We start from the raw sequence: 461373 nt of genomic DNA, 5'->3' as shown, positions 1-461373 counted from the left end.
ATCAGGAACAGATTGAATCCAAGCTCCGCAGTGATCTGCCAGAAGTGGAATGTGCAATGGTTCCCGCAGAGAGTACATTACCTGTGATGCTTCTTAATGTCGATCCTGCGAGAGATGAATGGATGCTTGAACGGATCAGACAGCTGGCTAGTGAAAATGCATCGGCGCAAGGCAACCCTGGATGGGTGCTTAGTGACAGCTTTACTTCATTTGAACAGATGGGTACCGTTTACCGTGAACGCCTGATCAAGTTGATGGAATATCGCTTCTATTATAAGGATCGACCCATCCTGGTGTATGGTGAACTGCCTCCAATGCATCCCGCAGGTTACCAGTTTAATGTGAATATGTTTTTGCAGCATGTGAAGCGTAACCGGGTCGAAGCGGCAAGGGAGTATTTACAGGATCATGCGAAAACACTTGGACGGGATTATATTGCCGATGTGTTTGAGATCAAATCATTTCTCGGTAACTTGATCTTCAACGTGACCATTGCCCTCGCGGATATGGATGTCCAGTCTGCCGGGCTGGAAGAGAGCAAATATACGTATTTTAAAAATGTGGACGGGGCTTCGAGTCTGGACGAAGTCATGACTGTGCTTGACCAATTCATGACGGAAGTTCAGGAGTGCACCGCTGGTGCAGGTGGAAAACGAAGTGATCCCAATATGAAGATGCTGCTGGATTACATGCATGAGCACTTTGATCAGCCGCTCGGGCTTGCTGAAGTAGCCAAGCACTTTCATTTTAATCCATCGTATTTATCCAGTTATTTCTCATCTCATAAAAAAGAAGGATTTAATGAATACTTGAATAAAATTCGTATAGAAAAAGCCGAGGAATTGCTCCGATCCGATGATGTAACGATCTCTGAGATTAGCAATATGGTAGGCTATTCCGATCATAGTTACTTTTGCAAAGTATTCAAAAAATTCACCGGATTATCACCAAGCCGATACCGGCGCAAATTCTGGGCATAAAGTCAGAAGGATAAAATCATGAAGAAATGGATGAATAGATTATCTCGTCTCGGATTGTTTCCCAAGTTGTTTCTGGTTATGGTCATCAGTATTGTCCTCGTTTCTGTACTCATCTTATGGACGACCATTCACATGTCAACCAATCTGTTTACTGAGACGTTCAGTATCACAAACTCCAAGGTGCTTAATCAGATCAAAACAAATTTTGAATCCTTTAATGAGGCCATTGCTGCCGTATCGAATAATGTGACGCAGAGTGGATCGATCCGAGGATTCCTGTCCGAAGGAGATGCCGATTCCCTCACAATGGCCAAATCCTTCTATAATATGAGGGAAACGATGGATCGAATTCAATCCATCACAGAATCCTACGAAGTCGGGATAACAATTATCGGGATTAATGGACGGAGCTATTCCACGAATCGTGCTCACCTTCAGTTGTCCGTGGAAGAATTGAAGCAGGAGCCAATTACGATGGAAGCAGCTGAGACGCCGAGTCGTCTTATCTTTGATGATTACCAAAACGATGCAACGATCGGAAGTCAGCAGATGATCTCTGCCACGAAAGCATTGACGGATCGGGCCCGCAGCCGAATGTATGGTACGCTCTATGTCACCATGAGAGAGGAGGCGTTCCGGCAGTTCTATGCCAGCTTTACAAGTCGAGGCAATGACGTGGTCATTATGAACGAAAAAGGTGAGATTGTATCTTCGAATCGTGAAGACTGGATCGGGACAACTCAGCTGGATTTGCTGTCATATGCCCGAGAAATGAACAAAACGTCTCCGAGAAGTATCAATGCTCGTGTGATGGATCAAGATAGCGTCGTTTTATCCGAGTATTTACCATTCTATCGGTTTTATATTGTCAATGTCGTGGATAAGGATCTGGCGATGGGTCAACTCATCGACATGAAGACGGTTGCTCTGATCTGTGCAGCTATCGTTGTAGGGGCTCTTATTCTGGTATTTCTCATCACCAGCCAGATTACCAAGTCCCTGCGCAGACTGGTGAAGCAGATGTCCAATATTACGAAAAGTGATCTGGACAACTATATTCCGGTGAGCGGAAGCTACGAGAGCAGGCAGCTTGGTAATGCTTACAATTACATGCTTGATGAACTGCATGATTATGTGGATCAGTTAGTACAGACACAGCATGAACAACGTAACGCAGAGCTTGCGGCATTACAGAGTCAGATTAATCCTCACTTCTTGTACAATACACTTGCTTCTGTCAAAGTTCTGGTGCAACAAGGCAACAAAGACAGAGCAGCGGAGACCATTAATGCACTGATCGGATTGTTACAGAATACAATTAGTGACGTGAGTCAGACTGTTACAGTTGAACAAGAAGTCGAAAATTTGAAAAATTATGTCTTCATTAATCACGTCAGATATGGTGGCCGGATTAAAGCAGCTTTTTACGTCGCTCCGGATTGTACACACTATCATGTACCCAAACTGATGATCCAGCCGTTTATCGAGAATGCATTTTTCCATGGATTCATCAAGAAAGAAACGGGAACGATTCATGTCATGGTTTCCAGAGCGGGAGAATCACTCATCTGTGAGATTATGGACAATGGGGATGGAATTGAAGGGCTTGTCAGGGGAGAAACGTTGCCCAATCCAAAGAACAATCGTCAACTATTCAGCGGTATCGGTATTCGCAATGTACATGACCGTATTGAGTTATTATATGGTTCACCCTATGGTGTCACCATTATGAGTAACGTTGGGGAAGGGACAAGAGTCACCGTTACCTTGCCTTTAATCACGAGTTGAATGGTAGCCTATTTCAATTGAATACATCTCCAATTGAGATCCCTCGTTTCTGTGTATCTACAGAGACGGGGGATTTCATGTTCAGAGGTGAAGTGAGAATACATATTTGTACTATTTCAAGATCAAGAAATTACAAAATCAAAAGAAATTACAAAAAAACAAATTTAATGCAAACGTTTTCTGTAAAGGTTTTCATTGTGGCAATAAGATGACAAATCCGCACAAAATTATTACTAACGAATGGAGATATGGGAATGATAAGATGAATACATCGAAAGCAACCGCTTTCAGAAAACGCAAACAAATTACACACAAAGAGGTTGAAGGGGAGTTGAATGTTTTGAAAAAAATGTGGGTATTGATGCTTGTTACAGTACTGCTGTTGTCCGCATGTTCATCCGGTGGCGGAGGTAATTCCGCTAGTGGTGGTGACGAAAAAACAAACGAAATTACGGTCTGGGCTTGGGACAAAGCTTTTAACGTAGCTGCAATGGAAACAGCAAAAGAAGCATATCAAAAAGCAAATCCTGATGTGAAAATTAACATCATTGAGTACGCTCAGGCTGATATCATTCAGAAACTGAACACAGGTCTTAACTCCGGAACTGCCAGCGGTCTTCCAAACGTAGTTCTGATTGAAGACTATCGCTCACAAAGCTTCCTGAATGCATATCCTGATGCGTTCAAAGATCTGTCTTCCAGCATCACGGCTTCCGATTTTGCAGATTACAAACTCGGACCAACAGCGTTTGATGGCAAACAATACGGAGTACCATTTGACTCCGGCGTTGCTGGCTTGTACTACAGAACAGACCTGCTGGAGCAAGCTGGCTACAAAGCAGCTGACCTGCAAGACATCACTTGGGATGATTACATCCAAATTGGTAAAGACGTAAAAGCTAAAACAGGTAAAGAGCTTCTTTCTCTTGACCCGAATGACCTTGGTTTGATTCGTATGATGATCCAAACTGCAGGTAAATGGTATTCCACAGAAGATGGTAAAACACCTGACATTGCTACTAACGCTGCACTGAAAGAAGCTTTCATCACCTACAAAGCGATGATGGATGCCAACATTGTTAAATTGCACTCTGACTGGAGTCAATTCGTTGCCAACGCCAATAACGGTAGCGTAGCAACAATTCCTACAGGTAACTGGTTCTCACCATCTGTACGTCAAGAAGCCTCCCAATCCGGGAAATGGGCTGTAGCTCCAATGCCAAAAATGGCTGGTCAACCAAACTCTGTTCACGCATCCAACTTGGGTGGTAGCTCTTGGTATGTGATGAACAACGTTCCTGGTGCAGATCAAGCTGCTGATTTCGTAGCAAAAACATTTGGTTCCGACAAACAATTGTATCAAGATCTGTTGAACAACATCGGTGCAATCGGTACGTACAAACCGGCAGTTGATGGTGATGCTTATGCCAAAGAAGACGAGTTCTTCGGCGGACAAAAAATCTTCGCAGACTTCGCGAAATGGACTGAACAAATTCCAAGCGTAAACTATGGTATCAACACATATGCCATCGAAGATATTCTGGTTGTAGAGATGCAAGCATTCCTGAACGGTAAAGCTATTGATGACGTTCTGGCTGATGCACAAAAACAAGCTGAAGCACAAACAAACTAAGATACCCAAGGTAACTTATAGAACCCCAGGAAACATCGGAGCCGTCTCCCTTGTCCGGCGCAAGTCGAACGGATATGGCGAGAGGCTCTGTGGGTTCTACCCATGTTCCATGGACAGAGAGGAGCCATACTGTGAAAGCCATGAATACAGGAGACAGTCTCCAAAAGAAAAATAATTTGACTGGATGGGCTTTTGTTTTGCTGGCTGTTGTCGGGATTGTTTCTTTTTACTTCTACCCGATGATCCAAGCGCTGCTCTTATCGTTCAAGTCTGGTGTAGGAGCCAATCTTGAATATACGGGCATTGATAACTACAAAAGATTGTTAGGTGACACAACGTTCCGCACAGCATTATCGAATACGTTCATCTACCTGATTATCCAAGTGCCTGTAATGATTATTCTCGGTTTGTTTATTTCCGTATTGTTGAATGACAGTACACTGCGCTTCCGGAGTTTCTTCCGTACAGCGATTTTCCTGCCTTGTGTAACCTCATTGGTAGCTTACTCTGTTGTATTCAAATATTTGTTCGCACCGGATGGAATGGTCAATCAATTCTTGATGGGCCTGCACATTATTGGCGATCCTATTCAATGGATTACAGACCCGTTCTGGGCTAAAATTACGATCATAATCGCCGTTACTTGGCGTTGGACCGGATATAATATGATTTTCTATCTGTCATCGCTGCAAAACATCGATCAATCGATCTATGAAGCTGCAAGAATTGACGGAGCGAATGCCTTCACCCAATTTTTCAAAATCACAGTGCCTTTGCTCAAACCGATTATCCTCTTCACGTCCATCACATCAACGATTGGTACATTGCAAATCTTCGATGAGATCATGAACATTACCAAAGGTGGTCCGGGTAACGCGACCATGTCGATTTCACAATACATCTACAACCTTTCGTTCAAATATTCACCGGACTTCGGTTATGCAGCAACCGTTTCGTATTCCATCGTAATTCTGATTATTGTATTGTCCATCATCCAGTTTAAAGTGGCAGGTGATAATAAAAATGGCTAAAGCTAAAGCAAAACGGATTTTCACATATGTGTTCCTATCCATCGTCGCCTTTGTATCCATTTTCCCTTTCTTCTGGATGCTGGTCAGTTCAACAAATGCATCAGTCGATGTAACTAAGGGTAGACTGCTACCCGGTTCAGCTTTCATTGAAAACTTCAACAAACTGATTGATTCAACGAATCTGGTGCAGGCTCTCGGCAACTCAGCGATTATCTCGGTTGTCTCCACTGTTCTGGCGCTGTTTATTGGTTCCTTGGCAGGTTATGGCTTCGAGGTATACCGCACGAAGTCCCGTGATATCGTGTTTAATATCTTGTTGTTATCCATGATGATCCCGTTTGGAGCGATCATGGTACCGTTGTATCGCATGTTCGCAACGATCTCGGGGATTACGCCGGTTATCGGAATTAACACGATGGCAGCGGTTATCCTGCCTACCATTGCAACAGCGTTCCTGATCTTCTTCTTCCGTCAGAACACCAAAATGTTCCCGAAAGACTTGCTGGAAGCTGGACGTATTGATGGTTTGAGCGAACTCGGGATCTTCCTGAAGATCTACATGCCAACAATGAAAACAACATATGCAGCGGCAGCAATCATTACATTCATGAGTAGCTGGAACAACTATCTGTGGCCACTCATTGTATTGCAAACACCTGACCAACAAACGATTCCACTGTTGATCTCAAATCTGGGTGCTGGTTATTCTCCGGATTATGGAGTGATCATGACAGCAATCGTTATTGCAACACTGCCTACAGCAATCGTATTCTTCATCATGCAGAAACATTTTGTTGCAGGTATGGTAGGTTCCGTGAAGTAATGAAAATAGCATATCCGTGCAAAAATGACGGGTGCAGGAAAGAAGAGAGGACGCCAGTTATGGCGTACCTCTGTCTTTTTTGTTTATGTAAAGCAAAAAGGAAATTCAGATGAAACCTTGAATAAGTCAAACTATAACGTTTTAAAAGGGAGAGAGAGCCGATGAAAGCAACAAAGGCAGATATCAACTGGTTGGGGGACGTAAGTGTATTTGAGGTGAACCGTCTTCCTGCCTATTCCGATCACCGCTATTACCACACAATGGATGAGGCTATTGGTTCCGGCGCGATGTCCATGCGTTATGATCTCAATGGTACGTGGAAATTCAACTATGCAATTCGTCCAGACAGTCGTTCTGAGTTTTTCTATACATCCGATTTTTCCAGTGAAGGCTGGGATGATATTGAAGTTCCGGGGCATATCCAGCTACAAGGATACGGACAGATTCAATATGTAAATACACAATATCCTTGGGATGGCTTGAACGACATTCGTCCGCCGGCATTGCCGCAGGATAAAAACCCTGTTGGAAGTTACATTCGCACATTCCACCTGCCGACAGGTTGGGAGTCGAATCCGGTATATATTTCTTTCCAAGGTGTAGAGTCTGCATTCTATGTATGGCTTAACGGACAATTTGTAGGATACGGGGAAGACAGCTTCACGCCATCTGACTTTGACCTGACGCCATTCCTTCAGGATGGAGAGAACAAGCTGGCTGTTGAAGTGTATCAACGCAGCACAGGCAGCTGGCTGGAAGATCAGGATTTCTGGCGTTTCTCCGGTATTTTCAGAGATGTGTATCTGTATACGGTCCCTGCTGCACACGTACGTGATGTTCATGTCCGCACAGATCTGGACAAGTCCTATACCAACGGTACATTGCAACTAGATTTGAAACTGGAAGGAAATGCGGTTGCTGGAGCACGTGTAGAGGCTGAGCTTCGTGATCGTGAAGGCAATACCGTGAAAACGTTCGAATCCAAGGTTAACGATGGACAAGTAAGTCTTCGTGAAGATATCGGTACAGTGAATCTGTGGAGCGCAGAGATCCCATACTTGTACCGTCTCTATATTCGCGTATATGATGCTGCGGGTACACTGGTTGAGGTAGTTCCTCAAGCCGTAGGTTTCCGTACATTTGAAATGATTGATAAAGTGATGCACATCAACGGTAAACGTATCGTATTCAAAGGTGTGAATCGCCATGAGTTCAACCCGCGTCGTGGACGTGCGGTTACGAAGGAAGATATGCTGTGGGATGTCCGTACCATCAAACAAAATAATATGAATGCCGTACGTACGTCACACTATCCAAACCAAAGTCTTTGGTATGAGTTGTGTGATGAATACGGACTGTATGTTATTGACGAGATGAACCTGGAGACACACGGATCTTGGCAGAAGCTTGGCGCCGTTGAGCCTTCTTGGGTTATTCCAGGGGACAAACCGGAATGGCATGATATCGTTATGGACCGCGCTGTATCTATGGTGGAGCGTGACAAAAACCATCCGTCCATTCTGATCTGGTCTTGTGGTAATGAATCACACGGTGGTGAAGTCATCTACAAAGTATCCCAATACTTCAAATCAGCTGATCCAACACGTCTGGTACATTATGAAGGTGTATTCCATGATCGTCGTTTTGATGAGACAAGTGATATGGAGACCCGCATGTATGCCAAACCGGCTGACATTGAAGAATTCCTGAATGCAAACCCGACCAAACCTTATATTAGCTGTGAGTACATGCACGCCATGGGTAACTCTATTGGTGGGATGCACAAATATACGGAGTTGGAAGACAAATACCCGATGTATCAAGGTGGATTCATCTGGGATTACATCGACCAATCCATTTATAAGAAAGATCGTTACGGCAAAGAATTCCTCGCTTATGGCGGAGATTTTGGTGATCGTCCATCAGACTATTCGTTCTGTGGAAACGGTATCGTTCATGCTGATCGTAAAGTAACTGCGAAAATGCAGGAGGTTAAATTCCTGTACCAGAACATCAAGCTGTTCCCGGATCGTGAAGGCGTCAAAATCGTGAACGGTAATCTGTTTGCAGATACATCTGCGCTGGAACTGGTTTACAGCCTGGATCGTGAGGGACATGAAGTGCTGCGTGGAACATTGGAAGTTAACGTGGATGCGCTAAGTGAGAAGGTAGTGAAACTTCCGTTGAATGCAGAAGCTCTGGCTGGCGGCGAGTATGCTGTGAACACTGCACTTGTGTTAAAAAAAGCTACACTGTGGGCTGACAAAGGCGAAGAAGTGGCATTTGGACAGTTTATTTTCACACAAGATCAGGTGAATGATGCAGTTGAAGTCGACTTGAATCTTGTAAGTGATGTACAAGTTATCGAAGGTGACGTTAACATCGGTGTTCGTGCTGGCAAGACACATGCGCTGTTCTCCAAACAGTTTGGGACACTGGTTTCCTTGAAATTGTCTGGTCGTGAGACGATTGCTGTTCCACCTGCACCGCTCTTCTGGCGTGCAACAACGGACAATGACAAAGGTATGGCGATGGGCTTCGAACTTGGTGCCTGGTATGCAGCAAGTCTGATGCCACGTTGTGTAGAGTGGAAAGCAGAACAGAAACCGGATCAATACCGGATCGAGTTCACGTACAAGCTCAACATTTCGGAGGATGTACAAGTGAAAGTGGTATATACCGTTCATGCAGACGGAAGCGTACGTGTGCATAATACGTACAAAGGTGCAGCCGGATTGCCAAACCTGCCAATTCATGCATTGTCCTTCAGAACATCACCTGACTTCGAAAACGTGGAATGGCTCGCGATGGGACCAGAAGAAAACTATGCAGACCGCGCATTTGGGGCACGTCTGGGCATCCATGGCAGCAAGGTAGCTGATACCATGGCTCCATATCTGGTACCACAGGAATCGGGCAACCGTACGGGCGTACGATGGGCCAAATTGACAGACAACGCGGGACATGGCTTCAAAATTGAAGCATCAGGAACCCCAGTCGAGCTGAATGTATCACCATATACGGCATTTGAGCTGGAAAACGCACAACATGCGTACGAATTGCCTCCAGTGCACTATACGGTCGTTACTGTAGCGGGTAAACAAATGGGTGTTGGCGGTGATGACAGCTGGGGTGCTCCGGTTCATCCGGAATACCTGATCCCTTCGGACGGCGAACTGACATTCGAATTTGTCATTCGTGCACTGTAAGTAAAAGGATCGTACGGAATAAAGAATGTATCTTATAAAGAACAGAGGTCTTCGCTCATCGGAGGCCTCTGTTTTGTTGTGTCAACGAACAACTTGAGTGCATTGTATGAAACCGTTCTCTCTCCAACCTCGTAATGTACGAGACAGGAAACATAAGAGGGGGGTTCAAGATGAGTAAAAAAGCAAAGACAGGTATATGGGTGACGGTGTTGGTCTTCTTGGGTATCATTGTTGGATGTTTCATATGGTATTTCAATACGGCTTCAGGTGAACGTGCACTCAAAACGATGAGATCCAATAACTCGGGTGGCCTGGAGAGGGTTGTTAAAGTGTACAGCAGTAATGGTGAATTGATTCAGACCTATGATGGCAAAATTGACGTTGAAGATACGGAATACGGCAATAAAGTATTATTCGATCTCAATGGAAAACGTGTCGTGATCTATAATGCAACGATTGTTGTTGAAGAGAAATAAGGCAAAATTAAGGAAATGATATAAGGGTCGGGTGAGATTTTTATGTTGGATATGTACCTCATAATCACTGTTGCCATCTTGGGAATGATCCTGTTCTACAGCTTGATCGCTTATTTCTTGATTCGTTTCATTTCGAGAAAAGCATTCAAGCTGACGTTAACCAAATATGAAATGATGGAGATTATAACCTGGCTCGCCGTGCTGTTTATTACCTTCATGATGATTAAGAATGGTTCAATAAATCTTCTCTTGCCGATTGTTGTACTTATCATTCCATTAATTAATTTGCGACTTTCCAATCGGAAACATCGAGAGATGAATAGTCAGGAGTAAAGTAGGAGACAACAAAAAGAAGCCCTCTTTCGAGAGCTTCTTTTTCATGGGAGAGGAGAAACCGGACGAAGAGCTTATGGGGAAACGTAAGTCTTCTCCGCGGTTGTCTACGACACTTGTGATGTCGATAATTATAGAATCGCCCGATGGTTTCCTTTTTATACATATGCGTCAACAATTCGTCAACAATTTTCCAAGGGAAATGAAGACCGCACATTTTTCAAACTGAACCCTAGTGTGGTACGATAGCTGTATCAATAAACTTACATAGAGAAAAGGTGACTCGTCAAGTGAGAGTGGTATCTGGGAGTGCAAAAGGCAGGCCGCTGAAGGCTGTTCCTGGCACGGGTACGCGGCCGACCACCGACAAGGTGAAGGAAGCGTTATTTAGCATGGTTGGTCCTTATTTTGAGGGCGGCACAGCATTGGATCTGTTTGCAGGCAGTGGAGGTCTCGGTATTGAGGCGCTGAGCCGCGGCATGGACAAGGCTGTTTTTGTTGATTTGGAATCGAAAAGTATTGAAGTTATCCGCATGAATCTGAAGGCAACCAAGCTGGAAGATCAGGCGGCCGTATACCGCAATGATGCAGGTCGGGCATTGAAGGCACTCGCCAAACGAGGCACAACGTTTGATCTGGTGTTTCTTGACCCGCCATATCGTATGAAGAACGGGCACGAGTTGATGCTGACCATGCACGAACTGGAACTTTTGGAACCCGAAGCAACCATCGTGCTTGAATATGAATCCAAACATGATTACCCTGAGCAATTCGGCCCGTTTGAACAAACGCGCAAGGCTTTGTATGGGGAGACGGCAGTATCCATCTATTATTATTCGCCTGAGGCAGTTGAAGATGGAGAATCCACTACACCGGAAGAGGAGGCTCCTCATGACTGAAATGATACATCGACAGGAACGGATCGCCGTATATCCTGGTAGTTTTGATCCCGTAACGATGGGGCATCTGGATATTATCGCCAGAGCGTCGAAGCAATTTGATCGCGTCATTGTGGCTGTGTTGAACAATATGAGCAAAAATCCGCTGTTTACAGTGGAGGAACGCAAGGAATTGATTACGGAAGTAACCCGCCATCTACCCAATGTGGAGGTGGACAGTTTCCGCGATCTGACAGCCAATTACGTCCGGCAAAAGGAAGCTCAGGTCATCGTTCGTGGTATACGCTCGGTAACTGATTTTGAATACGAGTTGCAATTGGCATCGACCAACAGCAAGTTGAATCCGGATGCGGAAACCATATTTATGATGACAAATCCCAAGTATTCCTATTTAAGTTCCAGTATCGTCAAAGAAATCGCTCATTATCATGGAGATGTTACAGATCTTGTATCACCTGAGGTGGAAGCTGCGCTTCGTCAGAAAATCAGCGAGAAAAACGGCGGTTAAACCAGAAGGTTAGACCCGATAGACTAACCATGACTGCAAGAAGTAACGCAAGACCCATGCATGCAGCAGGGAAGACGCTCCAAATGGTGTTGATCGTGTATGTGTTACCTGGACTATGTATGAGTAGCCAACCGAATGGTGTTGAGAGGTCTTGCTCTGTATTCGTCTGTAATGTGGTCCAGACTTCTGTGCTATAACGGCTGAACGGCATCCATAGGAACAGACTGATGAAAAAGGCGATTAATCCATGAGTCAGGCGAACTCCAGCAAAGTACAACATCGTCGATTTGCTGCTTGGACCCGTTGTTTTCAGGACAGCAGAGACTTGCAGATGGGAGCATAAACCACCCCATCCCAGAACGGCTGCAAGTAGAGACATGAGCAGCGCGGGTGTAAGTGAAGTCTGGCTCAAATGATACGTGCCCAGATGAAGCTCGAAGAAGGCTGGCCACAGCGCAGCAGAGGACCCGGGAGTCAGATAAAGGGAGACCAACCGGATAAATACGGCAAAACCGATCATGTATCCTCCTGTCATCATTAAGGTCTGCACAGCTTGGGATACGGTGTCACCGAGCAGTTTGCCAAATCCTCTTCCATCACGACTATGGGCTTCTCTGGCCGCAATCATCATATCGGACCATATACTGCGTCGTTTGAACGTTGCGTGGTGGTGTGCAGATGAGCGACCTGTGGAACTTGCAGGACTTGCAGGCTGAGAAGCAAGAGAGCTGTTATCTGCTTGCACGGCTGTCGAGCCAACCCTGTATTTCGGGTTACCCGGTAAGGGCAGGAGACGTGTGGCAAGAATGGCAGCAATCCAGCCGCTGATCCAGTGGACCACGAGTAGAAAATATCCGGCCGCTGGCTGGTGGAGAAAAGCAGCACCAACGACCAGTATGATCATCATTGGATTGGCGAAATGAGATGTTGCCGCAAGGACAACCGCCTGCTTGGCGGTAATTTGTCTATCCTGAAATAAACGGGATACCGCATCTGCTCCTGCGGGGAATCCGCCGCACATGCCAACGGCAATTGCCAGACCTGCGTTGCCTGGAAGTCTGAACCATCGTTGCATCAAGGGTCCAAGAAAGACGCCAATCGCGTGGGTGAAGCCAAACGCAGTGAGCATTTGGGATAACATGAGGAACGGGAGCATGGCAGGGAAGATGATTTTCCACCATATATCCAGACCTTGAATAGAGGCATCAAACGCTTCTTTGGGGGAAGCAACTACCGCAATGACCAACATTAAAGCGCCGGTACTTAGGATTATCGTTCGTAACGGGCCAGAATCTCTAACCTCGCTCTGTAATGTCATCGTTTCACCTCATATCAGATAACGCCGATACGGCATCTGAATCGTTATGGACGGCCGAATGACGCCCGAAGGGCGGTTCGGCCTTGACCGGACAGGCTATTGTATACAGCGGCCTATCCGGCCTGTACCATTGTATGCACAAGGACCAGAGTGTTAGACTTGGAAATAAACTAATAATTATGATGAGCTGAGTATCTGCATTACAAAGAGCGTGAAACCTGACCAGAGAAGAGAGTATTCAAAAGGTGGTATTGCAATCACTGATTAATGTGGAATTTGGGTTCAGCTTGTATAAAGATACAAAGAACGGAGGCTCATGCGATGAATCGGATTCGGAAATCTGGGGGATTCAGAGCTTCGATCTTTGTGATCGTGGTGGCTCTGGTCGTCTATGTTGCTGTGTACATGCCAACGCCGTATATCATATATATGCCTGGCAGTGCGGATGAAGTTAAACCAATGGTAACCGTTAAAAACGGAGACCAGGAAGAACGCGGTGTATTTATGATGACGACTGTGTCGGCAACGTATGCCAATGTGTTTTTGCTAGGAACCTCTCTGTTCAATAAAAATGCTCAAGTGGATAAAAAGGAAGACCGACTGCGCGGCAAAAGCGAAGCAGAATACTCTGCCGAACAGGTGTGGTTCATGAGTGATTCACAATCCTCCGCAATGGAGGCTGCATATGAGCAGGCTGGTGTGGCTTACTCTATTGTACCTGAACATATCTTTGTATTTGGGCTGTCCCAAGATCCGAAACCGGAAGGGGATATTGCTCCGGGAGATATCATTCTGGGAGTGAACGGAACGGCTACGCCGGATAATACGGTGCTTTCTGCCCAGTTAAAAGATAAAAAGGTCGGAGATATGGTCGAAATGCAACTGGAACGTGGTGGAGAGACCATTAGCCGCGACGTGAAACTGATTCAGGTAAAAGACAATAAAACAGGTGAAACCCGCACGGGACTCGGAGTAATGATCGGTGCAGTTCAGAAGGTGAAAGCTGAAGATCCAAACAAACAGATATCCTTTACAGATACTCAGGTTGGTGGTCCGTCTGCGGGCTTGATGTTTACGTTGGAGATCTATAACCAGTTAACGCCTGGAGATCTGACCAAGGGGCATCGAATTGCGGGTACAGGCACCATTACCAAGGACGGTGTGGTGGGTGCCATTGGTGGTGTTGTGCATAAGATTGTAGCCGCAGATCGGAAAGAAGCGGAGATCTTCTTTGTGCCGAAGGAGAACTATAAGGAAGCAGCAGCCAAGGCTGAACAGATCGGCACCAAAATGAAACTTGTGCCTGTGAGCACGGTGAATGATGCGCTGGATTATTTGAAAACCTTGTCCGTGAAATCATAGGATTATGATTGGGCGGGAATAGATCGAGCCAACGTTGAACCGGATGGATAAGTACGGATGATGGATGATCTCGGAATGAATGGATTGCAGCGAATGAAGTGTGATCAAGAGAAATGAGCATATTAGCAGATTCAAAGGGGGTAAGTGATCCAAGAGAATCAAGATAAATAAGGGAAGTTAATGAGAGAATCCCCTTGTTGCGATTTGCCTGAGCGGCGCGCAGCAAGGGGATTTTTTTACTTGTATAGTTGAGTGTCGAATAGTGGATATCCGTGATCTTTTTGATGATGGAATAAAAAAAGCTCCATAGAGATGAAGTCTTATGGTCAAAAGCAGATTACAGTCTCACAGGCGACTCATAGTAGTCACTGAACATCTTGCGTGTATCCCTATGCTCGCAAGCGAGTCCATACGCAACCTGAGCTTGGATATCCAGTTCCAGCTGATTGTGTGTGAACGTCGACGGTTTCAGCACAACAGGCAGTGAGGCGGTTTTCTTCATTTGTTTAAGCAGTCTCTGCCCTTGAGCATTAAATCCGAGGACTCGGAGATATCCGGGTCCGGCAGCTAATTGCTCTGGTGAACACTCGGCTTTGGTGTGATTCAGGAGCAGGTGGGCGAGCATACGCTGGAGTTTGGTGCGTGTATATCGTTTGGTCTTCAATGCATTCAGGAGTGCTTCGACTGAAGGCTCTGGGAGCTGAGCGAGTGTACGGCTCAGCCGGTGTTCCAGGCCTTCCGTGACTTCGGCGATGCGTTCCAGCTCGGAGGCACGGCGGGTAGCCGCAAGGTGCAACAGCGGCTGTGCAAAGCGCTCCCAGTGTATGGGAGCGCGCCCCCCTTGCCATTCGCGATGCAGAATGGCAAGGGTTGCCGCCGGCACGTATGGCGCGGCGGCGTTGGGTCCGTCCGCCATCAGCAGGCGGCGGACGGCTGTTGCACTGGCGATCGCCCCCGGCCCGGGCGTCGCCTCATGATACGCGGCACCGGTACGCGCCGCCGTAAAGGGCTGGATCGCGCTGCCAAGTCTTTGCAGCGCGATCAGGTAGTGCAGCCCAAGCGAATTGTTGGGCTGCTCCAGCAGTGCGGCGGCGTCGTGAGCATCGACGCCGCCGGGCGCCAGCGCTGCCGCTGCGCCTGCGTACGCGGCGGGGTAGCTGGCGCCTTCCCGCAGGCGGCGCGCGATGTCCTCGCGCATCCCTGCGGGCTCCACAGACAGCACGCGCGCAATGCGCTGCAGGCTGTCCAGGTCGCCGGACTCGCTGCCAAAGCAGAGCGAGTCCACAACGCCAGTGCGGTGCAGCAGTGATACCGCACCGAAGGCAAACCACTCTGCCGGTTGGACCGCGTACGCAACCGGCAGTTCAAGCACGAGATCGGCGCCTGCGTGCAGCGCCATCTCGGTGCGCGCCCTTTTACCCACGATGGCGGGTTCGCCACGCTGGAGAAAAGGGCCGCTCATGACCGCAACAACGGCGTCTGCGCCGCTTAGCCGCCGAGCTTCCTGCAAATGATAAACATGCCCATTGTGCAGGGGGTTATATTCAACAATGACGCCTACGGCTTTCATGATTAGACGTACTCCTTTCGATTGGATAACCGAGTATGTATAACATCCATTCCATCATAGGGGATGTCATGTATTAGATCAAATCATGCACCAATTTAGACAAGAAAAAGGCACAATTCCAACATCAGCAGATGTCAGACTGTGCCTGCAAATCTATTGTATATTACACATTTTCGATAATCGGAGAACGACCTCTTCAACTTAATAAATCAGCACGCTTAGACACTTTCCGGCGCGGGAGATAAACTTGCTTTGGGCCCAAAAAATTCATAATGAATGTTGTCCGCTGCAACACCAAGCGCCTGAAGCTCCGTATACACTTCCCGCATGAACGAAACCGGTCCACACAGATAATAAGTGGAATCCAGTTCATCGATCACTTGACGAAGCCAGACCGCATCCATATAACCTTCCTTATGAAAATACTCATTTTCACGATCAGAATCCTCAGGTTGTGTATAACAATAATAAGCTTGAACGCCCTGATTACGTTTGGCCAGACTGTCCACATAATCACGGAACGCGTGCGAGTGACCATTCGGACTTGCATGCAAAAATGTAATTGCACGGTCTTGTTTTAATTGAACCAGCGTATTTAACATGCTGATCATTGGCGTTAAGCCAACACCGCCACTTAGCAGGACAACAGGGCGTTTATCCTCTGCATTCAGCGTGAAGTCACCGGCAGGAGCGGATAGTTCCACTTGACTGCCTTCTTCAATGTGATCGTGGAGATACGTGGATATAACTCCGTCAGGGCGCTCTAATGCACCTCGCTCACGCTTAACGGAAATGCGATAGTAGGGTTTACCCGGGGTATCTGAAAGGCTATACTGACGAATCTGGGTAAATGACTGTGCCTCCGGTTTGATTTTGATACTGATGTATTGTCCCGGTTCATAACTGGCAATGGGCTGACCATCGTCTGGAACGAGGTAAAAGGACGTGATGACTTCACTTTCCTGCACTTTCTTGGCAACCTTGAAGGTACGAAATCCTTCCCAGCCACCCGTCTGGTTTTCCGCTTCTGTATACATGTCCTGTTCGATCCCGATAAAGGCGTCTGCAATGACATTGTAGGCTTCGCCCCACGCCGTGATGATCTCATCGGTAGCCGCGTCTCCAAGCACATCTTTGATGGCTTGCAGCAGATAGGTGCCGACAATCGCATATTGTTCGGGAACGATACCCAGGCTGCGATGTTTATGTGCAACTTGCCGGACGGCAGGCAGGATGGAGGACAGATTATCGATATGCAGGGCAGCGGTGTATACCATATTGGCGAGAGCGGCTTGCTGTCGTCCCTGTTTCTGATTTGCATGATTGAAAATATTCAGTAGTTCCGGATGAGCTGTGAACATCGTTTCATAGAAATGGCGTGTGATCGCTTCGCCGTGGACTTCAAGTACAGGTACGGTAGATTTAATGACGGTAATCGTGTGCTCACTTAACATACATATTCCCTCCCGATAATACTTAATTGAAGTTAATGAAATCATTGAATAATAAATCGGTCATGGAGCTGATTGTGCCTCGGTTTATAGCAAGTATAGATAGGGGGCCAGAGGGTCTGTGTGATATAGATCACACTAAACGTTAACGAAATGTGACCGGTGTTTGCAAGGAACTGCAACAAAATGAGAACTTGTAGTTTATCTGGAAGTGAGTCTATAATAGATTAGATGGAGTGAACGGTTCTGGGCCATTGATTTTTAAAACAGGGTGTAAAGTTAAAAGTGTTGACAAACGTCTTGGAAAATCGGTATAATGATTTTTGTTTGTTAAGTCAATTTCATAATACTTTTAACGATGATGCGTCAGAATACATACAGTCAGGATATATTGCTTTACAAAAGCAGGCTTGATCTGTATAACTGTCGTAATGCGTTGGACATGGATTTATGAAATTGGTTTCGTTTGGAGTGATGTAAAATGTTAATGCCATTTCGCAAAGTGGCTACCAGTGATGGTCCTCTTAAGTTTAACGAACAGTGGGATATCAAGGAACTGGTTTCTAACCGACAAGATATCACAGCCGTTACCCCCCTGACTGCGGACTTATCTGCAGAATTCAGAGAAGGTGACGTTGTGGATGTTCATGGCAAGCTGACCGTAGGAGTGGACATGTTGTGCTCCCGTTGTCTTAAGCCAATCAATGAACATTTTCATATTGATTTTCATGAGCAATTCAAGCAGGGAAAACAGCCAGAGGAATTACACGAAGACGACGAGACGCTCTATGTGGATGGAGATAGCGTTGATCTGAAAGGTTATGCCGAGGAAGCTTTTCTGCTGGATCTTCCGTTTATACCGCTATGTAGCGATACATGCAAAGGGTTATGCCCCAAGTGTGGCCATGAGCTGAACGAAGGTGACTGCGGTTGTGATAACCAGGTTATCGATCCGCGGCTTGCAGGGCTCAAGGATTTTTTTAAATGAGCATGATTGAAAATCGAACATTGTAAGACTACCTGCAAAGGTTGATTTTGATAAGGAGGTGGGAATAATGGCAGTACCTCAACGGAGAACGTCCAAGACGCGTCGCGACAAACGTCGCACTCACTTTAAATTGGCTGTACCGGGCATGGTGAAATGTGAACAATGTGGCGAACTTAAACTTAGTCACCACGTGTGCAAAGTGTGCGGAACGTACAAAGCAAGAGAGATCATCTCTCAATAATAGTTGGACATTAAGTAGCACTTCATTTCGATGAGGTGCTACTTTTTTTGATTAGAGAGTGTAGGCAGAGTGAGCTGACTAGCTTGAGATCCTTGCTCCACAAGGGTGAATTGTTTTTGTTAGGCCAGTCTTTCTTTTTGACACGGGATGAGATATACTATAGTTTAGTACCAGGTTCTAAGATTTGACGTTACATATAGATGAACCATAATCCGTTTGAGAACGACCCTGGTGACCAGGGATGCAACTATAGAAGCAACACGAAAGAAGGGTTGAACTGGCCGGATGGGACGGTTCCGTAAACGATACAGCGGGGGGTGTCAGGCATCGAACGTGTACCGAAGAGACAGAGGCAACAGCAGTTAACCAAAATGATAGAAGAGAACCCGTTTGTGACGGATCAGGAACTTACACGCCAATTGAAGGTGAGTATTCAGACGATTCGTCTTGACAGGCTGGAACTTGGAATACCCGAACTTCGGGAGCGGATGAAACTGATGGCAGAGCTCTCGTATGATCAGGTACGCTCGTTGCCCTTGCATGAGATTATCGGTGATATTGTGGATCTACAACTGGACAAGAGTGGGATTTCCCTGTTTGAGATTAAGGAAGAACACGTATTTTCCAGAACAGGCATTGCACGTGGACACTATGTCTTTGCACAGGCCAACTCCTTGGCTGTAGCGATCATTAATGACGAGATCGCGTTGACTGCATCAGCAGACATCCGTTTTGTCCGTTCGGTTCATTTGGGAGAGAAATGTATTGCAAAGGCTTATGTGAGATCGATTCCGGGACAAAAGGGCAAAGCCAAAGTGGAAGTATTCACTTATGTAGGTGAAGAAATGGTGTTTCAAGGCAACTTTGTAATCTACCATTCAGGTGGAGAAGACAGCGGAGAAGGAGGTCATTTGGAATGAAAATCGTCATTGATGCCATGGGAGGCGACAATGCACCTGCATCAACGGTAGAAGGTGCGGTTGCCGCAGCCACGGAATGGGCGGATATACAGATCGTCCTGATCGGCGATGAAGCCAAGCTGGAACCTCTTTTGAGTCAGTCAGGTGTGAGACCTGCCAATCTTACGGTCCGGCATGCTTCCGAAGTTATTGGTTCGGATGATGAACCGGTACGAGCAGTTCGTCGCAAGAAGGATGCCTCTATGGTGGTCGCAGGCCGCATGCTGAAAGAGGGCGAAGCGGACGCGATGATCTCGGCGGGTAATACTGGAGCATTGATGACAGCGGGTTTGCTTGTTGTAGGTCGCATGGAAGGCATTGAACGTCCGGCGCTTGCGCCTATGATTCCAACGATTGATGATGTGGGTGTGCTTGCGCTGGATCTCGGAGCGAATATGGATGCCAAACCGGAGCACCTTGCACAATATGGTCTGATGGGCAGTTTGTATAGGCAAAAAGTACAGGGTATAGAGTCCCCACGAGTGGGCTTGCTCAATGTAGGAACAGAGCCAGGCAAGGGAAATGAGTTAACCAAACATGCATATCCTTTACTGGAACAACTCCCAATTCGGTTTGTCGGTAATGTCGAGGCACGTGATGTGCTGACTGGTGCTTGTGATGTGCTTGTATGTGACGGTTTTGCAGGAAACATACTGCTGAAATCGTTGGAAGGCACAGCAGGTGCCATTTTCGCCTTGCTTAAGGAACAATTCTCATCGTCGCTAAAAAGTAAACTGGCAGCGGCTATACTGATGCCTGAGCTGCGTGGGTTGAAACGGAAGCTGGATTATACGGAGCATGGCGGAGCGCCGCTCCTCGGTTTGAGCAGACTGGTTGTGAAAAGTCATGGATCTGCTGATGGCAATGCCATCAAAAATGCTGTGCGCCAAGCTCGGATTGCAGTTCAGAATCAGCTGGTAGAGAGCATATCTAAGGAAATTAGCGGGAAGTGAGTGACGACATGAATAATTTGCGCCCAGTAGGGATTATTGGTACAGGGAAATATGTGCCTGAGAAAATTTTGACAAATAGTGACCTGGAGAAAATGGTCGATACGAATGACGAATGGATTGTCAGTCGTACAGGAATCAAAGAGCGTCACATTGCTGCACCCGATCAGGCAACTTCTGATCTGGCATACGAAGCGGCAATTAAAGCCCTTGAGTCTGCGGGCATGACAGGCAGTGATCTCGATCTGATTATTGTTGCAACCATTACTCCGGATTCTTCGTTCCCATCAACATCCTGCATCCTGCAGGATAAACTGGGTGCAAAAGGTGCGGCGGCATTTGATTTGTCGGCTGCTTGTTCCGGATTTGTATACGGTTTGGCAAGTGCTACGAGCTTCATCCAAAGCGGCATGTACAACAATGCACTTGTTATTGGTGCGGACTGCTTGTCTCGCATTACGGATTATACAGACCGTAACACATGTGTCCTCTTTGGTGATGGAGCAGGCGCGGTAGTCGTTGGTGAAGTTCCGGAAGGTCGTGGCTTCAAAGCATTCGATCTCGGTGCCGAAGGTTCTGGCGGTAGTCTTCTCCAGATGGAAGGCGGCGGTTCCCGTCTGCCTGCTTCCGCAGAGACCGTTGAAAATAAAAAGCATTACATCAACATGAACGGTCGTGAAGTGTTCAAGTTTGCGGTACGTGTTATGGGGACGGCTACCATTGAGGTATTACGCAAGGCTGGTATGGAGCGTACAGATGTGGATCTGTTTGTTCCTCACCAAGCGAATATTCGGATTATCCAATCTGCGATGCAACGACTTGAACTTCCTGAAGAAAAGGTTGTAGTCAACGTGGATAAGTATGCAAACACATCGGCTGCTTCCATTCCGCTTGCTCTGGTAGAAGCTGCGGAGGAAGGTCGCATGAAAGCCGGAGATACCGTTCTGATGGTTGGATTCGGCGGCGGTCTGACATGGGGTGCATCGGTACTCGTTTGGTAAAATAGACATCTGGGAGATGAATGAGATGGGTAAAATAGCATTTGTATTTCCCGGACAGGGATCACAGGCTGTAGGCATGGCCAAGGACGCGTATGAGTCCGTGCCTGCGGCAACCGAGATTTTTCGCACAGCAGATGAAACATTGGGTTTCTCGCTGAGCAACCTTGTATTTGAAGGACCAGAGACCGAGTTGAAACAGACATCAAATACACAACCGGCTCTGTTGACAGCAAGTATTGCCTTGCTTGAAGCTTTCAAAGAAAAAGGAATTCAGCCTGACTATACGGCTGGACACAGTCTGGGAGAATACAGTGCACTGGTGGCAGCGGGCGTTCTTTCCTTTGCTGACGCAGTGAGCACTGTGCGGGCACGTGGTCAGTATATGGAACAGGCAGTACCGGGTGGACAAGGAGCGATGGCTGCTGTGCTCGGTGCGGATCGGGAAGCGCTGGGGGTGCTTTGCCGTGACGTATCTGAAAGTGGTCATGCGGTTGAACTTGCCAACATTAATTGTCCGGGACAAATCGTCATCTCTGGTGTGAAAGAAGGCGTAGCTGCTGTCGCAGAACGAGTGAAAGAAGCGGGCGGCAAACGCGCCATTCTACTTGAAGTAAGTGGTCCGTTCCATTCTTCATTGATGAAGGGTGCAGCTGAGAAGCTGGAAGAGAAACTGAAAACCGTTACGTTCTCACCGGCAGCGGTTCCTGTAGTCGCTAATGTGACTGCAAGACCTGCAGAGGATGGACGGGTTCGGGATTTGTTGACAGCTCAGGTCTATTCTCCTGTATTATGGGAAGACAGTGTGACATGGCTTATTGAGCAAGGCGTGGATACGTTCATCGAGATTGGATCTGGCAGTGTATTGACCGGTTTGATTAAAAAAACAGATAAAACCGTAAAACTGTACAATGTGAACAGTCTTGAAACGCTCGAAGCAACGGCAAGTGAATTAGTAGGAGTTATATGAGTTAAACTAAGCTTTTTACACGAGAACGGAGAGGACAGAAAAAAACTGAAGAAGCGGAGCGTTCGCCTAAAAGCTTTCTGAAAGAAAGCTTTTAGGCGAACGCTATCACCGGATTTTCCCTGTAGAAAAGGGAATTAAAAAATCTTGGGGATAACAGTGATCGGAAGTTTATTCTGTCATCGGAGTGGCAAGTGTAAACATTCTTTGGTTGAACTGATATAGATTTGGGGAAAGGAGGAATGATTATGTCTAAACCATTAGAAGGTAAAAATGCACTCGTTACCGGGGCATCCCGGGGCATTGGGCGCAGTATTGCACTGGCACTTGCAGAAGCTGGAGCGAACGTAGCCGTGAATTATGCGGGTAGCCAAGCGGCAGCTGAGGAAGTGGCGGAAGCGATTCGTGCCAAAGGCGTCAAGGCGATTATACTTCAAGCCAATGTTGGCCTGATGGATGAAGCTGAGCAAATGGTCAAAGCTACACTGGAAGCATGGGGCAACGTTGATATTCTGGTGAACAATGCCGGTATTACCCGTGATAATCTGATCATGCGTATGAAAGAGGAAGAATTCGATCAGGTTATTGAAACCAATCTCAAAGGTGTGTTTAACTGCCTTAAGGCGGTTACACGTCCAATGATGAAACAACGGTCGGGAAGAATTATCAATATCTCCTCGGTTGTAGGTGTGCTCGGTAATGCTGGACAAGCGAACTATGTTGCTGCCAAAGCAGGAGTTATTGGTTTAACAAAGGCATCTGCTCGTGAACTGGCTTCTCGTGGAATCACAGTTAACTGTGTTGCACCAGGTTTCATTGAGACAGATATGACAAAAGAGTTGTCCCAGGAGCTGGTGGACGGTATGCTAAGTGGTATTCCGTTGTCCCGTTTGGGTCAGCCGGATGAAATCGCCGGTGTAGTCACTTTCCTGGCTTCGCAGGCTTCATCTTATATGACAGGGCAGACGCTGCATGTCGATGGTGGCATGTACATGTAATTCTTCCCGGACTTGAACAATAGTCGGGGAACAGGCGCTGGACGATCCAAAATGCCGGAAAAAGGTCGGGTTCCCCGGCCGGGAGCCGCATATGTCTTCTATGGCATTTTGCCTGCGATTCTCGTATAATACCAAAGAAGGAGGTGAACCGGATGTCCGATGTATTGGAGCGTGTAAAACGCATCGTCGTCGACCGCTTGGGCGCAGACGAAGCTGAAGTTACACTTGAAGCATCTTTCAAAGAAGATTTGGGTGCTGATTCTTTGGATGTAGTGGAATTGGTCATGGAATTGGAAGATGAATTTGATTTGGAAATCTCTGATGAAGATGCAGAAAAAATCACGACCGTAGGTGAAGTTGTAAACTACATACAATCTCATACCTAAAGTCATTTTTAGTCCCGCACATGTTCTCGAACAGGCGGGACTTCTCATCATTCATTGGTTTTTCTCATTCCGCAAGCAGCTATACTCAAGCAGGCCTATCTTGGTTGAGTTGATGTCTGTTTGCGGATATTCCCACAAAATACTTGCGTAATGCAGTCGATATAGAGGTGACTCGGTTTGAAACAAAGAGTAGTAATTACCGGAATGGGCGTAATGACATCGCTCGGAAAAGATTTGGAAACGTTCTGGGGCAGTTTAATGGCAGGAAAGTCCGGAATCTCTCAGATTGAGGCGTTTGATGTTAGTGAATACACGACACAGATTGCAGCCGAGATCAAGGATTTCAACCCGGAAGAATATATGGATCGCAAGGATGCTCGTAAAATGGACCGTTTTGTACAGTTCGCTGTGTCAGCCGGCTTCAAAGCCGTTGAAGACAGTGGTCTGAAAATTAACGAGAATATTGATGCAGAACGTTTCGGTGTATCCATCGGATCAGGTATTGGTGGATTGGGTACGTGGGAGGACCAACATAATGCATTGTTGCAAAAAGGTCCAAAACGGGTAAGCCCATTCTTTATTCCCATGATGATCTCCAACATGGCTTCAGGCCAAATGTCCATTTCTCTTGGCGCCAAAGGTCCTAACATTAACGTTGTTACCGCTTGTGCTACAGGTACACACTCCATCGGAGATTCCTTCAAGCTGATTGCCAATGGTGATGCAGATGCCATGATCTGTGGTGGTGCGGAAGCAACAATCAGACCAACGGGTCTTGCAGGGTTTTGTGCTATGCGCGCAATGTCTACACGTAATGATGATCCTGCGAAGTCAAGCCGTCCTTTTGATACAGAACGTGATGGTTTTGTTATGGGCGAAGGCGCTGGCGTTCTGATTCTGGAATCCCTGGAGCATGCTCAAAAACGTGGTGCACGCATTTATGGTGAAGTGATCGGTTATGGTCTGACAGGTGATGCACATCACATGACAGAACCAGACCCGGACGGAGCAGCACGTTGCATGAAGATGGCACTTCGTAATGCGGGTATTGAGCCTGAAGAAGTGGATTACATTAATGCACACGGAACTTCGACGCCCGTAGGCGACAGATCCGAAACACTTGCGATCAAAAAGGCGTTTGGTGATCATGCGTACAAGCTCGCGGTGAGTTCCACTAAATCCATGACGGGCCATATGCTTGGCGCTGCTGGTGGTGTAGAAGCGGTTATCTGCGGATTGTCACTGACACATCAGACACTGGCACCAACGATCAACCTGGAAAATCAAGACCCGGAATGTGATCTGGATTATGTACCAAATGTTCCACGTCAAACCAAAGTTAATATTGCCATGTCCAATTCATTTGGATTCGGCGGTCACAATGCCACCATTATTCTCAAAAAATTTGAAGCATAAGGGGCTAGTTCGTTTGAGTGAAGATCTGAAGCAGTTACAACACAAACTTCAAATCAAATTTGACAACAGGCAGCTTTTAAAACAAGCGTTTACCCATGCTTCTTATGTAAACGAACACCGGTTCAGTCAGCATCAGGACAACGAGCGTCTGGAGTTTCTGGGCGATGCCGTGCTGGAACTGACTGTATCGGAATACTTGTATCAATTGTATCCTAACCGTCCGGAAGGTGAACTAACTAAGCTGCGGGCATCCATTGTCTGTGAGCCTTCCCTCGTCAAATTTGCTGAAGCGTTGGGTTTTGGACAGTATGTACTTCTTGGTAAAGGTGAGGAACTAACTGGAGGACGGACACGACCGGCTCTGCTGGCAGATGTGTTTGAATCTTTCATTGGTGCATTGTATCTGGATCAGGGGCTTGCGCCTGTCCGGACATTTCTCGACCAGCATGTCTTCCCGTTGATCGTTTTGGGCAGCAAGTTGCAAATGAGTGATTATAAAACGGAACTGCAGGAACTTACTCAGCATCACAATATGGGAGCTTTGGAATACCGTATCGTTGAGGAACGGGGACCTGCCCATGAACGTGAGTTTGTCTCAGAGGTCCATATGGGTCAAGAACGGCTTGGCAGAGGTACAGGTCGTTCCAAAAAGGAAGCGGAGCAACAGGCTGCATCTGCAGCACTTGATCGACTGAAGCTTCCTGAAGCCTAAGCTTAACCGATAGCGCATAGACAAACGAAGAGCAAAGAGCAGCCCGCGGGTCCGCCCCGGCGGAAGTAATCGGCCGGACTGCTTTTTGCTCTTTTTTTTGTAAAGAGGTTCAGGGGGAGTCAGCCTGATCGTTAACTAAATAAGTTGAATCTTATTTTAGTTCAATTTATTTAGGCGCTGGAATGTAATACTTGAAATATGCAAGAGGAGGTGACGAGAAACCCTATGTTTTTAAAACGGATTGAATTGGGTGGATTCAAGTCATTCGCCGACAAAACGGAGATGGAGTTCGTTCGTGGCATTACGGCTGTTGTAGGTCCGAACGGAAGTGGAAAGAGTAATATATCGGACGGAATTCGCTGGGTTCTGGGGGAACAAAGTGCCAAGTCGCTGCGTGGTGGCAAGATGGAAGATATCATCTTTGCAGGCAGTGACGCACGGAAGGCCGTTAATTTCGGTGAGGTGTCGTTGACGCTCGATAACGAGGATCACGCACTTGCACTGGATTTTGGTGAAGTAACGGTGACTCGTCGTGTACATCGCAGCGGGGATAGTGAATATTTTATTAACAAGCAATCTTGTCGTTTGAAGGATATCACGGAGTTGTTTATGGATACCGGCATCGGTAAGGAAGCCTACTCGATTATTGGACAGGGGCGAATCGAAGAGATTCTGAGTACCCGTTCAGAGGATCGCAGAGGCATCTTTGAAGAAGCTTCAGGTATCGTTAAATATAAATCCCGCAAGCGGGATGCGACGCGCAAACTGGATGAGACAGAGCAGAATTTGCTGCGTATTCATGATCTGGTGACCGAACTGGAAGATCAGATTGGACCCCTAAAGGAACAATCGGAGAAAGCGATCCATTATAAGGAACTTCGTTCTCAGCTCAAATCACAGGAAATTTCCATGTATGTGTACCAGATCGAACAGATTCATGCCTCTTGGAGTAAGGCCAACGAAAGGTTGCAATCGCTAAAACAGGAAGAGGTTGGGCTGGCGGCGATTGTCTCTACGCATGATGCCAAGCTGGAAAATGATCGGAATGCGCTGCGTATCCTGGAGACCGAGACAGAGCAACTTCAATCCGCCTTATTACAATTCAGTGAAGCGACGGAGAAAAGTGAAGGGCTTGGAGAACTGCTCAAGGAGCGCTCGCACCATCTGCAAACGAATCAGGAGCAGCTCAAAGTAACGCTTGCTGCCAGTGAAGAGAGACATCGCGAACGGGAAACCGAGCTGCTTGCTCTGCGTGAGAAGTTTGGCAAGCTTGAGCATGAACTGAGTGAAGTTAGGAATCAGTTGTCCCAGGAAGAAGCCAAACTCATTGGTGTCACAGGTGGCATTAGTCAACAGCAAGAGGAAAGCCTCAAAGGAAACTTGCTGGAACTGATGAATCAGATGGCTCAGACACGCAATGAAATTCGTTATGTGGATCAGCAGAAGGAAACGCTGGAGCGCAGAATGAATCGCGCGGCTGAGGAATCCGGCAAATGGGAAGATCAAAAAGAGACACTGGAAAGTCGCAAGGCGGACATTGAGAAAAAGGTTGTTCGTTTGGGCAAAGAAATCAGTGATCTGCGTGGTGGTTACATTACGGAAAGTGAACGACTTCAGTCGCTGCAGAAGCTGCTCGAAGAAAGTCGGGGCACGGTTCGTAAATGGGAACAGAAGCGTGAAGCTCAGGTCTCCCGCCGCGATACGATGAAAGAGATGCAGGATGATTTTGACGGATTCATGCTGGGTGTCAAGGAGGTCCTCAAGGCTTCACGTAAAGGTACGCTGAGCGGTGTTCATGGAGCTGTGGCTGAACTCGTTAAAGTTCCCGAGAAGATCGAACTTGCAGTAGAGACAGCGATGGGAGCATCCTTGCAGCATGTGGTCATGGAAAATGAATCGGTTTCAAGACAGGCAATCGCTTTCCTGAAGCAGCGCCAGTTGGGGCGTGCAACGTTCCTGCCTCTGGATGTCATTCGTCCTCGTGCCATTGGAGCAGCTGAACGTTCCATGATCGAAGGTATGGAGGGTTTTGTGGGGATCGGTGCTGATCTCGTACAATTCGAACCCAAGTACGCTTCAATCATTGGCAGCTTGCTCGGTAATGTTATTATTGCCGAAACGCTGGAGGTTGCCAATAAAATTGCGGCTCGCTGTCAGTACCGTTTCCGTGTTGTAACACTCGAAGGTGATGTGGTTAATGCGGGTGGTTCCATGACAGGTGGTAGCCAGCACAAGAAAAATGTGAGTCTGCTCAGCCGAAAACGGCAACTGGACCAGCTCGACCAGGATATTTTGGATACCGAAAATCAGATCGTGAAACTGCATCGCAGTGTGGATGATGTAAAAGTTCAACTGGAGCAGTGTCAGGACAAACTGGATGAGCTTCGTCAGTCCGGTGACGATACCCGAAATGCAGAACAGCAGGCTTCGATGGAAATGAAGCAGCTAGAGCATGAGCTTCGCCATGTGCTTGAACAGGTTGCCGTTGCCGGGCAGGAGAAGAGCGGCTTTACCGAAGAGATCAAAGAGCTGGATACGGCTCGCATCGTCGCTGTGAAGAAGCTGGAGCAGCTTGAAGAGGAAGAAAAAGCGACTCATCGTGCCATTCATGCAGCTGAGTTTGCTCGTAAAGCGAATGAATCCGCGAAGGAAGAATTGCAGAGCCAACTCACCGAATTGAAAGTGCGCGAAGGCAAGCTTGATCAGGAGCGATTCTCCAATGGAGAACAATTGCGACGTCTGGAGCGGGAAGTGGAGTCGCTGGTGAAAGATCTTCGTCAGAATCGCACGTTGCTGGCTTCGATGGAAGCAGATCTCAAGAAAACACAGACCGAGAGTGTCAAGCAGATTGAAGATCTGAACCAGTACAAGCTGAAAAAAGCGGAAGCTTCCCAGGAGCTGGACTTCAAACGTGCTGCCCGAAGTGAGTTGTCGAAAAAGCTTGAGCTTGCCGAGAACGAAACGAAGGAACAGCGCACGCAGTTAAAAGCTGTGGAAGAGCAGATGCGACAGACGGAAATTTCGGTGAACCGGCTGGATGTTGAGCTGGAAAATATACTGCGGAAACTGACGGATGAATACGAACTGGGCTATGAACTGGCCAAAGAGCGTTATCCTGTGCCGGAAGATGTGGAGCATACACAGGCAGAGGTACAAAAGCTAAAGCGCAGTATATCGGCCCTGGGTGATGTTAACCTGGGAGCGATTGAGGAATTCCAGCGGGTCAATGAGCGATACGAGTTCCTGAGTGAACAGAAGAATGACCTGGTGGAAGCCAAAACAACGTTGTATCAGGTTATTCGGGAAATGGAAGACGAGATGGCGAAGCGATTCAAGATCACGTTTGATGCCATCCGCCGTGAGTTCGGTACCGTGTTTACCAAGCTGTTTGGCGGGGGACGTGCTGACCTTGTTCTCATGGACCCGGAGCGCTTGCTTGAAACGGGAATAGATATTGTAGCTCAGCCACCAGGCAAGAAACTGCAGAACCTGCAACTGTTATCCGGTGGTGAGCGGGCTTTGACGGCGATGGCTTTGTTATTTGCCATTCTGCATGTCAAACCTGTACCATTCTGCGTGCTGGATGAAGTAGAGGCAGCGCTGGACGAAGCTAACGTGGTACGTTTTGCCCAGTACCTGCGTGAATTCTCCGAACAGACACAGTTCATCGTTGTTACCCATCGTAAAGGTACGATGGAAGAGGCTGATGTACTGTACGGTGTTACGATGGAAGAGGGCGGAGTATCCAAGCTCGTATCGGTTAAACTGGAAGATGAGGAAGCAGTAATTGCCTGATCTGATCCAAACTTGCGAGACAAATGAACTCATTGTAATCATTGAAAATCATTCAGATTGAGGATTTCTGCAAATACGCTTAGATTATGTACACGATGGAGGGGCTTTATGAGTTTTTTTAAAAAGCTGAGAGACAGCATTGCAAGCAAAACGGAGTCGGTTACCAAACAGTTCAAGGATGGATTGGAAAAGACACGTAAAGGGTTAGTGGAAAAAGTGTCGGATCTCGTAATCCGCCGCAAAAAAATCGATGAAGAGTTCTATGAAGAACTGGAAGAGATTTTGATCGGAGCAGACGTTGGCGTGAATACGGTCATGAATCTGATCGAAGACCTGCGCGTTGAGGTGAAAAAACGCAAAATTGAGGACGCGGCTGAGCTGCAGCCTGTATTGTCCGAGAAACTGACGGATCTTCTTCGCGGTGAACAGAACAATGAATTGAAAATGAATCCGGATGGCATTACCGTTATTTTGTTCGTTGGTGTTAACGGTGTTGGTAAAACAACAACGATTGGCAAGCTGGCGCATCGCTTTAAACAGCAAGGTAAAAAAGTCATTATGGCAGCCGGAGATACGTTCCGTGCCGGAGCCATCGAACAACTGGAAGTATGGGGTCAACGTGCTGGTGTCGACGTGATCAAGCAGCAATCCGGTTCTGATCCAGCAGCCGTTATGTATGATGCGGTGCAGGCAGCGAAGCAACGTGGCGCGGATGTTCTGCTCTGTGATACAGCAGGTCGTCTGCAAAATAAATCTAACCTGATGGACGAGCTTAACAAGATCTACCGTGTCATTCAGCGTGAGATTCCGGAAGCTCCACATGAAGTACTGATGGTACTGGATGCAACAACAGGTCAAAATGCTTTAAATCAGGCTAAACTTTTTGGTGAGAAAAGCGGCGTAACTGGCCTTGTGCTGACAAAACTGGATGGAACAGCCAAAGGGGGGATCGTTGTTGCGATCCGTCAGGAGCTGGATTTGCCAGTGAAACTCGTGGGACTAGGTGAGAAAATTGATGATCTGCAGCCGTTTGATTCGGAGCAATTTGTGCATGCTTTGTTCGCCGGATTGATCCAGGAACAGCCAGCTGAAAGTGTCGAAGAAGAGGAAGCTAATTCCTAGAACCCATTATTAATTAGGATAAATGAATAGCGTTAAGCGTAATTGCCAGTGATAGACGTGATAAGTGTCACGTGTAATGTCACTGGCAATACGTGTATAATGGGAATAAAGCAGGCAATGCTAAAGAGTTAGAAAGGACGGTTGAAAATGGCCAATACTCATACCTATTCTCGCCGTGAAGAAGTCGCCAATGCGGTGACACATGGAATCGGTGCTGTACTCAGTGTAGCTGCACTGGTGATATTGATTGTATTTTCAAGTATGAAAGGCACAGCTTGGCATGTGGTCAGTTTCACGATCTACGGTATCACCATGCTGCTGCTCTATACGAGCTCTACACTTGTGCATGCATGGAAAGATGGAAAAGTGAAAGATTTATTTGAGATTTTCGACCATTCTTCCATTTATTTGTTTATTGCGGGATCGTACACTCCGCTTTTGTTTATTGCTGTTCGCGGTACACTTGGATGGACCCTGTTCGGTATAATCTGGGGAATCGCATTATTCGGCGTGATCTTTAAGGCGTTTTTCACGAAAAAATTTCTATTCATGTCCACGATTTTCTATATTGCGATGGGCTGGCTCATCGTTATTGCCTGGCAACCGCTTATGGCTGCCATTCCTACAGGCGGAATCGTGCTGCTGGTTGCTGGAGGACTGATGTATACCCTGGGTACGCTTTTTTATATGTGGCGTGGATTTCCTTACCACCATGCGATTTGGCATCTCTTTGTGCTAGCAGGCAGTATTCTTCATTTCTTTATGGTACTGCTGTACCTGACTCCACTTCGCTAGAACACCATAAACGAATGCATCTCCGCGGACTGAGACGCATTCGTTTTTCTTCTACATAGAGGTGGATCGTAGAGGTAGAGAGAGGATTTGCTTGTTGTGAAAACGCCATAAATCACCCGTTAAGCATCGAAATAACATATGATCAGAGCTGTTTTTATTGTGACAAGTATTTTTGCTTGACAACCTGATTTGTTTTAGGTATTATTAGGAACGTTGCAAGAGTGTAAAGTGTTTTTCCTTGACGAAGGGAGTGCCCCGATGTGAGTCAAGAAAATCGGCTTGAGAAGACAAACCGGATTAACTTGCTGTTTGCTTTTTATGAATTGTTACTTACCGAGAAACAGCAGACTTTTCTAAAGTATTACTTTCATGACGATTTTTCACTTGGTGAAATTGCAGCCGAGTTTGAGATCAGCCGCCAGGCGGTATACGAGCATATCAAGCGTGCCGAACAAGTGCTTGAAAATTACGAAAGCAAGCTGGGCTTGCTGGAAAAGCATGAACGGCGTAATCGCAATCTTGAAGATTTGCAAAATGCATTGGAACGCGCAGGCGTCTCCATTGATAACAACAAACAAATACACGATATTGTTGCTCAGCTCAGCGAATGAAAAGATCATAACGGCTGGGCGGAACGTATCGGTCCTAAAAACAGTAATAAAGCTTGAGGAGGTGGGATCATGGCATTTGAAGGATTAACGACCCGATTACAGAATGTGTTCAGCAAGCTGCGCGGCAAAGGCAAGGTGTCTGATGAAGATGTAGCCGAGGCTATGCGCGAGGTACGTCTGGCATTGCTCGAAGCGGATGTAAACTTCAAAGTGGTCAAGGAATTCATCGCCAAGGTGAAAGAGAAGGCTGTTGGCAAAGAAGTGATGGAGAGCTTCACGCCAGGAATGGTCATCATCGACATCGTTAACAAGGAACTGACGGATTTGATGGGTGGAAGCCAGGCGAAACTGGCTAAAGCAAACAAACCGCCTACGGTGCTGATGATGGTTGGTTTGCAGGGTGCTGGTAAAACAACCACATCAGGTAAACTGGCTAAAATGCTGCAAAAGCAAAACAGCAGACCATTGCTTGTTGCAGGCGATATTTATCGTCCGGCAGCGATCAAACAGTTGCAAGTACTTGGTGAGCAGATCAAAGCGCCGGTATTCACACTGGGAGATCAGACAAGCCCTGTTGAGATCGCACGTCAAGGTCTTCAACATGCCAAAGATAACGGTAATGACTATGTTATTATCGATACAGCTGGACGTCTGCATGTTGATGAAGAGCTGATGGAAGAACTTCGCCAGATTCACAGCGTAGTGAATCCGGATGAAGTACTGCTTGTCGTAGACAGCATGACAGGTCAGGATGCGGTTAACGTAGCAGAACACTTTAACCAGCAGCTTAATCTGACCGGGGTTGTCTTGACGAAGCTGGATGGCGATACTCGTGGTGGTGCTGCACTTTCTGTCAAAGCAGTTACGGGGTGCCCAATCAAGTTTGCTTCCCTTGGAGAGAAACTTGACGCTTTGGAGCCGTTCCACCCGGAACGTATGGCTTCACGGATCCTCGGTATGGGTGATATGTTATCTCTGATTGAGAAAGCACAATTAAACATTGATACCGATAAAGCCAAGGAAATGGAACGGAAGATGCGTAATGCAGAATTCACGTTTGAAGATTTCCTGGAGCAGATGGATCAGGTGAAAAAGCTGGGACCAATCGATCAGATCATGGATATGATTCCCGGCATGGGCAAGATGAAACAAGCCAAGGATCTGAAGGTTGATGATAAACAGATGGGCCGGATCGAAGCGATCGTTTACTCAATGACGACCGAAGAGAAACGCAACCCGGATATGATCAACCATAGCCGCCGGAAGCGTATTGCTACCGGAAGCGGAACATCTCTGGCTGAAGTAAATCGTCTGATCAAGCAATTTGATGAGATGCGCCGCATGATGAAACAGTTCTCGGATATGATGGGACCTAAAGGCGGCAAAAATAAAGCGATGAAGCAGCTTAAAGGTATGGGAAAAGGAATGAAGTTTCCTTTCCGTTGATTTAAGCGAAGCTGGATCATATACAGATTTCATTGAAGGAGGTGAATTTTCAAATGGCAGTTCGTATTCGTCTGAAACGTATGGGTGCTCACAAAGCCCCTTTCTATCGCATCGTGGTATCGGATTCTCGTTCCCCACGTGACGGTCGTTTTATCGAGGAGATTGGTTACTACAACCCGGTTGAACAACCGGCTGTTGTTAAGATCGATGAAGATAAAGCACTGGCTTGGCTTCAAAACGGTGCACAAGCATCTGACACTGTCCGCAACTTGCTTAGCAAAGCGGGCGTGATGAAGAAGTTCCACGAGTCTAAATTATCTAAATAAAGTGCTGATTCGGAGGGTCATCTATGGAAGAATTAGTAAGCATAATTGCTAAGGCTTTAGTCGATCATCCGGAAGATGTGACGGTTCGGACGGTTGAGAAAGACCGGCTTGTCGTTTATGAGTTAACCGTTCATCCTGACGATGTCGGGAAGGTAATTGGTAAACAGGGACGAATCGCGAAATCACTTCGTACGGTCGTCACATCAGCAGCAGTTAAGATGGATAAACGGGTTACCGTTGATATCATATCTTAAAGATATACGAAAGGGGGTTAGGATGCATGTCCTAGCCCCTTTTCGTGCATGCTGAACTTAATAGGTTGGATTAGATATTGAATTAAAATATTTTTGGGTATGAGTAACTTCGGAGCAGTGCAGGGACGGAATCGATTCTGGAGAAGCGTTAGCGTTCGCCTTTATCACCTCATGTTCACCTTTTAAATTAAGTTTGAAAAATGAGGGGTAACAGCGATCGAAAGAACGAACTGTCGCCGGAACGACCGTACGAGAGTCGAAGTAGCTGTTTAGTTTGATTTAATTTCGTAGGAGGAATTATGGCAGAGTTTATGAATGTAGGTAAAATCGTTAATACGCATGGAATTCGCGGTGAGGTGAGAATCATGCCTTTAACTGATTTCCCGGAAGTGCGTTTCGCGAAAAATGCAGAGTTGTTTTTCTTTACACCAGATAATCATCCAGTCATGGTTAACGTGGAATCTGCACGTTTGCATAAAAATATGTATATTCTTCGTCTGAAAGAGTACGGCAATATTAATGAAGTAGAAAAGTTTAAAGGCGGCATGGCCAAAGTGTTAAAAGAGAACCTGGCTGAGCTGGAGGAAGGTGAATACTACTTCCATCAAATCGTTGGGTGTTCGGTCATAACCGAAGAGGGTGAAACGCTTGGAACCATCTCTGAAATTTTGACTCCGGGCGCCAATGATGTGTGGGTTGTTAAAACGCCAGCAGGCAAAGAAGTACTGATTCCCGTTATTGATGATGTAGTGCTTGATGTGGACATCGAACAGAAGCAAGTGAAGATTCACCTGATGGAAGGGCTGCTGTAACATGAAAGTGGATGTGTTAACGCTATTCCCGGAGATGTTTGACGGTGTGTTCGGAGCAAGCATTCTGGGTAAAGCCCAAACGAAGGGTCTGGTATCCCTCGGCGCAACCAACTTCCGTAATTATGCGACGAATAAACATAATACGGTCGATGATGCTCCATACGGCGGAGGCGGAGGCATGGTGCTAAAACCTGATCCGATCTTTGCTGCTGTAGAAGATGTTCTGGAGCAACGCGGAGAAGCTGCGGCAACCATGAAAGCTCCACGTATCATCCTAATGTGTCCGCAAGGTGAGACATTTACACAGAAAAAGGCAGAAGAACTTGTACAGGAAGATCATCTGATTTTTATATGTGGACATTATGAAGGTTACGATGAGCGAATTCGCGAATTTCTCGTGACGGATGAACTATCCATTGGTGATTACGTACTCACTGGTGGGGAGTTGCCTGCTATGGTTGCGATTGACAGTATCGTACGACTAATTCCCGGTGTGCTTGGCAATGAGACAAGTGCAGTGACGGATTCATTCAGCACGGGACTTCTGGAGTACCCGCACTACACACGTCCACCCGAGTTTAGGGGCATGAAGGTACCAGATATGTTGCTGTCAGGACATCATCTGAACATTGAGGCGTGGCGCAGAGAGCAGTCGTTGCTTCGTACGTTAGATCGTAGACCGGAGATGTTGGAAACGGCGGATTTGACGGACAAAGAGCGAATTTGGTTAAAAAATGTACGTTCAAATCGTAAAAATAGTACAGAGTAAGTATATGTATCGTTGAACACGTAAATATATCTTTTTAGAGCGTTCGAAGAAGCCAGCCTTGATACCAAAGGTTGGCTTTTCTTATTGTGTTTTGTAAAGAAAGCTGGATATTCATCGGGTTATTCTATAAAAGGTATATTTTAAAACTTAGTTTCCCTAAATGAAACTAAAGAAAACGGGGTGGTGTATGGTTCGAGTGTGGCAGACACCAAGTGTATTGGCGTACAAAAAGATTTTATTCCCGCCACAAAAGCTCATCCGGCATTTCATGTACAACATTTGGATCAGTTGCGTGATCATCTCATCCATAACCAAATTCATATTGTAGATGACGAAGCAAGAGCAGATGAAGGTGTAAGACGTTTCTATATAAATGATCCTTTTGGCAATCGTCTTGAGTTTTTAGAGTGGGTTTGATGAGGAGGAGGTTATGGAAGCATCAACTATATAAAACCGCCAGAATAGATATTAGCCAAGCCGGAGACAAGGTGGACTAGATTATATTTTGGCCCGCAGATCTGGTCCAGACCGGACAGGAACAGATCATCATCTATGACGCAGAGGGAGCAGTGATTTATTCCAGCTCTCCGATGACATTATCATGGGTAGATGCAAAAAGAGCCAAGCCACAGCTCAAAAGGCTGTATAGCTCGACTCTGTATCCGGGCGGTGAAGTTCAATTCTAGGTTTCATTGGTCGTCATTCTCCGATGCAGGTAGTCCGTTACGCGGACTGGATTCGGGCTGAAGCAAGGACGCCAGGTCAGTACCTGTCGTGACTGTCAAGCGAGGCAGCTTCATGGGATCATCTCCTGGATGCACAAATCCGGACTTTACGGTAAAAGCCATGCGATACCCATGTTGCTGTAACTTGTAAATCATCTGTGTGCTGGTATAACCAAAAGGATAGGCCAGATAAGGGGTATCTACCCCAGTTTCCTTCATTTGTTGGATATCATCATCCAGAAGACTGGTGTCCAGACCGACAGGCACACTGTTACCACAGCGCGTAAATCCCTTGTGATGCAGGTTATAGGTATGGCTGTTAAATTCAAATACGTCAGTTGCACCCTGCATCTCTGACTTGGAGATGAAACTGTTAATGGCGGGGTCAAATTCCGAAGGTTGATCTTGAATTTTACTGCCTATGACAAATAGCGAGGCATGAAAGTTATATCTTTGAAGCACGGGATAAGCTAATGTATAATTGTTCTGATATCCGTCATCAAAGGTAATTACAATGGACTTCTGTGGTAGGGAGATCTTCCCGTTAACGTATTGTTCCAGTTGGTCCAATGTAACTGTAATGTAGCCTTCATCATGCAGGTATTTCATATTTTGCTCGAAATCCTCCAGATTAATGATGGATTTGTTACCTGTCTCCTGATTGTTCAGCTTGGGCTTTATGTAATGATACATTAGCACAGGAACTTCTGTAGCTGTACCTTGTTCAATCCTGAAGGTAGAACGATCCACCGCAGATTGGTTAGAGAAGTCAGTGTGTGACAGCTCGAATGCTTTGCGTTTGACGATGTCCCAGGATGTGCAGGCTTTGTGTGACAGTGCATTCGTTGGATGAGTTACGGCATATGCATATAGTGTAATGGAGCATGTGAGCATGACAAGTAAGACAAGTGTGATCTTTTTCCAATATTTCATAAGTCTTGGGTTTCTCCTTTTAAAGTGGTCAATAAGTTATATCATAGACGATATTTCTGCACTGGAAGTTACAGTATTTTTTCCTGTATCAGGTTGACTTGCAGATGAGAGCGTTGATTCATGGTCCATATGAGAGAATGTAATTTAGAATGAAGTCAGCATGAGATGGATAAGTTATCAGCGTTGCTGATTGATCAATAGGCATTTTGTTTAATTTCTCTTGTGTTTTGATGTGCTGCGTGATACAATAATTCTGTTATGTGGAATACGGCGGTCCTCTATGGATAATGAAGGAGACAAGGTGATCTCTGGAAGAAGTATGAACGCCTGTACGGAAGGAGGGAGTCATAGATGAATATCGTTCAAGCGATTACACAAGAACAACTTCGTAAGGATATTCCGAGTTTTCGTCCTGGTGACACTTTGAAAGTGCACGTTAAGGTAATCGAGGGAACTCGTGAGCGTATCCAATTGTTCGAAGGTGTTGTGATTAAACGCCGTGGTGGTGGAATCAGTGAGACTTTTACAGTTCGTAAAATTTCTTACGGTGTAGGTGTGGAAAGAGCTTTCCCGCTTCATTCCCCAAAAATCGATAGAATCGAAGTGGCTCGCCGTGGTAAAGTGCGTCGTGCGAAGCTTTATTATCTTCGTGAACTACGCGGTAAAGCAGCGAGAATTAAAGAAATTCGTTAATATAACGGATACCGGGAAGGGCTTGGAGACAAGCCCTTTTCGTTTTTGTCCGGGAAAAGTTGAACCGGAGGTACACTTCCGAGTAAAATGGTATGGCAACACATGCGGTGAATAGTCCGGGAGGCTTGTAAAATCAGTTATTGAAGTGCGTGTTCAAAAGACCGGTTTTAGTACCGACTTTTTGAACAACCTCTTGAAGGCATTTGAATTGTGGATTAAATGTACTGTAATGCTTGGTGTAAGATTACATAACTGATGTGAATGTTCTGTATCCATCCATTGAGTTATTGGAACGATACAGAATGTTGGATGTGTGTACTGCTATAAACATGTACTGTGAAGAGAGGAAGATCTTGAATGGAACAAGAAGTTCAACATGACCGGGGCAATCCTACCGAAGAGAAAAACAGTCGATCCAAAAAAGCCAAAAATGAAATTGTTGAATGGCTTAAAGCCATTGTTATCGCATTAGTTCTCGTCATTCTGATTCGGTGGTTGCTCTTCAAACCGTTTGTTGTGGACGGTCCGTCCATGCAGCCGAACTTTGAAACGGGTGAACGTGTGATCGTCAACGAGATCTTATATGATATCAGAGAACCAAAGCGCGGTGAAGTTATCGTCTTCCACGTACCATCCGAAGGTCGAGATTTCATTAAACGTGTTATTGCTGTAGAAGGTGATACAGTTGAGGTTCAGGACGATACCGTGATGGTTAATGGTAAGAAGGTTGATGAAACGTATATTCAAGGAGCCATTGATGCAGCTGAAGCCAATGGTGGAACCTATAACGTGAAGGATTTCCCGAATGAGCAGTTCCCTGATGGCAAAGTGCCTGCAGGTCATGTGTTTGTCATGGGAGACAACCGTCCAAATAGTACAGACAGCCGTATGATCGGTTATGTTTCGTTAAAAGATATTATTGGTCGTGCAGATGTGATTTTCTGGCCGATCGGTGAGATCAAGTGGATTAACCACTGAAATTGAAGTAAATAATGAGGTGAAGACAAGGTGACGATACAATGGTTTCCAGGTCATATGACTCGAGCCAGACGCCAGATTCAGGATAAGTTAAAGCTCATCGACGTGGTCATCGAACTATTGGATGCCCGTCTGCCTGTCTCCAGCCGTAATCCGATGATTGACGAAATATTGCTGGATAAACCCCGGATGATTTTGTTGAACAAATCGGATTTGGCAGATGCTAAAGTGACGCAAGAATGGATTGAATATTTCAAAAAAGAAGGAATTACCGCTTTTCCTGTAGATGCTTCGACGGGAACCAATGTTAAAGATATTCCCGTGCAGGCCAAGCTTCTTCTTAAAGAAAAAATTGACCGTCAAATTGCTAAAGGGATTAATCCTCGTGCGGTTCGCGGGTTGATCGTAGGGATTCCCAATGTAGGTAAATCCACGCTGATTAACCGACTGGCTGGACGGAGTATTGCGTTAACAGGAGATCGTCCTGGTGTGACGAAGGGGCAACAGTGGATCAAGGTAGGCAAAGAAATGGAGTTATTGGATACTCCGGGTATTCTTTGGCCCAAGTTCGAAGATCAAAATGTAGGTTACCGTCTTGCTGTAACTGGTGCGATCAAAGAGGAAATTCTGAATGCAGAGGATATCGCCTTTTTTGGAATCAGTTACCTGATGCGTTATTACTGGGACGCTTTGGAAGAGAGATACGGACTTCAGGAGTTCTCCAGGGATGCAGATGATTCAGACAGTGTTATTGCGATTATGGAACAAGTCGGACGTATCCGTGGATGTGTTGTAAGCGGTGGACGCATTGATCTGGAAAAGGCATCACGAGCATTTCTGCGTGAACTGCGAGCGGGTAAAATGGGACGTTTTTCTATGGAAGCTCCCTATTAAAAAAATGGACTCTACACGATGAAGATCATTATCTTTATCTGTTCATTTCATATATACAAGTGCCGAAAGAAGCGGCCGTTACCGGATTACCGGGAGCGGTCGTTTTTTGTGTATACAAACGCGGAAGTAAAGCTGGAACATACGTTGAAAACGATAAAATGGAAGAGGATTGAAGAACAGTACGCTTTATGGAATTGGCTGGCCTATATATCAGGTGGGTCAGAATCGTGCTATGATGAATGGTGGTGCAAATTAGAATACATGAGGTCTGATATATTCAATTTAAACCATCAAATACCGATAAATGAAGACAGCACTATATTTATTTTGTAAATCTCAAAGAAAAGTTTTGCTGAGAGAGACAGGTTGTACAGAACAAAAGACAGAGGATCTACGTCTATATTATAAAAAGTTGTAAGTGATACGCATGCTGAAAAAGCGTGGGTAGAGGAGATGAGTGTTATGGTTGAAAATAATGAAGAGATCGGGTTGAATCTACTGGATACCCCGATTGGACCAAAGAAGAAAAAAGAAGCCAGTGAACCTCGAGATCTGTTGCTCTACGAGCGGGAGTATTGGGACAGTGGATTTGAACGTATTGCTGGTATTGATGAGGTAGGACGGGGATGTTTGTTTGGGGACGTTGTCGCAGCAGCGGTTATTTTACCGAAGGATCTCATCTTGGAAGGTGTGAATGACTCCAAGAAATTAACGGAGAAAAAACGTGATGCATTATATGATGTCATTATGGAAAAAGCGCTGGCGGTAGGTATCGGGTACGCGGATGCAGAGACAATTGATCGGCTTAACATCAAGCAGGCTGCGAGACTCGCGATGAAACGAGCTGTTGAAGCATTGGGAGAAACTCCTGATTATATGCTGGTGGATGCCGAGAAGGTGGATGTGAATGTACCTCAACTGTCCATTATTAAAGGTGACGCTAATAGTCAATCAATCGCAGCGGCATCTATTATTGCCAAGGTAACGCGAGATCGGCTGTGTAAGGAAGAATGGGATACGTTATATCCGGAATATGGTCTGTCGATACATAAAGGATATGCAACAAAAGTTCATCGGGAGCAGATTATGGCGTTGGGGGCAACCCCGATGCATCGGCGCAGTTTTCTGGGCAATCTGCTTGGAGAGCAGCAATCGTTGTTTTAACACAGGTTTGAAGGAAGGAGGGGGAGAGAATTGAATATCGGTTCCATGATTAAGGGATTATTGGGAGATAGTAAGCCAGGAAATGCCAAGCCGCTTGAATTAAAGGAAGGTCAGGTGGTTCGTGGCTCTGTGGTAAGTGTATCCGATGATGGAGGGGATGCGGTTCTACAGATTCAAGGTGTCCAGGTGCGCGCCAAGTTGGAAACTCCACTCCGTCCAGGTGAGACCACTTTGCTTCAAGTGCAGCCTCCAGGTGAGAATGGCATAACGGTCATGAAGCCAATGTCGAGTACACTTGCTGAGCTGCCACAAGCTTCCTTGAACAACCTGCTTCAGGATGTAGGACTGCCGGATACAAAAGGGAACCGGGAACTGTTACTTGCCATGCAGCGTAGCGGTTTGCCGCTGACGAAGGATAATGTGGCTATGGTTCAAAATATGATGACAGCCAAACCCGCACAGGTGCCAGTAGAAGAGTGGGTGCAGGCGACGGGAATTGCTTTTCAGCGTGGTCTTCCGGTTACGGCGGAAACAGTAAAAGGATTACACCAGACGGTGTTTGGCCCCCCTCTGCACCAGTTGTTAAGCGGGTTGGCTGATCAGTTGGAAACGATGCTTACTCAAACAACAGGTAAATCGGTATTGCCTGGAGAACAATCTGCTACGTTGAAACCAGGAGTCATGGCTGGTGCACCTGTAGTACCGAATGCATCACAGACGGACGAAGGATTGGCTGCATCAGGCAATGGTCGTCAGGTGACTGGAACCGGAACACCTGCTTTGTCGACACAACAAGGACAAGCGGCATTGGCAGGATCTATATCCATGACGGATGGCGGAGCAGAGGATGCAGGTACTGTGGTGAAAGGAAACGTGCAGACTGGTGGAGGCGCAGGAAATGCTGAAACCGTGACGAAGGCAGTTGCCAGTAACGTTGAAACGGCTGGCAAAGGAGGTGCGGGTATTCCGTCTGGAACCGGAATACCTGGAGAGAGCCCGCGCGGGGCTGACGCGGGCCAAGCTGGGAGCCGCCCGGGTGCACCAGGGGCGGCAGCAGAATCTGTGGCTGGCCGTGTAACTGCAGGCCAGCCTGAAGCAGGCGCGGCCGGGCGGACTGACGGCCGCGCTGAAACGCCTGCTGCTGCGGGGACTCCGTCCGCAGCAGGCCAGGCGGCGCCAGCAGCGCCTACGGCAGCGCAGCTGGCGCCCAAGCTGCTGGCGCTGCTGGACGCCCTGCGCAGCGCGTCCACAGCCGCACCGGCACAGCCTGGTGCGGCTGTACAGGCCGCCCCTGCATCGCAGGGCGGCCAGACGGCTGCGGCTGCCGGAGGCGTGCCGCAGCCGTTGCCAGCCGGCGCTGATGCGCCGCCGGCTGGCGGTAGTGCCGCAGCACCTGCGGGAGCTGCGGCAGTGCCCGCGCCTGTCACCCACGAGGGGGACCCGTGGGTGGGGCGCGTGTTGAAGCTGCTCGGTGCGGAGCACGAGCAGCAGGCCGTTCACGGCGCGGCTGTGCAGCCGCGCGTGGGAGATGCGGCGAGTCCGGCGAATGCGGACACGCTAAAGGGCTTGCTGCTGCAGCTTGCGAGCAGCGAAGGTGCACCGGCGGCACTCAAGGATGCCGCAGGACAAGCCGTGCAATATCTGACAGGTCAGCAGTTATTGTTAACGACAGATCGCAGTGCTACATTTGCACAGATGCACTGGTTTATTCCAATCACTGGACCGGACGGGGAAGAAACGGCGTCTGTTCAGATTCAGTCACGTCGTGGACCACGTGGAGAGCTGGATGCGTCCAATTGCCGTCTGTGGTTTGATCTCGACATGAAAAGTCTGGGACCTACGCTGGTTGATGTCCATGTGGTTAACAACATTGTCAGTCTGCGAGTCTTGAATGATCGCGAAGGGATGGGGTCGCTTTTGGAAAGTGGCCGAGAGGTCATCCATCAGGCTTTGGACAAGCTGGGATATCAATTGCTCACCTTCAAGGCGGAGCCGTGGCCAGTGGGCCAGGAACCGGGCGCGGAACGCAAAATGTCAGCCTCGGACTATAGTCCTGAACGATACAAAGGGGTGGACTTGAAGGTATGAAGTACGAGTCGTCACAACCCGATCTGCTCTCCAAAAAGGCGGTTGCCCTAAAATATGTCCCTGGAGAAAGCGAAGCACCCGTTGTTGTAGCCAAAGGCCGCGGCAAAGTGGCAGAAGCCATTCTGGATAAAGCCAAGGAAAACGGAGTGGCTGTTCAGGAGGATGCAGCTCTTGTGGAAGTACTCTCCAAGTTGGATCTGGATGAACAGATTCCGGCAGAACTGTATCAACTGGTAGCAGAGGTTCTATCGTATGTCTACCGTGCAGATCAACTGGCTTCGGGACGTGGGGAAGATGAGTCATGGTAGAACGTAGATCGGGCCAGGAATCTGAAATGAAGCTTACACGACAGCAGAAAGGTCGATTAGGTGAAGAGGCTGCCTGTCGTTGGCTGCGAGAGAATGATTATCGGATCATTAGACAGAACTGGCGTTGCCGCAGCGGTGAGATTGACATCATTGCTTCCTGCGACGGGCTGATTGTCTTCGTAGAAGTGAGAAGCAGAAGTGGAGCTGCTCAGTACGGTACACCTCAGGAATCGGTCGATATGCGTAAAATGCAGCAGGTACGTTCAACCGCATCCGTGTATTTGCAAATGACGGGGGAGACGGATCTTCAGATCCGTTTTGATGTAATCGCCGTGATGCTTAATCAGACAGGTGATGTTGTCTCAGTGAATCACATTGTTAATGCTTTTTAAGGTTTGCACTAAAAGTTATTGCTCTAATAAAAGTTACGAAATATATCCTTTTCGGATTCTTGATATATTCCATTGAGCTTTTCTCCAAGCTCAAGCACAAGTTTAATTAGGTCTTATCATAGCCCCCTTTTTTTGTTTTGTAAGCAGTCAATATCTAAAGCCACAGTTCCTATCTATACAGGAAATGTGGCTTTTTTTGATTTAACTAAAGAAATCATCAAAATAAGGAAAGAGCGACATAATAAAATCGTTTTATTTCAGGGATTTATAGATACATATTGTATCATCGGCAATATAGAACGTTAAAAATTAAAAAGAGATTAGTGGGATGTATAGAAAAGCATCAAATGGATGATTCGATTAAGTACACTGATTAAATTTTCATTTTGTTTGAAATCAGTTGGTATCAGCAATTCCCCTGTCTTTGAATCTTCTGAACAGAAGAGTGTATAATCAAGAATGTAATCTTATCGTTGTGTCTTTTGATTTATTACCAACACGTTGTACTAGGCCGCGAATCACTGTTTGCGGTTGCAAATATTATTTATAAACAGGAGGTACGGTCGATGAGTAAAGCTACGAAAACAACAAATGAAGTCAGAAATGCGATTCAAAACCGTCGTACGGTGAAAAAATTTAAAAAAGAAGCTGTTCCTACACAGCAGATTATAGAATTGCTGGACACCGCAGTCTGGGCTCCTAACCATAAACTGCGTGAACCGTGGAGATTTTTGTTGTTTACCGGAAATGGACGTAAGAAATTGGCTGAGGCTATTGACGCAGAAATGGGAGAAGACAATAAATTCTCAGCCAATATTATGCAAGTTCCATCCGTTATGCTTGTCGTGCTGGAAGAAGATCCAAGACAGAATATCTGGGACGAAGACTTCGCTGCGGTCAGTGCATTGGTTCAGAACTTTATGCTTGCAGCCTGGAGTGAAGACATTGGAACGTTCTGGGTGACGAAGCCATTCTTGTATGCTCCCAAATTCCGCAAACCGCTTGGAATAGAGGCAGGAGAGAAGATTGTAGGCATGATTTATATGGGATACCCTGATGTTATTCCTTCTGCCAAAGAACGCACACCAGCTAAGGACAAACTCACTCTTTTCGAATAATAAATTATTGTAAACCTTAGCTATATACGATCCCCTTATGTTTCAGGGAAATCTACGTACAAGTACCTTTCTTCACAGAAGATAAGGGCTTGTACGTTTTTTTTGTCATGTTGGTGTATCCGCATTGTAGAATCTGCATAAGAAATCCTTCTCGATCTTCCTCTGCTGTCTACAGTTCATATCCATTTCACTGCCTTTGGGTAAATCGGCCTGTTCTTTCCTCCACACGCTTCTCAAAATAAATTAAGATCCAATTGACGATACTGGATGGCTTCAGCCACATGAGCTGTCACAATTTCACCTTCATGGTCCAGATCGGCAATGGTCTGTGCCATTTTGATTATCCGATCATGTGCACGCATGCTCAGGTTTAACGTTTGCAGAGTTTGCTCTAACAGTTGCTCTGCCTCTTGGGGGAGATGGATCGTTCGTCGCAAAAGCGTGCCCGAAAGCTGGCTATTCCAACGGACTGAACTTTGGGCATAACGTGCAGCCTGAATTTGATGAGCGTGGATCACTTTTGCCTGCATTTCTTCAGAGGAAGGGGAAGCAGCAGACTTGCGCCACTCGCCTGGTGGAGGAACCTCAACCTGAAGATCAATGCGGTCCAGCAGTGGTCCTGAAATTTTGGCTCGGTACGCGGCAACACGGGCGGGACTACATATGCAGCGTTGCTCCTCCGAATGAGCGGACAAATAACCGCATGGACAGGGATTCATGGAACATGCAAGCATGAACTGGGCCGGAAAGGTGAATGCAGCTCGTGCCCGACTAATTGTCACTGTGCGATCCTCTAACGGCTGCCTTAATACCTCCAGCACTTGGCGCTGGAATTCAGGTAATTCATCCAGAAACAATATGCCACGGTGGGCAAGGCTCACTTCACCCGGTTTCGGGATACCACCGCCTCCAATCAGACCAGAGGTGGATATCGTGTGGTGAGGGGAGCGAAAGGGTCTGTCTGCAATCAGGCCTTGAGGCGCTTCTTTCAATTTGCCTGCGGCACTTAATACTTTGGTGACTTCCAACGCTTCATCTTCTGACAAAGGAGGAAGGATGGAAGGCAGACGTTTGATTAACATCGTTTTGCCCGTGCCTGGTGGCCCAACGAGCAATATATTATGCATGCCGGCTGCAGCAATCATAAGCGCGCGTTTTACATGGTGCTGCCCGAGAACATCGCTATAGTCATCTGCAAATAATGGTGTTTGTCTCGGCTTGCTATCCGCCATCTTATGAGTTTTATCTGTTATAGGAGCAGCGAGGTGAGCATAATTTTTCAACATAACCGGCCCTGCATTGACTGTATTTTTTGGTATTCCAACTGAACTCGCAGATTGATCTGAATTTTGAGGCGCGATATCCTGTAAATGACGAATGCCAAACACCTGGATACCTCGAATCAGTGACGCTTCCTCTACGTTATCCAAAGGCAGGAGCACGGAAGTAAAACCTTGTCGTTTGGCCAGATCCACCATGGATAAAATGCCGGGCACGGGCCTGATCGAACCATCCAACGCCAGTTCGCCAATCACTAATGTCCGTTCCTGGGAAGGTAGTACAAGCTGGCCGCTTGTCATAAGTAAACCAATAGCAATGGCTAGATCAAAGGAAGATCCTTCTTTACGTAGATCAGCGGGGGCCAGATTGATTGTGATCCGCTGTAACGGATACTGATATCCGCAGTTTTTGATCGCTGCACGAACACGTTCAACGGCCTCACGAATGGCTGAATCCGGTAAACCGATGATGGATGTCTGTGGCAAACCATTGGATAAATCGGTTTCCACCTCGATCAGAACGCCATCAATTCCGTACAAACACGCACTGTGTAATTTTCCGTACATAACAAAGAAACACCTCACTCGATTCTTGACTCCGCATAATACGGGCCAGTCTACGAATTAAGGTGCTTCCTCAGCTTCTATTAAGCATTTTATATAAAAGGAATCATGGAGTCAACCTGTCAATATCATTGCTGTAGTCATCATTCCTGATCCCTGAATTTTAGTTCTGAGTTCTGGAAGGAAATCATTAAATAGCTTTGGCGAAAATGGTTCGTAACTTTCATTATGATTATCATAATTTGGCCCGAGAAAACGCGAATTTATTTCATGGATCTTATGTATTATTTTTATTGAATTATGAGATGTACTTGCTGGCCATCTATTTGCATTTATATTTTACAAAATATAATTTAACATAATTAAATTGAATGGTAAAATCATTTGTGCTCAATTATTCTGTTTTTTTTCTAATTTGTGATAAGATAGATTTATAGTTCCTTTTTATAAGGAATAGAATGCACAATAGGCAGGTGAGAAAGACATATGCAGACTGACAGTTTGAAGCTGGATAACCAATTATGCTTTGCCATATATGCTTGTTCACGTGAGATTACGAAGATGTACCAGCCCTATCTGGAGGTGCTCGGCGTAACGTATTCACAATATTTAGTTCTGATGGTGTTGTGGGAACGTGAAGAATGCACGGTTAAGGAGATCGGGGAGGCACTCTATCTCGATTCGGGAACGTTGACACCACTTCTCAAACGTTTGCAGTCAGCAGGACTTATTAATCGCGAACGCTCGGCTCAGGATGAACGAAAAGTATTAATTACATTAACCGACTCCGGCCGTGAGCTGCGAAACAAGGCGTTGTCCATACCTGAATCCATTCAGGGAGATGCGTGTTTGAACAGTACAGAGTTTGAAGCATTGCTGGGTCAGTTCAAAGGGTTGCTGGAGAAAGTTCACGAAACCAACACTAATGCAGCCAAAAAATAAAATGCAGTTTAATATCAAGGAAACCTTAGCTTTTAGCCGAGGTTTTTTCCATATATACCCAAGTATTCACGATATGGGATCATACTCATATCAAAATACTGTCTATTAACCATTAATTTTTTAAGGAAAGCGTTTTAAAAACGTGTTACAATGAATTGGGTTTAAGTGAAAATAGTCAACATTTGTCTTTTGTTAGTCTACCAACCCGCCTTGTTGCAGTCATGTTGATAGGAGGATTCGAGAATGAATATCCATGAATATCAAGGAAAAGAAGTACTGAAACAGTATGGAGTTACCGTTCCAAACGGAAAGGTTGCTTATACAGTCGATGAAGCGGTTGCGGCCGCAGAGGCACTGGGCAGTCCGGTGACTGTAGTTAAAGCACAAATTCACGCAGGTGGCCGGGGTAAAGCCGGTGGCGTAAAAGTGGCGAAGAGTACGGATGAAGTTCGTGCCTATGCTGCCGAAATTCTGGGCAAAGTATTGGTAACACACCAGACTGGACCAGAAGGCAAAGAAGTGAAACGTCTTCTGATTGAAGAAGGATGCGATATCCGCAAAGAGTATTATGTGGGTGTTGTTGTGGACCGTGCCACGGGCCGTGTAGTTATGATGGCTTCCGAAGAAGGCGGTACTGAGATTGAAGAAGTAGCTGAAGCTACACCTGAGAAAATTTTCAAAGAAATCATTGACCCTGCTATTGGGTTGCAAGTGTTCCAGGCCCGTAAACTGGCTTACAGCATTCAGATTCCGAATGAACTGGTGAACAAAGCCGTTAAGTTCATGCTCGCGCTGTACACTGCATTTGTCGAAAAAGATTGCTCTATTGCCGAGATCAATCCTCTCGTTGTTACCGGAGATGGAAACGTTATCGCGTTAGATGCGAAATTGAACTTTGACTCCAACGCCCTGTTCCGTCACAAAGACATTTTGGAACTGCGTGACCTGGATGAAGAGGATGAAAAAGAAATCGAAGCTTCCAAATACGACCTCAGCTACATAGCACTTGATGGCAACATCGGCTGTATGGTCAATGGTGCGGGACTTGCGATGGCAACGATGGACATTATCAAATACTACGGTGGAGACCCCGCCAACTTCCTTGACGTTGGGGGCGGTGCGACAACGGAGAAGGTGACTGAAGCTTTTAAGATCATCTTGTCTGATGCCAAAGTAGCTGGGATCTTTGTTAACATTTTCGGTGGCATCATGCGCTGTGATGTTATCGCCAATGGTGTTGTTGAAGCCGCGAAGCAGCTTGGCCTGACCAAACCGCTGGTTGTTCGTCTTGAAGGAACTAACGTGGAGCTTGGCAAACGTATTCTGGGTGAATCTGGCCTGAATATCGTTCCTGCTGATTCCATGGCCGATGGTGCACAGAAAATTGTTGCCCTCGTAAAATAAGTTCATTCCTTAGTACCGGAGCTGTCCGGGAATTGAAAAATAACCGTAAGGATGTGAAGCAACGTGAGTATTTTGATCGATAAAAATACAAAAGTCATTACGCAAGGCATTACGGGTTCAACGGGAATGTTCCACACGAAGGGCGCTTTGGACTACGGAACCCAGATGGTAGGTGGAGTTACACCGGGTAAAGGCGGAACTAATGTGGATATCACGTTGGAAGACGGAACAGTAGCTAGTCTGCCGGTGTTTAACACTGTGCAGGAAGCGAAGGAAGCTACAGGCGCAACAGCGAGCGTCATTTACGTTCCTCCTGCATTTGCAGCAGATTCCATTATGGAAGCTGTTGATGCTGAGCTGGACCTCGTCATCTGTATTACAGAAGGTATTCCGGTTCTTGACATGATCAAGGTTGACCGCTTCATGGAAGGTAAAGATACTGTCCTGATCGGACCAAACTGTCCAGGTGTCATTACACCAGGAGAATGTAAAATCGGTATCATGCCTGGTTATATCCATATGGCAGGGCACGTAGGCGTTGTTTCCCGTAGTGGAACACTTACCTATGAAGCCGTTCATCAACTGACGACACGTGGCATTGGACAATCTTCTGCTGTAGGAATCGGGGGAGACCCTGTAAAAGGCTCCGAGTTCATTGATATCCTGAAGCGGTTCAATGAAGATCCACAGACTCATGCGGTCATTATGATTGGTGAGATTGGTGGTACAGCTGAAGAGGATGCTGCAGATTGGGTACGTGAAAACATGACCAAACCGGTTGTTGGCTTTATCGGTGGCGTAACAGCGCCTCCTGGCAAACGGATGGGCCATGCTGGCGCTATTATCTCTGGCGGTAAAGGTACAGCAAAAGAGAAGATTGCGAAGCTGGAATCATGTGGAATCAAAGTAGCACCAACTCCTGCTGAGATGGGTTCGACTTTGGTGAGTGTACTTGAGGAACGCGGTATTTTGAATTTGTGCACGACACATTAATTCTTTTTCGTTATAATAGAAGAAACGGCTCGGAAATGATCTATTTCTGGTAGACCGACTATTATGGTTACGGAAAAGGTAAGCAACCTTTTGTCCTTGAACAGGGCGAAGGGTTGCTTTTTTGCGTTTTTTTACGGGGAAAAAGGGGGAGAAGTTACTTCTTATCTACGTAAACGCTTGCATTCCGTGACCACATAACACACAATATGAGGGAAGATTCTCTTCCCGCTCTGGGAGGTTTATGGTATGGAAGAACGATGGATCTTGTTTGGGTTGCATGAGATAGAAGGTATCGGCAAGAAAACAATTTCGAAACTAGTTCAGGGACAACATCAATTGTCCGATCTTTTGAATTATGAGGAAGGTGACTGGACTGCGGCAGGCTTGCGCAAAGATCAGGCTGCCCGTTTGGCTAGTCAATTTAACCATAACTGGATTGAGTGTAAAAGAGAACACGTTTACAATCAGGGGATAGAGGTTATTACTTATCTGGATCAGAATTATCCCATTTTAATGAAGGAAACCGTTCAGCCTCCCTGGGTAATGTATGCTCGAGGGGATGTTAGTTTGCTACACAACTCGTCTATTGCCATGGTGGGAACTCGTATGCCGACCATGTATGGGCGCAAAGTTGGAGAAAAGCTGGCAGAGCAATTATGCAATGCAGGACTGACGATTGTAAGTGGGCTTGCCCGCGGTATCGATAGCGTATGTCATGAGGCAGTACTACGTGCTAAAGGAAAAACGATTGCTGTATTCGGAACAGGGATTGATAATATATACCCACCCGAAAATACAAGCCTCGCCGAGCGAATCGCGGAGACGGGTCTGCTTTTGTCGGAATATCCACCAGGTACTAGAGCGCGCCAGGGATTGTTTCCGGAACGGAATCGAATCATTGCTGGTTTAACGCAGGGAACATTGGTCGTTGAGGCTGACATTCGCAGTGGTTCACTCATTACAGCAGATGCTGCGCTTGAAGCAGGCAGGGATGTATTTGCAGTTCCCGGTCCAATAACATCGCCGAAGAGTCGGGGGGCACACAACCTTATCCGTCAAGGTGCCAAATTGGTCACTTGTGCAGCAGATGTATTGGAAGAGTATCGATTGGGCTTGCCAAATGCAGAACAACTTCCTTACAATAGAGGACGTTCGACCGAAACAACCGAGCCTTCCGGGCGAGGCATATTCGCTGAGGTTAAGCTCTCTCCAGATGAACAGCGCGTGATTTATCTGTTGGAACAGGGAGAACAATCATTGGATCAACTGGTTGAGCTGCTTGGTTGGGATTTTGGACATTTGCATTCAGTTCTGTTATCTTTAATCATAAAAAAGCAGATTAGCCAATTACCAGGCACTAAATACGCGAGGGTATGACGAAGCTACAACCTGCGCAGTGCGTGGAAATATATAATTAGCAGAAGTTATTAACTATGCTAAGCTTAGAGAAACAGTTTTATGACAGTTTCATGACTGAGAGGAGGATGAACCTATGGCGGATGCACTCGTAATCGTGGAGTCGCCCTCAAAGGCGAAGACGATAGGCAAATATTTAGGCAGCAAGTTCATCGTAAAAGCTTCGATGGGGCATGTTCGCGATTTGCCAAAGAGTCAGATCGGCGTTGAGGTGGAGAATAATTTTAATCCGAAATATATTACGATCCGCGGCAAAGGTTCAATTTTGAAAGAACTGAAGGATGCACGGAAGAAAGTGAAAAAAGTGTATCTCGCAGCTGACCCGGATCGCGAAGGTGAGGCTATCGCATGGCATTTGGCCCATGCCCTTGAACTGGACGATACGGCAGATTGCCGGGTTGTATTTAATGAAATTACAAAACAGGCGGTCAAAGATGCGTTCAAAACGCCGCGGAAAATCAATATGGATTTGGTTAACGCGCAGCAGGCAAGACGTATTCTGGATCGGCTTGTTGGATATAAAATTAGTCCGTTATTATGGAAGAAAGTGAAAAAAGGTTTGTCTGCAGGCCGGGTTCAGTCCGTGGCTGTTAAAATCATTTTAGATCGTGAAAATGAAATTGATGATTTTGAGCCGGAAGAATACTGGAGCATTACCGCCAAACTGACAGCAGACGGCAATCCGTTTGAAGCCAAGTTTCATAAACTGAACGGGGCCAAAACAGAGCTGGGCAGTGAAGCGGAAGTGCAAGCGATCCTGAAACAGATCGAAGGTGCAGACTTTACGATCAAGGAAGTTAAAGAGAAAGAACGGAGCCGTAACCCTTCCGCCCCGTTTACGACGAGTTCTTTGCAACAGGAAGCGGCGCGTAAATTGAATTTTAGAGCTTCCAAGACGATGTCGGTCGCCCAACAACTATATGAAGGTGTAGACCTTGGAAAAGAAGGTACAGTAGGTCTCATCACGTATATGCGTACGGACTCCACACGAATTGCGGCATCTGCACAAGAAGAAGCCAAAGAATATATCGTTGGGAAGTATGGGGAACCATTTGCACCTGAGACTCCACGAAACTATTCTAAAAAAGCAGCTAATGCTCAGGAAGCGCATGAAGCGATTCGTCCAACTTCAATTCTGCGTGATCCTGACTCAATCAAGTCGTTTATGAGTCGCGATCAGTTCCGGTTGTATAAATTGGTATGGGAACGTTTTGTAGCGAGCCAGATGTCTTCCGCTATTCTGGATACACTCTCTGTAGATATTGCTGCTGGGGATACGATTTTTCGTGCAGCTGGATCGAAGGTACGGTTCCAAGGTTTCATGAAGGTATATGTTGAAGGAAACGACGATGGTACAACCGATGAAGATCGTCTGCTGCCTCCGCTGAAAAGTGGAGATGTGCTTGAGAAGCAGGAGATTGAGCCAAAACAGCATTTTACACAACCGCCACCCCGATATACGGAGGCAAGGTTGGTTAAAACGCTTGAGGAATTGGGTATAGGGCGTCCGAGTACTTATGCGCCAACACTGGAGACCATTCAGAAGCGCGGATATGTTGCCATAGAGGAAAAGAAATTCATGCCAACCGAGCTTGGTGAACTGGTCATCGAACAGATGGAAGAGTTTTTCCCGGAAATCCTGAATGTAGAGTTTACCGCAAACATGGAAGGTGATCTTGACCATGTGGAGGAAGGTTCGGAGGATTGGGTCAAAGTACTCTCGGAATTCTATGAATCTTTTGAGAAACGCCTTGAGTTTGCGGAAGAAGAAATGAAAGAAATCGAGATTGAAGACGAAGTATCGGATGAGATCTGTGAGAAGTGCGGCAAACCGCTGGTTTATAAACTCGGACGTTTTGGCAAGTTTCTTGCGTGCTCTGGCTTCCCTGATTGCCGGAATACCAAACCGATTATCAAGGATATCGGCGTGACTTGTCCGAAGTGTAAGGAAGGTCATGTTGTTGAGCGTCGTAGCAAAAAAGGACGTATTTTCTACGGTTGTGACAAATATCCTGAATGTGATTTTGTCTCATGGGACAGACCTTCAGCCAAACCATGTCCAAGTTGCGGATCGCTAATGATTGAAAAGCGGAACAAAAAGGGAGCACGATTGCAGTGTACTTCATGTGATCATCAGGAGCCGGTGGATGAACCAGATGACGAATCAGCGGATTAGTATATATGCGATTCAATTTTAGTGAATCATGAAATTGTTTTTTGGAGGTAAATGATTTTGACGAATGAACAACAAGTAACCGTTATTGGTGCCGGGCTGGCAGGAACAGAAGCGGCCTGGCAGATTGCAAGTCGCGGCGTACGCGTAAAATTATACGAGATGAGACCTGTTGTGAAAACGCCAGCTCATCATACAGATAAATTTGCAGAACTGGTATGTAGCAACTCGCTGCGTGCGAATGGATTGACTAATGCAGTGGGTGTGTTAAAAGAAGAAATGAGAATGCTCAATTCTCTCGTATTGTCAGCAGCAGACAAACATGCAGTTCCCGCAGGTGGGGCACTTGCTGTGGACCGGGATGGATTTTCAGGTGAGATTACATCCACGTTGCACCAGCATCCGCTCATCGAAGTGGTGAATGAGGAACTAACTTCTCTACCGGAAGATGGCATCGTTGTTGTTGCAACGGGGCCGCTGACTTCACCTGCATTGTCTGAGCAAATCAAGGCACTAATGGGGGAAGAGTATTTCTACTTCTATGATGCAGCTGCACCGATCATTGAAAAAGATTCAATTGATATGAATAAAGTGTATCTGGCTTCCCGTTATGATAAGGGTGAAGCTGCATATCTGAACTGTCCGATGACAGAAAAAGAGTTTGATGTCTTCTATGAAGCTCTCATTACTGCTGAAGTCGCTCAACTGAAAGAGTTTGAGAAAGAAATCTACTTTGAAGGCTGTATGCCAATTGAAGTGATGATGAAACGCGGAAAACAGACGGCTCTGTTTGGTCCAATGAAACCGGTAGGTCTGGTTAACCCTCATACAGGAGAGTTGCCACATGCGGTTGTTCAGCTTAGACAGGACAATGCAGCTGGAACCCTGTATAACTTGGTGGGCTTCCAGACGCATCTGAAATGGGGAGAACAGAAACGTGTCTTTTCCCTTATTCCTGGACTTGAAAATGCAGAGTTCGTTCGTTATGGCGTAATGCACCGTAATACATTTATTAACTCTCCTAAACTTCTTCTTCCGACGTATCAGTTTAAAGAGCGTCCTAACCTGTTCTTTGCAGGTCAGATGACGGGTGTAGAAGGATATGTGGAATCTGCTGCATCAGGGCTTATTGCCGGCATGAACGCAGCCAAAGCAGCACTTGGGCAGGAACTGGTGGTATTGCCGGTAGAAACAACACTTGGCAGTATGGCTCAGTATATTACAACGGCTGACTTCAAGCACTTCCAACCAATGAACGCAAACTTTGGTTTGTTGCCGAAGCTTGAAACGAAGATCCGTAACAAAAAGGAAAAAAATGAAGCTCTTGCACAGCGTGCACTGGATGGTATCACCAGTTTTGCTGCGGCAGAAGGTCTAACTGTTCCGGAACGCGTATAAATTATTCGTGGGAGGAGGCTGATTCATGGATATGTCATTTCATGCTACAACGATCTGTGCTGTTCGTCATAATGGGAAGGCTGCAATCGCAGGAGATGGTCAGGTGACCATGGGCCAAAGTGTTGTGATGAAGAATACAGCCAAGAAGGTAAGACGTTTGTACCGCGGGCAGGTTGTTGCTGGCTTTGCTGGTTCTGTGGCGGATGCGATCACCCTGTTTGAGAAATTCGAAGGTAAGCTGGAGGAGCACCATGGTAACTTGCAGCGTGCTGCTGTAGAGCTTGCCAAGGATTGGCGTCAGGATCGGATCTTGCGTAAGCTTGAGGCACTGTTGATTGTGATGGACAAATCAGGTATGCTGCTCATTTCAGGCGGCGGGGAGATTATCGAACCGGATGATGACGTTATTGCTATCGGATCAGGTGGAAACTTTGCCTTGTCTGCTGCGCGCGCGTTGAAACGTCATGCAGTAAACCTGGAAGCGAAAGATATTGCGCGTGAATCACTTCAGATTGCCTCGGAGCTATGTGTATATACCAATAATAATATTATTGTAGAAGAGTTATAAGCCAAAGAAATCTCCCGTAGTGGAGCATGATTCTGTAATCTGCTCCAGGACGTCTAGGGGATTCTTTGTCCTTGTTAGGTAAAATAAATTCAACATACTGGTAGGAGGGAAGCAATATGAATACTCAAGCGTTAACACCGAGACAGATTGTTGCAGAGCTTGACAAGTATATTGTAGGTCAAAAGAAAGCCAAAAAATCGGTAGCCGTAGCCCTTCGTAATCGTTATCGGCGTAGCCTTTTGCCTGAGCACACTCAGGACGACATTGTGCCTAAAAATATCTTGATGATTGGACCTACCGGTGTGGGTAAAACGGAAATCGCCCGTCGCCTCGCTAAACTGGTAGGTGCGCCATTTGTGAAAGTGGAAGCTACCAAGTTCACTGAAGTAGGTTACGTTGGCCGTGACGTTGAATCGATGGTGCGTGATCTGATTGAGACATCACTGCGGATGGTGAAGCTGGAGCGGACTGAAAAAGTGAAGGACAAAGCTGAAGAAGCGGCCAATGAGCGAATTGTACATATTTTGGCTCCTTCACAGTCCAAGTCCAAGAATCAGCGTAATCCCTTTGAGATGATCTTTGGTAATAATGGTAACAACGTTCAGGAACAGGAAGAGCAAGAACCCGATACAGGGGTTGCGGAGCGTCGGCGCAAGATCAAGTTTGATCTGTTATCTGGCAAGTTGGAGGATGACATCATTGAAATTGATGTCGAAGACACTGCACCAAACATGATGGACATGTTTGCTGGTCAAGGTAATGATCAGATGGGCATGAACATGCAGGAGATGTTTGGTAGCTTGTTGCCTCGTCGTACGAAAAAACGTAAACTCGCTATTAAAGAAGCGCGTAAAGTGTTGATCCAGGAAGAAGCAGGGAAATTGATCGACATGGATGATGTTACCCAGGAGTCCATTCGCCGGGCGGAGCAGACAGGAATCATATTCATTGATGAAATCGACAAGGTTGCCAGTCAAGGACGTGGTAGTGGACCCGATGTATCCCGGGAGGGGGTTCAACGTGACATTCTGCCTATTGTGGAAGGTTCTACGGTGATGACGAAATATGGCCCTGTCAAAACGGATTATATTCTGTTTATGGCCGCTGGCGCATTCCACGTCGCTAAACCCTCTGATCTGATTCCCGAGCTTCAGGGACGCTTCCCAATTCGTGTGGAACTAAGCAGTCTAACACTGGAGGAGTTTGTATCCATTCTGACTGAACCTCAAAATGCACTGACCAAGCAGTATGTTGATCTGCTGCGCACAGAGAATATTGAGATTGAGTTCTCGGATGAGGCCATTCGCGAGATTGCCAAATTGGCTGAATCCGTCAATCAAAATACAGAAAATATAGGTGCACGTCGATTGCATACGATTCTTGAAAAGCTTTTGGAGGATTTATCCTTTGAGGCACCGGAGCTTACACTGGAACGTATGGTGATCACTCCAGAGTATGTCCGGGAGAAATTAAATGATATTGCGCTTGATCGTGATTTGAGTCAGTATATCCTGTAACATGCGGATAGCAATGGAATTGTTAAAATGATGTTATAAATGAACGGTATGACGAGAGTAGAGAACATTTGTGTGATCGACAAAGGGAAGCAATCCTTTAGCGAATCACAAAGGCCCTCTTACTTGACGCATATCGTTTATTTTTGTTTCTAACTAAAGGATTTCGATGTTACAACCGATAAAAGATGTGGGGTTGTTATACGGATCGACAAAACCTAGGACTTGTGCCGCATGTATACGGAGTTAAAACCTATCGAGTGGTATTTATTCCTCGTTTCCATACCCAATGATTTCCATTAAAAGGATTTTCATTATTCCAAGTCTGGTCATCGGTTTAGTCAATAGATTGGTAAATGTTGCGCAAATGCGCAAAATGATGAATTGTAGAAAAGTGTGAAGCCACTAATTTTTTTCTTAAAATTAAAATATTTAGACTCCACTTAATTGTTAAGAAAGTGTTGTGTAGGAAAGGGGAGTTTTCTTCATTCTTGAAAGATAACTTGTCAATTGATTAATATACAGCTTTGTATGTATACCTATCATATTGTCTATAAACCCTTAGTATAACGGCAAAAAATTCTAACATTATTAACGATGAAATATTCGCAAATATACATAATTACGGGCGTTATAAGCTCATGTGGAGACTCAAAAAATTTTTTTTATTTTAAGAATGTTTAAGAACAATAAGGGATAGTATTAACATACTTTTGTTTTGGGCCCGAACATTTACGAAAAAATTCATAATTTGCAGAAAATACACAAAAAGCCCTGTCTTTCAGAAAAGATAGGGCTTTTTTCTTATTGTAATAAATCCCAAACTCGAAGAAACTTATATTATACGACAACATCAGAGTTAATTCTACTTAAGTCCTAGAAAACCGTGTAAAGACGAATGTTTTTGTCGAAAAAACATAAGAATTTTCAAGGAAAAAGATTCAATCTTTTTCCATAACTTCTAAAGAGAGGAGGGGGATTGTGAATCTTTTAAACGATATCAGCTTTAAAAGATTGCAAGGTGCACTCGATGCGTCCAATATCAGACAACGAACGATTGCTGACAACATTGCGAATGCCGATACCCCGTATTTCAAGCGCTCGGACGTTTCTTTTGAAGAAATGTTGCAAGGGCAAATGAATGGAGATATGCCTATTCTTAAAGGTGAAGTAACTGATGCAAGGCATTTTGTCATAGGTCCTTCCTCTTCCGTACCAACGCCAGTAGTTAATATGGACGAGTCAACGTCCATGAATAACAACCAGAATAATGTCGATATCGACAGAGAAATGAGTCTTCTGGCTGAGAATCAGTTGCGTTATAACGCTTATATTCAGCAAGTGAACGAACAAATTAAAATCATGCGTGTTGGCGTGGAAGGGAGATAACCTTAATTGAACATTAGTAATAGTTTTAACATTAGTAGCTCAGCTCTGACAGCCCAACGGTTGCGGATGGACGTTATATCTTCCAACATTGCCAACGCAGAGACGACGCGCGCGAGCGTGTCCAATGGTGAAGCGGTCCCTTACAAACGTAAAATGGTTGTGCTTGAGCCAAATAAAACGTCATTTGGTACGATGCTGCAAAATCAGATGAGAGGTAGCGGTTCAGGAGATGGCGTGAGAGTATCGGAGATTCGCGAGGATCAGTCACCTTTGAAGCCTGTGTATGACCCTTCTCATCCGGATGCCAACGCAGAAGGATATGTATTTATGCCTAACGTGGATATTGCGAAAGAAATGGTCGACATGATCTCTGCTTCGCGTTCCTATGAAGCAAACGTAACAGCACTGAATTCAACCAAAGCGATGATCTCCAAAGCTTTGGAGATTGGAAGATAAACCGCTTTGAAATGAAAATAAGAAAATACAAACCAGGGATGAAGGGGAGGGACATTAATGATTCAGAACAACATGTTTAGCACACAGGGGATACAACCGCTACAGATGAAGAGTGCAACCGAAAGTAAGCCTTCTACACCAGCCGAAACCATTCAGAGCTTCGGTACATACTTACAGAATGCATTAGGGTCCGTTGCAGCACAGGAGGCTCAATCGCATGAAATGTCGAATCAATTTTTGGTCGGCAAAGCGAATGTGGATCAGGTGATGATTGCTTCAGAACAGGCCTTGTTAAGCCTACAACTCACAACTCAAGTCCGAAACAAAGTAGTCGAAGCATACCAGGAAGTTATGCGAACCCAGTTATAAAATAACCTACTTGCGCTTCGATAATAGCGCTGATCATTACAACAAAGCAGCTGCGATGCTGCTCTTGATCGTCAACCTATGAACGGCTAGGGTTGAGTAAGGACAGACTAAGCAAAGTTTCGGATGGGGTGACAGAGTGAATGAGAGAATCGCCCAGTACAGGGATAAGGCATCCCAGTATTGGAATAGTTTTAGCAAAAAGCAAAAAGTATTATTTATATCCACCTTCCTGTTCCTGATTTTGGCTGCAGTTGTACTCACGATGCAATTGTCCAAGACGGAATATGAAGTTGCTTTTACAGATTTGAATGCAAGTGATTCAGCGGGCGTTATCAGTTATCTCGATTCATCTAGCATTCCATACAAATTAAGTTCAGATGGCAAGACCATATCCGTACCGAGTACAAGTGTTGCAATTGCAAAGGTGAATGTTGGATCTCAAGGGATTATTCAGAATGGTTCATTAGGGTATAAGTCATTCGAGGAGTCATCATCCCCCATCGGGATGACGGATAAAGAGTTTGATGTAAAGTACAACAACGCTATAAACGGAGAAGTTGAACAGTTACTTCAGCGGATGCAAGGGATACAGGATGCTAAAGTACTCGTTAATATGCCGAAAGATAACATCTTTGCTGGTTTAGAAGAACAAGATAAAGCATCAGCATCGGTAGCTCTCCAATTCAAACCGGGTTATCACCCAAATCAGGCAGCGGTAGATGGCTACTTTAACTTGGTTAAGACTGCAATTCCTAATCTGCCTGTTGAGAACATCACAATTACGAACACAGATGAAGCAGAATTGATTCCAACTGCCCGAGGTGGCAGTGGCGGGTTGTCTTCCGAAGTTCAAGAGAACATGGCACTACAGAAAAAGTTTGAAAACGATGTCCGCAATAACGTAAAGCAATTCCTTTCCCAGATTGTAGGCGAAGACAAAGTTAATGTTTTGGTAGCCTCCAAGCTTAATTTTGACAAAGAAACACGTAAGGAAAATCTGGTCACACCCGTTGATGTAGATAATATGAAAGGCATCGAGATCAGTGTGCAAGAGATTCAAAAGAGCTACACTGGCGCAGGCAACCCAACAGGCGGTGTTGCAGGTACAGGCCAAGAGGAAATTCCAGGTTATCCAGCAACAGATGCAGCAGGGAATTCAACCTCGGAAGAATCATCAAGCACTATAAACTACGATGTTAATCGAATCGCCAAGGATATCATTTCCAGTCCGTATACTGTAAAAGACTTAACTATTAACGTTGCAGTTGAACCACCGAATGGAGAAACAGAATTGCAAGGGCCGGTTCAAGACGCGATTGAGAACATTTTGGTTAACATTGTTCGAGCTTCACTGGCAGACTCAGGCACTGTAATAAGTGACGCTGATCTGACAAAGAAAGTTTCAGTCATGTCACAGGGATTCCAGACTGCCTCTGCAGACAATACAGGTTTCCAGCTCTCCTCAACAATGATGTGGGGTGGAGGCGCACTCATAGCGGCATTGATCGCAGCGGTAGTTATTTTGTTAGTACGCCGTCGCCGCAAACAAAACGAAGTCGAAGAAGAAGAGATTCCTCTTCCAATAGCAACAGAGTTCCCGTCCATTACGCTGGACAGTGTAACGAACGAAAGTCAGGTGCGCAAACAATTGGAGAGTTTGGCCAAGAAAAAGCCAGACGAATTCGTCAATCTGCTGCGTACATGGCTGGCTGACGAATAGAGGTGAACGTATTGGCGAAGGCAAGCAGTCAAGGTTTGACTGGCAGACAAAAAGCAGCAATTTTGTTGATTACATTAGGTCCGGAAGTATCAGCTCAGATCTTCAAACATCTGCGTGATGAGGAGATTGAGCAACTTACGTTGGAGATTGCCAACGTTCGCAAGGTTGATTCTTCCGAAAAGGACATGATCATGGCTGAGTTTCACCAGATCTGTCTGGCGCAGGAATATATCTCTCAGGGCGGGATCAATTATGCGAGAGAAATCCTGGAGAAAGCACTGGGTTCTTCAAAAGCACTTGAAGTCATTAACCGTTTGACAGCTACGCTGCAAGTCAGACCGTTTGATTTTGCACGCAAAGCGGATCCAAATCAAATCTTGAACTTTATTCAGAATGAAAGTCCGCAAACGATCGCGCTGGTTCTGTCTTATCTTCAGTTCGAACAAGCTGCGGCGATTCTGTCATCCTTGCCCCAAGAGAAGCAGGCAGATGTTGCTCGCCGGGTGGCAGTTATGGATAGTACTTCGCCAGAAGTTATCTCTCAAGTGGAGCGGGTTCTGGAACAGAAGTTATCTTCTACCGTAACGCAGGATTACACCAATGCAGGTGGTATCGAATCGATCGTTCAGATTCTGAACGGAGTCGATCGTGGTACAGAGCGTACCATTTTGGACTCACTTGAAATTCAGGATCCGGAGCTTGCAGAGGAAATCAAAAAACGCATGTTTGTATTCGAAGATATCGTCAATGTGGATGATCGTTCGATCCAGCGTATTATCCGGGATATCGACAACGCAGATCTGCAACTTGCACTCAAGGTGGCAAGCGAAGAGGTTCGGGATGCTGTGTTCCGGAACATGTCGAAGCGGATGTCCGAAACATTCAAAGAAGAGATGGAGTTCATGGGACCCGTGCGATTGCGTGATGTTGAGGAAGCTCAGACACGCATTGTAGGAACGATACGCAGATTGGAAGAAGCCGGTGAGATCATTATCGCACGCGGTGGAGGAGATGATATCATTGTCTAATTTGATTAAATCTTTCCAGTATGTACCCGTTGATGACCGCAAAAAACTTGAAAATCATCATCATTATGGTGGTGCTGAGGAGTCTGAAACGGAATTATACGGTGATAGTGCTGAAGGTTCTGAAGCAGAGACACTTCAAGCACGCGTGGACGAAGAAACACAACGTCTTACCGCAGAAATGCTGGAAGATGCCAAGGAGTTTGCAGAAAAGCAAGTACGTGAAGCTTCAGAAGAGGCAGAGCGCATGCTTCAAGAGGCCCGTGAACAGATCGACAGCTGGTGGCAGGAACAACGACAACAGGATGAACATCTGACCGAAGCGCTTCGTTCACAAGGTTTCCAACAGGGTTTTGAAGAAGGCAAAGTACAAGCTGAACTGGATCTCCAGGTGCAGATCGAAAAGATGATGATTGAAGCCCAGGAAGTGCTCAAGGAAGCTTATGTAGCTAAAGATCAGATCATTCAGGAAGCCGAACCGTTCCTTGTGGATCTCGCTTGCGGGATCGCTGAGAAAGTCATTGATAAACAACTTACCATTGAACCCGATCATACATTGGAACTGATTCGTCAGAGTTTGTCACGTAAACGGGAGCAGGGTTTGATCACGCTCTGTGTGGCTCCTGATCAGTTTACATTTGTACAGGCAGCTCGTGAAGAATTGTCTCTGTCCATTGATTCTCAGGCAGAACTGCAGATTTTGCCTGATTCAACAGTCAAAGATAAGGGATGTGTTATTCGTTCTTCGTTCGGAAGTGTAGATGCGAGAATTGATACACAGCTTGCTGAAATAAAAAAAGAACTGGTCCGCATAGCACTTGAGGATGAGGAGCGAAAAAATCAACATGAAGGTTCTTAGTTCACAGCGATATATGGAACATTTGCGCCAATTCGATCCTGTTCGTATTAACGGCAAAGTTACTCAGGTCATTGGTCTTATGGTGGAGTCAGAAGGGCCAGATGCAAGTATCGGTGACGTATGTTATATCTATCCTGGTAAATCGGCCAAGCCTCTTCAAGCCGAAGTTGTTGGGTTTCGAGATAACAAAGTGTTGCTTATGCCACTGGGTGAACTTCAATCCATCGGTCCTGGTTGCGATGTAGTAGGTACGGGTAAACCACTCGGCGTTCAGGTAGGTTCCGAATTGCTCGGTAAAGTATTGGACGGACTTGGACAACCGCTGGACGGTTCTCTCCTTCCATCAAGAATGCCAATGTACTCTACCTCCAATACTCCGGTCAATCCAATGGATCGTCCACGTGTACTTGAAACGATGGGTGTTGGTGTAAGAGCTATCGATGGATTGCTGACCGTAGGTAAGGGACAGCGTGTAGGTATTTTTGCCGGTTCTGGTGTTGGTAAGAGTACATTGATGGGCATGATTGCTCGTAATACAGCAGCAGATGTTAATGTCATCGCGCTTGTGGGTGAGCGTGGACGTGAGGTGCGCGACTTTATTGAACGGGATCTGGGTCCGGAAGGGCTGGAACGCTCCGTAGTCATTGTTGCAACTTCAGATCAGCCTGCCCTGATTCGGATTAAGGGAGCGGTTATTGCGACCACTATTGCAGAGTATTTCCGAGATCGTGGAATGAACGTGATGCTCATGATGGATTCGGTAACTAGATATGCGATGGCACAAAGGGAAGTTGGTCTGGCTGTAGGTGAACCTCCGGCAATGAGAGGATATACGCCATCGGTATTTGCGAGTTTGCCCAAACTGCTTGAACGGGCGGGTACAGGACCTACCGGTTCGATTACAGCCTTTTACACCGTTCTGGTCGATGGGGATGACATGAATGAACCAATCGCGGATGCGGTAAGGGGTATTCTGGATGGACACATTGTGTTAAATCGATCCATTGCAAATAAAGGTCATTTTCCAGCGATTGATGTGTTAGCCAGCATAAGCCGTGTTATGAAGGATATTGCTCCGGAAGAGCAGTTGGAAGCCGTTAATAATATGAAACGTTTGATGGCTGTGTACAAAGAATCGGAAGATTTGATCAATATTGGGGCTTACCAGCGGGGATCGAATGCAGCCATAGATGAATCGATAGACCAGATTGATAGTATATGGAACTTTACCAAGCAGAAAGTCGACGAGAAAGTCACTTTAAGTGAAGTACAGGAACGTTTGATTCTTGAATTTGCAAGGAGATGAATGGGTAAACGATGAAATTTCGATATCATTTCCAGAAGGTTGTTGACCTGAAAAGTAATGAAAAAACACAGGCAGAGTGGATGTTATCTACAGCGATCGGTAAACTTCAGACGGAGGAAGAACATCTGATACAACTTCTTAATGATAAAAGTAATCTGATCGGCATTATCCAATCTGCTACGGAGAATACAGCGTCTGTAAACAGTCTGCAGGAGATGCAGCGTTATGTACATCACCTTGACGAGTGCATTTCACGCAAAAACAGTGATGTTAAACATGCTCAGGTCAATGTGCAGCAGAATCAGACGTTTCTTAATGGTAAGCTGATTGACGAAAAAGTATGGCTTGGAGCGAGAGACAAGGCCAAAATCAAATTTCAGCAGGAGATGCTCCTCCGGGAACAGAACGATCTGGACGAGATGGCTACTGTACGCTTCGCTGCCAAAGCCGGACGCGCGAATTGATTGAGCCGGACGCGAAGTTGTCTCGTGAAGGAGGAATGAACGATGGCTGTTAAAGATGATAGCGACATGGAAAAAGAGTCGGGAGGCGGTTGGGAAAAGTTTCTCATGATTTCAATTCCGATTGTATTCACCGTAGTATTGCTAGGTGTATTACTTACGCTATTTAATGTAGATATTCGTAATAATTTGTTTGAATTCGCCAACAAGATACCGGTAGTTAAGGAATGGGTACCTGATCCTGTACTGGATCCGGAGAAGGAGAAGCTGGATAAGAGTGAGCAGCAGGTTGAAAGTGCTGAAGCCACGATCGAAAAGCTTAAATCCCAAGTAACTGCCAAAGAAACAGAGCTGAAGGCGGCACAGGAAGCGACAACAACCGAAGCAAAGAAGGCCACGGACCTTCAGAAGAAGTTGGATGATGCGGAAAAAGCGGCTGAAACGGCTACGGCAGCAACGCCGGAAACGGAATCTGATTATCAAAAGCAAATCAAAGATTTGGCTAAAATGTATGCTGACATGAGCCCGAGCAAAGCTGCACCGATTTTGCAAAATATGACGAACGAGGAAATGGTATTGTTGTTGAATGCCATGCAGTCATCTGCTCGGACCAAGGTGCTTGAAAAGATGGACCCGAAAACAGCAGCCGATGTCACCATGATGATGAAGGATGCTAAACCGTCCGGGGATCTGGCACTGGATGCGCTGCAATCCAGATTGAAGAAAGAAACCGCGGCAACATCAACTGCAACAACAACCACGAGCAAAAACCTGGATAAAAACCAGCTTAGCCAAACGTTTGCTTCGATGGATGCTTCAAGTGGAGCCAAGCTTTTATTGGAAACATACAAGTTAAGTCCGGACAAAACATTGACCATCCTGAATTCAGTGGATGATGCAACACGCTCTCAATTGCTTGAGAACATGTCTTCAGAGGACTCGGTTCAAACTGCAAAAATTTTGAACAGATTAATGGGTAACAAGTAGAGCTGATTACACTGTATAACCGAGAGGAGGTGAAAATAAATGTCGATTGTATATCAAATGGCATCCACAGCATCTGCAAAAGCAACAGGAACAGGTCAGACAACCGGAGCACAATCGAAAGGTTCAGTTACAGGTGCTAGCGGTGAATTTCTCCAAACTCTTGCACAATCGTTATCTGGAGGAAACACAGAAGGTGATAGTTCAAGCGCTACTGGAAGTTTAACTGCCAATCCGTTGGTGTTTTCCTTTGCTACAAGTGACGAAGAAGAAGGAGAAGCGGCATCAATCACGGATATACTGAATTCGTTGTTCACGGACTTGGATGCGCTTGACGAAGCTTTGGAAAATGACCCGGCTCTACTTGCAGGTTTGCAAACTCTGATTCAACAGATGTATACACAATTAAGTAATCCTTCAGGTACCAATGCAGAAGGTTCCGACGAGTCTTCGAGCGGAGCGGAAAGCGTAAAAACAGTACCCGCAATTGAACTGTCGCAGCATCCGGCAGCAGTACGTTTTGTTCTGCAAGATATGCTTACACAATTAGTAGCTGGAATGAATGATCCTGAGAGTAACGTTGCGAAGAACGCTCCTGAATTCAAACATTTGTTACAATCTCTGCAGAGTCAGCTTCAAGAGGCTGGAGTGGATACCGCTAGTAACAAAGGATGGACTGAACTGAAATCCATACTGGATACATTGACTGCAGTTAAGGATCAGACTGTACAAGTCGCTCCAAGTACTTCGCTTCAAACATCCAAACAGGATTCTGTCGTACCACAAGTTCTTGTTGCAGCAGTGGCGAATTCTGGAACCCAGGTGAAAGCTGAGGCTGAGACCACATCTGCTTCAAATGCAGGTGGAGAAGTGGAACATTCAACCATCATTACTGCAGGAGAGCTGTCTTTGCGTTCATCAGGTACAACAGCAGGAAAACCGGCTGAACCTGTAATACAAACATCACAGTTTGCCAAGGAAATGACACAGTTTGTGGTTAACAAGCTGGATATTGTCCAGCAAAAAGGGTTTTCCGAGGCGACCATCTCACTTCGGCCTGAGCATCTAGGTAAATTGGATGTTCAAATTACCTTGCAGAACGGGCAGTTGGTTGCACGGTTTATGACTGAGCATACGATGGCTAAAGACATGCTTGAACAACAAATGACACAGCTACGTTCTTCACTTCAAGCCCAGGGAATTCAAGTGGAACGACTTGAGGTTACACAGAACAGTTCAATCGGATCACAGATGTATCAGGACGGAGGTCGTCAGCCGGGAAGTAACTCTCAGCAACAACGCCGTTCGCGTGAGCGTGAGGAACAATCGGAAGATGCTATAGCTACAGCAGGGATTCAAGACGAATTGCGTAACTGGCGTAGCGAGCAAGTCGAAGGAAACGAATTACAGAGAGATACGTTTAGTGCTAAGGCTTAAACAGAAATGAGGTGAGCAAATGGCTAATGAAATTGTTTCAATGAATAATACCTGGCCGAACTATTCGGCAGCTAATAAAGCAACCACAAGTGCTGCAACAAAAGAATTGGGTAAAGATCAGTTTCTAAAAATCCTGATTACCCAGCTGCAAAATCAAGACCCGATGCAGCCGATGGAGGATAAGGAATTTATCGCTCAAATGGCACAGTTCAGCTCAGTGGAACAACTGGTCAATATTTCTACGCAGCTTAAAACATTGAACCAGTCCCTTGGTGCTGTATCCGGTATGATTGGCATGGAGGTAAGTTGGCTTTCTTCTAATAAAGATGATAGCGGAACTCTTCGTCAGGGTATTGTAGATTCCATCATTGTAAGAGATAGCGTTCAATACGCAAAAGTGGGCAACGACGAGATTAAGCTGGATGAGATCATTCAGGTGAATTATCCAAAACAGGCAGAAGAGAGTCAAACTCCGGTACAGAACGTTCAGGATGTAACCCCTGAAACAAACGAGAGCCAGGAAGTTGAATCATCCGCTGAAACGGGTGATACGGAAGATAGCGGGAAAACGATATGAGTGATCGCATAACGGTTGGACAATTATACGCAGGCCCGATTACACCGAATATGCTTCAAAGACCCAAAACGGGAGAAGCTTCGGCTATACCTGAAAAACCTTTTGCAAAGGTGCTGGAAGATAATCTTCTGAAATTGAGCAATCATGCTGCCAAACGATTGGAACAGCGTGGTATTGAACTCAAGAGCGAGCAAATGGAACAGATTGGTTCTGCTTTGGACAAAGCTGCTGCCAAAGGAGCCAAAGAGTCATTGATTTTAATGCAGGATATGGCTTTTATCGTCAATGTCAAAAATCGTACTGTGGTTACAGCTATGGATAGTGAAAGCATGAAGGATAATGTGTTCACTCAGATTGATAGTGCTGTAATCATTTCTTGACCGGCTGGCCCTTCTCGGGAGCCGGAATGCCGCTGACCGACTGATGCGGTAACCAAATGAAGACTGGGAGGATTTTTAAAAATGTTGAAATCAATGTACTCAGGCGTTTCCGGGATGCGGGGTTTTCAAACCAAACTCGATGTAATTGGTAACAATATTGCGAACGTAAACACGGTTGGCTTTAAAGGCAGTCGGGTTATGTTCAAAGATATTATGAGCCAAACTACGGCAGGGGTAACTGCCCCAACTGATACTCCATCTGGTGGTGTGAATGCAAAGCAAATCGGTTTGGGTGTATCTGTGGGATCTATAGATACATTGCATCTTGCAGGAAGTCCTATGACAACAAACAATCCAACGGACTTGCGTATTAATGGTGACGGGTTCTTCTTAGTTTCCATGGGGGACGATCAGGAAGTTCCATTTTTGACTCGCGCCGGGGACTTTCATGTAGATGCAGCTCGTAATCTGGTTACATCTGATGGACTCTTCGTATTAGACAGTGAAGGGGAAGCAATCACAATTGGTGATGATGTTGTTTCATTTACAATCGGACAGAACGGTATGATTAACCAAACCATGGCTGATGGAACAATCGAAGGCGAAACTCAAATCGGGATAGGGAAGGTAGTTAACCCTGAAGGATTGGAAAAAATCGGGGGTAACCTATACCGGATGACAGCTAACGCTAATCCTGACGGTACTCTTGATCCTTTAACAGCAAACAGTGCTGAGGACGGAACAGGAGCGATCATTGCTGGACAGCTCGAAATGTCTAATGTGGATCTGACCGGTGAATTTACAGAGATGATCGTAGCTCAGCGTGGATTCCAGGCAAACTCCCGGATCATTACAACGTCGGATGAAATACTTCAGGAAGTTGTTAACCTGAAACGTTAATAGCTGATTAAAGAGTTTTTAAAACGTGGGGGAGCTTGCTCCTCCCACTCTGATTAAGGGGGCTTAGCATGATTTCGGTTACGCGGTTAAATGGTTCTCCCATGTGGTTAAATGCGCTGATGGTTGAAATTGTGGAAGAAACGCCGGATACGTATATTACTCTGGTAACTGGAAAGAGACTGATTGTGCTTGAAAAAGCCGATGACGTTATTTCCAAGATTAAAGATTACAACCGTGAAATCGGGGTTCAGGCAGCCACTATTAAAGTGCAGCAAACGGAGGAATCCTGATGAAAAAAATGATGCCCTGGCTTGCAACAATGTTGCTGGCAATAACACTCATTGTGGTGGTTGTGTTTGTATTTATGCAAGGACAGAACGGGAATAAGGACGACACACATACGGCGGCAGCTGCTGAAGAAAAAAAAATGACTGCGGATGAAATTGTAGAGGTATCGTCAGAGCTTGCACAGATTAAAACGAATCTGGCCGATCCGGATCGTATTATTATGGTTAGTTTTTCTTTCAGGTTATCTGACAAAACAGCCAAAGAAGATTTTGAAAAAATTAAAAGCATTACGGTGAAGCCTATTATTATTCAGGCACTCGCAGACACCAAGGCTGAGGAACTGAGTTCGGCCAAAGGTATGAAACAATTCAATGAGAAACTGACAGGTCTAATTAATGAGGCATTGCCTGAGCCGAAATTGAAAAGCACTAGTTTTTCAGACATTGTTATAGCACCAATGTAATGAACAGAACACGCTGTAGACCTGTAAGGGGGTGAGAACATGGTGGATGTATTATCACAAAATGAGATTGACGCCCTATTAGCAGCCCTTTCTTCTGGTGAAATGGACGCAGAAGAATTGAAGAAGGAAGAAACTCAGAAGAAAATCAGATCGTACGATTTTAAACGGGCAGTGCGTTTTTCCAAAGACCATATCAGAAGCTTGACTCGTATTCATGAAAACTTTGCACGCTTTCTCACCACTTATTTTTCAGCCCAACTGCGGACGTTCGTTCAAATCAATGTCGTTCAGGTCGAACAGTTGCCTTATGATGAGTTTATCCGTTCTATTCCTAAGATGACGATATTGAACATTTTTGAAGCGGAGCCACTACAGGGACGAATGGTGATGGAAGTCCATCCCAACGTGGGATATGCGATGTTGGATCGCCTGCTTGGTGGAACCGGAATTGCTCCGACCAAGATTGTATCCATGACGGAGATTGAGACGACCATCATGGAGCGGATATTCAGCCGTGCGTTTGAAAGTTTGCAGGAAGCATGGAAGACAGTATTGGATATTTCCCCAAGGATGGAAGCACTGGAGACGAATCCGCAATTTATGCAGATTGTATCTCCTAATGAGACCATTGCTCTGATCTCGCTCAGTACCAAAATCGGTGACACGACAGGCATGATCAATCTATGTATACCACATGTCGTTCTTGAACCTATTATGTCCCGGTTGTCAACTCATCAGTGGTTTGTTTCGGAGAAAAAAACGAGAGCTCCGGAGGAGTATGATGCTCTAAAAGAGCGTGTGAACCAAGCCAAGTTACCAATCGTTGCGGAATTGGGAGAATCGAGAATTTCAATTGCAGAATTTTTGGGTCTTTCTGTTGGTGATGTCATCACCTTAAACAAACCAGTTGATGAGGGACTTTCCATTAAAGTGGGTGACAGACTGAAGTATAGAGGCAGTCCGGGAACAATCAAGGACCGTGTGGCTGTGCAAATAGACGAGATTGTCACCGAAGGAGTTGAAGAATTTGACGAGTAAGGATTATTTATCCCAGGAAGAAATCGATGCTTTGCTCAGGCAATCAGAATCGATAAACAGCTCGGAACCCGCTGAAAAGACGGTTGATGATTTTTTGACTGAGATGGAACAGGACGCCTTGGGGGAGATTGGTAACATTACATTTGGTAGCGCGGCAACGGCTTTGTCCACGCTATTGGGCCTAAAAGTAGATATTACAACACCTAAGGTTTCCATCATTAGTCGAATACAATTTGAAGAAGCTTTTCCCAAGCCACATGTTGCGGTTCATGTGAATTACGTGGATGGATTCGAAGGCATTAACTCACTTGTTATCAAGAAGAGAGATGCTCAAGTCATCGCTGATTTGATGCTGGGTGGCGAAGGGAATCCGGTCGATGAAGAACTGAATGAAATCCATATTAGTGCGGTACAGGAAGCGATGAACCAGATGATGGGTTCCTCTGCAACCTCAATGTCCACGATTTTTAATCGTTTTGTGAATATTTCCCCTCCGGGAATCGATATTCTCAATCTGGAGAGTGGAGAGGGTGTAAGTAATCTTCCAGCAGATGAGACCCTCATCCAAGTTTCATTTCGTTTGTTAATCGGGGATCTGATTGATTCCAATCTGATGCAGTTGCTTCCAGTGCATTTTGCCAAAAATATGGTAGATATGCTGATTGGAGGCGCTCAGGAGTCAACTGCCAGCGCACCAGTGGCATCAACACTTGAACCTGCGCCAGTAGCTGTACCAGCAACGCCACCACCAGTTGCGGAGCAGCCGCCCATTCAACACCAGCAGCCCCCACAGGCTCCTCAGCAGCCTGTTCAGGACTATAACGGATATGGACAAGCTCCAATGGGTATGCCGCAAGGAATGCCGCCACAGCAGCCGTATGGCGTGCCACCGCAGCAACCTTATGGTGCACCTCAACATTACGGTGGAATGCCAAATAGGAATGTTAACGTACAACCAGTTCAATTCGCCAATTTGCAAAATGGGGCGTATGGCCAGGTAGACGAAAACAATTTGAATTTATTGATGGACATTCCCCTTAAAGTCACCGTAGAATTAGGAAGGACCCAGAAGCAAATTAAAGATATTTTGGAACTGTCACAGGGTTCGATTGTCGAACTGGATAAGTTAGCCGGGGAACCTGTCGATATTTTGGTGAATAACAAACTGATCGCCAAGGGAGAAGTTGTCGTTATTGACGAAAACTTTGGTGTTCGTGTTATAGATATCGTAAGCCAATGGGACCGAATTCAGAAATTACAATAAGCACAATTTAGGGAGGACTTGAATCAAGATGGCAAACCGAATTTTAGTCGTAGACGACGCTGCATTTATGAGAATGATGATCCGGGACATTTTGTCCAAAAATGGATATGAGGTTGTTGGTGAGGCACAGGATGGCTCACAAGCAATTGAGAAATTTAAAGAGCTTCGTCCAGATCTGATCACAATGGATATTACGATGCCTGAGATGGATGGCATTGCAGCTTTGAAAGAAATTAAGAAGATTGATGCTAACGCTAAAGTAATTATGTGCTCCGCGATGGGTCAACAAGCGATGGTAATCGACGCTATTCAAGCAGGTGCTAAAGACTTTATTGTTAAACCTTTCCAATCTGATCGGGTTATCGAAGCGATTAGCAAGACACTGGGCGTTTAAGAGACATGATGATGGCTCAGGGTGATTTTCCAGAAGCAGCTGGCGCGGGAGCCAATTATTATTTACAGCTTGTATGGGTGATTGTTGTCCTGGCCGTCATCCTGGTCCTTATTGTTTATCTGATCCGGTTCTTAAACAAACGGAATCAGCAAATGTTCCGGCACGGCACAATTCGTACCCTTGGCGGGGTCGGATTGGGACAAAACAAGTCCTTGCAAATTATAGAAATTGGTGGGAATGTATATCTGCTTGGCGTAGGTGAAGACATCCAGTTGATAGATAAGGTTTCGGATCTGGAAGAGGCGAAAAGAATCATTGCTTCCTTCGAACGAGATGCTGCTGCACAACAAGGGAATCTGTCACCTCTCATTGCCAAGCTCACAAAACGTTTCCGTAGAGAAGAACCGCCACGGGAAATGGAACTAGAGGACACAACTTCTTTTCACGAAATGTTTGAATCCAAACTTCGGCAGATGCCTAACCGTAAAGAGAAGATGGAAGAGCTCCTGGATAAAGACAATACTACAGATCGGTCGAGGGATTCATGAAGAAAAAGATTTGGTTAGCGTGTTGTTTATTAGGACTTATCAGTCTGGCATCTGTAACGGTTGCCTTTGCCGAACCCATTCCGAATATTGATATTCAGATTGGAAACGGTGATGGAGGAACACCAAGCACGAGTTCACTGTCCATCATTCTGTTAATTACGGTGCTTAGTATTGCTCCAGCAATGCTTGTACTGATGACCAGTTTTACTCGGATTGTGATTGTGCTCGGTTTTATACGTACATCTTTGGGTACACAACAAATGCCACCCAATCAGGTGCTGGTCGGTTTGGCGCTATTTCTGACACTTTTCATTATGTCGCCGACGTTGTCTTCCATAAATCAGGTAGCGCTTCAGCCCTATCTCCAGGGAGAGCTTACGCAAACCGAGGCACTTGAAAAAGCAGCGGATCCCATGAAGAAATTTATGTTTAGTCACACTAGAGAAAAAGATCTTCTGCTGTTTATGAAGTACAATCAGACTGAACAACCAAAGACCTATCAGGATATCCCAATTACTGTTATGGTGCCGGCATATGTAATCAGTGAGTTGAAGACAGCTTTCCAGATGGGGTTTATGATTTTTATTCCGTTTCTGGTTATAGACATTGTTGTCGCGAGTACACTCATGGCAATGGGGATGATGATGCTTCCACCGGTCATGATCTCATTACCTTTCAAAATACTGCTCTTTGTCCTTGTGGACGGGTGGTATCTGGTTGTCAAGTCACTGTTACTGAGTTTTAACACTTGATCCGGAAAGTTAAAGGAGGACGGTCATGACTTCGGAATTTATTATCGGTCTGGCCGGGAAAGCGGTATACACGTCATTGCTGGCCAGTGCACCCATGCTTATACTAGCTCTGGTTGTAGGACTTGCAATCAGTATTTTTCAAGCGACAACTCAAATTCAGGAACAAACATTAGCTTTTGTGCCGAAGATTGTTGCCGTACTTCTGGCAGTACTTTTGTTTGGACCTTGGATCTTAAATATCTTGGTCGATTTTACGTTTAACATTCTCGATAATCTATACAGATACATAGGGTAGGCTTTAGCAAATGGAGACATTGTTGCAAAGTTTCCCTGTCGCTCTGCTTATGTTTTGTCGAATCACATCATTTTTTGTAACTGCGCCAGTTTTTTCGGCTCGAAATGTGCCAACTTCAGTTAAAATTGGTATCTCTGCATTTGTCACATTGTCTGTCTATTTGATTTACGGAATAGACCAGACCGTACCCACCGATCTGAGCTATGTTTTATTGATCATCAGAGAGATTCTAATTGGCCTGCTTTTAGGTTTTGTGGCTTATCTGTTGATGACGGCTGTTCAGACTGCGGGGACCTTTATCGATCTACAGATCGGTTTTGGTATGGCCAATGTATATGATCCAATGACAGGTGCTTCAGCGCCACTTACGGGAAACTTGAAGTACGCATTTGCTATGCTTCTGTTTCTGACGATGAATGGACACCATTATTTGCTGGATGCGATAGTTTACAGTTACCGGTGGGTGCCATTATCAAATGTGTTTTTCCTACGGTTGGCAGATGGAAGTATTGCTGAATTTTTGATTCAGACCTTAGGTCAATCATTTATGCTGGCTTTTCAGATGTCGGCTCCGATTGTAGTTGCGTTGTTTTTGACGGATGTTGGATTGGGTTTTTTGGCCAAAACTGCTCCTCAATTTAATGTATTTGCAGTTGGGTTGCCGCTTAAGTTACTCGTTGGTCTTGCTATTTTGCTTTTGCTGGTTCCCAGTTTCTCCTTTGTATTTAGTCAATTGTTCGAAGCAATATTCAGATCGATGGAAAAATTGCTTGGAACCATTGGACAAAGGCCCGGCTGAGTGAAACGGAGGAAAAGACACGGATGAAACTTCAACTCGACCTCCAGTTGTTTTCAGGGGAGAAGACGGAGAAAGCTACCCCGAAAAAGAGACAGGATACACGAAAAAAAGGACAGGTTGTAAAAAGCGCTGAACTATCTGGCGCATCCATTCTTCTGTTCGCGTTTTTGATCATGATGGTATTCAGCAATTTCTATAAAGAACGTATAGTTCGTCTGTTTACAGATATCTTCATCAATCGATTGAGTATGGAAATCACCGGAGAGAATGTAATGGCGCTTATGATGCGCTATGGCATTGAAGTTTTGTTATTGATCGCTCCCGTTTTGCTGGGTGCGTTACTGGTTGCTTTGATCGTTAACTACATGCAAGTTGGTTTTCTTCTTGTAGGAGAAGGTTTAAAGCCAAAGCTTGAGAAACTGGACCCCATTAAAGGTTTCAAAAATATATTCTCTCTCCGCTCATTAGTGGAATTTGCTAAGTCCATTTTGAAAATGTCGATTATCGGTTATCTCGTTTACAGCACAATTAAGGGCTACCAGTCAGATATTGCTTCACTTTCTCATTTTTCATTGGATGCTATTTTACATTTCGCAGCGTCGATCACTTTAAGTCTTGGAATCAAGATTGCAGTGGCATTAATGATACTTGCAATATTTGATTATATGTATCAGAAGTATGATCATGAGAAGAAGATCCGTATGTCCAAGCAAGACATTAAGGATGAGTACAAAAAAATGGAGGGTGACCCGCTGATCAAAGGTAAAATCCGGGAACGCCAGCGTCGTATGGCTATGCAGCGTATGATGCAGGAAGTGCCGAATGCGGATGTAATCATTACGAACCCAACTCACTTTGCGGTTGCATTAAAGTATGAAGGTTCCGAGATGGAGGCACCACAGATTATTGCCAAAGGTCAGGATTATGTCGCCTTGCGTATTAAGGAAATTGCAAAAGAAAACGGTGTTATTACGATGGAAAACAAGCCGCTGGCACGGGCATTGTTCCAGAGAGCCGAGATTGGTGACGCCATACCGGCCGATTTGTTTCAAGCTGTAGCTGAAGTGCTGGCTTATGTATATAAACTAAAGGGCAGAACGAAATAAAAGGGGATCGGAGGCCGTACATTCATTGAAAATTAAAGATATATCTGTCCTTGCGGGTATCATTGGTATTGTGTTAATGATGATTCTCCCGATCCCGCCCTGGCTGTTGGACTTGTTACTCGTCGTCAATATTACTATTGCACTGATGATACTCCTTGTCGCTATGAACAGCAAAGAAGCGTTGCAGTTTTCCATTTTTCCAGCTTTGCTGTTGATCACTACACTATTCCGACTAGCACTGAACATTTCGACAACCAAGCTAATCCTTGGTGATGGGGATGCCGGAGCCGTAGTTGCTACCTTTGGTAGCTGGATTGCTGGAGGGCAAATTGCCATTGGATTTATCGTGTTTTTGATCCTCGTTGTCGTTCAGTTTATCGTTATTACAAAGGGGTCTGAGCGTGTAGCTGAAGTTGCTGCCCGATTCACCCTCGATGCGATGCCTGGTAAACAAATGAGTATCGATGCGGATCTGAATGCGGGTCTGATCAACGAGCAACAAGCTCGTGAGCGTCGTTCCAAAATTGAACGTGAAGCGGATTTCTATGGAGCGATGGATGGGGCAAGTAAATTCGTAAAAGGTGACGCAATTGCAAGTATTATTATCCTCCTGATCAATCTCATTGGTGGATTTATTATCGGTATGACTGTGCATGGGATGGCTTTCGCAGAAGCAATGTCAACGTACTCTGTATTGACTATCGGAGATGGATTGGTAAGCCAAATCCCTGCTCTGCTTATTTCCACAGCAGCAGGACTTATCGTCACCAGAGCGTCATCAGAAGGGAACTTGGCAGATGATATTACGGGGCAACTGTTTACATATCCAATACTCATTTATATCGTAGCTTTCGTTATTGCCATGCTCGGTTTCTTCACACCAATTCATGTTATTACTACGCTTCCATTGGCAGGTGTGTTGGCATATTCCGCGTGGCGTATGCAGAATAATCTGAATTTGAAACAAGTAGCGGAAGAACAGTTGGAAGAAGAACAGCAGATTGAAGAGGTTAGAAGTCCTGAAAGTGTAATTAATCTGCTTCAGGTGGACCCTATTGAGTTTGAATTTGGTTATGGTTTAATCCCGCTTGCTGATAATCAACAGGGTGGGGACTTATTGGATCGGATCATTATGATTCGGAGGCAGTGTGCTCTTGAACTGGGCTTGGTCGTTCCGGTCATACGGATTCGAGATAATATCCAGCTCAGACCCAATGAGTATGTTATCAAAATCAAGGGTAATGTGGTAGGAGGAGGAGAACTGTTGTTGAATCATTACCTTGCCATGAGTCCTGGTTATGATGAGGAGTCTGTGACAGGTATTGAAACGACGGAGCCTGCTTTTGGACTTCCAGCACTATGGATTGATGAAGTAACCAAAGACAGAGCGGAACTTGCGGGATATACGGTCGTAGACCCGCCTTCCGTTGTGGCTACACATCTGACGGAACTGATTAAGAAACATGCGCATGAGTTACTTGGAAGACAAGAGACAAAAGCACTTGTGGATAATCTCAGAGAGAACTATTCTGCTCTTGTGGATGAACTGATCCCTTCTCTACTTTCCATTGGTGATGTACAGAAAGTGCTTGCCAAGTTATTGCGTGAGAAAATATCTATTCGGGATATGGTGACCATCTTCGAGACTCTGGCTGACTATGGTACGTATACGAAGGATCCTGATGTGCTGACTGAATACGTCAGACAATCCCTCTCACGTCAGATTACTCAGCAGTTTTCACAGAAAGGTGAGACACTTCGAGTGATCACGGTTGGACCTGGTCTTGAGAAGAAAATTGCTGAAAGTGTGCAACAATCGGATCAAGGCAGTTATCTTGCGCTAGACCCTGTATCTACACAAAGTGTATATCAGAAGCTCAGTGAACAAGTGAACCGTTTGATTCAATCAGGTCAACAACCTGTTGTATTAACTTCTCCAACCATTCGGATGTATCTGCGTCAGGTTATTGAACGTACAATGCAGGACATTCCAGTGCTTTCCTACAGCGAGTTGGAGCCGAATGTTGAAATTCAAAGTATCGGGGTGGTGAACTTATGAGAGTAAAACAATACGTTGTTGAGACCATGCCCGAAGCTATGCTTCAAATTCGCAAAGACCTGGGAAGTGATGCCGTTATTCTGTCCACCAAAGAGATTAAGGTGGGCGGTGTGATGGGAATGTTTCGCAAAAAACGGATCGAAGTTGTAGCTGCAGTGGATAAGGAAGAAAACAAGCAAACAACAAAGCCAGTACAAAATCAATTCACACCTGTACCTCGTGCATTAGTACCTGAGACTTATCGGCAAACAGCTCGTTCGTTTGTTGCGGCTTCTGATGAGTCGGCGACAACGAATACAGCTGATCAAAGTGTACAGGACCAATCTGTTGCTGCCCCGTCTGTGTTTGAATCGCGTAATATCGGTTCAGACATAGACAGCGGCTCAGGTTCTTCGAGCACGGATCATAAACCGCGACCGCAAGGGGCGGATTTTTCGGGTTCAACAACTGGTTCGAAGCCAACAGGTTCAGAGCTGCAGCAGGATAAGTTGATGACTGAATTGCAGGATCTAAAACAGATGGTGACCAGGCTTTCAAAGCAAGGTACTTCTGCGGACCCTGTGCCAGAGGAACTTCATATGATCCGAGAACGTTTGACAGAACAAGAAGTTTGGCCTGAAGTATGGGAATCCTGGTTTGATTCGATTCAAGTAAAATGGTCTGAGGATGGATTGAAAGAACAGGATGTAGAGCAAGTAGTGAAGCTTGAGGTCATGCACTTTTTGGAGCAACGTATTGAAGAAGGCATTCTTCCTACCACGCGAATCGTCTATGTAGCTGGACCAACAGGTGTAGGGAAAACTACGACAATTGCAAAATTGGCTGCTGAACAAATGTTTAAAAAACAGCGTAAAGTTGGATTCATTACATCAGACACGTATCGGATCTCGGCGGTAGAACAGCTTAGAACATATGCATCTATACTGAATGTTCCACTTGAGGTGGTACAATCACCCGGTGATACACAACGTGCCATTTCTCGATTAGAGAATTGTGACTTGATCTTTATGGATACAGCGGGTAGAAACTACAGAAATGAGTTACTTGTTTCGGAACTGCAAAGTTTGCTTGCTCCTGTAGAGAATAGCGAAACCTTTCTGGTCATGAGTATGACTTCCAAAAGTGCTGATATGGTTCAGATCACGGAACATTTCAGTAAATATGGTCTGGATAAGGTGATTTTCACCAAAATGGATGAGACTGGGAGCTGCGGCCCGCTATTTAACTTGTTACACCGCTTTCCACTCAAGCTCGCATATGTGGCAAATGGACAAAATGTTCCGGACGATTTGTTGAAGCCGGATGCAGATTCGTTGTCTAAACAGTTGCTGGGAGAATGGTCACAATGAAGGATCAGGCAGCTGCACTTCGAAGTATGGTCTCCGCGCCATTGGAATTGGAAGGCATTGAGCGAGATATTCGATCCTCGAAAATCATTACTGTGGCCAGTGGTAAGGGAGGTGTTGGTAAATCCAATTTTACACTGAACTTTGCCTTGGCATTGCAGGCTTTGGGGCAAAAGGTACTTGTGTTTGATGCCGATATTGGAATGGCTAATATTGATGTTCTTATGGGTACGTCTTCTTCCTATAATCTTTACCACCTGTTGTACCGACAAAAATCCATAAGGGAGATCATACAACTGGGTGCCAGTGGTTTGCCTTACATCGCTGGAGGATCGGGCATGAAAGAGTTGTTCTCATTGTCTGATCGTGATCTGGAGTTCTTCGCCAGTCAAGTCGAGGATATTGCCCAGGAAATGGATTATGTCATCTTTGACACTGGGGCAGGACTCTCCAGAGAGAATATGAAGTTCATCGGTGCTGCTGATGAATGCCTGATTATAACGACACCTGAACCGACTTCAATAACCGATGCTTATGCTTTAGTCAAAGTTATGCACGGCCAGGAAAATGCTACGCCCTTTCGGATGATCGTTAACCGGGTGGAAGACGAACGAGAAGCGGAACGGGTGGCAGATAAAATAGCTGGAGTGGCGAGGCGGTTTTTGCAGACGGATATTCCGCTGCTTGGGTATATTTCAGAAGACGCCCAGGTAGTCAAGGCGGTTAAAAGGCAAATGCCCTATAGTCTGGCTTATCCCAATGCCAAAGCCTCTAGAGATATAGAGAAACTTGCTCTTCGTTATCTGGCTGTACCTGCAACTCCGGGATCCGGAACCTTGACAGGAATCAGGGGATTTATGAATAAGTGGCTTAAACGGACAACATGATTTCTGAATAAAGGAAACAGGGGTGACACAACATGGCGGCGTATCAAGTATTGGTTGTCGATGATTCCGCTTTTATGCGTAAGATTGTTACGGATTTGATCCAAGCGGATCCGGAATTCAAGGTTACGGCAACGGCATCAAACGGTAGAGAAGCGATTCAAAAATCACTAGAATTGAAACCCGATATTATTACAATGGACGTTGAGATGCCCGAAATGAATGGGTTGGATGCATTAAAATCAATTATGAAGGAATCCTTCGTACCCGTGATTATGCTCTCTGGTATCAATGAACAAGGCATGAAAGAAACCATTATGGCGCTTGAAGCCGGGGCATTTGACTTCATTCGCAAACCATCTATTTCACATGACCAGGATATTGCTCAAGTCGGTAAAGCCTTGGTTGAGTGCATGCGTGCTGCGATGAATGAGATCAAAAGAAAAGCTGATCGCGAGTTATCCATGAAAAATAGAGACATGTTGCGAGGAGCAGTTGCTCCCCCAACTCAGCCAGTGCAGAAAGAAATGCCGGCCAGGGATCGAGCGGAGCCTGTGAAAAAAACGATCGAACCTGTCCAGACGAATCAACGCTCTCTTCGAGAGCGGACTGAAGCCTTTCAGGCCAAATCAAAGAAACCAATTGAACCATTGTCACCTTCAAAACCAGGTCGCGTAGAGAATAAACCGGAGCCTTTGCCAAAGGCTGAGCGTAATTCGGGGACGAAGGCAGAAAAAGCAGTGAGGTCAGCTAATCCAGTACAGACTCCAAAGGAAGTTCGACTACCTAATGCAGCTAGAGTGGCGGCTGATCAAATAGCGGCAACCTCTGCCTCTGCAAAAGCCAAGGATGTAATCAAACCTAATCCTGTCCCCAAAGGTGGAGGGGGGCTGGAAGGGCCATTCAACAAACTTGTGGCAATAGGTTGTTCTACGGGTGGACCGAGGGCTCTCAAGACATTGCTCGAGCAGTTGCCTGCTGATTTGCCTGCACCGGTCATTATTGTGCAGCATATGCCGCCCAATTTCACACGTTCTCTGGCTCAACGATTGAATACATTCAGTCCACTGCATGTGGTTGAAGCTGAAGAGGGCATGGTTCTGAAAAAAGGAACCGCCTATATAGCGCCCGGCGGATTCCATGTGAAAGTTAACAAAACAGCAGACGGGAAGTTTATCGTGAAGCTGACTGAAGATCAACCAGTGAATGGACATAGACCTTCAGTGGATACGATGTTTGAGTCACTTCTGCCGTTTACATCTTTACAAAGGCATCTTGTTTTGCTGACGGGAATGGGAAGTGATGGAGCACGTATGATGAAGAGATTATACGAAGCTGGAGTTACATCAACCTTTGCCGAGAATGAAGAAACATGTGTTGTATATGGTATGCCGCGTTCTGCTGTAGAGCTGCAATGCGTTCGTCATCTTCTGCCATTGCAGGAGATTGCGTCTAAACTTGTTCAAGCAGTGAAATAACGGAGTGTAACTCACGGAGGAGGTGCCTCACAATGGACATGAACCAATATTTATCCATGTTTATTGATGAGTCTAATGATCATCTGCAATCGCTTAACGAAAACATGCTTCAACTTGAAGGCAATCCGGAAGACCTGGGCATAGTTCAGGTTATATTCCGCTCCGCTCATACCTTGAAGGGTATGGCAGCAACTATGGGCTTTGAAGATTTGGCATCACTGACACATAAAATGGAAAATGTGTTGGATCTGGTTCGTAATGAGAAGTTGAAAATGCAGGACTTCATTTTTGATACCATGTTCAAGAGTCTGGACGCTTTGGAAACCATGGTTCAGGATATTACCGAAGGTGGACAAGGTAAAGCAGATGTGTCGTCAATCGTAGCTTCACTTCAAGCCATTGAAAATGGTGAAATGACAAACGGAAATGGACCTGCTACAGAAACAAACAAGCCGGCTAACGCTTCAATCTCTTCGGCTGTGGAGCTGGATGAATACCAATATTCAGTGCTGGATCAGTCGATCGCCGAAGGTCATCGTGTGTTCTACGTGGATGTGCTTGTTAGCGAGCATAGCCAGTTAAAAGGTGTACGGGCTTATATGGTCTTTGATATGCTGGAACGTTCAGGTGAAGTCGTTAAGGCTTACCCATCCGTTCAGGATATTGAGCAGGAGAAGTTTGAGCGCAGTTTCTCGTTGTATTACATAACAACTAAAGAGGCGCACGAACTGGAAGAAGGCATCATGAGTATCTCTGAAATTGAAAGTGCGAAGCTCATTCAACTGGATCAGGAGACTCTTCAGCAGATGGCCAATCAGGTAGCAGCTACAGTTGAAGCACCACCTGCACCAACAGCTGTAGCTGAGGTTGCTTCGCCGGATAAGAATTCTGTACCCAAAGAAGAAGCCACAACGGCACCAGCTAAAACAGCTGCACCGAAGCAAGCTGCTGCACCTTCGCGTACCATTCGTGTGGATATTGAACGTCTCGACGTATTGATGAACCTGTTCAGTGAATTATTGATCGACCGTTCACGTCTGGAGCAACTGGCCACTGAGACAGGCAACAATGATTTATCCGATACAGTAGCTCATCTAAGTCGAGTTAGCACAGATCTGCAAAATATTGTACTGAAATTGCGTATGGTTCCGGTAGATACCGTATTTAATCGATTCCCGCGCATGATCCGTGATCTGGCTAAGACACTTGATAAAAAAATCGATCTGGTGATTACAGGTGCTGAGACGGAACTGGATCGTACGGTAATTGATGAGATTGGTGATCCGCTTGTGCATTTACTGCGTAACGCGGTTGACCATGGTGTGGAATCCATTACAGAGCGTGTAGCTGCAGGTAAACCAGAGATGGGTATAGTAAACCTTCGTGCCTTCCACAGTGGAAATCACGTATTTATCGAGATTGAAGATGATGGTAAAGGTATCTACCGCGACAAGCTTTTGAAAACCGCGATCAAACGTGGTGTTGTAACCGAAGAACAAGGTGCCAAGATGAGTGACGATGAAGTGAATCAACTGTTGTTCGCACCTGGTTTTAGTACTGCTGATATTATCTCGGATATCTCTGGCCGGGGCGTTGGCTTGGATGTAGTAAAATCGAAGATCACTTCGCTTGGCGGTAATGTAACGATTCATTCAACTCCAGGCAAAGGCACAAACTTCTCTGTTCAGCTTCCGTTGACTCTATCCATTATTGCTGCAATGCTTGTACGACTTGGTTCAGAGAAATATGCTGTTCCGTTATCTTCCATTGTAGAGACGGCCATTGTACAACGTGAGCAAGTTCGTAATATTCACGGCAATAAAATGATCACGTTCCGTGAGTCACTGATTCCTTACTTGTCCTTAAGCGAAGTTTTCTCCGTACCGGATTTCAATGACGCTGAGGAGCAGGAAACAGAAATTGTCGTGATTCGCAAAGGCGACCGTCTTGCAGCCGTAGCTGTTGAAGAATTTATTGGACAAAGTGAGATTGTTCTCAAATCAATGGGAACCTATCTTCCTGCTATTGAAGGAATCTCTGGAGCAACCATTCTCGGAGATGGACAAGTAGCCCTGATTCTTGATCCTAATGCATTTATTAAATAAGCATAGAGCAAAGTCTTACATTTAATAGGGAGGTTTTTTACATGGAAGAAGAGTTGAAAGTCATCGTCTTTAAATTGGGTTCCGAAGAGTATGGTATTGAGGTAGACAAGGTTCAGACGATTGAGCGCATGATGCCAATTACCCGTGTTCCCAAGACACTTTCCTTTGTAAAAGGAGTTATTAATCTACGCGGTGTTGTAATTCCAGTCATTGATCTGCGCGGTCGTTTCTCCCTTCCGGAAACGGAATACACGGATCAGACTCGTATTGTTATCGTAGGTGTAGACGACATGCAAGTTGGCTTTATTGTAGATTCTGCTAATGATGTTATTGACATCAAGAGCAGTGCGATCGATAGCCCGCCAGAAGTGGTTGGCGGCGTCAAAGCGAGATACCTGCGAGGTGTTGCTAAATTGGAGGATTCACGCTTGTTGATTATGCTCAACCTAAACGAAGTATTAAATAAAAGCGAGATTGTACAGCTGGAAAGTGTTGAGGGCTAGTACCGTGGAGATGTTCAACCGATTTGAGGTATTCCAGATGGATGTGCTCAAAGAGGTCGGTAACATTGGAGCAGGCAACGCCGCAACGGCGTTGTCTCAACTCCTCAACAGACCGATTGACATGGGTGTACCTACAGTACAAATGCTCCCTTTTGAAGAAGTTGCCGAAAAAGTGGGCGGAGATGAACGCATCGTGGTTACCGTGTTTCTTCGTGTAGAAGGCGAAGCACCGGGAAATCTTTTCTTTATGATGACACCAGAGGCTGCTAAAATGTTGTTGAATAGACTTGCCGGGTTTGAACTGAAAGAAGGACTCGCTTTTACAGATATGGAACAATCAGCGCTTTCCGAGATTGGAAATATTTTGGCTGGATCCTACCTTTCTTCTTTGGCAGATTTCACGAAGTTGTCTATGTATCCAACTGTTCCTGGACTTGCCATCGACATGGCGGGTGCCATTCTAAGTTATGGCTTGCTGCAATTTGGCGAGATGGGTGACGCTGCATTGTTGATTGACACATCTTTCTTTGAAGGTGAAGATCAAGTTGAGGGTCAGTTTTTCCTCATTCCGGATCCACCATCCTTTGCAAAGATATTTGAATCGCTAGGGGTGCCACTGAGCCATGATTGAGGACAAAAGCGTCGTTAAAGTCGGTATGGCGGATTTAAACATCGCTCATCTTCCTGGTGTAATCCGTACGACTGGCTTGGGTTCGTGTGTGGGATTAACAATGTATGACCCACATTTGAAGCTGGCTGGAATGGCGCATGTCATGCTTCCTACTTCAGAGATCGCCCGTGAAGGGAAACTGAACACTGCGAAATATGCGGATACGGCGTTGCCTGAGCTTTTGGAAAAGATGATAAAACTAGGCGCTTCTCACTCACGTATTGTGTCTAAAATGGCCGGAGGCTCTCAGATGTTTGCCTTTGCTGGCGCTGGAGATACCATGCGCATTGGACCACGAAATGCAGATTCTTGTCGAGAGTGGCTTCAAAAACTCAACATCCCTCTTCTAGCAGAAGATACGGGTGGGAATTATGGACGAACGATTGAGATGGATTGTGAAACTGGGCTTTTGACTATTCGAAGTGTCCAAATGGGTGTAAAGGAACTATAAGACTATGATAGGAAACTACCGCATTAATCTTGGAGCAGGCATCGTTGGGTTTATTCTTACTTTTTTTGTAGCATACAGCAGCAATGTGCTAATGACCAGTTTAATTCGCGGATTGATCGGATTCGTAGCCTGGTTTGTCCTAGCCTATGGTTTACGCTGGGGATTGGGATTGCTGCTGAACCCTCAGATCGAGGGAAGTGGGTATGGTTATGATTCACCAAGTGCTCAAGATCAAAGAGGTTCACAGGTGGACATTAAAATCGAAGACGATGGACAAGAGCTGAATGATTTGCTCAAGAGTGGACAGAACGCTTCATCTGGGGACGATCTTCCGCCATCTGAGACGAAAGCTCCAACGGGATTCGCCCCTTTGGATCCGCCTAAACTTGTCCGGACCAAGGATCCGGAGGAATTGGCGCAGGCCGTTCGTCACCTGACAGACAAATAAGGAGGGTGAAAGCAATTGAACGAGCGTAAAGCTTCACATTTGAACCATTCTGATCTGTGGGAAAAGTGGAAAGAACATGGAGATCTTGAAGCCAAGAAAACGTTGATTGAAAAGTATCTTCACATTGTAAATTATGTATCCGGTCGACTGGCTGTTGGCTTGCCCAAAAATGTTCCCAAGGATGACTTGGAGAGTAATGGCGTTATGGGGTTAATTGATGCATTGGAGAAGTTCGACTATGAACGTGGTCTGCAATTTGAAACTTATGCATCATGGAGGGTCCGCGGAGCCATTCTTGACGGTCTGCGTCAAGGTGATTGGGTTCCGCGTTCTGTGCGGGAGAAGGCCAAGCGAATCGAAGACGCCTACCAACAGCTGGAACAAAGTTATCTCAGGTCTGTTAGTGATGAGGAAATGAGCGAGTATCTGGACGTGTCCACTAAAGATTTTCAACATATGCTTCAGGAAGTGGCAGTCATGTCACTTTGCTCGCTGGAGGACCCCATTCGTGAAGAAGAGTCTGAGACTCGTCTGTCTTTGATGGTGGATGAGAAAGCCAAAAATCCAGATTATAAAGTGAATGAGTTTTATTTGAAGGAAGCCTTGGTGCAAGGGCTTGACAAGTTGACGGTAAAAGAGAGAACGGTTGTTTCACTCTTGTATTACGAAGATCTTTCTCTTAGTGAAATTGCTGAGGTTATGTCTCTTTCTCCGTCTCGTATATCCCAGTTACATTCCAAGGCAATATTGCGATTACGCGGCACGTTGGACAAACAGAAAGATTTGTTGATGCGTAAAGATTAATAGAGAGAAGTAATATCATTGGAGTTTGGGGAGTGGAAAGTCTAAAAGGGGGAAGAATTGCAGTGACACAGCGGACTGCTTTGGAACAATGTTTAAACATTGTTTTATCGGACGACAAATGCACAGCCTACCTTGAATTTTCCAAAGAGGAAGAAGGCTTTGCCTGCACGATCGATGAACTTGAACAATTTGTGGCGAACAAGGGCATCAAACAAGGTGTATCGCGAGAGGCATTATTACTTTTTGTGAGCAACCCTGAAACCTATTTAAAAGATAAATACAAGATTGCAGAAGGTGTGGCTCCCATTCAAGGAACAGATGGCTTCATCAAGGTTCTGGTTGGAATGGACGATACGAATGAACGACGACCACTGGAATCAGAAGATGGAACTGTCGATTACAAAGAAGTGACCCGGTTAAACAATGTCCGTAGTGGTCAGATCATTGCACAGCGGATTGCTCCTTGCGAGGGCATACCGGGCAGGGCAGTAACGGGTGAAGAAATTCCTTATCGTCCGGGAAAAGAAGCTCGGTTTAAAGTTGGGAAAAACGTTGTGATTAACCCGGATGGTTCTGCGATGTATGCTGCACTGGATGGGCTGGTTACCAAAACGGACGGTAACAAACTGAATGTGTTTCCGGTTTATGAAGTCAATGGTGACGTTGACTACAATAAAGGAAATATCGACTTTGTAGGCACAGTTGTCATACGAGGCAATGTACTTACCGGATTTAAAGTAAAAGCAGCAGGTGACATTCGTGTCGTCGGAGGTGTCGAAGGAGCTGAACTGGAAGCAGGCGGCTCAATCGAAATTACCGGTGGTATTATTGGTTATAACAAAGGACTGGTACAAGCAGGCCATAATGTTAAATGTACTTTCATTCAAGAAGGCAACGTGGATGCCGGTGAAGATGTTCTGGTTTCCCAAAGTATTATGCATTCCAATATTCGTGCTGGCCACGGTGTCATCTGTGCGGGCACCAAGGGTCTTATCGTTGGTGGCTCAATCCAGGCTGGTCAGAACGTCTCAGCGCGTGTTGTGGGCAACAGCATGTCCACGGTCACTTCCATTGAAGTTGGTGTGCTGCCAAAGCTGCGTAACGAACTCAATGATTTGCGCAAGGAAGTCAGAGAGCAGATGGATTCCTTGGATAAAACGAAGAAAGCTTTGACATTGCTGGATCAATTAGCTGCCGTTGGACAACTAACTCCAGATAAGATGTCGATGCGAATCAAGCTGAGTACTACGCAGAAATCTGCTCTTCGTATAAGTGAAGAAACGAAAATGCGTATCTTTGAAATTGAAAAGGCACTTGAAGATACAAGTAAGGCTCGTGTTGATATTCTGAAGATAATTTATGGAGGCTCTAAAATAGTTATCGGCAGATACACGAAATTTATTAAAGATCCAGTGAGTCGAATTTCATTTTATTATCACGATGGTGATATTACGATGGTTCCATACGTTTAAGTACAGCATTCAGGCACATGAAGAAATCCATTCGAAACCGTGAGGTGAGCGTATGAGTTTCAAAGCAGTGGAGTTGCAGATTGCGGTACCACGAACAAGTGAAGCGGGACGTTATCAAAGTGAAGCCCAGCAGCGACCGATTACAGATCAGAATCTTTTGGCAGAGCAAACATCGAAAGAAGCAAATGAAGCAAGGCAACGAAGTGAAGCAATGGACGAAACTTCACAGACTTCGGTGCGTGATGGTCATACCCATGATGGGAATCAGCAGAATGGTTCCGATGGACAGGAGAATGCTCAGGCTCAAGAAACTGTCAAACCTGCAGAGCACCCGTACAAAGGAAAACACATAGATCTGTCTTTATAATAGATGGTTGTTATGGATAGGCAGTCTTGCGCACCGATGGTTGAATCAGAAGGAGAGAACCCAAATTGTCACCATGGATCATTATTGTCATATTAGGGGCCTGCGCCATCGCCTACGCTTATATTATGCCTCGTAAAAACAAGGCGCAGGAGCCCGGGCATCAACTGGTGCAGGAGATGGAATCTACGCTTGAACACTACATGACCGAGATCGAAAATGATAATGATGCACTTATTCAACGTGTGGCTGAAATGAAGGGAGAAGCGACAGCAGCCGATCAACGTATGCAATTGCAACTTCAGGAATTACAGCAGCGGTTGGATCAGCTGGAACAGAGCAAAAAGAACGAACCTGTCGCATCACCCGTTCCACACTCAGGTAATATACCCGGACAAGCTTCCGAAGGTCTGCAAGCACAAGCGCTCGTGAAAAGTGTACAAGTAGAGGCGGCCCAGCAGGCGTTAAAAGCAGACCTACAGACCAGTAAAGTCGAAACTTTGCCTGGGCGTGAATCGATTAAAGATCGATATGCAGAACTCTTTAATCTACATGCTGAGGGCAAGTCGGTGGATGCCATATCCAAGAAGACAGGCATTCAGCGTGGTGAGGTACAGTTAATACTGCAACTGGCAGAACGGGAGGAAAGCTAAGTCATGGACAAGCGATCCTTATGGATTGGTTTGGGGAGCGGCATGATTATTGGTGCGGTTTTGCTTCAACTGGCTACAGTTGGACAAAATGCATTGTCGGATAGTAACCTGGACCCCGAGCAGACCGCCAATATGACCAAAGAACAGCTTGAAACAGCCGCAAAAAGCCTGGATATGAAGGTGGTCGGTTCTGAAGAGGAACTATACACAGAAGCAGAGTGGGTGGCAAAGAAAAAGCAGGAGAGCAGTGAGTTGCAGGGAAATACAGCAGCACCGCCTGAGGCAGTAACCTCTACGGAGACACCTGAAGAGCCTGAGAACCCACAAGAGCCCGCTGCAAATGTAGTTGAAGAGCAGAAAGAGATAACTGAGCCGAAGACAACAGAACCTGTAGCGCCGAGCAATCCGAAAGGCGCAACAGTATCATTCAAAGTACGTTCAGGAAATAGTCTGGCGATCGTTGCAGCAAACCTAAAAACCGCGGGAATTGTAGATGATGCTCAAGCATTCATAAAGGCTGGCAAGGCTGAGAGAATCAATACCAAAATCCAAGTGGGTACCTATGCGCTTGAAAAAGGCGAAAGTTTCAAATCCATTATCGCAAAAATTACGAAAGAACCGTCAAACTGAGCATGCTCGGACAGGACGGTTTTTGCGTATTAAACGGTGCATTTTCAAAGCTTGATAATAATTAGCGCCTGAGTTACATATCAAGTTTAAAATGATTCGAAGCTAGCAAAAAACGAAAAGTAGATTTTAGCTTCAAAGACTGTTGCATCGGGCAGTCAATTATGCTATATTAGATAACGGTGTTAAAACACACGCATGTGCTAATTTTGTTGAGGGTGCTTTCCTTATGGAGAGTCTTGGCGAAAAATGATGCCGGCGGAGGACACAATAAAAACCATATTAGGAGGTGTGTGAAGATGGCAGTAATCTCCATGAAGCAGCTTCTCGAAGCTGGGGTACACTTCGGTCACCAGACTCGTCGTTGGAACCCAAAAATGGATCGTTATATCTTCACTGAAAGAAACGGAATTTACATCATCGATTTGCAAAAAACGGTGAAAAAAGTCGAAGAGGCTTACAATTTCGTTAAAGGAATCGCAGGAGAGAATGGTAAAATTCTTTTCGTGGGCACCAAGAAACAAGCTCAAGATTCTGTTAAAGAAGAAGCTGAACGTGCTGGTCAATTCTACATTAACCAACGCTGGCTCGGCGGTACCCTGACTAACTTCCAAACGATTCAAAAACGTATTGATCGTTTGAAACAGTTGGAAGCTTGGGAAGAAGACGGTACATTCGCTGTATTGCCTAAAAAAGAAGTAATCTTGCTTCGCAAAGAAAAAGATCGTCTGGAGAAATTCTTGGGCGGTATTAAAAATATGAAAGGCCTGCCAAGCGCCCTGTTCATCATCGATCCACGCAAAGAGCGTATCGCTGTTGCGGAAGCTCGCAAATTGGGTATCCCAATTGTTGGTATCGTTGATACTAACTGCGATCCGGATGAGATCGATTATGTTATCCCGGGTAATGACGACGCGATCCGCGCTGTTAAATTGCTGACAGGTAAAATGGCTGATGCTGTAATCGAAGCTAACCAAGGCGAAGAAACTTCCGCTTAATAGATTCGAACATATGTTATAAACTAAATGAAAAGGGTGGTTGGCAGGTGGATAACCTCTCACTGCCCTTTTTTTAGAGTGTACGTACAATACTTAATGTTGGAGGGAATTTATAATGGCAGTTAATGCGAGTGCAGTAAAAGAACTTCGCGAAAGAACGGGCGCTGGTATGCTCGATTGCAAAAAAGCACTGGAAGAAGCAAACGGTGATGTAACAAAAGCAGCTGAATTGTTGCGTGAGAAAGGTCTCTCTGCAGCAGCAAGCAAAGCAGGCCGTGCAGCAACTGAAGGTGTTGTTGAATCTTACATCCACGCTGGTGGACGTATTGGTGTCTTGGTTGAAGTTAACTGTGAAACAGACTTCGTTGGTAAAACGGATCAATTTAAGGATTTCGTTAAAGATGTAGCTATGCAAATCGCTGCAGCTAATCCTAAATTCGTTACACGCGAAGAAGTTCCTGCAGATGAGCTGGAAAAAGAAAAAGAAATCCTGAAAGCTCAAGCTCTTAACGAAGGCAAACCAGAGAAAATCATTGAAAAAATGGTTGAAGGCCGTATCGGTAAATACTACGAAGAGTACTGCCTGATGGAACAAACTTTCGTTAAAGATCCAGACAAAACGATCTCCCAATTGCTGAACGAAAAAATCAGCCAAATTGGTGAAAACATCTCCATCCGTCGTTTCGTTCGTTACGAACTGGGTGAAGGTCTTGAGAAAAAAGTAGACAACTTCGTAGAAGAAGTAATGTCCCAAGTTAACAAATAAGACGGTTTCTATAAACTCGCGAGCAGGATTGATTTTCGAAGATATAAGAATGATGAAACTTCGAAGCGTAAACTCCCTTATATCTCAGGAAAACAGTGCCTTGCCGGTTAACGTTTTTCCTAAAAGAGCGGAACACAACTGTGTTCCTTTCTTTTTAAGCAGGAGGCCATGCGCGAGAAGTTTTGTTGGTTGAACACCAAGCGTGTTCGATTCAAAGTGGAGGGTGAATAATTGGAACAGCCAGTATTTAAACGTGTTGTCTTAAAGGTCAGCGGAGAGTCTCTTTCCGGTCAAAACGGCTACGGTATTGATGCAGATACGATCTCGTCGATTGCCCAACAGGTAAAAGAGGTTGTTGCACTTGGTGTACAGGTTGCTATTGTATGTGGCGGCGGAAACATCTGGCGTGGAATTGCCGGTAGCGAAAAGGGCATCGATCGTGCAACTGCTGATTATATGGGTATGCTGGCGACGGTAATGAACTCGCTGGCACTGCAGGATGCTTTGGAACAGATTGAAGTACCTACGCGTGTACAGACATCTATTGCAATGCAACAAATCGCAGAGCCTTATATTCGTCGTAGAGCTATTCGCCATCTGGAGAAGGGCCGGGTCGTTATTTTTGCAGCAGGTACAGGTAACCCGTTCTTTTCCACGGATACAACAGCAGCACTGCGCGCAGCGGAGATTGAAGCAGAAGTTATCTTGATGGCCAAAAATAAAGTTGATGGTGTATACTCAGCAGATCCGTTTAAGGACAGTACAGCTGTGAAATTTGATCAGTTGACTTACATGGATATTCTTAACAAAGACCTTGGTGTAATGGATTCAACGGCATCCTCGCTTTGTAAGGACAACAACATCCCGTTGATCGTATTTGCCATTACGGAACAAGGTAACATCAAACGTGTTGTTCTGGGTGAACGTATCGGAACTATCGTTAAAGGGAGTGTAGATTAATGCCACAAGCGGTTAAACAACATGCCGAAGAGCGTATGGAAAAAGCAATTCAAGCATTGCGTCGTGACCTGGCTACTTTGCGTGCAGGCCGTGCAACTCCAGCTCTTCTGGACCGAATTCAGGTAGAGTATTATGGAGCAATGACGCCATTGAATCAACTCGCTAATGTCAGTACTCCGGATTCCCGTACACTGATGATACAGCCTTGGGACAAATCTTCTATGGGTGACATCGAGCGTGCCATCATGAAATCGGATCTGGGTCTTACTCCAGCCAATGATGGTAGCATGATCCGTTTGTCTATTCCGGCATTGACGGAAGAACGTAGAGCGGAACTTGTTAAGCTGACGAAGAAGTTCGGTGAAGAAGGTAAAGTAGCGATTCGTAACATTCGCCGTGATGCGAATGATGACATCAAGAAAATGGAGAAGTCAGATATTTCCGAGGATGAGTCCCGGAGACATCAGGACGATATCCAAAAATCGACTGACAAGTTTATTGCTGAAGTCGATAAGGTACTCGCTGCCAAAGAAAAAGAAATTATGGAAGTGTAAGACAAGCGCAGCCCCTCCAATACGGTGGGGTTTTGTCTCTTTTTCCAAGCTTCAGATAAAGAAACTTCAGGGATTTTGGAGGAACAGGAATGATCAAACGGGTTCGGTCGTGGTGGAATGGGGCTGACAAGCAGGAAACGCTGACTATATCCGAGGACAATATCCCGCAGCACGTCGCCATCATCATGGACGGCAATGGACGATGGGCCAAACGTTTGGGACTCCCGCGTATAGCCGGGCACCAAAATGGTATGAAGGCGGTCAAACGTGCGACCATCGCGGCGGATGAACTGGGCATCAAATATCTGACGATGTACGCTTTTTCGACAGAAAACTGGACGCGTCCAAAAGAAGAAGTGGATTTTCTGATGCGACTTCCGCAAGAATTTCTAGCCATAGAGCTGGATGAACTTATAGAAAAAAATGTGCGCATTCGCATGATGGGTCAAGAGGAACATTTACCTTCTCATACCATTAATGCCTTGCGGGAAGCCATTCGTCTTACGGAGCATAATACTGGTCTCGTTTTGAACTTTGCAATGAACTATGGAAGTCGTCGTGAAATGACGGACTGTGTTAAACAGATCGCTCTGCAGGTGAAATCGGGGGAACTATCGGCAGAGGACATAACACCTGAACTCATTGATAGACATATGCTGACGGTTGACATGCCCGATCCGGATCTGCTAATCCGGACGAGTGGAGAGTTGAGATTAAGCAACTTTATGCTTTGGCAGCTTGCATATAGTGAATTATGGTTTACGGATATATACTGGCCCGAATTTGGCAAAAAGCATTTGCTTGAAGCAGTAGCCGAATATCAGCGCAGAACAAGGCGTTACGGCGGTTTGAAATAGATGGAGGATGAATCCGTTGAAACAGCGATTAACGACAGGAATCATAGCAGGTGTGTTGTTTTTAGGTTTTTGCATGCTGGGCGGACCCTGGTACCATGGTTTGGTATTGCTTATGGCTCTCATCGGTTATTATGAATTTGTTAAAATGACCGGGGTGATGCCTTTTTCAGGTGTGGCCCTGATTGGATATGCTGGTGTTTTTGCCATTGTGTTTCCGTGGGAAATGCTTTGGGAGGCAAGACCGCTATCTTTATTTCAGGTCATCTGGACAGTAATGCTTGTACTGATGACAGCTTCGGTTGTCACCAAAAATAAGGTTCCCGTGAATACAGTGGCCATGCTTTTCCTCGGCGTGTTGTATATAGGGATCGGTTTCTATTACATTGCAGAATCCAGACATCTGCATCATGGGTTGTTCTGGACGTTCCTGTTGCTGGGCTCCATATGGGCCAGTGATGCAGGAGCTTATTTTGTAGGGAAACTAATTGGTAAAAACAAACTGTGGCCTTCTATCAGTCCAAATAAAACTGTGGAGGGTGCACTGGGTGGCATCGTAATTGCAATTGTTATTTCAGTTATTTTTGCATTAGTATCAGATGGTTTGCTTTCCTGGCAGAGAGCGATTGTGATCGGAATTGCCTGTGCAGTTGTAGGTCAGATGGGTGACTTGATCCAGTCTGCATACAAACGTGTATATAATATCAAGGATTCAGGCAGTCTTCTCCCAGGGCATGGAGGCATTCTTGATCGGTGCGACAGCTGGATTGTTGTTTTTCCATTCGTACATATACTAATGCTACTGCCCTACTAAAGAAGAACATGAGACTGAGATAACAGCATTGTTCGCCGTAGGCATTGGATAATTAAAGATGAGGTGCAGCATGAAAAAAATTGCGATTCTCGGGTCAACCGGCTCCATTGGAACCCAGACACTGGATGTAGTTGACATGCATCCAGAACTCTTTCAAGTGGAGGGACTGGCTGCCGGAGTCAATACAGACCTGCTGATCGAACAAACCAAACGTTACCGGCCGAAGAAGGTATCGGTGGGTTCCAAAGAACTGGCGGAGAAGATAGCTCCACATTTGCCAGCAGGAACGCAACTATTTTATGGCAACGAAGGACTCGTAGAAGTTGCGGCAGGAACCGATGCGCATACGGTTGTTACAGCGGTGGTGGGCAGTGTTGGATTGGAGTCAACGCTTGCTGCCATAGATGCAGGCAAACAGATCGGACTCGCCAATAAGGAGACATTGGTTACAGCGGGGCATATCGTTACGACAAGAGCGGCTGCCAAAGGAGTCTCTTTACTGCCCGTTGATAGTGAGCACTCTGCCATATTCCAATGTTTAAATGGTGAAAACAGAGAACGCCTGACAGGCATCACGCTCACCGCTTCAGGTGGATCATTCCGTGATCTTACCCGTGAACAGTTGAAGAACGTGACTATAGAGGATGCGCTTAAACATCCGAATTGGTCAATGGGCTCCAAAATCACGATAGACTCGGCAACGATGGTTAACAAGGGTCTTGAGGTCATTGAAGCACATTGGTTATTTGGTCTTCGATATGATCAGATTAATGTATTGCTCCACCCAGAGAGTGTTATTCATTCCTATGTGGAATTTGATGACACCAGCATCATCGCTCAACTGGGGAATCCGGATATGCGAGTTCCCATTCAATATGCATTGACTTACCCTGACCGCTTGCCATCACCAGCACAGCGTCTGTCTCTTGCTCAAGCGGGGAAATTACATTTCCGTGAGATGGATATGGAACGGTTCCCGTGTTTAAGAATGGCGTATGAGTGTGGTAAAATGGGAGGAACCGCAACAACGGCGTTTAATGCAGCCAACGAGGTTGCTGTAGCTCGTTTCTTGCGTAAAGAGATTTCATTCCTTAAAATAGAAGATATTATTGCTTCTGTGCTGGAAGCACACCACAATGTGGACGAGCCTGATCTGCAGGAGATCGCGCGTTGTGATCAGGAGAGCCGTAAGCTTGCGTCCGGTCTGTAATCTCTTTTTTCATAACAAATTGGAAGAAGTGATTCTCTTGTGCGGCATCAGAGAATAATGATAATCTAGAGGGACAGACTGCGGTATGTGCCGTGAAGGAGGATGGATAGGGATTGGAAACCATACAAGTGGTATTTCTAACGGTGCTCATGTTCTTTGTCATCGTGACGGTTCATGAATGGGGGCATTATTATTTTGCCAAACGCGCCGGTATTCTTGTACGGGAATTTGCGATCGGTTTTGGTCCCAAATTGTTCTCATATAAAAGAAACGAGACCCAGTTTACATTGCGTTTGTTGCCTTTTGGTGGATATGCACGGATGGCAGGGGAAGATCCGGAACTGGTAGAGATCCAGGAAGGACAGACCATTGCGGTAAGATCAGCGGATGACCAGGTGAAGATGATTTATCTGGACCAGCTGGATAACCGTAAAAATGTAATACGTGGTGAAGTCATCTCCATTGATATGGAGAATGCCCTGAAACTGCAACTGGACGTAGATGGTGAAATTCAGGAGTATCGTATACATCCCCAAGCGATGTTGGTAAGTCGTGGTAAACAAACGCAGATTGCACCGAAAGATCGTCAATTCGGCAGCAAAACCGTTGGACAGCGTGCATTGGCTATTTTTGCGGGACCTCTGATGAACTTTATCTTGGCCTTTGTGCTGTTTGCAGTATATGCGCAGATGGCAGGAGTTCCAGTGGAGAATCCCAAAAATCTACAAATTGGTGAAGTGCTTGAAGGTGGGGCAGCCGATCAGGCGAACCTGCAAAAGGGCGATATTATCGAGACGATCAATGGTACTGTTATTGGTACAGATTCACAAAAAATGGTGTCGATGATTGCCGATTCCAAAGACAAGCCAATGGAATGGACGCTGCGCCGGGGTTCGGATACGTTTAATATAACGATTACTCCACGTGCTGTAGAAGGACAAGAGGGCGGTAAAGTGGGAATCGTACCTACGTTACCAACTCGATCTGTTGGGTTTGTAGAGACGTTTAAAGTCTCAGGCGTGGCCATGGTTGATACAACCAAAGTAATATTTGAAGGTTTTAAACATCTGATCAATCAATTCAACATGGATGATATTGGTGGTCCAGTTCGTACATTTGAAGTGACAGGGCAAATTGCTAAACAAGGGATTGAGCAGTTAACGAGATGGGCAGCGATTTTGAGTTTGTATCTTGGGATTTTCAACCTGCTTCCCATACCTGCACTGGACGGCAGCCGTCTCGTATTTTTGGGAATTGAAGCGCTGCGCGGCAGACCTGTTGATCCCAATCGCGAAGGCATGGTGCATTTCATTGGATTTGCGATGTTGTTTGTGTTGATGCTGGCAGTAACTTACAATGATATATTACGTTTAATTAACGGATAATTACGGTTGGACTACGCTCTGGACATTCAGAGATAGTCGTTATGGGAGGACGCTGGAGTCTTATGTCAAAGGAAAATGATAAACAGTTCGTGACTGAAATCACACCACAGGGTGAGGATTTCTCACGCTGGTACATTGATGTTATCAAAAAAGCTGATCTCATGGACTATGCACCCGTACGCGGTTGTATTGTGTTCAAACCAGACGGATTTGAAATCTGGGAACATATTAAGGATGAGTTGGATCGTCGTTTCCGGGAAACGGGTCATCGCAATGCGTATTTCCCGATGTTCATTCCTGAGAGCTTCTTTCAAAAGGAAAAAGAGCACGTGGAAGGTTTTAACCCTGAATTACCATGGGTTACGGAAGCTGGCGGAGAGAAGCTTGAAGAACGTCTGGCAATCCGTCCTACATCCGAAACGATTATTGGTCATATGTATTCCAAGTGGATTCAGTCTTATCGGGATCTTCCGGTACTGATCAACCAGTGGGCTAACGTAGTTCGTTGGGAAAAAAGAACGTTGCCGTTCCTTCGCACAAGTGAGTTTCTGTGGCAGGAAGGTCATACTGCGCATGAGACCGAAGAAGAAGCACGTGAAGAAACGATGAAAATGCTTGAGATTTACCGTGAAGTGGTTGAGGAATACTTGGCTATTCCTGTAATTGTGGGTCAGAAAACCAAATCTGAGAAGTTTGCGGGTGCGGTGGATACGTACTCGATCGAAGCCATGATGAAGGATGGACGTGCTGTACAAGCAGGTACATCTCATTACATGGGGACGAACTTTGCAAAAGCATTTGAAATCCAGTATCTTAGCCGGAACAATGTGCTCGAGCTGGCTTACACTACTTCATGGGGAGTAAGCACACGTTTGATCGGTGCATTAATTATGGTTCACGGAGATGACCGTGGTCTCGTACTTCCTCCTAAAGTCGCACCAACACAAGTGGTCATGATTCCAATTGGACCTCCGAAAACGCGTGATGCTGTGGTTGGGCGTGCAGATGAGTTGTTCACTGAGTTGAAAAAAGCTGGAGTCCGTGTGAAAATGGATGATCGCAGCGATGTTCGCCCAGGTTGGAAATTCAATGAATACGAGATGCGTGGTGTTCCGATTCGTCTGGAGATTGGTCCACGTGATATGGAAAATGGCGTTTGTGTACTCGTATCACGCATCACAGGTGAGAAGAAAGTGGTAGAACAAACAAACCTGGTAGAAGAGATCCAGGCTATGCTGACACAGATCCAGGTAGATATGTTAGAACGTGCTCGCACATTTATGTCGGATAACTTCTACTCCGTGGATACACTCGATGAGATGAAAGAACTGATGGAAAATAAACGCGGGTTTACACTGGCTGGATGGTGCGGTTCAGAAGCTTGCGAAGATAAAGTAAGAGAAGTTACAGGTGCAACAAGCCGGAACATTCCGTTCCAGCCTGCGGAAGAAAAGCATACGTGCCTGGCTTGTGGTGAACAGGCAGAACACACGGTTGTGTTTGCAAGAGCGTATTAAGTCGAAATAACCTGACTATATACATTGAACTAAACATGTAAATATCTTTTTGTTCAATGTATATAATGGCACGTACGGACTGTAAGAGTAATGAATGGAGAGCTTCTGTCGGATAAAATGAGTCGGTGCGAGTTCGGATCGGTGACATTTTTGAATGCAGGGGCTTTTCATGCTTTAAGGGGGTACAAGGAGGAACACGATGAGCGGATTCGAGGAGAAGAGAAAACGGTTTGAGTTGTTGATGAAACAGGCAGAGCTTCCGGCTGGTCTGTTAGAGCCCTATTTTTTGGATGGATGGATTGAACAAGTAGAGACCAATCGAAGTAATCGGGAATGGAATATTCTGATTGCAAAGGATACGTTGGTACCCGCTCCAATCTATCGCACATTTTGCCTGCATATTCAAGAGAAGATGAATCATATCGCCAAAATTTCATTTGGCTTCAAATACACGGACCAGGTACAAAATGGTGATATCGTCAGTGAATATTGGAATCTGTTTCTGGAGTGGGTTACCCGTGAGATTCCATCTGTGAATGGTTGGATGAACCGGACAACCTTTGAGTGTGAAGAGGATCTCCTACAACTGACAATGAGTGATGCAACGTCGATGGAATTGGCTCGTAAGAAACAGATTGATCAGGCTATTACAAAATTCTATGAAAAATACTTTCATCTACCTCTTCGCATCAAGATGCAAGTGGGTGAAGTGGGAAGTAATAAAGAGGCCATGGAACAGTTCCAGGCCCAAAAACGTGTAGAAGAACTTGAGGTCATCGAGAAAATGATGAGTGAAGTGGACACAGAAATCCCGGTGGATGAGGAGCAGGGTGATCTGCGTTTGCAAATGGGTTATGACATCAAGGAACCTGCAGTACCCATGCAGGAAATCCAGGATGAAGAGAAAAAGGTCACACTTCAAGGTTCGGTGTTTGGACTGGATCGTAAAGAACTGCGAAACGGAAATACGTTGTTTACCTTCTACCTGACCGACTTCACGGACTCCATGCAAATGAAGATGTTTGCCAAAACCAAAGAGGACGTTAAAATCCTCAGTTTGCTGGCGAACGGTAAATGGGTAAAAGTGCGTGGTCGTGTAGAGTATGACCGGTTTATGCAGATTCCTGAACTCGCCATGATTCCTTCGGATTTGATTGAAGTTAAAGCACCGCCGTCTCGTAAAGATAATGCACCAGAGAAACGGGTGGAGTTCCATTTGCACTCTACGATGAGTACCATGGATGCTGTAACTTCAATCGACAAATACGTGAAAATGGCAGCTGAGTGGGGACATAAGGCGATTGCTGTCAGTGATCATGGTGGGGTGCAGGTATATCCCGAGGCTTCCAAGGCTGCTAAGAAAAACGGGATTAAAATGATCTACGGCCTTGAGGCCAATGTTGTGAATGACTCTGTTGCCGTTGTAATGGCTCCTCAGCCATTGGATCTCCAAACAGCAACATACATCGTATTTGATATCGAGACCACAGGTCTGTCGGTAACGCAGAACAAAATCATTGAGATTGCTGCCGTGAAGATGCAGGATGGTAAAGAAATCGACCGGTTTGCAACGTTTGTGAATCCGCATGAACGCATTCCCTACAACATTCAGCAATTGACCAATATTAATGATGAAATGGTAAAAGATGCACCTGAGCTTGAGCCTGTTATCCGTGATTTTGTACAGTTTGCGGGAGATGGTGTACTTGTTGCCCATAATGCACGTTTTGATATGGGCTTTATCCAGGCTTCCTTGAAGCAAATTGGATTGCCAGAGCTTCCTAACCCGGTCCTTGACACATTGGAACTGGCGAGATTGTTATTTCCAAAAAATAAGAACCACCGTCTGAATACGATGGCGGATAAATATAAGGTTGGACTCGAAAGCCATCACCGTGCCATTGATGATACGGTTGCACTCGCGGGTATCCTGATCGGATTATTAAATGATGCTGCCCAGATGAAAGGTTTGACAAGGCTTGATCGCTTGAATGATTATGTAGGTGTCGACTTGTCGAATACAAGACCTTTCCATTGTGGAATCTATGCACTGAATGATGTTGGTAAGAAAAATTTATATAAGCTGGTATCTCTCTCTCATACGGAACATTTTAAGCGGGTACCGTGCATTCCCAAATCAAAACTGATTAATTTGCGTGAAGGCCTTGTAGTTATATCGGGCTGTGAAAAAGGTGAGTTTTTCGAAGCGGTGCTTAACAAATCGCTCGAAGAAGCGGAAGAGATCGCTGAATTCTATGACATTCTGGAGATCCAACCACTTACCATGTATATGCATTTGGTGGATAAAGGGTTGGTGGCTACACCCGAAGAAATCAAAACAGCGATCCGTAAAGTCATCGATATAGGTGCAAAACTTAATAAACCGGTCATAGCCACAGGTAACGTGCACTATTTGGAACCGCGTGACAAGTTATATCGGGATATCACCATTCACGGAATTACAGGATTTAGTCCACTGAAAGATCAGCGTAAACCGGATGCACATTTTAGAACGACAGAGGAAATGCTGGAAGAGTTCCAGTTCCTGGGTCAGGACAAAGCATACGAGGTCGTTGTTACAAATACGGTAGAGTTGTCTGACCGATTTGAGGAAATTAAGTTATTCCCGGACAAACTGTTTACTCCGATTCTGGAAGGGGCAGACGAAGAAATCCGTAATACCTGTTATAACACTGCCAAGTCCATCTACGGCGAGGAATTACCGGAAGTAATCGTGGCACGACTAGAGAAAGAACTCATTCCAATTATTAAATACGGGTTTTCTGCCAACTATCTGATCTCGGAACGCTTGGTTAAAAAATCGAATCAGGATGGTTACCTTGTAGGTTCGCGGGGATCGGTTGGCTCCTCTGTTGTTGCTACATTCTTGGGTATATCCGAGGTTAATCCACTACCTGCTCATTATATTTGTGTGAATTCAGAATGCAAACACAGCGAGTGGTTCCTGGACGGCAGTGTTCGAAGTGGATTTGACCTTCCAGAGAAAGAGTGTCCGGATTGTGGTGGCACACTTAAAGGAGAAGGCCAAGATATTCCGTTTGAGACCTTCCTTGGATTTAAAGGAGATAAAGTTCCCGATATTGACTTGAACTTCTCTGGTGATTATCAGCCTCATGCTCATAACTATACGAAAGTACTATTTAGTGAGAAGAGTGTTTTCCGTGCGGGGACCATTGGTACGGTGGCTGAGAAAACAGCATTTGGTTTTGCCAAGAAGTATGAGGAAGAACATCACAAGAAATGGCGCGGAGCTGAATTGAATCGTTTGGCCTCTGGCTGTACTGGGGTGAAACGGAGTACTGGACAGCATCCCGGCGGTATTGTCGTGGTACCTGATTATATCGAGGTAGAAGACGTTACACCTGTGCAGTTTCCGGCTGACGACGTTAATGCGGAGTGGAAAACGACACACTTTGATTATCATGCTTTTGAAGAAAACTTGCTGAAACTTGATATTCTGGGGCACGATGATCCCACTATGATGCGGATGTTACAGGATTTGACAGGTGTCGATCCAACGACCATTCCGATGAATGATCCCAAAGTCATGAGCATGTTTAACTCAACTGAAGCTCTGGGTGTTACACCTGAACAGATTAGGTCGCCGGTCGCGACGTTTGGTGTGCCGGAGATGGGAACGAAGTTTGTACGTCAGATGCTTGTTGAATCCCAGCCGACATCTTTTGCCGATTTACTGCAGATTTCCGGATTGTCCCATGGTACAGGGGTATGGCTTGGAAACGCTCAGGATCTGATTAAGAACGGAACGTGTAACATTAAGACGGTAATCGGTTGTCGGGATGATATCATGTTATTCCTGATTTATAAAACGGGAATGGACGCAAGTCTGGCATTTAAGATTACCGAGAGTGTTCGTAAGGGACGAGGTCTGCCACAGGAATGGATTGACGAGATGAAGAATTGTAAAGTGCCTCAATGGTACATTGATTCGTGTCTCAAAATCCAGTACATGTTCCCGAAGGCTCACGCGGCTGCTTATGTTATTTCGGCAGTACGTACGGCGTTCTTCAAGCTATATCATCCGATTGAATATTACGCAACTTACTTTACCGTGCGGGCGGATGAGATTGATATCGAACTGATGTGTCAGGGATATGACGCGATCTATCGCAAAATTACGGAAATTGAGCAATTAGGTTTCCAGGCACCTCCGAAAGAGAAAAACATGTTACCTGTCCTGGAAATGGGTCTGGAAATGGCAGCACGCGGATTCTCGCTGAAATCCATTGACTTATACCGTTCGGAAGCGACAAAGTTCATCGTTGACGGAAAATCACTAATCCCTCCATTTTCGGCGTTGGCAGGAATCGGGGATAATGCTGCTCGCAATATTGCGGCAGCAAGAGATCATGGTGAGTTTCTATCGGTTGAGGACTTCCAGCAGAAGTCGAAAGCAAGTAAGACCATTGTTGAACTCTTGTCCAATATGGGATGTTTCCGTGGCTTGCCAGAGAGCAATCAGCTTTCCCTTTTCTAGGATTGAATTTGGATTTAACCATAGCGATTGTTGCGGGAACGTAATTTTTCCTTCATTAGTAAGTAAACTGCCTGAACCATCGCTTACTTGTCACTATTACCAGACTATGTTATAATTTTTGAAGTGAACGAGATAGTACGAATTTCTAAAGAGTGGGGAAACCCACTCTTTAGTCTTTGGTATACAAGAATCTTGGGTATTGAATAATCTGCCAGTGCTTTTTTGCTGGTGTAACCTAAGTTGGAGGTTATTGGTTTTGAGCACAACGAACATTAAATCTACCGTGGAAGAAATGATCCAACCCTACTTGAACGAACAAGGCTTCGAGCTGGTTGACATCGAATACGTCAAAGAAGGCAGCAACTGGTTTTTACGGGTGTATGTCGACAAAGAGGGTGGCATCGACATCGACGATTGCGTCTTGATCAGCGAAAAGCTGAGCGCCAAGCTGGATGAGAACGATCCGATTCCAACCATCTATTTCCTTGAAGTGTCTTCTCCCGGTGCGGAGCGTCCACTGAAAAAAACTGAGGACGTTACTAAAGCTGTAGGCAAAAATGTTTTTGTTACAACCTACGAGCCGGTGAACGGATTGAAGGAATTTGAAGGCAAGCTGCTTTCCTTTGATGACGGGGAACTTGTGATCGAAGCAGGCAAAAAACAGCATGCCATTTCTTATGATCAGGTTGCCAGTGCGCGCCTAGCTATTTTGTTTTAAGTGCCTTGTTCACTTTATTAATGAAAAAGACACATCTCACGATAACGGCAAGGTGCTCATGAGTTCAGAGCCTTTCGCCGTTTTGCGTATGAGATGCCATGTTTGAAAGGGGGATCAACATTCATGAGTATGGATTTTATTGAAGCAATGAATGAATTGGAACGGGAAAAAGGGATCAGCAAGGATGTGCTGTTTGAAGCGATCGAGGCTGCACTAATTTCCAGCTACAAGCGGAATTTCAACACGGCCCAGAATGTGCGTGTTGACATGAACCGTAATACTGGAGTTATTCGGGTGTATGCCCGTAAATTGATCGTGGAAGAAGTCCTGGATTCACGTACCGAAATTTCATTGCCTGCTGCACGAGAAATCAACCCACACTTCCAGCTGGAAGATATTGCGGAGATTGAAGTTACGCCGCGTGATTTCGGACGTATCGCCGCACAAACTGCCAAACAGGTAGTGACCCAGCGGATTCGTGAAGCCGAACGCGGCCTGATCTACAACGCTTTCGTAGATAAGGAAGAAGATATCGTTACGGGAGTGGTGCAGCGTCAGGATTTGCGCAATATCTACATCGATCTGGGCAAAATCGAAGCGGCTTTACCGCTGACCGAATTGATGCCGAACGAGAAGTTTGTTCATGGTGACCGTATTAAGGCGTATATCACCAAGGTCGAGAATACGACGAAAGGGCCGCAAATCATTTTGTCCCGTACCCATCCGGGCCTCTTGAAACGTCTCTTTGAACTGGAAGTGCCTGAGATCTTTGACGGTGTAGTTGAAATTCGCTCCGTCGCTCGCGAAGCAGGGTTCCGCTCCAAGATTGCCGTTCATTCCCGCAACGAGGAAGTTGATCCAGTTGGATCTTGTGTAGGTCCTAAGGGAATACGCGTGCAGACCATTGTGGGTGAGCTGCGCGGTGAAAAAATCGACATCGTTCGTTTCTCCGATCAGGTAGACGAATATGTTGCTAATGCACTGAGTCCTTCCAAAGTATTGGAAGTTCAAGTATTTGAGGAAGAAAAGATGGCTCGGGTTATCGTTCCGGACTATCAACTGTCGCTCGCAATTGGTATCAAAGGCCAAAATGCCAGATTGGCAGCCAAATTAACCGGCTGGAAAATCGACATTAAGAGCGAGAGCCAGGCGGAACAGGAATTCGGCAGAGAAAAAGATTCTTCTTCTGAAATGCATCAGGATTCCGTCTCCGTCGACTAAAGTAAAGTACGGGGGGCGCTGACGTATGAAACCAAAAAAAGTGCCGCTGCGCAAATGTGTGGCATGCCAAGAAATGATGCCCAAAAAGCAGCTGATTCGCATTGTAAAAACACCAGAGGATGAAGTGCTGATCGATTTGACTGGCAAAAAATCCGGACGTGGTGCCTATTTATGCGGCAAAGAGTCTTGTTTTAAGCTCGCACTCAAAAACCGGGCTTTGGATCGGGCGTTAAAAGGCAAAGTCTCACCTGAAATTTACGAGCAATTAGCAGCTGACTTTATCGCGGTTGAGGATGAATTCAAAGCAGCACAGGAGCGTGAACATGACTAATATTAAAACGCTGTCTTATCTGGGACTCTCTATGCGTGCAGGTAAACTTGTAACAGGTGAAGAAATTGTACTTAAAGCGATCCGTTCTTCCGAAGCTAAAATGGTTATTGTTGCGGGTGACGCCTCAGCCAATACACAAAAGAAATTTCGCGATAAATGCGGAACTTATAAGGTTCCTCTGTTGATCGGATTTGACCGGGATAGTCTGGGTTCAAGTATCGGTAAAGACACGCGTGTTGTTCTTGCAGTAACGGATCGAGGGTTTGCAAAAATGATCTCCAAGCAAGTCGGTATAATGTCGGAGGTGGAGTATATTGAGTAAACAGGAAAACAAGGATAAATTGCGAGTTTATGAATATGCGAAGTCCCTTAATATGAGTAGTAAAGAAATTATAACCATTCTTAAAAAGCTGGAAATTCCCGTAAACAATCATATGAGTGTCATGGAGAATGGTTCAGTCGGTAAGGTGGAACAATTTTTTAAAGATATTAAATCCACTGCTGCTTCGAAACAAGGCAACGATGCAAAACCAGTTGCTACTTCGGCAGTGCGCAGTGACAAACCAGTGGACAGCAACAAGCCGGCCGGCGGAGTGAACACGCCGAAGAGCAGTAACCCATCCGGTAGTCCCGTACAAACAAAAATACAACAGGAAAAGCAGGTAGGTATGAACAATAGACCAAATTCCAACAATAACAATGGCACCCAAAGACCCAGCGGCCAAGACAGCCGCAACAGAACAAACTCTTCCCAAGGCTCAAGCCAAGGAGGACAATCAACTAACCGTCCAAGACCGGCTCAAGGAGGACAAAGCAGTACTGCATCCCGTCCGCAAGGATCGGGTCAACGTCCGAATAACAGCGGTGGAGGTCAAGTAAGAACTTCAGGACCTAACAGCGGTGGTAATACAGGTACTGCTGGCAACCGTAGCGGTGGCCAAGGTCAGAGCCAAGGACAAGGCCAACGTAGAAGCGGACCAGGTGGTACTACTGGCAGCAACAACAATAGTGGTAACCGTTCGAACAGCGGTGGCGGTGGACGTCGTTATGATGACAATCGTGGCGGTAACTTCCGTGGTAACCGTGGTGGCAAGAACAACCGCAACAGAAATCAACAACAGTACCAACAACGTGAGAAAATTGATAACACACCTAAGAAAATCATCGTTCGTGGTGATATGACTGTAGGTGAAACAGCGAAGTTGCTCCATAAGGATGCTTCCGAAGTTATCAAAAAGCTCATCGCTATGGGCGTTATGGCAACAATCAATCAAGAGCTTGATATCGAAACGATCCTTCTGCTTTCAGGTGAATTCGGTGTTGAGGTTGAAGTGAAGATTGTGCTTGAAGATGACCGTTTCGAAACACTGGAAGAGAATGATGATGCTGCTGACTTGCAGGATCGTCCACCAGTAGTTACGATCATGGGTCACGTTGACCATGGTAAAACAACTTTGCTGGATGCCATTCGTTCCACGAATGTATCCGGCGGCGAAGCAGGCGGAATCACACAACATATCGGTGCATACCAAGTTGAAATCAACAGCAAAAAGATCACGTTCCTGGATACTCCGGGTCACGAAGCGTTTACAGCGATGCGTGCACGTGGTGCACAGGTTACCGATATGACGATTATTGTTGTAGCAGCAGATGATGGTGTTATGCCACAAACAATTGAGGCGATTAACCATGCTAAAGCAGCTGGGCTTCCAATTATCGTTGCTGTCAATAAAATCGACAAACCGGGTGCTGATCCGGATAAAGTAAAACAAGAATTGACTAACTATGAACTCGTTCCGGAAGAGTGGGGCGGAGATACCATCTTTGTTAACGTGTCAGCGAAACAAAGAATGGGTCTGGAAGGTCTGCTTGAAATGATTCTGCTCGTTGCAGAAGTGAACGAATACAAAGCGAACCCGGACAAACGTGCCCGTGGTACAGTAATTGAAGCCGAGCTGGATAAAGGACGTGGCCCAGTTGCCCGTATCCTCGTACAGCACGGTACATTGAAAGTCGGCGATGCTTTCGTAGCAGGTAACTGCTTCGGTCGTGTCCGTGCGATGGTCAATGACAAAGGTCGTCGTCTGAAAGAGGCTGGACCTTCAACACCTGTAGAAATCACAGGTTTAACTGAAGTTCCAGGTGCGGGAGATCCATTCATGGTGTTTGAAGATGAGCGCAAAGCGCGTTCCATCGCTGACAAACGTGCGATTACGCAACGTGAATCCGATCTGGGTACACATACTCGCGTAACGTTGGATGATCTGTTCCAGCACATCAAAGATGGCGAGATCAAAGATCTGAACGTAATCATCAAAGGTGACGTACAAGGTTCGGTTGAAGCATTGAAAGGTTCCCTTGCGAAGATCGAAGTTGAAGGTGTACGCGTGAAAATCATTCATAGCGGCGCTGGTGCAATCACTGAGTCCGACATCATTCTGGCTGCGGCATCCAATGCTATCGTGATTGGTTTCAACGTTCGTCCTGATAATCAGGGGAAATTGACTGCAGATCAAGAGCAAGTAGACATTCGTCTGCATCGCGTAATCTACAGTGTTATTGAAGAAATTGAACAAGCAATGAAAGGTATGCTTGATCCGATCTACAAAGAAAAAGTTATCGGTCATGCTGAAGTTCGGAGCACGTTCTCCATCAGTAAAGTGGGCACCATCGCTGGTTGTATGGTTACCTCGGGTAAAATTACGCGTTCTGCGGAAGCACGCCTGATTCGTGATGGCATCGTCCTTTACGAAGGCAAGCTGGATTCCCTGAAACGTTTCAAAGATGATGCCAAAGAAGTAGCCCAAGGCTACGAGTGCGGTATCACACTGGATAAATACAATGATCTCAAAGAAGGCGACGTTATCGAAGCCTTCATTATGGAGACAGTACAACGATAAGCAAGGAAGCATGAGGTGAACAACAATGGCTAAGATTCGTACAGGTAGAGTGGGCGAGCAGATCAAGAAAGAAATCAGTCTGCTCATCCAGTCTGAACTGAAAGATCCACGTATCGGCTTTATTACGGTAACGGGAGTCGAAGTGACAGGAGACTTGTCGCAAGCCAAAGTTTATCTGAGTGTCTTCGGTGAACAGGAACAAAAAGATAACACGCTCAAAGCTCTGGCAAAAGCAAATGGATTTTTGCGTTCCGAGCTGGGCAAACGTATCCGGTTCCGGCATGTTCCCGAGTTGATATTCAAGATTGACGAATCCATCGCTTATGGCAGCCGAATTGAGAAGCTGCTTGGCGATATTGGTTCCGACAAGAACGAATCCCAGTAACAGAATAGAGGAGACGGCAATGCACACTTATGAACAGGCGCTCCAGGCCGGAAAGCAATTTCTGCTGGAGCATGATGATTACCTGGTCGTGTCGCATGTACAGCCGGACGGTGACGCAGTCAGCTCGACGGTAACGGTGGGCTGGCTGCTGTCATGTCTGGGCAAGACATTCACGATGATTAATGAAGGTGAAATCCCCGCGCGCATGCAATTTTTGTGGGAAGCAGGCAACATTGTGAACATGACCGAACAACCACCGCAGCGAAAATATAAAGCTGTTATCTGTGTGGATTGTGCAGACTTTGCCAGAGTGGGTCTGACACGTCAATATTTCGAAGACGATGCTGTTATTTTGAATATTGATCATCACCCTACAAATGACGGTTATGGTACAGTCAACATCATTAAGGCAGATGCTGCTGCAACGGCTGAAATTTTGTTCGATTTTCTTAACCTGTTCCAAGTAACATGGGATAAAGATGTTGCGACGGCAGTTTATACAGGATTGCTTACCGATACAGGTGGCTTCCGCTATGCCAATACCAGCCCAAATGTAATGACAACGGCCTCCAGACTGCTTGAACATGGCGTGGATGGACCCTATCTCGCCCAGACCTTGTTGGAGCAGGTGACTCTTCCACAAGTTCGGATTTTGAATCAGGCACTATCAAGCCTGCAGATGACAGATGATGGAAAGATAGCCTGGGTTGTTATTACACCAGATGATATGGTCGCTTGCGGAGCAGCTAATGAAGATCTTGAAGGGGTAGTGAACTATCCGCGCAACATTCAGGGCGTGGAAGTTGGTATCTTTTTCAAAGTCATCAACGAGAATGCAGTCAAGGTTTCTTTGCGTTCAGCTGGCAAAGTTGATGTTGCTGCACTAGCACAGACCTTTGGCGGAGGCGGGCATGTGCTCGCAGCCGGATGTCGTCTGGAAGGCAGACTTGATGATATTGTCGCAAAAGTACTGAAGCAGGTGAATTCACAATGGTAAAGCCATTTGAAGGTGTACTTCCGGTATATAAACCGGCGGGATTTACTTCTCATGATGTTGTAGCCAAAATGCGTCGCATTCTGAAAATGAAGCGCATTGGGCATACGGGCACACTTGACCCACAAGTTACAGGCGTTCTGCCGCTCTGTCTTGGACGGGCGACACGTGTGGTGGAGTACATGCAGGAGCTTCCGAAGGAATATCTGGCTACGCTCAGATTGGGACTGTCTACTGACACAGAGGATATGACAGGGGAAGTCATTGAGCGGGCTGAAACGACTGTGGAAGTAACACAGGAACAGGTTCAACAGGTGCTTGAGCAGTTTCTGGGCACGATCTCTCAGGTACCACCCATGTATTCTGCGGTAAAGGTAGACGGCAAACGTCTTTATGAACTTGCTCGTGAAGGAAAGACGGTAGAGCGTAAGAGCCGTGAGGTCACAATCTATGAGCTCGAACTTACAGGGATTGAGATTCAGGGTGAGACCACAGATATATCCTTTCGGGCCTTATGTTCAAAAGGTACCTATATTCGGACATTGTGTGTAGACATTGGCCGGCAACTCGGATATCCATCGACCATGGTTCAACTGGAGCGTACGATATCGGCAGGTATCTCTGCAGATCGTTGTCTTCGTATTGAAGAAGTGGAACAACTTATGGCTGACGGGACTTTGGCGGAGGCGTTGATTCCTGTTGACGAGGCTATTGCTTCAATTCCGGCCCACAAGGTTGGAGAAGAACAGGCCAAAGGAGCACTTCAAGGTCAGAAACTGTCTGCACGTCTTCTGGAACCGCCTGTAGAGCAACCTGGTTTATTGCGGTTGTATGCTCAGGATGGTACGTTTCTGGGGATATTTGAACGGGATGAACTAAAATCAACGGTGAGGGCAGTTAAAGTCTTTTTGCCGGAATAAAGAGGTTTCGAGCTTGGAGTTATGGTGATGCTCAAGTTTGGCCTATCTAGTGAAATGCAGGTGAATGATTGTGAAAACCGTAATGCTAACCTATCCGCAGACGTTACATTCGACTGAACTGAGCACATTGCCCCAAGTGCTTGCGATTGGTCAATTCGACGGACTGCATCTCGGACATGCAAGTGTCATTTTATCAGCTGTCCGCATTGCGCGGGAAACGGGCATGCAGGCAGCGGTCATGACCTTTCATCCACATCCGAAGGAAGTTATGCGCAAAGGGGATTACGAGGGTTATTTAACTCCCTTGAGAGATAAAGAAGACATCTTGGCAGGAATGGGCGTTGATGTGCTCTATGTGGTGGAGTTCAATGAAGATTTCTCACGGCTGACGCCACAACAATTCGTACACGACTTGTTGATTCCTCTTCAGACACGAACAGCGGTGGTGGGTTTTGACTTCCGTTTTGGTCACAAGGGTGCAGGGGATGAACAACTTCTTCGTACTTTGGGAGAAGGAGAGATGATGGTGGAAACCGTTCCTCCTTTCTTGCTAAATGGTGAAAAAGTGAGTAGTTCTCTCATTCGTGGTCTGTTGAAGCGTGGGGAGATGGATGAGGCCAGTCAGTGGCTTGGCCGACCTTACAGCATTAGAGGAACCGTCATTCACGGGGAGAAGCGTGGACGAACGATTGGATTTCCTACAGCCAACCTTGAACTCACGGATCATTACGTTACCCCGTCGAAGGGTGTTTACGCTGTTCGTGTGCAGTATGGCGAACAGGAACTGCGTGGCGTAATGAATCTCGGTGTGAAACCTACGTTTCACGAAAGCGGGATGAAACCTACGTTTGAAGTACACCTGCTTGATTTTGATGGACATTTGTATGACCAGGAACTAAAGGTTGAGCTCGTTCATTATATTCGTGCAGAACGAAAGTTTGACTCCATTGATGCATTGATTAGCAAGATTTATGAAGATGCATTAACTGCCGGCCGCCTGTTATCTTAAAGCCTCAGGATTAAATGCATGTTTACATTTACTTTAACTAGGCAATTATGATATACTGTACTACGTTGTCGATTGAGACAACATTAACCTTGGCTTGGTTGCTTGCTCTCACCGGCGGTGACGAGGCTAATGGCGATTATATTGAAGGAGGTGAACAGGATGGCATTGACTCAAGAACGTAAACAACAACTGATCGACGAGCACAAAACTCACGAGTCCGATACAGGATCTCCAGAGGTGCAAGTTGCTATCCTTACGGCAAACATCACAAGTTTGACAGACCACTTGCGTACGCATAAGAAAGACCACCACTCACGTCGTGGACTTTTGAAAATGGTAGGTCAACGTCGTAAGCTTTTGGCTTACGTGAAAAACAAAGATGTTAAACGTTACAGCGCACTGATCGAAAAACTCGGATTGCGTCGTTAATTATCGTACATGTTTTCAAAATCAACCTGGCTGTTATCCGTCATTCTTTTGTCTAAAAGGACAAGCGGAACTTACAGCCGGGTTGTTTTGTAGATGAACATGTTGCCATATATTTGTAGATGGGCTCCGTGAGGAGCTTTTGTTGTGCAGATTAGCATGTTGCAAGATCTTACATAGCTAATGAATGCAGGACAAGCAGGAAATACTGTGAATATGCAGAATCCATTGAGTTAGGACGAATAAAAGGAGGAATTTCATGGAACAGCGTGTTGAAATGCAGCTTGGTGGAAGAAAGCTTACGCTTGAAACCGGGCGTTTGGCCAAGCAGGCTAATGCTGCCGTTAAGGTAACGTACGGGGATACCGTGGTATTGTGTACCGTGACAGCATCAAGTGAGCCGAAAGATCTGGACTTTTTCCCACTAACGGTGAACTATGAAGAAAGATTGTACGCCGTAGGTAAAATCCCGGGTGGATTTATTAAACGTGAAGGCAGACCAAGTGAGAAAGCGATTCTTTCGAGCCGTCTGACGGACCGTCCAATTCGTCCATTGTTCCCGGAAGGCTTCCGGAATGATGTACAAGTTCTGAACATCGTTATGAGTGTGGATCAAGACTGTGAACCGCAAATCGCTGCAATGATTGGTACATCGGCAGCATTGAGCATTTCGGATGTTCCGTTCAGCGGACCGATTGGTGGCGTGAAAGTTGGACGTATTGATGGCGAGTTCATCATTAACCCAACGATTGCACAGCTCGAAGTCAGTGATATTGAACTGGTCGTTGCAGGAACCAAAAATGCCATCATGATGGTTGAGGCCGAAGCAAACGAAGTGCCGGAAGAAGTGATGCTCGAAGCAATCATGTTTGGACATGATGAGATCCAAAATATTATTGCTGTAATCGAACAACTTGTGCAAGTTGCTGGAAAAGAAAAAATGGCTGTTAAGTTACGTACCGTTAATGCTGAAGTCAACAGCAGTGTGCGTGATTTCGCAAGTGCTCGTCTGGTCGAAGCGGTTAAAATCGCCGAGAAGCATGCTCGTCAAGATGCAATCGATCTAGTGAATGACGAAACCGTTGCTCACTTTGAAGAGAAATATATTGAAAGTCCTGAATTGCTCAAAGACGTGAAGGAAGTTCTGCACGATATCGTCAAAGAAGAAGTGCGCCGTCTGATCACGCATGATAAAGTTCGTCCGGATGGACGTGGACTTGCTGAAATTCGCCCAATTGAATGTGATACATCTCTGCTGCCACGTGCACATGGTACAGGACTGTTTACACGTGGTCAAACGCAAGCACTTAGCGTTTGTACACTTGGTGCACTGGGTGATGTTCAGATTTTGGACGGAATCAGCCTTGAAGAAACGAAACGATTCATGCATCACTATAACTTCCCACCATTCAGCGTAGGTGAAGCTCGTCCATTGCGTGCTCCAGGCCGTCGTGAAATCGGACATGGTGCACTGGGTGAGCGTGCGCTTTCCAAAGTGATCCCTTCCGAAACAGACTTCCCATACACGATTCGTCTGGTATCTGAAGTTCTGGAATCCAACGGCTCATCATCTCAGGCAAGTATCTGCGCAAGCACTTTGGCTATGATGGATGCAGGTGTTCCAATTAAAGCTCCGGTTGCGGGCGTGGCAATGGGTCTGATCAAAGATGGCGATCATGTTTCCATTCTGAGTGATATTCAAGGTATGGAGGATCACCTGGGTGACATGGACTTCAAAGTAGCCGGAACACCAGAAGGTGTAACCGCGATTCAAATGGACATCAAAATTGCTGGCATTAATCGTCAAATTTTGTCTGATGCATTGAATCAAGCCAAAGAAGGTCGTATGCACATTTTGGGTAAAATGAACGAAATTTTGAAAACTCCACGTGAGCAGTTATCACAATATGCACCTAAAATCACAACGATGTATATCAATCCGGACAAAATCCGTGATGTGATCGGTGCAGGTGGTAAAATTATCAATAAAATCATCGAAGAAACCGGTGTTAAAATTGATATTGAACAGGATGGACGTGTCTTTATCGCTTCTTCCAACCAGGAGATGAATGATAAAGCCAAAGCGATCATTGAAGGTATTGTGCGCGAAGTATTGGTCGGCGAGATTTATGTCGGCAAAGTAAAACGCGTAGAGAAATTCGGTGCATTCGTTGAAGTACTTCCGAACAAAGAAGGTCTGGTACACATCTCGCAACTGTCAACTGAACGTGTTGCCAAAGTGGAAGATGTTGTAGCCATCGGTGATTCCATTACGGTGAAAGTAACGGAAATTGACCCACAAGGTCGAATCAACTTGTCCCGTAAAGCGGTTTTGACTGCTGAAGCTCCGGCTCAATCCTAGGATACCGAAGCGACAGGTTACAAATGGATAGATTGAATGAAGAGACAGAATGTGAATTTCTGGCTCTTTTTTTAACGTTTAAATACGTAAAGCAAGGATGAAACCATGGCTTAGCATTCATATTTTTGCCCTTGTCCTCATATGATGGGGACAAAGACGGCGGGAGGATGGAGCTGTGGGAAACCAATCCAAAAAGCTGGCGGCTGTTCTGGCGGGTGTGACTGCGGTCATATTGATCGGACAAGTTGGCAGTGTACGTACATACATTACGGAGATCCGTGATGGGCCAGGTACGCAAAATGCTTTTGACATGTTTAAGGAGGCAACTGGAGAAGATGCGCTGTTGTCAGCGATTCGGGATAAAGCGGCTGAAACGAAAATTGCTCCAGTGAATGCCAGAGTGGATCGGGTATGGAAAGCGATTCCTGGTTATAATGGCATGGAGATTGATGTGGAAGCGACATACCGGAAGGCGCTGAGTGGAACGTTGAATACCAAAATAGCGTATGTCTATCGTCAGATTGAGCCGGAAATCCAGCTTAAAGATTTGGGTGCACATCCGATCTATCGGGGGAATGCAAACAAACCGATGGTTTCTTTTATGATTAATGTGGCCTGGGGGAACGAATACATTAAACCGATGCTGGATACGCTCGATGCCGAGAAAGTGAAGGCTACTTTTTTTCTGGATGGAAGTTGGTTAAGCAAAAATGTTGAACTGGCCAAAGAAATTCAAAAGCGTGGGCATGAGATGTCCAATCATGCATATTCTCACCCTAATATGAGTCGATTGAGCGCAGAACGGGCCCGGCTAGAAATTAGCAAAACCCAGGATCTGCTCCATAAAACACTGGGCGTAGAGAATCGCTGGTTTGCTCCGCCTTCCGGTGACTATAATCAGAAGACCGTTGACATTGCTTCATCCATGGGATTGCAAACCGTGTTATGGACAGTAGATACTGTGGATTGGCGTAAGCCAAGCCCGGATGCCGTTGTTGCCAAAATTGCTAAAAACACCGAGGCTGGAACGTTAATTCTAATGCACCCTACAGCTGCTTCTTCGGGAGCTTTAAAGGGCATGATTCAATCCATACGGGCGAAAGGTCTGGTGCTCGGAACAGTAAGTGAGACACTGTCTTCTGAACGTGTAAATACCTCTGCGGTTGAGTGAACGTTGTTTTTTTGTTAATATCAAAAAGTTGGAACCAAATGTCGATTTCAATTTCAAGGTTGAGATCAAGGCAATTATAGAGATGTAGGAGGGCCAACCATGAAAAAAATTCAGCTGGGCAATGGCCTCAGAGTTGTCATGGAACAGATACCGACCTGCCGTTCTGTGTCTTTCGGAATATGGGTCAAGACAGGTTCGCGCAATGAGCAACCTACAAGTAACGGAGTATCACATTTTATTGAACACATGTTATTCAAGGGAACAGATCGTTATGATGCCAAGGCGATTGCGGAGCAGTTCGATGCGATTGGTGGTAATGTGAATGCGTTCACCTCCAAAGAATACACATGTTATTATGCTAAAGTGTTGGATGAACATTTGCCGATTGCGGTTGATGTGTTGTCTGATATGTTTTTCCGTTCCAAGATGGATGATGGTGAATTGATCAAGGAGAAAAACGTTATTCTGGAAGAAATCTCGATGTATGAAGATACACCTGATGATATGGTTCATGATCTGATGGCCTTGGCCGCATATGGTGAGCATCCGCTCGCATACCCTATTCTGGGTACGGAAGAACGTCTCAAAGCGATGGATTCCAGCCATCTGCGTGCATATATGAAGGAGCACTATACGATTGAGAACACGGTTATTAGTATCGCAGGTAATATTGATGACAGTGTAATTGATCTGATGGAGAAGCATTTTGGTGCTTTTGATGTAAATGGAGTAACGGAAGCAGTCACGATGCCAGCCTTCCAGAGCGGACAGCTCTTTCACAAAAAGAAAACGGAACAAAATCATATCTGTATCTCGTTCCCGGGCTGTAAAATCGGAGATCCGCTGCAATTCGCTATGGTTGTTCTGAATAACGCTATTGGTGGAGGCATGAGCTCCAGACTGTTCCAGGAAATTCGTGAGAAACGGGGTCTTGCGTACTCCGTTTATTCCTATCATAGCTCTCATGCGGACAGCGGACTGTTCACGATATACGCGGGTACAGCACCCAAACAGACCAAAGAAGTGCTCGATCTGACCAAAGAGGTACTGCGCGACCTGGCTGTAAACGGCTTGTCCGAAGATGAACTTCGTAAAGGAAAAGAACAGCTGAAAGGCAGCTTGATTCTGAGCTTGGAAAGCACAGGCAGTCGCATGAATCGTCTGGGTAAAAACGAGCTCATGCTGGGCAGACACCATACGCTGGATGAGATGATCATCAAAATTGAGCAAGTTACCATGGACGATATTAACGCGGTACTTGATTTGATGTTTGCTGAACCTTTTGCACTTGCTATGGTTGGCGCTTCAGATAAGACGATCGCTGGATTGAGAAGGGATGATTTTGTTGCATTACGTTCAAATACAGAAACTGCCGGGCAATGAAGATATTAAACTGCCTCAAAAAATGTCGGAGCTGGCATCCGGCTTTGATGTAGTAGCTGCACTTCAGGAAGATGTTGTATTGCAGCCGGGTCAGCGTACGCTGATTCCAACCGGACTTGCGATGGCAATGCCCGCTGGATTGGAAGCACAGATCCGTCCTCGGAGCGGACTTGCTTTCAAACATGGAATTACCTGCCTCAACACACCGGGTACCATTGATGCGGACTATCGCGGAGAAGTTAAAGTGTTGTTGATTAATCTGGGTCAGGAACCGTTCACGATTGTACGGGGAGAGCGCATCGCACAGATCGTCTTCCAGACCGTGCCAGCGGTTGAATTGACGGAAGTGAATGAACTTTCGGAAACGGTACGTGGCGAAGGTGGATTCGGTCATACCGGGAAATAATTATCGTAAATATACCCATTCTTTAGAGTCGTCCCTGACAGGGGCGGCTCTTTTTTACATTTGAGATACGGACAGTGGAATGCAATTATTGTTTTCACCCCCCTGTGGGCCCCTGCATACGATAAGGCATACATGTGGTGAAAGGAGTGACGTCCCGATGCTGACCGGAGTCCGGATTGTAGTCCTGGGCGGAGATGCGCGGCAGCTTGAAGTCATTCAAAAGTGCGCTGAGCTGGATGCAACGGTAAGTGTGGTGGGTTTCGATAAAATAGAGCGTTCCATTCCAGGGATTGAGCATCAGGAACTGGAGGATGAAGTGTTTGCTTCCGCAGATGTACTGGTACTGCCTGTCGTCGGTTGCGATGACCAGGGAAAAGTAAGTACTTCATTCAGTGATACACCGATTGATTTGAAAAAGGAACATATTGCAGCATTACCGGAGCATTGTATTGTGTTCACAGGTATGGCAAAGCCGTTCCTGCGCGAGCTTTGTCTTGAAAATGGGCTGCGACTTGTTGAAGTACTTGATCGTGATGATATTGCACTTTACAACTCTATTCCAACAGCTGAGGGAGCCATCGCCATAGCTATTCGGGAGACGGACTTCACAATCCATGGTTCGGAATGCATTGTGCTTGGCATTGGTCGAACAGGATTCACAATGGCCAAAACACTGCAGGGACTTGGAGCAAATGTACGGGTGGGAATCAGGCGGGAAGAGGATGCTGCCCGCGCTACAATAATGGGCTGGAAGCCTTTCATGACAACGGATTTGGCTGCTCAAACCGGGGAAGTTGACTTGCTTTTTAATACGATACCGACTATGATAATCACAGCACAAATCCTGTCCAGAATGCCGCAAAAGGCTGTCATTATCGACCTCGCATCCGCTCCTGGCGGCTGTGATTTCAGGTATGCTGACAAACGCGGTATCAAAGCGCTACTTGCGCCTGGCCTCCCCGGCATTGTTGCTCCCAAAACGGCTGGCGGCATTATTGCCGACGCGTTGATCCGTTTGCTTTTGGAAGAACAGAACGCACGGGAGGTTAAATCATGAACTGGCAGGGAAAAACGGTAGGTTATGCAATTACGGGTTCTCATTGTACGTTTGAAGAGGTTATGCCGGTAATTAGCCGCTTCGTGGCTGAAGGTGCGAACGTTATTCCGATTATTTCGAATTCGGTTCTGACGACGGATACACGCTTCGGTACGGCGCAAAATTGGCAAAAACAGTTGAAAGATATAACAGGTAATGATATCATTTCTACAATTGTTGAAGCGGAGCCATTAGGGCCTTCCAAGCTGCTTGATGTGCTGGTTATTGCTCCATGCACAGGGAATACAACAAGCAAGCTGGCTAATGCGATGACCGACAGTCCAGTGCTAATGGCAGCCAAAGCGCAGATGCGCAATCAGCGTCCGCTTGTGCTCGCAATTTCCACGAATGACGGTCTGGGCTTGAATGCTGCGAATATCGCCAAATTGCTCGTGGCCAAATACTTGTATTTTGTGCCATTTGGGCAGGACGATCCAGTGAAAAAACCAAACTCGTTAGTCGCCAAAATGGAATTGATTCCAGAGGCTTGCTGGAGTGCTCTTGAGGGCAAACAGTTGCAGCCGATGATTGTGGAGCGTTCTTCACAGGCTTGATGGAACAATGATTCGGTGACAACGTTTATGCGCTTGGAGAAATGAATAAGGGTTCAAGAGACAAAGAAAATCATGGGGGACGATAGCTGGATTGAACAGCTACTATGTCCACGTTCCTGTCTATAAGGCATTCCTGCTTGCGAGCAGTACAGGTTAAGCAAGCGGGAGAGGTCTAATGTGAATGTATGCATCATGACCTCGATAACAACCGTAACCTTTGATTTGCGATTGTCCCAGACAATTACAAAAAAATAAGGAGCGCATGGAATGCCGTATAAAATGCTGAAATTATCGCATCAGAACGCTCCCTAGAGTGATCCATTTGTTGATTTGACCCGTGTCCAGTCTTCTTGCGTACACAAATGGAGGAATAAAGATGCGTATCATGGTACAGAAATTCGGAGGCACGTCTCTCTCCACTGTTCAGGCGAGAGAGCATGTGCTCCGTCATGTTAAACGTGAACTTGAAGCAGGAATGAGTCTGGTCATCGTTGTGTCTGCGATGGGGCGCCGCGGCGAGCCATATGCGACTGATACGTTGCTCGACTGGGCTGCACAGAACGGAAACGCACTATCCGCACGCGAAAAGGATTTACTGCTGTGCTGTGGTGAAATTATATCTGCGACAACTCTGAGCAGTTTACTCGAACATGAAGGCATTCCAACTACAGTGCTGACCGGTGCACAAGCAGGTTTTGTGACGGACGACAATTTCGGGAATGCCCGGATATTGGATGTCCGTCCTGTTCGTGTGTTGGAGCAGCTTCAACTCGGCCATGTCGTTATTGTAACCGGATTCCAGGGGCAGACAGAGAACGGAGACTTCACGACACTGGGTCGTGGGGGGAGCGATACGTCAGCCACAGCTCTTGGTGCAGCATTACGCGCTGAAATGGTGGATATCTACACGGATGTCAACGGTATACTAACCGCTGATCCACGCATTGTGGAAGATGCACGTCCACTGACGGTGGTCAGTTATGCAGAGATCTGTAATATGGCACACCATGGGGCCAAGGTAATTCACCCCCGTGCGGTCGAGATTGCCATGCAATCACAGATTCCAGTGCGGGTAAGATCCACTTTTGCAGACACGGAAGGAACACTGGTTACGCATCCCGAAGGATTCCAGGATGTGCAGACAGGCATTGTTGACCGTTATGTAACAGGCATCGCCTACGTGAGCAATGTAACGCAAATTACGGTGGATGTATCTGGTGGTGCGGATCGATTACAACTGAAAGTATTCAAAACCATGGCTGAGAATTCAATCAGCGTTGATTTTATTAATGTTACCCCCTCGGGAGTTGTCTATACGGTTTTTGACAGTGATTCCGAGAAAGCCATACATGTATTGCAGGAGATCGGCCTCAAACCACAAAGCCTGTCTGGTTGTGCCAAGGTTTCCGTCATTGGCGGAGGCATTAATGGTGTACCTGGAATTATGGCACGAATCGTCGAGTCTTTGACACTGGCTGACATTCAGATCCTGCAATCGGCAGATTCGAACACAACGATCTGGGTACTCGTAAAAAAAGAAGATATGGTTCAGGCCTTGAGGGCACTTCACGCCTCATTCGAACTTCATTTGTAAGGAAGTGAAGTTAGAGGAACCAAACCTGTTTTGAAGGAGGAATCGAGTTGGACTTTGGAAGATTGATTACAGCAATGGTCACTCCGTTCAATGAACAGGGAGAGATTCATTGGGAGGAAACGGCACGTCTGATCGACTATCTGATTGTAGATCAGAAGTCGGAGACGCTTGTGGTTTCTGGAACAACAGGGGAGTCTCCAACACTTAGTGATACTGAGAAAGTTCAATTATTCGAATTTGCAGTGAAACATGCGGCCGGACGGTGCAAAATTATAGCCGGAACGGGAAGCAACAATACGGCGCATTCCATCCATTTGACACAGGAAGCTGAACGTGCCGGAGTGGATGGCATATTACTGGTTGTTCCTTATTACAATAAACCGAGTCAAGAAGGGTTGTTCAGACATTTTGAAGCGATTGCGGGCTCGACCAAGCTGCCGATCATGCTCTACAACGTGCCTAGTCGTACAGTAACCAGCCTATCAGTGGCAACAACGCTTCGTCTCGCGCTGATTCCTAACATCGTGGCAACCAAGGAATGTGCGTCCATGGAGCAGGTTACGCTGATTGCTGCAAGTGCTCCGGAGCACTTTAGAGTTTATTCCGGTGATGATGCTTCTGGCTTGCCAGCGATTGCTGTTGGTGCTCATGGGATCGTCAGTGTAGCCAGTCATGTCGTAGGATCAGAGATGAAGAAAATGATTGATGCCTTCTATGGCGGAGCACCTCTTCAAGCTGCTCAGATTCATCAGCAGCTGTTCCCGGTGTTTAAAGGTATGTTTGAGTGTCCGCAGCCTTTACCGAACCCGGTAGCGGTGAAATATGCGCTGACACTGCGTGGACTGAACGTTGGTTCCGTTCGCTTGCCCCTTATACCACCAACGGAAGAAGAGCAGGTTTACATCAAAGGTCTGCTTCATTTGTAAGGTAGCTGATTGGAGATAAGGACTATTTTATTAATTATGAGAACATCCATTAGATCAGCAAAAAAACCGCTCCTCGTACCAGAGGATGCGGTTCTTTTTTTGACGGGAATTGTGCGGTTTCTTTTTCATTCCTGAAGGGAAACCTACAGGTTAACGAGAGAGTGACTTGTTTTTTTGGTTTTTAATCATGTATAATGATGTCAAGTGACTGGGTGCGGTATTTTTTTGAAATTGAAAGCGACATCGTTTCGTGGTGTAGCTTTGCGGTGAAAAAGGAAGGAACGGCTAAGAAGGGCATTTCAGATCCAACTTGTTGGGAAAGGGAATAACTTCGAAGAACTTCTTCCAAATATCGTGAATAAAGGTATTCTTATGCATTCATACCGATGAGTGGGTATGTAATGTAAGGACTGCTTTTCTTAACTTAACTTACAATAAATAATAAGGTACGACGTCCAACTACCATAGGAGGTTTAGATTCATTTGTCTAAGAAAAATAACAACGATAAACTGATGATTTTTGCTTTGGGCGGCGTCGGCGAGATTGGTAAAAATATGTACGTCATCCAATACGCCAACGACATTGTAGTCGTAGACTCTGGCCTTAAATTCCCGGAAGAAGATATGCTTGGTATTGATATTGTCATCCCTGACATTTCATACCTGACTGAGAACCGTGACAAGGTAAGAGGAATTATTCTGACTCACGGACATGAGGATCACATTGGTGGTCTGCCATATGTGCTCAAACATCTGAATGTCCCTGTATACGGAACAAGACTCACGCTGGGACTTGTAGAAAACAAGTTGAAAGAAGCCAACTTGCTGGGTGAAACGAAACGGATCCTGATTGATGCTGATTCCGAAATTCAACTTGGTTCTGTACTGAAAGCATCGTTTTTCGCTACTAACCATAGTATTCCGGATTCCGTTGGTGTATGTGTCGAAACACCGGAAGGTGCGGTTGTTCATACAGGCGACTTCAAATTTGATCACACGCCAGTCAATGGACAATATGCAGATCTTCAGCGCATGGCACAGATCGGAAGTAATGGCGTACTTGCGCTTTTGTCCGACAGTACAAACGCTGAAAAACCTGGCTTTACACCATCAGAGAAAAATGTGGGTATCGTTCTGGAAGATATTTTCCGCAAAGCAAGCCAGCGCGTTGTTGTAGCGACGTTTGCTTCCAACGTGCACCGCATTCAACAGGTCATTAACGCAGCTGATGTGACTGGACGTAAAGTTGCAGTTATCGGGCGCAGCATGGTGAATGTGGTTGGAATTGCTTCGGAACTGGGTTATCTTGAAATCCCGGATGGCATGATCATTGAACCGGAAGAAGTAGGCAAGATGGCTGCTGATCGTGTCGTGATTCTTTGCACAGGAAGTCAAGGTGAGCCGATGTCAGCATTGACACGTATGGCTCGTTCCACACACCGTAAAGTGGACATCCTGCCAGGCGACACTGTAATTATCGCAGCAACACCTGTACCAGGTAATGAAAAGTATGTTGGACGTACAATTGATGAGTTGTTCCGCTTGGGTGCCAATGTGCACTACAGCGGTGCTAACAGTGGCGTTCACGTATCTGGTCACGGTAGCCAGGAAGAGCTCAAACTGATGCTCAACCTGATGAAACCGAAATTTTTCATGCCGATTCACGGCGAATACCGTATGCAGCGCCGCCACGCGGTTCTTGCTGAATCTGTAGGGGTAGAACCTGAGAACATTTTCGTCACAGATATCGGTGAAGTGATTGAAATTCAAGGTGGAGCAGCACGTAGAGCAGGTAAAGTTACTGCAGGTAATGTGTTGATCGACGGCTTGGGTGTAGGCGATGTGGGTAACATTGTACTTCGTGACCGCAAATTGTTGTCACAAGATGGTATCCTTGTTGTTGTGGTAACACTGAGCAAACAGGATGGAAAAATTGTTTCCGGTCCTGACATCATCTCTCGCGGTTTTGTGTATGTACGTGAATCGGAAGGACTACTGGATGAGGCCAACCGGATCGTTAGCAGCACATTACAGAAGTTGATGAGTGAGAACGTTAACGAGTGGGCTTCACTCAAAACGAATGTTAAAGATGCACTGGGACGCTTCCTGTATGAGCAAACTCGTCGTAGACCGATGATTTTGCCAATCATTATGGAAGTTTAAAATAGGCTAAAACAAAAACATATATTCAGGCACACAGTCGCCCCTTCTCTACGAGTAATATTGGACGGTTCCTCGTAGAGAAGGGGCTTTTTTTGCGTTTTCAGGAAGATCTGCAATAGGATCAATATGTGAAGCAATTTGATGTAGCGGGTATAAGGCGGTTGGAAAAATCCCCATACTAAGGAAATACATTAAATGTTTCTGGAGAAGGGGATTATTGAAATGAATGAACGTATGAATGGCAAGCAGGCGTCAAGATCCAATCAACCGGAAGTTGAAGCACCGGAGATTCCAATTCAGGAGGACAAGGCCATCTCTCCCGTGACAGAGACTATTCAGCAATTTGGGCAAACACAGTCGCCGGCAGGTGAATCGAATATTTTCTGTATGACCATTATTGGACAGGTCGAAGGGCATTTGATTTTGCCACCACAAAATAAAACAACAAAGTATGAGCATATCATTCCACAGCTGGTGGCTGCGGAACAGAATCAGCGTATTGAAGGTATTTTGATCATTTTGAACACGGTGGGTGGAGATGTAGAGGCGGGTCTGGCCATTGCAGAGATGATTGCTTCTCTGAGCAAACCTACGGTTACTGTGGTCATTGGAGGCGGACATAGCATTGGAGTACCGATTGCTGTAGCTTCAACATATTCCCTGATTGCCGGAAGTGCAACGATGACGATCCATCCGATTCGGATGAACGGCCTTGTCATTGGTGTACCTCAAACGTTTGAGTATATGGAGAAAATGCAGGAAAGGGTTGTTCGATTTGTGACTTCGCATTCGAATATCTCTGAAGAGATGTTCAAAGAACTGATGTTTAAGACCGGTGAGTTAAATCGGGATATTGGTACAGCTGTAGGAAGCGCAGATGCAGTGAAATATGGATTGATGGATGCAGTAGGCGGTATTGGACAAGCCATAGCCCATTTAAATCAGCTTATAGGAGACAAGAGACAGACTCTGCAAGCGGGAGGTTATACCCAATGACGTTATATACGGTGATGCCCCCGGAACAACTCTGGTCTGGAATGTGGAAAGAGGGCGAAGATATAAAGGAGATCAAGATGAATGGTTTATTAATGCAGGTAAGACCTGTTAATGACAATGAAGCCGTTATTGTCCGTTTGCTGGATTGTCCACTTGAAGCCTATCTCAATCCTGCTAATATGCCCGGTTCGACCGTTCCGCTTTCGGGTAACTTGGGATCAGCATAACGTGACGAATTCAGACAAATTGAGCAGAAAAAGAACATATGTACGGATTATATTTGTATGGTATAATATTCTTCTGGGGGTGACATGATTTTGGCCAGAAGAAAAAAGAGGAAAAAAAAGGGCGCTGGTTTTAGCGGCGTTTTAAAATATGAAATTTACGGGATTGTGCTTATTACCCTTGCTGTCATAGCATTATCGGGTGAAGCCACCGTTGGACGTTCGCTTTCCAAGATGTTCGGACTGATGCTTGGTAAGTTTTATTTTGCGATTCCACTTGTTGGTATTTATTATGGTCTCATGGTGATGATTCACCGGAAATGGCCGAGTGGCTGGACCACACGCAAAACAGGACTGGTTTTGCTGGTTTTTGCCTTAACCCTGATGAGTACCGTCTCTGCAATGCACCAGAAGCTCATTCCGGTTGGTGCGCTTGAGCCTGGTGCTGTGATCACACAGGTACATAATGATATGCAAACCGAGTTGCTAACCCCTGCTGCGCCAGGTGAGAGGGACTCCATGCTTAACAAGGATATCAGCGGTGGTTATCTCGGAGCTGGGCAATTTGCTCTTTTCCTGTGGCTGTTCGGCAGCCTTGGGGCGAGACTTATCATGATTGTCATGTTTGTGATCAGTTTTATGCTGATTACAAGTCTATCTTATGTGGATTTGATTCGAATATTCCGAACCAAGATTTGGGATGCCGGGAGTTCGATGTACAAGAAGCTGGAGTCGAGACCCTCTTCACGTTCTGCTTCAGCATCTGATGGAAGGAAGAAAGGTAACGCTCGTAAAGTGGTACCTGTTCCTGTTGAAGATGACGAAGACGAGTATGAGGATGAATTAGAGGAACAGCATCTACCAAAACGAAAATCGCCCATATTCTTCCAACTTTTTGGAAAATGGGGAGCTAAACGGGAACATGCGACATCAGGACGTGAAATGGATGAGGTCGATTCGGCAGAAACAGAACAGATTGTATACCGCGCGGAACAAGATCACAATCTAGAGGCGTGGCATGATGCAACCGAAGACGTAGCGAACAAATCAGCTTCATCACGTGTTCCTGTTCAGGCTAAACCTAACTCAGCACCGATCATTCGAGACTTTTTCGAGCACGTCAGAGCAGAAGAGGCAGGCATTGAAGATGATCTGGACGATGCTTATCCTTTCCCGGATGATCTGGCCGATCCAAACGTAGTACAACAGGGCGAGCATGCCATTAAAATAACGGATGAACTGGTAGAGACAGAGTGGACTGCATCCGATGCGAGTGCGAACGGGATGAATGCTGTGGATGGGATTCAGAGTGGAGAAGAAGTACCTCATGATGCAATGCAGGGAACAGATACTCCAACCCCTGAAGGGCAGGACACACAACCTGTGAAACCACCACAGCCACCTCCTAAGCCGTACAAGCTGCCGTCATTCCGTCTCCTTGCCAAGCCAAACAATGGGGGCAAGGCGGGTGACCAGAAGGATTATATGCAGACAGCACGCAAGCTGGAAGCTACACTGGAGAGTTTCGGTGTTCGCGCCAAAGTACTTGAAGTGGTTCGGGGGCCTGCTGTTACAAGGTATGAAATTCAACCTGATATTGGTGTTAAGGTCAGCAGGATTGTCAGCCTAACTGATGATATCGCGTTGGCTCTGGCGGCAAAGGATATTCGGATGGAAGCACCGATTCCCGGAAAGTCTGCGATTGGTATCGAAGTACCTAATGGTGAGGTATCGGTTGTAACGATGCGTGAGGTAATGGAGACGGCAACGTTCCAGGATGCAGAATCCAAAGTGACCATTGCATTTGGTCGAGATATCTCGGGACAGACGATTATTGGTAACTTGGCTCGTATGCCCCATTTGCTGGTCGCGGGTGCTACAGGTTCCGGTAAGTCGGTGTGTATTAACGGTATTATTACCAGCATATTGTACAAAGCAAAGCCGGATGAAGTGAAGTTCCTGATGGTCGATCCCAAGATGGTTGAGTTGAACGTATATAACGGAATTCCACATCTTATGGCGCCAGTAGTAACTGATCCTAAACGAGCGTCACTTGCTCTCAAAAAGATTGTGGTCGAGATGGAAAAACGATATGAACTGTTTTCCAAATCAGGGACGCGTAACGTCGAGGGCTACAATAATCTGATGAAAGATAATCCTGCGGCTGTTCTGCCTTATATCGTTGTCATTGTGGATGAGCTTGCAGATCTGATGATGGTTGCAGCCGGAGATGTGGAGGATGCCATTGCACGACTTGCTCAGATGGCTCGTGCAGCCGGAATCCATCTGATTATTGCCACACAACGTCCTTCTGTTGACGTTATTACCGGGGTAATCAAGGCTAACATTCCATCGCGGATTGCCTTCGGCGTATCCTCTCAAGTCGATTCCCGAACGATTCTGGATATGGGTGGGGCTGAGAAGCTGTTGGGTCGTGGAGATATGTTGTTCATGCCGATGGGCGCATCAAAACCGGTTCGAGTACAAGGTGCATTTATGAGCGATGAAGAAGTCGAGAATATTGTAAACTACGTACGTGGTCAAGGTGAAGCGCAGTATGATGAATCCATTGTACCTGAAGTGGATGATTCCATTCAGGCTGCCGATGAAGTACAGGATGAGTTATATGAGCAAGCTGTACAGATTATATTGGAGGCAAAACAAGCTTCAGTCTCCCTGTTGCAACGTCGTATGCGGGTTGGTTACACACGTGCAGCGCGTTTAATTGACTCCATGGAAGCCCGGGGTGTAATCGGTCCTTACGAGGGCAGCAAACCAAGGGAAGTACTGGTTTCACTTGAACAGTATCAGCAGAATAAAATAAGCTCGTAGTGTAACATGTAACATGGTTACAACGAATCGTTCAAGCCCTCAACCATATTGGTTGAGGGCTTATTGCTTGCTCAGCAGACTGAGTTTTGCCATCTGCTCCAAAGATCGGATGATTTGGTGCATAGGAAACAAGCAGGCTTGTCATAATAACATTAGCGATTCTGTTAATCCCACAAGAGAAAGGTAGAGCACAGTTGATGCGAAAAATGAACCTATGGCTTTTCACTGCTATTTTGCTGATATCCGCATTGGGAATTCGTTATTTGCTTCCTGGGAATACAGCAACTGAAAGTTCAGCCGAGCGTACCCCGCAGGTGGAAGAAAAGGCCTTGCCTACGTTTAGCAGCAATACAGTGAAATATGGAAGTTACGGTCAGGATGTATATGAGCTTCAGGGGCGTCTGAAGTACCTGGGATTTTACAAAGGTAAAATCGACAGTAATTTTGGCAGCAGCACGCTGAAATCCGTCAAATGGTTTCAATCCGAGTTTGGCATGAAGGCAGATGGTGTGGTTGGTGCCAAAACCAAGTTAAAGCTGTATAATGCCTCAACCAAATGGTCGCCAACAGAACCACCATTACACAAGGGTTCCGCAGGTAAGGGTGGGGGCAGCAACAACTCAGCAGACAAAAAGCAAGACAACATGGGATCTGCCAATGCACTCGGTCTCTCAGAGAATGAACTCAAGATTATGGCTAACGCTGTGTATGGCGAGGCCCGGGGGGAACCGTTCGAAGGCCAAGTTGCAGTAGCAGCGGTCATTCTGAATCGGGTTAGAGCACCAAGTTTCCCGAATACCCCTTCCGGCGTAATTTTCCAGCCGCGTGCATTTACTGCTGTTGCCGATGGTCAGATCTATCTGGAACCGAATGAACAGGCCAAAAAGGCAGTGGAACAGGCATTGAATGGTTGGGATCCATCCGGTGGATGCCTCTATTATTTTAATCCGAGGACAGCAACATCCAAATGGATCTGGACCCGCCCACAAGTGAAAACAATCGGACAGCATATCTTTTGTATGTGATGATGTTGGAAGCAACCAGAAGGCGTGACTTCGGTTGCTTCTTGCCTTTTGAATGGGTTAAAATGGTTGTTACGTTTAAGCTTCAATATTGCACGATAAATGACGCCGTAAAGGGGTTTTGACATTTGAATACATCAGGATTCGAACGAGGCAATAAGAGAAAGTTTCGTATACATGTGCTTCCGACTAAACGTTTTAAAACGTTTGCAATATCGCTATATGCAGGAGTTCCCTTACGGGAAGATACAGTAACCAAAGTAGCGTTGACACCTTTTGTTCTGCGACGGGGTACGGAGTCCTATCCGGAAACAACGCAATTTCGTGAGCAACTGGAGCATCTGTATGGAGCAGGTTTTGGTTTTGACGTTTATAAACGCGGGGATTACCAGATTGTACAGTTCCGAATGGATACCATTAATGATTCCTTTGTTGGAGGGGATGAACAGCTACTGGATCGTTCATTTGCCTTCCTGGGAGAGGTTCTTACACGACCTGCACAGGAGAATGGACATTTCAGGACGTCTTATGTACAAGCAGAGCGAGAGACTGTTCGTAAAAAGCTGGAGTCCATCGTGAACGATAAAATGCGCTATGCCGCTGAACGCAGTATCGAGGAAATGTGCAAGAATGAGCCGTACCGTCTTCACCCACTGGGTGAGCGAAAGGATCTGCCCGGAATTGAGCCTGACACACTGACTGCGTCTTATCAGGAGTGGCTGCAACAGGCGAGTATGGATCTGTACGTGGTAGGGGATACGACACTGGAGGAGGTGGAGAACCTTGTTCAGCGTCATTTCAATGTAGATCGAACGTCCTCCTCCGATTACCAGACACAGGCAGCGGTTCGAGGAGATAAGGAAGTAGAGACCGTTGTTGAGCGACTGAATGTGAGTCAGGGAAAACTCAATATGGGACTCCGCACATCTATCACTTATGGAGATCCTCAGTATGCCGCAGCACTAATGTACAACGGGATTCTCGGTGGTTATCCTCATTCCAAACTGTTTGTAAATGTTCGTGAAAAAGAAAGTCTGGCGTATTACGCGTCTTCGCGATATGACGGACATAAGGGCATTGCAACGATTCAATCCGGGATTGAAATCCCTAATTATGAGAAGGCTGTCACGATCATCAAACAGCAGCTGGAAGAAATGAAAAGCGGCACAATCAGTGATCTGGAAATGTCCCAGACCAAAGCAATGATCCGTAACCTGCTTAAGGAAATGCAGGATTCTGCTTTTGAGATGATCGCTTATGACTTCAATCGACAGTTGTCTGGCAAAGAAAGAACGGCTGAGGAACTGTTGGCTCAGGTAGAACATATTAGCAAGGAAGATGTGCGTGAGGCGGCAGAACAATTCCGTCTGGATACGATTTATTTCTTGCGGGACGAGAGGGAGGAATAATCGGTGGAGAGCATTCGGTATGAGCATTTGCAGGAGACACTATATTACGAAGTAATGGATAACGGACTGCATGTCTATATTTTGCCTAAACCGGGATTCCAGAAAACGTATGCTACGTTTGCAACCAAATATGGATCGGTGGATAATCATTTTCAGGTTGAAGGGCAGGAAGAAGTGAAGGTCCCGGATGGGATTGCTCATTTCTTGGAGCATAAAATGTTTGAAGAACCAACGGGCGATATTTTTGCCACGTTTGCATCTCATGGTGCTTCAGCTAACGCGTTTACGAGCTTTGATCAGACGGTGTATTTGTTTTCAGCGACCGAACATGTGAATGAAAATATACAAACATTAGTCGACTTTGTGCAAAATCCTTACTTCACGGATCAAAACGTGGAAAAGGAAAAAGGCATTATCGGACAGGAAATTGACATGTATGCTGATAATCCGGATTGGCGTGTTTATTTTGGATTGATCGAAGCCATGTATCAGAAACATCCGGTGCATATCGATATTGCAGGAACGGTGGGATCCATCCGTACGATTACCAAAGAGATGTTATATGAGTGTTATAACACCTTCTATCACCCGAGTAATATGCTCTTGTTTGTGGTGGGTGGTGTAGATCCACAGGAAGTCATTGATATGGTTCGATCAAACCAGGAGCAGAAGGATTATAAGCCACAGGGGAGTATTCAACGTTTCTTCGAACCGGAGCCTGAGCAGGTAGGCGAAGCCAGAAGGGAAGCGAAACTGGCTGTTTCATTACCCAAATGTCTGTTTGGATTCAAGGAGACGGACGTTGGACTTACTGGAGAACAGTTGTTACGGCGAGATATGATAACGAAGCTGATGATGGATCTTTTGTTTGGCTCAAGCACACGATTATTTCAGAAGCTCTACGATGAAGATCTGATCTCGGACAGCTTTGGACATGAGTATAACAGTTCGCCGCAATATGCGTTTTCAGCCATTGGTGGTGATACAAAAGACCCGGATCAACTGCTCGCGCGTATACGTGAAGAAGTGGATGCCATTGTAGAAAAGGGGTTCGAATCCACGGATTTTGAACGTGCAAGGAAAAAGAAAATAGGGGGATATTTGCGTATGCTCAATTCTCCGGAGAACATTGCGCATGAATTCACACGTCAGCAATTCAGTGGCGGTGATTTTTTCAATATGCTTCCGCTCTATGAATCGATTACACTGGAAGATGTTAATCTCAGACTGAAAGAGCATATTCGCTGGGATCAACTGGCTGTATCGCTAGTCGTGAGTCCTTGATATGGAGAGGGGAACAGGACAATTGAAGGCAATCGGGGAAATGACTGTACTCGTAACTGGCGCAAGCGGTGGCATCGGAGCGGCTATCGCAGAACGCTTCGCCAGAGTGGGAATGAATGTTGTTATACACTATATGAAATCGCATGAAGCAGCGAATGAAGCTGCCAGACGGTGCATGGAACAGGGCAGTGGAAAAATCATGACCGTGTCTGCGGATCTTCGCAGCCGGGAACAGATTGAGCGCATGCGTGAGAAGCTCGAGTCACATAATCTCATGCCAGATATTCTTGTGAACAATGCAGGAATCTCGCACTATGGGATGTTGTCTGATGTTACAGAGGAGATCTGGGATGAAGTGATGGCGATTAATCTCAAAGGCACGTTTATGTGTACACAGGAAATGATGCCTCACATGATCTCCCAAAGGTATGGCCGAATCATTAATGTATCGTCGATCTGGGGACTGTCTGGTGCTTCTTGTGAGGTGCTGTATTCTACAACCAAGGGTGGGGTGAATGCATTCACCAAAGCGCTTGCGAAAGAACTCGCACCTTCCGGAGTAACCGTAAATGCCGTTGCTCCTGGCGCCGTTCAGACATCCATGCTGAACCATCTGGATCAGAGTGAACTGAAGATGCTGGAAGAGGAAATTCCGGCAGGAAGACTTGCTCAACCTGATGAAATTTCATCACTGGTTTATTTTCTGGCCCTCCCTGAATCGGGGTATATCAATGGGCAGATCATCAGTCCAAATGGCGGTTGGTTAACGTAAAAAGCAAAGAAACTTTACTGGCTGTGAACGAAACAGGTGAAGGTTGCTGAGAAGCGACCGTCTTCCGGATTGTTTTTCAAAATGCTCGTATATAAAATGTCTCGAAAGCACATATTACAACTGTTGATTTTAAATCTCATGCGTCATCTAAGGAGGATTTATCATGTCAACAGAAAAAACAGTGCTCTCCAGTTTTGACACATGGAAGAAGTTCCTGGGTGACCGCGTACTGCAAGCAGAGAAGATGGGAATGAGTGAAGAAACCATCAACAAACTTGCGTATGAAATCGGCGACTTCCTTGATGAAAAAGTCGATCCGGCGAACCATTCCAACCGGGCATTGAAAGAGTTATGGGATGTCGGCGATGCAGATGAGCGTCGTACGATTGCGTGCCTGATGGTCAAATTGGCCAAACAAAACGCATAAGATTACAGATGAAGAGCTCCCGCAAGGGGGCTTTTCTCTAATGATTACAAACGGATTACAGAGCTGTTCTTGTAATTCATTTTCATTTTATATATCATTAACGTGACCCATTTTTAGAAGATGTCTCAGATTGTTGTCCAGTGGACACGTTCTGTTGCTGTCGAATAATGGGGAATAATGCATTACGGGGTGTTGAAATGGAATCTAAACAATGGTACATGGAATATAAAATACATAAGAACAGACCCGGTTTGTTAGGCGATATTGCCTCTATGCTGGGGATGCTTGAAGTGAATATATTGACCATTAACGGTGTTGAAGGCAAAACTCGAGGCATGCTGCTTGAATCGGATGATGATGAAAAAATCCGTTTGCTTGGTGAAATGCTTGGCAAAGTAAACAGCATCACCGTATCGGCTTTGCGGCAACCTAAATTGGTGGATATTTTGGCCGTACGTCATGGCAGATACATTGACCGTGACTCGGATGATCGCAAGACATTTCGTTTCACACGAGATGAACTTGGGTTACTTGTGGACTTTTTGGGTGAAGTATTTAAGAGGGAAGGCAATCAGGTCATCGGTTTGCGCGGAATGCCTCGTGTTGGCAAAACGGAGTCCATTATTGCGGGCAGCGTATGTGCAATGAAGCGATGGACGTTTGTTTCCTCTACACTTCTTCGTCAGACGATAAGGAGTCAAATGTCCGAAGACGAATTGAACCCGAACAATGTCTTCATCATTGACGGAATTGTAAGTACGATTCGTTCCAGTGAGCGGCATTACAACCTGTTGCAGGATATTATGTCCATGCCTAGTACCAAAGTTATTGAACATCCGGATATTTTTGTACAGGAATCCGAATATGATTTTAATGATTTTGATATTATTATTGAATTGCGTAACATTCCGAATGAAGAGATTATTTATGATACGTTTACGGCTAGCTACACCGACGAATTGTAAGGAACCGTACGGAATCATGGAATAGATTAGCAACAACTCAAGAGATAAACATAAGGAGGAGATGGCATGTCTGAACTGGGTCAGCAGTTAAGGGAGGCCCGGCTGCAAAAAGGGATGAGTCTTGACGATGTACAGGAAATGACAAAAATTCGCAAGAGGTATCTGGAGGCCATAGAAGCAGGAGACTATAAAGTGCTGCCGGGTAGCTTCTATGTGCGTGCTTTCATCAAAACCTATGCGGAGACCGTGGGACTGAACCCTGATGAGCTGCTGGAGGGACACAAAAAAGACGTACCCGAAGAAGAGACGGAAGCAACGATGGAACCGGTTATTCAGAAGCGTTCCAGCCGTCCGGTTGAGCGTAGTAATCGGTGGATGTCTGTCGCGCTGATGTGGACATTCCCTGTTTTGATCGTAGTACTGTTGTATGTATACGTGGTGTATAACAATGGTGATGAATCAGATAATCCGGGTCTTGATCAGGTCAAAATTACAGACAGTCAACAACAGCCTGAGGACAAACCGGATCCACCTGCCGACAACGGACAGGCATCTAATCCGCCTGCGACAGATTCAGGTACTGACGGTACTGGTGAGGGCGACGCTGGTGGTAACGGTGGCGGTACAGACACGGAAGGACAGACGGATGAAACTGAGAAAGAACCAACTGACAATTCACCGTCTAATGTTAGTGTTGCAGAAGACGGGAAATCAGGAAATATTACGAACTTTAAAGTTAACGGTAGTGCAGGGCAACCTGTAACGGTTACAATCAAAGCAACAGGTCATAGCTGGCTGGAAGTGTACAAAGGCGAAAACTCCAGTGGAGAGAAGTTGGAGTATGGCAACACAGCCGAAGGTGACAGCTATACCTTTGAGCTTGATAGTGCAGGCATGTATATTAAGTCTGGTTACGCTGCAGCGACCACGATTGAGGTTGGCGGGCAAGTTGTAACGGATGGCAAGGCGACCAATCGGATCCGTTTGAAACTTGGTGAAGACACTACTTCTTCCACAGGTGTTGAAAATGGATCAACGGACGGTACAGGAGGTACCACTGGTAGCGAATAACCGGGTCAACTGCAGGAGACAATAATCGTGTCTTAACTTGCAGTTAACTTTTGGTGAAGTGAGGTGGATGGCTGTGACAGTCAGCTGGATCGTAACAGGTTTAGGGATCATTGTCAGCCTCCTGGGTTATTACCTGACTCCAAGTGCTTGGGGTTACGGAATATTGGGTTTTGGACTTGCACATGTACTTTTGGGTGTGCTCGATATGTTCAGACAGCCCAACCGCAGCCGTTATTAGGTTGGAAGCTGGACCAGCAAGCATTTTTGGCAGCCACTTCAAGTGGAAGCCAAAAATGCTTTTTTCTTTCTACAAAATGGTTTGAAATTAGACTTTTGCTTAAGGTATCCTCTATAATGTTACAGTACATACGATTAACTGAAAGGGTGACTGGTTTGAGTTCAGAAAATTCATTTGATATCGTGTCCAAAATGGACTTGCAAGAACTGACAAATGCCGTTACACAAACCGAGAAGGAAATTGGCACTCGTTATGACTTCAAGGGCAGCAAGAGCAGCTTGAAACTGGATAAGGATGCGTTAACGATCGTATCTGATGATGAGACCAAACTCAAGGCCGTCATTGACGTGCTGCAATCCAAAATGGCGAAGCGTGGTCTACCATTGAAAAACATTGATTACGCAAAGGTAGAGCCAGCGTCTTCTGGTACAGTCCGCCAGCGTTTGAACTTTAAACAGGGGATTGATCAGGACATCGCCAAGAAAATCAATATCCTGATTCGGGATTCCAAGATGAAGGTGAAGAGTCAGATTCAGGGAGACCAACTTCGGGTAACTGGTAAGAGTAAAAATGATTTGCAAGCTGTCATGCAGCTGCTAAATGGTGCGAACCTACCTCTGGATTTGCAATATACAAATTTCAAGTAATATGGCCTTTTTGTAGCAAGAGTGTTTTTTGACACGGTATTGGGCGTATATTATACTAAGTGTGCATTGCTGGCAGTCATGCATCAAGTCCAGTCCTCATCGTTTGCTGACTTTGTGAAAAGCAGTACATCTTCTGGAAGTCACCGGAACGTTTAAAGCGGTTTTGCTTTTGGGCGGTTGACTTTATTTTTTGCGTTTCTACATAGTGGGACCATGTTAATATGGATTGACATTGAAACTGTACATTTCATGTTCCGGATGATGATAACGGGATTATGATGATTGTTTGGAGTAATGGAGGATATGAGGGAGGGCGTCTTGTGAATTTACCCAACCGGATTACGCTTGCACGAATTTGCTTAATCCCTTTTTTGATGGTGTTCCTGCTCGTGGATTTTCCATTTTATCCAGAGCCGTTGCAGCTTGGAAGCTTTTCGCTTCCGTATAATCAACTGATTGCTGCTGTTATTTTTATCATCGCCGCAAGCACAGATGGAATTGACGGATACCTTGCGCGGAAAAATAACATGGTTACCAATCTGGGAAAACTGCTCGATCCACTCGCAGACAAGCTGCTGGTTACTGCAGTTTTGATCTCGCTTGTGGAGATGGGCAAGCTGGATTCCTGGATTGCAGTTGTTATTATTAGTCGTGAATTTGCAGTCACCGGCTTGCGTCAAATTGCATTGCTGGATGGTTCGGTTGTTGCCGCCAGTGCTTGGGGCAAGCTGAAGACTGTAGTGCAGATTGTGGCGATTGTGCTGTTGCTGTTGAACAATTTCCCTTTTTCATACACGGGTATTCACGTCGATATTATCGCAGTATGGGCAGCAGCGCTTATTACCATCTGGTCGGGTATCGATTACTTTATCAAAAACAAAAATTTGCTTCATTTCACAAAAGCATAATGGTTTGTTCTTAAATGGGTAATCATGAAGGAAGCATTGGGTCAGGGGCAATAGGAAATTATCCTATTGCCCTTTGATCACTCACCACGTGTACAGGAGGATGCTCAATGAAGGCAGAAATCATTGCAGTTGGCACAGAGCTACTGCTTGGACAAATCGTCAATACCAATGCCAGATACCTATCCCGTGAATTGGCTGCGATGGGGATCGATGTATATTTCCAAACGGTGGTTGGGGACAACCTTAACCGGCTTAGTGAAGCTATTCGCATTGCGCAGGGCCGTGCAGACGTTATTTTATTTTCCGGTGGCATCGGACCTACTCAAGATGATCTGACCAAGGATGCGCTGGCAGCTGTTCTTAACCGAAAACTGCATACAGATCGAATGGCTATGGACAAAATTGAGAGCTTTTTCAGAGATCGTAATGTGGACATGACAGAGAATAACCGACGTCAGGCGATCGTTATTGATGGTGGCACACCTCTGGCCAATGAAACGGGCCTTGCGGCAGGAAATGCGATTTCTGACAATGACAAATATTATGTTGTGATGCCTGGACCACCTAAAGAGCTGATTCCAATGTTTGAACAGGAAGTCAAGCCTTGGCTGTTCCAGCATGTACTTACGGAAGAAATGCCGATCTATTCCCGAATGCTCAAATTCGCAGGTATTGGTGAATCTGCTCTGGAAGATCGACTATTGGATCTGATTGACGCGCAGACAGACCCTACGATTGCTCCTTACGCGAGCGAAGGCGAAGTTACGGTACGTGTCTCCACGAAGGCTGCGAGTGAGGGAGAGGCGAAGCTGAAGCTGGATACGATGGAGGTCCAGATTCGGGAGCGTTTGACAGAACATCTCTACGCGAACGAGGATGTGCCTATAGAGTACACGATTGTAACCATGATGTCTGACATGGGGCTGACGCTCAGCGCTGCTGAGAGCTGTACAGGAGGGCTTGTCATGCAAAGTCTGACCTCTGTACCCGGAAGTGCGTCAATGCTCAAAGGTGGAATTGTTTGTTACTCCAATGAAATTAAAGAAAAGCTGCTGAATGTGCCTCATGATTATCTGGAAGGTGAAGATGCACCTGGGGCGGTAAGTCCTGAGGTTGCAAAAGTGCTTGCTGAACAGATCCGCATGATTGGCGATGCTGATTTTGGCCTGGCTGTTACCGGTGTAGCTGGACCGGGATATTCGGAACGTAAACCACCCGGACTTGTCTTCATCGCTCTTGCTGAACGTGGAAAAGAGACGGAAATTCATGAGCTGCGTATTAATGGTAATCGCGAGACGGTTCGCATTCGTTCAGCCAAAGCGATTCTCTATCGCTTATGGCAAAAACTTGTGGCGATGGATTGATTAGTTAATCGCTTCGATTGCATTTACAGTTCCAAGCAAGTATAATTAAGGAAGACGGAAGAACCGTAGAATTAGGCTTTACAGCCTTGTTTACGGTTCTTTTTTCTGTTTAATGGAAAGTTTCTCTGAGGAAGAGGCGCCTCGGCCTTCACAAAAAAAACGAATGTATGTTCGAAAAAAAGCTTGGCAAACGTGTTAAAACAAGGTATCATTATCTTATAAACAGTAAAGGGTGTGAGCTTATTGTCAGACCGTCGTGCCGCGCTTGATATGGCGCTCCGTCAAATAGAGAAGCAATTTGGTAAAGGATCCATCATGAAACTGGGTGAGTCCACTCATATGAATGTGGAAATTATTCCCAGTGGTTCCTTGGCTTTGGATATTGCATTAGGAACAGGCGGCTTGCCTAAAGGCCGTATTGTTGAAATATATGGACCCGAATCCTCTGGTAAAACAACCGTAGCATTGCATGCGATCGCTGAAGTACAAAGAGCGGGTGGACAAGCTGCATTTATCGATGCCGAGCATGCTCTTGACCCACAATACGCAAGCAAACTTGGTGTTAATATTGATGAATTGCTTCTGTCTCAGCCAGATACGGGTGAGCAAGGGCTGGAAATTGCAGAAGCTCTTGTACGTAGTGGTGCAGTAGATATCGTCGTTATTGACTCTGTAGCCGCATTGGTTCCAAAAGCAGAGATTGAAGGCGAAATGGGTGATTCACACGTTGGTTTGCAAGCGCGTTTGATGTCTCAGGCGCTGCGTAAACTGTCTGGTGCAATCAGCAAATCCAAAACAATCGCAATCTTCATTAACCAGCTTCGTGAGAAAGTCGGCGTTATGTTTGGTAACCCGGAAACAACACCTGGTGGTCGTGCTCTGAAGTTTTATTCCACAGTACGTCTGGATGTGCGTCGTATTGAGAGTATCAAATCAGGCAATGACATGATTGGTAACCGTACTCGTATTAAAGTTGTGAAAAACAAAGTTGCACCTCCGTTTAAACAAGCGGAAGTGGATATCATGTATGGCGAGGGTATTTCGAGAGAAGGCAGTATCATTGACATTGGTACAGAGCTGGACATCGTTAATAAAAGTGGTGCATGGTACTCCTACGAAGGCGAGCGTTTAGGACAAGGTCGTGAGAACGCAAAGCAGTTCATGAAAGAGCATAAAGATATTGCTGATATCATTGAACAAAAAATTCGTGTAGCCAGTAACTTGGTTACTGCAGTTCCTGCGCCAACGAGTGAAGAGCAACAAAAAGAAGCAGCAGAAGAACAAGAATTGTTTGAAATCAACGAGTAATCTCTCAAAACCTCCCTTGTCGGGAGGACCCTGAGGGTCCCCACTGGACTCCGTAAACTTATCTGATTGAGCTTGAATCAATCTGGATAATGGATTGTAGTGGGAGTACTCGTGCTGTCTAACAGCCCCTGTCCCAATGGACAGGGGCTGTTAGCACGCTAACTGTGGAGTGAAGGCCGGGAACTCAGCCCGGCCTTTTGTATTAGCGTTCTCTGTCTTATGTGAAGATGTGCTTGGCGTAGTCAGAATGAAAATGTTATGAAAGGGGAGAGACCTGAATGGATCAACATGACGAAGATTTATCTGAAGAAGCAGAACAGGATGGCCTATCCCAATTTCCGGACAACGAAGAACTTATTATTACACGTGTAGAACGAACGAAGAGCAGGCAAGCTCGTTATCGAATCACTTTTGGTATCCACTCCATTACGGTTCTTGAAGATGTGATGATTAAATACAGGATGACTCAAGGCAATGCGTTTATGAAGAAGGATCTGGAAGAAATCATTGTAGCTGACGAGCGACAGCGGACGTATGCACAGTCTCTGCGCTTTTTGGAGCATAAGCCACGTACACGCCATGAATTAAGTCAGAAACTTCGTCAAAAAGAGTTTACTGCACCATTAATTGAAGAGACGCTGGATCGACTTGAGCAGGAGAAGCTGGTGGATGACGATCTGTTTGCGAAGGAATGGACAAGGCAGCGTATGGAGGGCAAGCGGAAGGGAAAACTGTGGATAAGGCAAGAGCTGCGTCAAAAGGGCATTGCCAATGACCTCATTATTGAGGCACTTGAAGGTATCAGTACAGATGCGGAATTTGAGACTGCTCTGAGCGCCGGACGCAAAAAATGGAACCAGGTCAAAGGGGACGTCAAAGAGAAGAAACATAAAACGCTTCCCTTTCTGATGAGACGTGGTTTTTCAATGGATATGGTGCGCCGGGTCGTGAATTGTTTAATTGAAGAAGATGAGGCTGGGGACCCTGAAGATGACGAGGCGTTGTTATGGGATTAGCAGACTGGAGTCTCTATACTGCATTCTCTTGACAATTTCTTTCGTCAAATACTAAAATGGACATGAGTCTGTAAGAAATGGACAACTCTTTTTCCTTCCAAAAAAGCGGTTTCGGTTTCTTAAGATTTATACCATTCTTAATTATGGGTTCGCTGGAAACAGTGGATAGTACGTGGAAACATGTACATGTGAAATGAAAATCGGCGGGGGATCGCCGTGAGTATTCGTTATTCCCGAACATATGTAAGGTTTTGAAAACTGCAAATTGACCCAGGGAATGCCTTGGAGGAACCAACGAGGAGGTGAACAGTATGGATAATCCTGCAATCATGATCGTTCTCGTTGTGGCCGCGCTATTCATTGGGTTCGGAGTAGGATATTTTATTCGCAAATCTCTTGCAGAGGCTAAAATCTCCAGTGCGGAACAAGCTGCCGTACAAATCGTGGAGAACGCGAAAAAAGAGGCAGAGGCACTGAAGAAAGAAACGGTACTGGAAGCGAAGGATGAAATTCATCGCATTCGTGCCGAAGCTGAAAAAGACACTCGTGAACGTCGGAACGAAATTCAACGACAAGAAAGACGATTGTTGCAAAAAGAAGAGTCGCTGGATAAAAAATTGGAATCACTCGAACGTAAAGAAGAGCAAGTGGCTAACAAAGAGAAACGAATTGATGAAACACAGCAGCAGATCGAAATGATCTACAAAAACCAGGTGACAGAGTTGGAACGTATATCCAACCTCACCATGGAAGACGCACGCAGTATCATACTGTCCAACGTAGAACAGGAAGTTCGTCATGAGACGGCTCAAATGATCAAGGACATTGAACAACAAGCGAAGGAAGAAGCGGACAAAAAGTCCCGCGAGATTATTACACTCGCCATCCAACGTTGTGCGGCTGACCACGTAGCGGAAACAACGGTATCTGTTGTTACCCTGCCAAATGAAGAAATGAAAGGCCGGATTATCGGTCGTGAAGGACGTAACATCCGTGCGCTTGAAACCCTTACAGGGATTGACCTCATTATCGATGATACGCCAGAAGCTGTTATTCTGTCGGGCTTTGACCCGATTCGCCGTGAAATCGCCCGTACTGCCCTGGAGAAACTGGTGGCTGATGGACGTATTCACCCGGCACGGATTGAAGAGATGGTTGAGAAATCCCGCAAAGAAGTGGATGAGCGCATCCGTGAATACGGTGAGCAAGCTACCTTTGAAGTGGGCGTGCATGGTCTGCATCCGGATCTGATCAAAATTTTGGGCCGGTTGAAGTTCCGTACAAGTTACGGTCAGAACGTCTTGAAACATTCCATGGAAGTCGCTTATCTCGCTGGACTGATGGCTGGCGAACTCGGAGAAGACGTAACTCTGGCAAGACGTGCAGGTCTATTGCATGACATCGGTAAAGCGCTGGATCACGAAGTGGAAGGATCACACGTCGAAATTGGCGTGGAACTGGCGAAGAAATACAAAGAACATCCGGTTGTAATCAACAGTATCGCGTCCCATCACGGAGATTGCGAAGCGACTTCGGTCATTGCCATGTTGGTTGGCGCAGCAGATGCGCTCTCCGCAGCAAGACCAGGCGCACGCCGCGAAACGCTGGAAACGTATATCAAACGACTGGAGAAGCTGGAAGAAATCTCAGAATCCTTCGAAGGTGTCGAGAAATCGTACGCCATTCAGGCCGGACGCGAAGTTCGCGTTATGGTACAGCCTGAGAAGATCGATGATGCTGAAGCCTTCCGCTTAGCCCGTGACATCACGAAGATGATTGAGAATGAACTCGACTATCCGGGTCACATCAAAGTCACCGTCATCCGGGAAACCCGTGCGGTTGAATACGCAAAATAGAGCATTACGGAAAAGTGGCCGCAGTAGTGGGCCACTTTTCCTGTTGATAGCCTGTTATAAGGTTATTTAGTCAAACTACACAGCATGAAGCATGAGATAGAGTCCTGCAAAGGTTCAACATTTGAAATAAGAGGACTTTGCAGGAATTGAGGAGGCAGTAATCAATGAAAGTTTTGTTTATTGGGGACATTGTAGGCAACGTGGGACGTAAGGCATTAAAGGAAAATCTACCGTTCCTGAAATCGAAGTATAAGCCACATGTGGTGATTGTGAATGGTGAAAATGCGGCAGCAGGTCGCGGCATTACCGGTGCAATCGCAAATGAGTTTTTCAACTGGGGTGTACATGGCATTACACTTGGTAATCATACTTGGGACAATAAGGATATTTTTGATTTTATAGATGATGAGCCCCGCATGATTCGACCAGCTAACTTTCCACCAGGCACACCAGGACGAGGATATACGGTTGTCAAAGGCGAAGGGAAAGAGCTGGCGATTGTCAATCTGCAAGGAAGAACGTTCCTGCCTGCCCTGGATTGTCCATTCCGTGTAGCTGATGAGATTGTAGATGAGCTGCGCCAAAACCATAAATGTATTTTGGTCGATATGCATGCTGAAGCGACGTCAGAAAAGATTGCCATGGGATGGCATCTGGATGGACGTGCGTCTCTCGTTGTAGGTACACATACGCATGTACAGAGTAATGATGATCGGATTTTGCCTGGAGGAACAGCTTACTTGACGGATGCAGGCATGGTAGGGCCTCGTGACGGCATATTGGGCATGGAGCGTGAGGCCGTGCTGCGTAAGTTCTACACCCAGCTACCTGTACGTTTTGTTGTGGATGATGGCAAATGGCACTTCCATGGTGTTTTTGTTGAAATTGATGAAGCCACAGGTGCGGCAACACGCATCGAAAAAATTCGTCTGATGGAGGACGAGTGGCGCATGGAATAGGGGTATTGTCCCATTTTGCAGGGAAACCCGTCTAAAAAGAAGGAATTTTTTTGCCTCCCGCGAATAACATCTAGTAAGTGGAAACAAACTTTCAACATTCCCAGGGAGGTACTTACCATGGATGTATTAAAAGTTTCAGCAAAGTCCAATCCTAATTCTGTAGCCGGCGCTCTTGCAGGGGTTCTTCGTGAACGTGGAAATGCTGAACTGCAGGCAATTGGAGCGGGAGCACTGAACCAAGCCATTAAAGCGGTAGCGATAGCCCGGGGATTTGTAGCACCAAGCGGAGTTGACCTGATTTGTATTCCAGCTTTTACAGACATTGTGATCGACGGCGAGGACCGAACGGCCATTAAGCTGATTGTGGAGCCCAGATAATACATGCAGTATGCATTGAACCTGTTTACGATGTAGACAGGTTTTTTTGCGTTTTTTTTGCAATAACATATTGAGGAGGGTTTAAGATGTCCATGTCTGATTGGCGTGTGGCTGATTTTCACTGTGATGCACTGAGCAAAATTTTGATGCAGCCTGCGCTTTCATTCCAAGATGCTCCACAACTGGATGTGAACTTGCAACGTTTGAAAGAGGGGAATGTAGGGTTGCAGGCGTTCGCCATCTATTTACCCGAAGTGCTGGGCAGAGGCAAGTTTGAACATGTGATGGGGCAGTTGGAGATTTATCGTAGACGTGTAGAGAGAAGTCAGGAGCGGCCTGGCGGCACACAGACGTTGTTATGGCGTGAACAGGTGGCTCAGGTGGGGCAAACAGAGGGGCCGTGGGGATTAATCACACTAGAGAGTGTGGATGGCCTGGAGGGCAACCTGTTCTATCTGGAGTTATGTTATCAGATGGGCGTTCGAATCATTGGACTAACGTGGAATTATGCCAATTGGGCGGCTGACGGAGTAATGGAGAAGCGTGGAGCAGGTCTGACCGAGAAGGGGAAGGAACTGGTGCGCCAGTGTAATGAAATCGGAATGCTGCTGGATGTGTCACATCTGACGGAGAAAGGGTTCTGGGAACTGACTGACTTGAGCAAGCGTCCTTTTATCGCCTCCCACTCCAACAGCTATAGCGTATGTCCCCATGTGCGTAATCTGAAAGATGATCAGATTCAGGCCATCATTGCCCGGCAAGGGCGGATTGGACTGACGTTTGTACCCTGGTTTGTAAAGCAGGAGGGTGAGGTACGCATAGAAGACCTGCTGCCTCATATCGAGCAGATCTGTTCTTTGGGCGGGCAACATCACCTGATGATGGGGTCTGATTTTGATGGAATTCCGACGTATATTCAAGGACTCGAACATGCCGGACACTATCCAAGACTGATGGAAATCTTACTCAAACATTATGATGAACATATGGTTCGTGGCTGGTTGTGGGGGAATGCAATGAGTTATCTGGGGGAACACTTGCCAGAGAGCAATCCGAAGGTAAAGGGGCGTCCATGAAATAGTGAACTGGTGTGTGCGTTGTATGGGTTGAATTGAAACTAGTTTTCCAAAATAAAGGAGAGGAATGATGGCGAAATAAGTGTATTTCATGAATTTTCACCAGTTCGTTTTCATTTCACTCCAAAAAGGGGTATAATACCATTGGATTGTTAAGAGCCTGAGTACAGGCCATAGATAAACAAGGAGTGAAATTTACAATGAGTAAAACAGTACCTGTGGGCGTATCTGCCCGTCACATTCATGTATCTCAAGAGCACGTTGAAATTTTGTTTGGCAAAGGTTATGAACTGACTGAATTTAAACCTCTGTCCCAGCCTGGCCAATACGCTGCTAACGAAACTGTAGCGGTAATTGGTTCGAAAGGACAGTTTGATAAAGTGCGTATCCTTGGACCTGTTCGCCCTGAAACGCAACTGGAAATCTCCATGACAGATTCATTTGCGATTGGTGTTAAAGCACCTGTACGTGAATCTGGAAGTATTGAAGGTACACCAGGAATCACAATTAAAGGCCCTGCTGGCGAAGTAACGATTGATAAAGGTGTTATCGTTGCTGCTCGTCACATTCACTTCCATACTTCTGATGCTGCTAAATGGGGTATCGAGGACAAACAAATGTTGAAAGTTCGCCTTGGCGGGGATCGCGGTCTTATACTGGAAAATGTACTGGCTCGTGTATCCGATTCTTTTGCACTGGACATGCATATTGATACAGATGAAGCTAACGCTGCTGGCGCTCGTAATGGCGACACTGCTGAAATCATCGATTAATACCATGTAATAGCTTCAGCCGTCAATTAGGGCGGTCTGAATAATATATAAACCTGAGCACAGTCAACAGGGCCGGTTAATTCCAGTCCTTGATGGCAAGGCTCAGGTTTTTGTATTTTCTGAGTGTTCTTCTGCGCATGGCATGTTTCGGATTAGACGAAGGGACATACGGTTTGGATGTGGAACTACAGCCCAATTCATGCTATAATTTGCTGTAATGCTCTTTTAATGTTCCAAGCAAGAAATTCATGTGGAACAGGGATGAATGAACGATTTTTTATTAATAGAGGCTGTAAGGAGTGACCGAAGGAAATGGCTAAAGACTCAAAAAAGGATTACTCCCAATATTTTGATTTCTCCGATGCCAAAGTAATTTCGCAAGATGAATTCAGCAAAAAGATAAGAATCCGGGGCCGGGAGATTAACATCAAATCGGAACCCAATCATCGTCAGGAGAAACAGCGGGGTAAGGAAAACGTCCAGGTGCTTTACGAAAATGCCGTTCCCGATGAACTGAAAAACATAGGGAAAGGCAAACACTATATTGTATATACGTATGGATGTCAGATGAACGAGCATGACTCGGAGACCATCAAAGGATTGCTTGAGTCTATGGGTTATCAGGCCACAGAGGATCGCAAAGAGGCTGATATTATTCTGCTCAATACGTGTGCCATACGGGAAAATGCGGAAGATAAAGTATTTGGTGAGCTTGGTCACCTCAAAACGCTAAAACTCGAACGTCCGGGATTGTTACTTGGCGTATGCGGTTGTATGTCCCAAGAAGAAGGCGTCGTCAACCGAATTATGCAGAAGCATGGCTTTGTGGATATGATCTTTGGTACACATAATGTGCATCGACTGCCACATCTAATCCAGGAAGCGCTGTTCAGCAAAGAAATGGTTGTTGAGGTGTGGTCCAAGGAAGGCGACATTATTGAGAACCTGCCGAAGAAACGTGAGGGTATGCGCGGCTGGGTGAACATTATGTATGGCTGTGACAAGTTCTGTACATATTGCATCGTTCCGTTCACGCGGGGCAAAGAACGCAGCCGTCGTCCGGAAGATGTCATTGCCGAAGTACGTGATTTGGCACGACAAGGCTTTAAGGAGATCACGCTGCTTGGTCAAAATGTGAATGCGTACGGCAAGGATTTCACCGACCTGAACTACAGCTTTGGTGACCTGATGGATGCCATTCGCCAAATTGATATTCCGCGAGTACGGTTTACAACCAGTCACCCACGTGACTTCGATGACCACTTGATTGAAGTGCTTGCCAAGGGCGGAAACCTGGTGGAGCACATTCATCTTCCGGTGCAATCTGGCAGTTCAGAAGTACTGAAGCGTATGAGCCGCAAGTATAGCCGGGAACACTATCTGAAGCTGGCTGACAAAATTAAAAAGGCCATCCCGGGTGTTGTGTTGACAACGGATATTATTGTTGGTTTTCCGGGGGAAACGGAAGAACAGTTTGAAGATACACTTTCCCTTGTCCGTGAAGTAGGGTATGATTTTGCCTATACCTTTATCTATTCCCCACGTGAAGGTACACCGGCTGCGGTGATGGAAGACAACGTACCGATGGAAGTGAAGAAGGAACGTTTGAAGCGCTTGAACGAAACAATCAACGAATACAGCCACCGAAGCAATGAAGAGCAACGCGGCAAAATCGTTGAAGTGCTCGTTGAAGGCGAGAGCAAGCGGAATTCCGAAGTTCTGGCAGGACGTACGCGCAGCAACAAGCTGGTGCATTTTGAAGGACCCAAAGAATTGATCGGTACTTTCGTACAAGTGGAAATCACCGATCCGATGACTTTTTATATCCGGGGCAACCTGCTCTCCGAGCCGGTAGCTGCCAATCAGTAATAGTAATACACACACCAATAAGATGAGTATTTTTTGCAATTAGCGGGTTACGGCCAAGCGTAGCGAAGGTGACGGAATCGATTCTGCAGAAGCGAAGCGTTCGCCTTTGTCTCCGAATTTTAAACCTTTGAAAAATATAATCAAGAAAATTCGGAGACAACAGCGATCAAAAGAACGATCCGACACCGTAGCGGTCACTGAGCAGTCTACTGAGCTTAATGCAACGTCGAGTATTCATCTTATATCATCTCATAGAATGGAGCGATTTCAGTGGCGCAGGAAGAAGTGCAGTACAACCATTACGGAATGCCTACCTACGATACGCGCAATCTGGTCATACGCGACGACATTATGGGAAAAGCCAAAGAATTGGCTGATATGCTCGGAACGAGTGAGGAAGTTAGACAGTTTCAACAGGCTGAAACCAAAATTCGGGATCATGAGCGCATCCAGCAGTTGATTGCAATGATCAAGAAGAAACAAAAAGAGATTGTTGCTTTTGAAAGCTTCAAAAATGTGGAGATGGTCAGCAAAATTGAACAGGAAATTGACGATCTGCAAAGCGAACTGGACAGTATTCCATTGGTTACGGAATTCCAGCAGAGCCAGAGCGACATCAACTACTTGCTTCAACTAGTGATCTCCGTAATCCGGGATACGGTTTCTGAAAAAGTAAACGTGGAGGCTGGAACAGATTCACCTCCGACCAGTTGCGGTTAAATGACGGGAGGGTGCGGACGCTGTCCGCGCCTTTTTTGATGATTGTAGAATTTTTAAATTTTCAGCGGAGCTGAATAATTCGATAATCGCAAGAAAAGCAACCGCTAAACCACGAATGTGGCATCAGCGATAAGACTTCGATCAGAAGCTTTTCTTACATTGCATAACTGTTAACGTGGAGTGGCTATCGCCAAGTACTCGGAATATAATTCCAAGCAAAGCTCCACGCTGTGGGGTTATTTTGTGTGGCGCAGCTGATTTTTAATGATAAAGGCACATGACATCAAGAGAGATTGATACGTACAGTGAATAAAGGAGAAATGAATAATGAGTATTTTGGACAAAATGGTGGAAGACGGAGACGGACGATTCTGGGGATTTCTCGGATGTCGTTATATTAAAGGAGACGGCAAAGAAGTACAGATCGCGCTGACAGCAGGCGAACAGCATACGAACTCCATGGGGATTATTCATGGGGGCGTATTAACTTCACTGATGGATCAAGCGATGGGTATGGTTTCAACAGCAGCAATGGAAGTGGACGGCTGTGTGACAACGAATCTGAACGTGCATTTTCTTGCACCGATGAAACAAGGGGAGTTAATGGTGAGAGCTACGGTACTGCATCAAGCAGGACGCAGTGTTACGACTCAATCGGAGGTTCGTGATGCATCAGGCACGTTGGGATGTATGGCAACGGCGACATTCCGCATAGCACGCCCGAGAACGTAACGCACGAATCCTGCGGTTGACAAAATATATTATTATGTCATAATGAAATTATCAAAATGAAAATAGTCGGTGGTGCCCATGAGCGAAAACTACGAACACTTCAATGCAGAGAGTGAAGAACAAGCAGCACGTGCTTATAGTTCCAAAAAGTATCGTACCCCCGATGGTGTTCCTGCGGATATCGTTATGTTCACCCTAACCAAACGGGAGCGCAAGACGGTGACGAAGACGCTCCCCATTCGGGAACTGAAAGTGATGCTGATCAAGCGCAAAGGCTGGCCTTTTGCAGGCAGATGGGCATTACCCGGTGGATTTTGTCAGGAGAATGAATCCATCTACGGTGCAGCAAAGCGTGAACTGATGGAAGAGACAGGAGTAGATGGTGGACATCTGGAGTACTTGAATGTATACAGTCAGCCGGGTCGTGACCCGAGGGGCTGGATTATCTCTCACGCATTTTTTGCACTTGTAGAAGAATGGATGCTGGATCAACGCCAAGCAGCAGATGATGCTGAGGATGTTGGATTGTTCACCATTCAGGAGGCGCTGCAAGAACTGGAACTTGCCTTTGATCACAGAACAATCATCGAAGATGCTTATCGACGTATTCAACAGCAGATGTTGGAAACGACGATTGCTCGTCAGTTCCTGCCACGTGATTTTACATTAAGTGAATTATATCAGGTTATTCAAAGTGTTGTACCGGATTTTGAAGAACCAAACTTCATTCGCAAGATTACGTCTACCCGCAGTCGTAAAGGCATTGTGGAAGAAGTACGGGATGAAGAGGGGAACCTGGTGAGTTCCAACCAGTACTCGCAACGTCCAGCGCAGCTATATCGTTTTACAGAACTCGTACCACGCCTTTCTATCTATACGTAATAAGGTGTAGATGTGTCAATTGGATTAAATCAGGATCAACCATTTCTGGGCTAAGGGAGTGTTGACGATGAAAGCACTGATTGTCATTGATTTTACGAAAGATTTTGTGACAGGTTCTTTGCCTGTAGGTCAGCCAGCAGTAGAGATCGAAGAGACGATTGCAGCTGTAACCGAGGCCTATTGTAAGAACAAACATGAGGTAATCATGGCTGTGGATCTACACGAAGAGAATGATCCGTATCACCCGGAGACTGTACTTTTCCCACCTCATAACATCAGAAATTCGGAGGGAAGACAGTTATATGGTCGTCTTGCCCAAGTGATGGAAGAACGGAAAAACGATATTCGTTGGATGGATAAGACGAGATACAGCGCATTCTGTGGAACAGATCTGGAACTCAGACTGCGTGCACGTGGTATTACAGATATTGCACTCGTAGGGGTATGTACGGATATTTGCATATTGCATACTGCAGTGGACGCTTACAATAAGGGTTTTCATATTACGGTATATGAAGATGCCGTTGCCAGCTTCAATCCGGCAGGGCATGAGTGGGCACTTGGACATTTTCGTTCCAGCCTTGGTGCTTCGGTGGTTAAGGCGAGCGAAACAGTCTTGGCTTAATTTTCTCCATAGTCATGTTTGGTTGACCTCATGTTAGGAACCGGATGAATGTGGTGAATGGTGTATAGAGTTTTAGGGGAGACTTGTTTGTTTAATACAGATGAACAGAATCATGAAGAATAAGTCTCCATATGTTAACCCGTGTCCTCAGATGAAATATGGGGGCACGAGCGGAAGTCAGAGAGGATGAGACAAATGCAGACAACTAGCCTGGCTTTACATACGGATAAATATCAGATCAATATGATGTACGCCCATTGGGTGAATGGTACTCACAAGCGGAAGGCGGTATTTGAAGCCTATTTCCGTAAGCTTCCTTTTGGTAACGGTTATGCGGTATTTGCCGGATTGGAACGGATTGTGAACTATATCAGCGAACTTCATTTTACGATGGACGACATCAAATTTTTATCCAAACAAGAGGAAAATTACGATCCGGTCTTTCTGGAAGAGTTGCTCCAGTTTTCATTTCAGGGGACGATTCATTCCATGAAGGAGGGTGCAATTGTTTTCCCTGACGAACCGCTCATTCGGGTAGAAGGCTCCATTATGGAGACACAATTGGTGGAGACGGCGATACTTAACTTCATGAATTATCAGACGTTAATTGCAACCAAGGCTTCGCGGATCAAACAGGTAGCACAACAGGATACGTTGCTCGAATTCGGTACACGGCGTGCACAGGAAGCCGATGCCGCCATTTGGGGCGCACGTGCTTCGTATGTAGCAGGCTTCCATGCAACGTCCAACATGTTGGCCGGAGAGCGCTTCGGAATCCCAACAGCAGGTACGCATGCACATTCATGGGTGCAGAGCTTTATGACAGAGCAGGAGGCGTTTGACGTCTATGCCAAAGTGCTGCCGGATCATGTGACCCTGTTGGTGGATACCTTTGATACCTTGAAAAGTGGTGTGCCACATGCGATCAACACAGCCAAGAAGCTGGAGAGCCAGGGCAAAAAGATGAATGCGATTCGTCTGGACAGTGGTGACCTTGCATACTTGTCCATTCAGGCACGTCAGATGCTGGATGAGGCTGGGCTGGATTATGTGAAAATTGTAGCATCCAATGATTTGGATGAAAATACGATTTTCAACCTGAAGGCTCAAGGAGCACGGATAGATACATGGGGGGTTGGTACACAGTTGATTACGGCTTCTGACCAGCCATCTTTGGGTGGAGTGTACAAATTGGTGGAGCGTGAAGTGGACGGTGCCATGCTGCCTACGATCAAAATATCTGCCAATCCTGAAAAGGTGTCCACTCCAGGTAAAAAGGAAGTGTTCCGGATCATTGATCCGAAACATGGCAAAGCGATTGCAGATTATATCTGCTATCCAGATGAAGAGCAGCCGCTACAGGGCGGACCGCTCAAGCTGTTCAACCCGCTACACCCTTATCTGAAAAAGACCGTTACCCGCTACGAAGCGGTCAATATGCTGGAGCCGATCTTTGTCAACGGACACAAAGTGTATGACCTGCCTAATTTGGATGAGATTCGGGCGTATCATCGGGAGCAGATGGACCTCTTCTGGCCTGAATACCAACGTAAACTTAACCCGGAGATCTACCGTGTGAATATCAGCCCAGCGGTTTGGAATATGAAGCAGAAGCTCATTATGGAACATGTGAAATCCACAGAGGGATGATCTACACATAAGAATTACAGAGAGGCATAACCAGTGAGGAATACTGGCTTATGCCTTTTTTTTGATATGATCCCGATGAGATGGACCAGTGATGTAAGAAATCTCATGGACAGACTTCCAAGGTAACAGGCTATACTGGAAATAGTCATGCACAATTCAAGAGGTTGTAGGGGAAAAGCAGTAATTATTTCTCGGGAAAGCGCAGGAGCCGCCAAATTATGCAACTATTGATTCAATCCCACAGCTGTAGGGGATGAAAGTAAGAGGAGGTGCAGACATGAGATGGATATTAGGGCTGCTCTGGATCACTTTTATTGCCTATACCTTGTTGTTGGCACCGGGGCAGTCACCTGGAAGTGATCCAATATTCAAAGAACTGATCACAATGCAAAGCAAAGAGCCTTGGTTACTTACTGTGTTTTCGTGGTTAGGTATTTTCCCGGCAGTGTATGCCTGTATGCTGTTAAGAACATCTGTGAAAGAACGAGGTGGCCGAGTACCGGTTTGGCCTTTTGTCATACTTTCTTTTGGACTGGGTGCTTTTGCCCTGCTTCCCTATTATGCATGGTCATCATCCGCAAATAGAGCTTCGGGTTACGCAAGCTTGCATTTTGGTCGTCAGCGTGAGGCGGGTATTGGACGGGTAGCAGCCCACAAGTTGACGCATGTAGTCCTTCTGCTGTTGACGCTGGGGACGGCATTTTATGCCGTGATGCAAGGTCATCCGGATGTATATATGGAAGCATTCAAGCAATCTGCCTTTGTACATATCATGACGATTGATTTTGTACTACTGACCTTACTTTCGATGCTTGGGATATACAGGGATACTGAAGTAAGTCGACGTTCACCAGCTTGGGCAGCGGCGGGGATCATCCCTATTGTGGGTCCACTAATCTATCTGTTAACGCTCAGAAGAGACAGAGCTTGATCATCAACATCTGAAGAATCCAAAGGTAAAAGGGAGCCGTTAAGCCTGAATGCGAACATTTCATGTGCTTAATGAAAAAATATATAAAATCCAAAGAAGGAGTGGCTATCGATGAAAAACCCTTTTAACGCATATGTTGTCCGTAAAGAAGAACAGAGCGGTGTGAGAGCTGCTATAGAGCAACTGAAGAAGGAAGATCTGCCAAATGGAGATGTAACGGTGCAGGTGCAGTATTCCAGTGTCAACTATAAAGACGGACTAGCGACTCTTGAAAAGGGTGGTGTCGTTCGTGAATACCCGATGGTGCCGGGAATTGATCTGGCCGGAACGGTTGAGGAGTCGATAAGTGGACGTTTTGCACCAGGAGATCGGGTGATCAGTACAGGATTTGAACCTGGGGTATCCCATTACGGAGGGTACAGCGAGTATGCGCGTCTACGCAGTGAATGGCTGGTACCTCTGCCACCAGGTCTCAGTGAGAAAGAAGCCATGGCAATTGGAACGGCAGGATTTACGGCTGCACTTTCGGTAGATGCGCTGTTACAGGCTGGAGTGACACCGGAGATGGGCAAGGTTCTGGTTACGGGTGCAACGGGTGGTGTTGGCAGTATGGCAGTTGCCATTCTGGCGAAACTTGGTTTTGAAGTAACAGCCAGCACAGGCAAGAAGGAGCAGGAGGAGCCATTGCTCCGAAACTTGGGAGCTTCAGAGGTTATCACTCGTGAAGAAGCAGATGCTCCAGCTAAAGGAGCCATGGGCAAACAGCTCTGGGCGGGAGTTGTTGATCCGACAGGAGGTCCAGCACTCGCGGAGCGATTGAAACAAGTTCAATACGGAGGTGCGGTAGCGGTATCCGGGTTAACTGGAGGCACAGCTTTTGAATCCACGGTACTTCCGTTTATTTTGCGTGGCATCCAGCTTATTGGTATAGACTCTGTATATTGTCCAATGGAACGTCGGGAACGATTGTGGAAACTGCTCGGCGGAGAATGGAAACCGGAGCGTGCGCTGGAACTGGGAATCCGGGAAATTTCGCTAGACCAGTTGCCTCATACGCTGGAGACGATACTCCAAGGTGGTGCAGTAGGTCGGACGGTAGTCAATATAATATCAGATCTGCCATCCGCATAAGATTCTAAGCCCTTAGACATGCTAATTCTACCTGATTGAGTCACAGTACATGTGGCTGGAAAGGAAGGATTGGCATGTGGTTTCGTAGAAAAGGCCAAAGTCTGGTTGGAAGAACAATCAAGTCGGTACTTGTAAGTGGCGTGTTGATCGCGAGTATCTGGGCCCTGGTGGCTTGTTCGGCATCATCCATTGAGCAGGAGCGGAAGGTCTACACCCGCGAAGCGACAGATGAAGGAAATGTGCGGGCACAGAGTCAAGGACACGGATTAAACGGTGAATTGGTGAGTGAGATCAGCAAGAGTTTTGAAGCAAAAGGCATTCAGCTGATGAATAATATGTCTGCCGATGACGGTCATGGTGGGATCTCTTATATGTACTTGTTGAATGGAAGTGGCAGACACATCGTGAAAGTTCATATTTTCAGTGATGCGGCAACCCGTGCTGCCAGCATGAAACAAATGTATAGTGAGAATAGCGACGAGGCTGTCTTGGAGAATGCGCTTGGCCGGACAACGATTCGCAGCAAAGGATACGTCTCACTTGTTTATACAGCTTCCGGTGGGGAAAAGGACAAGTATGAACAGGATGTTATGCAGGTGTTCCAACAAGTATTGGGGCAATTAAGGTAGGAGCAGAGGGGAGCGCTGAACCTTGCAATTCGTATCGTACAGCTGAAAATAAACCCGAAAAACCCGTCTGATTCTTCAGACGGGTTTATATATTTCACGCATGACATGCCGCAGTTCAGGCAAAATGAGTTTTTCCATGGCCAATTGGACAGCTCCTTTGGAGCCTGGCATGGAGAATATGGCTGTGCGTCCAATCGTTCCAGCGACGGCTCTGCTCAGGATGGCAGCGGAACCGATATCTTCGGTGTAACTGAGAAAACGGAAGATCTCACCAAAGCCCGGAAGTTCTTTGTCGAGCAGTGAAGATACCGCTTCGTAAGTTGTATCTCGGGGTGCAATCCCTGTTCCGCCGCTAAGCAGCACGGCTTCAATATCATCACGAACGGCTGCATCTTGCAGGATGCTTCGAATGTTCTCCGTTTCATCTGGTGTGATGATGTATTCAACAATCTGATAACCCGATTCACTGAGAAGCTGGTGCATGAGCTGGCCACTGGTATCGGTGTCTTTGGTGCGTGTGTCCGACACGGTAACAATCATGCACGATACCGTAGTTGGAGCTTCCTGGCGATGTTGCTCCACTGAATTAGTCATGAAACTTCCTCCTTCAATCAACATGTCCTCATAGCATAGACCATCCGTTAGAATCAGGCAATGTACTGGGGAAGAGTTGAACGTTATTGCACAACGAATGCGGGATGGTGTACACTCGCTAGATATAGATAGATCAGGTTACAAGAAGGACAATCAGAGAGGTGTAAACGTATGAATGAAACGATTTTAAAAGAACAATCCATACCTGTATATATACTGTCAGGTTTTTTGGGGAGTGGTAAAACAACACTGCTTGTTCAGTTGATTGAACATTGGCAACAGCAGGGTTTGCGTCCCGCAGTGGTCATGAATGAGTTAGGCGAAGTCAATCTGGATGGTCAGATTGTGGATTCCACCGTTCCGATGACAGAGATGTTAGGTGGATGCATCTGTTGTACCGTACGTGGTGACTTGGGATTGCAACTTGCTGATCTTGTTCAAGAGGAATCACCGGATGTTATCATCATTGAAGCCACCGGTGCCGCGAACCCAATGGAGATTTTGGATGCGGTCACAGAGACTTCACTCTACATGCGACTGGAGTTGAAAAGCCTCATTACCGTTGTGGATGCAGCGCATCTATCTGGTCTGTATCAGGAGCAGAAGGGACAGACGTTCAAACTGATGCAGGAGCAGATTCGTTGTGCGTCTGTGCTTCTCTTAAACAAAACGGATCGGGTGAGTGCACAGGAACTGCAAGATCTGGAGCAGCTTTTGGCAAAATGGAATGGCTTCGCACCTGTAATCCCTACGGTCAAATGTGAGGTGGAGATGGATCTGTTGCTTCGCAGCGGGGCAGACGTGCACGTGCGTGATTCAGCTTCTGAAGCAAGTAAGCCCGCTCACCAAGAGCATCATGTGCATACGGAAGCTTGTGGTACACATGGCTGCAATCATGGACATGAGCATCACACGATCCAAGGCGATGCTACGAATACTGACGCATCCCATAGCCATGAACAGGATCACGGGCATGAGCATTCCACTCCTCATGCATCACATGAACATGTCATGGTGTATACGCATTATTTCAGTCATCCGGTGAACAGCGAAGCATTTGAACAATTTGTATCTGCTTTGCCACGAGACGTGTATCGAGCAAAAGGCATTTTATCGTTTAGTGACACGGCGAGCCGTTTCTGGTTCCAGTATGCTTACCGTGAATCGGATTATATGAAGATCACACCTCAAGGAGATGTCCCTAATGTTGCTGTGTTTATAGGTGAACATTTTGACCAAACTGTCATTCGTGACCAATTACTGGAATTGGAAGCGATAAAGTAGGTTAGATGATTCAATATTCCTCCGAACTGGGTATTAAGAAGCATAGCAAACTTTGCCTGGGAGGTAACTTTAAATGACACAACAACAAGTTCAACAATGTATCGATGCTTGCCTGGAATGCATGAATGCTTGCAACGTATGTTACATATCGAGTCTGAAAGAATATGATCTGGCGATGCTGCGTGATTGCATACGTTTGAATCGGGAATGTGCGGAGATCTGCAGTTTTGCCGCACAAGCGATGACACGTGGAAGTGATTTCGTTGCCGAAATATGCGAATTATGTGTGAAAGCTTGTGAAGCTTGCGCCGCAGAGTGTGGCAAACACCACCACGATCACTGCCAAGCATGTGCAGAGGCTTGCCGCAGATGTGCAGAAGCTTGCCGGTTGATGGCAGCAGTGGCGTAAATATTATTTCACTGGAATATATAATTAAAATTGATAATGACCGTTGTCCCCTAAGGGAAGGCAGTGAACACAGGCATCTGAGACGATGTGCCTAAGTGTTGCCTTTCAGTAGGGGATTTTTAATGCAGGTTGCCAATTCTGATCATGGTATGTATAATGATGGCAATGAATTGAAACGAAGAATATCAATGATCGGGAGAGTAGCCAGATCCATACATGACAGCGAGCCGGGAGAGGTGAAAGCCGGTATGACATGACCTGAGTGAACCGCACCCGTGAGATGGTTATCCGAAAAGATGTACGTATCCCGATTGGGGATAGGCCATATCTGTCTGAGGGTAATTCGGCTTGCGACCGTTATACGCATCGAGCGGAACAGGTTCTACTGGTATGCATGTTGATGCATATTAGGAGTAGCTGTTCACCTAGAGTGGTACCGCGGGAACTGTTAAGTCAGCTCTCGTCTCTTATTTAGAGACGAGAGCTTTTTTGTGTTTATTTTCAGCCAATAATGAATGGATAAGGAGTGTTTGACATGTTGATGAAGCAGGCTGCGGCCGATATTGCCCCTTTAACGGGATTGAATGAACAAGAGGTTCTGAGATTACTGGAAGTCCCACCACAGGCAGAGATGGGTGATGCAGCATTCCCTTGTTTTGCATTGGCGAAATCATTGAAAAAAGCACCGGCAGTCATTGCGATCGAGCTCGCATCGGGATTGCAGGCATCTGGAATTGAAGCGACTCCCGTCGGGCCGTATGTAAATATCCACTTCAATCGGGAGAAGCTCGCGCCGAATCTGCTGAAAGAACTGGGGAATGCCGGATTTGGTAAGCTTCAGCTTGGTCAAGGTTCGCGTGTTGTGATTGATATGTCTTCACCTAACATCGCAAAACCCTTCGGAATCGGACATTTGCGTTCTACTGTAATCGGTGCAGCACTGTATCGGTTGTATAACGAAGCGGGTTATACCTCTGTAAGTGTGAATCACCTGGGAGACTGGGGAACCCAGTTTGGCAAGCAGATTGCAGCCTACAAACGGTGGGGCAATGATGAAGCGTTGGAGGCTGACCCGATCCGTACTTCTCTGGAGCTGTATGTGCGCTTCCACGATGAGGCGGAGAACGATCCTTCTCTGGAGATGGAGGCACGGGAGTGGTTCCGCAAGCTGGAGCAAGGGGATGATGAAGCACAGCGGTTATGGGCGTTCTTTGTGGAAGTGAGCATGAAGGAATTCAACCGGATGTATGAACGTCTGAATGTACAGTTCGACCATACGCTGGGAGAGAGCTTTTACAATGACAAGATGGGCGCAGTGGTTGAAGAACTGAAGACAAAAGGTTTACTTGAAGAGAGTGACGGAGCACTCGTGGTACGTCTGGAGGACGAGAACATGCCCCCGTGCCTGATTATCAAAAAAGATGGGACAACCATCTATCCTACTCGGGATTTGGCTACGGCGGTGTATCGTCATGAGGTGATGAAGGCAGATCGGTTGTTATACGTGGTCGGAGGCGAGCAGAAGTTACATTTCCGTCAGGTATTTGCGGTCTTATCCCGGATGGGGCATGAATGGTCTGCGAAGTGTGAACATATCCCGTTTGGCTTAATGCGTTTTGAGGGACGGAAAATGTCTACACGCCGCGGTAAAGTCGTCTTCTTGCAGGAAGTGTTGGATGAGGCAGTCGCTCGTGCTTTGCAGACTATTCAGGAGAAAAACCCGAATCTGGAGAACCCTCAGAAGGTGGCTGAGGCTGTTGGTGTAGGTGCCATTGTCTTCGGTGATCTGCGCAATAATCGGTTAAACGATGTGGACTTCTCCCTGGAAGATGCCGTGAGTTTTGAAGGGGAGACCGGACCTTATGTGCAATACACCCATGCCCGGATTCAAAGTGTGCTTGCCAAGGCAGAAGAGGCGATCCGTGTGGAAAATGACAACCATCTGACTAACTCCAGCCTTACGGATGGTGATAATGAAACAGTGACCACTTCATCCAGTATCGGAGATACCGCTTGGGCGTTGCTGAAACTGCTAGGTGAATATCCCGAGTATCTGGAAAAAGCAATTCATCGGAATGAGCCTTCGGTCATTGCCAAATATACAATAGATGTCGCACAAGCGTTCAACCGCTTCTATCACGCCGAACGGATTGTGGATGCGCCATCTGATGTAAGGTCCTTCCGGGTAGACTTGGCCAAACGGACTGCCGAACGCCTCGCGTACAGTTTACATTTGCTAGGTGTGCAAGCTCCAGAGCGGATGTGATCCCAGGTGATAAGGAGTATACGTGGACTTTTCAAAAAAGCCGATCAAGATGTACCAGACTCATCAGGTCGAGGTATGTTGCTTCAACAAGTGAGCAAGCGATTAGGCAGTACTCAGGTGCTGAATCAAATTAATCTGGAAGTGAAACAGGGCGAATGTGCTGTGCTTGTTGGCAGAAACGGATCCGGCAAAAGCACGTTGCTACGTATGTTGGCAGGTATTTTGTTACCCGATACAGGATCGATCCAGCGCACAATGAAGGGTTCTGATGGGTATGCAGTAGATGGCCTGCCACGTTTACCCTTTACCTCTGGAGAGTACTTGTGGGACATGGGACGGATTCGGGGCATCCGCCCCGAAATACTGCGTGAGCGGATTAGAGAACTTAGTGAACTTTTATATCTGGATACCGCGATCGATCAGAAGTTACCCTTATTATCCAAGGGCACATTGCAAAAAGTAAATTTGATTCAGGCCCTGTTACCTGGACCGGGTGGTCTTTTGTTGCTGGATGAACCGTTGTCTGGCTTGGATATTCCAGCTCAAGAGGCCATTGTATCCTTATTGGGACAATGGAAGGATGAAGGGACATCCATCGTTACAGCTTGTCATGAACCGTTGCTTATTGAACGTTTGGCAGACCAGGTGATTGTGTTAAAGAAAGGCCGCGTGCTCCGCTACTGGAGTCGTGAGGATATACTACAAATTGGCGAACCCGTTGTATGTATTCAAAGTCTGGCGGAAGCTGGGGAGGATCTTGCTAACGATCCATCCATTGTACAACAACCGGGAGTACTGTCTTTAGTTCGTAATACGAGCTCGGGGAACTCAAAATCTTGGTTATGGGATTGGAAAGTAGTTCAACAATTAACAGATGATGTCCTTAGAATGATTCTGGCATCAGGCGGTTCAGTTGTGTCTGTACAACAGGAGGAAAGTCAATTACATATGGAAAGTTTGCTGGAAGGACAACATCCAGCTGTACATACGAGTCATGGAGATGTCACAGGAACTGTGGACTTAAGGTTTCCCATGGATGATGCGGGGGGAGAAGCCCAATGATCTATCTGACCGGATATTTGTTAAGGCACCACATTCGCTCACAGAAATATTTTGCACCGGTTATCTTTTATATTATCTCCATGCTGCTGATCTATTCGTACAAACCCAACCCTATTGCGGACAGTTACAGTGTCACGGCTATGCTGTTATTTCTGGCGGCTGCTTGGCTCGGAGTCATGGTGATGAATACCGAACCTGCGAGGCAGCATCAATTACTCGTCCTTCATGCAGGAAGCAGGCGTAAGGTTGTAACAAGTCAATTCATCTGTGCCTCGATCATGCAATTTATGCTCACCGCAATCACTGTGCTGTATCCCGTGTTCGCGGGAATGTTCGATAGACAGCCCACAGGTGAGGAGTGGATGATGACCTGGTTAGGACATCTGGGGTTATCACTGCTGGGATTGGGCATCAGTGTATTTTTTCAAAAATCGTACATTCCCTTGCTTAGTCGAAGTATGCCTGCTCTCATTATTGTATTATTACTTTCGTTTATCCAAGGTTCCTTAAGTGAACGTTCGCCAGAATCGTTAGAATGGCTTGGCCGCATTCTTCCGCCAGCCTTTTATCTGGTTCGTGAGATGATGTTATTTGATGAATCAAAGATGGACTCTTTTGTTTCGGTTACGCTATGGACTGTGTTCTATGCATCGGTATTACTATTCATCCATGTGTGGCTGTCCGGAAGAAGAGATCTGCGGAGTTAGAAGACGCGCTTCCCGATAACTTGAATGTTGCTCTTGGTTTGGTTAGGATAGAGGGACATGGAATGGTTAACATTGTACGGTTGAAGGGGGGCGCTCGCATATGCAAAATACAGACATCCAGAATGGTGACATGCTGGACAGCGAACACTCCAGGGAATTGTTTGCCTATTACGGATTGGCAGTGTACTACGGGCAGGCGCTTGAACAGCAGCTGGTCAATCTGATTTTATTAATGAAATTGTCTCAGGGTAAGGCTGTGTCTGATGAGGATTTGGAAGAACTGTACGATCGAAAAATGAGCAGTTCACTAGGGCAGCTCATTCACGAAGTGCGCCATCATTTTACATTCTCCGAGGAAGAGACTCTTCAATTGAATGAATTGTGGCAGCAACGTAATCGTATCGTACATCATTATTTCAAGGAACGAATTCACGAGACATTCAGTCCGGAAGGACGATCACGCATGATTAAGGAGTTGGAGGATTTCAAAGACCGTGCACAGGAGTTGGAGATCCGTCTTCAGCAATATACGGGTGCCTGGATTGCAGAGCTTGGTCTGGATGCCGAATCCGCAGCAGCTCTGCAAACGCTGGAGCGTATGCATACCGAGAGTATGCAAGCAAGGGCTTTGGAAGAGGATGAATGACAAGCAAACGGATAACGAAACGCTGGATATTAATGACGGCTCTGGCTGTAGTATTAGTTGGAATCCTGTGGACTGTAGTTACGGCAGTACGTATATCAGCCTATACGGATGAGGATTCATCCAGAATATCAGACGCAGCAATCATTCTGGGTGCAGCCGTGGCGGGGGATAACCCTTCACCTGTATTTCGTGAACGTATTGAACACGGGATTGAATTATACCGTCAGGGTACCGTTCGTAATCTGCTTTTCACAGGTGGATCAAGTGATGAAGGAGAACATACGGAAGCTGAAGTGGGTCAGAAGTATGCCATCGCACATGGAGTAGATCCTGCGGACATTCGCATAGAGACCAAATCCAGAATTACCGAGGAGAATCTGGTCAATTCTATTCCGATTGGTGAACAGGCCGGTTATCAAACCTATACGATTGTGAGTGATCCTTTACATATGAAACGGGCCATGAAGCTGGCTGCTGGACTGGGTATGGATGCCGTACCATCTCCGACACGAACAACGGCGTATCGAACCTGGCGCAGCAAGTTTCCTTTTCTCGCAAGAGAGACCGTGATGTATATGGGATATACGATCAAAGGATGGATAGACAATCCGCAGCAGCCATGAGGTTGACGCGGATTTTTTTTGTCTTGGCGAAATAAACATTATCGGAATATGGCTCCAGATGAAAATAAAAAAACGATCTAACACCGCAAACCCTGAGGTAGCTGTGTAGATCGTTTTTTGTGTTGCCGTCGAGTACATCATTTTTGATTGGTTACTTAAAGAACTTTCTGTTTTACTCTGTTATGCATTGCCTCCGGCAAAGGAGGTGGAGGTTGGAACGGAATTACCTGACGGATTCTCGAGAGTTGCGACCGCTGGTGCTTGCGCACCTTGCTGAAGCTGATACATCTTATAATAGCGGCCTTTAAGCTCGATCAGTTCATCATGTGCACCCTGCTCAACGATACGCCCGCGATGCAGAACCAGAATCTGATCTGCCGAACGAATAGTGGACAGACGGTGAGCAATGATGAAGGTGGTACGTCCTTTTTTGAGGACCTCGAGTGCGTTCTGAATCAAAGCTTCTGTTTCCGTATCGATATTGGCTGTAGCTTCATCCAAAATGAGGATGGCCGGATCAAACGCCAGCGCACGAGCGAAGGAGATCAACTGACGCTGTCCAGCAGACAATGTGCTTCCTTTTTCGATGACGGGTTCGTCAAAGCCTTGAGGCAAATGAGCCAGTATACGTTCAGCACCTACATCACGCAGCGCCTGTTCAATTCGTTCACGGGAGATCTTCTCATCACCAAGACTGACGTTGGAAGCAATGGTGCCTGTGAACAGATACGGGTCCTGCAATACAATTCCCATATGCTCGCGAATCCACTGTTTAGGCAGATCCTTGACGTTCTGACCGTCAATCGTGATCTTGCCTTTTTGCGGATCATAGAACCGGAACAGCAGGTTGATGATTGAGCTTTTACCCGAACCGGTATGACCGACCAGAGCGACTGTCTGACCTTGGGATGCTTTAAATGAGATATTGTTGAGCACATAATCCTTTTTATAAGCAAAGGATACATCGTCGAAGACAACATTCCCCTTGTATCTTGGCATGGAGCCATCGGTTACGGCTTCTCCCTTCTCATCCATCAGCTCAAAGACGCGACCAGCGGATACGAGGGAGGAGTCCAGGTTGGCGAGCTGATTCACCATGCCGGTAATCGGCTGGAACAAGCGGCCCAGGACATCGACGAAGGCATACAGAACACCCAGGGAGATAATACTTGTGCCATCCAACACGCTGGAACCGAAGTACCATAGGACAACCGCAAAGGCGATATTCCGTAATACGTTAACCAGGTTGTGTGAGGTGAAGGCATTCAGGTTGAGCATTTTGTTCTGGTGTTTCATATAGTCATCATTCAGATCTTCGAATTCCTGCTTGGTTTGTTTCTGATGGCGGAATACGCGGATAATGGACATCCCCTGAATGGACTCGTTAATGATTGCATTGATCTCACTCAGTCGGGATCGAATGATCGTATTGTAGCGAGTGGCGAATTTGCGATAGAGCACAATCCACGCAATGAGCATCGGCACCACGAATAATGAGATCAGACCAAGGCGAACATCAAGCAGGAAGAGTGCGATATACACACCTGTAATCGTGATGATTCCTGAGAAAAAGTTCGAAAGAACAGCAACGAACAGATCCTTGACGGCTTCTGTATCGTTTGTGACCCGAGATACAACTTTACCTGCGGGCAGATTATCAAAAAAGTGCACCGGCAGTCGCTGAATATGGGCATACACATCGTTACGCAGTCTTTGAATGACTTTGTTGGCCGAGGACTGCAGCCAGAATGTTTTACCAAACTCCATAATGACCGAGATCACGAGAAAGATCATGTAATACACAATCAATTGATAGATGCTGGGCATCTCCGGTTTGTAAAATGCAAACAGTTCACCAGCGGACAGGGGGGTTGCCGTATATTGGCCTGTTACCTCACCTGCGCGTGTAACCGTGAGGGTTCCATCCGTATATGTGCGGTCCCCGTCAGGTGCATTGACCGGTTCGTTTACAAAATAAAAACTTCTGCCGGCTTGTAATACCCGCACTTCGGAACCTTTGTTTTCATCCGGTTCGAACAAGCCTTCGCGTTTGTAATTTTTACCGTTGTAGACTGCGGCTTCATCTGAAGCTGTCGTCTCATAGAAAGGCTGCTCAATCGCGAGCAAGTGATTGTCGATCATGGATTTGGCGATGAAAGGACCGGCAAGCTCGGCCGCAACACCAATAGTAAGCATAATTAATGCAGCTATAAATGTTCCTTTGGCTTTCAAGGCGTAATCAAGCAGCCTTTTGCCTGTATTAGACTTCAATGAATTGACCTCCTACGTGGACAGATTGGACTCGACCTGTTGCCGTTCATACTGTTCACGGTACCAGCCGTTCATGGCTAACAGTTCCTGGTGAGTGCCTTCTTCCGTAATTTTCCCGTGCTCCAGTACGATGATTCGGTCAGCATGTTCAATAGCAGACAGGCGATGCGTCGAGATCAGCGTGGTTTTGCCCGAGCGTTTGTTGCGTATATTTTCAATAATTTTGGCTTCAGTACGTGCATCGACAGCAGATAAGGCATCATCAAGGATCAGAATATCAGGATTAGCAATAAAGGCACGCGCCAGCGATACACGCTGTTTCTGTCCACCGGACAGAGAGATTCCTTTTTCACCAACGAGTGTATCCAGTCCATCGGATAAGGTTCCCAGATCCCCGTCAAAAGCGGCGGTACGAATGGCTTCCATGATGACTTCATCACTGGCCCCAGGTTTACCAAATTGAATGTTCTGACGAACTGATTTGGAGAACAGAACTTGTTCCTGTGGTACGTACCCAATCCAGCTATGCAAGTCATCTTTGGCGATATTCTGAATCGGATGACCCGAGATGCTTAAGGTGCCCGAACCAGCAGGGTATTCATGAAGCAGTTGTTTGAGCAAAGTAGACTTACCGCTACCCGTACGACCCACAACACCCAATGTTTGACCCCGTCGCAGCGAAAAGCTGATATGACTGAGATTGTCAACAGTGGAGCTGGGATAACGGAATGTAACATCCTGCATCGCAATTTCTTCCGGATTCGTAACGTGAGCAGGTTGCTCCACATCTTGTACGGCAGGCTCTACCGATAAAGTCTCGTTGACCCGATCAAGTGAAGCACTACCGCGCTGCATCAGGTTAATTAATTCGCCGATGGCAAACATGGGCCAGATCATCATCCCCAGGTACATGTTAAACGATACGAGATCCCCCAGGGTAATTTCATTATGAAATACAAGATATATGCCGTAGGCAAGTGCAATCACATAACTGAGTCCAACAAAGAGGCGGATGGTGGGTTCGAACAGGGCATCCATTCTGGCAACGGCCAGGTTTTTGCGATACACATCTTCGGTCACATCGGCGAATCGTTTCTCGTCCAGACGTTCCTGCACATAGGCACGCACGACGCGAATACCGGCGATGGATTCCAGCACCTGGTCATTCATATCTCCGAATGCATCCTGTGCCAGGGTGTAACGTTGATGTACAGCTTTACCGTAGATCATCATGGCAATGGCGATAAAAGGTAATGGCAGGATTGCCGCCAGAGTCAGTTTCCAACTAACCAGGAAGCCCATGGCGAACAATACGGTGGCCAGAAAGGCTGTAGAGTCTGTTAAGGTCAGCATGCCGAAGCCTGCTGTAGTGGCAATGGAACGAAGATCATTGGTAGCCCGAGCCATCAGATCTCCTGTTCTGTTTTTCTCAAAAAAGGGAGGAGTCATCCGTAACAAGTGGTCCATAAAGCGTGAACGAAGCAGCCGTTCCACCAGATTGGCACCACCAAACAGTTTGTGCATCCAAACGTATGTAACCAGATAGATCACGATGACCGTTCCCAGAATAAGCAAAATATAACGGGTAAGTGAGGTGCCGGTAATGGAACCGCGCACAATCTCGTCGATGGCATTGCCAAGAAGACGGGGAGGCAGCAGCTCGGCAATGCCCACCAAAATAAGCAAGATGACACCTGTTAGGTATCGTTTGCGTTCCAGCCGGAAGAACCAGGCCAGGTTTTTAAGTACAGAGAACAAGTGTTATCCCTTCCTTTCGATGTCCGAGAAATGCAGATTCCGTTCATGTATGCCGAAATGTACCCACAAAAAAAGACATACCGCACGCAGGCGGTATGTCTTCATATAATCATACGGCAGCATGGCTCCGAGAACAGAGCCGTCACCATATATAAGTTCGATTGTGAGTAAACATCACAGAGGTTCTATTGAAAGAACGCCTTGTCATGCCGACTTATGAACGGAATAATGATTTCGGGTGTGCTCCGGTATTCAATTGTGTGCTGAATTGACCAATCATATGTTTGTTAAACACCGTAATCACCCTTTCTTTTTTTGGAAATAAAACCAATGTAGACCTCGTATGTTTGCATCTTAACACCGGCTTTTGCAATCTGTCAAACATTTTTCATGACTTAATTTGTCTTCATGTGGTGACTCGGGTTTGTATTCAAGTCCCTGTCGAGATATGATGGAACATATATATACAGAAGGAGCTGACACCAAATGAGTACCATACATGTATCCGATCAAGCTGCTCGCTGGTACAAGAAAGAACTGAATTTGAACGAGGGAGACAGCATTCGATTTTTTGCCCGTTATAGCTCTGGCGGAGGTCTTCACCCTGGATTTTCGCTAGGTATTGCTGTGGAGAAACCAAGACATCCTGCGGATCAAACCGAAGTGTCGGGGATTCAATTTTTTATGGAAGATCACGATTATTGGTATCTGAAAGGGCACCAACTGCATGTGGATATCGTTGATGAAGGTCAGGATATCGAATACCGTTATACCGAAGTATAATCTTTGAAGTATTCTGTTAAGCAATAGATGGATCACAGGTCGCCACTGGCTTCCGAGTAGGAGGAGGGGATAAGCAGTGAATCTGCCACCACGAGATTTGGCCCAGTATATCGCAAAACGCTCTCATATTGTTGTGAAAGCAGCGGTACGGACTGAGAACGAACAAGGTGAATTACTCCTGATTCAGCATGCGGGGCACGGTCATTGGCGGTTGCCAGCAGGTGAGATGCGCCCGGGTGAGGCCATTGAAGATGCTGCACATCGGGAGTTATGGGAAGAGACTGGTTGGACTGCTGATACCATGACACTGGAAGGTCTGTATTCGGGGCCTGATCTTCGGTATTTGCATTCAAGCGGAGATGAAGAGTATTATGTCATTGCCCTGTTCCGGACAGTGATCATTCAGGATGACCTTGTGGAGTCGCGTGTAAATAGTGATGCGGGTCTGAAGTTTTTTGCACTGGAGTCGTTACCACCTCTGAATGAGATTAGCCGAATCCTGTTAGCGCGGGATATGGCAGAATAAAATAAGTGTTGACGCAAAAAATGACCTTGGCATCCACGGTAAAGTGGGTGACAAGGTCATTTTTTTTGAATATCCGATTCACGTGCTCGGAGCATGAATTACACCTGATCCAGTGGTTCATCATCCATCGCAAAATCAAAATCATCAATATCAAATACCTGTACAGGTGATTCTGACTCAATGATGCGTGCGATCAGTTCAACCTGATCGGTGAGAATCGGGATACTCAGGCGCTGAGATGTCAGCAGCAGTTCTGTCTCAATGGGATCGAAATACTCCCCGTACTGTGCCGTATCTATTGCATTGATAATGGCAATGGATACTTGGTCACCAAATAAAATAGAGGGGCTTTTGGCCCATGGAACAAGTAACGCACGCTCTATTTTTTTCTTATTCAGAGGTTGCTCGAAATAAGAAATCATTTCATTGATTTTGGATTTCACATGCTGATCATCTGCCGGGTTATCCATCATGGGATCAGGACTGGTCTGGAATTCATATAGCTCAAGGATGGTGGTATAAGGAACAATATATTCAACAGGCGCGGGCGGCGCTAGCAATTGACCGTAAATGGCCACCATCACGGCTTCTGTAATAAACTGACGTGACATGGTTCCTGAATCCTCCTGCGCCATTAAAATAGTTGCAAAGTGAATCGCTCGTGTACATGATTTGCATGAATAGAAGTATATCACACAACAGTGGGAAATACAGCCAATCTGCATAGCATGTCAGGTCACGACCTTCACAACTTGAATCAGGATTTGCCCAGTAGCAATGATAAAATTCCTGCCGCAATCAATGGCCCGACAGGTACACCCTTGAACAAGGCAACGCCAAGTACCGTTCCGATTAACAGCCCTGCAACGACAGTTGGCTGTGTACCCATCAGCGTAGCGCCACGTCCTCCGAGATATGCCACCAGTAATCCTACGCCAATGGCGAGCAGTGATTTCCAGTGCAGGAAAGACTCGCCGATCGTCTGCAGACTCATCTTGCCACTGGCAAGAGGTGCCATCACACCAATGGTCAGAATGATAATGCCCAGTGTAAGTCCGTATTTTTCAAGCCATGGAAATGCCTGATTCAGGTTCAGGACTCGTAGCAATAACAGAAATACCATCGCTACGGTCACAGGTGTGTTGCTGCTGATAATCCCAAGAGCCGCAAATACGAGCAACAGCAGGGAAGTCATATCCATTGTTTTCATTTCCCTTCAGTCTGTCCACGTTGTTTGCTAACGATATGTTCCGCAATGTACCGTCCATGCCAGCGACCGGATTCAATAAAGACTTCATTGGCATTACGACCCGAAGCGATGACTCCACCCACATATACACCAGGTACGCTGCTTTCCATCGTTTGTGCGTCATATAGAGGTTTATCCATATCATCAGACATTTCCACACCTACCGAAGTAAGTAGTTGACGATCCGGACGAAAACCGGTCATGGCCAGAACAAAGTCATTATCCAGTTCACGAGTGGAACCATCCGTGTGTATGAGACGAATCGAATCATCCAGTATTTCATTCACGCGTGATTCCAGGTGCAGTGTAATACGGCCTTTTGCCACCATGCTCTCGAATAGCGGACGTACCCATGGTTTAATATGCTGGGAAAGACCACTGCCGCGATAAACCATATCAATATGCGCTCCGACCCGAACCAGTTCCATGGCCGCGTCAACGGCTGAGTTGCTTCCGCCAATAATGGCGACACGTGTACGGGTATAAGGGTGGGCTTCCCGGAAATAGTGGGTTACTTTATCTTTATCTTCTCCAGGGATGCCCAGATAGTTAGGATGGTCAAAATAACCGGTAGCTACAACTACATTGCGTCCAACATGTACGATGGCCTCCCCGCGGCGATTGAGCGTATGTACCTCAAACATGCCATCATCCTTGCGTTTAATTTCACGGGCTTCCTCATAGTTATGAACACGCAGACCAAAATGTTCGGCTACCCTGCGATAATAGGCAAGTGCTTCATAACGAAACGGTTTATCATTAGGTGTGCTGAACGGAACGTTTCCGATCTCAAGCAGCGGGGCTGTGCTGAAAAACTGCATATGGGTTGGATACAGATAAATAGATTGAACGATATTGTATTTCTCAACGATCACAGCGGACAGTCCCAGCCGCTCACATTCAATGGCAGCAGACAGACCGCATGGGCCTCCGCCGATAATAATGACATCTTCCATGTTCTTAATCCTCCTTATTTCAAGCAATATAATCCTACCGTAAATAACGAGCCAATGCCAGTTCAAGCGTGAGTATAAATTAGACAAGCTTACTTGAATCCAAAGGAGTTGACGTGGAGAGGAGAAAAGACTAATATCAAATTAGATATCTATCTAAATGAAAGCGAGATGAACGATGATGCAGCTGGAGAAAATTGTGGCTTATCATAAAGCGTTGGCTGACCCGACCCGGCTTCGCATGCTGCTGTTGCTGGCACAGGGTGAACTGCACGGACAGGCACTTGCCGAGCGGCTGAATCTGTCACAGCCAACCGTGACACATCATGCATCCAAGCTGAGAGAGGCAGCGCTGATCAAGGAACGACGGGAGAAAAATACAGTGTATTTCACACTTAATCCTTCGTTTATCCGCGAGAATGCACAGGCTTCGGTTGATTTTATCTTCAAGCGAGAGGAGGTTGCGGATATGAGTGATGTGAATGAAACGTTGAAAGCGTCGGTCATGAGAAATTTTTTCTCCAAAGATGGGCGACTGCGTCAGATTCCGGCTCAATACAAGAAAAAACTGATTGTACTTGGTCATCTGGTCGAGCAGCTTGAATTTGGTCGGAAGTATACGGAGAAAGAAATCAATACATTTATAAAGCAATACCATGAAGACTTTGCAACGATTCGGCGAGAATTTATCATGCATCAGTTCATGTATCGGGAAGAGGAGATCTATGAATTGAATCCGAAGGAAATGTGGACACGCTGGGATCAGGTCAAATAGAACAGACAAGTGAAAATAATTCGGGCTTGACAACTGCAAAGCGCAGTGTGTAACATAATGGATAATTCTACAAGGGAGGCGATTGTTTATGACAAACTTAAATGCAGTATACGTTAATTTGAATATGAACAGCGTCTCCGGAACGGATCAAAGCATGTAATTTTGCGTTAGCTGGATAGCAGTATCCATTGAAACGTGAAGTATCGCATGCTCAGATGAAGCCACGGGTGACGCACCCGTGGCTTTTTTGTTTGCCGATAAAAGGGTGTTCCTGAATAGTTTATATCGGATGGTTAAGTATTCTATCCGGTAGATCTACGAGAAGGGATAATCTTTGATTCGGCTAACTTCTTATTGCCGCGGGTGTATTTCTACTCGTGGTTTTTTGTATTGATCTGAACCGGAGATAATTGTTCACTCGGCTTGAACGAAGTAAACAAAATTTATCTTGGGAGGAATTTTTATTTTAGATAACCACATTGAGAAGTACGGCTGGTCTGCAAAGTGGCAGGAACTGTGGCAAGAGACAGGGATGGAAGAGCAGGAGAAAAAGCCAGCCAGAATTATCGCAGACCATGGACATTTGCAACGTCTGATTACAGAAGAGGGCGAATGCTGGGGAAGAGTTTCGGGCCGAATGCGTCATGATAGTCTGGAGACCAGCTTGGTACCAGCGGTTGGAGATTGGGTAGCGATTACAGGTCAGGCAGGTGAAGAAGCCATTATTCACAATCTCGTGCCACGTCGGAGCAGAGTATCGAGACAGGCGGCAGGTCCAGTGACCAAGGAACAATTAATCGCCGCAAACGTAGATACACTGTTAATCGTGGCTGCACTTAATCATGATTTCAACCTTAGACGACTTGAAAGATACGTGATGATGGCCTGGAATGGTGGCGTAAGGCCAGTCATTGTCTTGAGCAAAAGTGATCTGTGCAACAATGTTGAAGAACAGATCCGAAGTGTAGAAGGAATCGCTCCAGGTGTCGAAGTGCTTGCGATATCTGCAGTGGAGGGTCAAGGGAAATCCTTACTGGAACGATATTTGCAGCCGGGATTGACCGTTGCGCTCACGGGATCTTCTGGCAGTGGCAAGTCTACGCTGGTGAACTGGATGATGGGTGAGGATGTGCAGCTTACACAATCCGTCCGCGAGGGAGACAGTCGTGGGAGACATACGACAACACACCGGGAGATGTTTGTACTTCCACAGGGAGCCGTATTGATCGATACTCCAGGAATGCGCGAGCTTAACCTCTGGGATGAGGGCAATGATGGGCTGTCGCATGCGTTTGGAGAAATTGAAGAACTTGCCGCCATGTGCAGATTTCTGGATTGCAGCCATACACGTGAAGCTGGATGTGCAGTGAAAGAGGCCATACAGGATGGTTCATTGGATGAAAAAAGAATGAATAATTATCTGAAAATGCAGAAGGAATTGCAATATCAGCAACGTAAGGAAGAAGTGGCATCCAGAAGGCGTACCGCCTCCAGCAAACCGGTCAATAGTCGCAAACCCAAGCACTCCCGCAGTGTGAAAGAGTGGGAGGAAGCCTGAAATCAGGCGGGCATCATCCGGTATCTTGCATAAGATAGGTCAGGAGGGATGTCATTATGCCAGATTACAGGATTATTGTAGATCTGTCTGACCACATGTTATATCTTCTGGATGGCAATCAGGTGATTAAGGGTTATCCCGTAGCCACCGGCAAGATGCTCACGCAGACTCCAAGCGGAGAGTTCACTATTATTAACAAACAATCGAATCCAGGTGGGCCATTTGGCGTGTTCTGGATGGGACTGTCTGCTCCCCATTATGGGATACACGGAACCAATGAGCCTTGGTCTATTGGCAAATCCGTCTCCCATGGTTGTATACGCATGTACAACTCGGATGTACTGGATCTGTCTTCAAAGGTATCTGTAGGCACGAGAGTGACGATCCGGCCGTAGGGCCGGATTTTACTTTATAAGAGGTAGTTCATAATGGATGAATTTGGAATTATAGAAAGAAGAACATATAATATGGTAAAGCTATGGCAGTTACGAGAGAAAGTGAGTGATAGCTATGCTGATCAGGCCGGCGCGTGAAGGGGATGCGAAAGGGATAGCCCATGTACATACGGAGAGTTGGAAAACAACGTATCGGGGAATTGTGCCTGACGATTTTTTGGATCATTTGACTATAGAATCAAGATTGTCCCAGTGGGAGAAGACCATTCGTTCTGGCGAAAAGGATCAGATCCTGGTGGTAGCTGAACAGGATCATGGGAACATTGTCGGATTTGCTTGTGGGGGTAAGGAGCGTGAAGGCGAATTATCTTATGATGGAGAGTTGTACGCTATTTATTTGCTGAAGGAAGTGCAACAAACGGGGATAGGTCAGCAACTGGCAACACATGTGGTTCATCATCTCCAAACCCACAATATGAAACGTTTGATCATATGGGCTTTGGAGCGTAATTCAGCATGCCGCTTCTATGAAAAGATGGGAGGCACTCCAGTTCAGACACAGTCCATCCGTATTGGTGGTCAAGATCTGATCGAAGTTGGCTACGGATGGGAAGACTTGAGCCTCTTTGGAGGCAAGAGCCTGCCCGACTGATGAAAGACGTGCAGATGACGATAGAATACTGTGGGTTGTATTGTTTTCTTAAGCCCCTTGCAAAGAGAACCGTGTGGTTCGAGAACCGAAGGGAGTGATTGGGGTTATTGGGCCATGGAACTTCCCTTTGCATCTATGCCTTCGATCTGTAGCTCCAGCAATTGCTCTTGGTAATGGTGTGGTGATTAAACCAGCATCGGACACTCCGATTACGGCAGGCTGGCTCATTGCCGATTTGTTTGAACAGGCTGGTCTGCCTGAGGGCGTGCTGAATGTCGTTGCTGGAAGTGGCAGCGAGATCGGGGATTACTTTGTCGCTCATCCGGTTCCCAAAGTGATTTCATTTACGGGTTCCACAGAAGTTGGACAGGGGATCGGTAAACTGGCGGGTGAACATTTAAAAGAAACGGCACTGGAACTAGGCGGCAACAACGCGATGGTTGTGCTGGAAGATGCTGACACTGAACGTGCTGCTGATGCGGCGGTCTTTGGCAAGTTTCCGCATCAGGGTCAGATCTGCATGGCTCTGAATCGTTTCATAGTGCATGCCGATATTTACGACCAATTCGTCGAATCATTTGTTGCCAAAACGAAGAATGTCCAGGCAGGTGATCCGGCGGATGCCAAAACACTCGTGGGTCCTCTCATTCGGGAAAAAGAGGTAGAACGATTGTTGGAGCTTGTGCACAAAACCAAGGCCGAAGGGGCACGGTTATTGCTCGGGGGGACCAGTAAAGGCAGTGTGCTGTCTCCTACTGTACTTGCCGATGTTAAACCTGAACAGGATATCGTACAGCAGGAATTGTTTGGCCCAGTGGCAGTGATCATGAAGGCTCATGATGAGCAGGAAGCTGTACGTTTGGCAAATGATACGCCTTATGGACTTAGTGGTTCCGTATTTACCAAAGATCTGAATCGAGGATATCAGGTTGCCCAGCGCATTGAATCTGGTATGGTGCATGTGAATGATCAGTCTGTGAACGATGAAGCACATGTGATGTTTGGCGGTGAAAAAGCTTCAGGGATTGGACGTTTCGGTGGGGTTTGGGCCATTGAGAAGTTTACACGTACTCGTTGGATCAGCATTCAGCATCAATATCGGGAATATCCGGGAGTGAACCAAGTCGAAAAAGGGTGAACTAGCAGGTTCATTTTATAAATGATTAGAATGGTTACAAAAAGATCGACAAATCATGCGAAAGTCCATCTCCAGCTTGGTGGGACGGGCTTTTTGCACAATTGTACACCTCAGCAAAATACGGCTTAATATAAGTGTGGAAAAGCTGTTTGGGGCTGACGCTATCTGGTTATTTATGGATACACGGGAGAATCGATCCGTAAATCCAACGGCAAAGGGGCTTTAAATTCATGTCCATTGACCGCTTTATTCTGAGGAAACTGAATACCTGTCAGGAAGAACATACACGTGCCAATTTGGTTCGGCTGTTTGTCATTCGTATTCGTAAAGCCGAGATTGCGGAAGAACATGATGCCGCCTATGTCCTGAGCAAACTGCATTGAGTGATGGCTGATAACAATTGCGATCCGCTGTTAACGTGTATACAACTCAAAAAAGGAAGCTTGTCTTTAGCGACAGCTTCCTTTTTCATGTCTTGTAATGAATGTGTCTTGGGTAACTCCTTTTAGTATAAGGATAAAGCAAGGGAGTCGTTTTCACTTCGACTGTGGAGAATGGCTTCTCCATTGACAATCTCAATACTAATCAAAGAATGCAGACATTTTTGAATGGCGCGTTTACCGTTGCTAATTTTATGCTCTAGAGCACTGCTAAGCAATCTTAATGTCTTCTGCATAGGTTGTTTGTTTTCTTGATTAAAATATACAGGGATTGATTTGTTTTGAAAGGTTATTAGGGTTCTCACTTGAAATCACCTCACGGTTGTTATTTCATACAGGTAATATTAAATTCCAATGCTTAAAATTACCTTAAAATCAGCTTATGAAAACATAAAGGTGGGTAATGTTTGAAAAGTGTTCACAATTCAATTGTGAGCGAAGGAATAAAAGTCCTGAAAAACGAAACTTAATTACCATTTAAATGGAACAAAAAACAAAAGGTTTCGTAACCTCGCAATATTTAATTGTAGAACTGCCACGAAAGTTCTGAGTCGAATGTACGATATTTTAATATTTACGTGGGTCATATGTAACAAAATTACAGGTGGTACATTGCAAACAAGGTGTTTATGTAAGAAAATAAGGTTGATATACCGATTCATTCTCTTTTTTTTGATTTAATCTGACATTAGGACAATTTACATATGAGACCATGGGAGGGATTCGGATGATTCTAACCGTGTATTCCGGTCGCGAAGAAGGCGAATGGTTCGACATCGAGGTTCCGGACGAATGTACGATTGAACATTTGAAGACATTACTCGGCGTTCGCATTTTTGGACAGGCACCGGGAGACGGTATTCAGTACATCCTTGAAGCCAAGTTTCCGGAAGGTCTGTGGTTCTCTCCGCAGAACGCACAGCAGTTAATGGAAACAGGGCTGCGACAAGGCAGTTGCGTACGTGTCCAGCGGGCTTTTTCAACGACTTCGGAAGAAGCGCCTGTATATGGAAGACGTTCATTGTTTCAACAGGACAGCAACGAATAAGGCTTTTGAACGTATACATTCATTATTGAACGAACTAAGGAGGTCTTCTCTTCGTGAATGTGTTATATCAGCGTTCTCCAAGAATGACACCGGTTCTCAAGGAAGAGAGACTCGAAATACTCAGGCCTCCAACAGAACCGAGTAAACCCACGTTTTCCATGATATCCATTATTGTGCCGATCATGATGACCATGGTCAGCATTGGTTTCTATGTATATATCAATATGACCGGCAAAATGAACAACAGCAATTATATGATGTTTCAGATGATGACGGTCATGATGATGCTTACTTCTTACACCATTCCATTCTTCGTGTATCTGAGCAACAAGAAATCATATCGCAAAAAATTGGAAGAACGTAAAACCATGTATCTTGCCCAACTGGACAAACATCGGGAAGAACTGAAAGAAGCTCAGGCGGAGCAAGTGAAGAGCCTGTATGAAATCCATGGTGATCCGGGTGTATGCCTTCAAGTGGTGAAGAACCGGAACAGTTCCTTGTGGGAGCGTTCACCAGAGGATGATGATTTCCTTCAGGTACGCATTGGTACGGGAGAGATTCCATTCCGCATCAAACTTCAGGTTCCGCGGATTGATGGTTACGAGAAGGATGAGCTGATTGAAGCGGCCCATGAACTTGCGGCTGAATTCCAGACGGTACCGGATGCTTCCATTACATTGCCCTTGTTCCAATCAAAGGTTATGGGACTTGTCGGTGATCGGGAGGAAGTGCTTGCTTCCCTGCGAGTCATCATCTCACAACTGACGGTACGCCATTCCCCGGATGAACTGAAGCTTGCTGCTTTCTATGAAGAAAAGGACAGTAAGGAATGGGACTGGCTTCGCTGGATGCCCCATATCTGGGATGAAGACCAAGGACAACGCTATATGGCCGACAGGCACAGCGGTGCGCATCAATTGGCGGACAGCTTGTTTTCCGTGTTGAACCGGCGTCGTAACAATAAGGAAGACCGCTACAAGAAAAGTGTACAAACGCCATGTTACGTTGTGATTCTCTCCGATACGCAATTGATTGAAGAAGAACCGTTACTTCCACTGCTGCTGGAGTCGGCTCATGACATTGATGTATGCACCATCATACTGGCTAATCGCAAGGAGTCTCTACCGATGCATTGTCAGTTGATTATGGATGCCTCCAAAGGAAAAGGGGTGTATATCAAAAAAACGGAAGATGCGGATGTTATTCAACAAACGTACAAGCCTGATGTGATCTCGAAGGAGATGGCAGAGGCGCTTTCCCGTTATATGTCACCGATCCGGTTAAAGCGGTCATCTGCTTCGGATATCCCGCAAGTGCTTCCGTTATTCGATATGCTGAGCACGTCACGCGTGGAAGATCTGGATGTGGTGTCCAGGTGGGGACAGACGAGATATCCTGATACACTGCCCGTGCCAATGGGTGTACGAGCTGGTGGCAAAAAAATAGCGATAAACCTGCATGACAAAATTGAACGTCAGGGTCATGGTCCCCATGGTCTGATTGCAGGTACAACCGGTTCAGGTAAAAGTGAAGTTATCCAGTCCATCGTAGCTTCACTCGCTGCTGAATTCCATCCCCATGATTTGGCCTTCATGCTGATTGACTATAAAGGTGGCGGGATGTCCAATACATTTGTTGATCTGCCTCATGTGGTGGGTACGATCACCAATCTGGATGGGAATCTGATCGAGCGGGCGAATATCTCACTTCGTGCCGAACTGGTCAGAAGGCAAAAAATATTAAATGATGCGGGAAACCTCCAGCATATTGATGAATATTACAAGATTCTGCGTTCCAGACATGAACAGCCACTGCCACATCTGGTTATTATCATTGACGAGTTTGCTCAATTGAAGCGGGACCAGCCGGAGTTCATGGATGAATTGATCAGTATCGCAGCCATTGGCCGGACACTTGGAGTTCATCTAATTCTGGCAACCCAAAAGCCAGCCGGTGTTGTGGACGATAAAATATGGAGTAATTCCCGTTTTCGGATCTGCCTTCGCGTACAGAGTGAGGGAGATAGCAGGGACATGATCAAGATTCCAAATGCTGCCTGGATTACGAAGCCTGGTCGCGGATATTTCCAGGTTGGTAGTGATGAAGTGTTTGAAGAAATGCAATTCGCCTGGAGTGGTGCACCTTATAACCAGCAGGAGGATTCAACGACGGTATTGCCTGTTATGGAAGTGCGCCTGAACGGTAAGCGGGAGCCTCTGTTAACCGGAGAGCGCAGAGCCGTTCTCAAAGGTGAAGATGTTCCAAAACAGCTTCAGGTATTTATTGATTATGTTGCGCAGTCTGCAGCGGATGCAGGTATCCGTCGTTTGCCAGGACCATGGTTGCCACCTTTACCAGAGACACTGGAATGGGAAGGTCTTCAGAAATGGCAGGAAGAAGAGAATCGGGATCTGTTGCTTGATGGAGGGGCGAGTGGTCTGAAACCATTGGTTGGTTTGCTGGATGATCTTCCTAATCAGCGCCAACAACCGCTCGCATTGCCTGTGGATCAGGGTCATCTGGTCGTTTACGGCATGCCAGGACTAGGCAAAACAACATTTGTTCAGACCTTGCTTATGTCTCTGGCCCGTTCCCATAGAACTGAGCCTTGGCATGGTTACATTATCGACATGGGCCGCATGATGAAGGACTTTGCAGCACTACCTCAGATCGGTGGCGTGATGATGGCTGAAGAGGAAGACCGGATCAAGCGGTTATTCCGCTATATTCTCAAGCTGTCAGCACAACGCAAAGATATCATCTCGGAGGCGGGTGTTAAAACGATTTCGGCTTACCGCCGGACAGCTCACGCGGCTGTCCCGCAGGTTGTGGTGGTTATTGACGGGTATCTTTCATTCCGCAATGCCTATCCGGAAGAAAATGAGCTTCTGGAGACGATCCTGCGTGAAGGTGGAAGTCTGGGTATCACTTTTGTGCTTACTGCGAATCGGGTAACAGATGTATTTGAAAAATTCAGAAGTAATATTCCCAATGCGGTTTCATTTGAGTTATCCGATCCAAGTGATTATTATTATGCCGTGGGAAGACCTTCCAAGGCGCCAAGCCAACTTCCGCCAGGAAGAGGTCTGGTCAAAGGGCAAGTGCCTCCGTTAATGTTCCAGGCGGCATTACCTTCTTCAGGGGCAGATGAGGGCAAGCGTTCATCGGCACTGCGCCGTACGATTGCTGAGATTCGCCAAGGCTGGACAGGGGAAGAAGCGCCGCAGATTGCTCCGCTTCCGGAAGAAATCAAACTGAAGGATCTGCTCATTCGGACAGGATCATATGGTCAGGCTTGGGATACATCGTCTGTAACTGTCCCTGTGGGACTGCTTACGGATGATCTGGAACCCTTCCAGCTTAATCTGCGTGAAGGTCCGCATTTCATGGTGACGAGTCCGATGGAGGGCGGCAAAACGACATTTTTATTGACATGGATGTTATCACTGGCTTATCATGCTTCTCCGGAAGATGTACAGATATATACAGTAGATATGCGTTATGGTGCAGGTGGGCTGGGGGAAATCAGCAGTTTGCCTCATGTCCGTGGACATGTATCTCGAGAAGAACAGCTTGCACCTGTCATTCAACAGTTGTACGATGAAGTTCTGAAAAGAGGCGAGATTTCCGGTGGACCGGAACTTGTACTCGTTATCGATGATGCGGACACCTTGTCCAAGCAGCTAAACGATTTTAATGTAAAAGATCAATTGGGAGCGATTGTTCGTCAAGGAAGGGATCGTGGTGTACACGTGATTCTATCCGGGGTTCCGGCAGACTTCCCGACCTTTGGTTCTGACTGGGTAACGGATGTGAAGGCTTCCCAGAGCGGAATGCTATTCGGGACTTTAGACCCTAACGATCTCTCGTTCTTCCGTATACCTTATTCGGAATCCGGAGGTAGTTCAGGTGGGCTGAAGGTACTGCCTCCGGGTCAAGGTTATTATGTAAAACGTAAATATTCCAGGGTTAAAGGTGCAGTTCCATGTGATGATAGCTGGAAAATGACCGATTGGATTTCTGAAATTCGTGACCGATGGCATGTTGTAGTTTGAGGGGAGGTGGCTCATAATGTTGACGGTTCATGATTCTAAGCAAAAGGTAGTCACGTTGCAAACAAAGGAACTTTTTTTCCTGGCCGGCATTCTCGGTTCAGACCGACTGCTTGGTGTGGAAGATCCGTTTCGCGGCTATATGGCGGAGGATATCGCGATGGAGTGGGAGCGTGTCAAAACCTCCCTGCTTGACAAAGGATATCTGATTCAGGATCAAGATACCGATGAGCTGATCATGACACCGACCGTTTTCTCCAGGGTAGCCATTGCCGGATTGTCCGACAGAGCTTGTTGGATTCGCTACACGATCAACGGCAAGTCGTATGAGAGTTATATCCATTGCACGGATGAGCGGGTCGTTGAAGTTTCCCGTGTTGACGACGTACCGGACTCGTTCCGGCTCAGCGATCTGGGAAGTGTTCGTGAAGCCATTGATGTTCTGATAGAGCGGATGAAATGGAGCGGCCATTCTCCTGTGGAGAAACCGGCCTTAATGTGCTCCAAGAAAAAATTTTATGATGTCATGAATGAGCTCGAAAACAGCGGGGTACAGACCGTAGCAGAGGAACTTGAACAGGAGACAAGTGATCCTGAGGGCTCACTTGCACTGGCGCGCTGTCTGGTGGGTAAGGAGTCAGACGGGGAGCTTAGGTTGCTTGTATGGAATGAAGACGGGTGGAAGTCGCAGTCGGCAGCATTTGCTGCAAGTGCGGTATCCAACTGGTTGTTCCGGATGAGCACTGCGGCTTCAGATGATTGGCTTGTTGCAGCACTAACGACTAGAGAACAGTTTCACGAGATGCTGCTGGACTGGCTTAAACAGCCTGCAGGGGAAGAGGAAAGGTGATGGTAAATGCGCATTCGTGTGGAACCGGATGTGCTTCGGGCACTGAGCAAGCAGATTCAGTATGCAGCGGAGCAAATACAGCAAAAGATGACAGTGTTGGATCAGGCGATTCATTCGCTGGAGTGGGAGGTTGAATCCCGCGCAGCGGTGATGAATGAATGGAATCACAGTAAACGACTGGGCGAGGATGCGCTTCGTCGATTAATGGACTTAAGCGTACAGTTGGGACGCAAAGCGTTGTTATTCCAGCAGGCAGACATGGAGTATCGTTCCGTGCTGAGTCATGTGAACACAGCCTATGGTAATGCGGTCAATATGCTGAATGTTCTTCAGAATAATCGTACAGGAGAAATCATGCCTGCACATTCTGCAACTGTAGCTGTAGTATCCGATCCCCTTTCCGCAATGGCGGCCGTATATCGTGTAAAGGATGCCGCTCCGCCTGATGGCTCGCCGGCTACACTGGTGCAGGCCATGCAGCCTGAGCCTGTAGCATGGAGATTCACAGATCCTTCCTTTCGGGGAAGAAGAGGGACCGAGCCTGTGGTTTCCTGAACAGGGTGAATAAAAGTAACAGCAGAAAGTGAATATTTTTTTGTAAATAGGCTGTTAGGAGAAGTTTCAAGTGCTGAAAATGGGGTAAATAGGATTAGGTCCTTCGGCTTTTGTCCGATCGAACCTGGTATAGTACAATTTGAACAAGTCAAAATTTAATTGCACAAACCAAGGAGGAATTTACAAATGGCAGGACGTATTTTAGTTACCCCGGAGCAGCTTGATCAGGTTTCTAACCAATTCAAACAAAGCGGTGAGCAAAGTCAGCAAATCGTATCTACATTGACTCAATCCATCACAAGCATGGAAGGACAATGGGAAGGTATGACAAAACAACGCTTCTTCCAGGAGTTCCAAGAAGCTAGCAAACAAATGCAATCATTCGTTCAAACGCTGAACAGCATCAGCACTGAACTTACAGCTATTGCTAACAAATTCCGTACAGCTGACCAAGCTCGTTAATCTGCTTTACATAAATCAGGCGGATGTGAAGTCTGAATTCGTCCTGAATCAGGTGGATAGCAAGCTGAAGATGTACAACTACAGCAAAAACCGGGCGTTGTCACAACACCCGGTTTTTGCTGCAACTATGACACTAGGACAGAGAGAGGGATAAGCATGTCTTTTCAACCAAATCCCGGGGATGAAGTGGTGATTAACGACATTGCCTATACGATTGGGCAACATCCGGCTGCGCCGGGTCTGGCTTATGCCCAAGCCGGAAGGCAGGGGATTGTTTATCAGTTGATACCCCGCAATGGTTCCATTCATGGGGCCAAAGCACTAAAAGTATTTTTTCCTAAATTCCGTATTCCGGCTATGGTATATCAGTCTGAGCATATGGAGTCTTATAGTGAACTGCCAGGTTTGCAGGTATGCAAGCGTGATGTGCTCACTCCGGAAAGAAACGGAGCGCTCATTGGAAAACATCCCGATCTGTTATATGCGGTGTTGATGCCATGGGTGCAAGGTCAGACCTGGTTCGATGTGATCAGTGATCAGAGACAGTTGACGGCTGAGGAGAGCCTGAAGCTGGCCAGAGCGCTTGCAGGAACGGGTTCGGCTATGGAACAACGTGGACTGGCTCATTGCGATATGTCCGCTCCCAATGTAATGATTCCGTTTTTTTCCGAAGTGGAGAACCTGGGGAAGACGTCTGCGGTAGAACTTGTGGATGTCGAGCAGATGTACGGTTCCAAGATGGATCGTCCGGATGCCCTGCTTGCCGGGTCACCCGGTTATGCAGCCCATCGAACAGTGCACAGCGGTTTGTGGAGTTCATATGCTGACCGATTTGCCGGAGCTGTTATCATTGCTGAAATGTTAAGCTGGTCGGACCCTGTGATTGTAGAGAAGGCGTGGGGCGAAAGTTATTTTGACCAGCATGAAATGCAAACGGTGAGTGAACGTTATTATGCGATGCGGGAGTCCCTTGAGAAGCGTTGGGGTTCCAAACTGTCCGATCTGTTCATTCGAGCTTGGGAAAGTCACGATCTGAGCAGTTGTCCGACGTTTGGTGAGTGGTATGTTGCATTGGCTGCGGTAGACGTGGATCAGGCCAATGCGGCGGCTGTTGCGACATCGGAAGAAGAAGCTGCCAATCCGTCCGAAGCTGATGTGAATCTGAAAAAGAGTTCAGAACGAGTAAGTGAACCGGTGAATACGCAAGACGGGAACCGTCCCCAAACGCCGCACTCTCCCGATCAGGAAGCGGTTGTGAACCGTCTGTTCCTGCAAGCAAGAGCCCTGGAGGATGAAGATAAACCGGCTGCAGCACTGGAAGTGTACCGTTCGCTTTATCATTTCATTCCTCATAACAGCGCGATGCAGATGGAAGTGGAGGCTGCAATAAAGGAACTGGATGCAAAGCTTAATCCAAAAGAAGACACAGACAAGCCTGTACCTGTGCCATTCTACAGATCCAAAAAGTTCATGATTTCCTCCGCTGTGCTTATTGTATTGCTGGCAGGTGGTGTGCCAACGGTCAAGATACTCGCCGATCAGGCAGAGGTGAAGCAGAAAGAACAGCAGGAAGCCACACGACTGGCAGGTATCAAAGCTGCGGAAGAGGCTGAAGCAGCAAAGGCAGCTGCGCTCAAAAAGCAGGAAGAACAAGAGAAGCAAAAGGCCGCAGAGGCTGCAAAACTGGATGCAGAGGACAAGAAAAAGCTCGCTGAAGCCAAGCAGAAGGAAGCGGAAGCGAAGAAAAAAGAAGAAGAACGTAAGGCATTACAGGCCAAGTACGACAAACAGGCGAAATATGAGGCCTATCTGGTGAAGCAGGAACAGCAGAAAAAAGAAGCTGCCAAGAGAGCGCAGCAGGAGAAATACGATAAACAGGCAAAATATGAAGCTTATCTGGTCTGGAAAAAAGAGAATGATGCCAAGCTTGCAAGACAGGAAGCGGAGCGTAAAGCGGCAGCTGAGGTTAAACGTCAACAGGAGATTGCTCAGAAAGCCGCTCTGAAGAAAAAACGTGCCCAGAATGTGGTCACGCTGATTGCTCATTACAATAAAACGTATAACGCACAAAAAGGCAGAAAAATTGAAAATGCGGAATCGTATGCCCGTGATTTCAAAAATCTATACAATACCGATGCTGCTTATTTCAAAGGGGTCGGCAAAGTGGCCGCTCGAATGAGTGCCATTAACAAATTCCTGAGCAATAATAGCTACACGTTGCCTAACTTATAGTACATGTTCAAAAAGGACGGTTTTCAGTACCGAGAAGATGGGATGAAGCTAGAAATGGAGTAGCGGAGCGTAGGGAGAACTACGTGAGCAACGGACATTTCGGCTGAATTTCATATTCGATGCTGATGATGCCTACAGGCATCCATCGTAATCAAAAGCGGACTTTTTGAACAACTTCTTATAAATTAATGTGAATGATGGAGGTGACTCACCCTAGATGAACTACACGATTCAAGCATCACAGCGTACACCTGCACTTATTATATATTTAATTGATATTAGCGCCTCCATGAACATGGTTCTGGAAAATCGTCGACGGATTGACGTCGTTTATGATGCCTTATCTCTCGCGATCCGCCAAATGGTATTTCGGTCTACAAAGGGTAATCGTCTGACACCCCGTTATCGCATAGCCATATTGGCATACAGCGATGATGTATATGACTTGTTGAACGGAATCAAAGGGATTGACGAGATCGCTGCAGTTGGTTCGTTGCCTGACCTGACTCCGAGACGGTTTTCAGATTCTGCGAAGGCTTTCCTGCAGGCGGAAAAGATTCTACAGGCGGAAATTCCGAATATGCAGGACTGTCCTGCGCCACTTGTATGCCATATGACCGATGGGGTAGCCACAGGTGAAGATCCCGAGCCTATTGCCAAGAGAATCATGGGTATGAGTGTACCTGACGGCAATGTACTGGTGGAGAATATTTTTATATCGGATCATCTGCTGGAAGGGCCAATTGCTGAACCTAGAAGATGGAAGGGCATCTCTTCGGAAACAAATCTACAGGATGAGCATGGAGAGAAGCTGCGGAATATGTCATCCGTTCTGCCCGAAAGTTATCGGGAAATGCTTGTTGAAGCTGATTATTTGCTTGCACCCGGAGCACTCATGATGCTGCCAGGTACATGTGCAGAATTGGTATCAATCGGGTTCCAGATGTCCGCTGCTACACCTGTGAGATAGGAGGGGAATCATGAGAGCGATGCGTTTGGCAACAGTGTCTGCTGGAGATAAGGGGGGCCATGCCGAGCAGCGGCATGGCAACTTTCGCTATGTGAGTGTACAGACCGGGGAACAGCCGCTAACTCGCTATCAGGGCACATTCAAGTGCAGATATGGCTATGGTAGAGCGGCTGAGACGGTACATCAGGGAGATACCGGACAGGACTTTGCTGCGGTACGTATGAAAGGGAATATCTGCAATTTTGTTTTGTGTGATGGGGTAGGCATGAGTTACCTGGGCGATTTTGCAGCACGTTTTCTGGGGAATGCTTTGCTGGATTGGCTGGAAACGGCGCAATACCCGACAGAAGATGGTGTTGAGCGTCTTCTTCATGATCTGACCCTTCCTGCATCTAGGCAACTGGAGAAATTACAGCCACTGGAAAGTTCTCCTCTGTTGCTGCGTGAAGTGTTGATGGAAAAGCGAAGTCGGGGCAGTCAGGCCATGTATGTCTGTGGGCGGATCGAGCTCACGGGAGGTGGCCGCAAAAGTCGGGTGTGGCTTGCATGGCAAGGAGATTCCCGTATTCGCCTGTGGCGTAATGGCCAGGAACAGTCTGAATTATTTCAGACTCACTGCAAGACAAATGAGCGTTGGTCTACACTTGAAGGACCTGTTGGTGGTAAACCGCACATCTATGAGACAAAAGGTTCAGCAGGTGATTCGCTGCGGCTCCAGTTATATACGGATGGACTGAACGACCTGGATGCCATTCAAGCCTATGTCCCGGATGAACACATTCAGGTACTGCTGGATGCTACACATACCGGAGGTCTTGAAGATGATGCCGCTTTCATTGAGCTGGAATGGTGAGTGCCAGTTATAAAGTTGTGGACCGATCCTGATGTTGCTGTGACATTGCTGTAGATCAACGGTGAAAAAACTTGTTGGTGTTGATTTAAAAGACACTCTTTTTGGGTAATCTTGTGAAGAATTGACTTTGAGCTTGAACGTACATTCTTACATAATTGCTAAAATGAAGGAGTGGAATGGATAATGACACAACATAACGGCAAGTCACGGTTCCAAGGTAAGGTTGCGATTATTACCGGAGCAGGCTCCGGAATTGGGAAGGCCACTGCGGTCAAGCTGGCTAAAGAGGGTGCACATGTTGCGTTGTTTGATCTGGTCAATGATCGGATCTCGGAAACGGAAGCAGAGATTAATGCGCTGCACCCCGGTGCGGCAAGAGCATTTGATGTAGACATTTCCGACCCGGCACGTGTGGAAAAGGCTGTACTGGAAACCGTTGAGTTATTCGGCGGTTTGGATATTGTTTTTGCCAATGCGGGCATTAACGGTGTATCGGCACCCATTGAGGAAATTCAGGTTGAAGATTGGCAGCAGATTATTACAACCAACCTGAATGGTACATTTTTCACGATTAAATATGCATTGCCTCACGTGAAAAAACGGGGTGGCGGCAGTATCATCATCACGAGTTCAATCAATGGCAATCAACGCTTCTCAAGCTTTGGCATGTCGGCGTACAGCACGTCCAAGGCAGGACAGGTTGCTTTTGCCAAGATGGCTGCACTTGAGCTGGCGAAGTTCAAGATACGTGTGAACGTGATCTGCCCAGGAGCGATTGCGACAAATATCGATCAAAGTACGGTCAAAACGGATGATCTGCAACAGATCATTATTCCGATGGAGTTCCCGGAAGGACAGCAGCCGCTTGCGGACGGGCCGGGTCAGCCGGAACATGTTGCGGATCTGGTGAGCTTCCTCGCATCGTCCGAATCCAGACATATTACTGGAGCAGAGATCGTCATTGATGGAGCCGAATCATTGCTCAGCTAAGTGAGCATTCTGGATAAATTTCATTTTTACTAAGGCGTGTCTTAGGGTGTGTCTGCGATAGTCGTTCCTCTGGAACGGCTTTTTTTGTTATAATGCTAACATTCGAATAGAGATACTGAAGAGCAGTAGGGTACATTCATTAGGAGCGATCATATGCATATAGAGTTACCGATACAAGAGATTATTCCTGAGTTAAGGCAGTTATTTCGGGATCGAGATACAGGTGTGTTAATTGCAGAGCCAGGGGCGGGTAAAACAACTGTTGTACCTCTGGCTTTGTTGGAGGAGCCGTGGGTTGCGGGACGGAAAATCATAATGCTGGAACCCCGAAGGCTGGCTGCGCGTTCGGCTGCATCGAGACTGGCGGCTACGCTAGGGGAAAAAGCGGGTCAGACCGTAGGATATCGTGTACGCATGGATACCCGGGTGAGTCAGGGGACACGCATTGAAGTTGTGACGGAAGGCGTATTGACCCGGATGTTGCAGCAGGACCAGGGTCTTGAAGACACGGCGATGATTATATTCGATGAATTCCATGAGCGTCACCTACATGGGGACTTGGGCTTGGCTCTTGCATTGGAATCCCGAGCGATGTTACGTCCAGATCTGAAACTGTTGGTCATGTCGGCGACCCTTGATCCTGTTTCCGTCTGTGCATTGCTTGGTGAAGGTACAAAATCAATTCATTGTCCGGGACGCACTTTTCCGGTGGAAACACGATATGTGCCAAGACCGGCAGCTATGCAGTTGGAACAATTCACGGCTCAGACGGTGACCAAGGCATTAGCCGAACAGGAGGGGGACGTGCTTGTTTTTCTTCCTGGTGCAAGAGAGATACACCGTACAGAGCGGGAGTTATCGAATGGTTCTCTTCCTGCACATGTGAAAGTTCATTCCCTGTATGGCAGTATGCCGGTGGAACAACAGGATGAGGCCATACGCCCGGCGGCCGAGGGCACGCGCAAGGTGGTGCTCTCAACCTCCATTGCGGAATCCAGCCTCACACTAGCTGGAGTTAAGATTGTGGTAGACGCAGGGCTGAGTCGTGCATCGGCATTCTCGCCACGTACGGGCATGAGTCGGCTTGTCACCCTGCCGGTGTCCAAGGCGTCAGCCGATCAACGGCGGGGTCGTGCAGGGCGAATTGCCCCGGGGGTGTGTTACCGGCTATGGAGCGAAGAGGTTCACGGGGGACTGCCTGAGGCAGCTCGCCCGGAGATCACATCCGCGGATCTTGCGCCGCTGGCGCTGGAGCTTGCCGTCTGGGGTGTCCAGTCCCCAGCAGAGCTGCAATGGCTGGACACCCCGCCTGACGCCGCCTACGGCCAGGCACAGGCGCTGCTGCGCCAGCTGGGCGGCCTGGACGACGCAGGCCGCATCACGCCCTTCGGGCGGCGGATGAACACGCTTGGTGTTCATCCGCGACTGGCCAGCATGTTGCTCCGCGCGGCGGAGCTTGGGCTGGCCAGCTACGCCAGCATGCTGGCGGCACTGCTGCAGGAGCCTGCCGGCCTCCGCAGCAGTGGCAGTGCAGGCGCGGGCACGGACCTCCGCCCGCGCGTAGAGGCGCTGCTGACCGCGGACAGCAGCGGCATGCCGCAAGCGGCAGCGGCTGTCGCAGACGGCGCGGCCGTGCGGCGCATGCTCCAGGAGAGCCGCCAGCTGCGCTCGGCGCTCGGCCCGGCGGCCGATCCGGTAAGGCCGGATGAGGACAGCTGCGGATTGCTGCTGTCCTTCGCCTATCCGGACCGGATCGGGCAGCGCCGGGAGGACGGCCGCTACCTGCTGAGCAGCGGCCGCGGCGTACGGCTCGCAGCGACAGAATCGCTGAGCCGTTCAGCATATCTGGTCGCAGCCGAGGCAGACGACCAGGGCGCAGATGCTCGCATCCTGCTGGCTGCGCCGTTGCAGGAGCAGACATTGTTGCAGGCAGGTCAGCACTTGCTGCACAATGAAGTGCAAGTCGCCTGGGATTCCAATACCCGCAGCGTGCGGGCACATAAGAGACTTCGGATCGGAGCCCTTGTGATTAAAGAGAGCAGTATTGCACAGCCACCTGAAGATCAGGTGCTGGAAGCACTGTTAACCGGAATACGAATGGAAGGGCTGGATTGTCTGCCTTGGACAAAAACGTCCAAACAACTTGCGGACAGGCTGCGATTCCTGCATCTCCATCTGCCTGAGTGGCCTGACCTGATCGAAGATGATCTGACCGAAGAGTTGGCAGAACATCTTACCCCTTATCTGACAGGCATGCGATCGGCAGCCGACCTCAAGAGATTGTCGATGCAGGATGTATTACTGGGTGGATTAAGCTGGACGCAACGACAACAACTGGACGATGAAGCGCCGACGCATATACAGGTGCCCAGTGGCTCGCGTATTCCCGTGGACTACAGTCGTCCGGAGGACCCGGCGCTGGCGGTAAGATTACAGGAGATGTTTGGACAACAGGAGACACCGCGTATAGCGGGTGGGCGAGTTCCGTTGACCATCCACTTGTTATCGCCGGCTCAGCGACCTGTACAGGTCACACGAGACTTGGCGAATTTCTGGAGAGAGACGTACTTTGACGTCAAAAAAGATCTGAAAGGTCGTTATCCGAAGCACTACTGGCCGGATAATCCACTTGAAGCGGTCGCCACCCATCGGGCCAAACCACGGGGGAAATAGATGAATTATTTCGTTTTTTCAGAAATCAATGACACATGTCTGGAGCAGAACGTGAAGCGGGAGCGCTAACGAACTTGTGACGTCTTATTCAGCGATTTGAAGCGCCCACAGTAATCTAGGGAATCTGAAACACGCTATATTTGAATAACCAGCCATTTACAAGGGGTTTGTCAGGTGATTTTGGTAAATAACGTGTCTCATGTTCCTTACAAAATATAAAGAGGGCCTGAAGGCTAAATAAGACGTCCTCGGTTCCTTAGAAAATCGTCTGGGACAATCCACCAGGATCAGCCAGCCTAAACTTCAAGATGTTTTGGACGCCCACGTCCTTCAACGTAGAGCATGCCTGACAACGTATGACGTGCCTAAGTTTGAACACACACCCTAATGAGGCATGTAAAGGAATGAACCTCAGCAATTTTTTACTATCAACATATAGTATATTGACTTGCAAACGTTTAAAAGAAACTTAGGCGGGTAATAACATAGCGAACCACTCAATAATATGAGGAGGGATTCACTATGCAGAAGAAAATCGTAGGTGTGTTTAATACAGAACGTGAAGCATCGCAGGCTATCGAGGGTCTGAAAGCACAAGGATTCACTTCAGACGAAATCTCCGTTGTTACACAGGATCGGGATGAACTGAAGGCAATTCGGGAAGAGACAGGTACCAAAGCCCCTGAAGGCGTGGCTGCGGGTGCAGCAACAGGTGGTGTCCTTGGTGGCGTAGCCGGTCTGCTCGCAGGTATCGGTGCACTAGCCATACCCGGCATAGGACCGATTCTGGCCGCAGGCCCTATTGCAGCAGCATTTACCGGTGCAGCCGTGGGTGCAGGAGCTGGCGGATTGGTGGGTGGACTTGTGGGTCTTGGTATTCCGGAAGAGGAAGCTAAACAGTATGAGGAGTATGTACAGAATGGTAAAATCCTGCTGCTCGTAGATTCTACGGATCGGGACTCCGATGTGTATGATGTGTTCAGTGGCAACAGCCAGCTTAACCGAGACAGAGCCGAAGCAGCTCATCGCGGAGATGTGCCTGCCGAACGTCCGGATCTGGATATGGAAGAACGCAGATTGGAAGCTCAAAACAAGGCAGCGCGATTCGGTAACAATACATTCCTGTAATCTTGCCGCGAATTTAATCGATATCAAATAAAACCCAATGACTTATTATATGCAAAATGGAATGACATATATGATCCACCAGATGGTCATTAGCCGGTTTCCTTAAGGGAAGCCGGCTTTTGTCCCTGTGTTACATGTCTGCATCAATAATGGCGAATGGTGTTTTTACCCAGTCAGGCAGGGAATAACAATACATATAACAGTATAGCCAAAGCGAGTCCAATCACCAGTAGCATCATGGTAAGAAACCGGATTAATCCGGTCGATGCCTGAAATGTTTGCTCATTGATTTGTGTACGCTTCCGATGATAGGCTGCTGCCGAATACACAATGATGGATATGCCGCCAATCAGAGATGTGATACCGGTAATAATCGCCGCAATATGTGCAAGCCGATCATACGCCGACGAATTGAAACCAAATCCGGCAGCAAGAAAGCCGATGCCCGCCATGGCAATACCGGTGCGTACCCAGGCCAGAAAAGTTCGCTCGTTAGCCAGATGTTGTTGGACATATTTGGAATCGGTTGTGGTTACGTCTTTGTCTGTTCTAGAAATGTGAATCAACCCCGTTCATTAAATATACGGCTTCATTGTACTTTGTTTTTATCGTAAAACCAAGAAAGGACGGCTGAATGTATGCCTCGCAAAGAACGAATTACAGAAATAGAGAGCTTAAGGGGAATTGCCTTTGGAGCGGTGGTTCTCCAGCATTCCATCGCACATTACTCTCTTGTCCCGGAAACGAGACTGGAGGATGGCGTGTTGCTGGCCATACTGCTGATGCTCTCCAAATTTGCCGTTCCTTTATTCATATTCATAACAGGTATGGTGCTGTTTTATAACACGGGAGACAAGCTGCATTACGGCAAGTTTATGAGAAAAAGAGTAACCGACGTCATCGTGCCTTATCTGATCTGGTCACTCATTTATTTTACCCTTGCACCGCGGGGCTGGACCGGATTCGGATGGAATGACATCCCTGATCTAGGCCTGAAGTTGATTACTGGCAAAACGACTTCACACTTTTGGTACATCATTATGTTGATCCAGTTTTATCTGTTATTTCCGCTCTTCTTGCGTGCCATTCGTTATGTATATAACCGATATGAGGCCAAGGGGCGTATGATCGCATTATTGATTTCTGGCGTGGTGTATCTGGTGCTTGCAGATCAATTAGGAAACATCTCCAAATTCATGGAATGGCTGAATATCCCGGTTCTGACAGATGCTTTTACAACGTATGCGGACCGCAATTTCCTCTATTTTTTTATTTATTTTGTGCTAGGTGCAGCCGCGGGGTTATCCGTCCAGCATTGGAACGAATGGATTCACCGGTTACGCTGGGTATACTGGACGGTGTTTATTGTTCTGGGTCTTCGGTTTACATATTTATTAATGCTGGAGTTTCAGAAGCCGGAGGGAATCCAAATTACATTCTACACGGTCAGCCTGATCCGCCCTGATATGGCACTCTTTCTGATTGCTTCGATCATGGTCATGTACCAGCTGGTTGGCAAACTCCATAACCTCAGGGTTACACGATTGCTGGGATGGATTGGTGGTGTATCGTATGGCGGTTATCTGATGCATATGTTGATGCTGCGGTATAGCTACATTCCGGATGAGTTGTTTTACGTTGCTATGGGCTGGAACCCTGTCGTCCGAATGATCATCACCTGGTTGCTCGCTCTTACATTATCCTGTGTGCTGACTTGGCTCATCTCTCGCGTAAGCTGGGGGAAATGGATTGTAGGAGCCGTGCCAAAATCTGTCCATACCAAATGAATCCATCAATATATGAAAAATTCAGAACAGAATCACAACTGTACAGGATTGTACAGGGTCAATGTCGGTATAGGAATTCAGGATTCAGTAATACAGGCTACACAGGATTCAGGAGTAAAGATGTAACAACTTTTGCACAGCCGTATTAATAAAATTTGATTGTACGAATCACTGAGCCCTGAAATAAGCAAACTTTTTAAAAAAAAACATTAAAATTTCATTACATGAAAAATTCACAACAGAAAACCGTTTTCCGTGCTTCCTTAGGCTAACCCATATTCATACGATTTCTTGCTCGCCCTCTTATAAGATAGATAAAAGGGAGGCAAAGCGGAGAAAGATGGCAGAACACGAACATAAGTTTTATAATACTAGATATATAGGTTCTGACAGGAGGGGAATGAACGTGGCTTTTATGATTGCACAGCGGGCATTTATCAAGCTCTATCTGATTACGATGGTTGAACAGCACAGGGGGTACGGTTACGAGATGCTGGAGGCGATGAAGCAGGAATTCAAAGACTACGGTTATGTACCACCTCAGAGCGAGGTATATCGGGCATTACATGAATTGGTACAGCAGGGTGTATTTTATCGCACGAAGAAGCTGAAGGGTAACGATCCAAAGGTCGATTTTCAGGAAATCGTTTTATATCATTTCGCGGATGATGGTGCGGAAAAAGCTGAGTTATACAAGAAACAGGTCAAAACGGATCTGGATCGTTGTCTCGGCATGTTACACAAGGCAGAAGAGGACAATTACGGTACGAAAGGAAGATGAGCATGAACAGACAGTTACAGTGGGGTGTACTCGGTACGTCAACCATTGCCAAAAATGCAGTCATTCCGGCGATCCAGCAGTCCGAACGTGGTGAGGTGCTGGCGATAGCCAGCCGCAGCAAAGAAAAGGCCGAAACCCTTGCTGAAGAACTCGGCATTGCCAGATCGTATGGCAGTTATGAAGAGCTCATCGCTGATCCGGACATTGAAGCCGTCTATATTCCTTTGCCTAACCATATGCACAAAGAATGGACCATCAAAGCTGCCCAGGCTGGCAAACACGTGTTGTGTGAGAAACCGGCTGCCCTGAATGCAGATGAAACGGCAGAAATGATCGGGGTATGTCATCAACATGGTGTTCTTTTTGCAGAAGCGATTATGTATCGATATCATCCCAAGCACAGACGTGTGCAAGAGATTATAGCTAGTGGAGAGATTGGCATTGTCAGAGCCATCCATGGTAACTTTACCTGTAATACCGCTGATGACAAGGAAAATGTAAGGTTCAAAAGAGAGATGGGCGGCGGATCATTATTCGATCTTGGCGTGTATCCGATCTCGGCTGCCCGGATGTATCTGGGACAGGAACCCGAAGCGGTGACAGTACACGCTCTATTCTCCGACGAGCATGATGGCGTCGATATGATGGCATCGGGACTGGTAGAATTTCCGAATTCGGTAGCTTTAACGTTTGACTGTGGCATGTGGGCTTCAGGGCGAGCGGAGATGGAGATTCTCGGGACGGAAGGGCGGATTGAACTGCCAAAAGTGTTTGGCTGGGAGAACAGTGATATTCCACCTCAGATTATTGTGCACACCGATTCGGTCAGCCGTGAGGAGCGTGTATCGGTATCGAATTCATATGTGCTTCAGGTGGAGACATTTGCAACGGCTGTGCTTGATGGAGCAGCCCTGCCTTTCAGTCCGGAAAATACCATCCAAAACATGCGCGTGATTGATGCGTGCCTCGAATCGGCTCGAACGCGTCAACGTGTGCAACTGATTGATTAGATTAAGTCAAGTCAGTTTACACATACTAGTAAATGCAGACTCCATCTTCAGGGATGAGAGTCTTTTTTTTCTGTCTTAAAATGTTACAATTATAATATTTTACAATTTAAACGTCTGAATTTGATATTTCTACCAAAATGATGTGATATAAATAGTCATGAGATGACTTGTTTACTATAATCTAGCAGAACGCACAACTAGAAAGTTACAGCTTGCAAGATGCATATCGTGACAACGTTCATCTACTTTGAAGGATCGGGAGGCCGAATTGATGAAAAAGTTGATATCCACCGCATTACTGGCATTATTGTTAACGTTTGTTTTCCTCACAGGTTCACAGTTCACTCCAGTCGGACAGCAGAAGGCATCTGCTGCAACATGTACCATCATCAATACGTTTACGGGTGTAGCTAACTATTTAAGTGCAAACGGAACGTTGCCATGTAACTTTATTACCAAATCACAGGCAACAGGACTCGGCTGGGTAGCGTCAAAAGGAAACTTGGCTGTAGTGGCTCCTGGGAAAAGCATCGGTGGAGACGTATTTGGCAATCGGGAGGGGCTTCTGCCTTCAGCGAGTGGACGTACATGGCGCGAAGCAGATATTAACTATACATCCGGCTTCCGTAATTCGGATCGGATTGTGTACTCCAATGATGGACTCATCTACAAAACGACAGATCACTATGCATCATTTACACGTTTGAAATAGAGGAAGGAGCAGCCATGAACACCGTGATTCTGGATGGAGAAGACTTTGATAGTAGCGCTGAACTTCATCAGCAATTAAAGGATAAGCTGAAGCTGCCGGCTTTTTATGGCGGTAATCTCGACGCTCTGTGGGATTGCTTGACGGGTACGATTGAACTTCCACTAGAGCTAAGATGGACCAACTACCGGATCAGCGAAGAACGACTGGGGAATGAAGCAGGCCGGGTACGCGATTTGATGTTGGAGGTACAGGCTGAACAGTCTGGATTTCTATTGCGTGTTGAGAAGTAGGCAGCAAATAAAGGCAGTTTAAATATAATTAGTCCAACTCAACAGACCACATGTGGTCTGTTTTTTTGTGTGTTATAGGGGTGTGTTCAAAATTCCGCTGTTGATTACGAGTCTGAAAGCAGAGCGAGATTTTACTTTGCTTACTTGTCGTTAAAATTATTTTCACGAAGCTATTGATTTCTGCAAAACTTACGTTAAAATAAAATTAACATGAAAAATATTTTAACGTCAGGGAGTGGAAAGTCATGAACGATAACACAGCAGTTGGCAAGCAAGGTATGGGTGAGTTAATACGAATCAGACCGTACATGCAATTTATGCTTAGTAAAGTTGTATCGAGATTTGGTGATTCGATTGATTCGATTGCGTACAGTTGGATGGTGTACATTCTAACCGGTTCGAAAGTGCTGATGGGTACGTTGCTGGCGGTGAATTTTTTGCCCAATATCCTTCTGGGTCTGTTCGCCGGGGCTTTGGTTGATCGCATGTCTCCCAAAAAAGTGATTGTGATTACGAATACCGGTCGCGGGTTGTTTGTGGGTATTACAGCTCTGCTGTTTGGATTGGGCCAACTTGAAGTCTGGCATCTGTTTGTCATCACAATTCTGAATTCTTTGCTGGAATGCTTCACTGTTCCTGCCGAAGTGTCCAGTGTCCCCCGATTGCTTCCCCCATCGATGCTGCTTTCGGGTAATGCCATGTCCTCTTCCGCAACCAGAGTGGCCGAACTCGCAGGACTTGCAGTGGCGGGTGCCCTTATTGCTACAGTAGGCATTGCCTGGACGATCCTGATTGATGCGGGGTTGTTTGCGCTAAGTGCTTTAATGATGAGCCGAGTGGGCTATCCTGAAACCTTAACATCTGATAACAATGAATATAAAACATCAACTGAAATGAATTCACACTCATCCGAAAAAAGTAGTATATTCTCCGAAATGGCGGAAGCTTTTCATTTTCTCCGTAAACATGCCTTATTGTTAATTGTCTCGATCCTGTTTGCCTTCGTTAATTTCTGCCTGATGCCGTTTAATGTTCTTCGTACACCCTATGTGATCGAAACGCTGCATGCTGGCGCTTGGGGATTAAGTCTGCTCAGTGGGCTGATGGTAGGAGGCATGTTGCTCAGTGGTGTGTGGTTGACGCAAAGGGGAGCACATTATCGTAAAAGTGTGCTGGTCATCAGCGGTATTGTCATGTTGGGTCTCAGTTATGCGATGACGGCATTACCCGCTTACATGACTTCCTTCCAACTGCCGGTTGCAGCGACCTTTTGTCTACTGATGGGTATGGGAATTCCGCTGGCTACAACACCGCTGGCCACCTATCTTATGGAAGTTACCCCTGCGGAGATGCTGGGCAGAGTGTATGCCCTTCAGACTATGCTTGTCTTGAGTGTTGCACCCCTTGGGAGCCTGGCTTCGGGAGCACTGGCAGATTGGCTGACCATGCCTGTTCTGTTTATCGTTTTTGGTATTATGCTTGCCATGTCAGCAGGTATGCTGTTATTTAGCAAAAGTTTTCGAAGTGCTCTGTGAAGATATTCAGAAGTAATCATTAGCCAATTTTCTGTATTAAGTTATTTCCGGCTCTTTTTGACCGAAGTCCTGACGCAGCGGTATAATAGAGACATCGATGGACAACAAGGTACCCCGGAAATGAGGATACAGGAATGCAGCACAAGGTTCTTTCAACAATTGAAGAAATTAAAATCTACTCCGATCCGTATCGGATACAGATTATAAATATGTTTAAAAAGCAGGGCAGACCATCCACGGTCAAAGAGATCGCCGACCAGATGGGTGAGGTGCCAGCCAAAGTTCACTATCATGTAAAAAAGCTGGAGAAAATTGGTCTGCTGACGATCGTTTCCACGCGTGAGATTAATGGCATTATCGCAAAATACTACGAACCATTTACCGGAGAAATCCATCTCCGTCACGAAGATGAAGACAAGGAAAACTCTCCATTGAAACAGGTGTTTCGGTCCGAGACGCTCAAATTATTAAATGAGATGTTCGAACAAAGTCGTCAGCGATTCATGCATCAGGCGGAAAATGAAGATCGGATGTTTCTCTCGGACATCACGCTGTATGCAACCCGTGAGGAAGTAGAGCAGTTGTATAAAAACATCATTAAACTCTGCGAACCCTATACAACGAAAGAGGATAAACAAGGGGAACATGAGGTCTTTCAGTTATTCTCTGCCCTCTCCAAACCTTTAGTAAAAATACCTGCTTCTAAGACTAATGCAAAAGAGAAAAAGAAAGCTACGTCAGATAAGGGCAAATCAACTCCGAAAACGTCTCGATCTGTGTCGAAGCGGCAGGAATCTGCATCATCTGGTAGTGAATCGAAAGAATAAACGGATGGAATCCATGGGTTCAGCATTATCGCTGGAAGCAAGTAACGGCAAACGTGAGAGACTGCTTAGGAGAAAACTAGAAAAAGCCGCCTAATGGCGGCTTTTTAATGCGTGATAAGGAAGGCTAATGGTGGAGCAGCCTATGGAATCAATCAATTTTGATGCCTACCGTTTCAGTTCATAACGAAGTTACATGTTCTCATCATAGCCCTTCACATCACGTTTGGCTGCGGTTGCGGGGGAATTAGATGTGCCATATTCTTCGACCGCTTCCCAGGCATCTGCGTTGTCGAACTTGCCGGCCCGCTGCTGTCTTCCTTCTCCAGCACCACTCGGAGGCATAGTCATTACTTCTTCTTCAACGGGCCGATCGTTGCTGATCTCCCGATTAGGCGTGTCGTCAATACAGTAAGCGGTATAAGGGATAGTCTCAAGTCGTTCGAAGGGAATATCTTCTCCGCACCTTACACAGGTTCCATATGTACCTTGCTCCATACGTTCCAATGCGTCGTTCACTTGGTTGAATTCGTCTGTTAATGTATCGTCGATCGCCAGATCACGGCTGCGTTCAAATGTTTCCGTATCGGCATCTGCCGGATGATTATCATAGGAGGACAGCTCACCGGTTGAATCTTTCAGCGACTGGGCCGGAGCACCGTCTTCCATGCTGGATTCAAAATGACGCTGCAAGTTTTCACGTTGCTCCAAAAGGGCGTTTTTCAGTATTTGATGTTGATTTTTAGTTAATGTACTCATAAGGACATGCTCCTTTCCCGTTGTGGGGTGTAGTGTGTCTTTACCCGAATTGGATGAAAAGCAATCATTTTCGTGAGGAATAGGGCTGTATCGTTTTATATCTGACGGATTATGTGTTATAAAAAATAGAGAGAGAAAATGCCGTATGTTCTTCACAGGAAATGGAACCACGGCTTGGCCTATAATGGAGGTTGTCAATATGGATGAACATATGAAACGAAGATTGGATAAACAGAGACAATTGTTCAAACAATTGGGAGTGCAGCTAGATGCGTTATCGATTCATGAAAAACAATTTAATTATAAACTTCGTGGTTATGATCCGGATGAGGTAGATGCTTATCTTGACCTGGTCATCAAAGATTACGAACGTTTCTATGCCAATATTGCAGATCTGATGGACAAATGGCAAGAACAGCAGTTAACGATCCGCGATCTCAAGGCGTCCGCGAAACCGGTGGAAGATCCGACCAAGATTGATCGCAAACAGCTGGATGATATTGTGAAACAACTGGAGTACAGTGTGCGGCAGCTCAAGATCAGAGCACGTCCCGAAAAGGATCTGTTCTCTGAATAAGGTCAGCATGTTCTGGATTATATTAAATAAAGGTGGTTAATCATGAGTACTCATTTTTCGGTCAGTGTGCATTGTTTGTTGTTATTGTCACTCAGCGCGCCTGAACGAATCACGTCTGCACATATTGCAGGTAGCGTGAATACCAACCCTGTCGTCGTCAGACGTATTCTGGGCGGGCTGAAAAAGGCAGGATTGGTGAACTCCTCTCCTGGAACAAGAGGCTTCTACTTAGCGAAGCCATCAAGTGAAATCACATTAGCCATGATCTATCAGGCTGCCAAGAATGAAGGTCCATTGTTCCCGATTCACGGCAATTGTAACCCGGATTGTGAAGTGGGCTTGCATATAGACAGCTTGCTGACCAATCTGTATCAGGTTGCCGAGGCGAAGGTGGAGCAGTTCTTTGCATCCATTACACTCGAAGATATGGAACGATCCTGTACTCAGATGCAAGCTGTTCCATCACAGACAGAGTAGATTGCAATAAGGACTTAAGTACAAGTTCAAAAAGGGCGGTTTTCAGTACCGAGAAGATGGGATGAAGCTAGAAATGGAGTAGCGGAGCGTAGGAAACTACGTGAGCAACTACAATGTTTCCTAAGGAAACAACCTTCGTAAGCATATGCTTATTTCGGCTGAATTCCATATTCGATGCTACGATGCCATTAGGCATCATTCGTAATCAAAAGCGGACTTTTTGAACAACCTCTTGAGGAAAGGTGGGTTGTGATATGAAAAAAATTATAGTCATTTCCGATACGCATTGTTCACGTAAATCACAGAAGTTACCTGCCAGGCTCGTTGATGTACTTGCGAGTGCCGATCTGATTCTTCATGCTGGTGACTGGTCGGATTGGAGTGTATACCCAATGCTTAGCGAGTATGCACCAGTTGAAGGTGTAGCTGGTAATACGGACCCGTCCGAAATTGCTGAAAAACTGGGATATTCCCGTATTGTTGAAGTGGAAGGACTTCGTCTGGGTCTTGTGCACGGGCATCTGGGATCAAAGGGTACGGAGCAGAATGCAATTCATACCTTTGCAGGCCAGCATGTGGATGCTGTGATCTACGGACACTCACACATCCCGGTGATGCATACCGTCGATAACACACTGGTATTTAATCCGGGGTCGCCTACGGATCGGCGTTTTCAGAAGCAATACTCATTTGGCATCATGACAATAGATCAGGGGAAAATACAGGCTGAACACGTGTTTTTTGATCGGGAATAGAGAGATATGATTTCATCCTATATATAAAATTATTGTACAAGGCATCTTTGAGCAGAATTCAAATCTGTTCCAGGGATGTCTTTTTGATATGCGATCACATGATTCTCTTGGGAAGTTATCTCTGAATGGGGAATGTGCTCTGTTCGTTATCTGTCATTCATCTGTTGGCGTTTTCCCCTATGGTGACGTTCAGTGGAGTGATACAATGCCTTTACGACATATAATGAATACGTTTACATAAGGAGATGGAGCATGATGAAACTGTCTGTATTCACGGTGGCTACCCCTGATCTGAATGCAGAAGAATTGGCATCGGCTGCGGCTGCAGCGGGGATTGATGGAATTGAGTGGAGATTCCGTGGAATTCCTGAAGAGGCAATGTCCGAAGAGCCCTCTTACTGGAGAAATAATCGATGCTCTGTAGATCCGAGCCGCTGGCAGGAACAGGTTCCTGTTTTTCGTGAAGCGGCGGTAGGGCAAGGCAGGAAATCCATTGCACTTGTACCATATCTGAACTGTGGAGATCTTTCTGCCACCGAACAGGCGTTTCAGGCTGCGGCTGGTTTAGGAGCATCTATGATGCGTGTGGGTGTCCCTGGATATGATCGCAAGACCCGTTATCCTGAGTTGTATCGTAAAGCCGTTGATTACCTGAGTGAAGTACAAGATCTGGCCAAACAGTACAACATCAAGGCGATTGTAGAGACGCATCATCAGACGATAGCACCTACGGCATCGCTGGCCTATCGGCTTGTGCAATCGCTCGACCCGCAGCATGTGGGTGTGTTGTACGATCCAGGCAATATGGTACATGAAGGATATGAGAATCATCGGATGGGACTTGAGTTGCTGGGGCCTTACCTGGCTCATGTACATGTAAAAAATGCCGGGTGGTTTGAACCAGAAGGGAAAGATTCGCAAAAGGCTAATGTGACTGAGAAGAGCAGCGGAGTGGCTCTGAATACAGCCTGGAAATGTCACTGGACGCCGCTGACTGAAGGCATGGTCGATTGGGTACAGATGGTGCGGGATCTTCGTGCCGTCGGGTATGACGGATATTACGGAATAGAAGACTTTAGTGGTGCCTTGGAATCCAAGGCAATGTTACAGCATTTTGCAGACGTATTCGCCGAAATTGAGCGTCGTGTGGACGAGGAGGAGCAGTCATGAGTATTGTACGCGTAGCGGTTATTGGTATAGGCAACATGGGAGCAGCACATGCCAGAACGTTGGTGGCTGGAGAAGTACCCGGTGCAGAGCTGGTCGCCGTATGTGATGTTAGAAGAGAGATGGAGAGCTGGGTATCCAGTCACCTTCCGGCAACGGTCACCTATTGGCAGGATGCAGAGCAGATGATGGCTTCGGGTACGATTGATGCAGTCATTATTGCAACGCCGCATTATGATCATCCGGAACAGGCCATTCAGGCTTTCCAGCATGGCTTGCATGTCATGATCGAGAAGCCGGCCGGTGTGTATACGAAACAGGTACGCAAGATGAATGAAGCGGCCGCAGCCAGCGGTAAAGTCTTTTCCATGATGTACAACCAGCGGACCAACCCACTCTACATTAAGCTGAGAGACTTAATCGCTTCGGGAGAACTAGGAGAGGTACGGCGCACCAACTGGATTATTACGAACTGGTATCGGTCCCAGAGTTACTATGATTCCGGCGGCTGGCGGGCAACCTGGGCAGGTGAAGGCGGCGGTGTGCTGATTAACCAAGACCCGCACCAACTGGATCTGTGGCAGTGGACCATCGGCATGATGCCGGTGCGAATGCGTGCTTTCTGTTCGTTTGGCAAGTATCGGAACATTGAAGTGGAAGATGATGTAACAGCTTATGTGGAGTATGAAAATGGAGCAACAGGTGTCTTCGTAACGACTACTGGCGAAGCACCGGGTACCAATCGATTCGAGGTCAACGGAGACCGGGGTAAAATCGTGATCGAAGATGGAAAACTTACGTTCTGGCGACTTCGGGAATCTGAGCCTGAATTCAATCAGCGGTTTACCGGAGGTTTTGGACAGCCAGAATGCTGGAAGTGTGAGGTTCCGATTACAGGTGTGGAAACGGGTCACCCGGGTCTGATTCGTAACTGGGTTGATGCGATTCGTACAGGCGCACCCCTCATTGCTCCCGGTGAAGATGGTATACACGGATTAACATTGTCGAATGCGATGTTGCTGTCTACCTGGACGGATAACTGGGTGAATCTGCCGATCGATGAGGATCTGTTCTATGAGCATCTGCAGGAACGCATTGCTGGATCAACGACTAAGAAAGACAAAGCAATAAGCGGCAGTCAACCTGCTGATTTGAGTCAAACGTTTAAATGAAGACGATTTGTTATATAAGACGAGTTCATAGTAATCAACATTTTATAATAAGGATGGGATAACATGGCTAAAGACGGGATGTTCTATGCACCAAAAAGTGTTACAAAAGAGGTCGTATGTGGTCCGGGTGAGTTCACCATTGCTGCTGTTGCGCTGGACCATGGACACATCTACGGCATGGTTGGGGCATTGTTGGAGGCTGGAGCTACTCTCAAGTGGGTGTATGATCCGGACCCGGCGAAGGTAGAGGCATTTCGGAAGCAGTTCCCACAGGCTCAAGTCGCTGGCTCTGAAGCAGAGGTGCTTGCAGATGATGAGGTGTTATTGGTGGCAAGTGCAGCGATCACTTCAGATCGTGCGCCGCTTGGTATGAGAGTGCTGGCCGCAGGCAAGGATTATTTTACAGACAAAGCCCCGTTTACCACGCTGGAGCAATTAAAGCTTGCACGAGAAGAAGTGAAGCGAACAGGCAAAAAGTACATGGTGTATTATAGTGAGCGACTGCATGTAGAAAGTGCGATCTACGCAGGGCAGCTCATTGAACAAGGGGCAATCGGCAAAGTAGTGCAAGTTATGGGTACAGGCCCGCATCGCCTGAATGCTGGAGGAAGACCCGACTGGTTCTTCAAACATGAGCAGTATGGCGGCATTCTCTGCGATATCGGGAGTCACCAGATCGAACAATTTCTGACGTTTGCCTCATGTACGGACGCTGAGGTAGGGTTCAGTCGTGTGCATAACTTCAATCACCCACAGTTCCCGGAACTGGAAGACTTCGGCGAAGCTTCTCTGATTGGTGATAACGGAGCTTCCGGTTACTTCCGAGTGGACTGGTTCACACCGGATGGCCTGGGCACATGGGGCGATGGGCGTACAGTTATTCTGGGAACGGACGGTTATATCGAGCTGCGGAAGTATATCGATGTAGCGAGAGAACCGGAAGGAGATCAGGTCTATCTGGTCAATCATGAAGGGGAGTACCGCTACAATGTAAAAGGCAAGGTCGGTTACCCGTTCTTCGGCCAACTCATTCGCGATTGCCTGGACCGCACCGAGACAGCCATGACACAGGAGCATGCCTTCAAAGCGGCAGAACTCTGTCTGATTGCACAGCATAAAGCGATGAGCGAGCGCGTGGTGTGGAGTAGTGGAGCGAAGTAAATGTTTTGTGTGAAGGAGCGCAAAGGGAGAAACGTTTGATCACTGAAGGTTATCGGCAATTCTTCTTTTGTTGAGTGAAGAAAAGAGCAGCCCAAATGTTAAACTGGATCCAAAAGGTTAGTCTTTTCTAACAAATGGAGCAGTTCGCACTGGGGCTGCTTTTTTATGTATGTTCGTGACTTCGCAGATGGATTAATTTGGGTTATATTATATGTAGTTCGGATATTGCTTGAAAAGAGAGGTGTTTACGAAGTTCGTATATATGATGTTATACGCAACCCCTTAAGAAATGTTAAACCATACAACCAATTAATAATAAATCATAAATATAAGTGAAAGAATACATTTACAACGTAGCAGTTGAAAACCAGGATGAACGGAATATTAGAAGGTGTACCATATAACAATAAATTTCCACATCGTTAGCTATGCTCCTTGGTCATCAAGAGGAATACCAGAGAAGCGGATTCATAATAAAGTGCAAACTAAAGAATATTTCTATTATGCGAAAGAGAGGATCAAATGAATTATCATTTTGGTTTTTCATGGAAGGGTCTGATAATCTTTTTATTGCCAATGATACCAAATATATTTTATTTTCTTAATCCTGCGTCAGATATATCAGGAAACAATGCAAATAGCCATTTGATTTTAGATGTTTTGGAGCACGGAAGTCAGGCGATATTTTTCTTTCTTCTGATATTTGTTGTAAGAAAACAAGCATCTGAAATGCGATGTCCGTATATAATTGGTATGGCAATAATGTTGATTTTTTATTATGGGCTATGGATATTGTATTTTACAGGCAACACAAACTCGGTTATTTTTTTGGGGATGGCCGTTCTCCCGGTTGTATATTTTATATTAGCTGAGATTTGGCTTCAAAATTATCTGGCTATTATACCAACAGTACTTTTTGGTATTGTGCATGTCATTAATACATATTTGTCTATTGCGAATTAAAGGGAGGACAACAATCCTCTTAAATTTTGATTGTGCGTTCAGCATGTATTCTATATTAAGGATTAAGTCTCGAATGGTGAGGTCAGAAGTAAGCCATAGCTTAAGGCAGGGGTGTCCAACGTGAGCAGGAATCTGAATGAAGCCAGCCATCGGCAAATCTCCGGTCCGAGGAACACTAGCCTCTTATAAGGCTAGCGTTCATTGGATGAAGTTACTACACAAACCAAGGTTGATACTGCTGAAGGCGTACGAGAGTAAATGAGGGGATCTTTCCTATGCGGAAACGGATTTGATAGGAGCAAAAGATAGAACCAAAAGATAAAACACGTAAAGACATATTAAATACATAAAACACACAAGACATATAAGGGTGTGGAATCGAAGAAGAAGGGGCAGCGTATAACATTGCATTATTGCTTCGTCGCTGACGCTCCTCGGTCTTCAAGAGGGATTTCGGAGACGTGGAATCAGGCGACACATCCTACCGGCTAAGTGGCAAAGCCACCCGGACCTCCGGTCCTTAAGCCGTTTGGACGTCAGAAATGCGCAACGTTATCCGCAATCCCCTAAAGCCAAAACCGAAGAAACTGAAGAACAAGTATAAAGAAGAAAGATAATAAAACTTAATTGAAGGTGATAATTATGAAAGAATGGGACTACAGTAAGCCTTGGTTCCATGGCTCGCCAATGCTCTTAAATGAACTACTAGTCGGAAGCACAATAACTCAGGATCGAGAGTTAGCAAGAATCTTTTCACACAAACCATCTATTGTTGCTTTTGATGAAAATGGCACAAGAATTCATAATGGTAAGTTATGTGGATACATTTACATAATTGACGAGGAAATTACAAGTGAGGATGTATACCCACATCCAGCAACTACAATGAATCCTGGTGAAGAATGGCTCATCAAAAGAGGATTAAAAGTACGAAAGATAGATGAAACAAAAACAAGAGCGGAAGAACAACTTACAGAGGAAGAGGAGTTAGAATTATTGGAAAAGCTAAAAAACATATAGCGAATAGTTTGTTCGTAGAAGAGGGTGCTGTGTATAACATCATATTCACGCATCTTTCCATCCGGCTCTCGGTCCGGCAGGGGCATTTCGGGGAAGTGGGGGACAGCCGGAAAACCCTGCACTAGCTAAGGCCCTCTGACCCGGGGCGTTTGCCCCTTAAGCCAGTGAGAGTTCGTGAATACAGAAGCGTTATGCAAACTTAACAAAGAACTATTAAAAACAGTATTCTATCATGGGAGTGAAATCTTTGATTGAAAACAATATCCAAATTCGAAGAGCAGAAGCAAAAGATGCAAAATATCTCGCTAAACTTAATGTTGAATTTAACGGAGTGGGAATTTCTGAAGAAGAAATTATTGCAAGCCTATCTGATTCAAATGAGATTGTTGTAATAGCCTTAAACAATGATCTACCAATTGGATTCGCATGTGCTCAGTATTTTAAATCAATCTGTTATTCAGAACCGTATGCAGAAGTAACCGAATTGTATATTATGGGTGACGCTAGAAGGAAGGGAATTGCTACAAAGGTATTAGACTTTGTTGAGAAAGAACTTATATTAAAAGGAGTTAGTTCGGTGAAAGTGCTGACAGGGAAAAAGAATGAAACAGCGATAAAAACATATGAAAAATCAAATTATATAAAGAAAGAAGAGCTAATACTACAAAAAAAAATATAAATCAAATAGAACATTAAAGATGTATAGAACTTAAAGGTTATATAGAATGCGAAAGTAAGTCAAAGGTCATTAACATCGGATAACATAATATTCAAGTACGGCTCCTTCGGAGCCTGGGTCTGCGGGAAGGAATTCAGAGAGGCAATCCTGCAGACGTCCCCGTTGGGGGTTCATGAATATAGGAACGTTAGGTGAAATCCTGCGGAACATATAGATTGAGGAGAATTACAAGATGGAAAGAACAAATGTAAAAGTCGAATTTAGCATATTTGGAGATTAATTTGACCCAATATTATTACAAACACATTATTAATTGCTCTTAAAAGAGCATGGTTTAAAGGCGATCCTATACGAAGAGACCTACTTCATAAGGAAACGTGTTGGGAAATAGCCACAGACTATGAAGAATCTTTTGATATCAAAGATCAAATCGATAAGGTTAAAGCTTTGATTCAGGATCAAAAAGATCAAGTCTGCCTGGGGCTTTCAAAATATTTGGTGTAAACACCTATGAGCTTTTCAATCAAGATTGTTAATCCCGTTTCTTCTTTCACTTCACGAATAGCTGTTTCTTCAGCAGATTAGCCTAATTCCATAGTTCCTCTTGGTTTCAGGACTCAAAGAGTAGAAGTATTTAGATAGAAATAGAATAAAGTCTTAGGGGTGAAGACAGATTTGAAGACGACTGATCCATCACATAACATAATATTCACGCTACGGGCGTCAGCCCTTGGCCCGGCATCCGCCGTACACTCGATATGTGTCGAGTCGTGAATACAGGAACGTAAGGTGAAATTCAGCAGAATGCTAAAAACTTTATCAAATCGAAGGAATAGATAACAACACCTGAATGGAAATAAAAGTGATATTGATCAGTTAAGGAGATCGTTTGGTTGGTTCCATATCTAGTTCCCAAATGCCCAAATTTTTCTTCAAAGCAAGTGTTCGTTTGAGGCCGACCCATTCCTCCAGGTTACATTGTAACAATCAGAAATGGCCTCATTAAGGCACTGAAGCGAAAGGAATAGATATAAATATGAACAATTCCGTCCTGAAACTTCGAAAGAATTTTATGTTGATAATAGTGCTTATAGATATAATTTGGTTATTTTCATCTGTCATCAATTTTGATATTACTATATTCAAAAAAAGTAACTTTGTAATTCCTATCGTGCTACACATCATTTTATTTTTTTGGTTAGGCTATAGAAGTAAAGGAAGAAAGCTAATTCTGATTGTTATTTTGATTATTTTTTCTTCTCTTCTTTTGATTAAGCATTTATTTGCTCCAGTATTTGATCCATACAGCTACGAACATCTGCATATTCCTGGCCCTGGACATTATAGTGAAGTTATAGTTGAACATCGAGCTAATCTGCTGGATCAAGGCATTACACAGTATCGTGTCTACCAAACGAAGTTTTGGGGTTTATTCTTAACTGAGTTAACGACTAAGGAAGTTGTGATAGAAGAACCACATGACTTATATCTTTCCCAAGAAGATATTTTTGATTACTCTGCTCCAAAATGGACGAGAGGGACAGTTAGCTTTGATACCTACAAAGGAAAGCTTACTCTCAAGCTCAAATGACTGAACATAAAACACGAAATATTTATGAATTGGATTTACTTCAAGAAGGTGCTATGGAAAAGCATTAGGATAGGGACATAAGGATGATTTTACATGAGAACTCAAAGAAGTGCCCGACATCACCTACTATAATATTCATGCTGCGGACATTCGTCCTTTGTCCAGCATTTGCCGGACACTCAACATACGCCGAGTCCTGAATACAGGGACGTTAGCAGAAACTAAGGGATTCCTTAATTAAATTATAAAGATTAGATAAACTATTATTTAAGGATGGGGATTTCAATGAGTAGCTTGTTATTAACCTCTTGTGGTTTTTATACTGATGATATTAAAAATCAATTTCTGGATTTTATTTATGGATATATTTCCCAATTAAAAGTCTCAATTATTACAACAGCATTCCCTAGAAAAGAAACTAATAGATATGCACAAAGAGCAATGCAAGAGTTTAAGGACATGGGATTTCAGCATATCAATTTTGTAGATATTGAATTTGATGACCCGCAAATTCTCTTACATAGAGATGTTATATATATTAATGGTGGAAATCCATTTACACTATTGTATTACGCTAAGAAAAGTGGTGCTGATGAAATTATCAGAACACTGTCCGCACAGAATGTAATTATAGTTGGAGTAAGTGCAGGAACGTTATTACTGGGGCCGAATATTAACATCGTCGATTTCTTTACTCCACAGATGAACACAATGAATTTAACGGATTTTAAGGCATTAGGTGTAACCGACAAGCTTATTTTTCCTCACTATGATCGAGAGGACATATTTAAAGATCGTACTAATAGAACAATTGAAGAGAGAATAGTAGAATTTGAATGCAATGAGAAATGTAAGGTGACAAGGCTTAAAGATGAAGAATATATCTCAATCTTAATGAACCAAGCACATTGAAAGTCGTAAATTCATTGAAAGTAGCTCGAAGAAGCCCCTGAAATCTTGCCAGTACCGTATTCACGCTGAGAGGCTACGCCCCTTGGTCTGTCAGTGGGGGATTGAGGAAGTGGTATCCAGCAGACAACTCCTGTGAGGATAAGTCTTCGACCCAGTCGCTCCTGTAAGTCTCTCGGGTTCGTGAATACAACAACGGTATATAAAATAACGAAGAAGTTTATATTGGGAGTTGATTCATTGAAGTATTCAACTGTAGTTCTTGACTTGGACGGAACATTATTAAATTCAAAAAAAGAAGTATCTAAAAGAAACGTAGATGCGGTCTTATCTTGTTATCAGAAAGAAATATTTGCAACAGCTCGACCGCCCAGAGCGGTTAATTGGTTGCTTCCACAAGGATTAGTAGATATCGGGGCTTTTGTATATTACAACGGAGCTCAAGTGATATGTAAGGAAACCAAGATAGAAATTAATGAATCAATCCCTGCTAATGTAACTACAGAAATTCTTGATTACTGTTTGAAGTGTGACCCTCAAATTGAGCTGACTATGGAAGTGAAGGATGAGTGGTTTAGTTTAAGAGAGCTTGATTATATTAGCTCAATGAACACACAATCAAACCCCATAGTAAAACCTTTAAAACAATTAAAGCAATATGATGCTACGAAGATACTTCTGACTGGCAATAATCACAATTCTGGATTGTTTGAAAAATTCCAGGGTAGAGTGAATATATACTAATTACGGATAATAATAAATTAGTACAAATCATGCCTCTTCTGGCATCTAAGGAAATGGCAGTTACTAAACTCTGTGAATTATATAATGTAGAATTGGATTCAGTCATTGTGTTTGGTGACGATCATAATGATGTAGGCCTCTTTAAGATGGCGGGATATTCTATTGCTATGGGAAATGCGATTAGGGAATTGAAGGAAATCGCTGATGAAATAACCGTTAATAATGATGAAAACGGTGTTGCTGTAAGTCTAGAAAGATTTTGTGGGTAACTCAAGGTTACTTTATCTAACAGTACATTTATACACCGTCGCACTTGCTCCTCGGTCGCCAAGAAGGATATCTGAGAAGTTGATTAAGGCGACACATTCAATCAGCTAAGTCTACTGACCCGTTCCCTACGGTAAGCTGCTTGAAAGTCAGGAATACAAAAACGTTAGCCGAAAGAAGTTCTTATTGTAGGAGGAGTCTATATGATATTAGAAAAAGTTATAAATAGAATTGCAATACAAAGTGAATATAAGGATTTGGTTGATAAGTATATAGATCATATACTTAACGAATTTAAAGGTAAGATTCATAGCATTTATATGTGTGGCTCGATTCCAAAAGGAACAGCTCAACCTTTTAAGTCAGATGCAGACTATACTATTGTATGTGTAAATCCCGAAGATATTGATTACGAAAGATTGTCAATGATTAAAGACAGGCTTTTGGAAGAATATCCATTCGTCACTAAGATGGATACGATCATTTGTTCGATTGATGATGTATTAAGTAGACCGAATGATTGGGGGTTTTGGATTAAGATCATTTGTGTTTGCATACATGGGGAGGACATTGGTGAAAAAGTACCCCCGATCATAATTTCTCCAGAATTCATTTTAGACTTAAATACAGATACTAAGGAGGAAGTAGATCGTGTACATCGTTCACTTTCTAATGTCAGTGATCACGCAATGAAAACTAGATATATTAAAGGTTACTCTAAGAGATTAATTCGTGCATTATACTCTTTGGTTTTAGAAGATACAGGGGTATGGGAAGATGAAATTATTAAGATGAAGAATGCCATATTAAACTATTGTGAGATTGACTCCGCTTTAGTTGAGTATCTGTATGCTTGTTACTTGGATAGCGATGTATCTGCTGAAGAGTTTCTGGAAATTGCAGATGAAGTATATCACTATTTTGAGAACGCCTTAAAAATAATGGCTGCTTCAAGAACTTCCTCTGGCTAACAACATTTTGACGATATTGGTCACTCTGAGAGGCGATTTCGTCGTATAACATAATATTCAAGCAGCGGCTCCTGACGGAGCCATGGTCTGCTAGACGTATTTTATGGAAACGCTTCATCGACCCCATTCAACTAATGTTGAACGTATGAATATAGAAACGTTAGGCGAAATAATTGCTAGTGGGAAGGAGATTTAAATGCATATTAGAGGAATAATTCTTGAAGGATACTCAAATGCCGGGAAGACTTCAGTATTAAAAGCAATTAAACGTTATCAATCACAAGAAGAATCCTCAGAACGGAGCGTAGTTATTCTTGGAGAACATTATTCTCAAATTTTGAATAATAAACATGGAGAATATGTAAGTCTAACCCGAGAAGGACACATTGAGTTACTTAAAGAGCGGGTTGAAATGCTAAAGAAACTTAACGAATGGGCAATTCAACTTGGTCCTGCATCTAGAGGATCTAGGGGACTATTTTATGTTCTGGAAAGGTTTCATTTAAATCATAGAGCTGCATTTGTAGATTCGGATTTGGATGAGATAAATAAAATAGAAGAACAGCTTGAGTCTTTAAACGCCAGGTGTATTTTGCTTACAATCTCGCCCGAAGTTGTAGAAGAAAGAATTAAAAGTAGACAACCCGAAGAATGGATCTTTAAAACAGAAGAAGAAGTAAGATCGTCGGTAAGTGAATTATTAAAAATCCAAAATGTATTAAGACATCAAGCCCAAATCTCAAGAGTGCCAACAATCGAAATCAATACAGACGGTAGGATTGGGATGAGTATGTAAAGGTAATTATGGAGGGCAACGACATCGCCTAACCGAATGTTTAAGCATCGTCGCTAGTGCTCCGCACAAAACGTAAAACTAAACCAGAAGGAGTGATCATTTGATTATTATGATTAATGGGTCATTTGGATCGGGCAAGACCTCGACTTCTCAAAAGCTGCAGCCTCTAATACCTAACAGTATGATTTATGATCCTGAAGAAGTTGGATATATGTTGAGAAAAATCTTAACAGAAGAGATCTACTTTGAAGAGGAACGAACGGATGATTTTCAGGATATAGCACTATGGCGAATACTTGTAGTACAGACAGCTCAAGAATTAATGAATAGGTATAAGAAACATCTTATTGTTCCAATGACCATTTATAAATCCGAAAATTTCAATTACATATTAAATGGATTTAGAAGTATCGATCGAGATACTTTTCATTTTTGCCTCTTAGCATCTGAAGAGACGATCAAAAAACGAATTGAAAAACGTGGAGACAAATTTGATTTTTGGTATCAGGAGCAAACAAACGCGGCTCTAATTGCATTTAAAAATACTGATTTTCAAGAACATATTGACACAGATAATAAAGAAACAGAAGAAGTTATAAGCATAATTTTAAGAAAGATTTCAAAAATCAATTGTAAGCAATTCAACGAAATGACTGAATCTACATAAAAACATGTTCATTCACCGGGCTACCCTCGTTCCAGCAGAGTTATGTGTGAATTCAAAGAGGAAAATCAAAATCAATAAGGGGTGTATTATGGATCGTAAGATTATTCAAACCGCAAAAGAGATTGCAATAACAATTATTCGCGAAGCAGGTCGAATCTGTAAGGAGAAGTTTGATAACTTTGTGGAACTGAGACCTAAAGATGAATTTGGGGATATGGTTACTGAAGTTGATCATATCTGTGAAGAAATCATTATCAAACAAATACAGAACGTATTTCCAAATCATCAGATACACAGTGAAGAGGCAGGGCTTATCGGAACTGAGCACGATTGGTTATGGTTAATTGATCCTTTAGATGGAACTAATAATTTTGCAATTGGTTTACCTGTTTTTTCGATATCAATTACTTTAATGTACAAAAGAGAGCCTGTTCTTGGAGTGGTCTATGAACCTCTAACAGAACGTTTATTTGTATCTGTGATTGGTGAAGGGACAAGCTGCAATAATCGACAAATACAAATGAAGAGTAACCCGAATATTTTCAAAGGAAATATAGGTTGGATTCAAGGTCACAGAGTACAAAACGACCCACAAGCAGTAAAACTAAGACAATACATTGATATTAGATTTAAACGAATGTTAAGATTATGGGCTCCAACGCTTCAATGGTGTATGTTGGCCAAAGGAGATATTGATGGAATTGTTCTGTACAATTCTGAAGGTGATGACTTGTATTCAGGTATCTTAATGGTTAAGGAAGCAGGGGGGCTTATTATAGATTTTGAAGGAAATAATTTTAATGGAATGAAAGAAGAACCTTATTTAATCGCATGTCACCCAGACCACAAAGAAGAACTATTGCAAATTGTTAGAAAAGGATTGAGTTAACACCGAGAAGCAATTGGCATGGAAGAGAATTAAGCAGACATATTCTTACGGACTAACCCCATTGGTCGCTTAAGTTGGTGGGAGGTTGTGGATACAGGAACGTTAGCTGAAGAGCTCAAATTATATTTATGTGGGCTAATTGCATAAAATCTGGGAGGACATATTAATGATTAGAACAGTTTCACTTTGTGTTATCCGAAGAGGGGAAGAACTACTGTTAGAAGAGTTTTTTGATGAGGATGTAGGCATAACTTATTATCGACCTATAGGGGGAACCGTTGAATATGGAGAAAGTAGCAAAATCACCGTAATTCGTGAAGTAAAGAAGAAATTGATGCAGATATTTCAGAACCTATCTTGACTAGTGTAATTGAGAATATATTCAACTACCAGGATCAAATTGGACACGAAATTGATTTTATTTATGAGGCTGAACTTATGAATAGATCACTTTACGATTTGAAAGAAATAGAAGGAATAGAAGGAAGTAAACCCTATAAAGCAGAATGGAAACCACTTAATTATTTTAAGGGGAATTTGACAGTAAAACTGGTACCAGATGGGTTACTAGAGTTGCTTCAAGACGGAACAGATGGAAGATATATTAAACGTTTAAGTAAACGATAGCTTGAGGGGATTTGAAGAGAAGGGGGGCGTATAACAACGTATTCACTCTGCGTGCTAACACCTTATGTCCGGCCGAAGTTATGAGCAGGGAAGTGAACAGCCGGACAACCCTGCGAGCCTAAGTCTGGACCTGTTCCCTTCGGTAACTTAAGGCTCTCGGGTTCGTAAATACAGGAATGTTATTGGAGATATTCGTGAATACTTTATTTTTTGGGGGCATCTCAAGGATGAGTAAAAAAACAATAATTATTGAAGATTACAACAATGAATGGCCTGAAATGTTTTCTGATCTGAAATCCATCATAGAACAAAGACTCGGGGATCTAGTACTTAGAATTGAGCACGTTGGTAGTACCGCAGTACCTGGACTAGCGGCAAAACCTATTTTAGATATTGATGTAGTAATTGATTCTATGGATTTGTTTCCAGATGTAATTCAAGGATTAGAAAGTTTAGGTTACGATCATGAAGGGAATTTGGGTGTTGAGAACAGAGAAGCTTTTGCAAGGAAAGATGCAAATGTTCCCTATAGTATAGTGGAAATACAGAAACCTGAACATCATCTGTATGTTTGTAATAAAGAGAGCAAAGAGTTATTAAGACATATATCCTTCAGAGATGAATTAATTAGCAATCCCGAATTTGTAGTCGAATATGGCAATCTAAAGAAAGAACTTGCTATTAAATATGGAGAAAATCGTCAGTCTTATACGGATGGGAAGACCGAATTTGTAAATAAAGTACTTAATGAATATGGAAAGAACTTGTAGGTTGCTCAATGGGATTAAAACATCCGATAGCAAATTATTCACGCTGCGGGGCTAACGCCCCTTGGTCTGCCAGAGATATTTCGAGGAAGTTGTATCAGACAGACAACTCCTACGAGGCTAAGTTTTCAACCCATCGCTGGTGCTCTTTAAGCTCTCGGGTTTGTGAATACAACAACGTTATCGGAAATCTTACAAAGGATATGAAAACGTGAATACTAAAGATTTTAGAAAGCTAATTAGGGTGTATTTTGCTCCAAAACTACATGAGGTTGGGTTTATGGGAACCGATCATCATTTTGTTAAGACAACTGATAATCACTTTATTTACACTCTGGTGATTCAGGCAGATCAATCCGGTGGATCTTGTGTTATGGAGATGGGGGTGCATCTAAATTTTCTTCCTAATTCTATTGGTGAATTTAAGTCTTCAAATGAAATCACGACCTATGATTGTGAATTCAGAAAACGTCTTAATAAAAAAGCAAATTGGCTGAAGAGATTTTTTACTGAGGAGCGTGAAAGATGGTTTCAATACGGAGAAACAGAGGATGATGCAATAGTTACTATAAATGAAATGAAAAAGTTATTTTTGGATCAAGGAATGAGTTATTTTTCTCAATTTAATGATCCTAGTATGATTACATCAATTTCGTTAGCTGAGATAATAGCTGGATCTAAGAAAATTGAAGATTTTGGAGCTCCACTTGATTTAAGGCTGGTTTTGTTAATTGCACGAACGCATAAATTTCTAGGTAATGATAGGGACGCGAAAGATTATGTTCAATGGGGATTAAATAATATTGGGGAAGCAAAAGGACTCATTAAGGACTTTGAGGCCATAGGTCTAGGGAGTTTCTAACATCATATCCGTGCTTCGGCGCCTAAAGGCTCCACGGTCCGCGAGAAGCAATCGGCAGGGGAGAGAATTAGCGGACACATCCGTAAGACTAACCGCATCGCGGCCGCTCCAATTGGTCGCTTAAGTCGGTGGGAGGGTCATGGATACAACAACGTTATGCCCCATTATCGGTAAATATCAAAGATAATATTTAAGGAGATAATTTATGAAAGGTAAGATACTCTTCTTATTATTTATTACGATAGTGTTTTCATCTTGCCAAAATAGTAGTCAATTGACTACCTTGAACAGCGAAACTAAAACAAAAGAAATAATTGAAGGTCGATCAGATCCTTATAACAATGAAGTGTCATCCATGAGTATTGGGAACTATGATTTGACTGGAGATTTTTATGATGAAATGCTTCGAAATCCTATAGATCATGATTATGAAGTGGAATTTGATGAGGCTCAAAATTCAAAAGAGATTATTACAACAATGGGATGGGGGGCGTTGGAAAGCAAATATACAGAGATTTGGGATAAAGAGTTGATTCAAATATATAAAAAACTTCTTTCTAAGTTGGATAGAGAACCAAGAGAAGCACTAATCGAATCGCAGAAAGAATGGTTACAGTATCACTTAAAGGAAACAAAATTTGTAGAGAAGACATTTGTTAATAATGGTTACCTTGGAACACAAGGATCGGTAAGCCTAGGCATGGTTATACGGGAGAGAATTAGGGAAAGAACAATGCAATTATTTGAATATAGATATTTGCTAGATGGTGAAGTTGAGTTTTTATACCAAAGTAAAAAATAGAGTTGGAATCTGGATCAAAGGTTTTTAGGTGATGCTTCGAAGCAGTAATAGCACATAACAATGCATTCAAGTTGCAGGGATACCACGCCTTGGTTGTAAGATGTATAACCATGGAAGAACACACAAAGATTTGTATGGCACGGGCAGCATCATATTGCTCAAATTAAATCTTGTATAACATCGCAGAGGTGGTAGGTCTTATACATCTCAAGTGTGGAGGTAACATATGGGGCATGGAAGGATTCTAGGCATAGCATATAATGTAATTCCAGTGAAAGATTTAGAAGTGTCAGCCGCCTGGTTTGTAAAACATTTTGGATTTAACATTCGCCACCAACGCGAAGGATATTTGAGTTTATTTCGGGGTGATCGCCCAATTTTGGACTTGATCCAAAGCGACAATGAAACACGAGCGACATTTGAAGTTCATCAGAAAAAGAGATGGGTCATTACATTTTTCACTGATGATATTGCTTCTTTACATGACTACTTAACATCAGAGAATGTGAAAGTAGGGGCTGTTAGTGATGAGGGACAGTATGGGAAGTTTTTTGTGTTAGAAGATCTGGACGGTAACTTATTTGATGTGTGGGAACACCATGATTGTGAATTGAATTTTTAATGAGGAGCCTTGGTCTGCTGCTATCACTTACCTAGGATCTGTATGTAAACGAATTCAGAACTAGATTAGGGGGATACAAATGTTGATTAAAGACGAAAAAGTATACCCTGACTGTTCAGTTGAAATAAGAACTGTAGACGTTGGCGGTTTAACAAAACCACAGCTTATTCAGAAACTGGACCAACACTCTATCTCATTGAATAAATATGGAGAACAGTTGTTATATGATGATAGATTTATAGTTTCCAGTACAAAGCAAAGCTTGCAAACGGTTGAGTTGACCGTCAGACAACTTGGATTTTCGAATGGTGCTACGACTTTTCAGCTCTTTCGAAGAGCAAATGATCTTGGGTTGGAATGTTGTCCGGTTGAGTTAGGTCCTTATCTAAGAATGCAATATTTGGAGCAGCCTGAGATATGTTCTACCAATATTTCAGAGGGTAACAAAGCTCCGTCCGGCTCCATTACCATAGCATCTGAAGCCCTTACGGAGGATAATGAATTTCCAAAAGGTTTTTATCTCAGACGAATAAACTACAAGTTATGGCTACGTGGATATCTTGCCGACCATTTGCATGTTTGGAGTCCTCATGATCGCTTTATCTTTTGCAGGGCTCAGCTTCTATTGTATGAGGATCAGGAAGATGTTTTGAAAGGAAAGGAGTGAAGATCAATGGATATCAAAAACAAAAGCGGAGATGTGCTTGGAAAAATTCAAATTGAATCCTTACGCAAAGATAGTGCGATTGACCGGATCGTCATTGACTTAAAGCCTGGTGAGGGGAAGGCGATTTATACCGCAGATGCTACAGAGAACCAATTCACGCAACAGACCAATTATGCAGCCATTCCATGGGAAGACGGGTTCGAACAATTGCAGAAACTTTATTCTCCATGGCAGCCGAAATTTCCGATTGATTCTGATATAGATGCCATTCATGTATTTTATGGATTTGATAATTTAACTCCGCAAGAAATCGATGAAATGATTGAAGAAAGTAACAGGTCAGGCAGAAATGTAGTGATACGAGACTTGAAGCCCAATAAGAAGGTTGTGGGCATCAGCATCACGTATAAAGAATACGGTGGTTATAAACTTAATATTTTCGGGACAACAAAGAGCCGAATCACATTGCCTGATCATGGTGGTACTAAAGTTAAACAAGGAGTCATTCGTGGCGTCCAAGCATTTTATATTTTCGATAACGAAACTTCCCAATTGATATGGATCGAAGAGGATGTGCATGGGAAGGCACTTCAATACGAGATCATTGGCAGAAATATGTCAGAAGATCTTGTGATGGAGATTACGAATTCAATGAACGGATAAATTTTATATTATTTTGAGTGAGGTGCAACGATGAGTTACAAAGCTATTCTCATAGACCAATTAAACGCCTGTTATCATGACAAGAGCTGGTTTATGCCGCTTCATGATATTTTGACAGACCTCAATGCGGCGGAAGCCGCTTATGTAAAGAATGAGGGGGAGCATTCCATTTGGGCGATCGTCAATCATCTTATTTTCTGGAATGAGAAGTGGCTTGAGAGATATGTTGCCGAACAGGTCGACGGGCAGCATCCAGTGAATAATGAGGATACATTTGACATAGATCCGTCTAACTTGAATGATGTGGAATGGGGCAAGACTTTACATAGACTGAAAACCGTCTTTGGTGATTGGAACAGGGCACTTGAGGATAGCGAAGAACATAAATTGACCCGTGAAATCCCTTCCTATTTCAACGCGCCATGGTGGGGAGTTGTATCAAATCTATGTATTCATAATGCCTATCATATTGGCCAGATCATGCTGCTCAAAAAATCAATGAAACACACCTAGTACACGCTGTATTACATTATAAAATTTTACTTAAGCAAAGGAAGATGACTATCATGGAAAAAGGCAAAATTATATTTTTGAACGGTGTAACCAGCTCTGGTAAAACGTCAATTGTAGAGGCGATGCAATCATACGATGATCCGTTTTTCTATGTTGTGGCTAATGATTTATTTGAAAATACGATCGGTGATAAACATCTTCAGACGGATTACTGGAAGTATCTGAGTGAAGCGATTGTAATGATGTATCATACGGCAAAAGTATTTTCAGACCATGGCAAGCATGTTCTGATCGATGGCATACTTGTGGAAAGACCAGAGCTCGCGCCGCATTATGAACAAGTCAAACAGATTTTTGAAGGGTATCCACTGGATATCGTTGAACTGCACTGTCCTCTCGATATCTGTCGTCAGCGTAACATTGAGCGTGGTGATCGCAGAGAAGAGCAATCGGATGAGCAGCATCAAATTATGGCCAAACACATCAACTATAGCTATTCGATTGATACAAGTATGAACACACCCGAAGAATGTGCAGAGAAGATTATTGCAGCACTGTTCAAGAACCATCATGAACCATCATGAACCATTAAAAAATATGTGAAGATGATATTACAAGCTGGACATTCATGAGCATGGTGTTCCAGCTTCGTGGCTATCTGAGAGAACAATAGACCAGTGAATCATCTCAAAAAGAAAGAAGGGGGGAAATGTAATCATGACCAAAGAAATTGAACATTTGCTTCAAACTTTTGAAGAATGGGCGTTGTTTGTCAAAACGATGAATCATCTTGAAGAGAAGACCTGGAATTCCAGCATGGAAGAAGGGAAATGGACGATAAAATCCCTCGTCAGCCATGTGATGTTATGGGACCGATATTTTTACAAGGAAGTGATTGAGAAGATTGCTCTGAAGCAGCCAGTTACGTTGAAACATATAAATTTTGAAGAGTTTAATCGCAAAGCTATTGAGTACGTGAACCGAATCGTACCCGGGAGTTACGGGTTTACTTCCGCTGGCGGATATCCGAACTGGCAGAACCAGAAGTTACATCTAACAGAGGTTGAAGAACTGTCGCTGAATTGGAGACTTGATCGCCAAACGATGAATGGAACCTGTGAAATAAAAGGAAAGTCCTTCACTGTATCTCTCTCGCCGTTTATGGGTGTAGTGGGCATGCCGCCAGAGTCAGGTGGAATTCATACGACTTGGCCGCCTCGCTATTGTGGAGGAAACATCGACTGCAAGGAACTGGTGCAGGGAAGTAAATTATATTTACCTATCCCCGTAGACGGAGGTTATCTCGCGATTGGTGATGGCCATGCACGGCAGGGAGACGGTGAAGTCAGCTGTCAGGCCATTGAATGTCCGATGAAAGTGGTGGATGTCACGCTTAGTGTGATTGATGATATGATTTTGACCAATCCTCATGCACATACGCCATCCGGTTGGATTACCTTCGGTTTTCATGAAGATCTGAATGAGGCTACGGTTCAAGCATTAGACGGAATGCTTAATCTGATGGGTGAGTTGTACGGACTAGATCGAGTGGAAGCGATTGCACTTGGAAGCGCGGTAATCGACCTGCGTATCACCCAAATTGTGAATGGGGTGAAGGGTGTACATGCTGTCCTTCCATATGACGTTTTTAAGTAAATTGAGGTCTGTTATACGTCGCATTAGATGTTTTTATTATTCCACTTAAGAACAGGAGAGAATATATGAGTGATCCGCGTTCAACATACAGTATCCAAACGGCAGTGTTAAGTTTACAAGAGGAGTTAGAGAGATTAAAGATACAGGCGGTAATGGGGTGGCCCAAAGAATTCCGTAGTCTGGAATGGTATGGTTTGAAAAATGGAATGCGTGTATTGGAGGTCGGAAGCGGACCAGTTACATTACAGAGCAATTATTGAACAGCCTGCCGGACAGCGAGCTTACCTCGCTTGAGATTGATCGTTCACTGCAAACACAAGCCAAAGAACGGCTGAAAGATATTCCTTCCAAGCGATTACAATTTGTAGAGTCTTCCATCTACCAGATGGATCTGCCTGATGATTCTTTTGATTTTGTTGTGGCAAGACTGATCTTTCTTCACTTGAACAATCCTGACGAAGCTGCAAAAGAGATATATCGTGTACTGAAACCTGGCGGCCGTCTTGCTATTATTGATGTAGATGTCGGCGTTTTTGGAGCAGTGAATCCTGATGTTCCTGCTTTGCATACGGTATTAATGAAAATTTCGAACTATGTGGCACAACACGGCGGTAATCGTTTAATTGGCAGAAGTCTGCCGCGTCTCCTTTCTAAGAGCGGATACATCGATGTTGACATTGATTCTGTCCTTCAACATAGTGATCTGTTAGGCATAGAAGGGTTTAAGCAGCAGTTTAATCTTAATCGTTTTGTACATTTTGCTGAAAAAGGTGTGATCAGTTCGGAGGAATTTGCTCAACTGCAACATGCTTCTGAAGCGATAAGTCATTCGCCGGCAGCCTATGCCATGATGAATTTCATTGCAGCTTGCGGCACGAAGCCATTGACATAGCTGGGTTGAAACTAATTAGGGACGGAGGATGGGGATGAATATCGTTCATTCTTTTCAGGAATTAGTAGTTCGAGGAGATCATCAGGGTATGATTGAGTTACTGAAAAACTATGAACAATCCAGAAAATTGTCTGTCCATGAACGAGGCTGGGTCTACTGGAATGTTTCCGATGGTTATGCCTTGTTAAGAGAGCCGGAACTGCTTTATGCCAATCACCGGGCATTCTTCGAATGGGGGAAAGAAAATCTCGCCCCGGAGCAGTTACACTGGATCGTTTCGGATTCAACACAAGCGTTGTCATTATCACTGGGGAACTACTTTAATTATTGGATTGATTGGTACCAATATGCTTGTGATCATGCCCCGAAGTTGGATACCAACCGAGGTGTTCGATTCGAGAGCCATCGGGCTTTGGGTGGTTCGCTTTGGGTTTTGGAGAGATACAGTGAAATGGACAGTGTGCTTGAAAATATGAACCAGCTCATACAAGAAGATGAGTCATGGTCCAATATTCTTTTTGCCCGGATTACATACAACAAACAACGTCTGACTAGGCTTTATCATGCGGGGGATTTCGCGGGAGTTGAAGCTCTTGTAAACGAAACGATGGACTGGATTGATGAAATCAATGATGGAGCACTACCCATTTCAAGAAAAGATGAAGTGGTCGGAAGCTGGGAGGATATTAATGTCTCCAGAAATTCGCAGAGAGATATCAACATTGCGTTGAACAATTTTGCCTGTATTTTAACGGATATCGAAAGGTATCAGGAAAGTGTGAAATTGTTCATGCAAATACAGGAACGTGGTCACCACATGAATGCATATGGTTTTTCCAAATGGATATATTCGATCTGGAAGACGAGAGGGGCTGAGGCAGTTAAAGCTGCATTAGCAGCTGATGCAGCTTATGGAATAGCTGACCTTGTCAAACATACTCCTGAATTATCAGAGATCCAAGGTTTAACTTCAGGTGATTGAAGTCACAAGAGGATTTGTACAACAACGTGAAAGGAGTGATGTGATATGAGAAACAATACGAATCTGAGTAGAAGAAATGAAGTTGCAAGAGGTGTTTTTGTCTAGCGCAGAGGACCCAAGAAGGGTTTCGAGGGATTCCTCTGTGTAATTTTCACGAGGAGGAATTTCAAACAATGATTCATTTAAGAAGTGTGTCAGTGGATAATTGGTATGCATGCACCCAACTGAATTTAACTGAAGAACAGAAAAAAGGCTTTCCCGCACCGGTTGTGTATTGGATTGCTGAATCCAAGGTCTTGGGTCGAAAATCGGTCAAAAGGAGGTAGCTTGTCTTTGAAGCGTGTACACATTATTTTCTCATTACTCTTTATCATGTTAGGAATTGTGATTATTACGATCTCGAAAATGATTGAAGAGGTGATTCCCAAGCTGGGGTATGCAGCATTCCAGTCAGCAGCAGCTGGCAGTTATACTCCGAGTGATTATCAAGTAAATTTTGCACTGAATTATTGGATAGGCGCGATATGCATTTTAGGTGGAGTTATCTGTTTATTAGCTAGAATGAATTGGGTTCAGAACTCCATTCGTGAAATGAATACAAGAAACAAAGAGTTTGATGAAACTCATCATTATGACGACACAAGAGAACCGAAATAGTTTATGATATGACATAAAAAAAGAAAGGGCAGATCGATATGATTACATTCCAATACTTTGAACCGGAAGATTTTGATCAACTGATCGAATGGAGTGGAGATGAAGCGTTTCTGCTCCAGTGGGCCGGCCCTCAGTTCCATTATCCACTTTCCAGAGAACAGCTATCGGATTACTTGCATGGTGCCAATGATAAAAACACTTCAAATAAGTTCATTTATAAAGTGATGGATGATTCGACTCAGGAGATTGTGGGCCATATTGCTCTTGGCGGTATCGATCGATATAATCGTTCAGGACGTATCGGTAAGGTGCTTCTTGGTAAGCCATATCAGGGTAAAGGTTATGGGAAGCAAATGATCGATGAGGCACTTCGAATTGGATTTGAAGAGGAGAAGTTACACCGGATCAGTCTGGGCGTATTTGATTTTAATGTCTCAGCCATCCGATGTTATGAAAAAGCGGGCTTTGTACGAGAAGGACTTATTCGTGATGCGAGAAGACATGAAGATACATTCTGGAATCTTATCGAGATGAGCATATTAGAAAACGAATGGAAGAAATAGCTTCTCAAAAGGACTCATCATACTTGAGAGGAGGGTTACCCTCTCGTCATGCTGAACATACTGAAAAAGCTGACTTTTTGGTTTGTTATTTTCTCGTTAACCGTATGTTTTATTAATCTATCAGGGAACGATGATAAGAATATTCTGATTTACCTAACGAATCCTATAAATCCGTTGCTGAATGACTGGTTGACCAAAATAAATACAAATCCAGAGACGACTACATTTTTCAGGCCGTTGATATACTTGTTCCATTTGATTTTTTGGGGAGGAGTGGGGCTCATCCTGGATCGGCTCATTATGAAGCTTAAGCATAATAGGTAGATATGAACAACTCTCAGGCAGAGGTCATCTTTCTTGAGAAACACTTCGATGAACAGATATAATAACTGCGTGTACGAATGGAAAGGTGCTGTCCTCCTGTCATTTTCATGACAAGAGGACAGCACCTTATTTACTTCCTTCCTGATTTATTTCAATGATCCCCGTATCAATAAATTCCTTCACAGGCACACCGTCGCTAGCGAGTAACAGGGTCTCCATCATTTTGGCACCCCAGGCTCCTTCATTCTGCGAAATAACGGCAGACAATTGACCGTTGAGCAACCCGTTTTCACTGGTCGGGCTATCACCGAATGCGATTAAATGCCGGTTAAGGCCTTTTGCTTTCCAGATCAGGGTAGAAGCAGAGACAGAAACAAAATCGAGTCCGATAATCGCATTGAAGTGAGGGTGAGCCTGAATCATGTTCTCCATCTCGGACATGGCTTGATCTTCATTCCCTTGATGATAACGAACTTCCAAGATTTCGATGTCTGTTTCACTGCGGATATAATCAATGAATCCATTAAGCCGCTGTTGCAAACCTTGCATCTCCTCCAAGCCATTCTCGACAAGAATCATACCTTGATTATGCAGGAGTCGTGTAGTTGTCATCGCGAACTGCTCGCCAGTGCGATAGTTATCGGCGCCCACATAAGCGATTCGATGACTGGATGGGACATCTGACTCAAATGTAATGACAGGAATACCTGCAGCTTGGGCTGCATCAATAACGGGGGTAAGTGCAGCAGCATCCACAGGCGATATAGCGATCCCGTCCACATGCTGTTTGATCATATTCTCCATGATACGGATCTGTTGTTCGGTATTGGCTTCATCAGGTGCGTTTACAATTAATGTAATATTGTGTTTCCCTGCATACTCCGTTGCATCCTTCGTGATCATCTCATAGGTTGGATACGTCATTGGATAGATAATACCAAAAGTTTTGCTCACTGCAGATTTCTCTACAGGTGAAGTTGCAGGAAGTGTTGCAGCCATCTGCTGTGGACGAATGTGTGCCGAACCGGATGAAATGATCATCGGGAACAGCAGCATTAGTGTAAGTAAAAGTGCAAATCTGGCTTTATTCATACATTGGCTCTTTTCTCATATCTGATGGTCTGGCCTGCGATTCCTCGGTTCCTTGAGTTCGGTATTCTCTTGGCGTAAAACCTGTTGTTTTCTTGAATATATTAGAAAAATAGTGAGAATCATTGTAACCGACTTGGTAAGCAATCTCAAAGGTTTTGTTACTGGTTGTTTTCAGCAGCTCCTTGGCTTTACCGATTCGAATCTGGGTTAGATACTCCGTTATCGTTTGACCGGTTTCCTGACTGAAAATCTTGCTTAGATGACTTGGACTGATTCTGACGTGTGCAGAAATCATCTTCAACGATACCTGTTCGTTATTGTATTCACGGGATACATAGGCTTTCACCTGATCAATGACATCACTGTATTTTCCGGAGCACGCTGCTCTTCTCTGCCATAACAGGTTAAGCAGGGAACACAGATATTGGGTGCAATCCTCCCAGCACGTAATCTTCCGGATCGTCTGCTGCAGGGAAGTAATGTTCTCATCGGAATGGTCACTCATGCGGAATAGCTGATTGGCGAGCCGAAACGACTCCAGCGTAAGATCATTCAACAGATAGAAGCCATACGATGAGGACTTCCAGTCGAAGGACTGTAATGGAGCGGCAAACTCCTCCACAAAATGGTCTCGCAGATTAGGGCTGCCTATTTTGAGGAATTCAAGAAACGAATGCCTGTCGAGAAAAAGAGTCGTTTGCTCATCCAAGTTAATGTCACGTAGAGAAGCTCTGTTCTGAAGGGTGAGCCGGGTAATATATTTATCCTCCTCCGCTTCCAGATAGGAGACATGAATCCCTTGCAGCCGCTCCTGTTGACTGCCAATGCCCAGAATAATATTACATTTGAACGTATGCTCAAGTTCCATACGAACCCGCCCGCGAAGCTGCTCCAGATATACGGATATGCTGTCATCGTCGTTATACTTGAGCAGAAGCACGAGCTCCGTCCGGCTTCGTATATAAGGAAGAAGTTCTATGTGGGGATCACGAGTTTCCTCCAGTACGGGAATCAGCTTCTTCATCATGGATTCCGAGTCTGGAGAGTCGTCTGTTAATCGAACATCGATAATGACAATGGTGTAATACCTGGCTGAAAGATGAAGTGAGAGTTGTTTGGCTGATTCAAGCGCATCGGTTGTACCGATGAGTCCCCCGCACAGATCGGCCAGCAGTTTTTCTTTGGTGATCGTCCGGCTTGACATACGCTGGTGTTCTTCATCCATTTGTTTGCTGACCTTATGAAGCATTTGAATTAGCTCTGCTGCGCTTATGGGCTTTAGACAGTACTCGGTCACACCAAGTCGGATGGCCTCCTGGGCATAGCTGAATTCATCATGACCGCTCATAATAATGATTTTGATATCAGGTTGTTGAGTGCGAACGATGGAGGTCAGTTCCAATCCGTTCATAAATGGCATTTTGATATCCGTAATCAGAATATCCGGAGCCCATTCATGAATTAAAGGTAACGCAAGCTCGCCGTCGGGTGCATCCCCGCAATAGTGGAAACCTTCCTTTTCCCAATCAATGCAGCTGCGTATATTCTCCCGAATTCCAATTTCGTCATCCACGATCATCACCTTTTTCAACGGTTAACCTCCTTGCTTTTGGGGATACGAATCATAAATGTGCTTCCTTCCATATACGTACTTTCCATTTCAACGCCATAAGCTGGTCCGAAGTAGAGCCGAATCCGGTGATGTACATTGAGCAGACCGAAACCGCCTTCCTGCTCGTCATCTTGGGGTGAACGGGAACCGGCCGGCTTCTCCAGCTCTTCACGTAATTGTGCCAATCGATCCGCAGACATGCCAATTCCGTTGTCTTGTACGGTGAGAATGATGTTATTGTCCTCTACATATCCGTGTATGGATATTAGCCCTTGACCGCGTTTGTTCTTGATCCCATGGTAGAGCGCGTTTTCAATCAGGGGCTGCAGCGTCATTTTCAAAATGGGATAATCCTGAAGCTCACGATCAACGCTGATCTCGTAGGTGAGAATATCGTGGTACCTCATCTGTTGAATAACCAAGTAACTCCGCGCATGTTCAAGCTCGGTTTGAATGGATACCCAGTCGAATCCTTTGTTCAGACTCAAACGAAAGAACTTCGAGAGGGCTTGCACAAGTTTGATTACATTTTCTTTTTTCTCTGCTTCAGCCATCCATAGGATGGATTCCAACGTGTTATAGAGGAAATGAGGGTTGATTTGAGCTTGCAGCGTACGTAGTTCAGCTATTTTCACCTGTTCATTCTCTCGAATGCTCTTTTCGATTAGCATTTTGAGCTTATCCAGCATCACGTTGAAACTTTTGCCCAGATCAGCAATTTCGTCCGAGCCGTGTGGTGTGACTTTGGCTTCCAAGTAACCGTTTGCAGCTTTACGCATCTTGTTCATCAGAATCCGGATGGGAAGAATCAGTCGATTATTCAGGAAAAAATATAATGATATCGCAAAGAAAGCACTTAGCAAAACCGTAATGATGATCAATTGGCGAATGCTATTGGCCTCTGCAATGATTTCCTGATAAGGAGCTACCCCGATCATTTTCCATCCGGTCTGTTTTGAGGTGCTGTATACAACAAACTGGGGCTTGGATCCTGCAGACAGGATAAAGCTGTCGTGCTGTAAATGTAAAGGGACCGATCGGATCTGATCCATCATGGTTATGGATGCCGGGGTGGCATCCGGCCTAAAGAGTGTATTTCCGTGTTGATCACTAATATAGAAAAAACCGGAATCCTTAATGGGGGTATTCGTCAAAAAACTATCAATGAACGAATCATTCAAATCAATTACTATGAACCCGATGACCTCATGCGTAATTCGCTCTTTGACCGTGGTTATAATTGAAAGCGCATTCTGTTTAGGGTAAGCAAACCCATCCAGCCTGTTATATTCGGCATAGGCTGCAGAATGAGGGATGCGCAGTATGGCATCCGGATACTGTATCAGATACTTGAAGTACGGGTTACGTAGCGGATTTCGTTCCAGCTTAAACACGCCTTTTCGTTCACTTATGCCTTTTCCATAAAAATTCACGAATGAGATATTAAGTACCTTGTCATACTTGTAGGTTTCCCGATAAAGATTGTATGTCTGAAGGATAGCTTTGGCTTCCGGGTAGGACTCCGATTGAGAATACAGATATTGAAGCACTTGCGGGTTCTTGCCCAGTTCGAGCAGCCGTTCTGTATCCTCAAACAAGATGTCAATGTTCCTGGCAAGCTGGTCGGCAACGAGTTGTGTCGAGGCCTTGTTATGATTGGATACGACCGTATAGGATTTGTGGTATGAAATCAATCCAACCACGATCAGCGGTACTGAACTGAGGATGATAAACATGCTGAGTAATTTAAGCCTGAGGCTTGAAGCAATCCATTGAATGAGTTTCAACGTATTCCACTCCATCTGAAGGGATCAAAAATGTATCATTAGTATAACATGATTTTCTAATATGTAAGAGAATCGTTAAATACTACACAATTAAACAAAGAAATTACACTTTTTAAACCCCATTTTTTGAAATTACTAAATTATTACATAAATAAAGTATGAGACTCCATATAAGCTTGGAATGAAAGCGTTCTATAATGTGGTCACACCACAAGGTGAAATGAAAAAGGGAGGATCACAACATGCGAACCAAAAAAAAGTGGGGACTTGCCATAACATTGGCTATGGTGATGCTGGTCAGCACGGCATGTAGCAGTACCAATGGAGGAGCAGGCTCCGATAATGAAACTTCAACGGGTGGAAATGGCAGTACACCTGCCAGTACCAAAACAATTACGCTTGGTTTTTCGCAGGTTGGTGCGGAGAGTGGCTGGCGTTCGGCGAATACCAAGTCGATTCAGGATTCAGCCAAAGAAGCGGGTTATGATTTGAAATTCTCCGATGCGCAGCAGAAGCAGGAAAATCAGATTAAAGCTTTGCGATCCTTCATCCAGCAGAAGGTGACGGTGATTGCTTTTTCCCCTGTTGTAGAATCCGGTTGGGATACCGTATTGAAGGAAGCGAAGGATGCAGGCATTCCCGTGATTTTGACGGACCGAGCTGTGGATTCGCCAGATAAAACGCTCTACAAGACCTTTATTGGTTCCGACTTTGTAGAAGAAGGACGCAAAGCAGGTCAGTGGCTGAGTGACCAATACAAGGACACACAAGACGAGATCAATATCGTTGAGCTGCAGGGTACAACAGGCTCCGCACCAGCGAATGACCGTCAAGAGGGCTTTATAGAATTGATTGCTTCCAATTCAAAGCTTAAAGTGATTGCTTCACAATCGGGTGACTTTACACGTGCCAAAGGCAAAGAAGTCATGCAAGCTTTCCTCAAAGCACATAAAAAAATCGATGTTCTCTATGCACATAATGACGATATGGCACTTGGTGCAATTCAGGCCATTGAAGCGGCAGGACTGAAACCAGGCGTAGATATTACCATTATCTCTGTGGATGCCGTGAAGGATGGGATGCAGGCTGCTGCTGATGGCAAAATCAACTTTATCGTTGAATGTAATCCGTTGTTAGGACCTCAACTAATGGAAGCGGTTCAAGCCGTAGTAGACGGGAAAGACATCGAAGCCCGAATCGTAACGGATGAGACGACCTTCACATCGGAGCAAGCCAAAGAAGCATTGCCAACACGCGAATATTAAAAGCAGATTCGTATAACACCGAAAAGTCATTTTTCGACCAGGCTGTCGCTAAATGACTTTTTTCCATAACAAAGGAGAGGGTTATATGGCCGAGCAAGCACCCATTTTGCAAATGACAAGCATCACCAAACAATTTCCCGGGGTTAAAGCGCTATCCAACGTCAGCTTTCGCTTGTTTCCAGGCGAGATTCATGCCTTGATGGGTGAGAATGGAGCGGGGAAGTCGACGCTTATTAAAGTTCTGACCGGCGTTTATTCCATTGACGAAGGAACGGTAACGATGGATAACCGTGATCTCTCGATCTCCGGTCCGCTTGAAGCGCAAAAGGCGGGAATCAGTACCGTTTACCAAGAGGTCAATCTCTGTCCGAACTTAACGGTCGCTGAGAATATTTTCATCGGTCGGGAGCCGATGCGATTTGGCAAAATCAATTGGAAGCAAATGAACAAAGATGCGGAGAACCTTCTGCGAGACAGATTACATCTGTCCATCGACGTTAAGGCTCCTTTACAGACCTATTCGGTCGCGATGCAACAACTGATTGCAATTGCAAGAGCACTCAGCATCTCGGCAAAAGTGCTCATATTGGATGAACCCACATCCAGTCTGGACAAAAACGAGGTTCAGCAACTGTTTCGTATTATGCACAAATTAAAGAGTGAAGGTCTCGCAATTCTTTTTGTTACTCATTTTCTTGATCAGGTATACGAAATGTCGGATCGTCTAACGGTGCTCCGTAACGGGGAATTGGAAGGAGAGTACATAGCCGCAGAACTTCCACGCATGGAACTGGTGCTCAAGATGATCGGCAAGGAGCTCGAGGTGCTTGAGGAGCTTCCGAAGGAAGCGGATGCTGCTCAGGCGGAGTCGGGAGAACTGTTAATTACCGCTAAGGCACTTGGACGCAAAGGCGCGATTGAGCCGTTTGATCTGGACATTCGCAAGGGAGAAGTTGTGGGCTTGGCTGGGTTATTGGGGTCTGGTCGTACTGAGATCGCTCGCCTTTTCTTTGGTGCAGATCGTTCGGACGAAGGCAAGCTGCTCGTTGTGGATACAGGAAGTACGGTCAAGTCGCCGCGTCATGCAATTGATCAGAATATTGCTTTTTGCTCCGAGAATCGTAAAACCGAAGGCATAATCGATGATTTGACCATTCGGGAGAACATTATTCTGGCTTTACAAGCGACACGAGGTTGGTCCAAACCAATCTCACGCAAGAAACAGGGTGAGATCGCCGAAAAGTACATCAACCTGTTAAATATCCATCCGAAAAACCCGGAGCATTTAATTAAAAATCTGAGCGGCGGTAATCAGCAAAAGGTGTTGCTTGCACGGTGGCTGCTGATGAACCCCGATCTGTTGATTCTCGATGAACCTACGCGTGGAATTGATATCGGTGCAAAGACTGAGATACAGAAGCTGGTGCTCTCTCTGTCGAAGCAGGGCATGGCCGTGCTGTTCATTTCGTCCGAGCTGGAAGAAGTGATTCGTGTCAGCCACCGGATTGCCGTAATCCGGGACCGCAAAAAAGTGCAAGAACTTCGCGGGGATCAGATTGATCAACAGCAAATCATGAAAGCAATGGCAGGAGGTTAAAGAGATGGCGGGCAAGATGCGTAAACATCATTTGTTTTGGCCGTTGTGTATGCTTGGTTTACTTTTAATCTTTAATTTGCTGTACTCTCCGGATTTCTTCTCCCTCGTCATGCGTGAAGGGAATCTGTATGGCAGCTTGATTGATATTCTCAATTTTGGAGCGCCCTTAATTCTGGTATCGATCGGTATGACACTGGTGATTGCGACCGGAGGTATCGATTTGTCCGTGGGCTCCATTGTAGCGATCTCCGGTGCCGTGGCTTGTATGAGCATCAGCAGAGGAGTGGATCAGAGTTCGCTCTGGCTTGTGTTGGTTGCACTTGGATTATCTATAGGTCTCTCACTGATCTTGGGCATATGGAACGGGGCGCTGGTTTCGGTTGCCCGAATCCAGCCCATTATTGCAACGCTTATACTGATGGTAGCTGGACGTGGGATTGCGCAATTGATTACGAGTGGACAGATTATTACTGTATCCAACGCGAACTACGCCTATATCGGGGCAGGTTCGCTTGCAGCATTGCCTTTTTCCATCTTCATCGTATTAACTGTTCTGCTTGTTGCCTCATTGTTGACAAGAAAAACGGCACTGGGACTGTTTATTGAATCGGTCGGAAGTAACGCAAACGCGAGCCAACTGGCAGGTATTCGTTCAAAAACGGTTATTCTCACGGTATATGTCTTCTGTGGTCTGTGTGCCGGCATTGCCGGGCTTATTCTCAGCTCAAATGTATCCAGTGCGGATGGCAATAACGCAGGTCTGTGGTATGAACTTGATGCTATTCTTGCTGTAGTCATCGGGGGTACTTCGCTCAATGGTGGCCGTTTCTATCTAATGGGTACCGTCGTTGGAGCACTCATTATCCAAACCTTAACAACGACGATCTATATGATTGGAGTCCCGCCAGAAGTTACGTTGGTTGTCAAAGCCTTTGTTGTACTGGCCGTATGTTTGATTCAATCCGATTCATTCCGCAATTCCATGGTGATCCGTTGGAAAAAACGGAAGTTTCCAGCCGAACAGGGGGTTAACCGCCATGTTTCTTAATCGTAAGTATCTCCCGGTCTTTGTCACCTTCGGTTTGCTGGCCGTGATGTTTGCCATAGGCTCTTTCCGGTATACGGGGTTCTTCTCCACACAGGTACTGCTTAATCTTCTCATTGATAACGCATTTCTGATTATCACGGCGATTGGCATGACTTTTGTGATTGTATCGGGAGGAATCGACCTGTCGGTAGGTTCTGTCATTGCGCTGACGACCATCATTAGCGCAAGTCTGGTCGAGAAGCAAGGATGGTCGCCTGCGATTGTTATACCAATGGTGCTTGTCATGGGTGCGCTCTTTGGCACAGTCATGGGGGCGATCATCCACTATTTCAAAATCCAGCCCTTCATCGTGACATTGGCAGGCATGTTTTTGGCGCGGGGGCTGTGTTATGTCATCAGTCTCGACACCATTACCATTACGAATCCATTTTACACACAGGTTGCGCAGACGAAAATTTCTCTGCCAGGGGGCAGCTTTGTCTCCATTAATGTGATTATTGCTCTGGTTATTGTACTGCTCGCGATCTACCTGGCACATTACACCCGGTTCGGGCGCAACGTTTACGCCATCGGCGGAAGCGAGCAATCCACGCTGCTCATGGGACTGCCGGTTGCACGTACCAAAATCCTGGTGTACACGTTCAGCGGTTTGTGCTCCGCGCTTGCCGGTGTTGTCTTCACCTTCTATATGTTATCCGGTTATGGATTACACGCCATGGGTCTTGAACTGGATACCATCGCCGCTGTTGTGATCGGAGGCACCCTGTTAACAGGTGGTGTAGGGTATGTGGCGGGAACCTTTATTGGTGTATTGATCCAGGGGGCTATCCAAACTATAATTAGCTTCGAAGGTACGCTCAGCTCATGGTGGACCAAGATTGTGATTGGCCTAATGCTATTTGTTTTTATTTTGTTCCAGCGACTTCTTAGCGGGCGGCGAGTATCCTCGAAATCACTGCATTAAGTTGATCGAAGTAAATGATATTGAATACAGATACCGAAACAATGATATAACAATATGCGCTCTGCATTGGTGAATGCTGAGCGTAACATGGAGATGGGGGATGCGTGAGTGAGAAGACATGTGAACGGGTTGTGCTTGTTCATTCTACTGCTGCTTGTCGGCTGCACAACCCCTGAGTCTGAATCTGTTCCTCCTCCCATCTCGTCTAACAACTTCGAAACTCTTCCCTCCGTTGAGGAATGGATGGAATCAGCGGTAGCAAGGGATACCTCTACGAAACCGATTGTCTTGGGTTTTTCACAACTGGGCAGAGAGAGTGCCTGGCGTCTGGCAAACTCCACGTCTATTCGCAATGCTGCGGCTGAATCGGGAATCTCCCTTGTAATAAAAAATGCAGAACAGTCTCAGACGAAACAGTTCGAGGCTGTTCGGTCGTTCATCAGGCAAAAGGTGGATGTCATTGCCATTGCACCGGTCGTGGAATCGGGCTGGGATGGTATTCTTCAGGAGGCCAGGGATGCAGGTATACCCGTGATCATCGTAGACCGGTCAGTTGATGTCAAAGACACTTCACTTTTTGTGACAACGATTGGATCGGACTTTTATGAGGAAGGTGTGAAGGCCGGGAAGTACATTCAGGATCGGATGCGAAATCATCCGGGTTTGATACGGATTGCCGAACTGCAAGGTACGAGTGGTTCTACGCCTTCCATCCAGCGTGGTGAGGGCTTTAGAAGCATTTTCGAAACCAGAGCAGATATCATCTTCTCACAAAGTGCTCCTGCCGATTTTACGGAGGACAACGGGAAACAAGTGATGAAAGAATTCCTTCAAGTTCCGGAAGACGAACGGCCGCATGTTCTTTTTGCCCACAATGATGAAATGGCTTTTGGCGCTATACAAGCGATAGAAGAAGTTGGGCTGAAGCCGGGAGAGGACATTATCATTGTCTCGGTGGACGGCTCCCGCAAAGCACTTGAAATTCTGGCGAGTGGAAAAATCAACGCTGTCGTGGAATGTAACCCGCTGCTAGGTCCTCAGCTTATGCAGGCTACCAAAGAAATTATTGCAGGGCGTACACTCCCGAAGCGCATGGTGCCCCCGGAGGACATTTTTACACAGGAGAGTGCTAGACGGGAGATGTACAACAGGCGATTCTAGAACACATGAAAAAATAGAACATTTTGGATAAAATTCAATTTACTTTAAATAAACGTATCGTTTATACTTAATTTACCTTGAACTAAAAGTTCTTATCTAAGAGAAAGTACACAGCAGATTGCATACATTTGAAAGCGCTTTTATTGAAGGGGTGAACGTCCGATAAAGAGAGGGAGTGTAGAAGGTATTATGCTGTGAATATAATATGAGGAGGTAATTTTATGTTCAAAGTAAAGCTGGCAAAGGCGGTAATATCTCTCGCACTTTTCGGTACCTTGTTTTCTATTCCGGCGGTGCCTGATGCTCGTGCTGCAGATGCAAGTTGTCCGAATGGTTATGTGGGTCTGACGTTTGATGATGGTCCATCTGGAAATACAACAAACATGCTTAACGCGTTGAAGCAGGCTGGCTTACGGGCAACGATGTTCAATGTTGGACAAAATGCGCAAAATAATCAATCTCTGGTTACTGCACAGGTGGCAGCTGGAATGTGGATTGGCAATCATTCCTATACACATCCGAATATGACTACATTAAACAGCTCTCAGATGTCGTCAGAGATTACACGGACACAGCAGACGATTCAGTCCATTACTGGAAGTTCACCTAAACTGTTCAGACCTCCTTACGGTGCGACAAATGCGACCTTGAAATCCGTTGTGAGCCAAAACGGTCTGAAGGAAGTGCTGTGGAACGTAGATTCCCAAGACTGGAATGGTGCCAGCGCAGCCCAGATTGTAGCGGCTGTGAACACAATGAAAAGTGGGGATGTCATTCTAATGCATGATCAGTACCAGACGACACTTCAGGCCATTCCGCAAATTGCACAAAATCTGAAGAATCGTGGCCTTTGCTCCGGCATGATCTCACCAACGACAGGTCGGGCAGTTGCGCCTGATGGCGGCACCACCAATCCCCCAGGTACTTCAACAAAAGTAGAAGCCGAGAATATGACCAAAGGTGGTCAGTACACCGGGAATATAAGCTCCCCTTTCAACGGAGTGGTGCTGTACGCCAACAATGATTTGGTTAAATACACGCAATATTTTGCAAGTGGAATCCATAATTTTTCGCTTCGTGCGGCTTCAAACAATGCCAATATGGCTAGAGTTGATTTGAAGATTGGCGGACAGACGAAGGGTACCTTTTACTTTGGCGGAAACAACCCTGCGGTCTATACGCTTAATAATGTTAGTCACGGCATTGGAAACCAGGAGATTCAGCTGGTTGTAACCGCAGATGACGGGACATGGGACGTGTACATTGATTACTTGGAAATAAATTAATTATCGCAGGGTTAATTGAAAAATAATGTACAAATATGAAATCCCATTGGAAGCTCAATGGGATTTCATTATGTTTTTTTCCATTTTGTAACACAAAAGTGGAAGGGGAAGATTTATAATGGATGAAATTGTATATCAGAAGAATTTGGTTTCTATTGAAAAATTTCATTGAATGGGAGTGAAAGGATTAAATGATCATCATGATTAATGGAGCGTTTGGTTCGGGAAAAACTTCTGCAGCAGAAATACAACAAACACTTAATTGTCCCCATGACCATCTATAAAGAGGAAAACTTTAATTACATTTATAACGGTTTGAAAGAAATCGATCAGGACATTCATCATTTTTGCTTTACGGCTACAGAAGAGACGATTTATCATCGTTTGGCTAAACGTGGAGATGAATATGGAGGCTGGCAATATCAACAAGCATCAAAGTGTGTTGAAGCTTTCAAGGATGAACAATTTCAAACTCGCATTATTACCGATCATCTGGAGACCAGTGAAATCATAGAACTCATATTGAAGAAGGTCCTATCCAAATAATTTACGCGTTTTATTGAAAAGATTGCTAAAGAACAAGGATTCCATACCTTAATTGCGACGATTTGCATGGAGAATACAAGAAGTAAATCATTATTTGAGAAAAATGGTTATGAACAATGTGCTCTGTTTAAAGAGATTGGATATAAATTTGATAGAAAACTGGATATTGGAAGTTTCCAAAAGATATTGTAAGGAGAATACGAAATGAGTAGAAACCTATATATTATATCTGGCCCCCCTGGAGTAGGGAAATCTACAACTTCCAAGCTGCTGGTTCAGACTTTAGATAAAAGTGCCTACATTTCTGGAGATGCGGTTAGTCACTTTCCGGTCAAAGGGCGAGGTAAACCCTGGCTTGATAAGGATACAAATGACTTAACTTGGAAAAATATATCTAGCCTAGTGAAAAACTTATTGGATTATAAATACGATGTAGTGCTGGATTATGTGGCCTTTCCTGAAGACATTGATGGATTAATGACAGAATTGGAAGACTATCATGTTCGCATAATCTATGTTGTACTGATGGTGGATCGTCAAACCATTATTCGTAGAGACCGTCTAAGAGCAGAAGAACATCAAATGAAAGAAAGAAGTATAATTCTGCTGGATGAGTTTGAAAATCATCCGGATCTGAGAGTAGATAACAAGCTGTATACTAATCATTTTACAGAAGATCAACTACCTGAAATCATAAGTGAAATTATAAATAATGAGAAATATCGATTGAAATAACTGTACTGTTATTAGGCTTCGAATTGTAAAAATGCACGAGCGTTGAATAACCAATAAAAGGTAGAAACAAGCATTAGATTTTATTAAGAATGATGCAAAAGAAAAAAATTCGTGGGGGGGGGGATTATCGAGCTGAATTTAAACAGATTAGAACTTGAAGTGTACGAGTATAATGAGACTGCTTACAAATGTTATTTAAAATGTGGCTTTAAAGAAGAAGGAAGATACAGAAAGAAGATATATAAAAAGGGGAAATACTGGGATAGTGTTTGCATGAGTATCTTGAAAACTGAATATGAGCAGTCATAGTCTCAAGAGGCATCCATGATTTAAAAGATCAATTATAAAAGAGACAGCGAGAAAGCTGTCTCTTTTATTCTTCTAAACAAATGTATGTGCAACTTTATACAGATCTATCGAAGCTATATTTCTTCATTCTTCATTTAGATAAACAAAATCACTGTCAATAAGCCCCTGTAAATACTCGTCAAAGCTGTTTGAAATCACTACGTATTCGTCAGGGTCGTGCAAAAAGCGAACAATCTGACCACATACACCTTCATCAGTAGGGTTAAAATCAATATAAAGTCTTGATGTTCCACCATTATTCATACAGTCTGAAAAATGAATATACCTCCCTGGAAGAAGCCCCTCAGGATTGATCTTAGAGTCAACGGCATCCTCTTCATCTTCGTATTCTAAAAGATAAGAGACGTCTTCTTCTTTTTTTGAACTTTCGAGCATTTGTTTGGTAGAAAGTAAATAATATGGATATCTACCTTCTTCAACATCTGAGCCAAGAATACAAACCGCAATTTCTTTTTCTCCGTACTTCCTCCAATATGTACCATCCATATTTTCAAGTAAACCGATTAGTGATTCTGGACAATTTGGATATTCTGATCTTAATGTAGTTATATCTTCTTTTGTAGCACCGCTCGCTGTATTTAGTTCCTCAAGTTCTTCAGTTGATAATGCTGCTCTCAATCCATTTAAAAATTTGTTAACCAAATCCATTATGTTGTCCTCCAATCATAAAATATAAAGCAAATATAAACAGATAAAGTCAAAGTACTTCGTTGGTATGAAATCCCCTACCCTTCAATATGTTCTGTATTCTAAGATCAGTTTATCATTTTTCTCTAGTTTATTGATACGTCTGGTGATGAAGGCGAATGGGATTAACTGCTAAGCTTAGATAGACCCTCCCATGCTTTCGTAGTACAATTATGTAAGTAATTGTAATATAGATTTATAGTAACGATATAGAGGAGCTAGCTCAACAACCAGGATGTAAGTGAATGAAAATCTCCCATGATATTTGAATATAGATGAATGCGATTACATTGTATTAGGGGGTATCTGATGATATATCGGAGAAAAACCTATATTATTGCGACTTCTTTTGTAGATGAGTTTAATGCTCTATTTAATGATATTTTGCTGCTATCCCAATTGAAATACGGATCAAGACTTATTGGGAGATGGCACACACCAATCGATGATGAAACCAGCGAAATTTTTGCGATGTGGGAATACGATACCCTTGAACAATACGAAGAGATTGAGAAAAAGATAAAATTAGATACAGAACACGTAAAGCGAGTTCAAGCCCGTTTTGATCAGATTGGAAGACATCGGTATAAAGAAGTATTTCGAGAAGAGATTAGGCAAGCGTTTTTCACATCGACAGTAGATCGCGAACAAACGATTTTGAAATGAATGAAGAAGGAGTTGAGAGAAAGATGGAGACAGAACGACTTATATTTCGGAAATATACCAAAAATGATTTCGATTTACTTTTTGAGATGACACGTGAGCCAAATATGATGAAATTTATAAGACATGGAGTACCCTGGACCAAGGAAGAAACCATGCAAAGCCTGGAAAAGTTCATCAACTGGAATAAAGACGATAAAGGGCTTTTCCTCGCATTCAATAAAGAGGATAACAAGTTAATTGGAACCTCTGGACTGATTCCTCAAGTCATTGAAGGCAATGATGAGCTTGAAGTTGGTTACTGGGTTATAGAGCAATACTGGGGAATGGGTTACGGATATGAACAAGCAAAAGCGTGGAAAGAATATGGCATGGATCACTTGAAGCAGAAAAGATTAATATCGTTAATTCAACATGGCAATGTGGGTTCTATGAAAGTCGCGCAAAAGAATGGCATGAAACACGAGAAGGATGTAGACATAATAGGGAAAAATGTAGCAGTATACTCGATTGAGGGGAGTAAATGAGAATTCGAATTATTGGATCTTGCGGGAGTGGGAAGTCCTATCACTTTTTTGAGGATTACTCGAATCTGACAACAGATGTATTAGTAGATGATTTGTTAGCGGTAAGAGATTATGTATCTAAGGAGTTAGGTCAAGAGAAGGTTATATTAATTGGTCATTCATTTGGTACATACATCGGGATGAAAGCTGCAGCTAAAGCACCCACTCAGTTTCACGCTTATATAGGCATTGGACAGATGGCTAATACACTTCAGAGCGAACTGGAAAGTTTGGAGTACACGTACGAGCAAGCTAAACAAGCGGGTAATGCAGAGGACGTTCAAAAACTGGAGCTAATTCGCAGCTCGATCGAGCAAGGAAAGGAACTTACGCCTAGAATTTTGTTGCAAAAGTACGGTGGTGCAGCCAGGCTCATCCATGAGAATAGAGATTATATTTCAGGATTCCTTTTTAATCCCGAATACAATGGGCTGGATATGATTCGCTTTTATTCAGGGATGTTCAGTTCACAAGACATCTTACTGAAGGAAGCATTTGATCAAAATTTACCCGAAATTGTTGATCAACTGGAGATTCCTACCTATTTTGTAACGGGTAAATATGATTATATGACCACCGCGAATGCAGCACGTGATTATTTTGACGTATTGGATGCACCGATCAAAGACTTCATTGTATTCAACGAGTCGGCGCATTACCCACAGTTTGAAGAGAAAGAAAAATTCGTAAAGTGGTTAAATGAGCTATTTTAATATGCATTGAGAGGAGCAAGATCATATTGTTCAGTGAATTTATTGAGCTTGAAGAAGAGAGTGATGAGAGTTACCGGTGTTACACACTGCAAAATACAGTACAAATATTTAAACATTGCATACAGGATGAGGATTTAAATGACGTCCGAATATATGTGTCCACTAATACACCGTTAGATTCAATGGTTCATAAAATAGAAGACTACATTAAGTGGTTTTCAACTTGTGAGACTGTCTTTCGAGAATATTATGAGAATGAACTTCATGAAAAGGTACATCAGAATTGGTTTAATGAGATTGAAGTCTATCGCGTGGATATCACATTTAACAGTATAACCGACTACGGCGCAACCATATCTTGCGGAGATAACATTATGCGCGATCACATCATGATTATTGATTTGGATAGAGAACAAATTCAAGCAATCCACTTAAACGGATAGATGGGTTATTTTGTAGTAAATAGTCACAAAAAACAATAAAGATATCGCTTTATTTTCCATAAATGTGTTATTATGTTGGTGGCGGGCGAAAAACTCATTTGTTTGATCGATAGAGAGAGGAGGCACGTATTCTCGAATCATTCAATCTGTATGCATAGATTAACTGCACTGCTTGTTAAAAATAATAGAATAAGCGGAGGTATGGTTATGTTCAAAAAATGGAAGAAATTCAGCATCAGCAGCTTAGCGCTTGTGTTAGTGGCTGCCGTGGCCTTTACCGGATGGAGCCCTAAAGCATCAGCAGCAGATGCTTCGCAAGTGGTGGCTGAGATGGGTGCAGGTTGGAATCTGGGCAATCAGCTGGAAGCAGCGGTGAACGGCACACCGAGTGAGACAGCTTGGGGTAATCCTACGGTGACTCCGGCGCTGATCCAAAAGGTAAAAGCGGCAGGATTCAAAACGATTCGTATCCCTGTCTCCTATTTAAACAACATTGGAAGCGCTCCCAATTATACAATTAATGCGGCATGGCTGAATCGAATTAAGCAAGTCGTGGACTATGCATACAATGAAGGTCTATATGTCATCATCAATATTCATGGCGATGGATACAATTCCGTACAGGGTGGATGGCTGCTCGTGAATGGTGGCAATCAGACTGCCATTAAGGAGAAATATAAGAAGGTATGGCAGCAGATTGCTACCAAGTTCAGCAACTACAATGACCGTCTTATTTTCGAATCCATGAACGAAGTATTTGATGGCAACTATGGCAATCCGAACTCGGCGTATTACGCCAACCTGAATGCCTACAATCAGATCTTTGTGGATACGGTTCGTCAGACTGGAGGTAACAACAATGCCAGATGGTTGCTGATTCCAGGCTGGAATACCAATATTGACTACACTGTTGGTAATTATGGCTTTGCTCTTCCGACAGATAATTACAGATCCGCAGCTATTCCTAGTTGGCAGAAGAGAATCATGATCTCGGCACACTATTACTCTCCGTGGGATTTTGCAGGTGAGGAAAACGGCAATATCACGCAGTGGGGTGCAACAGCAACGAATCCTGCCAAAAAGTCTACTTGGGGACAAGAGGATTACCTGGAATCGCAGTTCAAGTCCATGTACGATAAATTTGTGACTCAAGGCTATCCTGTAGTGATTGGTGAGTTTGGTTCGATTGATAAAACGTCGTACGATTCAACCAACAATGTATATCGCGCTGCTTACGCCAAAGCGGTTACAGCAAAAGCCAAGAAATACAAAATGGTTCCTGTTTATTGGGACAATGGGTATAATGGTCAACATGGATTCGCATTGTTTAACCGCTCGAATAATACCGTGACTCAGCAAAATATCATTAATGCAATCATGCAAGGTATGCAATAATTTACTGTCTATCTGCATCCGTGCAAACGGCGTGTTCCTTCAAAAGGGACATGCCGTTTTTTGTGCTACCCGGAGATGAAGTTGAACAACATTTACCAATGCATTTTACATAAGCCACATACAGAATTCATTAAATCCCACAATAGCTTTTATATACTTAATTTGCTTGATATAGCGAACTAAAAGGACTAGGTGGTAGACAGAATGTTAAAAAAACGTGATTTGCAGGAATGCCTTTCACTGTACAGCTTAATGATGGACCCCGCAGTTTCTCCTTACGTTCGTTATCAATGCCAATCGTATGAACAATACCTATTCCTGACTAAACAATTGATGGCCGAAGAAGAGCAAAAGACAGTGATTTCCCGCACCATTTTGAATGAAACAGGGCAGCCTATTGGTACCATTGATCTATATCATATTGAGCAGCAAACCGGTTTTTTAGCCACATGGATTGGATCACCCTTTTTTGGAAATAGTTACAGCCAAAGAGCGAAATCCGCCTTTTTTGTTGAACTGTTTCTGGAACATGGGATTGAAAGGGTATTTATGAAGATACGCAAACAAAATATAAGATCCAGAAAAGCCGTACAAAAACTGCCTTATGTGAAATTAGCCAATGATGTGTATCCAGATGTATATCAACGGATCAATATGAATGAACAGATGTATGATCTGTATTATGTTGAACGGTCAGCCTTTTTTGAAAATAGTATGGATCTGCACCAAGTGGTAGCTACGTAACTTATTCAGAGAGCGTCAACAGCGGCGTCAGTGATGACGCCGCTATTTGATATGATGAGATTGAAAATGGAACATATTTGGACATAAATGCAGGAATATGGAATAGAGAATCGAAAGTCACATAAGTAGATAAAGCGTATGCAATATTGTGTGCGGTTAATCAAGGAGGCATTAAATGAACAATATCAACAAGATTTTGGGTGTAGTCCTCATGCTTGGCAGTGTGTTTATTTCAACGATGGAGAGAATTTCAATACGAGTCTCTGTCGCTATAGTAGAAGCAGGATACGCTTCAGGAGGGACCAACGTACCCCAGTTTGCTCAGATGAACGAGCATCCAACAGGTTTACTTGTATACTTCATGTTCTTTGTTGGATTCATACTATTGGTCGCGGGATTCCCGGGGAGTTATAAGAAAAATCGTAATCATGGGCATAACAAGGAAGTTTAGCTTGAGGAGGGATGAAATTGGTCAAACAGGAGGAAGTGTTATCGGGAGGTAATGTGAATCAGGTCATCAGAATAGGTGAGACGGTACGCCGGCATACGAAACCAAATCCATATGTGGTCAGATGAATCTTTGATTGAAGTCGCGAAACTGTTGAGAAGTTACCATGATGCGACCGTTGGATTTACAACAACATCAGTATCAACGAACAGATATCCAGGCATAACTGAAGATGAAGTTGTATGTCATAACGATTTTGCGCCGTATAATGTGGTGTTCAAGGATGGCTGTCCTCAAGGCATTATTGATTTTGATATGGCGGGTCCGGGCCGCGAATGTGGGATATCGCCTATGCCTTGTATGCCTCCATTCCACTCGCAGAATTTTCACCAGAGATGGATGGAAAGGGTGTAATGCCATACGCCAGCCAGGCGCACGTAACTGTTCGAAAACAGAGGATTGCCTTATTCATGGCTACATACGGTCTGAGTGTTCCAGCAGATTTGAAGGAGTGGGTCGTTTCCCGCATCCGTTTCATGTGTAAAACACTGACTGATCATGCGGCTGATGGAGATGTTGCTTTTATGAAGATGGTCGAGGAGGGTCATCTGGCCCACTATGAGAAAGAAGTCATTTTTCTTGAAAACCATTGGGATGAATGGGTGGAAAGGTAATGCTAATAGACCGCGTGATAGCCTACGGGCTGGACAGCGGTTTTTTTTGTTTCCATCTTTCGAATCCCTATGAATTCCTTTCTATTCATTTTCAACAATTGTGATCAACAATACAGCAATATAGTTCAGATTAGATCGAAATAACTGTGATACAATTCATTGTAAAGCGCTATCATTGTAAATTATTAAACTATATTGCTTTTTATATTCTGGGAAGGGAGATCTTTACTGATGCTAACCATACACACCCCGACGAATATTGCTTTGCAGGAAAATGAAGTTTATGTGCGATCAGAAGCAGATAATTTTCAGGATGAATGGCCTGTTCATACGCATAATGGGTATGAGATACATTATTTTATTCAAGGAGATGCAACCTTTTTAATCGGTGACCGAATATATAAGCCGCTGCCCGGAGATATGTTTATATTCAGAGGCGGTGTGCCCCACCGAATCAATCCTTCAAGAGAAATCGTGTACAAGCGAAGTTTTGTCAATTTCACGGAATTATTGCTTTTGGACATGCTTGCTGTCAGTCAGTTGGAGAATCTGATGTCCATATTCCGTCATCCCAATGGGTTATTGGTGCATTGGCCCCCGGAGGAGCGTGAGCATATCACAGCTATATTTAAAGGAATCAAGGAGGAGATGGGGGCAGGAAATACAGGGTACAAAACAATGGTCAAATTAAGTCTTACCCAATTGTTACTGCGGATTTACCGGAAAACGACCAGTGAACAATCCGCGAATCCTATTTTATGTTCCTCCCAGAAGCAGACAAGTGTAAGCCGGGTTCTTCATTATTTAAACCAGAACTACACAGAGAATGTTTCGTTGGATGAACTTTCCAAAACACTCCATTTGAATAAGTACTACATTTGTCACTCTTTCAAAGAGACAACGGGATATACCATAAGCAATTATGTTATACGGAAAAGGGTTGCAGAGGCCAAAAAATTGTTGCTGTCTACGGATGCACCGATTTTGTCCATATCTGAAACGCTAGGTTTTAATACACCTGTATATTTTAGCAGGGCCTTTAAACAATATGTGGGTGTATCACCACAGTTATTCCGTAAAAGTGAATTGCTCAACGAAGCCAAAATTCATTAGACCCTTCCAAGGAGATGTTGATATGACAAAAAGAACAACGTTTAAGCTCACCACTAGTATGGTATTGGTCATGTTACTCATCGTATTGACTGCTTGCGGAAATTCTGGTACCAATGCTAATCCAAAACAAACAACTCTGGATTTCCTGTGGTTCTCTGATGGCAAAGAAGGAGAAGTCATCAAGGAAATCATTAAAGATTATGAGCAGACCAATACCAAGGTTAAAATCAACCTGATTGAAGTTGGCTTCAAGGATATCCAAACCAAATTAAAAACCATGTTATCCGGTGGAAAGCCACCTGCCCTGAGCCGTGTCACGGATACCGGATCATTTGCTAATCAAGCGGTTGATCTGACACCTTACGTGGACAATGCGGACCAATTCGAGGATCAATTTATTGACTCACTTAAACCTTATTATGTTATTAATGACAAGCTGGTAGCGGCGCCTATGGATGTTACAGCGAATGGGCTTATTTATAACAAAACCTTATTTGATAAAGCGGGCGTCAAAGTACCGACCTCTCCTGACCAGGTATGGACGTGGGATGAATACACAGCTGCGTTAAAAGAGGTTATGGACAAAGGTGGAGCACGTTATGGCATGGTATGGGATGTCACACCGCATAGATGGTCCACTCTTTTGTATCAGAATGGCGGAAGCATCTTAACAGAGGATGGCACTGCGGCAGCGATTAACAATGAAGCCGGAATCCGTAGCATGGAGCAGTTCAAGCAGCTTCATCAAGAAGGAATCATGCCCGAATCCGTATGGCTCGGAGGGGAAAATCCGAACAACCTGTTCCGTTCCGGGACGGTGGCTACCCACTGGGCTGGCAACTGGATGATCAGCAATTACAAGGATATCACTGATTTTGAATGGGGAGTCACCTACATGCCAAAAGGAACACAACGTTCTTCAGTGCCAGGCGGGAAGTTTCTGATGGCTTTTGAAGGCAGCGGATATGAGCAGGAGGCGGCAGAATTTATTGAATACTTAACGTCCAAAGAAGTGAATTCAAAATATAATCAGGAATCATTGTTTATGAGTCCACGGAAGGACAGCGCTGTCCTGAATTATGAATATGGCAAGGAGATGTTTGAAATTTTCGCGGATGAACTGAAGAACAGTTCGCCTCTTGCAGCTAATGACTGGTCCAGACAGACGATTATCTCCAAAATTACAACGGACCTGAAAAATAATATTGTTGAGGTTCTATCCGATAAGGCAACTCCGCAGGAGGCACTGGATCGAACAGCCAAACTGATTAACGAGGCTATTGGCAGTCAATAAACGTAAAGCCATGTGGTCAATTCGTATACGGGGGCTTAGCGATTCCTGTGAAGCCTCCCTTTCGAATAACGCATAAGGAAGGGGCAAGCAGATGAGTGAAGGACAACGATTAAACAAAAATACGCTGGCAAAACAGAACAGGAAGCTCGTTATTGCTCCTTATCTGTTTATACTACCCAACCTCCTGATCTTTGGAACTTTTATCGTATTTCCCTCTTTATTGGGCCTCTATTATTCCTTCCATGTCTATGATGGATTGAACCCAATGAAGTTCAACGGGCTGGACAATTACATCAAAATTATAGGAGATCGGGAATTTTGGTCGACCATCGGACGAACGGGGATTTATGCAGCAATTGTTGTCCCACTAATATATGCAGCAGCGCTCGGCATTGCTTTGCTGCTTGCGCGCGAGATTAGAATGCGCGGTTTCTTCAGGGCCGTATTTTACTGGCCGACCATGATTTCTTACATTATCGTAGGATTGACCTGGAAGTGGATTTTCGGAGATTCATTTGGCATTTTGAATCATCTGTTAACCGTGGTTGGTGTGGAACCTGTCGGCTTTTTAACTTCTTCCTTTTGGGCAAATACGGCTGTAATCATCGCCACAGTATGGTCACGTGCAGGCTTTTTCATGGTCATTTTTATCGCGGGTTTGCAGGCTATACCTACGGATTATTATGAGGCTGCCCGCTTGGACGGGGCAACAGGAATAAAGGTGTTTCGATATATTACGCTTCCGTTGTTGAAGCCCACAAGCTTGCTTGTTGTTATGCTGACTCTGATTGACGCGTTCAAAGCATTTCCACTTATGTTTGCGCTTACAGGTGGTGGTCCGGGCAAAGATACCACCTATATTGTTCAATATATTTATGAGATTGGCTTTAACAGACAGGAGCTCGGTTTGGCCAGTGCCATGTCGGTGATATTGTTTATCCTTATTGGTGGATTCTCGGCTCTGCAATTCCGTCTATCGAAAGGAGGGGCTACGTAATGGTAATGAAGCCTATGGTCAAAGTTGTCATCTACAGTATGTTAACTGTTGCTGCAGTGGTGTGGCTCCTGCCTGTCCTGTGGGTCGTAATTTCTTCTCTAAAAACGAATAGCGATCTATACAGCTTCCCTCCCAAGTTGTGGCCGCAGCCCGTCACCTTTGAGCATTTCAAGGCGGCATTCAGCAAAGGCGATTTTGGCTTATATTTTATGAATAGTACGATCGTAACCGTGTCCTCAACGCTGCTGCTGTTATTGATTAACTCCATGGCAGGTTTTGCATTAGCGAAATATCGCTTCCGCGGAAGCGCGATCATATTAATTGCTTTTATCTCAACACTTATGATTCCGATTGAGGTAATTATGATTCCTATATTCAAGGTACTGAGCGCACTGGGGATGTATAATAGTCTGCTCGCGATTATTATCCCGCCAGCAGCAACCCCGACAGGTGTGTTCCTTATGCGCCAGTATTTGTTGAGCGTACCGGACGAGCTGCTGGAAGCTGCCCGGATGGATGGAGCGGGCGAATGGAAAATTTACTGGAGCATTATTCTTCCGATAGCGAAGCCAATTCTTGCGGTGCTCGCAATCTTCTCCTTCATGTGGAGATGGGATGATTTTGTATGGCCGTTAATTGCGATTAGTGATCCATCGAAATATACGATTCAGCTTGCGCTCTCTAATTTTATTGGTGAATACAACGTGGATTGGGGAAGTTTGCTTGCGATGTCCGTAATCACGATGCTTCCGGTACTGATTGTTTTTATGGTTTTCCAGCGGTATTTTGTCAGCGGTATGATTACTTCAGGAATGAAAGGATGAGTTGAATGTCAGATACCACCCGGAGTGGGATGGATACCTTGAATTATAAACCTATGAAATTAGGTCGCAATCAGGTCATTAATCATTGGATGATCAGCGGCATATATACAAAGCCTGTTGCCTTTGTTCCAACAACGATGGAGGGAGATATTAATGATTGGCTTATCGATGGTTTTGCCATTCATGAGAATCCATGCAGAAAGGAATTTGTAGAACATCGGAGAACGCAGCCTGTGAACCGATTTTTTGATCAATGGAGCGAGTTTCCTAGCCCGGGAGACGACTTCGTTGGAGAAGAGAACGGAATGCCTTGGACACTGTATTCTCCTTGGAGTAATCCACGGGTGGAGCAATCAGGATTTTGGTTTGTACCGACACATCTGCGCAGTTACGCGGCGACAAGACTGATTTCTCTGACTGCTCATACCGCCTCTTTGCGGATTAAGACCTATGGCAGTCTGACGTTGTGGGTGAATGGGGAAATGGTAACGGATTTTGCGCCACTCATGCGTAACAAGGAGCAGGAAATCGTTATTAAAGCTGAACTTGTAGCTGGAATCAATGAGATCTATGCCTGCTGGGAGGATCTGGCTGAGCGGGATACCATGTATGCTTTTGCGGTGGAATACCTGGGCGACGAGGAATTGGTGATTTCCCTGCCGATTGCTCCTCATTTGGCGGAGTCTGTAAAATCCGCAGAGGAAGCCCTCGAACAGGCTTATTTTCCTTCGGATCTCTTCAGAGGTGAGCAGATTAAGCTTAAGCTGCCGCTTCCCTTACCGGACATCGTTAGTGAGGTTGATATTCAGTATGGCAATTTTTTTGACGGCACCGAAAATAAAACGATACACATCGCCGAAAAGGAAACGGACCTGGTCCTGGCACATACAAATCAACTCGGTCATCATTACGTATATTTCACGCTGGCTATTTCAGTTTCAAATATTGTACTGACCAAGAAGTTTGGCTGCCAATCCTATGATACCAGCTATGATGAGGCTGCTCAGCAAGCTTCGGATATTGAAGCCCGCAAATCCCTGGCTCTGCGATGCATTGCTGAGAAGGGCAGTCCCAATATTCATAAGGCCATCGCCATGCTCAAAACAGGAGGCAATCTGCAAGAAGCGGAGAACATTTTGCTTGAGGGTGTGGAAGGGATTGAGCAACGGAAGGATTGCAGTGACTTCTATCTGGTGGGACTGTTCCGTCTTTGGAGAGATGAGCGAAATAGCGGTCTGTTCAGTGAATCGTTCTGGGATCGGGTGAAAGCAAGTATTCTGGGCTATCGATATTGGATAGATGAGCCTGGCGATGATGTGATGTGGTTCTTCAGTGAGAACCATGCCTTGTTGTTCCATACCAATGAGCTGTTAGCCGGACAGCTGTTTGGGGATGAAACGTTCAGCAACAGTGGTGAATCCGGTGAAGTACATCGTCAAAAAGCAGAGCAGAGGCTTGCATTATGGTTTGAGCGCTTTTTGGATGAAGGATTGGCAGAATGGAATTCAAGTGCATACATTCCGATTGATGCGGTTGGGCTATTGCATATCTATGAATTTGCCCATGATGAACAGCTCAGGCAGCAAGCCAAAAAGGCAATGGACCTGTTATTCTATTATATTACCGTTCAAATGCATCAAGGAGTCTTGTCAACAACGTTTGGGCGCAGCTATGAGAAGGAACTGCTGGGCAGTTATGCAGCGGGAACAACTTCAATGTGCTGGATCGCTTATGGCGTTGGCAATGTAAACAATTATTCAATCAGCAATGTTGCCTTGAGTTTATCGGATTACAGTCCTCCAGCAGCATATCAGGAGCATCTGTTGCTTGGGGACAATCAGCAGTTAGTGTTCGCCAATCAGCAGGGCAAGGGAGGTTACGCCAAGCTCTACCATTGTCGGACCAAGGAATACTCCTTATCCTCAATCATTCGCTTTCGTCCAGGCAAGCCAGGTTATCAGGAGCATGTCCAGCATTTATCTCTGTCACCTGAGGCACAGATCTGGGTGAATCATCCGGCAGAAATATACAAGCATGGGGATGGTCGACCTTGCTTCTGGGCTGGGAATGGGATATTGCCTGATGTTGTTCAGCATGAGGGGATCGCTTTGATGATGTTTGATATTCCTGCGGATAACAACTCTGACTGGACACATGCTTATTTTCCTACTCACTCCTTCACGGAATGGGTAAGGCATGAGAACTGGCATTTTGCTCGTTTGGATAAGGGTTATGTAGCTATATATGCGGCTAACGGGATCAGTATGGAGAGCAACGGGGTGACAAGGGAACGTGAGCTTATTTCCCCTGGCATGCGTAACGCCTGGATTATAAGAGCAGGAAGCGAACAGCAATTCGGGTCATTTGACGCTTTTATCAACCAAGTTCGTTCTGCAAGCCCGCAATTCGATAATCAAGCTTTAACTCTCACTCTAACAGACCCGGTATATGGTCCAATTCAATGGGGAATGAACAAGCCTTTTCTTATTCAAGAAGAGGAAATTATACACGAAGGTTATGGAGTGAAGGGACAACTGAAGTTACTGGACATCGAGCGCTGAATCGTGTGCAACAAACCAAGGGAGTGATAACCAACATGCTGAATCAAATGGTGCTGCAGGAGAGAATAAGCAAGGTATCCCAAGCGATGGAGTCTATGAAAAACACAAGCATCAATGAACAGTTTCCCATCGGACTAATCGACATACATCTATGGGAATGGCCGCAAGGTGTCGGTCTGTATGGCTTGCTTCAGCTCCATGAGGCAACGAAAGATCCTAAAGTGCTGGAATTTCTGGAATCATGGTACAATGCAAGGCTGATGGAAGGGTTACCGGAAAAAAATGTGAACACCTGTGCTCCGCTTCTTACTTTGATCTCACTATGCGAGCTGACCGGCAACAGGGAATACGAACAGGTCTGTGAGGAGTGGAGCAGTTGGATCATGGATGGACTGCTGCGAACCGGAGATGGTGCGTTTCAGCATATGATCACGGGAGACGCCAATGAGGGTCAAATTCTGATTGATACTCTGTTTATGACGGTGTTATTTTTGGCCAAGGCAGGGGTATACTTCAAGAAACCCGACATGGTGGAAGAAGCCAAACGACAGTTCCTTGTGCATATCAAATATCTATATAACAAGAAAACCGGATTGTTCTATCATGGCTGGGATTTCAATGAAAATCATAACTATGGTGCTGTTCATTGGGGAAGGGGCAATGCATGGTATACGGCGGGAGTTATGGATTTCCTGAATATCATTCCGATCGAAGACGGGCTCAAGGCCTATCTGCTGGATACAGCAACCGCTCAAGTCAGAGCACTGAGCAAGCTTCAGGGTGAGGATGGCATGTGGCACACTGTGCTGGATGATCCAACCTCTTACAAAGAAACCTCGGCAACAGCAGCGATTGGATACGGCATTCTCAAGGGAATCCGGTATGGATACCTGGATGAATCCTATCGCCAGAATGGTTTGAGTGCGCTTGAAGCGGTGTTGAAACATATTGATGATCACGGAGTCGTACAGCAGGTGTCCTATGGTACTCCTGTGGGACAAGATGCTCAGTTTTATAAAGATATACCGATTAGTCCGATGGGTTATGGACAAGCACTTACATTGTTTATCCTGATTGAGGGCTTGCGGGTTCCAACCGCCGAATAGAATAAGGCGGACTTGTATGGAGGGTAGGGGATACAGTTTCCTGTATCCTCCTTTTTGTTTAGTAAGCTCGAATCTCGATTAATTCGGCATATCTGCTGCCATTTGTGGCATCAATTATGATTCTCAGAGCCTGAGCTGACACAGGGACATCCAGGGAATGAATAACTTTTCTTTTGTGATTTTCTTGCACACTTGCGACTTGTATCCATTCGCCAGCCGGAGCCAGTACATCCACGCGATAATCACGCACCAGCTCAGGCATCACGCGGAATGTTGTGTGATGGTGATGTAAATTAACCAGATCCTCGTTCACATCGTCATTAAATGTGAAATGTACTTCAGCCAACATCTGCGGCTCTTCCCATGTTAACTGAACATATTCCGGCTTGCCGGGCTCCATGGGTTCCGACATCCACTGCTGCGGCCCACCGTAAGGGCGATGATAACCGTTAATCGTGTTGTCCGCTGAATAGGCCGAAGTCTCAGAGAGGGTACGACAGCAGAATGGCTGACGCGCCAATCCCTGCATAGACCATACTACGACAGGCTGATCCGTGGCATGATCCTCCAGATTTTTGGAGACGTGGTTTTCTTCTGTTTTGAAGAAGATCAGCACCCCGCTGTGTGCTTCTGTCGAATGGTAGAGTGAGACGGCTTTATTGGAGCGGATGATTATAAAAGCATTCTGCGGTTCTTCCGGTCGCCATTCGAGCGGAAGCTTCACCCACTGCGCAGTTCCTGTTGTAACGTTAACAGTCGCCGTAACTTGTAACCAATGCGGGACGTAGTTCTCCTTACGCCCCGTATCCCACAGCTCTACCGTCAGCGCGGTATCGCTGGATGCATCCAGCAGCAGCTCCAGGCCGCTGAGCACTGGATGCACAGGCAGCATTAGGGCAACATCCGTACCCAGCGGGTACGTCTCGCCAGGCTGCTCAAGAGCGATGCCCGTCAGCGTGCTGGAGGCTGTAGCCTTGGCACGCCGGGCCAGATCCAGCTCATCGTGGCTGCGCACCCCGATGATGGAAGCGTCCTGCCGCAGCAACGTCTGCTGCAGGACCGCCAGATGCCTCGCGTGCAGCTCGCGAGGCGACACCCCCATGGCCGCGCAGAGCGCCGCGCCCGTACCCGCGGCTTCGCCGATGACCGCGCATGTTGCCATGACGCGCGTTGTGCCGAAGGCGACATGTGATGCACTGATGTCGCGCCCGGCCATGAGCATATTCCGCACATTGGCGGAATACAGCGAGCGGAACGGCACGTGATATACGCCATCGGCATGCATATGCTTCGAGCCGCTCGCTTCGGCGTACATGCCCTGCGGGGGATGCAGGTCAATGGACCAGCCGCCAAAGGCGACGGCATCCGGGAACTCCCGCTGGCTGATAATATCGTTCTGGGTGAGCACATAGTCACCCGTGAAGCGGCGGTACTCCCTTTTGCCAGGCAGCGAACCAATCCACTCCAGCGTCATATGGTCGGCATCAAACTTGCCGGAGTTCTTGATATAGTCCCAGATCCCGTAGATCACGGACCACAGTTCATCACGGATCAGCTCATTGTCATGAACGGTGTCATGTTCACCGCCCCATTCAATCCACCAGTAATGACAACCGGAATCCCCGCTGCGAATGACCCGGCGAATCGGAATGCTGGTCTGTGTAATATCCTTGGCAAAAGAAGGCGGGATATAACGGACAGGCGCACCAGCATCCTTGGTATAAAAGAGGAGTGTACTGCCCAGCGTGATCTGATCAGCCACCTCCGGTGCCCAATCTTCGCCATATTCGCTGCGGGCTTCCCGGCCGAGTGCAAACTTGGCTCCAGCCAGAAAGCCAACCAATCCATCGCCCGTACAGTCCAGATAGATCTGACTTTCGAATCGGATTTTGCGCTCAGAACCCATCATCCACCCGGTAACGGAGGTAATCATGCGTTCCTCGCCATCCCCGGTTGCCTCAACTTCATGGACATCCGTGTTCAGGTACAGGCTGATGTTGGATTCAGCTCGAACGGCTTCCAAAATGATCAAGTCCCAGAGATACGGGTTGCCTTCCGGGTTGCTATACTGATTCTCTACAAACAGTTCCCCCATGATGCCCGTCTCGCGGGCATAACGGTTAATTCCGTGGGCGGTAGCGCCGCAGACCCATACGCGTACTTCACTGCTGGAATTGCCGCCAAGTACGGGGCGGTTCTGCACCAGCGCCACCTGCTGCCCCATGCGGGCAGCGGCTATCGCGGAGCATACACCAGCAAGTCCTCCGCCGATGACGGTGATGTCGTATTGTACATGCTCTTGTTTCATATCTGTGACCTCCTCAACTGAAGATAGATCCACCTTGACTCCAACTACATATCTATAATTTCATCTTAGATTTATATATTCACTTTTTAAATGCACTATACTATCATCAAACATATACTTTATTTCACAGAAAGGGTGGTCAAGTCATGGAGCTGCTTAACCACATCTACTGGAAGCAAAAAGGGGAATTTGCTCTTACGGAAGATATCTATACGACTTGGGTGGCTTTTGCCGTCGAAGAGGGAATATTCCATTATGAGATTGGGGGTCAGATCGGAGAAGCGAGTTTTGGCGATCTGGTGCTGTGCCCCCCGGCGGTTCCTTTTCGGCGGACAGTCATTACCCCGCTGACATTTCACTATTTACAGTTTAGCAGTAGCCTGGAGGAGGAGGAGGAGGAGTTTCTGCCACCAGCCGGAAAATCGCTGATTAATGACACGAAGCGGTTAGCCTCGACGTACGCTTATTTACGCCAGGACAGTGAGGAGAATAAGGGGGAAGTTGCCCGTTGGAAGACACATTTTATGATGGATTTGTGGCAGCTGTATCAGGTGGAACGCAGACAGAATCGCTTACAGGAGCGGAGATTTACTGAAGACGCACGAATGGCTGAAGCGGCAGCGCTGCTGGAGGAGCGTGCGGAAGAGGAGATCAGCCTTCAGGAATTGGCGCAGCGACTGGCCTTGAGTCCGGTGCAGTTGACAAGGCGTTTCCGGGAAGCTTTTCAGGAGACGCCATCAGGCTATCTCAAACGGGTCCGTCTGAAAAAAGCGCAGAACCTCTTGGCTGACAGCAGCCTGACCCTTAACCAAATTGCCGAGCGATGCGGATATGAAAACGGATTTTATCTGAGCAGGGTGTTCTCCAAAACGTTGGGCATAAGTCCATCTGAGTATCGCAGGAGACACAGGGTGTAAGCTGAAAGAAGTGAGCAGAAAGCTTTAAAGACAACTATAAAGACAACTTTTGAAGCAAGCGGAGCACCAGGTATACACCTTCGTTACGGGTTGCCCAGATTATGGAGGAGCTGGTGTGAATGAGTGCAGAAGCAACGGATACTGCATTTCTAACCGAAATTAGAGGGGAAGTACAATTTCAGTTGTAGATCATGGACAATTTATACTATAATTTACCATATCGAGTCCTTATCCGAACGTATGCCCCCGTATCCGTTTGAATGAGGACTCTGATTTTATAACTAAAACCAAGGAGGTGGATATAGCCTTAGCCTTTAAAATAAGGAATTCATCCTAATATTCGATAAAGGAGAATGGAAGCGATGAGAAAAATGATATTTTTGAAAGCGCTTAAATTTGTTTTGATGATAACTTTTTTAGTTCCTTTGTATTGGGCGGCTCCATCTGTCCATGCGGCAGAAGGGGAGAATACCTTGATTCTGAGTCATGATTTTGAAGATGGCACGGTTCAGAGCTGGAGCGGACGCGGTGAAGTAGAAACGCTTCATGCAAGCGCCGTTGCAGCTCGTACCGGAGATTATGGACTGGAAGTGAGCGGGCGTGCTATGACATGGCATGGGCCAGCGCTGGATGTGACAGAACTTTTGGAGGTGGGACAGACGTATGTGTTCACTGGCTGGGTGAAGCTTCCGGCGGGAGCGTCCAGCACAAACCTCAATATGTCTTTACAGCGTACCCTGCCAGATACAACACATTATGAAAATTTAACATTCGGTACCGCATCCGCAGGCGGATGGACCAAGCTTACTGCACAGTTTAAAATGCTGGAACCAGCGAATCAGTTATCGGTTTATTTTGAAGTGCCAGACCTTGCCACAGCTTCTTTTTATGTGGATGATTTCCGATTGGAGAAGCTGCCAGATCTCGGACCCATTGTGATCGAAGAAGACATTCCTTCCCTACAGGATGCTTTTGCGGGCAAGTTTCGAATTGGGACGGCCTTCACGAACAATGAACTACTGACCGAACCGGACAAGCAGCTGCTTACGAAGCATTTTGATAGTCTGACACCAGGCAATGTTCTGAAATGGGACAGTACCGAGCCGCAAGAGGGTATGTATAATTTCAGCGGGTCGGATGCCGCAGTTGCTTTTGCAGCAGCGAACGGACAAGAGATACGCGGGCATACCCTCGTTTGGCATACACAAACTCCGGATTGGGTATTCCACGATGCCAACGGCAATCTGGTGAGCAAAACGGTGCTGTATGAACGGATGCAGCAGCATATTGAGACGGTAATGGAGCGTTATCAAGGCCAGATCTACGCTTGGGACGTTGTGAATGAAGTCATTGATGCCTCCGAGCCGGATGGCCTGCGGCGCAGTCTGTGGTACCAGATTGCCGGGGAAGAATATATTGAGAAAGCATTTGAATTCGCCCATGCAGCCGACCCGGATGCCAAGTTGTTTATTAATGACTACAATACCCATGAGCCGGCCAAAAGCCAGGCCCTCTACAATCTGATCACTCGCCTTCAAGCCAAGGGTGTGCCTATTGACGGAGTCGGCCATCAAACACACATCAGCCTCTTTTATCCAACCCTTTCGGAAATTGAGAGTTCCATTGTCAAATTCAAGGCGCTGGGCCTCGAAACACATATTACTGAGCTTGATGTAAGTGTATATTCCAATGATTCGCAATCTTATGATATCTTCCCGGAAGAACTGAAGACACAGCAGGCGGCGCTGTACAAGTCCCTGTTCCAGATCTTCCTGAGGCATACGGACACAGTCAAAAATGTTACCTTGTGGGGCAAGGATGATGCCAATACCTGGCTACGAACCTTCCCGGTCGCCCGCAACAACTGGCCGCTGCTTTTCGACGAGCGACTCCAGTCCAAGCCAGCCTATTGGTCCGTTTTAGAGACGGTCCAGGTCGAGGCAGTACCAGCCGCTCCGCAGAATCTGACCGCCACTGCGGTTAGCGACAACAGCATCAATCTAAGCTGGAGTGCATCTGCAAGTGCGACCTCATATACGGTAAACAGGTCGCTGACAGCAGCCGGACCGTATACATCTGTGGCCGCTGTATCGGGAACAAGCTATAAGGATATGGCGGTATCTGCTGGAACCACCTACTACTATGTGGTGAATGCGGTTAACAGCGTTGGGAAGAGTGTGAACTCCGTTCAAGCTTCCGCAAAGGTCCAGGGTGGAGGGCCGCCAGAGCCTGCTGGCAATCTGACTCTAGCCTATCGTGCAGGGGAGACAAATCTGCTCGATAACCAAATGAAACCGCAGTTTGTCATTCACAACAACGGTACCTCCACAGTTAGCCTGAATGAACTGACAATTCGTTACTGGTATACAGTGGACGGGGAGAAACAACAATCCTTTTTCTGTGATTATGCACAACTTGGAGGCAGTCAGATCAGCGGCAGCATAGTGAAACTGCCTGCACCTGTTCCTGGAGCGGACCATTATCTGGAACTGAAGTTTGGTACCGGAGCAGGCGTGATCCCGGTCGGAGGAACCTCTGGGGAGATCCATACCCGGTTGCACAAAGCAGACTGGTCCAATTACAGCGAAGGGGATGATTATTCCTTTAACCCGCTGCAAACCTCTTTTGCCGATTGGACCAAGGTAACTCTTTACCGGAACGGCGAGCTTGTCTGGGGAGTGGAGCCTATATCCTAATTTGCTAAGTCGTTATATCCAGCCTAGCCGGAGATCCCAGATCTCCGGTTTTTTTAATGCAATAGAACAAATCTGTGTATTCCTATCCCGTCCCTGGCAACTGGTATCACATATCCATGCGAATGAGCCCGGCCCCGGCCGAAGCGGGGGAACTGATGGTATAATGATTTCAATAATTGCAGGGGAGCGCTGAGGGGATGAAAAAGCCCGACTGGAAGACCTTTTTGCCGCATAAGCTCAGGTATCGGCTGTTTGGTGCGTTTGTGGTATTGATTCTGCTGCCATTCAGCGTACTTAATGTCTACAACTATGGACAGATCGAATCTCTGGTTGAGCAAAAAATCAGCGAACAGAGCCACGAGCAACTGGTGCAGATGTATGGTTCTCTGGAGGACCAGATGAGTATTGCATTCAAAACCCTGATTTTTCTGGAACAGGATTCAGCCGTGAGAAACGTCCTGTCTTCTCCAGACAATCGTTCTCCGCTTGAGAACAAGTCGTTGGTGGAAGAGAAGTTCAAGATGATCAACAACAGCTTTTTTCTATATAATCCTTCCGTGTACTTCACGCTGTTAGATTTTTATGATAACGTTTACACTTCGTATTTGCCCAAAAAAGCTCTGGCCTATGGCCCTTATCGGGAACAATTTCGCAAGCATCTTGGAGAATTGACCTTCATCAAGGGCAACACTGATTCAAACTCGTTTCCATCAGAAGAGTTGCTCTACCGCTGGGATGCCTGGGATACCAACCATGTCCTGCGGGAGCTATCCTCCAGCCCGTATCTGTTGTCCCTCTATGCGTATATGAAGGACAGTGGCGGCAAAAGGTACGGAATGGCACGGATCAGCATCGATTATTCGTACTGGTTTCAGTCTATGCTGAAGGATTCGCAGAGCAATCAGGAGTATTTCCTGATTACTGGCAATGGGGAAACGATTGCCCGCTCGTCCGAAAAAGCGGTACTTTCCCCAGACGTGACCCGGGAAATTGCACTTCATCCGGCAGAGGCCTATCTGACGGATAATGATTCAGATACGCTGATTAACTACGTATACATCGAGTCACTGGACTGGTACATGGTAAATCGTATTCCACTAGCTGTGTTGTTTACGGAGATATCGGGGCTTAAGCAGCGCTATTTTTTAACGTTTTTTGGCTTCACAGCAGCATTTGTGCTCATGGCTTTTATGATCTCTGCGACGTTCACTCGGCCTTTATCACATCTGCAGAACCAGATGAAGGAGGTTGTACGCAAAAACCTCAAGGTCCGTATCCCTGAAGGCCGCAGCCGCGGAGAAGTGCTGGAACTGACCCGCACGTTCAATACCATGCTGGATGATGCCAATCAGATGATCAACAGACTCAAGGCGGAGGAACGCCAGAAGGAAGCGGTACATTTTCATATGCTTCTCGCCCAGATGAATCCGCACTTTCTCCTGAATACATTGAATACAATGAAATGGAGTGCGATCCGCAGCGGGAATGAGGAGATCTCCGAGATGTGTGTTTCCTTGGGCAAATTACTGGAGGTCAGCCTGAATTCACAGGTCGAATTGGTATACCTGAAGGATGAGATCGAGTTGGTTCAAGCCTACCTTCACATTCAGCGGATTCGTTACCGCGATAGCTTTGAAGTGACTTGTGAATTTGACGATAAACTGGAGTATGCGCTGGTGCCCAAGCTGAGCTTGCAGCCACTGGTGGAGAATGCCATTCACCATGGTGTCGGGCCACTGGAACAGCTTGGTCAGATCCGCATCGGAATTTACAGGCAAGACACAGGCAAGCTGATGCTGGAGGTGGCGGACAACGGAATTGGCATGGAGGAATCCCGGCGTCTGCAGGTAACCCGGACGCGTCCGGGGATCGGCCTGTCTAACCTTAAGGAACGATTGCGGTTATTGTTCAAAGGCCAAAGTGAACTCGAAGTGATTGATACCAAGCCGGGGACATTAGTGAGGTTCAGCATTCCTTTTTTATTGTCGACGCCTTATGTGCAGAAGCGGTCAGACTAGACGACTGGAGAGGGGAATCTGGAATGTGGAAGGTATTGCTTGTAGAAGATGAAGTATTTGTACGTGAGTCGGTACGAGAGATTATTTCCTGGGAAGAGCTGGGCTTCACGGTCATTGGAGAATCCGGTAATGGGACAGAAGCGCTGGCGATGATCATACAGGATACACCTGATCTGGTACTGACCGATATTGTCATGCCCGGTATGGATGGTCTGGAATTACTCAAACAGACCCGTCAGGCCGGGTTAAAAACCAAATTTGTTATGCTCACCTGTATGGGGGAGTTCGAATATGTACGCCGTGCGATGGAATACGGGGCTTCGAATTATATTCTGAAGCTGTCGATGAGTGTGAATTCACTGCGTGACACACTACGTAAAGTAAGTGCGGAACTGGGAGCTTCGACTGAAGCCCGGACAGAGACAGATCGTCATGAAGTGCCACCTTCCACACCGGTTCCAACATCAACGCCTGATTTGCCTAATTCTCTTACGGTCTCTTCTGCGCCCACGTCTGAGACAGATCTTCCGTTCACACCTGTTCGTGAGCCGGTTGTGAAGCATCCGGAGATTAGCAAAATTATTGAGTACATCGGGCAGCATTACGATCAGGACATTACCGTCAAATCCATGTCACGATATGTGATGATGGGCGAGAATTATGTGAGTGCTTTGTTTAAAAAGAAAACGGGCCATACCCTGATTCATTACCTGCATGGGGTACGGATGGAGAAAGCGGCTGAATACTTGCGCGAGACGGATCTTCCTGTACAGGAGATTGGTTACCGGGTAGGGTTCGGAAGTGATAATTATTTCATTAAAATATTCAAGCGTTGGACCGGTTGCACGCCCAGCCAGTATCGCCACCGCTCGTGATTCACTGGATGAGTAGAAGGAATATGTGTACCGAGTGCTCAGGCAAGCACAAGTAAATCCGTATTTTTGTTCAATCCGAATCATGGATATGTATCTTATGAACCCAGCAAGGTCCCTGCTACGATGTAACAGAAGGTACACTCACTTCAATTCAGGGAGGTCATGTGACCAGATGAGAATCAAAAAAGGATTAACGGGGTTAATCGTAGGTGCGCTGATGCTGGGCTTGCTTGCCGGCTGTGTAGGTAAAAATGAGACGAACGGTGGAGACAACGGAGGTGGAGCGGCAGCGGGAAAAGTGAAGCTCACCATGTGGGGCGCGGTGCCGCCTGAGAATGGTCCACAGGAAGTGGTAGATACCTGGAATGCGGAGCATCCTGACATTCAGGTGGAATATGTGCGGTTTGTGAATGATGATGATGGCAACCTCAAGCTGGATACGGCGCTGTCCACCGGGCAGAACGTTGATCTGTACGTCAACTATACCCTCACAAATCTGGATAAACGCATCAAGGGCGGGACAGCACTGGATCTGGGTGAGTTCACGGATTACAACATTGATGAGAAAATGGGTGAAGATGCGGCTTCCTGGAAAGTGGACGGTAAATATTACGGGATGCCTACCAAGAAAAACGCTGCCTTCTTCGCTTTAAATATGAAAGCGCTTGATCAGGCCGGACTGAGCGTTCCAACAGCCTGGACATGGGATGAAGCCCGTGAATATGCACTCAAACTGAAGACGGCTGGCTTTAAGTACGGTCTGGTGCAGCATACCGCTTCTTATGTAGACCCGCTCGATTCCGTTCTGGTGAAGAACGGTTATGTTAAGGCTGACGGTACTTCCAACCTGGATGATCCACTCGTTACCAAATGGCTGGAGACGTTGAACGGGATGATGAAGGAGGATGCAACCACGCCTCCACTTGGCGAGCAGCTGACTTCCAAAATGCCGGTGGAGAACATGTTCCTTGGCGGTGAGTCTGCCATGATTAACATCGGTGAATGGCTGATCCGCACGTCGAACAACATGACCGAGTTCCCGCGGGATTGGAAAATCGCCTTTGCCCCGGTACCGAGACTGGCTGCACAGGAAGCAGATATGGTGAAGAGCGGGGGACTGGGTGACTTTATTGCGATCAATTCCAAGTCGAAAAATAAAGAAGCCGCATGGGAATTCCTGAAATGGTACGCCGATGGGGGAATGATGCCGATGGCTGCGGGTGGGCGTCTGCCTTCATCGAATGCCGTTGATCAGCAGACTGCCATTGATCATCTGCTGGGTGATTATGCCGATTCCTATGACAAGGAGTCACTGGAATTTGTGTTGTATGGTGATGAGACACCTACGTTTGTCCGCAGCATTGCGCAGGAAGTGGTCGATCTGCGTGCACAGGAGTATGAAAAGTATTTCCTTGGTAACCAGACTGCCGAAGTTACGGTACAGAACATGGTCAAACGCCATAATGATTGGCTGAAGCAGAATCAATAGAATGCAAGTGCTGCACCATAGACCGAATGCCGTCCCCGATGGGGCGGCTTTTTCTTTATAAGCAATAGAACAATTCCATGTTAATTCCCTCTCGAAAGGCACTGCCCGAAATACATAGTTCTGTGATATCAGGTACAGGGTTATGTTCCTTCAATGTTAGAGGACATCTTGTTATGCTTAATTCCAGAACAGATGTTAAGGAGTGGGGGAGCATATGCATAAATCCTGGATGAAACGGCAGAGCAGGCTCGGGTATCTGTTTATTGGGCCCAATATGATTGGCGTGCTGTTGTTTTTTATTATACCGGCTGTCTATTCATTCTATCTCATGTTCACGGATTACAAATTCATGAGCCCGGAGACGAATTTCATCGGGCTGGACAATATCCGCCGGATGTTGAATGATGATCTGTTTGGCGTGGCGCTGCGAAATACATTTGTATTTCTGTTAGCGGTTCCGGTATCGATGGGGTTGGCTTTTATCGTGGCGGTGGCGCTGAACAAGTCGGTGTATTGGCAAAAAACGCTGCGTGCTCTCTATTTCATGCCCTATATCACCAGCGGTGTTGCCATCGCCTTTGTCTGGATGCTGCTGTTCCAGCCAACATCGGGTCCGATTAATGGTTTCTTGCGCGGAATCGGTATTACGAACCCACCAGGCTGGTTATCAACAACTGAATGGTCTATGTATGCGATTGATATCATCTGGATCTGGTTCATGCTGGGTTACAACATGATTATTTATCTCGCTGCTTTGCAGGAAATCCCGGAGGAATTAGTTGAGGCTGCACGGATTGATGGAGCCCGCCCCTGGCAGACGATACGCCAAGTGATTTGGCCTCTTGTGAGCCCGACGACTTTTTTACTGTTGATTACAGGACTGATTATGACGATCAAAAACTTTGGCATTATTCAAGCGATTACCCAGGGTGGACCGGGGAACAGTACAACTGTGCTGTCGTTGTTTATCTACCAGAATGCCTTCCGTTATTACGAGATGGGCTACGCTGCTGCCATTAGCTGGGCACTCTTTGCCATCATCATGATCTTCACTGTATTGCAGTGGCTCGGTCAGAAACGTTGGGTTCACTATTAAGGAGGGGAGGGATCGTTATGGAGAAATCAATTGCCTCGAACGCGAAGTCCACAGCTCCGCAATCACCTAAAGTTAAAGTCCGCATGGAGTCCTTGACGCAGATTCGAAGAATCATACTGACACTTCTGATGTCCGGGTTTGCTTTGCTGATGATTATGCCGTTCATCTGGATGATCAGCACATCGTTCAAATCTCCTGCGGACGTATTCACCTACCCCATCCAGTGGATACCCTCCAGCCTGAACTGGGAGCATCATATCAAGGTCTGGAGCGGGGCGGACACCTTTGCGACGTATTATCTGAACTCGTTGAAAATATCGCTAATTAGCACGATCGGAGCTGTATTTCTCTCGGCTTTTGCAGCCTATGGCTTCGCACGGATTCAATTCAAAGGTCGGGAGACATTGTTCCTGATCTATCTCTCGATGATGATGGTGCCGCCGCAGGTGCTCTTTGTGCCCAAGTTCCTGATGTTTGAATGGGTTGGCATATATAATACGCATTGGGCATTGATTCTGCCCGGAATGTTCACGATCTTTGGCGTGTTTATGCTGCGGCAATTCTTCCTGTCGGTGCCTACGGAGATCTCGGAAGCGGCATTCATCGACGGTGCTGGTCACCTGCGCATATTCTTCAGGTTGATTCTGCCCTTGGCCAAGCCAGCGCTGGCTACCCTGGCGATCATTGATTTTTCCTGGCATTGGAATGACTATGAAAATGCACTTGTGTTCCTGATCGACAAAGACCTGTACACCGTGCCGCTCGGACTGCAGAACTTTATTCTGGAGAATAATGTAGATTACAACGGCATGATGGCCGCTGCCACGGCAGGCATTATTCCGATGATCATCGTTTTCCTCGTGGGTCAGCATTATATCATTCAGGGCGTGGCCGGAAGTGCCGTAAAGGGCTGAAGCTGCTGTCACTGTGATCCCATATAATAACCCTTTTGCTGAACGAAGAAATCTTCGCGGCAGAAGGGGTTTCTGTTAAAAGGGAGAATTAATCTTCTCCAATACAATAGTTCAAACTTCGTATATAATTAACAATGACATATGATGCTGTATGACTACATAACTATCGCGAGGTGCACTAGACTTATGCCAACCATCTACGACTTTACCGTAACCAGAACCAGTGGAGAGCGTTTCCCACTCTATCAATATGAAGGAAAGCCTGTGCTCATCGTAAACACGGCAAGTAAATGTAAGTATACGCACCAGTTCGACGACATGCAGAAGCTGTATGATCAGTACAAGGATCAAGGGCTTCAGATTATTGGTTTCCCATGTAACCAGTTTGCAGAGCAGGAGCCTGGAAGCGGTTCGGAAGCGGAATCGTTTTGCCAGATTAACTATGGTGTGAAATTTCCGATGTTCTCCAAACTGGATGTGAATGGAGAAGCGGCGCACCCGCTCTACGACTTTTTGAAAAGATCAGGGCCTTTTGCTGGCTTTGATGAAACAGATATACAGGCCAAATTATTGAAATTGATGGTGGCCGATAAAGCACCAGAATGGTTACACGGCGATGCAATCAAATGGAATTTCACGAAATTCCTGATTGATGCAGAGGGTCGTGTGGTCAGACGCTTCGAACCGATCGACTCCATCGACGAGATTCAAGAGAGTATTAAACAGCTTCTATAATTTCACTTTCATATATCCTACAGGGGCATGACACGAATCGTTTCCCTCTTCCGAACAGGAGGTGCATGAATGTGCCGAGCATGATGCAATTTAGTGCTTCACTGGAGTATAGTTACCGATCCACCAGCACGTTTAACCCAGGCAAGTCAGATGGATTCCATTCACATCCACATTATGAGATTTATTATTTTCATGATGGAGAATGTACTTATATTATAGGAGACCGGGTATACAACCTGGAGCCGGGTGATCTGGTGTTAATGCATGGCTTGACTCTTCATCGACCACATCCGAAACCCGGCAGTGCTTATGAGCGAAGCACATTGCATTTTGATCCGTCTGCCATTCGCAGCAGCCTGCATCCTGACCGTATGGCTGAGGTCCTGAGACCATTTGAAGAACTCAGAAATTGCCGGGTCAATCTGAAGGGAGATAACCGCTCTGAATTCGAAGCTTTATTGCATGATCTTCATCGTCTGTCTCAAAGTCAGAGCATTTTCAGGCAAGAGCGAATGAATGTCAGACTGTGTGATCTGTTGTATTTTGTAGCAGAGATCTGCCAGGGTGATGTCCAGGAACAACTTCCCTCATCGGAGAGGGAGCGGCATGTCCAACACATTATTCGTTATGTGGATACCCATTATATGAAGGACATTGGTCTGGATGATTTGGCACTGGAATTACATCTGTCCAAGCCATATCTGGCAGGCATGTTTAAGGAAATGACAGGTTTGACGATATTCAAATACCTGTATGACCGCCGTATCAATCAGGCGAAGCTTTTGTTTCAGTTTCAGCCTGAGATCACCGTGACAGAAGCAAGTCGTTTGTCCGGTTTCAAACGCCTTTCGCATTTTAGTCGGATGTTCAAACAAAGTGTGGGATGTTCGCCTGATCTGTACCGTACCCAATTGCATCGCCAATCATAGAAGCCCTCTGTGAGCTGACCAGCTTGTCTGGTTGGCTTTTTTTGTTGATTTTCGTTCGTGGAATGCATACCACTGTGTTTAGAGGACACGCAGAACAGGTATAGAAAGGTAATGAACCCAGAGGAGGCGAATATGAATGAAACAGCGCACACCGGATCAGAATAACAGTGATACCCATCAGGAACAATCCCGTGACAATCCTGAACAATATAAGACAGAGCACGAAAGTATGCTTGATCGACATGAAGAAGAACAGACTGTAGATCCAATTCCGATGGAAGATCTGAATATGGAAGCTCAGGAAGAGAAGAATAAAGATCAGACAAAAAGCAACTCGTCTACGGAAGAGAAATACAGAGCGGATTATCGCAAAAAGACGGGCGAAGGATAATTCCAATTGCTGTATTGGGCAAACTTGTTGAATTGTTTTCGGTGAATGTATATTTAGTGAAAATAAATTAGTTTGTTGACTAATGTATGTTACTATATTATAGTTACTATATTGGCAAATGAAAAAAATATTGGGAGGCGAATAAGAATGACAACTTTTTTTGATGCGTTGAAAAACAGAAGATCTTATTATGGAATCAGCAAGGAATCTACAATTTCGGATGCTAAAATCCAGGAAATCGTAGAAGAAGCGGTGAAATATACACCAACTTCCTTTAACTCACAAACATCCCGTGCCGTTGTATTGCTTGGTGAACAACATGATAAATTGTGGAATCACACCGAAGAAATTTTGCGTGAAGTGGTAGGTAATGAAGAAGCCTTCAAATCCACAGCAGAGAAAATGACTGGATTCCGCAGCGGATATGGTACGGTTCTCTTCTTCGAAGACAACAATGCGATCGCACAGCTTCAACAAAACTTTGCAGCTTATGCAGATAACTTTCCAATCTGGGCTAATCAATCCAACGGTATGTTGCAACTGGTAATCTGGACTGCTCTGGAGCAAGAAGGTCTGGGTGCATCTTTGCAGCACTACAACCCGTTGATTGACGAGAAAGTGAAGCAAGAATGGAACATTCCTGAGAACTGGAGATTGATTGCTCAGATGCCATTTGGTAAACCAACGGCAGCACCGGGTGAGAAAGAATTCCAACCCATTGAAGAGCGTGTAAAAGTACACAAGTAAATCAATTTCATAATACCTTCAGCTGCTTCAATCAAGGCTAGATATAGATCAAAACGTTTCAATTTGTCTATATCTAGTTACATAAATTCATTTTAATGAGTTATGAAATTGATTCAAGTAAGCTTCGCATTTCCCAACATTTAACCACATACGGCCTCGCTTCAATTTGATACGATGATAGTTGATCGTAATCCAATGAAGCGAGGCTTTTTGATGTGAATAATAGATTAAAAGACATAACGAACCAACGGATATGGAAAATGGCTTTATGCGGGTTATTAACACTTGGATCGGTGGCTGGATACGGCTCTACCGTTCAGGCTGCAAGCGCGCAGCAACAGTTTCAGGATACGCGCACCAGTTATGCCAGGGATGCCATCACACATCTGGTGAATAAAGGTATTGCTGCCGGTACTTCAAAGACTACGTTTGAACCGAAGAAAGCCGTTACTCGTGCAGAATTTGCGACGTTTGCGGTGAGATTGCTAGGTTTGAAGCCCGTTAAAAATAATATAAACCCCTATCAGGATATAAGCATGAATGCTTGGTATTACGGCAACGTTGCCGCCATGACGAATCTTTTTATTCTGGAGGGTAAGGGTCAGGGAACGTTCCAGCCTAATGCTTCCATTACACGCGAAGAAGCGGCTGCCCTTCTTGTTCGAATGTTAAAACAACAACCCGTAGAGACATCACTCTTATCTTCAACGTATTTCGACGCAGCGGATATATCGGACTGGGCACGTCCTTATGTGCAGACGGTATATCAACTTGGACTAATGCGGGGAAGCGGAGGCATGTTCAGACCACATGACCAGGTAACACGAGAAGAAGCAGCCGTAATGCTCGATGCCATTTTACAAAAGAAAACCTGGTCTGAACAGTTACAACGTGGGGATGAACTTGGCGTTCAGCTGGGCTGGCAATATAACTCCACTACCGCTGAATTCAAGAAGCAAGTGGAACAATCTGAGGTCAATACGCTCGTCCCGCGCTGGTTTTTCCTGAACAGCAGTATGAAAGTAACGGATCACGCGGACCCTGCATTGATCTCCTGGGCATTCGCCACCAACAGGCAGTTATGGCCATTGCTTGGGAATCGTTCCGATTCGGCACTTACGCATCAGATGTTATCCAGCTCAGCCAACCGAGCGGCAGTGATCTCACAGGTAGCCGCTTATGTCAAAACCTATAAACTGGACGGCATTAATGTGGACTTCGAGAATGTTGATCCAGCGGATCGAGAAGGGCTGACGGCATTTGTGACCTCTTTGACGACTACGTTGCATGCACTCGGTGCTGTAGTGTCCGTGGACGTTTCTCCAGACCTGGGTACTGATTGGACGGATGCATTTGATTATGCCAAACTGGGCGCTGTATCGGATTATATGGTGCTGATGGGATACGAGGAACACTGGAACGGTGATCCGAAAGCAGGATCAGTGGCGTCTCTTCCATGGGTGGAAAAGGCTTTGGATACCATGCTCTCCGAGGTGGTACGTGCCAAAACAATTTTGGCCCTTCCTTTGTATACACGAGACTGGTCTTCAGTGAATCCAGCAACCAGCTCTTGGGACATTACACTGGCAGATCAGGGAATGCGTGCGCATGCTATGGGATCTGTAAGACGGTGGGATGCAAGTTTGGTTCAATATATTATTGGGTACAGTAGTAACGGTTTACCAAGATATATATGGGCAGAGGATAGTCGTTCGTTATCAGCCAAAGTCTTGATGAGTAAGCAACGGCAAATTGCTGGACTGGCTTACTGGTACATGGGCGGCGAAACAGCGGATGTATGGAGCGCCATTTCGAATGCATCGCGATTTGAATCGTATAACTTCTAAATATTCATAGACTCAAGCGACCCGGGATGCTGCCGGATGGTTTGGGTCTGTTTGTTTTGGTATAAGATAAGCAATATGAGGAATCGTTTAAGTTTGGCTGAACGGTTTAATGTATAGAAGGACAAATAGTATATATTGAACTAAACATTTACACAAAACGGAGAGGACAGAACGAAGCTGAAGAAGCGAAGCGTGCGCATTTATCACCGGATTTAACCTTTGTAAAAGATAAAAAAATCTGGGGATAACAGCGATCGGAAGGTTGTTCTGTCATCGGAGTGACCAGTGTAAATATTTGTTAGTTCAATATTATAGTTCAGGAGGAGAAGGAGCATGCGAGAGGTTGATTGCATAATTGTAGGTGGAGGGCTCGCAGGGCTTCAGGCAGCCATTCAGCTTGGACGTTATTCAGCTCATCAGGTGTTGGTAATCGACGCGGGAGAAGGCAGATCGACGTTGTGCCGGACTTATCATAATATCCTCGGTTTCCCCGATGGGGTATCCGGTGAAGAGCTTAGAGAACGAGGCAGAATGCAGGCAGAGCGGACCGGTGTATCTTTTGAGAGAGACCGCATTGTTAAAGCGGGCCGTCAGGGTGAGAAGATTCAATTGTTCGGTACTTCAGGAACTGAATATAGGAGCAAAACCGTGTTATTGGCAACGGGGCTCACGGATCGAGTTCCGGATATTCCGGGATTAACTCCAACGCTGGGCCGAACAGTCTATGTCTGCCCCGATTGTGATGGTTATGAGATTCAGAATCAACGTACGGTACTATTGGGATCTGGAGAAGCAGGTGCCAATATGGCGATGATTTTAATTCAGCGTACGAATGATCTGTTATATATCAATCATGAGCAGGCTCCCATATCTGCAGAGCTTCATCGCAGCATGAAAGAGGCGGGAGTGCGTTATCTGGAAGCGGCTGCCCAGGAAGTGCAACAGATTGAGGATGGCCATATCACCGGTGTTCTGACCGAAGATGGACAGATCTTTGAGTCGGAGCGTGGGTTTATCGCATTTGGAGGCAATCGTGTACATTATGAACTGGCGGAGCAGCTTGGAGCTGTAATCGCAGATAATAAACATGTGGAAGCTGATCCACGTAGCTTGCAGGCAGCGACGAATGTGTGGATTGCCGGGGATCTGGGCCTGCACGCAGAACAAGCAACGGTTGCGATGGGTGAGGGTTCCATTGCCGCGATCTGGATTCATAAGGCGTTACAGCAGATGACAAAGGATTCACTTTGAAATTTCACCTCCAGATATGAGGTTGATTATTCAATTGTTCATTATCAAAAAGTCCTCCCAACCCATGCATGCGGCAGGAGGACTTTTTGAGTATCTTTTGTTAGTGAGAAAAGGATTACGCTTATTTGTCTGATTAATCCGTTGACTTGGAAGAAGATGTCTTGTCCTTCGAGTCATGGGAGAAATCTTTGCGAATGTTGTCCACAATATCACCAACCACGCCTTCGATCATATCGGTTGGTCCGGGATTATTTTTGTCTGGATGGATAACGGTATTCACTCCTGGTTCAAGTTCATCGTTTGTCTTCTCATGTTTGGTTTTATCACTCATGTGAATCCCTCCTGGTTCGATAATGTGTAAGGTGTTCATTAACATATCCAAACACCGTTACATATATGTAAACGATTAACCGCTGTAGTTCTTTTGAAACGTGTACTTGCTCATATATAGAAGATATATACAGAATTGAACGTACTGATTAAACTTCTGCAATACGTTTATATTATAGATAACCAATGAGTATTAAGTTTAAAGCTTGAAACCAATAAACAACCATTATGCAGGAGGTTATGAAAATGAATGAAGAAAATCATGTAATCCATAAAGATGGCCAAGTTTCAACGGACAAGGTGGACAATGCAATCGAGAAGATTGCGCCGGAAGAAAGAGAACAGATTTTACAGAACTTTGATGCGTTCAAAGAATACCTGGGTAAGCGAATTGCCATGGGAGAATCAATCGGACTAAGCGAGGAGCAGATGGCCAAAATTGCTGAGAAAGTAGCGGATTATCTGGCAGCTCGGGAGGAGCCCCGTAATCGAGAAGAAAAACTGCTTCAGGAGCTGTGGAATGTCGGCAAGGAAGATGAACGTCACATGCTGGCTCATATGCTCGTTCGTTTGGCACAAAGCTCCACACCCAATCATTAAGAGTAGGAAGTAAATAACCCCTGAATGGCGATGCCTTCAGGGGTTATTGCCGTTTACGGAGACTACAGAGAGAAGTGATGACGCGCGTTGTAACTATTTTTAATCTGGCTGATACTTTTATAATCTCCCTAACAAGTATGATAGTAAAAGAAAGAACGTTGGAATTGATAGTTCACATGAGCGTTTGAGAAGGAAGACTTCCGGTTAAGGAATAGTAACGTTCATATTAAGGAGAGATGTTACCTATGAAGAACGCGACAAAACAATGGAAACTACGAATGATCGGTGCAGTTGTTGCTTTACTTGGTATGATTGTGCTGACTACATATTTACTTACCCCTGCGAATGCTCAAGGCAGTACGGACGATCAACAACCTTCTGCGAAAGAAGCTCAAGTTGCCAACTCCGAGATGTTTACAGCCTATGTTGAAGGTATGCATATAGAAGACGGCAAATTGTTTATGACAGTGGACAAGATTGGCTGGTATCAGGGTGAAGAAGCCAATGCGATTTTTGCACAGCGTAATCCGGAAGCTGGTATAGACGGTGCTCCAGATGGTTACTATATTGTCAACGATAGCAAAGAGCAGGAGCAGGTTGAGGTTAGTGCCAATGCTGAAGTGTTGATGCAGTTGTATGATCGGGATGGTACGATGCAGGGCGCAGACATTCAGTGGAATGAACCTGTGACATTATCCAAGTTCGAATCGTTGTATGAGAATACCCGTATTCTTGATCTGTCCGTATTCCCGTATCATCTGACGGTGCAGGACGGAAAAGTTACTAAAATTGTGCAACAATACATCCCATAAAATAAGATGAAATTCTCATTCAAGCATTCCTCCTGTTCATTGGAACGGTGAGGGATGTTTTTTTGGTTATGACAAATTCATGAAAGCGATTGTAATTAATGGTAGGTACATGTATCATTATTGGAATGGCGTTTTTACATAGTTCAGGAGGAGCCTCATGCTTAAAGACATGATTGCATTAACTAAGCCCGGACTACTAAGGTTAAATGTGTTTGCGGTGGCGGTAGGATTCTGGGTAGCTTCAAAATGGGATATTGCATGGTTATCTCTACTCATGGTCGTGATTGGATCAACCTTGGTTATTGCTTCAGCTTGTGTAATCAACAATTATTGGGATCGTGAATTGGACCAAAAGATGGAGCGCACCAAAAAAAGGATGGATTACATTAACCATCTGAAGCCAGGGTTTGTACTTGGCTATGGCATTATTCTTGGTGTTGTAGGACTAGCAGTACTGTATCTCCTGGTGAATCCGTTATCAGGCTGGATGGCACTGCTTGGATGGTTCGCTTACATCGTGATTTACACGATGTGGTTGAAACGCAGTTCAACGTGGAGCACGTCGCTGGGTGGAATTGCAGGAGCGATGCCGCCTGTCATCGGTTATACGTCTGTAACCAATGAGATTGATGCAGGTGCCTGGTTGCTGTTTGCACTATTATTCTTGTGGCAACCACCACACTTCTGGTCTTTGGGTATTCGCCGGGTAGAGGAGTATCGTGCTGCGGGCTTCCCGTTGTTGCCAGTGGTTAAAGGGGTGAAACGCACCAAGTTTCAGATGATTCCTTATGTTTTTCTGCTGCTTCCTGCTGTATTTCTGTTGTATTATTGCGACTACGTAGGTCTGGTATTTCTGATTGTATCTCTGGTCGGTGGACTGATCTGGTTCGTGCATACACTTAGCGGACTGAAGACACAGGATGATGAGAAGTGGGCAAAAGTGAACTTTCTGATCTCGGTGAACTATCTCATGCTCGTATTTATTGTCATGGTAGCGAATACGGTATGGTCATAATTAGACGTTGCACAGATCATTTTCAGAGAGATTTCAGCTTAAACTAGCTGGCTGCATCGAATGAAAAAGCACACTATGGAATAGCGTTTGGACAACCTTGAGTTGTTACAACATATTCTCCAGTGTGCTTTTTTGGTATAATAAAACAATTGGATTATATATGTGGAAATTATAATGCAAGATGGGAAGTGACAACATGAGTAATTTGGAACAGGCCGCACAATGGAGACAAGAAGGTAAGGTGCAGGAAGCGATTGAACTACTGCAAGAGATTACAGTCCAGGAACCCGAGAATGCGAATGTCTGGTACCAACTGGCTTGGGCACATGATTCGCTTGGATTGGAGCGGGAAGCTGTTCCGCATTATGAGAAGGCACTGAGTCTTGGACTTTCTGGCGAGGACAGGGCAGGTGCAATACTCGGACTAGGCAGTACATATCGAACGCTTGGACAGTACGAGCGGGCAAAGGTTTGGTTTGAAACGGGCTTGAAAGAATTCCCGGCGTACCGGGAATTTGAGGTTTTCTATGCCATGGTGCTCTATAATCTGGGTGAACATGCAGAAGCGATGCAAAGACTGCTCGTGCAACTTGCGGACACATCAAGTGACAAGAGAATCAATGACTATAACCGAGCCATCCGTTATTACGCAGATCAGCTCGATCGGGTGTGGGAATAGATCGAATACACAGAACAGGGAGATGGATGAATGAACTCCAATCAAGATCTGAAACAAGTGAATGAAAGGTTGGATCAACTTGAGAAAAAGCTGGATAACCTGGGAGGTAGCCAGCAGAACAAACGCTCACTTGGTGTGCGCTTCCTAATTGGTTTTGGCATCACGATTGCGGTTATATTTGTACTGCTGCTGACTCTTGGTGTTATCCAATTTGTGAGTAACGGATAGATGAAAGGATCATACCGAAAAAGGTAGTGAGTTCTCCAAATTTACTTACATGGCCAGGCCGAGCCACTGTTGCACTTCTTCAATGAACCGTCGCGTAGCGGGCGATAGATTGCCCAAAGACGGGCAGGCCATGCCAATCGTACGATAAGGATCTCCAGAGAGTGGCACGAGCGCGAGTGAATCGGTATGATTTTGAAGTACCATTTCCGGAAGCAGGCTGATACCGAGGCCATTACGTACCATCGCCATGATGGCTTGATCTTCGGCGACTTCATAGACGACATTAAGCTTGGCTGCATGCTGACGGATCAGTCGTTCAATCTCGTTATCTCCGCCCCACTTGGGCAGAATAAAGGGTTGCTCCAGCAGAATATCAAACGAAACAGATTCCTCTGAGGTGAGAGGATGATCCAGAGGCAGGATGCACATCATCCTGTCTTTTTGTAATGGGATCGTCTCAAAAGGTGATGAATCGCCGAGGGACAGAAATCCGAGATCGATGGCACCTCCAGCCAGCCAGCCCTCAATCTCAGCATAATCGCCCTCCCACAGCTTGATTTCAATTCCTGGATGACGCAGGCGAAATTGTTTCAGGATGCCAGGCAACCACTGTGTGGAGACACTTGCGAACGTACCGATACGCACAGTACCAATCTCCGCGCCGCGAATGAGAGAGATCTCCTGATTCATCAGTTCCGTCCAGCGCAGAATCTCACGGGTGTATCCCAGAATACGTTCGCCTTCAGCGGTAACCCGTACACCGGAGCGGCCGCGATGGAGCAGTGAAAAACCACATTCTGTCTCCAGACTTGCGATGGCATGGCTGACGGCGGATTGGGTGATATTCAGCGCTTCTGCTGCTTTGGTGAGACTGCCATATTCCACAATGGTATTTAATATTTCGTATTTGATCAATGACATGAAAGGTTCCGTTCCTTCCCTCATTTAATAGATGAGTTTGTTTCATATAATCCATTATAAATATTCATTTTTATAATGCAAAGAGATCGTTTATACTTGCCAAGGCAAGTTAGTTTAACGCGCGATCACACAGATCAGAATACATAGAATGAAGGTTGAAGCAAGATGAATGGTGTACAGGTTAATCAAGGTCAGACAACAAGAAGAGCGGACATACAGATGCTGCTCGCAACGGTTATATGGGGATCATCCTATCTGTTTATGAAATCGGGTCTGGAGTCCATGCAAGAATTGAATCTGGTCGCATTTCGTTTTGGAATTGCCTTTATTGCGGCAGGACTTCTTTTTCATCGGCGGTTGTTTAAGATGGATCGCAGAACACTTGTGGCAGGAGCGATTATGGGGACAGCATTATTCGCTGCATTTGTATTCATCACATATGGTGTGCAACGAACAACGACATCCCAAGCGGGATTCCTGATCAGTTTGGCCGTTATTTTTGTACCGATCCTGACGACCATCCAGCATCGTCGTATGCCAGACAAACGATTGACGCTCAGTATCCTGGTTGCAGTTACCGGGCTTGGCTTGCTGACGCTTCAACATCAGCTTAGTCTGCACACGGGAGATATTCTGTGCATACTAGCAGCACTTGTGTATGCCATCTATATAATGATTGCTGGCAAGTTCACACCGAAGCATGATCCATTAACATTGGGGACAGTTCAGTTGGGTGTTGCAGCGATGTGGGGAATTGCAGCTACATTCATGCTGGAGACGCCACGTATGCCCAATACGCCTGAATCCTGGGCAGCCATTCTCGGGTTAGGTGTATTGTGTAGCGGATTGGGATATATTCTGCAGACACTCGCACAGCGCCATGCTACTCCCACGAGAACAAGTCTGATCTTTTCACTCGAACCACTGTTTGCAGCAGCCTTTGCATTTACCTTTCAAGGGGAATCGCTAACGTTGCAAGGGTATGCGGGAGCAGCTTTGATGTTGGTTGGTGTTCTGATCACAGAGATCAAACTTCCACAGCCGATCTTCTGGCGCACAAAACGTCAAGCGCTCCAGCCGGAACTCAGCGATCAGGGAGCACCGGGCATATAATTAGGGCACAATGGTCCTTTCGTCATCTTCTATGGAAGGTGGAGAGGGGATCTTTTTTGTTATGTGGAACACTTGTTTAACAGATAATCAGCTACCTAACAAAAACGGATTAACATAACCTTGTTTTGTTGATTTTTGTTTTTTTGTGCTACACTAAATGGAAAATTAGGAAAACGGGTGAGTAGGATGGCCAAAAGAGTAACGATGCAGCAAATTGCGGATGCTGCGGGAGTGTCCAAATTCGCAGTCTCCCGTGCGCTGACGGGCAAGCCTGGTGTGAGTGAGCATACACGCGAGATGATTGTCAGAACAGCGGGGCAGCTCGGGTATTTCAGAACTGAGCCTAAGCGGTATCCGGGGGAGACACAGATATCAACGGAGATGAAGCCAGAAGCGGAGCGCCAAGGCACTATATTGATTTTGTTTCCCAACATTCGTTCTCAGAATCGCTCATCTTTGTATTGGGGGCCTGTGTTCGACGGCATTTCTGAGAGACTGAATGAGAAGGGAATGGATATTTTAACGCTGACGGAACCCTCTTCAGATCGGATGTTCTCGGTCCTTAATCCCGAAGCAATCAGCGGAGTCATTACGGTGGGAACCATCTCGACATCAGTATTGCTGGAGATTTACAGGCTGCGTATTCCGCTTGTCATGGTGGATCATGAAGACCCTGCCATATACGCAGACTCGGTTTTTACGGACAATATGAAATGTATGAAAGAACTGGTTCTGATGCTCGCTCGCAAAGGGTACAGAAGGTTCCAGTTTGCCGGGCAACTGCCCGATGCGGCAAGTTTTAGAGAACGCTGGCTTGGATATCGTACGGTGCTGGAAGAGAAGCAGTTGGAGGGGGAACAGCAAGAAGGCTTGCTGGGACCCGAGTATGATCAGATCCGGAGATCCGTTGCTGAAATGGAGCTGGAGGATATCCCTGAAGTCTTCGTGTGTGCCAATGAACATACAGCTGTCATTGTCATTCAGGCACTCCGAATCCGAGGCATTCAGGTGCCCGAACGCTGTGCAGTAACCGGATTTGACAATACGCAGACGGATGAACCCATCCTTGCTTCGGTACATATTAACAAAGAGAATCTGGGCACAAGAGCAGTAGATCAGCTATTGTGGCGGATCAAACATCTGGATGAACCATATGAACGCAAGCTGATCTATTCGGAATTAATTATTCGTGATGAATATAACGCCAGTATATAAATCACAAAACAGATTGACTATACGAAGCATATCGTGTTAATTTTGTTTTGTAAGTTATTTGTTTTTATAATAACAAAACCTAACAAAATAATATTTACCAACTCTAACAACAATGGAGGCTGTCATGAGCACAATACCATCACATGTTTTTCAGAATTGGACGTTCAAGGCTTGCGAAGATCAAGAGTGGATGCCGGCTCAGGTGCCCGGCTGTGTGCATACAGATTTGCTGAAGCTGGGCAAGATTCCAGATCCTTTTTATGGAACGAACGAGAAGGAAGTACAATGGATTGATAAGATAGATTGGGAATATCAGACGGAATTTGACGTTGCTGAAGCGTTGTTCTCGCAGGAACATCTGGAACTGGTGTTTGATGGTCTGGATACATATGCGGATGTATATGTGAATGATGTGCATGTGTTATCAGCAGATAATATGTTCCGGGTATGGAAGGCGGATGTAAAGGCTGTATTGAAGGGGAACGGCAACATTCTCCGAATACGTTTTCGGTCACCAATTCAGGAAGACCTGCCTAAGCTGGAGAAGCTCGGATATGCATTACCTGCATCCAATGATCAGTCCGATGTTGGCGGACTTGGCGACAAGAGAGTAAGTATTTTTGCACGTAAAGCCCCGTATCACTATGGTTGGGACTGGGGTCCGCGTTTTGTAACCAGTGGGATCTGGCGTGAAGCACGTCTTGAAGGTTGGACACAGGTACGAATGAATGATGTGTATATCCAGCAAAATGAAGTAAGCGCTATCTCAGCTTCATTAACTGCTGTTGTGGAAGTCGAGACATCACAAGCGGTAGATACGATTATTCGTATTGGCGCAGATGGTCAGAGATGGGAAAGATCCGTATCGCTGCAGCCCGGAGCTCAGACGGTGGAGATTCCAATCTCCATGAATGAACCGAAACTGTGGTGGAGCCGTGGGCTTGGTGATCCGCATATGTACACCTTCTTTGCCGAAGTGCTTCAAGGTGAGCGAGCTGTGGCTGAATCTACAGTGAAGACGGGGCTTCGTTCCATTCGCCTGGTCCGTGACAAAGATGAAGCGGGAGCATCCTTTTATTTTGAATTAAACGGGGTTGCGGTCTTTGCCAAAGGGGCCAATCACATTCCGAACGATAGCTTCATCACTGAAATTACTCATGAACGTTATCGTCATGAGATCGTATCCGCAGCCGAGTCCAATATGAATATGCTGCGCGTGTGGGGTGGCGGAATCTATGAGCAGGATGTGTTCTACGAACTGTGTGATGAATACGGAATCCTGGTATGGCAAGACTTCATGTTTGCTTGCAGCATGTATCCAGGAGATGAAGCATTCCTGAACAGTGTGAGACATGAGGCGATTGATAATGTGAAACGTCTGCGTAACCATCCAAGTATTGCACTCTGGTGTGGGAACAACGAGATTGATTCGGCTTGGGCTCACTATGTTGAGAATGGTGGCTGGGGTTGGAAAAAGGATTTCACTGCCGAGCAGCGTGAACGCATCTGGGCCGATTACGAAGCCATCTTCCATGATCTGCTGCCAGAAGTGGTTGAAGCGTATGCTCCAGGTGTGGATTACTGGCCTTCCTCACCTCTTGTATCCCTGACAGGGGATGAGAAGCAGCATGCACATCCGTCTACTTCCGAAGGTGATATTCACTACTGGGGCGTGTGGCATAATGTAGAACCGTTCGAGAACTACAACGTGCATGTTGGTCGTTTCATGAGTGAATACGGTTTTCAGTCTTTCCCGGAGTACAAATCAGTTCGGACTTATGCGGAAGAAGAGGATCTGGCTCTGGAATCGGAAGTCATGCTGGCTCATCAGAAGAATGGGGCAGGCAATCGTCTGATCAAACAGTATATGGATATGTACATGCATGAATCTAAGGATTTCCCTTCGTTCCTGTATATGAGCCAGGTGCTTCAAGCGGAAGCGATGAAGACAGCCATTGAAGCGCACCGTCGCCGCAAACCATTTTGCATGGGCACCCTTTACTGGCAAATGAATGACTGCTGGCCGGTGGCTTCATGGGCAGGCATGGACTATCTTGGTCGTTGGAAAGCCTTGCAATATTATGCGAAACGCAGCTTCAGCGATGTGCTCGTATCCGTAGACGGAACCAAGGAAGATAATACAGATATATATGTTATCTCGGATCAATTACAACCTGTAAAAGGGCAGTTACAGATTCGTTTGCTCGGGTTCGACGGAATGGTGCATCGTGATGAAACACATGACGTGACCTTGGCATCTAATACAGGTGATCGAGTGCTGTCATTACGTAATGCGGAGTGGCTTGAAGGCCATGATCCAGCTAACACGCTGCTGCGCCTGGATCTGAAACAGGAAGGTGCGGCGGATATCGTACAGGAACATTATTTTGTACCGTCCAAGGACCTTGCTCTGCAGCCTGCAAACATCAATGTAAGCGGGGGAGCGGATGAGAACGGCGTTCATCTGGTACTGGAAAGTGACGTGCTTGCTAAACAGGTATGGCTATCTTCGGATGTGGAGGGTATCTTCTCGGATAACTTCTTCGACTTGATTCCTGGCATTCCGGTGAAGGTGCAGTTCACTTCCAGAGAGGGTTTGCAGTCTAATGATGTGATATCAAATCCGGGACCGATCGAGGTTCGATCCATGATTGATTTTATTCGTTTGACCTAGAAGAAACGGTTGGAGTCTCTCGTAAGAGAGATTTCAACCGTTTTTTTATTGAAACCTGATACAGGTTATATATCGTAATGGTTTCGTAATACTTCGCTTAGAGAATCGTAAGCTGTCTTGCTTATTGTAATCCATGTAAGAAATAAAATAATGGAGAGTGATAAGAATGATGAAAATGAATAAGAGCAAAAAAGTGATGGTAGCAGCGGTATTGATGATGTCTATGGCCTTTTCTGGCTTGGCAAGTGCTGCAGATATGAAAACGATTAAAAAGGATGGCATGGAGCTTGTTCAATTGAGACAGGCGGCGAAAATGTATGATTACAGCATTATGTGGGACAGCAAGGACAGATCTGTAACTTTGATGTATATGGGCAAAATGGACGACAAGATGATGAAAGACGACAACATGATGGAAGACGACATGAAGATGAAAGATGACAAAATGATGGAAGATGACATGATGATGAAAGACGATAAGATGATGAAAGACGACATTATGATGGAAGACACGATGATGCCTGCGGGAAAAACAATAAAATTATGGATTGGATCGAAAAAAATCATGGTAGACGGTATGCAAGTTAACTTGAAATCGATGCCTGTCATCCATGAAGGGAATTCGTATGCGGCTGAGTCTGTCATTAAACAATACATGATGCCAGCCATGGGAATGAAGTAATTTACGGGCTAAGCATTGCCATCACCATATGATATGATTGGCTCAAATGTATTTTCTTGAATATGGGGTGGGTTCGTTTGAATGAATGTGTACTGGTTGCTGATGATGATACGAATATTACCGACGTTTGTCGCAGGTATCTGGAACGGGAAGGTTATCTTGTCGTGACGGCCAAGGACGGTCTGGAGGCTATAGAGCTGTGGCACAGTCACACGCCAAGCTTGATTGTGCTCGACCTGATGATGCCACATAAGAATGGCTGGGAGGTCTGCAACGAGATTCGGCAAACTGAGGATGTGCCTATTGTAATGCTGACGGCCCGGGGTGAGGAACAGGACCGTCTGATGGGACTGACGATGGGGGCGGATGATTATCTGACCAAACCATTCAGTCCGAGAGAACTTGTCTTACGCGTAAAGGCAATCCTGCGGAGAATGCGAACTGCGCAGGCTTCACCTGTTACAACATCTGAATATACGATCAGTTATGAAGGGCTTACTATTGATTTTACAAAGCGTGAAGTGCACATCAACGGACAGGTAATTGAATTGACAGTTACGGAGTTTGAGATGTTGTATTTGCTGGCAAGTCACCCGGGTCAGGTGTTCTCCCGTAACCAGATGTTAAGCAAGATTTGGGATTTTAGCTATGAGGGAGATACAACAACGGTGACTGTGCATGTTCGGAGATTACGAGAGAAGATCGAACAGAATCCTTCTGACCCGAAATATATTAAAACAGTTTGGGGTATAGGCTACAAGTTTGCGGGTGGCAGTTCATGAAACTTCGCACGTACTTGGTGTTGTCCAGTCTCACAGGCATTGGCGTATTATTAATTTGTTTGTTCATCAGTTATTCCAAAATGCTGCTTACGATCGAACAATTATATTGGTTATCGGCTATAACGGCAGGGGTAGGCTTACTTTCGTTTATTCTTCAATATTTGCTGACTAAGCCATTAGAGAAATCAATTGCGCGAATTACACAGCAGACGATACGAATTGCCGAAGGGGATTTCCATACGGAAGTCCCTCTCATCGGTACGCAGGAATTTAAGCTCCTGGCACAGCAATTTAATGAAATGAGTTCCAAGCTGAAGGAAAGCTTTGATCATCTGCATCACTCAGAAACCGCGAGACGAGAGTTGATCGCCAATGTTTCCCATGATTTACGGACTCCATTGGCATCCATTCAGTCATTCGTCGAAGCGTTGGAGGATGATGTCATTAAGGATAAAGAAACCTTTCAACGTTACCTGAACACGATACGACTTGAGACGAAGCGTTTGGGAGGGCTTATTCAAGATTTGTTCGAATTATCCAGCCTGGAAGCGCAAGGGGAGGTATTTGAGCCTCAGCCTTGTCACGTCGATGAGTTGCTGCTCAGTACGTTGGAGAGTTTTTCGTTTCATCTCGCGGAGAAAACGCTGAACGTTGAAATCGATTTGCCCGATAAATTACCAGCCGCGGTCATGATGCCTGCACAAATGAAGCGGGTCCTTTCCAATTTGCTGCAAAATGCCATACAATACTCTCCTGTTGAAGGAAGAATCATTCTGGCTGCCGAAGAAAAGGGGCCGTTTATACGAATTTCAGTTACGGATGAAGGAGAAGGCATTGAAGCGGAGGAAACTTCGCGTATATTTGAACGTTTTTATCGAATTGACAAATCACGCAGCAAGAGCAATGGGGGGGCCGGGCTTGGCCTTGCCATCGCTCAATCGATTGTGGAACTCCATGGTGGCGAGATCGGGGTTCAGAGTACTAAAGGAGAAGGAAGCTGCTTCTGGTTCACGCTTCCGATCTATGTCAGTCGTTAACCTTGGTTAATCAAACGCAGTATTTATTCAGGTGGTGAATGACTTGACCAGTGATTTGGTATTCCTTTTTGGCGTTTTTGGTGCAGGGTTGTTATCGTTTTTTGCGCCATGTATTCTGCCGCTGATCCCGGTATACGTGTCTTATCTATCCGGAAGCATGGTCAACGGTACGAATCAGCAGCAGCCTGACACCAATTCGGTTCGGTTGCGGTCCACACTTGTTTTGCGGACATTTTTATTTGTTCTTGGGTTGTCCCTGGTATTTGTTTTACTCGGTTTTGGTTCCGGCATCGTTGGTAATATGATCTCAAGTCCTGTGTTTATTGCCTTCTGCGGAGCCATTGTGGTGCTTTTTGGGATTTATCAAACCGGGTTGATCCGACTATCCTGGCTGGAACAGGAGAGAAAGCTGTCAAACGATCATGCCAGACAAGGAGGGTATGTCGGAGCGTTCCTGCTGGGTCTGACGTTTAGTTTTGGCTGGACGCCATGTATCGGGCCTGTGCTGGCGGCCATTCTTGGTATCGCCGCAGGAGAAGGCTCTCCACTGTATGGCGGGTTTCTCATGTTCCTGTATACCCTTGGGTTAGCGATTCCTTTCCTGATTCTGTCCGTTTTCTCGGAATATGTTATGAAGCGGATACGTCGTTTATACAGGTACATGGGCGTCATCAAAATAACTTCCGGCTGTATTCTTATTGTCATGGGACTATTGCTAATGACAGATCGACTAAACAACTTGGTGACCTGGTTTCAATAATTGGAGGAATTTGGTATGAAGATGGCACGGAAATGGATGGTATCTGTAATCGTATATGCTGGAGTCCTGTTGATCTTGAGCGCATGTGGATCACAGCAAACTGAATCAAAACAAACGGGGTCATCATCAACCCCAGCATCAACATCCGATATGAGTTCGTCAACCATGATGAACAAGGGAGAGACAGCTCCGGAATTTTCATTGCGTGATCTGAAAGGAAACACGGTTGGACTTTCTGATGTTCAAGGCAAGAAAGTGTATGTGAAATACTGGGCTTCCTGGTGTTCCATCTGTCTTGCGGGTTTGGAAGACCTGAACAATCTGGCTGGGCAAGACAATGATTTTCAAGTCATTACGATTGTGACGCCAGACTACAAAGGAGAGAAATCCTCCCAAGCGTTTACCGAATGGTTTGACCAACAGCCATATGATAACATAACTGTTCTTTTGGATGAGAAAGGTGTATGGGCCAAGGAATTTGGCGTAAGAGCATATCCTAGTTCCTTTTATATTGGCTCTGATGGTATTTTAGCGAAATCGCAGCCAGGGCATGCATCCAATGAACAGATCATGGAATCATTACAAGAGATTTTGTGAGAAGGGAGGAAGTGTCATGAAAAGGACGCTGCTCGGCTTGTGCTTCCTTGTTATAGCGATAGTCGTGTCTGCTTGTGGAAACAGGGCTGAGAGCCATTCAGCTTCATCTTCGATATCCACTCAACCAGTCAAGGGATCGAGCGTCTCCGAGGAAAACCTGCACAACCTGTACTTGGCAGGAGGTTGCTTCTGGGGTGTGGAGGCATATATGACTCGTATTCCGGGGGTTCAGGATGTGACTTCCGGTTATGCAAACGGTGAAGGAGAGAATCCAACCTATGAGGATGTTATTCGCGGGGACCAGGGGTTTGCGGAGACTGTTCATGTAAAATATGATCCGCAGCAAGTATCTTTGCAGAAATTGCTGGAATCTTATTTTCGAGTGATTGATCCTACCAGCTTGAATAAGCAGGGCAATGATCGTGGCATTCAGTATCGGACTGGAATATATTATACGTTGCCTGAAGATGCTGAAATTATTGAACAGGCTGTAGAGGCAGAGCAAGAAAAATATGACCAACCCATTGTAACGGAAGTAATGCCTCTGCAGAATTATTATTTGGCGGAGGAATACCATCAGGATTATTTGGAAAAAAATCCGAACGGATATTGTCACATTGATATGACTGTCCTGGATGACCTGGAGATTGGGATTGATCCCGCTCAATATCCACGTCCAACAGATGAACAATTAAAGGAACGATTAACAGACGAACAGTATGCGGTTACGGTAAACAATGATACGGAGCATGCGTTCAGTAACAAATATTGGGATAATGAGGAGCCCGGTCTGTATGTGGATATTGCTACGGGAGAGCCGTTATTCACCAGTCGGGATAAGTATGATTCCGGTTGCGGGTGGCCGAGTTTTACAAAACCGATTGTACCTGAGGTTGTTACCTATACAACGGATACGAGCTTTGGTATGAAGCGCACGGAGGTACGAAGCCGGGCAGGAGACATCCACCTTGGGCATGTGTTCGATGATGGCCCCGAAGATCGTGGCGGCAAACGTTACTGCATTAACAGTGCTTCGATCCGGTTTATTCCGTTAGACAAGATGGAGGAAGAACGATACGGGTATTTATTGTCTGACTTTATTAAAAGATAATAAGGCCATAATTTAGAACGGTTGAGATCTCTCTATGAGGGATTTCGACCGTTTTTTATGTTGTGGCATCTAACAAAAACGGAGGTAGGCTTCAAAGATGGTTCCATCATTGTTATAATTGATAATCATTATCAATTATAGGTAGGTTTTTAGTCACAATGCCAAGGTATTGTGTGTGTTTGATCGCTTAGGAGAGGGAGTTTATATGGGAATTCAGAATGACATCAAGCTGTGGGATCAGGTACAGGTTCGCGTGCTTGATGTGCGTCTTATATCACTCGCAACACACGAGTTCATACGCAATTATGTGTTACCGACCAGTGCATTTGTGTATGTTCAAGGCAGGGGTCAGGTCTGGCTGGATGAAGAGGTATGGACTACAAGCCAGTTCTTGCTGCTGCATGGGGGGAAAGGAAGACGTCTGACACTTGAAGCGTCAGGGGTTACGGAAGTACATCTGATTTTGTACAAATCAACCTTGCCCTCCAATGTGCTGTTGGAGTACCGAATGATGTTGAACCAGCGCAATCCGTTTGAAGAGTCCTGGGCGACAGCACCGGATCATACGCTTGAACTACGTGAGCTTGTACGGAATATACATGAATGCTGGTCAGGACAGGCACAAGTGGGCAAAATTCAGGTCAAAGTGTATCTCTTTCAACTGGTACAGCTTGTCTTGTTACAGCGGAGTCGCATGTTTAACGAAGTTCAACAGCCTTCGCTTACCGATCAAGTTTTGCGATATATCAAAGCTCATTACCGGGAATCAATCTCACTTGATTCGCTTGCCCAGTCCTTGAGTTACAGTCCGCAATATGTATCACGCAAATTCAAGGAACAGACGGGATGTACACCGACAGAATATGTGATTCGGTTACGAATGGGTGAGGCAAGGAGTCTGCTTGCGTCCACAGAAGCTTCATTACAGGAGATTGCTGCGTATGTGGGTTATATGGACCCGTTTTATTTCAATCGTATATTTAAAAAAGAGACCGGTATCACACCAGGGCAATATCGATTGAAGCAGCAGGAAAACTCGAAATCAGTTTCGAAAAGTGCATTAAATGCAACAAATGAATCCATTGTAACAGGAGGGGATGAACGTTATCCTTTAATTGATGATGATAATCATTATCAATATAAGGGAGATGAGGAAATCAACATGTTTAATCATTTTAAATCAGCGATCATGTCGCTTGCGCTTGTACTCACATTAAGTGCTTGTGGAACAGCCCAGCAGGGGGCAGAAAAATCCGAAGTTGCGGCTGAACCCGAACAACCGGCAGTCGTGGAAACGCAAATGGTAAATACGACCTTTGGTGAGGTAGAGATTCCTGCACATCCGGAGCGAGTTGCTGCCATTGATTATCTGGGAACGGTGCTTGCTCTTGGTGTCAAACCGATTGGTGGAGGCCAATTTCTGATGAACAGCCCTTATCTGGAAGGTCACTTGGATGGTCTTGAGACAATAGGGGACTCCGTTGAACAATTGATGGAGCTGGAACCTGATCTTATTATTACATTGAATCCGGACAAGGCCGCTTATGAGAAATACAGCAAGATTGCTCCAACCGTTTCGATCGCATCCATCACTTTCCCGACACTCAAGGACGAAGTAAACTATTTTGGTAAAGTCCTTGGCAAAGAAGCGGAAGCAGAGAAGTGGCTGGCTGATTTTGATGAGGAGATTGCCAAAATCAAGCAGGAAGTGCAGAGCGTTGTTCCAGCTGATGCTACATTCTCCGTTATGCAGGAATATGATCGCCAAGTCTTCATTTTTGGCAATCAGTCGGGTCGGGGAGGGCGTAACATCTACGAATTGCTTGGTTTGCAAGCACCAAAGAACATTCCATCCGAGTTGATGCAGGGCGCTTATCATGAATTCTCTATAGAACTGCTCTCCAAATACGCTGGAGATTACATTGTACTCACCAGCAACTCTCAGCTGAAAGACCTTCAGGCAGATCCGATCTGGGGTTCATTACCAGCTATCAAAAATGGAAATGTGTACATATGGACGGAAGAACAATCCTGGTTCCGTGACCCTATCGCCTTGTTGAAACAGACACAGGATCTGGCTCAATGGATTATTGGACTTAATACACCGTCTAAGTAAGAAACTTCAAAAAAACCGTGCTACCCAGTTTGCTGAGCAGCACGGTTTTCATATTCGTATGTATGACTGAACAGTAGGAGGGGATTAGCTGCCTGTACGGAGATGAAATAGCAGTGTGATTACTTTATAAGCGTTTATTCGCTCTTTGGTTCGTTCTGAATTTCTTGCAGATCCTCCAGTTGCAGTGTGAGGTCATTCTCGGGGTTTGCGCTCACAATGACTTCTGACTGTGATTGTTGTTGACCTGGCTGGTTCGACTTGGCGGCAGGTTTGATCACGTAGAGACTCTGAACCGAGTTGAGCAGGCTGGCAGGGGTATCTTCATACGTTTCCAGGAAGAGTACATAGTCTTTGGTAGGAATCAGCTTGAGGTTGTCATCATTAATAATCTCGGTGTTGCCTAGTTGTCCGCCAAGCTGCTTCACTTCAAGTTGTTCCCCGGCAGTGTAACCGCCCTTATAGGATTCAGCGACCTGAATCGTGTGGATCGTATAGATTTTGTCAAAAGAAGATGGCTCTCCGCCCGGATCGGACGCGGGGTTTAACTCGTTCTCATTTGCAGCATCAGTAACTTGTACGATATCGTTTAAAGCTTCCACACGAGTCTCAATAACACTGCCTTTCACAATCGTATTTGCTCTCTCGGACAGGTCGCCAATGCTGGCATAACTCGGGTAATCTTCAGAAGCAATAATGGTCATGGGTGCATCGGATGGGGACGCGGTAGGTGTGACAGAAGAACATCCAACAGCAGATAAAATGAAAATGGAAGAGAGAAGCAGCGTTAATACTCGATTTTTGTTCATGGATAGGAATCCTCCTTGGATTTTAGAATAAGTTCGTAGCGGATTAGTACTTGGATCTTACGTTATTGATATCAAAAGTTTGGGGTTTGGTCATGGAGTTGCGGTTGCGGGAGTAAGACATAATGGAAGGACTGCTTGTTGTTGGGTTGTCACCGAGCCAGATGGAGTGTCCGAGTTCGTGCACAAATACGCTTTGAATGAAGTTGGATAAGTTGGTTGCGTCAGGGGTGATCGTGGATGCATTGAGTTCGATGCGGAAGCTTACGACTTGACTGCCGGATACGGAGGCGTAGTTGACACCATATGCTGTATTATTGAAGTTTCCTGCGGTGATGGTGTTTGGGGAGTTACTTGTTTTGGTGAATTTAACTTTGGCACCTGCATTGTTCCAGTTGGTAAGGGAAGCGTCCATGGGTGTCTGCCATGCGGAGGCGTAATTATACGTACGAATGGGGATGGTGGTGCTGGGATAACCGTAGGTCAGAAAAGTTGCCGCATAGATGGTACTGCCAAACATCGCAATCGCTGAGAACAACATGATGCTCATCAAAAACTTCCTTTTCATACTTAAAACCTCCAATAAATGTATTTTATTCTCTATTATAGTAACAAGTAATATTTGAGTTGAAATGAGTCCGAGGTCGTTGTTTTTGTCGTGAAAAACATGAAATATATCTTGATCAGACCCTAATGGTGTCAAAATAAGTCATTTTCTGTTCGATATGCATGCATAATTTCCCTGAAATAACAAACAATACGTTCAACTTCTCACAGGGAAAGGTAGTGCTTGAGCATGTGCAACCGTTTTTCATTGGCAGCCGATTTGGACGAAGTCAGAGATCATTTCAAAATTCAGCGAGTGATGTATTATTACAAAAACCGATACAATATCAGCCCAACCCAGCATACGCCGATTATTCTGCATCAGGATGGTGAGCGTGTATTGGATGAGTTCCGGTGGGGGTTCATTCCATTCTGGGGTCGTGATGCCGTTAACGCAAATCTCATGACGGTGCATGAGAATCCTTCCTATTACAAACTGGTAGAGACCAAGCGCTGCGTCATTCCCTGCAATGGATTATATTACTGGCGGCAAGAGGGCAAGAAAAGTTATGCGGTTCGTGTTGTCATGCCGGATCGCGGTCTGTTCGGTATTGCCGGGTTATACGAGGTGTGGAGAGATACACGGAAAGAGCCGCTTCGTACCTGCACGATGCTTATGACAGGCGCAAACATGGTTACACGCGAGTTTGGCAGTAAAATGCCGGCGATCCTCTCCGAAGAAGAAATAAACACTTGGCTTGACCCGGCCAATACACGGGTGACTCAATTGTTACCGCTATTGAAATCGTATAACAGTACAGAGATGAATCTGTATCCAGTCACCCCAATGGTCGCCAACGATGAACACGACTGTTACGAGTGCGTAGAAGAGATGGATCAGAAGCTTGCTTACGTTCGGAGTTTCTGATGAATAATTGGGGTAAATTAATTGTAGATGATAGGGCGAGATGTCAGAAGACATACTGCCCTTTTATTTTTGATGAATTGTCAAGCGAAGTGCGACAGTCCCTTGGAAAAGGATACGTACGCGGTTCTCCACTCCAAACTTTATCGTGGTCTATTATTGATGAGATCAAGCGAGTGGGCAATTTCTTCATCCCCACTCGAGCCAAATCTGTACCCTTCGGAAAACTCGAGAAGCAGCCCGTTCGCATTTTCATTTGAACCTCGTTGCCAGGAGGAATATGGATCCAGCGAAGTAAACCTCTAGCCCATGGTTTACATTTACTTTTGCATAGCAAGCAAACTTCCTTCCCAAGGTCAGCCGTGGCGGTTAAAAATGTTCCTTTGGGTGCTGTGAATGGCTACACGAGGGTCATTTTCATCGAAAGTGCGATGCGATCTGGCATGAGGATGGCGGTATATAGACGTGTCTTGCGTGCGTGAACTTAGCTACGTATCTAATTATTCCACCACTGGATAGGGTCGTGTCCAGCTCCCAGTGTCCAAACGTTTCACGAGAACCGGCTTCCTTCGGACAATCCGAAATGGACTTCCCAATGGCAAATGTATTGCGAGTTTCTGACGCTTCCCTTTATGTCTAAGAACGTGCAGCATACCTCAAACCAGCCTTCCCATGTAAATCCAACAGTCGATGTTATGAAGGAAAAGGTAGTAGACCCTCGACGCGGAAACGTTCGGTAATTTGATCTGGAGACCAGGTAGCCTTCAGCGTTTCCTCCAGCAAAGCGGTCACCGCATCTGACCGCTTCGCTGGAGGAAACGGAAGCCTTATGATGTTCCAGATAAGCATTCTGGGCGTGTTCTGCTTCGTAGACTTTGGACGAAAATGCTCGCAATAATTCACGGCAGAGGTCCAAAGGATGTCTGCCTAGTTCCTTGGCAATCGTTCGTGAGCTCATGTCTTGCTGCGGTAGGTTATCTAGCTTAATGCGTTCGATTATGCTACGATATGTGTAGCTCATGGTGGCTTCTCTTTGTGTGCATGATTGTGTGAGAACTTTCATTCTACACGAATCCCGCCAGGGGCCATTTTCTATTTCCAGTAGGTGTTGCCACTTCTTAATACAATCCGTCGAGAAATAATAAGATTATGTCTTATAGTAAGGACTGTATGTCTAAAATATTCCCTTTAAGTAATGATGTGTCATGTCTTCGCGAGGCTTGAGGTGGTATAATTCATGTCATTTTCGCTAATATTCCACATTTATTTGATCGTTCAGTACGTCTGTGTAGGTTTTATAATTGGCTACTCTCTTTATAAAGTATTTAAAATTCAATTGGGAGGTACTGAAGATGAATGAACCAGGTTTAGAAAAGGATGATTTTAGTCAGGTTTCCGACGCTAGGCAGAAATGTGTTCAAAATAGTGATTCTCTTCTGTTGGAAAGTTCGAAACGAGGCTATGATTCTTATATGAAGGAGAAAATTCTTCCTATTGAATTGCCGATTGTTCAAACTTTTTTATCTCATGCTTATTCATTAGCCATTTTACAAAACACAATTTCTTACAAAGGCTGGTTTTTCACCAACTATATGCAGTTGTATACATATTACAATCGAAAGAATCCTCTCGGTGATTATAAGATTGATTTCTTCTCCTGCAAGGGAAAATACCCAGATGTTCCATTTTTTGAATATTATAAAATAAATAAAGAAATATTTGTAGAAATGAAAAATGATATAGTAGAATTCTCCATACAGATGCTTGACAAAGAATATTATATAGAATCCGGTATTGATGAATTCTACTGGCCAAATAAAAAATCATACAATCAAAAGCATTATCATCATGATAATTTGATATTTGGTTATAACCTAACTAACAGAGTATTCTACTATCTTGGTTATGACAAAAATATGGTTTTTGGAAAGTATTCAGTGGATTTTGCAAGTTATACAGATTCTTTTATTTATAATAAAGATTCCAACTTGAGAATGATTAAAAGCTACAATAGGGAATTGTTTGACGCTGACAGCAGATACATATATCACGATAACTTGGATTTTGATATTAGAAAATTTGCGCAGTATCTATCAGATTATATTAATTCAAAAAATTCTTTTATTTCTCATACGGGAAGCGATTTTTCTATATTCGGGATTAATGTGTATTACGATATAATGGAAAAAATAATATTAGATAGAAATATAGGAAAGGACATGAGGTTATATCGATTGCTATGGGAACATAAGGTAATAATGCTCCATCGTTTAAAGTATCTTAGTGACGTGCAAATAATAAGTAATAAAGATACACTTTGTGAAGAATTCTCTAAATTAGAGCGTGAATTCTTTATTGTAAAAAATATGGCAATTAAGTTTTTGGTAAATAACAATCTTGACCTGCTTCAGAGTATACTCAAAAAAATTGACACACTAGCACGTGCTGATAAAGAGTTATGCGAAAAGTTATTATTAAGCTTGAGTTGAGATTTAAACAAGCGATTGCATTTAGTCGCTGAAATAGAGGGGGAAATACAGCCGCAGCCCTCACATTCTAATGACTGCTCAAAATCTAGCGACTTCATTGAACGTAAATGTATCACAAATAAAATACTTTTTTGATCAACTGCCCCCTTTTGAAAACGATTCAATTCATATAACTTCAATAACTACAAATAAAATTTGTTTGCGTTGTATCAACGCTTACACTTCTTCTGGAAACGGAGAACTGGTTGACACCTATATAAGAAATCGGTTGGGACAGAATTTGAGCATGATCAAGTTATTTGTTGGTCAGGTATTATCTCCAAAGTATTCCAGATATGTTTTCATTTCATGAGGTGCTCCTTAGAGATTGTTCCAGTGTCGAAACATTTCGTTATTATAAATAAGGTGCTGAAAACAAAATAGAGAAAATATTCGCTTATCAAAAGGTGGAGTTTATCAAGCATGAACATGTGGTCCCTGATGGTCGGACTATTTGCATATACATCGTTTATTTGAAGAATTCAAGAGACTACACCACTGATGACCGATCCTGTTCGACAATTCTGGTTTATCGATGAGGACGCTGGAGTTCGAGTGGGAGTTCACTGCTATCCTACGCAAGAGTACATATTAAATGGGTCTATTGGGTCTATACAGAACCTTCCCTATTTAGAAGAAAGATAGTTATGGCGATTCTTCAAGTGCAAGCGGCGGATTTAGAGAAGATCTTGGAGCTGGATTCAGGTCTTCCTGAGAATCTAACATTACAAGACTCCTGAATCATATAGGGATTGAGCAGAAGCATACGAAAAATTCATTCAACGAACACGGAGCAGTAGAAAGAATGCAAAAGGAAAGTGAACATTAATAGTGATCTTTACGGATTACTCTCAGAAGCTTATAAGACTGTTATTTCACATTGGGAGGAGAGCTTGGTTTCATCAAAAAGCCAGCAGATTCTTGTAGTAGGAAAAACGTAGGAAGCCGTTAAAAGGCGATTCAAGCGCTTAATGAATGAGATGTTTTACAGCTTGCCCGTGAGCCAGAGAATACGTTTGAAGAATGCAATCAAGATCTATACAAAGGAAGGTCAAGAGATTGGATTCGAGGCGAAAGATTGGGCAACTATCTTGGCCTATAAGATGGATCGAATTCTTTAATTCATTAACTTTAAATACGGCTGAAGTAGAGAAAGGTTGTTTGTATCCGAGCGAAAACAATACCCACTTCGTTTGATCTACTGAATGGGATACCGTTATTTCAAATAATCGCAACCATATTCCTTGAGGTCCATGGACTTAGGATAGATGAGTACATGAACATGCACTAGTTTGGGCATTGCATCTGAATAAGGTGAGTCGGGACGTGGAAAGAGCAAGGGTTGTATAGCAAGCTCATTGAACCGAAAACGCGTCTGTACATAGCGAGTCAAATGCCCGATGCATGTTTTCCCCGCCACTGAATCATTCTTTTCGAGTGGTGGTTGTTCAGGCGTGCGCAATGAAATTTACTCTCCATGAGCATTTCACAACCTGCTGCACTAGCATCACAAAATCGGTTTCATTTCGGGGCGGTGCCATCTAATCCCCCATGATCAGGCCCATGGTCAATTAAAACAAGCAACAACGCTGAGTGTGGCATGACGGAGGTACTCTAACTATTTGTGTTTCAACAAGCCTGTTTAATCGGAAAGGTCGGATGAAGTCGTTGGATGCTTGTCATTCATTAAAGGACACAACCACGTGTACGCCATATGAGTGAAGCGGTGGCGTCGGAGTTTTTATGAGACGATTTTTGCTCCAGATGGTAAGAGATAAAAAGGAATTTTTTGAAAAGAATTTACAACTGCCTAGTTTTCCTCGAAATGTGAAATATCTGTCAAAGTATCTGAAGACGGGGACATTACGTTGTACATTAATCAGAAGAAGATTATCAAGTGATAGATAACCAGAATCGGTGATCCTGTCAGTATTTTTGACATTGTCTTAGCATCATTTCACCTTAATTCGTGCCTAATAAATAATCACGGTGGTTTGTTGATTGGAAGCAGATCTTGTTCCAATCATTGGAGGATTACGCTAAGAACAGCCTCACTGCTTTATTTCGGTCAGCAGAAAAAAACCTAAATTTTATAAAAAAGGAGTTCCCGAATACGAATAGGACCCCTCCTTCTTCATATCACGAGGAAGATGGATAGCGGAAATTGCTAAAATAGCAGGACGACTAAAGTTTTTATTTACATCCAATCTCATGTTAATTTAAATACATGTGAAAAGCTATAAAGTATTTCAAATATGATCTAAAAAAAGGGCGCCAGATGACTCTATTGAAGAGGTATTAAGCGATAAAAACGGGAGCATATATGTATATAGATAATAGAATGTTAAATGAGCAATTACTAGAGTATAGGTCAGTTCGTGTTGCATATACATATATCCACTAAATAAGAAATATGTAAATCAATTTGAAGAAATCCAGAAACAAGCACGTGCACAAGCAAGGGGAATATGGAGTATAGAAAACTATGTTCAAGACAACACCTTTGTTGAACCTAAGCCTGAGATTAAGGATGAACCAGTGTTGTCACTCGAGCACCAATACGATAAAGCAACTTAGCTGGTTCTTCGGATTCTTATGATGGTAGATTTAAAGCGAATCGATTATGGATGAGGATAGCGAGCTTAGGGATACAACGTGTATAAGATCACACTTTATTTTTAGATGGACCAGATCATTTTTGATGAAGGTACAACCATCAAGCGTAGTAGGATTAAGCTGTGACAATTTCCGAAGGGGATTAATTTATTTTAAATTATTTAATATTGAGTAATAAATGTTATTAAACTCTTTTTCTTTGTTGTAGATTCTATTTATTAGCTCTTTACATTTATCTATTACCTTCGGGTTGTAGTTTTCTGAAAAGATGGCTTTAGCAGTGAGGTTTCTAAGTAGACTCCAATCATAAATAATTTGATCAATTGTAGTAACAATTTCATTGTTTTGCCTTAGGTCTTCTAAAACACCAGTATTATATTGTTTTAAAGTGACTAATTTGTACTTTTGGGAACATTTTCTATATATAGTGCTACTTAAAGTCTCTAAAATGTCTTCGTTTTTTATTACACAACTGTAGTTTTGGCTGAAATGCTGTATATGTTCTAGAGAACTTTCAATATCAAATTGTTTTGAAATAATGTTATTTACGTATTCTATGTTAATCTTATTGATATCATTCTGATCTAATGAGTTAGAGTTATCTTGTAGAGTGGATGCTGATTCATATTCGATATAGAATTTCGAATTGTTAGCTATTAGATCTTTACAACATAAATAAAACTCTGCGAAGGGCACACGATATTCTTTGTATTCTGTAATATCATCTATAATAAATACTTCCTCTGACACAAAATCAATACCATATACTATAACGGGATGGATCCCATGCTTTCTGTGAAAATAGAATTCACGTCCATGTTGATGAAAGAGATCAATTTTGATACTAATAGGATTTCCTTTAAGTAGAGAACTTGCTATTTCTTTGAATAGATTGTCTTTATAAATAGATTTAGTTTTTTTATTTATCCCTAACGAAACTAAAAGGTCATCTTTATTTCTGAATTCATTAACTTCGAGTTTAAAATAATCTGTTGATTGTACTTTATCAATATCGAATTTATAAGTATTAAACACATTATTTAATATAGGAAGCTCATTCTTTCCAAAATAAATTGCAAGCGTTAGGAGGGTGTTATACTTACAATTCATAAACGGATGTCTGTTTTTAGGAAACATTTTCTTCATGCCATTAAAGGCTTTAAAATTCTCTAAAATATAGCCCTGCATTAATAACCACATCCCCCGTAGTGATTTCCTTTATTTTAAATATAATATTTTATTTTAAATATAACGCACTTAAAGTCATTTAAGTAGTGATCTTAGGACTAAAAAGTGAGAACTTTTAAATCGCGTTTAACTACTAGGCTTAATCGACTTATCAATATTTAAACGAAAAAATTAAATTGATAAGTATACTATCGTTGTGTGTGAACGTATACTTTAGTGCCATGTTTCGGTTTAATATAGATAGATCTAACAACTCTCGTGTTTACTCCAAGAGATTGTCTATCTTCTTCAAAAAGTTATTATCGTGTAAATATTATATCCTAATCTAAAAGAGTCTTTGTATGCTCCCATAAAGCATAAAATGGCCTAATATCCATTTTATTTTGTGATTTTTTATCACTAATAAGGAAAATTTTGAGTTTACCATACACCTCAGTTTCGAAGATGGGGTTCTTAAGTAAATATTCATTACATTTGAGAGGATATAGATTTTAAAAAATCCAATTAATTTTAGTTTTGATATAGGGAGAGTTTTAGCCGGCAAATGAGTTCAATCCTCCAAATATATCTTCTAATCTATCTTTTTTATTACAGACCTCTTAAGAGTCAGGGTCCAAATGTAATGTGCTTTGGCATAGATAAATTAAATCATAGTATTATTTACAAGATTTTATAGTATTTTCATGTATTTTATATCGTAAAATTTTTGTAGTCAAATTATTTGAATTTTTTGGATCTACTCGGTCGGTGTAGCTATCTCGCAATACCCTGCAGGTATTTTCCTCACAGCACTGCTGACCGAGGGAAGGAGGTCGCTTGCTATGCCAATCTGGAAAACATTCACGACGTAAACGTTTATTTTGCTGATCCGTATTCATCTTTGCAGTGTGGGTCCAACAAGATGAGAATGGCTTGCTTCGAGAATTTTTTTAAAAGGCACAGGATTTCGTTCAAGTGGAAGATGAAGATCTCGCCCACTCAATACACTTAGTTAATCATAGACTACGAAAATATTGGGTTGGAATGCGGCTTACGAATCTTTTATAGAGGAATTGTCACACTTGGTTAAACAATCTATAACAAAAAAATTAGCTCAGTACTTTTATATTTCTATTCGAACTTTAATGGGGTTAAGATTTGTGTAAGAGTGTAAAGTGTAGTTTACATGGATTTCTATTTTCAATGTACTGATACTCTCGAAAGATTAATTCTATAGGATTTTATTAAGCCTTGCTGTGATTATCTTTGGGAAGGTAAAAGGTTAATAGGAAATGCATTGTATGAATTTAACAAAATATAGTATTTTTTAGATGTAATGAACAAAGGTTAGAGAGGATTTTAAAATACTATTAGTATAGCTATAATATTTATAAAATTTGTCTAGCTCAATAAACCTTAATTAGAACAAAAAACTATTTAGGAGAGTTTTTAAGATTTTATATATTACAGAAGTGATTGAAAATAAAGTCTATAAAATGTAAATTATGAACATGAAAAGATCCATTACTATTTACTATTGTAAAATGATAATTAGAAATATCTAAGATGATATTCTTATTTTAGTATCTTGTTGTTATAAATATAAACCTTAATATACAGTAATTTTATCACCTAAATTATAATCATTTATATTCATGTTTATAAATCAAAAAAATGATGAGGAAGTGTGAGATATGCAACAATTAAGTAATGAGTCTCGCTTAGTTTTATTACTAACAAAAGCTAGTCTTAGTGATTCAGAACTTGACGAAGTTGATAGACTCTTCTCAAAACATTTCAACTGGCAGTCATTCTTTGGCCGTGTGTATTATCACAGAGTTACCGGATTAGTGAGTGAAGCAATGACAAAAAAAAAGTTTAAAAGTTGGATTCATAAAGAATTCAAAAACTCAATTTGGAGTTCTGCTGAAATGTTTTTTTTGCGTAGTCAAAAGGAATTAAAATACATTCAACAACTTCACAACTTACTTGTTCAACATGAAATAAAGTATGCTTTTCTAAAAGGGGTAGAATTAAACTATACTATTTATTCCCGTCATGGTTTGCGTATATCTACAGATGCTGACTTGTTAGTACATCCAGACTCTCTAACTCTATTCAATAAAGTAATAAACCAATTAGGATACATACAAGGTGATTATGATTATTTAAAAAAAATTACTCCAGTAGACAGGAGTAAAAAAATTCTTCACAAGATAAACTCACATGAGTTATACCCGTATATGAAAATTATCAATGAGCCTGGACTAGATGTTCAAATATTAGATATTCATCACTCAGTTCAACTAGGAGAAGGCGTTAAAAATCATAATAAACATTTTGTTGAAGAACTTTTGGACAGATCAGTTTTACAAAATACATCTTCTCTTAGCTTTAGATCACTCTGTGCAGAAGATTCATTAGTATTTTTATGTGCACATCTTGCTAAAGATGCACAATCAACATTTTATAAACAAAGAGGAATGAACCTTCAATTATACAAATTTTGCGATATTCACCATTACATTAAACGTAAGCGCATTAATTGGGAAAGGTTCTTTGAAGTCGCTGAGATTTTAGGTTACATTCAAGAGATTGAATATGCACTATATTATACTGAAGATTTGTACCCAGGTACTATCCCAGAGGGAATCGAGTGTAAGATAAGTAACAAGGAACCAGGATGGTTAGCAGCCCGATTATTTAAGGAATCAGAGGAGGTTTAAAAATAGTGATTGATCTACATCATCATTCAAATCATTCTGATGGAAAAGCAACTGTAGAGGAATTATTGAAAAAAGCTATCGAGACTGGCATAGCAGTAATGTCGATTACCGATCATGACACATTAGCTGGACAAGAAAAGGCCTCTTTTGTAGCAAATTTGATGGGTATTAAGTATATTCATGGTATTGAGCTTTCAACACAATTTGACAATAAATCTGTTCATTTGCTCGGCTACTTTGCGAAGTTACCCTCTAAGAACGCACGTAGTAAATTGGATAAATATTTGCTGAATTTGCAGGTGAAACGAATGCGAGCAAAACGAGAATGTAAATCAGAAGAAATATCTATGCCTATAAAAGATGCGTTAGAATTTATAAAAAGTCAAAATGGATTTGCCATACTGCCGCATCCCATTTTGTATTATGACCGTTTAGATTATCTGCTCCCTTTAGTGGACGGCATTGAAGCAGTATATCCTTCACACAGTGAATATTTTATTTCAGAGATGGTAGGAGAAGCGGAAAGCCGAGGATTGTTTGTTACTTCTGGGAGTGATTTACACGGAACCATACGTTCTAAGGAGTTTGATCTAATTTTAGCTAAATATGGGGAATTTACTAACGGATTTATAGAAAAATTTTTCGGCAGGTTGATTCCATGAGAATAGCGATTTTCTCAGATGCTCATGGAAACCTCATAGCTTTGAAATCCGTTTTAGAAAAAATTAAAAAAGAAGGTTCCATTGATCAAATTTTTTGTGCTGGTGATCTAATTGGAGGAGGAAGTTCTGTCTCTGAAATGGTAGAAACTTGTCAAAAATTTGATGTTCAGTGCTTACTAGGAAATTATGAACAATTACTTCTAGACTACGATACTTATCATGTGCGTGTATGTCCGGAAGAAGCAAAAACGACTAGTACACTTGTTCACTGGATGCGCCAGCAGACTAATAAAAATGTTGAAAACTGGTTGAAGAGGCTGCCAATGAACATTAATATAACGCCAACACCAGGAAGCACATTAACGATATGTCATGCAAGTCCATTAGACTGTTGGATTGGTGGATCGCTGAACATAGACGATGGGCAAATGGACGAACTTTATGGATCCTGGAATTCTAAGTGGATTGCTTTTGGACATGCTCACGGTTCATTCGTAACAACATACAAAGATAAGGTTTTGGTAAATGTTTCGTCTGTATCACAATTAAGAGACTCTAGCTCATATGCAACCTATTGCATTTTTAGTTATCAGAACAATCGATGGTCAATCAATATTAAGAAAGCAGAATTTGATCTCTACGAATCTTTTAAAAATATTCGCGAAGCCAATATTCCAGAGGAAATATTATGGAGAGCTCAGCCGTTTTATTAAATATGTTAGTTCCGGATAGAGGTGAGTATTAATTTGAGCAGGATTCATTGTCTTTTTCTTACGAGCAAAATTCTCTACCGTATAGAGCCATGGTCAGTTGTTCTCTTTTATATAGGCTCTATATTAAACGTACTACTGTTTATATCAGAATTATTTCTTGTGAAGTACATAGTAGATGCATTTCAACAATGGTCTGCTGAAACGGCTTATCACACCATTATAAAAACTGTAATTTTACTCGGGGGAATTCTGTACTTACAAGGGATCGTTGGCACTGTTACTGCAATGAGTATGAGCCGAATAAATGAAGTTTCTTTGTATGAACAAGAACGTTTAATCTTGGACAAAACAATGAAGCTCAAGTTAATTGATATTGAGTCTCCACTGGTAAAAGATATACGATTTGAAGCGCAGCGTGTTTCTTTGATTGATAATATGCTTAAAGGCATGAATTATTTATCAAGCATGCTTCAAGTACTTATACTAGCTTATTTGGTAACTTTCCTTGGGCACTGGTTGTTAAGTTTGATTGCACTTTTAGCATTTGTGCTTCAAATGAGTACACAATCCAAGGCTTCGGGTGGAATTGAAAAGATTATACGTGAACAAGCAACCTCAAGGCGTTTTAGTAGTTATTTAGTGACCCTTCTCACTGATCGTATAAGTATCAAGGAGTTAAGGATTTTCCATGCTGCAAGTTATTTGAAGCAAAAATGGTTGCGCTTACAAACTGGGAATATGACTGAAGTACTGAAGGGTAGCGTTAAAGGTGAACTAATAAATATTTTACCAAGTCTGATAATGATAGCGTTAAGTGGATTTGTTGCGGCAGCAATCGTTGCATTACTGGGATATAAAGGTGAGTCGGCGGGACAATTTACTTTACTATTTACTGCTATGACAACTCTATTTACTCAAATGCCAGCGCTCGCAAGACTTCACGGCGAATTAAGAACCAATTCAATAGTTTTCAAGAAGCTCAATCTCTATTTAAACATTGAAGAAGAAAGTTCCTGTGGGAAAGTTAATGAGGCAAGAGAGGAATCTTCAATAAGCATTAACGTAAAAAACTTGTCATTCACTTACCCAGACTCCAACAAACCTTCACTGGACAAAATCTCCTTTAATATAAGATCAGGTCAGACTGTCGCAATAGTTGGAGAGAACGGTTCAGGAAAATCAACACTCCTAAAATTATTGCTAGGTTTATATGAGCCAAACAACGGGGAGATTTCATGGAAATCAAATGACAATTATATAAGTTCAATTGAAGGTCGTCGCGCTACTAGAGTCGTCTTCCAAGAGTTTCTAAAGTTGCTACGAAGCGTACGAGAAAATGTAGCTTTGGGTGACATTAAAAGTATAAACTGTGATGAAAAAATTGAAAATGCGTTGAACAACGGGGACTTAACTGGTTTTATCAACTTTAAGGATGATCAGTTGGGCCCTCAGTTTGGTGGGAGAGATTTGTCAGGTGGACAATGGCAACGTCTCGCAATGGCAAGAGCATATTTTCGGGATTCAATTTGTACGGTTTTTGACGAACCCACGTCTGCTCTTGATGCACAATCGGAATTGGAAATGTTCAAGAAGCTATTTGAACTCACAAAGGATCAAACTACTATTATTGTCACCCATCGCTTAAGTTCGGTTCGCTTTGTTGACTGGATACTAGTAATGAAAGATGGAAAATTAGTTGAAGAGGGGAGTCATACCTTCTTAATTTCACAAGGTGGGGAGTATACCCGAATTTATAACTTGCAATCATCTTGGTATGAGTAAGGAATGAGGTGAAGAATGAATAATATAAAATTCATACACCATTTAAGGGGAATAGTACGTTTACTAATCCCTATTTGGAAGGTTATGCCTATAAGGATGACATTGTGGCTCCTAATACCCACTACTATGGGATTTTTGATTGTACCTGTGTTTATAGCTCAAAAACAGCTAATTGATATTATGGTAACCGATTTGACTATAAAACCTTGGAAAGATATTCTAACATCTGCATTGCCGTCACTCATCTTATTTACTAGCGTTATGCTGATTCAGGAGATTATGGAGGTGTTTCGTAGGTGGATGAGTTACTCACTTACCGAGAAGGCAACGATTTACGTACAGGAACAGATCATTGACATGTCTTCAAGTGTTTCCTATGCATCCTTTGATAGCCCTGTTTTTCATGATAGGTTACAACGTGCTCAGGCATTCATTGGTAAAGACTTGGTTGGTATGTTTAATGATACAATTCAAGTAGTAAAAGTTGTATCAAATTTGATTGGCTTATTAACAGTAATCCTGTCTTCCGGTTATTGGTCGGCAACAGTAATAGTACTCGTAATGATCATCGTAAATTTGTTCATTAAATTGAGGACGGAAATAAAAGTAAGAAGATTAAACCGTGAAATGACACATGATGGTCGTATGGCTGATTATTTAAGAGGATTACTAACAGAACCAATTGCGATTCGAGATATGCGGTTAAATGATTCTCTTAGTTTTATCAGTGGGATATGGGGGGACATTAGTCGTACACAACATAGCAGGCGTTATGGAGCGCGACGGAATGAAATCAAAATTGGTGGTGTAACCGGTTTAATTCAAACGACTGCCATACTTCTTGTATTAATGCTCATGGTAGGAGAGCTAGTTGAAGGTTTGATTACAGTAGGGATGATAACCGTCATGTTTATGTCAATGACCCGCGTTGGTAGTCAAGTCATTACACTTACATGGCCTTTAAGCAGGCTATATGTTCAAGGAACTAAAGCAATTGACTTAGTCGAATTCCTCCATCATAAAGATGATTTTTTATCTGATATTGCAGACAAAGCTGCTGCATTTGATGCACCAGCTCTACTCAACATCATGTTTGAGAATGTATCTTTCCGGTATCCACAATCAAATGAAATGGTACTTAAAAAAATAACTTTTGATATTCGCAAAGGAGAAAAAATTGCAATAGTTGGTGAGAATGGTTCTGGAAAGTCGACTCTTGTGCGATTATTAATGAACCTGTACAATCCGATTGAAGGAAATCTCCTGTGGAATGGTATTGATATTAAAAAATGGGAAATTAATAATCGTATCACTGCAGTATTCCAAGATTTTCTCCGTTATCAATTAACACTTAGAGAAAATGTTTCTATTGGGGATTTTAATAAATTAAAAGATGATAGTCATATTATTAAGGTACTAAGAGATTGCGGGCTGGGTTCATTATACGAGGAACTGGGGACTCTGGATGCTCCACTGGGACGGCTTATAGAGAATGGCCGGGAACTATCAGGTGGACAGTGGCAAAGACTTGCGCTAGCCCGTGCAATTATTAGTGATGCTGATTTAATTATTTTGGACGAACCCACTTCAGCACTGGATCCCAGTGCTGAAGTGGAAATGTTTAAGCAATTCCAAGAAATTTGTAAAAATGCAACTTCAATCTTTATTTCCCATAGACTCGGCTGGGCTCGTTATGCAGATCGAATTCTTGTGCTCGAGAAGGGAGAATTGGTTGAGATCGGTACACACGATGAACTTATGCAAGTTAATGGTGTGTACGCCAATTCATATCGAACACAGGCTTCTTGGTACAAAAAGGAGACGACGATAAAATGAATAATAATCTTTTTTTAGCAGATCTAGATACGAATGAAAAAATTCAATGGGACGGTTTAACTGCTGCTGTAGTCGGTGTATTAAACTCTAGGGTTCACTCAGGGTTTGGAGTGTATGGATTTCCAGCCAATGAAATTGGGGATATTTTACGAGATCATTACCAAAATTTCTCTTGGACTATTAACGAGAAAGTGGCATTTGAAATGGCTCTGGGGGTTTCTGCCACGGGAAGACGAGCAATCGTTCTGGTGAAACAAGCGGGTATGAACCCACTTTACGATTCCCTAGTAAATGCTGCGGTTCACGGGATTGGAGGAGGGATAGTCATATTGGCTTGTGATGATGTGGGGTGTGAGAAATCGACTGTTGAACAGGATTCTCGTACGATTGGTTACAGTGCGCGAATTCCCATTCTTGACCCTAACAGTGCTGCCGAAGTATGTGATCTAATGCCAAGAGCATTTGAACTCTCCGAATCTTGCTCTATCCCAGTTATGGTAAGACTGAGCTCACGATTAAAGGAAAGTAAATTGCAAGAAGAGATGCCTGAACGATATTTAGAGGGGGTACTAACTTCATACCGCGTAAATCGGCATGTTGCGCATGACCTAGCCAAAATAGGGCGTATGCATCACTATAATAATGTTACTTTCCCAAAGATGCAGTCTTTTGCAGATGCTTGGCCAGTCAAATCAAATATTTATTCAAGTTCGAGGGTGGGTATTATTACAAGTGGTGGCTTCGAAGAACTAATAGAGAATTTAGATGTTTCATGGCTTCAATTAACGGTAGTCTGGCCGCTACCTAAGAAACAAGTTTTATCGTTTCTATCAAGCCATGAAGTAGTGGTGGTTTTAGAGGAGACGGACCATTTCTTAGAGTCACGATTGTTCGAAATTATTCTGGAATGCGAAATTAATGTGAAATTAATGGGGAGAACAAACGGTTGCTTTGCTAAAAATGGGGATATTAAGAGGCAAAGAATAGAGAATGTTATCCACAAACTTAGTATTGATCTTCATGTAGAATCAGAACAAAAGGTACCAACTTTACGAGGGACTAAACTCCCGGAACAGTATCCACCACTAGTGAAGGCTTACAAGACGATCAGTGGGTTTGTTAGAGAATGTAAGTGGCAAGTAGCAGTTGATGTAGGATCTACTATGGCCCTAAACCATGATCCATATAATGCTGCGGAATGGAGCTACTGTCTAGGTTCACCGATAGGTGTGGCGGCTGGAATTGCCAGTACTAATGAAAAGTCATTAGCTGTGATCGGAGACTATGCATTTATGCATTCTGGTGTTCAAGGGCTTATTGAGGCCATGAACCAAGCGATTCCATTAAAACTAATTGTCATCTGTGATTTTATCTCTAGAAGAACCGGTAATCAACCACATTGCTTGACACCAGGACAGCCCGGAAAGAAACACCTACATTTAGATCAAATAATAAAAAGTTGCAATGTTAATCATTTGTATGAGCTGAAAGTTGACGAAAATACACCAGAAAATTGTATCATAGAACAGCTACAAATTCTGTATGATAACCGAGAAGCAACTGTACTAATCCTGACAATATTATGATAATAGAAATATTGGATTTATTGAACAGGCTGTTTATGTTAACTTATTGCGACTTTAGATTCCTATAAATAGTAAAATCTTTCTGCTTACTTACTCAATGAGAAGTGCATTTTGCAATCATACGACTTTCAACATTCATAGGTCTATAGATACTAAAAATATTAGAATGATACTTTCGATACTTGTAACTTTGAATCATGTTATTCGTCCTTTTGGTTCGCAGTAACTAACAGAAAAACTTAAATTTATTCTTTTCTCGAAGACGTTTTTAGATGCTTTACTTTGTGCATAAGGAACCAAGAGGTGTTTAAGGAATAGGAAGCGAGAGTTTAAGTACAGTTGAGATCGTAATACGAAGTATTTCAGATTCAAGGTGGATTTGCGAATACGTACGTAACTCAACTGACGGCAATGCTGCAATTACTCTTAGGTGTCTTTATAGCCAATGAAGTATTGGTTGAGTATCGAGGACTTCGCAGCAGATTAATTTAGGAAATAGTAAATAAGTTAGAGGAGAGGAAAGAAATGAAAGTTGTAATTGTTTGTGGAGGGCGCGGATTACGAATGGCAAACGAAACGGCTTTTAGGCCGAAACCTATGATTCCAATTGGAGGAAAACCAATTATTCATCACATAATGCAGCGTTTTGCTGAATATGGGTACAACCAGTTTGTTTTATGTACTGGATATAAAGGAGAACTTATTCATCAGTACTTCACAGACTCGTCTAATTATCCGACTTCTTGGGACGTAAATATTGTAGATACAGGTGAAGATGCATCATCTGCTGAACGTGTTCTTCGTGTTAAATCTTTACTAGATGAAAAGTTCTTTCTTTGCTACAGCGACGGACTAAGTAACTTTAATGTAGATTCAATGGTTAGGTTTCACGACGAGAAAGGGTTACTATGTACCGTACTTGGTGCACATCCGGTCTCGCCTTACGGTCTAATGGAAGCGAGGGATGGCATTGTAACTCGTTTTTCTGAAAAGCCCGTTATAGAGAAAATTATAAATGGAGGTTTCTTTGTAATGAATAAGGCGGCGTTAGATTATTTCGATAACCACTCTCTTATTGAGGAGGCACCAATGACTCGGTTGACAGAAATTAGACAACTATCCGTGTATGAGCATCATGGCTACTGGAGCAGTATGGACACTGCAAAAGATATTCAACGATTAAACAGGCTTTGGGAAACAGGTAATATTCCATGGTTAAGGGAGGTGAATTAAAGATGAATAATTATTGGAATGGAAAACAGGTGCTCGTTACTGGATGCGTTGGATTCTTGGGTTCTTGGCTGACGAAGTCTCTTGTAGAACATGGAGCAAATGTGGTAGGCCTTTATCGTAATCTTTATCCGACTTCGCTGTTACATAAATTTGGACTTGATCGGCAAATTAATCTCATACGTGGATCACTAGAGGACCGAGCTGTCATCGAACGGATCGTTGAGAAATATAGAATTGAGACTATCTTCCATTTAGGTGCACAGACTGATGTACAGGTTGCCTTTCGTAACCCTATTGATACGTTTCAATCTAATATAATGGGCACGTGTAATATATTGGAAGTCGCTCGACGATCTTCAGGTGTAAAACAAGTTATAGTGGCGTCTAGCGATAAGGCCTACGGTACTGTTGATCAGCTACCTTATACTGAAGAAATGACACTGTCGGGTCGATTTCCATATGATGTCTCAAAGAGTGCCACCGATCTTATTACACAATCTTACTACCATACATTCGGTACACCAACTGCTATAACAAGGTGTGGAAATCTGTATGGAGGAGGGGATTTGAATTTTACAAGGATTGTTCCGGGGGTAATTAAGTCGATTATCCACAATCAGCAATTCATAATACGCAGTGACGGAACCTTTACAAGAGACTACCTCTATGTCAAGGATGCAGTGAATGCTTACCTTTGTCTTGCTGAGGGCATGGAGGCTAATACCTCTATTCACGGACAAGCATTCAATTTTAGTAGCGACAAACCTTATACGGTGCTAGAACTTTTCAGGGAGATAGCCCGAATTAGTGGAAGGACTGTACAGGTGCCCTTGATACTTAATGAAGCCAATCACGAGATTAGAAACCAACACCTTAGTAGTGGCAAGGCAGGGAACATTTTAGGTTGGACTGCCGAATACAATCTAAAAGATAGTTTGGAAGAGACATTCAAATGGTATTCTGAATTTTTAGAATAAACCTTAGCTGATCGGCTGTAAACTGATTACCTATTGTATTTCAGAGAGGACGATAAGTGTTATGTTGACGAATAACAGAACAGAATATGACTTGACTAAAATACCAATGGTCGAAATATTCGAAACTATTGAAGGCGAAGGTATGGCTGCAGGTTTACCTACCACGTTCATACGGCTATACAATTGCAATCTTCGTTGTTCATGGTGTGATACCAAATATAGTTATGCACCGGCCAAACCAGAGTTTACGGCGACAATTTCAGATATTATTGAACAAGTTAATAAGTTCGGTAACCATAATATTTGCTTAACAGGTGGAGAGCCGTTACTAGACAAAAACAAATCGAGTCTATTAATACAAGCATTATCTGATTTAAGTTTTGTAAAAGAGATTCATATCGAAACCAATGGTGCAATTGACCTGATGCCATTTATTAATATCAGGAAATCAAATTCTCAAATATCTGAGAAAGTAAGATTTGTTCTAGACTATAAGCTCCCTAATAGTGGCGAAATGGGGAAAATGAATTTGAATAATTTAGGTGTACTAAAAGACTCTGATGAACTAAAGTTTGTCATTGGAAGCGAGGAAGACTTTTTAGTGGCACTCGATGTTTTGAACAAATATCACAAAAGTGGAATTGTATTGATGAGTCCTGTCTGGGAGACAATGGCTCCAGCGCGTTTGGCCTCTCTTATCCTTCAGCATAAGCTGTTAGATGTGAAGTTAAATATTCAATTGCATAAAATTATCTGGGATCCAGACGCAAGAGGGGTTTAATAAAAAAACAATTATAGGGAGGAAAATGAATGGGGAAATTATATACCTTAACTAAGCACTTCTGGATTTCATGTGCGCATAGTGTTCCTGGAGCAGGAAAGTGTGAGAGAATACATGGACATAATTATAAAGTTATCTTCTCTGTAGTAGGTAGGGAACTTGACGAAAAGCAGATGCTAATAGATTTCAGGGATGTAAAACAAAACTTGGAAAAAAAATATGACCACCACTACCTTAATGATTTTCCAGAGTTTAAGGATTCACCTCCCTCAACTGAAAAAGTAGCTGAAGTTTTCTACAATATTATTGCAGATATGTGTAGATTAAAAAATAATTCACCTCAAGTTAAATGGGTTGAGATACATGAAACTAATGAAGCACATGCTAGGTTTGAAACTCTAGCATAACGAAGAAAAGAAAGGACTAAATATGAAATCACATACGGTAGACTTACAAGTTAATGAAAACTCCAAACTGGTTGAAAACGCTTTATTGGGATTAGAGAGCCTTATTCAACTATGCGGGGATGATCCTAATCGAGATGGACTAATAGAGACACCTTCTCGTGTGTTACGTGCTTTCTTGGAGTATACAGCGGGTTACCAAGAAGATCCCAAAGACCATTTGACTAAAGTATTTGACATAAATTATCAAGATATCGTTCTTATAAGAGATATAGAAGTACATTCAATGTGTGAACATCATTTCGCTCCATTTTATGGAGTAGTGCACATTGGCTATATCCCTAGGAGTTATGTTACTGGATTATCCAAAATTGCCAGAATGGTTGAGGGTTATGCAAGAAGATTTCAAGTTCAAGAACGCTTTACTGAGGAAATTGTTACTGCTATTGAGGACATGCTCGAACCCGAAGGAGTCATGGCAGTAGTTTCTGCTAAGCATATGTGTATGTGTGGAAGAGGGATACGTAAAAGTGGGGCTACTACTATTACGAAATCCACCAGAGGCATATTTCAATCTAATGAAATCAAACAGAATGAATTTATGTACCTATTGCAATCATCTATAACTAATCTGTAAGATCATTATTTTATGGATGTCTCATTCCTAAGTTACTTTTAGATGATATATAAATACTAATAAAAACAACTCAAAAGGTGATCGAATGCGAGATATAAACAAGCCGTTAACTAATTCTGATGAGCATGCTATTTTGTTGCTTAAACCAGACGGATTCGAAAAAGAAATGTTACCGGAAATTATGGGAATTATCTCAAAGTATGGTTTAAAAGAAATTGAAAGACGAAGTTTTAATCTAAGTTATCACGAAGCAAGGGATATTTTCATTCACACTCATAAGCTCTTTACAGACTATATAACGAGAAGTCACGTTGTTGCAATTTTGTTGTATGGGAAAAATGCAGTTCACAAAGTTCGGTTATTGAAGACGAAAATTCGGAAATATTTCCATTGTGAAGATGTAGAAAATTTAATTCATTCTCCAGATTCTGGAATGGAATATTTGATTCAGTCACGCACTTTCTTTCCACACATAACAGCGGATAAATTTCCACAGTTTTCTGATTTTTATGCTAAAGTGACTTTTCCATGTGAGACACATTTGTTTTCACAAAAAATGTTGAATTTGCAAAAGAAGTCAGCAGCAGCAGCATTCGTCTTACCTAATGAGCGATTTGATAAAATACAAGATCAGTTTCATAACTTTATTAATAGAAACGATTCTAAAATTCATATTACAACAGCAATGGAATACTACACAGTGTACAAGGAGTATAAATTCAAAGTTGTTTCTTATTATCCACTTGGTCAAGAAATTTCTAACCTCTCTGATCATTGTAATTCATTTTACCCTGATCTAATTGAACTGATTGCACTAATTAAAGATTCAGGTGGTTTCCCTTTTGTTGCTCCTGTAAAACATTTGTTTGGTTACAAATCTGAGTATTACGAAGCTCTAAGGGGAGCGGGCGTAGTAGGAGCAATAATATATCATCCTAGTTATTCATTAGAAGAAACTACATTTCTATTAGAAGAAGTTTTGGGAAAAGGTGGCTTAGTGAGCGGGGGGAGTGGTGGGATTTTATCTTATGGTCAAGTTGGAGTTTCATTTGAACTTTTCCATGGACTGTATCAAAATATTTATAAAAAATCAATAACAACAGATTGGATTAATCCTGAACTGATATTGTAAATATTTAATTTGAGGTGATGTAGTGTGAATGTTGCTCTTGTTTTGCATGAATTGGCGTATAACTCTTTTTTTCATGGTGAGGTTTGGGGCGAGAACATAGATGCCCTCGGTATCCAATCAGCATTTAAGGATATGTTCCCTTCAAATATCTGCCAATTATATACATCAAATATATTAATGCACTTGAAGACGGAAGGGCTTCTTGATCAATTGAAGATAGATTTAGCGATCCATTTTTATTGGCCAACAGTGTTGATAGAAGGTGCAAAAAATGTTTTATTTTTTCAGCAGTTTTATGACGATGGCAGTATTTTTCAAGAGGCTTCGAAGCATTTCGGTATGTTTGATTTAGTTATGACAAATGCTGCGAAAATCACAGATGAGAATCCAGAAATTCTGTATTTTCCTCTTGCAGTCGATGTTAAGGAATTTGAACAAGCCAGTGTAAATCAAGTTAAAAGTGAAGCTGTTTTTATTGGAAATACAAAAATGAGAAGTGATGACGTTTACAAACGTTTTCTTCTTCCGGCAACAGCGTTAGATTTGCATATATATGGAAAAGGATGGGGCGATGAAAAATACAGAAATTATTTGCCTTATTACAAGGGGATAATTCCAATAAATGAGATGCCAGCAGTATATAAATCGACCAAGTTAATATTATGTATCCATAATGAAGATTATATTAACAAGTATGGACTTGTAACAAATCGAATATTTCATGCTTTGGCTGCTGGTAAAATGTTGATTTCTGACCATCACCCTAAACTTATGGAATTGTTCTCAGAGGGTGAGGGAGTTGTCTATACTCGGGGTTACGATCATTTGCGGGAAACGATGGAGTATTTGTTACAAAATGACCATGATCGAGAGAAAATAGCGATGCAAGGCCGGATAAAATTATTAAAAGAACATACTTGGAAACATCGGATTGAAATGTTATTAGCTAAACTTGCGGAGAAAAAAGATGGATTGTGATATTTTCAGTCCGTCTACTAATATTTTGTTAATTAGACATGCCGATTTTCATAACAAACATTTAACAGGTGGATGGACTGACACGAACATTACTGATATTGGTATCCAACAGACAGAGGCTCTTGCGAAGAAGCTTAGTTACGAAACAAGCATTGATGTAATCATCTCTAGTACATTAAAGCGTGCAGAGGAAACCTCTAGATTATTAAGCGATTTGTTAGGAGTAGCTAGAATTTTAGAGAATCGCGTCAAGACAATTAACAATGGAGTATTGGCTTGGAAAACGAAACAGGAAGCTCGGTTAATGAGAATTGAGGATAAACTGTCAAATCCAGAATTTAAAATCGATGGTGGCGAAAGTTTGAGAGAATTCAATGAAAGAATAGTAACAGTCTTTAATGAGTTAATATCGAGTTACAGACATAAAACAATTCTAATTGTTACTCATGGAAGAGTAATACAGGCTATATGTAACCATCTTACGGGAGGTAATGAATCAATTAATTTGAAGTATGGAGTATATCCCACAGCGATTATGAATCTTTGGATGTATGACAATAATTCTGTAGTTTTCAACAAAGTTAATGATACTTCACACTTGCCAAGGAATTTATTAGTTTCTGATCTGGAGTGAGATTTATGTTGTGTGGTCAAAGTTGTTTACTTAACGATAATCGTGGAAACCCAAATCGAGTTATTTGGGTTGGTAGTAGTAAACAAAAGAATCTTGGATATGTTTATGGGGACAGGTTACTTATTGAACGTTTTGCTTCTGATTGGACAAGTGGACATATGTACGGAATATCGGTTTCTCGAAAAAATTTAAATATAAATGATGACCATATCTCAATTTTATGTTCGATAAAGCACAAAAACATTATGAGGGTCTATCGATTCTGTAAATGTACAGTTGAGGTTGAGTATATTTCAAATGCTTGGCTTTTTAATTCTCATAAAGAGTCTTACATTCTATTTCATGAAGCATATCAATATGATTTTTTAGATAATTGTCGTCACAGAGAACTTATACATGCTCTTAGAGCAATACACGAAGGGTTGAAATACCTTCATAATATAGGTATTCTTCATACTGATTTAACTGATTTCAACGTAATGGTGGATAAGGAAACAAGAAGACCCATTATTATTGATCTTCTTGGTAGTATACCTGTGAAATCACAAATCTTTGATTTCAAGAAAGATATCTGGGTGTTTATTCACCATTTCTTAGTACCAACTTTAATACGAACGGGATTATATATCTCTTCGGAAATTAACTTTTATTTCATTGATTACTCACATGTGGAGGTTAGTGAATATTTATCAAAAGTTGAAAATCGTCTATTAAGTATGAACTAACTCCTACTGAGAACTTCTCTTATAAAAAATTAAGGGGTGATTTTAATTCAACATTTAAAAGAATGGCTTCCAGTAATTAAGTATTCTTCAGAAGATATTGTATTTGCTGCAGGTTCTTTAATAGAAGGTATGGGCAATGTATATTCTGATATTGACATCTATGTAATATGCAGTGATATTCCAAAAAATATATCACATCCAGAGTATAAAGTAGATATGGTTAAACACAACGATAACATAATAGACATCGACTATGTACTACTGAGTGATTTCGAATTACTTATTTCTCGTTTACTAATGGTCACAGAGGATAATGGCGTAGGTATACTCACTGGAAAAGAAAAGAGATTGCTACATCGCTTTCTAAACGGAGAGATACTTGTAAATGAAAATAAATATAGGCACATATATGAATTGATCAATTATGATCAATTTATTATGACCATGGTCCAAGAGCTAGAAATTGAATATAGGGATCTCCGTGAAGATCTTTTAGGTAATTTAGCTGATAATAGACTTCAAACTGCATATATTAATGCACTTAGCTTGTTGAAGTTATCAATTAAGTTAACATTACTTACACTTGGGGAGTCAAATCCTAGTGACAAATGGCGCTATGAAAAATTAAAGAAATTGAGCATAGAAGATTACAATGCTTATTGGAGTATACAGATAACCCCAATAGAATCTATTGAAGAAGTTAAATTAATATCTGATTGGCTTGAAGCTAGACATTTACTTATTTACTCAAATATTGAAATTTATCTTCCATTAAATAGGAGGGGTAAACCATATGATGGACATGGACTTTATTAAACAAATGGACAAGGAACACGCAGAAACACTTAGTAATGAAGGGAAATTTCAATATTATGAATCGTTGCGTTCTAAATTACCCTTTGTAGAGCAAATTGAAACGACAAATTTGTGTGATTGTACTTGTCAGATGTGCCCCCGTGGTGTTGGAATGATGAATCGAAAATTAGGTGCCATGTCTATGGAAATGTACACAACTATTGTGGATGAAATTCATGAACATTTCCCCAATGGTTACCAACCAAAAAATATAGAAAAACGCTATTCTTTTGAAGATGTTGTTAGTATCGACTTTGAAACTACTGGTCTTCGTTTGCATCATTTTGGAGAACCTTTATTAGATAAATTACTTCCAGAACGTGTTGCTTATGCAAAAGAAAATAGTAATGTAGACGTTCATTTCTCCGTCAACCCCACAAGGTTGACTCCAGACTTATCAATTAAGTTAATTAAATCAGGTCTAAAGCGCTTGATAATTGCATTGGATGGGACTAACGACGAAGAGTATAAATCAATACGTGGTAAGCGGGTTGATTATGATACAGCTGTTAAAAATATTGAAGAATTAATTCGAATAAAGAAAGAGGAAAAATCAGATTTAATTATCGACCTACAAATGATATCAATGAAACAAACCAAACTACAAGTAGAACAATTTCGGAAATACTGGGAAGGAATGGGTTTGAATGTATATATTAAACATTTCTTCCCCTATCCTGATGTAGATCATAATGAGTTTACTATAGAAGACGAAGGGAATTTTAAACGAGGGTGCATGTTTCCGTTCACTTCGATGACTATAATGAGGGATGGTTCTGTTGTTCCATGTTGTTCTGATTATAATGGTGAAATCACTCTTGGAAATGTAAACGAGCAATCACTTAAGGAAATCTGGAATGGAGAAAATTATACTCAATTTAGGAAAAATTTCATTACAAATAACCTGAGTGAAGATTCACTTTGTAGACGGTGTGGTTTTTATGAATTCAAAGACTAATAACGATGGTATTAGGATGTATTAAACGGAGGTATTTATATATGAAAACATATGTAAAAGTCAAACATGAAATAGATGGAGTGCATAGTTATCCTTTAGCCACAGGTACACACTCTTACTTAAAAGATACACATCGACATAAGTTTTATATTACAGTCAAGGCAGAGGTTTTTCATATGGACCGAGAAATAGAGTTCTTCGAACTTAAAGATACAGTTTCGAGTTACTTCAAAAACAGTTTCTCAAAATTTAATAATAGTTTAATCTATGACTTTGGGAAACAATCTTGTGAAATGTTAGCTAAAGGATTAATGGAACATTTAATGATAGTTTACAATACTCATCAAAACAGGCGATTAATCATTACAGTTTCGGAAGACAACGAAAATGAATCAGAAGTTGATAACATTTGAGTCCTAAGTAGAATAATAAATTCTTTTAAACATTATATAAATATTTTTAAGGTTAGAATGAATACGAAAGAAGAAATAAATTTATTAACCCTTTATATAATTATAGATGGGATGAGGTATGGTGAAATTATCCTTCGTTGTAACTTCAATTGAAGAACATAATGAATACTTATTAAACTTGATCGAAAGTTTTGTCAATATGACAGGAAACGAACAAAGTGAATTAAATATAATCTTATCAAAAATATCAACAGATTATGAGGAAAATCTAAAGATAAGGATAGATAAACATAACAATATTAACTATTTTTTGACTGAGAGTTTATCTAGAGGAATAAAAAAAGATATCGGCATTTCAATATGTAAGGCAGAAAAGATATGTTTCATAGACAGTGATTGTATTCTAGATAAAGATTATTTCGTGAATTTAAAAGATTATTTACAAAGCTTTAGATTGATTAGAGGTAAAAATATTTTTCTTAGCAGAAATAATTGGTTTTCGAAAAAAAACAGTGACTTTAGAACAATCTGTGAAGAAGTCTTTGCAAGAGATATCATTTTTACTCCTAATTTAATTATTGATAAACATTTATTAAACGACGCAGGTGGATGGTCTCTTGATAATTTAGATAGTGATGATGACTTTATCCTGAATCAACGCATTAGAAGGGTAACTCAAGAAAATATATTCCATGTAGATGATGCTCTTTTGTATAACCAGCCTGACTCAAATAGCTTAAAAAGTATAAAAACATGGTATGGATATGGTGAGGGTCATGGGTTTGCTTACTGGAGAGAATCTAAAAGAGGCTTATCAACACTTTTTCAATATTCTCCTGATTTTGTATACGTTAAACATTATCCTATTGATTATTTCATATTTGCTTTATTCCAACTGTTAGTAGGGTTAGTGGGATACACCCATGGAATAATCAAATATTCAAAAAGTAATAAACTGAAAAAAAAATAATTTTTTCATTATACATTTTGGAGGTTAGTATGATTATTTGCGGTTTGAAATTAACCCATGATGGAGCCGTAGCTTTAATTGATAATGGTAAACTGGTATTTTGTGTGGAGATGGAGAAAATAAATAACAATATTAGGCATCATGAGCTTCTTGAAGTGGAGATTGTACAAAGATTTTTAAAGAATTATGGATATGATATGTCCAATGTAGACAAATTTGTAGTAGATGGCTGGGGATGTACAGATAAAGAATCGTCATTAGATGGACAACCACGCCTAACAATAGGAGAAAACTCCAATAAGCTCGAAATAGCTGATGGTAACCATCATTATGATTTAAACATTGGACAGTACCAAGAAAAAGGTATTCAAGATGATTTGTTAAAAGAATGGGAATTTGAAGGTTTAGAAATCGAGAGTGAAGAATTTCATTACCATAGTTATTTGCACAACGCAGCCCATGTATTTAGTGCATATTGTACTAGTCCTTATGCTAAACGTATGGAGGAATCCTATGTATTGGTTTGGGATGGCGGGATTTTTCCAAGCCTCTACCATATAGATCCTAATAAAAAGAAAGTTGAAATCCATGGACACTTATTCAATCTACTAGGTAATATATATGCCGTGTTTTCCCAAAATTATGGCCCATTTAAAGTGGAAGATAAAAAACCAAAAGATGACCTTTCTGTTCCAGGTAAGGTTATGGCTTATATTGCAAAAGGGGAAATTAAAAAAGATTTATTTAGGGTGTTTGATCTTACTTACAATAAATTCGCTCATAAACAACCTGAAGGACTAGGTAATTATTTTGCAAGTGAATTAAATTCTTTCATTAGGAAAGAAAAGTTGCAATATACGGATAGTGATATATTGTGTACATTTCACTATTATCTTGAAGAGAAATTGGTAACTGGACTTAAGAATAAGGAGATAGCACAACTAAGTACTAAAAACAGAAACTTATGCTTTGCCGGTGGGTGTGCACTCAATATTAAATGGAATTCAGCGATCAGGAAGAGTGGATTGTTTAACTCTGTATATATTCCTCCTTTCCCCAATGATGCTGGAAGTGCAATCGGTACTGCCTGCTGTTATATGTTTAAACACACAGACAATGTCTATTTAGAGTGGGATGTGTATAGCGGTCCTGAAACAATAGTCAATAATCCAGTAGAAGGCTGGTCTAAAAAAAAATTATCAATAGAAGACTTAGCTGCACTTATAAACAAGGAAAATGAACCGGTTATTATTATAAATGGAAGAGCGGAGTTGGGTCCTAGAGCATTAGGTAATCGAAGTATAATCGCTGCTCCTACATCGCCTCAGATGAAAGACATTTTGAATAAGATTAAAAACAGAGCAGATTATCGACCTGTTTCTCCCATTTGTCTAGAGGAGCAAGCTCCTGTAGTTTTTTCACCGGGAAGTTCTGATCCCTACATGCTTTTCGATCATGAGGTCAATACTGATTGGCTTGTTAAGATACCCGCTGTAACACACTTGGACGGAACCGCCAGACTCCAGACTGTTAATGAAAATCAAAATCCTACTATATATAAATTGTTACAAGCATATTATCGCCTAACTGGAATTCCATTGTTATGTAATACTAGTGCTAATTACAAGGCGAGAGGCTTTTTCCCAGATATCTATTCTGCAACTGAATGGGGAAAGGTCAACTATATTTGGTCTAATGGTAATTTATATGAAAAAGTTAAAAAAGATACATTTGAAGTATAAGAGGTGAAAATATGCTATGCGGGTTAATTATGGCTGGGGGGAAGGGGCAAAGATTATTTCCCCTTTCGACAGAAAAAAAGCCAAAGCAGTTTCTGGAATTATGTGAAGACAATTGTACTATGATTCAATCTACATTTAAGCGGCTCTGTGGAGTGCTACCTGTTGAAAGAATTTTTGTTATTACAAATGAAGATTATGTACAACTTGTTAAAGAACAATTACCAGAACTTCCGGAAAGCAATATAATACCAGAACCATTGTCGAAAAGCACTTCGGCTGCAATCTTATTATCTGTCTTACATATAAAAGGGTTGAATGTTGAAGTTAAAAATATTGTGATTATTCCATCTGATCATTTGATTGGAAATGAAGAAAAATTTTGTGAATCAATAAATATTGCAAGTCAATTTATCTCGAACAATAAAAATCCGACTGTATTAGTCGGAGTGCCTGCGCTCAATCCTAATACAGCTTTTGGTTACATTAAATGTGTTGGTGTATCCGAACTAAAAGAGCTTCAAGTATATAAAGTGGAAAAGTTTCAAGAAAAACCTGAGCCTGAGATTGCAAAATTATTTTTCGAATCTAAATTATATTCTTGGAATACTGGAATCTCGGTTTGGTCTATTAATACCCTACTCGAATCTTATATAGTACATCAACCAGTTTTGTATAAACAAATTTCTGATTGTTTTGAAAACGGTGTTGAAAAGGTACGGCTCAACCATGTTTACAATAATATTGAAAGCATATCTATAGATCATGCTATCATAGAAAATTTAGAAAACTGTTATATGATTCAGGCTCATTTTGATTGGGATGATTTAGGAAGTTGGTCCTCAATTGAACGTAATTTATTCAAAGATAAGATGAACAACATACTAGTCGGTGATATAAGGATAGTTTCGTCGTCAAATAGTATAGTCTATGCAAAAGAAAAGCCTGTCATATTGTGTAACATTGATAATTTGATCGTCGTGGAAACAGATGATTTTATATATGTTGGAAATAAGGACGATCATACTGGTACTAATCGAAATCCTAATTTATGTTAAAAAACAGATTGGGATATGTGGTTTTTTCTACATGTACATTAGTGGGGGATGACTTAGGGAGTGAAAAAATGAAAATTTCTAACCATCACATGCAACTTTTAGCAGACGAATATTCTACTCCGTTATTTCTTTATGATGGGGATTTTTTGAAGGAACATATACTGAACATACAAAAACTGCTTCATCCAGCAGTTGAAATTTTTTTCTCTCTTAAATCGAATGGAAGTTTAGGTATAGCGAGTTTAATTAATAGTTTTGGTTGTGGGATAGAAGTTGCTTCACAAGGAGAACTTTTCCTTGCAATTCAGGCAGGTTATGATTCTCAGGATATTGTATTTTCAGGACCAGGCAAAAAACCGTGTGAGTTAGAGTACGCAATTAAACAAAATATTTACTGTATAATAACTGAGTCTCTTGAAGAATTACTGATCATCTCTAATTTAGCTGAGGAGCATAATGTGATTGTTCCTATTGGTTTACGTATTAATCCGGACTCCGACTTAGCAAAGACTAGCATTAAAATGGCAGGAGTCCCTCGGCAGTTTGGCGTTGATGAGAATCAGATTCCACTATTTTTAGAGGAAATTAAAAAGACTCCAAATATATCCTTTCGAGGGATTCATGTATATACAGGGACACAAATACTCGATTATGAACAAATTATCTCCACATTCTCTTATACTTTGAAATTAGCTAAATATATTAAAGTTAATTTTGGGATAGAGTGTGAAATGGTTGATTTAGGTGGAGGATTAGGAGTTCCATATTTCTCTCATGAGAATGAACTCAATCTATCAGCACTATCAAGTGAACTACGTAATTTAATAGATGATTACTTGCTTTTTTCACCTAAAACTAGATTTATCCTTGAAAGTGGTCGGTATATTTTAGCTGAGTCAGGAACTTATATTACAAAAGTTTTATATAAAAAGCATTCCAAAGGTGAAATTTTTCTTGTAGTGGATGGTGGTTTAAATCACCATGCAGCAGCAACTTTCCGAGGGAGAACTCTGCGGAACACATTTCCTATGATTCTTATTAAGAAAGATGACCTTGATCCGATAACTACAGAAAAAGTTAGTGTTGTTGGACCTTTGTGTACACCTGAAGATTGTTTAGCAAAAGGCATTATTCTTCCAATTGCACAACCAGGAGACTATCTTTGTATACAAAAATCAGGTGCTTACACACTAACATATAGCCCTATGCGTTTTCTTGGTCACGCAACTCCACTTGAATTACTCGTATTTAATGGCGAAACATATATTATACGTGAACCAGGAAAAATGGAAGATATACTTAGAGGCCAACACAAAATAATTTTTCAAGTAGGAGAGTACTTATAATGGGGATTGATAAGGACCTAGAAATAGCCGTTGAGGAAATTCGCTTAAAGTTTCTATCAAATGCAGAAAAGTATGATAGATTAAAAATGTTTCCTCATGAGAATTTCGACTCAATAGTTAGTGCAGGGCTTCATGCAGCGAATTTACCTGAAAATTTGGGTGGACTAGGTTTCAATGCAGAACAAACATGTAATTTAATATCAAATCTTGCATCTGGTTGTCCTTCAACTGCATTATGTCTGGCTATGCATTATTACTCATTAGGAACATTTCAACATGTTTTTTCAGAGGATATGTCAAATGAAATTTTAAAAAATGTAGTCAAAAAAGGCGAGTTTTTTGCTTCAATTAATTATCCGAAAATTGAACTAATGAGCAATCGTAATGAAATCTCAGAGAGAATTGGAATTAACCTTAGAAAAGTGGATGATGGCTATATAGTAAATGGTGTGAAAACATTCGTATCAGGCTGTCCTCGTATTACGTATTTGCCATTGTATGGATTTGATGAGTCAGTGCCACAAGGACTTACTGCTGTTTTGACGTTATTGACAGACTCTGGCATATCTATAGATGAAACATGGGATTATTCAGGTATGCAAGCTACGAAAAGTCATAATATTATATATGACAATGTGTGGATACCAGCAGATAGATTAATAGGACGTAAGGGTATGGGGATAGAAGATACACAAGATTCGGTGTTCTGGTTTCGTCTTGCATTAGCTTCGGTATATTGGGGAGCTGCTAAGGCTGCGTACGAACATATAAAGAATATTGCTAAACTTAGAAATGATAGTATTTCTAAGCGCCCAATTGCATTAATGCCTGGTGTACAGTATAAAGTAGCGGATATATTAATTAAATTAGAAACATGTAGGCATCAAATCCTTTCATGTGCTAGGCAACTAGATCAAGAAACGCTAAAAGGTCGACAATTTAGCAGTGAATTGTATACGAGCACTCTAGTAACAAAGCAATACGTGAGTCAAACAGCAAATGAGATTTTGTTTTTGGCTATGCAAGTGGAGGGAACCGGTTCCTTGAATCGAGGGAGTTTACTAGAACGTTTGTTTCGTGATGTTCGCGCTGCAACTTTTCATCCACCTGCAGAAGATTTATTGAAGGAAATAATTGGAAAAAAAGAACTTGGTATTATCTCAATAAGAAATCGTTGGATATAACTTTTCAATACCTCAGGTAGCTAATGATAACTTTGGTTTGGGTATGACACTGCTGCTGTGCTTATGGAAGATGGAAGAATCATATCTGCATTTAAAGAGAAGAGGTTAACAGAATTAAACACAAACAAACATAAAGCACCTGTTCTCTATTTTTAAAATTTCTAGGTTGTGTCTGAAAACTCATTACTGAGTCAATTTAAAAATGGTAGCTACTCCTTATGACAAGAATGACTTGGAAAGCTTGTCATAACGAGTGGCTACGCGGCGAAAATATTTGATTTTATTGAAAATCACTACACTAAGCGGTGTTCTTTGTCCAAGAACCAATGGACTTTCCAAGGATATCGAGTGCTAGCTATAGGTGGAATGACGTAGGATACTTGATTAGCTTTAATTCAATTTCGAAAAGCTACTGAGTCATAGGCTTTGTCTCCAAGAATACGACTTCCCGGTATATTAAATTCCTGAAATAAATTTAATGCGGGAACAGAATTAATAGAATGTGGCCACCCGTCAGAAGAGAAACTAGAAGATTTACTAATCCTTCGGCTAGCGTATGAAGTTTAACGGTCTTTCCACCACGACTGATGCCGATGTTTGATTTACTTCGTGTCCTTGTGCGTTTTTTTAGCACCGGTACTGTGTTGAGGGGCTTTAACCGATGTGGAATCAATTCTCAATTTTTCAAAACTAGGTTTTGGTTAGAGCGATTAGAAGATCGTGACAAATTATTCTGTATCTCTCCATTTACAAAATCGACTGTAGGCCGTTTTCCTTGAACCATAACGTTCTTCTGGCAGATCACGCCATGCAGCTACATTTCGATAGATCCAAAGAAAAGCTTAAACATCGTGCGATTGCTTAATTTTGACGGACGTCCTGTTGTATATGGAGGGAGCATATATCTTTAATTTGTTTCCAATTTTTCATCGTTTAGTTCATACGGTCTTTGAATCATGATCCATGCTCCAATCATTTTTCTCAAAATCATATAACAAACTTCTACAGTTTTCAGACACGTCCTAGAATACTAAAATATTTATTTAAGTGACATCGATAGAATTGATTTTTATTTTAAATATTTTCAATTAAATATCAAATAAGAAAAAAGTATAGACGCACCTATTGGTCTATTGTATCCAAATACTAGGGAAAATTTTGAAACTATAGTACAAGAACCTTTAGGAAAAAGTGTGGATGAGAAAAAAACTGATTTTACCCCATCATATAGTTCATGCTGAAAGTGTCTACAGACTATCTGGATTTAGCTCTAGTTCGGTATTAACTTTGGACGGTATGGGTGACAATGATGCTTACAAGTTAATGGGATAGTGACCTATTTGGACTATAGGAAATATTTGTATTATTTAAAGAAAATATATAAATTACTCGATTATGCTATATTTGAAATAAAGAGCTATTGATTTCAATACCTTTTTAGTACTAGAAGAAAGGGAGATATTTTTGAGCAGTTCTAAAAAGAAATTTCATCTCCATTACAGTATGCTTTATTAGGAAGTTTTATTGTAATGCATATCTTAAATCATTAAAAAAACAACCAACATAAAAACCAAAATAAAAACCTTTTATGGCTGGAGGAGTAGCACAACCAATTTATTAGAAATGGTAATAAATATATCAACAGATATAATTTTGAACCATAATCAAAAAATAAATTCTAATTCTGTTCATGAAGATAGCTTTTACGTAACCTACAATCACATAAAGAGGAAAAACATATAATTTCCAAGCATATATTTTAATCAAATAGGTATTGATGGAAAGACAGTTGTATAAGTTTATGAAAAGAAAAGAATTATTACTTTATCTCCTCAGAACAAAATGAAGTAAAGTTATTTTGTATTAAATGATGAATATAATAATAATTTTCAATTTGGAGGGCGAAAACTAATGGAGAATAATCAAGTTATTAAGACTGAAATTAAAAAAAAGCTGAAACAAATACTTGAAAAAAGTTTTGATGAAATTTCCGATGAACAGGAATTGACGCAATTGGGATTAGACTCAATGAAGTCTGTAGCTCTTATTGTAGAATTAGAAGAGAGTTTTGACATAATGTTCGACGACGAAGAATTAATGTTTGAGAATTTTTCTACACTTAACAAAATTTCGGAGCGTGTAGAAAGCAAGCTGGTGTTCAACCAATGATCAAGAGTCCCGTATCAATGTTCAATGAATTAAATAAGAATATCAATTGGTACTATAACGTCAATCAAGAACAGAGGTGGAATGATTCAAAGGTATTTCCAGCTTTAACTGATAATCATCAGTTAGAGCTCGTTATGCAGCAAGAACAACAGTTGATATTTATTTCAAGCCCTCCAGATACTGTATTATTACATCAAGAAATTGATTGTGATTTTCTTATTTATCTTCAGGATTTAGGAATTTCTTTACCAAGGCTTGAAATTATTCAGGACGGTGTACCTTCAATAAATACATCAAGTACCCTTTTGGTTCCTTATATTGTAACTGAAGAGTTATCCGATTGGTTAACTAACCATTCTGATGTTGAGATATTTGGTAGTGAGCCTGCTCTGGTAAAGGATATTAATAATAAGTTCAAGACCCGCAAAATGGCAGAGAAAAACGGCTTTAGAGTTACAAAAGGCTATTTCTGTAATAATCAGTCAGAACTTGATTTTTATTTTAACCTTTTATGTGAGGAAGGATTCACTAATAGTGTACTGAAAATACCTTACGGATCATCAGGTAAAGGTCTGAAAAAGATTGAAAATAGAAATTCTTTTAGAACGCTTGCGAAGTTCATTAATCGACGTGCAACTGAATTTGATTTGTTGATAGAGGCATGGCACCCTGCTATAGGAAATATAAATGCACAATTATGGATTGATGATAGTAATGTTATTATTTTGGCTATAACTGAACAAGAAATTGATGAAAATGCTGTTTATTTGGGAACTAACTTTACACCTAACTATGAGGAGGGGATTATTAAGGAGTATAAAAAAGAGATACTAAAATTAGGAAAAATACTCAAAAATAAAGGCTATAAAGGTATTTGCGGAGTAGACTCTATTATTGATATTTATGGAAAATTATTTCCTGTAATAGAGATAAATGCAAGGTTTACTCAAGTCACATATTTACTTCCTTTAGTAGAGGAGTTAGCTAATATATACTCAAATATAAAAACAAGGTTTGTTCGATTTGAAGCAAAAGAAATGTATACTTTCAGTGAAGTATATTCTAAGTTGAGGCAATTTTTAAGTCCTGATGAGAAAAATAAATTTATTATCTACACATTTGCCAAAAATACTTTACCAAATCAAACAAAAACGTCATATCGAATATGCATTTTATTTTTTGGTAATTGCGAACATAAAGTAGCAGATATGGTTTCATCATTTTCTTCGTTCAAGATAGTTTAATAATTCATTATTCTATGAAAATAGTGTGGATAGAGCAGTTTGTAAATTGAGACTGCTCTTTTTTCTATTTCCTTCAAGAAAGAGGAAGTTAACAATTTTTATAAATGTATAATGGATTAGGAAGATGAAAGGACTAACTACTCCGTATTATAAAAATGTTTTTCGATATTCACTCGGTGACATTGAATAAAATCGTTTGAATAGTGCACTAAACTGTGAGAGACTATCAAATCCGAGCTGCGATGAAATTTCTGTTAAGAGTATATCGCTTTCTTCCATTATTTTTTTACTTTTTTCCATTCTTAGCTGATTAGTATGAAATATAGGGGATTTCTTGAACACTTTTGAATAAGTGTTGCACAAGTATGTAGGGTGCACTCCTACCATATCAGCTAAAAAATCTAACGTAATTAGTGAACAAAAGTTTCTTCTTATATATCGATTAACTTTAATCAATCGTGGATCAATCTTATCAACTGTATAATTTGAATGAGTTCGAAACGAAGAAGTAACTTCTATTGAATCAAGAACCTGGTTTAGATCATTTTCAGTTGTCGTTGTAATTTGCTTTGCTAACATTGCCAATTCAAAAGGTCCAGTATTGATTGGAAATTCAAATATAGTTTTTTGTATATTGATATCACTACTCATTTGTATACATTTTATATTAATAGATGATTGTTCAATATTCTTGATTGTAACGCTTGATATAGAATAATTCTGGCCTATTAACACAGTTTCATCTGTAGATAAATTAACACATCGGCGATTAAAGGTAATCTCTATTTCTCCAGAACAACTCAAAAAAAGGAAATCATTCTTCATAAGCTGATATTTTTCTATCTCTTGAGGAAAAATAGTACATTCGCGAATAGTTCTTAATCTCATTATTAGACTCCTTTTAATGGTTATTTTTAATACTTGACATATTACAGATAGCATTGTACCAAACTGAAGTTTAATAGTAAATTATATATATATTAGAAATAGTATACATTATCCAGTGTAATAAACTAAAGTCTTTAAATTAATTAGATGTGTATTATTTTAAATGTTATACGTATAAGAACTAAACTCTGAATGTTCCAAATGTTTTTTCTGTTCATAACTCAAATATCTTATTCGAAAAGGAGAATTTAATAAATGAAGATATGGCATCTCCCTATAGAAAGAATACCAACTCGCTATTCCTATGATTGGACAGAACAGTTTGAAATGGAATTTCAAAATAATCAAATAGATTATCAAACTATTGGTGATAATTTAATTAGGCCTGTAAGAATAGGGAGTGTTTTAGATGTATATGAGACATCAAAATATAAATTTAAGCAATTAAACGAAGTTATACATCTTATTGAAACTAAAAGTATTAAAGGTGGCGACATAGTTCTTCTAGCGGACGGTTGGTTTCCAGGTTTAGAGGCCTTGTATTATATAAGAGCCATAACTAAAGTTAATTTTTTAATTGCCGCAATATGGCATGCTGGTTCCTATGATAGTCATGACTTTTTAAATCGATTTGGAATGCGAGATTGGGCATTACACCAAGAATTAGCATGGTTTACGGGGATAGATATTATATTTGTTGCTACTGAATTTCACAAGCAGTTACTAATATCAAATTCTGGAGAATTTGATATTAAAAAAATATTTGTCACAGGCTTACCTTTTTACTCTAAATCATTAAGTGAAAAGTATACTACGAACAATACAAAAGAAAATATTATAATTTTTCCACATAGGCTTGATTCTGAGAAAAATCCAAATAAGTTCGACGCTTTAGCTGAAAGATTCAGCCAAACTCATCCCGATTGGAAATTTGTGAAAACGTTAGAGGTTACAAGTTCAAGAGAGGCATATTTTAAACTTTTAGAAAAGTCTAAATTCATGATCTCCTTCGCAGAACAAGAATCATTTGGTTACAGCACATTGGAAGCGATGGCTTTAGGAGTGAGACCTATTGTTCCAAATAAGTTGAGTTATCCTGAAACAGTTCCTGAACAATACAGATACACGGATGAGAATGAGGTTGATGCCCTTATAATTAAGCATATGAACGAAGGAATGTCTCCAGAGTTTAATTTAACTAAGTGGGAGTTTTCCATTACAAATATGATTGAAATTATGAAGAATAAATCGAATGATTACAACTGCAATAATATTTAAATAAAGACGATTGTCAAGCGAAGTGCGACAGTCCCTTGGAAAAGGATTCGTACGCGGTTCTCCACTCCAAACTTTATCGTGGTCTATTATTGATGAGATCAAGCGAGTGGGCAATTTCTTCATCCCCACTCGAGCCAAATCTGTACCCTTCGGAAAACTCGAGAAGCAGCCCGTTCGCATTTTCATTTGAACCTCGTTGCCAGGAGGAATATGGATCCAGCGAAGTAAACCTCTAGCCCATGGTTTACATTTACTTTTGCATAGCAAGCAAACTTCTTCCCAAGGTCAGCCGTGGCGGTTAAAAATGTTCCTTTGGGTGCTGTGAATGGCTACACCGAGGGTCATTTTCACCGAAAGTGCGATGCGATCTGGCATGAGAATGGCGGTATATAGACGTGTCTTGCGTGCGTGAACTTAGCTACGTATCTAATTATTCCACCACTGGATACGGTCGTGTCCAGCTCCCAGTGTCCAAACGTTTCACGAGAACGGGCTTCCTTCGGACAATCCGAAATGGACTTCCCAATGGCAAATGCATTGCGAGTTTCTGACGCTTCCCTTTGTGTCTAAGAACGTGCAGCATACCTCAAACCAGCCTTCCCGTGTAAATCCAACAGTCGATGTTATGAAGGAAAAGGTAGTAGACCCTCGACGCGGAAACGTTCGGTAATTTGATCTGGAAGAAATGGAAGCCTTACGATGTTCCAGATAAGCATTCTGGGCGTGTTCTGCTTCGTAGACTTTGGACGAAAATGCTTGCTCTAGTTCACGGCAGAGGTCCGAAGGATGTCTGCCCAGTTCCTTGGCAATCGTTCGTGAGCTCTTGCCTTGCTGCGGGAGGTTATCTAGCTTATGCGTTCGATTATAGTACGATATGTGTAGCTCATGGTGGCTTCTCTTTGTGTGAATGATTGTGTGAGAACTTTCATTCTACACGAATCCCGCCATGGGCCATTTTTTTTATTTCCAGTAGGTGTTGCAATTCATATCACAAACCGTCTTCTGAAAATGAAAAGTTGCAATTGCAGTGAAACGTAACTATAATCATTACAGTAAGTGAACGCACATATTCATATATCTATTAAAAGAGATATTTATAATCAGGAGGGAACCACGAATGAATCCAAAGTTTAACCAGATGTTTGAACAAGTTTCACTACCGACTGGTATTACACTGAAAAACCGTATCGTGCTCGCTCCCATGACTCATATGTCCTCGAATGCTGATGGTACAATATCCGACGCTGAACTTGCTTATTATGCACGTCGCACCGGTGGTGCGGGCATGTCAATTACGGCTGTAGGGCATGTAACAGAGACAGGCATTGGTTTCCCGGCTCAATTTGGTGTTTATGACGACCGCTTCATTCCTGGTCTGAAAAAACTGGCTGATACCATGAAACAACAGGGCTCCGTAGCCGTATTGCAAATTTTCCATGCGGGCCGTCTGACGCCTGAACAAGCTGTACCTGTGGGTCAAGTGGTTGCTCCTAGTGCGGTTGCAAGTGAGCGTCCAGGATCTCCTGAACCCAGAGAGTTGACGGATACCGAGATTACTTCTATTATCAAAGACTTTGGTGAAGCGACGCGCCGTGCAATCGAAGCCGGATTTGATGGTGTTGAGATTCACGGTGCTAATGGTTATCTGATTCAGCAATTCTTCTCCCCGCATTCCAACCGACGTGAAGATCGTTGGGGCGGAAGTACCCAGAAACGTCTCACATTCCCACTTGCTGTAGTGGACGAGATTCAGAAAGTGGTTGCCGAACATACCAAACTGCCGTTCATCATTGGTTACCGTTTCTCCCCGGAAGAACCGGAAACACCGGGACTCACAATGGAAGATACGTATGCATTGGTGGATGTGCTTAAAGATAAAAAACTGGATTACCTGCACGTTTCCCTGAACGAATTCTGGTCCAAGCCAAGACGTGGCGAAGCAGACACACGTTCGAGAATGGAATTCATCCTGGATCGTGTGAACGGTAAACTGCCTGTGATTGGCGTAGGTTCAATTCATACGGCAGATCAGGCCGCTGAGGCGCTCCAAACGGGAGTACCACTACTTGCCATTGGACGTGAGTTGATTATTGAACCGGATTGGGTTGAGAAAATCGAGAGCGGACGTGAAGAAGACATTGAAACGATTCTGACCAAATCCGATCAGGAACGTCTGGTTATCCCTGACGGGTTGTGGAATGCAATTATCCACACACCGGGCTGGTTCCCTATGGCAGAAGATAAATAAGATACACTTCAGAACTGGAATGGAGGGGGCGAAAGCTCCCTCTTTTTGCATATGGTCCAGATTCTTCTTGTCATCGCTCTGTGGTATGATGGATGAACAGGATGAACTGGATAATCAACGGTTTGGAGTGAAGGAAAATGCTCGTAGCTGAACGGTATGAGAAAATAGTGGAATGGGTGGATACGCAAGGCAGCATGCGTGTGACCGAACTTAGTGAGCGCTGCGGGGTGACGGAAGAGACGATTCGTCGTGATCTGGACAAGCTCGAACAGGCGGGCAGGCTCAGACGGTCCCATGGCGGGGCGGTCAGCGTAAAATATAAGGATGAGTTACAGTCTGAGATTCCGTATCCGGAACGGGCTATAGCCCATGCAGAAGAGAAGCGAAGAATTGCAAGCGAAGCGGTGAAAATGGTGGAATCCGGCGACCGGATCGCCTTGGATGCAAGTACAACGGCGTGGTATATGGCGGCAGGATTGCCAAACATTCCACTGACGGTATTAACTAATTCGATTAAGGTCGCCGCAGAGCTGAGTAACAAGGAACAGATTCGTGTGATTGCCACAGGTGGGCAATTGGCTTCGAAGTCACTGTCTTTTGTAGGACCGCTGGCGGAACGTTCGCTGGATGCCTACCATGTGGATAAAGTATTCCTGTCTTGTAAAGGTGTGCACCTGACCAAAGGCATCAGTGAATCCAATGAATTACAGGCCTTGGTGAAACAGAAGATGATTCAGATTGCAGATGAGGTCATCTTACTTGCAGATTCCAGCAAGTTTAACATACAGGCGTTTACCAGAGTTGCTGAGATGAGCAGTGTGGGCAAAGTGATCACAGATCAGGGCGTAGACGAAGAACAAGTTAGCGCATTGATTGAGCAGAATATTACGTGTATACGTGTGTAAATCAGAAAGGAATGAATGTCATGAAACATCCTTTTCATCTGAAAGCGGTATGGAATGGTGGGCGAAACAGTGAGGGAACAATCGATGCAGGTGGATTAAAAACGGTCATATCGATTCCGCAGGAGATGGGCGGCCCCGGTACGGGAACTAACCCGGACGAGATGCTGCTGGGTGCAGCCTCCACCTGTTACCTGATCACGCTGGCAGCGATGCTGGAGCGTTCGGATATTATGCCGGATGAATTGACGCTTGAATCGGAAGCAACGGTAGATGTTACGAATAACGTATTTACGTACGAACGGATTGTACATAGACCCCGGATTGTACTCAGCCAAGATGCTTCAGACGCGGATCTGACCAAAGCCGAGCGCTTGGCGCATAAGGCTGAATCCTCCTGCATGATCTCCCGAGCGGTGGCAGGTAATGTCCAGATGGAGACACAGCCGGTCATTGTTACTACAGGAGCTAACGCGGTGTGATATACTGAAGAATAGACGATTCAACTTGTCATTTGTGCAAATTAAGGAGTAATTCGGTATGAACAGACAGAAGCGCAAGACTAACCGCTGGGCACGTTTAACACGTGCTATGAAGCTGAATTTTCTCAAATTGTTACGTGCTCCCGGAGGTGCTCATAAAGTATCTACCGGATTTGCCATAGGGTTCGGACTAGAACTAATCGTGATCTCGACCGCATCCCTGATATATCTCATATTCTACCCGATTGTGCGACTGTCTGGGGGTTCGATGCCTGCAGCGATTGTTGGTAACGTGATCGGAAAACTTACGTTTTTGCCTATCATTCTGATGCCACTCGCCAAGCAGGTTGGTTCCTGGATTCTGCCTGCTCACAGCATGGGACAGGGATTGGTATACGAGAGTGCATTCATGGAGCTGTTTCGCGGGAACTGGTCGGCAGTGAGTGAATTGTTGCTTGGTGGACTGGATATTCTGGCAGGTATGTCCGTGTTTGGTGTCATTCTGGGTGTGATTTCGTACTTTGTCGTGAAATTTTTCTACGTCAGAGCGCTTAACCGGCGTTATGAACGCCGGCTGGAGAAACGCCGACAAGCGGATATCGCTTCGGTATCACCTCCGGTATTAATCAGGAAGCCATCACAATCATAATGGGCAGCATCAACATGGATGCAGCGGTGGTCCACAGAATACAGCGAGATACAAACTGCGGAGAAGCATTGAACTGTTCAGCCAAAATAACGGCGTTCACTGCGGTCGGCATCGATGCGAGGATCAGCAGCACACTGAACAACGTACCTTCGACCTGAAGCGCGGTCAGTATCAGCCAGGACAGGATTGGCGCAGCTACGAGACGGACCACAAGCCCGGTCCAGAAAGCTCGGCGTACATTGGGTAGCCAAGGCACCGTTGCACCTTTTGGTCTGAGCATCTGTGCTCCCAGAATGGCGAGAACGACAGGAGAGTAGCCCGCAGCCAGCATGGAGATCCCTCCATCCAGCGCTTCAGGCAGGCTCAGATTGGACGCACGCAGCGCAATGGCGATGCCAGCAGCATAGATGGATGGCATGCGGAAAACGGACAGGATCGCATCTTTCACCGTGAATTCGGATCTCGCGGCAAAAAAGATACCTACCGTATTAACAATAATCATCTGTCCAATAACGTAGACAGAAGCCTTGTCCAGTCCAAGCTGACCAAAGGCAAGCAGTACAAGCGGGAGCCCGTAATTCACACAGTTCGTAAACGTGGAGACGAGGGTGAGACCCGCTTTTTCGCTTGCACCCAGACGGAAAATCCGGCTTAACAGCTCGGCGAGTGCCCACAGGGCAATCAGATTAATAATAGAGAACCAGAACGTGGTGGTGACGTCCGTCCAGGTAATCTCTGCATGCAGCAATGTATTGAAGATGAGCGCAGGGCTCAAAATATAAAGGGAAAAGGTCGAGAGCGACCGGGTATCCCAATTCTTGAAGCGTTTTAACAGAATACCTCCGATCACGGGAAGTGATATCGGCAAGAACACATGGTATAACGTGAGTAAAAATGAGTGAAGCAATGCAATTCATTCCCTTCTGGATGAAAAACCTATCTTATCATAGCAGAAGATGCACTTCATATGAATGGATTTCAGTATGATCATGTGCAGTTAGCCGTTGTTTAGCGGGTGTTTTCACGGATGTGCAGCGACGGCGGATTGCTATTTTGATATGGCAGATTTATTATAGAAGAGGTGCAGGCAAGATTACATACACATAGAGGAGGAAACTGTAATGAGTGAATCAAAACGCTTGCTCGTACTGGCCGGCTCTTACGCCGAAGCGGAAAATGAGGGCATTTATGCATATGAATTGAATGAGGATACAGGCAGCTTGTCCAAGCTTGACGGCATCGCGGGCGTGAAAAACCCAACGTTTGTCAACGTGGATGCTGAAGGAAACAAACTGTATGCGATTGGTGAAACAGCGTCAGCTGAAGGCAACAAAATGTCTGAAGCTGTAGCTCTGAGCATTGATCCTTCTACAGGAAAATTAGCGTTGCTGAACCGGAATAACTCCATTTCAGCTCCGCCATGTCATATCCAGCGTGATCCTTCCGGCAAATACTTGATCCTGTCCAGCTACCACGGTGGTCTGGTAGGACTGCAAGCCTTGACGGATAACGGTGTAGTTGGAGCGCTTCTGGACGAGAAGAAACATGAAGGACAAGGTGCGCATCCTGAACGTCAGGACAAGCCACATGTTCACTCCGCATTCTTCAGCCCGGATGGTAAATACATGATGGTGCAGGATCTGGGCGCAGATAACATCGCGATCTATTCCATTGATGCAGACAAAAATGAACTTGTGCTGCACAGTGAAACCAAAACACATCCGGGAGCAGGCCCACGTCACTTGGCGTTCCACCCGAATGGTCAATTCGCTTATGTTATCAATGAAGTGGATTCTTCCATTACTTCGTTCAAATATGATGCAGCAGCGGGTACGTTGACTGAATTGTCTACTGTATCCACATTGCCTGATGGATATGATGGCAAAGAGAATACAACAGCCGAAATCACTGTTTCCAATGATGGACGTTATGTATATGGTTCTAACCGTGGACATGACAGCATCGTTGTATTTGCAGTAGATGCAGACAAAGGTCACCTGACACTGGTTGAACATGTATCTGCGGAAGGTGAGCACCCGCGTCATTTTGCTCTGACACCTAACGGCAAATTGCTGATCGCAGCTAATCGCGATACGAACAACCTCGTGACATTCACGGTGGATCAGGAGAGCGGACGTCTGAAATACACAGGTCACAGCACAGGTGTATCCAAGCCGGTATGCGTGAAACCTGTATATCTGTAAGACTTACATCACACGGTAAAGCACGAATTTTGTAAGACCCTCCTGAATGGCAGAGTCTTTATAAAAGAGACCACTTTCTTTCTCTTTCAAGAGGATAAGTGGTCTCTTTTTAATCATAAGTTAGGTAAAGGAAAATCATGTTTGAATATTCATTGTATACAATTATTTACTTTATTATTCTAAAATGTATACGCTTACTATATAATGTGTGATAAGAACGTTTCGTGAATATATCTCTTGGGGGGTAACATTCAATGTGGATTTTTATTATTGTTTTTAACTTAATGGGACTCATTTCTGTTTTTAGTCCCCGTACTTCTTGGTTTTTATCCAACTGGTGGCGTTTTGAGGGTGACGCAGAACCGAGTAGCGTTTCTCTCCTATTTTACCGGATCGGTGGAGTTGTTTTCTTGATCGTTGGTATCTCATTACTTTTTAGAGAGATATGAAATAACTTTCTGGAACGATTCAGGCTGTCGAGAGAGTCCTTGACAGCTTTTTAATGTCTCTATTGTCTGAAAATTGCGTGAATATTTACGTAACAGAGCATGGATTGCAATTCAAGGCTTAATATGAATACAGAGGATAGGTAACCGATCGTTTCCCCGATGTACATTTACTTGAACACATAAAAAAACCCAAGGCAGTAATATGACTTGGGTATCACTGAATATTTTGTAGCCGTTTAATAGTCTTATACTTTATCGAATATTAGCTGTATCATAGATTGTCCACATCAGAGGAACGAGTTTTACAATAGCACTAACTGTAGTTTCTGCTGCGAATTTACCTTTAGTAGCATCAATAATCCATTCTCCTCCTACATTCTGTTGTCCAGCAGACGGCCAAGCCGGTGAGTGATATGCCTGATTACTGTTCAAGTAATCATACCATAATGATACGCCATCAGAAGGCCAGTTATAAGCGATACTGTATCTTAAATTAGTAAGTTTGAAAAATTGTTGAGTTTGATAACTAGAATATACCCAGCCTTCTGAGAAACCACCGCTGATTAAAAATGGAACACTTAGTCCACTTGCCAGTACATGCAAATCAGCAGCCATGGGGCGAACATCAGTTAGAGACAGTTCTTGGTGAGGAAGGGAATTGATATTTTGTATAGATTTTTTAAGAGTTATGCTATGTTCAGATTGTACTTGATTTAGTGTTTGCTTCAGTTCAGTTTGATCCGCACTTTTAGAGATAACAAACCCAAATGCATCCTCAATGGTTTGATTTATAGGAGAAACCTTGGTGTTTACTGCTACACCCGTAATATTACCATTGGATTCAAGTAGATTGAACGAAATACCGTCTTCACGTTCCTTTGTCGCATATTTATTTCCGTTTTCATCTTTGCCGAAGTTAACGGCCTCAATTTCAATAATCTTCCCATTAAGTTCAAAACTTACTTCTAGATTTCCTTCATCTTGGGAGAACTTAATGTTCTCTAAGCTTGCAAACTCATTCAAATCGGCCTTGTTATAAGCAATCCCCTCAAAAGCTTGTGGTTTAGATGAATCTGCAAAAACATTTGGCCCGATAGATAATAGAGCTGCGACCAAAAAACCGGAAATTAAGGACTTAAATTTCATAATGATTCCTCCTTCAAATTTGGTTGTTTTATTTTTAATAATTTTCCATTTTCATATATAGTGAAACACATACGATATTTTATGTAAAATAATTACATATATTTTTCGAGTGAATTCAAGAGGGAATAGATTTCATATTCTCCTAACAACGAATAACTATCAATAGTATCGTGCAAGTAACTACCCCACTTCAAAGTGCGTACTTCCTGAATGGATAGTCAGGGTCTACAATGAGTGAGTAGTCAAAACAAACACTGCATGCATCTGAACAGACCAATTGGTGCAGGCTAAATATCTGATTATTATTTTTACAGGAACGAATCATACTTGAACAACAAAGGAGAAATAAATGATGAAATTGCAATTGGCGCTCGACTTGGTAAATATCCCTGAAGGTATCGCACTGGTTAAAGAGGTTGAGCAATATATTGATATCGTTGAGATTGGTACTCCAATCGTTATTAATGAAGGTTTGCACGCGGTTAAAGCGATGAAAGAAGCATTCCCTCATCTGCAAGTTCTTGCAGACCTTAAAATTATGGACGCTGGTGGTTATGAAATCATGAAAGCTGCTGAGGCTGGTGCGGATCTGATCACTGTGCTTGGGGCAACCAATGACAGTACGATCAAAGGTGCAGTAGCAGAAGCGAAGAAACAAAACAAACAAGTTCTTGTGGACATGATCAACGTGCCTAACCTTGAACAACGTGCTCGTGAAATTGATGCGCTTGGCGTAGATTACATCTGTGTACACACAGGTTATGACCTGCAAGCTGAAGGACAAAGCCCGTTCGAAGATCTGCAAACGATCAAAGCAGCTGTGAAAAATGCTAAAACGGCTGTTGCTGGTGGAATCAAGCTGGAAACATTGCCAGAAGTAATCAAAGCACAACCGGATCTGGTTATTGTAGGCGGCGGTATCACAGGACAAGCAGACAAAGCCGCAGTTGCAGCTGAAATGCAACGTCTCGTTAAACAAGGGTAAGCAGATGAGCAAAACACAGTACGCAGCTGACATCTTGAAGGAGCTGGAACGTACGTTAAGCCAGATCGACGATGCAGAGATGCAAGCAATGGCTGAGCACATTCTGGCTGCGGAACAGATTTTTGTAGCAGGAGCAGGCCGGTCAGGACTTATGGGGAAGGCTTTTGCCATGAGACTGATGCAGATGGGGCTTCGTGTATATGTGGTGGGCGAAACCGTAACACCTGGGATCAGCTCGAAGGATTTCCTCTTGCTGTGCTCTGGCTCAGGAGAGACAGGCAGTCTGGTAGCCATGGCTCAGAAAGCTAGTCAAGCTGGTGCACCTGTAGGTCTCATTACGATTAAGCCAGAGTCCACGATTGGGAAATTGGCAACTACGGTAGTGCGTCTCCCGGCTTCAGCCAAAGAGGACACAGCAACTTCCGGAGCGGCAGTAACCATTCAGCCGATGGGCTCGTTGTTCGAACAAGGACTGTTAATCGGCATGGATGCTCTCATCCTTACGATGATGGAAATGAAGGGTATGACCGGAGCGGATATGTTTGGTCGCCACGCGAACCTGGAATAGTGAATAGATGAAAGACCGGAATCCTTTGATTATGAAGGGTTCTGGTCTTTTCTGTGATACATAGTCATTCATCTGTATAGGTTTTATCCGTGATTTTCAGTTAAACTTTGCATCCCGACCAGGCTGTAGTAGAATTAATAGATAGCTGTATCGAATGAATGTACTTATTACATCATGCATGGAGCGGAAAGCTTACCTCGTGTGAAGTGTCCCCGTGATATGTGTAATATACGCGATATAAGATTGAAGATGAGGGGGCTCGGAGCCATGGCAGCCGAAGTCAAGGAACGAATTAATCTGAAAGAAATCAACTGTGAGAAGGAATTGACCCTTGCGGTGATTGGTGGCAAATGGAAACTGATTATATTGTGGCATTTGGGTCTGGAAGGCACCAAACGTTTCAGTGAGTTGAAACGTCTAATCCCTCATATCACCCAGAAGATGCTGACTAACCAGCTACGTGAGCTGGAGGAAGACAAGCTGATTGAGCGTAAGGTATATGCAGAAGTACCTCCTCGAGTGGAATATACGTTGACAGATCACGGTCAGAGCCTGATGCCTGTCCTGCACGCGATGTATAACTGGGGTAAAAACTATGGCGAAAATGTAATCTGGAAAGAAAGCTAAATAAGTAAGTTCTATAATGAACCGCCGGGTAAATGGATTCTTCCATTACCTGGCGTTTTTTTTAGTTACTTTCAAACCATGGTCAGTGGATTAATAGTTTACTCCAAACGTAGCGGGCAGAAATAGACTTAAGAAGCGAAGCGTTCGCCTTTATCAACGGATTTTCACCTTAATAAAAGTGAATCAAAAAATCCGGGGATAACAGCGATCGAAAGGCTATTCTGCCAGCGGAGTAATACGGAGTACTCCGTTTGTCTGCTCTACCATAAATCCATACCAAAAGTCTCATTGTTCGCAGATGTCATGTATAGATAAGCAGAATATGATACGATGAGAGATATTGGAAATGCAGGGAGGGTGACAACTAAAGATGGAAAAAATACGTACACGTGCTGAGGTAGATCCAGAAACGACTTGGAATCTGAGAGACTTGTTTGCAACCGATGTAGAGTGGGAGCAGGAGCTTCGATTACTTCCTGAGGCTGCTGCCCAGATCGAAACGTTCAAAGGACGACTGGGTGAAGGCGCTGAACAATTGCTGGCTTGTCTGGATGCGCGTGAAGCTTTGCAGGAGCGGATCGGCAAGACGGCTTCTTATGCCCGCCTGAAGCAGTCAGAGGACAGCACCAATCCGGTGAATATTGAGAATTCAGCTAAAGCAGGAGATATTCTATCAAATCTGTCGTCGTCCTTGTCTTTTGTCAATTCGGAGATCGTTGATCTGCCGGAAGGAACCGTTGAACGTTACCTTGAAGAACTTCCGGGATTAGAGCCGTATGCGCGCAGTTTGGAGCGTTTGATTCGAGAAAAAGAACATCGGCTTACGCCCGAGACCGAGAAGGTACTCGCTTCACTTGGAGAGGTGCTGGATTCGCCATATCGTATCTATCTGCGCGGTAAACTGGCAGACATGACGTTTGACGATGCTCTTGATGGAGAGGACAATAATCGTCCACTGTCCTGGTCATTCTATGAAAATAATTATGAGATGTCGTCCGATACAAAGCTGCGTCGTTCTGCTTATGCTGCATTCAGCTCGACATTAAATGAATACAAAAATACGTTCGCAGAAGGTTATGCAACCGAAGTGAAGAAACAGGTTGTTTTATCCAGGCTGCGTGGTTACGACGATGTTACAGATATGCTTCTCAGCCCACAGCAAGTGAGCAAAGAGATGTACAATAATATTCTGGATATTATCCAGCAGGAACTCGCACCTCATATGCGCAGACTGGCGGCTCTCAAGAAACGTGAGCTGGGTCTGGACAAACTGATGTTCTGTGATCTGAAGGCTCCGCTTGATCCTGAATTTAGCCCTGCCATTACATATGATGAGGCGTGCACACTCATTCGAGAAGCACTTGATGTACTTGGGCCGGAGTATGGGGAGATCGTAGAGCGCGCATTCAGTGATCGCTGGGTGGATTACGCAGATAATGCAGGCAAATCCACAGGGGCATTTTGCTCCTCTATATATGGTTCACACTCCTATATCTTAATTTCATGGGCGAACAATATGCGCGGAGCATTTACACTTGCCCATGAAGTGGGGCATGCAGGCCACTTCATGCTTGCGGGACGTTACCAACGGCTCACGAATACAAGACCATCTCTTTATTTCATTGAGGCACCATCGACCATGAATGAAATGCTGCTGGCAGACCATCTATTGAAGCGTTCCGATAATCCGAGAATGCGTCGCTGGGTCATTTTGCAACTGTTGAATACGTATTACCATAACTTCGTTACACATCTGCTGGAAGGGGAATTACAGCGCAGAGTGTATGCACGCGCAACCAATGATGAGCCCATTACGGCGAAGACGTTAAGTCAGCTCAAAGGAGACATCCTTTCCGAATTCTGGGGACCTGATCTGGTAATTGATGAAGGGGCCAAGCTCACGTGGATGAGACAACCTCATTATTATATGGGTCTGTATCCATATACCTATGCGGCAGGTTTGACAGCTTCCACAGCCGCAGCACAGCAGATCCGGGAAGAGGGACAGCCTGCGGTAGATCGCTGGCTTGATGCACTCAAAGCTGGTGGAAGTCTCACACCGCAGGAGTTAATGAAGCTTGCGGGTGTGGATATGTCCGGACCTGAGCCGATTCGCTCTGCGGTTGCTTATGTCGGCAGTCTGGTCGACGAACTTGAACGTCTGTATTCCTGATCTGGTTCATATAGTATACGGACAAGGCAGAACGGGTTGTCTGCATGCACCGCCTTCCTTGCGTGGGGGCGGTGCATCTTATTTTGCAAGGGGAAAGGAACGATGATGAATGGCGTTAACGAGCGTGTCCTCATCGATGGGCCAATTAAGCGTGGACGGCTTTGGTGTGTTTGACGACATGAGTGGAGTACCGGGTTTTGAAGGCAATCAGGGTGGTTTTTTTTCCGGATTGAATGAGTTTGGTGCCATGGGTGCGTTTGTTTCCATTTTTATTGGTGCCGTATTCCTTATTGTTGCGGGTGTGATTGTATATGCCATCATCTCAGGGGTACGCACGTGGTCATCGAATAACGCAACGGCCTTGTTAACCCTGCACTCAACGGTGGTGGCCAAACGAACGGAAGTTTCAGGTGGAAGCGGCGATAGCAGTGCGACGACCCGGTATTATGTTACATTTGAATTCGACAACGGGGGGCGTAATGAACTGATCGTTGGCGGAAACCATTATGGCATGATGGTGGAAAATGATCGAGGGATGCTGACGTATCAGGGCACACGCTTCAAGCATTTTGAGAGAGATGTACAGCCCCAGTCGGGGATAAGCAAAGGCCAGTTTTATACGTAAAAAAAGAAATGCGGCTCCTCCCAAGTGGGAGAGAGTCGTTTTTAGTATACCCAAAAGAAAGAAAAACCGAAGGGTATTCAAACGCTTACAATGGTGATATACTCGTAAAATAAAGTAAAACAGTATTAAACAAAAACAAACAAACAATAAATACAGAATAAAGTACAGGGTTACGGTCTGAATCAAGTGATACCGTTTGGAAAACAGGATTGGTTAGAAAGGTTGGTGAAGCGCGGTGAGTGTGCTGGCTTATGATTTGGGCGCTGGGAGCGGGAGAGCGCTACTGGGACAGCTGAATGATCGAAGGATCGAAACGAGCGAAATTCATCGGTTCAAGAATGAACCAGTGAAGGTTGGCGAGCGGATGCACTGGGATATTCTGCGATTGCATCATGAATTGTTGCAAGGGCTTACGCTTGTGAAACAGCAGGGAGAAAAGCCGGAGAGCCTGGGGATCGATTCCTGGGGCGTTGATTTTGGTCTGCTTGGCAGTAATGGTGAGTTGCTTGGTAACCCGTATCATTACCGTGATACACAGTTTAACGGCATGATGGATCAGGTACGCCAAGAACTGAGCTCTCAGCGAATCTTCGAACGTACAGGAATTCAGTTTCTTAGTTTTAATACCCTGTATCAATTGGCGACGCTAGAGCGTAGCGGTTCCCCGTTACTTCATGAAGCAGAGCGTTTTCTCATGATTCCGGATTTGCTACGTTATTTCCTGACCGGCGAAGCCGTGAATGAGTTCACCAATGCAACCACAACACAAGTATATAATCCATTGGCGGGTCAGTGGGACAGTGAGTTGCTGGCACATATTCGCATTTCGGAGAAATTGTTCGGTGAAGCTGTGCTGCCAGGTACCCGTGTTGGACAATTGCGAAGCAGTATCTGTAATGATCTGGGACTTTCCCCGATCCCCGTGATCGCAGTTGCGGAGCATGATACGGGTTCAGCCGTTGTGGCTGTTCCTGCAACGGAACGTTCATTTGCTTATCTGAGTTGTGGAACCTGGTCCCTGATGGGCACGGAGATAGATCATCCTGCGATAAGTAGCCAGAGTCTGGCCTTGAACTTCACGAATGAAGGCGGGGCGGGCGGAACATTCCGTCTGCTTAAGAACATTATGGGTCTGTGGATTTTGCAGGAAAGCATGCGGGAGTGGGACCGCCAAGGGCAGGGAATTAGCTATGATGCGTTATTGGCAAAGGCGGAACAGGCACCCCCATTTGCGAGTTTGTTTGATCCGGATGATGAACTGTTCATGCCAGCAGGGGATATGACGACCCGAATACGTCAGTATTGCCGTGATACCGGGCAAGTGGTACCAGAGGATCAGGGGGCTATTGCCCGGGCAATTCTGGAGAGTTTGGCATTGAAGTATAGGAGAGTCCTGGAATGGACGGAACAATTATCGGGACAGACGTTCAACGGATTGCATATGGTCGGTGGAGGCATCCAGAACCGCCTGTTATGTCAGTGGACTGCAAATTCCATTGGCAAGCCGGTATGGGCAGGTCCGGCAGAGGGAAGTGCCATCGGGAATATGGCTGTGCAATGGATGGCGAGCGGAGCTTTTAAAGATATCTGGGAGGCACGTAAGGTCATCCGTGATTCATTTCCGGTAACTGTATATGAGCCGCAGGACAGGTCCATTTGGGAAGATGCTTACGGCAGATTTCTGCGTGTGACGGCTTCATCTAATTCACAAGCGGGGAGTGAGGTGTAACATGCTGGCAGCCGAGCGGTATGACCGAATTGTGGAGATGGTGAACGTAAAGGGCAGTATGCGTGTATCTGAGCTTAGTGAGCGCTGCCGGGTGACGGAGGAAACCATCCGGCGGGACCTGGATCGGCTGGAACAGGCAGGACGACTGCGTCGCTCTCACGGTGGTGCAGTGAGCGTGAAGGAAGATCAACCGGAGATCCCTTACCGGATCAGGGAGACAACCCATGCGGAAGAGAAAAAGCGGATTGCACAAGCGGCTCTGGCGATGATCTATCCGGGTGATCGCATTCTGTTGGATGCCAGCACAACGGCAGGTTATATGGCAGCGAACATGCCGGATTTTCCGCTGACGGTTTTAACCAACTCGATCAAAATCGCCACAGAACTCAGCAGCCGTGACAAGGTTGAGGTCATCTCAACAGGGGGCCAGCTGGCATCTCGCTCGTTGTCTTTTGTTGGGCCGCTCGCGGAGCGTTCTCTGGAAACGTATCACGTGGATAAAATGTTCATGTCGTGCAAAGGTGTACATCTTGAAGGCGGCGGAATCAGTGAGTCCAATGAACTTCAAGCAAGGCTGAAGCAGAAGATGGTTGGCATATCCGATCAGGTCATCTTACTTGCAGATGCCAGTAAATTTGGCGTTCGTGCCTTTGCCCGGGTATCCGGGTTAAATGCAGTCCATACGATCGTTACCGATCAGCCATTGGAGGCTGAACAGACAGACCGTTTGAGCGGATACGACATTGGCATCATTACAGTTTAAGCTTTTACTAGTTATATTTATTTCTATAAATTGAACTAAATCAAAAATCTGGGGATAACAGCGATCGGAAGGTTATTCTGTCATCGGAGTGTGCAGTGTAAATATACTTTAGTCAATTCATCTACTAATCAGTTAATAGGAGCGTGTAATTATGAAGGTCTCCTTATTCATTACCTGCCTCAGCGATGCCATCTATCCCCGAGTCGGGGAGGCTATGGTCAGATTACTCGCTGCTCATGGCGTTCGGCTCGATTTCCCGCCGGTTCAGACCTGCTGTGGTCAGCCTTCCTACAATAGCGGGTACTGGGATGAGACTCGGGTAGCAGCCAAGACAATTCTTGAAGCGTTCGACGACAGTGACTTTGTTGTGTGTCCTTCGGGATCTTGTACGTATATGATTCATCATTATCCCGAACTGTTTGCGGATGAACCGGTATGGTTGGAGAAGGCAAAACGACTGGAAGCCAAAGCCTATGAATTCACTCAATTCCTCGTTCAGGTACTCGGGATAACCGATCTGGGTGCACATTTTCCGCACAAAGTAACCTATCATCCATCTTGTCATGGCACCCGTCTGCTGGGCGTGAAGGATGAACCGATGGCATTGCTATCCCATGTAAAAGGACTGGAATTGGTTCCACTGCCGTTTGCTGAGGATTGCTGCGGGTTCGGGGGCACATTTGCCATTAAAATGTCCGATATTTCGGGAGCGATGGTGACGGAGAAGGTCGATCATGTCAAAGAGACACAAGCTGAAGTGCTGGTTGGTCTGGACATGGCCTGTCTGATGAATATCGCAGGTAATCTGCGTTATCGGAATGAGCCAGTGCGTGTGATGCATCTGGCGGAACTACTGTATGAGGGGGTGCAAACAGGATGAGCCAACCGGGAGTGATGGATACTACGGTCAAAGAGCGTGCCGGACTGGCCTTGAATGATGATTTTCTGCGTAAAGCGGTCAAATTCACCACAGAACGATTGCGTAACGGGAAAAAGTCGGCCTCAGAAGAACATGGAAACTGGGATGAATGGCGGGAACGTGGACGTCAGATTCGTCTGCATACCATTGCGTATCTTGATTATTATCTGAATGAATTCGTTAATAATGCTCGCGCGAATGGGGTTCATATTCATTTTGCGGATACATCGGTGGAAGCCGCTGCGATTGCCCTGGATATTGCGGCGCACAAGCAAGCTTCTACGGTGGTGAAATCCAAATCGATGGTGTCGGAGGAAGTGCATCTGAATCATGTGCTGGAGTCGGCGGGCATTGAAGCCATTGAGACTGACCTTGGTGAATATATCATTCAGCTGGCAGGCGAAGCCCCATCTCATATTGTCATTCCAGCGATCCATAAGAACCGCTATCAGATCGCAGAGTTGTTATCAAAGGAAGCGGGTGAAATTCTGGAGCCGGACACAACGGTACTTGCCGGATTTGTTCGCAAAAAGCTGCGTGAGAAATTCCTCGAAGCAGATATCGGCATGACCGGCTGCAATTTTGCAATTGCAGAGACAGGTTCCATGGTCTTGTTCGAAAATGAAGGCAACGCGCGCATGGTATCCACTGTTCCGAAAACGCAGATTACACTCATGGGTATGGAGCGGATCATCCCGTCGTGGACGGATCTGGAGGTTATGGCAACCTTGTTGCCGCGCTCCGCAACAGGTCAGAAATTAACGATGTATATGTCAGGCATCACAGGTCCTCGCCGCACAGCGGATGGAGATGGGCCGGATGAAATGCACATTATTATCGTGGACAACGGTCGATCCTTACAACTCGGTGATCCCGAATTCCAAGAACTGCTGAATTGTATTCGCTGCGGCGCGTGTTTGAATGCTTGCCCGGTATATCGCCATATTGGAGGTCATGCCTACGGCGGAACCTATAGTGGTCCGATTGGCGCGGTACTGACACCTGCACTCAATGGCAACATTGATGAATGGAACGATATTGCGGGTGCTTCGAGTCTGTGCGGAGCCTGTTATGAAGCATGTCCAGTTAAAATTCCATTGCATGATATGCTCGTTTATTTACGCAGGCGTAAAGTGGAAGACGGCCATGGAAACAAGATGGAAAGCATGGGCATGAAGGGATTTGCCGCTGTTGTATCCAATTCCAAACGCTTCAGTGCAGCCATACGTCTCGGACAGATCGGGCAGAAGGCAGTTGTACGCAACAACGGTATTTCTCTCAAGCTGGGTCCTCTCAAAGGCTGGAACAATTATCGGGTTGCGCCAAGTCTCGCCAAGAAATCATTCCGGCAGCAATGGAACAAGCTGGATCAGGAACTGAACCAGGAGCAACCGGCCATGGATTCTTCCGTTCGCAGCCGTATGGAGCAGATTATTCGTGAACGAGAGGAAGGGGAGGGTAAGCATGGTCACTGAACATCAGCAATGGCTTGCACAATTGGAGAAGAAGTCCATAGAGAAACAGGAGCAGTTCATGAACGACATTGCTTCGAAATTGAGAAGACCAAGGCAACGCCATGCGCCGACCCAACCCTTTCGGGGAGCACCCGACTTTTGGACAGAATTGGAATGGGATGAAGAGAAGCGTATTCAAGCTTTTACCGATAACTTTGTGAGTGTAGGCGCCCACATTGCCCGGGTTCAGAACATGGAAGAAGTGTCCCAATTTATTGCCACCAAATCTCATGAGCTGAGTGCCAAATATATCATTCGTCAGAATGAACAGGCGTTACAGGATCTCAGATTGGAAGAGCAGTTACCGGGTGTAAAAATCTCAGTGTGGAATAGTCAGGCGAATGAGAACTGGAAGGCTCGGGCAGCTGAGGCGGATATCGGTGTGGTCATGGCGGATTATGCGACAGCATACACAGGCTCGGTTACTGTGCTTTCTTCACCTGAAAAAGGTCGTTCAGTCAGTCTCTTGCCTACGGTACTCATCATCATTATTCCAGTAGATCGACTGTACACCAGACTGGGTCAGACACTGGATCGATTTGATGAAGCGGGAAGAGAGAATCTTCCGGCAGGCATCCACTTTATTTCCGGGCCAAGCCGCTCTTCCGATATTGAAAATGATTTAACCATTGGGGTACACGGACCAGGCGTTGTATATGGTTTAATTATAGGATAACGGTGTGATGAGCGTGAAGGGCATCATGATTTTGATAACTGTCCGAGATGCAGTATTTGACTGCTAAGGGCAGTTTTTTATTTTTTTATTATAGTTAAAAACTATTAGAATTATATTGATTATATATTTCACCTATTAATGATGGGAGTGTATAATCCATCTCAAGAGAGAATTCATATGAGATAAAAAGAGAAAGAGGAGGATGAATACAAATGAGTATATTTTCTTACCAAGTTCCTTTTATGGATAGACACGAGGGTGATTTTGCTGCTTTTAAAGGGAAGGTTCTGCTTATTGTGAATACAGCAAGTCGGTGCAGCTACTCCCGGCAATTCAGTGAACTTCAGCAGATGTATGAGAAATATGGGGAGCAGGGGCTGGAGATTCTGGCGTTCCCGTGCAACCAGTTTAACGAGAAAGAACCTGGTAGTAACGTTGAGATTGCCGAGTATTGCAGGAGTCAGTTTCAAATATCCTTTCCGATCTTGGAGAAGGTTGAGGTTGTTGGGCAATCGATGCATCCTGTATTCCGTTATCTGATTGAAGAAGCGCCATTTCAAGGTTATGATCTGGATACGCAAGAAGGACAGTGGATGGACACCTTTGTGAAGGAGAAGCATCCAGAATTGTATCAAGGAGACGGGATCAAATGGAATTTCACTAAATTCCTGATTGACCGCAATGGAAACGTCCATGGCCGTTATGAAACGACAGTTGCTCCATTAGAGATGGAGTCGGCTATTCAGTTTCTGTTAAAGAAATCATAAGTATACCTTAATCCCTGTCCTGAGGTCCTATGACTTTGGGACTGTTGAAGATTAGAACTGGAAATGTTAGGGTAAAAGAAGATAACGAAGTCCTTCATTTTTTTTAATCAAAAATGACCAATATACCATTTCGGTCAGTTGGTTCTTTAATGGTTTTATCGTTATCTGGATGAAATATGAAAATGTGCAAAAAATAACTTGAATCTGTTGATCTGAAGAGTAAGTGTAATCGAGTTTGTAGTCACGTCATTATTTTTTAGTTGTAGAACTCTTAACTTGGGAAGAAGGAGTGAGCGTCATGCCACCAATTTCAGTGCCTCAACCGAAAACCTTTGGCCCACTGGGTAATTTGCCGCAATTGAACTTTGAAGAGCCGGTGCAATCCCTGGTGAAACTTGCTGAAGAATATGGACCGATCTTTCGTATGGAGTATCCCGGGCGAAGTGAATTGTATATTTCCGGTCACGAACTGGTCGCCGAGGTAACAGATGAATCCAAATTTGACAAACGTGTGTGGGCACCTCTTGCTAAGGTTCGTGCTTTTGCGGGAGATGGACTATTTACGAGTTGGACTGAAGAACCGAATTGGAAAAAAGCCCATAACGTACTGCTGCCAAGTTTCAGTCAACGTGCCATGCAGGGATATCACAACAAAATGATTGACCTGGCTGTGCAGCTGGTTCAGAAATGGTCACGCTTGAACCCTGATGAGACGGTTAACGTTCCGGATGATATGACACGTCTTACGCTCGACACGATTGGACTCTGTGGTTTCAACTATCGGTTTAACAGTTTCTACCGGGAAGAACCACATCCATTCATTACGAGTATGGTTCGGGCGTTGGATGAATCCATGAGTTCATTGCAGCGACTGCGTCTGCAAGACAAGCTGATGATCACCAAAAAGAAACAGTTTGAACAGGATATCCGTTCGATGTTCTCGTTGGTGGATCACATCATTGCTGAGCGCAAAGAGAAACCACAGGAAGGCGCAGATGATCTGTTGTCCCACATGCTCAGCGGCAAGGACCCGGAGACAGGAGAAACGCTGGATGATGAGAACATCCGTTATCAGATTATTACGTTCCTGATTGCTGGACATGAGACCACAAGTGGACTGTTATCCTTCGCCGTCTATTATCTGATGAAGAATCCGGATACGCTGGCTAAGGCCCAAGCAGAAGTGGATCAGATTTTGAAAGATCCGGTTCCAACGTACAACCAGGTTCGCAATCTGAAGTACGTTCGCATGGTTTTGAATGAAGCATTGCGGTTATGGCCAACGGCCCCGGCATTTTCCCTGTATGCAAAAGAGGACACGGTACTTGCGGGTCAATATCCTTTGCAAAAAGGAGACAGCGTCAGTGTACTTATTCCCAAGTTGCATCGCGACCGCGAAGCCTGGGGAGATGACGTAGAGGAATTCCGCCCGGAACGGTTCGAGGATCCGAGCAAAGTTCCGCATGATGCCTATAAACCTTTTGGTAACGGTCAACGGGCCTGCATTGGTCAGCAGTTTGCACTTCAGGAAGCAACGCTGGTACTGGGCATGGTGCTGAAGCATTTTGACTTCATAGATCATTCCGATTATCAGTTAAAGGTGAAAGAAACACTGACGCTTAAACCGGATAACTTCACAATTCGTGTACGTGCGCGTGGGGGGCAGCCAGTCATGGCCGTTCCGGGTGTAGCGGTCGAAGAACCTACGCCAGTTGCCAAAAGAACGGAGCCGGATGCAGCAAATGCCCACCACACACCGATGCTTGTTCTGTACGGTTCCAATCTGGGTACCGCTGAAGGCATTGCACGTGAAATTGCGGATACCGCCAGATATCAGGGTTTCCGGAGTGAGGTCGCTGCGCTGGATGATCGTGTTGGCAAACTGCCAAAGGATGGCGCCGTTATTATTGTCAGTGCATCCTATAATGGTCAGCCTCCAAGTAATGCCAAAATGTTCGTTGACTGGATTGAACATGCGGATGCCAATGAATTCAAAGGGGTGCGTTTCGCCGTTCTTGGATGCGGTGACCACAACTGGGCCAGCACCTATCAGCGTATTCCGCGGTTAATAGATGAACAGTTATCTTCCAGAGAAGCAGAGCGGTTATCGCCGCTGGGTGAGTCAGATGCTAGCGGAGATTTCGAGAAACAGGTGGGGGATTGGACAGAACAATTATGGCCGGATCTCGCACGAACCATGGGACTGAAACTAAACACAAGCTCCAATAGCGAACGCAGCTCACTATCTGTACAGTTTGTCAGTGGGCTCGCCGTAACACCGCTTGCGGATACGTATGATGCCCATGTGGCAGAAGTGCTCGAGAACAGGGAGCTTCACGACGCGGGCAGTGAACGGAGCACATGTCACCTGGAGATCAAATTGCCTGAAGGCATAACCTACAAGGAAGGGGATCACCTGGGCATTCTGCCGCAGAACCCACCGGAGCTGGTGGAACGTGTACTTCGTCGATATGGATTTACCGGAACGGAGCATCTCGTTCTGGATGCATCGGGTCGCAGTGCCGCACATTTGCCGCTGCATCAACCGGTGAACCTGTATGATCTGCTCAGTCATAGTGTTGAGCTTCAGGAGGCGGCAACTCGTGCGCAGTTGAGAGAAATGGCAGCATACACAGTATGTCCACCGCATAAGAAGGAACTTGAAGCACTGCTTGATGAATCTGTGTATATGGATGAAGTGCGGAACAAACGGATCTCCATGCTGGATTATCTGGTGAAATATGAGGCATGTGAACTGCCGTTTGAGCGCTTCCTTGAATTACTACCTTCATTAAAAGCCAGATATTATTCGATCTCCAGTTCACCGCGTGTTCAACCCGATCAAGCGAGTATTACGGTGAGTGTAGTGCGTGCCCCGGCATGGAGTGGGCAGGGAGAATACAAAGGTATTGCCTCCAACTATCTGGCTAACCTGAAGTCGGGTGACGAGATCGTCATGTTCACGCGGACACCGGAATCCGGGTTCCAACTGCCGGAGGATGCACAGATTCCCGTCATCATGGTAGGTCCGGGTACAGGTGTGGCCCCATTCCGAGGTTTCTTGCAGGCAAGGCATGTATTGAAGGAACAAGGTCAAGAGCTTGGCGAAGCCCATCTGTACTTTGGATGCCGGAATCCCGAGCATGATTATCTGTACAAAAATGAATTGGAAGCAGCCCAGCAAGAAGGGCTTGTGAAGCTTCATACGGCGTTCTCCCGAGTGGATGGGGAAGAAAAATGTTATGTACAGCATCTGATGAGAGATGATGCCCGTCATCTGATACCTTTGCTTGAAGAGGGTGCGCATCTATATATCTGCGGTGATGGCAGCAAGATGGCACCTGATGTGGAAGCTACACTCCAGCATGCATACGCTGAAATTCATGGCAAATCCGCCAAGGAAGCAGAAGACTGGCTTAATCAGCTTCAGCAGGAAGGTCGTTATGCCAAGGACGTATGGACAGGCATCTGATATACACATGTGAAGAGTCAGCTTGATCAGTAACTGGATGAGCGGTGAGATACAGAAGCAGTTCTGTTCTCACCGCTTTTTGACATAAAATGATTCTTCAGCAGATGAGTGGGTGCATGGGTTATAATGAACCATTGGAAGGGAGCACCCGTATGCAGACATTTGGGAACCGTTGTATGGCTTGCGAAAAGAACCGGCTTTACTTCCGCCTACAAGGCCGTTTCAGGTTTTTTCTTCCGGTGGTTGGCCGATAAATCGACTCGACGCTGGAGAGAGGAAATAATATACGGGAAGGGACTCTGCCTTTTCCCTGGAGTTCGAGATAATCCAGTCCCACACCCACAAGTCTGATATTGTTAAATGCATTCCTGGAAGGGAACGTCGTGCGGATTCCCACTCTGATGCCACGCCGTGTTCGAGGAATATCAAATACCCGAATGGAATTCAGACTGAGTGGAATGAATAACTGCCGGTTTACTTTGATAAACTGCCTTGGATAGACACGACGAATACGTCCCGGTTCCAACCCGGAGAGTGGAGTATTCAGTTCTGCAAGGTGCCCCTGGAGTTCTGCCAGACGTTGCTGAAGTGTTTTTCCAGTATGGAGATGCTGCCAGCTCATAAGTATTCCTCCGTTCGCCATTTGTACCTAGTATATGAAGGAACGGGGTAGGATGGTGTGTGTTTGATAGCCCATGTTCGTTACGGCTAACGGGGTTTCATTTTATAATAGAGGAGTGATTCAAATGATCGTAGAGATGTATAAAGATCTCATTCAGGATGAGCGTGGCAATTATTATCTGGCAGTACAGATGGATGGTAATGAGCTTACGCTCGTTAATGCATTCGTAGAAGCGGCATTCACACCTGAACTGATCTACAATGAAGAGTTTCGTACCAAACATAAAGAGATGGAAGGCGGGTTTGTAGGCAAAATTGCGATGGACCTGCTAAGGCATGATGTGGTCATGGGGATGAAGCAAATCGACCGCAAACTGTTGAACTTGTCGGATGTGGAGCAGCAGTTCACGGTAAATTATATTGATACGATTGAATTTTATCGTCACCCGGCGTGGAACCGGAAGGTGTGAGGAGAAACTCATCTCCTCTGTAACCAGATAGAGGGTTCTTCTCCAATCCGGTTGGCCATGATCTTACTTATACCAGCAACAGAATATATTGAGATGAAAAAGCGCAAGTGCAGGGCAGTAAGCCTTCACAACTTGCGCTTTTTGGCATATATGGTCACCGACGTGGGAGACTTAGAAACGAACCAGATTATTGACGTTGACAGGCAAGCCCGTGGCGATGGCGCGATTGGCGGCAATACCCGTCAGAATGGATCTGGCACCGTCCACGTGATTAGCAGCGCGATGGAACGGATCTTCTACAGGCTCTCCAAACAGATCATTCAGCAGAACCGGGTCACCTCCGCCATGTCCACCTGCTTTTTCTTCCACTTCAACCTCATATGGCGCATCAAACATTGGAAGAACCCGCAACGTTTTACCGATCAATGCACCTTCCTTACTTTTATCACCCAATGAATTGACATAGGATTGCTCCACAATGTTCATTTCAATCCGCCCTTTGGTGCCATTAATAGCAATGCGATAACCTTCCCATGGCTGGTAGGCAACGAGGGAGTACGTCAGAATGGCTTTGTTCTGATACTTCACAAGAACACCCATCGTATCCTCAATGTTGATGCCATCCCCAAATACGCTCTGATCCCGCTGGTAACCATCTTCGGATTCGGCATCCAGATACATGGACTTCAGATGAGCATCCGAATCCAAATGCAGTGCAAAAGGATCTTCCTTCGCGACCGGGTTGCCGGTTGCTCGATTGTAGAACTGCGTTACACCGCGTTCTTCTGCGTTTTCTCTGCCGTAATACATCAGATCACCAAATGCAAACACGGTATCCGGTTGCGAGCCAATCCAGAAATTCACCAAGTCGAAGTGATGGGTGGATTTGTGCACGAGCAGTCCGCCGCTATTACGCTTGTCCCGATGCCAACGGCGGAAATAATCTGCCCCGTGGCGGGTATTCAGCAGCCATTCGAAGTGAACGGAAGTGACTTTTCCAATGGTATCATTCAGAATAAGTTCCCGTATTTTAGTATGGTGCGGTGCATATCGGTAGTTAAAGGTGACTCTGACGTTCTGGCCAGTCCGCTTGACGGCATCCAGAATCTCCTGACATTTCTCCTCATCGATGGTCATCGGTTTTTCGGTGACAACGTCACAACCCAGTTCCATCGCACGAATGATGTACTTGTGATGGGTGCGGTCAACACTCGTTACGATGACATAGTCAGGCTTCTCGTTCTTAATCATCTGATCAAACTGATCTGCAGGATAAGTGGGTACCTCGGGATAATTGTACTTTTCCTTCAATAGTTGATTCGCGTAATTCATACGGACTTGATTTATATCACAAAAGCCGACAAGCTCGGAAGTATCCCTGTAATCCCGGGTCAAAGCACCATAAAAAAATTCGGCGCGGCCGCCAGTTCCAACTAATACATAACGTTTCTTGTTACTCATGTCTATCGCCTCCTTGAATATAGCTCTACACTATAACAAGGGAGTACTTCTTTCGCCGCATTTTATGCGTAACCGCTTTCAAATGCCGCATATTTTGCTATAATTTATGAAAAGGAGAGAGGGCAACATGACAGAACCTTTCAGTGCAGATTTTCATGATCCCTCGGATTTACTGCACATTGAATATGATCGTCGTATTGGATATTTCTCGATGACGGATGACCATCTGCATGATCATTATGAGTTGTATTACCTGTTGTCTGGCGAGCGTATCTATTTTATCAAGGACCGGACCTATCGGGTAAAGGCTGGCGATCTGGTATTTGTTGACCGAAATACGGTTCATAAAACATTAGAGAGTGGCATGCCTGACCATGAACGAATGGTGCTGTATTTGAAGCCTGAGCTTTTTGCAGACATGGCTATTTCAACGGAGTTAGTTGAAGCCTTGAAGGAACCCTTCTGTTGGGAGATTCCTATTGTAAGGTTTCCTTCACAGGTCACTGAGGTTCTAGAACGGATGGTTAGCGAAATGGTGGATGAAATGCTTTGTCCTCAACCTGGAAGCAATCTGTTGCTCCGTCACCGGGCTATTGAATTGTTGCTGCATGCCTATCGTAATCAACACTTGGGCAGGTTAAGCTCCGATGATCGTGAGCCGGTTCTTCATCCCAAGACACAGGCAGTTGTACGTTACCTGAATGAGAACTATCAGAAGCCACTGACATTACCGGAGGTGGCGGGTATATTCCGCATTAGTCCCCATTATCTGAGTCGATTGTTCAAACAAACGACGGGGTTTACCTTCAGTGATTATCTGAATCTGCTACGGGTGAAGGAAGCACAGCGTTTGCTGCGAGAAAGTGAAGAATCCATAACGGACATCGCCTGGCTTGCGGGATTCAGTAACTTCTCCCATTTTGGCAAGATGTTCAAGCGTACCGTTCAGGTATCACCAAGAGTCTATAGGCAGGAATACAAGGAATCGGGTTCCGTGAGGACCGTAAAAGAGGGAGAGAATGAACGATGATTGAAGCGAGATTGAATGAACTGGGGATCATTTTGCCACAGGCCAGTGCGCCCGCAGCGAAATATGCCAATGCCGTTATTGTGAATGGAATCATGTATGTATCCGGGAAAGGACCTGATACCTCCGAACGCGGCAAACTGGGATCAGACTTCACAACAGAGCAGGGATATGAATTTGCCCGGAATGCTGGATTGGAGGTGCTCGCTGTTATTCGAGACGTGCTGGGTTCACTGGATCGGGTGAAGAGAGTCGTTAAAGTGCAGGGCTTCATTAATGCGTCCGCTTCATATCAGGAGCATCATAAAGTGCTGAATGGGTTCTCGGATCTGATGATGGAGGTATTCGGGGATCAAGGGATACACGCCCGTTCGGTATTCGGTGCAGTGTCTGTGAGGGACAACTTGCCGCTGATTATTGATTCTATTTTTCAAGTGGAGGAGTAGGTATAACGATGACAGAATCGTCTTCATTTAATCCGATCATGCTAACGATACCCGAGAGCTTCCATACGGAACGCCTCACAATTCGAGCACCTCAGTGGGGGGACGGAGCGGCTGTTAATGAAGCGGTCCGTGAGAGTGCGGAGCAGCTGCGGTTATGGTTACCTTTTGCCGAGAAAATCCCTTCATTGGAAGAGTCTGAAAAGAACGTTCGCAAAGCAAGACTGAAATATCTGGAACGTACCGACATGATGTTACATTTGCGTGATAGACATACTGATGATTTCGTAGGCAGCAGCGGGTTACATCGCATTGACTGGAATGCACGCTGTTTCGAGATCGGTTACTGGATTCGAACATCGCGAGCTGGCGAGGGTTTGATGACAGAAGCGGTGAAAGGCATTGAGCAATTCGCCATTACTCATCTGGAGGCGAACCGGCTGGAGATCCGCTGTGATGCCCGCAATGTGCGAAGTGCCAAAGTAGCCGAACGAGCGGGTTATACGCTGGAAGGTATACTGCGCAAGATGAGGCGTGACAGCACAGGTACGCTGGTCGATTGTATGGTTTTCTCCAAAGTCAGAGGCAGTGAGTTCGAGTAAAAGAAGGGTAGGTATGAGAGCGAATCGATCAAGGAAGAACTGCGGAAATCTATGGGTATTCGAACGAGTACATATTGAAGTTATATCGAATGAGTTTTCCACTCGAAGCAGTCCAGAATGAATACAACATTGCCTGATGAACAGCAGATCTGTCATGGCGATCTTCACCCCGATAATGTTATGCTCAGTGAGGCTGGCGATCCATACTGGGTCATCGATTGGATGACTGGCATGTCGGGGTGATCGTGCGGGTGATGTGGCTCGAAGCTGGGTAATATGAATGAGCGGCACTTTGCGGAGGATACAGAGCCAGCTATACAATAGTTCAACTTCTATAAACGAATCTAATCATTTTATATAAAAAGGGTAGAGAAAGAGAGGAGACGAATTCATGCTGCATTCATTAAAGGCCATCCAATCATACAAGTCAGGTAACAAGCCGAAGGCCCAGCAACAATGGCTGCAACTGCTGGCAGCAGCAGAGAAGCCCCATATTAACCTCGAACGTATTCATTCCATTGCCGAACTTGAGGGAACAAATCCGGTGCTGGACTACACCGAGCGCACACTTCACGTGCTGGAGAAGCTTCAGGTTTCTTTTTGGGTGCGAGAAATTCTGGAGGAAGTATTAATCTGGTCAGAGACGGCGAAGGCCGGATCATTGGAGCAGCGGCGGGTATGGCAAAAGCGGGGCGTTAACTTGTTTGTACACAATGTGGGGTCCGCTCAGTTATATGATCTATACGCAGGAGTAGAGCATCTGGATAATGACATCGGTAAGACCAAGGAGACGAGTATAGATCAACCTGGTTCTCCGGGCGATGCCTTAAGTAAGAATGCGGATATAAGCGAACATACTGCGCCGACTTCACACACACCAAGGCATGAGATTACACGTACTCTAATTGCTACGCATGGACTTATCGGTCAATACATACGCGGAGAGATTCCATTTGCCGAGAATGCTAAGCTTCACGCCTTGATCGTCAAAGGATGGCTTACTATAGATGAACTGCACACCATACTGATGGTATTAAATGAGTGCATTATCGCAGGTGTTGATCCAGCGTTATGGAATCAGGTTCAGGCTGAAGTACAACGAATTGTAGGCTGGATTATCGCCGGACCCGATCATGAGGACTGGAGCGTGAAGGAACGGTTATCCCGCTTAAGAAGTTCATCCATTCGGCAGGGAGAAGCTATGGATACGGCTTACGCCAAGCTCCAAACGGAACTGGATCTAGAACAGGCGCTGGCTCCGCTGGCTCATCGCACATTATGGTATGTGGAGTCGGCTATGCAGGATTTTTCGCTGCAGGAGATGGTGAAAGTGTTCCTGTTGACGCTTCGCAGCGAGAGCATGCATCCTACATCCATGGAGAGTCGATCTGAGATCGTTCGCCATATCAGCTTCGAACCATTGATGAATACGATGTATTACGACTACAAAGGGGTCAAGAAGCTAAATATTTACAAGAAACGAATGATTGAAAAGTATTTGGAACAGTATTCGTGGGAACAGATTGTGTCAGGGGAGCAGATCGTCTATCCCCATCTAACACATCGCATTGAACGTCATGCGGATCTGCCGGATACATTGTTTGTGACATTTGAATTTTCTCCAGCGGCTGAGAAGCTGATTGCATTCTGTATTGAAGCAGAAAAGTCGCCGTTATATGAGAAGGCTGTACTGCTGTTATTTGATCTGTTCGGATTGCGCCGGGATGCCTATGACCGTTTCCACAACGAAGAGACGTATTTGTCTGATATGAACAGCTCCGGTGATTACAAAAAAGTACTGCTCGACTATATCGTTGGTAAACGGGTACTGGATATTGGTCCAGGTGGAGGAATTCTGTTGGATCTGATTGAGCAGGAAAAACCGGAAGTGGAGCCGATTGGTATTGATATCTCAGCCAATGTCATTGAAGCGCTGGAACGCAAAAAACAGCGTGAAGGACATCGCTGGCAAGTGATGAAGGGCGATGCCCTGCAACTGGAGCAATATGTGCAGCCGGGCACAGTAGATACGGTTATTTTTTCATCCATTCTGCATGAATTATATTCCTATATTGAACTGGACGGTCGAAGATTTAATTCCGATACGGTTGTGGCAGCGCTGAGAAGTTCATTCCGTGTGCTGTCACCTGGAGGAAGAATTCTGATTCGGGATGGCATCATGAGTGAGCCGGAGGCACAGAAGCGCCGTATTCGTTTCCTGGAAGCGGATGGGATGCGCTGGCTGGAGAGGTATGCAGAGGATTTTCAGGGACGTGTGATTCAATATGAGCGGGTCTCAGACAATGAGGTCGTATTGCCGATCAACGATGCGATGGAATTTCTCTACACTTATACGTGGGGGGAAGAGGCATACGTCCATGAGATTCAGGAACAGTTCGGTATATTCACGCCGACAGCCTATGAGAACTGTATTCGAGAAGCGCTGGGTGAAGAAGCCGAGATGATTACGTTCGAACATTTCCTTCAGGAGGGGTACACGGAAGCACTTGGAGAACGATTGATCTTCATGAAGGAAAATGGTGAGCCTGCGCCTTTGCCAGACAGTACCTGCCTGATTGTCATTGAGAAGAAAGGGTTGGCGGATGGAGGATGAGCGAGGCCAGTACGTTTTTGTATTTTGTCAGACATGCGGAGTCACGGTATGTTGAAGGACAGGAACGCGAGCGTGGACTAACAGAGCAAGGTCATCAAGATGCGGGAACGGTTGCCAGTCTGCTCCATGGGGAGCAGATTCAACTGTTCTATTCTAGCCCTTACAGGCGAGCGGTGGATACGATTCAGATTCTGGCAGATCGGTCAGGTGGAATTGTGGTGACAGAGGAAGATTTACGTGAACGCCAGCTGCTGGAAAGTTATCATCAAGGTAGGTTGCCCCTGCGATAAGCGGGGGAGGACCAACAGGGTTGTTTCGTTTGTATAAAAAAACAGCATCAAATGTACATTGTGGGTCGGCTGAGGCATAAGGTACAATTCACCTAAGCAATCGATGAGAATGATAATCATTATATGTGATACATTCTCACGGTTACATCAACAGATCATATAGGGGTGAAGGGTAACATGGTAGGTTTAGTTAAAGGTTTCAAAGGGTGGACGATTACATTACTGCTCATGGGTCTGGTTATTTCAGGATGTAGTACAAATACCGCGACGAATGCGGAACAGACTCCTGCAACTGAAAGTGCAGCTTCTGGAGAAAATACTACTGAAACCGAGACAGAGCCTGCTACACGGGTTGTACAGGATGAATTTGGAGATGTAACGATTCCGGTTCAGCCACAGCGGATTGCTGGAATATATGTGGAAGATTATCTGAAGGCGCTCGATATTACACCTGTAGTGCAGTGGTATCATCCTTTGTGGGGTGTGCAGGATTATTTAGGACTGGATGTTCCGCAATTTGATACGACAGGGAGTATTGAGGCTTTGTTGGCATATGATCCGGATCTCATCATTGTAGATGGTGGAGTGGATATAGAGAAATATGAGATGTATTCCAAGGTGGCACCGACGTATCGCTTGCCTGAGAGCGTACTGCAGGATTCCAATCAAATTTTGAAAACCATTGCCGATGTTGTAGGTAGACCGGAAAAGGGTGAAGAAGTTGCTGCGGCATTTGGGACCAAAATTGCAGATGCCAAGTCGAAGCTGCAGGAAGCGGTTGGAGACGAGACTGTCGCAGTGGTCCGGCTGAATGTTAACGATGACACCCTGGCGTTGTTTGGTGTGAAAAATCGATTTACCGGTTTTATTTATTCGGAGCTTGGTCTAACACCTCATCCTCTGGTTAACAAGATGGAAGAATATCAGGAAATTCTGTCTGAGGAGGCCATTCCACAGCTTGATGCGGATCATCTTATTATTTTCCCTTCCAATGGAGAATGGTCATCTCCCGAGAACAAGGAAGCCTTGAAGGTACTGGACAGCAAGTTGTGGCAATCGCTTCCGGCGGTTAAGAACAATCAGCTGTACATCATGGAAAGAGCACATTGGCAATCAGGGGCGATTACCGCAAACTCCATGAAAATTGATGATCTCTTGGAAAAAATGACTCCATAAGTATAATCCCATATGAAAGAAAGTTCTTCAGCCAGGGTTGAAGAGCTTTCTTTTTTCGTATACACTATTTTAAATGATAATAATTCTCAGTTAAGGACGATGAACATGTGCCCCACGATAATACAATGGATACCTAAGCCTTGGCTATGCATGCTTCAACATATGGAATACGTAGATGACAATAAATCTCATATCGATAAACGTTTGTTATACAGCATGTCGTCCTCTCACTCCATATTTGTTGTAACGTCTGGAAAGGGCGCAATAGTTTGCTCAGATCAGGAATCTCATTTGGAAAAAGGAATGATTATGTTTGTTCCGGCTGGAACATCCGTTAAAATAGAAGGTTTGTCTTGGACAGAAAATGATTTGCAGTATTATAAGCTTGAACTCATGGTGGCTGAGTTGAAAGAAGAGACTTCGAACGCTTTGTCTAGAAGAAACACGGAGCAGCAGCAGGAACTTTCCCAAAGTCCAGATTCTACGACATTATTACCTCTTATGCAACTCAGTTACAGTCCGTGGAGTTCCTGTCTGGAAGCCTTGGAACAAATACTGCGTCAACAGATCTCCGGCGATTGGCTAGAGCAATGGGAGGTACAGCTACGTTTTCAGGAGTGGTTCCGAGCCTTACTTCGCCAAAGTAATTCCGAAACAGAAGCAGCTGATGACCGTGCCCGTCTTCAAAGTTCAATTCGTTATATTGGCGACCACTATGATCAGACCATAACCGTGGATGAGCTCGCAGCAAATATTGGTCTAACCAGAGCCAGCTACACTCGGCAATTCAAAAGAATCACAGGCAAGCTTCCGCTTGATTATGTAAATACGGTTCGGTTGGAGCGTTCGAAACAACTATTGCAGCTGACGGATGATCGCATCCATGAAATTGCACAGAATGTGGGATTCAGCAGCGAGTATTATTTTGGCCGCCGATTCAAGCAATATGCTGGTATTTCTCCTGGATTGTACCGCCGTCATCACCGTCAAGAGGTACGTGTCTTTGCTCCGTATCTGGAGGACTTTGTGTTGGCTCTTGGCGTAAAACCCGTATTGCAATGTTCGCATCATTCCTGGGGTAGACAGCAATATTTGGGGTTGGATGACGTACCTGAATTTGATGTGAGCCAGATGGATGCGCAATTTAATTTTGGCAACGTACCTGACTTTATTATGCTGGACAAGGGATATGATCGATGGAATCTGGACCGCTTTGAACAGGTAGCACCTACATTTTACGTAGATCATCTGGGAGAAGACTGGCGCTCCATTTTGAGATCAACAGCCGATGTGTTGGGGAAGGTGAATCGGGTTCAAGATGTAATTGGCGCATATGAGGACAAGGCAATGGAAGCTAAGAGTCGGTTATCACGTTATATGAAAGGACAAACAGTGGCTTTTTTGCGTATATCCGCATCTGAAATTACGCTCTATGGGGATCAGCAGGGTTACGTCGGACCTGTGATTTATCAGGATCTTGGACTGACTCCGCACTCCCGTGTGCAGCAATGGACAAGACACGAGCGGAGGATCAATATTGGATTGGACCAGTTAAGTCAGCTTGAAGCCGATCACTTGTTAATTACATTTGACACGGGGGATTCCGTCAAACGTGGAGATGAGCGTGAACTGTTCAACACGGAAGAATGGAAACGCCTGCCTGCGGTGAGAAGCGGTAATGTGTATGAAGTGGATTTCATGTCGTGGATGAACTACGGTGTGATTTCTCATGGGAAAAAGATTGAGGATGTATTGCGGTTTATGGCTTGATGAATGGGAGTTAAACTACAAAGTCGGAAGGATTATACCCTGTTTGATCGGGTGCTGACGTTTGAGGTAAGTGAATACTAAATAGAATGTGAAGTTCCTTCAGCTTAGTTGAAGGGGCTTCTTTTTGCTTCACTACGATGAATGAGCCAATGTAACTGCTCGAAAGGCTGGTTTCATCTTATTTTAGTGTATCGTTTACAAAAAAAATGGATAACGAGCACAAAATGCAAAAGCAAATGTCCTTGACTGAACGATTGTGACATACCATTAGAGTGAAGGCTGATCTGTAACGCAGGGATTGAAGTCTTCAAGCTAGCCATGAATGGCGGATGGGAGAGCTGTAATGACAAAACGGGTAATTCTGTTGGAAGAAGGTACGGCAGAGATGAAAAGGCTAATGGGCAGTAAAGGGGCTGATCTTGCAGAGCTAATCCATGCAGGGTGGTCTGTCCCGGCCGGATTTGTGATCACAACGGAATGCTGTCGCGAGTTCTGTACCCGTCTTGGACATCTTTCCGGTGAAGGAGAGGAAGAGATTATTAACGCGATCCGGCATCTGGAACAGCAAACCGGGAAGTTCTTCGGACATTCGGAGAATCCGCTACTACTCGCGGTACGTACGGACCAGGATCGAGCCTCAGCAACTGCGACACAATCACTGTTAAATGTTGGTCTGAATGATGTTACTGTGGAAGGACTCGCACGTCAAACTGGTGATCGGTTGTATGCACTCCAATGTTATCTAGATTACTTAAAGGAATATGGACAGTTGGTATATGCAATTCCTTCTGAATTTTTTACAGAAATATTGAGTCAGTTCAAGGGTTGGGATGAAACGGAACTTGAATTAACCATTACGGAATTTAAATATTTAATTGAAGCGAAGGGGCGTAACCCTTTTCCAGAGGATGTTCAAATTCAATTCAAAGAAGCAGTACGTGCGGTATATCATTCACAGCGGGTTAAAGCATCCAGATCTCAGGACGAGATCGTGCGTAAACCATATTACATCTCTTCGGAGCAAAGTGCTCCTGTTCTTATACAGACGATGATGCATGGGAAATGTGGAGAATCAAGCGGGACCGGAACAATGTACACGCGAAGTCAACTTACAGGAGAAAGGGGAATCACTGGACAATACGTCCCAACCGGGAACACGAGCCAAACAGATCATGGTCTGGAGCGTTTACGGAATGACGAACCTGAGCTGTACACAAGTTTGCTGGAGATAGGTAGCCAGTTGGAGACGCATAAGGGAGAAGTGCAGGAAATCACCTTTGTGATTGTTGCCGGCGCGTTGTATGTTGTGCAGACCCAGCCCGCACGATTATCCTCCACAGCCACCCTGAGGAGTACTGTGGATTTTGTCCATGAAGGACTCATCACCAAGGAGGATGCACTTCTTCGCATCCAACCTGAGCATATCACGGAAGTGCAGAAGCTTTACACAAATCCTAGTTCTATCAGCGAAGCGAACACTGGACATATGCCCATAAAGATTCAGCCAGTAACTGGTGATGTATGTCCAGCTTATAACAACTCAAGTCCACTTTTATCAGCAGATCTGCAACTACTGCTCGATTGGGCTGATGAAGTGAAAGAGCTGAAGGTACTGGCCAATGCTGATCGACCACAGGATGCCCTGACAGCACGGCTACTGGGGGCTGAGGGAATAGGTCTGTGCAGGACGGAGAACATGCTGTTATCACCTGCACGGTTACCTTTTGTACAAAAAATGATTCTGGCTGACAGTGAATCCGAACGCAGGCGTGGGTTGGAGCGTCTGTTGCCGATGCAGCAGTCAGATTTTGAACAGATATTCGAAGCGATGGATGGATACCCGGTAACGATCTGTTTGCTCGATTTGCCGTTGCATGAACTGTTACCGGATCTGGGCGTGTTGGAGAAACGACGTGAGTGGTTACAAGCAGAGGAGTGGCAGGAGCAAAAAGACCATCAGATTGAACTGGAGGAACTAGAGCGTATAATTCGCAGAGTCTGTGAATTGCATGAACATAATCCGACATTGGGGCAAAAGGCTTGTCGTCTGAGTTCGGTGTTCCCGGAGATCGTTGATATGCAGCTGGAAGCGATTTTCCGCGCAGCAGTGAAAGGCATCCGGCAAGGCTGGTGGGTACGTCCCGAGATTATGATCCCTCAGATCGGTCATGTGCATGAACTTCAGGTGATGAGAGATCTGGTGGATCATGTGGCTGACCAAGTGCTTGGTGAGGAGAAACGGCATTGTCTCTATAGAGTGGGGGCGATGATCGAAGCTCCGAGAGCGGCGCTGACGGCGACTCATATTGCTCGCCAGGCTGACTTTTTCTCGTTTGGCACGGATGAGCTGACAGAGATGACATTTGGATATAGTCGCCATGAAGCTGAGAAGCGGCTCCTTCTCCTTCAGCGTGATACGGACTCTCGTACGGTAACGAATAATCCATTTCATGTGCTGGACATTGAGGGAGTCGGACAACTGGTGGAGATGGCTGTAGTTCAAGGTCGAATTCGAAAACCTCATCTGAAGACAGGGATCTGTGGAGAGAATGTGGTTGATCTGGAGTCCATTACGTTCTGCCACCGCATTGGACTGGATTACGTAAGCTGTTTGCCTGAACAGATCCCTTATGCACGAATTGCTGCTGCACAAGCAGTCATTAAGGAACAGAGAGAGGGAGCGGACACGCAGAACACGGATATATCTACAATTGCGTAACGCTCACCCCGTCCTACACGGAACTTCCATGGAATAGCAACCAGAAAACTGTTATACTGAAATATGCGTTTTGTAAAATAAACGTAAAATTTCAGGGTAAGGGTTGAAAGCGACCATGTATAATTCCAAAAAAGAACGGACTTCATCACGGACCTTATTCGCCGTGTTATTCATCCTGATGCTGTTGAAGTTGTCACTGCTGCGGTATTTCTTTTTCCAGGGTCTATCCGGTTTCGGGCTGTTAACTGACGCATTAGGCGCACTAACTCTGATATGCCTGCTGGATCTGATCGTGCCCAAAGGCTGGAAGCGAGCAGTATATGGAGGATTCAATGTGCTGTTTTCTCTGGTGCTGTTCGCGGCTACGCTGTATAACGTTCATTTCAGTTCGGTACCTACCTATACCGTGCTCAGTGAGCTGGGGCAAGTTGCCCAAGTACGAGGCAGTATCGGACCTCTGGTCCGACCGACGCACTTTCTGTTTTTCGTAGACATTATACTGGCGTTGCCGATATGGCTGATTATGCGCAGACGTGCTGGCGGGCGTAACCACAGCAGTTACCGCGATAGCGGGTTGACGTTTGGCAGAATCCGGAGACGTTACTGGGGCAAACTCGGCGTTGCGCTTACGGCTGCATTTTGCATCGTGCTGTCTGGCAGCTTTATTGTCAAAGGTGAAACGATTGATAATGAGTTGGTGCGAGCCGAGAATCTCGGTTTCCTGAACTATCAGGTTTCGTCTGCCATTCTGACGAGCAAAGAAAATAAGGCTATTGCGAATGGCAACATTAACGAAACGATTGCCAAGATCAATGAGCTGGTTAGCCAGTATCCGTATCAGGATAAACCAAGTGACGGTACAACTGTCAAAGCCAAATATTTTGGTCAGGCCAAAGGCAGCAATCTGATTGTACTGCAACTGGAGTCCTTTCAGAATTTTCCGATTAATGCTTCATTAGACGGTCAGGAGTTAACACCGGTACTGAATGATCTGGCCAAAGAAAGCTATTATTTCTCTCATTTTTTCCAACAGATCGGACAGGGAAACACATCAGACGCTGAGTTTATGTCGAACACGTCTATCTACCCAACCGGAGTTGTTCCCATGTCAGCCGGGTATAGTGATCGTGATCTTCCAAGTCTACCCAAGGTACTGGCGGAAAAGGGATATGAGTCAGAGACGTTCCATGGGAATGACGTTACTTTCTGGAACCGGAACAAAATGTATCCGGCACTCGGATTCACACGTTACTTCGACAAGCCCAGCTTCAAGAATGACAGATTCAATGACTTTGGACCATCGGATGAAGAGTTGTACCGTGTAGGTGTGGAAAAAATGACTGCGCATCAGGCTGCGAATCAGCCGTTCTATGCTCAGTTCATTACGGCATCGAGCCACTCGCCGTTTACGGTTCCCCCTGATCGTGCACGGATCACGATTCCAGCGACCATCACGAACAAACTGCTTTACGATTATCTGCAAGCGATCAACTATACGGACTATGCCATCGGTCAACTCATTAATGAGTTGAAGGCGAATGGATTATGGGATAACACTACTTTAGTGCTCTACGGAGACCACTTTGGTCTGCCTGCTGACGAAGAGATTACACAGCAGATTCAGGCCAATCTGGGCGTCCCTTATGACGGTAAAGTAAGTCGATTCAACATCCCGTTAATGATCCACACGCCGAAGCAGACCAAAGGGCAAGTGATTGAGCAGCCTGGCGGTCAGCTGGATATGTTGCCAACGCTTATGAATCTGATGGGCGTTTCCCTTCAAGATGAACAGTTCACTGCCTTCGGACATGATCTGCTCAACATGGATCATAATGCCTTCGGTATCCGGTATTACTTGCCGACGGGTTCATTTGTCAACGATGAGATCATGTTTATCCCGGGTGCGGGCTTTGACGATGGAACAGCCTATTCGCTGAAGACATACGAGCCGGTAACGGATTTGGAACCGTATCGTGCCGACTATGAGCATGTGCTCAGCCTGATGAAACTGTCTGACGAGTATGTGAAGTTGTTACCGAAACGTGCGCCATAAATCAATTTCTCTGCAATAGGTTAGTTAAAACGTCACCAGTTCAAAAGCTGGTGGCGTTTTTTTGCATGTTTCTTGCACAAGTGTGGTAATAAAGAGGATAACTAAAGTTTGAAACTGTAATAATTAATGTTACAATGGAATGAGCAAGAACGAAGTGAGCAAGAGCGCGTAATATACGCAGAACTCGTATTCACAGCACTTATGAACCTAACAGACGAGAGGATTGAATATATATGAAACTGAGTGTACTCGAACATGGACATATCAATGAAGGACGAACTGTACAGGATACGTTACAGGAAACGGTGAAACTCGCACAACATGCGGATCAATTGGGGTACTCCCGTTTTTGGATGTCGGAGCATCACGGTAGTGGTGCGCTGTCTTTCTCCAGTCCTGAAGTTATGATTGCACATGTAGCTGCACATACGGATCGAATTCGCGTAGGTTCCGGTGGCGTTATGTTACCTCATTATAGTGCCTACAAGGTTGCAGAGAATTTCCGTCTGCTGGAAGCTTTGCATCCGGGGCGGATTGACCTTGGGATTGGCAGAGCACCAGGCGGCATGCCGATTGCGAGCAGAGCTCTGAATGAAGGCAAGTCATCGAATGTACAATTCTTCCCGCAGCAGATTGCGGATCTGGGCGGATACTTCCACGAGCAGTTGCCCGAGGATCATCGGTTCGCATCTCTGGTAGCCGGACCATCGGTTCCAACGGTACCAGAAGTGTGGTTGCTGGGTTCCAGCTCCGAAGGTGCAAGAATTGCTGCAGCGCAAGGAACATCGTATGCGTTTGCCCAATTCTTCGGAACACCAGGCGGCGAAGAAGCGATGAAACATTACCGCAGACATTTCAAGCCGTCCATCCTGAATGACAAACCACATTCAATGATTGCTGTTTCGGCATTCTGCGCGGAGACAGAGGAAGAAGCCGCTGAACTTGCGCGTAGCAATGAACTTTTCTTCTTGCGCCTTGGACGAGGTCTTGAACAAAGTTCATTCCCATCTCTGGAGACGGTGAACAACTATCCATACACAGCGATGGAGATGGAACAGATTCGTCAACGTCGTTCCTTTTCCATTGTGGGAACACCGGATCAGGTGAGAGATAAAATTACCGCAATGGCTGAACGCCATGAAGCAGATGAAGTCATTATTGCGTCAGCGGTCCATTCGTTTGAAGCACGTCTGCGCTCATTTGGCTTGATTGCCGAAGCCTTTGGACTCAAGCAGGACTAATGGTGAGCAAGCGGGAATAACTACTCTGAACAGACCGGAATCTTGCTCTTGCAAGGTTCCGGTTATACTCTTGCGTGATCAGGGAGAGGAGATATTCACATGCGCAGATGTGTCATTAGTGATATTCATGGCTGTTACGATGAATTTAATGCACTGCTTAAGCTTGCAGATTATAATCCGCAGCAGGACGAATTGATTTTACTCGGTGATTATGTGGATCGAGGTCCAAGCAGCAAACAGGTCATCGAACAGATTATGCAGCTTCAGCAACAGCACCATATTATGGTGATCAAAGGCAATCACGATGCCATGATGGTCAAGGCATTAACCCAGGATGTTGAGCAATATGATCAACACTGGATCCGTAATGGCGGATTACAGACGATGGCAAGTTATCTGGATCGGGAGCTTACTTATGATGAGCAACAGATAGATTGGGAAGCTTATGCTGAAGCCAAACAGTGGATACGTACACACTATGAACACCATCTTTGTTTTCTGGAACAGCTTCCGCTGGTGTACGAAATACCAGGTTATATTTTTTTGCATGCCGGGCTCAATCCGGATATCGAGGATTGGAGAAGCCAGTCCGAGCGGGACTTCATTTGGATTCGTGAATCATTCTATTCCAGACCAACCACGATTAGAGAGACGGTCGTATTTGGACACACCCCTGTGAAGCATTTGCATGATGAGACAGGCATTTGGTTTGACCCGAGCGGAGACAAAATTGGCATTGATGGTGGTTGTGCTTACGGAGCACAATTGAACCTGCTGGAGATTAGCGAAGACGGCAGTCTGCAGACCTTTTTTGTACGGCAAAGGCAGAGCGCGGAAGAGCCTGAGATTTAATTTTTTCGTTGCGTATCAGGGTTTCATATGCTAATTTATAAGGTTGTACGATGGAATAAATACGATACATATCATATCGACTTGAGGGGAATGAACCAAGTTTGGCTATTTATAATCTGGATCAACTGCAACATCACATTTTACTCTGTAATGGTGGAACATGCATGCGTAACGATGGGGAAGAAGTAACTCAGGCGGTACGGGACGAGATTGTTAAGCAGCAGGCGGGAGGATTCATCCATACAACACGTACCAAATGTAATGGTCGGTGTGACGATGCATGCGTAACGATTGTGTATCCACAGGGCGACTGGTATGGCCAAATGACACCGGATTCAGGCAGAGCGCTGGTACAGGCCTTGTGTGAAGGGGAGAAACTGGAGAAACACCTGATTGCGAATGTGGCCAAAACCTCTGTAAAGTAGGAATACAGAGCGGATATTTTTTCAAAATCACTGACCTGAGAATGATTTACAATTAATTCGCTGTAAAGGGATTGGAATTAAGCCTTATAAGCGCTATAATCAGTAGGGTATGATTAAAATATGACATATATTTTCTATATAAGTTCAACTAAACTTTTTACACGAGAACGGAGAGGACAGAAAAAATCTGGGGATAACAGCGATCGGAAGGTTATTCTGTCATCGGAGTGGCAAGTGTAAACATTCTTTGGTTAAACTTATATAAATCAGAATTGACGGAGGGCTATGAATATGGAAAAAGCGTTAATCTTCGGTCACAAAAATCCCGACACGGATACGATCTGTTCGGCAATCGCCTATGCGGATCTGAAAACAAAATTGGGTCAGGACGTTGAAGCTGTTCGTCTCGGCGAAGTCAATGGTGAAACCCAGTTTGCACTGGATCAATTCAAAATTGCAGCACCGCGCCTTATTAAAACAGCTGCAAATGAAGTAAATAAGGTTATTCTGGTTGACCACAACGAGCGTCAGCAAAGTGTAAGCGATATTGAGGAAGTGACTGTCGTTGAAGTTATCGACCATCACCGTATTGCTAACTTTGAGACAAGCGGACCTCTGTATTTCCGTGCCGAGCCTGTAGGTTGTACAGCAACCATTTTGAATAAAATGTACAAAGAAAATGGCATCGAAGTAAGTGCACCGATTGCTGGCCTGATGCTGTCTGCTATTATCTCCGATTCCCTGTTATTCAAATCCCCGACTTGCACAGAGCAGGACGTAGCCGCTGCGCGTGAACTGGCTGCCATTGCTGGTGTAGATGCAGACAGCTATGGTCTGGACATGCTGAAAGCCGGCGCGGATCTGAGCCAAAAAACCATTGCTGAACTGATTTCCCTGGATGCAAAAGAATTCGTAATGGGTCAATCCAAAGTGGAAATTGCACAGGTTAATGCCGTTGACGTGAATGATGTTCTCGTGAAGCAACCTGAGCTTGAAGCAGCTATTGATGCAATCATTTCGAGCAAAGGTCTCGACCTGTTTGTATTTGTCGTAACAGACATTCTGAACAACGATTCCGTAGCTCTGGCATATGGTACATCCACTAAAGCTGTGGAGAAAGCCTACAATGTGACGCTGTCTGATAGCAGAGCGCTCTTGAAAGGCGTAGTATCACGCAAATCACAAATTGTACCGGTTCTGACGGAAGCATTCAACACGCTGTAAATCAAACCGATTGGCGTATTCGTACGCTGATATGTATTGCAAATAGTAGCAACACCATCCTAGCCTGCTCTGATCCGTAATTGGTCAGGACAGGCTTTTGATGTAGAGGAGGAAGACTCATGATCAAAAATGAAAAGATCAAAGCGGCCGAAGTGCAGCTCACCGGATTGAATGGTGAAGATCTGGGTGTAATGTCCACGCAGGAAGCACTTCTACTTGCGAAGCAGCATAAAGTAGATCTGGTGTGCTTGTCCTTGATGACGAGTCCACCACCATGCAAGCTGATTGGAGCTGGAGTGGCCAAAGCGGAAGCGCAGCAGGCGAAGAAAAAAGCGAGTAAATCCCCCGATAAACGTAAAGTAAAGGAAATTCGCTTGAACCTTGCGATGGAGGATCATGACCGGGATACGAAGCAATCTCAAGCGGAGCGCATTCTGAAGAAGGGTGATTCGGTAAAACTCGTCATCCAGGTGCACGGAGCCAAAGAAGGAGTTGCAGGCAAGGAATGGGCAGAGCAACTGAGTAAATCGCTGGCTGAATTCGGTAGCAAAACAACGGGTGTTCAGGTAAGTGGTAAACAGGTTGTTGTGCAACTGGACCCGAATGCGTAAACTGCCAGGAGCAATCCTTGATGTAGCGCAAAGGTAGGCAAATGTCGATACAATAATGATCTTTTGGATGTAAAGAAAGCCCAATGAGGTGGCAGGTTAACTGCTGCTGTATTGGGCTTGTTTGTCACCACTTGGATTGAGGTATTGTACGCAATTTAATGCAAAATCCGTTTCCGTTTCAGTAGTTCAGCTGCGTAAATAACGGCTGCCACCAAGTCGTACATATAACTGTCCGGGTAATACAGGCGTAGAGCCAGCGGCAATATTATTCTGGCTGTTTTTGGCGAATCGGGATAAATAAAAGAAGTCCGGATAGATCACCATATCCATTAAGTAGGCGGAGACCCGGCTACCTGGAACCCGAAACTGATTCAGGGTACGTATAATCTCTTCGCCGCTTGCAATACCAATGCCATGACCATAATACCAGTTCTCGCGCAGCATGAACGTATTCTCTCCCTGCCACTCGGGGGTTTCCGGAGAAACATCCGGATTTTTGAAATACAGCACATCCCCTGGCAGGGCAGTTTCGCTACCGTTTTTTTCGGTTAATCGCAGGTCACTGTCATAATGCCAGTCAAAGAGTAACAGATTTCGAAACAGGGTATTAAAGGCGTCTTCACGAATGCTTCCCAGCACGCCACCGTACAGCACAATAACGGTAGCGGTTGCACATTCAAAGGCATATAAGTGTCCATTCCTCCAGATATCCCGGATGCCATCGGCGGGGGTCACGTTTGATCTTAGCTCAAACCCACCTTCCGCATTACGATTCCAGTAGGCAGGATTACATCTGGATTTTTCAAAGGATGCAAAACTCACACCGCTTCGATCCAATCCTTCCGCTGCATCCACGAGAGAGCCTCGTAAGTCCCACTCAAAACGAAGATGATCCATGGATTGGTACACATACCTTGTAGGACGATTCTGGATTTGCTGTAACCAATACCATTCAAAATCAGACCATTCCGAGCGATTCAGCTGGGCGGGTTGATTAGCAACAATGATCATGAACTATAACCTCCGTTCCTATTCGAATATTCAATATTGTATAATCGGGAGAGCACGGGTATTGTGTAGTATATGACGTGATGTGTTCGAATTGGTATGTACACAATGAAAGTTGTCAGCATCCAAAATTAAAAATGTCGATTCATGCAGGAATTTTGTCCGATCTCGTTTATCAATCATGGCATTTGGGGTAGTACTCTATAGATGAAGTTATGTTCAAGTCGATCTATTCATACGGAATACATTCAGATTCTTATAAAGGAGGACATGTAATGTCGAAATCCATTACAGAGAGCCGATCTCTGTTCGAACAATTGTATACGCACGCACCAATCGGCATTGCTGTCGCATCGCATGTGAATGGACGGTGGTTGCAGCTTAATCCTGCATTTTGCGAGATGCTTGCATACAGTGAAGATGAACTGATCGATACTTCGGTCATACATACGATCTACGAAGAAGATCTGCATATGGAGGAATTCCGCAGCAAGTTCTGGGAAATGACTCATGAAACAAGTCCGATGTACGAGACGGAGGTTCGTCTGAAACGAAAGGACGGTTCGTTATTATGGGCAACCATTAGAGCTTGCATCGTGAGGGATGAAACAAATGGTGAACCCTTGTATCTGCTCGTACAAGCTGCTGATATTACGAAACAAAAAGATGCAGAGGAAATCCTCATCTTGCAACATAAGCAATTGGAAGAGAGCAGTCGCATCTCTCGTCTGCTGGCGGAGTCTTCACTAGACCTGATTGCAATACATGATGCCGATTCTAGTCGTACATTTAAATATGTATCAAATGCATGTAAGAGCATGTTGGGCTATGAGTTGGAAGAAGTTGTAGGTAAGCCAGGAACATTCGTTATCTATCCGGAGGATGTGCCTTTGGTTGAAGCCTATGTGAAAAAGCAGATGCAGGGACTGGCTCCTGAACGAATCAGTTATCGTCTTCAACATAAGAATGGGTCTACGGTGTGGGCAGATACCATTACCCATTATGTATATGATGATGCAGGTAACCTGATGGAGATGGTTGCCGTAACTCGTGATATCTCAGCCAGTCAGCAGCAACAGTTGAGCCTGCAGGAGTACAGATCATTATTTGATTGTAATCCTTTAGGTGTGGCTTCTCTTGATCTGGAAGGCAATCTGCTGAAAGCCAATATGGGTCAGGAGCAATTGACTGGACACACCAAGGAGGAGCTGCTCGGTCGGCCTTTTGATCATCTCATTGATCCTGCGGATCTGGAGAAGACTCGATATCATTTTGATGAAACGGTGAAGGGCAATGCACAGAGCTACGAGATAGGCTTAATTCACAAAAATGGGCAGCGAATTGAAACAAATGTGATTAATGTTCCTATTATACTTGAGGACAAAGTTGTTGGGGTCTACGGAATTACCAGTGACATTACAGAGTCCAAACGTTACGTTGAAGAAATCGAGAATCTTAGTTATGAGCGGGCATTGATTCTGAATGGCATGTCTGAGGGGGTTATTGGACTGGACCTGGAAGGGAATCTGAACTTTGCCAATCCGGCCGCTGCGGAGATTATGAACTTCTGTCCAAGTGAAATGAATGGCAAAGCACTAGAGCAGGTGATGATCCAAATGCAGAGCGAAGGCATCCCCTACCCATCCAAGGATACACCTATTCTACAGGCTGTTCGTGAGGGGCGAGGTCTGCCGCGTACCGAATCCATATTCTGGAGACCGGATGGGTCCAGTTTCCTCGCGGAGTTCCAATTAAAGCCGATTATGGATCAGGGTAGAACCCGCGGAGCAGTTTTGGTTTTCCGTGATATGACATCTGTTAAGGACATCATACGTGCCAAGGAAGCAGCAGAGCATGCAGACCGAGCCAAGTCCGAGTTTCTCGCCATCATGAGTCATGAGCTTCGTACGCCATTGAACGGTATCATGGGCATGGCCCATCTGTTAATGGAAACCGAGCTGGATGATGAACAGAAAGGTTTTGTGGAAATCATGATTGATAGCGGCGAATCCCTTTTGTATATTTTGAACGAAATCTTGGATTTCAGTAAAATTGAAGCAGGCAAAATGGATCTGGAGCGCGCACCTGTAGATATTAAGGCGATGCTGGGTGGGGTGATCGAGCTGTTTGCACTGAAGGCATCAGAGAAAAATATTGAACTCTATTGTGAAGTGTCGGATCACATTCCTGAGCGCATTCGAGGGGATGAGACACGAATCCGGCAGATTTTGATTAATCTGGTAGGTAATGCTGTTAAATTCACAGAGCAGGGCCATATTATGGTGAGCGTAGGTGCTGATTACTCAGATGATTATGGTCAGGATAACCTGATGTTGACCTTTAAGGTGAGAGATACGGGGATTGGCATTCCAATAGAAAAGCAGCATCAGTTGTTCCAATCCTTCTCACAGCTTGATCCGGCCATCAATCGCAAGTTTGGCGGGACAGGTCTGGGGCTTGCGATCAGCAAAAAACTGGTGGAGTTAATGGGCGGAGCGATTGGCGTACAAAGTGAGATCGGTGAGGGGGCAGAATTCCAGTTCACCCTCGTAGTTGAACGCTGGTTAGAGGAAAGTAGCGCCCCGGTCGAAATCACTACGAATGGTGAACTGCAATTGGATCGAGCTAGTCTTGCTCATGACATCAAAATTTTGATAGCTGAGGATCAAACGGTCAACAGTCATCTGTTGGAGGAGATGCTGCGCAAGTTTGGCGGAGTATGTGATATCGTTGAGAATGGTGCACAGGCCGTCGATTCATTGAACAAGGTTCAATATGACCTGGTGTTTATGGATATTCAAATGCCAGTTATGGATGGGATTGAAGCGACCTGTCACATCAGACAGAGCCACCCGGAAATACCGGTTATTGCAGCGATTACAGCTTTTGCAGGCGCCGGTGACCGTGAGCAGTGTCTGAAAAGTGGGATGCAGGACTTTATCAGCAAACCGTTTCATTCCACGGAGATTAGCCGCGTACTGAATACATGGGTTCCATATATCCGCTCTCAAAGGGTAACGTAACAGAAAAATAACCTGAGCCTTGATATTCAAGGTACAGGTTATTCTGTCATTTACGACCAGCCTCCGATTAAACCGGAGAGGGTTACGCATTCGTCATCTTCCAAATCTGCAATCAGAGTGAGTTCTTCGTTGTCTTGTGGATCAACGGAGAATAATTCACGGCGTCCGTCTTCATGCACAATAATGACTAACTGATGGCCGCCCTTTGTATCAAACTGGTACTTAACTCCGATACCAGGTAGTGGGCATTCGCGGATATTCATGAAACCTGTCACCTCTTTAGCTTTGCTGAATAAAAAATTAACCGTTCACACAGTACGGATGTATTCTACTATCCATAACACCGTTTGGCAAGTCACAAATAAATTTGGTGTGAAGGAATTAATTTTTTCCGCGATGTGATCTTGCACTATGTCCTTGTCTGACCCGTCTGCGACGAACCAAAAACCAAATGAGCAGAGCAACGATGAATAATAGACCAATGACTGCAATGATGATGATGTTCCTAATATTGGGAACCTGTACAGTCAGATCCAGTTTATTCATCTGGAGTGGTGAAACGTGCCAAATGAGCGTTTTCCCGCCATCCTCCACCTGATCCGCATTGGAATCGGTTGCTTTGATGGGCAAAGATAACTTGAAGTCAAAGTTAACATCTTTTAACAAGAGGTTTTTAAGAAAGCTAGGCACCTTGTTAATCTGATTTTTGATCTCACCATCTGGCATGGACTCCATGAGGTCGGCTTCTGCTGTAATGTGCATCTTGGAAGTGAAGAAGCCGGGTGAAGTTGATTGTTCAACCTTGATCCCTTGTGGTAACTTGGACGTATCAAAGCTGGTTGTATTGCTTTTTTCATAATGGGTGGTCGCTGTGAGTTGCTTCTGATCTCCCTGTTCCGAAACCGCTGCCTGGAAGTTATTTCGATTCAATGCATCTGCGATCAGAGGCATGAGATTATCTTGTCCAATCTTTCCAAGAGCGGAGCTCTTTACGTTGAGATTGAGATCCAGATCCGTTGATCCATCCATATTTACCGTTAGATGGGCTTCTCCATCAGCACAGGCGGATAAAACGGATAACATAAGGACTAGGAGAACAGTAAGCATTAGCTGACGTAACGGGATGCGAGTTGACATGTCTTTCAACCTTTCTGCTTAAAAATCCAAATTCCATTTCATAGAAGTATAGTATACACCGTAAGCATGGCGGATGAAACTTTGAACCGTGTAGTGAGGTACGTATGATTTAGTATGATCGGGGAAATAATCCATTTATTAAAATTAAAGATTTCGTATTTTTGTCAATGTTCGGTCAATTCAAACGGCGCTTCACCGTGTACACTAGTAGTAGTGTGATGAATATACGGAAGCAGGGAGGTTACATTCATGACATATATCATTATTATGGCCGTTATTATGGTCGTGGGCATGGTCGGAATGGGCTGGTTCTATCAGATTATGGATAAAGACCAAAGCTAGTATTGTTTAAATGTGAAAAGAAGAGAGACAACCTATAAGCTGGCTTCGCTAACGCGAGGCGGGCTTATTTGTGTGGGGAAAATTTTTGAGGCACTGACCTTACATTAGCACGTAATATATGTAACCATTCATGTTGTACAATTTGACCGATGGACAAATATTTTTCGTAATTATGGGATTTTTTAGCTGCTCTTTTGTATAATAGGGGGTAGTTTAACTCGGGATACTCCCGAGATTCTGCCAAACAGGAAAGGGTGTACATAAATGAAATTTAGTGAGTATACGTATACACGTCCGAATCTGGAACACATCAAGACATCTTTCCGTGAGCTGTTGAGCGGTTTTGAAGCTGCGGCAACGGTTGAAGAACAGAGTGGGTTCATGGATCAGATTAACGCACTGCGCAGTGATTTTGAGACGCAAGCCCAATTGGTCTACATCCGTCATTCCATTGATACCAATGATGAGTTTTACAAGGCGGAGAACGAATTTCTGGATGAGAACGCACCAATTGTGCAGGAATATATTACGGATTTTTACCGCGCACTGGTTAACTCGAAATTCCGCAACGAGTTGGAACAAAAATGGGGTTCACAGCTGTTCCAGCTGGCGGATCTTTCATTGAAAACATTCAGCCCGGAAATTATCGAAGAACTCCAGAAGGAGAACAAACTTTCCACAGAATACAATCAGTTGATCGCATCGGCCAAAATTCCGTTTGAAGGTGAAGAGCGCACATTGCCACAGCTTCATCCATTTGAACTCTCCACGGATCGCTCCATGCGGGAGCGTGCTTCGGAAGCCAGATACACGTTCATGGCTGAGCACGAGGCTGAATTTGATCGTATTTACGACGAACTGGTCAAAGTACGTACACAAATCGCGAAGAAACTGGGCTATCCAAGCTATGTCGAACTCGGCTATGATCGCATGAACCGCACGGATTACAATGCAGAGATGGTAGCTAACTTCCGCGCACAAGTTCGTGATTACATTGTACCTGTGGCGACCAAGCTCAGAGAGCGCCAGCGTAATCGGATTGATGTGGATACGCTGTATTATTTCGATCAGGGCTTCAGCTTCAAGACGGGTAACCCTACTCCGAAGGGTGACGCGGACTGGATTATTGACAATGGTAAAAAAATGTACGCTGAATTATCACCAGAGACGGATGCATTTTTCCAGATGATGACTGACAATGAGCTTATGGATCTGGTAAGCAAAAAAGGTAAACAGGGCGGCGGATATTGTACATTCCTGAACGATTACAAAGTGCCGTTTATCTTCTCCAACTTCAACGGTACCTCCGGTGATATTGATGTATTGACGCATGAAGCAGGTCATGCTTTCCAAGTGTATGAGAGCCGTAATTTTGCAGTGCCTGAATACAACTGGCCGACATATGAATCGGCTGAGATTCATTCCATGAGCATGGAGTTCTTCACCTGGCCATGGATGCAGTTGTTCTTCAAGGAAGATACGGACAAGTACAAGTTTGATCACCTGTCTTCCGGTCTGTTGTTTATTCCGTATGGTGTAGCTGTGGATGAATTCCAGCATTTTGTGTATGCGAACCCGGATGCAACTCCAACGGAGCGCAAGCAGGCATGGCGCAACATTGAGAAGACCTATCTGCCACACATCAATTACAAAGATAATGCGTATCTGGAGCAGGGTGGTTTCTGGCATAAGCAGGGTCACATTTTCTCATCGCCATTCTATTACATTGACTATACGTTAGCACAAATCTGTGCATTCCAGTTCTGGAAACGCAGCAATGAAGACATGGAGTCCGCATGGGCCGACTATCTGACATTGTGCAAAGCGGGAGGAAGCCTGTCCTTCACCGGATTGGTTGAACTGGCTGGATTGAACTCTCCATTCGAGGATGGTTGTGTATCCTCCGTAATTGGCGATATTGAGGCATGGCTTGACGGCGTGAACGATAAGGCGCTGTAAGTCTTTGTAAGGATGCTTTTAGTGAAAGTACCTTCGGTAAGGTATAAGTAGTAGATAAAGCTTCAAGATAGATAAGTAAGACGGCTTGGAGACCTTCGGGTGTCTGAGTCGTCTTTTTCATTACGGGGAAAAATCAACCTCAAGTGTAACATTTATCGGACTCATTGTGATTTATTTCACTATATCTGAAAACGGATTCAGTTACAATGGAGATAGTAAATCAGGGGTTACAGGAGGCTGGTTCAAATGGCAACACATGCATATTATGTTCCGCCCGTGAACTTGATGGGTAGAGGCTGTTTACAAGAAGCAGGTCAGATGATTGAACAGATGGGTATTCGCAAAGCGCTTGTCGTAAGTGATCGTCAATTGATTACTTCAGGTGTTGCTGAACAGGTTCTGTCTATATTAAGAGAATCAGGGTTAGACTATGTAGTATATGATGAGGTTCAGCCCAATCCAACGTGTCAGAATGTACATGAGGGACTTCGAGTATTCCAGAATCATGGCTGTGACGCCATTATATCGATAGGCGGAGGTTCACCTCAGGATGCTGCCAAAGGCATTGGCATTGTAGCTACGAACGGTGGGCATATCCGCGAATATGAAGGATTTCATCAATCGAAACATAAGTCCGTGCCACTTGTGGCTGTTAACACAACGGCTGGCACATCGAGCGAGGTGACAATAAACTACGTGATTACAGATGAGGAACGTAAAGTGAAGATGGTGATGGTGGATCGCAACAGTCTGGTCTCCCTGTCGGTTAATGATCCGGAGCTGATGCTCAGCAAACCTGCAAGTCTCACAGCGGCCACAGGAATGGATGCGTTGACACATGCCGTAGAAGCGATGGTTACACCGGGTGGATTTACAGTGACAAGTGCGACAGCTGCAGCAGCTGTTGAACTGATCTTTGAATATTTGCCGAGAGCCGTGAGAGACGGCAGCGATCTGGAAGCGCGGGAACATATGACGTATGCGTGTTTCCTTGGCGGGATTGCTTTTAATAATGCGGGCCTGGGTTATGTCCATGCGATGGCGCATCAACTGGGTGGCGTGTATGATCTGCCGCACGGTGTGTGCAACGCCATGTTACTCCCCTATGTGGAGGAGTTGAACGCCAAGCATGTACCCGGCAAATTCCGTCATATTGCCAAAGCAATCGGGATGGATGTGAAGGGTAGAAGTGATGAGGAGTGTTCGGATTACGTCATTGAGGCGATACGTCAGCTATCGAAGGAAGTCGGGATTCCTGAGAAACTGTCTGAACTGGGTGTAAAAGATCCCGATGTGGAACTGCTTGCCGATAACGCGATGAAAGATGCCTGTGCACCAGGCAATCCCTATCAACCGTCCAAGGATGAAGTGATGGAGCTGTTCCGCAAAATAATATAGATTGTTTCAGACAAAATGAGCCGGGATCAAAAGTCGGCTTTTTTGTCATGTGAACTCCTTCTTTTTACTTATTTTTCCACTTAATGATTACACAAAAACTAAAGGATTTTGATTCCCTTTTATCGAATACAATATAAATAACAGGGGCACGAGGAAAGGTGATTTGAGCCTTAACTTGATGTCGATGTTTTCCAGTAAGATTCCCCAGTCCGTTTCGTGTTTAATGTTAAGTAGGAGTAGTCTATTACATTGTTCACGAGCTACACCTTAAGTAATGCATCCAACATTCACCTCTGTAAGACAGTCAAGGCGATTCTACACCAGCACCATCTTTATTTCAGGTTTTACAATCCAAGAAGTTCAACTGCAACAAGATTCATCCAGTTACACATCTGTACAGCATGCTCCTAATCAAGACAACAGTGTCCACACAACAGAATATTGATTATGGGCTCTGAAATGAATCAGAACGAATGCACATGGAGGAGGCTGTAATGATGGCGAAAAAAGAAGTTGTAGCGATGCTACTTGCCGGAGGGCAAGGGAAGAGGTTAAAAGGATTAACGAAATCACTGGCTAAGCCGGCTGTATATTTTGGCGGCACGTACCGAATCATTGATTTTCCGCTGAGTAACTGCTCTAATTCTGGTATTGATACAGTGGGTGTATTAACTCAATATGAACCACTTGTCTTACATTCCTATATTGGCATTGGCAGTGACTGGGATCTGGATCGGAAAAACGGCGGGGTATATGTACTTCCTCCGCATGAACGTGAAGACGGAAGCAACTGGTACCGTGGCACAGCGGATGCGATTTTCCGCAACCTGAACTTTATTGAACAATTCGATCCTGAGCATGTGCTCATTCTGTCAGGGGATCATATCTATAAGATGGATTACGAAAAAATGCTCCAATATCATAAAGAAAAAGATGCGGATTGCACCATATCGGTCATTGATGTCTCATTAGAAGAAGCCAGCCGGTTCGGGGTGCTGAACACCAACGATGACTATAGCATCTATGAATTCGAAGAAAAACCTCCCGAGCCCAAGAGCACACTTGCTTCCATGGGTATCTATCTCTTCAAGTGGGATGTACTGAAACGTTTCCTGATCCAGGATGAACAACAGGCATCCACCTCCTATGATTTTGGTAAAGATATTATTCCTTTGTTGCTTGAAAATGAAAAATCATTATATGCATATCCATTCGAAGGTTATTGGAAAGACGTAGGTACTATTCGTAGTCTGTGGGAATCCAATATGGACCTGTTGGACGAAGATACACCGTTTAATCTGAATGATCCGGACTGGCGTATATTTACACGTAATCCGAACCAACCTGCTCAATACATCTCGCCATCGGCCAAGGTGCGAAATTGCATTATTAGTGAGGGAAGTGTGGTGCATGGTGAGGTGAATCATTCCGTTCTGTTCTACGGAATTGAAGTTGGCGAGAACAGTGCTGTCATCGATTCGGTCATCATGCCAAGAGTGAAAATCGGGCAAAATGTACGTATTTATCGAGCTATTATCGCAGAAGGATTGGTTATTCCTGATGGAACACAGATTTCGCCTGCATCGGGAGATGAGAGTGATATATTGCTCGTGGATCAGGAAGAACTGGAACGTCAGCTTCGCCAAGGAATAACCAGCAAGGCCTAATTGAAGTCAAAGGACGGTGCATGCGATGAAACAATTGATTGGAGTTATTAACCTTGACCATGAACTTGAAGAATTGAAGGAATTGACATATTTTCGCTGCGGAGCCGCAGTGCCTTATGCCGGGCGTTACCGTCTGATCGATTTTGTTTTATCCAATATGATGAATGCAGGTATTGAGAGTATAGGTGTATTTGTACGAAGAAAATATCGTTCGTTGATGGACCATCTTGGTGATGGTAAACCTTGGGATTTGGATCGCAAGCATGGGGGGATGTTCATTTTGCCACCAGACTGGAATGATCCAACAGATACATCACAGGGGGACTTGCAGCATTTCCATAACAATTTGGACTTTTTCCACAGAGGTGCAGGACAATATGTTGTGCATGCGGGCAGTCGTCATGTGACCAAAGCAGACCTCCAGGATGTCTACAGGTATCACATCAGTAAAGGAGCGGACGTTACACTGGTCTGCAAAAAAGTAGATCAACTGCTGCCAGAGCATGACGCCTGTGTCAAAGTTGACCATGACGGGGACGGTAACGTGGTGGACATTCACCAAAGCGTTAATCACCCGAATATATATACAGAAATTTTCATCATGGAAAAAGAATTGTTCTTGCGCCAGGTGCAACGCTGCATCGATCATGGCGAGAGCCATTTCTTCCGGGATGTGATTCAAAAAAATCCGGATGGATTGAATATCGCTGCGTATGCATATGATGGCTATCACGCCGTCATCAATTCCATTGACAGTTATTATCGCAACAGTATGGATCTGCTGAACACAGGGCAATATGAACAACTGTTCAAGGAAGATCCCGTTCAGACAAAAATTAAATATGAAGCCCCTGCCAAATACCTCGATACCGCCGATGTCAAACATTCCCTCCTTGCCAATGGCTGCATTGTTGGTGGAGAGGTTGAGGACAGTATTCTGTTCCGTGGTGTACAGGTGGCCAAGGGTGCCAAAATAAAAGGTTCCATCATCATGCAGAAATGTTACATTGGTGAGGGGACGGTCCTTGAGAACGTCATTCTCGATAAAGACGTGAAGCTGACCGGAGGACAGACACTGATCGGCGACCCGTCGAATCCATACATTTTAGCGAAAAGTACTATTATCTAATCCCCACACGTAACCGATATCTTCTATAAATATATATAAAATAAAAATCCTGTAGGATGGATTTAAGGTTCGTACACAATCGAAGCATTGGGTGCCACTGCTAGAGCTCCTTCATACGTGCAAACGTAGTGAAGGGGACGTAATCGATTCTGAAGAAGCGTAGCGGTCGCCTTTATCCCTGTATTTCCACATCTAAATAATAAATTCAAGAAAATACAGGGATAACAGCGATCAAAAGAACGATTCGTAACCGTAACGGGCGCATGCTCAAACCAAAATGTTGAGTGTATGAATCGCCATCATCCTGCAGGATTTCCCCGGGAGGAACCTACTTTTGTTTGACAACAAGGAAACGTTCAAGAGTATCTTTACACGAAATCTGGTCAGCAAATTGGGCAAACCGATTGAAGAAGCAACACAGGAAGACGTCTACCACGTATTGGGAAGCATGATTCGTGAATATGTTGGCCAGGACTGGGCAGCGTCGAATCAGGGGTTCAAGCAGCGTCAGGATAAACAGGTCTATTACTTCTCGCTGGAATTCCTGATTGGACGTCTGCTCGGCAATAATCTGCTGAATGTGAATGAATTGGAATTGGTCCGTGACAGTTTGGCTGAGCTGGGCTTCTCTTTGGAAGAGGTAGAAGAACAGGAGGCGGATGCAGGACTCGGTAACGGAGGTCTGGGACGACTCGCTGCCTGTTTCCTGGATTCACTTGCTTCACTTGGATATGCAGGACATGGCTGCGGTATACGGTACAAATATGGGCTGTTTGAACAAAAAATCATCAATGGCAATCAGGTGGAGTTACCCGACAATTGGCTGGATAAAGGGAATGAATGGGAAGTTCGCCGTCCAGACAAAAAGGTGGAAGTGCAGTTCTGGGGCCGTGTAGAAGCTCACGAACAGGACGGACATTATCAGTTTGTTACAAAAGATGCCGAATCTGTGGTAGCCATTCCCTATGACGTTCCTGTCATCGGGTATGGTCAAACCCATGTGAATACATTGCGGTTATGGAGCGCCGAGCCGAAGCGGGAGACTTCACTCGATACCCCTTCGAACTACTACGGCTATCTGGATTATAGTCGTTCGGTGGAATCCATCTCGGAATTCCTGTATCCGGATGACTCCCAGTATGAAGGAAAGCTGCTGCGATTGAAGCAGCAATACTTCATGTGTTCAGCAGGTGTGCAAAGTGCGTTGCGTACATTCAATAAGCTGGAGCTACCATATGATCGTTTGCCGGATAAAGTGGCTTTCCACATCAATGACACGCATCCAACCTTGGTTATTCCGGAACTGATGCGCATTCTGATTGATGTGAAGGGTTATGGCTGGGATGAAGCATGGAATATCACGACTCGAACCGTATCGTATACCAATCATACAACGCTTAGTGAGGCGCTTGAGAAGTGGCCTGTATCCATGATCAGCAGGCTGCTGCCACGAATCTACATGATCATTGAAGAGATCAACAAACGTTTCTGTGGCATGCTGCTGGACCGGTATCCGGGAGATCAGGATCGTATAGGGCATCTGGCGATTGTTGCAAACGATCAGGTACGGATGGCGCATCTGGCGATTGTAGGCAGTCATAGCGTAAATGGTGTTGCTGCTTTGCACACCGAGATTTTGAAGGAGCGCGAGATGGCTCCGTTCTATGCACTGTATCCAGAGCGTTTCAATAATAAAACGAACGGCATTACCCATCGCCGCTGGCTGATGCATGCTAATCCGAAACTGTCGGATCTGATTACGGATACAATCGGTAACGAATGGATAACGGAGCCGGGCAAGCTGGACCAGTTGGCTGGTTTTGCGGATAATACATCATTCCAGGAGCAGTTCCGTTCAATTAAGCGGGATAACAAAGAGCGGCTTGCTGCGTATATTCTGGATCATACCGGGACAGCAGTGAATCCGGATTCCATTTTTGATGTACAGGTGAAGAGACTGCATGGGTACAAACGGCAGTTGTTGAACATTCTGCATGTTATGCATCTGTATAACCGGCTTAAGAATGATGCTTCGTTTGATATGGTGCCACGTACGTTCATCTTTGGCGCGAAGGCTGCGCCGAGTTATTATTTTGCCAAGAAAATCATTAAGCTGATCAACAACGTGGCTGACACAGTGAATCGGGATGCGGCCGTGAATGACCGCTTGAAGGTGTTTTTCCTCGAAAATTATTCCGTCTCTCTCGCAGAGAAGATCATTCCCGCTGCGGATGTTAGTGAACAGATCTCAACCGCAGGTAAGGAAGCTTCCGGTACGGGCAACATGAAATTTATGATGAACGGTGCTTTAACGATTGGCACGATGGATGGAGCCAACGTGGAGATGGCGGAGCAGGTCGGAGAAGAAAATATGTTCATCTATGGTCTGCGTGCAGACGAAGTACTCGAATATTATCGTTCCGGCAGCTATCGTCCGAATGAGATTGTGCAGCACGATGAACGCATTCGCGAGGTCGTAGAGCAACTGGTGCATCCAGGTGCATTCTGTTATCGTGACGGGGAGTTCTGGGATATTTATGACTCCTTGCTGGCCCATGGTGATGAATACTTTGTATTGCGTGATTTTGCTGCTTATGCAGACGCGCATGCAGCGATTGACCAGGCGTATCGGGATATTCCGGGCTGGACTCGGAAAGCGATATTAAACACGGCACACTCCGGCATATTCTCCAGTGATCGTACCATTAGTGAGTATGCGACAGATATCTGGGGTATTCATCCCGTGTCCGGGAACTGAGGGTTAAGAATAGATTTGTTAGACAAACAGCCCCCCTTGTTCACAAGAGCCATCTCTGCTGGTGAATCAATCAGCGTAGAGAACATCTCCTTGTGAACAAGGGGATTTTGGCATACAGTGAATTATAGTGACACCCAGCATAAATAGAAGCGGATTTCACGTGTTCCTCATGACAAGTCCGCACACAAAATCAAAAAAATGATCTGGATCTCAGTCATACTACATATGAAATCGTTTGATATTTCGAATTAGATAGGGGACCTGTCACGATGGATCATTACACACGAATTCAGCTTGCTATTGAATATCTGGAGCAGCATTTGCAAGATGATTTTAATATCAGAGAGACGTCTGCTGCTGCGAGTTTTTCGGCGTTTCATTTTCAACGTTTATTCCAGGCAATCACCGGGTTCACAGTACTGGAATATGTGCGCAGACGTAGATTAACGGAAGCTGCAGGGTTGCTGAGGGACACATCGCAAGGCATATTGGACATTGCAATGAGCTTCGGCTATCAATCCCAAGAGGCATTTAGCCGTGCATTTTCAGCCTACTTTGGGATGACACCTGCGAAGCTGCGTAAGCTGGAAGCGGATCAATGGTCACTTTTGAGGGTGCAAGAGAGTATTGATTTTAATGATTATCGAAGTCGGCTTGATGGAACATTCCATATGAACACGCCCCGTCTGGTCACACGGGAACCGAGCTGGATTGTCGGTTATGAATATAAGACCAACCTGGATGACAATCAGCATTATGCTGAAATACCCGGATTTTATCACGATTTTGGCATGGAACAGAAATTCATGGCGATCCCGGAAAGAACACGCCCTGATATGGCTTACGGTGTAGCCTGTCGTTTTGAAGAGAATGGAGCATTTTCTTTTATTGTGGGTGAAGAGAGCAGTGGAGCATCTCAGGTACTTGAACCCGGTTTTACCTCGGTTGAGATTCCAGGCGGCTTGTATGCAGAGTTCACCGTGGAAGGCTCCGGGCAGGATATTCGGAAAATGATCTATGGCAGCTGGCTGCCTCAGTCCAACTATGAACGGAGGGAAGGGCCGGACTTTGAAGTGACGGATGTCTGGAAATCGACCCCTGAACAACTGGACATGAAGATCTATATCCCGTTAAAATAGACCTTACCGCTTCGCGGAATTCAAGGTCGGAGGACGGATGAATGAGCGAAAAGTCGTGGTTCCACTCCAAGTGGATGCTGACCATTGTTGCTTGCATGGCAGTGCTTTACATACTGATTATGGGCAGTTTACTGTTTGTAAGTGGACGAACACCTGGCATGTATTATCAATATAATCTGGTACCCTTCGAGACCATTCGTCCGCTTCTTATGGAGAGGGAGAGGTACAATACAGATACCTGGGTCAAAAACCTGTTTGGTAATATCGTATTGTTCATTCCACTGGGCATATGGATTCCGTGGTTGTTTCGGAGGTGTCGGATATTTCTGACCTTGACATCTACAGTTGTTTTGCTTCTGCTGGGTGTTGAAGTCACACAATTGATTACACGTGTAGGTTCGTTCGATGTGGATGACATTATTCTGAACACCATTGGTGCATGGATAGGTTACGCCGGATTTAAGTTAATCTTATGTTCATTAAGAAGGACTCGGAATTGAACCGCAGATCGCGATCCATGACCGGGTCCTTTTGCATAAGATACCTTTCAAATGTTTACAAGGGAATCATTTCGGATAAAACATATTAACGGCTTAATATAGTGAACAGAGATTATATATATAAATTGAACTAAACATTTACACGAAACGTAGAGGACAGAAATAACCTGAGGAAGCGAGAGCGTTCGCCTAAAAGCTTTCTGAAAGAAAGCTGCATCGGGAGCATACGCTATCACCGGATTTTCCCCTTATAAGGGGAATTCATAAAATCTGGGGATAACAGTGATCGGAAGGTTGTTCTGTCATCGGAGTGTCTAGTGTAAATATTTTTTAGTTCAATTTATATAGTGAACAATGATGAGAGCGAGGTGGGCGATATCGTTTGGTGGAAAGAGAGTGTGGTATACCAGATTTACCCGAGCAGCTTTAAGGATTCGGACGGGGATGGATATGGCGACTTGCAGGGAATCTATGAGAAGCTCGATTATTTGGAGAATTTAGGCGTAGATGTGATCTGGCTCTGTCCCATTTATGATTCACCAGGACATGATAACGGATATGATATCCGGGATTACTACGGCATTTTACGCAAGTATGGCACGATGGAGGATTTTGATCGATTATTGGCAGAGGCCCACAAGCGTGGTCTCAAGATCATGATGGACCTGGTGCTGAATCATACGTCGGATGAACATGCATGGTTTGCCGAATCGCGTTCATCAAAGATGAATCCAAAGCGGGATTATTATATTTGGCGTTCAGGTAAAAATGGGCAGGTACCGAATAACTGGGAGTCCTATTTTGGGGGTTCGGTGTGGAAGCATGATCCCGAGACAAATGAATATTATCTGCATCTGTATTCCGAACAGCAACCGGATCTCAACTGGAACAATGCACAGATGGCAGAAGAGATGTATGAGATGGTGCATTGGTGGCTGGAAAAAGGGGTCGACGGATTCCGTTTCGATGCAGTAGCGCATATCGCCAAGGCAGAGGGGCTACCGAGTGCCCACAATCCGGATAATCTGCCGGTGGTTCCAGCGTATCAGCTATTTTCCAACCTGGAACAGGTACACTCGATCTTGAAGAAGCTGAATAACATGATCCTGAAACCTTATGGACCCATGACGGTTGGAGAGACTTCGGGACTTGGGCCTGAGCAGGCTTTGGCTTATGTCGGGACGGATCGTGATGAGCTTAATATGGTATTCCAGTTTGAGCATATGTTCATTGATGCCAAATCTTCAGGAATTGGTAAATGGAACTATAAGGAATGGAAATTGACAGATCTCAAAGAAATCATGAGCCGGTGGCAAACGGTTTTGCATGGTAGAGGCTGGAACGCCAATTACATGGGCAACCATGATCAGCCACGCCCGGTTTCCCGGTTTGGAGATGACGGTAAATATCGGGTGCGTTCTGCTCAGATGCTGGCGACATGGATGCTTACACTTGAAGGAACACCCTACATCTATCAGGGAGAAGAGATCGGCATGACCAATGTCGCTTTCCCGGATATCGAGCAATACCGGGACATCGAGACCAAAAATTATTACAATCATTACATTGGTCAAGGGAAGTCGAAGCATGAAGTCATGCAGGCGATCTGGCTGAAGAGTCGCGATAATGCCCGCACGCCGATGCAATGGGATGAGACGGAACACGCAGGGTTTACCAAGGGTCAGCCGTGGATTCAGTTGAATGATAATTATCCCGAGATTAATGTGGCTGATGCCGAACGTGATCCGCAATCCATTTTGCATTATTATCGTAAGTTAATTACGCTTCGCAAACAACATAAAGTGCTTATCTATGGCGCGTATGAACTGCTGTTGCCGGATGATCCGGATATTTATGCCTATACACGAACGCTGGATGATGAGCAGATGTTGGTCATTCTGAATTTCCGTGGGCATGAGCCAGAGATGCAGTGGCCTGAAGGGTGGAATGCCGAGCATGCCAAACTGATCATCAGCAATGTAAGCAGACGTTATTCTACCGATGAAGGTGCCATTCAGCTCCAGCCGTATGAAGCAAGGGTATATCGCAAGCAGCAGTAACACTGACACTAGCGCAATTTTGCGTTGATGAAGAGCTATGATTTATAATAAATAGTGGTTTTAAAATAATCAAAACATATGTCGGGAGGAATCCAAGTTGTTGAATATTACGTTCCACGGTCACTCCAGTGTACAGCTGGGCACAGAAGAAAAGTCACTGATCATTGATCCCTTCCTGCGTGGCAACGAGCTTGCCGTCACAAAGCCTGAAGATATTAAGACCGATGTTGTGTTGCTGACACATGCACATATGGATCACATCCTCGATGCCGAACCGATTGCCAAAGCGAATAACGCCAAAGTTGTGGCTATTGTAGAGCTGGCTACATATATGTCCTGGCAAGGTCTGGATACGCTTGGCATGAACATGGGCGGCACGGTAGATCTTGGCTTTGCTCAAGCTAAAATGATTCAGGCGTTCCATACATCCGGGATTGTGCTCGAAGAAGAACAACGGATCATGTATGCAGGTTTGCCTGCTGGATATATCATTAATATTGGTGGTAAAACGATCTTGCATGCCGGAGACACAAGTCTCTTCGGGGATATGAAAATGATCGGTGATCGTCATGATATCGATGTTGCCTTCTTGCCGATTGGTGGACATTTCACCATGGGACCTGAGGATGCGCTGCAAGCGGCCGAATGGTTTAATGCCAAACTGACGATTCCGGTTCATTATGATACGTTCCCGGTAATTCGTCAGGATGCGGAACACTTTGTGTACCAACTGGCTGCAAAAGGGTTGGAAGGCCGTGTGCTGGCCCCGGGAGAATCCATTACCCTGTGATACACATTTAACCCCTGTTCAATAATAAATGGATTGATGGATAAAGACGAATATCACGTCAAGATAACTGACGCGGTATTCGTCTTTTTTCGGTTCCAGGTTCAATTTTCACCGATAGAGTTGGTACAAATGACAAAAACATTTAAATTCCATTGTTGAACTCCCGTTTAGAATGATATAAAAAGTTACACGGAAACCAAACGGAAATCCGAATTGACCGCAAACAGGGGGAGCGTTCATGTCATTTATGAAATCATTATTTTTTCAAATTATTGTAGCGGTAATCATCGGAATTGGCGTAGGCATTCTGTGGCCGGATCTGGGTAGCCTGCTGCAACCGCTCGGAACAGGTTTTATTAAATTGATCAAGATGATCATCGCACCACTGATATTCATGGTCATTGTGACAGGTATTGCCAAGATCGGTGATCTGAAGTCGGTAGGTCGCATTGGACTGAAAGCCATCGTGTGGTTCGAGATTGCAACTACAGTGGCGCTGGTACTTGGATTAGGGACAGCCAATCTGCTTCGCCCAGGTGCCGGAATGAACGTGGACCCTTCAACCATAGATGCAAGCGGTATTGAAGCAAAAACCAATGGTTCCGAGTTACCGCATACGGTAGACTTTATCATGAATATTATTCCGACAAGTGTTGTGGATGCTTTTGCGCAAAATGCACTTCTGCAAGTATTGCTCGTGGCATGCCTGTTCGGGGTTGCGCTGGCAGCAACAGAGAGTAAGGCAAAAGAGAATGTACTGACGCTGATTGAGAACTTGCTCGGAATTGTGTTCCGCATCATCGGTTATATCATGAAACTCGCGCCAATCGGTGCATTTGGAGCCATGGCCTACACGGTAGGTGCCTATGGGGCATCCACATTGTCGTCCTTTGGTCTGCTGATTCTGGCATGTTACGGTGCAGCGCTGCTGTTTCTGGTCATGCTGGCATTGGCTGCCTGGTGGATCACCGGGCTGAATTTTCTGCAATTTGTGAAGTATACCCGTTCTGAAGTGATGCTGGCGATTGGAACCGGATCTTCAGAAGTGGTTATGCCACGCATGATGGACAAACTAACCAAGGCGGGATGTGATCGTGCGGTTGTGGGGCTTGTGGTGCCGACGGGGTACTCGTTTAATCTGGATGGCGCTTCGATCTATTTATCGTTGGCAACGGTTTTTGTTGCTCAGGCCGTAGGGATTGAACTGACATTGATGCAGCAGATTACGATTTTGCTGGTGTTGATGTTAAGTTCCAAAGGCATGGCAGGAGTACCTGGCTCCGCATTCTTGGCCCTGTCCGCGACGGCAGTAGCCGTCAATGCTTTCCCGGTAGCAGCGGTTGCTCTGCTGCTTGGTGCAGATCGATTCATGGATACAATGCGTGTCTTCACAAACCTGATGGGCAACTGTGTTGCAGCATTTGTGGTGGCAAAATGGGAAGGTCTGCTGGATCAAAAGCGAATGCGTGCCGTACTCTCTGGTGAGATCAGTGCTGCTGAACTGGAAAGGGAAGAGCAGGCTGCACTATCTTTATTGAAGTTAAACATGCAGGAAAAACAGGGTAAAGCCGCAGTTTCACCGGAGATGTCGTAAGGGGCGTGTCTCTGCTGTGGTGATTAAGTCAACTGAAGTGAAAGTAACTGTATCATTTAAAACAACGGAATCATTGACTAACGAGCAGTAAATTCAAATAACAAGTTAACCAAATAACAAGTCATCCCAATTAGACCGTCTGTTGCCCACACCAATTCTGGGAAAAACAGACGGTTTTTTGTTGTCCCAATACAGATATCATGGAGTTCACGAACGCAGGTTCCAAAATAAATGTTACAGACGAAAGGTTTATGGGGAATGTGTAGAAGAGGTAAAGAATAACCATATTATAGTTTCAACTTGTATATACATGTTTACTTATGTAATATAGATATGAAGTTAACCGAGAACATCACATAAGAGCATTACAATGTATTGGAGGCGTTAACATGAGTTCTAATAACACAACTCCGTCATCTTGGTGGAAGAAGTCAACGGTGTATCAGGTATATCCAAAGAGTTTTAATGATACAACCGGATCGGGTACGGGAGATATTCGTGGATTAACCGAGAAGCTTGATTATTTGCAGCATCTGGGTATCGATATTGTGTGGTTGCAGCCGGTATATGTATCCCCGCAGCATGATAATGGATATGACGTGGCGGACTATTACCGGATTAATCCGGATTATGGAACGATGGAGGATTTTGACGAACTGCTGATCGGTCTGAAGGCTCGTGATATGAAATTGATGATTGATATCGTGGTGAATCACTCCTCGACCGATCATGAGTGGTTTCAGCAATCTCGTTCTTCCAAGGATAATCCGTACCGGGATTATTATATTTGGAAAGATCCTGCCCCGGATGGCGGTGTGCCGAACAACTGGCAATCCAAGTTCGGTGGACCTGCTTGGCAGTATGATGAACAGACGGGACAATACTTCCTGACTTTATTTGATAAAACGCAGGCAGATCTCAATTGGGAGAATGAAGAAGTACGCCAAGCTGTACGGGATATGATCAAGTTCTGGGCGGAAAAGGGTGTGGATGGTTTCCGGATGGATGTGATCAACCTGATCTCCAAAGACCAGCGTTTCCCTGATGATGATGGCAGCATCTCACCGGGTGATGGACGCAAGTACTACACGGATGGACCCCGTGTGCATGAGTATATCACCGAGATGTATGATGAAGTATTCGGGCCTTACAACATGGTGACTGTAGGGGAAATGTCCTCCACAACACTGGAACATTGTATCCAATATTCGAACCCGGCTTCCCGGGAATTTTCGATGACGTTTAACTTCCATCACCTGAAAGTGGATTATCCGAATGGTCAGAAGTGGGAACTGATGCCGTATGATTTTGAAGCAATGAAGCAGCTCTTCAGTGAGTGGCAGACAGGTATGCAGGCCGGTGGAGGCTGGAACGCGCTGTTCCTTAATAACCATGATCAGCCGAGGGCGCTATCCCGTTTCGCCGATGATGGTGATTATCGTGCCGAGAGTGCCAAGATGCTTGCAACAACGATACACGGAATGCAAGGTACGCCTTATGTCTACCAGGGTGAAGAGATCGGCATGCCGAATCCGGTCTGGAATGACGTTAGCGAGTTCCGCGATATCGAATCAACGAACATGTACCGCCTGCTTCAGGAAGAACGAGGCAAATCCGCTGAAGAAGCTTTCAACATTGTAAAAGAGCGTTCCCGAGACAACTCCCGCACACCGATGCAGTGGAATGGAAGTAAGAACGCCGGATTTACTACCGGAACACCTTGGCTGAAGGTGGATGAAAGGTATACGTCCATTCACGTGGAACAGCAGCTGGCTGACCCGGATTCAATCTACTACCACTACCGCAAATTGATTGCCCTGCGTAAACAGGTTAACGTGCTGACCGACGGTCTGTATGAACGATTGGACGATGCACACCCGGATGTGTTCGCGTACGCACGGACCAATGGAAGTGAAACCCTGATTGTTGTATCCAACTTCAGTAAACGAGACGTCACGTTCTCGCTTCCGGAAGCGGTCTGGAATGATCACATTGGAGGCAAATCAGCAGAGTTACTCATAGGAAATACGGAGGCAGCCCCCGCTCTGACGCAGGAAATCTCTCTCAGTCCGTATGCATCCTATATGTGGCTTGTGCCACAACAGGACTAATCACATTTTATAAATAGGAAGTGACACTATGGCAATTGATAAAAAACAGGTTGAGGAGATCGTCCGGGCAGTCGGTGGTAAAGAGAATATTGAAGCTGCTACGCACTGTGTTACACGACTCCGGTTTGCCTTGTACGATGAGAGTAAAGTGGATATCGAGAGTCTGGATCAGAATGATCTGGTTAAAGGACAGTTCTCTTCCCAAGGACAATTCCAGGTCGTTATTGGGCCTGGTCTGGTGGATAAAGTCTATGATGAGATGATTCAGATTACCGGGGGAGATCGTTCTTCCAAGGATGATGTGAAGGCGGTTGCGGGTAAAAAGCAAAATCCAATCCAGCGAGCGATCAAAACACTCTCGGATATTTTCATTCCAATCTTGCCTGCAATCATTACGGCAGGTCTTTTGCTCGGGATTAACAACATTCTGACAGGTCCAGGCATTTTCTTTGATGGAAAATCACTGGTGGATGTTTATCCAGCCTGGAAGGATCTTGCGTCCATTATTAATACGATCGCGAGTACAGCCTTCACGTTCCTGCCGGCTCTAATTGGTTGGGCAGCTGTAAAAAGGTTCGGAGGCAGTCCGCTGCTCGGGATCGTGCTGGGTCTCATTCTCGTACATCCCGATCTGCTGAGTGCATATGGTTACGCTGATGCCGTGAATAATGGCACGGTGCCAACATGGAATCTGTTCGGTTGGGAGATTGAGAAGATCGGTTATCAAGGGCAGGTTCTGCCGGTACTGGTATCGGCATATCTGCTTGCGAAGATGGAAATTTTCCTGAACAAAAGAGTGCATGATTCGATTAAACTGCTGGTCGTTGCACCAGTTACGTTGCTGATTACCGGATTCCTGGCATTTACGATTATTGGACCGGTTACATTTGCTATTGCAAATGCAATTACATCTGGTTTGATCTATGTATACGATTCATACGCGGCGCTGGGTGGTCTGATCTACGGTGGTTTATACGCTTTGCTGGTTATCACTGGTATGCATCACACGTTCCTCGCGGTGGATGTTCAGCTCATTGGTAGTCAAGGCGGTACGTTCCTGTGGCCGATGCTGGCATTGTCCAATATCGCACAGGGTTCGGCGGCACTTGCGATGATGCTTGTCCTGCGTGAGAAGAAAATGAGAGGACTTGCGGCAACGTCCTCGGTGTCGGCCTTCCTCGGGGTAACCGAGCCGGCGATCTTCGGAGTGAATATCCGTTACCGTTATCCGTTTATCTTTGGTATGGTCGGTTCCGCGATTGGTGGTGTGTTGCTGACGATGAATAATGTTCAGGCAACCTCCATCGGTGTAGGTGGCGTACCGGGATTCCTGTCGATTTTCCCTAACAAATGGGGCGTCTTCTTCATCGGCATGGCGATTGTCCTTGTTGTACCGTTTGTACTGACGGTCCTTTTTGGCAGAGCCAAACTGAGAAAAGAAGATCGTAGTGCAAGCAATGAAACCGTTAATGAGCCTAAAGCGGCTACATCGCAGTCTGCTTCGGGTGTTACCTCTTCAACTGCAAAAACAGATCCAAACCAGCGCACACGTAGTGCAGCTCAAGTAGGGGACGAAGCCGTGAATACACTGGAAATCATGGCGCCATTAACAGGCCAGGCCGTATCACTGGAGCAAGTACCAGATCCGGCTTTTGCCCAGAAACAGATGGGTGAGGGTGTAGCGATTGAGCCTTCCGGTAACGTTGTTGTTGCCCCGTTTGATGCTCAGGTAGCCCATGTGATTAAGAGTAAACATGCGGTGATTCTTGAACACGCGAGTGGGCTACAGGTTCTGATTCATGTGGGGATCAATACAGTATCCCTCAAGGGTGAAGGTTTCAACATGCATGTGGAAGCTGGCGAGCATGTAAAGGCTGGACAAAAGCTGTTGGAGTTTGATCGTAAGGTAATTGAAGATGCGGGATACCCGCTGATTACACCGATTATCATTCCAGATGGTCAGGATATGGTTGAACGGGTGGAAGTCACGACAGGTGATGTGACATCTAATCAAAGCGGTGTGTTGAAGGTTCATCTGAAAGGTTAATTGAATACAACAACAAGAAGGGGCTGCGTGATATGTAGCTCCTTTTTGCTGTATGATCGTTATTTTCATGAGGATCATGGTAAACTGTATATAAAATGGAAGAATCACATTTTTAAAATAATAGTGGTTGGAAAGGTTCTTCTGACAAAGCAAGCTTCAGGCATGTTCGAGTTGTGGCGTTCATATGGTGGAGAAAGAGTTCCTAGATCGATGAGGAGGAGAGCCATGACACGAGTTACGGTGATGGTCATTCATGGGCTGGGTATGCGGAAGGATGGGTACGCGGACAAGCTGATTGCTTGTTTGCATAAGGAATTGGACAAGGTGATGGTCTTGCCTGGAGCCTCCAAACAGATGCTCGATATCGAACCTGTATATTGGGCGGATGTATTTGAGGAGCGGGAAGAGGCGCTCTTTCAACAGCTCGTCAGCTCTCCGGGATTGAACTTTCAGGCGTTGCGCCGATTTGTCATCCATTACCTGGCTGATGCGGTTGCTTATCAACCGGTGGAAAATCAAGGCCATAACTATGATGCCGTACATCGAACGTTGAATCAGGCGATGCATACCCTTGCACAGCGTAACGGACCGGAAGCTCCGCTCTGTGTGGTTTCCCATAGTTTGGGTGCCGTAATCGCAAGTAACTTCTTCTACGATCTGCAATATCCCTCCAGTCGTGTTCCTGAGGTTGTGGATGTGAGCTCGGCACTGGAGCGGGGGGACACGCTGACCAATTTTTACTCATTTGGTACGACCTTACCCTTATGGAGTTTGCGTTATCATGACTTTAGTTGCCCAATTCAGGTGCCCTCTTCCCATGTGAATCAGTATTATGCCGGGCTGGAAGGGGAATGGGTGAACTTCTACGATCGGGATGATATTCTGGGTTATCCGTTACGCCCCATTGATCCCGCTTATGAGAAAGCGGTCAAAGAAGATATTGAAGTGAACTCGGGCGGCGTGGCTATGAGTTGGAACCCGCTAAGTCATGGGGGTTATTTTTCCAATCGAAGCATGAATCGGAGAATTGCTCAGGGGCTGGCTCGCACCTGGACCTGGATAAATCGCTCATAATTAAGAGGTTCTAGCTTCATTCCATCTTCTCGGGAACTGAAAACCGGTCTTTTTGAACACATATTGTAAGGACTATAAGTATTGAAAACAGGAGGGAATATGTATGGAATGCAGGACAGGCTGTGCCGCATGTTGTATCGCGATTTCCATATCATCACCGATACCGGGCATGGCTCATGGCAAGCCGGCAGGTGTACGTTGTGTGCAGCTTACGGATGATAATCGCTGCGGAATTTTTGGCCAAAAAGATCGTCCTGCGGTATGCAGTGGCTTGCAAGCTGAGGAAGAGATGTGTGGTAGCACCGATCAGGAAGCATTTGATATTCTAACCTGGTTGGAGCAGGAAACCGCACCGAAGGTAATATGAGTAGGTTGTTTTAATGAATTGGGATAATTATACTTAATATGGAAGAAGGTCGATCAGAGAGAGGAGACGCGAATACAATGGGGCTTGTTAAACGTTTTGTATTGGTTGTTGTGAATATGATCGGAGAGTTGTGGATGGGGTTTTACCGACGTAACTCGGATTATTATGACCATCAGACTTCGGAGTCCAAAAGTAAGATGGGGTATTATGCATTTATTATCGGGGCAACAGTAGTTACGGTGGGCATTGTGGGCTGGATGTACAACCGAATTTATTCATAATTAGTCATTATGCTTAAAATTGAATGAGGCCAAATGCTGAAGTAGAGTCTGTACAAGTAAAAGAGAGTATCCGCAGGATGTGACATCAAATGGATACTCTCTTTGGCATGGGATCAGACAAAATATGATCATTGAAGCGATGTAGGCCGTAATCACACACAATCCGATTAACAGCAAGGTCATCAGCAGCATGAATACCATTGGCCCGAGCAACCACGGGATGGGCGTATGAATGGCTGTGAACAGCAATCCGCCAAGAACAGAGACACCCAGGCTAAAGAAAAAACCGAAAGACAACGTGGGAACCAAGCTTGCGCATCAGTTCCATCCGTTTAGCCTATCGGTTGAATGAGGTCATGCTTCTCCTGCGAGAGGCGTAGCGGAAGGTTTGGGTTCTCTGAACATTACAAAGTACATCAGTGATGAAATAACGTATAGACAGCCTGTGATGCTGAAAGTGATCGCATAACCCCAATACGTTCCGTACGTGGTGACCAGATAGGATTGAACGGGTCCCATGGTCGCCCATCCAATCATGAAAGCAGTCTGCATCAGTGAATTGGCGATCCCGCGGCGTTTGTCGGAGATCCGATCCACCAGTATGGCTGAATGAATGGGATTGGCTGCGTTCATCAATGCTTGTCTGAATAAAAAGCTGAGCGAAGCGATGAACAACAGATTGGTGAAGCCTGTTAATAGAAGGAAGGGCAGCGACATGACCTGGAAAATGACAACGGCTCTTACGCTTCCCACCTTTGCCGCCAGGGTAGGACCAATCAGCATGGATACAATCGTCATAACCTGACCAAGTGCAATCAGTAAGCTCATGCCACTCAGAGAAACCGAGAACCGATTGGTGAAATACAGATTCAGATACGGTACAACCAGCCCCGAACCTAATCCGATTAATAATTGGGTTACTATAAACTGACCAATCAGTCGGGAATCTTTTTTCTTGGTGATCAAATCGTCCGTGCTTGGGGTATTCGTTGAACTTTCTTTTAGATCCGCATTGGGTTGAAGAACGGGTTGCGACGGAATTGTTGTCTGCGGAGCAGCCTTGCCTTCGCTTACAAATAACAGTGGAATAAATGCAGCTAGTGTGGCTGCACCACCGACAAATAAAACCGTCTGCAATCCGGTCACTTTGGCGAGTCCTGCCGTATGTAACAAATCTGCGAATACACCGCCACCCAGGCTACCAAGCACCTGGGAAGCGAGCACAAGAGATGAATAATAACTGAACATTTTCAGCCGCTGGCTTTTCTTGACGTTTTCCGCCAGATAAGGAATGGCCAGTACTTGGAATACCCCAGCGAAAAGGCCAGAGAATACCGCGAACCAGATCAGTCCTGTAGCCGAATAATCGAAGGAGCGTCCGATCAAAAAGATTCCGCTGAACAACGCCCCGGTAATGAGTAATCGCTTGCGGCTGAACAGATCACCGCATAGACCGATAGGAACAAACATAATGGCTGTTGCGAGTGATTGAATACTTACAATCTGGCCGTTCATTGTATCATTGTAGCCCAGACCCTGAATGTACAGATTGTACAGGACAGAGAACATGCCATTTCCGATCTGATACAGAATGCTTGCCAGGAAAAACAGTTGAATATTGCGGGACCAGCCGCGAATTTCATCATGAATATGTCGTAAAACTCTCAAGTGGTTCCCCCCAGTCTGCCTGTGCAGTGATTCCAGTTTAACAGGAAAGGGGAATTTGCGGAAGAATTGACCACTGTTTATTTTGGTTCAGGGGCATCAATTACACGAGCAATGACGAATCCATCGTAACCTTTGCTACCGACCGTTTGAAGTGCTGTTGCTTCAAGCTGGGGGTGATCCGCGATCAACTGCAGGAATGATCGAACGCCTTGAACTCTGGGGTCTGTGCTGTCTGTGCGGATCACTTCACCGTCTCTGACGATATTATCACCAATAATAAGACTCCCCGGCCGAGTCAGTCGCAGGGCCCATCTCAGATAATCGGGATTACTCGGTTTGTCAGCATCGATGAAGATCATATCAAACGGTTCCCTGTATTCTTCCTGAACATCGGGAAGGGTGGTCAGGGCAGGACCAACTCTCAGGTCAACCTTGTGCATCAGTCTTGCTCGTGAGAGATTGGCTCGGGCCAAGTCTGCATGGTGTGATTCCGATTCCAGTGATACGATGCGTCCGTGTTCAGGCAGCGCTCTTGCCATCCAGATGGTACTGTATCCCCCCAGTGTGCCGATTTCAAGTACACGGGATGCGCCTTGGATTTGCAGCAGGAGCTGAAGTAACTTTCCTTGATTCGGTGTTACGTCATGAGCGGGGAGTCCAGCTACGGCATTGCTTTGCAGTGTATGTTCCAGCAGGGAATCTGATGGGATCAGCAGATCATTCATGTAGTCGTCGACTTGAGTCCAGGTATGCTGTAGGTTGGTCGTATTTATATTTTTCATGTTCACATGTTCCTTTCCATGTTTCTTGTATTGGACTTCATAATTCAACTATAGATGGAGTAGATGTATAAATAAAATATATATTATGCATGTTAATATAACTTTAGATTATGTGTTTGACGTGAAAGAGGTGTAGCAGATGAATCTGCATGGATTACGATTATTTCATGCCATCGTGAGATATGGCGGGGTCACTCGTGCCGCAGAGGAACTGAATATTAGTCAGCCAGCGGTATCTTCCCAGGTGAAGAAGTTTGAACGTGAATTGGGAATCCAGCTTTTTGTTTCGGAGGGGAGAAGACTGGTGCTTACGGATGCCGGGATACAGTTAACAGGTTATGCGGAACGTCTGTTCATGCTGGAGCAGGATGTCGAGAATTTTGTGCAGGATTTTCGGGAGGGCAAGAAAGGAATGATTCGTCTTACGGCAACCTACTTGCCTTCGAATTTTCTGTTGCCTGGCTGGATTGCGCGGTTTAAGCAAATGCACGAGGATGTGGAGATTGTTGTGAGCACAACCAACACCCGGATGGCCTTTGACCAATTACTTCGTTATGAGGCAGAGATTGCAGTATATGGTGGAAGTGGAATTACACATGCGGGTGTCCAATGGGATGAATTGTTTGACGATGAGATGTGGTTTGTTGTACATCCAGACCATCCGTATGCGGGCAAAGAAATCGAGCTGCATGAGATGATGGCAGAACCGTTCATCATGCGCGAAGAAGGCAGTGCCACGCGTGAGCGACTGGTTTCCCTCTGCACAACAAATAACCTCGCCGCTCCCCGCATTGCGCTTCAGTTCAACGGGCTGAACGAAACGATCAGTGCGGTGAAGGCAGGTTATGGGGCGAACTTTATATCTTCTTTGGTTGTGAAGGAAGATGTGAAGGAAGGCAGGCTGGCACGTGTGATCGTTCGAGGGATACTGCTGAGAAATACGGTTGCCGTATGTACACGAGCCGGGGAGGTATTATCACCTGCTGCACAGCATCTCGTGAAGCTTATCCGCCAAGAGGCGTCTTTGATGAAATAAAAGTGCGATTGTACTTAAAATAACTTAAAGTACGTGTTCAAAAAGACCCGTTTTCAGTACCTTGAAGCGGACTTTTTGGTCAGCCTCTTGAAAATGAATAGGTTGCTTCTGCTTCTTCACCTATTAACTTTCGCTTTGTTGTGGACTTCCCCATGCATGTAATCGGGCGTACAGGGTTACGCCGCCAATGATCAGGACAGGAGTCCAGACTGCAATCATGGGCACACGGTGGAATAACAATGCGGCTGCAATGACGCCAATCAAATAGATGACAACAGCACCTGCACGAAGGTAAGAGTCTGTGGACAAGGCTTTGGCTAACGATCGGATATTGGCATGTCGCAGCGTTTTGAGAATGCATACAGTATCCTCAACCACAGCGGCCAGATTATTGGTGAGCACGGTTGTTGAGATGCCAGCAATTCCAATTCGGCGTGCAGCAGTTGTTTGCATCCCCATTGCAACGGCCAGGATGATAATTAACAGATAGGACAGTTGTTCTGAAAATGGACTAATCATGGCAATCGCAAACAGCAGAAGCAATATGCTTTCAACAGTGAACACGGCTGTGACCCTGGCAGACCAGCCATTTTTGGTCTGCACGGGTCCAACCATATGTGCTGCAATGGCATTGCCGGCAATAAAACCAATGAGAGCAAGCAATGACCGAAGCACGACAAATTCCTGAGCACGGGCAATGGCAATACCGAGCAGTACAATATTTCCCGTCATATTGGCTGTGAGCACATGCCCCAGTCCCAGATATCCGATCAGATCCACCATCCCGGCAGACATGCAGAGAAGCAGCATGGCGTATTTTTGGAGGGTGCTTTGATTCATCCTATCCGTCCTTTCAAAAAAACGTAGCCCCTCCAGTATACAGCCATAACCCATGCTTCTTCAAAATGAATTCATCGCGCAAGACTTAAGGTGCAGCTAGCCAATCAAACATATTGTTCACCGCTGACTCATGTATTTTCTCGTGAAAATGATGATCCTGCCCGCCATAGGCGTGAAATGTGACATCCACACCTCGCCGCTTAAGCCAGTGATACATTCGGGTTCCGTGACTATAATTCACCTGTGTATCTGATGTACCATGCATGATTAGCACGGGACAAGATAGTTTGTTTGCTTTCGACAAGGGAGAACGGGCGAGATAAGCTTCCGGAACTGCGCGTGGGGAACCGCCCAGCACCCGTTTCAATGTGCGTCTCAGGTCGGTTCGCTCATGATAAGTGCGTTCGACATCGGCGACACCGCTCCAAAGAACTAACTTATGTATTTTGTCCGGTCCCTCATTATAGGCAGTTGCGGTATGTACAGCATTAATGGCTCCACGGGAGAACCCCATTAACGATATTCGAGTCGGATCGACAAAAGGTAAACGCTGCATCAACCGATAAGCGGCATGCACATCTTCGGCATCTTTCCCGCCATACTCGTCACGACCTTCACCTCCTTCGTTGCCACGATAGGATGGGGCGAACACAATATAACCTTTGTGTACAAATTGCTCAAGCCAAACGGTATTTACCCCGCCATAGCTGCCAAGTCCGCCGCGACAATAGATCAGCACAGGCCACTGTTCCTGTGTGTGAGCGATATCATGTATTATTGCAGCAGGGTAATGGCTGGCGAGTGGTTGCAGATGTAGAGATGTATGTATGGAAGCGAAGTCTGGAAAGGAAGAGGAGACAGAGCCGGGATGAGAAGTTTCATATGTCGTGATATCAGGTAATGAACAACCTTGTGGCAGGTATAAATAAGCTTTAACTCGAAGTGTATCGGATGAATACGTCACTTGATAGAGCAGGAGAATCAACCTCTTTCATCGGTAATAACAGGCCAAATGACAGGGATGCTTCTATAGGATGCACGTAAAATAAGTTCCCATACCTTCCAGGCAGAATAGCGAGTCCAAATGTGAGAAATTCGTTTATTGGCTCCATATGATTTATAATGGTTCAGGAGACATGTGGATTGACCGCTTGTCCTCATATTCATAAAACTAACTTTAGTGTGTAGAAAGAAAGGGAGAAAGCCATGATGAACGCTCCACATCCAATCGATCAATTCAAGAAATTCAAATATGAAATTACCAGATTTATGATGATCTATAAATTTGCTCTGGATCAAATGGAGACCAAGATTGAAGTCCTGAAGGAAGAATTCCAGTCTCTGCATGATTACAGTCCAATTGAGCATACAAAGTCCAGACTTAAATCTCCTGAGAGCATTATGAACAAGATGTTCCGCAAAAATCATGAGTTAACGTTTGAGAGCATCAAGCAAAATATCAAGGATATCGCCGGGGTGCGGATTACATGTTCCTTTATCTCGGACATCTATCGGATTAAGGATATGCTGTGCAATCAGAGTGACTTGCGTGTTCTGGAGGTCAAAGACTACATCGAGAATCCAAAGCCAAACGGCTACCAAAGCCTTCACCTTCTGGTGGAAGTGCCTGTGTACATGTCCAATGGTGAGGAACGGGCATGTGTGGAGATCCAGATCCGTACAATCGCGATGGATTTCTGGGCGAGTCTGGAGCATAAGATTTTTTATAAATACAATAAGGATGTTCCCGAGCATTTGACGAGAGAGTTAAAGAGTGCGGCAGATTCTGCAAATGCGCTGGATCAACAGATGGAGCGACTTCACCGGGAAATTCAGGAGATTAAGGACGCCGATAACGAGCGGGATGAAGAAGAACTGCGCCGTATTATTATAAACAATCAACAGTTCACACTGCCGTCCAACCTGCTCAAGCTGCTGGGTGGCGGGGAGTAGTATTTGATGAAAAGTACAACAGCTTCATTGAACACGAATTCCACATCGCGTGTGCGAATGGCTTTAATACTGGGGACACTGTCGGCCTTTGGGCCGTTGTCCCTGGATATGTATTTACCCGCATTGCCCACGCTGGCTGATGAGTTTGGTTCATCTACTTCGTATGCTCAACTCAGTCTGACGGCGTGTATGATTGGACTTGCGGTTGGACAGTTGCTTGCCGGACCGCTAAGTGATGTACGTGGTCGGCGAACACCGCTCATTGCAGGGCTTGTGCTCTACACCATTGCTTCCATACTCTGCCTGGTCAGCCCTACGATGGGCTCTTTTGTTGTGCTGCGATTCATTCAGGGTGTAGCCGGAGCGGCGGGAATTGTTATCTCGCGTGCCATTGTCAGAGACGTCTACTCAGGTCCGGAACTGACAAGATTCTTCTCCCTGTTAATGCTAATTAACGGCGTAGCCCCGATTGCTGCACCAATCATTGGTGGACAATTGTTGACGTATACGTCGTGGCGAGGCGTATTCTTTTTGCTTAGTCTCATCGGTATACTGACGCTGTTTGCTGTTATTTTTGGTCTAGGGGAGACACTGCCTTCTAACCGCAGATCAAGCGGGGGACTGAAACAGACATTGATTACGTTTCGCCAAATCGCAGGGGATCGTCAGTTTATGGGTTATGCGTTAACCCAGGGTTTCGTGGCAGCAGGCATGTTTGCCTACATATCCGGTTCACCGTTTGTGCTTCAGAAAATATACGGGGTATCGCCGCAAATGTTTAGTGTTTGCTTTGCCATAAACGGGCTGGGCATTATACTGGCCAGTCAGATTGCCGGCAGACTTGCAGGTAAGGTGTCTGAAACCCGGCTGTTAATCGCGGGGCTGCTAACCGCGGCGCTCGGAGGAACATCCTTGCTCATCGCCATTCTGGCTGGAGGTAATCTAATCTCTGTACTGATTCCGCTATTTTTGGTGGTATCCAGTGTTGGGTTGGTGAATACGGCGTCCTTCGCCCTGGCAATGGCCAATCAGGAGAAATCGGCAGGCAGTGCGTCTGCGCTTATTGGTGTGATGACGTTCCTGTTCGGAGGTATTGTCGCTCCGCTCGTAGGTCTCGGAGGAGAAGGTACAGCTGTGCCAATGGGAATCGTTATCGCGTGTGCTGATCTCGGTGCCTTGGTGATTTACTTCCTAATGGTCAGTAGAGGCAGGAAGCGTCAGAACGATCCGGTGTTGAGTTAAATGTACTGGTTCTGTGCACCTTGCTTTTGTGGAGTTTAGTATGGTAAGGGTGCTTCGGGTTGAAAAAACGAACAAGAGCCTCGCCTGGAAGGAATCATGCTTCCAAGTGAGGCTCTTGCTGTAGGTAAGGACAGGTTTAGCAGAGCGCAAACAAAATCTGTGTATTGGACAGTATACCTGGCGTGAGGAATGGATAAAAGTACCCCACCACAAAACCAAACAGATTAATCGCAGGCCACATCAGGTAGACATCATTGTATGTGAAGACAAGGGACCATCGGTTGTAGCAAAAGTTGGGCAGCACACGTTCTTCGTTATCTCGTGGTGCCGCTGCACCAGTCTGTGCAAATTGCACAGCTTGAGTAAGACTTTGCGGCTGTTGCTGGAGGAAGAGAGGAAGCAGACCCGGGCTGCTTTTGATCAGGTTATACAGAAAAAGCATTTCTGCCGGAGGCTGACCTACCGGACGAGGATAGGCACTAAGCAGGGTGGGCAGATTGCCTTGAGTCAGTTGAGCAGGTACGCCCGGTGCTGTACCTGGGATTGTACCCGGAATGCCTCCGGGGATATATGGACCTGGTCCTCCGCCTGGAAAGAATGGAGGATAGGAGCCTTGACCGCCAGGTATACCAGGAAACGTTGGACCACCCGGTGTGCCGCCACCGCCACCTCCTGGGAACAGTGGAGGCAATTGAAAGGAACGGTCTTCTCCATAACTTAGATAAGGGTTATATTCGTAATACATGTACAGAACATCCTTCCTGTCGTCGTATTCTGCATTCAGCATATGGCGGCATCCGCCTATATGTGAGTGCCGTCAAGAAGATTTTATATGATCTATATAGTTGAACTAATCATCAGCAATTGGAGGGTTGTTCTATCATCGTAGTGTCAGTGTAAATAATCCGTAGTTCAACTTTATAGCGCAGAGCAAAATTGAATTGACAACTGAACTGATAACAATTATCATTATCAATGGAATCGGACAAATGTACATACGGATATTATATGTATAAATAATAGTTTCGATATTTTTGAACATTGAAATCTGTCACAATAACGTCGAATAAGGTTTTCATAATGAAATGAGAGGGGTTAACAAATTGCTTAAGAAAAATAGAAAGATGATCATGCTTCTAATTACGGTGATGGTCATGTCCATCTGGCTGGCCGCGTGTGGAACAAAGTCGGCAGAGAATGGAGCAGCAGGAGAGAACGATACAACAACGGAGACAGAGACGCAAACAGAAGCCGCTACAGAACGCACATTAACAGATGCAATGGGACACGAGGTTACCATCCCGGCTAATCCTGAGCGTGTCATCGCGTCTTATCTGGAAGACCATCTCGTTACACTCGGTGTTAAGCCAGTTGCCCAATGGTCGGTAGCCAACGGAATCCAGGAATATCTGCAAAAAGATCTGAATGGTATCCCAACGATTGCTTTTGATCTGCCTTTTGAAGCGGTAACAAGCTTTAACCCGGATCTGATTATTATCGGTTCCGAAAGTGTGGTTGAAGGTGAGAAATACGAACAGTACAGTAAGATTGCCCCGACATACGTACTCGGCGATGAGATCAATAGCGACTGGCGTAAAACGCAGCTGAAAATCGGTGAAATTTTGAATAAGAGTGCTGAAGCACAAAAAGCGCTGGATGATTACGAAGTTAAAGCTGCAGAAATCAAGGAAAAGATTAACACCGTTACAGGTGGAACGAAATCAGCAGCGGCTATTTGGTTGGTTAGCGGCAAGTTCTTCATTGTAAGTGACAACGTGTCGAGTGGAGAAGTAATGTACAAAGAGCTTGGACTTGTAGAGCCTGAAGTTGTGAAAGAAATCTCTGCCAATGCGACAGGTAACTGGTCTTCGGTCTCAATGGAGAAATTGGCGGAAATGGATGTAGACTACTTGTTTTTTGTTAATAGTGATGAAGGTACTGGGGCGGAAGCACTGAAAGATCCAGTGTGGCAAAGTATTCCGGCTGTGAAAAATGGTAATTTGTTTGAATTCACCCGGTCCAGCAGCTGGTTGTACAGTGGAGTTCAAGCGAACCTCCAAATTTTGGAAGATATTCAGAACAGTATTGTTAAGTAGGAAATAGACAATATGAAAAAGCATGTTCCAACTCCTTGGTGCAATGGACACCAGGGAGTTTTTTTGTTAATTCAGCATTTTTGATTATATAATAATGAAATAGTGTATTATCGTGTCTTGAAATGAAAGAGTCACTTATTACACGAGCAGGGAAGGGGATATTTACATATGTATACATTGGATCCACGTGAAATAACGGGAAAAGACAATTATAAACTGATGAGTGGTTCGGTGGTGCCACGTCCAATTGCTTTTGTAACGACACTTTCAGATGAGAATGGTGTGATCAATGCAGCGCCTTTTAGTTTCTTTAATGTGGTTAGTTCGGACCCACCGCTGTTATCCATATCCATTGCACGTAAAAACGGCATTATGAAAGATACTGCACGTAATGTGCTTGCTCATCAAGAACTGGTCGTGCATATCTGTGACGAAGCGATCATAACAGAAGTGAATGAGACAGCAGCCTTACTTGAACCCCACGAAAGTGAGCTTGAGCGGACGGAACTCACCACAGTGCCAAGTACAAAGGTCACTGTGCCAGGAATAAAGGAAGCACTTATTCGGATGGAGTGTGAGCTGTATCAGCACATTCCCATCACGAATGATGATGGTAAACCGGTGAGTGACCTGTTGCTGGTACGCATTGTGCAGTATCATTTCAGCGAACAAGTCTATAATCCGGACAAGGGCTATATCCTGATGGATCATTTGAAACCAGTCAGCCGGCTGGCGGGTAATGATTATGCCAAGCTTGGAGAGAGATTCACGGTGATTCGACCTGAATAGTTCTGACAGATCGAATATGTAATATAGGAATGGGTTTAATCCGGTAGCAAAGGTGGACAGCACGTGCGAAACTCGCATATGTTGTCCGCCTTTACTTGTTAATATGAACATAAACAGGACAGGTAGTGAATAGACTTGTACTATATCTTGCACATTTCATATGAACCTATTTTATATATAGGTTGTTTAGAAAGCTTGCTTTTGAACATGTACGATATAGGAGGGTAAGCCGATGAACCAGCTTGAGGCAACTACCGGGGCAAGTATTATGGGAATAGGAACTGCGTGGCCTGCACACCGTATTGAGCAAAAAGATGTATCTGCCCGTCTCGCGCAAGCGCTGGAACATGAGCCAGATGCGAGAAGGTGGGCGAAACGAATCTTTAATCAGTGCGGTGTGGAGACTCGGTATACGTGTGAACCGAATCTGCTTGAGCCTGTTGATTCTTGCCGATATTTACCCTTTACCAATGCGGAAGAGGTTCCGACTACATCCGAGCGTATGGGCAAATACAAAGCTGCTGCTGTTCCACTTGGTCTCGAGGCGGCCGGACAGGCCCTTCAGGATGCAGACGTAACCTCCTCGGAAATTACACATCTCATTACGGTGAGTTGCACGGGGCAATTCCTGCCCGGACTTGATGTTCGGCTGATCCAGCAGCTTGAACTGTCACCGCAGATCAACCGGATTCCACTGGTGTTTCAAGGATGTGCAGCCGGTCTGAAGGCGATCCAACTGGCGAATTCCATTGTAACGACAGACCAGAAGGCTACAGTTCTCATCGTGTGTGTGGAACTATGCACACTTCACTTTCAGCCATCTGCCAAACGGGACGACCTGTATGCCGCATCGTTCTTCGGAGACGGCGCCTCTGCCTGTGTTATTGGTGCGTCCGGAACAGACCGCAATGAATGTTTTCGACTGGGCCGAGGGCACTCAACGCTGCTCCCGGATTGTGCAGAAGAAATGATCTGGGAAGTGGGCAATACAGGCTTTGATCTCTACCTGTCACCACAGATTCCGAAGCTGCTTGGTTTGCATCTCGGTCCAGAGGTAGAGCGGTTGCTGGAGGGGAGCGGTTTACCGGAAATATGGGCGATCCATCCGGGAGGCAGAGGCATCGTGGATGCCGTTCAGAAGCTATATCAGTTGACAGATCAGCAGGTCTCCTACAGCCGCAACATCCTGCGGGATTATGGCAACCTGTCGTCCGTGACGATTCTTTTTGTTCTCCAAGCCATCCGCGAGGATTACAGACAGAAGGAAGAGCATTCCAGTGGGATAGCGCTGGCCTTTGGCCCGGGACTGACGGCAGAGTTACTTCCTTTTACATACATCCCTGCCCCCGTTGCGAACAGAACACCTGTGAATCATGGCATTCAATAGTTCGCGAACCTGAGTGAAGGAGATTCGCACCGCAAGTGTATGAATGTGATTATGATCTTACCGATGAACATAATCGAATGTTAATCTGATCGCAGAGGAGCTTAGGTATGGGTTATCGCAGACTTGCTGCCTTCATCAGCCGATATCCGCGGTTCATTATTCTCTGCTGGGTGTTTATCATCGGGATGTCAGCGGTCTGGGCCTGGAAGTTGCCTGACATTGTTCAGGATCACGGATTGAAACGGATTCACGGGGATGCACAAGCAGTTGAGCTTGTTCTGGAGGACGAATTTGGTTCTCCTGCTGATCCGGTTATTTTGGTTTTTGAGAAAAAGGAAAATGCCTCGCCGTTACAGTTTCGACAGTGGATCAAGGATCGCCTGACACAGGTCCAAGTGCTGCCAGCGGTAACCTCTATCACGTCCCCTCTGGATGTTAGCGAAAGCGTGACGCTGCAAGACCATAGGGCATATGCCCTTGTGAAAATGGATGTGCCCCCGCATCAGATAGGTCCTCCGCTGGAGCAGTTGCGCGCCGTGCTGGCAACAGACGGTCCAGGTACGGTGCAATTGACGGGAAAGGCAGTCGTCCAGCAGGATGTCAATCATCTGAGCTTTCGTGATCTGGAACGGGCAGAGATGGTGGGGCTGCCGATTGCCCTGATCGTTTTGTGTTTTGCATTCAGGGGGCTATATGCCGCATTGATTGCTGTCATGATGGGTATCAGTGCTGTGATTACCGCTATGGGAGTCACGTCACTCCTTGGTTATCATCTGGAATTGTCCAATTTTATCATTAATGTGATTCCCATGGTGGGCATGGCACTCAGTATAGATTTTGCCCTGATCATCCTGAGCAGGTACAGAGAAGAAGTTCAGCGGGCCTATGAAGATGAAGGCAAAGCTAATGTTCTTGGCAGAAGCCTGGATATGCAGAGCGAGATTCTTCAGCTAACATTGCGTACAGCAGGCAGAGCGGTGTTGTTCTCGGCAGCTTGCGTGCTTCTTGGGCTGCTGGGTTTGCTCTGGATCAGACTGCCGATGTTTCTGAGTGTCTCCTTGGGGGCCATTATTGTTCTGCTCCTGTCGCTACTGTTAAATGTTACGCTGCTGCCAGCTCTGCTATCACTGTCTGCTGACCGTGTCTTCAGGCGAAAATTAGTCCATTTGTTACCCAGACGCTCGGTCTGGCATCGATGGTCAGCAATGGTCATGATACGACCAGTCAGTATGGCCATTGGAGGTACGGTTGTGCTGCTCCTGTGTGTTTATCCAGTGACACGGTTGGAACTGTCCGTCCCGGATGCTTCTTCACTGCCAGAGAGAATGGAGTCCCGGCAGGCAGCAGAGCAGTTGCAACATGATTTTGGGCAAAAGAATACCTCTACCATTGAGATGGTGATTGGTGGACAGCAGGAACTGTTGACTGCATCTCACTGGCAGATGGCTTACAACAAAGCCCGTCAACTACTGCAGGACTCAGACGTATTGAGCATTGTTTCACCATGGGGCCGATTACAGCCGAATCAAAATGGCTCACAAAGCCTTTTTCGGATTCCACCGTCGTCGCTCACTCCTTCCATCGAAGGCAGGGGGTCAACAAGGACGGCATGGCTGCGTTCAACGGTCTCTGATCATTCCATACGATTGATAGCCACCGTGCACGGGGAGCCTGGTTCGCAACAGGTTGCAGACTGGCTGGAACGAATGAGGAATAGCGATCATACGCTTGGTTCCAACAACGTAAAACTACGTTATGGTGGGGAAGCTGCCAAGCAGTATGAAATAATGCAGGAAGTCACAAGTCAACTGCCCAAAGTGCTGGTATTTGTAGTGGTCACCAATTATCTTGTGTTACTGGCGGCATTCCGATCAATGCTCATTCCAATCAAGGCAATTCTGATGAATCTGCTCAGTTTAGCCGCTTCATTTGGCATATTGGTATGGGTGTTCAATGAAGGACATCTGGGTATGGAGCAGTCAGCCATTGCCATTATGATTCCGGTATTCATTGCAGGATTGGTGTTTGGCATATCCATGGATTATGGTGTGTTTATGCTGAGCCGTATTCAGGAAGTGTATAGACGAACCGGAGACAGTGATGTGGCTGTTCAGCAGGGATTGGCTTCTACAGGCCGTCTGGTTACCTCCGCAGCGGCCATTCTGCTTGCGGTGACCGTGCCGTTTGCTTTTGCTGAAGTCACAGGTGTGAGGCAGTTAGGGATCGGAATCATGGCAGCGGTGTTGATTGACGTTACATTAATCCGTTTAATACTGGTACCTGCTTTGATGAAATTAATGGGCAGGTGGAACTGGTGGCTGCCAGGTCAGATGAAATGAAGGGTATTTCCGTAACCTGTCTTAGGTTGGAGATATCCTTTTTTTGGCTAGAAATCGTGTGAATCTATTCAAAACAGGCAAACATGTTCAATTCATGGGTGACATTGATGTTCTATAATGGATGAGATTAATTCCTTATGACAGTCTTTTATCTACGTTATCCTACGAAAAACAGGAGGGACACAGGCTCATGTCTGATATTGAAGCCTATCTACAACAACAAACGCATCTTCGTGGTCGTTCCGCGTATCATGCAGATCAACCCCTGGAGTTATGGCGCAGTCAGTTTCGTACACGCGTGAAAGAACGGCTGGGCGGTTTTCCAACGATGGCGGCAGCACTGAATCCTGTCTTACTAGAGCGCATTATGTGTGACGGCTATATTCGGGAGCGGATTGAAATCACGACCTATGCAGGACTTCGTATGCCTGTATATTTATTAATTCCGGGTGATGGAAGCATTATCGAAAACAAGAGACCTGCTATCGTTGCTTGTCATGGGCATGGATATGGCAGCCGTGAGATCACTGGCATGGAACCGGATGGATCACCACGAACAGGAGAGGCCGGATTACACAAGGACTTTGCAGTAGCTCTTGTGAAGCGTGGATATGTGGTTGCGGCTCCAGAGCTGCTCGGATTTGGTGATCGAAGATTGGAAGAGGACCGCGATGCGCCACCAGGGGCGAGTTCCTGTACGAAGATTGCTGCGCATCTGCTCATGGTGGGGAAGACCCTCGCCGGTCATAGGGTGTATGAAACAACACGAGTACTGGATTATGTATCGACACGACCTGAAGTGGATTCGGAGCGAATTGGAAGCATGGGTATCTCGGGTGGCGGTCTGGTGACCGCATTTACAGCCGCGTTGGATGAACGGTTCCGGGCAACTGTAGTAAGTGGTTATGCAAGTACTTTCCAGGGCAGTATACTGGATCGGAACCATTGTCTGGACAACTATGTACCAGGTATCCTGCGTGAAGCGGAGTTGCCGGATCTCATCGGCCTGATTGTGCCTAGGCCACTTTTTATTGAAGCAGGAAGTGATGATCAGGTGTTCCCGATCCATACAGCGAGAGAGGCGTATGCCCGTTTGACACACATATATGAGCAGGCGGGAGCATCAGAATCACTGGATGCGGATTTCTTTACAGGTGGACATGAGATTAGCGGGGCAAAGGCCTATGACTGGCTTGACCAAGTTCTGTGAAGCTGAGGATCATGCACCAATTTAATTCTGATTCGAGAGGAGAATTCAGTGATGAAATGGTCAATATCGGTAAAACTTCTGCTCTGTCTTGTTCTGTTTGCGAGTACCATGGGCATCGGTTTGGGAAGCAGTGGAGGGCAAGTCGCCGAAGCGGCAACGGACAATTACAGATTTGATTTTGGTTCGGGTGCTGTTGAGAGCGGTTACACAGGCGTGTCCGCAGGAGATGCCTATACGCCTACGAAGGGCTATGGCTTCAACACACCTGCACAGATGAGGAATGTGTCTGCCTCGGGAAGCGGGGTTAAGAGTGACGCTGTGCAGTTTCTGACGTACGGCACCAAGAGCACCAATACCTTCAATGTAAATCTGTCCAATGGCCTATATGAAGTTAAAGTGGTACTGGGTAATACTGCCAGAGCCAGCGTGGCTGCAGAAGGTGTCTACCAGATCATTAATATGACGGGCAACGGGGCGACGGACCAATTTCAAATTCCGGTGACTGACGGGCAATTAAACCTGCTGGTTACGGAAGGAAAGACAGGCACCGCCTTCACACTGAGTGCACTCGAAATCCGGAAGTTATCCAATCAGACCGTTACCAACCGCACGATCTACGTTGGTGGTGATTCAACAGTCTGCAATTACTATCCGCTTGTCAGCAGTGTACAAGGAGGTTGGGGGCAGCTGTTGCCGTCTTATGTGAACAATTCTACCTTCCAGGTTCGCAATATGGCATCAAGTGGTCAGTTTGCAAGAGGATTCCGCGATGATGGTCAGATGGAGGCAATTCTCAAGTATATCAAGCCTGGAGATTATTTTATTTTGCAATTCGGAATTAATGATACCAATGCCAAGAACAATACAACGGAGGCGCAGTTCAAGGAGATTATGCGGGACATGGTGCGTCAGGCGAAGAACAAAGGAGCAACAGTCATCCTCTCCACGCCCCAGGGCCGTGCAACAGACTTTAATACAGCCAATGTACATCAAGCGGAGAACCGCTGGTACAATCCATCCACCCGTGCACTGGCTCAAGAAGAGGGGGTTACTCTTGTTGAACTGAATAAGTTAAGTTCTGCCTATTTCACGTCCATTGGTCCAGCGGCAACACTTGCTCTGTATATGACAGGGGATAGTCTGCATCCGAATCGTCAAGGGGCTGCGGAGCTTGCACGTATTGTGGCTGCGGATCTGAGAAGACAGGGGCTGAATGGATTCTGACTTTACTACTTAATCAGTCTGCATAATCAGTGATTGATATGATCCATGTATGAAAAATAAAAAATACCCCCGGGAACATGCCGCGAAACAGCAGCTGATCCTCGGGGGTATTGCTATGTCTGGGACGGGAGATTACTCTATCATGTCCCTGGCTTCATGGTTCACCTTTTTCCCTTTTAACAAGGGTTCCAGTTCATCTTGCACGCTCTGCTCCCAGAGTGGTACATCTGTGCGATAGGCGGCCCGTCCGTTCAGATGTCCGGCGACCGGAGCCGTGATGAATACAAACAGGATACCTAGCAACAAGCGGGCACTGATATAGTTGTCGAAGTACCAAAAGAAGAAAAACGTAGCGCTCAGTACACAGAAGACACCAAGTGTCATACTTTTGGTTGCGGCATGGGCTCGCAGATATACATCAGGCAGACGAATAAGTCCGAATGCACTGAGTGCACTGAGTAATGCACCGAGCAGTACGAGTAGACCTATAGCTGTTTCAGCGGTTACTTTAACGATCTCCATCATTTTTGAATACCGCCCCCCGTTCAATATAACGTGCAAATGCCACTGTACTTAGAAAAGCCAAAATGCCAATCAGCAAGATAATATCCAGATAGGCTTGGGTTTGCAGCATCATCGATAGAACGGCAACGATGGCAATCACATTGATACCGATGGTATCCAGTGCCGTGATCCGATCAGCCATGGATGGTCCCCGAAGCACCCTGTACAAGCAACCAAGAACGGCCAAGGAGAGAATGAGCAATGAGATGAACAACAGTGAGGATAACATTAACGCGTCACCTCCATAATTGCTTTTTCAAATGTATTTTGGATATCATCTCTCATTTTCTGTTCATCCTTGATATCCAGTGCGTGGATAAACAGTTTGCGTTGATTACCCGAGATCTCAAGCGGCAGAGAACCTGGTGTCAGTGAGATAAGCAGACAGAGCAGAGTAACTTCCCAATCCGAGGACAATTGAGTTTTATACGTGAAAATACCTGGCCTTATATCGAGCTTGGGCTTGATAATCTGGCGTATAACCTCAATGCTGGCTCGCACCAGTTCCTTGAATAGCAGGGTAATCAGTTTGAAGATGGCCCAGACTCGCACAATATAGAAGCGCTGTGGGAAGAATCTGCGCATCCCTCCGATGAGGAGCAGTCCGAGCAGGTAACCTATGAGAAAACCAACACCATTCCAGGCGTTGTTCAGAAACATCCATACAAAAGCAATGATAAGATTCAGTACAATCTGAAAGGCCATAGACATCTACTCCTTCAATACGGCATCAATATAAATATTGGGATGCAGTAGAATATCGCCTGCGCGGGAGGTCAATTGAAACATGCCTTCAGCCCCCACACCCATTACGATGATGAATACAAACAGAATTCCGGCAGGAATCAGAAGGCCGTTCACCGCGTAAGGGCGTCTTGTAACCCCGGCAGGCGGTTCGCCCCAGAACGCTTGGATGAAGATGCGTAGTACGGAATATAACATCAACAAGCTCGAAAGCACAGCAATGCCGGTAAGACCATACAAGCCTGCCTGTAAGCCTCCTTCAAAGAGAAGCAACTTCCCCGGAAATCCACTAAATGGCGGCAAACCTGCCAAGGCAAGTGCGCTAATGAAGAACATCCAGCCGAGCAGCGGATAGCGATGGATCAGCCCGCCCATGTTGTCGAGTTTGGATGTTCCGGCAACTGCGATCAAAGCACCGCCGAGCAGGAACAGTAATGTCTTGATCAACATGTCATGAAGCATGTAGAATAGCAGGCCTTCCAGCGCGGGACGACTGGCCGAAGCCATACCAAAAGCGACAAAACCTACACCTGCGACCACGTTGTAGATGAGAATTTTGTTTACATCGCGGTATGAGATCGCACCGATGACACCAAGAACCATCGTTGCACCAGCCATCCATCCGATGAGCGCATGGAAGAAATCCGGATCATGATAGAAGATCAGTGTGAATGTTCGCACAATCGCGTACAAGCCAACCTTGGTGAGCAATCCTGCGAACAATGCAGTGACAACAGCCGGTGGTGCCGCATAAGAGCCCGATAGCCAGAAGAACAGGAACAGTCCGGCCTTGATGCTAAATACGATCAGAAAGAGAACAGCAATTAAGGTAATGACTCCGCTCTGACCCACTTCAGCAATTTTGACGGACAAATCTGCCATGTTTAGTGTGCCAGTAATGGAGTAGAGGAAGCCGATGGAAGCGACAAACAGGGCTGAAGAAACGATGTTAATCAAGACATATTTGATCGTTTCACGAAGCTGTCTTTCCGTACTACCCAATACAATCAGTGCATAGGAAGAGATGAGCATCAGTTCAAAGCAGACAAACAAATTGAACAAATCTCCGGTTAGGAATGAACCGTTAACTCCCGCGATCAGAAAATGAAAGAACGGATAGAAGTGATGCTCTTCCCGCTCCTTGTTCACACTGCGGAACGCATACAGCAGACACGCCAGTGCAATGATGGAAGCGGCGACGACAAGTAGCGCCGATACCATGTCCGCAACAAGCACAATACCATAGGGAGGTGCCCATCCACCCATATTAAGCGTTAAAACTCCAGTCTGAGCTACCTGCGTAATGAGTATCGTTGAGACCGCTGCTGTAAACAAAAGCCCAATGACACTAATGATCCGCTGGATATTCGTTTTTCGGAAAAATAGCAGAGCCAGGACACCTGTAATCAAAGGCAATAGAATTGGCAGAACGACGAGATTATTCATATGGGCGCCCCCTTACTTCTTCCATATCGTCTGTTTTCAGCTTCAGATAAGAACGATAGGAGAGAACAAAGAAGAACGCAGTGAGTCCAAAATTAATAACAATCGAAGTTAGTATCAAAGCCTGAGGAAGAGGATCGACATAACGTTCAGCCATCTCCCCAAGCAGTGGCGGTGCTCCGGTTTTCAGACGTGACATGGTGATCAAGAGCAGATGCACGCCATGGGTTAGTATGGACATGCCAAGTACGATACGGAGCAGGCTCCGCGACAAGATTAAAAAGACGGCAACCGCAAACAGAATGCCAACGGCTACACACATCAATATTTCCATATCAGCGATCCTCCCCGATCTGTAGAATAATGGTCATGGTGACACCCAGGACAGCGAGATACACGCCAAGATCAAACAGCATGGCCGTGGCGAGTTCGGTCTCTCCCAGCAAAGGAAGTTCGAAATAGCCGAAGGTTTGACTTAGGAACGGGACTCCGAATATAAATGAACCCGCACCCGTCAGTAAGGCTATACCCAATCCGATTCCTGTTAGAATACGGAAGTCAACCGGTAACGCTTTGCGTATTGTATCTGTACTGAATGCCAGAGCAATCAGTACGAGCGCTGCCGCTGTTACCAAGCCGCCGATGAAACCTCCGCCCGGATTGTGGTGACCTGCAAAGAACAGGTGCATGGCAAACGTCAGTATGATGAACACAACGACCTTGGTGGTCGTTTGCAGCAATACATCATTACTCTGCAAGGGGACAGTATCCCACGAGGATGAGCTGCGTTCCCAGTTACCATACTTTTTCGTATTGTCTGTTTCATCATCCAGATCGGGCTCGGAATCCTTAGTTTCGTCTATCTTACGGAACTTCAATCGGGCTCCGAGATCCTTCGCTTCGAGGTTCAGATTAATCATGGAGTAGATGGACAATGAAGCAACCCCAAGCACCATAATCTCCAATAACGTATCGAAGCCACGGAAATCTACCAGTAACACATTCACGACATTTTTACCACCAGCCGAGTCATACGCTTCCTGAAGGAAAAAGGTAGAAATGCTGTCCAGTGAAGCTGTTCCGCTTGCGGCCAATGCAACAAAAGTCATTACGATCCCGACTGCAATGGCTACGATCATATTTACCGTGAGATAACTGCGGCTTGATTTGCCACGTTGAAGCTCAGGCAGATGGTAGAAGCAGAGCAGGAACAATGCAACGGACACCGTCTCAACAATCATCTGTGTCAACGCCAGATCCGGCGCCCGGAAGAGTACAAACAGCAGGGTTACGAGGTAACCAACCGCTCCGGTCATAATGACTGCCGACAGTCTGTTCTTGGCAAAAGGAATCGAAACTGCAGCACCGATAAGTGTGACTAGCAGTACCACCTCATAGAAAGAGTAAGGTGCATTGCCCTGCAGATTCCAAGTAATATTTTCTCCTGAACGGAAGAAGGAATAGACCAGCAACGCGACCGTGAATGAGAAAATGTATACGAGATAATTACGAACCGAGCCATTCATATAGGCTTCCGTCCATTTGCGTGCATAATGCTGAAGATTATCCAGCACGACATGGTACATATTGTTAATTGTTAATCCTTGCGGATAATGCTCATAAATATTCCTCCATCGTGGCAACAGCTTGTAGAGAGTGATTCCCAGAATCACAACTCCGATCGTCATAATCAGTTCCGGAGTCCATCCATGCCACAGGGAGAAATGTACATCGAAGCGTTCATTCCCATTCAAGAGGGATGGAAGCACAGCGGCCATGGCCGGTTCAATCAGTGATCCGGCCAGCAGATTCGGGAAAAGTCCGAATACAACGACAAGAACACCTAGAACAACAGGTGGAATGAGCATGCCAGCGGGCGCTTCGTGCAGCTTCTCGGCAGGGATCTCGCTTTGGCTACGACCGAGGAATGTTTTGAACACGATAATAAGCGCATAGATCAGGGTAAACACACTTGCAAGCCAAGCGAATACCGGCAATAGAACACTCCAGGACCCAAGTCCAAAGATTCGCAGATGCGTGACTTCCACCATCGCCTGGAAAAATAGCTCCTTGCTCAGGAATCCGTTGAAAGGCGGAATACCCGCCATGGCGAGTGAACCGATCAATGCCACGATGAATGTAATTGGCATAAATGAAGCAAGTCCACCGAGCTTCCGAATGTCACGTGTACCCGTTTCATGATCGATAATCCCTACGACCATGAACAGAGCGGCTTTGAAGGTCGCATGATTAAACAGGTGAAGCAGAGCAGCGGTTATTGCCACGGTGTACATCGCAGAGGATTCGCCATATCCGAAGTAGAGAGCAGCAGATCCAACCCCTAAGAGGGACATGATCAGACCAAGTTGAGAGATGGTCGAATAGGCGAGAATCGCTTTGAGATCGTTTTTTTTCACTGCCAGGAATGATCCGTAACACAAAGTCAGAAGACCAACGCCAGTAACGAGCCAGAACCAGAGTCCCTGTCCACCAAAGATCGGTGTAAACCGGGCTACAACGTACAGTCCGGCCTTGACCATGGTGGCTGAGTGAAGATAAGCACTGACAGGTGTTGGGGCTTCCATGGCATCCGGCAACCAGATATGGAACGGGAACTGAGCTGACTTGGTGAAAGCTCCAATCAGGATCAAGACAAGTGCGGGTAGAAATAGTGCGCTTTCCTGAAACTGACCCAATCCTGCAATGGTTGCACGAATACTGAACGTTCCGGTAATGAGATACATCATCATGAATCCGGTAAGCATGGCGAATCCGCCAAATACCGTGATCAGGAATGACTTCTGTGCCCCTGAAGTGGAGGCTTCGCGTTTGTAGTTATATGCAATCAACAGGAATGACGTAATACTGGTCAATTCCCAGAATCCATAGAGCACGATCATGTTGTCAGACAGTACCACACCCAGCATGGCTCCCATAAACATTAATAGATACAGGTAGAAGCGGTTCAGAGCTTCTTTCATATCCATATAGAAGATGGAGTAGAGAACAACGAGGACACCAATTCCGGTGATTAGCAGTGTCAGCATCAGACTTAGACCGTCCAGATATAAGTTAAATCCAATGTCCAGTGATGGAATCCATGGGATATTTCCGGATACGTTATTGCGCTGTGACACAGCGGGTATGAGACTCGCAAAGGTTACAAATAATAGTACCGGGACAAGGAGAACCGGCCATCCCAAATGGTTTTTACGGAAGAAACGATGCAGCATGGCAAGAAGAATGCCAGCGGCAAAAGGCAGAATAACAGCAACATGAAGCAGGCTCAACATTACACCCCCAATGTTTAGTATTTCGATTACTCTCTCTGTGACATACAGGCGCATGACCTTTGAAGGATATGCTTGCTCTCTATATTCATAACCCAAGTATGTATATACAGAATCGTGTCTATTCTTTGAATGGAAGAAACACGGTGAAGATTTCAACATAATATTGTATGGGCATGTATAATAAAAAAACACACAGGTTCCGATAAATATGAAAACGATTAGGTGACATTCCGTGTACTCTTTACAGCATAGTTATGTTGAAAAGCAAGATGGTTTCACCGTGTAATGGAGGAAGTAATGTCATTCAAAATTAGAACTGTGCTTACAGTCATCTTCGCTGTGTTATCCTTGCTGGTTACTCTGACGATTGGGTCTATTTTTAGCCAAAAGTCATTTGTTGCTGTAGAGACTGAGATTGGTCACTCGCTTACAGCCACGGCCTCACAGGCTTCGGACAAGCTGGATCGATTCATGTCCGCTCGCGCGGGTGAACTGGACCTGCTGGGCCGCATGGCTTCGTTGGAAGATGGATTCCAGCCTGATGAGATTCAGATGCTGCTGGATCAGTTACAAGATAGCTTTCCCTCATTCTCATGGGTTGGATTCATGGACCCGAAGGGAAATGTATTAGCTGCCACGGATGGTATCTTGCTAGGGGAAAATTTATCAGAGCGACCGGTGTATCAGGAGGGAATCAAGGGTAAATTCATTGGAGATGTGCATAATGCAGTACTTCTTGCCAAGCTGCTTCCGAATCCAACGGGAGAGCCGTTGCAATTTGTCGATATCAGTTTTCCGCTGAAGGATAGCAAAGGACATATTCAAGGTGTGCTCGCTGCACATTTAAGCTGGGAATGGGCGAAGGAAGTCGAGGAATCAGTACTTGCCCCATTGAAAAGGGAAGAAAAGGACATTGAGTTCTTTATCGTGAGCAAAAAGGAACATACAGTGCTGCTCGGGCCGAAGGAATGGATCGGTATACCGCTGGTATTACCCGGCATTGCAGAGGCCCAGCTCAACAAAAGCAGTTGGTCCATTGAAGAATGGCCTGATGGGAAAGACTATGTGACAGGGTTTGCTTACAGTCAGGGTCATCTGGATTATCCTGGATTAGGCTGGACCATAGTTATTCGTCAAGTCAAGTCCACTGCGTTCGCTTCTGTGTTTGACCTGATGTGGTTTAATGTGTGGGCTGGACTTGCCGTTACCGTACTGTTTGCACTGATTGGCTGGGTTGTCTCACGTCTGATCTCTGCACCACTTGTGCGCCTTACCAGAGTAGCCAATCGACTGCGTGCAGGGGAAAAGCTTGAGATTCCCGCCAATAAGGGGATTAAGGAGATTGAAGTGTTATCCCGATCACTTCGGGATATGCTGACCTCTCTTACGAATAAAGACTCAGAACTGGTCGTGATGCAGAATCTGGCACATTTTGATCAGCTGACCAGCCTGCCGAATCGTACTGCCCTTGAGGTGTACCTGGAGGAGTCTCTGGAGACCGAAAGTGAAAATCACACGCTGACTTTTTTCTATCTGGATCTTGATGGATTCAAACGGGTCAACGATACACTTGGACATCAGACTGGAGATGTGCTGCTACAGAAAGTGGCCCAGCGACTGTCTGCTCTTGGTCAGGAAAAGGGGATAACGGTCCGATTGGGGGGAGATGAATTCCTGATTGTACTTCAGTCTGTTGGGAGTCATCCGAGGGAAGAAGCCATGGCTTATGCAGAAGCCATCATTCAAAGTCTGAACAAGCCGTTTATTATCGAATACGAGCGAATTCGAATTGGATGTAGTATTGGAGGTGCTGAATATCCAACCAACAGCGACAACCCAAGTGAGATTATTCGGATGGCGGACGAAGCTTTGTATGAGTCCAAACGTGCAGGCAAGAACAGAATGACATTTTATTCCGAGTTGAAGCAGGATCGTTAGCGTAGCGTAGAATAAAATAACATTAGCTGGGTTATCCCAATCACCTTTGTTCGAATGTGCGTATAGACAAGGAGGGGTGAAATGTCTGGAAAATATACAACTGTACCTTATGGTTATGAGCCACCTGCGGCCAGCCGCAAAGGCACATTGACTTTTTATGACTCGTTCGAACATGTGACCGATGAGCAACTCGAGCGCGCCGCTGCAACGGTGGATACCCGTTCATTCATGCAGCTCGTGCTGTATCCTTTACACGAGAGCACGTTTAAACGAATGAGTAAGGATACAATACAGGCATATTATAAAAGAGAAGACCGTCTCCATGATTGGCGGCGGGAACATCCAACTGCACGTATACGTGTGGAGGGGCTTGAAGGCAAGAGAAAGAAATATACGCCTGTGGATAGCGCGCTGCGCCATATCACTGCCGAATATCCAGCCCCTCACTTTCTGTATATGACAGCGGAGATGGCGAATCTGTTCGCTTCGTTCGATTCCTTCAAGGATTGGATCAAAGAGCTGCGTCTCATCATAGACGGGTCATCAGGTGATCTTCATCCCAGGCTGGAGCAAAATCGTCATCGCTGGGAATGGGCGGAGTGAAGACATAGACGTCTAGAAGGTCGGCTTGCTAGGCATATATAAACCCAAAAAAGTTGTGTTGTACAACCGTAATTTCGGTGTACAGCACAACTTTTTTTGATGTTTATTCAAGAAGAGCTATGTCAGATTAAGGGACGTTACGGTTTTATTTTTACCCGTTCGTTTGGCCGCATACAGACAGGCATCCACTTCCTCAAACAACTTGTCTTTGCTTAAGTTGGGACTGTAGCTTTTGAGACCAATACTCACCGTGATGGAAGTTCCTTCAAGTTCCAGGTGGCACATCAGGGCAATCTTCTGACGAATCTGTTCAACCAAAGCGTAGGCCTGCTCGAAAGACTGCTCAAATATCAATATGGCGAACTCTTCGCCCCCATACCGTGCAGCAATGTCACTTGAGGTAATGTTCTCCTGAATGATCAATGACACCTTTTCGAGCATAATGTCTCCAACCCGATGACCATACGTGTCATTAATGGATTTGAAATCATCAATATCGATCAGGGCAAGATGCAGACTCATGCCATTGTTGGCGTACTCAAATGCTTTTTCATAATAATCCTTGAAGGAGCTTTGGTTATAGAGGTTGGTTAAACCATCTGTTTTGGACTGTTTGGTCATAATGGCGTTTCGCACAATAAGGTCCTGCTTGACAACCATGCTTGCCTGGAGATCGTTCAGTACTTCAACTCCGCTGGTTACAATGACTTGTGCAACATAAGCACCGATGATAAGAAAAGCCGGAATGGAGACCATGTCAAATGAAGACAGGTACAATCGGTAGAATGGATCGAACAGAACCAGAAAGTAACCCGTCATCTGCATCAGGCAGACAATCCAGACTCTCTTTATACTGAAGAACAGAACCGAAGAGAAGATGGGTAACAGGCAGATCGCTAGTATAATCCGAATGTCATAATTGACATGAATAATTGTCCAAGCGATAACTGTACTGGTTACAGACATGGCGTAGAAGGAAAATGAACTGAAACGACGATCAATCCAGCTTGCGATCAAAATGCAAGAAATGCTGATTGTAGCAGGCCAGAACAAGACATGAATCATAAAATCTGCGGGCGTACGATCATACTCGAGAAACAGGAAACAGGCAATCTGAATGGTAATATGTGCAATAATGACAATCCAATAGGCATGGAGCATTTTGTGAATCCATTTGGAATGCTTGAATGCGTATTCTGTAGGTATGTGGTTATTGTGCATATGGAAACTCTTCATATATCACCGCTGACTGCATCATAATGATACGACAGAATTACTCTCGTATATGATGATTATAATTCACATTGAGCAAAACGCAAATCATTATATTCGTAGCATGATAACTAAGCTTACATTATATTACAGAGGAATCTCTCCTATGTTGCGCAGTTGTCTTCCGAACAGGCGGGGACTCAACAGTACAGCACCACTGTGGAATATAGTGAAGAATAGGGTCTGGCACGATTGCAGATATCAGATCAGAGGAATTTGCTCCATCTGGGGTTCCATGACATTACACGAACGTAAATGAATGGTATACTATTTGAATACGAACTCGGCAATCAACCCGTGGAATCGGGACGTCGGAGTAGAGGAGGCAGCCACATTGGCAAAAGCAAAAGTAGCAAAAAGACCTACACGGGATGAGTTTGAACTTGAAGAGTTGGGAAACCAGCTAGTTGAGGCCTTTCGGGAACGTTCGGAAGTACTGTTGACGGTATGGGGCAAAGAAGATCAGGTGCAAGGAGTCATCGTCAAAATGGACTCCCGTACACGACTCGTGCATGTAGAGTATACCGAAGAAGAGTTCACAGCAAAGGTGCCTTTTCTGGATATCATGCGTGTGCAATCGCCCCGTTACTGAACGGAAAATACAGCAATCTGAATAATTAGGGCATCCGCCCTGTCAAAGTCGTTCTTCCTGCATAAGATAACCCATACCTGTTGCAGAGGAGGTACGGTCAATGAGCGAAGTATTAGGTGGAGAAACAAGAGGCTACGGATACGGAGGTTTTACTTCTGTAGGTGCCATTCTGGTTCTGTTCATCCTGTTGGTTATCATCTCCAAAGCGTTCTTGGTATAATTGCATATCTCTAAAGAATGAAAGAAGCTCTGCCATCGCGGCAGAGCTTTTTTGTTCTTTCAGTCCTTGGCGAATTTTGTAGAAAATCGGTGTAAGTTCTGCTGACATTATGTTAGAATATAACCATCCCTAGAGAAAGAAAGAGGTGTTTTGATTATGAGCAAAGAGTTAACAGAATCTTTAAATGAACAGATGAACTTCGAGTTTTATTCAGCTCATGTATATCTGGCTATGGCAGCCTATTGTTCCAGCAAAAGTCTGGATGGATTCGCGAACTTCTTCATCGTGCAAGCGGAAGAAGAGCGATTCCATGGCATGAAAATATACAAATTCCTGAATGATCGTGGACAACGTGCCACACTAGCGGCTTTGCCAGAACCGAAGAATGAATATACTTCGATACTGGATGTATTTGAGCATGGTTATGCTCATGAGCAGCAAAACACGAAAAAATTCTACAATTTGGCTGACATCGCCATGAATGAACGTGAGCATGCAACAATGTATTTCCTGAAATGGTTCATTGATGAGCAGGTTGAAGAGGAAGCGTTGTTCGATAACATTATCCAGAAGCTGCGCCGCATTGAAAAAGACAGCAATGCCTTCTACATGCTGGATGCCGAGTTTGGCAAACGTTCGTTCACTGCTCCTGCTGAATAAATGCACGTAGGGAGTCGATAAGATTCTAGCGTCAAAACACCATCTACATACAGCATGATGCCATATGCTGATTGAAGACAAAGAAGCCTGCACTTGTGCAGGTTTTTTTGCATGCATAGCTATTTGATTATTGTATTGATTTGCTTGAATTGGAGTAAAGGTCTATCAAAATTCTGAATGTGGGTAATAGAGGATATGTCACAATTGATCTATCCTGACGGGATCTTATTTTGCGCAAATCTATCAAATTCGTATTAAATTTTAGGTTTATCTGACAAAAGTGTAACTCTACCGTAGTCTTTGGAGCGAGAACAGGAGCCACTATCTTTGATAGTATTAGGATTAATCGCCAAGGGATGAAGTTAGAACAACATGGACACCCGGGGAAATATAACACACAAGGGAGATTTTTAATTATGTTACATATTCGCAAATCTATCATGGTCACACTTGCTATTTTACTGATCATTCCACTATTACTGCCGCAGTCGGTATCTGCCAAATCAGCTGCATCCAAAGATGGTGCAAGCAAAGCGAATTCCAAAATCATATACCTGACGTTTGATGATGGGCCAACCGCTCATACGGGTCAGTTACTGGATATTCTGGATCAGTATAATGCAAAGGCAACTTTTTTCATGCTGGGTCCTCAAATGGAGAAATTTCAGAAGGCTACCAAACGAATCGTAGCTGACGGGCATGGATTGGGTCTGCATGGTGTGACTCACGTTCCAGGCAAATTCTATAAATCTGCATATAGCGGATTAAAAGAGATGCAACAGGCCAATGTAAGTCTGTACAAGGTTGCCGGAGTTAAAACAAGTCTTGTGCGGACGCCATATGGTAGTAAACCTTATCTCAAACCAGCATTTCGTAATGTGCTGCTGGGTCAGGGTGGATTCCATCTATGGGATTGGAATGTCGATTCGGAAGACTGGAAATACAAGAAGGATCACCAGAAAGTCTATAACAGTGTAATGAAGCAGATCCACAATGTGCAAAAGAGCGGAACAACACCGGTTGTGCTTATGCACGACCAGGAAGCAACGCTGAAAGTATTACCGCAAGTATTACAAACATTGAAGGCAGAAGGGTATCGTATTGAAGTATTAAGCAAAAAAGTGCAGCCGGTTAACTTCTGGAACGACAAGCGTTAATCTTTTCAATTTTTAGATTGGCTACAACGAAGGAGGTACACATCATGAAGAAACAACCAATATGGATCACGATTCCAGTAACGACGGCCGTTTTACTTGCTCTGGCAGGATGTGGCGGACCAGATTCAGATGTAGCATCATCAGAGGATAGTTCTTCACCAACGACAACAGTGGGTGAGCAGACCGAGACCGGTAGCGGTGGTGCTGATTTCTCTAATGAAAATGAAACGGGAACCAAAGAGGACACAAACACAACAGATAATGAGGACACATCAGGATCGAAGACAAATGACAACCAAGTTGCCACAGGTCAATCAGGTGTGAATGATGTGATCAAGCAAGTTCGCAACCAATTGAAGATGGAGGATGCAGCGTTACCCACATCATTCACATTGGACAAGGGTACATCTTTGGGTGCGGCAATACTGTCCAATACTGCTGATACTTTTAAAGTGAATTTCTACGAAACCACTCAGTCTGTTGCCATTAATGATCAATCTTTAACTGCATCCGACAGTAAGATACCTTTACTGGCTTCCTATGAAGTGAAGACCTATAAGGACCCGAATCAGCCAGAAATTTTCCCTGAGACGGACCTGAAAGATATTCCAGCAGATATGGCTGTGGATCTGGGACATGGCATCAAAGGCATGAGTGAAGGTGCCGCAGGCAGTCAACATCTGACTTGGCAAGAAGGTAGATGGACGCTGGAAATTCGTTCGGTTTCCGAAGATGAAATGAATAATCCGGGCATAGCGAAGAAAATGGTGGAGTACCTGGAATCACATACCTTGCCTGTACCCAAAGATAAAGGGTATATCAAGGTTGAGTATCCAAGTGGTGGAAAGTCTGTCCATGTAACAATCTCATGGCAGGACAGTAACAACATTCATCAGCTTAAGACCGATCAAGTGCCATTAGAAGCTCTTGGCATGGTTGTATCTGTGAAATCTTGAGTGTTTGAGGGATATTCTGCAATGTAGAAGAGATGGGTTTTGGATTGTTACGATACACATAAAAAAGCTTGGCCCAGCAATTTTTGGGCCAAGCTTTTTATTTTGGGCATGTTATCGCAGCTTGTGCAGCCGGGTACATGTTTATTTTTGTTTCAATGGGTTAAAGCGGTACTTTCATTTGAACCACCCTTTTTCCTTGGAGCGAGTGATGGCCTCAATGCGGTTACTGGCATTTAATTTGTTGAGAATAATGGAGATGTAATTACGCACCGTGCCCGTTGTGATGAACAGATGACCGGCAATTTCCTTGGTATTCTTTCCATCTGCCATGAGGCCAAGTACGGCATTCTCCCGTTCTGTCAGGGGATTTTCTTCTACATAAGCTTCGTCTACCAGGTCGGGGGCAAAGATGCGTCTTCCATTCATGACTTGGCGGATGGTTTCAGCCAGTTCTTCAATCGGACTATCCTTGAGCAGGTATCCACGAACACCGCCTTTGAGCGCACGTTCGAAATAGCCGGTTCGGGCAAAAGTGGTCAGAATAATGACTTTACAGTTCAAACCTTTCATCTCTTCTGCCGCTTCCAGCCCACTTTTGACGGGCATTTCGATATCCATCAGACAGATATCCGGGGTCAGTTCTTTGACAAGTGCCAGAGCTTCCTCACCATTGCTGGCTTGCCCTACCACTTGCATGTCTTCTTCCAGATTGAGCAGGGAAGACAAGGCGCCCAGCATCATGCGTTGGTCTTCGGCGATTACGATTCTGATCATGTTGCATCCTCCTTCATTGGTTTACGCGTCAGCTTGGGCACCTGAATGACGATTTGTGTACCTTTTCCGTTTGCTACGGAGCGAAGATCAAGACAACCGTTCACAAATTCGAGCCGTTCCTTCATACCCAAAATGCCGGTACCACGTCGATCCTTGTTGCGTGTGTGTTCCATGCCCACACCATTATCCTGAACCGTTAAGATGTTATCAGACTGTGTCTCTTCAATGGTGATGGTGCATACCGTGGCCTGACTGTGCTTGACGATATTGGTCACGGCTTCCTTCAGACACATGCCGAGAACATTCTCATTGAGCTGCGACGTATCCTGCAACTTCGGATTGCCTTCCAGTACAGATTCAATCGAAGCGGCTTTCAGGATCTGTTCCGCGCGGAACAGTTCATCGACTAATTGTGTGCCACGCATGGTCGTTACCATTTCCCGAACTTCCTTCAGAGCTGTGCTTGCCGTTTGTCTTAGGTCACTCAATTCGATCTCGGCTTGATCGGGATTGTTGCGGAGCAGACGCTTAGCCAGATCGGTTTTCAGACCGATCAGAGACAGCTTCTGTCCAAGGGTATCGTGCAGATCACGAGCGATACGCTGACGTTCTTCCATTTTCACGAGATCATCCAGTCGTCTGTTGGCATTCTCAAGTTGACCTTCCAAGTGTTCGGTCTTGTTTTTGTTATACGTACTAATGGGAAGCAGAATGGAGGCCATCAAGTTGATGAATACAAACGGGAGTTGGCTCACGAGCAGAGAACTCTGATTAATGATACCGTAATTAATGGTTACGAAACTGGCTCCCAGATTCACTGAATAGAGGGTGAAAAATCCGGCTTTATTTTTAATATTCCCAATAAAAAAAGCAAGAAACAATGAGAAATAGGCATAATCATAGGCAATAGTCATCGTAATGGATATAGCAATAAGCAGTCCGATCCACATGTACACCTGCCAGCCCTTAGTGATGAAGGCAAGCAGATAACAGACGAAGAAAACAAGGATGATGACGATGCCGGTCACCATTGTCCATAATTTGGAATATTGTGAAATGAAATAGAAGGGCAGGATGAAAAAGGCGAGCCATACATAAAGATTCAACCCTGTTTTTTTATAAAAATTTTGCATCCACTTTTGAATGGAATTCTCCTCCTCAGACTTGCCATGTACTCAAACTTAGCCTGACTGTAGCACGGCTTTAGCCTGAATACAAGAAAACGAATCCGACAGAGTTAATGCTTCTCTGTCAGACCCGCTTGATTGGTTGCACGGATAGGTGATTGAACATAAGAATTGCGGGATAAGCTTTTGAGCTGTTTGAAACTAATAAATTGTTTTGATTTTTCGTCCCATAAGCGGTAGCGCAGGGCAACCAGACTGGAACGTAGTGTGATGGTTGTAGCTTTCTGCAAAGGCGGTGTTGCGTTATGTGCTTCTTCCAAATAATAGTTAGGTACACGTGGGCTCAAGTGATGCACATGGTGAAACCCGATATTACCACTAATCCATTGCAATAATTTCGGCAATTTGTAATAAGAACTGCCTTCAACAGCTGCTTTTACATAACTCCATTCATCTTCATTTTCAAAATACGTTTCTTCGAACTGATGCTGAACGTAGAACAACCAAATGCCAAAGGCTCCGGAGAAGAAGAATATGGGTGCTTGCACCATGACAAAAGCCTGCCACCCGACTAACCAGGACATGAATGCATAGAGTGCAACGATCAACACCGTAGTTAAGTGAGTATTCATGCGTTCTTTGCGTCTTGCACCTTTGCGGTTAAAACGGTAGGCGAGCAGGAACACGTAAATGGGTCCGATACAAAATAATACGAACGGGTTACGATAGATCCGGTAGAAGAGGCGTCCCCATGGAGAGGCTTCTTTGTATTCATCAACCGTCATGACCCAGATATCACCTACACCGCGTTTGTCGAGATTACCGCTGGTAGCGTGATGGATGGAATGCTCATTTTTCCACTGCTGATAGGGTGTCACTGTTATTACACCAGTAATAGTGCCCAGAATATCATTGGCGCGTTTGCTTTTGAAGAATGAACCATGACAGCAGTCATGGAAGATGATGAACGTCCGCAGTACAAATCCGGATGCCACCAAGGCAATCGGGAAGGTCAGCCAATAGGATACGGACAGACTGTAGTAGGCCGCAGCCCATAATAATAAGAGTGGAAGTATGGTGTTCAATAATTGTCGGATACTTAGACGAAGATTATTTTTTTCGTAAGGGGTGACCTCTTTTTTTAGCGCCATTTCTTTGTTTCTACTCATTGACGTGTCCTCCTTCAATCGTTATAACTGTAATCAGCTACAACTTGACGTTTCCCGCTAGACTTTCCTGTAGGAAGCGTTTTTATCATTGTAAAACATTCCGAACATGACAGTAAGTCATAAACGTCAGCCTTCTGTAATGATGAATATCAATGATGGACCATGACATTTGTCATGGGTGTATGATGCTCAATAGCCCTGCAGAAGACGGAAGAGCAGGGTTTACTAAATTCCTTTGCACAAATTACGCAACAATTTGTATTATGTATACAAATTTTGTTGAGAGCATGGTAAAATCTATCCTTGAGTGGTTATGACAACTTATGAGACGGGTCGATTAGGTTGATTTCTGATGATTGGATGGAATGCATAATGAAGAAACGAATTACGGATATTCTATTTATTATGGCAGGTGCATTTCTGTTTGCACTGGCGGTGAACCTGTTTGTCATCCCGAACGACTTGGCTGAAGGCGGCGTCACGGGTATCACGATTATTTTGTATTACCTGTTTGAATGGTCCCCTGGACTGATGAACTTGATCCTGAACGGTATTTTGTTAATTGTGGGATACCGGTTTCTTGATAAAACGACTACGGTGTATACAATTATTGCGGTTGTATTCAACTCGTTGTTCCTGCATCTGACGGAGAGTTGGACAATTGCATCGGATGAACTCTGGATCAATACCATCTTTGCTGGAGTATTTGCCGGTCTCGGTATTGGCTTAATTGTTAGAGTGGGAGGCACAACGGCGGGGACGGTGATCCTGGCCCGACTTGCCAACAAATATTTGGATTGGAACATCAGTTATGGATTATTATTCTTTGATTTGATTGTGGCTTTCTCCTCATACTTCATTATTGGACCACAAGGATTAATGTGTACAATTGTCTTGCTGTTTGTTGGAACCAAAACAATGGAGTTCATTATTGAAGGGCTCAATCCGAAAAAAGCAGTTATGATTATCTCTTCCAAACAGGATGAAATTGCGAAGCAAGTTATTGAGAAGATGGATCGCGGAGTAACCGTCCTGTCCGGTCATGGCTATTACACGAAAAATAAGAAAGAAATTCTATACATTGTGATTAGCAAGCAGGAAGTTTCTATGCTGAAGAAGATTGTACGAGCAGAAGATGAGATTGCTTTTATCACCATTCATGACGTGCGTGATGTTTTCGGTGAAGGATTTATTGAACTCTCCAAAACTTGATGAATATGTATATAAGGAAGAAAGGAGTTGCGGTGAAATATCACCGCAACTTTTTTGATAGGTTAATGGTATCCGGTATTAATCTAGTTCAATAAGAAAGAACCCTTCTCTATAGAGAAGGGCAAAAGAGTATTAATAATGTCTTCTTTTTTTGACTCCACAATATTCAACAGTGACATGACAGTGTTTTTTACACTTTGTAGGGACATATTTAACTTTGGTAACACAAGTTTTCGTAATTTTTTTGTAAAAACACTTTGGTCTTGGATGATGACATTTATGATGTTTTCTATACATATTAAAACCTCCCTGATCGTGATAAGGTATTCTATGAGCGTGTCACTGTTTCGGAAATGTATAAACGTCTATTATTGTATAATAATTCCTTTATTAGGCTTTTGTGTTACAGGTGAAGGTATGGTTCTTTCTAGTTAAAGACTGGAATTACAAAAAGCTGTACACCTACCAATCACGATGATATATTGAATTTAATTAATTTGTTAATAAACTTAACTAACTATAAAGGGAGGCGATAACATGGCTGGCACACCGCAATATATCCGCAATCTGAATGAAAATCTCATTATGGATGCCCTCATAACTCAGGGAACCATGTCGAGAGCGGATATCAGCCGTCAGACCGGACTTAGTAAGCCAACGGTGTCTTTGGCGGTCGAACATCTGATTGACCGTAATCTGGTGAGGGAAATGGGGCCAGCTGACAACGCTCAGGGTCGAAAAGCAACCCTCATTCGTTTCAATGAAACGGCTTATTATGTCTGTGGTATAGATATCGGCGCAACACGTATTCGGATTGCATTGTCTGATCTGAATGGAGAGATCATTGCCTATCGAACATATCCCATGGTTGTCCAAGAAGCTCATGAGCCAGCCCAAGCGACGATGCTGGAGCTTCTTCGAAGCCATATGAACAAATTGCTTGATGAGAATCATCTGAACTGGGATCAGATTCAATGCATCGGGTTCGGCATACCAGGCGTAGTGCTGCCTGATTCAGGGCGTATCCATCGTATTGTGGCCCCGTTAGCCGGTCTGGAACAAGCTTTCTCTCTAGAGTCGTTGTCAGGAGCTTTTCCCTGTGAAGTGATTCTGGAAAATGATGTGAATCTTGCGGCACTTGGGGAGTATCGGAGTGGTGCAGCAGCAGGGTATCCCTTGTTTGTTTTTTTCTCCATCGGTACAGGGACGGGCGCTGGCATCATGGTACATGGGCAACTGCTTCGAGGTTTAGGTGGCTTAACTGGAGAGATCGCAGAGATGCTGGTGGATGCTCGACGTCTGGAGGAAGTCCTGTCCGCTGATGGTCTGATGCAACTGGCGAAAGATTATCTAGATCAGCATGATGAACTATTGGAGGCTGCTGATACGGGTGCAAATGTAAGTTTAGATGTAGTTGCAGATGATCTTCACAGACACCTGACTCCCGAGAAGTTATTTGAAGCTGCACGCAGTGGAGAAGTAGAGGCGTTAGACATTCTACAACAATACAGCCAGATGATTGCTTCAGCTCTGCGTCAGATTAGCGTTGTTCTTGCTCCAGATCTCATTGTGCTTGGCGGAGGTATAGGTGGGAACGGTGATGTGTTATTGCCTTTACTGAGGCAGATCATATCTGAGAAATTCCCGGTGCAACCACAGTTAATCTGTTCCAAGCTTGGTGAGCAAGCTGTTGTCACTGGTGCAGTGCAGGTAGCCATACAACAAACGATGCTGAACCTTCAGCAGGAAGCCATGGAATAAGAGATTGAATATACAACATGTGAGGAGGGAAAGGGATGACAGAGTCCGTGAAAAACGTAAGTAATGATTATCAATCCAATCAGAATGGTATGGGTGGGGATGATCCATCCGGCTGGATTGCAGGTATTGACATTGGAGGCACCAAAACATTAATGCTCTTATCATCACAACAGGCGGGAAGTGGAGTTCATGAACGTATCTTGCCTACGCGTGCCAGTGATCAGCCGGATGAATTCTTCCAATGGTTATTCGCTGAATTGGAAACGTTCTGTCGCGAAGTTGGATGTAGTCTGGATCAACTTTCCGGTGCAGGCTTGGGATTTCCTGGTGTGATTCTGCAGGAGGAAGGGATATTGCGAAATGCTCCAGCTTTTCAGTGGCCTGAGCATGATATTCGACCTGTGATTGCGCAGTATTACAGCGGAAATATCTTGTTGGACAATGATGTGAATCTGGCTGCAATGGGAGAATATGATCAAGGGGCAGCGCAGGGACATCAACACTGTGTGATGGTCACGGTTGGAACAGGTATTGGAGCTGCTCTTATCCTGAATGGACAGCTCTACAGCGGCCAGAATGGAGCAGCAGGTGAGATTGGGCATTTCATTGCAGGAGACGAAGGGCTTCATACCGGTTACGTTGCAGATGCGGATTCCTTTGGCGTATTTGAGCAAGTGACTTCAGGTACGGGAATTACCGAACAGGCAAGGCGTTATTTTGCTGCTGGAAAGGGAAGTACCTTATCCCTGATCATGAGTCTGGCAGGAGGGGAAGCCGAACAAATCGAAGCCAGGCATGTATTCAAAGCAGCCGAGTCAGGTGATCTTGCTGCACTGGAGATTCTTGAACTACCCATGCGTTATATGGCTGGAGGTCTGGCGAATATTTCGGCTTTACTCAATCCTTCCATTATCGTGATCGGTGGTGGCGTGGCTGCATCCAACCCATCCTATTATCTAAATGAAGTGCGCACACGCCTCCAACGTTACAGTGTTCTGCCTACACTTTTAGCTGTAGCTGAACTGGGGAACAAAGCAGGAGCAATCGGGGCATTGGCTGCCATCAAGTGGAGTCTAGCGCGCACATAAAAATAGAGAATAGGCGAAGCAACTACAGAAATAAAGGATGGAGATCCGGATGAGAAGTAGACATATGAAGGCTTACACAGAGAAAACAACAGCCGATTCCAATGATGCAAAACGTGTTTTACTCCAATTGCAGGGCCTATATCTGTTTATGGGGCTTGCCGGGGGGATGTTTAACCCGTACATTAATCCCATATTGGTTGCACAAGGTTTTTCCAGTAAAGAAACCGGATTTATTATGGCGTTTGGCACACTTGTATCTATTATTCTTCAACCTATATGGGGAATTCTGGTAGATAAGTTTAAAAAGACACGGTTCGTACTGGTAATAAGCCTGCTTGTTCCTGCATCGTTAGCGTACTTCTACAATATTCAAGTGTACATTATATTAATATTGATTTATACTTTATGCACTATATTCCAAGTGACTCAAATACCCGTGGCTGACTCTTATGCGGTTACTGCCGCGAGAACAGCCAATACATCATATGGCATGATCCGACTCTTCGGCAGCATAGGAACGGGAGTTGGTGGATTTGCCGCAGGGATGTATCTCTCCCAGTTTTCCATTCACATGTTATGGCTGCCTTTTCTCCTGTTTAACATTCTGAGCGCCATACTGGCAAGTACACTTCCCCGGCAGACGAGCATATCCTCGTCCTCGGTAACCTTCTCCGTAGGTTTGGCAAGATTGCTCCGAAACCGGACATTCCTTCTATTTCTAACAGGTTGTTTCCTGGTTAACCAAACGCTCACTGCGTTTAACTCCTTTTTTGTTATTTCATTTCAGATGGCTGGCGGTTCTGTGACGATGACAGGTACAGCGCTGTTGCTTGCATCGATCACCAATGTTCCATCCATGTTGGCAGCGGCATTTATACTCCGAAAATGGGGACATGAACGGACGATGCTGCTTGCAGCCGGGGCGTATATGTTACGTTGGGGGATACAATGGCTATGGCCGACGCCTGAGGTCATGATTGGCGTTCAGGTGCTGCATGGTTTATCCTTCGGATTCTTTTATATAGCAGCAGTGGAATATGTGGCATCGGTTACGGGACGGGAAATGCAGGCCACAGGTCAAAGTTTATTTAACATGGTGTTTGCTGGCCTGGGTGGAATTGTTGGTAATATGCTTAACGGATATTTACTCGATTCCGGCGGTCCATCACTGATGTACCTGGCTTGCACGATCAGTGCGGCACTAGGATCAGTGATTCTGTATATCGTCAGCAGGCAGGCCAAAGAACAGAGAAGAGCATACTCATTAGAATAGAGATGGAAGGAGTTGGAGCCTATGAAAGTAAATCTGAAGCGGAATTGGCACACCAAGTTGATGTATTCGTATTTTCCTATTTTTCTGCTTACGATTTCCATTCTGATCTTTCTCTCCTTCCTGATTGTCAACGAACTCTCACGTAACGAGACACAAAAAGCCGACATGATCTCCACCCGCTATATCGTGGATACACTGGAGCGCTCGCTAAGCGACATTGAACTTCGGTTGCTTGAAGACATTGGTGCGAACAAGACATATAGTCGCTTTCTGGAAGCTGGACAGGGACAATTATCGAGTCAGTTCATCTATGATGCGGCAAGTGGGCTGGGACGTATGCTGGATCAGCAGGATATGATTCAATCCATTTATCTCTATCGTATGTCCGATTCCCAGATTCTTACGCCCAGAGGCATGATGCGTTTGGAAGATTTCGAAGATCGCGCCTATATTGAGCAAGCCTTGAAAGATCGGGAGAACCTCGGTTGGAATCTGCCACGTGATTATAAAGAACGTTCCTTCGACGTACCTTCACAGGTGATTAGCATGAATAAGTGGCTTCCTTTACCGTGGGGCGGGGAAGGACTGCTCGTCATTACCATCCGCATGTATGCAGTAGAACGCCAGATTGATAACATGACAAATGAAAAGTTATCTGTTCTTCAGGTTCGGGACAAGAGTGATAATCTGATCTATACCGCACATCAAATGGATCCATCAGCAGGTGAAATCCTTAATCGGGTGACTGCGGACAAGCTTGGTCTGGTCTTTGAGAGTGGCATTCAATCCGGGCAACTGTATTCATGGGTATCGCTTGTTTCCTATGTGTGGATCGGTATTGGATTATTAACGATTGTTGGTGCGGTGGCGGGACTGATCTACATTACTCGCAGAAATACGCGGCCCATCCAGCTGATCATGAATCGAATTCAGGCGTTACAGCCACATGCCGAAGAGGATGAAGCAGCACCATCCGTCAAGGATGAACTGGCACTCATCGATCGTGCGCTGGAACATCTGATTGCTCAAACGGTTGACTATGAGAAACAACATCATGAAAACTTGCTGATTCATCGCAGACAGTTGCTTGTTGATCTAATGGAAGGAGAGCGAATGGATTCGTTCCGTCAGCGACTTCACCATCTGCAACCGCTAGAGGAACGATTCATGGAACCGAAGAGTGTTGCTGTCCTCATTGCGGAGATGAATGGTGACGATCTCTCGACCAATCAGAATATTCTGAAGATTGCGCTCATGAACGTAGTGGAAGAACTTGTGCAGAATGAGACCCGGTTCGGCGGTTGGGCTGAATGGTTTGGGAACCGCAGGCTTATTGTGGTGATTGCTTCGGATGAGCAGGAAGGACTGGACCGTGAATTGCTTATGGATCTGGCCAAGCAGATGCATATGTGGATTGCGGAGAACTTCCGCCTCCGGTTTACGTTCGGGATTGGACGAACCGTTTCAGGTTGGGAGGAAATTACTCGATCCTATGCGAGTGCAGATGCGGGTTTGCAGCATAGACTTACCCTTGGTAAAGATGCGATCGTTCTCAGTGAGCAACTGCCGGATCGTATTGAGCTGCAATCGTACAAGTATTTGCAGATGCTCGCAGACTTTGTCCGTGAATTCAGACTAACCGGCGATGGTTGGCGAACGCAGCTGGATCAGATGTTTGTTGCGTTTAATGAAGATCAGATTACAGATAACGATATTCGCATGTTGCTGCAGGCGTTAATCCAGATGTTGTCCCGTGAATTCGGGGAACTGTCTGAGCGGTTGCAAAGCCAATTTGCCGAGGAAATCCTGACTCGTCTTCGCAGTGATATCCAGCAGGTGGAGACACTGGAGGGGATTCAAGAGATTTTGCAGGAATGGCTTAAAGAGGTTTATCGCAATTATGTGTCTGTAAATGAAACGAAAAGTCATCGCGCGATGATCAACGAGCTGCGGATTTATATTGAAGAGCATTTTGATGATCCGGATCTGTCGCTGAAACATCTGAGTGATCGGTTCCAAATCTCGGGCAAATATGCGAGTTATCTGTTCAAGGAAGAGTTTGAGATGAAGTTTGTTGATTTTTTGGTGAAACTGAGGGTCGAAAAGGCCTGCCGTCTGTTGTCTGCATCCGATATGGCTGTGCAGGATATTGCTCTGCAAGTGGGCTATGCCAATGCCATCTCTTTCGGCAGAGTATTTAAACGGATTATGGGCGTGACACCAGGGGATTATCGCAAGCAGAGTGGGAAACAAGGGGATTAATAACGGTAGGGGTCGTGTTCGGACATCCAAGTATCGGGTGAAATCCAATAATCACAGAGGTATCTATGAAATCTCCTGTATGAGGGAATAAGGTCTGTACCTTATCGTCCTTTGCAGGAGATTTTTTACGTGCGGGAAATGCCATCGATATGTTGTTTGGTCAAGTGAAGTTTAATCTTCCGCCGAGGAATTAGTGCGTCGAATCGTTCTACACGTGTTGCTAAACAAGGAGATCACATAAGATGTGGTCTCTTTTTCATTTTTTGAAGAGAGATTTAATGGAAAAAGGATTATTGCAAGCTGGGTGATGCCAGAATGTGTATGAGAAATCAAACATAATACAACATTGTTTGTTATTATAGTTAACATAAAAGGTGTGAAAATTGTATATTGTCAGGAAATATGTTTATATATCACGGGATTTAACTTAAAAACCGTGAATTTTACATTTTGAAAATAGTTTATTGTCTAAATATCAGATCATATGTAATGATTGGTGACATTCACAGGTGCAACAAAATGGGATGAACAAAGTGGAGTGGCAATCATGTGAATTCATTCAGAGAGTGTGCGAAAGGGGAAAGGTCAAATGAGATTATTTCAAAGACGTAAGGCAGGCAAGGCAAGTTCAATCCTCGCAGTGGTAACAGCATTCACTCTATTATTATCTGCATGTTCATCAGGAAGCGAATCAACATCTTCATCAGGAGAGTCGGGTTCGGGGGAAAAAACGACTTTGAAAGTAGAAATCTTCGATCGGGGAAACACTCCGGCGGGCTACACCATTTCGGACAGTTATCTGACTCGCTTCATTCAAGAGAAGTTTGGTGATCCAAACAACATCGATGTTCAGTTTGTTCCAGTACCACGCTCGGAGGAAGTGCAGAAACTTAACGTTCTGATGGCGAGTGGCTCTGAAGTCCCTGATATCGTCTTTACCTACGACTCAGGAACATTCAACCGGTATGCAGAGCAAGGAGGTCTGACCGAACTTACAGATCTGATCAATCAAAGTGGTCCTAACCTGAAGAAGTTCCTGGGAGATGAAACGCTGGCCTACGGTCAATACGATGGACAACAGTTCGCGGTTCCAGGTAAACGTCTTGTACTTGGGAAGTACGCATCCTATGTTCGTCAGGACTGGCTGGACGCGCTCGGATTGCCTTCACCTGAGACAGCTGAGGAGCTGCATACAACACTGAAGGCCTTTAAGGAAAAAGATCCGGGTAAGGTTGGCACAGGACTTATCCCAATGGGGATGTCAATTGCCTCGGCTCAATATGAACCCCTGATCTGGTCATTCATTGAACCACTTACGGAAGAACAAAAATATACATTAACGCAACAACTGGGTTCCAATGACTATCCAACATTATTACCTGGATTCAAGGACGCCCTTAAATATATGAACACACTATATAATGAAGGATTAATGAGCAAGGACTTTGGACTCGACAAAGACAAGAAAAAGCTGTGGGAAGATGTATCTAACGGCAAAGTTGGATTCTACACCGAGGATGCGGGGGAGATCTACATCTCTGGTACGTACAAAAACCTGCAAACCAATCAACCTGATGCAGTGATCACACCGATTGATGCATTCAAAAACTCCGCAGGCAAATTCGCCAAACCGGCATATGCGCCCAATGCGATGTATGTCATGATTCCGAAATCGAGCAAAAATGCGGAAGCAGCGATGAAATATCTGGATTGGATGGCTTCAGGCAATAACTTGTTCGACCTGCAATTCGGCGTTGAAAATGAGAACTATGAGCTTGTGGATGGTGTACCACTGATCAAAGATGATGCTTCTCCTGAAATCGCAGGTCGTATCTATAATTCCGGTGACATTGCCATTATCGTCAATGGTAAATACGTTGGGGATGACAAGAAAAATGAAGAGGCTTATGTCGTACAGGTAGAGTCGAAGTATCGGGATGATATGCGCAAGTCGGTAGCCATTTCTAACACAGACACGATTCAACCGGTACGTTTCTCCAAACCGATTGAGGCGGAAGCGCGTTACGGTAACGGCCTGAAAGACAAATTTATGGAGTTCTTTGTGAAAACAACCATTTCCAAACCAGCTGATTTTGAAGCCACGTATGACAGCATGATGAAGGATTACATGGCAAGCGGTGGTCAAGCAATCCTGGATGAACGTACAGAAGCTTACAATGCGATGAAATAAGTAGAGTAGAGTTCACATCTAATGTGTATGACAACAAAGAACAGGGATTTCATTAAGGTGATGGTAACATCGCCTTGATGAAGAATCCTGAATGACATGGGGGGAAGGTTTATGAAAACAAGCATCTATTTCCGCAGAAACTGGCAACTATATGCGTTGCTCCTGCTGCCCATGATCTACTTCATTATTTTCAAGTATGGGCCAATGTATGGCGTGCAGATTGCGTTCAAGGATTTTAACTTCTTTCAAGGGATCTCCGGTAGTGAGTGGATTGGCCTAGATGCATTCAGAGAAGTGTTTCAAAATCAGGGATTTTACACTGCATTACGCAACACTTTAGTACTTAACATGCTGGATTTATTGGTTTCCTTTCCGGCACCACTTGTACTGGCCATCTTATTGTTCGAGCTGAAGAAGGCCTGGTTCAAAAAGCTGGCACAGACCTTACTGTACATTCCTCACTTTATTTCGTGGGTGATTATTGGAGGGATCGTACTTCAGGTATTCGGTACACAATCCGGTTTCATTAACAATATCTTGATGAGCATGGGCTTTGATCCTTTACCTTTCCTTTCAGACAAAAACTATTGGCTCTTCACGTATCTTGCAGTAGGCGTGTGGCAAAGTGCTGGCTGGGGTACGATTCTGTATCTGGCATCCCTGACAGGGATTAACCGGGAACTGTACGAAGCGGCAGAAGTGGATGGAGCAAGTCGGCTACGCAGAATCTGGCACATCTCCTTGCCAGGCATCAAAACGACGATTGTTACCTTATTGATCATCAATGTCGGCAACATGATCTCCATCGGGTTCGACCGACCGTTTATTATCGGAAATGTGGCTGTACGTGAATACTCGGATGTGCTCAGCACGTTTGTCTATCGTGTCGGTTTACAATCTGGTCAGGTTACGCTCGCAACAGCTGTAGGTTTGTTCCAGGCTTTAGTTGGACTTGTCTTCATACTCGGAGCGAACTATACGTCCAAGAAATTGACCGATGAGAGCATTATGTAGTGGATTGAATCACATATGATCTGTAAGGAGTGAGTGAAATGTCTGAAAACACGGCGAATCGAATATTCAACACGGTAAACGTCATTCTTATTGTCATTACGATGGTGCTGTGTCTTGCACCATTCATTCATATTATTGCGATCTCGCTAAGCTCAAACCGGGCGATCGGTTCAGGAGAGGTTTCCTTTTTCCCCAAAGAGTTATCCTTTGAGGCGTATACCAAAGTATTTGCAGATGGATCGATGATTCGTTCTCTTATCTATACGATATGGCTGACCGTCCTGAGTACGGTGCTAAGCATGGCGATGACCATTGCAGCAGCTTACCCACTGGCGAAGAGTAATCTGAAAGGGCGCAAGTGGTTCATGCTTGTCATTGTGGTAACGATGTTCTTCAGTGGGGGCATTATTCCCGAGTACATTCTGATCAAAAATCTGCATCTACTCGACAGCACATGGGGACTTATTCTGCCTGGATTGATTAGTCCGTTTTACATGATCATCCTCATTACCTTCTTCCGAGGTATTCCCGAAAGTCTGGAAGAAGCAGCAGGAATTGATGGAAGCAGCCATTTCGGAACACTTATGCGCATTATCTTGCCGCTGTCCCTTCCGGTTATGGCAACACTGAGCCTGTTCTACGCCGTAGGACGCTGGAATGGTTTCCAGGATGCACTGATGTATATTACCAAGCCTGAGATATATCCTTTGCAATTGAAGTTGTATCAGATGATTCAGCAGAACCAGATTACAGAACTGATGCAGAACGAAGGCATTGGTGCCGTTCAAGTCCTGCCTGAGAGTCTGAAAGCAGCCAGCGTTATATTCTCCACGTTACCGATCCTGCTTGTATATCCGTGGTTGCAGCGGTACTTTATCAGTGGCGTAATGGTAGGTGCTGTAAAAGGTTAACAGTCCCGGGAGGTCGCATGATATGACACAACGAATGGTAGAGAAGATGTCGAAAGAGCAACGGTATCTTGTGAATCAGTCCATGTTGATGATGGATAGCTTTTATGACAAGGAAATAGATCTGCTTCGGAGTTTCGAAGAAGAGGATTCATCGCAGCACAGCACACGAGCCAGTGCACATTATGCGCTCGGGTTGTTAATTCGCAATGAGCCTGGTGATGTGGAACGTGCGATACGGGTGTTCCACAAGGTGCTCGATGTTCAATATGACGATCCGGATGAGATCTATCACGGAACCTTCGCGACCCGACCCAATGATGTGCATCCACCAGCGGGTCACTATGCTTGGAAATCTTTTGCGCCAGGCACGGCCTATTTCCTGGAACGCACCTTTGAGAAGGTGTCTGCGCAGTTTATCCATAAACTACAGGAAGATGGCTCTCTGCTCACAGAGGCGGCAGATTCCAAACAACTGAAACGCCTTTTTCAATCGGCAGTGAATCAGGTCCTGCCACCGGTCTGGATCAGCTATGATCCCAACTGGCGCGAGTTTATCGCTTGTGTCTGTGTGGTCGTAACTGCCGAATTTGCCGAACTACTGCCGGAGACACTTATGAAACGGATGGACCATGCGATGGAACTGGCTGTTCAAGGGTCAATAGAACGCAGGTTATCGGACGTAATCCCCATGAATACCAATATTGAGTTGATGCATATTTTCATCACCCACTACTATGGTCACCGCTTGAACCGAACAGAGTGGATTCAGCATTCGGATGAACAGGCGGAGGGATTGATGAAGGAGTTTGAACAGTACGAAGGTACATTCGCTGAATTCAATACAACAACGTATTACGGGGTGGATCTGTCCGTGCTTGGCATGTATCGAAAGTATGGACTCACCAAACGTTTAGTTGAAATTGGGCACCGGATTGAACACGGGCTGTGGAATAACATTGCGCTATATTACAATGCCAACCTGGAGAATCTCTCCGGCCCATTCTCTCGGGCGTACGACATGGAGATGCGAGAGCATAGTTCAATCGGTGTATTTATTTATCTTTTGCTAGGTGAAGGGTATGAATATCTGGCAGGAATAAACTGCGAGTCAGGCCATGATCCACTGATTGCACTCCTTGGGGTGGATGTGCCCGCAGAAGCCGTGCCGTATTTCAAGGCTCATCAAGAGGATCGGCTTGTGCAGAAACGGTTCATGGAACTGTGCGAGCGCAATGATCCAACGGCCAATCGGAATCGATGTACGGCCAAAGCCTGGATCGGAGAGCATCGGATGATTGGAGCCATGTCGGGAAGTGTGAATACCAACGGCCAAATGCATCCAGCCACGATCCACTGGCAGACGGAGACGGGTGAGCGTTATTATCTTCGCCTGATCCGCCGTGAGGTAGGCGAGGGGTGGAATAGTCATCTGCGCGGAGTGACGTTCGATGCGGATCTCACGCCAGATTCGTTAACGATTGATGTGGAATTAAATACAGAGGAAGAGATCGACGTTTATTTTGAAATTAGAGGGCCATCCCTTCGTCAGCAGGATATTACACCAGCGTTATGGCAGTTCCCTGGACTTACGTTTACCGTGAAGGCTGAGGCACCTGAGCCATCCGTGTTAATGTACGTGAATCATGCGGAGATCATCTATCGTCATGTGCCTGGGAAGACGGCAAACAAGATGAGATTTGAATTGACCCTCCGTGAAGACCACGGTTTGAGGAATAAATAGGTATATAAGATGAACTGAACATTTACACGAGAACGAAGAGTGCAGAACCGATCTGAAGAAGCGTAGCGTTCGCCTTTATCACCGGATTTTTCCCTTTATATAGATAGAGATAAATGGAATATGAATATGGGCAATAGAATGAGAGACAGGAGGACCAATCATGTATACAGACAAACAGGAATATTCGTTCTCAACATGTTGGAATATCAAACGTCATACGACCGGACAAGGCATGATTGAAGAGATCAAGTCTCTTGGATTCAGACAGGTGGAGCTGAATTATAACGTAACGGAAGAGATGTTACAGACGATAGAACCGATGATTGAACGGGGAGAGATCGGTATATCCAGTGTGCATAATACATTCCCGCATGTGGCTGATCCCGATTACGGGACGGATTCCGTCCTGCTTGGGTTCGATGATGAGCCGCGCCGCAAACGGGCGATTGAACTGATACTTCGCTCAGCCGAGTACGCACATCGTTATGGGGCCAAGGCTGTTGTTGTACATCCGGGTGAGGTTCCGTTTGAATACAACATAGATGAAGTGTTGAAAAAGATATACCACGATCAGGGGCCGGACTCCCCGGCATATCAATCTTTATGGCAAGAGATGCTGGAGAAGCGGGAAGATGGCAGCGCACATTATCTTAGCCGGATTCAGGAGAGTCTGGAAGAGGTATGTAACTTGTCTGAGCAGCGAGGATACGGGGTGAATTTCGGTATTGAGACCCGTTCACGCTGTTACCAGATGCCGACTTTGCACGAAGCGGGAACGATTATTGGACAAATGAAGGGCGCGCCGCTTGGTCTCTGGTACGATATTGGTCACGGCATGATGATGGATCGAATGGGGCTGTACGATAATGTACGTGAGGCTAATGCCTTGATTGATCACGTGGTCGGCGTGCATATTCATGAAACCGTAAGGTTGTCAGATCATTGGTGTCCATACATCCATAGTAAAGACATGACATTTTTTGATTCGTTTTTGGATATTATCGACCGTTCTCCGGTGAAAGTATATGAGTTAAAAGCTGCGTGCACACCGGAAGAGATCAATGAAAGTCACGGATTAATTACATCTCGTATTGCAGAACGTCAAGCGGCACGTCAGCACGGATAGGGAAAAGATTATATTGTGTGTTAAGCGCATAGATTGGGTAAAGGATAGGGTAATGGAGGAATGTAAAGCATTCTTCTCGGCTGATGTCTGACGTCCAATTGGGGTAGCGGATTTCGTCTATTCCATGTGTTATGAGGAGATATTTAGTGGAAAAAAGGATCGGTTTCATCAGCCCGAGGGTTTGGTGAGACTGATCCTTTTTTTGATTTTATTTGATATATATATATATGATCAGTGTACAGCTTTCATCCAGATCACATTCAGAAAGCGTTTTGGCACACACACTTCGTTTCATCAATGGGCACTCTTTGAAACGTTAACGAACCTGGCACACCCTATTTCAAGTATATGAGCCATATTGAAATCGCAACGAATCTGAGACGTCTTAACTCTTCGTTTTTAGCAGGTTTTTGCCCATTTCCACTCGTCTGCTCCCGTTTAGCGTTGCTGAGATTCGTTACAACTCGGCGAGAGTAGCGTTTATACATCCTATCGTCAAAGTAAGGAGAGTGTGAGTGAGCGTTTCTTTTTACGCGTACATTCGTCGTTCAAGTTCGTCATATGCAATCGCAGGATCATCACTGGAGTTGTCAATATAAGCGACGGATGACGCAGGGAGGGGCCAGGCTATTTCTTTACGGACGAGAGAAGCTGTGAAGGCATCCCAGTTGGCTAACTTCCATTCATCTAGTGGGGATTTTCTTGCTGAGATCCGTTTGTGATACAAGGCTTCATTCTCTAAATAAATATAGGCCACACGCACATCCGTATCTTTCAGAGAACGTCCAATTCGTGCGAGCTCCTGCTCGATCCAGTCAGGGGTAACGATTTCTTTGGTAAATGGTCCTACAACGATTGTATCAATACCCAACTGAACGTTATCCAGAGCAGCATCCATCGTAATGCGGTACCCAAGATCACGGCACAACCTCTTGTATTCAGGCGAATCTCGGTCGGATGGATCAAGTCCCTGAAGGGTCATGATCGCCTCAGCCGCGGGACGAAGCAGAATATCCATATCGAAGAAAGCAGCTTTATGTTTACGGGAAAGGGTTTTGGCAAGGGTGGTCTTGCCACTTCCGGCCCCACCGAGAAAGAAAATCAATTTGCTCATGAATGCGATGCCTCCTTAAATGTATTGAAAAAAAAGTATATGTAATTGAAAAATACACGAATATATAGTTTCAGCATTAGAGTTCGTGAATGAAAGGACTTGTTTATTTTAACATAAATAAAGAAGCTTGTTGGCTAGACAGAAAAGGAAGGAGTGAGCGCGTTGCAGGTTAACAAACAGATGATTAAAGGCAGTACCGAGACATTGATTCTGAACTTGCTTCAGGAACGACCGTTGTACGGATATGAATTAATTAAGGAACTACATCGTCAATCTGAGGGTGTGTTTAATCTGAAAGAGGGCACGTTATATCCTATTTTGCATGCCATGGAGATTGAAGGATGGGTAGAGTCGTACTGGATGGAGGTTGAAGGCCGTAAACGGAAATATTATTCGATTCGAGACAAGGGCATGGAGGCCTTAGAAAGTAAAAAAGCGGAGTGGAATTTGTTCCGTAGAGCTGTGGATCGGGTGCTTGGGGAAGGAGGCCTGACATGACGAATCGACATAAGCGAATTCAGCATTATCTTGATCACATGTGTGTTCAGGTTAAAGCTCGCGAAGTACATAACGACTTGCGTGATGAGTTGGGAAACCACATGGAAGAAATGATTTTGGACAAAGAACAAGAAGGTTATTCAGAGGAAGAAGCAATTGCATATGCCATTGAACAGATGGGTGATCCAACTGTCGTTGGCAAGAGTATGCACCGATTGCATCGCCATCGAATGCATTGGGGGTTGCTAACGGGACTTGCCAGTTTGCTAATCATTAGCCTGCTGCTGACATGGATTTATACGACAAATATCTCAGTTGAAAGGTTTCAGTTTTTGTATAAAAGTCATTTGCTCTACACTATTGTTGGTTTAGTGCTGATGGTGTTTTTGATGTATTTTGATTATCAAAAATGGAAAAAATCTGCCTGGTGGATCTATATTTTGTTAAGTGGTATGTTGTGGATTAATCCGCTGGTATCACCGTTTGATTATGGTGTACAACGGTTCTGGAGCATATTTGGGTTAACAATTGATCTTACGACGATATCCATGTGGGTATTGCCCCTTGCCATAGGTGCGATTATGATGGATAAGCTGCGTACTAAGTGCGATGTACAATCTGTCTCCACGTATATTCTTCTTGTGGCTTTGCCGTCTTTTAGCCTGTTTCAAGCTTCAGATTGGGTACGATTGTTTCCATTCGGAACGGCAACTCTTATCTTGTTTGCCTGGATTACACGAAAATGGTTTTTTACGTTTGTGGGTGCTGCAATTACAGGAAGTGTCACTATGATACAGTTGTTTTTGAGTGGTGAATACAGGCGGTTTGAGAGACTCTCTGTTGTGTTGGATCTCCAGAATGATCCGCTAGGAAACGGTTACTATAACCAAACGATTATGAATATTCTTCATTCTGCCGGATGGTGGGGAAACGGTTCTGACACGTCTTTGGACCACTTTACAGGATTTTATATGGACTATCCCGGTGTAATGTTTATTGATGTATTTGGTTGGTTAGCAGGCATAATGCTGTTGCTTGGAATCGTATGGTTTCTTACTAGTATGCTGAAAATGCTACCTCGTGTACTCGATGAATTTGGTCGTATGATCGTGTTCAGTATTACAATGATGTTTGCATTGCAAATGCTTTACTCGCTGGCGATGACTACCGGAAAGGTTCCGATTGTCAGCGTTACTTTCCCTTTTATTGGATTTGGTTCTCATGTGATCTTAGAATATGCCATGATGGGTTTAATGCTTGGAGTATATCGACGTAAAGACACCATTTCATTGAGAAGCAAACCTAGAGAGCCGATCACGACAATGTCAAAATAAAAAAAGATACGTGATCGGATGGTATAAGTCATATAATACGATGTTTAATCAGACTGATGTGCTCGTGCGTCAGAAGGAAACCAGATATGACGCAGGTTCACCCAGCCCTGGCTGTTGAAAGATAGACCACGTACCGAAGGCAGATAAGCGGTTTCTACCGGTTTTTCGGATAAATGGAACAGTAAATTCGTATCAACCAAAAATTGTTCAATGCGGTCTAATTCGCAAGTTCGATCCGCAGCGATGGGAGAGGCGACGATGGTTTGCAAGATCTCATGAATCGTTATACGAGCAGAATCTTCCAGATGCTCAGATACCGTAGAGTAGAGATCATACCTTCTCAGTTCTTCGTCCCTGTCCCGAATCAGCGAGAAGAGAATCAGATCAGATTCCAGCCGCAGATTTCCTTTGAACTGCTCCATCGTAGCGGTACGGACGGTACAGGAGAAACCGCACTGCTCCAGTATGGACGCCAGATGTTGGGCATCCCTGCGATATTGTGGAATAGTTGTAATGTGCAGGGAGACGGGACTAGCCGAAGTGAGTCGTTTAGTAATATCTCTAAATCCCCCTGGGTCAACCATCCCGGTATTTCCCGCACTAAAATCAGGAACCATGACCTGGGAGTCATCTGCATGTCCGTCATCTCTATACATTCCAGCAAGGCATAACTGAAGGTATGCTCTTACTTCCGGATCGTTTAACGGTCCGGTTTTTTGCGTATTACATGTGAGTAATTTATGAACCATCACACCTGCACTAATCTGTGTCCATTCTGCACCCGCAGACGAAGACGGATTATGAACAAGATGAAAGAACGGAGTTTCGAACTCTTGGCTATCATCCATTTTTGCCGAGGCACTCCACGGAATTTGTAGGATATCTACCCGGTCCATATGTGCTCTACCCTGAAAATACGATGAAAAGGCTTCAAGTCTGCACAAGTGATCATCCCAGGCGGTGACCTTGAACGGCCCCGTCCCAACAGGTTTTTGCATCCCATGCACATCACCGGAATGCTTCATCTTATGTTCGTTTGTTCCTGGTGAGGGTACAATCGCCGCACGACTTGTTGTCAGGAAGGACAAAAACAATTCGTGAGGGTCTTTCAACTGGAAACACACGGTTAAGCAATCGACCGCTTCAATAGATAGAATCTGTTTACTTACATCACGGTACAGTGTCCGGCGATCTGTAGATTGCAGCCGTTCAAACGTATGCACAATATCATGGGCCGTCAGCATCTGACCATTGTGAAATGTAATGCCTTTTCGCAAATAAAAGATCCAGGTCTTTCGGTCTGCACTGACATCCCAGGTATGAGCCAGACAGGGAAGAATCTCTCCTTGTTCACCCCGCTGAACCAATCCGTCAAAGACATGGCTGGTAACAAAGGATTCAGCCAATAGATTAATGTACAGCGGATCAAGCGCATGAAGCTGTTGGCGCAGGGGCAACCGAAGCGTATCAATCTGCTCATTATTGGTGCCGGCTTCCGTATGATGTCCCGAATACCCAAGCAACCACTGGTTTAGATGATCCTGCATGGTTGTTGAGCTGGAGAATGCGCTCACCTGCTCGGCAGCTTCCTGCAACTCCCGGCGATTCATGGCCTGCATCATATATTCTGCGGCGATTTGATCAGCCGGAACAAGCAAAGTCAGTGAAGAGCGCCGACCCCGGCCACGCTGGGAAACCCAACGAATCCAATCATGGGCAACCATCTTTTTGACAATCGTTAACGTATTGCGGTGCGTACAATTTAGCAACTCAGCGAGATCGGCGAGTGTAAGTTCGTGTTCTGTATGGTGGCTGTAATGACGATGCAACAGCAGATATTGCTGATGTAATTTCAAGTGTTGATACCCTCCTGGAGGTGAACTCTGACGTATTTCTCTAAAATAAGAAGTTTTGTCGATTTTAATTTCTATTTATATTCCTATTTTATCATCTAGAATATAGCATAGAAAGGTTAATGGAGGTTTTTTCCCATGATTGATAAAATAATGGCTTCACCGCAACGCGCTCTAATCACGCTACTGTCCGCATGGATGCTGGCGATCATTCACCAGTATTTATTTTATGGTAATGAGATTGGCGTATCGTATCCTATCTTTGTAATTCTCTTTTATGTGTTCATGTATCTGTTTGCCCGGGACCGCATAAGGTTTTTCAAGTTCATTGATGCTTTTGTGGCGGCTGTAGTGCTATTGTTGTCGCTAACGTTCCTGTTATACGACAATGAACTGCTGTATGTTCTTAATTTTCTGGTTGTACCCGGCGTAGTTATCTTACATATGACGTATCTGATGGGCAGAAAACAAAAGCAGTGGTGGGAGATTGGTTTGATTGGTACGGCTATTGACCACTTGCTGCCTCAAGCCATACGTCATTGGGGGACTGTTGCGGCCATTGCTGTGAGAGCAGGAGGGCGTGGAATGGACAAATCCCAGAAAACAGTTGTTTTCAAAGTGCTCATCGGTCTTGTGGCGTCCTTGCCTATCCTGATTGTAGTCGTTGCATTACTGTCCTCCGCTGACGGGGTCTTCGATCAATATTTAGCCGGTTTTCCGGAGTGGTTGAATCAATTAGCTTTTACTCCGGGGATACCGAGAATCATCTGGATTGTCATTGTGGGTGTAGTTCTGTTCGGTTATGTATGGGGATTTGTACAGCCAATGCAATATGAGGCAGAGAAGAGAGCGAACGCACATTGGAAAAATGGAGCAGCATCTACGGTTGATAAGCGTGATCACACCTATGTATTCTCTCCTGTGGACCCGTCCCCTGAAGGTCAGGTTACCAATAAGCTTACACCCGAGCCCGAACGCCCTCCGGTTCATCGGGAATCACTCAGATTAGACCCCATCATTGTAGGAACGATGCTGATTGTCATTAACTGTGTGTACGTGTTGTTTGTACTTGTACAGTTTTCGTATCTGTTTGGTGCAGGAGAGGGGCAGCTTCCGGTAGATCTGTCTTACGCAGAGTATGCGAGAAGTGGATTCGCAGAGTTAATTCTCGTCACAGGTATTAACTTTTTTATTCTTATTGTTGCTTTGCAGTATACCCGTCCGAGTGGCAAAGCGGGTTCCATTGTGCATCAGGTACTCCTCTTGATTCTGGTCAGTTGTTCAGCAATTATGTTGTACTCCGCAATTATGCGCTTAAATCTGTATGAGCAGGCATATGGATATACGTACATCCGCTTCCTGGTACACGCATTTATGATCTTCCTCGCACTCCTGTTGCTGATTGCCGGCCTTCGTATACGGTACACGTCAATACCGCTGATCCGCTGGTATATTGTCCTGGCGCTCACTGCATATGTTGCAGTCAACTATGTGGGTATGGATAAATGGATTGCCGAGCTGAACATAGAACGTTATCATCAGACTGGCAATATTGATGCAACCTATCTGGCGAGTCTGTCGGCAGATGCAGTTCCGTTACTTCGTGAGTTTGCTCTGGAGGAGTATCCGGATCTCAAGAGGGAAATGCTGGAACGTCAGGCATATCTGGATATGGATACATCAGATCGTTCCTGGCCTTCTTATAACGTGGCAAGACACCGAGCTGAGATAGAAATGTCCAAATTGAGAACGGAATAGCTGAATAGTAGTTGTTTTCACGTACGGATTTATGCAAAAACAATATGTAAGTGTTATAATATAAAAACGAACCTATAAAGGGGGTGAATCCCTTGTTTGAACTGCAGGAGTTATTACCATATTTATTCTCGATCGGACTCATCTTCACTGTCAGTTATGGCTATATTGCCCATCTTCACTGTGGCATGACGGAGTACTGGGTGGAAGGTGGCGCCGGTGGTGGACTTGAACCTGTACTTCCCGCCCTGTGTTTGGACAGACAGCACAGACAGGAAGACTGGAGCCGCATGATTAGACGAAGAGAAGCGCCCGATGAAGATGAACCAGATTGTCATTCCTCGTTGAACGATTGGTCAACAAATCAACGAGGAGGATATATATGGAACATAAGACTAACAAGGGATTCACTTTTACTTCAGGCAAGGGACGGATCTATGGCCTGATTGCCATTTTGTTTGCAGTCATGCTGCTTGCCGGATGCAGCAACAACGTGTCGGAGATTACTTCGTCGACACCGGGATTTTTTAATCACTACATTGTATTTCCACTATCGTATCTGATACAGCACATTGCGACTATATTTAACGGAAGCTACGGGGTCGCGATTATCGTAATCACGCTGGTTATTCGTCTGGCACTGTTGCCATTGATGATGCGACAAGCCAAGTCCCAGCAGGGAACACGAGTCATTATGAACGCCATGAAACCCGAGATGGATGCGCTCAAGAAAAAATATGAAGGCAAAAATGACCCTGCTGATAAGCAAAAGCTGTCTCAGGAAACGATGGAGCTATACAAGAAACATAAGTTTAATCCGCTGAACATTGGTTGCTTGCCGATGCTCATTCAGTTGCCTATCCTGTCAGGTATTTACACAGCCATCCGACTTACACCGGAGTTGTCCTCCCACTCGTTCCTGTGGTTCAAACTGGGAGCGCCGGACTACGTACTCGCTGTGGTGGTCGCGGTCATATATCTGATTCAAGCCAAGGTATCACAAGCGAATATGGCGCCTGAGCAGCGAAAACAGTTCGCCATTATGGGTTATCTCTCCCCATTGATGATGGCATTCTTTTCTCTTACAGCTCCGGCAGCGATGCCGCTCTACTGGACAGTTGGGGGTTCGTTCCTGGTACTACAGACATTATTGTTCCGCAAAATGTACCCGGTGGAACACCCACAGGAGCCTGTGGTTGTGGAAGTGAGTAAGAAAAAGAATAAAAAATCCAGCTCCGCCAAACCTTCTCGAAAACCTGTAAAGTCTTAATAAATTTGGTCGCAGGTGACAAGGGAAATATGGTGACTACGTAAACTTGTTGAACACAAACATAATGAAGAAGCCTGGTCCATATGGATCAGGCTTCTTTTTGTACTCTCAGGTGTTCCTTTTTAGTTTTTACGAAAGGCGGATAAACAGCATAACGTCCACTGCTTGTTCCCCAATATCACTTAAAGATGATATACTTACCTGATGGAATGTGATATTGATAATCAATATCAATTAATGAGTGATGTATACATTGGAAAAAGTGAAACGAGGAGCGCGGGTAGATGCAAGAGGAAGAAGCAAGACAAGGATTTACGCCGGAGATGATTGATATGATGGCCCGTATCTGGACACGCTCGATCATTACATTAATAGATGTACGCTTTCAGAATGTAGCGTCACAATACCCGCTGGAGCAATATAAAATGCCTAGTAGCATGTTTATCTATGCATATGGGGGAGAAGCGCAAATCCAACTGAATGAAACCACATATGCAATGGAACGCTTTGGTTTAGTTCACGGCGGGAAGGGGAGCCTGCTCAGTATTACGCCTAAAGAGGAGATTGTGAAGACCTTTATGGTGTTTTATAGAGCAGAATCACCTCTCTTTTTCAAGAAACATCTGCAGCAATTACTGGAGCAAGTAAAGGTGTTTCCGTGAAACGGCAGTTCTTGGGGTTGTCAATCACTGCTGTTGCATTATCCTCTGGAAGTGTGGCCGTGGGAGGGAGCTTCTTTTTCGTTGGTAATCGCTCCGCATATGGCGAGAAAACTGGTCGGTCCCGATCACAAATTGCTCATTCCGGCTGCCAGCTTGGCCGGGGGACTAGTCGTGGTGTTGGCTGACACGATTACGCGCACGGTTAGCCTCGTAGGAGATGTGCCGACAGGAATCGTCATTACAGTTATAAGTGTTCCATATTTTCTTTATTTGCTAGCAAAAGCTAAATAACACAATCAATGATATGGTCTGAATATTTTGTGGGAAACGGGTTGCAGGACTGGGCGTTGCGTTTTGAAGCAGAATGCACGATATCAAAAGTTCAAAGATCGAAGTCACCCTGTATTACCGCTATGTTTCTTGATCAAGAAAAGATGCCATTACGAGGATATCCTATTGGCATCTTTTGATTTTTACTCATTATTTGATAGTCAAGTTGATTATCTGGAGATTACATCAGGATTTATATGGCAGGCTCATCCGACAGCTGGAAACGGGAAACGAAATACCAGATGAGCTCGCGACGCGAGGATACCTTGGTTTTGGCGAAAATGGATTTTAAGTGATCCTGAACGGTGTAGACAGAAATATGCATCGCAGCAGCAATTTCCTTGGACGAATAGCTGCGGAGCACATATCCGAGCAGTTCTCGTTCTCGACTGGTTAATCCGTGGCTCTCGGCGAGCAAGGGCAGCAGATCCTGCGGCATCGCCTGCTCCAAACGGATAGCAATCTGATCTGGTCCTGTAAGCTGTTGCATGAGACTGGCATGAAGTATGAGGTAACGCCCATCCGGAAGTTGGATGCAAACTTTGGAGGGTGAGCCCGGAGCGATCTGAGTATCGTGAGCCAATTCTGCCCGAATTTTTCGCTGTAAATGGGAACTGACTGCACGTACCGGACGGGGCAGAACATCCGGCCCTACATGTTCCAGCATACGTAATTGGGACAGCCAATATTGAGCCGGGGCGTTCAGGGATAAGAGCTGGAAAGTATCCGAGGTGATCAAAATTCCGGGTTCCTCGGGACTTCCACTCGTGATCTCATCCATAAGTGTCAGACTCGTGGACCGTAGCATCGATGCAATAGAAGCGGTCCAGGACTGAATCAACAACCGCTCCTCCTCTGTAAAGACAGCACTTTCTGTCTTACGATATAGGGTCAGATATCCCCAGCAAGCGTCTCCACTAACCAATACAGCACGCAGTTCATCACCGAACCCCGCTGGCTGAAGAATGTTGATATAACGTGGGCTTTGTTCAAGCTGTGAGTTCATGGACGTATGAAGTGTAGCTGTATGCTCACCGCTGCGAATTAATTCAGCGTATTTATGTATATCTTCTTCCATGTATTCATTAATGAATAACCGATCATGAATGGCCTCAATGCCATCTTCTGTCACAGCTCCTGTGGAAAGAAGAGTCAGCGGATCAACGGTAGTGAAACAGTATGCGTCGTAAGGTACAACCGTATGGATCTGCTTGAGAACCGCTTCCCGATAGGTACGTGAGGTCCAGGTTCCTTTTTCAAGAGAAGTGATAAGTCTGTGGCTCCGATCAATACGTGATGTCAACAAGATTACTCCTCTCTCTGTGCGCATATCCCAATGTTCTGGGATTGTAGGCTCGCCGTATTCTTCTATAATGAAATTAGACGAACAACGAGTCAAGTCTAACTTCAATTCAAGAGGAGTGCGGTGTCCATGAATCACAATCCATCACCGATGAGCTGGGAAACAGCAGATGTTCATCGTTACGAACAATCGATAGCCCTGAAAATTCCGGGTTATTCTCATATGCATAATCTAATGGAACGGCTGCTTGCAGCATCTTTTGCGAATAACAACGATATTCATATCCTTGTTGCCGGAGCGGGAGGGGGAAAAGAGATTGCTCTGCTCGGATCACGTCATGCCGGTTGGACATTGACTGGAGTAGATCCTTCACAGCCCATGCTGCAACTCGCTGAGAAACGAGTCGCGGAAGCAAGCATCGGTTCCAGAGTGAAGCTGCAACCTGTCACGGTTGAAGAATTGCCGGAGGATATTGTATATGATGGGGCGACAAGCATGCTCATGTTACATTTCCTTCAGGGGATGGAGGCTAAGAGAACGTTTCTTACCAGCCTCGCAGCGAGACTTAAACCGGGTGCACCACTGATCATTGCGGCTGTAAATGCTGATCTTCGTTCACCTGCATATCCAATCATGATGCAAGCTTGGAAGGATCACATGTTGAGTGTGGGTGTCCTTCCTGAAGAGTGGGAGCGCTTTGCTGCTTCCCTGGGCCGTGAATCCGATCCCATATGCTCTGAAGAGATGACTCAGCTACTGACCGAATGCGGCTTCTCACATATTACACGTTACTTCGGGGCGTTCTGGGTGGAGGGGTATTATGCAATTCGAAACTAACGTGAAGCCTATGAAAGATCAGATCTGGGTGGTGGGCGGTTATGGTCAAGTGGGGCAGATGATATGTACTCAACTGGGGAAATTGTTCCCGGGTAAAGTATGGGCTGCGGGTACACGCATGAACCGTGCGGAAGAATTCAGCAGGTCTACAGGTGGTGCTGTGCTACCACTTCAACTGGATGTAACACGACCCGTAGAGCCCTCCATGTTAAGACCTGTGAAGCTGGTCATCATGTGTGTGGACCAGAGCCATACCCGGTTTGTTGAAGCCTGCGCACAAGCCGGAGCCGACTATATTGATATTTCTGCAAAATATGATTTTCTCGCTCAGGTTGAACAACTGCACACCAAAATGCAACGCTCCCAATCGACCGCGATCCTCAGCGTTGGACTATCACCGGGAGTAACGAACTTGCTTGTACGCGAAGCGACCATGCATATGGATCAGGTGGAGGAAGCAGATATTACCGTGATGCTGGGACTTGGCGAGAAGCACGGGAAAGCTGCCGTGGAGTGGACCGTTGATCAGATGAATGCCACCTACCAAGTGATGCAAAAAGGCAAACCTGCTGAGGTACAGAGTTTCGGAGATGGCCAATTAATTGATTTTGGAGCAAAACTAGGGCAGCGGAAGGCCTACCGATTTAACTTTTCGGATCAGCACGTGGTTGCTCGGACGTTACGTATTCCAACCGTATCTACCAGACTCTGTCTGGACTCCCGCTGGATCACAAAATCCATGGCAATCTCCAAACGTGCAGGGTTGTTTTCGTTGCTGCGTATCCCGTCTATTCGGAGTGGAACGGTTAAGGCCTTTGGGCTTATTCCCGGAGGCGAGCCGATGTATGCAGTCAAGGTCGATGCCGTAGGGTGGGAAAATGGTGAACAAGTCCGCGTTGAACAACTGCTCGTTGGCGATAAGGAAGCAGATGTGACAGCGGCCGTGGCAGCAGCCGTGGCGGAACGCGTATATAAAACAGAGTTGCCACATGGTGTATTTCATATTGAACAGTGTCTCTCTCTGCAGGACATTCAGGATGCACTTCATACGCCACTAAAGGTGACGACCAAGATCACCTAGTTTCATCTTCTTTTGCTGGGACCCTCCGATCTGCTATGATGGAACAATAATCATGGCATGAATGGAGGGAGATCATGAACTGCGTTGCTGTATTACCTTATTACAAAGTACAGAGAGAAGTGACGGGTCTCGCCCAAGAGATTGAGATAAATGCCCGCTCCATGATTCTGTATTCAGATAAAATCGTGACCAAATACCGCGAGTTTAACATTACGGAAGTATTTGACATGTCATTTCGACGAATGGGCGACGAAGGTGGATTTTTCTATCTGCACACAAGTACAGGCGTGTATCCATACATGGTCGAAATCGACCCCAAACCTTTTATACAAAGTTTCAGAAAGATGACGATTCAAAAATTAAAATGACTTGACCTTGCCGTTACGTGAAGGCTTACCCTCGGATATGGAAGGAACCATAACCAATTCAGAGGAGCCGTGAATGTAATGAGTATACTGATTCAGCAAGCTACAATCCTAACGATGAAAGATGCCGATGCCCCCTTTATGGGGGATATTCGTGTTGAGGGAGATCGAATTACGCAGATTGCTGATCACATTCTGCCTCAACCCCAAGATGAGATTATTGATGGACGCAATAAGGTTGCCATGCCGGGCCTCATCAATGCACACCAACATACACCAATGAGCCTGCTCCGGGGATTCTCGGATGATCTGAAGCTGATGGACTGGCTCGAACGCAAAATGTTACCTGCCGAAGCGCGGATGAACCCGGAAGACATCTATTGGGGTGCCAAGTTGTCCATCGCAGAGATGATTCGTTCGGGTACCACTGCTTTTGCGGATATGTATATTCATATGAACGAGATTGCAGAAGCGGTTAAGCAAACAGGTATGCGGGCATCGCTTACACGTGGGATGGTATTCATGGAGGATGATGGGGGACGCAGGTTGCAAGAGGCGGTCGATCTTGTACAGCGCTGGTCTGGAGCGGCCGATGGACGGATAACAACCATGTATGGGCCCCACTCCCCCTACACTTGTCCCATGGAGCCGCTCCGTGAAGTCATTGCCATGGCTGTCACGGAGGAGATCCCGCTGCATATCCATCTGGCTGAGACCAAGGAAGAAGTCGTGAAGATTCGTGAACGTTATGGCATGACACCGACGGAGTATTTGGAAGAGGCGGGGATGTTCGAACAGGCACATGTGTTGCTTGCACATGGTGTGCATCTCAATCGCAGGGACATCGGTAGATTGAAGGGCATGCGAGGCGGTGTAGCACACAATCCGGTCAGCAATCTGAAGCTTGGGTGTGGAATTGCTCCAATTACCGAGATGTTGGCCCAGGGAATTAACGTTGGAATCGGAACGGATGGAGCGGGAAGTGCCACAACCGTGGATATGTTCGAGGAGATCAAAGCCGCGACCTGGCTGCAAAAGCTGGACTATGGTGATCCCACGCGCTTGCCAGCCAAGGACGTACTAAGCATGGCTACACGCGGAAGTGCTAGTCTGCTGGGTCTACAGGATGAAGTGGGTATCCTTGAGGCGGGGCACAAAGCTGATCTGATCCTGATTGATCTGGCGAAACCACATCTTCAACCGGTGCATGAGGTAGAATCGTTACTGGCTTACAGCGTAAATGGGGCGGACGTGGACACCACAATCGTGAATGGTCAGATCCTCATGAGAGGCAGAAAGCTGCTCACGATTGATGAGGATGAACTTTACCGTGAGGTGAAGGTTAGGGCGAAGCGTATTGTTGAAGGAATCTGAATAAATGAAGAAACGCCATGAATACGGATTTCATGGCGTTTTTTTGGCACGTGCGCTTACTGGACAAGATTGACTTCAAGCAAGCACACATGCCTTTTTTTTGTACAGGCAGATACCAATTGCCCAGTTCATTATCAGTTCACAATGATTTGTTACGATATGAAACATCAAATAGATAGATATCGTGCATGATCAGGAGAGGAAGAGATCCATATGAAAATACTAGAAGTTAAAAATGTGAAAAAATCATACACCTTATATGGAAAAGAAAGAGTTCCCGTACTCCACGGTCTGAACCTGAGCTTTGAGACAGGGGAATTTGTCTCCATCCTTGGTGAATCTGGCTGCGGTAAGTCGACACTGATGAATATCATTGGTGGGATGGACTCCGACTATGAAGGGGACGTCGTTGTTCGTGGCAAGAACTTAAGTGCCATGACGGAGAAGGAAATGGATGATTATCGGAAGAATAATATCGGCTTTGTCTTTCAAAATTTCAATCTGATCCCGCATCTGTCTGTCCTCGAAAATGTGACGATTGCGATGCAAATGACGGATACGAATGAGAAGGATCGGAACCAACGTGCCGTTGATATATTAACAGAGGTCGGGCTGAAGGATCATCTGAACAAACGTCCCAACCAGTTGTCCGGGGGTCAGAAGCAACGGGTTTCCATCGCACGGGCTTTATCCAACAATCCGGATATTATTCTGGCAGATGAACCAACAGGTGCGCTGGATAAGGAAAACGGAGATCAAATCCTCGCTCTGCTCGACAGTATAGCCAAAAAGGGAATGCTGGTGATCGCCGTAACTCACTCACAGAAAGTGGCTGACTCGGGTACACGTATTGTGAAGGTTGAAGAGGGGCGCATTAGTGATGATATTCACCTGAAAGATCCTTCTACGGCTGTTTACGAGAGTCATCAGGATTCTTCCCGGAGCCTGAGCTTGCTTGCTTCATTCAAGATGGCACTTAAAAATATGAAACTCAACGGCAAGCGTAATGTACTGGTAGCAATGGGTGGATCTATAGGTATATTAAGTGTACTCCTGATGCTCTCCTTGGGGAATGGTATAACGACGTATATGAATGACGAAATCAATTCAAGTATGGACCCTTTGCTCGTGGATATAACAAAGCCGAGTGAAGAAGCTAAGGATATGCAAGGCCCGGAAGCCTTGATGGCGACAGGTGAACCGTTCACCGAAGCTGATATCGAGACGATCCGAAATTTCCCTAATGTAGATCATGTAGAGACGATCACCACCATTACAGGCCAATCCACTATGGTGAATGAAAAACAAAGTGTGGGACTCACGCAGTTAACAACGTTAACGGACGCTTTTGATCCAGCGTTGATGACAACGGGTGTTCTACCGGCAGAAAATCAGATGCTGTTACCCCTCGATACGGCGAAACAATTAAGCGGAAATGACCAAGCTGAATCGATGATCGGCAAGTCTGTGTTTCTATATATCAATGAGATGGATCGCAATAATAAACCAGTAACTTTGGAGAAAGAAGTAACGATCTCAGGGATCTATGAAGCCGCAGATCCACGATCTCCAATGCAACAATCTCCGGGATACATCTCATCAGAGACGTTGGAGCAATTGTATACAGACAAAGGAATAACAATCGGGCCGATTCAGGTTAACGCCTACGCGACCGATATGAAATATGTAAATGATATCAATGAAGCTGCTGTTGACGCTGGTTTCGCAGGCTCCCAGATGGCCAAGGTCATGGAGAATATTACGACATACGTAAGTATGGCTTCCATTGTACTTGCGGGTATTGCAGGCATTTCGTTGATCGTATCCGGTATTATGATATTGGTTGTACTCTATATTAGTGTCGTGGAACGGACAAAGGAGATCGGCATTCTTCGGGCGATTGGAGCAAGAAAGAAAGATATCAAGCGAATATTCTTCTCCGAATCTGCCTTATTAGGCGTATTTAGTGGTATTATTGCGGTAATCTTTGCAGTGATCATTAGTTATGTGTTAAATATTCTATTGGACAATGCGTTTGGAGCAAAACTGATTAATCTCTCAGGATATTATATCTTTTTTGGTATCGTGGTAAGTACAGCGATTAGTATCGTAGCCGGTTTGATGCCATCATCAAAAGCGGCGAAGCTGGACCCGATGGAATCCTTACGATACGAATAAAACCAAGTGCGGAAAGGATAATGGCTGCATGAACACAATTCTGGTGGTGGACGATGATTCCCATATCCGCAAATTAATCCGAATCTATCTTGAAAAGAATCAATTCTCCGTGCTGGAAGCACCAGACGGACAAGAGGCGTTAGATATCCTCTCTCATACAAAAGTTGATCTGGCGATTGTGGATGTAATGATGCCGCGAATAGACGGCATTGAACTGACGGAAGATATTCGGTCTTATCTGGATATTCCAATCCTGATGGTGACAGCCAAGGGAGAATCCAAGGACAAAGTCAGAGGATTTAATGCCGGGTCAGACGATTACCTGGTTAAACCGTTTGATCCTGTGGAGTTAATCCTGCGTGTAAAATCATTATTGAAACGATATAACAAAAGTTCATCCAATATGATTCAGATCAGCGGTGTAACGATTGATCTGGGCAATCTGATGGTCGTTGCGGATGGACAAACCATCGAATTGAAAAAGAAGGAATGTGAATTGTTATTTTCTCTGGCAAGTTCGCCAGGGAAAATATTCACACGTACACAGCTTATAGATGACCTATGGGGCATCGATTACGAAGGAGATGAGCGTACGGTTGACGTACATATCAAACGGTTAAGGGAGCGGCTTGAACCTGTTCCTGAGTTAATGATCTCAACGGTAAGAGGACTCGGTTATCGCCTGGAGCGGGCATGAAAATGTTTAGGAAAAGCCTGCGACTTCGCATCGTAGCTACTTTTATCGGGATTGTTCTGGTGAGTTTGATTCTCTCCTTTATGATAAATAACGGGTCCCAGGAAAAGACACCGAATCGTTTTATGGTTACCTTTACTGAAGACCTCGTTACACTGATTAACCTGATCGATGATCCGGAAAAAGTGAAATCAAGCTTCGATATCTTTGCGCGCTACGGCCTGAATATCATTCCCGTGAATGAGCAAAGTGAAGTGTTATCTTCCTTGCCAGAGGACAAAGTTCATTCGTTATTCGAAACGGGTGCAACGGATGCCATTTTTCTGTCCAGTAAAGATGGAATCGCGACCATAGGTGTTCCCGGAACAAACGAGGGGATTGGCACATTTCTGATTCAAAGCGATTTCTCCTCTCTTTTTCATACACTGCGAAACACGCTCTTAACCTCACTGTTAACGGTTCTTGTCATTGGTAGCCTATTAATCCTGTTCATGTCCGGGTACATTGTGAAACCGATTAAGAGATTAACGGTTGCAGCGAAGGAGATGTCATCAGGTGACCTGTCGGTCCGCTTGAAACATAATAATCAGGATGAGTTTGGCGAACTGATGGAGAGCTTTAATCATATGGCCAGTGAGTTGCAGAAAATTGATTCGGTTCGTGATGACTTTGTCAGCAACGTCTCTCATGAAATGCAGTCTCCGCTCACATCAATTAGAGGATTCACCAGAGCACTACAAGATGGTGTTATTCCATTAGAAGAGCAGAAAGAGCATTTGGATATCATCTATGAGGAAACGCTGCGCTTATCGAGGCTCAGTGATAATCTGCTTCGGCTAGCCTCGCTGGATTCAGAGCATCATCCGGTTCATTTCACCACATTCCAGGTAGATGAACAATTAAGAAGGGCGATTTTACTGGCAGAGCCGCAGTGGGCTCAGAAGGACATACAGATCGAACTCGACTTGTTGCCCTGTGAGATCACAGTGGACAAAGATTTGTTTGATCAGGTCTGGCGGAATTTAATAAACAATGCGATCAAATACACCGGTCCACAAGGTACCATTCATGTCGAAATTGAGACGTCATCTTCATTTGTGAAGGTATTGATTAGAGATTCTGGACAAGGAATACCTGAGGAAGCACTCCCGTATATTTTTGATCGATTCTACATGGTGGACAAAGCTCGGAGCAGCTCGCTTCGAGGGAATGGATTGGGTTTGTCCATTGTGATTAAAATCTTGAAATTACATCAATGTACAATTGATGTAGAGAGCGAAGTAGGAAAAGGTACACAGTTTATTGTCACGATCCCCAGATCGGTTATTACATCTTAAGGAAAGCCAGAAAATACAGAGCAGCAATATGGAAACAATCGGTCCCTGTGCGTTCAGGATTCAGATTGCTGCCATATTGCTTTTTTTGATATCTGTATTCGCGACAAAATTTCACATATAGTTTTGTTTAGCAGTGGATCATTTGATAAAATAGAAGAGACGTTATGTGAATCTATGAACTTAATCAATTTATCATACACAGAATGGAGCCATCCAATGAAATATCGCAACATGGAAGATTGTATTAACGATCTGGAGCAGCACGGTCATTTGATTCGGGTCAAAGAAGAGGTTGATCCTCATCTGGAGATGGCAGCGATCCACATGAAAGTGCACGAGGCTAAAGGCCCGGCGCTGTTATTCGAAAATGTAAAAGGCTCAAAATTCCAGGCTGTATCGAATCTGTTCGGTACGGTGGAACGAAGCAAATTCATGTTTCGCGGTACGCTGGAAGGCGTACAACGGGTCATGGCTGTTCGTGACGATCCCATGAAGGCGCTTAAGACGCCATTTCAGCATGTCCGAACAGGTCTAGCTGCGTGGCAGGCACTGCCAAAACAGAAGTCTATCAGCCTACCCGTGTCGGCGCAAGAGATTCAAATCTCGGACTTGCCGCTCATCAAACACTGGCCTATGGACGGTGGAGCATTTGTGACGCTACCACAGGTTTATTCGGAAGATCCAGACAAACCAGGAATCATGAATTCAAATTTGGGGATGTACAGGGTTCAACTGGATGGCAATGATTTTGAAATGAACAAGGAAATAGGATTGCACTATCAGATTCATCGCGGAATTGGTA

The 461373-nt window shown here is 44.9% G+C and carries 433 protein-coding genes and 6 pseudogenes (2 of these 439 cut by a window edge); 385 read left to right on the top strand and 54 right to left on the bottom strand.

The genetic code is table 11. The features are described 5' to 3' along the window. The 10 genes from J7E78_RS06785 to coaD form a co-directional block, all read left to right on the top strand. Window positions 1–980 carry the 3' portion of a response regulator transcription factor gene (locus tag J7E78_RS06785; protein ID WP_215075489.1) on the top strand. The gene continues 568 nt to the left of window position 1, outside the view, so the window shows 980 of its 1548 coding nt (coding positions 569–1548); the start codon falls outside the window, past its left edge; it ends in the stop codon at window positions 978–980. 18 nt (window positions 981–998) lie between these two features. Further along, on the top strand, window positions 999–2768 hold the full coding sequence (locus J7E78_RS06780) for a cache domain-containing sensor histidine kinase (RefSeq protein WP_215075488.1): 1770 nt from the start codon (window positions 999–1001) through the stop codon (window positions 2766–2768). Window positions 2769–3117: 349 nt separating this feature from the next. After that, window positions 3118–4401, top strand: a complete 1284-nt coding sequence (locus J7E78_RS06775) for an extracellular solute-binding protein (protein WP_215075567.1) — start codon at window positions 3118–3120, stop codon at window positions 4399–4401. Between the two features lie 140 nt (window positions 4402–4541). Beyond that, window positions 4542–5432 carry a carbohydrate ABC transporter permease gene (locus J7E78_RS06770; protein WP_215075566.1) on the top strand — a complete coding sequence of 297 codons (891 nt, stop codon included), beginning with the start codon at window positions 4542–4544 and terminating at the stop codon, window positions 5430–5432. Continuing rightward, window positions 5425–6255: a carbohydrate ABC transporter permease gene (locus J7E78_RS06765; RefSeq protein ID WP_215075487.1), complete on the top strand. Its 831-nt coding sequence runs from the start codon at window positions 5425–5427 to the stop codon at window positions 6253–6255. Before J7E78_RS06770 ends, J7E78_RS06765 begins: the two co-directional genes overlap by 8 nt. A 161-nt stretch (window positions 6256–6416) precedes the next feature. After that, on the top strand, window positions 6417–9464 hold the full coding sequence (gene lacZ / locus J7E78_RS06760; RefSeq protein WP_215075486.1) for a beta-galactosidase, LacZ type: 3048 nt from the start codon (window positions 6417–6419) through the stop codon (window positions 9462–9464). Window positions 9465–9634: 170 nt separating this feature from the next. After that, window positions 9635–9940, top strand: coding sequence for a hypothetical protein (locus tag J7E78_RS06755; RefSeq protein ID WP_215075485.1), 306 nt, complete (start codon window positions 9635–9637; stop codon window positions 9938–9940). Window positions 9941–9982: 42 nt separating this feature from the next. After that, complete coding sequence (locus J7E78_RS06750; protein ID WP_215075484.1) at window positions 9983–10273, top strand: hypothetical protein; 291 nt, start codon at window positions 9983–9985, stop codon at window positions 10271–10273. Between the two features lie 290 nt (window positions 10274–10563). Beyond that, window positions 10564–11172 (top strand): 16S rRNA (guanine(966)-N(2))-methyltransferase RsmD, encoded by a 609-nt coding sequence (gene rsmD, locus J7E78_RS06745; RefSeq protein ID WP_215075483.1) that lies wholly within the window; start codon window positions 10564–10566, stop codon window positions 11170–11172. 1 nt (window position 11173) lies between these two features. Beyond that, a complete protein-coding gene (coaD, locus tag J7E78_RS06740; protein ID WP_215075565.1) occupies window positions 11174–11680 on the top strand; it encodes a pantetheine-phosphate adenylyltransferase in 507 nt (168 codons plus the stop codon). On the opposite strand, the gene J7E78_RS06735 is transcribed toward coaD, so the two are convergent. Continuing rightward, complete coding sequence (locus J7E78_RS06735; RefSeq protein WP_215075482.1) at window positions 11658–12998, bottom strand: nucleoside recognition domain-containing protein; 1341 nt, start codon at window positions 12996–12998, stop codon at window positions 11658–11660. The two genes, coaD and J7E78_RS06735, sit on opposite strands and share 23 nt — an antisense overlap. Before the next feature lie 321 nt (window positions 12999–13319). On the opposite strand from J7E78_RS06735, the gene J7E78_RS06730 reads away from it, so the two are divergent. Beyond that, window positions 13320–14360 (top strand): SepM family pheromone-processing serine protease, encoded by a 1041-nt coding sequence (locus tag J7E78_RS06730; RefSeq protein ID WP_215075481.1) that lies wholly within the window; start codon window positions 13320–13322, stop codon window positions 14358–14360. Window positions 14361–14697: 337 nt separating this feature from the next. On the opposite strand, the gene J7E78_RS06725 is transcribed toward J7E78_RS06730, so the two are convergent. Further along, window positions 14698–15930: a nucleotidyltransferase gene (locus tag J7E78_RS06725; RefSeq protein ID WP_215075480.1), complete on the bottom strand. Its 1233-nt coding sequence runs from the start codon at window positions 15928–15930 to the stop codon at window positions 14698–14700. A gap of 218 nt (window positions 15931–16148) precedes the next feature. Then, window positions 16149–17384, bottom strand: a complete 1236-nt coding sequence (hmpA, locus tag J7E78_RS06720; RefSeq protein WP_215075479.1) for an NO-inducible flavohemoprotein — start codon at window positions 17382–17384, stop codon at window positions 16149–16151. Window positions 17385–17862: 478 nt separating this feature from the next. On the opposite strand from hmpA, the gene J7E78_RS06715 reads away from it, so the two are divergent. The 20 genes and pseudogenes from J7E78_RS06715 to J7E78_RS06620 form a co-directional block, all read left to right on the top strand. Further along, complete coding sequence (locus tag J7E78_RS06715; RefSeq protein ID WP_215075478.1) at window positions 17863–18369, top strand: YceD family protein; 507 nt, start codon at window positions 17863–17865, stop codon at window positions 18367–18369. 67 nt (window positions 18370–18436) lie between these two features. Beyond that, window positions 18437–18610 carry a 50S ribosomal protein L32 gene (gene rpmF, locus J7E78_RS06710; protein ID WP_017689233.1) on the top strand — a complete coding sequence of 58 codons (174 nt, stop codon included), beginning with the start codon at window positions 18437–18439 and terminating at the stop codon, window positions 18608–18610. Between the two features lie 371 nt (window positions 18611–18981). After that, window positions 18982–19530, top strand: a complete 549-nt coding sequence (fapR, locus tag J7E78_RS06705) for a transcription factor FapR (protein ID WP_047842457.1) — start codon at window positions 18982–18984, stop codon at window positions 19528–19530. Then, window positions 19527–20522, top strand: coding sequence for a phosphate acyltransferase PlsX (plsX, locus tag J7E78_RS06700; RefSeq protein WP_215075477.1), 996 nt, complete (start codon window positions 19527–19529; stop codon window positions 20520–20522). Before fapR ends, plsX begins: the two co-directional genes overlap by 4 nt. Window positions 20523–20530: 8 nt before the next feature. Next, window positions 20531–21520 carry a beta-ketoacyl-ACP synthase III gene (locus tag J7E78_RS06695; RefSeq protein ID WP_215075476.1) on the top strand — a complete coding sequence of 330 codons (990 nt, stop codon included), beginning with the start codon at window positions 20531–20533 and terminating at the stop codon, window positions 21518–21520. Window positions 21521–21545: 25 nt separating this feature from the next. Next, a complete protein-coding gene (fabD, locus tag J7E78_RS06690) occupies window positions 21546–22487 on the top strand; it encodes an ACP S-malonyltransferase (protein ID WP_215075475.1) in 942 nt (313 codons plus the stop codon). A 245-nt stretch (window positions 22488–22732) separates the two neighbouring features. Beyond that, window positions 22733–23482 (top strand): 3-oxoacyl-[acyl-carrier-protein] reductase, encoded by a 750-nt coding sequence (gene fabG / locus J7E78_RS06685; protein WP_215075474.1) that lies wholly within the window; start codon window positions 22733–22735, stop codon window positions 23480–23482. Between the two features lie 152 nt (window positions 23483–23634). Next, window positions 23635–23868, top strand: coding sequence for an acyl carrier protein (gene acpP, locus J7E78_RS06680; protein ID WP_024630176.1), 234 nt, complete (start codon window positions 23635–23637; stop codon window positions 23866–23868). A gap of 177 nt (window positions 23869–24045) precedes the next feature. Beyond that, window positions 24046–25284 (top strand): beta-ketoacyl-ACP synthase II, encoded by a 1239-nt coding sequence (gene fabF, locus J7E78_RS06675; RefSeq protein ID WP_215075473.1) that lies wholly within the window; start codon window positions 24046–24048, stop codon window positions 25282–25284. Window positions 25285–25297: 13 nt separating this feature from the next. After that, on the top strand, window positions 25298–25996 hold the full coding sequence (gene rnc / locus J7E78_RS06670; RefSeq protein WP_215075472.1) for a ribonuclease III: 699 nt from the start codon (window positions 25298–25300) through the stop codon (window positions 25994–25996). A gap of 225 nt (window positions 25997–26221) precedes the next feature. Beyond that, window positions 26222–29791, top strand: a complete 3570-nt coding sequence (smc, locus tag J7E78_RS06665) for a chromosome segregation protein SMC (RefSeq protein WP_215075471.1) — start codon at window positions 26222–26224, stop codon at window positions 29789–29791. A gap of 108 nt (window positions 29792–29899) precedes the next feature. Continuing rightward, on the top strand, window positions 29900–30913 hold the full coding sequence (gene ftsY, locus J7E78_RS06660) for a signal recognition particle-docking protein FtsY (protein ID WP_215075470.1): 1014 nt from the start codon (window positions 29900–29902) through the stop codon (window positions 30911–30913). 147 nt (window positions 30914–31060) lie between these two features. Then, window positions 31061–31708 (top strand): PAQR family membrane homeostasis protein TrhA, encoded by a 648-nt coding sequence (trhA, locus tag J7E78_RS06655; protein ID WP_215075469.1) that lies wholly within the window; start codon window positions 31061–31063, stop codon window positions 31706–31708. A gap of 260 nt (window positions 31709–31968) precedes the next feature. Continuing rightward, window positions 31969–32319, top strand: coding sequence for a YlxM family DNA-binding protein (ylxM, locus tag J7E78_RS06650; RefSeq protein WP_017689221.1), 351 nt, complete (start codon window positions 31969–31971; stop codon window positions 32317–32319). A 69-nt stretch (window positions 32320–32388) separates the two neighbouring features. After that, complete coding sequence (ffh, locus tag J7E78_RS06645) at window positions 32389–33765, top strand: signal recognition particle protein (RefSeq protein ID WP_062833767.1); 1377 nt, start codon at window positions 32389–32391, stop codon at window positions 33763–33765. Between the two features lie 53 nt (window positions 33766–33818). Then, entirely contained in the window at window positions 33819–34091 is a 273-nt protein-coding gene (rpsP, locus tag J7E78_RS06640) for a 30S ribosomal protein S16 (protein ID WP_215075468.1), read from the top strand. Window positions 34092–34114: 23 nt separating this feature from the next. Then, a complete protein-coding gene (locus J7E78_RS06635) occupies window positions 34115–34345 on the top strand; it encodes a KH domain-containing protein (protein ID WP_017689218.1) in 231 nt (76 codons plus the stop codon). Window positions 34346–34644: 299 nt separating this feature from the next. After that, window positions 34645–35157, top strand: coding sequence for a ribosome maturation factor RimM (gene rimM, locus J7E78_RS06630; RefSeq protein ID WP_215075467.1), 513 nt, complete (start codon window positions 34645–34647; stop codon window positions 35155–35157). Between the two features lies 1 nt (window position 35158). Then, window positions 35159–35926 (top strand): tRNA (guanosine(37)-N1)-methyltransferase TrmD, encoded by a 768-nt coding sequence (trmD, locus tag J7E78_RS06625; RefSeq protein ID WP_215075466.1) that lies wholly within the window; start codon window positions 35159–35161, stop codon window positions 35924–35926. Window positions 35927–36096: 170 nt separating this feature from the next. Then, a pseudogene (locus tag J7E78_RS06620) lies at window positions 36097–36343 on the top strand (VOC family protein); the annotation flags it as partial. A gap of 272 nt (window positions 36344–36615) precedes the next feature. On the opposite strand, the gene J7E78_RS06615 reads toward J7E78_RS06620, so the two are convergent. Next, the gene (locus J7E78_RS06615) at window positions 36616–37584 is read right to left on the bottom strand and encodes a polysaccharide deacetylase family protein (protein WP_215075465.1); all 969 of its coding nucleotides are present in this window, start codon (window positions 37582–37584) and stop codon (window positions 36616–36618) included. A gap of 351 nt (window positions 37585–37935) precedes the next feature. Here J7E78_RS06615 and rplS point away from each other — a divergent pair, with 351 nt between their 5' ends. The 8 genes from rplS to J7E78_RS06575 all read left to right on the top strand — a co-directional run bounded on the left by rplS (window position 37936) and on the right by J7E78_RS06575 (window position 45219). Next, the gene (gene rplS / locus J7E78_RS06610) at window positions 37936–38277 is read left to right on the top strand and encodes a 50S ribosomal protein L19 (RefSeq protein ID WP_024630190.1); all 342 of its coding nucleotides are present in this window, start codon (window positions 37936–37938) and stop codon (window positions 38275–38277) included. A gap of 357 nt (window positions 38278–38634) precedes the next feature. After that, window positions 38635–39255: a signal peptidase I gene (gene lepB, locus J7E78_RS06605; RefSeq protein ID WP_215075464.1), complete on the top strand. Its 621-nt coding sequence runs from the start codon at window positions 38635–38637 to the stop codon at window positions 39253–39255. A gap of 30 nt (window positions 39256–39285) precedes the next feature. Beyond that, the gene (gene ylqF / locus J7E78_RS06600) at window positions 39286–40149 is read left to right on the top strand and encodes a ribosome biogenesis GTPase YlqF (protein ID WP_124114055.1); all 864 of its coding nucleotides are present in this window, start codon (window positions 39286–39288) and stop codon (window positions 40147–40149) included. Between the two features lie 462 nt (window positions 40150–40611). Next, a complete protein-coding gene (locus J7E78_RS06595; protein WP_143760254.1) occupies window positions 40612–41313 on the top strand; it encodes a ribonuclease HII in 702 nt (233 codons plus the stop codon). A gap of 30 nt (window positions 41314–41343) precedes the next feature. Then, window positions 41344–43401: a DNA ligase gene (locus J7E78_RS06590; protein ID WP_215075463.1), complete on the top strand. Its 2058-nt coding sequence runs from the start codon at window positions 41344–41346 to the stop codon at window positions 43399–43401. Next, window positions 43398–43709, top strand: a complete 312-nt coding sequence (locus J7E78_RS06585; RefSeq protein WP_215075462.1) for an EscU/YscU/HrcU family type III secretion system export apparatus switch protein — start codon at window positions 43398–43400, stop codon at window positions 43707–43709. Before J7E78_RS06590 ends, J7E78_RS06585 begins: the two co-directional genes overlap by 4 nt. After that, complete coding sequence (locus J7E78_RS06580; protein WP_215075461.1) at window positions 43703–44101, top strand: YraN family protein; 399 nt, start codon at window positions 43703–43705, stop codon at window positions 44099–44101. Before J7E78_RS06585 ends, J7E78_RS06580 begins: the two co-directional genes overlap by 7 nt. Window positions 44102–44667: 566 nt before the next feature. Continuing rightward, window positions 44668–45219, top strand: a complete 552-nt coding sequence (locus J7E78_RS06575) for a nitroreductase family protein (protein WP_074094554.1) — start codon at window positions 44668–44670, stop codon at window positions 45217–45219. 233 nt (window positions 45220–45452) lie between these two features. Here J7E78_RS06575 and J7E78_RS06570 read toward each other — a convergent pair whose 3' ends face one another. After that, the gene (locus J7E78_RS06570) at window positions 45453–47066 is read right to left on the bottom strand and encodes a YifB family Mg chelatase-like AAA ATPase (protein WP_215075460.1); all 1614 of its coding nucleotides are present in this window, start codon (window positions 47064–47066) and stop codon (window positions 45453–45455) included. Window positions 47067–47549: 483 nt separating this feature from the next. Between J7E78_RS06570 and J7E78_RS06565 the strand changes: the two genes are divergently transcribed. The 104 genes from J7E78_RS06565 to J7E78_RS06050 all read left to right on the top strand — a co-directional run bounded on the left by J7E78_RS06565 (window position 47550) and on the right by J7E78_RS06050 (window position 154975). Next, window positions 47550–48005: a MarR family winged helix-turn-helix transcriptional regulator gene (locus tag J7E78_RS06565; protein WP_017689201.1), complete on the top strand. Its 456-nt coding sequence runs from the start codon at window positions 47550–47552 to the stop codon at window positions 48003–48005. Between the two features lie 243 nt (window positions 48006–48248). After that, complete coding sequence (gene sucC / locus J7E78_RS06560) at window positions 48249–49409, top strand: ADP-forming succinate--CoA ligase subunit beta (RefSeq protein WP_215075459.1); 1161 nt, start codon at window positions 48249–48251, stop codon at window positions 49407–49409. 63 nt (window positions 49410–49472) lie between these two features. Further along, on the top strand, window positions 49473–50402 hold the full coding sequence (sucD, locus tag J7E78_RS06555) for a succinate--CoA ligase subunit alpha (RefSeq protein WP_074094556.1): 930 nt from the start codon (window positions 49473–49475) through the stop codon (window positions 50400–50402). Between the two features lie 246 nt (window positions 50403–50648). After that, on the top strand, window positions 50649–51779 hold the full coding sequence (gene dprA, locus J7E78_RS06550; RefSeq protein WP_215075458.1) for a DNA-processing protein DprA: 1131 nt from the start codon (window positions 50649–50651) through the stop codon (window positions 51777–51779). Window positions 51780–51894: 115 nt separating this feature from the next. After that, window positions 51895–53994, top strand: a complete 2100-nt coding sequence (topA, locus tag J7E78_RS06545; RefSeq protein WP_215075457.1) for a type I DNA topoisomerase — start codon at window positions 51895–51897, stop codon at window positions 53992–53994. A 51-nt stretch (window positions 53995–54045) separates the two neighbouring features. Then, a complete protein-coding gene (trmFO, locus tag J7E78_RS06540) occupies window positions 54046–55389 on the top strand; it encodes an FADH(2)-oxidizing methylenetetrahydrofolate--tRNA-(uracil(54)-C(5))-methyltransferase TrmFO (protein WP_397330465.1) in 1344 nt (447 codons plus the stop codon). Between the two features lie 25 nt (window positions 55390–55414). Beyond that, a complete protein-coding gene (hslV, locus tag J7E78_RS06535; protein ID WP_017689194.1) occupies window positions 55415–55957 on the top strand; it encodes an ATP-dependent protease subunit HslV in 543 nt (180 codons plus the stop codon). A 116-nt stretch (window positions 55958–56073) separates the two neighbouring features. Continuing rightward, on the top strand, window positions 56074–57474 hold the full coding sequence (hslU, locus tag J7E78_RS06530; RefSeq protein ID WP_215075455.1) for an ATP-dependent protease ATPase subunit HslU: 1401 nt from the start codon (window positions 56074–56076) through the stop codon (window positions 57472–57474). A gap of 978 nt (window positions 57475–58452) precedes the next feature. Continuing rightward, window positions 58453–58860, top strand: a complete 408-nt coding sequence (gene flgB, locus J7E78_RS06525; RefSeq protein ID WP_215075454.1) for a flagellar basal body rod protein FlgB — start codon at window positions 58453–58455, stop codon at window positions 58858–58860. 6 nt (window positions 58861–58866) lie between these two features. Continuing rightward, window positions 58867–59316, top strand: a complete 450-nt coding sequence (gene flgC / locus J7E78_RS06520; protein WP_215075453.1) for a flagellar basal body rod protein FlgC — start codon at window positions 58867–58869, stop codon at window positions 59314–59316. Window positions 59317–59373: 57 nt separating this feature from the next. Beyond that, a complete protein-coding gene (gene fliE, locus J7E78_RS06515; RefSeq protein ID WP_017689190.1) occupies window positions 59374–59685 on the top strand; it encodes a flagellar hook-basal body complex protein FliE in 312 nt (103 codons plus the stop codon). Between the two features lie 136 nt (window positions 59686–59821). Next, a complete protein-coding gene (gene fliF, locus J7E78_RS06510; RefSeq protein ID WP_215075452.1) occupies window positions 59822–61405 on the top strand; it encodes a flagellar basal-body MS-ring/collar protein FliF in 1584 nt (527 codons plus the stop codon). 11 nt (window positions 61406–61416) lie between these two features. Continuing rightward, a complete protein-coding gene (fliG, locus tag J7E78_RS06505; RefSeq protein ID WP_047842476.1) occupies window positions 61417–62433 on the top strand; it encodes a flagellar motor switch protein FliG in 1017 nt (338 codons plus the stop codon). Further along, the gene (locus J7E78_RS06500; protein WP_215075451.1) at window positions 62426–63289 is read left to right on the top strand and encodes a FliH/SctL family protein; all 864 of its coding nucleotides are present in this window, start codon (window positions 62426–62428) and stop codon (window positions 63287–63289) included. Before fliG ends, J7E78_RS06500 begins: the two co-directional genes overlap by 8 nt. After that, a complete protein-coding gene (gene fliI, locus J7E78_RS06495) occupies window positions 63276–64595 on the top strand; it encodes a flagellar protein export ATPase FliI (protein WP_036609365.1) in 1320 nt (439 codons plus the stop codon). Before J7E78_RS06500 ends, fliI begins: the two co-directional genes overlap by 14 nt. An 11-nt stretch (window positions 64596–64606) precedes the next feature. Then, on the top strand, window positions 64607–65059 hold the full coding sequence (fliJ, locus tag J7E78_RS06490) for a flagellar export protein FliJ (protein ID WP_215075450.1): 453 nt from the start codon (window positions 64607–64609) through the stop codon (window positions 65057–65059). Between the two features lie 42 nt (window positions 65060–65101). Further along, on the top strand, window positions 65102–66043 hold the full coding sequence (locus J7E78_RS06485; RefSeq protein ID WP_215075449.1) for a MotE family protein: 942 nt from the start codon (window positions 65102–65104) through the stop codon (window positions 66041–66043). Window positions 66044–66082: 39 nt separating this feature from the next. After that, the gene (locus J7E78_RS06480; protein WP_215075448.1) at window positions 66083–67477 is read left to right on the top strand and encodes a flagellar hook-length control protein FliK; all 1395 of its coding nucleotides are present in this window, start codon (window positions 66083–66085) and stop codon (window positions 67475–67477) included. 19 nt (window positions 67478–67496) lie between these two features. Next, window positions 67497–68054, top strand: coding sequence for a flagellar hook capping FlgD N-terminal domain-containing protein (locus tag J7E78_RS06475; protein ID WP_215075447.1), 558 nt, complete (start codon window positions 67497–67499; stop codon window positions 68052–68054). Then, window positions 68051–68434 (top strand): TIGR02530 family flagellar biosynthesis protein, encoded by a 384-nt coding sequence (locus tag J7E78_RS06470; protein ID WP_215075446.1) that lies wholly within the window; start codon window positions 68051–68053, stop codon window positions 68432–68434. The genes J7E78_RS06475 and J7E78_RS06470 overlap by 4 nt, the downstream gene beginning before the upstream one ends. Before the next feature lie 81 nt (window positions 68435–68515). Then, the gene (gene flgG / locus J7E78_RS06465) at window positions 68516–69334 is read left to right on the top strand and encodes a flagellar basal body rod protein FlgG (RefSeq protein ID WP_215075445.1); all 819 of its coding nucleotides are present in this window, start codon (window positions 68516–68518) and stop codon (window positions 69332–69334) included. A gap of 68 nt (window positions 69335–69402) precedes the next feature. After that, the gene (locus J7E78_RS06460) at window positions 69403–69624 is read left to right on the top strand and encodes a flagellar FlbD family protein (RefSeq protein WP_076208897.1); all 222 of its coding nucleotides are present in this window, start codon (window positions 69403–69405) and stop codon (window positions 69622–69624) included. Then, window positions 69624–70085, top strand: a complete 462-nt coding sequence (locus tag J7E78_RS06455) for a flagellar basal body-associated FliL family protein (protein ID WP_215075444.1) — start codon at window positions 69624–69626, stop codon at window positions 70083–70085. The genes J7E78_RS06460 and J7E78_RS06455 overlap by 1 nt, the downstream gene beginning before the upstream one ends. Window positions 70086–70124: 39 nt before the next feature. Then, window positions 70125–71123, top strand: a complete 999-nt coding sequence (gene fliM / locus J7E78_RS06450; RefSeq protein ID WP_215075443.1) for a flagellar motor switch protein FliM — start codon at window positions 70125–70127, stop codon at window positions 71121–71123. Further along, entirely contained in the window at window positions 71113–72387 is a 1275-nt protein-coding gene (gene fliY / locus J7E78_RS06445; protein WP_215075442.1) for a flagellar motor switch phosphatase FliY, read from the top strand. The genes fliM and fliY overlap by 11 nt, the downstream gene beginning before the upstream one ends. 28 nt (window positions 72388–72415) lie before the next feature. Next, on the top strand, window positions 72416–72781 hold the full coding sequence (locus J7E78_RS06440; RefSeq protein WP_017689175.1) for a response regulator: 366 nt from the start codon (window positions 72416–72418) through the stop codon (window positions 72779–72781). 11 nt (window positions 72782–72792) lie between these two features. Next, a complete protein-coding gene (locus tag J7E78_RS06435) occupies window positions 72793–73329 on the top strand; it encodes a flagellar biosynthetic protein FliO (RefSeq protein WP_215075564.1) in 537 nt (178 codons plus the stop codon). Continuing rightward, window positions 73326–74081: a flagellar type III secretion system pore protein FliP gene (gene fliP / locus J7E78_RS06430; RefSeq protein ID WP_036609355.1), complete on the top strand. Its 756-nt coding sequence runs from the start codon at window positions 73326–73328 to the stop codon at window positions 74079–74081. The genes J7E78_RS06435 and fliP overlap by 4 nt, the downstream gene beginning before the upstream one ends. 25 nt (window positions 74082–74106) lie before the next feature. Continuing rightward, entirely contained in the window at window positions 74107–74376 is a 270-nt protein-coding gene (gene fliQ, locus J7E78_RS06425; RefSeq protein ID WP_047842485.1) for a flagellar biosynthesis protein FliQ, read from the top strand. Between the two features lie 10 nt (window positions 74377–74386). Continuing rightward, window positions 74387–75175, top strand: coding sequence for a flagellar biosynthetic protein FliR (gene fliR, locus J7E78_RS06420; RefSeq protein ID WP_017689171.1), 789 nt, complete (start codon window positions 74387–74389; stop codon window positions 75173–75175). A gap of 23 nt (window positions 75176–75198) precedes the next feature. After that, window positions 75199–76281, top strand: coding sequence for a flagellar biosynthesis protein FlhB (gene flhB, locus J7E78_RS06415; RefSeq protein ID WP_215075441.1), 1083 nt, complete (start codon window positions 75199–75201; stop codon window positions 76279–76281). A 25-nt stretch (window positions 76282–76306) separates the two neighbouring features. Then, window positions 76307–78340 carry a flagellar biosynthesis protein FlhA gene (flhA, locus tag J7E78_RS06410; protein ID WP_215075440.1) on the top strand — a complete coding sequence of 678 codons (2034 nt, stop codon included), beginning with the start codon at window positions 76307–76309 and terminating at the stop codon, window positions 78338–78340. Next, a complete protein-coding gene (gene flhF, locus J7E78_RS06405; protein ID WP_215075439.1) occupies window positions 78337–79689 on the top strand; it encodes a flagellar biosynthesis protein FlhF in 1353 nt (450 codons plus the stop codon). The genes flhA and flhF overlap by 4 nt, the downstream gene beginning before the upstream one ends. Next, on the top strand, window positions 79686–80573 hold the full coding sequence (locus tag J7E78_RS06400) for a MinD/ParA family protein (RefSeq protein WP_215075438.1): 888 nt from the start codon (window positions 79686–79688) through the stop codon (window positions 80571–80573). Before flhF ends, J7E78_RS06400 begins: the two co-directional genes overlap by 4 nt. A 32-nt stretch (window positions 80574–80605) precedes the next feature. Next, window positions 80606–82048, top strand: coding sequence for a chemotaxis-specific protein-glutamate methyltransferase CheB (gene cheB, locus J7E78_RS06395; RefSeq protein WP_215075437.1), 1443 nt, complete (start codon window positions 80606–80608; stop codon window positions 82046–82048). A 32-nt stretch (window positions 82049–82080) separates the two neighbouring features. Beyond that, complete coding sequence (locus tag J7E78_RS06390) at window positions 82081–84153, top strand: chemotaxis protein CheW (RefSeq protein WP_215075436.1); 2073 nt, start codon at window positions 82081–82083, stop codon at window positions 84151–84153. A 41-nt stretch (window positions 84154–84194) separates the two neighbouring features. After that, window positions 84195–84656 carry a chemotaxis protein CheW gene (locus tag J7E78_RS06385; RefSeq protein WP_036609340.1) on the top strand — a complete coding sequence of 154 codons (462 nt, stop codon included), beginning with the start codon at window positions 84195–84197 and terminating at the stop codon, window positions 84654–84656. A 10-nt stretch (window positions 84657–84666) separates the two neighbouring features. Next, window positions 84667–85287, top strand: coding sequence for a chemotaxis protein CheC (locus J7E78_RS06380; protein ID WP_215075563.1), 621 nt, complete (start codon window positions 84667–84669; stop codon window positions 85285–85287). Further along, a complete protein-coding gene (locus J7E78_RS06375) occupies window positions 85280–85777 on the top strand; it encodes a chemotaxis protein CheD (RefSeq protein ID WP_017689162.1) in 498 nt (165 codons plus the stop codon). The genes J7E78_RS06380 and J7E78_RS06375 overlap by 8 nt, the downstream gene beginning before the upstream one ends. Before the next feature lie 4 nt (window positions 85778–85781). After that, a complete protein-coding gene (locus tag J7E78_RS06370; RefSeq protein ID WP_215075435.1) occupies window positions 85782–86225 on the top strand; it encodes a hypothetical protein in 444 nt (147 codons plus the stop codon). A 15-nt stretch (window positions 86226–86240) separates the two neighbouring features. Continuing rightward, window positions 86241–87029: a FliA/WhiG family RNA polymerase sigma factor gene (locus J7E78_RS06365; RefSeq protein WP_017689160.1), complete on the top strand. Its 789-nt coding sequence runs from the start codon at window positions 86241–86243 to the stop codon at window positions 87027–87029. Between the two features lie 62 nt (window positions 87030–87091). Then, window positions 87092–88501: a DUF342 domain-containing protein gene (locus J7E78_RS06360; RefSeq protein ID WP_215075434.1), complete on the top strand. Its 1410-nt coding sequence runs from the start codon at window positions 87092–87094 to the stop codon at window positions 88499–88501. 52 nt (window positions 88502–88553) lie between these two features. Then, window positions 88554–88868, top strand: a complete 315-nt coding sequence (locus tag J7E78_RS06355) for a hypothetical protein (protein WP_215075433.1) — start codon at window positions 88554–88556, stop codon at window positions 88866–88868. Between the two features lie 65 nt (window positions 88869–88933). Next, entirely contained in the window at window positions 88934–89518 is a 585-nt protein-coding gene (locus tag J7E78_RS06350) for a hypothetical protein (protein WP_215075432.1), read from the top strand. A 3-nt stretch (window positions 89519–89521) separates the two neighbouring features. Next, complete coding sequence (locus J7E78_RS06345; RefSeq protein WP_215075431.1) at window positions 89522–90148, top strand: endolytic transglycosylase MltG; 627 nt, start codon at window positions 89522–89524, stop codon at window positions 90146–90148. Between the two features lie 296 nt (window positions 90149–90444). Beyond that, window positions 90445–91143 (top strand): 30S ribosomal protein S2, encoded by a 699-nt coding sequence (rpsB, locus tag J7E78_RS06340; protein ID WP_017689155.1) that lies wholly within the window; start codon window positions 90445–90447, stop codon window positions 91141–91143. 115 nt (window positions 91144–91258) lie between these two features. Next, window positions 91259–91909, top strand: a complete 651-nt coding sequence (tsf, locus tag J7E78_RS06335) for a translation elongation factor Ts (RefSeq protein ID WP_124114084.1) — start codon at window positions 91259–91261, stop codon at window positions 91907–91909. A gap of 231 nt (window positions 91910–92140) precedes the next feature. Then, complete coding sequence (gene pyrH / locus J7E78_RS06330) at window positions 92141–92869, top strand: UMP kinase (RefSeq protein ID WP_076208883.1); 729 nt, start codon at window positions 92141–92143, stop codon at window positions 92867–92869. Further along, window positions 92869–93423, top strand: a complete 555-nt coding sequence (gene frr, locus J7E78_RS06325; protein ID WP_215075430.1) for a ribosome recycling factor — start codon at window positions 92869–92871, stop codon at window positions 93421–93423. Before pyrH ends, frr begins: the two co-directional genes overlap by 1 nt. 89 nt (window positions 93424–93512) lie before the next feature. Then, window positions 93513–94280 carry an isoprenyl transferase gene (locus J7E78_RS06320; RefSeq protein WP_017689151.1) on the top strand — a complete coding sequence of 256 codons (768 nt, stop codon included), beginning with the start codon at window positions 93513–93515 and terminating at the stop codon, window positions 94278–94280. A 16-nt stretch (window positions 94281–94296) separates the two neighbouring features. Further along, window positions 94297–95091, top strand: a complete 795-nt coding sequence (locus tag J7E78_RS06315) for a phosphatidate cytidylyltransferase (RefSeq protein ID WP_215075429.1) — start codon at window positions 94297–94299, stop codon at window positions 95089–95091. A gap of 70 nt (window positions 95092–95161) precedes the next feature. Then, the gene (locus J7E78_RS06310) at window positions 95162–96301 is read left to right on the top strand and encodes a 1-deoxy-D-xylulose-5-phosphate reductoisomerase (RefSeq protein WP_215075428.1); all 1140 of its coding nucleotides are present in this window, start codon (window positions 95162–95164) and stop codon (window positions 96299–96301) included. Window positions 96302–96414: 113 nt separating this feature from the next. Beyond that, window positions 96415–97686, top strand: coding sequence for an RIP metalloprotease RseP (gene rseP / locus J7E78_RS06305; protein WP_215075427.1), 1272 nt, complete (start codon window positions 96415–96417; stop codon window positions 97684–97686). A 62-nt stretch (window positions 97687–97748) separates the two neighbouring features. Next, window positions 97749–99203 carry a proline--tRNA ligase gene (gene proS / locus J7E78_RS06300; RefSeq protein ID WP_215075426.1) on the top strand — a complete coding sequence of 485 codons (1455 nt, stop codon included), beginning with the start codon at window positions 97749–97751 and terminating at the stop codon, window positions 99201–99203. A 199-nt stretch (window positions 99204–99402) separates the two neighbouring features. Further along, entirely contained in the window at window positions 99403–103722 is a 4320-nt protein-coding gene (locus J7E78_RS06295; RefSeq protein ID WP_215075425.1) for a PolC-type DNA polymerase III, read from the top strand. 256 nt (window positions 103723–103978) lie between these two features. Further along, the gene (rimP, locus tag J7E78_RS06290; RefSeq protein ID WP_215075424.1) at window positions 103979–104440 is read left to right on the top strand and encodes a ribosome maturation factor RimP; all 462 of its coding nucleotides are present in this window, start codon (window positions 103979–103981) and stop codon (window positions 104438–104440) included. A 123-nt stretch (window positions 104441–104563) separates the two neighbouring features. Next, on the top strand, window positions 104564–105661 hold the full coding sequence (nusA, locus tag J7E78_RS06285; protein ID WP_063566378.1) for a transcription termination factor NusA: 1098 nt from the start codon (window positions 104564–104566) through the stop codon (window positions 105659–105661). A 25-nt stretch (window positions 105662–105686) separates the two neighbouring features. Beyond that, a complete protein-coding gene (rnpM, locus tag J7E78_RS06280; RefSeq protein ID WP_017689143.1) occupies window positions 105687–105992 on the top strand; it encodes an RNase P modulator RnpM in 306 nt (101 codons plus the stop codon). Then, the gene (locus J7E78_RS06275) at window positions 105985–106314 is read left to right on the top strand and encodes a L7Ae/L30e/S12e/Gadd45 family ribosomal protein (RefSeq protein ID WP_017689142.1); all 330 of its coding nucleotides are present in this window, start codon (window positions 105985–105987) and stop codon (window positions 106312–106314) included. Before rnpM ends, J7E78_RS06275 begins: the two co-directional genes overlap by 8 nt. Further along, on the top strand, window positions 106307–108892 hold the full coding sequence (gene infB, locus J7E78_RS06270) for a translation initiation factor IF-2 (protein WP_215075423.1): 2586 nt from the start codon (window positions 106307–106309) through the stop codon (window positions 108890–108892). Before J7E78_RS06275 ends, infB begins: the two co-directional genes overlap by 8 nt. Before the next feature lie 25 nt (window positions 108893–108917). Further along, complete coding sequence (gene rbfA, locus J7E78_RS06265; protein ID WP_017689140.1) at window positions 108918–109277, top strand: 30S ribosome-binding factor RbfA; 360 nt, start codon at window positions 108918–108920, stop codon at window positions 109275–109277. A 19-nt stretch (window positions 109278–109296) separates the two neighbouring features. Continuing rightward, on the top strand, window positions 109297–110274 hold the full coding sequence (locus J7E78_RS06260) for a DHH family phosphoesterase (protein WP_215075422.1): 978 nt from the start codon (window positions 109297–109299) through the stop codon (window positions 110272–110274). Further along, window positions 110268–111191 carry a tRNA pseudouridine(55) synthase TruB gene (gene truB, locus J7E78_RS06255; protein WP_215075421.1) on the top strand — a complete coding sequence of 308 codons (924 nt, stop codon included), beginning with the start codon at window positions 110268–110270 and terminating at the stop codon, window positions 111189–111191. Before J7E78_RS06260 ends, truB begins: the two co-directional genes overlap by 7 nt. Before the next feature lie 70 nt (window positions 111192–111261). Continuing rightward, the gene (locus J7E78_RS06250; protein ID WP_397330464.1) at window positions 111262–112200 is read left to right on the top strand and encodes a bifunctional riboflavin kinase/FAD synthetase; all 939 of its coding nucleotides are present in this window, start codon (window positions 111262–111264) and stop codon (window positions 112198–112200) included. A gap of 159 nt (window positions 112201–112359) precedes the next feature. Continuing rightward, window positions 112360–112629, top strand: a complete 270-nt coding sequence (gene rpsO / locus J7E78_RS06245) for a 30S ribosomal protein S15 (protein WP_215075420.1) — start codon at window positions 112360–112362, stop codon at window positions 112627–112629. Window positions 112630–112885: 256 nt separating this feature from the next. Beyond that, a complete protein-coding gene (gene pnp, locus J7E78_RS06240) occupies window positions 112886–114988 on the top strand; it encodes a polyribonucleotide nucleotidyltransferase (protein ID WP_215075419.1) in 2103 nt (700 codons plus the stop codon). Between the two features lie 175 nt (window positions 114989–115163). Further along, window positions 115164–116159 (top strand): polysaccharide deacetylase family protein, encoded by a 996-nt coding sequence (locus J7E78_RS06235; RefSeq protein WP_215075418.1) that lies wholly within the window; start codon window positions 115164–115166, stop codon window positions 116157–116159. Window positions 116160–116258: 99 nt separating this feature from the next. Further along, window positions 116259–117542 carry a M16 family metallopeptidase gene (locus J7E78_RS06230; protein WP_215075417.1) on the top strand — a complete coding sequence of 428 codons (1284 nt, stop codon included), beginning with the start codon at window positions 116259–116261 and terminating at the stop codon, window positions 117540–117542. After that, window positions 117502–117948 carry a dUTP diphosphatase gene (gene dut / locus J7E78_RS06225; protein ID WP_017689132.1) on the top strand — a complete coding sequence of 149 codons (447 nt, stop codon included), beginning with the start codon at window positions 117502–117504 and terminating at the stop codon, window positions 117946–117948. Before J7E78_RS06230 ends, dut begins: the two co-directional genes overlap by 41 nt. Window positions 117949–118105: 157 nt before the next feature. Beyond that, window positions 118106–119005, top strand: coding sequence for a dipicolinate synthase subunit DpsA (dpsA, locus tag J7E78_RS06220; RefSeq protein ID WP_215075416.1), 900 nt, complete (start codon window positions 118106–118108; stop codon window positions 119003–119005). After that, window positions 119002–119598, top strand: a complete 597-nt coding sequence (locus J7E78_RS06215) for a dipicolinate synthase subunit B (RefSeq protein WP_062833836.1) — start codon at window positions 119002–119004, stop codon at window positions 119596–119598. Before dpsA ends, J7E78_RS06215 begins: the two co-directional genes overlap by 4 nt. A gap of 376 nt (window positions 119599–119974) precedes the next feature. Further along, a complete protein-coding gene (gene dapG, locus J7E78_RS06210; protein WP_215075415.1) occupies window positions 119975–121192 on the top strand; it encodes an aspartate kinase in 1218 nt (405 codons plus the stop codon). Between the two features lie 47 nt (window positions 121193–121239). Then, a complete protein-coding gene (gene dapA, locus J7E78_RS06205; RefSeq protein WP_215075414.1) occupies window positions 121240–122118 on the top strand; it encodes a 4-hydroxy-tetrahydrodipicolinate synthase in 879 nt (292 codons plus the stop codon). A gap of 483 nt (window positions 122119–122601) precedes the next feature. After that, window positions 122602–124281, top strand: coding sequence for a ribonuclease J (locus tag J7E78_RS06200; protein WP_215075413.1), 1680 nt, complete (start codon window positions 122602–122604; stop codon window positions 124279–124281). Between the two features lie 222 nt (window positions 124282–124503). Then, window positions 124504–125277 carry a ClpP family protease gene (locus tag J7E78_RS06195; RefSeq protein WP_251034840.1) on the top strand — a complete coding sequence of 258 codons (774 nt, stop codon included), beginning with the start codon at window positions 124504–124506 and terminating at the stop codon, window positions 125275–125277. After that, a complete protein-coding gene (locus J7E78_RS06190) occupies window positions 125274–125504 on the top strand; it encodes a YlzJ-like family protein (RefSeq protein WP_215075412.1) in 231 nt (76 codons plus the stop codon). The genes J7E78_RS06195 and J7E78_RS06190 overlap by 4 nt, the downstream gene beginning before the upstream one ends. Before the next feature lie 90 nt (window positions 125505–125594). Continuing rightward, window positions 125595–128333, top strand: coding sequence for an FtsK/SpoIIIE family DNA translocase (locus J7E78_RS06185; protein WP_215075411.1), 2739 nt, complete (start codon window positions 125595–125597; stop codon window positions 128331–128333). Between the two features lie 197 nt (window positions 128334–128530). Then, on the top strand, window positions 128531–129358 hold the full coding sequence (gene sleB / locus J7E78_RS06180) for a spore cortex-lytic enzyme (protein WP_215075410.1): 828 nt from the start codon (window positions 128531–128533) through the stop codon (window positions 129356–129358). A gap of 125 nt (window positions 129359–129483) precedes the next feature. After that, window positions 129484–130764, top strand: coding sequence for an EF-P 5-aminopentanol modification-associated protein YfmF (gene yfmF, locus J7E78_RS06175; RefSeq protein ID WP_215075409.1), 1281 nt, complete (start codon window positions 129484–129486; stop codon window positions 130762–130764). A 3-nt stretch (window positions 130765–130767) separates the two neighbouring features. After that, entirely contained in the window at window positions 130768–132048 is a 1281-nt protein-coding gene (yfmH, locus tag J7E78_RS06170) for an EF-P 5-aminopentanol modification-associated protein YfmH (protein WP_215075408.1), read from the top strand. A 1-nt stretch (window position 132049) separates the two neighbouring features. Continuing rightward, complete coding sequence (ymfI, locus tag J7E78_RS06165; protein ID WP_026081137.1) at window positions 132050–132820, top strand: elongation factor P 5-aminopentanone reductase; 771 nt, start codon at window positions 132050–132052, stop codon at window positions 132818–132820. A gap of 163 nt (window positions 132821–132983) precedes the next feature. Then, window positions 132984–133247: a DUF3243 domain-containing protein gene (locus tag J7E78_RS06160; RefSeq protein WP_017689119.1), complete on the top strand. Its 264-nt coding sequence runs from the start codon at window positions 132984–132986 to the stop codon at window positions 133245–133247. A gap of 197 nt (window positions 133248–133444) precedes the next feature. Further along, the gene (locus J7E78_RS06155) at window positions 133445–134212 is read left to right on the top strand and encodes a DUF3388 domain-containing protein (protein ID WP_036609270.1); all 768 of its coding nucleotides are present in this window, start codon (window positions 133445–133447) and stop codon (window positions 134210–134212) included. A 66-nt stretch (window positions 134213–134278) separates the two neighbouring features. After that, window positions 134279–135283: a helix-turn-helix domain-containing protein gene (locus tag J7E78_RS06150; RefSeq protein WP_215075407.1), complete on the top strand. Its 1005-nt coding sequence runs from the start codon at window positions 134279–134281 to the stop codon at window positions 135281–135283. A gap of 73 nt (window positions 135284–135356) precedes the next feature. Next, a complete protein-coding gene (locus J7E78_RS06145) occupies window positions 135357–135521 on the top strand; it encodes a hypothetical protein (RefSeq protein ID WP_167350848.1) in 165 nt (54 codons plus the stop codon). 155 nt (window positions 135522–135676) lie between these two features. Beyond that, window positions 135677–136168, top strand: coding sequence for a YajQ family cyclic di-GMP-binding protein (locus J7E78_RS06140; protein ID WP_017689115.1), 492 nt, complete (start codon window positions 135677–135679; stop codon window positions 136166–136168). A gap of 320 nt (window positions 136169–136488) precedes the next feature. Beyond that, window positions 136489–137076 (top strand): CDP-diacylglycerol--glycerol-3-phosphate 3-phosphatidyltransferase, encoded by a 588-nt coding sequence (gene pgsA / locus J7E78_RS06135; RefSeq protein WP_076209484.1) that lies wholly within the window; start codon window positions 136489–136491, stop codon window positions 137074–137076. A gap of 107 nt (window positions 137077–137183) precedes the next feature. Next, the gene (locus tag J7E78_RS06130) at window positions 137184–138440 is read left to right on the top strand and encodes a competence/damage-inducible protein A (protein ID WP_215075406.1); all 1257 of its coding nucleotides are present in this window, start codon (window positions 137184–137186) and stop codon (window positions 138438–138440) included. Window positions 138441–138683: 243 nt separating this feature from the next. Next, complete coding sequence (recA, locus tag J7E78_RS06125; protein WP_036609261.1) at window positions 138684–139748, top strand: recombinase RecA; 1065 nt, start codon at window positions 138684–138686, stop codon at window positions 139746–139748. A gap of 278 nt (window positions 139749–140026) precedes the next feature. Further along, on the top strand, window positions 140027–140764 hold the full coding sequence (locus J7E78_RS06120; protein WP_215075405.1) for a regulatory protein RecX: 738 nt from the start codon (window positions 140027–140029) through the stop codon (window positions 140762–140764). Between the two features lie 311 nt (window positions 140765–141075). Then, a complete protein-coding gene (gene rny, locus J7E78_RS06115; RefSeq protein ID WP_215075404.1) occupies window positions 141076–142620 on the top strand; it encodes a ribonuclease Y in 1545 nt (514 codons plus the stop codon). Between the two features lie 164 nt (window positions 142621–142784). Next, on the top strand, window positions 142785–143579 hold the full coding sequence (locus tag J7E78_RS06110; protein WP_215075403.1) for a TIGR00282 family metallophosphoesterase: 795 nt from the start codon (window positions 142785–142787) through the stop codon (window positions 143577–143579). 117 nt (window positions 143580–143696) lie between these two features. Beyond that, window positions 143697–143957: a stage V sporulation protein S gene (locus tag J7E78_RS06105; protein ID WP_007430104.1), complete on the top strand. Its 261-nt coding sequence runs from the start codon at window positions 143697–143699 to the stop codon at window positions 143955–143957. Between the two features lie 86 nt (window positions 143958–144043). Further along, window positions 144044–145033 (top strand): dipeptidase, encoded by a 990-nt coding sequence (locus tag J7E78_RS06100; RefSeq protein WP_397330463.1) that lies wholly within the window; start codon window positions 144044–144046, stop codon window positions 145031–145033. Window positions 145034–145233: 200 nt separating this feature from the next. Continuing rightward, the gene (gene pduL, locus J7E78_RS06095; RefSeq protein WP_215075402.1) at window positions 145234–145806 is read left to right on the top strand and encodes a phosphate propanoyltransferase; all 573 of its coding nucleotides are present in this window, start codon (window positions 145234–145236) and stop codon (window positions 145804–145806) included. 312 nt (window positions 145807–146118) lie between these two features. Next, entirely contained in the window at window positions 146119–147675 is a 1557-nt protein-coding gene (miaB, locus tag J7E78_RS06090; protein ID WP_215075401.1) for a tRNA (N6-isopentenyl adenosine(37)-C2)-methylthiotransferase MiaB, read from the top strand. Window positions 147676–147981: 306 nt separating this feature from the next. Continuing rightward, window positions 147982–148395 carry a YlbF/YmcA family competence regulator gene (locus J7E78_RS06085; RefSeq protein WP_251034869.1) on the top strand — a complete coding sequence of 138 codons (414 nt, stop codon included), beginning with the start codon at window positions 147982–147984 and terminating at the stop codon, window positions 148393–148395. Between the two features lie 327 nt (window positions 148396–148722). Next, window positions 148723–149127 carry a PaaI family thioesterase gene (locus tag J7E78_RS06080; protein ID WP_215075399.1) on the top strand — a complete coding sequence of 135 codons (405 nt, stop codon included), beginning with the start codon at window positions 148723–148725 and terminating at the stop codon, window positions 149125–149127. 78 nt (window positions 149128–149205) lie between these two features. Beyond that, window positions 149206–150009 (top strand): NUDIX hydrolase, encoded by an 804-nt coding sequence (locus J7E78_RS06075; RefSeq protein ID WP_215075398.1) that lies wholly within the window; start codon window positions 149206–149208, stop codon window positions 150007–150009. Window positions 150010–150076: 67 nt separating this feature from the next. Beyond that, window positions 150077–150634, top strand: a complete 558-nt coding sequence (locus J7E78_RS06070) for a cysteine hydrolase family protein (RefSeq protein WP_215075397.1) — start codon at window positions 150077–150079, stop codon at window positions 150632–150634. A gap of 195 nt (window positions 150635–150829) precedes the next feature. After that, a complete protein-coding gene (locus J7E78_RS06065) occupies window positions 150830–152284 on the top strand; it encodes a nicotinate phosphoribosyltransferase (protein ID WP_215075396.1) in 1455 nt (484 codons plus the stop codon). Between the two features lie 277 nt (window positions 152285–152561). Continuing rightward, complete coding sequence (locus tag J7E78_RS06060; protein ID WP_215075395.1) at window positions 152562–153215, top strand: hypothetical protein; 654 nt, start codon at window positions 152562–152564, stop codon at window positions 153213–153215. Window positions 153216–153326: 111 nt separating this feature from the next. Next, window positions 153327–154346: an acrylyl-CoA reductase family protein gene (locus tag J7E78_RS06055; RefSeq protein WP_215075394.1), complete on the top strand. Its 1020-nt coding sequence runs from the start codon at window positions 153327–153329 to the stop codon at window positions 154344–154346. A gap of 74 nt (window positions 154347–154420) precedes the next feature. Next, entirely contained in the window at window positions 154421–154975 is a 555-nt protein-coding gene (locus J7E78_RS06050) for a hypothetical protein (RefSeq protein ID WP_215075393.1), read from the top strand. A gap of 75 nt (window positions 154976–155050) precedes the next feature. Here J7E78_RS06050 and J7E78_RS06045 read toward each other — a convergent pair whose 3' ends face one another. After that, a complete protein-coding gene (locus tag J7E78_RS06045) occupies window positions 155051–155569 on the bottom strand; it encodes a MogA/MoaB family molybdenum cofactor biosynthesis protein (RefSeq protein ID WP_215075392.1) in 519 nt (172 codons plus the stop codon). Window positions 155570–155740: 171 nt separating this feature from the next. Here J7E78_RS06045 and J7E78_RS06040 point away from each other — a divergent pair, with 171 nt between their 5' ends. From J7E78_RS06040 to J7E78_RS06010, 8 genes are all read left to right on the top strand, one after another. Next, window positions 155741–156853 carry a CobW family GTP-binding protein gene (locus J7E78_RS06040; protein ID WP_215075391.1) on the top strand — a complete coding sequence of 371 codons (1113 nt, stop codon included), beginning with the start codon at window positions 155741–155743 and terminating at the stop codon, window positions 156851–156853. Between the two features lie 73 nt (window positions 156854–156926). After that, window positions 156927–157262, top strand: a complete 336-nt coding sequence (locus J7E78_RS06035) for a four-helix bundle copper-binding protein (RefSeq protein WP_215075390.1) — start codon at window positions 156927–156929, stop codon at window positions 157260–157262. Between the two features lie 122 nt (window positions 157263–157384). After that, window positions 157385–157519 (top strand): hypothetical protein, encoded by a 135-nt coding sequence (locus J7E78_RS29660; RefSeq protein WP_285229345.1) that lies wholly within the window; start codon window positions 157385–157387, stop codon window positions 157517–157519. A 278-nt stretch (window positions 157520–157797) separates the two neighbouring features. Further along, window positions 157798–159528: an arginine--tRNA ligase gene (gene argS / locus J7E78_RS06030; protein WP_215075389.1), complete on the top strand. Its 1731-nt coding sequence runs from the start codon at window positions 157798–157800 to the stop codon at window positions 159526–159528. A gap of 6 nt (window positions 159529–159534) precedes the next feature. Beyond that, window positions 159535–160590: an ATP-binding cassette domain-containing protein gene (locus J7E78_RS06025; protein WP_215075388.1), complete on the top strand. Its 1056-nt coding sequence runs from the start codon at window positions 159535–159537 to the stop codon at window positions 160588–160590. Then, complete coding sequence (locus J7E78_RS06020) at window positions 160587–161297, top strand: hypothetical protein (RefSeq protein ID WP_215075387.1); 711 nt, start codon at window positions 160587–160589, stop codon at window positions 161295–161297. Before J7E78_RS06025 ends, J7E78_RS06020 begins: the two co-directional genes overlap by 4 nt. Before the next feature lie 100 nt (window positions 161298–161397). Then, complete coding sequence (locus tag J7E78_RS06015; RefSeq protein ID WP_215075386.1) at window positions 161398–161943, top strand: hypothetical protein; 546 nt, start codon at window positions 161398–161400, stop codon at window positions 161941–161943. Continuing rightward, entirely contained in the window at window positions 161940–162566 is a 627-nt protein-coding gene (locus J7E78_RS06010; RefSeq protein WP_215075385.1) for a YdcF family protein, read from the top strand. Before J7E78_RS06015 ends, J7E78_RS06010 begins: the two co-directional genes overlap by 4 nt. A 180-nt stretch (window positions 162567–162746) precedes the next feature. Here J7E78_RS06010 and J7E78_RS06005 read toward each other — a convergent pair whose 3' ends face one another. Together J7E78_RS06005 and J7E78_RS06000 are read right to left on the bottom strand one after the other, a co-directional pair. After that, window positions 162747–164837: an ABC transporter ATP-binding protein gene (locus J7E78_RS06005; protein WP_215075384.1), complete on the bottom strand. Its 2091-nt coding sequence runs from the start codon at window positions 164835–164837 to the stop codon at window positions 162747–162749. A 12-nt stretch (window positions 164838–164849) separates the two neighbouring features. Then, on the bottom strand, window positions 164850–166595 hold the full coding sequence (locus J7E78_RS06000; RefSeq protein WP_215075383.1) for an ABC transporter ATP-binding protein: 1746 nt from the start codon (window positions 166593–166595) through the stop codon (window positions 164850–164852). 486 nt (window positions 166596–167081) lie between these two features. On the opposite strand from J7E78_RS06000, the gene J7E78_RS05995 reads away from it, so the two are divergent. Further along, complete coding sequence (locus J7E78_RS05995; protein ID WP_215075382.1) at window positions 167082–167378, top strand: HesB/YadR/YfhF family protein; 297 nt, start codon at window positions 167082–167084, stop codon at window positions 167376–167378. A 76-nt stretch (window positions 167379–167454) separates the two neighbouring features. Beyond that, window positions 167455–167904, top strand: coding sequence for an NUDIX domain-containing protein (locus J7E78_RS05990; protein WP_215075381.1), 450 nt, complete (start codon window positions 167455–167457; stop codon window positions 167902–167904). A 98-nt stretch (window positions 167905–168002) separates the two neighbouring features. On the opposite strand, the gene J7E78_RS05985 is transcribed toward J7E78_RS05990, so the two are convergent. The 3 genes from J7E78_RS05985 to J7E78_RS05975 form a co-directional block, all read right to left on the bottom strand. Continuing rightward, window positions 168003–168515 (bottom strand): ADP-heptose synthase, encoded by a 513-nt coding sequence (locus J7E78_RS05985; protein WP_215075380.1) that lies wholly within the window; start codon window positions 168513–168515, stop codon window positions 168003–168005. Window positions 168516–168661: 146 nt separating this feature from the next. Beyond that, the gene (locus J7E78_RS05980; RefSeq protein WP_036609212.1) at window positions 168662–169105 is read right to left on the bottom strand and encodes a DUF441 domain-containing protein; all 444 of its coding nucleotides are present in this window, start codon (window positions 169103–169105) and stop codon (window positions 168662–168664) included. Between the two features lie 5 nt (window positions 169106–169110). Next, window positions 169111–170109, bottom strand: a complete 999-nt coding sequence (locus J7E78_RS05975; RefSeq protein WP_215075379.1) for a YpdA family putative bacillithiol disulfide reductase — start codon at window positions 170107–170109, stop codon at window positions 169111–169113. A 178-nt stretch (window positions 170110–170287) separates the two neighbouring features. Here J7E78_RS05975 and J7E78_RS05970 point away from each other — a divergent pair, with 178 nt between their 5' ends. From J7E78_RS05970 to J7E78_RS05945, 6 genes are all read left to right on the top strand, one after another. Continuing rightward, entirely contained in the window at window positions 170288–170881 is a 594-nt protein-coding gene (locus J7E78_RS05970) for a DUF2087 domain-containing protein (RefSeq protein WP_215075559.1), read from the top strand. Between the two features lie 448 nt (window positions 170882–171329). Next, entirely contained in the window at window positions 171330–172439 is a 1110-nt protein-coding gene (gene rsgA / locus J7E78_RS05965; RefSeq protein WP_215075378.1) for a ribosome small subunit-dependent GTPase A, read from the top strand. A 56-nt stretch (window positions 172440–172495) separates the two neighbouring features. After that, a complete protein-coding gene (locus tag J7E78_RS05960; protein WP_076208844.1) occupies window positions 172496–172834 on the top strand; it encodes a L,D-transpeptidase in 339 nt (112 codons plus the stop codon). 115 nt (window positions 172835–172949) lie between these two features. Continuing rightward, complete coding sequence (locus tag J7E78_RS05955) at window positions 172950–173486, top strand: GNAT family N-acetyltransferase (protein WP_215075377.1); 537 nt, start codon at window positions 172950–172952, stop codon at window positions 173484–173486. A 73-nt stretch (window positions 173487–173559) separates the two neighbouring features. Further along, window positions 173560–174624 carry an aldehyde dehydrogenase family protein gene (locus J7E78_RS05950; protein WP_311516937.1) on the top strand — a complete coding sequence of 355 codons (1065 nt, stop codon included), beginning with the start codon at window positions 173560–173562 and terminating at the stop codon, window positions 174622–174624. Window positions 174625–174854: 230 nt separating this feature from the next. Then, a complete protein-coding gene (locus J7E78_RS05945; RefSeq protein WP_164783094.1) occupies window positions 174855–175007 on the top strand; it encodes a hypothetical protein in 153 nt (50 codons plus the stop codon). 122 nt (window positions 175008–175129) lie between these two features. On the opposite strand, the gene J7E78_RS29280 is transcribed toward J7E78_RS05945, so the two are convergent. Beyond that, window positions 175130–175369 carry a hypothetical protein gene (locus tag J7E78_RS29280; protein WP_074094612.1) on the bottom strand — a complete coding sequence of 80 codons (240 nt, stop codon included), beginning with the start codon at window positions 175367–175369 and terminating at the stop codon, window positions 175130–175132. Between the two features lie 422 nt (window positions 175370–175791). On the opposite strand from J7E78_RS29280, the gene J7E78_RS05940 reads away from it, so the two are divergent. The 11 genes from J7E78_RS05940 to J7E78_RS05890 all read left to right on the top strand — a co-directional run bounded on the left by J7E78_RS05940 (window position 175792) and on the right by J7E78_RS05890 (window position 190880). Further along, window positions 175792–176112, top strand: coding sequence for a hypothetical protein (locus J7E78_RS05940; RefSeq protein WP_062833878.1), 321 nt, complete (start codon window positions 175792–175794; stop codon window positions 176110–176112). Between the two features lie 53 nt (window positions 176113–176165). Beyond that, entirely contained in the window at window positions 176166–180170 is a 4005-nt protein-coding gene (gene essC, locus J7E78_RS05935) for a type VII secretion protein EssC (protein WP_215075376.1), read from the top strand. Window positions 180171–180186: 16 nt separating this feature from the next. Further along, window positions 180187–181017 carry a hypothetical protein gene (locus J7E78_RS05930; protein ID WP_215075375.1) on the top strand — a complete coding sequence of 277 codons (831 nt, stop codon included), beginning with the start codon at window positions 180187–180189 and terminating at the stop codon, window positions 181015–181017. A 6-nt stretch (window positions 181018–181023) separates the two neighbouring features. Continuing rightward, window positions 181024–181572 carry a WXG100 family type VII secretion target gene (locus J7E78_RS05925; RefSeq protein WP_215075374.1) on the top strand — a complete coding sequence of 183 codons (549 nt, stop codon included), beginning with the start codon at window positions 181024–181026 and terminating at the stop codon, window positions 181570–181572. A 186-nt stretch (window positions 181573–181758) separates the two neighbouring features. Further along, window positions 181759–182034, top strand: a complete 276-nt coding sequence (locus tag J7E78_RS05920; RefSeq protein ID WP_215075373.1) for a WXG100 family type VII secretion target — start codon at window positions 181759–181761, stop codon at window positions 182032–182034. 156 nt (window positions 182035–182190) lie between these two features. Further along, on the top strand, window positions 182191–184266 hold the full coding sequence (locus J7E78_RS05915) for a protein kinase family protein (RefSeq protein WP_215075372.1): 2076 nt from the start codon (window positions 182191–182193) through the stop codon (window positions 184264–184266). Window positions 184267–184483: 217 nt separating this feature from the next. Continuing rightward, window positions 184484–185236 carry a vWA domain-containing protein gene (locus tag J7E78_RS05910; protein WP_017689069.1) on the top strand — a complete coding sequence of 251 codons (753 nt, stop codon included), beginning with the start codon at window positions 184484–184486 and terminating at the stop codon, window positions 185234–185236. A gap of 10 nt (window positions 185237–185246) precedes the next feature. Next, window positions 185247–186089, top strand: coding sequence for a hypothetical protein (locus J7E78_RS05905; RefSeq protein WP_215075371.1), 843 nt, complete (start codon window positions 185247–185249; stop codon window positions 186087–186089). Between the two features lie 183 nt (window positions 186090–186272). Continuing rightward, window positions 186273–187079, top strand: a complete 807-nt coding sequence (locus tag J7E78_RS05900) for an SDR family oxidoreductase (protein ID WP_017689067.1) — start codon at window positions 186273–186275, stop codon at window positions 187077–187079. Window positions 187080–187232: 153 nt separating this feature from the next. Next, complete coding sequence (gene hrpB / locus J7E78_RS05895) at window positions 187233–189752, top strand: ATP-dependent helicase HrpB (RefSeq protein ID WP_215075370.1); 2520 nt, start codon at window positions 187233–187235, stop codon at window positions 189750–189752. A gap of 522 nt (window positions 189753–190274) precedes the next feature. After that, a complete protein-coding gene (locus J7E78_RS05890) occupies window positions 190275–190880 on the top strand; it encodes a general stress protein (RefSeq protein WP_215075369.1) in 606 nt (201 codons plus the stop codon). 173 nt (window positions 190881–191053) lie between these two features. Here J7E78_RS05890 and J7E78_RS05885 read toward each other — a convergent pair whose 3' ends face one another. Further along, window positions 191054–191446, bottom strand: a complete 393-nt coding sequence (locus J7E78_RS05885; RefSeq protein WP_251034839.1) for a YidH family protein — start codon at window positions 191444–191446, stop codon at window positions 191054–191056. Window positions 191447–191518: 72 nt separating this feature from the next. Here J7E78_RS05885 and J7E78_RS05880 point away from each other — a divergent pair, with 72 nt between their 5' ends. From J7E78_RS05880 to J7E78_RS05850, 7 genes are all read left to right on the top strand, one after another. Beyond that, complete coding sequence (locus tag J7E78_RS05880) at window positions 191519–192667, top strand: acyltransferase (protein WP_215075368.1); 1149 nt, start codon at window positions 191519–191521, stop codon at window positions 192665–192667. Window positions 192668–193073: 406 nt separating this feature from the next. Then, window positions 193074–193448: a helix-turn-helix transcriptional regulator gene (locus J7E78_RS05875; protein ID WP_215075367.1), complete on the top strand. Its 375-nt coding sequence runs from the start codon at window positions 193074–193076 to the stop codon at window positions 193446–193448. A 2-nt stretch (window positions 193449–193450) separates the two neighbouring features. Next, entirely contained in the window at window positions 193451–194458 is a 1008-nt protein-coding gene (locus tag J7E78_RS05870) for a Gfo/Idh/MocA family protein (RefSeq protein WP_215075366.1), read from the top strand. A 271-nt stretch (window positions 194459–194729) separates the two neighbouring features. Continuing rightward, complete coding sequence (locus J7E78_RS05865) at window positions 194730–195170, top strand: ribonuclease (RefSeq protein WP_215075365.1); 441 nt, start codon at window positions 194730–194732, stop codon at window positions 195168–195170. Between the two features lie 14 nt (window positions 195171–195184). Beyond that, window positions 195185–195460, top strand: coding sequence for a barstar family protein (locus tag J7E78_RS05860; protein WP_215075364.1), 276 nt, complete (start codon window positions 195185–195187; stop codon window positions 195458–195460). Between the two features lie 245 nt (window positions 195461–195705). Continuing rightward, window positions 195706–196995: an MFS transporter gene (locus J7E78_RS05855; protein WP_215075363.1), complete on the top strand. Its 1290-nt coding sequence runs from the start codon at window positions 195706–195708 to the stop codon at window positions 196993–196995. A 134-nt stretch (window positions 196996–197129) separates the two neighbouring features. Beyond that, window positions 197130–197822, top strand: coding sequence for an ArsR/SmtB family transcription factor (locus J7E78_RS05850; protein WP_215075362.1), 693 nt, complete (start codon window positions 197130–197132; stop codon window positions 197820–197822). Window positions 197823–198011: 189 nt separating this feature from the next. Here J7E78_RS05850 and J7E78_RS05845 read toward each other — a convergent pair whose 3' ends face one another. Next, window positions 198012–198578 (bottom strand): TraR/DksA C4-type zinc finger protein, encoded by a 567-nt coding sequence (locus J7E78_RS05845; RefSeq protein ID WP_215075361.1) that lies wholly within the window; start codon window positions 198576–198578, stop codon window positions 198012–198014. A 199-nt stretch (window positions 198579–198777) separates the two neighbouring features. Here J7E78_RS05845 and J7E78_RS05840 point away from each other — a divergent pair, with 199 nt between their 5' ends. From J7E78_RS05840 to J7E78_RS29975, 10 genes are all read left to right on the top strand, one after another. Then, a complete protein-coding gene (locus J7E78_RS05840) occupies window positions 198778–199155 on the top strand; it encodes a DivIVA domain-containing protein (RefSeq protein ID WP_215075360.1) in 378 nt (125 codons plus the stop codon). Window positions 199156–199197: 42 nt separating this feature from the next. Beyond that, entirely contained in the window at window positions 199198–199632 is a 435-nt protein-coding gene (locus J7E78_RS05835; protein ID WP_215075359.1) for an Rrf2 family transcriptional regulator, read from the top strand. A gap of 254 nt (window positions 199633–199886) precedes the next feature. Then, window positions 199887–200387, top strand: coding sequence for a metallophosphoesterase family protein (locus J7E78_RS05830; protein ID WP_215075358.1), 501 nt, complete (start codon window positions 199887–199889; stop codon window positions 200385–200387). Between the two features lie 255 nt (window positions 200388–200642). Further along, window positions 200643–201557 (top strand): sugar phosphate isomerase/epimerase family protein, encoded by a 915-nt coding sequence (locus J7E78_RS05825; protein ID WP_215075557.1) that lies wholly within the window; start codon window positions 200643–200645, stop codon window positions 201555–201557. Continuing rightward, window positions 201554–202726 (top strand): Gfo/Idh/MocA family protein, encoded by a 1173-nt coding sequence (locus J7E78_RS05820; RefSeq protein WP_215075357.1) that lies wholly within the window; start codon window positions 201554–201556, stop codon window positions 202724–202726. The genes J7E78_RS05825 and J7E78_RS05820 overlap by 4 nt, the downstream gene beginning before the upstream one ends. A gap of 63 nt (window positions 202727–202789) precedes the next feature. Continuing rightward, complete coding sequence (locus J7E78_RS05815) at window positions 202790–203887, top strand: Gfo/Idh/MocA family protein (RefSeq protein WP_215075356.1); 1098 nt, start codon at window positions 202790–202792, stop codon at window positions 203885–203887. Window positions 203888–204409: 522 nt separating this feature from the next. Next, the gene (locus tag J7E78_RS05810; RefSeq protein ID WP_215075355.1) at window positions 204410–204850 is read left to right on the top strand and encodes a hypothetical protein; all 441 of its coding nucleotides are present in this window, start codon (window positions 204410–204412) and stop codon (window positions 204848–204850) included. 642 nt (window positions 204851–205492) lie between these two features. Further along, the gene (locus J7E78_RS05805) at window positions 205493–205870 is read left to right on the top strand and encodes a hypothetical protein (protein ID WP_215075354.1); all 378 of its coding nucleotides are present in this window, start codon (window positions 205493–205495) and stop codon (window positions 205868–205870) included. A gap of 247 nt (window positions 205871–206117) precedes the next feature. Next, a complete protein-coding gene (locus J7E78_RS05800; protein WP_251034838.1) occupies window positions 206118–206549 on the top strand; it encodes a GNAT family N-acetyltransferase in 432 nt (143 codons plus the stop codon). A gap of 291 nt (window positions 206550–206840) precedes the next feature. Next, the gene (locus J7E78_RS29975) at window positions 206841–207053 is read left to right on the top strand and encodes a DUF4279 domain-containing protein (protein WP_215075556.1); all 213 of its coding nucleotides are present in this window, start codon (window positions 206841–206843) and stop codon (window positions 207051–207053) included. Here J7E78_RS29975 and J7E78_RS05790 read toward each other — a convergent pair. Further along, window positions 207032–207157, bottom strand: a pseudogene (locus J7E78_RS05790) (NUDIX domain-containing protein); the annotation flags it as partial. The gene J7E78_RS29975 and the pseudogene J7E78_RS05790 sit on opposite strands and share 22 nt — an antisense overlap. 428 nt (window positions 207158–207585) lie before the next feature. Between J7E78_RS05790 and J7E78_RS05785 the strand changes: the two are divergent. From J7E78_RS05785 to J7E78_RS05675, 24 genes are all read left to right on the top strand, one after another. Further along, window positions 207586–208140 carry a hypothetical protein gene (locus J7E78_RS05785; RefSeq protein ID WP_215075352.1) on the top strand — a complete coding sequence of 185 codons (555 nt, stop codon included), beginning with the start codon at window positions 207586–207588 and terminating at the stop codon, window positions 208138–208140. Window positions 208141–208425: 285 nt separating this feature from the next. After that, a complete protein-coding gene (locus J7E78_RS05780) occupies window positions 208426–209052 on the top strand; it encodes a Type 1 glutamine amidotransferase-like domain-containing protein (protein ID WP_215075351.1) in 627 nt (208 codons plus the stop codon). A 237-nt stretch (window positions 209053–209289) separates the two neighbouring features. Then, entirely contained in the window at window positions 209290–209793 is a 504-nt protein-coding gene (locus J7E78_RS05775; RefSeq protein WP_215075350.1) for an HAD hydrolase family protein, read from the top strand. After that, window positions 209787–210062 (top strand): HAD family hydrolase, encoded by a 276-nt coding sequence (locus J7E78_RS05770; protein WP_311516954.1) that lies wholly within the window; start codon window positions 209787–209789, stop codon window positions 210060–210062. Before J7E78_RS05775 ends, J7E78_RS05770 begins: the two co-directional genes overlap by 7 nt. A 201-nt stretch (window positions 210063–210263) precedes the next feature. Continuing rightward, a complete protein-coding gene (locus J7E78_RS05765) occupies window positions 210264–211031 on the top strand; it encodes a nucleotidyltransferase (protein ID WP_215075348.1) in 768 nt (255 codons plus the stop codon). 196 nt (window positions 211032–211227) lie between these two features. Next, window positions 211228–211827: a hypothetical protein gene (locus tag J7E78_RS05760; protein WP_251034836.1), complete on the top strand. Its 600-nt coding sequence runs from the start codon at window positions 211228–211230 to the stop codon at window positions 211825–211827. Between the two features lie 109 nt (window positions 211828–211936). Beyond that, window positions 211937–212494, top strand: coding sequence for an AAA family ATPase (locus J7E78_RS05755; protein WP_251034864.1), 558 nt, complete (start codon window positions 211937–211939; stop codon window positions 212492–212494). Between the two features lie 88 nt (window positions 212495–212582). Then, on the top strand, window positions 212583–213383 hold the full coding sequence (locus J7E78_RS05750; protein WP_215075346.1) for an inositol monophosphatase family protein: 801 nt from the start codon (window positions 212583–212585) through the stop codon (window positions 213381–213383). A gap of 166 nt (window positions 213384–213549) precedes the next feature. After that, window positions 213550–213744 (top strand): NUDIX hydrolase, encoded by a 195-nt coding sequence (locus J7E78_RS05745; protein WP_215075345.1) that lies wholly within the window; start codon window positions 213550–213552, stop codon window positions 213742–213744. A 77-nt stretch (window positions 213745–213821) separates the two neighbouring features. After that, a complete protein-coding gene (locus J7E78_RS05740) occupies window positions 213822–214010 on the top strand; it encodes a hypothetical protein (protein ID WP_215075344.1) in 189 nt (62 codons plus the stop codon). 227 nt (window positions 214011–214237) lie between these two features. Next, a complete protein-coding gene (locus J7E78_RS05735) occupies window positions 214238–214780 on the top strand; it encodes a GrpB family protein (protein ID WP_215075343.1) in 543 nt (180 codons plus the stop codon). Between the two features lie 208 nt (window positions 214781–214988). Next, on the top strand, window positions 214989–215639 hold the full coding sequence (locus J7E78_RS05730; protein WP_215075342.1) for a DUF4304 domain-containing protein: 651 nt from the start codon (window positions 214989–214991) through the stop codon (window positions 215637–215639). A gap of 205 nt (window positions 215640–215844) precedes the next feature. After that, on the top strand, window positions 215845–216441 hold the full coding sequence (locus J7E78_RS05725; protein WP_215075341.1) for a lysozyme inhibitor LprI family protein: 597 nt from the start codon (window positions 215845–215847) through the stop codon (window positions 216439–216441). A 226-nt stretch (window positions 216442–216667) separates the two neighbouring features. Next, entirely contained in the window at window positions 216668–217063 is a 396-nt protein-coding gene (locus tag J7E78_RS05720) for a VOC family protein (protein ID WP_215075340.1), read from the top strand. A gap of 79 nt (window positions 217064–217142) precedes the next feature. Continuing rightward, window positions 217143–217730, top strand: a complete 588-nt coding sequence (locus tag J7E78_RS05715) for a helicase (protein ID WP_215075339.1) — start codon at window positions 217143–217145, stop codon at window positions 217728–217730. Window positions 217731–217736: 6 nt separating this feature from the next. Then, window positions 217737–218393 carry a hypothetical protein gene (locus tag J7E78_RS05710; protein ID WP_215075338.1) on the top strand — a complete coding sequence of 219 codons (657 nt, stop codon included), beginning with the start codon at window positions 217737–217739 and terminating at the stop codon, window positions 218391–218393. 30 nt (window positions 218394–218423) lie between these two features. Next, window positions 218424–218906, top strand: coding sequence for a DinB family protein (locus J7E78_RS05705; RefSeq protein ID WP_215075337.1), 483 nt, complete (start codon window positions 218424–218426; stop codon window positions 218904–218906). A 53-nt stretch (window positions 218907–218959) separates the two neighbouring features. Next, window positions 218960–219490, top strand: coding sequence for a phosphotransferase-like protein (locus tag J7E78_RS05700; RefSeq protein ID WP_215075336.1), 531 nt, complete (start codon window positions 218960–218962; stop codon window positions 219488–219490). Between the two features lie 133 nt (window positions 219491–219623). Further along, window positions 219624–220562 carry an acetamidase/formamidase family protein gene (locus tag J7E78_RS05695; RefSeq protein WP_251034835.1) on the top strand — a complete coding sequence of 313 codons (939 nt, stop codon included), beginning with the start codon at window positions 219624–219626 and terminating at the stop codon, window positions 220560–220562. Window positions 220563–220627: 65 nt separating this feature from the next. Then, entirely contained in the window at window positions 220628–220822 is a 195-nt protein-coding gene (locus J7E78_RS29275; protein WP_251034834.1) for a protein-L-isoaspartate O-methyltransferase, read from the top strand. Continuing rightward, on the top strand, window positions 220819–221454 hold the full coding sequence (locus J7E78_RS05690; protein WP_251034833.1) for a methyltransferase domain-containing protein: 636 nt from the start codon (window positions 220819–220821) through the stop codon (window positions 221452–221454). The genes J7E78_RS29275 and J7E78_RS05690 overlap by 4 nt, the downstream gene beginning before the upstream one ends. Before the next feature lie 34 nt (window positions 221455–221488). Next, window positions 221489–222436 carry a hypothetical protein gene (locus J7E78_RS05685; RefSeq protein ID WP_215075335.1) on the top strand — a complete coding sequence of 316 codons (948 nt, stop codon included), beginning with the start codon at window positions 221489–221491 and terminating at the stop codon, window positions 222434–222436. Between the two features lie 333 nt (window positions 222437–222769). After that, entirely contained in the window at window positions 222770–223093 is a 324-nt protein-coding gene (locus tag J7E78_RS05680; protein ID WP_215075334.1) for a hypothetical protein, read from the top strand. A 38-nt stretch (window positions 223094–223131) separates the two neighbouring features. Then, window positions 223132–223656 (top strand): GNAT family N-acetyltransferase, encoded by a 525-nt coding sequence (locus J7E78_RS05675; protein ID WP_215075333.1) that lies wholly within the window; start codon window positions 223132–223134, stop codon window positions 223654–223656. Window positions 223657–224106: 450 nt separating this feature from the next. Here J7E78_RS05675 and J7E78_RS05670 read toward each other — a convergent pair whose 3' ends face one another. The 3 genes from J7E78_RS05670 to J7E78_RS05660 are packed head-to-tail and all read right to left on the bottom strand — an operon-like array spanning window position 224107 to window position 228471. Continuing rightward, window positions 224107–225072, bottom strand: coding sequence for a sugar ABC transporter substrate-binding protein (locus J7E78_RS05670; RefSeq protein ID WP_215075332.1), 966 nt, complete (start codon window positions 225070–225072; stop codon window positions 224107–224109). Next, on the bottom strand, window positions 225065–226654 hold the full coding sequence (locus J7E78_RS05665) for a response regulator (protein ID WP_311516953.1): 1590 nt from the start codon (window positions 226652–226654) through the stop codon (window positions 225065–225067). The genes J7E78_RS05670 and J7E78_RS05665 overlap by 8 nt, the downstream gene beginning before the upstream one ends. 5 nt (window positions 226655–226659) lie before the next feature. Beyond that, window positions 226660–228471, bottom strand: coding sequence for a cache domain-containing sensor histidine kinase (locus J7E78_RS05660; RefSeq protein WP_215075330.1), 1812 nt, complete (start codon window positions 228469–228471; stop codon window positions 226660–226662). Window positions 228472–228713: 242 nt separating this feature from the next. Between J7E78_RS05660 and J7E78_RS05655 the strand changes: the two genes are divergently transcribed. From J7E78_RS05655 to J7E78_RS29270, 10 genes and pseudogenes are all read left to right on the top strand, one after another. Then, window positions 228714–229736, top strand: a complete 1023-nt coding sequence (locus J7E78_RS05655) for an ABC transporter substrate-binding protein (protein WP_215075329.1) — start codon at window positions 228714–228716, stop codon at window positions 229734–229736. 85 nt (window positions 229737–229821) lie between these two features. Then, window positions 229822–231333 carry a sugar ABC transporter ATP-binding protein gene (locus tag J7E78_RS05650; protein ID WP_215075328.1) on the top strand — a complete coding sequence of 504 codons (1512 nt, stop codon included), beginning with the start codon at window positions 229822–229824 and terminating at the stop codon, window positions 231331–231333. A 4-nt stretch (window positions 231334–231337) separates the two neighbouring features. Further along, window positions 231338–232381: an ABC transporter permease gene (locus J7E78_RS05645; protein WP_215075327.1), complete on the top strand. Its 1044-nt coding sequence runs from the start codon at window positions 231338–231340 to the stop codon at window positions 232379–232381. Beyond that, a complete protein-coding gene (gene yjfF / locus J7E78_RS05640) occupies window positions 232371–233345 on the top strand; it encodes a galactofuranose ABC transporter, permease protein YjfF (protein ID WP_215075326.1) in 975 nt (324 codons plus the stop codon). The genes J7E78_RS05645 and yjfF overlap by 11 nt, the downstream gene beginning before the upstream one ends. 108 nt (window positions 233346–233453) lie before the next feature. After that, window positions 233454–234506 carry an ABC transporter substrate-binding protein gene (locus tag J7E78_RS05635; RefSeq protein ID WP_215075325.1) on the top strand — a complete coding sequence of 351 codons (1053 nt, stop codon included), beginning with the start codon at window positions 233454–233456 and terminating at the stop codon, window positions 234504–234506. A gap of 221 nt (window positions 234507–234727) precedes the next feature. Continuing rightward, window positions 234728–235792, top strand: a complete 1065-nt coding sequence (locus J7E78_RS05630) for a polysaccharide deacetylase family protein (RefSeq protein WP_215075324.1) — start codon at window positions 234728–234730, stop codon at window positions 235790–235792. A gap of 207 nt (window positions 235793–235999) precedes the next feature. Then, window positions 236000–236338, top strand: coding sequence for a hypothetical protein (locus tag J7E78_RS05625; protein ID WP_251034832.1), 339 nt, complete (start codon window positions 236000–236002; stop codon window positions 236336–236338). Between the two features lie 12 nt (window positions 236339–236350). After that, on the top strand, window positions 236351–236530 hold the full coding sequence (locus tag J7E78_RS05620) for a GNAT family N-acetyltransferase (RefSeq protein WP_215075555.1): 180 nt from the start codon (window positions 236351–236353) through the stop codon (window positions 236528–236530). A gap of 12 nt (window positions 236531–236542) precedes the next feature. Next, entirely contained in the window at window positions 236543–237073 is a 531-nt protein-coding gene (locus tag J7E78_RS05615; protein WP_215075323.1) for a P-loop nucleotide/nucleoside kinase family protein, read from the top strand. Window positions 237074–237205: 132 nt separating this feature from the next. Continuing rightward, window positions 237206–237382, top strand: a pseudogene (locus J7E78_RS29270) (GNAT family N-acetyltransferase); the annotation flags it as partial. Between the two features lie 123 nt (window positions 237383–237505). Here the strand turns inward: J7E78_RS29270 and J7E78_RS05610 are convergent. Continuing rightward, complete coding sequence (locus J7E78_RS05610) at window positions 237506–238090, bottom strand: SMI1/KNR4 family protein (RefSeq protein ID WP_215075322.1); 585 nt, start codon at window positions 238088–238090, stop codon at window positions 237506–237508. Window positions 238091–238438: 348 nt separating this feature from the next. Between J7E78_RS05610 and J7E78_RS05605 the strand changes: the two genes are divergently transcribed. The 15 genes from J7E78_RS05605 to bglB all read left to right on the top strand — a co-directional run bounded on the left by J7E78_RS05605 (window position 238439) and on the right by bglB (window position 251670). After that, a complete protein-coding gene (locus J7E78_RS05605; RefSeq protein WP_215075321.1) occupies window positions 238439–238795 on the top strand; it encodes an NIPSNAP family protein in 357 nt (118 codons plus the stop codon). Window positions 238796–238818: 23 nt separating this feature from the next. Beyond that, a complete protein-coding gene (locus J7E78_RS05600) occupies window positions 238819–239319 on the top strand; it encodes a GNAT family N-acetyltransferase (protein WP_215075320.1) in 501 nt (166 codons plus the stop codon). Further along, window positions 239316–240071, top strand: coding sequence for an alpha/beta fold hydrolase (locus tag J7E78_RS05595; protein WP_215075319.1), 756 nt, complete (start codon window positions 239316–239318; stop codon window positions 240069–240071). The genes J7E78_RS05600 and J7E78_RS05595 overlap by 4 nt, the downstream gene beginning before the upstream one ends. Before the next feature lie 26 nt (window positions 240072–240097). Continuing rightward, window positions 240098–240514: a hypothetical protein gene (locus tag J7E78_RS05590; protein WP_215075318.1), complete on the top strand. Its 417-nt coding sequence runs from the start codon at window positions 240098–240100 to the stop codon at window positions 240512–240514. 207 nt (window positions 240515–240721) lie between these two features. Further along, window positions 240722–241909 (top strand): glycoside hydrolase family 5 protein, encoded by a 1188-nt coding sequence (locus tag J7E78_RS05585; RefSeq protein WP_215075317.1) that lies wholly within the window; start codon window positions 240722–240724, stop codon window positions 241907–241909. 204 nt (window positions 241910–242113) lie between these two features. Further along, the gene (locus tag J7E78_RS05580; RefSeq protein ID WP_215075316.1) at window positions 242114–242653 is read left to right on the top strand and encodes a GNAT family N-acetyltransferase; all 540 of its coding nucleotides are present in this window, start codon (window positions 242114–242116) and stop codon (window positions 242651–242653) included. A gap of 175 nt (window positions 242654–242828) precedes the next feature. Next, window positions 242829–243104 (top strand): hypothetical protein, encoded by a 276-nt coding sequence (locus tag J7E78_RS05575; protein WP_047842597.1) that lies wholly within the window; start codon window positions 242829–242831, stop codon window positions 243102–243104. Window positions 243105–243215: 111 nt separating this feature from the next. Next, window positions 243216–243515, top strand: coding sequence for a phosphotransferase (locus tag J7E78_RS29265; protein ID WP_251034830.1), 300 nt, complete (start codon window positions 243216–243218; stop codon window positions 243513–243515). Then, window positions 243437–243775, top strand: coding sequence for a hypothetical protein (locus J7E78_RS29260; protein WP_251034882.1), 339 nt, complete (start codon window positions 243437–243439; stop codon window positions 243773–243775). Before J7E78_RS29265 ends, J7E78_RS29260 begins: the two co-directional genes overlap by 79 nt. Window positions 243776–244006: 231 nt before the next feature. After that, window positions 244007–244888, top strand: coding sequence for an AraC family transcriptional regulator (locus J7E78_RS05565; protein WP_091031576.1), 882 nt, complete (start codon window positions 244007–244009; stop codon window positions 244886–244888). A 22-nt stretch (window positions 244889–244910) separates the two neighbouring features. Then, on the top strand, window positions 244911–246182 hold the full coding sequence (locus J7E78_RS05560; protein WP_215075315.1) for an ABC transporter substrate-binding protein: 1272 nt from the start codon (window positions 244911–244913) through the stop codon (window positions 246180–246182). Between the two features lie 91 nt (window positions 246183–246273). After that, complete coding sequence (locus J7E78_RS05555) at window positions 246274–247179, top strand: carbohydrate ABC transporter permease (RefSeq protein WP_074094691.1); 906 nt, start codon at window positions 246274–246276, stop codon at window positions 247177–247179. A gap of 5 nt (window positions 247180–247184) precedes the next feature. Further along, window positions 247185–248003, top strand: a complete 819-nt coding sequence (locus J7E78_RS05550) for a carbohydrate ABC transporter permease (protein ID WP_397330472.1) — start codon at window positions 247185–247187, stop codon at window positions 248001–248003. 5 nt (window positions 248004–248008) lie between these two features. Further along, the gene (locus tag J7E78_RS05545) at window positions 248009–250564 is read left to right on the top strand and encodes a hypothetical protein (protein ID WP_215075313.1); all 2556 of its coding nucleotides are present in this window, start codon (window positions 248009–248011) and stop codon (window positions 250562–250564) included. A gap of 35 nt (window positions 250565–250599) precedes the next feature. Next, window positions 250600–251670, top strand: coding sequence for a beta-galactosidase BglB (gene bglB / locus J7E78_RS05540; RefSeq protein WP_215075312.1), 1071 nt, complete (start codon window positions 250600–250602; stop codon window positions 251668–251670). A 58-nt stretch (window positions 251671–251728) separates the two neighbouring features. Here bglB and J7E78_RS05535 read toward each other — a convergent pair whose 3' ends face one another. Further along, window positions 251729–253978, bottom strand: a complete 2250-nt coding sequence (locus J7E78_RS05535) for an FAD-dependent oxidoreductase (RefSeq protein WP_215075311.1) — start codon at window positions 253976–253978, stop codon at window positions 251729–251731. Window positions 253979–254124: 146 nt separating this feature from the next. Between J7E78_RS05535 and J7E78_RS05530 the strand changes: the two genes are divergently transcribed. From J7E78_RS05530 to J7E78_RS05470, 13 genes are all read left to right on the top strand, one after another. Next, entirely contained in the window at window positions 254125–254895 is a 771-nt protein-coding gene (locus J7E78_RS05530; protein ID WP_215075310.1) for a helix-turn-helix domain-containing protein, read from the top strand. Window positions 254896–255257: 362 nt separating this feature from the next. After that, window positions 255258–257591, top strand: coding sequence for an endo-1,4-beta-xylanase (locus tag J7E78_RS05525; RefSeq protein ID WP_215075309.1), 2334 nt, complete (start codon window positions 255258–255260; stop codon window positions 257589–257591). Window positions 257592–257788: 197 nt separating this feature from the next. Beyond that, on the top strand, window positions 257789–259609 hold the full coding sequence (locus J7E78_RS05520; RefSeq protein ID WP_215075308.1) for a cache domain-containing sensor histidine kinase: 1821 nt from the start codon (window positions 257789–257791) through the stop codon (window positions 259607–259609). A gap of 23 nt (window positions 259610–259632) precedes the next feature. After that, complete coding sequence (locus J7E78_RS05515) at window positions 259633–260484, top strand: response regulator transcription factor (protein ID WP_215075307.1); 852 nt, start codon at window positions 259633–259635, stop codon at window positions 260482–260484. Window positions 260485–260656: 172 nt separating this feature from the next. Continuing rightward, window positions 260657–261973 (top strand): ABC transporter substrate-binding protein, encoded by a 1317-nt coding sequence (locus J7E78_RS05510; RefSeq protein WP_215075306.1) that lies wholly within the window; start codon window positions 260657–260659, stop codon window positions 261971–261973. 214 nt (window positions 261974–262187) lie between these two features. Further along, window positions 262188–263069: a carbohydrate ABC transporter permease gene (locus tag J7E78_RS05505; protein ID WP_215075305.1), complete on the top strand. Its 882-nt coding sequence runs from the start codon at window positions 262188–262190 to the stop codon at window positions 263067–263069. Between the two features lie 83 nt (window positions 263070–263152). Continuing rightward, the gene (locus tag J7E78_RS05500) at window positions 263153–263983 is read left to right on the top strand and encodes a carbohydrate ABC transporter permease (RefSeq protein WP_215075554.1); all 831 of its coding nucleotides are present in this window, start codon (window positions 263153–263155) and stop codon (window positions 263981–263983) included. 186 nt (window positions 263984–264169) lie between these two features. Then, a complete protein-coding gene (locus J7E78_RS05495) occupies window positions 264170–264718 on the top strand; it encodes a glutathione peroxidase (RefSeq protein ID WP_215075304.1) in 549 nt (182 codons plus the stop codon). An 80-nt stretch (window positions 264719–264798) separates the two neighbouring features. Continuing rightward, window positions 264799–265647, top strand: a complete 849-nt coding sequence (locus J7E78_RS05490; protein ID WP_251034861.1) for an AraC family transcriptional regulator — start codon at window positions 264799–264801, stop codon at window positions 265645–265647. A gap of 136 nt (window positions 265648–265783) precedes the next feature. Beyond that, on the top strand, window positions 265784–266038 hold the full coding sequence (locus J7E78_RS05485) for a hypothetical protein (protein WP_215075302.1): 255 nt from the start codon (window positions 265784–265786) through the stop codon (window positions 266036–266038). 147 nt (window positions 266039–266185) lie between these two features. Next, window positions 266186–266785, top strand: coding sequence for a nitroreductase family protein (locus tag J7E78_RS05480; RefSeq protein ID WP_036670536.1), 600 nt, complete (start codon window positions 266186–266188; stop codon window positions 266783–266785). Between the two features lie 215 nt (window positions 266786–267000). Next, complete coding sequence (locus J7E78_RS05475; protein WP_311516932.1) at window positions 267001–268632, top strand: S-layer homology domain-containing protein; 1632 nt, start codon at window positions 267001–267003, stop codon at window positions 268630–268632. 333 nt (window positions 268633–268965) lie between these two features. Continuing rightward, complete coding sequence (locus J7E78_RS05470) at window positions 268966–269883, top strand: NAD(P)/FAD-dependent oxidoreductase (RefSeq protein ID WP_215075301.1); 918 nt, start codon at window positions 268966–268968, stop codon at window positions 269881–269883. A 133-nt stretch (window positions 269884–270016) separates the two neighbouring features. On the opposite strand, the gene J7E78_RS05465 is transcribed toward J7E78_RS05470, so the two are convergent. Beyond that, window positions 270017–270214, bottom strand: coding sequence for a hypothetical protein (locus J7E78_RS05465; protein WP_215075300.1), 198 nt, complete (start codon window positions 270212–270214; stop codon window positions 270017–270019). 245 nt (window positions 270215–270459) lie between these two features. Between J7E78_RS05465 and J7E78_RS05460 the strand changes: the two genes are divergently transcribed. The 5 genes from J7E78_RS05460 to J7E78_RS05440 all read left to right on the top strand — a co-directional run bounded on the left by J7E78_RS05460 (window position 270460) and on the right by J7E78_RS05440 (window position 273547). Further along, window positions 270460–270813, top strand: coding sequence for a DUF3243 domain-containing protein (locus tag J7E78_RS05460; RefSeq protein WP_036609024.1), 354 nt, complete (start codon window positions 270460–270462; stop codon window positions 270811–270813). Between the two features lie 245 nt (window positions 270814–271058). Next, window positions 271059–271625, top strand: coding sequence for a hypothetical protein (locus tag J7E78_RS05455; RefSeq protein ID WP_215075299.1), 567 nt, complete (start codon window positions 271059–271061; stop codon window positions 271623–271625). 157 nt (window positions 271626–271782) lie between these two features. Then, complete coding sequence (cyoE, locus tag J7E78_RS05450) at window positions 271783–272640, top strand: heme o synthase (protein ID WP_215075298.1); 858 nt, start codon at window positions 271783–271785, stop codon at window positions 272638–272640. 196 nt (window positions 272641–272836) lie between these two features. Beyond that, a complete protein-coding gene (locus tag J7E78_RS05445) occupies window positions 272837–273319 on the top strand; it encodes a tetratricopeptide repeat protein (RefSeq protein ID WP_215075297.1) in 483 nt (160 codons plus the stop codon). Between the two features lie 30 nt (window positions 273320–273349). Continuing rightward, window positions 273350–273547, top strand: a complete 198-nt coding sequence (locus tag J7E78_RS05440) for a hypothetical protein (RefSeq protein WP_215075296.1) — start codon at window positions 273350–273352, stop codon at window positions 273545–273547. 45 nt (window positions 273548–273592) lie between these two features. On the opposite strand, the gene J7E78_RS05435 is transcribed toward J7E78_RS05440, so the two are convergent. After that, a complete protein-coding gene (locus J7E78_RS05435; protein WP_215075295.1) occupies window positions 273593–274468 on the bottom strand; it encodes a LysR family transcriptional regulator in 876 nt (291 codons plus the stop codon). A 165-nt stretch (window positions 274469–274633) separates the two neighbouring features. Here J7E78_RS05435 and J7E78_RS05430 point away from each other — a divergent pair, with 165 nt between their 5' ends. The 10 genes from J7E78_RS05430 to J7E78_RS05385 all read left to right on the top strand — a co-directional run bounded on the left by J7E78_RS05430 (window position 274634) and on the right by J7E78_RS05385 (window position 286555). Beyond that, window positions 274634–275581: a DMT family transporter gene (locus tag J7E78_RS05430; RefSeq protein ID WP_215075294.1), complete on the top strand. Its 948-nt coding sequence runs from the start codon at window positions 274634–274636 to the stop codon at window positions 275579–275581. A gap of 186 nt (window positions 275582–275767) precedes the next feature. Next, window positions 275768–276796, top strand: coding sequence for a LacI family DNA-binding transcriptional regulator (locus J7E78_RS05425; protein ID WP_215075293.1), 1029 nt, complete (start codon window positions 275768–275770; stop codon window positions 276794–276796). Window positions 276797–276920: 124 nt separating this feature from the next. Next, on the top strand, window positions 276921–279470 hold the full coding sequence (locus J7E78_RS05420; RefSeq protein WP_215075292.1) for a beta-mannosidase: 2550 nt from the start codon (window positions 276921–276923) through the stop codon (window positions 279468–279470). 166 nt (window positions 279471–279636) lie between these two features. Continuing rightward, window positions 279637–280152 (top strand): hypothetical protein, encoded by a 516-nt coding sequence (locus J7E78_RS05415; RefSeq protein WP_215075291.1) that lies wholly within the window; start codon window positions 279637–279639, stop codon window positions 280150–280152. A 77-nt stretch (window positions 280153–280229) separates the two neighbouring features. Next, window positions 280230–280934, top strand: coding sequence for a response regulator transcription factor (locus J7E78_RS05410; protein WP_215075290.1), 705 nt, complete (start codon window positions 280230–280232; stop codon window positions 280932–280934). Beyond that, window positions 280931–281971, top strand: a complete 1041-nt coding sequence (locus tag J7E78_RS05405) for a sensor histidine kinase (protein WP_215075289.1) — start codon at window positions 280931–280933, stop codon at window positions 281969–281971. Before J7E78_RS05410 ends, J7E78_RS05405 begins: the two co-directional genes overlap by 4 nt. A 34-nt stretch (window positions 281972–282005) precedes the next feature. Beyond that, window positions 282006–282731 carry a cytochrome c biogenesis CcdA family protein gene (locus J7E78_RS05400; protein WP_397330471.1) on the top strand — a complete coding sequence of 242 codons (726 nt, stop codon included), beginning with the start codon at window positions 282006–282008 and terminating at the stop codon, window positions 282729–282731. A 15-nt stretch (window positions 282732–282746) separates the two neighbouring features. Beyond that, complete coding sequence (locus J7E78_RS05395; protein WP_215075287.1) at window positions 282747–283328, top strand: redoxin family protein; 582 nt, start codon at window positions 282747–282749, stop codon at window positions 283326–283328. 16 nt (window positions 283329–283344) lie between these two features. Beyond that, the gene (gene msrB / locus J7E78_RS05390) at window positions 283345–284439 is read left to right on the top strand and encodes a peptide-methionine (R)-S-oxide reductase MsrB (RefSeq protein ID WP_215075286.1); all 1095 of its coding nucleotides are present in this window, start codon (window positions 283345–283347) and stop codon (window positions 284437–284439) included. A 205-nt stretch (window positions 284440–284644) separates the two neighbouring features. Continuing rightward, on the top strand, window positions 284645–286555 hold the full coding sequence (locus J7E78_RS05385; protein ID WP_215075285.1) for an AraC family transcriptional regulator: 1911 nt from the start codon (window positions 284645–284647) through the stop codon (window positions 286553–286555). A gap of 134 nt (window positions 286556–286689) precedes the next feature. Here the strand turns inward: J7E78_RS05385 and J7E78_RS05380 are convergent, their stop codons facing one another. Further along, a complete protein-coding gene (locus tag J7E78_RS05380) occupies window positions 286690–287361 on the bottom strand; it encodes a hypothetical protein (protein WP_215075284.1) in 672 nt (223 codons plus the stop codon). A 43-nt stretch (window positions 287362–287404) separates the two neighbouring features. Further along, window positions 287405–287926, bottom strand: coding sequence for a zinc metalloprotease (locus tag J7E78_RS05375; protein WP_215075283.1), 522 nt, complete (start codon window positions 287924–287926; stop codon window positions 287405–287407). 228 nt (window positions 287927–288154) lie between these two features. On the opposite strand from J7E78_RS05375, the gene J7E78_RS05370 reads away from it, so the two are divergent. Beyond that, a complete protein-coding gene (locus J7E78_RS05370; protein ID WP_091016984.1) occupies window positions 288155–288832 on the top strand; it encodes an SOS response-associated peptidase in 678 nt (225 codons plus the stop codon). A gap of 140 nt (window positions 288833–288972) precedes the next feature. On the opposite strand, the pseudogene J7E78_RS30175 reads toward J7E78_RS05370, so the two are convergent. Further along, window positions 288973–289850: pseudogene (locus J7E78_RS30175) on the bottom strand (IS30 family transposase). Window positions 289851–290181: 331 nt separating this feature from the next. Between J7E78_RS30175 and J7E78_RS05360 the strand changes: the two are divergent. Both J7E78_RS05360 and J7E78_RS05355 read left to right on the top strand, forming a co-directional pair. After that, on the top strand, window positions 290182–291318 hold the full coding sequence (locus J7E78_RS05360) for a hypothetical protein (RefSeq protein ID WP_215075282.1): 1137 nt from the start codon (window positions 290182–290184) through the stop codon (window positions 291316–291318). A gap of 1010 nt (window positions 291319–292328) precedes the next feature. Beyond that, the gene (locus J7E78_RS05355) at window positions 292329–292478 is read left to right on the top strand and encodes an HIRAN domain-containing protein (protein ID WP_215075281.1); all 150 of its coding nucleotides are present in this window, start codon (window positions 292329–292331) and stop codon (window positions 292476–292478) included. Window positions 292479–294120: 1642 nt separating this feature from the next. On the opposite strand, the gene J7E78_RS05350 is transcribed toward J7E78_RS05355, so the two are convergent. Continuing rightward, entirely contained in the window at window positions 294121–295161 is a 1041-nt protein-coding gene (locus J7E78_RS05350) for a BtrH N-terminal domain-containing protein (protein WP_215075280.1), read from the bottom strand. A 746-nt stretch (window positions 295162–295907) separates the two neighbouring features. On the opposite strand from J7E78_RS05350, the pseudogene J7E78_RS30170 reads away from it, so the two are divergent. The 24 genes and pseudogenes from J7E78_RS30170 to J7E78_RS05235 all read left to right on the top strand — a co-directional run. After that, window positions 295908–296225, top strand: a pseudogene (locus tag J7E78_RS30170) (IS30 family transposase); the annotation flags it as partial. Window positions 296226–296834: 609 nt separating this feature from the next. Further along, entirely contained in the window at window positions 296835–297866 is a 1032-nt protein-coding gene (locus J7E78_RS05345) for a nucleotidyltransferase family protein (protein ID WP_215075279.1), read from the top strand. Between the two features lie 5 nt (window positions 297867–297871). Continuing rightward, window positions 297872–298528 (top strand): PHP domain-containing protein, encoded by a 657-nt coding sequence (locus tag J7E78_RS05340; RefSeq protein ID WP_215075278.1) that lies wholly within the window; start codon window positions 297872–297874, stop codon window positions 298526–298528. Further along, the gene (locus J7E78_RS05335) at window positions 298525–299241 is read left to right on the top strand and encodes a metallophosphoesterase family protein (RefSeq protein ID WP_215075277.1); all 717 of its coding nucleotides are present in this window, start codon (window positions 298525–298527) and stop codon (window positions 299239–299241) included. Before J7E78_RS05340 ends, J7E78_RS05335 begins: the two co-directional genes overlap by 4 nt. 33 nt (window positions 299242–299274) lie before the next feature. Beyond that, window positions 299275–301023 (top strand): ATP-binding cassette domain-containing protein, encoded by a 1749-nt coding sequence (locus J7E78_RS05330; protein WP_215075276.1) that lies wholly within the window; start codon window positions 299275–299277, stop codon window positions 301021–301023. A gap of 15 nt (window positions 301024–301038) precedes the next feature. Beyond that, window positions 301039–302859 carry an ABC transporter ATP-binding protein gene (locus J7E78_RS05325; protein WP_215075275.1) on the top strand — a complete coding sequence of 607 codons (1821 nt, stop codon included), beginning with the start codon at window positions 301039–301041 and terminating at the stop codon, window positions 302857–302859. Next, entirely contained in the window at window positions 302856–304445 is a 1590-nt protein-coding gene (locus J7E78_RS05320; protein WP_215075274.1) for a thiamine pyrophosphate-dependent enzyme, read from the top strand. Before J7E78_RS05325 ends, J7E78_RS05320 begins: the two co-directional genes overlap by 4 nt. Window positions 304446–304970: 525 nt before the next feature. After that, complete coding sequence (locus tag J7E78_RS05315) at window positions 304971–305678, top strand: sugar phosphate nucleotidyltransferase (RefSeq protein ID WP_215075273.1); 708 nt, start codon at window positions 304971–304973, stop codon at window positions 305676–305678. A 2-nt stretch (window positions 305679–305680) separates the two neighbouring features. Further along, the gene (locus J7E78_RS05310) at window positions 305681–306655 is read left to right on the top strand and encodes a GDP-mannose 4,6-dehydratase (protein ID WP_215075272.1); all 975 of its coding nucleotides are present in this window, start codon (window positions 305681–305683) and stop codon (window positions 306653–306655) included. A 61-nt stretch (window positions 306656–306716) separates the two neighbouring features. Next, entirely contained in the window at window positions 306717–307436 is a 720-nt protein-coding gene (locus J7E78_RS05305) for a 7-carboxy-7-deazaguanine synthase QueE (protein ID WP_215075271.1), read from the top strand. 29 nt (window positions 307437–307465) lie between these two features. After that, on the top strand, window positions 307466–307843 hold the full coding sequence (locus J7E78_RS05300) for a 6-carboxytetrahydropterin synthase (RefSeq protein WP_215075270.1): 378 nt from the start codon (window positions 307466–307468) through the stop codon (window positions 307841–307843). 22 nt (window positions 307844–307865) lie between these two features. Then, on the top strand, window positions 307866–308477 hold the full coding sequence (folE, locus tag J7E78_RS05295; protein WP_215075269.1) for a GTP cyclohydrolase I FolE: 612 nt from the start codon (window positions 307866–307868) through the stop codon (window positions 308475–308477). Window positions 308478–308562: 85 nt separating this feature from the next. After that, window positions 308563–309609 carry a nucleoside-diphosphate kinase gene (locus tag J7E78_RS05290; protein WP_215075268.1) on the top strand — a complete coding sequence of 349 codons (1047 nt, stop codon included), beginning with the start codon at window positions 308563–308565 and terminating at the stop codon, window positions 309607–309609. Window positions 309610–309633: 24 nt separating this feature from the next. After that, window positions 309634–310587 carry a CgeB family protein gene (locus tag J7E78_RS29795; protein ID WP_215075267.1) on the top strand — a complete coding sequence of 318 codons (954 nt, stop codon included), beginning with the start codon at window positions 309634–309636 and terminating at the stop codon, window positions 310585–310587. Beyond that, window positions 310577–311221: a histidine phosphatase family protein gene (locus J7E78_RS05280; RefSeq protein ID WP_215075266.1), complete on the top strand. Its 645-nt coding sequence runs from the start codon at window positions 310577–310579 to the stop codon at window positions 311219–311221. Before J7E78_RS29795 ends, J7E78_RS05280 begins: the two co-directional genes overlap by 11 nt. A gap of 5 nt (window positions 311222–311226) precedes the next feature. Then, window positions 311227–311946, top strand: a complete 720-nt coding sequence (locus tag J7E78_RS05275) for a protein kinase domain-containing protein (RefSeq protein WP_215075265.1) — start codon at window positions 311227–311229, stop codon at window positions 311944–311946. Window positions 311947–311982: 36 nt separating this feature from the next. Further along, the gene (locus J7E78_RS05270) at window positions 311983–312762 is read left to right on the top strand and encodes a hypothetical protein (protein ID WP_215075264.1); all 780 of its coding nucleotides are present in this window, start codon (window positions 311983–311985) and stop codon (window positions 312760–312762) included. Beyond that, window positions 312740–313759 (top strand): radical SAM/SPASM domain-containing protein, encoded by a 1020-nt coding sequence (locus tag J7E78_RS05265; protein WP_215075263.1) that lies wholly within the window; start codon window positions 312740–312742, stop codon window positions 313757–313759. Before J7E78_RS05270 ends, J7E78_RS05265 begins: the two co-directional genes overlap by 23 nt. Before the next feature lie 41 nt (window positions 313760–313800). Then, the gene (locus J7E78_RS05260; RefSeq protein WP_215075262.1) at window positions 313801–314172 is read left to right on the top strand and encodes a hypothetical protein; all 372 of its coding nucleotides are present in this window, start codon (window positions 313801–313803) and stop codon (window positions 314170–314172) included. A 118-nt stretch (window positions 314173–314290) separates the two neighbouring features. Beyond that, window positions 314291–315142 carry a glycosyltransferase family protein gene (locus J7E78_RS05255; RefSeq protein ID WP_215075261.1) on the top strand — a complete coding sequence of 284 codons (852 nt, stop codon included), beginning with the start codon at window positions 314291–314293 and terminating at the stop codon, window positions 315140–315142. Window positions 315143–315171: 29 nt separating this feature from the next. Beyond that, window positions 315172–316884, top strand: a complete 1713-nt coding sequence (locus tag J7E78_RS05250; RefSeq protein ID WP_215075260.1) for a carbamoyltransferase N-terminal domain-containing protein — start codon at window positions 315172–315174, stop codon at window positions 316882–316884. An 11-nt stretch (window positions 316885–316895) separates the two neighbouring features. Further along, window positions 316896–317939: a mannose-1-phosphate guanylyltransferase gene (locus tag J7E78_RS05245; RefSeq protein ID WP_215075259.1), complete on the top strand. Its 1044-nt coding sequence runs from the start codon at window positions 316896–316898 to the stop codon at window positions 317937–317939. Between the two features lie 68 nt (window positions 317940–318007). Further along, window positions 318008–319285, top strand: a complete 1278-nt coding sequence (locus J7E78_RS05240; protein WP_215075258.1) for a type III PLP-dependent enzyme domain-containing protein — start codon at window positions 318008–318010, stop codon at window positions 319283–319285. Next, window positions 319285–320469, top strand: a complete 1185-nt coding sequence (locus J7E78_RS05235; protein WP_215075257.1) for an acyl-CoA dehydrogenase family protein — start codon at window positions 319285–319287, stop codon at window positions 320467–320469. Before J7E78_RS05240 ends, J7E78_RS05235 begins: the two co-directional genes overlap by 1 nt. 728 nt (window positions 320470–321197) lie before the next feature. On the opposite strand, the gene J7E78_RS29970 is transcribed toward J7E78_RS05235, so the two are convergent. Next, a complete protein-coding gene (locus tag J7E78_RS29970) occupies window positions 321198–321299 on the bottom strand; it encodes a transposase (RefSeq protein ID WP_215075552.1) in 102 nt (33 codons plus the stop codon). A 1081-nt stretch (window positions 321300–322380) separates the two neighbouring features. Here J7E78_RS29970 and J7E78_RS05220 point away from each other — a divergent pair. Both J7E78_RS05220 and J7E78_RS05215 read left to right on the top strand, forming a co-directional pair. Beyond that, window positions 322381–322638 (top strand): acyl carrier protein, encoded by a 258-nt coding sequence (locus J7E78_RS05220; RefSeq protein ID WP_215075255.1) that lies wholly within the window; start codon window positions 322381–322383, stop codon window positions 322636–322638. Window positions 322639–322655: 17 nt separating this feature from the next. Continuing rightward, window positions 322656–323882, top strand: a complete 1227-nt coding sequence (locus J7E78_RS05215; protein ID WP_215075254.1) for an ATP-grasp domain-containing protein — start codon at window positions 322656–322658, stop codon at window positions 323880–323882. 147 nt (window positions 323883–324029) lie between these two features. On the opposite strand, the gene J7E78_RS05210 is transcribed toward J7E78_RS05215, so the two are convergent. Further along, the gene (locus J7E78_RS05210; protein WP_215075253.1) at window positions 324030–324770 is read right to left on the bottom strand and encodes a helix-turn-helix domain-containing protein; all 741 of its coding nucleotides are present in this window, start codon (window positions 324768–324770) and stop codon (window positions 324030–324032) included. Between the two features lie 255 nt (window positions 324771–325025). On the opposite strand from J7E78_RS05210, the gene J7E78_RS05205 reads away from it, so the two are divergent. Continuing rightward, a complete protein-coding gene (locus J7E78_RS05205) occupies window positions 325026–326048 on the top strand; it encodes a glycosyltransferase family protein (protein ID WP_215075252.1) in 1023 nt (340 codons plus the stop codon). Window positions 326049–326121: 73 nt separating this feature from the next. Here the strand turns inward: J7E78_RS05205 and J7E78_RS30165 are convergent. Beyond that, window positions 326122–326935, bottom strand: a pseudogene (locus J7E78_RS30165) (IS30 family transposase). A 230-nt stretch (window positions 326936–327165) separates the two neighbouring features. On the opposite strand from J7E78_RS30165, the gene J7E78_RS05200 reads away from it, so the two are divergent. The 4 genes from J7E78_RS05200 (at window position 327166) to J7E78_RS05185 (ending at window position 330329) form a co-directional block, all read left to right on the top strand. Continuing rightward, window positions 327166–328296 carry an NADH-dependent flavin oxidoreductase gene (locus J7E78_RS05200; protein WP_215075251.1) on the top strand — a complete coding sequence of 377 codons (1131 nt, stop codon included), beginning with the start codon at window positions 327166–327168 and terminating at the stop codon, window positions 328294–328296. Between the two features lie 137 nt (window positions 328297–328433). Beyond that, window positions 328434–329201, top strand: a complete 768-nt coding sequence (locus J7E78_RS05195) for a DeoR/GlpR family DNA-binding transcription regulator (protein WP_215075250.1) — start codon at window positions 328434–328436, stop codon at window positions 329199–329201. 20 nt (window positions 329202–329221) lie between these two features. Further along, complete coding sequence (locus J7E78_RS05190; RefSeq protein WP_215075249.1) at window positions 329222–329680, top strand: OsmC family protein; 459 nt, start codon at window positions 329222–329224, stop codon at window positions 329678–329680. Between the two features lie 58 nt (window positions 329681–329738). Beyond that, window positions 329739–330329, top strand: a complete 591-nt coding sequence (locus J7E78_RS05185) for a DUF2062 domain-containing protein (RefSeq protein ID WP_215075248.1) — start codon at window positions 329739–329741, stop codon at window positions 330327–330329. On the opposite strand, the gene J7E78_RS05180 is transcribed toward J7E78_RS05185, so the two are convergent. After that, entirely contained in the window at window positions 330307–331236 is a 930-nt protein-coding gene (locus tag J7E78_RS05180) for an AEC family transporter (protein WP_215075247.1), read from the bottom strand. The genes J7E78_RS05185 and J7E78_RS05180 overlap by 23 nt on opposite strands. Window positions 331237–331450: 214 nt before the next feature. Between J7E78_RS05180 and J7E78_RS05175 the strand changes: the two genes are divergently transcribed. Both J7E78_RS05175 and J7E78_RS29965 read left to right on the top strand, forming a co-directional pair. Next, window positions 331451–332533, top strand: a complete 1083-nt coding sequence (locus tag J7E78_RS05175) for a lactonase family protein (protein WP_215075246.1) — start codon at window positions 331451–331453, stop codon at window positions 332531–332533. 254 nt (window positions 332534–332787) lie between these two features. Beyond that, window positions 332788–332982, top strand: coding sequence for a DUF6199 family natural product biosynthesis protein (locus tag J7E78_RS29965; RefSeq protein ID WP_397330459.1), 195 nt, complete (start codon window positions 332788–332790; stop codon window positions 332980–332982). Window positions 332983–333234: 252 nt separating this feature from the next. On the opposite strand, the gene J7E78_RS05170 is transcribed toward J7E78_RS29965, so the two are convergent. Then, a complete protein-coding gene (locus J7E78_RS05170) occupies window positions 333235–334128 on the bottom strand; it encodes a hypothetical protein (RefSeq protein WP_215075245.1) in 894 nt (297 codons plus the stop codon). A 352-nt stretch (window positions 334129–334480) separates the two neighbouring features. Between J7E78_RS05170 and hxlA the strand changes: the two genes are divergently transcribed. From hxlA to J7E78_RS05110, 12 genes are all read left to right on the top strand, one after another. After that, complete coding sequence (hxlA, locus tag J7E78_RS05165) at window positions 334481–335113, top strand: 3-hexulose-6-phosphate synthase (protein WP_215075551.1); 633 nt, start codon at window positions 334481–334483, stop codon at window positions 335111–335113. A gap of 4 nt (window positions 335114–335117) precedes the next feature. Beyond that, window positions 335118–335681, top strand: coding sequence for a 6-phospho-3-hexuloisomerase (gene hxlB / locus J7E78_RS05160; protein ID WP_047842632.1), 564 nt, complete (start codon window positions 335118–335120; stop codon window positions 335679–335681). A gap of 267 nt (window positions 335682–335948) precedes the next feature. Continuing rightward, complete coding sequence (locus tag J7E78_RS05155; RefSeq protein ID WP_062833989.1) at window positions 335949–336308, top strand: winged helix-turn-helix transcriptional regulator; 360 nt, start codon at window positions 335949–335951, stop codon at window positions 336306–336308. 370 nt (window positions 336309–336678) lie between these two features. Then, window positions 336679–338481, top strand: coding sequence for an oligoendopeptidase F (gene pepF, locus J7E78_RS05150; RefSeq protein WP_215075244.1), 1803 nt, complete (start codon window positions 336679–336681; stop codon window positions 338479–338481). Between the two features lie 109 nt (window positions 338482–338590). After that, window positions 338591–339106 carry a DUF2500 family protein gene (locus tag J7E78_RS05145; protein WP_251034827.1) on the top strand — a complete coding sequence of 172 codons (516 nt, stop codon included), beginning with the start codon at window positions 338591–338593 and terminating at the stop codon, window positions 339104–339106. 235 nt (window positions 339107–339341) lie between these two features. Next, complete coding sequence (locus J7E78_RS05140) at window positions 339342–340835, top strand: rhamnulokinase (RefSeq protein ID WP_215075243.1); 1494 nt, start codon at window positions 339342–339344, stop codon at window positions 340833–340835. 1 nt (window position 340836) lies between these two features. Then, window positions 340837–341598 carry a DeoR/GlpR family DNA-binding transcription regulator gene (locus J7E78_RS05135; RefSeq protein ID WP_215075242.1) on the top strand — a complete coding sequence of 254 codons (762 nt, stop codon included), beginning with the start codon at window positions 340837–340839 and terminating at the stop codon, window positions 341596–341598. Window positions 341599–341749: 151 nt separating this feature from the next. Beyond that, window positions 341750–342478 carry a (Fe-S)-binding protein gene (locus J7E78_RS05130; RefSeq protein ID WP_215075241.1) on the top strand — a complete coding sequence of 243 codons (729 nt, stop codon included), beginning with the start codon at window positions 341750–341752 and terminating at the stop codon, window positions 342476–342478. Next, window positions 342475–343992, top strand: a complete 1518-nt coding sequence (locus J7E78_RS05125; protein ID WP_215075240.1) for a LutB/LldF family L-lactate oxidation iron-sulfur protein — start codon at window positions 342475–342477, stop codon at window positions 343990–343992. Before J7E78_RS05130 ends, J7E78_RS05125 begins: the two co-directional genes overlap by 4 nt. Continuing rightward, on the top strand, window positions 343982–344707 hold the full coding sequence (locus J7E78_RS05120) for a LutC/YkgG family protein (protein WP_215075239.1): 726 nt from the start codon (window positions 343982–343984) through the stop codon (window positions 344705–344707). Before J7E78_RS05125 ends, J7E78_RS05120 begins: the two co-directional genes overlap by 11 nt. 212 nt (window positions 344708–344919) lie before the next feature. Then, a complete protein-coding gene (locus J7E78_RS05115) occupies window positions 344920–345474 on the top strand; it encodes a glutathione peroxidase (protein WP_215075238.1) in 555 nt (184 codons plus the stop codon). A gap of 298 nt (window positions 345475–345772) precedes the next feature. Beyond that, window positions 345773–348946: a bifunctional cytochrome P450/NADPH--P450 reductase gene (locus tag J7E78_RS05110; protein ID WP_215075237.1), complete on the top strand. Its 3174-nt coding sequence runs from the start codon at window positions 345773–345775 to the stop codon at window positions 348944–348946. A 199-nt stretch (window positions 348947–349145) separates the two neighbouring features. On the opposite strand, the gene J7E78_RS05105 is transcribed toward J7E78_RS05110, so the two are convergent. Then, window positions 349146–349568, bottom strand: coding sequence for a hypothetical protein (locus tag J7E78_RS05105; RefSeq protein ID WP_215075236.1), 423 nt, complete (start codon window positions 349566–349568; stop codon window positions 349146–349148). Window positions 349569–349692: 124 nt separating this feature from the next. On the opposite strand from J7E78_RS05105, the gene J7E78_RS05100 reads away from it, so the two are divergent. Beyond that, complete coding sequence (locus J7E78_RS05100) at window positions 349693–350037, top strand: hypothetical protein (RefSeq protein WP_215075235.1); 345 nt, start codon at window positions 349693–349695, stop codon at window positions 350035–350037. Between the two features lie 171 nt (window positions 350038–350208). Here the strand turns inward: J7E78_RS05100 and J7E78_RS05095 are convergent, their stop codons facing one another. Continuing rightward, on the bottom strand, window positions 350209–351498 hold the full coding sequence (locus J7E78_RS05095) for a Gfo/Idh/MocA family oxidoreductase (protein ID WP_215075234.1): 1290 nt from the start codon (window positions 351496–351498) through the stop codon (window positions 350209–350211). A gap of 127 nt (window positions 351499–351625) precedes the next feature. Here J7E78_RS05095 and J7E78_RS05090 point away from each other — a divergent pair, with 127 nt between their 5' ends. The 15 genes from J7E78_RS05090 (at window position 351626) to infC (ending at window position 368545) form a co-directional block, all read left to right on the top strand. Further along, window positions 351626–352528 (top strand): AraC family transcriptional regulator, encoded by a 903-nt coding sequence (locus tag J7E78_RS05090; RefSeq protein WP_215075233.1) that lies wholly within the window; start codon window positions 351626–351628, stop codon window positions 352526–352528. Further along, complete coding sequence (locus J7E78_RS05085; RefSeq protein ID WP_215075232.1) at window positions 352525–352971, top strand: RidA family protein; 447 nt, start codon at window positions 352525–352527, stop codon at window positions 352969–352971. The genes J7E78_RS05090 and J7E78_RS05085 overlap by 4 nt, the downstream gene beginning before the upstream one ends. 8 nt (window positions 352972–352979) lie before the next feature. Further along, entirely contained in the window at window positions 352980–353570 is a 591-nt protein-coding gene (locus J7E78_RS05080; RefSeq protein ID WP_215075231.1) for a GNAT family N-acetyltransferase, read from the top strand. Window positions 353571–353687: 117 nt separating this feature from the next. After that, on the top strand, window positions 353688–353813 hold the full coding sequence (locus tag J7E78_RS05075; protein ID WP_215075230.1) for a phosphotransferase family protein: 126 nt from the start codon (window positions 353688–353690) through the stop codon (window positions 353811–353813). Between the two features lie 148 nt (window positions 353814–353961). Further along, window positions 353962–356184 carry a class I SAM-dependent methyltransferase gene (locus tag J7E78_RS05070; RefSeq protein WP_215075229.1) on the top strand — a complete coding sequence of 741 codons (2223 nt, stop codon included), beginning with the start codon at window positions 353962–353964 and terminating at the stop codon, window positions 356182–356184. Beyond that, entirely contained in the window at window positions 356181–356474 is a 294-nt protein-coding gene (locus J7E78_RS05065) for a histidine phosphatase family protein (RefSeq protein ID WP_215075228.1), read from the top strand. The genes J7E78_RS05070 and J7E78_RS05065 overlap by 4 nt, the downstream gene beginning before the upstream one ends. A 177-nt stretch (window positions 356475–356651) precedes the next feature. Then, window positions 356652–357650, top strand: coding sequence for an ABC transporter substrate-binding protein (locus tag J7E78_RS05060; RefSeq protein WP_215075227.1), 999 nt, complete (start codon window positions 356652–356654; stop codon window positions 357648–357650). A gap of 12 nt (window positions 357651–357662) precedes the next feature. Next, window positions 357663–359420 (top strand): helix-turn-helix domain-containing protein, encoded by a 1758-nt coding sequence (locus J7E78_RS05055; protein WP_311516929.1) that lies wholly within the window; start codon window positions 357663–357665, stop codon window positions 359418–359420. Window positions 359421–359763: 343 nt separating this feature from the next. Beyond that, entirely contained in the window at window positions 359764–362139 is a 2376-nt protein-coding gene (locus J7E78_RS05050; RefSeq protein ID WP_215075225.1) for a putative PEP-binding protein, read from the top strand. 115 nt (window positions 362140–362254) lie between these two features. Further along, window positions 362255–364192: an LTA synthase family protein gene (locus J7E78_RS05045; protein ID WP_215075224.1), complete on the top strand. Its 1938-nt coding sequence runs from the start codon at window positions 362255–362257 to the stop codon at window positions 364190–364192. Between the two features lie 233 nt (window positions 364193–364425). Next, window positions 364426–365433: an LLM class flavin-dependent oxidoreductase gene (locus tag J7E78_RS05040; RefSeq protein WP_215075223.1), complete on the top strand. Its 1008-nt coding sequence runs from the start codon at window positions 364426–364428 to the stop codon at window positions 365431–365433. A 99-nt stretch (window positions 365434–365532) separates the two neighbouring features. Further along, complete coding sequence (locus J7E78_RS05035; protein WP_215075222.1) at window positions 365533–366285, top strand: metallophosphoesterase family protein; 753 nt, start codon at window positions 365533–365535, stop codon at window positions 366283–366285. A 101-nt stretch (window positions 366286–366386) separates the two neighbouring features. Next, the gene (locus J7E78_RS05030) at window positions 366387–366710 is read left to right on the top strand and encodes a (2Fe-2S) ferredoxin domain-containing protein (RefSeq protein WP_215075221.1); all 324 of its coding nucleotides are present in this window, start codon (window positions 366387–366389) and stop codon (window positions 366708–366710) included. Between the two features lie 291 nt (window positions 366711–367001). Further along, window positions 367002–367934, top strand: a complete 933-nt coding sequence (locus J7E78_RS05025; RefSeq protein ID WP_215075220.1) for a manganese-dependent inorganic pyrophosphatase — start codon at window positions 367002–367004, stop codon at window positions 367932–367934. Between the two features lie 119 nt (window positions 367935–368053). Continuing rightward, a complete protein-coding gene (gene infC / locus J7E78_RS05020) occupies window positions 368054–368545 on the top strand; it encodes a translation initiation factor IF-3 (RefSeq protein ID WP_215075219.1) in 492 nt (163 codons plus the stop codon). A gap of 186 nt (window positions 368546–368731) precedes the next feature. Here infC and J7E78_RS05015 read toward each other — a convergent pair whose 3' ends face one another. Then, window positions 368732–369556: a protein-glutamine gamma-glutamyltransferase gene (locus J7E78_RS05015; protein WP_215075218.1), complete on the bottom strand. Its 825-nt coding sequence runs from the start codon at window positions 369554–369556 to the stop codon at window positions 368732–368734. Between the two features lie 272 nt (window positions 369557–369828). Between J7E78_RS05015 and J7E78_RS05010 the strand changes: the two genes are divergently transcribed. Further along, complete coding sequence (locus tag J7E78_RS05010) at window positions 369829–372576, top strand: PAS domain-containing hybrid sensor histidine kinase/response regulator (RefSeq protein ID WP_215075217.1); 2748 nt, start codon at window positions 369829–369831, stop codon at window positions 372574–372576. Between the two features lie 50 nt (window positions 372577–372626). On the opposite strand, the gene J7E78_RS05005 is transcribed toward J7E78_RS05010, so the two are convergent. Then, window positions 372627–372839 (bottom strand): hypothetical protein, encoded by a 213-nt coding sequence (locus tag J7E78_RS05005; protein WP_017688899.1) that lies wholly within the window; start codon window positions 372837–372839, stop codon window positions 372627–372629. A 118-nt stretch (window positions 372840–372957) separates the two neighbouring features. Continuing rightward, on the bottom strand, window positions 372958–373713 hold the full coding sequence (locus J7E78_RS05000) for a hypothetical protein (RefSeq protein ID WP_215075216.1): 756 nt from the start codon (window positions 373711–373713) through the stop codon (window positions 372958–372960). Window positions 373714–374319: 606 nt separating this feature from the next. Between J7E78_RS05000 and J7E78_RS04995 the strand changes: the two genes are divergently transcribed. The 15 genes from J7E78_RS04995 to J7E78_RS04925 all read left to right on the top strand — a co-directional run bounded on the left by J7E78_RS04995 (window position 374320) and on the right by J7E78_RS04925 (window position 394929). Further along, on the top strand, window positions 374320–376014 hold the full coding sequence (locus J7E78_RS04995; RefSeq protein WP_215075215.1) for a M3 family oligoendopeptidase: 1695 nt from the start codon (window positions 374320–374322) through the stop codon (window positions 376012–376014). A gap of 246 nt (window positions 376015–376260) precedes the next feature. Continuing rightward, entirely contained in the window at window positions 376261–377412 is a 1152-nt protein-coding gene (locus tag J7E78_RS04990; protein WP_215075214.1) for an iron-containing alcohol dehydrogenase, read from the top strand. A gap of 497 nt (window positions 377413–377909) precedes the next feature. Next, the gene (locus tag J7E78_RS04985; RefSeq protein WP_215075549.1) at window positions 377910–379079 is read left to right on the top strand and encodes a glucose-1-phosphate adenylyltransferase; all 1170 of its coding nucleotides are present in this window, start codon (window positions 377910–377912) and stop codon (window positions 379077–379079) included. Between the two features lie 25 nt (window positions 379080–379104). Beyond that, window positions 379105–380208, top strand: a complete 1104-nt coding sequence (glgD, locus tag J7E78_RS04980) for a glucose-1-phosphate adenylyltransferase subunit GlgD (protein ID WP_215075213.1) — start codon at window positions 379105–379107, stop codon at window positions 380206–380208. A 334-nt stretch (window positions 380209–380542) separates the two neighbouring features. Beyond that, a complete protein-coding gene (locus J7E78_RS04975; protein WP_215075212.1) occupies window positions 380543–382966 on the top strand; it encodes a glycogen/starch/alpha-glucan phosphorylase in 2424 nt (807 codons plus the stop codon). Between the two features lie 269 nt (window positions 382967–383235). Continuing rightward, a complete protein-coding gene (locus tag J7E78_RS04970; RefSeq protein ID WP_215075211.1) occupies window positions 383236–384105 on the top strand; it encodes an effector binding domain-containing protein in 870 nt (289 codons plus the stop codon). A gap of 41 nt (window positions 384106–384146) precedes the next feature. Next, window positions 384147–384605: a VanZ family protein gene (locus tag J7E78_RS04965; protein ID WP_215075210.1), complete on the top strand. Its 459-nt coding sequence runs from the start codon at window positions 384147–384149 to the stop codon at window positions 384603–384605. 368 nt (window positions 384606–384973) lie between these two features. Beyond that, the gene (locus tag J7E78_RS04960; protein ID WP_215075209.1) at window positions 384974–386665 is read left to right on the top strand and encodes a glycoside hydrolase family 13 protein; all 1692 of its coding nucleotides are present in this window, start codon (window positions 384974–384976) and stop codon (window positions 386663–386665) included. A gap of 97 nt (window positions 386666–386762) precedes the next feature. Next, window positions 386763–387455, top strand: coding sequence for a metal-dependent hydrolase (locus tag J7E78_RS04955; RefSeq protein ID WP_215075208.1), 693 nt, complete (start codon window positions 386763–386765; stop codon window positions 387453–387455). 238 nt (window positions 387456–387693) lie between these two features. Continuing rightward, window positions 387694–389049, top strand: coding sequence for a C4-dicarboxylate transporter DctA (gene dctA / locus J7E78_RS04950; RefSeq protein ID WP_215075207.1), 1356 nt, complete (start codon window positions 387694–387696; stop codon window positions 389047–389049). A 389-nt stretch (window positions 389050–389438) separates the two neighbouring features. After that, window positions 389439–391160, top strand: a complete 1722-nt coding sequence (gene treC / locus J7E78_RS04945; protein ID WP_215075206.1) for an alpha,alpha-phosphotrehalase — start codon at window positions 389439–389441, stop codon at window positions 391158–391160. Window positions 391161–391188: 28 nt separating this feature from the next. Then, window positions 391189–393207 (top strand): PTS system trehalose-specific EIIBC component, encoded by a 2019-nt coding sequence (gene treP / locus J7E78_RS04940; protein ID WP_215075205.1) that lies wholly within the window; start codon window positions 391189–391191, stop codon window positions 393205–393207. Window positions 393208–393432: 225 nt separating this feature from the next. After that, complete coding sequence (locus J7E78_RS04935) at window positions 393433–394281, top strand: chemotaxis protein (RefSeq protein ID WP_215075204.1); 849 nt, start codon at window positions 393433–393435, stop codon at window positions 394279–394281. A gap of 103 nt (window positions 394282–394384) precedes the next feature. Next, window positions 394385–394648: a YkgJ family cysteine cluster protein gene (locus J7E78_RS04930; protein WP_017688873.1), complete on the top strand. Its 264-nt coding sequence runs from the start codon at window positions 394385–394387 to the stop codon at window positions 394646–394648. Window positions 394649–394725: 77 nt separating this feature from the next. Then, window positions 394726–394929 carry a hypothetical protein gene (locus tag J7E78_RS04925; RefSeq protein WP_215075203.1) on the top strand — a complete coding sequence of 68 codons (204 nt, stop codon included), beginning with the start codon at window positions 394726–394728 and terminating at the stop codon, window positions 394927–394929. Between the two features lie 354 nt (window positions 394930–395283). Here the strand turns inward: J7E78_RS04925 and J7E78_RS04920 are convergent, their stop codons facing one another. After that, window positions 395284–396597 carry an MFS transporter gene (locus J7E78_RS04920; protein WP_215075202.1) on the bottom strand — a complete coding sequence of 438 codons (1314 nt, stop codon included), beginning with the start codon at window positions 396595–396597 and terminating at the stop codon, window positions 395284–395286. A gap of 77 nt (window positions 396598–396674) precedes the next feature. Further along, window positions 396675–397379, bottom strand: coding sequence for an O-methyltransferase (locus tag J7E78_RS04915; protein WP_215075201.1), 705 nt, complete (start codon window positions 397377–397379; stop codon window positions 396675–396677). 139 nt (window positions 397380–397518) lie between these two features. Here J7E78_RS04915 and J7E78_RS04910 point away from each other — a divergent pair, with 139 nt between their 5' ends. Next, on the top strand, window positions 397519–398415 hold the full coding sequence (locus tag J7E78_RS04910) for a LysR family transcriptional regulator (protein ID WP_215075200.1): 897 nt from the start codon (window positions 397519–397521) through the stop codon (window positions 398413–398415). A 123-nt stretch (window positions 398416–398538) separates the two neighbouring features. Here J7E78_RS04910 and J7E78_RS04905 read toward each other — a convergent pair whose 3' ends face one another. Beyond that, window positions 398539–399255, bottom strand: a complete 717-nt coding sequence (locus J7E78_RS04905; protein WP_215075199.1) for a YoaK family protein — start codon at window positions 399253–399255, stop codon at window positions 398539–398541. 85 nt (window positions 399256–399340) lie between these two features. After that, window positions 399341–400240: an alpha/beta hydrolase family protein gene (locus J7E78_RS04900; RefSeq protein ID WP_251034825.1), complete on the bottom strand. Its 900-nt coding sequence runs from the start codon at window positions 400238–400240 to the stop codon at window positions 399341–399343. Between the two features lie 224 nt (window positions 400241–400464). Between J7E78_RS04900 and J7E78_RS04895 the strand changes: the two genes are divergently transcribed. Both J7E78_RS04895 and J7E78_RS04890 read left to right on the top strand, forming a co-directional pair. Continuing rightward, the gene (locus J7E78_RS04895; protein ID WP_215075547.1) at window positions 400465–401208 is read left to right on the top strand and encodes a GTP pyrophosphokinase; all 744 of its coding nucleotides are present in this window, start codon (window positions 400465–400467) and stop codon (window positions 401206–401208) included. Window positions 401209–401214: 6 nt separating this feature from the next. Beyond that, the gene (locus J7E78_RS04890) at window positions 401215–402450 is read left to right on the top strand and encodes a multidrug effflux MFS transporter (RefSeq protein ID WP_215075198.1); all 1236 of its coding nucleotides are present in this window, start codon (window positions 401215–401217) and stop codon (window positions 402448–402450) included. A gap of 136 nt (window positions 402451–402586) precedes the next feature. Here J7E78_RS04890 and J7E78_RS04885 read toward each other — a convergent pair whose 3' ends face one another. Further along, window positions 402587–403237 carry a hypothetical protein gene (locus J7E78_RS04885; protein WP_215075197.1) on the bottom strand — a complete coding sequence of 217 codons (651 nt, stop codon included), beginning with the start codon at window positions 403235–403237 and terminating at the stop codon, window positions 402587–402589. Window positions 403238–403553: 316 nt separating this feature from the next. On the opposite strand from J7E78_RS04885, the gene J7E78_RS04880 reads away from it, so the two are divergent. From J7E78_RS04880 to J7E78_RS04855, 6 genes are all read left to right on the top strand, one after another. Continuing rightward, entirely contained in the window at window positions 403554–404546 is a 993-nt protein-coding gene (locus J7E78_RS04880) for an iron-hydroxamate ABC transporter substrate-binding protein (RefSeq protein WP_251034824.1), read from the top strand. A gap of 168 nt (window positions 404547–404714) precedes the next feature. Next, on the top strand, window positions 404715–405335 hold the full coding sequence (locus J7E78_RS04875) for a flavin reductase family protein (protein ID WP_215075195.1): 621 nt from the start codon (window positions 404715–404717) through the stop codon (window positions 405333–405335). 232 nt (window positions 405336–405567) lie between these two features. Next, a complete protein-coding gene (locus J7E78_RS04870) occupies window positions 405568–406722 on the top strand; it encodes a type III polyketide synthase (protein ID WP_215075194.1) in 1155 nt (384 codons plus the stop codon). 107 nt (window positions 406723–406829) lie between these two features. Continuing rightward, window positions 406830–409061, top strand: coding sequence for an MMPL family transporter (locus J7E78_RS04865; protein ID WP_215075193.1), 2232 nt, complete (start codon window positions 406830–406832; stop codon window positions 409059–409061). A gap of 190 nt (window positions 409062–409251) precedes the next feature. After that, window positions 409252–410271, top strand: coding sequence for a dienelactone hydrolase family protein (locus J7E78_RS04860; RefSeq protein WP_215075192.1), 1020 nt, complete (start codon window positions 409252–409254; stop codon window positions 410269–410271). Window positions 410272–410379: 108 nt separating this feature from the next. Then, window positions 410380–411495 (top strand): rhamnogalacturonan acetylesterase, encoded by a 1116-nt coding sequence (locus J7E78_RS04855; RefSeq protein ID WP_251034856.1) that lies wholly within the window; start codon window positions 410380–410382, stop codon window positions 411493–411495. Window positions 411496–411627: 132 nt separating this feature from the next. On the opposite strand, the gene mnhG is transcribed toward J7E78_RS04855, so the two are convergent. The 6 genes from mnhG to J7E78_RS04825 are packed head-to-tail and all read right to left on the bottom strand — an operon-like array spanning window position 411628 to window position 417536. Then, window positions 411628–412020 carry a monovalent cation/H(+) antiporter subunit G gene (gene mnhG, locus J7E78_RS04850; protein ID WP_215075190.1) on the bottom strand — a complete coding sequence of 131 codons (393 nt, stop codon included), beginning with the start codon at window positions 412018–412020 and terminating at the stop codon, window positions 411628–411630. After that, the gene (locus tag J7E78_RS04845; RefSeq protein WP_215075189.1) at window positions 412004–412288 is read right to left on the bottom strand and encodes a Na(+)/H(+) antiporter subunit F1; all 285 of its coding nucleotides are present in this window, start codon (window positions 412286–412288) and stop codon (window positions 412004–412006) included. Before J7E78_RS04845 ends, mnhG begins: the two co-directional genes overlap by 17 nt. Continuing rightward, window positions 412288–412764 carry a Na+/H+ antiporter subunit E gene (locus J7E78_RS04840; protein ID WP_036608718.1) on the bottom strand — a complete coding sequence of 159 codons (477 nt, stop codon included), beginning with the start codon at window positions 412762–412764 and terminating at the stop codon, window positions 412288–412290. Before J7E78_RS04840 ends, J7E78_RS04845 begins: the two co-directional genes overlap by 1 nt. A gap of 6 nt (window positions 412765–412770) precedes the next feature. Further along, on the bottom strand, window positions 412771–414249 hold the full coding sequence (locus tag J7E78_RS04835; RefSeq protein WP_215075188.1) for a Na+/H+ antiporter subunit D: 1479 nt from the start codon (window positions 414247–414249) through the stop codon (window positions 412771–412773). Then, the gene (locus J7E78_RS04830; RefSeq protein ID WP_036670645.1) at window positions 414242–414580 is read right to left on the bottom strand and encodes a Na(+)/H(+) antiporter subunit C; all 339 of its coding nucleotides are present in this window, start codon (window positions 414578–414580) and stop codon (window positions 414242–414244) included. Before J7E78_RS04830 ends, J7E78_RS04835 begins: the two co-directional genes overlap by 8 nt. 1 nt (window position 414581) lies before the next feature. After that, entirely contained in the window at window positions 414582–417536 is a 2955-nt protein-coding gene (locus tag J7E78_RS04825) for a Na+/H+ antiporter subunit A (RefSeq protein ID WP_215075546.1), read from the bottom strand. A gap of 300 nt (window positions 417537–417836) precedes the next feature. On the opposite strand from J7E78_RS04825, the gene J7E78_RS04820 reads away from it, so the two are divergent. Together J7E78_RS04820 and J7E78_RS04815 are read left to right on the top strand one after the other, a co-directional pair. Next, window positions 417837–419477 (top strand): diguanylate cyclase domain-containing protein, encoded by a 1641-nt coding sequence (locus J7E78_RS04820; protein WP_215075187.1) that lies wholly within the window; start codon window positions 417837–417839, stop codon window positions 419475–419477. Window positions 419478–419558: 81 nt separating this feature from the next. After that, window positions 419559–420080 (top strand): hypothetical protein, encoded by a 522-nt coding sequence (locus J7E78_RS04815; protein WP_215075186.1) that lies wholly within the window; start codon window positions 419559–419561, stop codon window positions 420078–420080. A 117-nt stretch (window positions 420081–420197) separates the two neighbouring features. Here the strand turns inward: J7E78_RS04815 and J7E78_RS04810 are convergent, their stop codons facing one another. Continuing rightward, window positions 420198–421301, bottom strand: a complete 1104-nt coding sequence (locus J7E78_RS04810; RefSeq protein ID WP_251034822.1) for a GGDEF domain-containing protein — start codon at window positions 421299–421301, stop codon at window positions 420198–420200. A gap of 385 nt (window positions 421302–421686) precedes the next feature. Between J7E78_RS04810 and J7E78_RS04805 the strand changes: the two genes are divergently transcribed. The 5 genes from J7E78_RS04805 to J7E78_RS04785 all read left to right on the top strand — a co-directional run bounded on the left by J7E78_RS04805 (window position 421687) and on the right by J7E78_RS04785 (window position 424937). Beyond that, window positions 421687–421944 carry a YolD-like family protein gene (locus J7E78_RS04805; protein ID WP_036608707.1) on the top strand — a complete coding sequence of 86 codons (258 nt, stop codon included), beginning with the start codon at window positions 421687–421689 and terminating at the stop codon, window positions 421942–421944. Window positions 421945–422044: 100 nt separating this feature from the next. After that, window positions 422045–422164, top strand: coding sequence for a hypothetical protein (locus J7E78_RS04800; RefSeq protein WP_017688846.1), 120 nt, complete (start codon window positions 422045–422047; stop codon window positions 422162–422164). A gap of 156 nt (window positions 422165–422320) precedes the next feature. Then, on the top strand, window positions 422321–422824 hold the full coding sequence (locus J7E78_RS04795) for a ferritin (protein ID WP_215075184.1): 504 nt from the start codon (window positions 422321–422323) through the stop codon (window positions 422822–422824). Window positions 422825–423240: 416 nt separating this feature from the next. Further along, window positions 423241–423981, top strand: a complete 741-nt coding sequence (locus tag J7E78_RS04790; protein WP_215075183.1) for a polysaccharide deacetylase family protein — start codon at window positions 423241–423243, stop codon at window positions 423979–423981. 44 nt (window positions 423982–424025) lie between these two features. Then, window positions 424026–424937, top strand: coding sequence for a hypothetical protein (locus J7E78_RS04785; RefSeq protein WP_215075182.1), 912 nt, complete (start codon window positions 424026–424028; stop codon window positions 424935–424937). Window positions 424938–425111: 174 nt separating this feature from the next. Here J7E78_RS04785 and J7E78_RS04780 read toward each other — a convergent pair whose 3' ends face one another. From J7E78_RS04780 to desA, 3 genes are all read right to left on the bottom strand, one after another. Beyond that, window positions 425112–425711 carry a response regulator gene (locus J7E78_RS04780; protein WP_215075181.1) on the bottom strand — a complete coding sequence of 200 codons (600 nt, stop codon included), beginning with the start codon at window positions 425709–425711 and terminating at the stop codon, window positions 425112–425114. Continuing rightward, window positions 425708–426844, bottom strand: a complete 1137-nt coding sequence (locus tag J7E78_RS04775) for a histidine kinase (protein WP_251034821.1) — start codon at window positions 426842–426844, stop codon at window positions 425708–425710. The genes J7E78_RS04780 and J7E78_RS04775 overlap by 4 nt, the downstream gene beginning before the upstream one ends. Before the next feature lie 104 nt (window positions 426845–426948). After that, window positions 426949–428007 carry a Delta(5) desaturase DesA gene (desA, locus tag J7E78_RS04770; protein WP_215075180.1) on the bottom strand — a complete coding sequence of 353 codons (1059 nt, stop codon included), beginning with the start codon at window positions 428005–428007 and terminating at the stop codon, window positions 426949–426951. 372 nt (window positions 428008–428379) lie between these two features. Here desA and J7E78_RS04765 point away from each other — a divergent pair, with 372 nt between their 5' ends. From J7E78_RS04765 to J7E78_RS04720, 10 genes are all read left to right on the top strand, one after another. Beyond that, the gene (locus J7E78_RS04765) at window positions 428380–429219 is read left to right on the top strand and encodes a YitT family protein (RefSeq protein WP_062834072.1); all 840 of its coding nucleotides are present in this window, start codon (window positions 428380–428382) and stop codon (window positions 429217–429219) included. A gap of 537 nt (window positions 429220–429756) precedes the next feature. After that, window positions 429757–430980: an ROK family transcriptional regulator gene (locus J7E78_RS04760; RefSeq protein ID WP_215075179.1), complete on the top strand. Its 1224-nt coding sequence runs from the start codon at window positions 429757–429759 to the stop codon at window positions 430978–430980. A 35-nt stretch (window positions 430981–431015) separates the two neighbouring features. After that, on the top strand, window positions 431016–432068 hold the full coding sequence (locus J7E78_RS04755; protein WP_215075178.1) for an ROK family protein: 1053 nt from the start codon (window positions 431016–431018) through the stop codon (window positions 432066–432068). A 49-nt stretch (window positions 432069–432117) separates the two neighbouring features. Continuing rightward, window positions 432118–433341 (top strand): MFS transporter, encoded by a 1224-nt coding sequence (locus J7E78_RS04750; protein WP_251034820.1) that lies wholly within the window; start codon window positions 432118–432120, stop codon window positions 433339–433341. Window positions 433342–433362: 21 nt separating this feature from the next. Beyond that, window positions 433363–435603, top strand: coding sequence for a helix-turn-helix domain-containing protein (locus J7E78_RS04745; RefSeq protein ID WP_215075177.1), 2241 nt, complete (start codon window positions 433363–433365; stop codon window positions 435601–435603). Between the two features lie 589 nt (window positions 435604–436192). Then, window positions 436193–437794 carry an extracellular solute-binding protein gene (locus J7E78_RS04740; RefSeq protein ID WP_215075176.1) on the top strand — a complete coding sequence of 534 codons (1602 nt, stop codon included), beginning with the start codon at window positions 436193–436195 and terminating at the stop codon, window positions 437792–437794. Window positions 437795–437905: 111 nt separating this feature from the next. Continuing rightward, window positions 437906–438808, top strand: coding sequence for an ABC transporter permease (locus tag J7E78_RS04735; RefSeq protein WP_215075175.1), 903 nt, complete (start codon window positions 437906–437908; stop codon window positions 438806–438808). A 38-nt stretch (window positions 438809–438846) separates the two neighbouring features. Continuing rightward, window positions 438847–439719: a carbohydrate ABC transporter permease gene (locus J7E78_RS04730; RefSeq protein ID WP_215075174.1), complete on the top strand. Its 873-nt coding sequence runs from the start codon at window positions 438847–438849 to the stop codon at window positions 439717–439719. A gap of 22 nt (window positions 439720–439741) precedes the next feature. Beyond that, window positions 439742–441460, top strand: a complete 1719-nt coding sequence (locus J7E78_RS04725; protein ID WP_215075173.1) for a hypothetical protein — start codon at window positions 439742–439744, stop codon at window positions 441458–441460. 160 nt (window positions 441461–441620) lie between these two features. Beyond that, window positions 441621–442586: a sugar phosphate isomerase/epimerase family protein gene (locus tag J7E78_RS04720; RefSeq protein ID WP_215075172.1), complete on the top strand. Its 966-nt coding sequence runs from the start codon at window positions 441621–441623 to the stop codon at window positions 442584–442586. 529 nt (window positions 442587–443115) lie between these two features. Here the strand turns inward: J7E78_RS04720 and J7E78_RS04715 are convergent. Further along, window positions 443116–443700, bottom strand: coding sequence for a P-loop nucleotide/nucleoside kinase family protein (locus J7E78_RS04715; RefSeq protein ID WP_215075171.1), 585 nt, complete (start codon window positions 443698–443700; stop codon window positions 443116–443118). 162 nt (window positions 443701–443862) lie between these two features. On the opposite strand from J7E78_RS04715, the gene J7E78_RS04710 reads away from it, so the two are divergent. Both J7E78_RS04710 and J7E78_RS04705 read left to right on the top strand, forming a co-directional pair. Continuing rightward, the gene (locus J7E78_RS04710; protein WP_215075170.1) at window positions 443863–444198 is read left to right on the top strand and encodes a PadR family transcriptional regulator; all 336 of its coding nucleotides are present in this window, start codon (window positions 443863–443865) and stop codon (window positions 444196–444198) included. Further along, entirely contained in the window at window positions 444195–445532 is a 1338-nt protein-coding gene (locus tag J7E78_RS04705) for an FtsW/RodA/SpoVE family cell cycle protein (RefSeq protein WP_215075169.1), read from the top strand. The genes J7E78_RS04710 and J7E78_RS04705 overlap by 4 nt, the downstream gene beginning before the upstream one ends. A 44-nt stretch (window positions 445533–445576) precedes the next feature. Here the strand turns inward: J7E78_RS04705 and J7E78_RS04700 are convergent, their stop codons facing one another. After that, complete coding sequence (locus J7E78_RS04700) at window positions 445577–447388, bottom strand: ABC transporter substrate-binding protein (protein WP_215075168.1); 1812 nt, start codon at window positions 447386–447388, stop codon at window positions 445577–445579. 135 nt (window positions 447389–447523) lie between these two features. Here J7E78_RS04700 and J7E78_RS04695 point away from each other — a divergent pair, with 135 nt between their 5' ends. The 5 genes from J7E78_RS04695 to J7E78_RS04675 all read left to right on the top strand — a co-directional run bounded on the left by J7E78_RS04695 (window position 447524) and on the right by J7E78_RS04675 (window position 451363). Beyond that, on the top strand, window positions 447524–449143 hold the full coding sequence (locus tag J7E78_RS04695) for a DUF4153 domain-containing protein (protein ID WP_215075167.1): 1620 nt from the start codon (window positions 447524–447526) through the stop codon (window positions 449141–449143). A 92-nt stretch (window positions 449144–449235) separates the two neighbouring features. Beyond that, window positions 449236–449586, top strand: a complete 351-nt coding sequence (locus J7E78_RS04690; RefSeq protein WP_251034819.1) for a hypothetical protein — start codon at window positions 449236–449238, stop codon at window positions 449584–449586. Beyond that, window positions 449523–450410: a membrane protein insertase YidC gene (gene yidC, locus J7E78_RS04685; protein ID WP_215075166.1), complete on the top strand. Its 888-nt coding sequence runs from the start codon at window positions 449523–449525 to the stop codon at window positions 450408–450410. The genes J7E78_RS04690 and yidC overlap by 64 nt, the downstream gene beginning before the upstream one ends. A gap of 284 nt (window positions 450411–450694) precedes the next feature. After that, complete coding sequence (locus J7E78_RS04680; RefSeq protein ID WP_215075165.1) at window positions 450695–451072, top strand: hypothetical protein; 378 nt, start codon at window positions 450695–450697, stop codon at window positions 451070–451072. Window positions 451073–451153: 81 nt separating this feature from the next. Then, entirely contained in the window at window positions 451154–451363 is a 210-nt protein-coding gene (locus J7E78_RS04675; RefSeq protein ID WP_251034818.1) for an iron chelate uptake ABC transporter family permease subunit, read from the top strand. 232 nt (window positions 451364–451595) lie between these two features. Here J7E78_RS04675 and J7E78_RS04670 read toward each other — a convergent pair whose 3' ends face one another. Then, entirely contained in the window at window positions 451596–452705 is a 1110-nt protein-coding gene (locus tag J7E78_RS04670; protein ID WP_251034817.1) for a helix-turn-helix transcriptional regulator, read from the bottom strand. 129 nt (window positions 452706–452834) lie between these two features. Here J7E78_RS04670 and J7E78_RS04665 point away from each other — a divergent pair, with 129 nt between their 5' ends. The 8 genes from J7E78_RS04665 to J7E78_RS04630 all read left to right on the top strand — a co-directional run. Then, window positions 452835–453542: a class I SAM-dependent methyltransferase gene (locus tag J7E78_RS04665; protein WP_215075163.1), complete on the top strand. Its 708-nt coding sequence runs from the start codon at window positions 452835–452837 to the stop codon at window positions 453540–453542. Continuing rightward, window positions 453526–454623, top strand: coding sequence for a saccharopine dehydrogenase family protein (locus tag J7E78_RS04660; protein WP_215075162.1), 1098 nt, complete (start codon window positions 453526–453528; stop codon window positions 454621–454623). Before J7E78_RS04665 ends, J7E78_RS04660 begins: the two co-directional genes overlap by 17 nt. A 74-nt stretch (window positions 454624–454697) precedes the next feature. Further along, window positions 454698–454991, top strand: a complete 294-nt coding sequence (locus J7E78_RS04655; protein ID WP_215075161.1) for a hypothetical protein — start codon at window positions 454698–454700, stop codon at window positions 454989–454991. Between the two features lie 78 nt (window positions 454992–455069). Continuing rightward, window positions 455070–456362, top strand: a complete 1293-nt coding sequence (locus J7E78_RS04650; protein WP_215075160.1) for an amidohydrolase — start codon at window positions 455070–455072, stop codon at window positions 456360–456362. A 213-nt stretch (window positions 456363–456575) separates the two neighbouring features. After that, a complete protein-coding gene (locus J7E78_RS04645) occupies window positions 456576–458540 on the top strand; it encodes an ABC transporter ATP-binding protein/permease (protein WP_215075159.1) in 1965 nt (654 codons plus the stop codon). A 28-nt stretch (window positions 458541–458568) separates the two neighbouring features. Continuing rightward, window positions 458569–459237, top strand: a complete 669-nt coding sequence (locus tag J7E78_RS04640) for a response regulator transcription factor (protein WP_215075158.1) — start codon at window positions 458569–458571, stop codon at window positions 459235–459237. Window positions 459238–459239: 2 nt separating this feature from the next. Beyond that, window positions 459240–460571, top strand: coding sequence for a sensor histidine kinase (locus tag J7E78_RS04635; protein ID WP_215075157.1), 1332 nt, complete (start codon window positions 459240–459242; stop codon window positions 460569–460571). 216 nt (window positions 460572–460787) lie between these two features. Further along, window positions 460788–461373 carry the 5' portion of a UbiD family decarboxylase gene (locus J7E78_RS04630; RefSeq protein WP_215075156.1) on the top strand. It continues 1250 nt past the right edge of the window, so only the first 586 of its 1836 coding nucleotides appear in the window; the start codon lies at window positions 460788–460790; the stop codon falls past the right edge of the window.

The organism is Paenibacillus polymyxa, assembly GCF_018614975.1.
Taxonomy (GTDB): Bacteria; Bacillota; Bacilli; order Paenibacillales; family Paenibacillaceae; genus Paenibacillus; species Paenibacillus polymyxa_E.
Note: the sequence above shows the minus strand (reverse complement) of the source record. Positions and strands in the feature narration are given on the sequence as shown.

Excerpts from the sequence above, each read along its gene's own strand:
- J7E78_RS06780 (WP_215075488.1), top strand. The coding sequence starts at position 999 with ATGAAGAAATGGATGAATAGATTATCTCGTCTCGGATTGTTTCCCAAG.
- J7E78_RS06775 (WP_215075567.1), top strand. The coding sequence starts at position 3,118 with ATGTGGGTATTGATGCTTGTTACAGTACTGCTGTTGTCCGCATGTTCA.
- J7E78_RS06770 (WP_215075566.1), top strand. The coding sequence starts at position 4,542 with ATGAATACAGGAGACAGTCTCCAAAAGAAAAATAATTTGACTGGATGG.
- J7E78_RS06765 (WP_215075487.1), top strand. The coding sequence starts at position 5,425 with ATGGCTAAAGCTAAAGCAAAACGGATTTTCACATATGTGTTCCTATCC.
- lacZ (WP_215075486.1), top strand. The coding sequence starts at position 6,417 with ATGAAAGCAACAAAGGCAGATATCAACTGGTTGGGGGACGTAAGTGTA.
- J7E78_RS06755 (WP_215075485.1), top strand. The coding sequence starts at position 9,635 with ATGAGTAAAAAAGCAAAGACAGGTATATGGGTGACGGTGTTGGTCTTC.
- J7E78_RS06750 (WP_215075484.1), top strand. The coding sequence starts at position 9,983 with ATGTTGGATATGTACCTCATAATCACTGTTGCCATCTTGGGAATGATC.
- coaD (WP_215075565.1), top strand. The coding sequence starts at position 11,174 with ATGATACATCGACAGGAACGGATCGCCGTATATCCTGGTAGTTTTGAT.
- J7E78_RS06735 (WP_215075482.1), bottom strand. The coding sequence starts at position 12,998 with ATGACATTACAGAGCGAGGTTAGAGATTCTGGCCCGTTACGAACGATA.
- J7E78_RS06730 (WP_215075481.1), top strand. The coding sequence starts at position 13,320 with ATGAATCGGATTCGGAAATCTGGGGGATTCAGAGCTTCGATCTTTGTG.
- J7E78_RS06725 (WP_215075480.1), bottom strand. The coding sequence starts at position 15,930 with ATGAAAGCCGTAGGCGTCATTGTTGAATATAACCCCCTGCACAATGGG.
- hmpA (WP_215075479.1), bottom strand. The coding sequence starts at position 17,384 with ATGTTAAGTGAGCACACGATTACCGTCATTAAATCTACCGTACCTGTA.
- J7E78_RS06715 (WP_215075478.1), top strand. The coding sequence starts at position 17,863 with ATGTTAATGCCATTTCGCAAAGTGGCTACCAGTGATGGTCCTCTTAAG.
- rpmF (WP_017689233.1), top strand. The coding sequence starts at position 18,437 with ATGGCAGTACCTCAACGGAGAACGTCCAAGACGCGTCGCGACAAACGT.
- fapR (WP_047842457.1), top strand. The coding sequence starts at position 18,982 with ATGATAGAAGAGAACCCGTTTGTGACGGATCAGGAACTTACACGCCAA.
- plsX (WP_215075477.1), top strand. The coding sequence starts at position 19,527 with ATGAAAATCGTCATTGATGCCATGGGAGGCGACAATGCACCTGCATCA.
- J7E78_RS06695 (WP_215075476.1), top strand. The coding sequence starts at position 20,531 with ATGAATAATTTGCGCCCAGTAGGGATTATTGGTACAGGGAAATATGTG.
- fabD (WP_215075475.1), top strand. The coding sequence starts at position 21,546 with ATGGGTAAAATAGCATTTGTATTTCCCGGACAGGGATCACAGGCTGTA.
- fabG (WP_215075474.1), top strand. The coding sequence starts at position 22,733 with ATGTCTAAACCATTAGAAGGTAAAAATGCACTCGTTACCGGGGCATCC.
- acpP (WP_024630176.1), top strand. The coding sequence starts at position 23,635 with ATGTCCGATGTATTGGAGCGTGTAAAACGCATCGTCGTCGACCGCTTG.
- smc (WP_215075471.1), top strand. The coding sequence starts at position 26,222 with ATGTTTTTAAAACGGATTGAATTGGGTGGATTCAAGTCATTCGCCGAC.
- ftsY (WP_215075470.1), top strand. The coding sequence starts at position 29,900 with ATGAGTTTTTTTAAAAAGCTGAGAGACAGCATTGCAAGCAAAACGGAG.
- trhA (WP_215075469.1), top strand. The coding sequence starts at position 31,061 with ATGGCCAATACTCATACCTATTCTCGCCGTGAAGAAGTCGCCAATGCG.
- ffh (WP_062833767.1), top strand. The coding sequence starts at position 32,389 with ATGGCATTTGAAGGATTAACGACCCGATTACAGAATGTGTTCAGCAAG.
- rpsP (WP_215075468.1), top strand. The coding sequence starts at position 33,819 with ATGGCAGTTCGTATTCGTCTGAAACGTATGGGTGCTCACAAAGCCCCT.
- J7E78_RS06635 (WP_017689218.1), top strand. The coding sequence starts at position 34,115 with ATGGAAGAATTAGTAAGCATAATTGCTAAGGCTTTAGTCGATCATCCG.
- rimM (WP_215075467.1), top strand. The coding sequence starts at position 34,645 with ATGGCAGAGTTTATGAATGTAGGTAAAATCGTTAATACGCATGGAATT.
- trmD (WP_215075466.1), top strand. The coding sequence starts at position 35,159 with ATGAAAGTGGATGTGTTAACGCTATTCCCGGAGATGTTTGACGGTGTG.
- J7E78_RS06615 (WP_215075465.1), bottom strand. The coding sequence starts at position 37,584 with ATGAAATATTGGAAAAAGATCACACTTGTCTTACTTGTCATGCTCACA.
- rplS (WP_024630190.1), top strand. The coding sequence starts at position 37,936 with ATGAATATCGTTCAAGCGATTACACAAGAACAACTTCGTAAGGATATT.
- lepB (WP_215075464.1), top strand. The coding sequence starts at position 38,635 with ATGGAACAAGAAGTTCAACATGACCGGGGCAATCCTACCGAAGAGAAA.
- J7E78_RS06595 (WP_143760254.1), top strand. The coding sequence starts at position 40,612 with ATGGTTGAAAATAATGAAGAGATCGGGTTGAATCTACTGGATACCCCG.
- J7E78_RS06585 (WP_215075462.1), top strand. The coding sequence starts at position 43,398 with ATGAAGTACGAGTCGTCACAACCCGATCTGCTCTCCAAAAAGGCGGTT.
- J7E78_RS06580 (WP_215075461.1), top strand. The coding sequence starts at position 43,703 with ATGGTAGAACGTAGATCGGGCCAGGAATCTGAAATGAAGCTTACACGA.
- J7E78_RS06575 (WP_074094554.1), top strand. The coding sequence starts at position 44,668 with ATGAGTAAAGCTACGAAAACAACAAATGAAGTCAGAAATGCGATTCAA.
- J7E78_RS06570 (WP_215075460.1), bottom strand. The coding sequence starts at position 47,066 with ATGTACGGAAAATTACACAGTGCGTGTTTGTACGGAATTGATGGCGTT.
- J7E78_RS06565 (WP_017689201.1), top strand. The coding sequence starts at position 47,550 with ATGCAGACTGACAGTTTGAAGCTGGATAACCAATTATGCTTTGCCATA.
- sucC (WP_215075459.1), top strand. The coding sequence starts at position 48,249 with ATGAATATCCATGAATATCAAGGAAAAGAAGTACTGAAACAGTATGGA.
- dprA (WP_215075458.1), top strand. The coding sequence starts at position 50,649 with ATGGAAGAACGATGGATCTTGTTTGGGTTGCATGAGATAGAAGGTATC.
- topA (WP_215075457.1), top strand. The coding sequence starts at position 51,895 with ATGGCGGATGCACTCGTAATCGTGGAGTCGCCCTCAAAGGCGAAGACG.
- trmFO (WP_397330465.1), top strand. The coding sequence starts at position 54,046 with ATGATTTTGACGAATGAACAACAAGTAACCGTTATTGGTGCCGGGCTG.
- hslV (WP_017689194.1), top strand. The coding sequence starts at position 55,415 with ATGGATATGTCATTTCATGCTACAACGATCTGTGCTGTTCGTCATAAT.
- hslU (WP_215075455.1), top strand. The coding sequence starts at position 56,074 with ATGAATACTCAAGCGTTAACACCGAGACAGATTGTTGCAGAGCTTGAC.
- fliE (WP_017689190.1), top strand. The coding sequence starts at position 59,374 with ATGATTCAGAACAACATGTTTAGCACACAGGGGATACAACCGCTACAG.
- fliI (WP_036609365.1), top strand. The coding sequence starts at position 63,276 with ATGAAGGTTCTTAGTTCACAGCGATATATGGAACATTTGCGCCAATTC.
- fliJ (WP_215075450.1), top strand. The coding sequence starts at position 64,607 with ATGAAATTTCGATATCATTTCCAGAAGGTTGTTGACCTGAAAAGTAAT.
- J7E78_RS06485 (WP_215075449.1), top strand. The coding sequence starts at position 65,102 with ATGGCTGTTAAAGATGATAGCGACATGGAAAAAGAGTCGGGAGGCGGT.
- J7E78_RS06480 (WP_215075448.1), top strand. The coding sequence starts at position 66,083 with ATGTCGATTGTATATCAAATGGCATCCACAGCATCTGCAAAAGCAACA.
- J7E78_RS06475 (WP_215075447.1), top strand. The coding sequence starts at position 67,497 with ATGGCTAATGAAATTGTTTCAATGAATAATACCTGGCCGAACTATTCG.
- J7E78_RS06470 (WP_215075446.1), top strand. The coding sequence starts at position 68,051 with ATGAGTGATCGCATAACGGTTGGACAATTATACGCAGGCCCGATTACA.
- flgG (WP_215075445.1), top strand. The coding sequence starts at position 68,516 with ATGTTGAAATCAATGTACTCAGGCGTTTCCGGGATGCGGGGTTTTCAA.
- J7E78_RS06460 (WP_076208897.1), top strand. The coding sequence starts at position 69,403 with ATGATTTCGGTTACGCGGTTAAATGGTTCTCCCATGTGGTTAAATGCG.
- J7E78_RS06455 (WP_215075444.1), top strand. The coding sequence starts at position 69,624 with ATGAAAAAAATGATGCCCTGGCTTGCAACAATGTTGCTGGCAATAACA.
- fliM (WP_215075443.1), top strand. The coding sequence starts at position 70,125 with ATGGTGGATGTATTATCACAAAATGAGATTGACGCCCTATTAGCAGCC.
- J7E78_RS06440 (WP_017689175.1), top strand. The coding sequence starts at position 72,416 with ATGGCAAACCGAATTTTAGTCGTAGACGACGCTGCATTTATGAGAATG.
- J7E78_RS06435 (WP_215075564.1), top strand. The coding sequence starts at position 72,793 with ATGGCTCAGGGTGATTTTCCAGAAGCAGCTGGCGCGGGAGCCAATTAT.
- fliP (WP_036609355.1), top strand. The coding sequence starts at position 73,326 with ATGAAGAAAAAGATTTGGTTAGCGTGTTGTTTATTAGGACTTATCAGT.
- fliQ (WP_047842485.1), top strand. The coding sequence starts at position 74,107 with ATGACTTCGGAATTTATTATCGGTCTGGCCGGGAAAGCGGTATACACG.
- fliR (WP_017689171.1), top strand. The coding sequence starts at position 74,387 with ATGGAGACATTGTTGCAAAGTTTCCCTGTCGCTCTGCTTATGTTTTGT.
- flhB (WP_215075441.1), top strand. The coding sequence starts at position 75,199 with ATGAAACTTCAACTCGACCTCCAGTTGTTTTCAGGGGAGAAGACGGAG.
- flhF (WP_215075439.1), top strand. The coding sequence starts at position 78,337 with ATGAGAGTAAAACAATACGTTGTTGAGACCATGCCCGAAGCTATGCTT.
- J7E78_RS06400 (WP_215075438.1), top strand. The coding sequence starts at position 79,686 with ATGAAGGATCAGGCAGCTGCACTTCGAAGTATGGTCTCCGCGCCATTG.
- cheB (WP_215075437.1), top strand. The coding sequence starts at position 80,606 with ATGGCGGCGTATCAAGTATTGGTTGTCGATGATTCCGCTTTTATGCGT.
- J7E78_RS06390 (WP_215075436.1), top strand. The coding sequence starts at position 82,081 with ATGGACATGAACCAATATTTATCCATGTTTATTGATGAGTCTAATGAT.
- J7E78_RS06385 (WP_036609340.1), top strand. The coding sequence starts at position 84,195 with ATGGAAGAAGAGTTGAAAGTCATCGTCTTTAAATTGGGTTCCGAAGAG.
- J7E78_RS06380 (WP_215075563.1), top strand. The coding sequence starts at position 84,667 with ATGTTCAACCGATTTGAGGTATTCCAGATGGATGTGCTCAAAGAGGTC.
- J7E78_RS06375 (WP_017689162.1), top strand. The coding sequence starts at position 85,280 with ATGATTGAGGACAAAAGCGTCGTTAAAGTCGGTATGGCGGATTTAAAC.
- J7E78_RS06370 (WP_215075435.1), top strand. The coding sequence starts at position 85,782 with ATGATAGGAAACTACCGCATTAATCTTGGAGCAGGCATCGTTGGGTTT.
- J7E78_RS06355 (WP_215075433.1), top strand. The coding sequence starts at position 88,554 with ATGAGTTTCAAAGCAGTGGAGTTGCAGATTGCGGTACCACGAACAAGT.
- J7E78_RS06345 (WP_215075431.1), top strand. The coding sequence starts at position 89,522 with ATGGACAAGCGATCCTTATGGATTGGTTTGGGGAGCGGCATGATTATT.
- rpsB (WP_017689155.1), top strand. The coding sequence starts at position 90,445 with ATGGCAGTAATCTCCATGAAGCAGCTTCTCGAAGCTGGGGTACACTTC.
- tsf (WP_124114084.1), top strand. The coding sequence starts at position 91,259 with ATGGCAGTTAATGCGAGTGCAGTAAAAGAACTTCGCGAAAGAACGGGC.
- frr (WP_215075430.1), top strand. The coding sequence starts at position 92,869 with ATGCCACAAGCGGTTAAACAACATGCCGAAGAGCGTATGGAAAAAGCA.
- J7E78_RS06320 (WP_017689151.1), top strand. The coding sequence starts at position 93,513 with ATGATCAAACGGGTTCGGTCGTGGTGGAATGGGGCTGACAAGCAGGAA.
- J7E78_RS06310 (WP_215075428.1), top strand. The coding sequence starts at position 95,162 with ATGAAAAAAATTGCGATTCTCGGGTCAACCGGCTCCATTGGAACCCAG.
- proS (WP_215075426.1), top strand. The coding sequence starts at position 97,749 with ATGTCAAAGGAAAATGATAAACAGTTCGTGACTGAAATCACACCACAG.
- J7E78_RS06295 (WP_215075425.1), top strand. The coding sequence starts at position 99,403 with ATGAGCGGATTCGAGGAGAAGAGAAAACGGTTTGAGTTGTTGATGAAA.
- nusA (WP_063566378.1), top strand. The coding sequence starts at position 104,564 with ATGAGTATGGATTTTATTGAAGCAATGAATGAATTGGAACGGGAAAAA.
- rnpM (WP_017689143.1), top strand. The coding sequence starts at position 105,687 with ATGAAACCAAAAAAAGTGCCGCTGCGCAAATGTGTGGCATGCCAAGAA.
- J7E78_RS06275 (WP_017689142.1), top strand. The coding sequence starts at position 105,985 with ATGACTAATATTAAAACGCTGTCTTATCTGGGACTCTCTATGCGTGCA.
- rbfA (WP_017689140.1), top strand. The coding sequence starts at position 108,918 with ATGGCTAAGATTCGTACAGGTAGAGTGGGCGAGCAGATCAAGAAAGAA.
- J7E78_RS06260 (WP_215075422.1), top strand. The coding sequence starts at position 109,297 with ATGCACACTTATGAACAGGCGCTCCAGGCCGGAAAGCAATTTCTGCTG.
- truB (WP_215075421.1), top strand. The coding sequence starts at position 110,268 with ATGGTAAAGCCATTTGAAGGTGTACTTCCGGTATATAAACCGGCGGGA.
- rpsO (WP_215075420.1), top strand. The coding sequence starts at position 112,360 with ATGGCATTGACTCAAGAACGTAAACAACAACTGATCGACGAGCACAAA.
- pnp (WP_215075419.1), top strand. The coding sequence starts at position 112,886 with ATGGAACAGCGTGTTGAAATGCAGCTTGGTGGAAGAAAGCTTACGCTT.
- J7E78_RS06230 (WP_215075417.1), top strand. The coding sequence starts at position 116,259 with ATGAAAAAAATTCAGCTGGGCAATGGCCTCAGAGTTGTCATGGAACAG.
- dpsA (WP_215075416.1), top strand. The coding sequence starts at position 118,106 with ATGCTGACCGGAGTCCGGATTGTAGTCCTGGGCGGAGATGCGCGGCAG.
- J7E78_RS06215 (WP_062833836.1), top strand. The coding sequence starts at position 119,002 with ATGAACTGGCAGGGAAAAACGGTAGGTTATGCAATTACGGGTTCTCAT.
- dapG (WP_215075415.1), top strand. The coding sequence starts at position 119,975 with ATGCGTATCATGGTACAGAAATTCGGAGGCACGTCTCTCTCCACTGTT.
- J7E78_RS06195 (WP_251034840.1), top strand. The coding sequence starts at position 124,504 with ATGAATGAACGTATGAATGGCAAGCAGGCGTCAAGATCCAATCAACCG.
- J7E78_RS06190 (WP_215075412.1), top strand. The coding sequence starts at position 125,274 with ATGACGTTATATACGGTGATGCCCCCGGAACAACTCTGGTCTGGAATG.
- sleB (WP_215075410.1), top strand. The coding sequence starts at position 128,531 with ATGCGAAAAATGAACCTATGGCTTTTCACTGCTATTTTGCTGATATCC.
- ymfI (WP_026081137.1), top strand. The coding sequence starts at position 132,050 with ATGGAGAGGGGAACAGGACAATTGAAGGCAATCGGGGAAATGACTGTA.
- J7E78_RS06160 (WP_017689119.1), top strand. The coding sequence starts at position 132,984 with ATGTCAACAGAAAAAACAGTGCTCTCCAGTTTTGACACATGGAAGAAG.
- J7E78_RS06155 (WP_036609270.1), top strand. The coding sequence starts at position 133,445 with ATGGAATCTAAACAATGGTACATGGAATATAAAATACATAAGAACAGA.
- J7E78_RS06150 (WP_215075407.1), top strand. The coding sequence starts at position 134,279 with ATGTCTGAACTGGGTCAGCAGTTAAGGGAGGCCCGGCTGCAAAAAGGG.
- J7E78_RS06130 (WP_215075406.1), top strand. The coding sequence starts at position 137,184 with ATGAAGGCAGAAATCATTGCAGTTGGCACAGAGCTACTGCTTGGACAA.
- J7E78_RS06120 (WP_215075405.1), top strand. The coding sequence starts at position 140,027 with ATGGATCAACATGACGAAGATTTATCTGAAGAAGCAGAACAGGATGGC.
- rny (WP_215075404.1), top strand. The coding sequence starts at position 141,076 with ATGGATAATCCTGCAATCATGATCGTTCTCGTTGTGGCCGCGCTATTC.
- J7E78_RS06110 (WP_215075403.1), top strand. The coding sequence starts at position 142,785 with ATGAAAGTTTTGTTTATTGGGGACATTGTAGGCAACGTGGGACGTAAG.
- J7E78_RS06105 (WP_007430104.1), top strand. The coding sequence starts at position 143,697 with ATGGATGTATTAAAAGTTTCAGCAAAGTCCAATCCTAATTCTGTAGCC.
- J7E78_RS06100 (WP_397330463.1), top strand. The coding sequence starts at position 144,044 with ATGTCCATGTCTGATTGGCGTGTGGCTGATTTTCACTGTGATGCACTG.
- pduL (WP_215075402.1), top strand. The coding sequence starts at position 145,234 with ATGAGTAAAACAGTACCTGTGGGCGTATCTGCCCGTCACATTCATGTA.
- miaB (WP_215075401.1), top strand. The coding sequence starts at position 146,119 with ATGGCTAAAGACTCAAAAAAGGATTACTCCCAATATTTTGATTTCTCC.
- J7E78_RS06085 (WP_251034869.1), top strand. The coding sequence starts at position 147,982 with ATGCCTACCTACGATACGCGCAATCTGGTCATACGCGACGACATTATG.
- J7E78_RS06080 (WP_215075399.1), top strand. The coding sequence starts at position 148,723 with ATGAGTATTTTGGACAAAATGGTGGAAGACGGAGACGGACGATTCTGG.
- J7E78_RS06075 (WP_215075398.1), top strand. The coding sequence starts at position 149,206 with ATGAGCGAAAACTACGAACACTTCAATGCAGAGAGTGAAGAACAAGCA.
- J7E78_RS06070 (WP_215075397.1), top strand. The coding sequence starts at position 150,077 with ATGAAAGCACTGATTGTCATTGATTTTACGAAAGATTTTGTGACAGGT.
- J7E78_RS06065 (WP_215075396.1), top strand. The coding sequence starts at position 150,830 with ATGCAGACAACTAGCCTGGCTTTACATACGGATAAATATCAGATCAAT.
- J7E78_RS06060 (WP_215075395.1), top strand. The coding sequence starts at position 152,562 with ATGAGATGGATATTAGGGCTGCTCTGGATCACTTTTATTGCCTATACC.
- J7E78_RS06055 (WP_215075394.1), top strand. The coding sequence starts at position 153,327 with ATGAAAAACCCTTTTAACGCATATGTTGTCCGTAAAGAAGAACAGAGC.
- J7E78_RS06050 (WP_215075393.1), top strand. The coding sequence starts at position 154,421 with ATGTGGTTTCGTAGAAAAGGCCAAAGTCTGGTTGGAAGAACAATCAAG.
- J7E78_RS06045 (WP_215075392.1), bottom strand. The coding sequence starts at position 155,569 with ATGACTAATTCAGTGGAGCAACATCGCCAGGAAGCTCCAACTACGGTA.
- J7E78_RS06040 (WP_215075391.1), top strand. The coding sequence starts at position 155,741 with ATGAATGAAACGATTTTAAAAGAACAATCCATACCTGTATATATACTG.
- J7E78_RS06035 (WP_215075390.1), top strand. The coding sequence starts at position 156,927 with ATGACACAACAACAAGTTCAACAATGTATCGATGCTTGCCTGGAATGC.
- J7E78_RS29660 (WP_285229345.1), top strand. The coding sequence starts at position 157,385 with ATGCAGGTTGCCAATTCTGATCATGGTATGTATAATGATGGCAATGAA.
- argS (WP_215075389.1), top strand. The coding sequence starts at position 157,798 with ATGTTGATGAAGCAGGCTGCGGCCGATATTGCCCCTTTAACGGGATTG.
- J7E78_RS06020 (WP_215075387.1), top strand. The coding sequence starts at position 160,587 with ATGATCTATCTGACCGGATATTTGTTAAGGCACCACATTCGCTCACAG.
- J7E78_RS06015 (WP_215075386.1), top strand. The coding sequence starts at position 161,398 with ATGCAAAATACAGACATCCAGAATGGTGACATGCTGGACAGCGAACAC.
- J7E78_RS06010 (WP_215075385.1), top strand. The coding sequence starts at position 161,940 with ATGACAAGCAAACGGATAACGAAACGCTGGATATTAATGACGGCTCTG.
- J7E78_RS05995 (WP_215075382.1), top strand. The coding sequence starts at position 167,082 with ATGAGTACCATACATGTATCCGATCAAGCTGCTCGCTGGTACAAGAAA.
- J7E78_RS05985 (WP_215075380.1), bottom strand. The coding sequence starts at position 168,515 with ATGTCACGTCAGTTTATTACAGAAGCCGTGATGGTGGCCATTTACGGT.
- J7E78_RS05980 (WP_036609212.1), bottom strand. The coding sequence starts at position 169,105 with ATGGATATGACTTCCCTGCTGTTGCTCGTATTTGCGGCTCTTGGGATT.
- J7E78_RS05975 (WP_215075379.1), bottom strand. The coding sequence starts at position 170,109 with ATGGAAGATGTCATTATTATCGGCGGAGGCCCATGCGGTCTGTCTGCT.
- J7E78_RS05970 (WP_215075559.1), top strand. The coding sequence starts at position 170,288 with ATGCAGCTGGAGAAAATTGTGGCTTATCATAAAGCGTTGGCTGACCCG.
- J7E78_RS05960 (WP_076208844.1), top strand. The coding sequence starts at position 172,496 with ATGCCAGATTACAGGATTATTGTAGATCTGTCTGACCACATGTTATAT.
- J7E78_RS05955 (WP_215075377.1), top strand. The coding sequence starts at position 172,950 with ATGCTGATCAGGCCGGCGCGTGAAGGGGATGCGAAAGGGATAGCCCAT.
- J7E78_RS05945 (WP_164783094.1), top strand. The coding sequence starts at position 174,855 with ATGTCCATTGACCGCTTTATTCTGAGGAAACTGAATACCTGTCAGGAA.
- J7E78_RS05940 (WP_062833878.1), top strand. The coding sequence starts at position 175,792 with ATGATTCTAACCGTGTATTCCGGTCGCGAAGAAGGCGAATGGTTCGAC.
- J7E78_RS05930 (WP_215075375.1), top strand. The coding sequence starts at position 180,187 with ATGTTGACGGTTCATGATTCTAAGCAAAAGGTAGTCACGTTGCAAACA.
- J7E78_RS05925 (WP_215075374.1), top strand. The coding sequence starts at position 181,024 with ATGCGCATTCGTGTGGAACCGGATGTGCTTCGGGCACTGAGCAAGCAG.
- J7E78_RS05920 (WP_215075373.1), top strand. The coding sequence starts at position 181,759 with ATGGCAGGACGTATTTTAGTTACCCCGGAGCAGCTTGATCAGGTTTCT.
- J7E78_RS05915 (WP_215075372.1), top strand. The coding sequence starts at position 182,191 with ATGTCTTTTCAACCAAATCCCGGGGATGAAGTGGTGATTAACGACATT.
- J7E78_RS05910 (WP_017689069.1), top strand. The coding sequence starts at position 184,484 with ATGAACTACACGATTCAAGCATCACAGCGTACACCTGCACTTATTATA.
- J7E78_RS05905 (WP_215075371.1), top strand. The coding sequence starts at position 185,247 with ATGAGAGCGATGCGTTTGGCAACAGTGTCTGCTGGAGATAAGGGGGGC.
- J7E78_RS05900 (WP_017689067.1), top strand. The coding sequence starts at position 186,273 with ATGACACAACATAACGGCAAGTCACGGTTCCAAGGTAAGGTTGCGATT.
- hrpB (WP_215075370.1), top strand. The coding sequence starts at position 187,233 with ATGCATATAGAGTTACCGATACAAGAGATTATTCCTGAGTTAAGGCAG.
- J7E78_RS05890 (WP_215075369.1), top strand. The coding sequence starts at position 190,275 with ATGCAGAAGAAAATCGTAGGTGTGTTTAATACAGAACGTGAAGCATCG.
- J7E78_RS05880 (WP_215075368.1), top strand. The coding sequence starts at position 191,519 with ATGCCTCGCAAAGAACGAATTACAGAAATAGAGAGCTTAAGGGGAATT.
- J7E78_RS05870 (WP_215075366.1), top strand. The coding sequence starts at position 193,451 with ATGAACAGACAGTTACAGTGGGGTGTACTCGGTACGTCAACCATTGCC.
- J7E78_RS05865 (WP_215075365.1), top strand. The coding sequence starts at position 194,730 with ATGAAAAAGTTGATATCCACCGCATTACTGGCATTATTGTTAACGTTT.
- J7E78_RS05860 (WP_215075364.1), top strand. The coding sequence starts at position 195,185 with ATGAACACCGTGATTCTGGATGGAGAAGACTTTGATAGTAGCGCTGAA.
- J7E78_RS05855 (WP_215075363.1), top strand. The coding sequence starts at position 195,706 with ATGAACGATAACACAGCAGTTGGCAAGCAAGGTATGGGTGAGTTAATA.
- J7E78_RS05850 (WP_215075362.1), top strand. The coding sequence starts at position 197,130 with ATGCAGCACAAGGTTCTTTCAACAATTGAAGAAATTAAAATCTACTCC.
- J7E78_RS05845 (WP_215075361.1), bottom strand. The coding sequence starts at position 198,578 with ATGAGTACATTAACTAAAAATCAACATCAAATACTGAAAAACGCCCTT.
- J7E78_RS05840 (WP_215075360.1), top strand. The coding sequence starts at position 198,778 with ATGGATGAACATATGAAACGAAGATTGGATAAACAGAGACAATTGTTC.
- J7E78_RS05835 (WP_215075359.1), top strand. The coding sequence starts at position 199,198 with ATGAGTACTCATTTTTCGGTCAGTGTGCATTGTTTGTTGTTATTGTCA.
- J7E78_RS05830 (WP_215075358.1), top strand. The coding sequence starts at position 199,887 with ATGAAAAAAATTATAGTCATTTCCGATACGCATTGTTCACGTAAATCA.
- J7E78_RS05825 (WP_215075557.1), top strand. The coding sequence starts at position 200,643 with ATGAAACTGTCTGTATTCACGGTGGCTACCCCTGATCTGAATGCAGAA.
- J7E78_RS05820 (WP_215075357.1), top strand. The coding sequence starts at position 201,554 with ATGAGTATTGTACGCGTAGCGGTTATTGGTATAGGCAACATGGGAGCA.
- J7E78_RS05815 (WP_215075356.1), top strand. The coding sequence starts at position 202,790 with ATGGCTAAAGACGGGATGTTCTATGCACCAAAAAGTGTTACAAAAGAG.
- J7E78_RS05810 (WP_215075355.1), top strand. The coding sequence starts at position 204,410 with ATGAATTATCATTTTGGTTTTTCATGGAAGGGTCTGATAATCTTTTTA.
- J7E78_RS05805 (WP_215075354.1), top strand. The coding sequence starts at position 205,493 with ATGAAAGAATGGGACTACAGTAAGCCTTGGTTCCATGGCTCGCCAATG.
- J7E78_RS05785 (WP_215075352.1), top strand. The coding sequence starts at position 207,586 with ATGAACAATTCCGTCCTGAAACTTCGAAAGAATTTTATGTTGATAATA.
- J7E78_RS05780 (WP_215075351.1), top strand. The coding sequence starts at position 208,426 with ATGAGTAGCTTGTTATTAACCTCTTGTGGTTTTTATACTGATGATATT.
- J7E78_RS05765 (WP_215075348.1), top strand. The coding sequence starts at position 210,264 with ATGATATTAGAAAAAGTTATAAATAGAATTGCAATACAAAGTGAATAT.
- J7E78_RS05760 (WP_251034836.1), top strand. The coding sequence starts at position 211,228 with ATGCATATTAGAGGAATAATTCTTGAAGGATACTCAAATGCCGGGAAG.
- J7E78_RS05755 (WP_251034864.1), top strand. The coding sequence starts at position 211,937 with ATGATTAATGGGTCATTTGGATCGGGCAAGACCTCGACTTCTCAAAAG.
- J7E78_RS05750 (WP_215075346.1), top strand. The coding sequence starts at position 212,583 with ATGGATCGTAAGATTATTCAAACCGCAAAAGAGATTGCAATAACAATT.
- J7E78_RS05745 (WP_215075345.1), top strand. The coding sequence starts at position 213,550 with ATGATTAGAACAGTTTCACTTTGTGTTATCCGAAGAGGGGAAGAACTA.
- J7E78_RS05740 (WP_215075344.1), top strand. The coding sequence starts at position 213,822 with ATGAATAGATCACTTTACGATTTGAAAGAAATAGAAGGAATAGAAGGA.
- J7E78_RS05735 (WP_215075343.1), top strand. The coding sequence starts at position 214,238 with ATGAGTAAAAAAACAATAATTATTGAAGATTACAACAATGAATGGCCT.
- J7E78_RS05725 (WP_215075341.1), top strand. The coding sequence starts at position 215,845 with ATGAAAGGTAAGATACTCTTCTTATTATTTATTACGATAGTGTTTTCA.
- J7E78_RS05720 (WP_215075340.1), top strand. The coding sequence starts at position 216,668 with ATGGGGCATGGAAGGATTCTAGGCATAGCATATAATGTAATTCCAGTG.
- J7E78_RS05715 (WP_215075339.1), top strand. The coding sequence starts at position 217,143 with ATGTTGATTAAAGACGAAAAAGTATACCCTGACTGTTCAGTTGAAATA.
- J7E78_RS05710 (WP_215075338.1), top strand. The coding sequence starts at position 217,737 with ATGGATATCAAAAACAAAAGCGGAGATGTGCTTGGAAAAATTCAAATT.
- J7E78_RS05705 (WP_215075337.1), top strand. The coding sequence starts at position 218,424 with ATGAGTTACAAAGCTATTCTCATAGACCAATTAAACGCCTGTTATCAT.
- J7E78_RS05700 (WP_215075336.1), top strand. The coding sequence starts at position 218,960 with ATGGAAAAAGGCAAAATTATATTTTTGAACGGTGTAACCAGCTCTGGT.
- J7E78_RS05695 (WP_251034835.1), top strand. The coding sequence starts at position 219,624 with ATGACCAAAGAAATTGAACATTTGCTTCAAACTTTTGAAGAATGGGCG.
- J7E78_RS29275 (WP_251034834.1), top strand. The coding sequence starts at position 220,628 with ATGAGTGATCCGCGTTCAACATACAGTATCCAAACGGCAGTGTTAAGT.
- J7E78_RS05685 (WP_215075335.1), top strand. The coding sequence starts at position 221,489 with ATGAATATCGTTCATTCTTTTCAGGAATTAGTAGTTCGAGGAGATCAT.
- J7E78_RS05675 (WP_215075333.1), top strand. The coding sequence starts at position 223,132 with ATGATTACATTCCAATACTTTGAACCGGAAGATTTTGATCAACTGATC.
- J7E78_RS05670 (WP_215075332.1), bottom strand. The coding sequence starts at position 225,072 with ATGAATAAAGCCAGATTTGCACTTTTACTTACACTAATGCTGCTGTTC.
- J7E78_RS05655 (WP_215075329.1), top strand. The coding sequence starts at position 228,714 with ATGCGAACCAAAAAAAAGTGGGGACTTGCCATAACATTGGCTATGGTG.
- J7E78_RS05650 (WP_215075328.1), top strand. The coding sequence starts at position 229,822 with ATGGCCGAGCAAGCACCCATTTTGCAAATGACAAGCATCACCAAACAA.
- J7E78_RS05645 (WP_215075327.1), top strand. The coding sequence starts at position 231,338 with ATGGCGGGCAAGATGCGTAAACATCATTTGTTTTGGCCGTTGTGTATG.
- yjfF (WP_215075326.1), top strand. The coding sequence starts at position 232,371 with ATGTTTCTTAATCGTAAGTATCTCCCGGTCTTTGTCACCTTCGGTTTG.
- J7E78_RS05630 (WP_215075324.1), top strand. The coding sequence starts at position 234,728 with ATGTTCAAAGTAAAGCTGGCAAAGGCGGTAATATCTCTCGCACTTTTC.
- J7E78_RS05625 (WP_251034832.1), top strand. The coding sequence starts at position 236,000 with ATGGAGCGTTTGGTTCGGGAAAAACTTCTGCAGCAGAAATACAACAAA.
- J7E78_RS05615 (WP_215075323.1), top strand. The coding sequence starts at position 236,543 with ATGAGTAGAAACCTATATATTATATCTGGCCCCCCTGGAGTAGGGAAA.
- J7E78_RS05610 (WP_215075322.1), bottom strand. The coding sequence starts at position 238,090 with ATGGATTTGGTTAACAAATTTTTAAATGGATTGAGAGCAGCATTATCA.
- J7E78_RS05605 (WP_215075321.1), top strand. The coding sequence starts at position 238,439 with ATGATATATCGGAGAAAAACCTATATTATTGCGACTTCTTTTGTAGAT.
- J7E78_RS05600 (WP_215075320.1), top strand. The coding sequence starts at position 238,819 with ATGGAGACAGAACGACTTATATTTCGGAAATATACCAAAAATGATTTC.
- J7E78_RS05595 (WP_215075319.1), top strand. The coding sequence starts at position 239,316 with ATGAGAATTCGAATTATTGGATCTTGCGGGAGTGGGAAGTCCTATCAC.
- J7E78_RS05585 (WP_215075317.1), top strand. The coding sequence starts at position 240,722 with ATGTTCAAAAAATGGAAGAAATTCAGCATCAGCAGCTTAGCGCTTGTG.
- J7E78_RS05580 (WP_215075316.1), top strand. The coding sequence starts at position 242,114 with ATGTTAAAAAAACGTGATTTGCAGGAATGCCTTTCACTGTACAGCTTA.
- J7E78_RS05575 (WP_047842597.1), top strand. The coding sequence starts at position 242,829 with ATGAACAATATCAACAAGATTTTGGGTGTAGTCCTCATGCTTGGCAGT.
- J7E78_RS29265 (WP_251034830.1), top strand. The coding sequence starts at position 243,216 with ATGTGGTCAGATGAATCTTTGATTGAAGTCGCGAAACTGTTGAGAAGT.
- J7E78_RS29260 (WP_251034882.1), top strand. The coding sequence starts at position 243,437 with ATGTGGGATATCGCCTATGCCTTGTATGCCTCCATTCCACTCGCAGAA.
- J7E78_RS05565 (WP_091031576.1), top strand. The coding sequence starts at position 244,007 with ATGCTAACCATACACACCCCGACGAATATTGCTTTGCAGGAAAATGAA.
- J7E78_RS05560 (WP_215075315.1), top strand. The coding sequence starts at position 244,911 with ATGACAAAAAGAACAACGTTTAAGCTCACCACTAGTATGGTATTGGTC.
- J7E78_RS05555 (WP_074094691.1), top strand. The coding sequence starts at position 246,274 with ATGAGTGAAGGACAACGATTAAACAAAAATACGCTGGCAAAACAGAAC.
- J7E78_RS05550 (WP_397330472.1), top strand. The coding sequence starts at position 247,185 with ATGAAGCCTATGGTCAAAGTTGTCATCTACAGTATGTTAACTGTTGCT.
- J7E78_RS05545 (WP_215075313.1), top strand. The coding sequence starts at position 248,009 with ATGTCAGATACCACCCGGAGTGGGATGGATACCTTGAATTATAAACCT.
- bglB (WP_215075312.1), top strand. The coding sequence starts at position 250,600 with ATGCTGAATCAAATGGTGCTGCAGGAGAGAATAAGCAAGGTATCCCAA.
- J7E78_RS05535 (WP_215075311.1), bottom strand. The coding sequence starts at position 253,978 with ATGAAACAAGAGCATGTACAATACGACATCACCGTCATCGGCGGAGGA.
- J7E78_RS05530 (WP_215075310.1), top strand. The coding sequence starts at position 254,125 with ATGGAGCTGCTTAACCACATCTACTGGAAGCAAAAAGGGGAATTTGCT.
- J7E78_RS05525 (WP_215075309.1), top strand. The coding sequence starts at position 255,258 with ATGAGAAAAATGATATTTTTGAAAGCGCTTAAATTTGTTTTGATGATA.
- J7E78_RS05520 (WP_215075308.1), top strand. The coding sequence starts at position 257,789 with ATGAAAAAGCCCGACTGGAAGACCTTTTTGCCGCATAAGCTCAGGTAT.
- J7E78_RS05515 (WP_215075307.1), top strand. The coding sequence starts at position 259,633 with ATGTGGAAGGTATTGCTTGTAGAAGATGAAGTATTTGTACGTGAGTCG.
- J7E78_RS05510 (WP_215075306.1), top strand. The coding sequence starts at position 260,657 with ATGAGAATCAAAAAAGGATTAACGGGGTTAATCGTAGGTGCGCTGATG.
- J7E78_RS05505 (WP_215075305.1), top strand. The coding sequence starts at position 262,188 with ATGCATAAATCCTGGATGAAACGGCAGAGCAGGCTCGGGTATCTGTTT.
- J7E78_RS05500 (WP_215075554.1), top strand. The coding sequence starts at position 263,153 with ATGGAGTCCTTGACGCAGATTCGAAGAATCATACTGACACTTCTGATG.
- J7E78_RS05495 (WP_215075304.1), top strand. The coding sequence starts at position 264,170 with ATGCCAACCATCTACGACTTTACCGTAACCAGAACCAGTGGAGAGCGT.
- J7E78_RS05490 (WP_251034861.1), top strand. The coding sequence starts at position 264,799 with ATGATGCAATTTAGTGCTTCACTGGAGTATAGTTACCGATCCACCAGC.
- J7E78_RS05485 (WP_215075302.1), top strand. The coding sequence starts at position 265,784 with ATGAAACAGCGCACACCGGATCAGAATAACAGTGATACCCATCAGGAA.
- J7E78_RS05480 (WP_036670536.1), top strand. The coding sequence starts at position 266,186 with ATGACAACTTTTTTTGATGCGTTGAAAAACAGAAGATCTTATTATGGA.
- J7E78_RS05470 (WP_215075301.1), top strand. The coding sequence starts at position 268,966 with ATGCGAGAGGTTGATTGCATAATTGTAGGTGGAGGGCTCGCAGGGCTT.
- J7E78_RS05465 (WP_215075300.1), bottom strand. The coding sequence starts at position 270,214 with ATGAGTGATAAAACCAAACATGAGAAGACAAACGATGAACTTGAACCA.
- J7E78_RS05460 (WP_036609024.1), top strand. The coding sequence starts at position 270,460 with ATGAATGAAGAAAATCATGTAATCCATAAAGATGGCCAAGTTTCAACG.
- J7E78_RS05455 (WP_215075299.1), top strand. The coding sequence starts at position 271,059 with ATGAAGAACGCGACAAAACAATGGAAACTACGAATGATCGGTGCAGTT.
- cyoE (WP_215075298.1), top strand. The coding sequence starts at position 271,783 with ATGCTTAAAGACATGATTGCATTAACTAAGCCCGGACTACTAAGGTTA.
- J7E78_RS05445 (WP_215075297.1), top strand. The coding sequence starts at position 272,837 with ATGAGTAATTTGGAACAGGCCGCACAATGGAGACAAGAAGGTAAGGTG.
- J7E78_RS05440 (WP_215075296.1), top strand. The coding sequence starts at position 273,350 with ATGAACTCCAATCAAGATCTGAAACAAGTGAATGAAAGGTTGGATCAA.
- J7E78_RS05435 (WP_215075295.1), bottom strand. The coding sequence starts at position 274,468 with ATGTCATTGATCAAATACGAAATATTAAATACCATTGTGGAATATGGC.
- J7E78_RS05430 (WP_215075294.1), top strand. The coding sequence starts at position 274,634 with ATGAATGGTGTACAGGTTAATCAAGGTCAGACAACAAGAAGAGCGGAC.
- J7E78_RS05425 (WP_215075293.1), top strand. The coding sequence starts at position 275,768 with ATGGCCAAAAGAGTAACGATGCAGCAAATTGCGGATGCTGCGGGAGTG.
- J7E78_RS05420 (WP_215075292.1), top strand. The coding sequence starts at position 276,921 with ATGAGCACAATACCATCACATGTTTTTCAGAATTGGACGTTCAAGGCT.
- J7E78_RS05415 (WP_215075291.1), top strand. The coding sequence starts at position 279,637 with ATGATGAAAATGAATAAGAGCAAAAAAGTGATGGTAGCAGCGGTATTG.
- J7E78_RS05405 (WP_215075289.1), top strand. The coding sequence starts at position 280,931 with ATGAAACTTCGCACGTACTTGGTGTTGTCCAGTCTCACAGGCATTGGC.
- J7E78_RS05395 (WP_215075287.1), top strand. The coding sequence starts at position 282,747 with ATGAAGATGGCACGGAAATGGATGGTATCTGTAATCGTATATGCTGGA.
- msrB (WP_215075286.1), top strand. The coding sequence starts at position 283,345 with ATGAAAAGGACGCTGCTCGGCTTGTGCTTCCTTGTTATAGCGATAGTC.
- J7E78_RS05385 (WP_215075285.1), top strand. The coding sequence starts at position 284,645 with ATGGGAATTCAGAATGACATCAAGCTGTGGGATCAGGTACAGGTTCGC.
- J7E78_RS05380 (WP_215075284.1), bottom strand. The coding sequence starts at position 287,361 with ATGAACAAAAATCGAGTATTAACGCTGCTTCTCTCTTCCATTTTCATT.
- J7E78_RS05375 (WP_215075283.1), bottom strand. The coding sequence starts at position 287,926 with ATGAAAAGGAAGTTTTTGATGAGCATCATGTTGTTCTCAGCGATTGCG.
- J7E78_RS05370 (WP_091016984.1), top strand. The coding sequence starts at position 288,155 with ATGTGCAACCGTTTTTCATTGGCAGCCGATTTGGACGAAGTCAGAGAT.
- J7E78_RS05360 (WP_215075282.1), top strand. The coding sequence starts at position 290,182 with ATGAATGAACCAGGTTTAGAAAAGGATGATTTTAGTCAGGTTTCCGAC.
- J7E78_RS05355 (WP_215075281.1), top strand. The coding sequence starts at position 292,329 with ATGAATGAGATGTTTTACAGCTTGCCCGTGAGCCAGAGAATACGTTTG.
- J7E78_RS05350 (WP_215075280.1), bottom strand. The coding sequence starts at position 295,161 with ATGCAGGGCTATATTTTAGAGAATTTTAAAGCCTTTAATGGCATGAAG.
- J7E78_RS05345 (WP_215075279.1), top strand. The coding sequence starts at position 296,835 with ATGCAACAATTAAGTAATGAGTCTCGCTTAGTTTTATTACTAACAAAA.
- J7E78_RS05335 (WP_215075277.1), top strand. The coding sequence starts at position 298,525 with ATGAGAATAGCGATTTTCTCAGATGCTCATGGAAACCTCATAGCTTTG.
- J7E78_RS05325 (WP_215075275.1), top strand. The coding sequence starts at position 301,039 with ATGAATAATATAAAATTCATACACCATTTAAGGGGAATAGTACGTTTA.
- J7E78_RS05320 (WP_215075274.1), top strand. The coding sequence starts at position 302,856 with ATGAATAATAATCTTTTTTTAGCAGATCTAGATACGAATGAAAAAATT.
- J7E78_RS05315 (WP_215075273.1), top strand. The coding sequence starts at position 304,971 with ATGAAAGTTGTAATTGTTTGTGGAGGGCGCGGATTACGAATGGCAAAC.
- J7E78_RS05310 (WP_215075272.1), top strand. The coding sequence starts at position 305,681 with ATGAATAATTATTGGAATGGAAAACAGGTGCTCGTTACTGGATGCGTT.
- J7E78_RS05305 (WP_215075271.1), top strand. The coding sequence starts at position 306,717 with ATGTTGACGAATAACAGAACAGAATATGACTTGACTAAAATACCAATG.
- J7E78_RS05300 (WP_215075270.1), top strand. The coding sequence starts at position 307,466 with ATGGGGAAATTATATACCTTAACTAAGCACTTCTGGATTTCATGTGCG.
- folE (WP_215075269.1), top strand. The coding sequence starts at position 307,866 with ATGAAATCACATACGGTAGACTTACAAGTTAATGAAAACTCCAAACTG.
- J7E78_RS05290 (WP_215075268.1), top strand. The coding sequence starts at position 308,563 with ATGCGAGATATAAACAAGCCGTTAACTAATTCTGATGAGCATGCTATT.
- J7E78_RS05280 (WP_215075266.1), top strand. The coding sequence starts at position 310,577 with ATGGATTGTGATATTTTCAGTCCGTCTACTAATATTTTGTTAATTAGA.
- J7E78_RS05275 (WP_215075265.1), top strand. The coding sequence starts at position 311,227 with ATGTTGTGTGGTCAAAGTTGTTTACTTAACGATAATCGTGGAAACCCA.
- J7E78_RS05265 (WP_215075263.1), top strand. The coding sequence starts at position 312,740 with ATGATGGACATGGACTTTATTAAACAAATGGACAAGGAACACGCAGAA.
- J7E78_RS05260 (WP_215075262.1), top strand. The coding sequence starts at position 313,801 with ATGAAAACATATGTAAAAGTCAAACATGAAATAGATGGAGTGCATAGT.
- J7E78_RS05255 (WP_215075261.1), top strand. The coding sequence starts at position 314,291 with ATGGTGAAATTATCCTTCGTTGTAACTTCAATTGAAGAACATAATGAA.
- J7E78_RS05250 (WP_215075260.1), top strand. The coding sequence starts at position 315,172 with ATGATTATTTGCGGTTTGAAATTAACCCATGATGGAGCCGTAGCTTTA.
- J7E78_RS05245 (WP_215075259.1), top strand. The coding sequence starts at position 316,896 with ATGCTATGCGGGTTAATTATGGCTGGGGGGAAGGGGCAAAGATTATTT.
- J7E78_RS05240 (WP_215075258.1), top strand. The coding sequence starts at position 318,008 with ATGAAAATTTCTAACCATCACATGCAACTTTTAGCAGACGAATATTCT.
- J7E78_RS05235 (WP_215075257.1), top strand. The coding sequence starts at position 319,285 with ATGGGGATTGATAAGGACCTAGAAATAGCCGTTGAGGAAATTCGCTTA.
- J7E78_RS05220 (WP_215075255.1), top strand. The coding sequence starts at position 322,381 with ATGGAGAATAATCAAGTTATTAAGACTGAAATTAAAAAAAAGCTGAAA.
- J7E78_RS05215 (WP_215075254.1), top strand. The coding sequence starts at position 322,656 with ATGTTCAATGAATTAAATAAGAATATCAATTGGTACTATAACGTCAAT.
- J7E78_RS05210 (WP_215075253.1), bottom strand. The coding sequence starts at position 324,770 with ATGAGATTAAGAACTATTCGCGAATGTACTATTTTTCCTCAAGAGATA.
- J7E78_RS05205 (WP_215075252.1), top strand. The coding sequence starts at position 325,026 with ATGAAGATATGGCATCTCCCTATAGAAAGAATACCAACTCGCTATTCC.
- J7E78_RS05200 (WP_215075251.1), top strand. The coding sequence starts at position 327,166 with ATGAATCCAAAGTTTAACCAGATGTTTGAACAAGTTTCACTACCGACT.
- J7E78_RS05195 (WP_215075250.1), top strand. The coding sequence starts at position 328,434 with ATGCTCGTAGCTGAACGGTATGAGAAAATAGTGGAATGGGTGGATACG.
- J7E78_RS05190 (WP_215075249.1), top strand. The coding sequence starts at position 329,222 with ATGAAACATCCTTTTCATCTGAAAGCGGTATGGAATGGTGGGCGAAAC.
- J7E78_RS05185 (WP_215075248.1), top strand. The coding sequence starts at position 329,739 with ATGAACAGACAGAAGCGCAAGACTAACCGCTGGGCACGTTTAACACGT.
- J7E78_RS05175 (WP_215075246.1), top strand. The coding sequence starts at position 331,451 with ATGAGTGAATCAAAACGCTTGCTCGTACTGGCCGGCTCTTACGCCGAA.
- J7E78_RS29965 (WP_397330459.1), top strand. The coding sequence starts at position 332,788 with ATGTGGATTTTTATTATTGTTTTTAACTTAATGGGACTCATTTCTGTT.
- J7E78_RS05170 (WP_215075245.1), bottom strand. The coding sequence starts at position 334,128 with ATGAAATTTAAGTCCTTAATTTCCGGTTTTTTGGTCGCAGCTCTATTA.
- hxlA (WP_215075551.1), top strand. The coding sequence starts at position 334,481 with ATGAAATTGCAATTGGCGCTCGACTTGGTAAATATCCCTGAAGGTATC.
- hxlB (WP_047842632.1), top strand. The coding sequence starts at position 335,118 with ATGAGCAAAACACAGTACGCAGCTGACATCTTGAAGGAGCTGGAACGT.
- J7E78_RS05155 (WP_062833989.1), top strand. The coding sequence starts at position 335,949 with ATGGCAGCCGAAGTCAAGGAACGAATTAATCTGAAAGAAATCAACTGT.
- pepF (WP_215075244.1), top strand. The coding sequence starts at position 336,679 with ATGGAAAAAATACGTACACGTGCTGAGGTAGATCCAGAAACGACTTGG.
- J7E78_RS05145 (WP_251034827.1), top strand. The coding sequence starts at position 338,591 with ATGGCGTTAACGAGCGTGTCCTCATCGATGGGCCAATTAAGCGTGGAC.
- J7E78_RS05135 (WP_215075242.1), top strand. The coding sequence starts at position 340,837 with ATGCTGGCAGCCGAGCGGTATGACCGAATTGTGGAGATGGTGAACGTA.
- J7E78_RS05130 (WP_215075241.1), top strand. The coding sequence starts at position 341,750 with ATGAAGGTCTCCTTATTCATTACCTGCCTCAGCGATGCCATCTATCCC.
- J7E78_RS05125 (WP_215075240.1), top strand. The coding sequence starts at position 342,475 with ATGAGCCAACCGGGAGTGATGGATACTACGGTCAAAGAGCGTGCCGGA.
- J7E78_RS05120 (WP_215075239.1), top strand. The coding sequence starts at position 343,982 with ATGGTCACTGAACATCAGCAATGGCTTGCACAATTGGAGAAGAAGTCC.
- J7E78_RS05115 (WP_215075238.1), top strand. The coding sequence starts at position 344,920 with ATGAGTATATTTTCTTACCAAGTTCCTTTTATGGATAGACACGAGGGT.
- J7E78_RS05110 (WP_215075237.1), top strand. The coding sequence starts at position 345,773 with ATGCCACCAATTTCAGTGCCTCAACCGAAAACCTTTGGCCCACTGGGT.
- J7E78_RS05105 (WP_215075236.1), bottom strand. The coding sequence starts at position 349,568 with ATGAGCTGGCAGCATCTCCATACTGGAAAAACACTTCAGCAACGTCTG.
- J7E78_RS05100 (WP_215075235.1), top strand. The coding sequence starts at position 349,693 with ATGATCGTAGAGATGTATAAAGATCTCATTCAGGATGAGCGTGGCAAT.
- J7E78_RS05095 (WP_215075234.1), bottom strand. The coding sequence starts at position 351,498 with ATGAGTAACAAGAAACGTTATGTATTAGTTGGAACTGGCGGCCGCGCC.
- J7E78_RS05090 (WP_215075233.1), top strand. The coding sequence starts at position 351,626 with ATGACAGAACCTTTCAGTGCAGATTTTCATGATCCCTCGGATTTACTG.
- J7E78_RS05085 (WP_215075232.1), top strand. The coding sequence starts at position 352,525 with ATGATTGAAGCGAGATTGAATGAACTGGGGATCATTTTGCCACAGGCC.
- J7E78_RS05080 (WP_215075231.1), top strand. The coding sequence starts at position 352,980 with ATGACAGAATCGTCTTCATTTAATCCGATCATGCTAACGATACCCGAG.
- J7E78_RS05075 (WP_215075230.1), top strand. The coding sequence starts at position 353,688 with ATGAATACAACATTGCCTGATGAACAGCAGATCTGTCATGGCGATCTT.
- J7E78_RS05070 (WP_215075229.1), top strand. The coding sequence starts at position 353,962 with ATGCTGCATTCATTAAAGGCCATCCAATCATACAAGTCAGGTAACAAG.
- J7E78_RS05065 (WP_215075228.1), top strand. The coding sequence starts at position 356,181 with ATGAGCGAGGCCAGTACGTTTTTGTATTTTGTCAGACATGCGGAGTCA.
- J7E78_RS05060 (WP_215075227.1), top strand. The coding sequence starts at position 356,652 with ATGGTAGGTTTAGTTAAAGGTTTCAAAGGGTGGACGATTACATTACTG.
- J7E78_RS05055 (WP_311516929.1), top strand. The coding sequence starts at position 357,663 with ATGAAAGAAAGTTCTTCAGCCAGGGTTGAAGAGCTTTCTTTTTTCGTA.
- J7E78_RS05050 (WP_215075225.1), top strand. The coding sequence starts at position 359,764 with ATGACAAAACGGGTAATTCTGTTGGAAGAAGGTACGGCAGAGATGAAA.
- J7E78_RS05045 (WP_215075224.1), top strand. The coding sequence starts at position 362,255 with ATGTATAATTCCAAAAAAGAACGGACTTCATCACGGACCTTATTCGCC.
- J7E78_RS05040 (WP_215075223.1), top strand. The coding sequence starts at position 364,426 with ATGAAACTGAGTGTACTCGAACATGGACATATCAATGAAGGACGAACT.
- J7E78_RS05035 (WP_215075222.1), top strand. The coding sequence starts at position 365,533 with ATGCGCAGATGTGTCATTAGTGATATTCATGGCTGTTACGATGAATTT.
- J7E78_RS05025 (WP_215075220.1), top strand. The coding sequence starts at position 367,002 with ATGGAAAAAGCGTTAATCTTCGGTCACAAAAATCCCGACACGGATACG.
- infC (WP_215075219.1), top strand. The coding sequence starts at position 368,054 with ATGATCAAAAATGAAAAGATCAAAGCGGCCGAAGTGCAGCTCACCGGA.
- J7E78_RS05015 (WP_215075218.1), bottom strand. The coding sequence starts at position 369,556 with ATGATCATTGTTGCTAATCAACCCGCCCAGCTGAATCGCTCGGAATGG.
- J7E78_RS05010 (WP_215075217.1), top strand. The coding sequence starts at position 369,829 with ATGTCGAAATCCATTACAGAGAGCCGATCTCTGTTCGAACAATTGTAT.
- J7E78_RS05005 (WP_017688899.1), bottom strand. The coding sequence starts at position 372,839 with ATGAATATCCGCGAATGCCCACTACCTGGTATCGGAGTTAAGTACCAG.
- J7E78_RS05000 (WP_215075216.1), bottom strand. The coding sequence starts at position 373,713 with ATGTCAACTCGCATCCCGTTACGTCAGCTAATGCTTACTGTTCTCCTA.
- J7E78_RS04995 (WP_215075215.1), top strand. The coding sequence starts at position 374,320 with ATGAAATTTAGTGAGTATACGTATACACGTCCGAATCTGGAACACATC.
- J7E78_RS04990 (WP_215075214.1), top strand. The coding sequence starts at position 376,261 with ATGGCAACACATGCATATTATGTTCCGCCCGTGAACTTGATGGGTAGA.
- J7E78_RS04985 (WP_215075549.1), top strand. The coding sequence starts at position 377,910 with ATGGCGAAAAAAGAAGTTGTAGCGATGCTACTTGCCGGAGGGCAAGGG.
- glgD (WP_215075213.1), top strand. The coding sequence starts at position 379,105 with ATGAAACAATTGATTGGAGTTATTAACCTTGACCATGAACTTGAAGAA.
- J7E78_RS04970 (WP_215075211.1), top strand. The coding sequence starts at position 383,236 with ATGGATCATTACACACGAATTCAGCTTGCTATTGAATATCTGGAGCAG.
- J7E78_RS04965 (WP_215075210.1), top strand. The coding sequence starts at position 384,147 with ATGAGCGAAAAGTCGTGGTTCCACTCCAAGTGGATGCTGACCATTGTT.
- dctA (WP_215075207.1), top strand. The coding sequence starts at position 387,694 with ATGTCATTTATGAAATCATTATTTTTTCAAATTATTGTAGCGGTAATC.
- treC (WP_215075206.1), top strand. The coding sequence starts at position 389,439 with ATGAGTTCTAATAACACAACTCCGTCATCTTGGTGGAAGAAGTCAACG.
- treP (WP_215075205.1), top strand. The coding sequence starts at position 391,189 with ATGGCAATTGATAAAAAACAGGTTGAGGAGATCGTCCGGGCAGTCGGT.
- J7E78_RS04935 (WP_215075204.1), top strand. The coding sequence starts at position 393,433 with ATGACACGAGTTACGGTGATGGTCATTCATGGGCTGGGTATGCGGAAG.
- J7E78_RS04930 (WP_017688873.1), top strand. The coding sequence starts at position 394,385 with ATGGAATGCAGGACAGGCTGTGCCGCATGTTGTATCGCGATTTCCATA.
- J7E78_RS04925 (WP_215075203.1), top strand. The coding sequence starts at position 394,726 with ATGGGGCTTGTTAAACGTTTTGTATTGGTTGTTGTGAATATGATCGGA.
- J7E78_RS04915 (WP_215075201.1), bottom strand. The coding sequence starts at position 397,379 with ATGAAAAATATAAATACGACCAACCTACAGCATACCTGGACTCAAGTC.
- J7E78_RS04910 (WP_215075200.1), top strand. The coding sequence starts at position 397,519 with ATGAATCTGCATGGATTACGATTATTTCATGCCATCGTGAGATATGGC.
- J7E78_RS04905 (WP_215075199.1), bottom strand. The coding sequence starts at position 399,255 with ATGAATCAAAGCACCCTCCAAAAATACGCCATGCTGCTTCTCTGCATG.
- J7E78_RS04895 (WP_215075547.1), top strand. The coding sequence starts at position 400,465 with ATGAACGCTCCACATCCAATCGATCAATTCAAGAAATTCAAATATGAA.
- J7E78_RS04890 (WP_215075198.1), top strand. The coding sequence starts at position 401,215 with ATGAAAAGTACAACAGCTTCATTGAACACGAATTCCACATCGCGTGTG.
- J7E78_RS04885 (WP_215075197.1), bottom strand. The coding sequence starts at position 403,237 with ATGCTGAATGCAGAATACGACGACAGGAAGGATGTTCTGTACATGTAT.
- J7E78_RS04875 (WP_215075195.1), top strand. The coding sequence starts at position 404,715 with ATGTATACATTGGATCCACGTGAAATAACGGGAAAAGACAATTATAAA.
- J7E78_RS04870 (WP_215075194.1), top strand. The coding sequence starts at position 405,568 with ATGAACCAGCTTGAGGCAACTACCGGGGCAAGTATTATGGGAATAGGA.
- J7E78_RS04865 (WP_215075193.1), top strand. The coding sequence starts at position 406,830 with ATGGGTTATCGCAGACTTGCTGCCTTCATCAGCCGATATCCGCGGTTC.
- J7E78_RS04860 (WP_215075192.1), top strand. The coding sequence starts at position 409,252 with ATGTCTGATATTGAAGCCTATCTACAACAACAAACGCATCTTCGTGGT.
- J7E78_RS04855 (WP_251034856.1), top strand. The coding sequence starts at position 410,380 with ATGGGCATCGGTTTGGGAAGCAGTGGAGGGCAAGTCGCCGAAGCGGCA.
- mnhG (WP_215075190.1), bottom strand. The coding sequence starts at position 412,020 with ATGATGGAGATCGTTAAAGTAACCGCTGAAACAGCTATAGGTCTACTC.
- J7E78_RS04845 (WP_215075189.1), bottom strand. The coding sequence starts at position 412,288 with ATGTTATCCTCACTGTTGTTCATCTCATTGCTCATTCTCTCCTTGGCC.
- J7E78_RS04840 (WP_036608718.1), bottom strand. The coding sequence starts at position 412,764 with ATGGCCTTTCAGATTGTACTGAATCTTATCATTGCTTTTGTATGGATG.
- J7E78_RS04835 (WP_215075188.1), bottom strand. The coding sequence starts at position 414,249 with ATGAATAATCTCGTCGTTCTGCCAATTCTATTGCCTTTGATTACAGGT.
- J7E78_RS04830 (WP_036670645.1), bottom strand. The coding sequence starts at position 414,580 with ATGGAAATATTGATGTGTGTAGCCGTTGGCATTCTGTTTGCGGTTGCC.
- J7E78_RS04820 (WP_215075187.1), top strand. The coding sequence starts at position 417,837 with ATGTCATTCAAAATTAGAACTGTGCTTACAGTCATCTTCGCTGTGTTA.
- J7E78_RS04815 (WP_215075186.1), top strand. The coding sequence starts at position 419,559 with ATGTCTGGAAAATATACAACTGTACCTTATGGTTATGAGCCACCTGCG.
- J7E78_RS04810 (WP_251034822.1), bottom strand. The coding sequence starts at position 421,301 with ATGCACAATAACCACATACCTACAGAATACGCATTCAAGCATTCCAAA.
- J7E78_RS04800 (WP_017688846.1), top strand. The coding sequence starts at position 422,045 with ATGAGCGAAGTATTAGGTGGAGAAACAAGAGGCTACGGATACGGAGGT.
- J7E78_RS04795 (WP_215075184.1), top strand. The coding sequence starts at position 422,321 with ATGAGCAAAGAGTTAACAGAATCTTTAAATGAACAGATGAACTTCGAG.
- J7E78_RS04790 (WP_215075183.1), top strand. The coding sequence starts at position 423,241 with ATGTTACATATTCGCAAATCTATCATGGTCACACTTGCTATTTTACTG.
- J7E78_RS04785 (WP_215075182.1), top strand. The coding sequence starts at position 424,026 with ATGAAGAAACAACCAATATGGATCACGATTCCAGTAACGACGGCCGTT.
- J7E78_RS04780 (WP_215075181.1), bottom strand. The coding sequence starts at position 425,711 with ATGATCAGAATCGTAATCGCCGAAGACCAACGCATGATGCTGGGCGCC.
- J7E78_RS04775 (WP_251034821.1), bottom strand. The coding sequence starts at position 426,844 with ATGCAAAATTTTTATAAAAAAACAGGGTTGAATCTTTATGTATGGCTC.
- desA (WP_215075180.1), bottom strand. The coding sequence starts at position 428,007 with ATGAGTAGAAACAAAGAAATGGCGCTAAAAAAAGAGGTCACCCCTTAC.
- J7E78_RS04765 (WP_062834072.1), top strand. The coding sequence starts at position 428,380 with ATGAAGAAACGAATTACGGATATTCTATTTATTATGGCAGGTGCATTT.
- J7E78_RS04760 (WP_215075179.1), top strand. The coding sequence starts at position 429,757 with ATGGCTGGCACACCGCAATATATCCGCAATCTGAATGAAAATCTCATT.
- J7E78_RS04755 (WP_215075178.1), top strand. The coding sequence starts at position 431,016 with ATGACAGAGTCCGTGAAAAACGTAAGTAATGATTATCAATCCAATCAG.
- J7E78_RS04750 (WP_251034820.1), top strand. The coding sequence starts at position 432,118 with ATGAGAAGTAGACATATGAAGGCTTACACAGAGAAAACAACAGCCGAT.
- J7E78_RS04745 (WP_215075177.1), top strand. The coding sequence starts at position 433,363 with ATGAAAGTAAATCTGAAGCGGAATTGGCACACCAAGTTGATGTATTCG.
- J7E78_RS04740 (WP_215075176.1), top strand. The coding sequence starts at position 436,193 with ATGAGATTATTTCAAAGACGTAAGGCAGGCAAGGCAAGTTCAATCCTC.
- J7E78_RS04735 (WP_215075175.1), top strand. The coding sequence starts at position 437,906 with ATGAAAACAAGCATCTATTTCCGCAGAAACTGGCAACTATATGCGTTG.
- J7E78_RS04730 (WP_215075174.1), top strand. The coding sequence starts at position 438,847 with ATGTCTGAAAACACGGCGAATCGAATATTCAACACGGTAAACGTCATT.
- J7E78_RS04725 (WP_215075173.1), top strand. The coding sequence starts at position 439,742 with ATGACACAACGAATGGTAGAGAAGATGTCGAAAGAGCAACGGTATCTT.
- J7E78_RS04720 (WP_215075172.1), top strand. The coding sequence starts at position 441,621 with ATGTATACAGACAAACAGGAATATTCGTTCTCAACATGTTGGAATATC.
- J7E78_RS04715 (WP_215075171.1), bottom strand. The coding sequence starts at position 443,700 with ATGAGCAAATTGATTTTCTTTCTCGGTGGGGCCGGAAGTGGCAAGACC.
- J7E78_RS04705 (WP_215075169.1), top strand. The coding sequence starts at position 444,195 with ATGACGAATCGACATAAGCGAATTCAGCATTATCTTGATCACATGTGT.
- J7E78_RS04695 (WP_215075167.1), top strand. The coding sequence starts at position 447,524 with ATGATTGATAAAATAATGGCTTCACCGCAACGCGCTCTAATCACGCTA.
- yidC (WP_215075166.1), top strand. The coding sequence starts at position 449,523 with ATGGAACATAAGACTAACAAGGGATTCACTTTTACTTCAGGCAAGGGA.
- J7E78_RS04680 (WP_215075165.1), top strand. The coding sequence starts at position 450,695 with ATGCAAGAGGAAGAAGCAAGACAAGGATTTACGCCGGAGATGATTGAT.
- J7E78_RS04665 (WP_215075163.1), top strand. The coding sequence starts at position 452,835 with ATGAATCACAATCCATCACCGATGAGCTGGGAAACAGCAGATGTTCAT.
- J7E78_RS04660 (WP_215075162.1), top strand. The coding sequence starts at position 453,526 with ATGCAATTCGAAACTAACGTGAAGCCTATGAAAGATCAGATCTGGGTG.
- J7E78_RS04655 (WP_215075161.1), top strand. The coding sequence starts at position 454,698 with ATGAACTGCGTTGCTGTATTACCTTATTACAAAGTACAGAGAGAAGTG.
- J7E78_RS04650 (WP_215075160.1), top strand. The coding sequence starts at position 455,070 with ATGAGTATACTGATTCAGCAAGCTACAATCCTAACGATGAAAGATGCC.
- J7E78_RS04645 (WP_215075159.1), top strand. The coding sequence starts at position 456,576 with ATGAAAATACTAGAAGTTAAAAATGTGAAAAAATCATACACCTTATAT.
- J7E78_RS04640 (WP_215075158.1), top strand. The coding sequence starts at position 458,569 with ATGAACACAATTCTGGTGGTGGACGATGATTCCCATATCCGCAAATTA.
- J7E78_RS04635 (WP_215075157.1), top strand. The coding sequence starts at position 459,240 with ATGTTTAGGAAAAGCCTGCGACTTCGCATCGTAGCTACTTTTATCGGG.